This window comes from Janthinobacterium sp. 75 (assembly GCF_004365495.1).
In the GTDB taxonomy this organism is placed as follows: Bacteria; Pseudomonadota; Gammaproteobacteria; order Burkholderiales; family Burkholderiaceae_D; genus Janthinobacterium.
The window spans coordinates 1-461373 of sequence record NZ_SORD01000002.1 but is presented as its reverse complement, the minus strand read 5'-3'; the positions used below and the strand labels follow the sequence as shown (position 1 = coordinate 461373).

The following is a 461373-nucleotide window of genomic DNA, read 5'->3' as shown; positions in this document are numbered from 1 at the left end:
GCTACTGCATTTTCCACGCCGTCCAAACCCAACCTTACCCCAGCATCCCATGAAAGACACAGGCGTCAACCTGGCCGCGCAAGAGCGGCCCCCCTCTGATCCAGCTGCCGAGACGCCGCCGCCGGCGATCCCGCCGAAGAAGCGCCGTTCGCGCATCTGGCCCATTTTTGCCATCATTTTGCTGGCGCTGATCGCCGGCGTGGCGTGGTTCGTCATGCGCGAAGTGCGTACGTCGGCCCTGCAGGCGGAGTTTTTCACGCGCCTGGATCGCCAACTGACGTTCAAGGTCGAGCCTGGCCCTGCACCGGCGGGCGCCATCCGCTATCCGCAGCACGGTCCGTATGACGAGCGGCTCGGCTATGCCAGCTTGCCGGATTTTATTAGCAAGCTCAATGCGCGCGACTATGCCGTCACGGCGCAGGCGCGCATGTCGCCGAAAATGGTGCAGCTGGTCGACAGGGGCATCTTTGCTACCTATCACGAGAAAAACCGCGCCGGACTGAGCATCCTCGATTGCCGCGCCGCGCCACTGTTCGCGGCCAGCTATCCCGAGCGCATGTTCGACAGCTTTGCCGAAGCGCCACCCGCGCTGGTGCAAAGCCTGTTGTTCATTGAAAATCGCGAATTGCTCGACCCGGGCACGCCCATGCGCAATCCCGCCGTGGAATGGGATCGCCTGAGCAAGGCGATTCTGGACAAGGCGCTGAACCTGTTCGGCGGCCATCGCGGCGGTGGCGGCAGCACCCTGGCCACGCAGATCGAAAAATACCGGCATTCGGAAGATGGGCGCACCAGTTCCATGCAGGACAAGCTGCTGCAGATGCTGTCGGCCAGCTTGCGCTCCTACCAGGATGGCGAAAACACCATGGAAGCGCGGCGCAAGATCGTCCTCAATTACCTGAATACCGTGCCGCTGTCGGCAAAAAGCGGTTTTGGCGAGGTCAACGGCATCGGCGATGGCATGTGGGTCTGGTATGGCCGCCCGTTTGCCGAAGTGAAAGCCTTGCTCAAGGGTAATATGGAGCAGCCAGATAGTGCGCTGGCCTACAAGCAGGCGCTGAGCCTGCTGATCGCGCAGCGCCGTCCATCGCATTATCTGGTGGCCGGTGGTGCCGATCTGGAAGAGTTGACCAACAGCCATTTGCGCCTGCTGGCGCAAGCGGGCGTGATTTCGCCGCAGCTGCGCAATGCGGCCATCGCCGAAAAGCTGCGCCCGTCGACGGCATCGGGCGTGCAATCGGAGGCATCGACCTCGTTCGTCACGCGCAAGGCCTCGAATGCCGTGCGCAACCACCTGGCCAGCATGCTCGGTGATCCGCGCTTGTACAACCTCGACCGCCTCGACCTGAAAGTGGTCAGCACGCTCGATGCGCAGGCGCAAAACGCCGTGACCAAGGTCTTGCGCGAGCTGCGCGACCCGGAAGTGGCGAAAGCGGCCGGCCTGACGGGCAAGGGCATGCTGGGCAATGGCGACCCTGCCAACGTCGTCTACAGTTTTACCCTGCTGCAAAAAGGCGAGCAAGCGAACTTGCTGCGCGTGCAAACTGACAATTTTGACCAGCCGCTCGACATCAACGAAGGCGCCAAGCTGGACCTGGGCTCCACGGCCAAGCTGCGCACCCTGGTCACGTATCTGGACATCATCGATCAGTTGCACCAGCGCTACAGCGGCATGGGTGCCGCCGAGCTGGGCAAGATCGCCGTCGATCCGAAGGACATGCTGTCGCAGTGGGGCATTGCCTACTTGAAACCATTGCCGCTCGGCGAGGCGCGCAACTTGCCCGCCATGCTGGCGGCCGCGATGGAACGCAAATATTCGGGCAATCCTGGCGAAGGTTTCTTCACGGGCGGTGGCTTGCATCATTTCGGCAACTTCTCCAAGCTTGACGACAGCCGCATCATGACGGTGCAGCAGGCGCTGCGCCAGTCGACCAACCTGGTGTTCGTGCGCCTGATGCGCGATGTGGCCCGCTACTACATGTTCTCGCGTCCCGATTCCTCGGCCTCGCTGCTGGCGGACGCGGACGATCCGCGTCGGGCCCAGTACCTGAGCCGTTTTGCCGACAAGGAAGGGCGCGAGTTCCTGCACCGCTTCTATCAGAAGTACCGCGGCAAGAGCGTCGACGAGCAGGAAAAGATTTTGCTGGCCAGCATACGCCCGACCCCCGTGCGCCTGGCGAATATCTTCCGCACCGTCAATCCGAAGGGCACGGTGGCGGAATTTGGCGATTTCCTCAACGCCAACTTGCCGTCGCAAAACGAAGTGCCGCCCGAGCGCGTGGCCAAGATGTACCAGCAGTACGCGATGGAAAACTGGTCGCTGGCTGACCGCGGTTATCTGGCCAATGTGCATCCGCTGGAATTGTGGATGGTGGCGTATCTGCGCCAGCACGAAGGTTCCACCCTGTCGCAGATGGTGGCGGCCAGCGAAAAGGAACGCCAGGAAGTCTATAAATGGCTGTTCAATACGCACCGCAAGCATGCGCAGGACCGCCGCATCGCCAATTTGCTGGAAGTGGAAGGTTTCCTGGAAATCCACCGCCAGTGGAAGAAGATGGGCTATCCGTTTGATTCGCTGGTGCCGTCCTACGCGACCACCCTGGGCGCGTCCGCCGACCGTCCCGCCGCGCTGGCCGAGTTGATGGGCATCATCATCAACGATGGCGTGCGCAAACCGAGCGTGCGCATCGATTCCATGCATTTCGCCGCCAACACGCCGTATGACACCATGGTCAAGCGGGGCACCAAGGTAGAGGCGGAACAAGTGCTGTCGCCGGACGTGGCCAAGGCCGTCGCCAAGGCCATCCGCGAAGTGGTGTCGGACGGTACTGCGAAGCGGGCGAAGACGGCGTTTGTCGGCGCCGACGGCGTGCCCATCCCGATGGGCGGCAAGACGGGTACGGGCGACCAGCGCTTCGACGTGTATGGCGCCGGTGGCCGCCTGATTGAGTCGCGCTATGTGAACCGTTCGGCCACGTTCGTCTTCAATATCGGCGAGCGCTTCTATGGCAGCATGACGGCGTATGTGCGGGGGCCAGAATCGAAGAACTACGATTTCACCAGCGCCTTGCCAGTGCAATTGCTGGTGTCCCTGGCACCGAGCCTGATGCCGCTGATCGAGCCGCCCGCGCCTGCGGAAGGCGTGGCCAAGCAATGTACGAATTAAGGCGTGCTTGCAGCTGAGAGCCGGCCCTCGCGGGCCGGTTTTTTTTGCTGAGAAGAAAGTAGCTATGGAAAGAACGCAGCAAATCTTTGCGCAATATCACCGCTTTGACGATGGCGCACTCGTATCATTCGAGCCAATGTACGGACCGCAAGGCGTGCAAGCCGTGCGCATCGTGTTGTACGCACGAAATCATGGATTGGAAGGCAATGTCTGGCGCCAGGTCGCCATCACGGTGGGCGAGGTGCGGGAAGTGCTGCTCAGGACGCCAGGCAACTTCATCAACCGCATCTGCTGCGGCGTGAAGTTGCTGCGTTTCGGCGATGTCTGGTGCGTCGATGTCGACGGCACCTACACGCACGATGATCCCGCTACACTGGACGAAGTGCGCCGCGATGGCGATTGCTATGTCATCGGCGGCACGGTCGAAGCTATGGAACTCGATTAGCCGGCAAATACGGCGGTTTTATCTGCCAGGCGTGCGTGATACGCGGCGATGGCGGGGGTGTCGGGGCGCTGCATCGGCGCCATCAGCCAGCGCTTGACGGACAGGCCCAGCACGATATCGGCCAGCGTGAATTGTTCGCCGCAGACGAAGGCGCCCGTGCGCTGCAGCTGCTGCTCAAGGATGGCCATCATCTTGTTCCATCCGGCAATACCCACCGCCAGCTGCGCCGCATCCTGGTGCGCGGGGCTGTGGCGCACCAGCGACATGAAGGCGTAGCGCCAGCTGTTGTTGAGGTCACCCATTTGCCAATCCATCCATTTTTCCACTTCCGCGCGGGCGCGGGGATTACTGGGCAACAAGTCCTCGCGGCCCGCTTGCGCACACAGGTAGCGGCATATGGTGTTCGATTCCCACAGCACCAGGTCGCCGTCGAGCAGCACGGGCACCATGGCGTTCGGATTCAAGGCCAGGAAGGCCGGCTCGTCCGTCGCGCGAAAGCCGCTGCCCCAGTCTTCGCGTTCGTACGGCAGGTCGAGTTCCTCGCAGGTCCACAGGACTTTGCGGACGTTGATCGAGGCGGCTTTTCCAAGAATTTTCAGCATGCGGGGCTCCGGGGGCAGGTGATCGATCTGCCACTGTAGCCGAAATGGCCACGCCGCGCCTATGAAAGTGCCTTGCATAGTTGGGCTTTTCTTGGCATCGTAGCCACCCATGAAACCTATGCGCCACCACATGTCCAAAATCCTCGCGTTCAGCCGCTTCTCCGTGCGCGATTTCCTCGCCACCGCCGGTCCCACCCTGCTGCTGGTGGGCGCGTTTTGCGCGCTCGCTTACTGGCTGGTCGACCCGGCGCCGCCGCGCCAGGTGAGCTTGTCGACGGGGCAAGACAATAGCGCGTATGAAGAATTCGGCAAGAAATATACGGCCACCCTGGCCAAGCACGGCATCAAGGTGACCTTGCAGCCATCGCTGGGCTCGCAGGATAACCTGCAGCGCCTCAATAGCGGCAAGACCGATATTGCCTTCGTGCAAAGCGGCTCGACGGAACACGCCGATGCCGAGCGCCATGGCCTCATATCCTTGGGCAGCTTGTTTACGGAACCCGTCTGGCTGTTTCTGCGCGACGACAAGGCGGTGACGGAACTGACGCAATTGAAGGGCATGAAGATCAACCTGGGGCCGGAAGGCACGGGCGTGCCCAGCCTGTTCCGGCAGTTGCTGTCCGTCAATGGTGTGGAAGCCAGCGAGTTGACGGTGAGCGACTTGCAGAACACGCCCGCCACGGTAGAGCTGCTGGAAGGGCGCATCGATGGTCTCGTGTTCAGCTCGGCGCCGGAAGCGCCGCTGATCCAGATGCTGCTGCAAACGCCGGGTATCAAGCTGTTTGATTTTTCGCAAGCGGAAGCGTACACGCGGCGCCTGCCTTTCCTCACGCATGTCGTCTTGCCGCGCGGTATCGTCGACCTGGGTAAAAACATCCCCGCACAGGATTACCACCTGATCGCGCCGACCGCCACTTTAGTCGCACGCGAAGACTTGCATCCTGCCCTGGTCGACCTGTTCGTACAGGCGGCGGCCCGCATTCATGGGGGCACGGGCTGGTTCCAGCAGCAGGGGCAGTTCCCGTCTGCGCGCTATACGGAAATTCCCGTGGCGCCCGAGGCGCTGAAATTCTACAAGGATGGCGCGCCTGTGTTGCAGCGCTACATGAGTTTCTGGCTGGCCAATTTCTTTGACCGCATGTGGGTGCTGGTGGTGGCGCTCGGTGCCTTGATCCTGCCCCTGTCGCGCGTGGTGCCGCCGCTGTACGTGTGGCGCATTCGCTCGCGCGTGTACCGCTGGTACGGCCAGCTGCGCACGGTGGAGCAGGCGCTGGAAGATGTGCCGCAAGAGCAGCGCGCGCAAGTGTATGCGGCGCAATTGAAGCGGCTGGACCAGATCGAGGAAATGGTCAATCAGATCTCGATTCCCCTGTCGTTTGCCGACGGCCTGTATGGCTTGCGCAGCCACATCAACTTCGTGCGCAAGCGCATCCTGACCCTGATGGGTGAGCATCCGGCGCCCGAGGTGGGCGAGCCGGCCTGAAGCGTCGAGCCACGGCTGGCTCTGCATCCGGCCGCCGCGTAGTCGTCATTGACAGCTGTTCAGTTGTTCCTGGTGTCAGGCGCCCAGCCACGGCAGTCCCGCCTTGCACCAGCCACCGATCTGCTTGCGGTGGCCGTCCGCATCCTTGTCGCCCTCGAAGCCTTCGAGGATGTCGAAGCAATTCATATAGCCGTGTTCGGTGGCCAGCTTGGCCGCATGGCGCGAACGCACGCCGGAGCGGCACAGGAACAGCAGCACCTCGTCCTTGCCAGCCTGGGCTGCCAGTTGCGCGAGGAAGTCGGGATTCGGCACGCCACCCGGGTAGGTGGCCCACTGCACCGCACCATGCTGGGTATCGGCGAGGTCGACCCGGCCGACCCAGTCGCGCTCGGCATTCGTGCGCACATCGATGAGCTTGGCGGCAGCATCGAGTTGCAGCAAGTCGTACGCTTCCTGCGGCGTGACGGCGCCGGCATATGGCGTACCTTCATTGGCCCGGCTGCGGGCGGTGGTCAGGATGTCGGCGGCGGTAGTCATGGCGTCCTCGATGAAAGTGGAAAGGTGTGAACGATTATAGTGCGCCGTCCGCGCCCCGCAAACGGGAAGTCACGGTATACGGCGCATGCACCACAAGAAGGCATTTTTCAGGAATCGCCAAAAAATGCACGATAATGGTGCGTTATTCGTTTTTTGCACTTGCATAGTGCATTCTTGATTTGACGCAAAAGCGCGTGAAAATCGCAGGCATGAAAACTTACACTGGGATGACCGGGTTTTGACCCACGTGGCCACATCCGTCCAGAAGCTGGCATGGAATCTGCTATGATCCTTATGAGTTTTGGTGGCACGCAATGTTTGCTTCGCTTCATCAGCCCAGACGCATTAAGGTCGGCTCACCCCACATTCATTTAGGAGATACGCATGGCAATGACAGCCGCAGAAGTCTTGAAGATGGTAGAAGAAAACGAAGTCAAATTCGTTGATTTCCGCTTTGCTGATACCCGTGGTAAAGAGCAGCACGTGACGGTTCCCGTGTCGCACTTCGACATGGACAAATTCGAGTCGGGCCACGCCTTTGACGGTTCTTCGATCGCTGGCTGGAAAGGCATTGAAGCGTCCGACATGATCTTGCTGCCGGATCCAAACACGGCCAATATCGACCCGTTCATGGAAGAAACCACGCTGTTCATGCAGTGCGACGTGATCGAACCGTCGGACGGCAAGGGCTATGACCGCGACCCGCGCTCGATCGCGAAACGCGCCGAAGCCTACCTGAAATCGTCGGGCATGGGCGACACCGCCTACTTCGGCCCTGAGCCAGAATTCTTCATCTTCGACAGCGTGCGCTGGAAGATCGATATGTCGGGCTGCTTCGTCAAGATCGGTTCGGACGAAGGTTCGTGGTCGACTGGCAAGGACATCGAAGGCGGCAACAGCGGCCACCGTCCTACCGTCAAGGGCGGCTACTTCCCGGTGCCACCAGTGGACAGCTTCCAGGACATGCGTTCGGAAATGTGCCTGATTCTGGAATCGCTGGGCATCCCGGTCGAGGTACATCATCACGAAGTCGCCGGCGCCGGTCAGAATGAAATCGGCACCAAGTTCTCGACCCTGGTCGAGCGCGCCGACTGGACGCAAAACCTGAAATACGTGGTGTGGAACGTGGCGCACAGCTATGGCAAGACCGCCACCTTCATGCCGAAACCTATCGTTGGCGACAACGGTTCGGGCATGCACGTGCATCAATCCGTATGGAAAGATGGTAAAAACCTGTTCGCTGGCGACGGCTATGCCGGCCTGTCCGATTTCGCCCTGTACTACATCGGCGGCATCATCAAGCACGCCAAGGCATTGAACGCAATCACCAACCCGGGCACCAACTCGTACAAGCGTCTTGTACCTGGCTACGAAGCTCCGGTGAAACTGGCGTACTCGGCGAAAAACCGTTCCGCCTCGATCCGTATCCCGCACGTAGCCAATCCAAAAGGCCGCCGCGTCGAAGCGCGTTTCCCGGATCCACTGGCGAACCCGTACCTGTGCTTTGCCGCACTGCTGATGGCTGGCCTGGACGGCGTTGCCAACAAGATCCATCCGGGCGAAGCCGCCTCGAAAGATCTGTACCATCTGCCGCCAGAAGAAGACGCACTGATCCCTACCGTGTGCGCTTCGCTGGAAGAAGCACTGGAAGCCCTGGACAAGGACCGCGAGTTCCTGACCCGTGGCGGCGTGTTCAGCGATTCCATGATCGATGCCTACCTGGAACTGAAAATGCAGGACGTACAGCGCATGCGCATGACCACGCATCCTGCCGAGTTCGACATGTACTACTCGCTGTAATGGCGCCATGCCGGCAACTTGCCGGTAGTGAATAAGAAACGCGGGTGAGGCGATCGGTCTTGCCCGCGTTTTTTTATGCGGCGCGCCAAGGCGGCGCCAGTGCAGTGTTGTATAGTCGGCCCAGGAACGATGCGGCATGTGCCGACAGGAGTGAAGATTGACCAAGCATTACAGAATGGCGCTGATGGCAGGATTGCTGGGCGCGGCGGCACAGGCGCACGGGCAGTTGTATGTGTGCGCCGATGCACAAGGACACAAGACGTACACGGACAAGCGTGCCGGCGCGCATTGCCAGTTGCTCGATTTGCCCGGCGCCATGACGGAGCCGCCACGCAAGACGGCGCCGCTGGCCGGTGCGCCTGCCCGGCCCGTCACGCAGGCGCTGGCCACGGCGGCGCCTGCCGCCGGCGCGTTTCCCAAGGTCGATGGCGCCGAGCAGCGCGCGCGCGACCTGGACCGGCGCCAGATCCTGCAGGACGAATTACGCAGCGAAGAGCAGAAACTGGTGGCCCAGCGCCTGGAATTGAACGCAGGACAAGCTGAGCGCCAGGGCAATGAGCGTAACTATGCAAAATACCAGGAACGGGTGGCGCAGTTGAAGGACAACATTAGCCGGACACAGCAAAACGTCGAGGCCCTGAAACGCGAGATCGCCAATATCCGATGATGAGACCATGACAATAGACAACCATTCCAGTCGTCCCGCCCACCTGGCCGGCCTTGATTTGCTGGCATCGGCAGTGATCCTGCTCGATGGCGACGGGCGCATCAGCTATGCCAACGCGGCGGCGGAAAACCTGCTGGAAAGCTCGTTGAAAGCCCTGTCGCGGCAAAAGCTCACGGCGCTGTTCTTGAATCCCGACGAACTGGCCGGCATCTGTGCGCAGGCGCTCGAACATCAGTTTTCCGACTTGCGCCAGGACCTGAGCCTGGAGCGCCTGGGGCGCGAGCCGCTGCGCGTGCACAGCATCGTCAGCGCCCTCGACGCGTCGCGCGACGGCGTGCTGATCGAGCTGCGCGAAAACGTGCAGCAGTTAAAACTCGACCGCGAAGAACGCATCCTCGACCAGAGCCAGGTCAACAAGGAGCTGATCCGCAACCTGGCGCATGAAATCAAGAATCCGCTGGGCGGCATCCGCGGCGCGGCCCAGCTGCTGGAGCTGGAATTGCCGGCCCTGCATCTGAGCGAGCTGCGCGAATACACGCAAGTCATCATCAAGGAAGCGGACCGCCTGCAAACCCTGGTCGACCGCTTGCTGGCGCCGCACCGCCGCCCGCACATCGTGGGCGACGTGAATATCCACGAAGTGTGCGAGCGCGTGCGCAGCCTGATCCTGGCCGAATTTCCCAGTGGTCTCACCATTTCGCGCGATTACGACGCCTCGATCCCCGAGTTTCGCGGTGACAAGGAGCAATTGATACAAACCGTGCTCAACATCGCGCACAACGCGGCGCAAGCCCTGGCCGAGCGCATCGAGGCGGGCGATGCGGAGCTGATTTTCAAGACGCGCGTGGCGCGCCAGGTGACCCTGGCCAAGGTCCGCTACAACCTGGCATTAGACTTGCATATCATTGACAATGGACCGGGCATCGCACCCCAGATCCGCGACCGGATTTTCTACCCGCTGGTGTCGGGCAGGGAAGGCGGCAGTGGGCTGGGACTGACCTTGGCGCAAACCTTCGTGCAACAGCACCTGGGCGTGATCGAGTGCGAAAGCCGGCCTGGATACACCGATTTCAGGATCGTTCTACCCTTGCCATAAGCGAGGGGGTATCCCACCCATGAAATCCATTGCGGGACGCACACACTAATGAAGCCAATCTGGATAGTTGACGACGACGAATCAATCCGCTGGGTGCTGGAAAAAGCCCTGGCGCGGGAAAATCTCGCCACCAAGAGTTTTGCCAATGCGCGCGACGCCATCGCGGCACTGGAATTTGACACGCCGCAAGTGCTCGTGTCCGATATCCGCATGCCGGGCGCGTCCGGCCTGGAATTGTTGCAGACGGTCAAGTCGCGCTTTCCTGGCTTGCCGGTGATCATTATTACCGCCTTTTCCGACCTTGATTCGGCCGTCGCGTCCTTCCAGGGCGGCGCCTTCGAATACCTGGCCAAGCCGTTTGACATCGACAAGGCTGTCGAGCTGATCCGCCGCGCGCTGGAAGAAAGCCTGCGCGAGACCAGCGTCGAATCGGGCCCCTCGGAAACGCCGGAAATCCTCGGCCAGGCACCAGCCATGCAGGAAGTCTTCCGCGCCATCGGCCGCCTGTCGCAATCGAATGTGACGGTGCTCATCACGGGCGAATCCGGTTCCGGCAAGGAACTCGTGGCGCGCGCGCTGCACAAGCACAGTCCGCGTGCGGCGCAGCCCTTCATCGCCCTGAACACGGCGGCGATCCCCAAGGATTTGCTGGAATCCGAATTGTTCGGTCATGAGCGCGGGGCGTTTACGGGCGCCCAGACGACGCGCCGGGGCCGCTTCGAGCAGGCCGAGAACGGCACCCTGTTCCTCGATGAAATCGGCGACATGCCGTTCGACCTGCAGACGCGCTTGCTGCGCGTGCTGTCCGACGGGCATTTCTATCGCGTAGGCGGCCACCAGCCCATGAAGGCGAACGTGCGCGTCATTACAGCCACGCACCAGAACCTTGAGCAGCGCGTGCGCGACGGCCTGTTCCGTGAAGACCTGTATCACCGCCTGAATGTGATCCGGCTGCGCTTGCCCAGTTTGAGGGAGCGGCGCGAGGATATCCCCATCCTGGTGCGCCACTTCCTGGTGCAAAGCGCGCGCCAGCTGGGCGTGGAAGCCAAGCGCATGAGCGAACCGACGATGCAGTTTCTCAGCAGCCTCGATTTGCCCGGCAATGTGCGCCAGCTGGAAAACCTGTGCAACTGGATCACTGTGATGGCGCCGGGGCAGACGGTGGAAATCAAGGACTTGCCGCTGGAACTGACGCAAGGGCAGGGCGATGGCGCCGCGCCGCTGGCGTCCGCTGACGGGGCGCCAGCGAATGCTGCTCATGCGCATGGCGGCCAGGTCTTTGAAGCGGCCGCGCCCGCCAACGGCGCGCCGCCGGGCTGGATCGGCTTGCTGGAATTGCAGGCGGCCGGCATGCTGGGCGCGGGGCAGCAGGAAGTCATGGCTGTGCTGGGGCGGCAATTCGAGTCGGCCCTGATCAAGACGGCGCTCAAGCATACCCACGGGCGCAAGAACGACGCCGCCGTACGCCTGGGCATAGGCCGCAACACCATCACCCGCAAGATCTCGGAACTGGGCATAGACGGCGCCAAGGACGATTGATGCATGGCCGGACGGGGACTCCCCCGTCCGCTTTTCCCCTCGGCGTCCCTTGCTCGCCACAACACCCACAACAAAGGCGGGCGATAAGGTAAGCTGGCGCCTGCCGGACTGTTTCGTCTGGTCTTAACTTTCATTGTGGAACTGTATGCTGATTAACTGCGTGGCCTACCAGGATGGCAAAAAACTGGCCGACTTGCCGATTGACGATATCAGCGATTACGTCGAGCGCCCCGACTGTTTCGTCTGGGTGGCCTTGCTCGATGCCACGCCGGCCGAGCTGAAACAGATGCAGCACGAGTTTTGCCTGCATGAACTGGCCGTCGAGGATGCGCAGCGGGGCCATCAGCGTCCGAAGATCGAGGAATATGGCGACTCCCTGTTTGCCGTGGTAAAAACCGTGGAAATGGTCGAGAACGAACTGGTCATGGGCGAAGTCGACATTTTCGTTGGCGCCAATTATGTGCTCTCGTCGCGCAGCAACAGCTCGCAAGGTTTCCTCGGCGTGCGCGCGCGTGCCGAGCGCGAACCGCACCTGTTGCGCCAGGGCTCGGCCTTCGTGCTGTACGCGCTGATGGACGCCGTCGTCGACCGCTACTTTCCCGTGCTCGATGCACTCGAATCGGAGCTGGAGCTGATCGAGGACCGCATCTTCGACCGCGGCACCGAGCGCGACAATATCGAACGGCTGTACCAGTTGAAACGCAAGGTCATGGTTTTGCGCCACGTGGTGGCGCCCCTGATGGAGGCGGTGGGCAAGCTGCACGGCGGGCGCGTGCCGCCGCTGTGCCACGATACCCAGGAGTATTTCCGCGACGTGCACGACCACCTGGCGCGCATCAATGGCACGCTCGATACCATCCGCGACACCATCAGCACGGCGATCCAGGTGAATTTGTCGATGGTGGCCATCGATGAAAGCGAAGTGAACAAACAGTTGGCGGCCTGGGCGGCTATCTTCGCCGTGTTCACGGCGTTTGCCGGCGTGTGGGGCATGAACTTCAAGTTCATGCCCGAGCTGGATTGGCAATACGGCTATCCCGTGGCCGTGGGCCTGATGAGCTGTGTCTGCGGTTATATGTATTACTTGTTCAAGCGTTCCGGCTGGCTATAAAAAATTCCTGTGTATCTGTATTATTAAACAATAGTCAGGGGTACAATCGCGGCAGGTCCGCTCGGGCGGGCCATGGCTGAGGGTTGCCACGCCGGCAGGTTTGCTGGTGCTTCCAGTGTTGCGCAGGAGCATACATGAGTATTCCCTTGTTTGATGTGAATTCGCAAGAACCCCTGTTCGATCCCGAGCAGCGGCGCACCTTGGCGGAAGCGGCCCTGCGCTCGATCACAGCCTCGACGGCGCACGCCCGTGGCGACGACTTCCTGCGCATCCTCGTCAAGGACCTGGCCGAAGCGCTCGACGTGCACTATGTGGTCGCCGGGCGTCTGGTGCGCATGGACGATGGCAGCGAAGGCATCCGCACCCTGGCCCTGTGGGGCGGCGACGGCTACCAGCCGAACATCGAATACAGCCTGCAGCACACGCCTTGCCAGGACGTGACTTGTCAGAGCATGTGTTTTCATGGCAGCGATATCCAGCGTCGCTTTCCATACGATAGTCTCCTGGTCGACATGCATGCGGAAAGCTATGTCGGCATGCCGCTGATCGATACCGAAGGCAAGACCCTGGGCATCCTGTCGGCCATCGACACGCGTCCCATCGATGAAAACAAGCGCTTGCTGGCCTTGCTGCTGCTGTCGATCTTCTCGGCCCGCAGCGCGGCCGAGCTGCAGCACCAGGAGCGCACCCAGCAGCTGGAAGAAATCGTGCGCGTGCGCACCGAATCGTTGCTGGCGGCGCAGGCCAACCTGATCGAGCAGGAACAGATGGCGGCCCTCGGCTCGCTGGTGGCCGGCGTGTCGCATGAAGTCAACACGCCCATCGGCGTGGCGCTGACGGCGGCGTCGAGCATGGGCAGTTACGCCGACCAGCTGGTGCAGCTGCTGGGCGGTGCCAAGGTCAGCCGGGCCGAATTGATCGACATTGCCGAAGCCTTGAAAGGCGCAGCCGCCTTGATCGAGCGCAACCTGGCGCGCGCCGCCGACCTGATCGGCAATTTCAAGCAGCTGGCCGTGGACCAGGTCAGTGAGTACGTGGCCGACCTGGCGCTGCACGACTATGTGCATGGCCTGGTGTCGGCGCACAGCCCGGAACTGCGCAAGGCGGCGCTGGGCGTGGAACTCGATATCGCGCCCGATTGCCAGGTGCGCCTGGCGGCTGGAAAACTGTCGCAAATCCTCTCTAACCTGCTGATGAACAGCGCCCGTCACGGCTATCCGCAGGGCGGGCCAGGACGCATCACGATACGCGCGCGCATCGAGGCGGACGCGGATGACGCGGCCGCGCGATGGCTGCTGCTGGAGTTTTCCGACGATGGCGTGGGCCTGGCGCCGGCCGTGCGCGAACATATGTTTGAACCGTTTTTCACCACCAAGCGGGGCCAGGGCGGCTCTGGCCTGGGCATGCACATCGTCTACACCATCGTACAGCAACTGGGCGGCCAGGTCAGCGCCGTCGATCGCACGCCCGGCTGCCACATACAGATAAGGCTACCGCTGGCCAGCTGACCCAGGCGTGCTTCGTCAGGCCACAATTGTTTCCCTCTTAAACTATTTATCAAAATTGCATTGTTCGTCAAATATGCGCAGGCATATTTGTGAAAACGGGCGCGAGTGTTGTTTCTATGCATGAACTGGGAATTCAATTATTGACACTGAATTTACGTCATGTTTTGATGAAATGTATCAGCCTGTAACAAAGTATTAGTAGATTTGTAGCAGAGTTGGCAAGGTGCCGCAAGACACTCCCCAGCTGGTTCGGCGCATCTCGGTGGGGGTGTGGTTTTGAAGGCTGAGCTACACGAAGACTGATAGTTGGATTCGCAATGTATTAACCCTCATCTACACGATGACGGTTTTCTAAAATTTGCCTTATTCAAGGATATAACAATGCTTAAAGAAACCGTATTATCTCGCTCTGTGCGCCTGATGTTTTCAGGGATTGCCATTGGCGTGCTGGCTCAGCCAGTACTCGCACAAGAGACCGCACCTGCCTCTCCTACTGTACAACGGGTGGAGATCACCGGTTCGAATATTCGTCGCGCGCAAGCTGAAGGTGTTTCTCCAGTTCAAACCCTGAGCCGGGCAGATATCGAAAAATCGGGTAAATCGACGGTGGCGGAATTGCTTCAGACGCTGGCGGTCGACAACCAAGGGTCGGTTCCTACCAGCTTCGGCAATGGCTTTGCCGCCGGCGCATCGGGTATTTCCCTGCGCGGCCTGGGCACCGCTTCCACGCTGGTTCTGCTCAATGGCCGCCGCATCGCGCCTTACGGCCTGGCGGACGACGGCCAAAAGGTTTTTTCTGACCTGAATATCATTCCCGCCGATGCGGTAGAGCGCGTCGAGATTCTGAAGGATGGGGCTTCGGCAATTTACGGTTCCGACGCCATCGCTGGCGTGGTGAATATCATTCTGCGCAGTGATTTTCAGGGAACCACCCTGAAGGTCAGCTATGGACAGACGGGTTACAGCGATGGTGGCGATGTGCGCCTCGCCGTGACGCATGGCTTTGGCGATATCGTCGCTGACAAATACAACGTGGTCATGAGTGCCGAATATGGCAAGAAAAATGCCGTCTGGAACCGTGACCGCTCCGACCGAGGCTATATTGGCGCTTCGGACTTACGCAATTACGGTTTTGATGCACAACAGGCGCTCGGCGGTACGGGTGCCATTACGGGCAACAACGCTGCAGGCAGTGCGATCAACGGCAACGTGCGTAATCCGACGACGCTTGATTACTACAACCGCGGCAACCCGAACGGCGTCGGTTTCACGCGGACCTTTCCAGGCGCGGCCTGCTCCAACTTCACCAACCATCCGCAAGGCGACCCAGGCGGTGGTTGCCTGATTGACGCTCCGCAACTGTACAGCCAGATGCAGCCTAGCCAGGAAACGGGCAATGTCTTCCTGCGCGGCACTTTCCAGCTCAGTCAGGACGTCCAGGCTTATGCCGAAGCGAACTATTTCACCAGTCAATCCTCTTCGTCAACGACGCCGACCGGTATCAGCGGCAGCGTTGGCTACCCGGGCGGTCCGGTCAGCAATGCGGCCGTGGCCTTGGGCGCCAATCATCCTGACAATCCGTATTTTGGGACAGCCGCGCGCTTCCGCTACCTGGCGGCCGATCTCGGTCCTCGCGTCAGCAATATCGATTCGACGTTCACCCGCTTCGTCACTGGCCTGAAAGGCAGCGCCGCAGGATGGGATTTCGATACGGCCTTGCTGTATTCGCAGAACAAGGTGTCCAACGACCGCTCCGGCTATCTGCAGCGCGACGTGATGTTTGCACTGCTTAACCCGACAGCCGCGAATGTGGCCGCCGCGAGGAGCAATCCGGCATATGCAGCATTGCCAGCAGGCAGCTACTGGCGCATCGGCGAAAATGCAGGCTTGAATTCGGCTGCCTTGTACGCTGCGCTGGCACCGAAGATCTCCAACGATGCGACGACCAAAATGGCGCAGATCGACTTCAAGGCGTCGCGCGAGCTGATGGCCTTGCCAGGCGGCGCTCTCGGTATCGCCGTCGGTGCGGAATATCGTCACGAATCGACCGAACTGGCGCCAACGGCGGGCACGGACAAGGGCAATATTGTCGGCCTGGGGTATTCGGCATACGAAGGCAGCCGCAGTGTTACGGCCGCTTATACGGAGCTGGTGGCGCCGGTATGGAAAGGCGTCGAGCTGTCGGGCGCCATCCGCGCCGACCATTTTTCCGATGTCGGCAATGCTTACACGCCGAAGGTCGGCTTGAAATGGAATCCGGTCAAGGAATTTGCCGTACGCGGTTCGTTCGCCAAGGGCTTCCGTGCACCTAGCGCGGCGGAAAACGGCAAGGGTGGCCTGGCTGCCTTCTCGTCGGCCAGCGATCCGCTGCGCTGCGCCTTGGGTGTGACCAGCGCCTGCTCGGCCGCTTCTATTGCCATCATTACCTCGCCGAACCCTGCTTTGTCGCCGGAAAAATCGAAGAGCTCGAATATCGGTTTCGTGTGGGATCCATTGCCTAAGACAAATCTGACGGTGGACTTCTGGCAGATCAAACGTACCAACGAGATCAACCAGGAGCAGACGGACGCGGCGATTGCCGCCGGCCATGTGGCGCGCGATCCTTCGACCGCGCAGGCCGGTATTGCTGGCGACCCGGGTGCCATCACGGCAGTGCTGGCGAACTATGTGAACTCGGCCCAGACCAAGGTACGCGGCGTCGACCTGGACTTCCGTCAAGGCTTCGACCTGGGTGCAGGTTATGGCAAGCTGACTTTCGATGCGAAGTGGACGCACCTCTTCACGTTCACCCGCACGGAAAAGGACGGCTCCTCGCGTGACTTTGCTGGTACACACGGCAATTGCGACGTGAGTAACTGCATGGGAACGCCGGATAACCGTGTCAACCTGGGTCTGACCTGGGAGCTCAACAAGTTGCGTGTCTCGGCTGCGGCCAACTACCGCGGTGCTTTGAAAAACACCAACTTCAAGAACGATCCGGATGGTTGCGCCTTCCACTACGCCAACGGCGACGATGCGCCGGCAGGTTGCGAGCTCGCTTCGTTCACCAGCATTGACCTGAATGCCCGCTACAAGATCAACGAGAAGATGGAGTTGTTCGGTACGGTGCAGAACTTGTTCGACAAACGTGCTCCGCTCGATCCGCTGACCTATGGTGCGGTTTCCTACAATCCGCTGGATTTTGCTGGCGCCGTAGGCCGCTACTTCTCGGGAGGCTTGAAGTACACCTTCTAAGCGCATGATGGCGCCCCTTGGGGCGCCATCGACTACGCTGGATAACCGGCCGGGCCCGTCACGGGGCCCGGCTTTTTTTATGGCTGGCCGCCACGTGGGCGGCGAGTACGCGCCTGTCTAGTCGCGCGCTGCCATCGACAGCGCCACCGCTTCGGCCACCTTGATGCCGTCAACGGCCGCCGACAGGATGCCGCCCGCATAGCCGGCGCCTTCGCCGGCGGGGAACAGGCCCCGTGTGTTCAGGCTTTGCAGGTTGTCGTCGCGGCGCTTGATGCGGATCGGTGAAGAGGTGCGCGTTTCCACGCCCGTCAGCACGGCGTCGGCCTTGTAATAGCCCTTGATCTGCTTGTTGAATGCAGGAAACGCTTCACGCAGGGCCGTGATGGCGTATTCGGGCAGCGACGGCGCCAGGTCCGTCAGGTGCACGGCCGGCTTGTACGAGGGCACCACACTGCCAAATTCCGTCGAGGCGCGACCGGCCACGAAGTCGCCCACCAGCTGGCCAGGGGCATCGTAGTTGCTGCCGCCCAGGGCAAACGCGCGCTCTTCCAGGTCGCGCTGCAGGGCGATGCCGGCCAGCGGGTCGCCCGGATAGTCAGCTGGCGTGATGCCGACGACGATGGCGCTGTTGGCGTTGCGCTCGTTGCGCGAGTACTGGCTCATGCCGTTCGTCACCAGGCGGCCCGGTTCGGAGGCGGCGGCCACCACCGTGCCGCCCGGGCACATGCAGAAGCTGTAGACGGAGCGGCCATTGCTGGCGTGGTGCACCAGCTTATAGTCGGCCGCACCCAGGATAGGGTGGCCGGCGCTGGGGCCGAAGCGGCAGCTGTCGATCAATGATTGCGGGTGTTCCACGCGGAAACCGATCGAAAACGGTTTCGCTTCGATGTACACGCCGCGGCGGTGCAGCATTTCGAAAGTGTCGCGCGCGCTGTGGCCGATGGCCAGCACCACGTGGTTGCTGGCGATGGTCTCGCCATTGTCCAGCACCACGCCGCGCACCTGGCCGCCGTCGGCACCTGGCACGATGTCGAGATCGACCACTTTGCTGCTGAAACGGTATTCGCCTCCCAGCTGCTCGATATTGGCGCGCATTTCTTCCACCATCTTGACCAGGCGGAAAGTGCCGATGTGCGGCTTGCTCACGTACATGATTTCCTCGGGCGCACCGGCCTTGACGAATTCCGTCAATACCTTGCGGCCGTAGTGCTTGGGGTCCTTGATCTGGCTGTACAGCTTGCCGTCCGAAAAGGTGCCGGCGCCGCCTTCGCCGAACTGCACATTCGATTCCGGGTTCAGTTCGCGCTTGCGCCAGAAGCCGAAGGTGTCGACCGTGCGTTCGCGCACTTGCTTGCCCCGTTCCAGGATGAGGGGGCGCAAACCCATCTGTGCCAGGATCAGCGCCACGAACAGGCCGCAAGGGCCCGTGCCGATGACGATGGGACGCGGTTCATTGGTGTGGCCGGCCAGCTGTTCGCCGCCGGCGACGAATTTGTAGTCGGTGTCGGGTGCTGGCATCAGGTGCACATCGTGCTGAAGGCGCGCCAGCACGGCCGCTTCATTCTTGACGTCAACATGCAGCGAGTAAATCAACACCACGGCGCTGCGCTTGCGCGCGTCGTAGCTGCGCTTGAAGACGGTAAAGCCGAGCAAATCGGCGGCGGCGATGCCCAGACGCGCCAGGATGGCGGCAGGCAGGGCTGCTTCGTCGTGTTCGAGGGGGAGTTTTACTTCGTTGAGTCGCAACATGATGTGTAGTCTTAAAAATTGCTGGGCTCCGTATCTAGCGGAGAGTCTGTGAGACGGCGCGTGCGCTGCCATCAGGACGCTATTTTACCTGCTGCGCAACCGTTGATGCGGCGGGGCCGGCCGTCCTGTGCTGCGATGGCAAGGCGCGGACCGTTGCGAATGATCCCGTATCGCTGGCGCTGCTCGAAAAATAGGATACCCGTTCCAGCGCTTTGTGACACGACGCTAAATATGGCGCAACAGGAAACAAGTTATCGAGGCGAATAACAATCAAGGCAGGAGAATATTATTGCTAGCCGCGCTAATTGGAATGGAAATGCGCCTGCTGAAATGCGCCTGCTGAATATTGGAAGCAAGCCAGAAATGAGGGGGGCGGCGGGGGGATATTGAATCGAATGCGATTTAATTTGTTTCGGTGAGCCAATATATATTTGCGCATAATAAAAGACGCAAACTATTGTATTGAATAATTAATTCAATATGCATGAAATAAACGCAGTCGATATATTAACGTTCCTATGCTGGATACACGTTATTTTGTTTCAAACCGATTAGTAATGTAGTACAAAAAATGGAGTTTTGATAGCTTTAGTTTATTTTGTTGTATTTTTCCAACGTACCGTTTTTTTCCTGGCGCCAACAGACCGGGTTTTTGGCAGCCGCATGCCAGGCAGGATGGCTGCGGGACTGCCTCTGCATGCTGTAACACATTGGTGCATCATGCAGGGCCCTGTGATAGGGAAAGCGAGGATTTTTGCCTGCGTTGGCTGTTGTTCCTTACGGCGCCAGGCAATCCCGTCCATTTTATTTTTTGGTCTGGATGCACCAAAAAGTGGCGCATCGAACACGGTTGTATAGCTACTGCACTGCATTGGTGCAATTGCGATTTTTAATCGGTATTGCTGCGATTGTTTTGGCTGGGAATTCAGGCAGAAGCGCAAAAAAAGTGTTGTTTCTTTGTTGAATGTATTTTTTGCTATTATTGACAGTGCAGCTATTGAAGTGTTTTCATGGCGGACTGTCATAGTAACGTTGCTGGTTCGCTCATAAAGCGATAAACGGTTGGAGACACTGCCGACGGCACGGAGGAAAGACATTAAACATAATTTTATGTTTACCAGAGCCTGACTAGATCAGTAGGTATTATTAAAATCGGAGAACTTATGCATCAACGCACCAAGATTGCAGTAGCAGTAGCGATGGCATTGAACGCACTTACCGCATTTGCCCAAGCGCAAGCTGAAGCCGAAGCTCCTCAGCGCGTCGAAATTACCGGCTCACGTATTCGCCAGGTCGACCTGGAAACGGCACAACCGGTCTCGAAGATTTCCGCACAGCAGATTCAGGCTACTGGCCTGGTCACGGTTGGCGACGTCTTGAATCAAATGACGTCGTCGGCTCCTCCTACCGGTTTCAGCAAGGGCTCGACCCTGACGTCGAACCTGGAAATGGGCGGTCAATACATCGACTTGCGCAACCTCGGCCCTGAGCGCCTGCTGGTGCTGGTCGACGGCAAGCGTTGGACGCAGTCCGTCAATGGTTATACCGATCTGTCGACCGTGCCTACGGCGATGATCGAGCGCATCGAAATTCTGAAAGATGGCGCGTCGGCGATCTACGGCTCAGATGCTATCGCAGGCGTGATCAACATCATCCTGAAAACCCGCATGACCGGTGGCGCTGTCAGCCTCTACAAGGGTATCAACGAAGGCGGCGACGGCAAATCCGAGGACTACTCGCTGACGTACGGCGCTGGCGATGAAAAAGCATCCATGATTTTCGGCATCAGCCACAGCGAACAGCGTGCCGTCTGGGCCCGTGATCGTGAAATCACCAAATACAGCCGTGGTCCTGGCCATCCAGATGCCGGTTTGGGTGGCGGCCCGTGGGGCGCGATCCGTTTGAAGAATGCAGATGGCGACTGGGGCGATCAAATGGTCCTCAATCACACTGGCGGCAAGTATGGTGACGGCGTGGGTGCCGATTCGCGTAATCCGGCCAACTACCACCCTGCCAGCGCCAGCATCAACGACGACAAATACAGCACCACCAATGACATGATGTTCCAGGCGCCGACGGCCCTGACGACCATCATCACCAAAGGTGAAATCGCCCTGCCGAAGGACCTGCGCCTGAAGACGACGGCAATGTATTCCGAGCGTACTTCGAGCACGCAAAATGGCGGCTACCCGCTGCAGTCGGCTACGCAAGAAGCGTTCCCTGTGTACATCGACAAAGACAGCTATTTCAACCCGTACGGCAGTTCCGTCGCTGGCGCGGGCAATGGCCAGGATCTGTACTTCAACCGCCGTACTGTAGAGCGTCCACGCATAACAGAAAACCGTAGCCAGACCCTGCATATTGATGCAGTGCTGGAAGGCGACTTCACATTGCGCGGTTTGCCGTGGAACTGGAGCGCAGGTTACAACCACAACTCCGTTGCGGGCAACATCAAGGGCACGGGCAACCTCAACTTGCTGAACCTGAAAAAGGCCCTCGGCCCATCGTTCAAGAATGCCAGCGGCGTCGTGCAGTGCGGTACGGCAGAGAACCCGATTGCCTTGGGTGCCTGCGTGCCGTTCAATGTCCTGGGCGGCCCGTCCGCTTCGAACAAGCAGGCGCTGGACTACGTGATGGCCACCGGTCAATCGACCTATGGCAGCACGATCAACAGCGCGACCGCTGACATGGCCGGTGAATTGTTCTCCCTGCCAGCTGGCGCAGTCGGCATCGCAGGTGGCCTGGAGCACCGTTCCGTGCGTGGCTTTGACCAGCCTGGCCAGTTTGAGCAATCGGGTTACTCGTCCGACCTGGCCGGTAATGCTACCTATGGTAACTACTCGGTCAAGGAAGCGTATCTGGAAGCAAACATTCCAGTATTGAAAGACAAGCCGTTTGCAAAATTGCTGTCCTTGAACGTGGCATCGCGCTACTCCGACTACAGCAACTTTGGCAGCACCACCAATAGCAAAGTCAGTTTCATGTGGAAACCGGTGGACGACTTCCTGGCACGTGGTACCTGGGCCGAGGGCTTCCGCGCTCCATCGCTGGGCGATACGTTTGGTGGCGGCACGCAGTCGTTCGATGAATACATGGACATCTGCGACAGCGTCAATGGCCAGCGTAACAATCCAACCGTGGCAGCGAACTGCCTTGCAGGTGGTGCGCCAGCCGGTTACCGTCAAGTTGATCAGTCGGGCAACCCAGTCGATGCAGGTGGCAATCAGTCGAACGTGGCATTCCAGGCAGGTGCTGGTAACGCCGCGCTGAAACCGGAAATCGCCAAGACTAAGACCTTGGGCTTCGTCTACAACCCATCGTTCATTCCTGGCCTGAACGCTTCGCTGGACTGGTTCAAAGTCAGCGTCAAGAACCGTATCACGGCAGTTGACGCCGATTTCGTGCTGGAACAGTGCTACCTGAAAAATGTGTCGTCGTATTGCGCGGTCATCAAGCGCGATCTCGCTGGTAACGTGATCAGCTTGGCTCGCGGAAATGCCAACCTGGGCGAATTGTCGACTGAAGGCGTCGACATCGGTCTCGGCTATCGTCTGCCACGCACCGCGTACGGCCAATTCAACATTCGTTCGGACTCGACCTGGGTCAAGTCGTTCAAGAGCAAGAGCTCGGATGAATCTGAATGGCAAGAATACAACGGTGAGTACAACTACAATCGCTTCAAGACGAATTTGACGGTTGACTGGAGCATGGGCAACTGGAGCGCCGCGGTTACCTCGCGTTATGCGAGCGGTGTGAAGGGCAAGTGCTACTCGCCTACGGAAGAGTGCAGCAATCCAGATGGCGATGCAAGCTTTGGCCGTTACAACAAAATGGGTTCGGTTACGTACACCGACTTGAGCGTTGGTTACAAAACGCCATGGAAAGGCCAGATCCTGGTCGGCGCCAACAATGTTTTCGACAAGGCTCCACGCATCACCTACAGCGGCAATTCGTCGGGCAGCTCGGTTGATCCTAATGCGCCTATCGATCGTTTCGTCTACGTGCGTTACAACCAGGCTTTCTAATCGGGCGCGCCGCAAGGCGCGTTGGCTGATAGTCTGAATACAACCCGCCAGGTTCGCCTGGCGGGTTTTTTTTGTCTCGACACGCCACCCCGCAAGGCGCTCAGCGTCGCCAGCGCCGTCAATCCGGCCGTTTCCGTGCGCAGGATGCGCGGCCCCATAGCCAGGCCGATGGCGCCAGCCGCGATGGCGGCTTTTTCTTCCGCCTCGGTAAAGCCGCCTTCCGGCCCCACCATCACGGTGAGCGCTTGCGGCGGCTGGTAACGGGCCCAGTTGGCCAGCGACTGTTCCTTCCGCGGCGTCAGGATGGCGTGCCTGTCATGCAGGCGCGTCCAGTCGTACAAGGCATCTCGGTATGACGCAGGCGCTGATGGCCGCTACTTCAGCAGACACTGGCATGCACGGTCTCTATATGGTGAGCCGAACAGGCGACAGCAATACCGCTCCGTTCGTCGAAAGGGCGGGATGACTGAGAAGTCAGGCCGCTTTTTTACCCAAATTTTTCTCCATCGGCGATCTCACCAGCATGCAGGGTAATCTCCCGCCCTCAGTTCGGCAGGGTTGCCGGAAAGCGGCCGCGCCGTGCCTCCTGTATCTGGCGTCGCCCGCGTTTGAGCGGCAGCCGATTTAACAATTCATTCTGGACGTCTTGATATTTGACGGCGAAACGGGTGAGTACAGTATTCCATTTCGATAGTTACCGTGTTATCCAACAAAAATATTGACTTTATCAATTTATTTGTATTTTGTTAGGCTTGGTTGGGAAATTTTGATGTGTAAGGCGCTACCCAGGACAAGCTGTTTTCATGACGTTTTCATTCGAGAGATAGCCGTGGCCGCCATGCTGGAAGACGGTCGGCATGGCGGTGCCGCGGCAGGCCAGTTTTGCCACCCGGAGCAAGATAAATAGTTGAGTGAAATGAAAACATTGCTCAATTTAAATGTAAAAAAACAACAGAAAAAGAGTATTTGACAGTTTTTTCTGCAATCCCTTTAGGATTCGACAATGTTAATTGACAATATTTTTTCTGTTACAGATACTTACTTGTGTCAAAAATTTTGATACATAAAAAGTGCCACATGAGCCACTGTGATCCAGTTGCCTGGTGTTCATTAAAAATTACAAGTTGAGATTGCTAATACATGATGCTGAGTAAACCAAAATTAAGCCCTATCAGTAAGGCGGTGTTTTTTGCTTTGAGCGCCATTGCTGCCTCCGCCCACGCACAAAATACAGCAGGTACCGCAGAGCCGGTCATGCAACGTGTTGAAGTGACTGGTTCGAACATCAAGCGCATGGATAGCGAAACCGCCTCGCCGGTGACCGTAATGCGCCGTGATGAAATCAAGGCGACTGGCGCCAATACCGTGCGCCAGATTCTCGATACGCTGACCTCGTTCGACACGGGCGCGATCAAGGATGACGGCAACTCCAACAGCTTTGCGCGCGGTGCGTCCGGCGCATCGATGCGTGGCCTGGGCACCGGCGCCACCCTGGTGCTGGTCAATGGCCGCCGCGTTTCCAATTATCCGTTCGCCAATGGCGCCAAAGATACCTTCGTCAACCTCGATTCCATTCCGGCCGACGTGATCGACCGCGTCGAGGTGCTCAAGGACGGCGCTTCCGCGATCTACGGTTCCGATGCCCTGGCTGGCGTGATCAACATCATCACCCGCAAGAGCTTCCAGGGCGTCAGCACCAGCGCCAACTATCAGCAGGGCATCGACCCTAACATCGGCAAGCAAACGACGGTTGGCCTGTTGGCTGGTTACGGCGATCTGGAAAAAGACCGCTACAACGTGTTCTTCAACGTCGAAGGTTACAAGCGTGAAGGCTACAAGCTCAGCAAGGTGCTGCGCGAGTATCCTGAGTGGCACAAAAAATATGTTTCCACCGCCTTCGGCGATCCTAGCCTGACTTCGTTCCCGGGCAACTTGAACGAAAGCGGCCGCAAGGTGCGTCAAGCAGTCAAAGGCTGTAGCACTTTCAATGCTGCCGGCCTGTGTGTGAGCGACTTGAACGGCATTAACCCGTCGTCGGATGGCGCCGAACGCGTCAATCTGTACAGCGCCTTGCACTTCAAGCTCAGCGACACCACGCGCGGTTTCGCGGAAGTGTCGTATTCGGAAACCCGCACCAATTACTCGCCGCTGCCATTCGGCATGGCTGCCGGTTCGCCATGGACCTGGTTCGACGGTAATGTGAAGAAATCGCAAACCGTGCAGAAACCTAAATTGCCGGCCAATTCCGCATACAATCCGTATAACTTCCCGGTTGGCCTCGATTATCGCTTCATGGATTCCAACATGGATTGGACTTCGCCGGCAAAAGCGACGCAGTACCGTGTCATGGCCGGCCTGGAAGGCACGATCGGCGCCTATGACTGGGAAGCCACCATCGGGCGTACCGGCGGCGAGGGTACCCTGCGCAGCCGTGGCGCCCACCGTGACCGCCTGCCTGCCGCGATTGTCAGCGGCGAGTACAAGTTAGGTGGTGGCAACAGTGATGAGTTGTTGAACCGCATGTTCCCAGTCGCAGGTACCGATTCCCACCTGTCGACCAACTTCATCGATGCCAAGCTGTCTGGCGACCTGATGGCCCTGCCTGGCGGTCAATTGGCATTTGCTTTTGGCGCCGAGTTGCGTCAAGAAAAGATGTACATCAAGTCGGTCGATGCCGTGATGAATGCCGAGATCATCAATACAGGTTCCCTGTGGATCGATGGCCAGCGCAATCTGAGCGCCGCATTTCTGGAGCTGAACGCGCCCGTATTGAAAGGCCTGGAGTTGAACGGCGCGCTGCGTCTGGACAAGGCGCCAGGCTTTTCGGCCCACGTGTCGCCTAAATTTGCTGCGCGCTGGACGGTAACGCCGAAGCTGATGTTGCGCGGTACGTTAGCCGGTGGATTCCGCGCTCCGAATATCCCGGAATCGCTGGGTAAAGTGGGCGTGACCGGTTTTTACAACAGCCAGCTTGATCCAAAACGTTGCGCAACCGCAACCGCAATCCGCGATATCCTGAAAAAGGGCACTGCCAGCGACGTTTCCGATTCGTCTACGGCCTATAACTCGGGTTGCCTGACTTCGGTTCCGGTCATGATTTCGTCGAGCTCGACCTTGAAACCGGAAACCTCGCGCAGTCTGACCTTGGGCTTTGTGGCAGAACCGATCAAGAACGTCAGCGTCGCTGTCGATTACTTCAAGATCGAACGCCGGGACGAGATCGCCACGCGCGACGTAGCGTACGTGCTGGCCCGTGAAGATGTGCCTGGCTATGCTGAAAAACTGGCGCGCAATCCGATCAGCGACACCGATCGCCGTCTGGCAGCACGTGCCAACGAACTGTCGCCAGGCGCGAACCTCGCCTGGGGTACTGGTACCATTCAATCGCTGTTCCTGGGCTATGAAAACTTCGGCAAGACCGAGACGCAGGGCGTGGACATCGATGTGAACGGCCGCTTTTCGGCTGGCGAGTATGGTACCGTTACGATGGGTCTGGCGACCACGGTCAACCTGAAGCTGCGTTACTGGGACATCGACGCCAACCAATACCGTCCAAACACCGTCGGCTTGCGTGGCACCCCGCGTGTCGTGTCGGTATTCAGCACGGCATGGCGCAAAGGTCCGGTCACGGCTGGCGTGCGCGTCAACTACACGTCGGGAACGGCATTGAACAACGACGAGACGGATCAGGATACCTGGAATGAAGCCGGTTGCCGCGCTGCATTGAAAGGCGATAACCTGCCATGCCGCGTGGGTAGCGATGTGCGCACCGATCTGAACTTTGCATACACGGGCTTCAAAAACCTGCGTTTGCTGGCGAATATCAACAACGTCTTCGATGAACAGCGTCCAATCAATGTGCGTGACGGCTACACGCTGCGTCCACGTACCCTGAAACTGGGTGCCGAATACACGTTCTAATAGGAAAAGAAGGGCAGCGCCAGAACGGGCTGCCTGATGACCTGGTGCCGCTTACATGGTATGCGGCACTTCTGGCGCAGTGCGGGTAACCGTCCTGCGCTTTTTTGTTGGTTTTTGCGGATTACATCCCGCCCCACAGTGCACTCAGCGTCGCCAGCGCCGTCAATCCCGCCGTTTCCGTGCGCAGGATGCGCGGCCCCATAGCCAGGCCGATGGCGCCAGCCGCGATGGCGGCTTTTTCTTCCGCCTCGGTAAAGCCGCCTTCCGGCCCCACCATCACCGTGATCGCTTGCGGCGGCTGGTGACGGGCCCAGTCGGCCAGCGACTGTTCCGCGCGCGGCGTCAAGATGATGCGCGTATTGTTATGATTCGGTAAATCTTGCTGGCGAATCCAGCTGTTGAAGTCTTGCATCGGCGCCAGCTGGGCCAGGCGGTTGCGCCCGCATTGTTCCGAGGCGGAGACGATGATGCCTTGCCAATGCGCGAGTTTTTTCTCGGCCCGTTCGGCGGACAGGCGCACGACGCACCGCTGCGCCGACAGCGGCACGATGCCGGCTGCGCCCAGTTCAATGGCTTTTTCGATGATCCAGTCCATTTTGGATGCTTCCGGCAGCGCTTGCGCCAGGGTCACGGCATACGGCAGCTCCGCTTCGCGCGCCACATGCGTCTGTATTTCAGCCGTCACGCTGCGCTTGGCGACCGCCACCAGGCTGGCTTGCACTTCGCCGCCTTCGCCATTGAACAGGGTGATGAGGTCGCCCGGCACCAGGCGCACGACCTGGATATGGTGGGCGACAGCCTCCGGCAGGGAAACGGTGGCACCGGCGACGAGTGGCTGGGGGCAGAAAAAACGCGGCATGCAAATCCTCAACGGGGGGTAAGTGGGGTGGAAAGACGTCAAAGTATAGCCATTTGGCGGGCCAGTACGCCGCAATTCTAATTTGCAGCCCCCCAGTCTGGTAAAATAGTTGACTACAGAAAGCAGCCGGCTTCCCTGCCCGCGCTGTTGCAAACGAATCCCAAACTCGCGACTGACCCACACCATCATGACAACTACGCTCCCGACTACCAAAATGGCCAATGCGATCCGCGCACTGGCAATGGACGCTGTACAAAAGGCCAACTCCGGCCATCCAGGCATGCCAATGGGCATGGCCGAGATCGCAGTTGCTCTGTGGAGTGGTCACTATCGCCACAACCCAGCGAATCCAAAATGGCAGAACCGCGACCGTTTCCTCCTGTCGAATGGCCACGGCTCGATGCTGCACTACGCGCTGCTGCACCTGACGGGCTACGAGCTGTCGATGGATGACATCAAGGCCTTCCGCCAGATGCATTCGAAAACCCCGGGCCATCCGGAAGTCGATGTCACGCCCGGCGTGGAAACGACCACCGGCCCGCTGGGCCAGGGCATCGCCAACGCCGTCGGCATGGCCCTGTCGGAGCAATTGCTGGCCGCTGAATTCAACAAGCCTGGCCACGACATCGTTAATCACTACACCTACGCCTTCGTCGGCGACGGTTGCCTGATGGAAGGTATTTCGCACGAAGTGTGCGCGCTGGCCGGCACCCTGGGCTTGAACAAGCTGATCGCCCTGTACGACGACAACGGCATTTCCATCGACGGCAAAGTCGAAGGCTGGTTCACGGACGACACCCCGGCCCGCTTCGAAGCGTACGGCTGGAACGTCATCCGCGCTGTCGACGGTCATGACGTTGCCGCCGTGGCTGCCGCCATCGCCGCCGCCAAGACCGCATCGAAGCCAACCTTGATCTGCTGCAAGACCATCATCGGCAAGGGTTCGCCAAACCTGCAAGGTGGCGACAAGGTCCACGGCGCCGCGCTGGGCGACAAGGAAATTGCTGCCGTGCGCGAATACATCGGCTGGGATGCCGCACCGTTCGAGATGCCGGCCGACGTGTACGCCGCCTGGGATGCGAAGAAACAAGGCGCCCTGCTGGAAGCGGACTGGAACGAGCGCTTTGGCGCCTACAGCCGCGAATTCCCGCAGCAAGCCGCTGAACTGACCCGCCGCATGCAGGGCGAGTTGCCGCAGGCATTCGAAGCGGCCCTGAGCGCCGCCATCGCTTCCTGCGTCGAGAAGAAAGAAAACATCGCCACCCGCAAGGCCAGCCAGAACGCCATCCAGGCACTGGCCTCGTCCTTGCCGGAATTTTTGGGCGGCTCCGCCGACCTGACCGGTTCGAACCTGACCAACTGGAAAGAATGCGTGGCCGTGCGTTCGGGCCAGCCTGGCAACCATATCAACTACGGCGTGCGCGAATTCGGCATGAGCGCCATCATGAACGGTATCACCCTGCACGGCGGCTACATCCCGTTCGGCGCCACCTTCCTGACGTTCTCCGACTACAGCCGCAATGCCCTGCGCATGGCTGCCCTGATGAAGCTGCGTTCGATCTTCGTGTTCACCCACGATTCGATCGGCCTGGGCGAAGACGGCCCGACGCACCAATCGGTCGAGCACGTCTCGTCGATGCGTCTGATCCCGAACCTGGACAACTGGCGTCCATGCGACACCGTCGAATCGGCTGCTGCCTGGGGCGCCGCCGTGCGCCGCAAGGATGGCCCGTCGACCCTGATCTTCTCGCGCCAGAACTTGCCATACCAGGAGCGTAGCGCCGAACAGATCGACAACATCTACCGTGGCGGCTATGTGCTGAACGACGTGGCGGACGCCAAGGCGATCCTGATCGCCACCGGTTCCGAAGTGGAACTGGCTGTGGCCGCCGCCAGCGCGCTGGCCTCGGAAGGCATCAATGTGCGCGTGGTGTCGATGCCGTCGACCGACGTGTATGACCGCCAGGACGCCGCCTACAAGGCCAGCGTGCTGACCAAGGGCGTGCCGCGCGTGGCCATCGAGGCTGGCGTGACCAGCTTCTGGTACAAATACGTGGGCCTGGAAGGCGCCGTGGTGGGTATCGACACGTTCGGCGAATCGGCGCCTGCCGGCGTGCTGTTCAAGCATTTCGGCTTCACGGTCGAGAACGTCGTTGCCAAGGTGAAAGCCGTTATCGCTGGCTGATATTGATTTTTAACGGTCCTGGCGATGTTCTCGCCGGGGCGGTGCATGTACCTTCTTTTTTAATCAGGAGCAGAGTATGACGATCAAAGTTGCAATCAATGGCTACGGCCGCATCGGCCGTAATGTGTTGCGCGCTTTCTACGAAGGCGGCAAGAAACAGGATATCCAGATCGTTGCCATCAACGACCTGGGCGATGCCAAATCGAACGCCCACCTGACCCGCTACGACACCGCGCACGGCAAGTTCCCGGGCACGGTCACCGTCGAGGGCGACAACATGATCGTCAATGGCGATCCGATCCGCGTATTCGCACAGCGCAACCCGGCTGAAATCCCATGGGGCGAGCTGGGCGTGGACGTCGTGCTGGAATGCACGGGCTTCTTCACCACCAAAGAGAAAGCTTCGGCTCACTTGAAGGGCGGCGCGAAAAAAGTCATCATTTCGGCACCAGGCGGCAAGGACGTCGATGCGACCGTCGTGTTCGGCGTGAACCACTCGGTACTGAAATCGACCGACACCGTCATCTCGAACGCTTCGTGCACCACCAACTGCCTGGCACCGCTGGTCAAGCCGCTCAACGACGCCATCGGCATCGAAACGGGCCTGATGACCACCGTGCACGCCTACACCAACGACCAGGTGCTGTCCGACGTGATGCATGAAGACCTGCGTCGCGCCCGTTCGGCCACCATGAGCATGATCCCGACCAAGACGGGCGCTGCCGCCGCCGTTGGCCTGGTCCTGCCTGAGCTGAATGGCAAGCTGGACGGCTTTGCCATCCGCGTGCCGACCATCAACGTGTCGCTGGTCGACCTGACCTTCATCGCCAAGCGCGACACCACCGTGGAAGAAGTCAACGCGCTGATGAAAGCCGCGTCGGAAGGCGCCCTGGAAGGCATCCTGACGTACCAGACGGAACCGCTGGTGTCGATCGACTTCAACCACAATCCGGCTTCGTCGAACTTCGATTCGACCCTGACCAAGGTATCGGGCCGTTTGGTGAAAGTATCGTCGTGGTACGACAACGAGTGGGGTTTCTCGAACCGCATGCTCGACACCACCGTCGCACTGATGTCGGCCAAGTAATTTTTTGACCGCAAAGAAAAAACGCCCTTCGGGGCGTTTTTTTTTCGTCTGTTGCCAGCCTATTCCTTGGGTTCGCACTGGTTGCGCCACTGCTCGCACGACGCCTCGACGCCCTGGTAGCACATGTTGAGGATGTAGTCGCAGTTTTCCGACGGAATCCACGCGCGCACGGCGGCCGTGCTGGAGAACGAAGCTGCGGCGCCGACGGCGATGGCAAAGACAAACAGGGCTTTTTTAATGGAAATCATTTTTCTCGCTTTCACAATTGGACAACGGTAGGGTGTCGAATCAAAAGGCCGCTACGGCAGGCATGGTGAACCGGCCAGGCGCAGAAAAATATTAGCATTAAAGTCAGATTGATATTGCCTTAAAGAAAAATATTTTTATCAACGTTGCGCATGCAGGCGGCGCCGGTAGAAGCGCCACAGCAGGCGCAAGTCGCGCAGCACGGGCACGCCGGACAGCAGGGTCAGTACGCCGGCGAGCAGGATGGTGGCGGCCGGAAAGCCGATGTGCTTGAAGGCCAAGGCTCCGCTGACGCCGCCGATGAAGAAGCAGGCGATCAGCAGGCCGTGCGTTCTCAGCTTGCCGCGGTTGACCTTGACCATCCGGTCCGGCAGGTGGCGCCGGTTGTAATACGCCATCTTGCCCAGTTCGATGCCGATGTCGGTGGACAGGCCCGTCACGTGGGTGGTGCGGATGACGGCGCCCGAAATCTTCGTGATGATGGCGTTCTGCAAACCCATGACAAAGCACAGCAGCAAGATGGTGACGGGGCCCAGTATGTCGGGCATGGCCGCCAGGTAGTTACCCGCCAGGCCGAACAGCAGTAATAACGCCGCTTCCAGCAGCAGACTGGCGGCAAACTGGCTGTGCAGCCGGCGCCGCTTGCCCCAGTTCACCATGATGGCCGTCACGGCCGCGCCGCTGACAAAGGCCAGCCACGCGCCCAGCGCGGCCAGGGCCAGCGTAATATTGCCCAGGGCCAGGTCATCGGCCATGCCCGAGACGATGCCCGTCATGTGCGAGGTGTAGCCGCCGATGGCGAGAAAGCCGCCCGCATTCACGGCGCCTGCCACCAGCGCCAGCACGCAGCCCAGTTGCAGATTGGCTTGCGTATCGCGCGCCGATCCGCTCAGGCGGGACAGGTAATGGAGCGGCATGCGGATGCGGTTTCCTCTTGCCGTGGCTTATTTATAGATGCCGGAACCGACGATCATATTGTCGACCCGTTCGATGTAGCCGGATTTCTGCTCGACCACCTTGGTCAGCGGATTGGGCCACTTGAAGTCTACCCAGCCGCGTCCTGCCGGCGTGCTGGCCGTGGCGATCAGCGACTTGATGACGGTCTTGCCTTCATTGTCCTTCAGGTCGATCAGGTTTTTGCCGACCATCTTGGGATTGTTGCCGTGCGCCAGGGTGACGCCATTCATGTCGTACACATAAATATACAGGTCGCGGTCATGGAAGCTGGTGTTGGCGGGATCGGCAATGGCAGCAAAGGCCTTTTCCTTGCCATCGGCCTTGATCATGGCCACGGCGCGCTTGGTCATGGCGATGGCTTCGTCCGCGCTGCCCTTGGGGGCAGCCCATGCCGCTGCCGGCATGGCGCAGATGATGAAACTGGCAACGAGGGCGTGGATGCCCGTTTTTACACTAGTCTTCATACGCTGTCTCCTGGATGATAGCAACCCCGGCGTGGCCTGTTGTACGGCACTACTCGGAAGTGGAATTGCCTGTACGTATCATACGCCGCCGCCGGGCTTATGCAATCGTTGCGGGAAAGATCGTGTGCCACAGGCGCATCACGTTATCCGCATGCACGCGGACTCTTTCCGGTTCCACCCGGGCCAGGTCTTGTCCCTGCAGGCGCAACTGGTGCTGCAGCTTGCGTAGCGCGCGGTAGGCGTCGGCGACCAGGGCGGCCAGCTGCGCGTCGATCAACCCCAGTTCGCCGCACAGGCGCAGCAGGGCGATATTGCCCGAGTTGGCCGTCAGCTGCGGATACTGCGCCGCATGCTGCAGCACCAGGTATTGCACCATGAACTCGATGTCGATCATGCCGCCCGAATCTTGTTTCAGATCAAAGCTGCCGGGGCGGGACGGGTGGGCATCCAGCATTTTCTTGCGCATGGCCACCACTTCGGCCTTGAGCGGGCCGTTTTCCGGGCGCTCCTTGCGCAAGATCGTGTCGCGGATGCGTTCGAAGTGCTTGCCGATGGCGACATCGCCAGCGCAAAAGCGCGCGCGCGTGAGCGCCTGGTGTTCCCACACCCAGGCCGCGCTGCCCTGGTAGCGCTCGAACGCCTGCACGCTGGAAACGAGCATGCCCGAGGCGCCATCGGGGCGCAGGGCGATGTCGATATCGAACAGGATGCCGGCCGAGGTGTGCGAGGTCATCCAGGTAATGAAACGCTGCGCCAGCTTGGCGTACAGGCCGGGCGCTTCCTGGTCGTCGTCGTCGAACAGGAAGATGACGTCCAGGTCGGAGACATAACCGAGTTCCTTGCCGCCCAGTTTGCCATATGCGATGACGGCGAACTTCGGCACTTCGCGGTGGCGTGTGGGCAAGGTCTGCCAGACGGCTTGCACGGTGGCGGCGACGATGATGTCGGCCAGCTGCGACAGGTAATCGGCCAGCTTTTCCACGCTCAGGTCGCCCGCCAGGTCTTGCGCCAGGCACTGGAACAACTGCGCGTGGTGGGTTTCGCGCAGAATATCCATCTGCCGCTCCGTATCGCCTGGCGCGTCGTCAAGCTGGCGCTGCAGGTCCAGCGCCAGCGCGGCCGGGTCGGGCACCGTGTTGCGGATGCGTTCATCCAATAATTCGTCGAGCAGAATGGGGTGCTGCGTGAGGAAGGTGGCGGCCCAGCCGCTGGCGCACACCATGCGCACCACGCGTTCCAGTGTGTGTGGATACTCGGTTAACAATGACAGGTAGGCAGAGCGGCGTGCGATGGCTTCCAAAAAGTCGAGCAGCCGGCCCAGGGTGGCCAGCTGGCTGGCGTTACCATTGGAAACAGAGCAATCGGTGATCAGGGGCAGGGCGGAATTGACGAGGGCGACGAGGCGCGTGCGGCTCGCCTCGGGCAACGATTGCAAACGTGGCGCCTGCCACGTGGCCAGCAAACGCCGTGCGCAGGCGGCGGGCTCATGGAAGCCCAGGGCGGCAAAGCGCGCCTCGATGGCTTCCTGCTGGTCCGAGGCGGCGCAGTCGTTCGACGTTTGCGGGTCGATGCCCGTGTCGGCCGGCGGCGTGCCGCTGCTCTTGTCGCTGAACATCTCGTCGAATTGTCCTGCGACAAACACGCGGTGCGCTTCCAGCTGGGCCAGCAGGGTGGGCGTGTCGGGCAAGCCCATCATCTGCGCCACGGTGAGGCGGTCGGCCTCGTTGGCGGGCAGGGTGTGGGTTTGCGCATCGTCCAGGTATTGCAAGCGGTGTTCCAGGTTGCGCAGGAAAGTGTAGGAACCCAGCAACTGTTCCACGATGGCCGGTTCCAGCAAGCCCTTGTCCGCCACCGTGCGCAAGGTGGCGCGCGTGGAACGTTCGCGCAGCTCCGCATCGCGGCCGCCACGTATCAATTGAAACACTTGCGCGAGGAATTCGATTTCGCGGATGCCGCCGCGGCCCAGCTTGACGTTGTTGCTGCGGTCCGGGTGCAGCCGCTCCTGGCGGTTGACCTCGGCGCGGATCTGGCCGTGCATGGTGCGGATGGCATCGATGACGCCAAAATCGAGGTAGCGGCGGAAGACGAAGGGCCGCACGATGGCGTCGAGCGAGGCAATGTCTTCCGGCTTGCCCGTCACGGCGCGTGCCTTGACCCAGGCATAGCGCTCCCATTCGCGGCCCTGCACGATCAGGTATTGCTCCACCATGCCCAGGCTGGCGGCCAGCGGGCCCGAGTTGCCGTTCGGGCGCAAGGCCATGTCCACGCGGAAAGTAAAGCCGTCTTGCGTGATCTCGGCCAGGGCGGCGATCAGTTTCTTGCCCATGCGAATGAAAAACTCATGATTGGACAGGCTGCGCTGGCCCGGCTGAGTGGCGACTGTATCGCCATCTTCCGGATAGACAAAGATCAGGTCGATATCCGACGAGACGTTCAGCTCGCCGCCGCCCTGCTTGCCCATCGCCAGCACCATCAAGGCCTGTTCCTCGCCCGATTCCTCGCCGACGGGCATGCCGTGCAGGGCCACCATCTCGGCCATGATGGCGTCCACATGCGTGCGGATGGCGAAATCGGCAAAGTCCGTCATGGCCGTGACGACCTCGTTCAAGTCCGCCTGGCCGCCCAGATCGCGCTCGATCAGGCCGCAGACGAGAAGGTTGCGCAGGCGGCGCATGGCGCGCTCGGCCGGCAGCGGGGGCGTGGCGGCGTTCGCCTGTTCAAGCAGCGCGGCGGAAAAATCGAGCCCGTCGAGCGGCGCGCGCACCAGTTGCGCTACTTGCGCGGCGCGCTCGGGGGCGGCGCCCAGCCAGCGCTGGTAGAAACGGGAGGCGGAGATCAAAGGCTGTGTGCTCATGGTGTTGGTAAGGGTCTCGTGAATGCTGCGTGCATGGTTCTTGTTTAACTTGGCTGCGAACGGCGGGGGATGCGGTAAAATTGTGCCGCTGGCGCGAATGCCGCCGGCAGGGCGTGCTCTTCCGGACGATGGTAAGGGAGGCTTTGCTCAGAAGCAAGCGCAAGGATGCAGGCGCGCACCACGAATGCAGACGATTTTTGCCATTATTTGACGCCGGGCCAGTTTATTAGCTTATTGATGCAAAAACCGCCAGAAGCAAGCGTGACAGAACATGTGCCATTGGCCCTGCGCTGGCAGCGGCTGCGTGCCGCCTATCGCATGGCCAACCTGGCCACCCACCATGTGTTGGGTTTTACCATCAAACTGGTGCTGCTCGCGTATTTCGCTTTCGCCGTGCTGTTTTTATTCCTGCGCTACGCCATCCTGCCGAATATCGATTACTACAAGGGTGATATCGAGCGGGCGGCTAGCCGCGCGCTGGGCAACCCTGTCAGCATCGCGCGTATTTATGCCTCGTGGCATGGCGTGCGGCCGAATCTTTTCCTGGGCGACGTGAGCCTGCGCGACCAGGCAGGCCGTCAGGCGCTGAGCCTGCCAAGTGTCTCGGCCACCGTGTCGTGGTGGAGCGTGCTCGGCTCCGTGCGTTTCGATACCCTGGAAATCACGCGGCCCGACCTCGACGTGCGGCGCAGCACGGATGGCAAACTGTATGTGGCCGGTGTGCTGCTCGACAGCACCCAGGGCAGCGATGGCAAGGGCGCCGACTGGCTGCTGTCGCAGCATGAGATCATCATTCACGACGGCAAGGTGCGCTGGACGGATGAAGCGCGCGGTACGCCGGAGCTGGCTTTAAGCCAGGTCAACTTGTTGCTGCGCAACCGCTGGCGCAGCCACCGGCTGGGCTTGCAGGCCACGCCGCCTGCCAGCCTGGCCGCGCCTATCGATGTGCGCGCTCACTTCACGCATCCCCCTTTCAGCACGCGCATCTCGGATGTGTCCATGTGGAAGGGCGAGTTGTACGCCGACCTGAAAAACGCCGACCTGGCCGCCTGGCGCAGCTATCTCGACTATCCGTTTGAATTGAGCCAGGGCAAGGGCGCCCTGCGCGCCTGGCTGAGCCTGGATCACGCGCGCCTGGCCGGCTTCACGGCCGATGTGGGTTTGACGGATGTGCAGGCGCAACTGGGCGAGCATATCGCCCCGCTCGATTTGCTGTCCGTCAGCGGGCGCATTTCGGCAAAGGAAGAGCTGTCGGCGCAAGTGCCGGACGGCAAGCCAACCTTTGGCGCGAATGGACACCAGGTGGAGTTGACGAATTTCGCAGTGGAAACACGTGATGGCCTCAGCTTGCCGCCCACGACTTTGTCCGAACGCTTTGTTGCCGCCACCAAACGCAAGCCGGCGCGCACGGAAATCACGGCCAAGTCCCTCGATTTGCAAACCCTGGCCGCGCTGGCCGACAAGCTGCCGCTGGGTGAGCAGCAGCGCCAGCGCCTCGACGCTCTGGCGCCGCGCGGACGTTTGCAAGATTTTTCAGCGCAATGGGAAGGCGACATGGCCACGCCCGCCAGCTACCGCCTGCGCGGAAAACTCATCGACCTGGGCTTGAATGCGCAGCCGGCGCGCCTGGCCGTGGCGAAGACGGCGAGCAGCCCTGCACAGGCGGCCGCGCCGGCCATTCCAGGCTTCGACCACCTGAGCGGCAGCATTGACGCCAATGACAAGGGTGGCAGCATCAGCATCGACGCGCAAGACCTGGTGCTGCAATTTCCCACCTACCTGAGCGAGCCGGCCTTGCCGTTCGAACAATTCGCCATGCAGGCGCGCTGGACCTTTGAAGCGGAGAATATGCTGCAAGTCGGGCTGGACAAGCTCGACTTCAATCAGCAAGGCTTGCGCGTCGCCTTGCAAGGCACGCACCGCATGCCGCTCGACGGCAAGAACCTGGGCCAGGTCGATTTGACGGGAACGATCGACAATTTCCAGATCAACACCATTGGCCGTTATCTGCCACTGCAAACGCCCGAGCACCTGCGCCACTGGCTGACGGGTGCGCTGGAAGGCGGCGTGGCGCGCGATGTCAGCCTGCGCCTGCGCGGCGAACTTGAGCACTTCCCCTTCAAGGCTGATACGCCTGCCCAGCGCAGCCGTAGCGACTTCCGTGTTGCCGGCAAGATCGAGAATGGCATCCTGAATTATGCGCCCGGGGAATTTGCGGAAAACGGACCGCTGGCGGGCAAGGCGCCCCTGTGGCCGCAGGCGGAAAAAATCAAGGGCAGCTTTATTTTCGAGCGGGCGCGCATGGAAATTCGCGGCGATACGGCCATGACGGGCGGCGTGGCCTTGACGAACGTCAAAGCCGTGATTCCCGACCTGACCGTATTCGACACCTTGCTCGACATCGACGGCAACGCGGCCGGCCCCATGCAGGAATTCCTCAAGTATGTGACGGCCAGCCCCGTGCTGGGCTGGATCGAACATTTCACGGATGAAACGACGGCGACGGGCAACGCCAGGCTGGCCCTTAAATTGCACTTGCCGATCGAGCGCATGCTGGAGTCGACCGTGCAGGGCAGCTTGCAACTGGCGGGCAATGACGTGGTGCTGTTCCATGACATGCCGCCCGTGCTGGGCACGCAGGGCAAGATCGAGTTCAACGAAAAGGGCGTCAACCTGAATGGCTTGAATGGCAGCCTGCTGGGCGGGCCGCTGGCCATCTCGGGTGGCACGCAGGCGGACAATTCCATCCAGGTGAAAATCGCCGGCAACATGACCATCGATGGCTTGCGCAAGACGTATCCGGCACCGGTGCTGCAGCGCCTGGCGAAACATTTGAACGGCGGCGCGCGCTACAGCGGCCTGATCACGGCGCGCGACCATCAGGTGGTGGTCAATGTCGAGTCGCCGCTGACGGGCCTGGGCCTGGATTTCCCCGCCCCCCTGAAAAAGCCCGCCGGCGATAGCCTGCCCGTGAAATTTACCCTGACGGGCAACGCGGCGAACGGCGCCGGCCTGCGCACGGACGATATCCGCATCGCGCTGGGGTCTGGCATCGCTGCCCGCTACCAGCGCCAGAAGCAGGGCAAGGATGCCTGGCGCCTGATGCGCGGCGGCATCGGCGTGAACGTACCGGCGCCGGAACCGGACAGCGGCATGATGCTCAACGTGAATATGAAAACGCTGGATGTGGATAGCTGGATCGCCGTCGGCAGCGAAATCGCCGGCAGCGCCACGGCGCCAGCCGAGGCGGGCGGCAGCGCCGACGACGCGCCCGATATCGCGCAATACGTGGTGCCGGACATGATGGCGGCGCGCGCCAGCGAACTGATGCTGGGCGAGCGCAAGCTGGAAAACGTGGTGGTCGGCGCCACGCATCAAAAGGATGTGTGGCAAGCCAATATTGACGCGAAACAAGTGTCGGGCTATGTGACGTGGCTGGAAACACCGTCCGGCCTGGGCAAGATGACGGCGCGCCTGTCCTCGCTGATTATTCCGGAATCGGCCGCCAACGATGTGAAAAATTTGCTGGAAGGCAAGAGCGGCGCCCAGTCGATCCCTTCGCTCGATATCATCGCCGAGCAATTTGAATTGTTCAACAAGAAGATCGGCCGGCTGGAGTTGCAGGCCTATAACACCATGGCGGCGGGCGGGCGCGAGTGGCGCGTGGGCAAACTGCAATTGTCGAATCCCGATGGCGCACTGAGCGGCAATGGCAAATGGGTCATCAAGGATGGGCAAAGCACGACCAGCCTGCGTTTTGGCCTCGATATCGTCGATGCGGGCAAGTTGCTCGACCGCTTCGGCTTTGCCGACACGGTGCGTCGCGGCAAGGGGCGCCTGAGCGGCGACATCGCCTGGAACGGCTTGCCGTATTCGCTGGACATTCCCACCCTGTCGGGGCAGATCGAGATGAATGTGGAGTCGGGCCAGTTCCTCAAGCAGGATCCGGGCGCGGCCAAGCTGTTGGGCGTGCTCAGCCTGCAAGCCTTGCCCCGTTTGCTGAAACTCGATTTTCACGACGTGTTTTCCGAAGGCCTGGCCTTCGACGGCATCACGGCCAACGCCAGCATCAAACGGGGTGTGGTGACCACCGACAACCTCAAGATGCACGGCGTGGCGGCCACCGTACTGATGGATGGCACGGCCGACATCGCCAATGAAACGACGAATTTGCACGTGGTGGTGATCCCGGAATTTAACCTGGGCACGGGGCCGCTCGTGTATGCGCTGGCTGTCAATCCCGTCATCGGCCTGGGCAGCTTCCTGGCGCAATTGTTCCTGCGCGCGCCCGTGATGAAGGCGCTCACTTACCATATGCAGATCGCCGGCCCGTGGAAGTCGCCCGTCGTGACCAAGCTTGACGGTGGTAAATTGGAGCCTGTCGCTGTTCCTGCCGCTGCGGCGGCGGAGGCTGTGGCGAAATAAGCGAGGCGTTCGAATGGATAAGAGGTGGCAATGATGCATACAGTCGCAGCAATACAAATGATTTCCTCGCCGTCCGTGGAAGACAACCTGGCCACGGCGCGGCGCCTGGTGGCGCAGGCCGCCGCCGGTGGCGCGCAGCTGGTGGTGCTGCCCGAATACTGGGCCATCATGGGCCGGCAGGAAACGGACAAGCTGGCCCATGCGGAACAGCCCGGCAGCGGCCCTATCCAGGATGGCATGGCGCAGATGGCGCGCCAGCATGGCATCTGGCTGATCGGCGGTACCTTGCCACTGATCTCCGGCGAGGAGGGCAAGGTCTTGAATACCACGCTGGTGTACGACCCGCAAGGCGCGCCGGCCGGCCGCTACGACAAGATCCACCTGTTCGGTTTTACGCGCGGCACCGAGTCCTATAACGAATCGCGCACCATCGTGCCCGGTGCGCAAGTGCGCGCTATCGAGACGCCGTTCGGCCGCGTCGGCCTGTCCATCTGCTATGACCTGCGCTTTCCCGAGCTGTACCGCGCCATGGGCGATTGCGCGCTGATTGTCGTGCCAGCCGCATTTACCCATACGACGGGCAGCGCCCACTGGGAAGTGCTGCTGCGTGCGCGCGCCATCGAAAACCAGTGCTATGTGCTGGCTTCGGCGCAGGGTGGCCTGCACCCGAACGGCCGGCGTACCTGGGGCCACAGCATGCTGATCGACCCGTGGGGAGAAGTGAAAGCCGTGTTGCCCGAAGGCGAGGGCGTGGTGAGCGGCGAAATCGACCTGCTGTTTTTGGCCGGCGTGCGCGAATCCTTGCCCGCTTTAGCCCACCGCACCATGTAAATGTAAAGAATAGATAGCCATGATCCCATTTGAACCCAATCTGTCCAGCCTGGCCGTGGCGCGCGAACTCCTGCTTACGCCGTTTGGCCTGGACGAAGACAAGCTGCTCAAGGCCCTGGGCACGATGTTTACACACAAGGTCGACTATGCCGACCTGTATTTCCAGTCGACCAAGAGCGAAGGCTGGAGCCTGGAAGAGGGCATCGTCAAGACGGGCAGTTTTTCCATCGACCAGGGCGTGGGCGTGCGCGCCGTGTCCGGCGACAAGACGGCCTTTGCGTATTCCGACGACATTTCCGAGCGGGCCTTGCTGGAAGCGGCGGCGGCCACGCGCACCATCGCACGCGCGGGTGCCGGCAGAGTCAAGATCGCGGGCCAGATGCTGGCGCAGGGCGGACGTTCCTTGTACCTGCCCAACGATCCGCTCGCCTCGCTGGACGCCACGGCCAAGGTGCAATTGCTCGAGCGCGTGGAAAAGATGGCGCGGGCGAAAGATCCTCGCGTGGTGCAGGTGATGGCGGGCCTGGCGGGCGAATACGACGTGGTGCTGGTGCTGCGCAGCGACGGCGTGCTGGCGGCCGATATCCGCCCGCTGGTGCGCGTCTCGCTCACCGTCATCGCGGAACAAAATGGCCGCCGCGAAACGGGTTCGGCCGGTGGCGGCGGGCGTTTCAGCTATGACTATTTCAGCGATGCCGTGTTGGAACAATACGCGGCCGAGGCTGTCAATTCGGCACTGGTGAACCTGGAAGCGCGCCCCGCGCCAGCCGGCCCCATGACCATCGTTCTGGGACCGGGCTGGCCTGGCATCCTGCTGCATGAAGCCATCGGCCATGGCCTGGAAGGCGATTTTAACCGCAAGGGTTCGTCCGCATTTTCCGGACGCATCGGCGAACGCGTGGCCGCCAAGGGCGTCACCGTGGTCGATGACGGCACCCTGGCTGGCCGGCGTGGCTCCCTGAACATCGACGACGAGGGCAATCCGACGCAGTGCACGACCCTGATCGAGGATGGCATCCTGAAGGGCTATATTCAGGACACCATGAATGCGCGCCTGATGAAGATGCCCGTGACGGGCAATGCGCGCCGCGAATCGTTCGCCCACCTGCCCATGCCGCGCATGACGAACACCTATATGCTGGGCGGCGACCGGGACCCGGGTGAAATCCTCGCTTCCGTGAAGAACGGCTTGTATGCCGTCAACTTTGGCGGCGGTCAGGTCGATATTACAAACGGCAAGTTCGTCTTCTCGGCCAGCGAAGCGTACATGATCGAAAACGGCAAGCTCAGCTACCCGGTCAAGGGGGCGACCCTGATCGGCAATGGTCCGGACGTGCTCAACCGCGTCTCCATGATCGGCAACGACATGTGCCTGGACTCGGGTGTGGGCGTGTGCGGCAAGGAGGGGCAGAGCGTGCCCGTGGGCGTAGGGCAGCCGACCCTGCGCCTGGACGGCATCACGGTTGGCGGCACGGCTTGAATCAGGGGCCAACCCCAAACACCTGCGCCTTAAAAGTGGTGGTGAAAATGGAGCGGCAGTTGTAGCGTAAATCATGCGATGCTCCTGGAGGTCAGACCGGAAAGGGCAGGCGCCCTGAAGTCCTGGCCGTGTGGCCTGGGCGGCATTCGATCCGCATCAGTAGTGCGTCGCTTGCCACTGTCAAAAAAGGGCTGGCGTGGCGAGTGCGCCACGGCGGCCACAGCGTTGCCAGCCAGCCAAGGCGTATCGACAGCGCGCAACTTTTTATACTTTTTTACGCACTTTGCAGTGTAAAACGGCGGCGGCATGCGGCTTTGCCGACAAATATGCTTGCCAACCCTTGCAATTTAGGTTTATAGTCGTTCATCACTTATGGATGACTCGCATGTTCGCTCGCCACTTTTTTACCGCTTATTTTTACTTTAGCAATTCCAACCCAAAGGCGGTGGAGTAGCGGTCGGTTCACGTAGCAGCAAAAAACGAGATCCCAGCAAATTCTAAAAAACCGCCACTGATGGCGGTTTTTTTTTACCCAGATGTTTTACCCTTCCTTAAATTTTGGAGAAAATGATGCCCCGCACCGATGATTTGCGAATTCGCGAAATGAAGGAATTGACCCCGCCGTCCCACCTGATCCGCGAATTCGCCTGCTCGGAGCAAGCCGAACAGACTGCTGCCAGCGCCCGTATCGCCCTGCACCGTATCTTGCATGGCCAGGATGACCGTCTGATGGTGGTGATCGGGCCTTGCTCCATCCACGATACCAAGGCGGCGATGGAATATGCGCGCCTGCTGGTCAAGGAGCGCGCGCGTTTCGCGGGTGAACTGGAAATCGTCATGCGCGTCTACTTCGAAAAACCGCGCACCACGGTGGGCTGGAAGGGCCTGATCAACGACCCGTACATGGATAACAGCTTCCGCATCAACGATGGCTTGCGCATGGCGCGCGAACTGTTGCGCGATATCAATGAGCTGGGCTTGCCGGCCGGCACCGAGTTCCTCGACGTGATCAGCCCGCAATACATTGCCGACCTGATCAGCTGGGGCGCCATCGGCGCGCGCACCACGGAGTCGCAGGTGCACCGCGAGCTGGCCTCGGGACTGTCGTGTCCCGTCGGCTTCAAGAATGGCACGGACGGCAATGTGAAAATCGCCGTGGAAGCCATCAAGGCCGCCTCGCAGCCGCACCATTTTCTTTCCGTCACGAAGGGCGGCCACTCGGCCATCGTCTCGACCAACGGCAACGAGGATTGCCATATCATCTTGCGCGGTGGCAAGACGCCCAACTATGATGCTGCCAGCGTGGACGAGGCCTGCAAGGCCATCGCCGCGCAGGGCCTGGCGGCGCGTCTGATGATCGACGCCTCGCATGCGAACAGCTCGAAGAAACCGGAAAACCAGATCCCGGTGTGTGCCGACATCGCCAGCCAGGTGGCAGGTGGCGATGGCCGCATCGTCGGCGTGATGGTGGAATCGCACCTGGTGGCGGGGCGCCAGGATTTGATCCCGGGCAAGGAATTGATCTATGGCCAGTCCGTCACGGATGGCTGCATCGACTGGAGCGCCAGCGTGGCCGTGCTGGAAAACCTGGCGGCGGCCGTCAAGCAACGCCGCCTGCAGGGCGACGCGGAATGAAATGACGTGGCGCGCAGCATGAAAAAAAGCCCGGAAAGCTAAGCTTTCCGGGCTTTTTTACTTCATTCAAGACGCCTGACAGAAGCGTGGCGAGCGGCAACGAGTTGCGGCCGAGACGCGGAACTTTACTTGAGCACAGTGAGCATCGCAGGCCGCAAATCGCGACGCGCAGTAGCTTGTGTCAGGTGTACTTAGAACTTGTAGGTAGCGCGCACGTAGAAAGTACGGCCCAACGGATCAGTGTAACGCGGATCGTAGCCGGACTGGAAGGTGCCGATCTGGTTACTGAACGGTGGATCTTCGTTCAGCAGATTTTTTACGCCCACGGTGACTTCGGTATTCTTGAAGCCGGAGTACGCGCCCGACAGCGACCATACCGAGTAAGCCTTGACGCTTTGCTCGAATTGCGGATCGACATAGTTCTGGTCGCGGTAGCCGCTCATGTACTTGTTCGACAGCGTGGCATTCCACTTGTCCATATTCCATTGCAGGGAGGCATTGTGTCTCCAGCGGAATACCGGTGCATTGTCGCCATACACGCCCACGTTTTGCACGAATTCGCCGCCGCGTTCGTTCTGGTACTCATACTTCTGTACCCAGGTGCCGTCAAAGGCGAACGTGAAGTTGCCATACTGGCTACGTGGCAATTTCCAGTTCAGGCCCAGGTCGATGCCCGAGGTGTGCATTTCGCCCAGGTTGCCCAGGGTGGCCAGCACATAATCGAGCTTGCCATCAGCGGTATAGATGAAGTTGTTCTGATACTTGGCGTAGTTGTCGAACAGGGTCTGTTCGGCCACGGTGCCGATCTTGTCGCGCAGCTTGATCTGGAAGTAATCGAGCGAGACGGTCAGCGACTTGGTAGGCTCGATGACGATACCGGCGCTGAAGGTTTTCGATTTTTCCGGGCCGACGTCCGGATTGCCACCCGAGCGGATGTACTGCTGCGCGCCGCAGGCGACATTGCTGTTGGCGCCAGGAATCGGTACGCCGCCTGGGCACAGGCGTGGATCGTCGTACTTGTTGGCCGTGAAGGTCTTGGTTTGCGGACCATGCAGGTCATACAGTGTTGGCGCGCGGAAGCCTGTGTTGTAGGAGCTGCGCAGCAGCACCTGGCTCGTTGGCTGCCAGCGCACGCCGACTTTCGGATTGAAGCTGCCGCCGACGTCGTTATAGTGGTCATAACGGGCTGCCAGCGACAGTTCCAGGTCTTTCACGACAGGAATGCTCAGTTCCGAGAAGATGGCGCTGATATTGCGGCTGCCCGACTGGTTCTGCGCTTCGGCGTAGCCGGAGCTCGATGCCTGGCCGGCCAGATCCCGGTTCACGTTGTATTCGGCCTTGTCGTTGCGGAATTCCGTACCGACGGCGAAACCGACGGCGCCAGCCGGCAGGTTGAACAGCTCGCGGCTGACCTTGGCGTCGACCGCGGTGCTGGTCATCTTCGCGCTCAGGTATTCGCCTTTCAGGACGGAATCCTTCAGGTATGCCGCGCCGGCGGCGCTCTGCTCGCCGAACGGGTTCAGGATGCCATTGCCGATGCCGTCGATGATGCGCTGGTCATTCAGGTAGCCGCCCGTGAAGGCGCTGGTGGCTTTGCTGACGGAGTAGCTGAGGCCGACGTTGTAGTCCCACGCACCCAGGACGCCTTCGGAAGCCAGTACCAGGCGGTCCGAGGTGCTGGTGTCGAAGCCGCTGCGCTGGCCCGACGCCACCGGACGCCAGCTGATGTCCAGCGGCTCGCCCGACAGGCCCGCCACGGCTGGCACACCGCCGCTGCCGCCTGGATAGTAAGGGGAGCTCGACGACATGAGGATGCCGATGTTCGACATCGGCGGCGGCGAGATGCGCGCCTCGTTGGTGCTGCGCGAGTGCAGGTATTCGATGGTGGCCAGGTGATCCTGGTTCAGCTTGAAGCTGGCCTTGCCCAGGAAGGATTCCTGCTGGGTTTTCGGGATGGCCTGGATGAATGGTGTGACATCCATGGCGCAGGTGCTCTTGCCCGAAGTATTCTTGTACAGGTTCTCGCCCACGCAACCGCCGGCGAAGGCCGGGTTGCCGATCAGGCCATTGCCGGTATCGTAGAAGTTGGCAGGGAAGGTGGTGCCGCTCAGGTTATCCACGCCCTTGCTCGGGATGTAGCCGCTCTTCGAGAAGGAACGGTCGGCCGTGCTCAGCGCCGCCTGGCGATGTACGTCGACCACGCCGAAGACGTTGAAGCCATCTTTGTTCAGATCGCCGTAGCCGCCGGACAGGTTCAGGCGCGACTCGTCGCCGCCACCCGCTTTTTGTGGCTCGTAATGTTCGACCGTGACGGAGCCGCCCTTGACGGAACGCTTGGTGATGAAGTTGATCACGCCGCCGATGGCGTCGGTACCGTAGATGGCGGAAGCGCCGTCGCGCAGCACTTCAACTCTTTCCAGGGCCGAGATCGGAATGATGTTCAGGTCGACGGACGAACCGTTGAATGGGTGGCTGGCAATACGGCGGCCGTTCAGCAGGACCAGGGTCTTGTCGCCGCCGATGCCGCGCAGGTCGGCGACGGACTGGCCGCCCGTACCGGAGCCGACGGATTGCGAGCTGCTTTGCGAACTCTGATTCATGGAAATGGTGGACAGGACTTCCTGTGCCGTCGTCAAGCCTTGCTTGGCGAAATCATCGGCCTTGATCGAGGTGATCGGCAGCGCTGTCTCCGATGCCAGGCGCTTGATGCTCGAACCTGTGACTTCCACGCGTTGCATGGCGCCATCCGTTGTTTCTTGCGCATACGCGGCGTGCATGCTCAGGGCCATGCCGCCTGCAAACATCAGGCGCAGCGACCGCGATATTACATTTTCTATCATCATCTGAAATTCCTTGTTATTGTGATAAAGGCGGCAATTATTTTGAAATAACTTGTTGCTCACCAACAATTTATTTGCCTTTTTGAAAATCCACCAATGAAAATTCTGTAAATTTTCTGGGCCCTCATCAAAACATTCACCATTCAGATTGTCAATTTCGTGCAGACTTTTTGGACGAAATGCAACATATTGCTATTTTTTTTGCATTACTTCAGGAATAAAGTATCGCCAACCCTTGTCAGGCGCGGTCAGGCGCGTAAAATAAAACGGCGCTCAGCATACCTGCTGGCGCCGTCCTTCGTGCTGCAGGCAAACGCTTGCCAGCGCTGCCCCGTTTATCGCTGTTTCAGCCCATCTCCCTTAGAACGTATAGCTGCCGCGCAGGTAGTAGGCGCGCCCGATCGGGTCCGTGTAGCGTGGGTCATAGCCTTTCTGGAACAGGGTGCCCTGGTTCGAGAACGGTGGTTCCTTGTCGAACAGGTTCTTCACGCCGGCCGTCAACAGCAAGCCTTTCCATACGTAGCTACCCGACACGTTCAGCAGGCTGTAGGAGGGCACATCGTGCCGGTACTGCGGATCGACCTGGTTCTGGTCCGTGTAGCCGGACTTGAACGATTGCGACACGGTGGCGCCCCAGTTGCCCAAGCGCCAGTTGAGGGCCGCCGTGTGTTTCCAGCGGAACACAGGATTGTTATCCGCATAGCGGCCCACGTTGGCAATGAATTCGCCACCGCGCTCATTCTGGTAGTCATACTTGTGGGTCCAGGTGCCATCGACCGACACGCTGAAATCGCCGTAGGTGCCGCGCCCCAGGCGTGCATTCAGGCTGACGTCGATACCGTCGGTTTTCACTTCGCCGAGGTTGTCGTTCAAGTCCAGGATGGCGAAAGGCGAACCGTCGGGATTGCGCAGGAACAAGGCCTTGTATTTTTCGTAGTTACCGTAGATGGATTGTTCGGGCAGGGACGAAATCTTGTCCTTCAGATGGATGTTCCAGTAATCGATGGCGACGGTGACTTCCTTGACCGGTTCGAGCACCAGGCCGAAGGCGAAGGTGGTGGATTTTTCCGGTTTCAACTTTTCATTCCCGCCTTGCAGCTTGAATTGCTGCAAGTCGCAATCGCGCAGGGGATTGGCGCCCGGCTGTGGCACGCCGCCCGGGCAGAGGATGGGATCGTCGTAGGAATCGTTGGTATCGTTCTTCGACGGCGGCGCATTCTTTTCAAACAGGGTGGGAGCGCGGAAACCCGTGCTGGCCGAGCCGCGCAGCACCAGCGCATTGCTGGCCTGGTAGCGCAGGGCCAGCTTGGGGTTGGTGGTGCTGCCCACGTCGCTGTAATGGTCGAAGCGTGCCGCCAGCTGTACTTCCAGATCCTTGATCAGCGGCAAGTTGACTTCGCCGAAAACGGCCTGGATCGTGCGCGAACCGCTCTTCGACAGAGAACCGGACAGGCCGGAACTGGTGGCCTGGCTGGCGATATCGCGGTTGACATTGAAGTCGGCTTTTTCACGCCGCAGTTCACCGCCCAGTGCGATCGCCAGCGGGCCGCCGGCCAGCTGCATCAGTTCGCGGCTGCCCTTGATGTCGAAGCCCGTGGTGGTGACCTTGGCATTCTGTACCTCGCCGCGCAGGGCGGTGCTGTCCAGGTAAGCCTTGCCGGCCGTGTCCTGCATGCCGAAGGGATTCAGGATGCCATTGAGCACACCGGCCGCAAACGAGGCATCCTGCACATAGCCGCCCGTAAATTTCTCGGACGACTTGCTGATGGCGTGGCTCAGGCCTGTTTTGTAGTCCCATCCGGCCAGCTCGCCTTCGAGGGCCAGCACCAGGCGGTCCGCCTTGCCGTCCGAATCGATCTGCCGCTGGCCCGCTTCCACGGGCCGCCAGTTGACGCTCAGGGGCTGTCCCGACAAGCCCGGCTGGGCCGGCACGCCGCCCGTATTGCCCGGATAGTATTTGCTGGTATTGGGCAAGATCAAGCCCGTTTGCGGCGGCGGCGCCGTGCGTGCTTTTACCTTGTTTTCCGAGTGCAGATATTCCACGGTGGCCAGGTGGCCGCCGCCCAGCTTGAAGGCGCCCTTGCCGAAGACAGCCACCTGTTCCTGCGCCGGCAGGTCGTCGATCTGCCGCGTATAGTCCTGGCGGCAGGTGCCGTTGGCCGCCGCTACCGACAGGGGCTGGTTGCAGCCCGTGGCCGCGTACGGATTGCCGGCCAGGCCCTTGCCGCCGTTGGCCGCGGCATCGAAGTAGTTGCCGGGGAAGGTGGTGCCGCTGGTGAGGGACAGGCCCCGCTCGGGAATGATGCCGGTCTTGGAAAAATCGCGGTCCTGCGACGTGAGTACATTTTGCTTGTGGTAATCGACCACGCCGAAAATATTGTAGCCGTCCGTGTCGAGCTTGCCGAAGCCCGTCGACAGATTGATGCGGTGCTCGCCGCCGCCCTTGTGTTCGGGCGCGACCGCCTCGGCGGTAATGTTGGTGACATTGATCGAGCGCTTGGTGATGAAGTTGATGACGCCGCCGATGGCGTCCGTGCCGTAGATGGCCGAGGCGCCGTCGCGCAGCACTTCGATGCGCTCCAGGGCAGCGATGGGAATGATGTTCAGGTCGACGCTGGCGCCGTCATACGGATGGTTGGCGATGCGCCGGCCATTGAGCAGCACCAGGGTCTTGTCGCCGCCCAGGCCGCGCAAGTCGGCGCTGGCCTGGCCGCCCGTGGGCAGGCCGCTGGTGTTGCCGCCGACGGCGTTGCCGCTGCCCATGCTGGAGGAATTCGAGGGTATCTTGCTGAGCACTTCCTGTGCCGTGGTCAAGCCCTGCTTGGCAAAATCTTCGGCCTTGAAGATGGAGAGGGGGGTGGCTGTTTCCGAGACCAGTCGCTTGATGGAAGAGCCGGTGACTTCAACGCGCTGCATGGTGCTCGTATCGCTGACTTCTTGCGCCAGCGCCTGCTGGCTGAGCAGGCCAGCGGCAAGGCCGCTGGCGCAGATCAAACGGATGGAATGGGACAAGCGTGTTTCTCTGATCATGTTCAAGACTCCTGAAAAAGCGGTTGGCTAAAAGGGCAAGAACGGCCGCGCCGGTTGGCGCACCGAGAACATTGAAAAGTATGTATATCTTTTCAACTGACCAACTGTAATGATCCACAAAAGTCCTTGTCAACATGGCAAATGGCTTTGTGTGCTTAAACAACGCAGTACGTCATCGGGAGTGATTTAAAACAAAGTAGGCGCATTTTGTGCGGCATTAATGAAGATAGCGGCCGTGCCCAGTGCTGGCGTCGGGCGCGCAAAATAAAACGCCCGCTGCGGAGCAACGGGCGTTGGTGTGGCTGGCATGGCGATAGTGACTGGCGCCTGCCGGATGCACAGGCTGCACTTGGCAGCCTGTGCTGGGGCTTAGAAGAACTTGTAGCTGGCGCCCAGTTTGAAGTAGCGGCCGATGGCGCCGCTGGCATCCATCGGGTTGTAGCTCATGCCGCCGTAGGTCAGGGGGTCGAGCGGCGCGATCTTGTCGGTCACGTTGTTGATCGAGGCAAACAATTGCAACTGTTTGTTGACGTTCCAACGGCTCGACAGGTCGAGCGTGGTGAACGAGGCGATCTTGCAACCGTTCGGCGCGGACGTGCCATCGGCCAGCTTGGAGGCGCAAGGCTTGCCTTCAAACAGGATATTCTTCATGTCCGAACGATAGTTCAGCACGCCGCTGACATTCCAGTTGCCCAGATCCCACGAGCCGGTGAGATTGATCTTGTCCTTCGGCGTACCGGCGCAGTTGGAGGTATCGCAGTTGCCATGCGTGCCAGCGAACTGGTAGCTCACGGTGGACGATTCGGCCCGCACCCACGAGGCGATGTGGGTCCAGGTCAGGCCAAACGTGGCGCGGCCGTAGTCGCCCAGGCGCACCCGCTGCTTGATGTCCAGGTCGATACCCTTGATCTCCGTAAAGCTGGAGTTGCGGTACGGTGCCTTGGTGATCAGCAAAGTGCCCGTGTTCGGCGTGACGACGCCATTGATGGTCAGGTTGTTGTCGGCGCGGATCGCGGTCGGCAGGGCGGCAGCTTCGTTGTACGGCAGCGGGTTGATCTCGTTTTCACGCTTGATCTTCCAGCCGTCCAGCGACAGGCTGGTATCGTTGAACGGATCCCACACCAGGCCCAGGGTGTAGCCCTTGGACTTTTCCGGCTTGAGGTTAGGGTCGCCAATCTTGACGGCAGCCACTTGCAGTTCGCAGTCGCTCGCATTGGCGCCCGGCAAACGCGTGCCGCCCGGGCAGCGCACGGGATCGCTGACCGTCGAGGTGCCCGTTGATTGCGAATTGGCATTGCTTTCCGCAGGTCCCGGTGCGCGGAAGCCTTCCGAATACGTACCGCGTACGGCAAAGGTTTTCAGCGGCGTCCACTTGGCGCCCAGTTTCGGCGTGGTCGACGAGAAACGGTCGTATTTGTCGTAACGCAAGGCGCCCGACAGTTCCACCGTCTTGATGACGGGCGCCAGCACCTCGAGGAAGACGGCCGAGACTTTGCTGTCGCCCTTGGCTGCCACATAGCTGGAGTTAATGGAACCGTTTTCCGTGCCCGACAGCGATGGATTGTCGAGCTTGTCGCGGCGGTGTTCCGCTCCCACGGCCAGGCCCAGGGCACCGCCCGGCAACTGCATCAGCTCGCGCGAAGCCTTGAAGTCGATGATGTCGAGCTTGGTGGTCGAATCGGAGGTGGCGTTCGTCACCATGGCCGCGTACAGCGAGGCCGGATTCTTGCCTGCCTGTGCGCCGATATAGTATGGGAAATACTTGCTGTTCGGATTGCCCAGGGCATCCTTGACGACGGCCATGTTGAGCATGTTGCTGTAGTCGAGGTGCAGCTTCGATTCCGAATGCGTATAGCCGGCGTCGTAATCCCAGCCCATGGCGTTGCCTTTGACGCCGAGCACGATGCGGTTGAATTCATTGTTGGCCTGGCGTGTGCTGGCGCCCACGTCGAAGGCCTGGTAGCGCACGCGCACCGGCACGCCATACGGATTTTGTGGGTGGCCAGCGGCCAGCACAATGGTGGTGCCGGCGCCGGAACCGTAGTTGATGACGCCAGTCGGGCTGCCGGCGTTCGGCGGGAAGGCGATGGTCGGCGTGATCGATGGCGGTATCAGGGTAAATGCCGTATCGCGCTTCGAGTAGCCCGCTTCCGCGTACACCTGGGTATCGGCATTGACTTGCCAGGTACCGCGTGTGTACAGGTTGATCGATTCGATCTTCGGCTGCATGGAGCGGAACTGGTCGTGATGCCACAGGCAGCCGCCCTTCGGATCTTGCGGCGAAGATACGGATAAGGTGGAGCAGCCGGGCAGGGAGACATAGTTGTTGGTGACGGGATCGCGGATCAGGCCTGTCGGCGAGGCATTCGCATCGTTGTTGCCGTTGATGTAGCCGCCGGCGAACTGGGTGTTGATCGCATAGCCGTACGGACGCAGGTCGGCCTTGCCGATCCATTTGCGGCCGGCACGCTCATTGTTCATCAGCATGTCCGATTTGGTGTATTCGGCATTGACGACGACGTTGAATTTATCCGTATCCAGATTACCCTTGCCGAAGGTCAGCGAGGCGCGGTGTTGCTTGGCATCGCTGTCGCCGGAGATGCCCGTATCGCCTTTCAGGGTCAGGCCTTCGAAGTCTTTGCGCAGGATGATGTTGACCACGCCGGCGATGGCGTCCGCGCCGTAGGTGGAGGAAGCACCGTCCTTGAGGATTTCGATGCGTTCGACGATCTGCATCGGCACGGTGGAGAGGTCGGTGAAGCTCTTCTGGCCGTCATCGGCACGCGCAAACGGGGCCATGCGGCGGCCATTGAGCAGCACCAGGGTCGAGGTGGCGCCCAGGCCGCGCAGCGAGATGGCCGTGGAACCGGCGGCAAAACCGTTGCCGAATCCCGTTGGCAGGGAGCCTGCGCCATCGGCGGTCAGGGTTTGCAGGTATTCGGCCACGGTGGCCTTGCCCGACTTCATCAAGTCATCGCGGGTAATGACCTGTACCGGTGACGCGGTCTCTGCCGTCGCCCGTTTGATGCTCGATCCTGTAATTTCCACACGTTGGACATTGGCGTCTTGCGCCATTGCCGGCGCAGCCATCATGCCTAGGCTAACCGCTGCTACGCTACCCGAAAAAATCAGGCGTACGGAGCGGGACATAACTGTTTCCATCATCATTCTCAAAAACTCCGAAAGTAAGTTCGGCTGGCCGTTTTGCGACACAACCTCGCTAGGATAAAAAAGATTGCTGCGTTGGCAATCGCTGTGGGACGAACGGCATACTGTGCGTTGCCGTGATTGATAAGACCATTTGCCGAGAAACCTTGTCAACGTGTAAATGTGACATTTCGGGATGGAAACAACAGTGTTTTTTATAATGTTGAGGTATTTCATTATTGACAATTATTTTTATGTTGCGCCGCGCCATGCGTTTTCCGTCCCTCGATAAAAAGTGCGCCCATTCACGGACGTAAGGGTTTCTACCAATGGGCATTTGTCCGGCATTGCTCAGGTGATGTTGCGTTGCGGAAAATTTCCCCGTTGGCGCGGGTGCTTGTTGCTGCGCACGCCAGAAGTGCCGCGGCTTTTCGCCCGGCATGCAAAATATGCGTTATCGTTACGCGTTTTCCAGCGCGTCAAACCACCGGCGCTGCTGGCTGCTAACAAGGCATAGATCTTGCAGAGATGGACTGGTTTTGGCGGTGGAATCCTGTATCCCAGGGGGAAGCCAGTACAAGCGCACCAATACGGTGCGACAGATAATCGAGATGAAGGGTATTACATGAAGTCACCATGGATGCGGCGCATGGCGCTGCTCGCCTGCCTGGCCACCCTGCCGCTGGCGGCCACTGCCGTTGCTGCGGATGCCGCCCCTGCGGCCGCGCCGGTCAAAACCTTGCGCTATATCTTGCCGGCCGCCGAGACGGGCTTTGATCCGGCTACCGCGCGCGACCTGTATTCGAACCACATCACGCAGGCTGTCTTCGACACCCTGTACACCTATGATTACCTGGCGCGCCCCGTGAAGGTGGTGCCCGGCGCGGCGGCTGCGATGCCGGAAGTATCAGCCGACGGCAAGACCTACACCATCCGCCTGAAAAAAGGCATCCTGTTTACGCCCGACGCCGCGTTTGGAGGCAAGCGCCGCGAACTGACCATGGCCGACTATGTGTATTCGTGGAAGCGACTGTTCGACCCGCGCCTGGCCTCGCCCCACACCTGGCTGTTCGAAGGCAAGGTGGTCGGCCTCGATGACTTGGCGAAGGACGCGGCCAAGTCGAACAAGCTCGACTTCAACAAGAAGGTAGCCGGCCTGGAAATCCTCGACCCGTATACCTTGCGCATCACGCTGGCCAAGACCGATTTCAATTTCCCCATGATCCTTGCCTACGTGCCGACGGCTGCCGTGGCGCGTGAAGTGGTGGAGAAGTACGGCGACGTGAAGGGCGAAGTGGGTTCGAATCCCGTCGGCACCGGCTATTACACGCTCGGTGAATGGACGCGCGGCAACCGCATCGTTCTGAACCGCAACCCCCAGCATTTGCCGGAAACCTGGAATTTCATGGCCGGCGACGACCCGGACGACCAGCGCATCGTGCGCCAGATGCAGGGCAAGCGCATTCCCGCCATCGACCGCATCGAAATTTCCGTGATGATCGAAGACCAGTCGCGCTGGCTGTCCTTCCAGAGCGGCGGCACGGACGTGTTCTGGCTCGATGGCCCGCTGGCGCCGAAAGCGCTGCTGAACGGCAAGCTGCGTCCCGAGCTGGCGGAGAAGGGCGTACAACTGTCGCGCCTGCTGGATCCGGAAATCAGTTATTACTACTGGAACATGGAAGACCCCACCCTCGGCGGCTTCAGCAAGGAAAAGATCGCCCTGCGCCGTGCGATTGCCATGGCGCACAATATCGATGAAGAAATCCGCATCATCTGGAATGGCCAGGCCAAGCGTCTCGACTATCCGATACCGCCCGGCGTCGTCGGCTACGATCCCCACTACAAAAGCCTGCTGCAATACGATCCCGTGCTGGCGAACAAATTGCTCGACAAATTCGGTTACAAGAAGGGCGCAGATGGCTGGCGAACCTTGCCGGACGGCAAGCCGCTGCTGATCCGCTACGCTTCGCGCAACGAAGCCAATGGCGTGCTGCAGGCGGAAATGTGGCGCAAGACGTATAACTCGCTGGGCATCCGCATGGAAAACGACCGCATGATCTTTTCCGACATTCTAAAGACGGAAAAGCAGTGCAAGATGCAGACGCGCACGGCGCCGTGGCTGGCCGATTATCCGGACGGCGACAACTTCATGCAGCTGTTCTATGGCCCGAATACGCACCAGAACAACAACGGCTGCTACCAGGACCCGGAATACGATAAATGGTATGCAGCCAGCCAGGCCATGCCGGCCAGCCCCGAGCGCGATGAACTGTTCCACAAGATGGCGCGCCGCCTGGAAGTGAACGCGGGCGCCCTGATCGGCTATGCGCGCTACCGCAACATGCTGGCGCAAAAGTCGGTACTCGGCTACAAGAAGCACCCGATCCTGTTCCAGGAATGGGCGTACATGGATATCGACAGCAGCAGTGCGCCAGTGGCGCCTGCTGCTGATTCGGCTAAAAAATAAGCGCGGCCGCTTATAACACCATATACGACAAGGAATCATTATGTTTGCTTATATCCTGCGCCGCTTGTGGCAGATGCTGCCCACCATGCTGGGCGTCGTCCTGCTGGTCTTCATCCTGTTTAACTGGGTGGGCGGCGACCCCGCCTACATTTTGGCCGGCAAGATGTCGAGTGCGGAAAGCATTGCCAACATCCGCCGTCAGCTCGGTGTCGACCAGCCGTACTACGTTCAGCTGTGGATCTTCATCAAGCAGATCGTCACGTTTGACTTCGGCCAGAGCTGGGCCACGGGGGAATCCGTATCGCATATCATCACTTCGCGCCTGGGGCCGTCGATGATGGTGCTGATCCCGCTGACCGTGCTGGAAACGTTTTTTGGCGTGGCGCTGGCGCTGGCCATCGCTTTCGTGCGCGGTTCGCTGACGGACCGCGCCGTCATGATCGCCTGCACGGTGGGCATGTCGATTTCCATCCTCGTCTACATCATCGTCTTCCAGTATGGCTTTGCCTACAAGCTGGGCCTGTTCCCCGTGCAGGGCTGGGGCGACAGCTTCTGGGAAAACCTGCTGCGCTATTCGACCTTGCCCATTTTGATCGGCCTGGCCGTCTCCATTGCGCCCACCCTGCGCCTGTTCCGCACTTTCGTGCTGGACGAGGCCAACCAGGATTACGTGCGCACGGCGCGCGCCAAGGGCTTGAAGGAAGGCCGCATCATGTGGGTGCACGTGCTGCGCAACGCCGGCATTCCCATCATTACCTATGTGATGTCGAACTTGCCGGCCCTGCTGATCGGTGCTTTCCTGCTGGAACGCTTCTTCGGCATTCCCGGCATCGGGCGTGAAGTGATTCTGGCGGTCGAGCGCAGCGACTTTCCGGTGATCAAGGCGATCACCGTGTATGTTGCCGCCGCCACCATGCTCTTCAACCTGCTCACCGACCTGCTGTACCAGGCGGTCGATCCTCGCGTACAACTGAAGTAGAAAGAGACGATGTCGAAACCTCATACATCGCCCGGCCTGTGGGCCCTGGCGTGGCGCCGTTTGCGCGGCGACAAGATTGCAATGGTATCGCTGGCCGTGGTCGGCGCGTTTTTCCTGCTGGTGCTGGCGTCCGCCAGTGGCCTGGTAGCCTCGAACTGGGAAGATGAAGTGGCCGTCAGCTATGCGCCGCCCACCTTCATCGGTGCCGACAAGGACGCGTCCGCGTCCGGTGATGGCGCCATTCCCCTGCCGGACGAGCGCAGCGCACCGACACAAGTCAATGTGCTCGACCCGCTGGCCGACGATATCGCCGAACTGCGCGCCCAGATGGGCAGCAATCCATCGGCTGGCGTGGAAATGTACGGTGTCACCGACCCGTTGGCCGACGACTTGACGGCCTTGCGCGCCGGCATGGGCAAGACGAAGAAGTTGATCGCGCACAAGGCGGCAACCTTGCCGTTCGGCGCCGACAAGTGGGGTCACGACATTGTCCAGAAAACCATCAAGGGCGGCGAAACGTCGATCGTGGTGGGCCTGGTGGCAGCCTTGCTGGCCGTCGTGCTGGGCACCTTGTTTGGCGCCGTGTCCGGTTACTTTGGCGGCATCGTCGATGATTTCTTCAACTGGTTCTACAGTATTTTCACGTCGATTCCGTCCATTCTGATGATACTCACCGTGGCGGCCGTGCTGCAGCAAAAGGGCGTGCTGACCATCGTGCTGATCCTGGGCTTGACGGGCTGGACGGGGCCGTACCGTTTGATCCGCGCCGAATACATCAAGCACAAGGCGCGCGAGTACGTGATGGCGGCCGACGCCATCGGCGCCTCGCACTGGCGCAAGATGTTTTCCCACATCTTCCCCAACGTGAGCCACGTGGCGCTGGTGCAAATGTCAATTCTGGTGGTGGGCTTCATCAAGGCCGAAGTGATTTTGAGCTTCCTCGGCTTTGGCGTGCCGGTGGGCACCGTGTCGTGGGGCAGCATGCTCAACGAGGCACAAAATGAACTGATCCTGGGCAAATGGTGGCAGCTGACCGCCGCCGCCACGGCGATGGCCGTGCTGGTGACGGCGTTCTCGCTGTTTACCGATGCCTTGCGCGATGCGCTCGACCCCAAAGTGAAATAGGAGTTGCTCATGGACCAGAATAACCTGTTGGAAGTGCGCGACCTGCGCGTCACCTTCCGCCTGGACAAGAAAACCACGTTTGAAGCCGTCAAGGGCATCTCGTTCAACGTGCCGCGCAACAGCACCGTGGCGCTGGTGGGCGAATCGGGCAGCGGCAAGTCCGTCAGCTCGCTGGCCGTGATGGGCTTGTTGCCGCCAGATAACACCATCATCGATCCCGCGTCCAGCATCCACTTTGGCGGGCGCGACCTGCTCAAACTGTCGATCGCCGAGCGCCGCACCATGTGCGGCAAGGATATTTCGATGATCTTCCAGGAGCCGATGTCGTCGCTGAACCCCGTGTTTACCGTCGGGTTCCAGATCGCTGAAGTGTTGCGCCAGCACATGGGCATGAACCGCAAGCAGGCGCGCGCGCGCACCCTGGAGTTGCTCGACGAAGTGGGCATACCCGATCCCGCCACCAAGATCGACGCCTACCCGAGCCAGATGTCGGGTGGCCAGCAGCAGCGCGTGATGATCGCCATGGCGATTGCCTGCGAACCGAAACTCCTGATCGCGGACGAACCGACGACGGCGCTGGACGTGACGATCCAGAAGCAGATCATGGACTTGATCGCGGCGCTGCAAAAGAAACATCAAATGTCCGTGCTTTTCATTACCCACGACCTGGGCCTGGTGGGAGAAATTGCCGACCAGGTCATCGTCATGCGCCACGGCGAAGTGCGCGAGACGGGCGAGGTGCGCCAGGTGTTCGAGGCGCCGCAGGACAGCTACACCAAAGCCTTGCTGCATTGCCGCCCCTCGCTGGATGAGCGCCCGTGGCGCTTGCCCGTGATTGCCGACTACATGGAAGGCAAGGCGGGCCCCGGCGTGGAAGTGAAACAGCGCACGCGCGGCTATACGCCGGGTGACGAGCCCGTGCTGGTGGTGAATAATCTGAGTAAAAGCTTTTATACGCGTGCAGGCCTGTTCGGCAAGCGCGAATTCCAGGCAGTCAAGGACGTGTCATTTACCTTGCCACGAGGGAAAACCTTGGGCGTGGTGGGCGAATCCGGTTCCGGCAAGACGACGGTGGGTCTGACCCTGCTGCGCCTGCACCAGGCCACGGGCGGCACGGCCATGTTCCATGGCAAGGATCTCATTGCCATGCCGAACAAGGAATACCTGCCGTATAAACGCCGCATCCAGATCATCTTCCAGAATCCGTATGCCTCGCTCAATCCCCGTTTTACGGTGGGACAGATCCTGCTCGAACCGATGCGCATCCACAAGATCGGCGCGAATGACCAGGAACGCATCGCCAAGGCTTACTGGCTGTTGGAGAAGGTGGGATTGCCGGAACAGGCTTTCCACCGCTATCCGCACGAGTTTTCCGGCGGCCAACGCCAGCGCATCGCCATTGCCCGCTGTCTCACCATGCAGCCGGAAATTCTGGTGTGCGACGAATCCGTGTCGGCGCTGGACGTGTCGGTGCAGGCGCAAGTACTCAACCTGTTGCAGGATTTGCAGGATGAATTTGGCTTGTCGTACATCTTCATTTCGCACGATTTGTCTGTGGTCAAATACATCGCCGACCAGGTGATGGTGATGCACAAGGGGCAAGTGGTGGAACTGGCCGATTCGGATGAGCTGTACCGCAATCCCGTGCATCCGTACACGCGCACCCTGCTCAGCGCCATACCCAAGGGCGTGCAGTTGTAAGGGGCTTTTTACGGTAAGATAGCGGCCATGCCCAACCTCATTTACCTGCTCGAACATTACGGTGTCCTGATTGTCTTTGGCATCGTGCTGGTGGAGCAGCTCGGTCTGCCGATTCCCGCCTTTCCCATCCTTGTGGTGGCGGGAGCGCTGGCCGTCGATGGCGACATGAATGGGGGACTGGTGCTGGCCGCCGCGCTGGGCGCTTGCCTGATCAGCGACTTCACGTGGTTCCGCGCGGGCCGCCATTTCGGCAAGCGTATCCTGCGGCTGCTGTGCCGCATCTCGCTGTCGCCCGATTACTGCGTCAGCCAGACGGAAGACAAATTCAAGCGCTGGGGGCCGAAAGCCCTGATCGTCTCCAAGTTCGTGCCGGGATTCAATACTGTGGCCGCACCCATGTCGGGCGCGCTGGGCACGCCGCCGGGCCAGTTCTTCCTGTACGCGGGCCTGGGCGCCTTGCTGTGGAGCGGCACGGGCATCGTCGTCGGCGTGATTTTCCATTCCAGCGTGCAGCAGGTGCTCGACTTGCTCAGCACCATGGGCAGCACGGCCTTGCTGATGCTGGCCACCTTGCTGGGCTTGTTCCTGCTGTATAAATTCCTCGAGCGCCGGCGTTTCCGCCAGGCCTTGCAGATCGAACGTATCGGCATCGATGAATTACTCGAACTCATAGAGCAGGGCGAGGAGCCGCTGATGGTCGACGCGCGCAGCGCCACGGCGCAGGCGCTGGAGCCGGCCGTGCCGGGCGCCTTGTTCTTCAATGGCAAGGAACCCGTGCCCGCCATGATCGCCATGGACAAGGACCGCCACATCATCGTGTATTGCAGCTGTCCCAGCGACGTGACGGCCGCGCAAGTGGCCAAGCTGTTGCACCAGCACGGCTTTCACCGGGCCAAGCCCCTGCATGGCGGCCTCGATGCGTGGAATGCCGCCTACCGCTCGGACCAGCCGGCGCCCGCCAGCCTGCTGGGCGAAGGCTTGCCTTCCTGATCCCGCTGCCCCTGGCAAGCCAGCTTGGCAGCAAACATAGGCAGAAAAAAACCGGTAGTAATAATACGAAAACACCATCGCCGTGCCGACGGGATGGCAGCGCCACACCTGCGCCGCCCCGTACAAAGCGGCTTTGCGCAAACTCCGGCATACTCTGCTTTCAAGGGGTTTCCTGCTGCTGTGCAGCATGATTTTCGCATTCCCGTCGAGTGCAAGTACTTACTATAAATCATTGTTTTTGAGCAATTTTTCCTCTGCCTGTTGCATTTGGAGTGGAACTACCAATAAAGGCTGGATTTGATGTACTTAAACTACAAACTTTGCTTGCCTCCGGGCGCATTCATCCTTTAAGCTTGGCGTCCCATGCGTCCCACTTCATCATTTAAAATCATGAGCGCTTCGTCTTCACCCGTATTGCCGACTTCCGCCTTTGCCGATGGACCGCGCCTGCTGGCCGACGTGGGCGGCACCAATGCCCGTTTCGCCCTGGAAGTGGCCGCTGGCCACATCACGCTGGTGGAAGTGCTGCCCTGTGCCGATTACCCGAGTCTGTCTGCCGCCCTGCAAGCCTACCTGGCCCTGCCGCACATCGCTGCTGCAGGCGGGCAAGCCGTGCGCCATGCCATGATCGCCATCGCCAACCCGGTCGACGGCGATTTCCTCAGCATGACGAACCACCACTGGTCGTTCTCGATCCGCGCCATGCGCGAGGAGTGCGGTTTCACGACCCTGGACGTGGTCAACGATTTCACGGCCCTGGCGCGTGCCTTGCCGCAGCTGTCCAGCGAACAGAAGCATCAGATTGGCGCCGGCACGGCCCGTCCAAACACGGCCATCGGCCTGATCGGCGCCGGCACAGGCCTGGGCGTGTCGGGCCTGATTCCGTCGCACGGCGGCTGGATCGCCCTGCAAAGCGAAGGCGGCCACGTCAGCTTTGCGCCGTCGAATGAAACGGAAGTGAGCATTTTGCAATTTGCCTGGCGCGAATATGAGCACGTCTCGGCCGAACGCCTGATTTCAGGTGATGGCCTGGAGCTGATCTACCGCGCCCTGGCCGACCGCGCAGGCGTGCCGGCGGAAGACTTGCCTGCGGCGGAAATCACGCGCCGCGCGCTGGCCGGTGAATCCCAGCTGTGCGACGACGTCATCGAAGCGTTCTGCTGCATGCTTGGCACGGTGGCGGGCAACGTCGCCGTCACACTGGGCGCGCTGGGCGGTATTTATATCGGCGGCGGCATCGTGCCACGCCTGGGGCCGCGCTTCGACCGCTCCGGTTTCCGCGCCCGCTTCGAGCGCAAGGGCCGCTTCGCCAATTATGTGTCGCAAGTGCCGACCTTTGTCATCACCGCGCAGTATCCAGCTTTCCTGGGTGCATCGGCCATTCTCTCGGAGAAACTCGCCTCCTTGTGATGCGGGCAGCGGGCGATGTGTCGCGCCATGACCGGGTAAAACGCGTGTTTTGCCCGGTTTTGCGCTTTTCCGCTTTTTATCAGGTACAATTGGCATCGTTGGATGAAACGACGACTGTCGCTCTCCTGTATGGCTGAATCTTCGCCACGGAAAAGCAGCTGCTCCGGAGTTCGTTTCATTGCTGGTTATTTAAGGCCAGCACCATGGATGGCAGGACTTTCACTGCATCCGCTTTAGTCCCGCTTTGCGCGCATCGGCCAAGGCGTCGGAAAAACAGCCTCAACTAGTAACCCAGCACGGCGTCATCATCGATGTCTGCCCTCTGTTACGTTGAAATGAACGTTTTTGATTTCTTTCTCTGCATACGAATTGCAACACACATCCGCACAGAATTGCTATGAATACAATTGAGGCTAAAAAAGTCCTCGAAACCGCGTTGCTGTGCGCTCGTGAGTCGCTGACGATCCACAGCCTGAAAAAGCTGTTCGTCGATGCGGACGAGAATGGTCGCGTGCGTGGTGTCGGCGTTGGTGCCGACACGATCAAGCAATTGCTGGAAGAGTTGCGGCAGGAGTGGGAAGGGCGCGGCATCGAGATCGTCAGTCTGGCTTCTGGCTGGCGCTTTCAAAGCCGCCCGGAAATGAAGATGTATCTCGATCGCATGACGCCCGAGCGGCCGCCTAAGTATTCGCGGGCGACCCTGGAAACCCTGGCCATCATTGCCTACCGCCAGCCGGTGACGCGCGGCGATATCGAGGAAATCCGCGGTGTTGCCGTCAATTCGCAGACGATCAAGATGCTGGAAGACCGTGGCTGGGTCGATGCCATCGGTTACCGCGACGTGGTGGGCCGGCCGGCCTTGCTGGCCACCACCAAGCAGTTTTTGGATGACCTGGGTTTGCATTCGCTGTCCCAGCTGCCGCCGTTGCAGCAAATCAGTGAAATGCAGGGCAATGGGCTCGAAGCCCTGGAAGCGGCCCTGCAAGAAAATTTTGACAAGGCAAGCAATGAGCTTGTCCCCCAGCTTGGTGCAGGTAGCAATACGGCTGTGACAGATGTAGATGTGACAGCAAGCCTTGATGCCGGCCCCGATGCTTCGCCCACGGACGAAGCCTACACTCACGACCCTGCGCCAGAACTAACGGTTGACGCTGCGCCAGGTCAGCACAGCCAAGAAACGAAGAATGAATAATCCGAACACACCCGAGACAGTAACCGCCAGCGACGAAGCCATCGTTGTCAAGCCCAAGCGCCGCACCAAGGCCCAGATCGAAGCTGATGCGGCTGCCGCCGTTGCAACTGCTGCAGCCGGCGACAGCGTCGCTGCCAAGCCGAAGCGCCGTACGAAAGCCGACGTGGCCGCCGACGCGCCTGTCGCTGACGCCGCCGTAGAGGCTGCACCTGCCGTCAAGAAAACCCGCGCCAAGCCAGCCCTGAAGGCCGTGGCCGACGCCGCAGAAGCCGCTGCCGAGGCGGTTGCCGCGCCGGCGCCGCGTCCGCCGCGCGCCCGCGCTGCCGCCAAGGCCGCTGCCGCCGTCGCTGAAACGGCGCCGGAAGCCGTGGCTGACAAGCCGGCCGAAGCACGCCCTACCCGTGGTCCGCGCCAGATGCGTGGCGTGCAAGCGGAACGCGCACTGCGCCAGCCGCCGCGCGCCGAAGCGCCGCAGGCAGCCGAAGCAGTTGCTGCAGCGCCTGCCGCAGAGCAAGCAGCTGCGCCTGTCGCCGATGTGTTCGATGCCGAAGGCAACCTCGTTTCCGGCCCGCGCCTGCCGCGCGGTCCGCGCAACGACGTTCCGGGTGCTGGCAAGAATGCCGGCAAGAGCCGCAAAAAGGGCAAGGGACGCCAGGCTGCGCCCGGCAAGCTCAGCGACGCTGACGCCGTGTTCTCGTTTGTCACCTCCGACGCGTTCGACAGCGAAGAAGGCGGAACGGGCCGCGTGCAGAAAGTGGCCGTGCGCCGCGACCTGACGTCCGACGACGATGCGCCGAAGCTGCACAAGGTGCTGGCCGAAGCCGGTCTCGGTTCGCGCCGCGACATGGAAGACCTGATCATTTCGGGCCGCGTGTCCGTGAATGGCGAGCCAGCCCACATTGGCCAGCGCATCCTGCCGAGCGACCACGTGCGCATCAATGGCAAGTTGATCCAGCGCCGCGTCAGCAAGAAGCCGCCACGCGTGCTGGTGTACCACAAGCCGGCCGGCGAAATCGTCAGCCATAATGACCCGGACGGCCGTCCATCCGTGTTTGACCGCCTGCCGACCATGAAAGCCGGCAAGTGGCTGGCCGTTGGCCGCCTGGACTTCAACACCGAAGGCTTGCTGCTGTTCACCACTTCCGGTGACCTGGCCAACCGCCTGATGCATCCGCGCTACGGCATCGACCGCGAGTACGCCGTGCGTACCCTGGGCGAGCTGGAAGAGGGCATGCGCCAGAAGCTGCTGGCCGGCGTCGAGCTGGAAGACGGCCTGGCGCAGTTCTCGAAGATCGCCGATGGCGGCGGCGAAGGCATCAACAAGTGGTACCGCGTGGTGATCGGCGAAGGCCGTAACCGCGAAGTGCGCCGCATGTTCGAAGCCATCGGCCTGACCGTCTCGCGCCTGATCCGGACCCGTTACGGCGCCATGACCCTGCCGAGCGGCCTGAAGCGCGGCCGTTGGGAAGAAATGGATGAGAACACCGTGCGCGATCTGCTGACCGCCTACGGCATCGAAAAGAAAATGCCGGCATCGGGCGACCCCCGTGCCGTTGGCGCCGCCAAGGGCCGCGAGGCACGCAAGGCCAGCCGCGATGACGAGCCGAATGGCAACCGCATCGATGTGAGCAACCGCAACGCCGATCCTTTCCCGGTCGCGCCGCGCCGTGGCCAGCCACAAGGCCAGTTTGCCCGCCCGCAAGGCCAGGGTCGCCCAGGCGGCACCGGCCGTCCTGGCGAAGCGCGTGGTCCTGGCCGTGGCCAGCCGCAAGGTCCGTTCCAGGGCGGCCAGCCGCGCTCGTCGGCATCGTTCGAAGGTGCGCCGCAAGGCCAGGGGCGTCCGCCGCGTGCGGCAGGCCAGGGTCAGGGGCGTCCTGCCGGCGGTGAAGGCCGCGCGCCGCAGCGTGGTCCGCGCCAGCCCGATCCGCTGCAAACGACCTTTGGCTTCGCCAACACGGGTCCGCGCCGCAATGCCGGCGGTGGTGCCGGCGGTCAGGCGCGTTCCGGTGGCCAGCCGCGTGGCGGCATGGATCGTGGCGGCATGGATGGCATGCCGCGCCGCCGCAGCAAAGGTTAATCCGGGAGACTTTCTTCTCGCGCGCCCGCTGATCTGCTGCGGGCGCACGCTCTTGTAACTGTTGTAAGCCGGGCCGCTCCTTGTGTGCGGCATTGCGGCGAAGTTAATAAGAGGTTATAATCTGCAGCCTAATAAAAGTTCTCCGCAGGGTTGTTTGGTGGGGAGATGCTTTCATCTGGTTGGGGAAATACAAGAAGATGGGCAGATGCCCATTTTTTTTTTGTTGAACCGTTTGTAATGGCTCCGCAAGGGGCCATATATGACTTGAATGCGTGTTTTTGCATGTTGTCGGCGCTCAATGCTGCGCTGTCATGCCGAAAACGGGCCTTATTTCTGGAGAATTTCTTGCAGCAGTTGGGATTAATTGAAAAGACAGTTACAGGTCTGGGCTATGAGCTCGTTGATGTCGAACGTGCCGAGCGCGGACTGCTGCGCGTCTTTATTGATTTCAGCGCCGCCGATGCCGCTGAAAAAGGTCCGATCACGGTCGAAGACTGTGCCACGGTGAGTCACCAGTTATCGCATGTGTTGACGGTAGAGAACGTTCCTTACGAGCGTCTCGAGATTTCTTCCCCGGGTCTGGATCGTCCGGTGCGCAAGCTGGAAGACTTTGTCCGTTTCGCAGGTCAGGAAATCATCGTCAAGCTGAATGTGGCGATGCCGGGTACGAACAACCGGAAATCGTTCCAGGGGATCTTGCAAGAACCCGTGGGCGATAAATTGTCGTTGGAATTTGAAGGTAAGGATGGTCCGGCGATGTTGGAATTTACACTCGCGGATGTGGATAAGGCACGCTTGGTGCCGCAGGTGGTTTTTAAGGGACGCAAAGCATGAGCCGCGAAGTTTTATTATTGGTTGACGCGCTGGCGCGCGAAAAAAACGTCGATAAAGATGTCGTCTTCGGCGCCCTCGAATTCGCGTTGGCGCAAGCCACGAAGAAACGGTATGAGGGTGAGGTAGACATCCGCGTTTCGATCGACCGCGAAACGGGCGAATTCGAATCGTTCCGCCGCTGGCACGTTGTGCCCGATGAAGCGGGCCTGCAATTGCCGGATCAGGAGATCCTGCATTTCGAGGCAAAAGAACAGATTTCCGATATCGAAGTCGATGACCACATCGAAGAACCGATCGAATCCGTTGAATTCGGCCGCCGTTTCGCCCAGGATACCAAACAGGTTGTCCTGCAGCGCGTGCGTGACGCCGAACGTGAACAGATCCTGGTCGACTTCCTCGAACGCGGCGATTCGCTCGTGACCGGCACCATCAAGCGCATGGAACGCGGCGACGCCATCGTCGAATCGGGCAAGATCGAAGCGCGTCTGCCACGCGATCAGATGATCCCGAAAGAGAATCTGCGTATCGGCGACCGTGTCCGTGCCTATATCTTGCGCATCGACCGCAATATGCGCGGCCCGCAAGTGATCCTGTCGCGCACCGCGCCAGAATTCATCATGAAGCTGTTCGAGCTGGAAGTGCCGGAAATTGAACAAGGCATGCTGGAAATCAAATCCGCAGCCCGCGATGCCGGCGTGCGCGCCAAGATCGCCGTCTACACGGCCGACAAGCGCATCGACCCGATCGGTACTTGCGTCGGCATGCGCGGTTCGCGCGTGCAGGCTGTCACCGGCGAACTCGGTGGCGAACGTGTCGACATCGTGCTGTGGTCGGAAGATCCGGCGCAGTTCGTCATCGGCGCCCTGGCGCCGGCGAACGTCTCGTCGATCATGGTCGATGAAGAAAAACACGCGATGGATGTCGTCGTGGACGAAGAAAACCTGGCAATCGCGATCGGCCGTTCCGGCCAGAACGTGCGCCTGGCCTCGGACCTGACCGGCTGGAAGATCAACATCATGACGGCCGAAGAATCGGCTGACAAAGCTGCCCAGGAAACGGCTGCCGTGCGCATCCTGTTCATGGAAAAGCTCGATGTCGACCAGGAAGTGGCCGATATTCTGGTGGAAGAAGGTTTCGCCAGTCTGGAAGAAATCGCTTACGTGCCAATTTCCGAAATGCTGGAAATCGAATCGTTTGACGAAGATACCGTCAATGAACTCCGTACCCGTGCGCGTGATGCGCTCGTGACCGAAGCGATTGCTTCGGAAGAGGGTCTGGAAGGCATGGACGAGGCGTTGGTGGGTCTGGAAGGCATGGACCGCATTACCGCCGGCAAGCTGGGTCTGGCTGGTATCAAGACCGTTGAAGCATTTGCAGCACTGGCATACGACGAATTTGGCGCAATCCTGGCCTTGTCTGCGGACCGTGCGCGTGAACTGATTACAAGTGAATTTAAAGATGTGACCGACGATGAGATGAAGTTGGTTGACTCGAAATACGACGATCGTGCCAAGGCGTTGCAAGCCAAGGCATGGAGTCTGGCCGAATCCGCAAAGGCTTAATTTGAGTATCTTTATCATCTCCGCGACACATAGAAAAGAGGACTGAATGGCGAGTAACAACGTAGCCCAATTTGCCACCGAACTGAAGATGCCTGCAGATTTGCTGCTGACGCAGCTGCGTTCTGCCGGCGTCGAGAAAAGTTCGACGTCAGATCCATTGTCGAAAGATGATAAGGACAAGCTTTTGGATCATCTGCGCCGCACACACGGCGCAGCGGCTGACACAGAAAAGAAAAAAATCACCGTGACCCGCAAGGAAACGACTGAAATCAAGCAAGCTGACGCCACCGGCAAATCGCGCACCATCCAGGTGGAAGTGCGCAAGAAACGCACTTTCGTCCAGCGTGACGAAGCTGCGCCGGTCGCAGCTGAACCGGTCGCGCCTGCCGCACCGGTGATCGATCCCGCCGACGTGGCGCGCCGTGAGGAAGACGCCCGTAAACAGGCTGAACTGATCGCCCGCCAGGAAGCCGATCTGCGCGAAAAGCAAGAACGTCTGGCCAAGCTCGACGCGGAAAAAGAAGCCCAGGCGAAAGCCACGCAACAGGCTGAATTGGCTGCTAAGAAAGAAGCTGAAGCGGAAGCGAAGAAAGCGGCTGCCAAAGCTGCTGCTGCGCCTGCCGCCAGCGCCGCTGCGCCTGTCGTTGACGACGCCGCTGCCGAAGCTAAAAAAGCTGCTGCCGCTGAAGAAGCGAAGAAGAAAGCCGCTGCCGCTGCTGTTGCCGCCAAGGAAGCCGCTGACAAAGCGGAAGCCACCGAGCGTGCACGCAAGGCCGTTGCCGACGAAGTCGCCCAGATCAAGGCCATGATGAACGCGCCACGCCGCGCCATCAAAGCTCCTGAACCCGTACCGGTTCCGGTGAAGCCGAAGGCGCCGGAAGGCACCCTGCACAAGCCTGCTGACAAGAAACCTGGCGACAAGCCGGGCGACAAGAAGCCTGCTGTTGCAGACAAGAAATCCATCAAGTCGGCCAATGTGTCGTCCACCTGGTCCGATGACGCGAAGAAACGCGGCACCACCGGTGGTCCTAAGCCACGCGGCAATAGCGGCCCAGGCGGCCGTGACAGCTGGCGCGGTGGCGCGAAGGGCCGTCGCCCGACGCACCATGACGACCGTGAATCGAACTTCCAGGCTCCTACGGAAGCCGTCGTCAAAGACGTGCACGTACCGGAAACGATCACCGTGGCCGAATTGGCACACAAAATGTCCGTCAAGGCATCCGAAGTCATCAAGCATTTGATGAAATTGGGCCAGATGTGCACGATCAACCAGGTGCTGGACCAGGAAACCGCCATGATTCTGGTGGAAGAAATGGGTCACAAGGCGTTCGCCGCCGAACTGGACGATCCGGAAGCGCTGCTGGCCGATGTGGGCGAACACGCACACTTCGAAACCAAGCCACGCGCACCGGTGGTCACCGTCATGGGTCACGTCGACCATGGTAAGACCTCGTTGCTCGATTACATCCGCCGCGCCAAGGTTGCATCCGGCGAAGCGGGCGGGATTACGCAGCATATCGGCGCTTACCACGTCGATACGCCACGCGGCATGATCACCTTCCTCGACACCCCGGGCCACGAAGCGTTTACCGCAATGCGTGCCCGTGGCGCCAAGGCAACCGACATCGTCATTCTGGTGGTTGCCGCCGATGATGGCGTGATGCCGCAAACGAAAGAAGCGATTGCCCATGCGAAAGCAGCCGGCGTGCCGCTGGTGGTGGCGATCAACAAGGTCGACAAACCGGGTGGTAACGTGGACCGCGTGACGCAGGAACTGGTCGCCGAACAAGTCGTGCCGGAAGAATACGGTGGCGAATCGCCATTCGTGCCCGTCTCGGCAAAAACGGGTCAAGGTATCGACGACCTGCTGGAACAAGTGCTGTTGCAAGCCGAAGTGCTGGAACTGACGGCACCGGTCGATGCGCCTGCGCGCGGCCTGGTTGTCGAGGCACGTCTGGACAAGGGCCGTGGTCCTGTCGCGACGATCCTGGTGCAGTCCGGTACTTTGAAACGCGGCGACGTGATTCTGGCTGGCTCTTCGTATGGCCGTGTTCGCGCCATGCTGGACGAGAACGGCAAGTCCATCGCTGAAGCGGGTCCTTCGATTCCGGTCGAAATCCAGGGCTTGACGGAAGTGCCGGTTGCCGGTGAAGAAGTCGTCGTCATGGCTGACGAGCGCAAGGCGCGTGAAATTGGTCTGTTCCGTCAAGGTAAGTTCCGCGACGTGAAACTGGCCAAGCAGCAAGCTGCGAAACTGGAAAACATGTTCGACCAGATGGCCGAAGGCGAAGTGAAAAACTTGCCGCTGATCATCAAAACCGACGTGCAAGGTTCGCAAGAAGCGCTGGTTGGTTCGCTGCAGAAACTGTCGACTTCCGAAGTGCGCGTACAAGTTGTTCACGCTGCAGTCGGCGGCATCACGGAATCGGACGTCAACTTGGCAGTCGCCTCGAAAGCGGTCATCATCGGCTTTAACGCCCGTGCTGATGCCCAGGCACGCAAGCTGGCCGAGTCGAATGGCGTGGACATTCGCTACTACAACATCATTTACGATGCGATCGATGAGATCAAATCGGCGTTGTCGGGCATGTTGGCTCCAGAGAAACGCGAAACCGTCATCGGCCAAGTCGAGATCCGCCAGGTTATCCTGGTCTCGAAAGTGGGCGCGATTGCCGGTTGCCTGGTCACCGATGGCGTGGTCAAGCGTGCTTCTTCCGTCCGCCTGTTGCGCAACAACATCGTGGTGTGGAGCGGCGAGATCGACTCCCTGAAACGCTTCAAGGACGATGCGAAAGAAGTTCGCGCCGGTCTGGAGTGCGGCCTGTCGCTGAAGAACTACAACGACATTCAGGTTGGCGACACCCTGGAAGTGTTCGAAGTCCAGGAAATCGCTCGTACCCTGTAATCTCGGCAAGAACAATGGCGCGGACATATGGTTGTCCGCGCAAACACGTGGGGCGCATTGGTCAACGGGCAACCGTTTGACTCATGCGCCCTGCGGCACTTAGGACAGCATAAAATCATGGCTAAACATAGCAAAACCATGCCAGCGCGCGGCTTGCGCGTGGCCGACCAGATCCAGCGCGATCTGGCTGAAATCGTCGCCTACGAATTGAAAGACCCGCGCGTGGGCACGATGATCACCATCACCGAAGTGCAGATCACCCCTGACTACGCGCATGCCAAGGTGTTTTTCACGATGTTGAAAGACAGCAAGGAAGCCATCAAGAACACCACCGAAGGCTTGATGGCTGCGTCTGGCTTCATCCGTGGCTTGCTGGGCAAGCGCCTGCACATCCACACCCTGCCGATGCTGCATTTCGTGCACGACAGCTCGACCTCGCGCGGCATGGAAATGTCCTTGCTGATCGACAAGGCCAACGCCACGCGCGCGGCCGACGCCGAGCCGGACGAGAAGCCTGCAGACAAAGCGGACGAGCAGTAAGCGTGGCGGGTCCGAAGAAACCGCCCGGCATCAAGCGGGTGCGCGACCTGGTCGACGGCGTCTTGCTGCTGGATAAGCCCGTGGGCTGGTCCAGCAACGACGCCCTGATCAAGGCCAAGCGCGTGCTGAATGCGAAAAAAGCGGGCCATACGGGCACGCTGGACCCGTTCGCCACGGGCTTGCTGCCGCTGTGTTTTGGCGAGGCCACGAAGTTCTCGCAGGACTTGCTGGAAGCCGATAAAACCTACGAAACCCTGGTGCACCTGGGGCAGACGACGGATACGGGCGACACCGAAGGCGAAGTGCTGGAAACGCGCGACGTCAACGTCACTCAGGAGCAGATCGAAGCCGTGCTGGCGCAGTTCCGCGGGCCTATCCTGCAGACGCCGCCCATGTACTCGGCCTTGAAAAGAGACGGCAAGCCCTTATATGAGTATGCAAGGGCAGGCATCACCCTGGAGCGCGAAGCGCGCCCGGTGACCATCCACAAGCTCGAGTTCCTCGGCTATGAAGCCCCGTTTCTGAAATTGTCCGTGATGTGCAGCAAGGGCACGTATATCCGCGTGCTGGGCGAAGACATCGGCCATGCCCTCGGTTGCGGCGGCCATCTGAACGCCTTGCGCCGCACGCAAGTCGGCAGCCTGACCCTCGATGGCGTCGTCACGCTCGACGAGCTGACGGCGCATGCCGCGCCGTTGAGCTTGCTGGCGCCTGTCGATGCCTTGCTGTCGAGTTTCCCCGCCGTCCAGCTGACGGAAGAATTGGCCAAACGTTTCCTCCACGGCCAGCGCATCGCACTGGGCAAGGAAGACGTTGCCGTGCCGGCTGAACCGGGCAGGGTGCGCGTGTATCACGACAGCAAGCTGCTGGGCACTGGCCAGTTGCAGGAATACAGCGTCCTGGCACCGGAGCGTTTGATTGCCACGGCGCATCAATAAGTCACAGCAACGTCACATTACCCAGCGACACTCTTTAACCAGTGTCGCTTTTTTAAACAAATCGTCCCCGACTGCGGGAGCCGCCAGCATTTTTAGATAGCGTTGCAACGCAACATGCTATACTACGCGGTTCCGGAAATAGATTAGCATTCGGGTATCTCGTACACCTTGTACGCACTCCGCAGTTTTTCAGTAACTACTACGACCATGTCAAATACAAAACGCGCAATTCGTAATATCGCCATTATCGCCCACGTTGACCACGGCAAAACCACGCTGGTGGATCAGCTGCTGCGCCAGTCCGGCACCTTCCGTGAAAACCAAGCGGTCGACACCCGAGTCATGGACTCGAACGACCTGGAAAAGGAGCGCGGCATTACGATTCTGTCGAAGAACTGCGCTGTTGAGTACGAAGGCACCCACATCAACATCGTCGACACCCCAGGCCACGCCGACTTCGGCGGCGAAGTGGAACGTGTTCTGTCGATGGTTGACTCGGTTCTGCTGCTGATCGATGCACAAGAAGGCCCGATGCCACAAACCCGTTTCGTCACGCGCAAAGCGCTGGCACTGGGTCTGAAGCCTATCGTCATCGTCAACAAGGTCGACCGTCCAGGCGCGCGCCCGGACTGGGCCATCAACCAGACGTTCGAACTGTTCGACAAGCTGGGCGCGACCGACGAACAACTGGATTTCCCTATCATTTACGCTTCGGGCCTGAACGGCTATGCCGGCCTGACCGAAGACGTGCGCAGCGGCGACATGAAGCCGATGTTTGACGCCATCCTGGAACACGTTCCAGTGCGTGACGACAATCCTGAAGGCCCGCTGCAAATGCAGATCACCTCGCTGGACTACTCGTCGTACGTCGGCAAGATCGGCATTGGCCGCGTCAACCGCGGTACCGTCAAGGTCGGCCAGGACGTGCTGGTCATCAATGGCCCAGGCGCCACGCCTATCAAAGGCCGCATCAACCAGGTGCTGAACTTCAAGGGCCTGGAGCGCGTGCTGGTGGACGAAGCTGTTGCCGGCGACATCTGCCTGATCAACGGTATCGACGAAATCGGCATCGGTTCGACCCTGTGCGCAGTCGATACCCCGGACGCGCTGCCTATGCTGACCGTCGACGAGCCGACCCTGACCATGAACTTCATGGTCAACAACTCGCCACTGGCTGGCCGCGAAGGCAAATTCGTCACCAGCCGTCAGCTGCGCGACCGTCTGGACCGCGAACTGAAAGCCAACGTTGCTTTGCGCGTTTCGCCAACCGACGATGACACGATCTTTGAAGTATCGGGCCGCGGCGAGCTGCACCTGACGATTCTGATCGAAAACATGCGTCGCGAAGGCTTCGAGCTGGCCGTGTCGCGTCCACGCGTGGTGTTCAAAATGGTCGATGGCGTGCGCCACGAGCCGTTTGAAAACCTGTCGGTTGACGTGGAAGAAGTCAACCAGGGCGGCGTCATGGAAGAACTGGGCCGTCGTCGTGGCGACCTGCAAAACATGGAATCGGATGGCAAGGGCCGCGTGCGTCTCGAGTACCTGATCCCGGCGCGTGGCCTGATCGGCTTCCAGGGCGAATTCATGACCCTGACCCGCGGTACCGGCTTGATGAGCCACGTATTCCATGAATACGCGCCTGTCGACAACACCCGTGGCGAAATGGCTGGCCGTCGTAACGGCGTGCTGATCTCGCAAGATGACGGCGCTGCTGTTGCCTACGCTATCTGGAAACTGCAAGACCGCGGCCGCATGTTCGTATCGCACAATGACCCAGTCTACGAAGGCATGGTCATCGGTATCCACTCGCGCGACAACGATCTGGTCGTCAATCCGATCAAGGGCAAGCAGCTGACCAACGTTCGTTCGTCGGGTACCGACGAAGCAGTGCGCCTGGTACCGCCAATTCAGATGTCGCTGGAATACGCAGTTGAATTCATCGAGGACGACGAACTGGTGGAAATCACGCCTAAATCGATCCGTCTGCGCAAGCGCTTCCTGAAAGAGCACGAGCGTAAAAAAGCGTCGCGCGACGCGTAATACCTGCGTGAGCATGGATTGACGTCCATGCCGCTTTCGGCCCGCTGCGCCGCATGACTTTAACCGGTGATGCGCGCAGCGGGTTTGTTGTTTCTAGAAGCTGTTATGTTTTGACCTGTTTTTATTGATCCTATGACTACGTCCTCCCTGCCTTCCCGCCGCCTGTCCGTCGCCCCCATGATGGACTGGACCGACCGCCATTGCCGCAAGTTCCACCGCGAAATTACGCGCCACACCTGGCTCTACACCGAGATGGTGACGACGGGTGCGCTGGTGTATGGCGACGTGGAGCGCCATTTGCGCTTCAACGAGGAAGAGCATCCTGTGGCGCTGCAGCTGGGCGGCAGCGATCCGACGGACCTGGCCACCAGCGCGAAACTGGGCCAGCAGTGGGGCTATGACGAAATCAACCTCAATTGCGGCTGCCCGTCCGAGCGCGTGCAGAAGGGCGCGTTTGGCGCCTGCCTGATGGCCGAGCCGCAACTGGTGGCCGACTGCGTGAAAGCCATGCGCGACGTGGTCGATATCGACGTCACCGTGAAGCACCGCATCGGCATCGACGACAGCGAGTCCTACGACTTCGTGCGCGATTTTGTGGGCACCGTGGCCGACGCCGGCTGCAAGACATTTATCGTGCATGCGCGCAATGCCATCCTGAAGGGGCTGAGTCCGAAGGAAAACCGCGAAGTGCCGCCCCTGAAATATGACTATGCCTACCGTTTGAAGCGTGATTTTCCGCAATTCGAGTTCATTATCAATGGCGGCATCAAGACCCTGGACGAAATCGACCTGCATTTGCAGCACCTCGACGGCGTGATGCTGGGTCGCGAGGCCTATCACAACCCGTATGTCATGGCGCAGTTCGACCAGCGCTATTACGGCGACGACACCCCTGTAAAAACACGCGAGCAGGTGCTCGAAGCGATGATTCCCTATATCAGCGCGCAGCTGGAAAAAGAAGCGGGGCGTTTGAAGCTGAACAGCGTCACGCGCCACATGCTGGGCCTGATGCAAAACCTGCCCGGTGCGCGCGGCTTCCGCCAGACTTTGTCGGACTCGAAGAAGCTGGCCTCGGGCGATCCGCGCTTGCTGCTGGAAGCGGCCGCGCGCTTGTCCTTGCCTGCCTGATGCGCGGCGACGGCCACGCCCATGCACGGCAGTTGCATGGCTACCTGCAAGCCGTCACCGCAATGAAGGATGATGGCAGCTTGTTTCTTTGCGCGTATCTGGGGCCCATCGCGCCGCAGTCGGCGTTCGACGCGCTGTGCCGCGTCCTGAAGATACAGCCGGACGGCATGCGCCTGCAGCCGATCGAAAGCATGGTATGCAGCGGCGCCTTGTGCACGCCGCGCCAGTGGCTGCTCGAGCGCCTGCTCCCGATGAGCGAGGCCGACCGGCAGCCGCTCGACGCGCGTTTATATGATGGCTTCGAGGGTGAACTGGCCGAATTGCTTGGTAGCGAGCCCCGCTGGTATCAACTGGTATCATCGGGCCAGCGCAGCCTGGCCGCTCAATTGGGCGCCATCTGGAGCGTCTTTGTCTTTGGCACAGAGTGCCACGCCTATGTGATGCATTGCAGCTGGGACCGCTGAGCCAACTTGTCTATACCGGTGCCTCGGCGCACTGGTATTGTCCGCACTACCCCCTCCTCTGAGTACCTCTTCCGAAACGATGTCATATGGCTATGCCATGTGTTGTAAATGCGCTGTTTCGGCGCACGCCCGCACTGTCGTAGGGCATTTCTAGGGGGCAAGAAACGGCGTTGTTGCCATTTCCCCGAAGAAAGTTAATCAGGCATTTATTCAGGTACATATTGCTTGCTTTGAGGCAAAATTTACACCTATAATTGATTATAGACAAATATTTCTCGTGTGAATGTTTGATGTTGATCTCACATCAACGCTGTCAGAAATTCACTGTGTGGAGCAAATTTGCATTCGCAGTCACTGGCGTTTTCAGGGCTGTTGTAGACCAGGAAGTACCCCAGGCTGCGTGCGGCCGGAGACCGCCAGCATACCAATGGGTAAGGGCGGATACCGGTGTTGCGCAGCCTTCGTCTTGTCGTGCCGGGCAAAAATCCTTATCAATAGTTTCATTTACGAAGAGCCGAAATGAATTTAGCAAAAATGAAGGTTGGTACCCGTCTGGGCCTGGGTTTCGCCCTAGTACTGGTTCTGCTGGTGGCCGTGACCGTTCTCGGCATCGCGCGCATGGCGCAAATCCAGGAACGTCTCGACCACGTGATTAATGTCAATAATGTCGTCACCCGCCTGGTGATCGATATGCGTGGCAACGTCAGCGACCGCGTCACCTCGCTGCGCATTCTCACCCTGATGACTGATGCGAGCGATATGGAGCCGGAAATGGCGCGTATCAAGACGCAGACCAGTACCTATCAGGAAACGCAGAAGAAGCTCGAAGAGAAATTCGCCGTCGAGTCCACTCCTGAAGAAAAAGCCCTGCTGACCTCGATCAAGGAATACGAGGCGGCCGCCATGCCGGCCATCGCCAAGGCATCCGCACTGTGGATGGCCAACGATGCGGAAGGCGCCACGCGCGTGATGATCAAGGAAATCCGCCCGGTACAGAAAAAATGGATGGAAGCGCTGGAGCAACTGGCCGTGCTGGAAGACAAGCTCAATGAGCAGATGCAATCGGACGCCCGCAAGGCCTTCGACAGCGCGCGCCTGTTCATGATCGTTCTCGGCGTGCTGGCCGTGGCGATGGGCGTGGCGGCGGCACTGGTGATCACCCGCGGCCTGCTGAAACAGCTGGGCGGCGAGCCTGACTACACGGCATCGATCGCCGGCAGCATCGCCAATGGCGACCTGTCGATCGGCATCCACACCCAGCCTTCCGATACGTCCAGCCTGCTGGCGGAAATGAAGGAAATGCGCAACAGCCTGGTGGGCATCGTCGGCCAGGTGCGCGTGGGGACGGAAACCATCGGCACGGCGTCGCGCGAAATTGCCGACGGCAATATCGACTTGTCCTCGCGTACGGAAATGCAAGCGAGCGCACTGGAAAAAACGGCGTCGGCCATGGAAGAGCTGACCTCGACCGTGAAACAGAATGCGGACAATGCGCGCGAAGCCAACAAGCTGGCCGCCACCGCATCGGATGTCGCCATCAAGGGCGGCTCCGTGGTGTCGCAAGTGGTTGACACCATGAGCTCGATCAATGAATCGGCGAAGAAAATTGTCGACATTATCGGCGTGATCGATGGCATCGCCTTCCAGACCAACATCCTGGCGCTGAACGCGGCCGTGGAAGCGGCACGTGCCGGCGAGCAAGGCCGCGGCTTTGCCGTGGTGGCCTCGGAAGTGCGCAACCTGGCCCAGCGTTCCGCCGGCGCCGCGAAAGAAATCAAGATCCTCATCGACGATTCGGCCGAGAAGACGGAACGCGGTACGCGCCTGGTCGGCCAGGCTGGCGTGACGATGGGTGAAGTGGTCGACAGCGTGCGCCGCGTCACCGACATCATGAGCGAGATCGCCAGTGCCAGCCAGGAACAAAGCGCCGGCATCGAACAGGTCAACCTGTCGATCATCGAGATGGATGGCATGACGCAGCAAAATGCGGCGCTGGTGGAACAGGCGGCCGCTGCGGCGCAAAGCTTGCAAGACCAGGCGGCCGAATTGGCCCACGTGGTCAGCATCTTCAAACTGGTCGAAGGCGAAGAGAAACCGGCAGCGTATGTGCCGGCCCCCGTGGCTGCTGTACCAGTGGCCGTGCGCAAGCCGGCGCCGGCGTTGCGCCCGGTCAAGTCACTGACCCGCAAGACGGAAGCGGCCGCTCCGGCGGCTGCTCCTGCACCACGCAAGGCGGCAGGTGCCGGCAGCAATGACGAGTGGGAAGAGTTTTAAGCGCCAGGCAGTTTGACGGAGGCATGGTGCTGGCACCGGGGGCAGACATCCCGGTGGCACCAACCTTCTTGGCAGGCAAGAAGTTGTAATTACCGTATCTGATAATCTTGGGGAAGCACATGTTTGAGAATAAACGTTTGATGAGTGTTGCAGCAGTCTTGCTGGTTTCCGTTTCTTCCGCCGCCTTCGCGGCCGAGGTGCCGGCGTCGTTCGATGCCAAGAACTGCAAGGCCGACTATCCAAAAGCCTCGCTGATGAACGAAGAGCAGGGCACCGTGTCGATGTCCTTCCTGGTCAATGCCGATGGCAGCGTTGCCGATTCGAAAGTCGAGAAGAGCAGCGGCTTCAAGAACCTGGACAAGGCCGCCATCAAGGCCCTGTCCGCCTGCAAGTTCAAGCCGGGCACCAAGGATGGCGCTGCGGCGCAAACCTGGACCAAGGTCGATTACGCCTGGAAGCTGGACTGATCCATATATCGCCGGGAGCGGGTCTCCCGGCGTGGCCGACTCCGCCACGGGCGGCGCCTGCAAGGGTGCCGCCCGTTCTGTTATGTGCGCCAGCCAACGGCGGCGCCGCTCCCGATTCTGTTACCCTCGAAACATACCTTCGGGATATCCCATCACAAGAGGCTTACCATGCAGCGCATCCTGACACTTTCCTCCCTGGCCGCCACCGGCTTGCTGCTTTCCGCCTGCGCATCGCTGGGCACGCCTGCAGGCTTGCAGGCGGGGCAGACCGTGGCCATCGTCAATAGTCTGAGCTGGGACAATCCCCTGACGGGCAAGCGCGATGGCGTGCGCACCAGCTGGCCTATCAAGGATGGCAAGATTGCCCCTGAGTATTTTCCTCTGGCGCAATTGAAGCAATGCGATGCGGACGGCAAGCCTTGCGCCTGGGGCGTGATGCGGGCGCAGCGCGGCGCGCCCACGCTCGCTTACACGGATGGCGGCGTGGACCTGGCGCTGAACGTGTCCATCGACGTGGCGCGGCGCCAGGATGCGCGCCAGGGCGAGACGCAGACGGCGATGGCGATTCCCCAGGATGTGGCGGCACTGGCTGGCCGCCAGCAGCTGCAGCCCAGCTGGAAATTGAAGTATGGAAAGGTCGAGCAGGTCGAACTTGATTACGGCGTGCGCTACCAGGTGTGCGTGCAGCGCTACGACGCCGCGGGCAAGGCCATCGATACCTGCGCGATTCCGTTTATTTGAGGAAACATGCCGCCTGGGCCGCTTGTGGCAGCTTTGCCACATTTCATGTTGCAGCGTGCGTCGGGGTGTAACAATCGGTAAAAGCACAGCAAAGCACGGCGTAATTTCTTATAGTACTTAATTAAGGTAGTACACATTAGGAGAATTGCGATGAAAACCCTGTTGGCAGTAATTTCGCTGGCCGCCCTGGGTGGCTGCGTCGTGGCGCCCCCCGGACCCGCGTATTACGGTTCGCGCGCGCCGCAGGGAACCTACAATCCCTACGACTGGCATACAGTCTCGTCCACCCCGGTGCAGTCATCGCGCGTGGAATACACGAATGAGCCCGTCTACGTGCAGCAGCCCGTGTATGTGCCGGCGCCCGTATACGCGCCGCAACCGTATTATTACAATCCCCCCGTATCGATCGGGCTGGACTTCATGTTTGGTTTTGGACGTTACGGCGGACACCGTGGCGGCTGGGGCGGGCACGGACGCTACTACGGCCGCCGCTAGAGGCTCCCTGCAGCACCTTACGCCAGAATGCGCGCCGTGCTTCGTTCCAAGCGAAGCACGGCGCGCATTGTCATTGGCGGGCGTCGCCGCGAAGCTGAATTAGTGGAAATACACCGAACTCTGGTGCAGCACATCCGCCGAGCACAGGATATACACCGCCGCCGCTGCCAGACCTATTTGCAAGGCGCCAAAGCTGATCGGGATGAGGCGGGACATGTCGTACTCCTGAGTGGTGGGAAATGTGTGGTCAGGTTTTCATCATAGTTTGAGTTGATGCTCTGGTGCATCGGATGAATGTCCGTCGCGATGTAGGACAACACCTCGTGGCTGGCGCCCAGCCTCGCTCTCCGGCCGATTAGCGGTTTTTCCAGCGCACTACCGGCTCTTCCGGCGCCGTGTCCGGCACGTTCGAGATCGCCAGCCAGTGCGTCAGGCGTTCCGGATGCTTGAGATTGATGCCCATGCCATCGATGATGCCGACCTGTTCCAGCATGCGCGCATCGATTTTCGCCTTCGACACTGTGGGTGCGCCCATGACCATGCGGTCATACGCCTTGCGCGCCTTGTGTTCCCACTTGTGCAGATTGCTTTCGTCGAAACGGTTCGCTTCGAAATACACGGTCAGGGTGCCATCGAGGTTGCCGAAGCCGACGATGCCCGCGCCCTTGCGGATGGTGGTGGTGTTGTCGATGTCAAATTCCGCCGTGGGCACGAAAATGCCGGCGCGGCCATCGATGTCGGGACGACCCACTGGCGTATCCTTGCCGTAGGAACTGGTTTCGGTAATAGTTTTTTCTGCAGACATGGGGCGTGTGTGGTGGCCAAGCCGAGAGCGCAAACGGGCCCGGCAGCGCCAGTCATCCTGTTCAAAAAATGCGTGCTGATGATCAGGGCGGGGTAGTGGCCCTGGCGGAGCGATGCTAGGCATTGCTTGATACCCTACTATTGTAGCGTCAATTTAATTCTTCTTGGCAACATTTTATGAGCTGATGCACCCGCTCGCCCATGAAAAAAGCCGCCCGGCCAGATGGCGGGGCGGCTATTGCGTGAAGACTGGCCCGGCGTCAGGCGGCAGTCTTGCGGCGTGCCACGAAACCCAGCAAGCCCAGGCCCAGCAGCATCATGGCGTAGGTTTCCGGTTCCGGCACGGCAGCCATCACCGAGACGTTGTCCAGGTAGGAGCCATATGTGGGCGCGCTGACGGGGCCGATCGATTCGAAGCGCAGAACTGTCGAGCTACCCACCGCCGTCAGGTTCTGGCTGTAGCTTTGCCAGACACCACCCGTGTTGCCGACCAGGGCCGTGGGTGTCAGCAGGGTGGAACCCCAGTACACGTTCATCTGGCTGCTCGCGCCGCCCGGCGTGTCGGGACGGCCCGAATAGGCAAACGACAGCGCATACGTGCCGCCAGCCGTCGTGGCGATCGATTGCGACAGCGAGGACAGGCTTTCGGTATTGAGTTCCAGGTATTGCATGCCATCGGCGGCGACGGGGTTGAAACCGCTCTGGCCGCCTTGCGTGGCGCCTCTCTGGATTTCAAAGGCCGTATCGCCGCTGACGGACGAAGTCCAGCCCGTGACAGCGCTCAACTGCGCATAGGGCGAGGCAATGACATTGCTTTCGAAACTGCCGTTGACCACCAATTCGGTCGCGGCGTTGGCGGCGCCAGCGGTGGCCAGGGCGGCCAATGCGGCAATCTTCAGGACGGTAGTTGGCATTTTCATGGTGGTCTCGTTTGATTGATTATAAGATAATTTAATTTCCTAAATGACATTTAAATAATATCACCAAAAATCACACAAAGAGCAAGTGATCGCTAAAAATATGTGCAATTGTGAAATCATTTGTATCTCTAATGCAATTAATTCCCATTGCGAAATAAATAATGCTTGTGGGAAGGCGAGCGCCGCCTCGGACCCTCTTGCATGATGGAATTTTTGTAACATCGGGGCGTAAAAAAACCTGCATCGAAACAACAAGATGCAGGTTCTTCTGAGGATGGCTGCGGGTGCGGCGGCATATCAATTCGATAGGCACTGCCGCATGCAGGGGTCAGAACGCCAGGCGGCCCTGCAGGTAGACCATGCGCGGCGCGCCCACCAGCTTGCCCAGGTTGCCATCCGAAGTGCGCGTAAAGTAACGCTTGTCGCTCAGGTTATTGACGCCGGCGACCAGTTCCAGGCCTTTCTGGCCCGGTACCGTCCATTTCACTTGCGTATTCCAGGTGCGAAAGCCCGGGATCACGCCCAGGTTGCCGGCCGCGTTTTCCGCCACGCTGTTGGCGTCGTCGGCGAACTGGCGGCTCTGGTGGCTGCTTGACAGGTCGAAGCCCCAGGCGCCCAGCTGGTAGTGGGCGCCGACGGTGTCCGTGTTGCGCGAATAGAAGGGCACGTCATTGCCCGCGTTCACGCCATCCTGCAAGGTCGCCTTGGTATAAGTGTAGGTGGCGTAAGCATTCAAGCCGGCCAGCGGGCCGGACTGGTCGAAGTGGTAATCGATGGCCGTTTCCAGGCCCCGGTGAAGCGTGGCGCCCACGTTGTAGAAGGCGACGTTTTCGCCGCTGCCCACGGACTGGATCTGGTTGTCGAACTTGATGTTGAACAAGGTCGCTTCAGCCGACAGTTGGCCGCTCTTCCAGCGCGCGCCAAGCTCGGCTGTTTTCGCCAGTTCCGGCTGCAGCGGGTTCTTGCTCGACTGGGCATTGAGCTGCGTGTTTTGCACGGCGCCAAACGAGCTGTTGTAGTTGCTGAACAGGGTCACGTTGTTGTTGAGCAGATAGGCCACGTTCAGCGAGGGCAGGGCCTTGTTGTTGAGCAACTCGATCTTCTGGTCGGTCGGCAAGTGATTGAAGCGTACCGTCTTGATGTGTTCATAGCGCACGCCCGGCGTGATCCGCCAGGCACCGATGGCGATCTTGTCGTCGATATACACGGCCTGGGCATCGGTGGCGTTGTCGGCAAAGCGCGTCGGCGCCTGTCGCACGCCGCTGGCGATGACAACATTGTAGATGGTCTCGTCGGCCCGCTCGGCCAGGTAGCGGTAGCCGATGGTGACGTCCTGAGAAACCTTGCCCGTGATGAAGCGCTGCGTGTAGCGCGGTTCGATGGCCGTCGTTTCATAGTTGCGCGGCTGGTGCCCCAGGTTTTTCCCGCTGATCAGGGTGCTTTCGCGCGAGCTCTTGTTGTAATAGGCGCGCATTTCGAATTCCTGCGTGCCGGAGATGGCATTCAGGTAGCCGATGTCGACAGCCTTGCGCTCGCCGTTCCAGTAGTCGGTGGGGCGCGTGTTCTGGAACGGGTCCTGCTTGTACTGCGCGGCGGTCAGGCCGCCCGGCGTGCGCGACGTCACGTCGTAGTAGGACAGCTTGCCGTACACCTCGGCCGTGGGGCTCAGGTCGTAGCGGAATTTCAGGGCGAAATCGTTGACTTTTTCATCGCTGCCGACGCGCCAGTCGCTGCCGCGGATGCCCGAGTACAGCACCGCCAGGCCCAGGCCGCTGTCGAGCTGGGTGCCTGCAAAGACGCTGGCTTGCGTGTTGTGGCCCACTTCGCTGTACGCGTTATGGCGTACGGTGGCGTCGCCCGTGATGCCTGGCGTGGTGGGCACGCGGCGTGTCTTGAAATTGATGATGCCGCCCACGTTTTGCGGGCCGAAGCGCACCGCGCCGCCGCCGCGCACCACGTCGACCGTTTCGACATTGGCCAGGCTGACGGGTGCGAACGACAGTTGCGGCTGGCCATACGGCGCCACCGACATCGGTATGCCATCGAGTAACACCGTGCTGCGTGGCGAATAGCGGCCGGCCAGGCCGCGCACACCGATGTTGAGTGAAATGGCGCTGCCGGCGCTACCCGAGTTGTCGCTGATCTGTACGCCGGGAATGCGGCGCATCACATCGCTGAGGCTAGCCGCGCCCGAGTTTTCGATGTCATCCTTTTGCACCACCGTGCGCGCGCCCGCGAAATTTTTCGTGCTGGCGGCCATGCTGGTGCCCAGCAGGTTGCCGCTGACCTGGATGGATTCCAGGATGGGTCCGGCGCTATCGGCTGTATTGGCGTCCTGTGCCTGCGCTGCAAGGGACGCGCCCAGGCAGGCGAAGGCGACGGCCAGCGCGCACGGGCGCAGCGACAAGGGCAGTGTGGAAAGTGTGGCAGCCATGCATGAATCTCCGTAATGACAATGTTTGCGCGGGCAATCGGGCGGCGCGACAACATCGTGGCGTGGACATCCGGCGCAAGGGGATAAGAATGATAATGATTCTCATTTTATCCGTCAATTGCGCGTACTGCGTAGGGTGGGCTTTCTTCTCACGAAGGCAGGGAAGTGTTGCTGGCGCGGTACAGCGGTCGCCAGGATTGCCGCTTGGCTACAGTGCTAGGGTGCGGCGGCATTGTGCGTGCTTCTTGTATACTGCCACTTTTGCAGCCGTAAGACGTGAACGTACTATGAGCCAGACAACTGAAACGACACCAGGCCATTCCCCCGTGGAGCGCCGCCAGGGCGACCAGCAAGCAAGTGCTGGGCGCAAACTCAATCTGCTGGTGGTCGACGACAACCAGGAAGTGGGCGAATCGCTGGCCATGCTGCTCGAAGCGCTGGGTCATAGCGCGGTGGTAGTGCGGAACTGGCAGATGGCCGTCGAGCAAGTCAAGCTGTGCGTGCCCGACGCCGTCTACCTCGACATCGAAATGCCCGGCATCAGCGGCATCGAAATCGGCCGCCGCCTGCACCACCATCCCGAGACGGCCAACGCCGTGCTGATCGCCGTCACCGGCCACAGCCTGCCCATGTATATGGACGACGCGCTGGCCGTGGGCTTCCGCCACTTCCTCGTGAAACCCGTGCGCCTGGAAGACCTTGCGACGACGGTGCAGTCGGTGCTGGCTGGCTAAAATCTGTGCTAAGGTTTGCGGCCCATCCCCGGGCGTCCGGACACAGGCACGCAATGACCATGCACTCCCGGCAGCCAGCTGCAAGCAGCGACCTGGCCAGCCGTTATCTGCGCGCGCTGGCCGACTTCGACACGGAGTTGCTCGACCGTCATGCGCCGCGTGCCGATGCGAAAGAACTCTCCGGTCTCTTCCTTCCCAGCGTGCCGCCCAACTGGCTTGGCGCCCGGCAGCGCATCATGATCGTTGGCTGTGAAACGCGGCAATGGAATGTGCTGCAAACAGGGGAGCGTTTTAGTTCGCTGGAGCACTATGTTGAGCAGTCAATGTCGGTGCACCAGGCTTACTTTGCGCAGCAATTGTCGCGCTCGGATATCAAGGGCCGTGCCTTCCATAATTTTACGCGCGCCGTGGCGCAGCGCTCCGGCAGCGACGGCTTGATCTACGCCAACCTGTTATGCATGGCATGGAAACAAGGCAGTCCCGTCCGGTGCGATCATTTTGATCAGATCAAACACTATTCCAAGTTACTGCTGGATGTGCAAATCGCTTTCTTCCAGCCCGAGATCATTATTTTTGCCAACGGCAGTGCCACCGCAGGTTACCGGCGCGACTTCTTTCCACTGGCCCGCGATGAGCAGGGCAAGGCCTTGGGCTGCGATTATGTTGACGATGGTGTCCCGAATGCGCAATTGTGGCAGTTCCCGCTGGGTCACAGAAAATGCTACCGCATCCAGCATCCGTCGTCGCGCTCGCCTGCTGCCGCCAGCGCGCGCCAGTTCCTGTTGGGATTGCTACCGGGGAAGCCGGAGTGAGACGGCCGAAGGCGCCGTTTTTATTTATGGCTGGCGGAAATGAAAAAAGGGTTACAAGCCGAAGCATGTAACCCTTTGATTTACCACTAATTCTTTGGGGTGGCTGATGGGGCTCGAACCCATAACAACAGGAATCCCAATCCTAGCGCTTAACTGAACTTTCCTCTTTTAAATCAATGACCTAAAAATTTGATATTCCAACGGTGAGCAATTTTTTATCACCAGCCTATGCGGCCTCCAGCATGCGCGTCGGAAGATTCGTAGTCTTCCTAAGACCTCCTCAATGAGTTTTTCTTATTGGCAGGATGCTATGCTAGTGGCCCAACGGCCGAGTTCGGCCAAAACCGGCTAGTCACGTAAGCGCAGAGCATGACTCTATCGCTGCGGGAGCAGGCCTTGTAGAAAATGCTTGGACTTAAGAGGCTGGTTGATTAATGGACAGAATAAGACATGCAGTCGTTAACGCCCAGTGGTTTAGCGCACTAGGTAGCTATCACCCTAGCGAAGGTCAAATAGCTCTCCCGAATTTGAGTGCCTGGGACAGGCCACGCTTCCCAGCGGAGTTAGACACTAGCTTAGCAAAAATTGCTTCAGATATGGACTGGCTGCCCAGCTCCCGCGATCAACCCGACCCGATCCATGGAGAGTACCTCAGGACCATCTTGAAGGACAATGGACCTGCGTACCAGCAAGAAGTCTTTGAGTCCTACAAGTTGGCCTTGAAATCATTGAGGGTGGTGCCCGACAGGACGATTTTCTCTGGGGCGAACGACTTCACACAAGCGGCTAAAGATTCGGCAATCTATTGTGTGCGGATGGCTACCTTGGAAGTCTTGAATGCCCAACCTGGTTTTTGGTTTGACGCTTTGATGATTTATCGCGACGGCAATTGGCCATGTGGTCTGTTACCTGATAGGACGCTAGTGGTCTTCTAATCGCGTTCCTAGGCCGCATCAATTTGCAGCCAGGGAATGGCAGTCCGCTATGGGGCGAAAGCAGAGCTACGAGTCAGTTGTGGCATAAGGATGTCCTGACAGAAAAATCATTGTCCGGGCTGGGATTGCAGTAGGGTGTCGGTTTATGATGGTGCCAAGTGACCAGGCGAAGAAACATGTCTACTCGGTCGCTCCAGCCTTCTTTACTTTCCGGCGATCGTAGTGCTCGTGCGTGGTGCTTGGGTTCGCACCGTATATTTGCAGATAGTGGACATCAGCGATCACTCCTTGTTCGCCTTCGCCGGCGCGCCAGCTTTGGCGCGTGCGTCCAAGTACTAATACCAGCACGCGCAAGGCGTCGCGCAGGGCAGGGCGGCCGTGCAGGCACTGTGGGATGCCGACAAGAAGTCCCGTGCAGCTGCGGAAGCGGTGGCGCAGCGCGTCGCTTAGAACCTGGCATTCGCCAAACAACAGGCCGCTACTGCGCTGGCCATCACGAAAGCCTACGATGAAGAAATCAACGATGTGCGCGCTCGCCTTGCTGTTGAGCGAATGCGCAAGCCCGCCTTCTGTGCAAGTGCTGGACTTGCCGCCTACTTCGGCGCCGGTGGCGCCGAAGTAGGCGCTGCAGCCGATCCCGCCGGCGGGCTACTTCCTGACGCGGTGGCGCGAGATATTCAAGCCCTGATCCTGCAGACGGAAGAGGTGGCCGCGACAGGGCGCGCTTGCCAGGCGTTTGTGTGGGGCAGTAACACGGGGCAATAGATCATCGAAATTTCCATCTTTACTCCCTGTTTAACGGCCGCGCCAAAGCTGCCGGCCTACGAATTTCACCAGCTAATGCCAGCGAAGATGGGGGGGGATTCTCCTGGCGCTGAAGCGGGCTCGCATGGGTTTCCTTGTTAACTGACAAGCACGGAGGGAAAGCTTAAAATGATCTAATCATAACTACGTTGGGTAAGATGTGCTAAACGATAAGCCGAGGTTGTTTTACCTAGACGCGATACGAGGTATTGCTGCTCTGATGGTTGTTTTCTCCCACTACAACGAGCGAACTCCCGTTCATAAATTCTGGTTGTTTGAGTTTTTCACTCCAGGGCAGTTTGGCGTGGTAGTTTTCTTTATTCTTAGCGGATTTGTAATACCTTACAGTTTTGAACATAGCAAAGGAAACTCCAGAAGTTTCCTTATTTCGAGGTTTTTTCGTTTGTATCCAGCATACTGGCTTTCTGTATTGTTAGCAGCGGTATCGGCGATTTACTTTTTGAAATCACCATTTCCGTTGGGGATGGTTGTGGCAAATTTAACAATGGTGCAAAAACTTTTCGGCTATTCTGATGCGTTTGGTACGTATTGGACTCTGTTTATAGAGTTGATTTTTTATGGGTTGTGTGTGGCTTTGTCTATTGGTGGTGTCCTTTCGAATTTAAAATTCAAATTTTACTTATCAATATCATTTTTGTTTTTAAGCGTAATAACTGCCTGGATGCGAAATAGGTATAATTTAAACATGCCTGTTGGTATTGTGGTTTCTCTATCTATGATGTTGTTTGGTTCTGTTTGGCGCGACTTCATTGTAAACAAGGGAAGGATGGCAAAAATATATTCAATACTATGGATATTGGTATTTCTTATTACTTTCCCAATAGTATCTTTTTCCGTTTATGACCTTGATAATGGACATGGTGAAAGTGCTTTTAATTATATTGGAAGTTTTTTCCTTGGAGTGCTATTTTTTGTATTGCTAACAACAAAGTTAAAGATAGAAAACAAGGTGTTGGTTTATCTTGGTGCTGTGAGTTATTCTATGTATTTACTGCATCCGTTTGTTCTTGAATTTACAAGCAGCATGATTGATCTAAGTAGTGGATTTTATCCATATTACTTTTTATTATATATTTTTCTTGTTTTAATAATGTCATCGTTGTCATATTTCTTGGTGGAAAAGCCAGCAATTCGTATCGGGAGAAAAATGAGGGATCACCTCAATAGGTTACCACCGACCGCAAACATAGGTATGTAAGTGAGCCACTGCACTCCTTACGATCCATCTAGCGTGCATAACTTAAGCCTAGCGCTACGGCGTGACGCAGGGCAGCGGCTAACCTGCAGCCGAGACGTTTGATGCCTTGTCGCGCCTAAAGAAAAGCCTGCCACCTTACGGTCTCAGGCATTTTTTTTGCTATGTCATTTATGCCAATGGCGATTAGTCCGTTACCGGTCAACGTAGTGAGGGCAAGCATTGAGGGACGAGTAGGTCCGGCGAACTATCCTGTACAGCTCCCGCCCAACCCGCGCCGATCAGTTTTTTCTGACTCTCATCGCCCAAGTCGTAGTTCTTTTGGCCTTGATGGACGACATTTGCCACAGTAATTAAGTGTAGATCGTTATGGACATGAAACTCCCGATCATGCCATTTCAGCGCCCTCCGCCCCGCGGCTCAGCTCAGTGCAACCATGTGCCACTTGAACGATTCGACCTCAGGAATCTTCGACTACACCCTGAAGCGCCCTTATTGTCAACGGGGCAGGGTGGAGCTGCGCCCGGAAAATCCGGCGTACAAGTCGATCTGCCTGGCCGAAGGTAGCGAGCTGCAAATATGGGGTGTGGTGACCGGCGTCGTGCGAAAGCTCCGGGTGTGACATGGGTTGCCCGGCCAAGCAGATTTTCGCGCTTGTCGACGTCAACAATATGTACATCAGCTGCGAGCGCGTTTTCAACCCTCGCTTGCGCGACCGCCCGGTCGTGGTGCTGTCCAATAACGATGGCTGCTCCGTGGCCAGGCCGAACGAGGTGAAGGCCCTGGGCGTTCCGATGGGCGCGCCCTGGTTCCAGATGCGCGACCTGGCGCGCCAGCATGGAATAGTGGGCTTGTCATCGAACTATACCTTGTACGCGGATATGAGCAATCGCATCATGACCATCCTTCGGACCTACAGCCCCAATGTCGAGGTCTACTCGATAGATGAATCGTTTCTCAGCCTGAGTGGCCTGGGGGGGGGCTGTGGGCTTCGCCGATAGCTATGGGGCAGCACATATGTCGCTCGCGCCGGCGAGAAACTGCGCGGCGAGCACTCCCTGTGCGGCGCTGTTCATGTTTTCGTGCAAACGAACCGGTTTCTTGAGCAGGATAAGCAATATAGCAATGGCATCACCATCCCGCTGGTAGAACCCAGTGCTGATAGCCGCGTCTTGGCCGGTGCCGCATTGCACGGCCTGGCCATGATTTTCCGCGAGGGCTTCAAGTACAAGAAGGCCGGGATTATGCTGATGGATCTGCAGCCGGATACCCAGCGCCAGGGCGTCTTGTTTGATGCTGGCCAGGACAGGGCTCGATCAGTGCGGGCGATGGCTGCCCTCGATGCGTTAAATGAGCGGTTCGGACGCGATACCGTGCACCTTGGATCTGCAGGCTTGGCCAGGCGTTGGGCAATGTTGTCAGAAAATCGGACGCCTCGATACACCGGCAAGCCTCTCTACATGAGTAATTTTCCAGTCAATATATCGGGTTCGATGTCCCGGAGGAGAAGGGTATTTGTTGGAAAGTATAAAAAACTGTTGGGAAATGAAAAAAGGGTTACATGCCGAAGCATGTAACCCTTTAATTTACCACTAATTCTGTGGGGTGGCTGATGGGGCTCGAACCCACGACAACAGGAATCACAATCCTGGACTCTACCAACTGAGCTACAGCCACCACTGTCTTACTTGCCTGTTTAGCTGTTTTGCTGAACAGGTGCCGAATTATACAAAGAACTCGGCAAAGTGGCAAATCTAAATGCAGTCTTTTTTAAAGAATCGAAAGATTGCATGAAAACGCTCGTTTTCGCTCACACGGACAGGTGTGCGACGGGCGGCTGCAAGTCCAGCAAACCGGCGAAGGCTTTCGCCAAGGACTCGACCTTGGCCGTCGTGTAGCCTTGCAGTCGCGGTGCGTCGTTGTCGATGCGGCGTAGACTTGCCGCGTCCAGCAGGCGGGCCAGCTGGCGCGCCACGGCGTCGCCCGTGTCGACCAGGGTGATCTGTTCCTGCGTATGCGCGCGCACCGTGCGTACTATGGCGTCCTGCACGAAAGGGTAGTGGGTGCAGCCCAGCACCAGGGTGTCGACGCCCAGCTCCAGCATGGGCGCGATGTAGCGTTCCAGCATGGCGCTCGTAGCGTCCGTCGGATCATTGCCCAGCTCGCACTGTTCGATGCGGTCGGCCAGGCCGATGCAGGGCTGCAGGATGAACGTGGCACCCGTGGCGGCGCTGACCTGTTCGCGCAGGGCCAGCAGCTTGTCGCCGCGCAAGGCGCGTTCCGTGGCCAGGACGGCGATCTTGCCATTGCGGCTGATGCTGGCCGCCGGTTTCAAGCCCGGTTCGACGCCGACGATGGGCAGGTCCGGGTAGCGCGCGCGCAGCGCCTTGATGGCGGCGATGGTGGCCGTGTTGCACGCCACCACCAATGCTTTCGCGCCTTGCTGTAACAGGAAGGCGGTGATCGCCAGCGAACGGTCGACTACTTGCTGTTCCGTCTTGTCGCCGTATGGCGCATACGCGGAATCGGCAAAGTACATTAAATCTTCCTGCGGCAACTGCGCGCGGATATGGCGCAGCACCGACAGGCCGCCCACGCCGGAGTCAAAAATGCCGATGGGCGCGTCTGGGCGGGCAGTGCTTGCAATAGAAGTCATATAAAGCCGAATTAGATAAAAAAACGCCGCGCTATGTTGCCGCGCGGCGTCGGGTAGTGCCTGTTTAAGCGACCGTCACGGGAATCTTGCTGACGCTACTGAGTTGCTCGATCTTCGCCTGCCATTCTTTCGGGCCCGTGTTGTGCACCGAAGTGCCTTTCGCATCCACGGCCACCGTCACTGGCATGTCGACGACGTCGAATTCGTAGATCGCTTCCATGCCCATGTCGGCAAAGCCCAGCACCTTGGCGTGCTTGATGGCTTTCGACACCAGGTAGGCGGCGCCGCCCACGGCCATCAGGTAGGCCGACTGGTGCTTCTGGATCGATTCGATGGCGACGGGGCCACGCTCTGCCTTGCCGATCATGGCGATCAGGCCCGTTTTTTCCAGCATCATGTCGGTGAACTTGTCCATGCGCGTGGCGGTCGTCGGACCGGCCGGGCCGACGGCTTCGTCGCGCACCGGATCGACGGGACCGACGTAGTAAATGACGCGGTTTTTGAAGTCGACCGGCAATTCTTCGCCCTTGGCCAGCATGTCCTGGATGCGCTTGTGCGCGGCGTCGCGGCCCGTCAGCATCTTGCCGTTCAACAGCAAGGTCTGACCCGGCGTCCACGAAGCGACTTCTTCCTTGGTCAGGGTATTCAGGTCGACGCGCTTGGATTTTTCCGTGTCCGGCGTCCAGTGCACTTCCGGCCACGACGACAGCGATGGCGGCGTCATGTAGGCAGGGCCGGAGCCGTCGAGCACGAAGTGGCCGTGGCGCGTGGCGGCGCAGTTCGGGATCATGGCGACAGGCTTCGACGCGGCGTGCGTCGGGTGCATCATGATTTTCACGTCGAGCACGGTCGTCAGGCCGCCCAGGCCCTGCGCGCCAATGCCCAGCGAGTTGATCTTGTCGCACAGCTCGATACGCAGTTCTTCCAGCTTGTTCTGCGGGCCGCGTTGTTTCAGCTCAAACATGTCGATGTCTTCCATCAACACCTCTTTTGCCATCAGCATGGCTTTTTCAGCCGTGCCGCCGATGCCGATGCCCAGCATGCCAGGCGGGCACCAGCCGGCGCCCATTGTTGGCACGGTCTTCATGACCCAGTCCACCAGCGAATCGGACGGGTTCATCATGATCATCTTGGATTTGTTTTCCGAGCCGCCGCCCTTGGCAGCGACTTTCACGTCGACGGTATTTCCTTCGACCAGTTCCATGTGCACCACGGCTGGCGTGTTGTCCTTGGTGTTCTTGCGGTCGAAATGCGGGTCGGCCACGATGGAGGCACGCAGCTTGTTGTCGTCGAAGTTGTACGCGCGGCGCACGCCTTCGTTGACGGCGTCGGTGACCGTGCCGCTGAAACCTTCGAAGCGCACGCCCATGCCGATTTTCAGGAAGACGTTGACGATGCCCGTGTCCTGGCAAATCGGACGCTTGCCCTCCGCGCACATGCGCGAGTTGGTCAGGATTTGCGCGATCGCATCTTTTGCCGCCGGGCTTTGCTCGGCCGCATAGGCGCGCGCCAGATGCTCGATGTAATCAGCAGGGTGGTAGTAGCTAATGTACTGCAACGCTGCGGCGACGGATTCGATCAGGTCTTCTTGCTTTATGACAGTCATGGTGTTCTCGCGGTGGATAAGAAGGGTAAGATTCTTTACTAATTACGGCATCGGAAATAACAAAGCCCATGGCCACCGCTGGCGGCCATGGGCTTCTTTCTAATGGGGCGCCCGGGCCTGGTTCTGCGTCACGGTCATGATGCGGTCCGTGTAGGCAATCGCCATCGCCGACAGGATGAAGACCATATGGATCGCCGTTTGCGCGATGACCACATTCGGTTCCTTGGCATACGCGGTGGCGTTGATGAAGGTCTTCAGCAGGTGGATGGACGAAATGCCGATGATGGCCATCGCCAGTTTCGTCTTCAGCACGGATGCATTTACATGCGACAGCCATTCAGGCTGGTCCGGATGGTCGTCCAGGTGCATGCGCGAGACAAACGTTTCGTAGCCGCCGATGATGACCATGATCAACAGGTTCGAGATCATGACCACGTCGATCAAGCCCAGCACCACCAGCATGATGGTCGCTTCATTGAGCTTGACCGGTGGCGGCACGCCGGCCACGGTGACGGCGCTGATGACGTGCTGCAGGGCCGCATCATTGCCGAACACGGCGCCGATCAGGTCCGACAGTTCCACCCAGAAGTGAAATACGTACACGCATTGTGCGAGGATCAGGCCCAGGTACAGCGGCAGCTGCAGCCAGCGCGACATGAAGATGAAGGCGGACAGGGGATGCAGTTTGCTATGTTTGGGTTTTTGTGAATGGTCGATCATCTGGAGTTTCCTGGGGGTAAATACCAATTTTTGGTATGCCCGACATTTTACACTCGCTGCTGATCACTGCGCATACCCTCGATTTGGATTCTTGGCCTTGATGAAACACAAAGTGGCATCAGGTAGTTGCGGTGTTGTCGGTTTTTCATCCTGAAGGCTGGATGGCGCACTCTTGACGCCCGTCGCCAGTGGCGATTATGGTTAGAATGGATCGAGGAAAACGCCGCATGTAAGGCGTCAGTAAGACAGCAGGAATATTGTGTTAACAAACAATTACTACACTGGAGACTAGCATGGCCGCTATAGAGAACCAAGGGCAGGGCACAGAGCAGCAGGGACCGGAAGAGTCGCGCGTATTTGAACCGTCGGCAGCATTTGCCGCACAGGCAACGATTTCTGGCATGGACGCTTACCGCGCCATGGTGGCCGATGCCGAGCGCGACTACGAAGGCTTCTGGGCCAAGCTAGCGCGCGAAAACCTGAGCTGGAAAAAGCCGTTCACCCGCACCCTGAACGAAGACAACGCCCCGTTCTACAAGTGGTTCGAAGACGGCCTGCTGAACGTGTCCTATAACTGCCTGGACCGCAACATCGAAAATGGCCTTGGCGACAAGACGGCCATCATCTTCGAAGCGGATGACGGCACCGTCACCAAGGCAACATACAAAGAGCTGCACGAAAAAGTCTGCAAGTTCGCCAACGGCCTGAAAGCCAAAGGTATCGCCAAGGGTGACCGCGTCATCATCTATATGTCGATGTCCGTCGAAGGCGTTGCCGCAATGCAAGCGTGCGCGCGCATCGGCGCCACCCACTCCGTCGTGTTCGGCGGCTTCTCGGCAAAGTCCTTGCAGGAACGCATCATCGACGCGGGCGCCGTGGCCGTCATCACGGGCGACGAGCAATTGCGCGGCGGCAAGAAGCTGCCACTGAAATCCATCGTCGACGAAGCGCTGGCGCTGGGCGGCTGCGATTGCGTGAAAAACGTCATCGTCTACAAACGCACGGGCAGCGACTTGCCGATGGTAGCTGGCCGCGACACCTGGCTGCACGACCTGGTCGAAGGCCAGAGTGCGCAATGCGAGCCGGAATGGGTCGATGCCGAGCATCCACTGTTTATCTTGTACACCTCCGGTTCGACGGGCACGCCGAAGGGCGTGCAGCATTCGAGCGGCGGCTACCTGCTGTGGGCCGCGCTGACGATGAAGTGGAGTTTCGACATCAAGCCCAACGACGTGTTCTGGTGCACGGCCGACATCGGCTGGGTGACGGGCCACAGCTACATCGCGTATGGCCCGATGGCCGTGGGCGCCACGCAAGTGGTGTTCGAAGGGATCCCGACCTACCCGAACGCGGGCCGTTTCTGGGAAACCATCAAGAAGCACAACGTCAGCATTTTCTACACGGCGCCTACGGCCATCCGGTCGCTGATCAAGGCGGCCGACGTGGACCCGAAAGTCCATCCAAGCAACTACGACCTGACCAGCCTGCGCCTGCTTGGCACGGTTGGCGAGCCGATCAATCCGGAAGCGTGGATGTGGTACTACAAGCACATCGGCGGCGAGAAATGCCCGATTGTCGATACCTTCTGGCAAACGGAAACGGGTGGCCACATGATCACCCCGCTGCCAGGCGCCACGCCGATGGTCCCCGGTTCCTGCACCCTGCCATTGCCGGGCATCATGGCCGCCATCGTCGATGAAGCGGGCCAGGACGTGCCGAACGGCCAGGGCGGCATCTTGGTGGTGAAGCGCCCATGGCCATCGATGATTCGCACGATCTGGAACAACCCCGAGCGTTTCAAGTCCAGCTACTTCCCGGAAGAACTGGGCGGCAAGATGTACCTGGCAGGCGACGGCGCCATCCGCAACAAGGAAACGGGCTACTTCACCATCACGGGCCGCATCGATGACGTCTTGAACGTGTCGGGCCACCGCATGGGCACGATGGAAATCGAATCGGCCCTGGTAGCCAACCCGCTGGTGGCCGAAGCGGCCGTGGTGGGCCGTCCGGACGACACGACAGGCGAATCGATCTGCGCCTTCGTGGTGCTGAAGCAAGCGCGTCCGACAGGCGAAGAAGCCAAGAAGCTGGCCCTGGAGCTGCGCAACTGGGTCGGCAAGGAAATCGGCCCGATCGCCAAACCGAAGGAAATCCGTTTCGGCGACAACCTGCCAAAAACCCGCTCCGGAAAAATCATGCGCCGCCTGCTGCGCGTGCTGGCCAAGGGCGAGACGATCACGCAAGACGTCTCGACCCTGGAAAACCCGGCGATTCTGGATCAGCTGAAGGAAACGTCTTAACAGACAGGCCAGTCCCTCCGGAAGGACCGTGCGCACCACTGGGGGCGCATCCTTCCGGCGGGCCTGGCCAAACTTTTACCCCAGGGTAAATAACTTTGGCAGTCCGTAGAATCTTTGCTATAATCTGCGGCTTCGCGACAAGCGATATGCAGTACACAATGTGAGCAAGCAAGACGCGCGCATTGCCTTCAGGAGAGATGGCTGAGCGGCTGAAGGCGCACGCCTGGAAAGCGTGTATAGGGTAATACTCTATCGGGGGTTCGAATCCCCCTCTCTCCGCCAAAGACGAAAAAGAAAAAGCTACCCTCGGGTAGCTTTTTTTTCGTCTGTAGGCGGAGAGAAGCACGCCCCCTGCGGGGCGTGCGCGGGGGATTCGAAGGGTCGGGCCTACCGGCCCGGCCCTCTCCGAATCCACTGACTGCTGCCGCTGCGCGGCAGCCCCGCGCCTGCGGCGCGCGTTCGTGGTTCTAATTAGGTTTCGACTGAGCGAGCTTCTACGGCGCCCAATGCATCAGTCCGTGTCCGAATGGTGGACCTGACTCCGGCCACGCGCGTCTGAATTGCAGACTTAACCCCGGCACTCGGGAAATAACCCTTGCTCCGGCGCGTAAAAGAAGTGAAGTCTTGCGTGCAGATGCTTCTTGATTAACATGATCTTGTGACGTAGGATCGTAAACGCATATGGGTACAAAACTAATTACATTTACTAATTAATGCGTCGAGGATGAAATCAAGTGGGCGATACCGAAACTAACGAAATGACCGCCGGCTTAGTCGGTTTGGCTGCTGCACTGAATAACGCTGTTCCTATCGTAGTCATACTTGGACAAGAGGCAGGGTGGTCGGACCTGAATGTCGACCCAGTGTTGAAGTTGGCCTTGGAAAAAACAGGGCAAAAAAAATTGGGGTGGACAAGTCTGATAGGGCGCGAATCGCTCGATCCTAACTTCTACCAATGGCTTGCCGAACGTTTTGCGAGACGGGTTCCTTCAGAGTCGCTTACAACTTTAGCCGACATACCTGCTAGCGCAATCTTTACTTCGTCGATTGATCCGGGACTGCCGAATTTGTTCAGCACAAATGGCCGTGAGCCAGAACCCGTCCTGCTTGGTTCTCCAATGCCATCAGAACTGAGGAGTCTACGGCGTCCTCCGCTGTTTTATTTATTCGGGCGTGCAGGTGCAGGGACTCAAGAGCTTGATCCACCAATGAGTCGTCAAGCCCTTTCCCAACGCCGCTTGCAACACTCGTCATCAATGTTACTTGCGGTTAGAGAAAGCGCGACGGCGCTGGGCTTAATAGTAATTGATGGATTTGGGCCAAACGGCGACTGGCTTCGTTCTGAAGATTTGCTTGCCGCAATATCGCATGCGCCAAAAGGGGGGGTGGTTTGGTTCGGAGCTGATCCCCTTCTCACCGAAGACGAAAATGATTCGTTTCAGAGTTTGAAGGACAGTGGCATTGTAGTACGTGAAAAACGTTCGCTGAGTGAGGCATATGCCATTCTTCGTGCTATGGGGGAGATATCTCAACCTGAAAAATGGGATGAGCCAGAAATAATTAGTCTCCAGGGGGACACGACTTTTGTAGTTCCTCCGCGGCTGCGATTGATTACTGAAGCTACGGCATCAATAGTCGATAATTCTTGGACAGGTTTTTTGCCGCCCTTTAGTTCACCTTTGGATGCTGCAGCATTTCAGAGTTTTCATGGAGCGGGAATAGGGGCTCGGGCGCTTGTCGAAGGAATTCGACGCGGCTACGTATTTCGTAGGGATTTCGAAGATGATTTAGAATCGAAAGTTGAGAGGGCACTCGCACGGCATCATGAGCAATCCGGTGCCGTAATTTTGCATGGTCAATCTGGGGTTGGTAAAACTATTGCTATTGGCAGGCTTGCGATTTTTGGCCGTGTAAAAGCAAGGGCTGCGGTTTTGATTGCCACTGGAAACCGAATTCCGCAACCTGCGGAGGTTTCTCCGTTCTTGGAAGAGGTCGGGCGGCACGCAAGCGTCACGCTTTTGCTTGTAGATGCAAACGGGCCGGTACAACGATACGACGAATTGCTTTCCGCATTGCGTAGCGGTGGCCATAAAGTTGTTGTAGTTGGCACCTGTTATAGCTTGGGCAATGATAACGGCCGGTTTGTAGCAGCTCCTGCTTCTTTGAGCACTTCTGAGCAAGATAAGTTGACAGAACTATCAAATCGGTATCAAAGGGGGCAAAGTAAGTTTGACTCTAAAACCGACCATGCCTTAGCAAAGTTCTACTGGAGTTTGCCCGAAAGCCGAGGGGGTATGGCGGATGGATTGAGTCGGGAAGCGCGATATGTAGAGACCGCTCTTCGTTTAAAGGAAGTCAAACCACGGCCGAAATCGGGAGTAGGAGCATTAGCTGTAGCGTTAGTAGCTGCGGGATATGGGGAGTCGTATGACCGTTTTTTTGCCTCAGACATAACTGAGCATAATCTGGAACTGGACTCTCCTGCGGCAAAAGTTATTGATTACGTGATGGCGGTTTCTCGTCTCCATAAAGCCGTACCAATCAACCTTTTACTTCGGACCATATTTTCGGGAGGAAAAGATACTGCTTCAGTTGATGTTGAAACCTTGCGTGATTTGTTTGACGGCGAGGATCTCTTCCGATGGCAACGGGGCGGTAAGGACCAAAGTGAATTACTCTTGTGTTCACGATTGCAAATTGAAGCAGAGCTAGTATGTAATCGCCGGTTGGCGACACCTAGTGCGGAAGCACAACGAATCATCGAACTTATCGCTAACGCATACCGTGCCGGGACGGACAACAGTGAAGAGGCTCATTTCGCAACCGATATTGTGTATGCGCTCGGGCCAGACGGGCCAGCACGGGACAGGTATCGCGATTCTTATCTAGAAATTGCGAGATGTTTGACAATGCTGCGGCAGAAGCACGGTGTGCTCAATGCTAGACTAATGCTGCAAGAATCTACGCTTCGACGCTCCTATATTAGATCCCACGAAATTAGCCCAGAGGAAAAGGTGGGTGTCTTGGCAGAGGCGACTATGGCTGTAAATGCGGCACTTGCAGCAATCGATCTCTCTGGTGAAATGCGACTATATGCTGCAAAACGGACTCGAGAATATCTTTTAACTGAGCGCGCAGCAACATATGGTTTTCTTGCGACGGACAGTGCGCAAAGAGGGGAGAATTCGGATTTGGTATGGTCCAGTTATGTAGCTGCACGAGATGCCGCGCGGCTAGCAACAGGCCGCGCATTTGGATATCAACCATTAGATATTTCTCTTTGGGTCCCGATTCGAGTGCTAAGAGAATCTTCTCAGATTGGTGAGCTTCAGCGTGCTGAGCTGCAAGCAGATATACGTGCAACCCTTGATATTGTTGACCCGACTACGCTTGCACCTGATCAGGCAATATTGTTCAATAAGCAACGTATTGCGGCAGCCGAAGCGTTAAAAGATACCGAATTAAGTGATACAGCATTTGCGGCGCTTGAGGCAGCCGGTTCTGCGGTAGGATATTATCTTCGTGCCAGAATGATTGCACCTACAAGACCTGAGTTTGGTGAGATAGCATCGGAGGCCGATGTTGTCGCTGCATCGAAGACTTCTGATTATATGACTCAAAATCTTCCTAAGATTATTCAGGACTCTCGGTGTCTTCAACTTCTAATTTCAATGGAGTGGATCAAGGCTACGGGGCGTTGGATTTTTAGGGGCTTTAGGCAGCCGTTGCCATTCGATTCCGCCGCCCGTGAAAAACTGCGATCACTTGTAGCGGAGCTTAAGGTTTGTGATGCCGAGAAATTTTCGCCCCAGTATCGATACATTGATGCAGTGTTGCAATGGTTGACAGGGGATGAAGAGTCTGCGATTAAATCTTGGCGTGCTCTTGGACGCGATACGGAATACTTAGAAGCTCGCCGCGTTGCCAATCGAAATATTATTACTGATGTTGCAGGGAAACCTATTATTTTCTCAGGTCTCGTTGTGAAGTCTATTGGCCCAGGACGTTGGTCTGTTCGGGTTGATGGTCTTAATCGAGTTGTAGATCTTCAAGAAAGCGATTTTGACTCGGACATTGCACTTGGTCGGACGGCTCGAAATTTTGCAATTAGTTTCAATTACCGTGGCCCCATTGCCGATGCTTTCTATTTACGGGGGCATTAATGGCTGATTTTGAAGATGTTCGTAGAGAACTAGAGAATTTATCCATTTTTATGAGTAAGGATTTAGGTGGACGTAATGTGATTGAAATAATAACTGTTCCCTTGCCGGAAGGTATTAAAGATGAGTTATATTTTCAGAAATTGGTAGCTTGGTGTTACGTGGCTTTCGTTGAAGTTTTTCCCATACCTTTAAAGCAGTTGGCAAATTTAATTCGGGCGAATGACGGGGCAGGTCATCGGCTTCTAGTCGAAACGAAGGACGTGGTGCAAGCCCTTCGAACCCTCCGGAGTCACAATCTTGCAAAGAAGTCTGTAAGTAACCAGCGGCAAATTGCGTTAGCTGAGGCATGGTTTGTAAGTAATGGTGGATTACCTCTGTCTTGGGAGGCGTGTTGTACTTCGCTCGCCGGTCGAGTGTTGGAAGTATTTCGACTTTTGGGAGTGACCTGGAAAGATGCTGTGGCGAGCGAAGATGATCGTGCCATTTTTCTCGAAAATCTACTCTTGGCAATTGATGGGGATTGGCCTGCTCATGCTTTCGACGCAGCTGTTGCCGAAGCAGCGACTTCTATCGGACTTGTGGATTTTGACGTTGTAGCATATCGCCTGACTCGTATCGAGAACTGGAGAAAGCTTGCAGCGTTATTCTGTGATCGTGAGGTAGCTATGCAAGCGATCACACGAGCAATCACTCAGGAACTAAAGACAATTTTTGGATCAGATTAGTAGGATAATTTATTAATTTCGCGATTTATATCAGTGAGCCGTTATTCAAATTTAAAATGGAAAGTAGATTTAGATCCGTGATTGGCGACTGGATAAATGCAATGGAAGAAAACGCTTGCCTAGGGGGAGTCAGTATCCCTTCGGGCACTTCGCGGGGAGATTCGAAGGCCGCTCCTTCGGATGAGCCCCTCGAAGGGTATGGGGGCAGGTCTGCCATTCGGACACGGACTGAAGCATCGGCAACGGTAGAGTTTTACTCAGTTGAGAGCTTGATTAAAATCACGAACGCACGCCCTCGGCGTGCGAAACGGCCCGCGCCCGGACCCGCGCAGCGCGGGCAGCAGTTGGTCGATTCGAAGAGGATAGGGCCGCTAGGTCCGACCGTTCGAATCCCTAGTTGGCTATGAATTCACGCCGAAAAAGACCTAAAGGCTTCTACGGCACCCAAAGCCTTAATCTGTGTCCAAATGGCGGACCTGACCTCGCGCCGCTGTAATTCAGATAATCTTATAGCCATCCCCATTTTAGACGATCATAAATAACAGCTAATTTCTTGAAATGACTAGCATAGTTTGATATGTCGGGATCAACTTTATCCTCATGCAAAATCAAAAACTCCTTAAGTTCCTCGATATCAATTTTTTCTTCTGGTAAGAATGGAATAACAGCCGCCGCATTCTCTGGTGTGCAACTAGCTATAATCTCTTGAATACTTTGATGCCGCTTTCCACGAGCAATACCGGCATAAGTCTTCAATCTTAACTTGGCCAAGTCAAGATCAACCCATTTCTCAAGTTCATACCCACTAACATCATATTGCTCACGAGTGTGAATTTTCATTGCATGTAGATACTTAAAAACAGGGACGTATGAAGTATATCGTCCAACCCTTTTTACCACAGAATTAACGATTCCATCTGGATCATAATTTTTATCATCATACAGTAAATCATGGATTAGATCTGGCACTTCAATAGTGTCATACCCTACAGCACCAATCTCGCCACCTGCTAATGCTTTAACGCCAACGCCGACTACAAATTCTAAATTATCTTTATCCTGAACCGAATCAATATCGATCACGGCAAGTTTTGTCTCAGGATTTGATGAATTCACAAGCTCAAACATTTGCTCTTTGCAGTAACGAAGAATTCTGGCCGGTATTTTTCGCTTGGTTGCGGCAAGTGCGCGATAGATTTCCGAATAGTCGTTGGTTTTTACCAAAATGAGAGGAATTTGGATTCCATCAATAGTTAAGTATGTGTCTGATACACTGGGTTGTTCAGATTCAGAAAGACGCTGAACAAATATCAGGTTTTGCCGAAGTTTCTCAATGTTGTCTTTCCCGATACACATTGAAATGGATCTAAGCAAACTGGCTATATTTTCATCCGATATTGAGTAGCCGAGAAAAACAATAGGATGTTCGACAAATATTGTAATTAACTTGGCTGCCAGATAAGGATTTTTATTATTGAAATCAAAATAGTCTTCTGAGGTCAAAATCAAAGATCCTGGTTTGGTTGAGCAACCATGGATCTTATATATCTCACCAACTTCTTGGGGGTTTGAAAATAGCAATTCGTTTTGACCAATATACTTCTTATAATCAGGGAAAAGTTGCTCCAAGAATGGATCCCAATTTGTCGTTATTATTCCATCAACATTTAATCCGGAAAGCAAAGCAATCTCATTTTGATAAGGCGAGTCTTTGGAATTTTTTGCTCCCAAAGTAGAAAGGTATCGACAAATTTCAATGCGCAATGCCGAGGTGGAATCGACTATTTTCCCTGAATTTGCTGCCACGCTTTCTGCGTATTCTGAAGCACTCCACCAGTATGTATTGAAATCTTGGGCAATGATTTTTGCTGCCATAGGGTAAGAGCCGTCAGATGATGACAAGTAAAATTCGAATGGTTTCCCCATTACACAAAATCTTGACAGCAAGCCTTTCCAGTCTTCCAGTGCTAAGTAGCGTCGCGAAAAACCCGAGCCAACAAACAAGAAAGGGCCAGCACCCTTTCTCTTAAATGTTTCAGTTAGCCTCTGTTCAATATTCATATTGAATCCTCAATTTTTTTATCAGGTGATTATAATAATTTTGCGATTGATTGCTACAAGTCCGCATTTTGATGAGTAAGTAGCAATTTTCTTAAGCGTTATTTTCACAGTTTAAATAGTTACTTGGATGACTGCATCTCGCCTAATTTTAATTACTTGACCACAAGTCGTGTTGACTCCGGTTAGAGGGGGGGCTTGCATAGCATGTCGTTTCTACAGTCCTGTAAATAAGTCTTTAACTGAGATCCCAAATGCCACCGCTAGTACCTCAATGTCATCTAAAGACAGGTTCGACGTTCCGCACTCAATCCGGCTTATGTAACTGCGAGCGAACGCGCACGCATCCGCAGTCCTCTTTCGAGACCGCTGCGTCGCGGCGTAGTTGGTGCACCCGTTCGCCCAATGACTTCCTCAGCTTTTCCACGCCGTTACTGACGAGCAATGTATACTAAATTACCACGCTCTAATCATGACATTTCTTTTCCATTTTAGTTCAACAAAGAAAGTCATCATGAAAAAACATCGCCTTGGTCCTGATTCTCGTGTCCAAAGCCATCTTGGCGGGCCAGTCCTGCGACGCACGGATGCCAAGGGCATGTCCGGCATTCGTACACGCTCTCAGCTTTAAGGGCACCTCGTTACACAGAACTCCCGCCCCATCAATGCGTCGCGCTGGTCCGCCACTACGCGGGCGCGCCGGCCACGTTGGCCTGGAAGCAGGGGGAGGCAGTGCTGGGAAATCGCTTGCTGCGCAAAGGCACGGCCATTGCCACGTTTATCAACGGCAAGTATGCGAATCATCAGCAAGGCAATCACGCGGCCCTGTATATGGGACAGACTCTGGACGGGATCATTGTCATGGATCAGTGGTCGGGCAAGCGCCTGGGCATCGTGACTTCGCGTACCTTGCGTTCCAAAGGCCAGTACAAGAATGGCTTGCATATCGATCCCAGCAACAATGCCGATGCTTTTTTCGTCATCGAATAGGGGAGTATCCATGCAACCTAAACGTTTGTTGACCGGCGTCGCCTGCTGCCTTTTCCCGGTGCTCGCGCAGGCAGCCATGACTGCCTCATATGCTTGCCCGGAGAGCGTGCCTGCGGCATCGATCAGCCTGAATGCCGTACCGGCTGGCTGGACGCCGTATATCGGCAGTCCGCTCTACCTGAGTGCTGCAGCGCCGATCGATGGCGCACCGGAGCGCAGGGGGCAACTGGTGCCCAGCGGGGAGCGCAAAAAGAAAGGGCAAACGACGCTCAGCTACCGTCTGGAAGGCCGCTATCCAGATGGCAAGTGGGTGCAATGCAGCTATGGTGTGCATGGTGAAGTAACGCTGTCGAGGCGAATGGACGACAGTGTCAGCCTGTGCGAATTTACCTACAGAAAAGGCAGCAAGGCCGGGCAGAACGAGATCGATATCGATTGCCGGTAAGTGAGTTGGTATCAGCGCTATTGCTGGCGGGATCGCAGGCCGCAAAGCCCGATGCGCCTGCGGCTGTGCATGTCGGCTTACGCGTTCCGCTAAGCCGACCTACGAAATTGTCGCCTGCCCGCAAAGCAGACGCAAAAAAACCCGCCGAAGCGGGTTTTTTTTCACTCTACAGCCAAACCAAAAACTCAGAACTGGTTCATGGTGTTGTCTTTGCCAGCTGCCTTCAGTGCTGCTTCGCCGCTGAAGTAATCCTTGTGATCGTCGCCGATGTCCGAGCCGGACATGTTTTGATGTTTCACGCAGGCGATGCCCTGGCGGATTTCCTTGCGCTGCACGCCGGCCACGTAGCCCAGCATGCCCTGGTCGCCGAAGTATTCCTTGGCCAGGTTGTCGGTCGACAAGGCGGCCGTGTGGTAGGTCGGCAGGGTGATCAGGTGATGGAAGATACCGGCTTCGCGGGCCGAGTCGGCCTGGAAGGTGCGGATTTTCTCGTCGGCCGTGATCGCCAATTCCGTCTGGTCGTATTCCACGCTCATCAGCTGGGTGCGTTCGTAGGCGGATACGTCCTTGCCGTCGGCCTTCATGATGTCATACACCTGCTGGCGGAAGTTCAGGGTCCAGTTGAACGATGGGCTGTTGTTGTACACCAGCTTGGCGTTCGGGATGACCTTGCGGATTTCGCTGACCATGCCGCCGATTTGCGCGATATGTGGTTTTTCCGTTTCGATCCACAGCAGGTCGGCGCCGTTTTGCAGCGAGGTGATGCAGTCGAGCACGCAACGCTCTTCGCCGGAACCGGCGCGGAACTGGAACAGGTTGCTCGGCAGGCGTTTTGGACGCAGCAGCTTGCCTTCGCGCTTGATGATAACGTCGCCATTGCCCAGCGCATCGGCCGACACTTCTTCGCAGTCGAGGAAGGCGTTGTATTGGTCGCCCAGGTCGCCTGGTTCATTGGTGACGGCGATCTGCTTGGTCAGGCCGGCGCCCAGCGAATCGGTGCGGGCGACGATGATGCCGTCGTCCACGCCCAGTTCCAGGAAAGCGTAGCGGATGGCGCGGATCTTGGCCAGGAAGTCTTCATGTGGCACCGTGACTTTACCATCCTGGTGGCCGCATTGTTTCTCGTCGGACACCTGGTTTTCGATCTGGATGCAGCAGGCGCCCGCTTCGATGAACTGTTTTGCCAGCAAATAGGTCGCTTCGGCATTGCCGAAACCGGCGTCGATGTCGGCGATGATGGGCACGACGTGGGTCACGTGGCCGTCGATCTTGGCCTGGATCGCTTGCTTCTCAGCACCTTGGGCCGCGTCCAGCTGGCGGAACAGGCCGCCCAGTTCGCGGGCATCGGCCTGGCGCAGGAAGGTGTACAGCTCGCGGATCAGGCTGGTGACGGCGGTTTTTTCATGCATCGACTGGTCTGGCAGCGGGCCGAACTCGGAGCGCAGGGCGGCGACCATCCAGCCGGACAGGTAGAGGTAGCGGCGATCGGTGCTGTTGAAGTGCTTCTTGATCGAGATCATCTTCTGTTGACCGATGAAACCGTGCCAGCAGCCGAGCGACTGGGTGTACTTGGATGGGTCCGCATCGTAGGCAGCCATGTCGTTGCGCATGATCTTGGCCGTGTAGCGGGCAATGTCCAGGCCGGTCTTGAACTTGTTCTGGGCGCGCATGCGGGCGGCGGACTCGGGATTGATGGCGTTCCAGGCGCTGCCTTGTTGCTCTTTCAAACCAGCAACAGCTTTGATGTCGTCTTGATATTGGGACATGTGAATCTCCTAAAAAGAAAAGCTATGTTTGAGAAAATCGCCGAGTGCGCCACAACGTCTTGTCGAAGCAAACTGCATGACTAAATAGTAGGCCGATTCGCGCCGATGTTCAAGTCTTATATAAGACATATAACTTAAATTTAATCGTTGTTTTTCAACGGCTTAATTATAATTTTTCAGGATGTGAAATGAATTTTCAAAAAGTGAGAGCATTTATTGTTGAGCCTGCTGTTTGAAATTTCGCGATGTGAAACGCCTTTTCAGAATTTGGTGCAGCGCGACAAATCGGGGCAAAAAAAACCACCCGAAGGTGGCGCAGAAGCAATTTTGTTTTAATATCATGTTCCGATTGTGAAAGGTAAAGTCAGCAATGCAGATGAACGGTATGGATTTACCCGTCGAGTATGTTGCTTTTGCAGCAAGGTATCGGGAGGCGGAAGGATTCTGTAATTTGAGACTGAAGGAAGAGCTCGATTCTTTCGGTAACGTCTTGCAGACGGAATTGGCTCACATCTATATGGATGTCGTCGAATTGAGTGCCCAGACAGCGAAGCTTGGCGTGTGTTTCGTAGGTGATGGCTGCTATGGGGAGCCTGGAAGTGTCAGTGCTGAGCCGGGAGCCATGCCGGACATTATTGATTTTACAGAAATCATCTGTTTCGGCATGGCCGGTGACGGCAGTCCATTCTGTTTCGACTACAGGGGTGCCCGCAGCGCTCCCTCTGTCATCTTGTGGGACGATGACTACTGGCGAAAGATTGCAAACTCCTTTGAAGACTTCCTGTTGCTATTTTCTAGATAGCTTACCGGGGCAGTTACCGCAGCGCACGAGGCAAGCCCGTGCGCTGCGTGTATCTAGCGTCCTACAGTCTGCCGCTGATCCTTGATGAACAGCGCCGTCAGCATGCCCACCACGCACACGCCGATCACGTAGTAAGCGGGGCCCAGCACGTTGTTTTTCAGCATCAGGGTCACGACCACGGGCGTCAGGCCGCCGAATATCGCGTACGACAAGTTGTAGGAAAACGACAGTCCCGAGAAGCGCACCTGGGCCGGGAACGCTTGCACCAGCACATAGGGCACGGCGCCGACGACGCCGACGAACAGGCCCGTCATCGCGTACAGGGGCAGCAGCAGGTCGGGGCGGCTGCCGACGGTGGTGTAGAAGATATACGTGGAAATGGCCAGCAGCACGGAGCCGACGAAGATCACGCGCTTGCCGCCCAGGCGGTCGGCCAGCATGCCGGCGATGATGCAGCCGAAGGCCAGGCACAGGGTCGCCACGGTATTGGCCACCAGGGTGGTGCGCGGGGCGATGTGGTGGATCTTTTGCAGCAGGGCCGGCGTCATCAAAATGACGACGACGATGCCGGCCGACAGCATCCAGGTCAGCAACATCGACACGGCGACGGCGCCGCGGTGGCTGCGCAGCACGGATTTCAGCGGCATTTCCGTGGACAGTGCCTTGCGCTGCTGCATTTCCGCAAAGACGGGGGTTTCATGCAGCCAGCGGCGCAAATACATCGCGCCGAAGCCAAAGATGCCACCCAGCAAGAACGGATAGCGCCAGGCGCCTTCGGTGATTTCTTGCGGTGTGTAGACGGTATTCAAACCCGTCGCCACGAGCGAACCGAGCAGGATGCCCACCGTCAGGCCGGCCGTCAGCACGCCGCAGGCAAAGCCCGTGAAACGGCTGGGCACGTGTTCGGAGACAAACACCCAGGCACCCGGCACTTCGCCGCCCACGGCCGCGCCCTGGAAGACGCGCATCAAGAGCAAGAGCAGCGGGGCGGCCAGGCCGATGGTGGCATAGGTGGGCAGCAGGCCGATCAGCAGGGTCGGCACGGCCATCATCAGGATGGAGAGGGTGAACATGCGCTTGCGGCCCAGCAAGTCGCCGAAGTGGGCCATGACGATGCCGCCCAGCGGACGCACCACGTAGCCGGCGGCGAAGATGCCGAAGGTTTGCAGCAGACGCAGCCATTCCGGCATTTCCGGTGGGAAGAACAGCTGGCCGATGGCGTTGGCGAAGAAGACGAAGATGATGAAATCGTAGAATTCCAGCGCGCCGCCCAAGGCGGCCAGCGACAGGGTCTTATAGTCTTGTTTGGTGAGGGGACGGCTTGCGGCGTTGATTGCGGCGGTGTTGGAAGTAGGCATGTGTCTCGTTCTTGTGTGTTATCGGAGATTGCCAGACCTAGCATACGCATTTCCGCCGTGCGAGTAAACGCGTGGGGATGGGCAGTCGCCTCAGCTGTGCTTAATACAACGCCGCTATCATCAGCGTTGACTTCATTGGAAAGGACACAGTATGCACATCATGATCGTGGGCGCCAGCCGGGGCCTGGGACGCGCGCTGGTGGACGGTTTGCTCGCTGACGGGCATGCCGTCATCGGCGTATCGCGCCAGCAACCCGCCGACTTGCCTGCCGGCCAGGGTACACAGCTGCAATGGATTGCGGCGGACCTGGCCGCACCTGCCGAGGCTGTCGAACGCATCGCGCGTGATGCGCCGGCCGCGCTGGACGCGGTGATCTACAATCTGGGCGTATGGGAAGAAAAGGCCTTCAGCGATGACTACGCTTTCCTCGGTGATGCAGACGACGCCATCGTCGACATGGTCAATACCAACATCACGGCGACCATTTTGCTGCTCAAGCGCTTGGTGCCCCGCTTGCTGGCCAGCAGCAAGCCGCAGCTGATACTCACGGGCTCCACTTCCGGCCTGCGCCAGAGCGGTCGCCCGGAAGTGACGTTCAGCGCCTCGAAATTTGCCCTGAACGGCATCGCCGATGCCTTGCGTGAAGGTTTCCGCGCGCAGGGGCTGGCCGTGACGGCGCTGCAGCTGGGCTATCTGAATACCTACGACGACTTGTCGGTCCCGCTGGCGGATGCGGCGGCGCGGGGCGAGGGCGAGCTGATCCCCGTGCATGACGTCGTCGCCGTCGTGCGTATGCTGCTGAGCCTATCGCATGCCTCGTTCGTGCGCGAACTGGTGCTGCCGGCGCTGCGCGACGAGCGTTTCTGACTGTTACGCGTCCGCGCCGTAGACCTCCGACCAGCCGAGACGCTCTTCCAGCCACTCATCCGCTTCGGAGGAATCCATCTGCAGCAGCAGGGCGCCCAGGCGCAAGTTGCCCTTGGCCAGGGCCAGCACGGCGAACACGGATTCCAGCATGACGGGATCGAACTGGCTCTGCAGGTCGCGCGCGGCGATGGCGGGCAGTTGCGCCCAGGCTGCCTGGTAGCTGCCGGCCAGCCACGCCGGCAGCGGCGGATTGTGCTTGCGGTGGCGCTCCAGCTCGATCAGGGCGATGAGCGCATAAAAATCTTCCTCGCGCGCGTCAGCGCCGCCCAGCAGGTGGACGAGCTGGGGTACGGCCGCATATGAAGCCACGCCCACGTCGCCCTGGTGGTGCAGCTCTTCCCACAGTTCATGCCATACGTCTTCGCCCGCCTGCATGGCCTTGAGCGCCTCTGCCACGTCGTAGGGCATGCGGTAGCCGCCTTCCAGGGTAGGCCAGATGGGATCGTCGAGTGATAACAGCATGGGTTTCCTTGATTGGGCAGCTCGCGCGAGCAAACGCCCACTATACAAGCACTCGGCGCACGCAGCGCGCGTAGCCGTCAAACTCGCGGGCGTTCTGATAGCTGACGCCCGTGTCAAAATCCTTGCACCACACTTCGTCCTCGATGTCGCCCAGCTCGCTGGACCAGTGCCAGTTGGGCCGGAACTCTTCTTTCAATGTCGCATACAGCAAGGTCTGCTCGCGCCGATCCGGCAAGCTGTGGCCCAGGCTGGCGGCCCAGTTTGATGCGGCTTGCCAGGTATGGCTCTCCAGCTCGCACTTGTCCGGCTGCAGCACCAGGTGGTAATCGGGCGCGCCATCCCTGCCGAGAATCAGGCCGGCATAGCGTTCGCCCTGTTGCAGGGGAACGGGCGCGGCGGCCGATGGCGGCAGCGCGACCCGGCGCACGGCGCAGGCACGGCCCGAGTAGGTTTTGCGAAAGTTGTACTGGGTGCCGCTGTCGAAATCGTGGTTCCACGCCATGCGGGGCAGGATGGCGTCCTCTTCCGGCGACCAGTACCAGGCATCCGGGAAGGCGTGGCCCAGGTTGGCGTGCAGCAAGGCCAGTTCGCTGCGCGTCGGCAGGCAGGCGCCGCGCGCCGTTGCCCAGGCTAGAGCTGCCTGCCAGGGCAGGGCGTCGGCTTCGCCGGGTAGCAGGAACAACTGGTAACTGGGCGCGCCATTGTGGCCAGGCATGATGCCCGCGTAGCGCTCGCCGGCGATGGCGCCCAGCACGCCGGGGCAATGATCGAGCCAGCCGTCGTCTTCTTCCTGTGCAATAAACGCCGCGATCAGCGCCCGATGCGCCGTCGGCGCGGCGGCCAGCAGAGTGTTGAAGCAGGTGATGGTCGAGGACTTGGGCGTGCCCTCGCCGTTGGCGATGCCGACGAGAAAGTCACCGGCCCAGTCGGGCAGGGTGGCGATCAAACGCGGCAGTTCCTGCAGCAGGGCCGTGCAATACGCCGTTTCACCGAAGCGCCAGGCGGCGCGGTTGGCCGTCTGGTAGGCGCCGTAATCGTGCTCGGCTTGCACGGACTGAACAATGGCCAGCGCGTATTGCGCGCCTTCCGTGCCCGTCAGCGCATCGAGCATGGCGCAGTAGCGCTGGAAGCGCCGCTGGGCTTCATCGGGCGGCGTGGCGCTGTCGTCATCCTGAACGATGTTGCCCACAATTAAAAGTTCGGTTTTCCAGAGTTCAAAGGCGGTTGGCATGGCTGTGGCTGGCGAGAGTGGCGGCGGACGTGATTATGCCCGGCTCATTGGTGTTTCAGCGCGACGATTGAACATGCTAGAGTCCGCCGTTGCCGCCACCCCGGCGCGGCCTTGCCTGGATTGTTGACCGATGCCCACATGGACTTCCCCGCCACAACTTGTCGCCCTTGCCGCCTTTTATGCGCAGGCGCAAGCCCATCCTGAAGCGGTCAGTGATGCTGTCTTCCTGGAAAACGTGAAAAATGCCCACTGGCCCACCAACTGCTGGAGTTATGCGGAAGCGTCGTTCGCTATCATCGCGCCCGCCTGCCTGCTGCGTCCGCATCTGACCGCCGAGCTGATCGCCTTGCCCATCGATGCCATGATCGCGGGCGGCCTGGAAGATGCGGGGCAAGTCATCGCAATCGGCCTGGACTGCGCTACGCGCATCGCGCCGTATGTGGAACCGAGCGAGGAAGGCAGGCGCTGGCTGACGCAGGTGTGGCCGGGCTTGGGCGAGATGGCGGGGGCGGTGTTCCGGGCCAGGCTGCAATTGGCGCTGGCCGATGACGATGATGATGAATAAGCGATCAACAAGCGCTGACGCTTGACACTGAAAGTTTGTTTACATTAGGGTATACGTAACTACTTACATATATCCTGCTAAACATGTCTTCCAACCTGCAAACCTACGGCTCCCTGATGCTGGGCAGCCGACTGCGCCGTCTTTCCGATCAACTGTATGCGGGTGTCGATACCAGCTATCTGGCGGCCGGCGTCGAGCTGAGCTCGCGCTGTTTCCCCTTGTTATTGCTGCTGCGCGACAACGGCCCCACGGCGATCACGGCCCTAGCCGCGCAAATCGGCCAGACGCACCCGGTGGTGGTGCAGCTGGGGCGCAAGCTGCTCGATGCCGGTGTGGTGACGGAAATGCCGGACGCCAAGGATGAGCGGCGCCGCCTGCTGGCGCTGTCCGACGCCGGGCAAGCCTTGCTGCGCAATATGGCACCCCTGTGGGACGATGTGCGCGCCGCCGTCGATGTGGTATTCGAGCAAGGCACGCCGCATCTGATGGCCAGCCTGGATCGGGCGGAGGCGCGCTTGCAGTCGCAAGGCTTTGGCGAAACCATCGCCGCTTGCCGGCGCCAGCGCGAGCGGGCGGCCGTGGAGATCATCGATTACGCGGCGCCCTACGCGGCGGATTTCAAGCGCTTGAATATCGAATGGCTGGAACGCTATTTCTATGTCGAGGCGCTCGACGACAAAGTGCTGTCCGATCCGCAGCGCTCGATAGTTGACGATGGCGGGCAGATCTTCCTCGCGCGCCTCGATGGAAAAATCGTCGGCACCTGCGCCCTGATCCGCGCTGGCGATGCCAGCATCGAGCTGTCGAAGATGGCTGTCACGCCAGCATGCCAGGGCCTGGGCATCGCGCGCCGCCTGATCGAGCGGGCCATCGATGCTTTCGAAACCAGCGGCGCGCAACTGCTGTTCCTGGAGTCGAACAGCAAGCTGGCGCCCGCCATCCGCCTGTATGAAAGCAGCGGCTTTCAGCACGTGGCGCGGCCCGCCGGCGACGCGCATTACCAGCGCGCCGACGTCTACATGGAGTGGCAGGGCCGGTAGCACACGCCGGGGCGCCACGCGGCGCTCCCCATCGGCCGTCTCACGCGTTACAATACGCGCACCCAATAACGGAACCACGGTTCCACTATCGAGAGACGCCGACGCCGCATGCCTTCCTTTCCGATGCCCTTCCCGCAGATGATCGTTCCACCCGAGCCCACCCAGGCGCGCAGCAAACAAGCATTCGAGCGCCTGCTGCTGGTAGGCGAGCAGTTGCTGGCGGAAAACCGTTTCGATGAAATTGGCGTGGCCGACCTGGCCAGGCTGGCGGAAACCTCGGTGGGCACGTTTTACCGTTTATTGGGCGACAAGGACACCCTGAGCCGCTTGCTGCTGCAGCGTTTTTTTTCCGACATGGTGGAAAAGGTCGAGACCCTGACGGAGCTGCGCCAGTGGGAAACGCGCAGCCTGGAAGAGTTTATCCGCGCCATGGTGGCCATGTTTGTTGCTGTCAACACGGGCCGGCGCGGCGTGTTGCGCGCCTTGATCACGCGCGCGTCGCAGGATGCGCAATTTCGCGACAGGGTGCATCAGATCAATCATCTGATCTCGCAGCGCACGGTCGCCGTGCTGGCCAGCAAGTCGGCCAGCATCCGTCACCCCAACCCCACCCAGGCGATGATGGTGGTGCCGCCCGTGCTGCTGGGCATCTTGAACCAGCATACCTTGACGGGTTCGCTGTCCTTTTTGTCGGGCGCGGCACTCGAAGATGAACTCGTGCGTGTTGCTTTAAATTACCTGACTTGAGATATTTATCGAATTAACTTGAAATCGGAATTCGGATTCCGTATTATGTTTTCCAACAGCAGGAAAACATATTCCTGCACCTGAACACAAAGCATGTTCAACAGCAAGGAGACAGAATGCGGCGTCACACGACATCCGATGTTACATTGCATCACCTCGACCTCGATCTCGGCACAGAGACAGGGCAGGGCGATCCCGTGTTTCTGCTGCACGGCCTCGGTTCCTGCGCCGAAGACTGGCGCCCGCAGATCGATGCACTCGGTAGCAGCTATCGCCTGATCGTGCCCGACCTGCGCGGCCATGGCGCCAGCCCTGCGCCAAACGGTGACTGGCAGATCGGCGACTTCGCCAACGACCTCTTCAACTTGATGGACCAGCTCGACGTGCCGCGCGCGCACATCGTCGGCTTTTCCCTGGGCGGCATGGTGGGCCTGGAAATGGCCAACCGCGCTCCCGACAGGGTGGCCAGCTTGTGCCTGATCAACTCCCAGCCGTTCCAGGGCAGCAAGCCGGCGGCGCTGCTGTTTGCCTACTGGCTGCGCCGCACGGTGATCGCTACCTTCGGCCTGAAAGCCATGGGCAAGATCATCGGCAAGAAACTGTTTCCTGATCCGTCCCAGCAAGCCCTCGTCGAGCGCTTCGCCACGCAGATGGCGGGCATGGACAAGCGCGCCTACCTGGCCGCGCTGGACGCCATTTTCCACTGGGATATTGATCTGCATTTCCAGGCCCTGGCCATGCCCGTCTTCATCATGGCGGCCGACCAGGATTACACGCCCGTCGCCAGCAAGCGGGCCTTTGCCGCACAGTTTCAGCAGTGCGAGATCGAGATTATCGCGAACTCGCGCCACGCCACGCCCCTGGACCAGGCGCAGCGTGTGAATACCTTGTTGCAGTCCTTCCTCGCCACACATTCAAAATAAACAGGCCACTCGCCGCACGGGCAGGGGCCGGGAAACAGTCATCGCAGGGCAGGTGCTCGCATTGCGCGCGCGGGTACCGTTACGTCTTGCGATTCTGGAATCCGGTCATCTTCCCTGGTGGCAAGCAAGCCTGACATTGGAGACGCTATGAAACTTGCTTTGAAATTAATGCCCGCCGCCCTCGCCGTTGCCGGTGCCTTCAGCTTTTCTACACAGGCCCTGGCGCAGGAGGCCGCCACGTCTGCCGCCGCCAGCGCCCAGAGCGCCAGCGAGGCCAGCGATGCGAAAGAACGCATGGAAACCGTGACGGTCTCTGCCCGCCGCCGCGAAGAGCGGCTGCAGGACGTGCCGCTGGCCGTCACGGCGTTTTCCGCCAAGGCCCTGGAACGGGCGAATATCCAGAACCTGGCCGACTTGCAGGAGCGCGTGCCGAACCTGACCGTGTACGCTTCGCGCGGCACGAATACCACCCTGACGGCCTTTATTCGCGGCGTGGGCCAGGCCGACCCCGTCTGGGGCGTGGACCCGGGCGTGGGCATTTATTTTGACGACGTCTACATGGCCCGTCCGCAAGGCGCGCTGCTCGACGTGTTCGACGTGCAGCGCATCGAAGTGCTGCGCGGCCCGCAAGGTACCTTGTACGGCAAGAACACCATCGGTGGCGCCATCAAGTATATTTCGCGCCCCCTGGCGAAGGAAAACGGCGCCTCGGCGGAAGTGGGCCTCGGCAATTACAATCAGCGCAACTTCAAGGCCGCCTTCAATCTGGCCAACGAGAGCGGCACCTGGCGCGCGCGCCTGGCCGCTGCCAAGCTGGACCGCGACGGCTTCGGTCGCAACACCTTCAATGGCGAACAGGTCAGCGACCAGGACAGTACGGCAGCGCGCCTGTCCGTCGGTTACTTTCCGCAGGACATACCCCTCACCGTCGTGCTGAGCCTGGACGCCACGGACGACAAATCGGGCGTGCGCGGCTTCCAGCGCATGGGCGTGAGCGCCTTCGACCCGCTCAGGCGGCCCGCCAGCACCAGCGCCTACGATATCCAGAGCGGCATGCCGGGCCACAACTTCACGCACAACCGGGGCGGCTCGCTGGTGGCCAACTACACCTTGTCGAACGAATGGTCCGTGAAAGTGATCGGTGCCAAGCGGCGCAGCACATCCGAGCAAACCATCGACTTCGACGGCTTGCCGCAGCCCATCGCTGACGTGTTCGGCGACTCGCGCGACGAGCAGAAGAGCCTGGAATTGCAGGCCTCGTACAGTGGCGACTACGGCGCCGGCGTGATCGGCCTGTACCGCTTCGAGGGCACGGCGGGCGGCGGCATCTACAACAACTTCCTGGGGCGCCAGTTCACGGCCGCCGTCAGCACGGTGGAGACGGACAGCACGGCGCTGTATACGGACTGGACCTGGCCGCTGGGCAAGGTCTGGAGCATCAATGCGGGCTTGCGCCACACGCGCGAGGAAAAGCGCGCCATCGTGCTCAACCGCGCTTTTGCCGACGTGGGTTTTACGCGGCCCATACAGACGGCGGCCGACTTCGACAAGTCCTTGTCGGTCAGCAATACCTCGCCGAAAATCTCCGTGCGCTATGAAGCGTCGAAGACGACGAATTTCTACAGCAACCTGTCGCGCGGTTTCAAATCGGGCGGCTACAACGTGCGCGCCAACAACCTGGTGGTGCCCGATTCCGCGCGCCCTTACAAGGATGAAAAACTCGACGCGCTGGAAGTGGGCATGAAGTACGCGGCGCCGGACGATACGTTTGACGCCAACGTGGCCCTGTTTTACAACCGCTACAAGGATATCCAGTTGTCGGTGTTTACCAGCTATGTACAGCCGGGCGGCGTGCCGGGCTTCTATGGCGACTTCACGAACGCGGGCAAGGCGACGGTGAAAGGCGCCGAGTTCGAATTCTCGTGGCGGCCGAACCGCCAGTGGGAAGTGAACGGTTTTCTCGCCCTGCTGAACGCCAGCTATGACGAGTTCATGAGTGGCGGCAAGAACATTGCGGATACGCAAAAGTTCAGCAACACGCCGCGCCGGCAAGTGGGCTTGAATCTGACGCGCACGGACCGCGACGTCTTCGGCGGCGCGCTGCGAAGCATGGTCGGTTATGGCTACCGCAGCAAGGTGTATCCGACTACGGACTTGAGCGAAACCCTGGCGCAGGGTGGCTACAGCATCTGGACGGCTGGTGTCGTGTGGGAAGCGCCGAAGAACTGGACCTTCAGTCTGCACGGCAGCAACCTGGGCAACAAACGCTACCGCACGGATGGCTACAACATTCCCGCCGTGTTCATCCTCGACGGTTTCTACGGTCCGCCGCGCCAGATCATCGCCAAGGCAGGCTACAAATTTTAAAGTTCTTCACCGCCGGGGCTGGACCCATTGGGTCCGGCTTCGCTTGTCGGAAGTGCCGGTCTGGCCAAGGTCCAAGCCGGTTCATTGTCGCTGTTTTCGTCCTTAATGAATCAGGAGACTGGCATGGCACATCTGCATCAGCAACTGCGTCACTTCTTATCCGCAATCATCGCCGCCTGCGGCTTGCTGGCCGCGCTGCCGGCCTTTGCCGGCCAGTGGGACTTCGGCCTGTACGCGAGCCTGTGGGGCTCGCGCGAATACCAGGTCTGGCTACCGACCAATTACCATCCGAACACGCCGCTGCCCGTCGTGCTGATGCTGCACGGCTGCGGTTCCGAACCGAACAGCATGGCCGCCGTCAGCCGCTACAACCAACTGGCCGACAGCGAAAATTTCATTGTCGTCTATCCGCGCCAGAACGCCACGGCCAACCCCATGCGTTGCTGGAATTTCATGCTGCCGCTGAACCAGGAACGGGGTACGGGCGAGCCGGCCGTGCTGATGGGTATCTTGAACAAGGTCAAGAGCAAGTATGCGGTGCAGGATAGCCGCGTGTATGTGACGGGCATCTCGGCGGGCGGCGCCATGGCCTCCATCATGGCCGCCTGCTACTCGGACGTGTTCGCCGCCGTGATGGTGCATTCGGGCGGCATGTACAAGGGCGCCATCGGCATGCTCACGGCCGCCGATTCGCTGTTCAACGGCAGTTCCTTCGACCCGAAAGCGCGGGGCAAGGATGCCTGGCGCTGCTCCGGTTCGCCGCGCCGGCTGATGCCGACGATGGTGTTCCACGGCACGGCCGACATCGTCGTCAACCCCGTCAACGGCGAGCAAACCATCGAGCAATTCCTGCAGACCAGCGATGTGGGCGACGATGGCCTCGACAATGACAGCGTGCGCTACCGTGCCGACAGCATCGTGCGCCAGACAGTGCCGTACGGCCGCAGCTATTCCATCGACACCTACCTGCACAACGGCGCCGTCATCGCGCAAAAGTACACGGTCGAGGGCATGAACCATGCGTGGAGCGGCGGCCCTCCCGGCTGGCCGTTCAGCGATGAACTGGGGCCGGACGCCACCGTGATCAGCTGGAATTTCTTCAAGAACTACCAGCGCTGACGCTTTGAGGAATTTGCCGCTAGTAAAATGGGGTGCAGTGATTGCGCCCCATTTTTGATGCCGGTGAAAGATCCCATGCTAGCGGCTCGTAGCAAGACCGCGCCGGACTGCAATTGTTGCTCAGCATCGTCTTGCCGGCGATGGAGCGCTACCCGGCCGGCGTCTTCGCGCGCATGGACTTGCGCGTACACCACGAGTGTTACCACGTCATCGAATACCGCCTGTTCAACGATTTCTATTCCCGCGAACCCGCCTGGCTGGCCCTGAGCCCGCCCGGCACGGCCTATGGCAAGGGATTCCAGAACCTGGGCCACCCGCATCCGGGCCTCGTCAGCCTGCACGCAGCCTGCGGCCCCGAGGAAGACAAAACGGAGGTATTCGGCTGGATGATGACGCCCGCGTATGCGCTGCGACTGGAGGCGTGGACGGCGTTTGATCCCGCCTTGCTGGCCAAACGGCAATAGTTGACGGAAGTAGTGGAGAGCAAGACAAGGTCGGACTAAAGTTCAAGCCAGTTTCGCCAGTGGGTGCACGTCCTGACAGCCGCGGCTCCCTGTATTAGCTGCTAACTATATAATCTGCGCTTGGGCGATACCCGCCCCTGAACTCCGATTGAAGGAATGCCATGCCAGGATACATGCCAGGATATTTCGTGCGCCACTTGGCGCTGTGTGTAGTGTCGACCGTGTGCATCTCTGCCAATGCCGCCGAGGTGGTGGCGGTGGATGCGCAGCAGCGCGCGTCCTTGCTGGAATTTTATGCGCAGCAATATCCGGGCGAGCCTGCCACGCGCACCGTGTTTGAGAGCGTGCCCGTGGTGGGTGGCCGTGGTCGCGAAGTGGTGGGCAGCGCGGAAACGCCGCCGTATCGCGGTCATGGCGCTCTGTGCCGTACGCAGCGCACCAAGTTCGTGCTGCATGGCGAGGGCAAGCAGGCGCGCTGGCAGGAGGCGGGCATGGAGTATTACGCCTGGCTCGACCGTGGCACTTGCCGCGCGGTGGCCGAGCCCGTGCGCATGCTGCAGCGCATCCCCGATGTAGAACTGGAAGGCGTGTTGCTGTATCAAAAGCCGCTGCTGGAGCGGGCGCGATTATTGATGGCGGGTAACACGGCCTGCGCCCCCTTGCGGGCGCTGAAGTTTACGCTGGCGGCCGTCGACGTAGGCGCCGCCGCACCGCGTGCCGAAGAGCGCTATGCGCTGGTGTTCAAGAGTGACCGCGACAGCTACGCCCGCGTCTGGCTGCGCAAGAGCGGTGCCCAGTATGACGCGTGGAATGTGACTTGCCCGCCAGTGCTGTAGACTGCTCGCCCTTTGCTCGATTCTTCTTTTTGACTGTTGCAACCATGAACCAGAATTCCACTTCCGCCCGCAGCTGGGGCACCATCGTCACGCATAGCGACGAGATGGCCATCATCTACCGTTATGTCGACGCCTTCCATGACGACTGGGACCTGTCGTCGCAGCCGGACCGCATCATCATCGCCTGGCGTTATGAAGACGAAACGGGCATGCCCGCGCCGAACGAGCGCGAGCACATGGAAGAGCTGGAAGCGGCGCTGGCGCCCGTGGTGGAAGAGGGCGGCTTCGCCACCCTGGCGCTGGTATCGACGGGTGAAAACTTGCGCGAATGGATTTATTACACGCAATCGGGCGAAGAGTTTTTCAATCGCCTGAATACGGCGTTGGCGTCGCGCCCGAAATTCCCGATTGAAATCCGCAGCGCGGCCGACCCCGCCTGGTCCACGTATGCGGGTTTCATGGCCGCCTTGCCCCCAACGACCTGATCAAACCTGCTGCGCGTCGTGATCTGCCGCCTGCGATGCTCACTGTGCTACAGCACAGCTCCGCTCTCGGCGACAGCTCCCTTCCGCTCGCAACGGTTTTATCAGGGTTGGATCTAATCAGACCAGCGCGGCCGCCACGATGCGCGTGGCGGCCGTGATGATGTCCTGATTCGTGTCCGCTTTTTTCTGTTCGCGCGTGTAGTACACGGCGATGACCAGCGGTGCGCCGCTGGCCGGGTAGGCGACGCCGATATCGTTGACGCTGCCATACGCTCCCGAGCCCGTTTTATCGGCCACCTGCCAGCCAGCCGGTACGCCGGCGCGGATGCGCTTGTCGCCTGTCGTGTTGCCGCGCATCCAGGCGTCGAGCTGCTGGCGCTGCGGCGCCGGCAAGCTATTTCCCAGTAATAATTGCTGCAAGCTGTGCGCCATCGACGCGGGACTGGCCGTGTCGCGCACTTCGCCGGGGATGGCACTATTGAGTTCCGTTTCCCAGCGCTCCAGCTGGAACACCGTATTGCCGATGCTGCGCGCAAACGCCGTCACGGCTTGCGGCCCGCCTAATAATGTCATCAAGAAATTGGCTGCGCTATTGTCGCTGTACTGCAAGGTGGCGGCGCACAGGTCCGCCACGGTCATGCCGTCGGCCAGATGCTTTTCCGTGATGGGCGAATACGTGACCAGTTCTTTTTTCTCGTAACGCACGTGCTGATCCAGCAAACCCGGCTGGCTGACGCTGCGGGCAAGCACGGCGGCCGCCAGCATCGCCTTGAAGGTGCTGGCCAGAGGAAAGCGTTCGTCGGCGCGATAGGCAATGCGCAGTTCGCTTCCCTGGCGCCAGGCGGCAACGCCGAGGCGTCCGCCTGCGGCCTGTTCCAGCGCGGCCAGTTGCGTGTGGGCGGCGGCGAGGCTGGTGGCGGGCGCGGCAAACAGCAGCGATGTCGGGCACAGCAGGGCGGCACCGCTGGCCAGCAGGAGGTGGCGGCGGAGTTGGTTTGGGGATTCAGTCATGGTCTGTCGCTGTCTTTGGTGTGGAAAGGGTGGCCAGCAGTTCGCCGATGGCGAGCAGGTTGGCCGGCTTGGTCAGATGATAGTCGAAGCCGGCCGCGCTCGATTGGCTGCGGTCGTCTTCGGCGCCCCAGCCCGTCAATGCGACGAGCACGACGTTGGCGCCGGCCGGTATCCTGCGCAGCGCGCGCGCCACTTCGTAGCCGTTCATGCCGGGCAGACCGATGTCGAGGAAGATAACGTCTGGCAAAAATTGCGGCGCCGCGGCCAGGGCTTGCGCGCCGTCGTGGGCCACTTGCGTGGCATGGCCCATCATGTCGAGCACGGCGGCGAGGGTATCGGCCGCATCCACATTGTCGTCGACCACCAGCACGCGGAATTGGGGGCCATGGGCGGCGCTGGCGGGGGCGGCCGGTGCGGCGGGCGCTGCCGCTTCCTCCTCCAGCAGGGGCAGGCGCACGATGAAAGTACTGCCCAGGCCCGCGCCGGCACTGGCCGCCGTGGCACTGCCGCCATGCAGCTCTGCCAGGCGCCGCACCAGCGACAGGCCGATGCCCAGGCCGCCCTGAGCCCTGCCCATGTTTTGCGACACCTGGGTAAACATGTCAAACACAGTCGTGATCGACTCGGCGGGGATGCCTACGCCGCTATCCTTGACCTCGATCAAGGCCTCGCTGCCATCGCGTACCGCGCGCAAGCTGATATGGCCGCCGGCGGGCGTGTACTTGGCGGCATTGTTGAGCAAATTGCCCAGCACTTGCGCCAGCCGCGTGGGGTCGGCCTCGAGCGGCAGCGCTTGCTCGTCGAGTTGCACCTGCAACTGGTGGTGGCCCGCTTCGATCAGCGGCATGCTTGTTTCCACGGCGCTGGCGATGATGGTTTTCAAGTCTGCACGTTCCAGCTTGAGTTCGATCTGGCCCCGCGTGATGCGGGCCACGTCCAGCAAATCATTGACCAGGTGCACCATCTGATTGACTTGCCGCTCCATCACGTCGCGCACTCTTGCCACCGTGGCGGGTTTGTCGGCCGCCAGGCGCATGATTTGCAAGCCGTTGCGGATGGGCGCCAGCGGGTTGCGCAATTCGTGCGCCAGGGTGGCCAGGAATTCCGTCTTGCGCCGGTCCATCTCGGACAGATTGTCCGCCAACTGGCGCAATTGCTGCTCCGAGCGCTTGCGCTCGCTGATGTCGCTGAACAGTATCGTCAGCAGGCGGCTGCCGGGGCCGCCCAGGCGCGCGGCGAAGACTTCGAACCAGCGCTCCATGGCCACGGCTTCGTTTTCATAGCGCACGGGCTCGCCGGTTTTGACGACCTGGTCGTACAGGTCGAACCAGTGCTGGTCGTGGTCGGGCACGAAGCTGCGGATGGTCTTGCCGATGGCATTGTCCAGGCCAGACTGCTTGACGAAGGCGGCGTTGCCTTCCAGGTAGCGAAAATCGATGGGGTGGCCTTGCTCGTCGTACAGCATTTCAATGACGCAAAAGGCCTGGTCCATCAGCTCGATCAGGGTGCGGTAGCGTTCCTCGCTGCGGCGCAGCGCATCTTCCACCTGTTTCTGGCGCGTGATGTCGAGCAGGACGCCTGGAAATTGCAAGGGCGTGCCATCGGGTGCGTATTCCGCGCGGCCCCGCGCGATGACCGAGCGGTACTGGCCATCGCCGGTACCGATGCGGTAGCTGGCCTCGAACGGCGTGTGCGCATGCACTGCCTGGCTTATCTGCGCGCTGACTTGCTCGCGGTCATCGGGATGGATGATGCCCAGGTAGCGCGCCAGCGGCGCTGCCGTGGCCGCTTCGGCATTGACGGAGAACAAGCGCGCCATATTGCTGTCGGCCGTGACCCGGTCGGCCACGATGTTCCAGTTCCAGGTGGCCACTTCACCGGCCTCCAGAGTCAGGCGCAGGGTTTCCTCGTTTTGCTTGCTGGCCGTCAAGTCGAGCGAAATGCCGGACAGGGTGATCACGTTGCCAGCGCCGTCGCTGGTGCAGGTGCCGCGCATGTGCGCCCAGTGCAGCGCGCCATCGGGCCAGCGCACGCGGATGTCGATGTCGAAATCGCTGGCGCTGGCGATGGCTGCATGCATCACCGTTTGCCAGTGCTGCAGGTCGCCGTCGAGCATGGCGCTTGTCAGTTGCGCGTAGTCCATGTGGCTGGCAGGCGGCAGGCCCAGATTGGCCTTGAACGCATCGGAGCAGGCCATGCTGCCGCTACCCAGGTCGATCTCCCACGTGCCCATGCGGCCGCCCTTCATGGCCAGGCGCAACTGCTGCTCCGTCTGTCTTTGCTGCGTCACGTCGCAATGCGAACCCAGCCATTCAACGATGCTGCCGTCGGGCGCCAGCACAGGCAGCATGCGCACGACCATATTGCGGTAAGTGCCGCTGACGTGGCGCAGCCGGTATTCCGCTTCGAACACGCTGGTCAGGTGCGATGGCATGACGTAAGGCAAGTTGCGGTCATCCGGATGCAGGGCATTGAGCCAGCCGCGGCCCAACAGTTCGGCCTCGGTCTGGCCCGTGAAGGCGCGCCAGGAAGGCTGGTCGGCATCGAACTGGCCGAAGGTTTTCGTGCTCCAGACGATGTCGCAATGGGCGCCCAGCAGTAAATGTGCGGCCTGGGCGGCGGCGACGGAGGACGGGACGGCGTTGCTGGGCTGGCTCGGTTCTGGCATGGAGGCGATCGACGATGGTGCGGGGTACCGCCGCCGCACTGGGATGGGGCGGCATGGCAGCTCAATTCTGGCGATATTACAACTATTTTTACGCTCTGGGCTGTCTTGCAGGATGCCCATTCTGCTTTCTGCAGGCCACGAGAAAAAATCGCGTCCTGCGGAAAATCTTCGGGTGAAACAGCAAGGCAAGGGCGCTATTGTGGCTGAATAACCACTAGTCGGGCCATTATGTTGATGAATGAATATTTTACATAACAATATTCTTGCAGCGCATAAGGCGCTTGAATTAAATTGGCGCCTTACTCAAAAGTTGGTGTTCATCAGACATCCCAGAGATGCGGCCAGACCGCTGTCAGCTTGGACGACAGCCAGGGCAGAGCCAGTGACGCCAGGTGCGGAGAAACATCCGCTCGCGCTGCTGCACCGTGATGGTGCATACGATCATCCAGCGCCGTACATAAGCCGGAGACAAGTTGGAAGACAGATTTCGCAATTCTTTTTTAAACTTCTGGGAAACAACATGATCAAGATGTCCAAGATGCACCAGCGTTTGTGCGCCAAAAGCGCCGCCATGCTGGCACTGTCCGCTGCCTTGCCTATCGGCTCGGCGTATGCAGATGAAGTCGCTGCTGATACGACCCCTGCCGCCAGCCAGCTGGAAACCGTGACCGTGACGGCGCAGCGCCGCAAGGAAAATATCCGCGATGTGCCCGTCTCCGTGTCGCTGTTGCGCGACGAAAAGCTCGACGTGCTGGTGTCCGGCGGACAAGACATTCGCGTGCTGGCTGGCAAAGTGCCTAGCCTGAACGTGGAATCGTCGAATGGCCGCACCTTCCCCCGCTTTTACATCCGCGGCTACGGCAATACCGACTTCAACATCTTTGCATCGCAACCTGTTTCCCTGATTTACGACGATGTCGTGCAGGAAAATCCTATCCTCAAGGGTTATCCGATTTTCGACGTGGCTGGCGTGGAAGTGCTGCGCGGCCCGCAAGGCACCTTGTTCGGCCGCAATACCCCTGCCGGCGTGGTCAAGTTCGAATCCGTCAAGCCGAACCTGGACAAGGTTGAAGGCTATTACAACGTTTCCACCGCCACGCACAACACCAGCAATTTCGATGGCGCCGTCAACGTGCCGCTGAGCAAAGAATGGGCGCTGCGCTTTTCGACCCTGCGCCAGCACCGCGACGACTACGTCGACAATACCTTTACGGGCCAGAAAAACGCTCTGGACGGCTACAACGAACACGCTGAACGCGTGCAACTGCTGTACGCACCGAACACCATGTTCAATGCCCTGTTCAATGTGCACCAGCGCAATACGACTGGCAGCGCGCGCATCTTCTACGCCAACATGATCAAGCAAGGCACGAACGACATCGTCGATGGTTTCGACCCGAACAAGTCGTTTACGAATGCACCGAACTTCCAGCGCCTGCGCACCAATGGCGCCAGCGCCCGCCTGAGCTGGGACCTGGACGGCGTCAAGCTGTATTCGATCACCGGCTTTGAACAGGTCGGCAATTACGTATCGCATGGCGACATCGATGGCGGCACGCCGACGGGCCCCGGCTTCATTCCTTTCCAGGTTGAAACGGCCGGCGGCATCACCAGCGTGAAACAATACTCGCAAGAATTCCGCGCCGAATCGAAGAATGCCGGTCCGCTCAACTGGCAGGCTGGCGTGTATTACTTCAATGAAGATGCCAACGGTTTCACCGACAACTTCAATACCGACACGCATGTGCTGACCACGCACCTGGCCAGCCGCCAGAAGAACTCGGCCTGGGCAACGTTTGGTTCCGTCAACTACGCCGTCAACGATGACTTCATGCTGCGCGCCGGTTTGCGCTACACCAAGGACAAGAAGGATTTCAACACGGTGGAAGCGACCAACATCGTGCAGGTCAACCCGACCAGCGCCGATGTCAGCAAAGCCAAGGTCAACTGGGACCTGAGCGGTACCTACAAGTACAACAAGGACGTGAATTTCTACGGCCGTATCGCCACCGGTTTCCGTGCACCAAGTATCGCCCCAGCCAGCACCAGCGTGCCTGTCACCGTGGCCGATGCGGAAACGATCACCTCGTTCGAAGCGGGTATCAAGGCTGACCTGTTCGAGCGCCGCGCCCGCGTCGCTTTCAGCCTGTACAACTACCAGGTGAAGAACCAGCAATTGACGGTGGTGGGCGGCACCTCGAACGTCACGCGTTTGATCAATGCAGCCAAGACGAATGGCCGTGGCGCGGAACTGGAACTGGAAGGTTTTGTCACGCCTAGCCTGAAGATGTCCCTGGGCGGCAGCTACAACTTCACGGAAATCAAGGATCCTAGCCTGTCGATCGCCACCTGCGCCCAAACGCGTTGCACCGTGACCGATCCGCTGACCACGGGCAACCGCGCCATCATCGACGGCAATCCATTGCCGCAAGCGCCGAAGTGGACGATCACCGCCACGGGCCGCTATTCGATCCCGATGGAAAACGGCGAATTCTTCGTCTTCACGGACTGGGCTTATCGCAGCAAGATCAATTTCTTCCTGTATGAAGCAACCGAGTTCACCGGCAAGCCGATGGTCGAAGGTGGCTTGCGCGTAGGCTACACCTGGGATGCGGGCAAGTATGAAGTGGCCGCTTTTGGCCGCAACATCACCGATACCCAGCGTATCACCGGCGCCATCGACTTCAACAACCGCACGGGCTTCATCAATGAGCCACGTCAATTTGGTGTGCAATTCAAGGGCAACTTCTAATTGCCCGATACCAGGCGCCGGCCCTTGCGGCCAGCGCCTGCTTCAACCCGCCCGGTTTGCGCCGCGGCGGGTTTTTTTATGCCCGCTCGGGAAGCTGCGCCAGCCGCTGCGCCCAGGCGGGAACGGCTTGCCGCCAGAAGTCTTCCAGGCTCTCGGCGCGCACGTCGAGACCGAGGAAGCGGGCAGCCGGCAGCAGTGCCGATGCCAGCAGTTCGGCGGCATGCGTGCCCGTGTCGAAGGCGAGGGCGCCTGTCTGCTTCGACAGTTTCTCGCCGCTGTCATTGTTGACGACAGGCACGTGCAGAAAGCCCGGATGCGGCAAGCCCAGCACATCCTGCAGATACAGCTGGCGCGGCGTGGAATCGAGCAAATCCGCCCCGCGCACCACCTGCGTGATGCCCTGTGCGCCATCATCGACCACAACGGCCAGCTGATACGCCCAGTAACCATCGCCGCGCAGCACGATGAAGTCGCCCACTTCGTCAGCCAGGTCCTGCTGCTGCGGACCATGCCAGCGGTCGGTAAAGCCATACACGGCTTGCGTGCCCTCTGGCACGCGCAGCCGCAGGGCTCGCGCCGCCTTGCCCGGCGCCAAGCCGTGGCGGCAAGTGCCCGGATACACGGCGGCCCCGCCCTTGGGCGTGCCCGCCTGCACCACTAAATCGTGGATCTCCTTGCGCGAACAGCCGCACGCATACACGAGGCCATCATCCTGCAACTGCTTGAGCGCCGCCTCGTACAGCGGCAGCCTGCGGCTCTGCCACGTCGCCTCGCCATCCCACGTCATGCCGCAGCGTTGCAGGGTGGCCAGGATCGCCATATCGGCACCCTCGACATTGCGGTCATAGTCCAGGTCCTCGATGCGCAATAGCCACGTGCCGCGATGCACCTTGGCATCGAGATAGCTGGCCATGGCGGCAACGAGCGAGCCCATGTGCAGGGGACCGGAGGGGGAGGGGGCGAAGCGGCCGATGTAGGGTGCGGTGGACAGGGGCATACGGATGAAGGTTGTTGACAGTAGTGATACGTGCTGGTGTGGCTATGAGCGATGACGCATCCAAGTATCGTTCAGAGTGATTTTCAAGTCAAATTACGGCCCTGTTTCATATGTGGCCAGAAATCGCTGGCCGACTGTAGCAATAGCGAACACAAGCGTTTCGTGCGGCCGCAAGGTGCCATCGATGGTGTGTTTATTCAGCGCGACGTAGGCGCCTGCGCCGTGCAGTAGCAGGGCGTCGGGCAGGGCCGCGCGCACGGACGGTACGCCATTGGCAAACAGGCGCAGGCTGGAAAAACCCGGTTGACCCAGATGGTACTGAGCGCTGCTGCTGGTGAATTGAATGCTGAGCAAGGCGCTGGCGCCAGCATACAGGCGCAGGCCGGGCGGCGCATTGATGATGGGCGAAAAGTGCCGGCGCGAAATGGCCAGCGTTGCCAGCATCAGGTCATACGCGCTGGCAAACTCGCGCGTGTACTGGCGAAACAAACCCAGCTCGCGCTCGTAATATGGCAATAGTTGTTCCACGGTCGCGCTCTCCGCCTACTGGAAAGCTCCATGCTGGCATCAGGCACGAGCGTGGGTGTTGATGCGTGACAATGATTCTTAGAAATGGTACTCCGCGCGTATCATCGGCGTCTTCGCCGTCTGGCCCACATTGCCCGTGGTGGCGGGCGAGTTGCCGAACTTGTTCTTCCAGTACTGGTATTCCAGGCCCACGCGGAAGGTGTTCTTGGCGCTGCCCAGGGCCGCGCCCACGTCGTACATCACTTGCATGTCGATATTCGTTTCCACCGCCGTGTCGCGTCCCACTTCATCCTTGCCTTTGGAATCGATGAGGTTAAAGAAACCTTCGAACGAGAACAGCGGCGACAGGGGAATGGCCCAGGCGCCCGCCAGCATGGCGTGCGTTTTATACGTGTAGCGTCCCGTCACTTGCGAGATGGGCGGGAAGGCGCCGCTGGGGGCATTGCTTTCACGCAGCAACAGCAGGCTGGTATTGAAGAAGCCGGGCACGTCCCACATCAGCGTGGGGCCGGCCACCAGCATGCGCTTGCGCGAGTTGTAGCCGACGTCATTTTTCGTGTTGACGTCAAAGCCCAGGGTGACGCCGACGCCGCGCACGGGGCCGAACTTGATGTCGCTGCCGCGCACCTTGCCGATGTCGATGGTGTTGCGGTACACCAGGTACGCCTCTTGCGCGCCGGAAGTCTTGCCCAGTGCGCCAGGGTCCTTGCTGTCGGACAGCAGGAAATCCAGGTTGACGAAGTTGCTGCCGTATTTGTAGCCGCTGGCATGCGTGATCGCAAAGATGTTTTTCTTGATGTCGTCCGGATTGAACGGCTCGCGGTAATCATTGCCTGCGCGCCAGCTCAGCGCGGTATCGCTCCATTCGGCAGCCTGGGCGGTCGCGCCCACGCCGAGGGTAGTAGTGAGGCAGAGCAACAGACACGGTATGGTTTTTGGCACTTTCGGCTCCTGATGGCGGTGTTGAAAAACGGATATTCGGGATGGCAGGGGGCGTAGCCCGCATGAAGCGCTGCGATGGAACATATTGCGCACCGTTCAATCCATGATGCGAGCATCGCCGCACCGGACGATATGTATTTTCTGCATAGTTACTATCATTTTCTGCATATAATCATCGCACCTTCTCGCCCTTGCGGGGCAAGGCGGCTGCTGTAAAGCTGATAATTTTTTTCAAAATTGTATACAGGTGTTGTTTTTTTGCGGAAATAGAAATGCGCGCCGCCACGCCTGCCCCCAAGCGCTGCGGATGCCGATACGATAGAGACACCAGCTTGATTTATCCCACCGGCGACGATGCCGGCGACCATGCAGCGAGGCACGAAAAAAACAATGACGGCACGCCTGGAATTACACGACATCAGCAAGCGCTATCCGTCCGTGGTAGCCAATGACGGCATCCACCTGACCGTGGCGCCAGGACAGATTCACGCCGTGCTCGGAGAAAACGGTGCCGGCAAATCGACTTTGATGAAAATCATTTACGGTGCCGTGCAACCCGATGGTGGCCGCATTCTGTGGAATGGCCGCGAGGTCGAGATCGCCAACCCGTCGGCTGCGCGCGCGCTGGGCATCGCCATGGTGTTCCAGCACTTTTCCCTGTTCGACACGCTCACCGTGACGGAAAACATCGCCCTTGGCTTGCCAGCCGGTACCAACATGGCGGAACTGGCGCAGCGCATCGAAGCGACGGCGCGCCAGTACGGCCTGGACCTGGAACCGCAACGCCACGTGCACACGCTTTCCGTCGGCGAATGCCAGCGCGTGGAAATCGTGCGCGCCCTGCTGGCCAAGCCGCAACTGTTGATCCTCGACGAACCGACGTCCGTGCTGACGCCGGGCGCAGTGGAGAAACTGTTTGGCACCTTGCGTCAGCTGGCGGCCGAAGGCTGCAGCATCCTGTACATCAGCCACAAACTCGACGAGATCCGCGCCCTGTGCCATACCTGCACGGTGGTGCGCTCCGGCAAGAACGCGGGCGTGTGCGACCCATCGCAAGAGTCTGCGGCCAGCCTGTCGCGCATGATGATCGGTGCCGAGCCGCCCGCAGTCAAGCGCGTGGCGCGCACGCCCGGTGCCGTCATGCTGAGCGTGCGGCAGATGAACTTGCCGAAGAGCCATCCGTTCGCCACGCAGTTGACGGACATCAATTTCGACGTGCGCGCGGGCGAGATCGTCGGCATCGCTGGCGTGTCCGGTAATGGCCAGCAGGAATTGCTGGCCGCCCTGTCGGGCGAAGACATGCGCGCGGCCCCCGCCAGCATCGTCCTGAACGGCACGCAGGCGGGACGCTTGCCGCCGGGACGCCGGCGCGCCCTGGGCTTCGGCTTTGTGCCGGAGGAGCGACTGGGGCGGGGCGCCGTGCCCGACATGGGGCTGGCCGACAACGTGTTGCTCAGCTTGCAGACACCAGCCACCATCCGCCATGGCTTCGTACGCCACAAGGTCATCGCGCAGCGGGCGGCGGCCATCATCGCCCGCTTCCAGGTGAAGGCGGGCGGGCCGCAAGCGCTGGCGCGCAGCCTGTCGGGTGGCAACTTGCAGAAATACATAGTCGGACGCGAAGTCATGCGCGAGCCCACCGTGCTGGTGGTGGCGCAGCCGACCTGGGGCGTGGACGTGGGCGCGGCCGCGCAAATCCGCGCCGAATTGCTGGCGCTGCGCGACGCGGGCTGCGCCCTGCTGGTGGTATCGGAGGAACTCGATGAATTGTTCGAGATCAGCGACCGCCTGCTGGTGATGGCAAAAGGAAAAATTTCACCGTCCCTGGACGTGGGCGACGCCAGCGTGACCCTCGTGGGGCAATGGATGAGCGGGCTGTGGCCGCAGGAGGTAGTCCATGGCTAAGTTCGCCTTGCGTCTCGAAGCCCGTCCCACACCGTCGCGGCTCATGTCGTGGCTGTCGCCCGTGCTGGCCGTGCTGCTTACCGTGCTGTGCGGCGCCTTGCTGTTTCTGGCGCTGGGACACGATCCGCTGGCCGGCCTTGCCGTCTTTTTTGTGGAACCCTTGCGCGACGCGCACGGGTGGTCCGAACTGGGCCTCAAAGTGGCGCCCTTGCTGCTGATTGCCGTCGGCCTCGCCATCTGCTTTCGCGCCAATATTTATAACATCGGCGCGGAAGGGCAACTGACCCTGGGCGCCATCTGCGGCGGGGCGGCGGCCCTGTACCTGGACGATGGCGTGGGAAGTGCGGCCATCATCGGCGTTTCCTTGCTGGCCGGCATGCTGGGCGGCATGGCCTGGGCGGGCTTGGTGGCGTGGTTGCGCGACCGCTATAACGCCAGCGAAATCCTCGTCTCGCTGATGCTGGTCTACATCGCGCAATTGCTGCTCAGCTATCTGGTGTACGGCGTGCTGCGCGACCCGGAAGGGTTTAACTTCCCTCAATCGAAACTGTTGTCGGACGGTTTGCTGTTGCCGATGGTGATCAGCGATACGCGCTTGCACGTGGGCATCGTGTTTGCCTTGCTGGCTTCCCTGGGCGGCTGGCTGTACTTATCCAGAAGCATCTCCGGCTTCCGCCTGCGCGTGGGCGGCATGGCACCTGCCGCCGCCCGGTATGCGGGCTTTTCTTCGCGCAAGACTTTATGGTCGTCCCTGCTGATCTGCGGCGCCCTGTCCGGCCTGGCCGGCGCGTGCGAAGTGCTGGGGCCGATGGGGCAGTTGACGCCCACGGTCTCGCCCGGCTACGGCTTTGCCGCCATCATCGTCGCTTTCGTGGGGCGGTTGCATCCCGTGGGCGTGATCTTCTCCAGCTTCGTCATGGCCCTGTTCTATATCGGCGGCGAACTGGCGCAATCACGCCTGGGCTTGCCCAGCGCAATCACGGGCGTGTTCCAGGGCATCTTGCTGTTCGCCTTGCTCGCTTGCGATGTGCTGATCCAATACAAACTGCGCTGGAGAAAACATGGATAACCTGGCCCTGACGATAGCGCCCTTGATTGCCGCCAGCATCAATGCGGGCACGCCGCTGATGCTTGCCGCGCTGGGGCTGCTCGTCAATGAAAAGGCGGGCGTGGTGAACCTGGGCGCGGAAGGCATGATGCTGGTGTCGGCCATCACGGGCTTTGCCGTGGCCGTCAACACGGGCAGCCCCACCCTGGGATTTCTGGCGGGGGCGGGCGCCAGCATGGTCTTGTCCGGCTTCTTTGCCTGGCTGACCGTGTGGCTGGGCACGAACCAGTATGCGACGGGCCTGGCCCTGTCGCTATTTGGTGCGGGCGCGTCCACGTACATCGGCCTGAACTATGTGGGCAACAGCTTGCACAACGGCCGCTTCGGCATCCCCTTCCTGGAAGACATTCCCGTGCTGGGGCCGGCCCTGTTCCGCCAGCATGCGATGGTGTATTTGTCCCTGTTGCTGTGCCTGGCCATCGCCTGGTTTCTGTACCGCACGCGGGCGGGCCTGGTGCTGCGCGCGGTGGGCGAGTCGCCAGCGTCCGCGCATGCGCTCGGTTACCCTGTGCGCCGCATCCGCCTGGCAGCCGTGCTGTTTGGCGGCGCCTGCTGCGGCCTGGCCGGCGCCTTTTTGTCGCTTGTCTACACGCCGCTGTGGGTCGAGGGCATGGTGGCGGGACGCGGATGGATCGCGCTGGCGCTGACCACGTTCGCCACCTGGCGCCCGGCGCGCGTGGTGGGTGGCGCTTACCTGTTTGGCGGCATCACGATATTGACCTTCCATGCGCAGGCGCTGGGCGTGCCCGTCGCCTCGCAACTGCTGTCGATGCTGCCGTATGTGGCAGCCATCGTCGTGCTGGTATTGATCTCCAGCAATGCCAATTACATCAAGCTGAACATGCCTGCTTCACTGGGCAAGAATTTCAATCCGGGCAGCTAGCCCGTACCGTGCCCAGGCGCGCCGTCACTCCCCCGCGGCGCGCTGTCTTTTTTATTTTCGATGGGGGGCCATCACAAGGAAAACCATGTCCAAGAAACTATTGTGCGCCGCCGTATGCAGTGCTGTTTTGATGCCTGTCATGGCCGCTGCACCCGCCACTGCGCCGCTGAACGTCGGCTTCGTGTATATCAGCCCCATCGGCGACGCGGGCTGGACCACCCAGCACGACCAGGCGCGCAAGGAAATGGAAAAGGCGCTGGGTAACAAGATCAGCACCAGGTTTGTGGAAAACGTGCCGGAAAGCGCCGATGCGGAGCGCGTGATCCGCGACCTGGCGCAAACGGGCAGCAAGCTGGTCATCACGACCTCGTTCGGCTACATGAATCCCACCTTGAAAGTGGCGAAGCAATTTCCCAATGTGAAGTTCATCCACCTGACTGGCTACAAGACGGCGCCGAACGTGGCCAACACCAACGCCCGTTTCTACGAGGGCCGCTACCTGGCTGGCGTGTTGGCCGGCAAGATGAGCAAGACCCATGTGGCCGGTTACGTGGCGGCATTCCCCATCCCGGAAGTGTTGCAAGGAGTTAACGCCTTCACGCGCGGCATGCGCAGCGTCGACCCGAAGGCGGAAGTGAAAGTGGTATGGGTCAATAGCTGGTTCGACCCGGGCAAGGAACGCGACGCGGCCATCACCCTGATGGGCCAGGGCGCCGACGTGGTCACCCACCACACGGACTCGACCGCCGTGGTGCAGGCGGCGGAAGAGAAGGGCAAGTACGCGATCGCCTACCACTCTGACATGAAAAAGTACGGACCGAAGGCGCAGCTGGCTGCCGTCACCCACCATTGGGGCGAGTACTACACGAAGCAGGCGCAAGCCGTGCTGGACGGTACGTGGAAATCCAGCAGCACCTGGGGCGGCATCAAGGACGGCATGGTCAAGCTGGAAGGCATCAACGCTGCCGTGCCCGCCGATGTGAAACAGTTTGTATTGGCGCGTGAGAAAGACTTGGTAGCTGGCAAGCTTAATCCTTTCAGTGCGCCGATCAAGGATAACGACGGCAAGATACGCCTGGACAAAGGCGTGCTGGACGATGCAGCGCTGACGAAGATGGATTATTTTGTCGAAGGCGTGGCAGGGAAAGTTTCCGGAAAGTAATAGGTTTGCATATAGACTTGCTGTAATATTGCCGGAAACGGGAGTCGGGCCGGGGATACATGCGCATTCCCGGCCTACCCATAGAGCAGAGCTTGAACAAGCCCGTACCGGAGATCGACCCATGGATAGACTGGAAGTATTCAAGATTATCGCGCTGCAAGCGAGCAAGGGAGAACTGACGTTCCCCGCCAACGTCAAGGCCACCTTGAAGCTGCAGGAAGCGCTGGACGACCCCGATTGCCATATCGAAGCGGCCGCACGGATGGTCATGGCCGAGCCGTTGCTGTCGGCCAGGGTCGTGGCCTTGGCCAACTCGGCCGCCTACAACCGTTCCGGCAATGAAATCGCCAATGTGCGCGCGGCCGTCTCGCGCCTGGGCTTTGCCACCTTGAAGTCGATGGTGGCGTCCGTCATCGTGCGCCAGCTGGGCAGCCAGATCACGGACCCGCAATTGCGCGCCAAGTCCGCCAAGCTGTGGGAACACACGGCCCACGTGGCTGCGTTGAGTCAGGTCATCGCCAAAAAGGTCACGCATGTGGACGTGGAAACGGCCATGTTCGCCGCCATCGTGCATGAAGTGGGCGGCTTTTATCTACTGTCGCGCGCCGAGGAATATCCTGGCTTGCTCGACGACAACACGGAAGACTGGATCGAATACGGCGAAAAACTGATCGGCCGCGGCGTACTGCGCCAGCTGCAAGTGCCCGACATGGTCTTGCAAGCCGTGGAAGGCATGTGGCACGGCGGTAGCCCGTTTCCGCCCCGCACCCTGGGCGCGACCCTGGTGCTGGCCAATGATTTGTCGCCCGTGGGCTCGCCCCTGCATCCGCCGGAAAGCGCCGCGCGGCGCCAGGCGGCGGCGAAGATCGACTTCGGCATCGGCGGCAGCACCCTGCACACCATCCTCGACGAATCGGCCGAAGAGATCGAATCCCTGGCCGCGGCCTTGCTGGTCTGACGCTCTTCTTTCTGCTATCCCCGCCTTTGCTGCGGGGATTTTTTTCGTCCGCATTTTGATGCGCTTGCCCCATGGCATACAATCGCCGGCCCGGCTATCCGCCGGACCGCTTTCCTCCTCTTACCCAAAGGATTTTATGCAGAAGCTGTTTTCTTCCCTGGCCGCCACCGCCCTCGCTTCCAGCCTGGCGCTGGCATTTTCCGCGCAAGCCGCCGCGCCTGCCGCGCAGGGCTTGCCCATCGTGCAGGAAGCGCCGCTGCGCGCCCACCTGGCCTTCCTGTCCAACGATTTACTGGAAGGCAGGGGCACGGGCCAGCGCGGCGCCGACCTGACGGTGGCTTACCTGGAAGCCCAGGCACAGATGGCCGGACTGCAACCCGTGCGTGGCAATAGCTACCGCCAGAGTGTGCAAATTGCCGGCGTGAAGTCCTTGCCACAAGACAGCAGCCTGCAAGCCGTGGCGGGTGGCAAGAGCGTGCCGCTGGCATTCGGCCCGGACTGGGTCTGGGCCACGGGCGACTCCGTTGCCGCACATTCCTTTGACGCGCCGCTCGTGTTCGTCGGCTACGGCATCACGGCACCGGAAGAGGGCTGGAACGATTTCAAGGGCGCCGATGTCAAAGGCAAGATCGTCGTCATGATGGTCAACGACCCGCAGCCGACCAGTGCCGAGCCGAGCCGCTTCGCTGGCAAGGCGCTGACCTATTACGGCCGCTGGACCTACAAATTCGAAGAAGCCAAACGCCAGGGCGCCGCTGGCGTATTGCTGATCCACACGAAACCGTCCGCTTCGTACGACTGGAGCGTGGTGCAGAACAGCTGGAGCGGCAGCGAGCGCTTTCAATTGGCCGACCGCACCGCCGGCACGCCGCTGCAGGGCTGGATTGCAGAAGATGCGGCGCGCCGTCTGTTTGCGGCCGGTGGCCAGGACCTGGATGCCTTGCGCGCGCAAGCGGAAAGCAAGGACTTCAAGGCCGTCGCATTGAATGCCAAGCTGTCGGGCGAGATGAAGTCCGCCGTGCGCAAGGTGGAGCAGTTCAATATCGCCGGCATGGTGCCGGGCACCGATCCGACATTGAAGGATGAAGCCGTCATTTACAGCGGCCACTGGGACCACCTGGGCAAGCAAGGGGAGACTGGCGACACCATCTACAACGGCGCCGTCGACAACGCTTCCGGTACGGCCGGCTTGCTGGCCATGGCGCAGGAAGCCGTGAAAAAGCCGGCGAAGCGCACGCAGATTTTCCTGTGGGTAGCGGCCGAGGAACAAGGCTTGCTGGGCAGTGCCGCCTACGCGGCTGACCCGTTGTGGCCTTTGAACAAGACGGCCGCCGCGTTGAATCTTGACAGCCTGAACTTTGTCGGCGCCACGCACGACATCGGCGCGCAGGGCAGCGAGCGCACGGAGCTGGGCGCCATGGCCGCTACGGTGGCCAAAGCCATGGGCATGCACATTGCTGCCGCGCGTCCTGACCTGGCCGGCGGCTACTTCCGCAGCGACCATTTCAGCTTTGCCAAGGCGGGCGTGCCCGCGTTTTCCATCAATGGCGGACGCGAGTACATCAAGGACGTGGCAGCGTCGAAAGCCAAGGCGGCCGCCTACGGCCCCCGCTACCATCAAGTGACCGATGAGTACGACGCCAGCTGGGATTTGTCCGGCATGACGCAGCAGGCGCAGTTCACCTTGAACCTGGGGCAGGCCGTGGCGAACGCCGCCAGGATGCCGGCCTGGAAGGCGGGCGATGCGTTTGGCAAGGCGCGTGAGCAGGCCGCGAAATAAGACGTGGTCCGTGCATACAATGTTGTCGGATTACGCGCGGCCTCGCCGCGCTAATCCGACAACATTGTTGGCGCCGCAGCGCCGGATCAAGCCGCCCGTTCCAGCCTGCGCTGCGTATGCCGGTACTTGCTCCACACCAGCAGCATCAACAGCGGCATGGCGCCGCCCACCATGCACAGCGCGGGCCAGCCGCCGGCGGCGAAGCTGGCGCTGGCCAGCGCCGAGCCTGCCGAAGCGCCGATGAAGCCACCCGCGATGAAGACGGTGGTCACGCGCGCCCGCGCATGCGGCGCCAGTTTGTAAATGATGGACTGGTGCGTCACTTGCAAGCCCATCACGCCCATGTCCAGCAGGACGATGCCAATCAGCAATAGCACCAGCGAATGGGCGCCAAAGCCGATCAGGGCCCAGCCCGCGATCGAGGCGACGGCCAGCAGCCAGGTGGCCTGGCGCGCGTAGCCGCGGTCGGCCATGCGGCCCGCCGTATTCGCGGCAAAGGCGCCCGTGGCACCGGCCAGGCCGAACAGGCCGATCTGCATTTCCGAATAGTGGTAGGGAGCGCCGCTGAGCAAGAAGGTCAGGCCCGTCCAGAACACGCTGAAGGTGCCCAGGCCCAGGCCCGAGAACAGGGCGCGCTGGCGCAGCAGGGGTTCCTGGCGGATGATGTCGGCCAGCGAGGCCATCAGCTTGCCATATTGCAGCTTGCCACGCGGCGCTTCGTTCGGCAGGATGCGGCGCAGCATGACGAGCAGGGCGGCCACGACGATGGCGGCCAGCACGTAGACGGTGCGCCAGCCGCCGCTGATCTGCGACACGGTGCCGGAGACGGTACGCGCCAGCAAGATGCCCAGCAACAAGCCCGTCATGACGGTGCCCACCATGCGGCCCCGGCTGTGATCGGGCGCATACGAGGCCACCATGGCCGTGACCACCATCAAGGCGCTGGCCGTGATCCCCATCAAGACGCTCGCGATGGCAAAGACGATGATGTTCTGACTGGTGGCAGCCAGCAGCAGGGCGCCTATCTTGGCGATCAGCATCCACGTCAGCAACTGGCGGCGGTTCAGCACGTCGCTGAGCGGCACCAGAAACACGATGCCCAGCACATAGCCGATCTGCGTGGCCGTGACCAGGTAGCCCGCTTGCGGCACGCTCACGCCAAACGAGGCGGCCAGCATGGACGTGAGCGGCTGCACGTAGTACAGGCTGGCGACGAGCACGCCGGCGGACAGGGCGAACAGCAGGATGCGGGTGGCGCTCAGCAGGGTGCTGGCGTCGAGGGAAGGGGGGACTGCAGGTTTCATGCGATACAGCTTTCGAGTGATGCTTTTGGATCAGCATGATAGCGGGGCTGCGCATTTCTTGCCGGGCGCGGCCGATTTTTGCGGCGGGGCGGTGGGCAAGACAGCAGGCAAAAAAATCCCGGCGATCGTTGCCGACGGCCGGGAAAAGGGTATAGGGGGATATACCGAGGGAGGAAAATGTCCGTTACTGCTGCTGCGCCAACTCCGCATGCACCTGCGCCGTGATTTCATACGAGCGCAGCCGGTGCTGGTGTTCGAAGATCTGCGAGGTGATCATCAGCTCGTCGGCACCCGTTTCGGCGATGAAGGCGGCCATCTTTGCCTTCACCGTCTCCGGCGCGCCGATGGCCGTGCAGGAAAGGACGGAGTCGAGCATGGCGCGTTCCTGCGGACCCAGCTGTTCCAGATAGCCGGGCACGGGCGGCTGCAAGCGCGACGGGCGGCCCGTGCGCAGGTTGACGAAGGCTTGCTGCATCGAGGTGGCGCGCAGGTGCGCCTCGGCATCCGTGTCGGCGGCAAACACATTGAAGCCCAGCATCACGTACGGTTTGGCCAGTTGTTTTGAAGGCTTGAAGTGTTCGCGGTAATACGCCACGGCTTGCATCATCATTTGCGGCGCGAAGTGCGAGGCGAAGGCGTATGGCAAGCCCAGGTGCGCGGCCAGCTGGGCGCCGAACAGGCTCGACCCCAGTATCCACACGGGCACTTTCGCGCCCTTGCCGGGCACGGCCAGCACGCGCTGGCGCGGCTCGTCGGACATATAGTCGATCAATTCCAGCACGTCTTGCGGAAACTGCTCCGCGTCGGACTGCAGGTCGCGGCGCAGCGCGCGCGCCGTCGTCTGGTCGGAGCCGGGCGCGCGGCCCAGGCCCAGATCGATACGGCCCGGGTGCAGCGCTTCCAGGGTGCCGAACTGTTCCGCGATGACCAGCGGCGAGTGGTTCGGCAGCATGACGCCACCGGCGCCCACGCGAATGGTCTTGGTGCCGGCCGCCACATGGGCGATCACGACCGCCGTGGCGGCGCTGGCGATGCCGGGCATGCCGTGGTGTTCGGCCAGCCAATAGCGGTTGTAGCCCCAGCGTTCGCCGTGCTGCGCCAGGTCCAGCGTGTTCTTGAATGACTGGCTGGCGTTGCTGCCTTCAGCGATGGGCGCGAGGTCGAGTATGGAAAATGGAATCATGGTAGCGATATCGGGACGTGGTGGAAAATCACAATGGACGATTTGTCTATCCCCTGATGCTGGCAGGGTTACCCTGGACAGCGTGGCGGGGAAGACAGGCTGCGCACATGATAATGCGAATCGGGAATTTGCGTACTGATCGGTAAAAAACTCATGCTGATTGGAAATCGGTGCGGGCGATGCTAGAGTGGGCCTCCCCACTTTATGCACCCCGCCATGTTCAAGAAACCCCTCCTGCTGTCCCTGCTAGCCCTGCTGCTGCAGCCCTCCGTTCACGCCGCCCCCGTCAGCCTGCAGGCGCAGGACACGGCACGCCATGCGCTGGCCACCTATCCCGAAGCGCTGATCGCCAGCCTGGCAAAAATGGTCAGTTTCAACACGGTGGCCGATCCGGCCGTGCCGTTTGCCGACAATCCCCAGCACACGGGCTTCAAGCGCTACCTGGCGGCCGAGGCGCAGCGCCTCGGTTTCGACTTCCACGATCATGGCCACGTACTGGTTATCGGCATGGGCAAAGGCAGCGAAAGGGTGGGCGTGATCACGCACGGCGATGTGCAGCCCGTCAATCCCGCCAAATGGGCCCGCTCACCGTTCGAACTGGACCGTACCAGCGAAGCTGGAAAACTGCTGGGACGGGGCACGGAAGACGACAAGGGCCCCATCGCCACGGCCCTGTATGCGATGAAAGCCATCCAGGACAAACAGATACCGCTGAACAAGCGCATCGAGCTGTACGTCTACATGGCCGAGGAATCGGACTGGGAACCGCTGAAACAATTTCTCAAGACCCACACGCCGCCGCAGGTGAACATCACCATCGATGCGGAATATCCGGTGGTGACGGCCGAGAAGGGCTACGGTTCGATCAAGCTGGCCTTGCCGCCGCGCACGGCACTGCCAGCCGATGGCGGCCCCGTGCTGACGCGGCTGACGGGCGGCTTTTTCGGCAGCCAGATTCCGGAAGATGCAAGCGCCGTCATCGCGCACGCTCCGGCGGCGCTGGAAGCGGCCATCCGCGCCCGTGCGCAGGGCCAGCAGGGCATGCGCTACAGCTATGCGCGCGCTGGCGACACCCTGACGGTGACGGCGCTGGGCGTGTCGGCCCACTCGTCGAAACCGGAAGACGGCGTCAACGCCATCAGCATGCTGGCCGACGCGCTGGCCGTGCAGCCTTGGCAGGGCACGCAGGCGGCCGACATGCTGTCATTCCTGAATGAACTGGTGGGTACGGGCATCTACGGCGAGCGCTTTGGCCAGATCGCTTACCGCGACGGTTTCATGGGGCCGATGACGGTGGCGCCTACCGTGCTCAAACAAGATGGCAGCACGCTGGAACTGAACATCAATTTGCGCCGTCCGCAAGGCAAGACGGCGGCCGTGCTGCAGCAGCAGGTGACGGCCGCCTTCGATGCCTGGAAGGCGCGGCGCCAGGTGCCGGCCGCGCTGCAGGTGCAGATCGGCGAGCCGTGGCTGCAGATGGGCGCGCCGCAGATTCCCACTTTATTGTCCGTCTTCGAGCATTACACGGGCATGGCGAATCCGCAACCGGTGGCGATTGGCGGCGGCACCAATTCACGGCTGTTTCCAAACGCCGTCAGCTTCGGCCCGGCCATGCCGCACACGGTGTATACGGGGCATTCCGAACACGAGTTCATCACGGAAAAACAGCTGCTGCTGAACTTGCAGATGTACACGGCCGTGCTGATCGAGCTGGCGAAATAGCTGCTTGCAAAAATAGAAGGAAGTCATAGACTGCAAGCCTGAGACGAATCCAGGCGCCGAACTTTTTATGCGCATGCCGGTCTTACGTCTGTATGCAGGAAGGGAGCAGCTATGCATGAACAACAGGAGGCCCGGCAGACGCCAGGCATGCCAGGCGGGGTGGTGCCGCGCCTGAACCCGAGTCAGGAGTGGTCATGAACTGGCCGCTGGAAATGGAAGTGGCGCACAAGCTGGCGCAGATGCGGTGCTGGCTGGAACAGGAGCGTGCCGGTGCCGTGCGCCTGCGCGGCGTGGACTGGTTTGCGTGGGCCACGGCGGGCGCGTCGAACAGCCATAGCCATACGGCCGAGTGCGGCTGCGCGGAAGTGCTGGTGACGCGCGACGCCGCCTACATCCTGACGGACGAAGCCGAAGCCATGCGCATGCGCGACGAGGAAGTGCGCGGGCCATGGACGTGGCAAGTGTCGCCCTGGATGCAGCCGCAGTTGTATGAATTGCGCGAGCATTTCGTGCAGCATGCAGCCGGTGGTGCGCCTGTGTTGTCCGACCGGGCAGGCTTGCACGAACGCAGCCTGCCCGTGGTCTTGCGCGAAGAGCGGCTGGTGCTGCTGGAATCGGAGCAGCAGCGCTATCGCCAGGTCGGGCAGCTGGCCGCCGGGGCGGCCGCCGATGCGCTGCGCCAGGCCCGCCCCGACTGGAGCGAGCAGGAACTGGCCGCCGCCTGCGTGCGCGCGCTGTGGCTGCGGGGCTTGCAGGCCGTACACGTGCTGGTCAGCGGCGAGGCGCGCCAGCAGCGGTATCGGCGCGCGCCGCCGGCCCAGGTGGAGCTGGGCAGGCAAGCCGTGCTGGCCCTGTGCGCACGGCGTTTCGGCCTGTGCGCTAGTCTCAGCCGTCAACGGCGCTTCGGCCCCGCGCAGCGTCGCGTTGATGGCGCGGCGGTGGCCATGGACGATGCCGATGCCGCCATGCTGGCGCTGGAAGCGGTGGCGCTCGACGCTTGCGAAACGGGCCATACGCTGAGCATGGTGTATCACGCGCTCGACAGCGCCTACGCGTATGCAGGCCAACCCGACGCAGTGCGCACCAGCAGGCAGGGCGGCATCCATGGCTACCTGGCGCCCGAAGTGGCGGCCGGCGCGCACACGGAAATCATCCTCAAGCGTGGCATGGCGCTGGCCTTCCACCCCAGCCTGCCCGGCAGCACGGTGGAAGACACCTTTCTGCTCGACGGCAAGCAATTGCACAACCTCACGCACGACCCGGCCTGGCCTTCGGCCGTGGTGCAGGGGCGCAGCCGGCCGCTGACACTGGCCATGGCCTGATGCGGCCATGTGCGCAGCGGCAAGCATCGGCAAGCCCCGGCATCGATCAATAGCGCTGCATCATGCCTTTTGCACGCTGACCCGGTCGTCGATCTGGAAGGCGAACCGGGTATTTTGCGTGAAGGTGCGCGTCGTGCCGTCGTCCAGGTGCAAGGTGACGCGGTACAGCCCATGCCCGCCACCCCCTGCGTGCTGCCGCCCGCGTGCATGCCAGGCAGGTCGGCAGCAGCGTTGTTTTCAATCTCAGCTTGGTCTGCTCATGGTCGAACACGCAGGATCGTCACCTGCGCTGATACGGATGGCAGCGATTGCTACATGAAGAGCATGGCGGCGCAGGGATGTTCGGCAGCCGTCATGAGCGATTGAGCTAGATCAAGCGTCTCATTGCTGTGCTTGGTATAAACGATGCTGGTAATCACTAGGTCGTGCGCCTGCACGTTTCCTCATTGTTGATTCGGGAGAAAAAATGTCATCTGGTCCTACCGCAAAACTGATCGATGAGTTGGTGCTGGCCGTAGTCGGCACCGCGCGCGATGCCCGTGCGCGCCATGTACTGGCCCAGGCCTTGCATGGTCTGGTGCGGCTGGCGCGTTCGGAGCACTTGCTGGACATGCAGCGTGATGCTGCACGCGCTGTGAGCGCCGGCAGCCGGCGCGAGACGCGCGCCCTGATGCGGCGCCTGGGCACGCGTAGCCAGGGGCAGTTGCCGCTGGCATTGCAGGATTGCGAAGCGGACCGTGCCTGACTGGCTGGCATTGCCCCAGTTCAGATTCCAGGCTGCGCTGCGTCCTTGCCAAGGGCGGCGACGACCATTTTTGGCCAGAGGAAACACAGAGGCAGGCAGACCGCCGCTGCGGCCGTGATATCGACCACCCAGTCGCTCACGGCGCCATGGCGGTAAGGCAGGAAACTCTGGATGAATTCGTCCAGCGCGCCCATAACCGCCACCATCAGCACCGACAGCAGCGCCCGGCGGGTCATGCCGCCGCCCGTGCCGCTGAACAGGATCAGGGCCAGCACGCCATAGCCGAAGGAATGCAGTACGCCGCCCGAGGCATATTGGCCCACGTCAGCGCGCATGCCGGGTATGTCGCCGATCAGAATCACCAGCGAGTACAACACCAGGGCCGTGCGGTAGCGCAGGCGTGCGTGGCGGTCGGCAAAACAGAGTTCAAGCAAGGGTGCAGGCATGATGCGTCAGGACGGTGGAAAGGCAGTCACAATATCATGTGCATGGCGGACCCTTGTGTTTTTGCGCAGGAGCTTGTCTTGCAGGCAAAAAAAAGGCCCGCGGGGACGCGGGCCAAAAACCCAAATGAGTGGGTCAAGAGTTGAGAGTTGCTCGGTACTTACCATGTCGCGCACCTTGCCGGTGCCCGCCACGGTCATGAAGGGGGAGTGGTGTGCCATCGCAGCACACCTGTCTGTAGTCAGGCATATCGGTTGCCTGTACAGCAGATGAAGCAAGTATAGGGGGCGAACATGACGGGCTGATGACACGCCGCAACATTTTTTTGCGACAGGCAGAATGACTGGAAAGATTGGGTGGCATGGCAAGAATGGCCATGTTTCATGAGTGACAGCAAAAAAAAAGCCCGCTGGTGAAAGCGGGCTTAAAACTATTTTCTTGGAGGAGAATAGTGGAGACAGGTGCATTATGCTGCGTTGCACGATATGTGTCTAATGATCTTTTTAGATATGCGTTATTATTTTTTTATATAACTCCCTTGTTTCCCTCTCACTCCTTCACGGCCACCGTGTAGTTGAGCGCCATGCGTCCGCCATCGACATAGATGGTCTGGCCCGTCATGTAGGTGGCGTCGTCGCTGGCCAGGAAGGCGGCGATGCCGGCCACTTCTTCCGGCTCGCCGCAGCGGCCCAACGGCGTGCGCGACAAAATCGTGTGGCGCGCCTGCGGGCTGGACAATACCGCCTGCTTGGCCAGTTCCGTCAGGATGGTGCCCGGCCCGATGCCGTTGACGCGCACGCCATGCGGCGCCAGGTTCAGGGCCATGACCTTGGTCAGCTGGTTGATCGCGCCTTTCGACACCACATAGGGCACTTGATTCGGGATCGCCAATTCCGCATTCACGCTGGACATGTTGATGATGCAGCCGCTGTTGCGCTTGACCATCTCGCGCGCTACGGCCTGGCCGCACAGGAACATCGATTTCAGGTTGATGCGCATGATCCTGTCGAAATCGTCTTCGCAGACGTCGAGGAAATCGGCCGCGTGCGTGACGCCCGCATTGTTGATGAGGATATCGATGTGGCCGAACTGGGCCAGAGTTTCCTTCAGCATGGCATCGACGTCTGCCTTCTGGCTCACGTCGGCGCAAAAGAAGCGCGCTTGCGGGCCGAGGGCGGCCGCTGCCTGCGCGCCTTCTTCCTTGATGTCGACCAGCATCACTTGCGCCCCTTCGGCGATCAGGCGGGTGGCGCACGCCAGGCCGATGCCTTGCGTGGCCCCCGTGACGATGGCGGTTTGATTGATCAGTTTCATGCGGTCTCCTCGGCGGTATTAGGGGCCGCGCCCAGCTCGCGCGGCAATGGGCAGATTTTAATCCCTGGGCAGGAATTAGAGGAGGATGGGTTCGTTCGGTAACTGGTTGCCACGCGTGCCGCTGGCGGGGAAGTGGCTTTGCAACAAGGTATTCAGCTGCTGCAAGGCATCGAGCGTACTGTCATGGAAATTACCCTCCTTGAAGCCTCCCGTCATGATGCGGCACACGGCTTGCCACTGTTCCGGCGTGACGCGCCGGCCCACGTTGCGGTCGGCCACGATATCGACCTGGTGTTCGGCCAAGTTGATATAGATCAGTACACCAACGTTATCTTCCGTATCCCATACACCATACTGGGCGAACAGTTCGCGTGCCCGCTCGCGGTTGCTCACGCCCTGGTAGGCCATGCCGGGTGTCAGGGCCGCCTCAACGATCAGGCGTACTTCCGCCTGGTGCATCGCCTCACCGTCGGCAATCGTCGTTTCGATGGCTTTCAGCGTGCGTTCAGGAAAGGCCTGGCGCGCCGTTGCCGGCGTGCCGCGCAAATGCTTCAAGGCGCGTCCGCAGCGCTGTCCAAAGGTCAGTTGTTTCGTCATTACCAATCTCCCGAGGCGCCGCCGCCGTCAAAACCGCCGCCGCCGCCACCGAAACCACCGCCGCCACCGCCACCGCCAAATCCGCCACCGCCGCCGAAGCCGCCGCCGCCACGGTTGTTCAGCGCCTGGCTGAGGATGCTGCCCAGCACGACGCCCGTGGCGCCGCTGGACCAGTTGCTGCCACGCTGCAGCCGCGTAGGTCCGCCGCGCGAGCGGAATACGGTCAGCAAGACGAGAAAGCCGAAGAACAGCAGCGGCAGCCAGAAGGTCAGGCCGCCCGCTTCCACTGTGGCCGGAGCCTTCTGCTGTGCGGGGGCGGGGAATTGCTCCTGGTTCAGCAGGGTGGCAATCGCGCCAATACCAGCGACCAGGCCACCGTAATAGTCATTTTGCTTGAAATGGGGCGCGATCACGTCCTGCAGGATGCGTTTCGATTGCGCATCCGTCAGCACGCCCTGCACGCCGCGCCCCGCTTCGATACGCAGGCGGCGCAGGGACGATGGGTTGTCTTTCGCCACCATCAGCAACACGCCGTCATCGACGCCCTTGCGGCCCAGCTTCCAGGCATCCGTCACGCGGATGCTGTATTGCTCGATGGCTTCCGGTTCCGTGCTCTTGACCAGCAGTACGGCGATCTGGCTGCCCGTCTTGGCTTCGTAGTCGGCCAGCACGCCTTCCAACGCCGCTTTCTGCTTGGCGTCGAGCATGCCGGCGTTATCCGTCACGCGCGCCGCCAGCGGCGGCACGGCTTGCAAGCCCTGTGCGCTGGCGGGCAGGCTGGCGCACAGCAGCAGTGCCATCGCCAGCGCTGCCAGAGAAGACCAGGCTTTCATCTTATTTGCCGAAGTTGACGGTTGGCGCGGTCGAAATGGATTTTTCGTTTTCCACCGTGAACGAAGGCTTGACCTTGTAGCCGAACATCATGGCCGTCAGGTTGTTCGGGAAGCTGCGCGCATGCACGTTGTAATCTTGCACGGCAACGATGTAACGCTGGCGCGCCACGGTGATGCGGTTTTCCGTGCCTTCCAGCTGCGACTGCAAGTCGCGAAAGCTCGTATCGGCCTTCAAGTCAGGATACTTCTCGGACACCACCATCAGGCGCGACAGGGCCGACGACAGCTGTCCCTGCACTTGCTGGAATTTTTCGAACGCGGCCGGGTCGTTCAGCACTTCGGGCGTGATCTGGAAACTGGTGGCGGCGGCGCGCGCCTTGGTCACCGCTTCCAGCGTTTCTCGCTCGTGCGTGGCATAGCCCTTGACGGTATTCACCAGGTTGGGGATCAGGTCGGCACGGCGCTGGTACTGGTTGACCACTTCGCCCCAGGCGGCCTTGGTCGCTTCGTCCTTGGTCTGGAAGTCGTTGTAGCCGCAGCCCGTCAGGATACCGGCCAGGACGGTAACGCTCAGCGCCAGGCGCAGCCATTTGGTGAATTGATTGGTGATTTGCATGATGGGTTCCGTGCAGAGTAAAAGGGATGAGGCAAATATACCTGAAACGGCCCGGGATGTCGGTTTAATAAGCGCAGGCCGCCGCCCCTGGGGGGCTGTCTCCTGTCTTGTAAGGCCCGCGCCGCGTTACAATATGGGGTTTGCAACTGAATATAGAGAAGGTGTGCCGTGAATTTCATCAATAAATTATCCGCCGCATGGACGGCCAATAATTCCCTGCTGTGCGTGGGACTGGACCCCGACCTGGCGAAACTGCCGGCCGAACTGCGCGACTTGCCCGATGGAATCACCACCTTTTGCACGCGCATCATCGACGCCACTGCCGACCTGGCCTGCGCCTTCAAGCCGCAGATCGCGTATTTCGGCGCGCTGGGTGCGGAAAAGCAGCTGGAAGACATTTGCCGCTACGTGCGCGAGAATTACCCGCATATCCCGCTGATCCTCGACGCGAAACGGGGCGACATCGGCGCCACGGCCACGCAATACGCGCGCGAAGCGTTCGAGCGCTACGGCGCCGACGCCGTCACCGTGAATCCCTACATGGGCGAGGATTCGCTCGATCCCTACCTGGCCTGGAAAGACCGCGGCGTGATCATCCTGTGCCGCACCTCGAACCCGGGCGGCTCGGATCTGCAATTCCTCGATACGGACGGCGTGCCTCTGTACCAGCGCGTGGCGCGCCTGGTGGCCGAGAAATGGAACAAGAACGGCCAGTGCGCGCTCGTCGTCGGCGCCACCTTCCCTGAAGAACTGGCGCAAGTACGCGCCATCGTGGGCGACATGCCGCTGCTGGTGCCCGGCATCGGCGCCCAGGGCGGAGATATTGCCGCCACCGTCGGCGCGGGCCAGACGGCGAACGGCATGGGCATGATGATCAGCTCTTCGCGCGCCATCATCTACGCCACGCCGCAAGCGGGCGAAGACTTCGCCGATGCGGCGCGCCGCGTGGCGATTGAAACGCGCGATGCCATCAATCAACACCGCGCGTCTGATGGTGTCTGACATAAGCTACTGCGCGTCGCGATTTGCGGCCGGCGATGCTCACTGTGCGATCAATCAACACCGCGCAGCGTAGGTCGGATTAGCGGCGTAGCCGCGTAATCGGACACCAGCACGCTCGGGCCAACAATGTTGTCGGATTACGCGGGGCTTTGCCCCGCTAATCCGACCTACCCGGCCTGGTCCTTCAGTCGCGCATGGGCGCCACCATCTCCGCATAGTCGTACAGCTCACCGAGAATCTCTTCTCCCCGCTCATCCACGGACTCCGACAGCACGTCGATTTCCGTAAACAGCATCTCGATGGTGCGGGCGCCGCCGTCGCCGTCGAACAATCGGGCGGCGCGGTGCTGTTCCCAGCGCAGGCTTTCCGCTTCGCTCAGGGTTTGCGGGAAATTGCGGGCGCGGTAGCGGAACAGCAATTCCTGCAAGCGTTCGTCGGCAAACGAGGGGCGGGCTGTGGCCAGCTTGGCCGGCGTATCGCGGCGCAGGGATTCGAGCAGGCGGCGGTCGTCGTTGCTGACGAAACCATTGTACAAATCTTCATCCACATCCAGGGCGACATTCGCGCCCGGGCGCTGGAACACTTCGGCCCAGATCGCCTCCATGTTCGGCGCCGTGGCGGCCAGCTGCGCGTTGGCGCGCGCCGCTTCCACATCGATGCCCCATTGCGCGGCCATGGCGGGCGACAGGGTTTTCAGGTTGCCGACCAGCATGGGCGACTTGTTCAGGTGCACGCTTTTCACGGGCAGGCGCGTCATGCCTTCCGGCATGGCCTCCTTGCGCGTGAACAAACGCGTACGGATGGTGTCGGCATCCAGATTGAACAGTTCGCGCGGATCGTAGGCGCAGTCCCAGACGAGAATTTCATTTTTATTGCTCGGGTGCGTGGCCAGCGGCCAGACGATGCCCAGGCAGCCCCGTTCGGCGGGGAACATGCCGGACACGTGCAGGAAGGGCTGGCGCTCGCCGGCGGCCAGGTGCATGCCCATTTCACTGGCGACCTTGTCTTTCTTGTGCAGGGCCAGGCAGAATTCGAACAGTTTCGGCTGCCTTTCACGGATCAGGCGGGCCAGGGCGATGGTGGCGCGCACGTCGGAGAGCGCATCATGCGCCGCTTCGTGGGCCAGGCCATTGGCCTTGCTCAAGTGTTCCAGCCTGAAACTGGTCTGGCCATCGTCGCGCTTCGGCCATTGAATGCCTTCCGGGCGCAGCGCGTGCGTCATGCGCACCACGTCGAGAATGTCCCAACGGCCGCAATGGTTCTTCCATTCGCGCGCATACGGGTCGATCAGGTTGCGCCAGAACAGGAAACGCGTGACTTCATCATCGAAACGGATGGTGTTGTAGCCCACGCCGATGGTGCCCGGTTCCGAAAAGGCCGCTTCGATGGTGGCGGCGAACTGGTGTTCGGGCACGCCCAGCTGCAAGCATTGCTGCGGCGTGATGCCCGTGATCAGGCACGATTGCGGGTCGGGCAGGAAGTCATTTGCAGGCTGGCAATACAGCATGATCGGGTCGCCGATCTCGTTCAGGTCGGCATCCGTGCGGATGGCTGCAAACTGGGCCGGACGGTCGCGGCGCGGCTGGGTGCCAAAGGTTTCGTAGTCGTGCCAAAGGAAAGTCTGGGTAGTCATTGATGGTCGTTGATGGTCGTTGCTTAATTGGTTATCCGGGCCGCTAAAAGTGCCACTGCTACAGTTTTCTGAAAACCTGCCGATACTACACGAGAGCATGGTCATCATTGCGTTTCCCGCATGGTGGCATATATTGCCCGTTCAAGGAGGTCTATCGTGTCAATTCCCATCGCCGCAAGCGGCAATTCCACCCCTTCCGTGACTTCCGTCAGTACCGGCGTTGCCGGCAAGGACGATAAAGTCCAGCAAAAGGACGGCGTCAAGACTGAAATGAGCGTGAATGACCGCAGCAAGCTGCAGTTGACCGCCTCCATCATGCAGGCGTCGCTAAATGTCTCGATCGGTTCGGAAAACGAGCCGCTGGCGCTGCTGTACAAGACGGCCATCACGAATATCAATGAAGCGCTGAAGGGCCAGTACGGCGACGACGCCATCCAGAACGCAGCCTCGCAGGACAATAGCGCCGAGGCGACGGCAAGCCGCATTGTATCGCTGTCGACGGGGTTTTTTGACGCGTTCAAAAAACAGAACCCCGGCCTCGATGACGATACGGCCCTGACCAAGTTCATGGACACTATCAGCGGCGGCATGGAAAAAGGCTTCAAGGAAGCGCGCGACATTCTGGGTGGCTTGAAAGTGCTGAATGGCGATATCGCCGGCAATATCGACAAGACGTATGAACTGGTGCAGAAGGGCTATGCGGATTTCATCGCCGCGCACAGCAGCAAGAAGGATGAGGCCGCCAAGCCGGCCGACAGCAAGGCCAGCTGATCATTATTGCGCCGGAAGCGCCGGAGAAAATGTCCAGGGCGAGGTGCATTGCCGAAGGCAGTACGAATGTACGACGAGGCAATGCAACGACGCCATGGGCTTTTTATCAGGTGCTTACACGGTTGCGCCCGCCGGCTTTGGCGCGGTACAGCGCCGCATCGGCCGCCGCGATCAACGCTTCGTCGTCCTGTTCCGCCTCCAGCCTGGCCACGCCGAACGAGCCCGTGATGTGCGGCAGCGCGCTGCGCATGTCGGCGAAGATGACGGCGTGCTCCATGCGCTCGCACAGGCGCTCGGCCACCCGCAAGGCGACGTGTTCGTTGGTATCGGGCAAGATCACCATCATTTCCTCGCCACCATAGCGCACGGCAAAATCCGTGGGCCTCAGGGCTGCGCCCAGCACTTGCGCGGCGATGCGCAGCGCCTGGTCGCCCGCCTGGTGGCCGTGCGTGTCGTTGAAGCGCTTGAAATGGTCGAGATCTATCATCACCAGCGACAGCGGAGAGCTGCTGGCGTGAGCGGTGATGATCATGTTCGGCAGTAAATCGGTCAGCCAGGCGCGGTTGTACAAGCCCGTCAGGCTGTCGACCATAGACAGCTGGCGGTAGAATTCGCCCAGTTTCTGGCGCCTGCGCAGCAGGGCATTGGCGGCGCGGATGCGGAAGGACAGCAAGCGCAGCAGGTTGCGCGCCAGGCCGTTCGATTGTTCGATCAATTCCCAGACGACGGCCGCGTCGATCACCAGCAAATCGGTTTCTTCCAGGGCAGAAATGGCGGCCAGGTTGCTTGCTTCATCGAGCACCGATTGTTCGCCCACGCTTTCGCCGGGCAAGACCTTGCTGACGGTGCCGTCATCCATACCCGTGTGGGTGTCGGCCGCCACGGCTAGCGAGCCGCGCAGGACGATGTACAGGCTGGTGCCCTTGCTGTCGGCAATGGCTTCGCCCGCTTCGAGGCGCATGACGGGGCAGGGCGCCAGCATGGCGGCCGTCTGGCTATCCGCAGCATCGCAAAATAGCTGTAAATCGCCGATGTTGCAGCCTGAAGCGCCGAAGTTGCCGATATGTTCCACAATCATACTTTCAAAAAGCCGACGCGCGCGAGCAGCGGGACGGTATCTTCATGATAGCGTAAAGCGGCCTTGGCTGTAACGGCAAAGGCTTGCTTGATGTCACTTACTGTGGGAAATACGACAATTATTTCAATGTCGCGTTAATCAGCGGGAATGCTGATGGTTTTGGCATTGTTGTTGCCGCGCGCGAAAGGCGGGCCGGATGTGCAAAGGCAGCCTTGAACGGCTGCCTTGGTCACTAGAGTACTGCGGTGGGTGGAGTTACTCGGCGGTTTCTTCCGCTTCGGCCGTATCGATCACGGCATTCTTGCCGGTGGCGTGGCGCTTGCTGTCTTGCAGGCGGCCCAGGGCGCTATCGATGGCACGTTTCAGCTTGTCGGTGGCGCCGGCCACGGATTGATGCACGGTGGCGTTCTGTTCGGTCACGGCAATCGGCTGATAGCCAGCAACGCGAGCTTCCATGACGCAGCGGATATCGTCGGCGCCGCCTTTCGGGCCGTTTGTATCGCTGATGTGGACTTCGATGCGGGTCAGGTTGTCGCGGAAGCGGTTGAGTGCGCTTTCAAGTACGGATTGCACATGTTCGTTCAGTCCAGCGGTGTTGGCGATGGTGCTGTCGGTATGAATATTGATTTGCATATGCTTACTCCTGTCAATTCAAAAAAAACCCATCTCAGGCGCCATGCACGGCAGCGGTCTATTCCACTGCGGGGGCGCGTCGGCGCCTGGTTCTTGCCTCATGCACTTGATCTCTGTGCATGACTTATCTTACTCCAGTTTCCACAATTTCAAGGGGTCTGCACGATTAAGATGCGCTTAACCCTTCAGCCAGATCAAGTTTCCTTGTGGAATCTTTTTGCCCTGCTGCTTATCCATTGATCAAGCCGGCGGCAATATTGATGGACAGTCCCAGCACGACCAGGTTGAAGAAAAAGCTCAGCACGGATTGCCCCAGCACGATCTGCCGCATCGATCGCGTCTGCACGCAAACGTCCGACGTTTGCACGGCTACGGCGATGGTGAAGGAGAAATACAAAAAATCCCAGTAATCGGGGTTTTGCTCGTCGTCGGGAAACTTCAAGGGACGTAGCGCGGGGTCGGCCTGGTAATACAGGTGGGCATAGTGAAAGCAGAACAGGGTGCCGACGAGAAACCAGGAGCCGACCAGTGTGAGGATCGTCAAGCCGTAATGCAGCGCGCGCTCGTCCGGCGCCATGTCTTTCATCGACGACAGTTGCGAGACGATGGCCACCAGGCTCATCACGGAGGCGACGGACAGGGCCGACAGGACCGTGGCGGCCCGCTCATCCTGGCGCGCTGCCATCACCTTCACCTTGTGATGGTTGGCGCGCATCATCATCCAGGCCATCGTCGCCAGGTAAAACCAGACGGCGACGTTCCACGCCGTCAGCAAACGCGTCATCAGTTGCCAGGACGAGGGCAGCAACAGGCCGGCTGCCACGCCGATGGCCGTGGCCATGCTCAGGTGGGGGCGGCTGCGGATGAAGCTGCGCAAGGGAAACGTGATTTTCATGGTGCGAGTTGGTCAGTAGCGATAGCGCATCTTAGCGCTTAGTGTGCGCTCGCGGTCGCCGTTCTGGCGGCCGCTTCCTTTTCGTGGTGGGGGAAGCGGTCCATGCGTGACAGCACGGGGAACAGCACGGCCCAGATGCCCGTCACGGCCAGGGTGGCTGCGCCGCCGAAGAGCACGGCGCGGACCAGGCCGAACCAGCCAGCCGTCAGGCCCGATTCGAATTCGCCCAGCTCGTTCGAGGCGCCGATGAAGACGGCATTCACGGCGCTGACCCGGCCGCGGATCTCGTCAGGCGTCTCGAACTGCACCAGCAGATGGCGGATGTAGACGCTGACCATGTCGCCGGCGCCCATCAGGAACAGCGCCGCCAGCGCCAGCGGGAAATAGCTGGTGCTGCCCAGCACCAGGGTGCCCAGGCCGAAGACGGCCACGCCGCCGAACATCCAGGCGCCCACGCGGCGCGTGATGGGGAAGATGGCCAGAATGATCGAGCACAGGGCGGCGCCGGCGCCCGGTGCCGTGCGCAGCAGGCCCAGGCCGCTGGGGCCGATATGCAGCACGTCATGCGCGAGTGCCGGCAGCAGGGCCGTGGCGCCGCCGAACAGCACGGCGAACAGGTCAAGTGAAATGGCGCCCAGCACGATGGGTTTCGACCAGACGAAGCGCAAGCCTTCGAGCAGGGTATGCCAGCTGACGGGTTCGCGCTTCACCACTTGCGGCGCCGGCGTGGTGGCGCGCATCAGCAAGACGGATACCACCAGCAGCGCGGACGAGATCAAATACACCACCTTCGGGCCGAAGTAATACAGCAAGCCGCCCAGGGTGGGGCCCAGGATGATGGCCACGTGCGAGCTCGATGAGCTGAGCGCGACGGCGCGGCTGAAGTGCTGCGTGGGCACCATGTTTACCAGCACGGCTTGCGTGGCCGGCATCATGAAGGCGCGCGCGCTGCCGAACAGCACCAGCACGGCAAACACGGGCCAGACGATGGAGAGTCCACTCAGCGTAAAGGCCAGCAGGGCCAGCGCGCAAGCGAGCTGCGCCGCCAGGCACCAGGCGATGATGTTGCGGCGGTTGTAGCGGTCGGCGACATGGCCGGCCGGCAGGATCAGCACGAGGAAGGGGGCGAACTGCGCCAGGCCGATCAGGCCAAGGTCGAACAGGCTGCCCGTGATCTGGTACACCTGCCAGCCGATGGCCACGCTTTGCATCTGCACGGCCACCGTGCCCAGTACGCGGGCGGACAGGTAAAAGGCGAAATTGCGGTGACGCAAGATACTGAAGCCGTTGCCGGCGGACGCGAGGGACATGAGATTTCCAGGGAGCAGCGGGGAGGGGGCAGCGGATGCCGCACCAGCAGCCCCCGCTGTCTGGATGCCTACTTGGCCAGGTCGGCTTCGGTGGTGAAGGCGTCCGCGTAGAACTCGTCGGCTGGAAGTTGACACAATTGCACGAAATCGCGGTTGGCCGACTCCACGACGATCGGTGCACCGCAGGCATATACCTGGTAAGCGGACATATCTGGCAGGTCGGCCATGACGGCCTGGTGCACGAAGCCCGTGCGGCCGCTCCAGGCGTCTTCCGGCAACGCGTCCGATACGACAGGCACATACGTAAATTGCGGCAGGTCAGCGGCCCACTGGCGGCACAGCGCATCCATGTACAGGTCGTGCGGGCGGCGCGCGCCCCAGTACAGGGTGATCGGGCGCGGGGATTGCTCGTTGATCATGTGTTCGACGATGGCTTTCAACGGGGCAAAACCCGTGCCCGAGGCCAGCAGCACGACGGGCTTGTCGCTGTCTTCGCGCAGGAAGAAGGTGCCCATCGGACCTTCGAAGCGCAGGATGTCGCGCTCTTTCATGCTGCCGAACACCTGGTCGGTGAACAGCCCGCCCGGCATGTGGCGGATGTGCAGGCTCACGGGGCCACCGTCGACGGGCGCACTGGCCATGCTGTAGCTGCGGCGCTTGTTGTCGCGCAGCATGATTTCGATATACTGGCCGGCGCGGTAGTGCAGGCGCTCGCTGGCCGGCAATTGCAGGGTCAGCACAACGACGTCAGGCGCGACTTTGTCGATGGTGGTCACGCGCGACGGCATTTTCTTGATCGGATAGTCGCTGCTGCCTGCCACTTCGCGCGCCTGCACCACCAGGTCGCCCTGGGGCACGGCGCAGCACAGCAGCGAGTAGCCGGCGGCCGCTTCATCTTCCGTCAGGGAGCGGGCCTGGTATGGCTTATGCTGTACATTGCCGGACACGATCTTGCCCTTGCAGGAACTGCAGGCGCCGCTCTTGCAGCTATACGGCAAGCCCACGCCGGCGCGGATCGCTGCCGACAGAACGGTTTCGTCCGCTTCACAGCTGAATTGGTGGCCGCTGGGCTGAACAGTAATTTGAAAAGTCATACAATCCTTGAGATGAAAAATATGTTAATGCACTCTTTGCGCAAGCCGGTGGGTTTGCCGCGCCTGCTGATCCTGGGCTGCGGCGACGTCGGCATGCGTCTGCTGCCCCTGCTGCGCGCGCGTTTTCGCGTCTTCGCCGTCACCAGCCAGCCGGCGCGTTGCGCGCAGCTGCGGGCGGCCGGCGCCGTGCCCATCGTGGCCAACCTCGACGACCGCGCCAGTCTGAAGCGGCTGGCGGGACTGGCGAGTATGGTCGTGCATCTGGCACCGCCCCTGTCGTCGGGCTTGCTGGACCTGCGCACGCGCAATCTGGTCGCCATTTTACCCGAGCATGCCCGCATGGTGTATGTGAGTACCAGCGGCGTGTATGGCGATTGCGCCGGCGCCTGGGTCGATGAGACGCGGTCGACAGCGCCGGCGAATGCGCGGGCGAAGCGGCGCGTGGATGCGGAGCAGGTCTTGCGTGGCTGGGGCGCGCGCCGCGGCGCCAGCGTGGCCATCCTGCGCGTGCCGGGCATTTATGCGCACGACCGTCTGCCACTGAAGCGCCTGCGCGAAGGCACGCCGGCTCTGGCCGCTGGCGACGACGTGTACACCAACCATATCCATGCCGATGACCTGGCGCGCATCATCGAACGGGCCTTGTGGCGGGGCAAGCCGGGACGCGTGTATCACGCCAGCGATGACAGCGAACTCAAGATGGCGGACTATTTCGATGCCGTGGCCGATACGTTCGGCTTGCCGCGCCCGCCGCGCCTGCCGCGTGCCGAGTTGCAGCAAGTGGTCACGCCGATGCTGCTGTCGTTCATGTCCGAATCGCGCCGGCTGCACAATACGCGTCTCAAGCGCGAGCTGGGTGTGTGCCTGCGCTACGCGCGCGTGGCCGATGCCTTGCAGTCGCTGTCCGACGATGTGGCCGGCATCGGGTAAAATGGCCGGTTATCTGCGCACTTTGCTGGGCCGGCGCGCAGCGCGCCGTTGCGGCGGTGCGCCATTCACTTAAGGACTACAGCATGAGCACCCTCACTTACGAAGAATACCTGGACGAGGTCACCACCGTCCTGACGGAACTGTACGACCTCGACGACGATGCCGCCATCAAGCTGGTCGTGGCGGCGCAGGATGCCGAATTTTTTGTTCCGCACGATGCGCATGAGGAAATGCGTACCGCCGAGCAAGCCAAGAAAGATGCGGTCACCCTGTTCGAGCGCAAGCAGAATCGCCAGCAAACGCAGGAAAAACAGCAACAGCGCGTGCGCCAGCAAAAGAAATAAGGGCGGACCATCGGCTGCCTGGCCGCTGGCGCAGGGAACAGTGCGGGCTTCGGCGCAATGCCGGGGCTTGGCCATTTGATGCAGCGCAAGGGCATCATGGCGAACTGGCGATATGCTGAGCAAAGTCGTCACGCGTCCAGGTTATTTGTGGTGGGTTCTACGCAGCGCGACGCTGTTACCCGTCAGTAGGAGCGAGCCATGCGAACTGCGAGTTACCCCAGCAAGGAACAAGTACGCGCCTACATGCGCGGCCGCGAACATGCGCTGCGGCCACCGCCACCGCCCGATGAAATTCGCCGGCAACTGGCCTGGTGCCGCATGGATGCCTTCCCGGGCGCCTGTTTGCTGGCCATGCCGGCCGACGTGGCCGCGCACAGCTGGGTTTTATCGGCCGACATGGCCCGCCTGAGCACCCTCATGGCCATAGCTTGGCTCATGCACAGCGGTGTTCCTCATCGTAAAAATTGATGACTTGCAGCAAATTTTTCCGATTTGAGTTATCCTCTAGCACATTCCAAGTGCGTCAATTCTCTTCAATTATCACAATTTTGCTTTAAGTTACGCAAAAATCAACAATAGCGTGTATTATATTGTTTGTGGCTTAAAAGCCGCATAAGTGATGGCGCTTTTTAGTGTGTTTACCCTGAATTATTGCAGAAGAGACATTCGGTTTCTTTATGCATTAATACAACAAGTACGGATTTTTGATCATGTCTCTCAAACAAATTACTTCTTTGCCTACCTACAACCCGAATCGCGTCCTCGATGCGATCATCGACAAGCTGCAACTGAAAAACGATGCCGCCTTGTCGCGAGCTCTGGAAGTGGCGCCACCTGTTATCAGCAAGATTCGTCACAACACCTTGCCGATCGGCGCCACTATCCTCATCCGCATGCATGAAATCAGCGATTTCAGCATTCGTGAACTGCGCGAGTTGATGGCTGCCTAAGAGCGCCTGACAGACGGTAAACTGAGAGGTGCCGTCTGCGTAAGTCAGGCTTGCCGCGTGCGGCAGCCATAGCTGTTGTCTGCTTTTCTATTGCGGGTCGCGGTTCAGTACCGGACGATCGACATAGAAACGCCCCCTTTCCAGGCCAGTGGTGGACGACTTGACCACCGCTGCGGCCAGTGAGGCGGGCGCGCTGGAAAATGCGGTGTTGGCAGCCCCGGTCGCGCGGCCCGAATACGCCGTCGCCTGCACCGCCGCACTGGAAAACGCCGTTTGCACGGCCCGGCCCGAGTAGGCTGTCGCCTGCACTGCCGCACTGGAAAACGCCGCTTGCACGGCCCGTCCCGAATACGCCGTTTCTGCGCGGATATAATCTTCCCCGAACGTTTGCTCATACAGCTGCTTCATGCGCTCGCCCACGCGCTGGTGCGCCGCTTCGTCATCTTCGCCGCGCAAGCCGATGTACGGAAAGTGATGCAGGAAATAACCGAAGACCTGTTCGCAGTCCGCTGCATATTTCAGCGTGTCGAGGATGTGGTAATGCCAGAAGGTATCGACGTCCATCAGCGGCGCCGTTTCTTCTTCCGGAAACTGTTTCATCAGGATCAGGAAGCGCCGGTATTCGAACTCCACCGCATTCGCCTTCTCCAGGCTCCATCCTTCGCCTGACTCCCTGTGCATCAGCTTGACTTTGATCGCGTCCAAATTCAAATCAGCAATTGCCTTGAAACTGTCGTTCGTATCCATGAATGTCCTTTGGTAAAGAGCGTTGTGGGAAATACGGTGCAACAAGGGAGAGTGGTAGGTGTGTCCTCCTTGCAAGTAGTCGAGGAATGCCTGGTCCCTGGCGGGCAGGTGCTAAGTTGTTCTACATCAATATTGCATTTAATGACAAAATACGCAAGCTGAGCTTGCTTCATGCGGGACGTGCCTGTCAGGCGTTGACCCGGCTGTCTTCCTGGTAGGGAAATGCGGTGGCGTCCGCACCCAGCGGCACGCTGACATGCACGCTCATGCCAGCACCGGGGCTGCTTTCTATGTAGAAAGTACCTCCCAGTAGCTTGATGCGCTCCTCGATCCCCACCAGCCCAAATGAGCCCAGCTTGTTGCGTCCATCGATGGCCGCGCCCACGCCGTTGTCGCTGACGCACATCGACACGGTATCGCGGCACTTTTCCAGCTTGACTTGCACGCGGCTGGCATTGGCGTGCTGGGAAATATTGCTGAGCGACTCTTGCAGGATACGGAACAGGGCCGTGGCGCACTGGTCGCTCAAATAAATATCGTGATGGCTTTCGCTCACTTCGCAGGCGATGCCCGTGCGCTGGCGAAATTGCGCCACCTGCCATTCGACGGCCGCATTCACGCCGAGGTCCAGCACGGTTGGACGCAAGTCGTTGATGATTTGCCGTACGCTTTTAATCGTGGCGTCGATCTGCTCCAGGGTCGATCTGGCGCGGGCGTTCAGGCGCGGGTGACGGCGCTGCGTGCGCGAGGCCAGCATGTCGGCATCGATGCGCAGCACCAGTAGGTTCTGTCCCAGGTCGTCGTGGATTTCGCGCGCGATGCGCTTGCGCTCTTCTTCCTTGATCTGGTCGGCGTGGGCTGCCAGGCGGCGCAGTTTCTGGTGCGACAGCTGCAGGCGGATCTGGCTGGCGCGCAATTCCTCCGTCATGCCCGTCGCCAGCTGGATGGCGCGCCGGCGCGACGACGCCAGGGTGTGAAACAGCATGTACAGCAGCATGGTGCTGGCAAAACCGGTCAGCAGGGCCAGCCACGGCAGGAAGGCGCCGAAGCGCGTGTACAGGTCGCTCTTGCGCACACTGAACAGCGCTTGCCACGCGCGGCCATTGTGGTCGATCAGCATCGTGCTGCTCAGATACCGCCCCGAGTTGCCGGGCAGCCACCATGGTGCACGCATGCCCCCCGTCGTGCTGTCGAAGATGGGGCGCATGTCGTGCGGCAAGTCCAGCTGCTCGCGCGCTTGCGGGCCGATATCGAACAGGGTCAGGCGGACATTGCGTACCGGCATGTCGGCCAGCGCGCTGCGCATCATCGTCACCAGATCGTAGCCGACGCCGACGGAACCCTGGTAGGCCGCGCGCCTTTGCCCCACCGTGCCGGTGGGCATGCCGAAGCGGTACACGGGCATGCGCATGGCCATGCCCGTCAGCTGCGGCCGCCCTTCCATCGGCACGGGCACGCCGGAATTGCTGATCTGCCCCGTATCGCGCGACTGTGCCAGCGCTTCGGCGATCAGGGGCCGCGAAGCGATGTCATAGCCAAACTTTTCCGGGGCGCTGGCAATCGGTTCGAGGTATACCATCACGGAGTAATGGGGGCGCGGCCCGGGCGGATGGATGGCAAACGCCGGATAGCCATCGCGCCCGGGCGGATGGTCGTGCTGCATGGCCGCTTCGAAGGCGGGGCGCTGCGACTCGTCGAGTTCCCGGCTGTAATTGAGATTCATCACCCCCGGATAGTTCTGTTGCAAGTCCATGTTCGCCACGTAGCGGTGGAATTGCTCGCGGCTCACGTGTTCGTTGGCGTGGAACAGGCTAGCCGTGCCGCGCAGCAAGTTGGCATACGACTTGATGCGCGACGCGATGTTTTTCTGGGTAGTGCGCGCCAGATTGTTGAACAGCTCGCTGGCATCGTTTTCGATCGACAGCGAGGCGGCCATGTAGAACAGCAGGCCCACCAACAACGACACCACGAAACCGAGCAGCCAGAGCGGTCTTTTTTCAGCAGATAAAGGGTGTTTGCCGGCAGTAGTAGACATCGCCATCCGCATCAGGAAGAGGAATCGGTGCCGCCCGTGTGCTGGAGGCTGTACCAAGTTGCACAAGCACTAATGACATTGCAAATTGTTCAATAGCTGCCTAATATACAAAATTATCGTGAATGTAGTCAACAGGCAATATTTCGCTGGTGACTATGTTGCTGAAAAGAAAAAAACCGCCGAAGCGGTTTTTTTGTGAGCAACATGACGGCTTATTTTGCCGGCTGCCAGCTGTCTTTCAGGGTGACGATGCGGTTGAAGACGGGCTTGCCAGGCTGGCTGTCGACCCGGTCGGCCGCGAAATAGCCGTGGCGCTCGAACTGGAAGCGCTGTTCCGGCTGGGCCAGTTCCGCGCCCGGTTCCAGCCAGGCTTGCACCACTTCCTTGGCCAGCGGATTCAAGGCCAGCTTGAAGTCCTTGCCGCCCGCGTCCGGCTGCGGGTCGGTAAACAGGCGGTCGTACAGGCGCACTTCGGCGGGAATGGCCGTCGGCGCGCTGACCCAGTGCATATTGCCCTTGACCTTGTAGTTGGCGCTGCCTTCCGTGCCCGACTTGCTGTCCGGGAAGTAGGTGCAATGCACGGCAATGACCTTGCCGTCTGCATCCTTGTCGTAGCCCGTGCATTCGATCACATAGCCATAGCGCAGGCGTACCTTGCTGCCCGGCTTGTCGGCTATCGGTGGATACAAACGGAAATAGCCTTTGTTCGGCACTTCCATGAAGTCGTCTTCCTCGATCCACAGCTCGCGCGAGATGGGGAAGGTGCGCAAGCCCCGTTCCGGGAAGTGCGGATGCACGGGCGCCGTGCATTCCACGCTCTCGTTTTCAGGGAAATTGTCGATGATCAGTTTCAACGGACGCAGCACGGCCACCGTGCGCGGCGCCTTCGGGTCCAGGTCTTCGCGCAAACAGCCTTCGAGCACGCTGTAGTCGATCCAGCCGTCGGATTTGGTCACGCCCGTGCGTTCGCACATCAGCTGGATTGCTTCCGGCGTGTAGCCACGGCGGCGCATGCCCACCAGGGTCGGCATGCGGGGGTCGTCCCAGCCGTCGACGATTTTTTCTTCCACCAGCTGGCGCAGCTTGCGCTTGCTGGTGACGATGTAGGTCAGGTTCAGGCGCGAGAATTCGAACTGGCGCGGCACGGGCTGCTGGAAGAAGCCGCCGGCCGACAGGGTTTCCAGCAGCCAGTCGTAGAACGGGCGGTGGTCCTGGAACTCCAAGGTGCAGATCGAATGCGTGATGTTTTCCAGCGCGTCCGAGATCGGGTGCGTGTAATCGTACATCGGGTAGATGCACCAGGCGTCGCCCGTGCGGTGATGATGCGCATGGCGGATGCGGTAAATGGCCGGGTCGCGCAAGTTCATGTTCGGCGAACTCATGGCATCTTCGCTCATCTTCGCGCGCAGAATGTGCTCGCCATCCTTGAACTGGCCCGCCTTCATGGCGCGGAACAGGGCCAGCGACTCGTCGCGCGGACGGTCGCGGAATGGCGAATTCTTGCCAGCCTGGCCGAAATTTCCCCGGTTGGCAGCCATGTCTTCGGCGCTCTGGCTGTCCACATAGGCAAAGCCGGCCGTGATCAGGTATTCGGCCATCGCATACAGCTGGTCGAAGTAATCGCTCGCGTAGTGCAGGTGGCTCTGGCCATCGGCATGCTTCGGTTCCCAGTCAAAGCCCAGCCATTTCACGCTGTCCATGATGGTGTCGACGTACTCCTGTTCTTCCTTGGCCGGATTGGTGTCGTCGAAGCGCAGGTTGCACTGGCCGGCGTAATCGCGCGCCAGGCCAAAGTTGACGCAGATCGACTTGGCGTGGCCCACGTGCAGGTAGCCGTTCGGCTCTGGCGGAAAACGCGTGATCACCTGGGGCAGTCCGGGACGCACGTGGGCGCCGGCAGCCAGGTCGGCTTCGATGATGTTACGCAAGAAATTGGGCGCCAGCGCTGGCGCGGCGGTATTCGGTTTATCGTTGCTCATTGATCAATGCGGAAGAGTGACAGTAAAAAGCATTTTACCGTACCGCAAGCGCTTTATAAGCACGTATTTGACCCCATATCCCAGCATGCAAGGGACGCGGGCGCCGTTCTATAGGATAATCTGCCTTTAATTAGCAAACAAATCGTGACCCCGGAGCCATTTATGGAAAATTTATATAACGTCCTCGGTGTCGCGCCCAATGCCAGCGACGATGAAATCAAGAAGGTTTACCGTTCGCTGGCCATGCGCTTCCACCCCGACCGCAACCAGGCCCCCGGCGCCGAGGCGCGCTTCAAGAGCGTCACTAAGGCGTATGAAATCCTGGCCGACCCGGCCAAGCGCGCCGAATACGACCAGAGCGTGAATCACCGCATCATTATCGACCCGGAAGCGGAAGCGTATGCCCTGTGGTGCGGCGTGTTCCGCCTGCATGGCACCGTCCTGCCGGCAGATTAAGCCTGCTGGCGGCCGCCCGGCCAGCCCGAATGATTTGAAAAACAACAAACAATGGTGCTTTTGCTTTTAAGTAAAAGTGCCGCGCATCACATTGGAAAGCACAGCATGAGAAGAGTACACCCTGAATTTGCGTACCAGTCGCGCGAGCTGGAAGGCCAGATCGATGGCATCCTCGGCGACCCGCCTAACCGCAAGAATTATAAAAGCATGGTTGATGCGCTGGTGAGCGAGTACGCCAGCGGCGGCGGCATCGAAGACGTGAACATGCTGGCCTTCGCGCTGGTCGATCACATTACCTTCAGCGACCCGAAAGGCTTGCTGGCCGAAAGCGAAGACTACGAGTTTGGCGACCCGGCCCGCGTGTTCTCCATGGCCGCCTGCGCCGCGCCGGAAGCGGCCAAGATGTACGCCGCCATCGAAGAGAGCTTCCCCGACCTGGCCCGCCAGGCCATCATCACGGCATTTTTGCACAAGAATCCGCGCCTGTGGGACGACGACGACCAGTCGCTCGACCAGCTGGCTGCCAATGACGACGGCGACGACGATCACGACGAAGACGAAGCCACCGACGATTTCGCCCAGATGTTTGACCAGGATGGAGATGACCATGGCCGATAACAAGGATGAACAAAAAAGCAACCTGCCCGCGCTGACCAAGCAGGTCACGGAATTGGTGCTGTCCGGTTCGCTGGGCCACGCCGAGCAGGCGTTTGCCGACGCGGCCGACCAGTATGGCGATCTTGCCGTGGTGGAAGTGCTGAGCGCCATCCCGCCGCAAGTGACGGCCCTGCACCTGGCCGGCTTTGACGGCGGCAAGATGTCGCTGGCTACCTTGCTGGTACCGCCGAAGGCCTGGGCCGACAGCCTGGCCTTCATCGCCGCCACCTGGAGCGACGACCAGATCGAGGATGATCCGGAACGCATCGCCGAGTCGCTGTTCGCGCACATCCACGGCGTGGTGTTTTCCACCGACGATGCCGAGCGCCGCCGCGAGCTGCTGCTCGAAGCGTCCGCCACCGACTGGGGCGCCACGGCGTTCGCCATTCTGTTCTCGATGGCGCCGAAGGAAATCCTTGAGGTGGCGGGTGAAATCGTCATCAAGGGACCGTATGTGACGGGCGTGACGTCGTCCGACAACGACGTCGTGCCGCTGGCCATTGAGCTGGCGCAAGCGAATGAAGACGGCTGGGATCGTTCGCTGTTCGAACTGTTCCCCGATTTCCGCCACAGCGCCGACCTGGCCGATGCCGAATACTCGGACGACCCGGACGAAGAACCGACCATGTTGCAGCGCAGTACCAAGGAATTGCTGTACCGCCTGCGCAAGCAAGTGCCGAGCACGCGCAGCGCACCGCGTTCCAGCACGCGCCGCAGCCTGGGCACCGGTATTTTCTCGTAATGAAAGCAGGGAACGTCTAATGCTGCCAGCAATTGTTGTAGAGAATCTTCCGCGCCTGGTGCGCGCCATCAAGCTGTTGCCGAACGACCCGCGCGAGGATGCGGCGCTGGACCTGGCCGATGAATTGACGGGCATCACGGCCATGGTGGCCGAGAAGTTCACGAATGAACGCACGGCCGACGGCATCCAGAAAGCGCTGTTCCTGACGGTGGGTGGCGTTTCGCTGGGCCTGGAGCAGGCCGTCACACATGAAGGCGACCAGGCCGCACTCGATTTCCTCGTCGAGCATGGCGCCGAGCACGCGTTCCAGGTGGGTTTCCGCCTGATCAAGGAGCTGTCGCAGTTGCCGGAAGACGCTCTTGTCGGTGAGTACGACCAGGACCCCGTCTACCTTGCGCGCCGCCTGCGCGAGCTGTTCATCGATATTTGCCAGGCCGACCCTAACCAGAACTGGGCCGGTTATGAAAAGTACGCGGTGCAGTTGCAACAGCGCAAGGAAGTGCAAGCCGTGGTGCGCCTGGCCAGCTGGCTGCGCCGCCACCACGACAACGGCCCTGTCAGCGATAGCGACTTGAATGCCGAGGGCGTCATTGCCGTGGCCATCATCTTCGCCATCGAAGGCGGCGGGCGCATCATGGCGCGCACGGGTCAAAAGGAGTTTGAACGCTTCGTGCGTTCCGTGCGCAAGAACAAGCCCGACTTCGAGGAAGGCTGGGCCGCCCTGGTGGCCAAGGTGCCGGTGCAGCATCACCCCGTGCTGCTCGACCGCATAGAATCCTACCGCCGCAGCTGTACCGTGGTGCATAAAATCCTTACGCGGGCCAGCATGAAAAGCCTGTTCGAGGACCTGGAAAATTATGCGGGTTCCGAGCTGGACGCGGATTATTCGTAATCCAACGCTGTTGTCGGATTACGCGGCGGCTTCGCCACCGCTAATCCGACCTACGACTCAACGTAGGCCGGCATGCGCCGGCCTATTCTTTTTCCTCCAGCGCCGCTGCCTCGGCCAGTTTGACAAACGCCGCCACCAGCGGCGACGATTCTTCTTCCCGTTGTGCCAATAACAAGCTGGTGCTCGCCTGCGGATCGGCGATGGGACGGTAACACACGCCATCCATGCGGATGCGGTCGAACGAGGCGGGCAGCACGGAAATGCCGCAGCCGGCCGCCACCAGGCCGATGATGGTCGACGCTTCGCCCGCTTCCTGCGCTACCTGGGGCACGAAGCCGGCCGCCTTGCACAGGCGGAAGATCTGCGGATAAATCCCCGTGCCCGCATCCTTGGGATACATGACAAAACTTTCGCCCGCCATGTCGGCAATGGCGATGGCATCCTTGGCCGCCAGCGCATGGGCAACAGGCAGCACGAGGAACAGCGGGTCCTTGCGCAGTTCCGTCAGGCGGATATCGTCTGGATACGTCGTTTCCGGCGGGCGCACGAAACCCAGGTCCATCGTCCTGCCTGAGATCGCTTCGAGCTGATGCAAGGTCGCCATTTCGTGCAAGGTCAGGGTGACATGCGGGAATTGCTGGCGGTAGCGGTTGATGACGGTGGCGAAATACGGCGTAAATGGCGTGGAAAAGGTAAAGCCGATGCGCAATTCGCCCGCTTCACCCCGCTGCGCCCGCCGCGCCGTGACGGCCGCCTGTTCCGACAGAGCCAGGATGCGCCGCGCATCATCGAGGAAGAGTGCGCCCGCCTGCGTCAGCCGCACGGAGCGCTTGTTGCGCTCAAACAACTGCGCACCCAGTTCCCCTTCCAGCGCCTGGATCTGCTGGCTCAGCGGCGGCTGGCCGATATGCAGCCTTTCGGCCGCGCGCGTGAAGTGCAGCTCTTCGGCGACGGCGACGAAGTAACGCAGGTGGCGCAATTCCATTGTATGGTCCGATTCAGTAATCGTTTTAAAGTATGAGTTGGGCCTTAAATATATATTGGACGATATGAGTTGGCAATCCTAAGATGAAAACTCGCTTCTCTTTCGAAACATGGCCATGTCTGATTCATCGCTTGCTTATGCCTCCGCCGCCACCCCGGCGCTTACGCCTGTTGCTCCGGCCACTCCCGCTCCCCGTTCTGCCATCGCCAAGGGGACGGCGGAATTCAAACGCAGCAACCGCGCCCTGTTCTTCGGCGGCTTTTCCACTTTCAGCTTGCTGTATTGCATCCAGCCCCTGTTTCCCCTGTTGTCGCAGCAGTTTCATTTGACGCCGGCGCAAAGCAGCTGGTCCTTGTCCGTGTCGAGCGGCTTGCTGGCCATCTCGCTGGTGCTGCTCAGTGCCGTCTCGGACCGCATCGGCCGCAAGCCGCTGATGGTGGCGGCTATGTTTTCCGCCGCAATACTCACCATTCTGTCCGCGTTTGCCCAGGATTATGCGCAACTGCTGGCCATCCGCGCCGCGCTGGGCGTGGCCCTGGGCGGCATGCCGGCCGTCGCCATGGCTTACCTGGGCGAGGAAATCGAGGGGCCATCCTTGGGCCTGTCGATGGGGCTATATATTGCCGGCAGCGCGTTTGGCGGCATGTCGGGACGCTTGATCGCCTCCTTGCTCAGCGATATCCTCTCGTGGCGCTGGGCCCTGGGCGTACTGGGCGTGGCCGGCGTGCTGGCGGCGTTAGAGTTCTGGCGCAGCCTGCCCGCATCGAAAAACTTCGTGCCCAGTACCAAGGGGTGGAACGCTTTGCCGCATGCCATCAAACAGCATTTTTCCGACCAGGGTTTGCCGTGGCTGTTCTGCCTGGCTTTCGTGCTGATGGGGTGTTTCGTCAGCCTGTATAACTACATCGGCTACCGCCTGCTGGCCGCGCCATTCGGCTTGCGCCAGAGTACGGTTGGCTTGCTGGCCTTTTTGTACCTGATCGGCATCTTCAGCTCCGTCTGGGCGGGTCGTCTGGTGGACCGCCTGGGGCGCCGGGGCGTGCTGTGGATCATGCTGTCGGTGATGCTGTCCGGTATTTTATTGACCCTGTTTGATTCCCTGCCGCTGATCGTCATCGGCATGGCGCTGGCCACGTTTGGCTTTTTTGCCTCGCACTCGATCGCCAGCAGCTGGGTCAGCCGCCGGGCGCGCGCGCCGCAGGCGCTGGCCTCGGCCTTCTACCTGCTGTTCTATTACCTGGGTTCAAGCCTGATCGGTTCCGCCTCGGGCATGATGTGGGGCTTCGACGGCTGGACGGGCGTCATCATCATGCTGGGCCTGTGCCTGGGCGGCGGCGTGCTGATCGCCTTGCGCCTGCGCCATCTGCAGCCGCTGGGCGCGCGCGAAGCGGTGGGCTGAGGCCGCTATTTGGGGCAGTTGCCGATCATCGTTTCCCCATTCTTGCCCGCGCGCGTGGTCACGCACAAGGTGCCCAGCGCGCTGGTGATCTTGTAGGTGCGGCTGCCCCTGGCCGCATTTGCGCCCACTTCCTCAATTTTTGACGCTTCATACCATTTCGGCGGCACGGCTGCGTAGGCCTCGGCAAAGCCTTGCTGCATGCGCTTGTAGCCTGTGTCGTCGAATTTCTCCCCGCCACGCTGTGGGAATTCCTTGCGCAAATCCCTGTCGATCTTGCCCACGTCGCGTTTGGCTTGTGCCAGGATCTCGGCCGCGCTGGGCGCTGGCGGCGCTGTGATCGCTTCTGGCGTTGCTGGCGCTGGCGCCAGTTCGATGCTGGGGGCGGGCAGGGGGCGGCTGGTTGGCGCCGCCACTGGCAGGCGTGGAGGGCGCACGGCGGCCGGTTTGATGCTGGGCAACGGTAGGGGCTTGGGCGGCGCGGGGAGCGTGTGGCGCAGCCAGGTGATGGCCGGACCCTGCGGCAGGTGCTCGTCAGTGGCAAGGCGGGGCCGCGACTGCAGTATGACATATGCCAGCCCCGCGTGCAGCAGGACGATCAGCAGCAGGCCGGGCGCGCGGCGGGGCAGGATGGGCAACGAGGTCATGGCAGGCATGGTAGTTCGGGTACGCCAATGTATCTGAGGTATTTGATCATTATCTAAAATGTCACAAGCGCTTACAAAAAAGTGCCACATGGAAATTGTGATGTCATGGCCGCGGGTGGGGAACCCTGCGCCTGCTTGGCGATCCAACCCGGATACCACGCGAACAGGAGATGATCATGATGCAGGCAAAGGAGGTGGCACGGCGCTTTGGCGCCATCGAACACGCGATCGGCCAGGCGGCCCAGCTGTGCGGCAAGCAGCTGGGCATGTCCGTGGACTTGAAGGATTGCATCGAGCAGCTGGACCAGCAAAAGAGTGCCGTGCGGCAAGCCATCGACACGCATGACGATGCGCGCATCCGCCAGGCCGTCGACCAGATGGAATCGCTGGGCGACCGCGCCAAGCGGGCGTGCGGCACGGCGTCCAGCGTGACGCCGGAACTGAAGAGCGCCGTGCTCAAGGTCCACGATGAACTGTCGGACCTGAAGCACCAGCTGCATTAGGCCTTGGCTCTTGAACGCCTTACATCTGGCGGAACAGATGGGCATATAAAGGACTGACGCGCAGCTGCGCAGGATGCTGGCGCAGGGTCAGTGACAGCTTGCCCGCCTCGTCGCGCACGGCCGTGGCGATGGCACTGGCATTGACGATGGTGCCCCGGTGGATTTGCCAGAACTGTTGCGGGTCCAGTTGGGGCAAGAGTTCCTTCAGGCTCGTGCGTATCAGCGCTTCGCTGTCCTGGCACACGACGTTGATGTATTTGTCCAGCGCCTCGAAATACACGACGTCGGCCAGGGCGATCATGCGCACGCTGTTGCCGACGGCCGCCCGTATCATTTGCAGGCGGGGCGCGGGCGGCAGCATGGCTTGCAGCTGGCTCAGCAAGCGGGCCATGTTGTCGTCGCTGGCGGACGCTGTTGTCTCCGTCGCCGCCATGGGCGCCGTCGTGGCGGCTGGCGCTGCCGCTGCCGCTGGGGTTGCTGTTGTTGTGCCGTTGCCGCTGTCGCGCAGGCGCTGCTGCAGGCGCTCCACCGTCTTGCCCAGGCGCGTATCGTTGACGGGTTTTAGTACGTAATCGGCGGCCGCATGCTCGAAGGCGGCCAATGCGTATTCATCATAGGCCGTGACGAACACGATGTGGGGAAACGCAATGCCGTCGGGCCACTGTTCCGCCAGTTCTTCGGCCGCTTCCAGGCCCGTCTTGCCTGGCATCTTGATGTCGAGAAATAGTATGTCGGGCTGCAGCGCCAGGCCTTGCCGCAAGGCTTCCACGCCATTGGGGCAGGTGGCGACGATGTCGAGTTCCGGCCACAGCCGCTGCAAGGCGTGGGCGAGGGCGGCGGCGAGGATGGGTTCGTCTTCGGCGATCAGGGCGCGTGGCGCACGCGCAGTGTGGTGGCTCATGTGAGGTGGCTCATGATGGTGGGTGGAAGGGGGAGTGTCAGGCGGGCGGTCGCGCCTGCCGGATGGTTGGGGACCAGCGACAGGCTGGCGGCATCACCATGCATGCCGCGCAGGCGTTCGCGGATATTCGCCACGCCCAGGTGCGTGCCCTTGGTCTGGCCCGGATGCCCGAGGCCCAGGCCATCGTCGCTGACGGTCAGCATCAGCACACCGCCGTCCGTCGATGCCTGCACGTGGATATGGCCGCCTTCGATCTTCGGTTCCAGGCCGTGCTGGATGGCGTTTTCCACCAGCGGTTGCAGCAGCATGGGGGGCACCTTGATCTGGCGCAAGGCCTCGGGCAAGTCCAGCGTAAAGCGCAGGCGCGCGCCCATGCGGATGGACATCAGGCCCAGGTAGGCTTGCATCAGGGAAAACTCCTGCTCCAGGGTGGTGAATTCGGCGCGCGAGGAAGAAAGGGTGGCGCGCAAATACTGGATCAGCTGATCGAGCAGCAACTGGGCGCGCTCAGTATCAAAGCTGATCAGGCCCTGCAAGTTGGCCAGGGTATTGAACAGCATGTGCGGTTCGATTTGCGCCTGCAGCAGCTGCAGTTGCGCTTGCATGGCCTGGCGGGCAACGGATTCGGCACGTGCTTTTTCCTGGGCTGCCTCCATTTGCAGGCGTGCAATTTTTTCTCGGCTGCCAAAAAACAGGATGGCCGCCCCCGCCGCCGCCAAGGTGAAGACCGTCATGCTGACATTGCGCGGCGACATGGAGACGGGCGCGGGAACGTCGATATTGGCCAGCCAGCCGAACAGCATGGTGCCGCCTACTTGCGCCACGGCGGCGCTGACGATGAGGAGGGCCGTGAAGGGGAGCACTGGGGCACGCCGCTGTTCGCCCCACCACGCCAGGCGGATGCCGTCGATGAGCAGGAAGGCGATGCTGCCGATGCACATGGACGCAAGCAGGTTGAGCCAGAAGCTTTGTCCGCCGCTCAGCACGTAGGTGATGAAGAGGGCGCACAGGACATTGAGCAATAGCGCATAGCGCGCATCGCCCAAGAGGCGTCGGTAGGGGAAGCCCTTCTTGCGGGGGGCGGTGTCTGTCGTGTGCATGCGGGACCGCTTTCGGATGGGCATTCTGGTTGGCAATGCGGCAATTATGGGCGGCTCTGCATGCGGGCGCAACGCCGCTGCGACGAAACAGGGCAGGCGTGGCGCCAATCGCCTGATCGCGTCCTTTACATGGTGGCGCTGGCACGCGATGATGGCAAGAGGTCTTGACCGACAACCTCCTCATGATAAAGGAACCCCATGTGGCCCTATCCACGCATCCTGGCGCACCGCGGCGGCGGCACCCTGGCGCCTGAAAACACCCTGGCTGCCCTGCGCTGCGGCCTGGCCTACGGCTACCGCGCCGTGGAATTCGACGTCATGCTGGCGTCCGACGGCGTGCCCGTCGTCGTGCACGACCCCGAGCTGGGCCGCACCGTGGCCGGCAGCGGCCATATCAACGATTACACGGCCGCGCAGTTGGCGGCCATGGAGGCGGGCGCCTGGTTCGGTGCTGCCTTCGTGGGCGAAGGCGTGCCCGCGTTTGACGCCGTCGTTGCGTATTGCAAGGCGCAGCGCATCTGGATGAATATCGAAATCAAGCCGGCGCCCGGCTTCGACGTGCAGACAGGGACGGCGGTGGCGCGGGCCACGCGCGATTACTTTGCGCAAGAAATCGCGGCTGGCCAATTACTGCCGCTGTTGTCGTCGTTCAGCATCGAAGCCCTGCAGGCGGCGCGCCAAACGGCGCCGGAACTGGCACGCGGCTGGCTGGTCGAAGCCATTCCCGCTGACTGGGAATGCACGGCGAAGGAACTGGGCGTGGTGGCCATCCATTGCGACCATCGGCAGCTGACGCCGGAACTGGCGCAAGAGGTAAAAGGGAGGGGATTTGGACTGTTTTGCTACACCGTCAACACGCCCGAACGGGCCAGCGAGTTGCTGGCCTGGGGCGTGGACGGCTTTTGCACGGACAGGATAGATTTGATCAAGGCTGGCCAAACTGAACCCTGAAAAGAATGGAACGCAGAGCCCCCGCAAAGTACGATCTAAGGCGTAGGTCGGATTAGCGGGGCAAAGCCCCGCGTAATCCGACAACATTGTTGATGTTATTGGTGTTGTCGGCTTACGCGCTTGCGCGCTAAGCCGACCTACGTTTCAAACAGCTTAGAAAGTTACGCGCATGCCGACCGTCACATTGCGCCCCGTCAACGGCGCCGCATTCTTGATGAAGGAAGTGTGGCTGTACGCCAGTTCATTCGTCAGATTGTTCGCCTTGACGTAGAACTGGGCGGGCGTGGTACCGATGCGCGTGTCGTAGTTGGCGGAGAGGTTCAGCATGTTGTAGCCAGGGGTTGCCGTTTCGAACGCGGCGATTTTGTCCTGCTTGCCCACGCGGTAGAACTCGGCCACGCCGCTCCACGCCTGCCAGTTGGCGTCAAACTTCACGCCGAGGCGCTGGGCGGGGATGCGCGGCAGGTTGCCACCGCCGTCGGCCAGCTTGGCCCGCACATAGTCGCCGAACACGCTGGCGCCGAACATGGGGTTCAACTGCTGGCGGACTTGTCCTTCTACGCCTGTAAACGTGGCGTCGCGCTGGGCGTACTGGATCAGCTGGAAGCCTTCATGGCTGTCCAGCGTGCTGCCAAAGATGTAGTTATCTACCTTGTTGCGGTAGGCGCTGGCCGAGAATGTCGTGGCGCCCGCATATTTGCGCAAGGTCAAGTCGATATTGTTGGACGTTTCCTTGCCCAGGTTTTGATTGCCCAGTTCATACGTGGCCGTGGCCATGTGCACGCCGTGTGCATATAGTTCCTCGGCGCTGGGCAAACGGTGCGTGCGCGAGATGGTGGAACCGAGCGAATATTGCGGCGCGAATTTCCATACGGCACCCAGCGACACGGACGTGCCCTTGGCGCTGCGGTCCTGCAAGGTGGCGCTGTCGACCGTGATGTCTTGCCATTCGTGGCGCAAGCCCGCCTCGAAGCGCCATTGATCGAGCTTGTATTCCTCGACCAGGAAGGCGGCGTGTTTCTTCGTTACCGTGGGCGCCACGTAGGCTTCCTCGCCCAGGGCGGAGAAATCGCGCTTCGACGTTTGCAGGCCGACCACGCCGCGCCAGCCGAAGAGGGGATGGTGTTCCATTTCCAGGCGCGCGTCGTGGCCCTTGTTTTTAAACGTGGTGGCGATTTCCGCACCTTCGATTTCATCGTGCTTGTAGTCGGTGAACGCGGCGCGCAGGCGCAGCTTGGCGAAGCCGGGCATGGGATCGCGCAATTCGCCGCGCACGTCCCAGCGCTCGCTCTTCAGCTTCACGAACGGCACGCTGCCGTGCTCGTGGTCATGTTCCTCTTCAGCACCGTGGTCGTGGCCTTCGTGGCCGCCGCAATGCAGGTGCGCGCCGTGCGGGTGGCAGCTCTCGAATTCGTGGTTGTGGCCCGGCAAGCCGTATTGCGCATGCTGGCTGGTGAAGGCCAGGCCCAGGAAACCGCGAGATCCCACCCACGACACGCCCACGCTACTCGTATCCGTCTTGTTGTAGCTGCCGGCCACGTTGGAGCCGCCTTCCCAGCCGCTGCCGACCTTGTATTCTTTCGCGTCGCGCTTGACGCCTTCCGCGTGGAAGGCGATGTTGCCGGAGCCGCCAGTGACTTCAAAGGCGCCCGCCTTTTCGCGCGCAGCCGAGTTGGCGCGCACTTCCGCGCTGCCTTCAAAGCCTTTTGCCGGCACGCGCGTGGGGATTTTCTTGTCGATCACATTGACCACGCCACCGACGGCGCCGCCGCCGTAGGCCAGCGCAGACGGGCCACGCAAGACTTCAATCTGTTCCGACAGCATCGGTTCGGCCGCCACGGCATGGTCGGGGCTGATGGTCGAGGCATCCTGCACTTCGGCGCCGTCGGACAGCACCTTGACACGGGGGCCATCCATGCCGCGAATGATGGGACGGCTGGCGCCGGCGCCGAAATGGCTGGACGTGATGCCGGGCTGGCCGGCCAGGGTTTCGCCCAGGGTCGCCTCGCGGGCGCGCACCAGTTCCTCGCCTTCCAGTACGGTGACTGGCGTGCTCATGTCGTCGCTGCCCAGGGCCAGTGCGCTGGCCGAAACGGTGACGGCAGGCAAGGTGGCCGCCTGCTGCGCCAGGGCGCTGGCAGGGGCGGTAAAGGCCAGCATGATGGCCAGCGCGAGGGGAGTTGGTTGTTGAGGACGGACGGACATGGGCAAGAGTTCCTTTATCGGCTATCGGTGTTTGCGGGGTTTGGGCAGGCTGTTGCCGGATGGGGAGACTGCCCGAAGATGATAATGATAACCCATTATCATTACTGTGTGACAGTTTTTCCGGGTAGTGCAAGAAGGCGGATGGTGTATTCTGTCGGCTATGGAACGCACAACACGTCAAAAAACCGCTATTCAAGCCGCCATCGAGTCGGCCCAGCGCCCCCTGTCGGCGCAGGAAATCCTCGAACAGGCCAGCTTGCAGGTGACGCAGCTGGGCATCGCCACCGTTTACCGCAATCTGAAATCGCTGGTGCTGGAAGAAAAAGTGCACGTGGTGACCTTGCCGGGCGAAAACCCGCGCTATGAGTCGAACACGGCAGCCAATCACCACCACCACCATTTCCAGTGCACCACGTGCCAGCGTGTGTTTGACGTGCATGATTGTCCGGGCGACTTGAAACGCATGGCGCCACAAGGCTTTGTCGTCGAGCGCCACGAGCTGACCCTGTACGGCCGCTGCGCCGACTGCAATGCCGCCGCCGGCGCCAGTACGGCTTCCGCTGGCGCGGCCCCGCACGCCTGCGCCAGCGGCCACGACCCGGCCTGAGCGGGCAGGGCTGCATTGCTGGGCAGGCTTGCAACAATGCTGTCTGCCCGGCGTCAATTCCCGTACCCATATCACGTATAATCTTCCCTTTAAAGCTGCCGCCACTCTTTGCCAAAAAAACATGAAATCATCTGAAATCCGCGACAAGTTCCTCAAATTTTTCGAATCCAAGGGCCATTCCATCGTCCGTTCCAGCTCCCTCGTGCCAGGCAACGATCCGACCTTGCTGTTGACGAACAGCGGCATGGTGCAATTCAAGGACGTGTTTACGGGCACGGACAGCCGTCCGTACACGCGTGCCACCTCCGTGCAGCGCTGCGTGCGCGCCGGCGGCAAGCACAACGACCTGGAAAACGTCGGCTACACGGCGCGCCACCATACTTTCTTTGAAATGCTGGGCAACTTCAGCTTCGGCGACTACTTCAAGCGCGATGCGATTCAATACGCGTGGGAACTGCTGACCAAGGTGTATGGCTTGCCGGCTGAAAAGCTGACGGTCACCGTGTACATCGAAGATGACGAAGCGTACGATATCTGGGCGAAAGAAATCGGCGTGCCCGTCGAGCGCATCATCCGCATCGGCGACAACAAGGGTTCGCGCTACGCGTCCGACAATTTCTGGCAGATGGCTGACACGGGCCCATGCGGTCCATGCACGGAAATCTTCTACGACCATGGCGCCGACATTCCTGGCGGCCCGCCTGGCTCGCCTGATGAAGATGGCGACCGTTTCATTGAAATCTGGAACCTGGTGTTCATGCAGTTCAACCGCGACGAAGCGGGCGTCATGCACAAGCTGCCGAAGCCGTGCGTCGACACGGGCATGGGCATGGAGCGCCTGGCCGCCGTGCTGCAGCACGTGCATTCGAACTATGAAATCGACCTGTTCCAGCATTTGATCCGCGCCGCCGCGCGCGAAACGGGCGCCACGGACCTGGAAAACAAGTCGCTGCGCGTGATCGCCGACCACATCCGTGCCGCCGCCTTCATGATCGTCGATGGCATCATTCCGGGCAGCGAAGGCCGCGCATATGTCCTGCGCCGCATCATCCGCCGCGCCTTGCGCCATGGCCACAAGCTGGGCCAGACCAAACCGTTCTTCTACAAGCTGGTGGCCGACCTGGCCATCGAGATGGGCGGCGCCTATCCCGAGCTGGAAGAAGCGAAAGAAAACGTCGCCAACATGCTCAAGGCCGAGGAAGAGCGTTTCGGCGAAACCCTGGAAACGGGCATGAAAGTGCTGGAAGCGCAGCTGGCCAAGGATGCCACGGGCATCGACGGCGCCACCGCCTTCACCCTGTACGAAACCTACGGCTTCCCGCCAGACCTGACGGCCGACATTTGCCGCGAACGCAATATCAGTTTCGACCAGGTGGGTTACGACGCGGCCCTGAAGGAAAGCCAGGAACTGTCGCGCAAGGGCGGCAAGACGCACAAGGACAGCAAGGTCGAGTACACGGGCGAGAAAAACACCTTCGTTGGCTACGATCAATTGACGTTCAGCAGCAAGGTCGTGGCGCTGTACGCGGCCGGCACGCCCGTGCAGGAACTGAAAGCCGGTGAAGCGGGCATCGTCGTGCTCGACACCACGCCGTTCTACGCGGAATCGGGCGGCCAGGTGGGCGACCAGGGCGTGATCAGCTCGGGCGTGGGCAGCTTTGCCGTCAGCGACACCCTGAAAGTCCAGGCCGACGTATTCGGCCACCATGGCGTGCTGGAATCGGGCGTGCTGAAGGTGGGCGACGCCGTCTCGGCGCAAGTCGACACGGCCAAGCGCGCGCGCACCATCCGCAACCACTCGGCCACGCACTTGATGCACAAGGCCTTGCGCGAAGTGCTGGGCAGCCACGTGGCGCAAAAGGGGTCGCTGGTCGACCCCGACAAAACCCGTTTCGACTTCAGCCACCATGCGCCGATGACGGCCGAGCAGATCACCGCCGTGGAAACCATCGTCAACAAAGAGATCCTGGAAAACCGCGCCACCCAAGCCCACCTGATGTCGTTTGACGATGCCGTCAAGCATGGCGCAATGGCTCTGTTCGGCGAGAAATACGGCGACGAAGTGCGCGTGCTCGACATCGGCAGCTCGAAAGAGCTGTGCGGCGGCGTCCACGTGCAGCGCACGGGCGACATCGGCCTGTTCAAGATCATCGGCGAAAGCGGTGTTGCCGCCGGCATCCGCCGCGTGGAAGCGGTGACGGGCGAGGGCGCGCTGGCGCTGGTGCAAACCATCAACCGCCGTTTGGTCGAAGCGGCCAACACCCTGAAGGCGCAGCCGGAAGAACTGACTGCCCGCATCGTCCAGGTGCAAGACCATGTGAAGGCGCTGGAGAAGGAACTGGCTGCGCTGAAATCGAAACTGGCTTCTGGCCAGGGTGATGAGCTGGTCACGCAAGCCGTCGATGTGAACGGCATCAAGGTGCTGGCTGCGGTGCTGGAAGGCGCCGACGTGGCCCGTTTGCGCGAAACCATGGACAAGCTGAAGGACAAGCTGAAAACGGCCGCCATCGTGCTGGCCAGCGTGACGGACGGCAAGGTCAGCCTGATCGCCGGCGTCACTGCGGATGCGACTTCCAAGGTCAAGGCGGGTGAGCTGGTGAACTTCGTTGCACAGCAAGTGGGCGGAAAAGGCGGCGGACGCCCCGATATGGCGCAGGCGGGCGGCACCGATGCCAGTGGTCTGGCAAATGCCCTGGCTGGCGTACCGGCCTGGGTCGGCGAACGCGCGAAATAAGGCGTAAGCTAGAGGACATGCGGGGTTTTCGCCCCACAGCCCCTTGAAAACGGCCCGCAGATGATGCTTGCGGGCCGTTTTTCCGTGTGGCATCTCGTTGTGACACCACAACAGCCGATGAACTATTTTGGTGCAGCGCGTCAATGCCCCTGATTTAGAGTAGTATGTCGAAAATCAGTGCAACAAAACAATGGTGGGATATTGATGATGAGCGACACACTACTTGATACCGAGATTATGGAATTTCACAAAGAACTCGACGCGCGCGGCTTGAATTGCCCGTTGCCGATTCTGAAGGCGAAAAAGGCTTTGTCAGAGCTGCAGAGCGGGGAAGTGCTGCGCATCATGGCAACCGATCCCGGTTCCGTGCGCGACTTCCAGGCTTTCGCCAAGCAAACGGGCAATGCCCTGCTGTCGCATGTGCAAACGGGCACCGAATTCGTCTTCCTGATGCAACGCAAATAATTCTGCCAGCCGGGGCCGCCGTGGCGCGGCCTGCTTGCTACCGCGCCGTGCAGTTTTTTCTTTATCTTCACGCCCTTTTGCTGCCCTGCAGCGTAGCGGCAAACTTCCCTGAAATACTCGAAGCTGGACAATTTAGATGGATTGCTCTAACAAAAAATCGCACGATCGTGCTTAAATTCGGTTCAGGATTCAAATTTCTCTTATAATCGAACGCACAATCAGCACTTGATCCGTCATTTTTATAATTTCCCAAAGGCATAGCTATGAAAGTCTTGGTACCCGTCAAACGCGTGGTCGACTATAACGTCAAAGTCCGCGTCAAGAGTGACGGCACTGGCGTCGATACCGCCAACGTCAAAATGTCGATGAACCCTTTCGATGAGATCGCGCTGGAAGAAGCGATGCGCCTGAAAGAAGCCGGCAAGGTCACTGAAGTGGTCGCCATCTCCTGCGGCGTGACGCAGTGCCAGGAAACCTTGCGCACCGCCATGGCCATCGGCGCCGACCGCGGCATCCTGGTGGAAACGACGACTGAACTGGAACCGCTGGCAGTGGCCAAGCTGGTGAAAGCCCTGGCCGAGAAAGAGCAGCCGCAACTGATCATCCTGGGCAAGCAAGCCATCGATGACGATAGCAACCAGACCGGCCAGATGCTGGCAGCCCTGCTGGGTTGGCCGCAAGCCACGTTCGCCTCGAAAGTCGTGCTGGAAGACGGCAAAGTGACCGTCACGCGCGAAGTCGACGGCGGCCTGGAAACGCTGGCATTGACCTTGCCAGCGATCATCACCACCGACCTGCGCCTGAACGAGCCACGCTATGTGACCTTGCCGAACATCATGAAGGCGAAGAAAAAGCCGCTCGAGACCGTCAAGCCGGAAGACCTGGGCGTCGACGTTGCGCCACGCCTGAAGACCCTGAAAGTCGTCGAACCAGCCAAGCGCTCGGCCGGCATAAAGGTAGCGGACGTCGCTACCCTGGTCTCCAAGCTGCGTACCGAAGCCAAAGTCATCTAAGCGCGGCCCCGCCGTTCATATCTATACCCGGGGTCGGTCCTTCAGGCCTGACTTCGGCAGTTGCATATACTATTAGGAATAATCATGGTCGCATTAGTTATTGCTGAACACGACAACGCTACCTTAAAGGGCAGCACCCACCACACCGTGACTGCGGCTGCCCAGTGCGGCGGCGACGTGCACGTGCTCGTCGCAGGTTCGAACGCATCGGCTGCCGCCGCTGCCGCCGCGCAAATCGCCGGCGTGACGAAAGTCATCGTGGCCGACGCGCCCTATTTCGCCGATGGCCTGGCAGAAAACGTGGCCGAGCAAGTGCTGGCCATCGCCGGTAACTACAGCCACATCCTGGCGCCAGCCACCGCCTACGGCAAGAACATCCTGCCGCGCGTGGCCGCCAAGCTGGACGTGGCGCAAATTTCGGAAATTACCAAGGTCGACTCGCCTGACACCTTCGAGCGCCCGATCTACGCCGGTAACGCCATTGCCACCGTGCAATCTGGCGACAAGATCAAGGTCATCACCGTGCGCACCACCGGTTTCGACGCCGCTGCCGCCACCGGCGGTTCGGCCGCCACCGAAACCGTCGCCGCCGTTGCCGACGCCGGCAAATCGGCCTTCGTGGGCCGCGAACTGGCCAAGTCCGACCGTCCTGAACTGACCGCCGCGAAAATCATCGTGTCGGGTGGCCGTGGCATGGGTTCGGCCGAGAACTTCCACATCCTGGAACCACTGGCCGACAAGCTGGGCGCTGCCATGGGTGCTTCGCGCGCCGCCGTCGACGCCGGCTTCGTGCCGAACGACTGGCAAGTGGGCCAGACGGGCAAGATCGTCGCGCCATCGCTGTACATCGCCGTCGGTATCTCGGGCGCGATCCAGCATCTGGCCGGCATGAAAGATTCGAAAACCATCGTTGCCATCAACAAGGATCCGGAAGCGCCGATCTTTGCCGTGGCCGACTACGGCATCGTGGGCGATCTGTTCGAGATCGTGCCGCAACTGGTCAAAGAACTGGGTTAATTTCAACCCGTCCCGGTTTTGTTACTGACAAAGCCACGCCGGCCCGCCCCACACGGCGAGCCGCGCGTGGCTTTTTTCTTGGAGAAAAGAAGATGAGCTATCAAGCCCCGCTGAAAGACATGTTGTTCGTCATGAACGAGCTGGCCGGCCTGGCCGAAATCCACACCTTGCCGGGCTGCGAAGACGCCACGCCCGACACGGCCGAGGCTGTGCTGGAAGAGAACGCCAAATTCTGCGGCGGCGTGGTGGCGCCCCTGAACTGGCCCAGCGACAAGGAGCCGAGTTTCTGGCACGACGGTCAAGTCACCACCTCGAAGGGTTTCAAGGAAGCCTTCAAGGCCTATGGTGAAGCGGGCTGGCAGGGCGTGCAGCATCCGACGGAGTTCGGCGGCCAGGGCTTGCCCAAGCTGCTAGCCACGCCGTGCATTGAAATGCTCAACGCGGCCAGCATCTCGTTCGCCCTCGTGGCCCTGCTGTCCGATGGCGCCATCGAAGCCTTGCTGACGGCTGGCAGCGACGAGCAAAAAGCCACGTATCTTGAAAACCTGGTGTCGGGCAAGTGGACGGGCACCATGAATCTGACGGAGCCGCAAGCGGGTTCCGACCTGGCCGCCGTGCGCACGCGCGCCGTGCCGCAGGGCGATGGCACGTATAAAGTGTTCGGCACGAAGATTTTCATCACCTATGGCGAGCACGACATGGCGGAAAACATCGTCCACCTGGTGCTGGCCCGCACGCCGGACGCGCCCGCTGGCGTAAAAGGTATTTCGCTGTTTATCGTGCCTAAATTCCTCGTCAATGCCGATGGCAGCCTGGGCGCGCGCAATGACGCCCATTGCGTTTCGATCGAGCACAAGCTGGGCATCAAGGCCAGCCCCACGGCGGTATTGCAGTTCGGCGACCACGGCGGCGCCATCGGCACCCTGGTGGGCGAGGAAAACCGCGGCCTCGAATACATGTTCATCATGATGAACGCGGCCCGCTTCGGCGTGGGCTTGCAAGGCATCGGCCTGGCCGAGCGCGCCTACCAGCAAGCCGTGGCGTTTGCCAAGGACCGTGTACAGTCGCGCGACCTGGCGGGGTCCACGGGCCCCGTCTCCATCATCCACCACCCGGACGTGCGACGCATGCTGATGTCGATGCGCTCGCAGACGGAGGCGGCGCGCGCGCTGGCCTACGTGGGTGCGGCCATCAGCGACGTGGCGCATCACCATCCGGAGGCGGAAGTGCGCGCGGAAAGCCTGGCGACCTATGAATACCTGGTGCCCGTCATCAAGGGCTGGTCGACGGAAATGTCGCAGGATGTCACGCGCGACGGCGTGCAAGTGCATGGCGGCATGGGCTTCATCGAGGAAACAGGCGCCGCCCAGCATTACCGCGACGCCAAGATTCTCACCATTTACGAAGGCACGACGGCCATCCAGGCGAACGACCTCGTGGGCCGCAAGACGGTGCGCGACGGCGGCGCCGTCGCAAAAGCCATCATCGCCCAGGTGCGCGCCACGGAAGCCCAGTTGGGTGAGCTGAGTGGCGCCGACTTCCAGGCCATGCAGCGCCACCTGGCCGAAGGCAGCGCGGCCCTGGAAGCGGTGGTCGAGTATGTGGTGGCGAACATGAAGACGGACATCAAGGCCGTGTTCGCAGGCAGCGTGCCGTACCTGAAGCTGGCCGGCATCGTGCTGGGCGGCTGGCAAATGGCGCGCGCGGCCGTGGTGGCGCAGCAAAGGCTGGGAGAAGGCAGCGGCGACGCCTCGTTCTACAAGGCAAAAATCGCCACGGCGCGCTTCTTTGCCGACCACATCCTGTCGCAAGCGCCAGGACTGCGCGCCACCATCATCGACGGCAGTGCCGGTGTGATGGCGCTGTCGGAAGAGCAGTTTTAACCTGGGTCAGACCCCCTCGTTCGCTAACGCCGAGCTTCGATGTTAGCGTTGGCGAGGGTCTGACCCCAGCAGTTTGCTGAAGGCAGGTTGAATGAAAAAGCGCTGGAGATCACTCTCCAGCGCTTTTTTAACCCCAAACGTAAGTGCCGGGGTCAGACCCGCCGGGTCTGACCCCAGATTTACTCTGCGTTCTTATCGGCGGGCGATGCCGTTGCCCGAATTGCGTACCAGGTCGCCAGCCGCCAGGCCTGGATCCTGGTCAAACGCGAAGTCGGCCTTGGCGCCCGTTTCGTATTGCACGGTCACGGTCCAGGTCTTGGCATTCTTCATCTGGCCTTCGACTTGCTTGCCTGCGTAGGCGCCGCCGGCGGCGCCAGCCAGGGTGGCCAGATCCTTGCCGCGTCCGCCGCCGACCTGGCGGCCCAGCAGGGCACCGGCCACGCCGCCGCCGATCATGCCCAGGGCGCCGCCTTCCCCCGCTTTTTCAGTGACGTTGACTGCCAGCACCTTGCCGCAATCGGCGCAGATCTGATGCTGGGGCTGCTTGGATGGCTGGCTGGCGTAGGAATTGCCCGCTTTTTGCGCGGCCTTGGCGTTGATGATGGCCTGGTCGTATTCGCCCTTGGCGTCGCGCAGGCATTGCATGCGGGCTTTCGAGCTGGTTTCTTCTGTGCACAATTTCTTGTCGTCCGCATAGCGCGTGCTGGCTTGCTTCGTGTCGTAGGCGTATTGCGCCTTCGGCGACAGGTTTTGCGCGAAGGCGGATGTGCTGAACAGGGCCGTGATGGCCACTGCGAGGATGAGTGGGCGACGAATCATGATCTTCTCCTAGGGGGTGTTAAATGTGCCAGTAATGCCGGCATTGTGAATGCAGTATAGAGGAAAATCATGATTGCTTACCAACACTTACATGTGCGTGCGGGGCGCTGGAAATAATGCCATTTCCATACGGAAATTAACCGTAGGCGCCGCCTGTGTACAGCAAGTCGAACAGGCGCGCCATGGTGGCGATCAGCACGCCTGCGCCTAGCATCAAGGTAGCGACCAGCACCACGGCCAGGGGCCAGCCCGTGTCCGACAGGCGGCCGGAGGCGGCGTTGTAGCGCGCATCCCATTTGTCGTCCGGCATCAGGCCCAGTACCAGCGCTTCCAGGAAGCCGCACAGGGCGGACAGGGTCAGTGGCAATATCTGGTAAAACCAGTCGGACTCGGGAAGTAACTGGTGCAGCAGCAGGGTGGCGGGCAGGGCGGCCAGGTGTAGCCAGCCCCAGCGATCCTTGGTGCCATGCAGGTAGAAGCGGTGTGCGCCAAGCATGCCCAGCAGGAAGGCCAGCAAGGTGGTGTATGCCTTGTTCTTGTGCGACTGTTGCAAAATGGTAGTGGTGGTCATGGGACTCCAGAGTTGCTCATCGGTAAAGATTGCCAGTATCGGTCATTGTCTCGCACAACGATAGCACTTTCCTGTGGCGTTTATACAATGATTTAGCTTGATTTCAAGCCATGGCCGGCACGATAGGCGCAGACGCCTATTGCGTCTTCGGCCATGACTGGTCATAATGTTTGATTAGCCCAAATTACACGCCCGTCATCATAACGCTTGCTGCCTGGCGGTAAAGCGCGCTATAATTTGCGGCTTTTTCCGCCTCAGCACACTTTTTGGAAATATTATGGTCGTTATTCGTTTAGCTCGTGGAGGCGCCAAGAAGCGCCCGTTCTTCAACATCGTCGCTACTGATTCGCGCAATCGCCGCGATGGTCGCTTCATTGAGCGTATCGGTTTTTACAACCCGATGGCGCAAGGTGGCGAAGTTCCACTGCGTATCACCGCAGACCGTCTGGCCTACTGGCAAGGCGTTGGCGCACAATTGTCGCCAACCGTTGCTCGCCTGGTTGCCAGCAACAACAAAGCAGCAGCTTAATTAGATCACTGGTTTGACGGTCAAGACTGCATCCGGGGTGAAAGTCCCCGATGACCTGGTACAGGTAGGCTATGTCTCCGGTGCTTATGGCATTGCTGGCGGGGTCAGGATCACTCCTTTCTCCGACGACGCGGATGCATTATTAAGCGTCAAAACCTGGTGGTTTGATAAACCGACCTTGCATGATGTTCAAGTCAGGCAAGCGAAGTTACACGGCGGCGACGTCGTGGCCCAGCTGGTGGGTGTGGTCGGGCGGGATGCCGCAGAAGCGCTGAAAGGCGTCTCTGTGCAAATTCCGCGTAGCCATTTCCCGACGCTGACGGCCGATGAATTTTATTGGTCCGATTTGATCGGACTGACAGTTGAGAATTTGCAAGGCGAGTGCCTCGGCACAGTGCACGACATGATGAGCAATGGTCCGCAGTCGATCTTGCGCGTCACTCCTGTCGCCACTGCCGATGAGACCGTTGAAATGGCGCCTGAGCGCCTGATCCCGTTTGTCGGCCAATTTGTCATTAATGTTGACAAGGCTGCCAACAAGATCACGGTTGACTGGGGCATCGATTATTAAACCGCCTGCGCATAATTTTGCGCCGGGCAAACTTTGCAGGATGGTGAGCGATGCAATTTGATGTCGTGACCCTGTTCCCGGAAATGTTTGCCGCGCTGACGCAGTCGGGTGTGACCCGGCGCGCCTTCGAGCAGGGTAAATGTGGCTTGTCGCTGTGGAATCCCCGCGATTTCACGACCGACAATCACCGTACCGTGGATGACCGCCCGTATGGCGGCGGTCCCGGCATGGTGATGATGGCCCGTCCCCTCGAAGCGACAATTAACGCCGCGAAGCAACGCCAGAGCGCATTAGGCCTGGCGGCGCCCCGCGTGGTGTTCATGTCGCCGCAAGGCCGTCCGTTGACGCACGAGCGCGTCACGCAGCTGAAAGCCGAACCTGGTTTGGTGATCCTGTGTGGCCGCTATGAAGCCGTGGATCAGCGTTTGCTGGACCGCTGCGTCGACGAAGAAATCAGCGTCGGCGACTTTGTCTTGTCGGGCGGTGAATTGCCTGCCATGGCGCTGATGGATGCGGTGATCCGCCTGTTGCCGGGTGTCTTGAACACCGAGGCATCGGCCATCGAGGATAGCTTCGTCAATGGCTTGCTCGATTCGCCGCACTACACGCGGCCGGAAACATATGAAGGCATGACCGTGCCGCCCGTCCTGATGGGTGGCAATCATGCCGAGATCGTCAAGTGGCGCCGCCAGCGCATGCTGGAAGCGACCGCGACAAAGCGGCCTGACCTGCTGGTCAGTGCACGTGCCGCCGGCTTGCTCAGCAAGACCGACGAAAAATTCTTGGCCAGCCTGTAAGCCGTCTCCGGACGGCCGGCAGGGTGGCCAGTAGTGCCGGGCATGTTGCCCAAATTGTGTTACCCATCCTCTACCGGGCGGATACTTGCTATCCACAGTGCGCCGGCATGATGGTTTTCGGAGTTATAAAAATGGACTTGATTCAACAATTAGAGCAGGAAGAAATTGCTCGTCTGGGTAAAACCATTCCTGAATTCGCACCAGGCGATACCGTTATCGTCAGCGTCAACGTAGTCGAAGGTACGCGCAAGCGCGCCCAGGCTTACGAAGGCGTCGTTATCTCCCGTCGTAACCGTGGCCTGAACTCGAACTTCATCGTTCGTAAGATCTCGTCCGGCGAAGGCGTTGAGCGTACGTTCCAACTGTACTCGCCGCTGATCGCTTCGATCGAAGTGAAACGCCGTGGTGATGTTCGCCGCGCCAAGCTGTACTATCTGCGTGAGCGTTCGGGTAAATCGGCGCGTATCAAAGAAAAATTGCCAAATCGCCGCGTTGTGGCGAAAGCAAGCGCGTAATATCAGCGTCTGCGTTGGGAAAAGGGGTGCCTCTGATGGTGCCCCTTTTTTTATGGTGACACCTGGCCTAAGCTGCTGCGCGTCGGCATAGGTAGCCTGCGATGCTCACCGTACTAGAGTACGGTTGCGCGTCTCGGCTACCTCTTCCTTCCGCTCGCGACGGTTTTGCCAGGTGGCTTTAATCATGAGGGAGGGGCAATGGCCACTATTGCATTTGATCCCAAGCAACTAGCCATCGATTCGATCGCCGGTGAGGCGGCGCTGGACGCCGTGCGCCTGACGCCGGACTGGCTGCGCCAGCGCCTGGCCGAACAGCCCGACTGGCAGCCCGAGATTACCCAGGATTTTCTGTCCGTGCGCGCCGTGCCCGTGCGCGCGGCTGTGCTCATTCCCCTGGTGCAGCGTCCGCAGGGCTTGACCATCTTGCTGACCCTGCGCACGGAGCACCTGAGCAGCCATGCGGGCCAGGTCAGCTTTCCCGGCGGACGCAGCGAGCCGTTCGATGACTCGCCCGTGGCCACGGCCTTGCGCGAAACGCAGGAAGAAGTGGGCCTGGCGCGCGAGCACATAGAAGTGCTGGGCTGCCTGCCCGACTACCTGACGGGCACCGGCTACCAGGTGACGCCCGTGGTGGGCCTGGTGACGTCGCCGTTCGAACTGCGCGCCGACCCGTCCGAGGTGGCGGAAATCTTCGAAGTGCCGCTGGCCTTCATGATGGATGGCCTCAACCATCAGCGCCTGTCGGTGGAATTGCCCGGCGGGCGGCGCTCGTTCTATGCCATGCCGTACGAGCACTTCTACATTTGGGGCGCCACGGCCGGCATGCTGCGCAATCTGTTTCACCTCTTGCGCGCGTAAAATGGTGCCCCGCACGTAATAAGTTTGATTCCAGCACTGCACTGCGCTATCGTAGCGGGCATTGCGGTATTGCTGAAAAAGACAAAAAGGACGTTTGATGACATTTCTCTCCATACTTTGCGCATTGCTGATCGAGCAGCTCAAACCTTTGCGCGCGGACAATCCGATCTACGCCGAAATCAAGAGCCTGGCAATGCGCATGGAGACCTGGTTCAATGCCGGCCATGCCAACCATGGCCGTATGGGCTGGTTCCTCATGATCGGCGTGCTGATGGTGCCGACGGCAGGCATTTACTGGCTCTTGCAGCATTATCAGCTGACCCTGCTGGCTTTTGCCTGGAACGTCCTCATCGTTTACCTGACCTTGGGCTTCCGCCATTACAGCCACTACTTTACGTCCATCCAGCTGGCCCTGAGCGCCGGCGACGAAGCCACTGCCCGCACCTTGCTGGCCGACTGGACCAAGCTCGACACGGTGGGCATGGAAGCGAGTGAAATCGCCCGCATTGCAGTGGAAAAAGCCCTGATCACCACGCATCGCAATGTATTTGGCGTGTTCTTCTGGTTCCTGATGCCGCTGGGTCCTGCCTGCGCCGTGATGTACCGCGTGGCCGAATACCTGGCGCGTGCCTGGAACGAGCCAGAGCACATGCGCAATGAAGCCTTCGGCCAGTTCGCCGCGCGCGCCTTTTACTGGATCGACTGGATTCCCGTGCGCCTGACGGCCGTGGCATTTGCCGTGGTTGGCAATTTCGAGGATGCCATCTATGCCTGGCGCAATTTCGCCCAGCGCTGGCAGGACGAGGCTATCGGCATCATCCTGACGGCCGGCGGTGGCGCCATGGGTGTACGCCTGGGAACGCCAGCGGAAACGGCAGCCCGTGTGCTGGTGACCCCCGACATGGCCGTCGATGACAGCGACAGCGAAAGCGATATCCTGCCCGGCGAAGAGCCGGGCGCGCGCGCCTTGCAGAGCACGGTGGGCCTGGTCTGGCGCGCCTTGCTGCTGTGGATGCTGCTGCTGCTGTTGATGTCGGGCGCCGTTTTCCTCGGGTGATACGCGCGCACACGCGCCATCCATGCGCCTGGCGCGTGGAACAAGGTTAAAATAGGGGTTGGCGCGTTACGCGTGCCAGCCCCTGTTTGCATCCGCAGGGCAGATCGAGGTAGAACCCAAGTCTTCTATAAGATATAATACTGGCTTACCGCAGCAAACGTAGTTGAATTACCAGCCCGGCTTACCCGCCGGGGCCATTCACGCAATCCAGTCCCGACAAGCCACATGGCCGAGTTATCTCAAAAAACAGGGGAACTCTCAGACGAGTTCTTCATCCTTGGTCTCACCAGCAATGGCAAGCAATTCCGACCCAGCGATTGGGCCGAGCGCCTTTGCGGAGTGATGTCCTGTTTCAATCCCGAAGGTGGCGGGCGCAATGCGCACCTCCAGTATTCGCCCTACGTGCGCCCGACCGTCGTCAATGGCGTCAAGTCGGTGGTGGTCAACACCAAGCTGCGCGAGATCGAGCCGATGGCGTTTCACTTCGTGCGCGAGTTCGCCAAGGATAACGACCTGCAAATCGTCGAAGCCTGCTTCCTGCCGCCTCCCGAAGAAAAGTAAGACGCGTTTCACTTGATATGGCGCAATGCCCGCCACGGCGGGACGGCGCAGCATGGACAATCTGCCTCAAACGCAGTGGCGATATGCGTACTGGCGAAATCTGCAGCCTGCACACTATCCATTGCCAGCGTGACACGCGCGTGCAAGCAACTGCTGTTGATCCGCCAGCACACGCGGGCGACCTCATCGTGGCCGAACAGCCGAACAGCCGAACGGCGAGCGCCTGCCCGTCGGCATCCTCACCGACCGCAGCATCGTCAGCCCTGGACCTGGACCCTGCCAGCCTGCTGGTGGAGCGCGCAACTGCTCACCGCCGGCGAAGACAAAGACGCCTGAGGCATCATCGAACACATGCGCGTCAACGGCATCCGCCGCCTGCCCGTGGTCAATACCCTGGTCGGCCTTCCCGGCATCCTCAGCATCGACGACCTGCTGGCCTTCCTGGCCCAGCAGATGGCCGGGCTGGCACGCATCAGCAGCGGCCAGCAGGTGCATGAAAAGCACTTGCGAAAGTAGGAGCCGGCTAGCTGTCCCGCATTGCGCAATTTCAGTCAAATCCCCTTCACCCGAAAATGCTACAGTCGCTGCTCGTTCAACGGGAAGCGTTCATGCACTATCTGGCCAAGGCACTCTGGTATATCGAATCGCATTACGCGGACAATATCTCGCTCGGCGATATTGCCCACGTGAGCGGCGCCTCGCCCTGCCACCTGACGCGTGCGTTTGGCCTGGCCACGGGCCACTCCGTGATGCGCTATGTGCGGGCGCGCCGGCTCAGCGAGGCCGCCCTCGTGCTGGCGCAGGGCGCGCAAGATATTCTTTCCGTTGCCCTGGAGTCGGGCTACAGTTCCCATGAAGCATTTACGCGAGCTTTCCGCGAACAGTTCCAGATCACGCCGGAACGAGTGCGGGAGCAACGCCACGTGGGCAAGCTCGCGCTGGTGGGGGCCTTCAAAATGGATGTGGCGCCGGGCGTGCCCCTGGAGGCGCCCCGTTTCGAGCAGGCTCCCACCTTGCTGCTGGCGGGCCTCGTTGAACGTTATCGCGCGGAAACATCTGCCGGCATTCCCGCCCTGTGGCAGCGCTTCCTGCCCCATGTGGTGCCCGGCCAGCTGGCGTATGGCGTGTGCTGCAACAATGACGATGCGGGCAATTTCGACTACCTGTGCGCCATGCCGGTGAGCGACTTTTCCCGGTCCCCCGACGGCTGGACGCGGCTGCGCATCGCGCCGCAGCGCTATGCCGTGTTTCACCACCGTGGGCATATTTCCACCATTCGCGCCACCTGGCGCACGGTGTGGAACGATTGGCTGCCCCAGTCGGGGCTGGAAGTGGCCGACGCGCCCGATTTTGAACGCTACGACCAGCATTTCGATCCTGCCAGCGGCATCGGCGGCGTGGAAATCTGGCTCCCCTTGAAAGCCTGAGCATGTTCCCAAGCTTGTCTGCACCGACCCTGTTTGCCGGCGGCACCGCGCTGCGCCGGCGCCTGTCGCAAGCCGCCGCCGCGCTGGCGGCGGGCCTGCCCCTGTACTGGGTGCTGGGGCCGCAGCCGCTGGCCTGGCTCGCCTGGTGCGCGCCGCTGCCCTTGCTATGGCTGGCCCTGCGTTCGTCCCACCGCGATGCAGCCTGGATGACGTTCCTGGCCGCCATGCTGGGACTCTCATCCAACCTTGTTTATTTCCGCCTGCTCATGCCCTTGCCGGCCGTGCTGGCCGTGATGCTCTTTAAGGCACTGCTGTGGCTGCTGGTAGTGCTAGCTGCGCGGCGCCTCGTACTGCGCTACCGTTCCGGCTGGACAGTGCTGGCGTATCCCGTGCTGTGGGTCGCCATCGACACCCTGATGGCGGCTTTTCTGCCCGATGGCAACTGGGGCAGCCTGGCGTATTCGCAAGCCGATAACCTTGCCGTGCTGCAAGTGGCGGCTCTGGCGGGCGTGCCTGGCCTGCTGTTTTTGCTGTGCCTGGCGCCCTCGGCACTGGCCTTGCTTCTGGCCGGTGGGCGCGCGTATGCGCCAGCGGCGGGCGCGACCGCGCTGTTGCTGCTCGCCGCGTGCGCGGCTGGCGCCTGGCGCGTGCAGGGCGCGTTGGCAGCAGGCGGGACGGCATCAGTCGGGCCGCTGGCGGGGCTGGTGGCCATCGATGACTTTATCGGCCCGGCCACGCCGCCGGCGCGCGCGCAAGCCGTCTGGGACCAGTACGCGCATCACGTCGAAGCGCTGGCCGGGCAGGGCGCCAGGCTGGTGCTGTTGTCGGAAAAGATAGCCGTGCTGGCGCCGGCGCAGGCGGATGCCGTGCGGCAGCGTTTCCATGCGCTGGCGCGCAGCACGGGCGCGTGGATCATTCTGGGCATCGGCGTGCAAGACACTGCCGGCCGGCGCAACCTGGCCTGGCTGTTTTCTCCCGATGGCGCCGCGCTCGTCAGCTACCAGAAACATCATCTGGCGCCGCCCGAGCGCGATTTTCTTGCTGGCAGCGCCTATGCCGTGCAGCCGGTGGCGGATCTGGCCATGGGCCTGGCCATCTGCAAGGACATGCATTTCGCGCCCTTGGGGCAAGCGTATGGCGCGGCCGGGGCGCAAACAATGCTGGTGCCGGCCTGGGATTTCCAGTTGGATGCCTGGATGGGCGCGCGCATGACCGTGGTGCGGGGCGTGGAAAACGGCTATGCAGTGCTGCGCGCGGCGCGCGAGGGCGTGCTGACGGTCAGCGATGCGTATGGACGGGTGCTGGCGGAGCGGGCCAGCAGTGCCATGCCGGGCAGCACCTTGCTGGCGCCCCTGCCGGCGCACACGCCTGTGGCCACCTGGGCGGGATGGCTGGGGCCGCTGTTCGGCTGGCTGTGCGTGGCGCTGGGCCTGGTTCTACCATGCCTGGGCCGCCGCGCCGCGCCACGCCCGCTTCCTGACAGGTAAGGCCACGCTTTGCTGCAATGCGCAAAACTGCATTGCGCCGCCTTTTTTAATATTATCTCCGAGGCTGCCACATAATCGCCACCGATTACTTCACCATTGCCTTGCATATATCTACGCGTTGACGGCATATATATTGCACTGCAATAAGTGGTGTTATCTGGTATTGAGAAATTCGGGCATCTGGTATTAATTGGTACTTAATTCGGCCACGAAGTCATACATATCGCCGCGGAAGTAGGAGCGGCAAAATTCCACCGCGCGGCCATCGCGTAAAAAACCCAGCCTTTCCACCGACAGGCCCGCGTCGCCTTCCTCCGCCTGCAGCAGGCTGGCCTGTTCCCCCGTCAACAACAAGGCACTGAGGCGCTGCAAGGCGCGCACGGGCCGGTTGCCCGCCTGTTCCAGCGCGTCGTACATGGACACGTCGACGGCGTCGAGCGCCGGCAGGCAGCTGGCGACGATGGTCGCGTATTCCAGGCACATCGGTATCTCGTCCGCATAGCGGATGCGGTGGAAGCGGTACACGGGCGCGCCCGGCGACAGCCGCAGGCGCAAGGCCTCTTCCGGCGTGACGGTGCCTTCTGCCCGCTTGAGCCACACGCTGCGTGGCGTGCGTCCGCGCGCGCGCATGTCCTCGGAAAACGAGGTCAGCTTGGCAAAATTCTTCTCGATGCGCGTATTGATGAAATTGCCCGAGCCGGGCCGGCGCACCAGCAAGCCCTCGTTGACCAGGCCATCGATGGCCTTGCGCACGGTGATGCGAGAGACGGACAGGTCGCTGGCCAGTTGGCGCTCGGCTGGCAGGGCTTCCTCGGGGCCGAGGATGCGCTTGTCGATCGCTTCGCGCAGCGCGCGCTGCAGTTGCTGGTACAGGGGCAGGCTACTCGTCTGCCCCAGGCCTTGCATGATGTGAGCCAGGGTTGTCATACGCTGAGGGTCTCCGTTACGGCGCGTTGCAGACGCGCTCTGTATCTGTTTTGTGTCGCTGGATAATACCAAAAAAGGCCGTTATAAAACCAATTTGAATTATCAGTCCAGCAATTAATGCCTGGCTTCGCCGGTATTTAGGCTACCCATACGGGCTACAGATTGATTTAGCTGAAGTGGTCTGTGTGATTCAAACAACGTTATAAAAAAAAAGTTGCAACTGGTAGTGTTCTGGTATTGGATAGTAGTATATTGGCGTTGAATTGGTTTTGTAAGTGGTTGTGCCGAAGGGTCTGCAGCATGCCGGCGAGATAGGGCGGGCTGGAAAGAAGACCTACGTTAAAAATGAAAAGGTTCCAATCCTGGAGCCTAAATCAAGGGGGAGTACATGAAACGCAATTTGACACCTGCAGCTGCCGTCGTGAAATCCGGATCGCGTAGCCGTACGCCGATCGCTACGGCCGTTGCCGTGATGGTCGCTGGTCTGGCCTTTTCGGCGCAGGCGCAGGAAGCACCCGCCGACGACGTACCCACCGTAGTGACGGTGACCGGCGTGCGTGCTTCGCTGGAAAAATCGCTGAAGCAAAAACGTAATGCGGATTCCGTGGTGGAAGTGGTCACCGCCGAAGATATCGGCAAGATGCCAGACCGTAACGTGGCTGACGCGATCCAGCGCCTGCCAGGTGTGAATACCCAATCGTCTGCCGGTGGCGAAGGCGGCTTCGGCGAAAACGACCGCGTCAGCCTGCGCGGCACCAGCCCGAGTTTCCAGCAAACCCTGTTCAATGGCCACGCCATCAGCACCGGCGACTGGTTCGTCTTGAACCAGTTCGGCGGCAACGTCGGCCGCAGCAGCAGCTTTTCCTTGCTGCCATCGGAACTGGTAAGTTCCGTCGTCGTGCACAAGAGCGCCACGGCCGACCTGCCCGAAGGCGGCGTCTCGGGTGTGATCGACGTGATTACCCGCCGTCCGCTGGAATTCAAGAATCAGATCACGGCCGAGGGTTCGATCCAGGCCTTCCATAATGACTTGGCGGGCAAGACCGATCCGCAGTTCTCCGGCCTGGTGAACTGGAAAAACGACACGAACACCCTGGGCATCATGGTGCAGGGTTTCTCGCAAAAATCGACCGTGCGTCGCGATGGCCAGGAAATCCTCGGCTACACACCGATCCTGGCCAACAGTGCCGCAGCGCTGGCCCATCCTGAACTGGCTGGCGTGAAAGTGCCGACCTTTATCGGCGCGAGCCTGTTCGAACAAAAGAAAACCCGCGAAGGCGGCGCGTTCGACATCGAACTCAAGCCGAACAAGGACTTGACCCTGGATGTGAACGGCTTCTATTCGCAGCTGAAGGCGCCACATCAAAATACCAACTGGCTGGCCGCACCGGCGAACTCGATCAACAGCGCCAACCAGGTACCGACCAACTACACGGTCAAGAGCGGTACCCTGACGGCTGCCACGTTTGCCACCAACTCGGGCGAGGTCGACAATATCTACCGTCCTGACGCAGGCGGCGAATCGTACTACCTCGATTTCAACTTCAAGTACCGCGCCACCAAGGACCTGACCCTGAGCGGCAAGCTGGGCAAAACCCACGGCGTGGGCTATGACCGCGACGATGTGTACTACCAGAATAACGTCGATGGCGGCATGGTGTACCAGTTGAACGGCATGAGCCCGGCCAACGTGTCCTATCCAGGCGGCACCACCACCAAGCCAGGTTCGACGGCATGGGCGGGCGGTGGCGAATCGCGTTCCGTCGACCAGGAAAAATATGCCCAGATCGACGCCGAACTGCGCCTTTCCTCGGGCATCTGGGACTCGATCAAGTTCGGCGGCCGTCTGACCGACCACAAGCGCGCTGCCGAGCATCCGTTTGAAACCCGTCCGGGCGCACTGGGCTTCTCCAATCCGGGCCCCGTCTGGAATGGCACGATGTACCCGAGCGACTTCGCCAGCAACCTGGGCGGCAACCTGTCGAGCAACTACTTCAAGTACGACGGCGCGGCACTGGGCGCCTGGGGCGCGGCCAACGGCAACCGCCTGTTCGACTACGTGCGTCGCCACAACTGGACGGACGAATTTAAGCTGCAGGAAAAAACCTCGGCAGTCTATGCCATGGCCAACCTGACGGGCGACAACTGGAGCGGTAACTTCGGCCTGCGCGCCGTGCACACCGAGCAGTCGACGCTGGTCAACCAGGCCGGCGGCCCGATCACCGGTTCCGACTGGGGTCCGTACTCGCAGCACCTGTACGAGCGCAGCTACAATGACTTCCTGCCTAGCGCCAACATCAAATTCGATGTGCGCAATGACGTAGTGGTCCGCGCGGCCATCGCACGCACCATCGCCCGTCCTGACTACAGCGCGCTGGGCGGCTCCGTCTCGCTGAACGACGATGCATTGAGCGGTGCAGGCGGCAACGTGAAGCTGAACCCGGTCAAGTCGGATAACGCCGAAGTCAGCGCCGAATGGTATTTCGCGCCGAGGTCGGCCGTTTCGGCGGGCCTGTTCTACATGGACTTGAAATCGGTCGTGTCGAACGGTACCACCAGCGCCACTTACTTCAACAGCAAGCGCAATGCCAATGCCGTGTACCTGATCACGTCGCCCTTCAACACCAGCGGCAAGAACAAGGGCGTGGAATTGAGCTATCAGCAACCGCTGTTCGGCGATTTCGGCATCCTGGCCAACTACACCTATGCCGACGGCAAGCTCGACAATGGTGACGAGCTGGTCAATGCATCGCGCAACACGTACAACCTGACGGCCTTCTACGAAGCCAATGCCCTCAGCGCACGCCTGGCCTACAACTACCGTTCGTCCTACAAGGCGGGTGTGGACCGTGGCGCCAGCCAGCACGTCGAAGGTGCGGGCGGCCTGGCCGGTTCGCTCAATTACAAGATCAACGAACACTTCACGGTCACGTTCGATGCGCTTAACCTGACGAACACGACCATCAAGATGTACGCTGAAAACCGCGATCAGCCACGCGCGTTCTACAGCAATGGCCGTACCTTCTACCTGGGCTTGCGCGGCAAGCTGTAAGCAAGACGATCTGGCCTGATGCGCCCGCATCAGGCCAGGTCTTCCTCGGTCTTTCAAGCAAGTTCCTGCTTCAGGGGCTTGCTTTTTTTTTTGCGCTCACCGGCAGGGCCGTTTCTGTCTTTTTTACGCCAGGGCTGTCCCCGCCGGTCGCCAGCATGACTTGTGCCCGCTAAGTTGGTAGCCGGCGGCGTAAGGTTTTCTGCCGCCTCCTTGCCGCAAGCAGGAAGGCGGTTTTTCTCATTTGGAATTGTTTGATCATGACTATTGCATCTCAACGCTACCTCGCCCTCGACGTCCTGCGCGGCCTGACCGTGGCCCTGATGATCGTCGTCAATACGCCCGGCGACTGGGGCAGCGTGTATGCGCCGTTCCTGCATGCCGAGTGGCATGGATTCACCCTCACGGACCTGGTCTTCCCCAGCTTTTTGTTTGTCGTCGGCAATGCGCTGGCCTTTGCGCTGGGGAAATATGAGCACCTGGGGCATGGCGCCGTGCTGGCCAAGCTGTGCAAGCGTAGTGCGCTGATCTTTTTATTGGGCTTCCTGCTGTATTGGTTCCCCTTCTTCAAGATCGACGACGCGGGCCAGTTCGCCTGGTCGCCGCTGTCTCACACGCGCATTCCCGGCGTGCTGCAGCGCATCGCCGTGTGCTACCTGGCCGCCGCCCTGATCCTGCATTACTGGAAGACACGGGGCGCGCTGGTCTTTAGCGCCTGCGCCTTGCTGGGCTACTGGGTCATCCTGGCATGCTTTGGCGACTACAGCTTGCACGGCAACGCGCCGGCCAAGCTGGATCTGATCTTGCTGGGCGACAGCCACCTGTACCACGGAGAAGGCATCGCCTTCGATCCGGAAGGTATCCTCGGCACCTTGCCCTCCATTGTCAACGTGATTGCCGGCTACCTGGCGGGCAGCTTGCTGCGCCAGACGGCGCCGGCGCAGCTGCGCTCCCGCCTGGTTCAACTGCTGCTGGCCGGCGTCATTTGCATGGCCGTGGCCCTGTGCTGGAATGAGGTGTTTCCGATCAACAAGAAACTGTGGACCAGCTCTTATGTGATGCTGGGCATCGGCCTGGATTTGCTGCTGCTGGCGCTGCTGATGTTCATCATTGACGTGCGTCAAATGAGAGGCTGGACCTATTTCTTTGAAGTCTTCGGCAAGAACACGCTATTCATCTACCTGCTGTCGGAAGTGCTGGTGATCATCGCATTTACCGTGCGCATCGGCGGCGATAAGCTCTACCAGTGGGTGTACCAGCAGTGGTTTACGGGCTGGGCGCCGGCGCGGCTAGGCTCGCTGCTGTTTGCCATCAGCTTCATGCTGCTGTGCTGGCTGATTGCCTGCGGCATGGACAAGCGCAAGATCTACATCAAGGTCTGACACGCCACATCAAGCTGCGCCGCGTCGACAGGGCAGCGATGCCCACCGTTTGCTGGACGGAGGCAAGGTCGAAAAAAAAGCAGCCCCGGCCTGAGCCGGGAACCGCTTTGCGCATGCTTGAGAGGGAGGAATTACTGTGCCGCTGCTGCCGGCGCCGCCGCTGCCGTGGCAGGACGGTTCAGCCACAGGATCCAGTAGCGGGCCAGGTCGCCCACGCCGTCGCTGCCCTTGACCGTTTCCAGGACCTTGATGGCGTCGTCTTTCTTGCCGGCCATGGCGTAGGAATAGCCTAGGCGCAGTTTGGCGTCTTCAGCACGCTTCAGGCCGCCCTTGGCGATGCCCTTCTGGATCAGGTCGATACCTTTGTCGAACTGGTCCATCGTCACGAAGGCGTAGCCGAGGTTGATCAAGCCCGTGCCATCCTTGCTCTTCATGGCCGAAGCTTCGCCGCTGGCGATGCTTTTCGCATCGTCGGCGGCCGCCTTGTTGGCCTGGTCGCGCAGTTTCTTGTGCTTGGCGGCATTCGCACCCGTGCCCAGCACGCCCTTTGCAAAGCCCGCGTCGAGGACTTTTTTCGCTTCCGTCGGGAAGGCGTTCTGCAAGGCGATTTCAGCCATGTCGCTGTAATCCTGTGGCGGCATGGTGCCTACGGCCTTGAATTGCAGGCGCAGCACGTCCAGCGCGAAGCGGTCCGAATAGCCGGCCTTGCCCTGCAGACGGCCCAGCAGGTCGGTCCAGTAGTCGTCCGACGGGTAGTAGCGCACGAGGTTTTCCATGGCGACCAGGTAGGTGGCCGGATCCTTGCTCTTCGAGCCCGTATTGGCCAGCAATTGCAGTTCCTCGAGGGTCGGCGTCTTGCCTGCTTGCTGCTTGGCCGTCAGGTCGGCCATCAGTTCCTGTTTCGCGCGCGCGAAATCGTTGCTGAAGTAATAGGCGCGGATGATGTAGGGACGCACGCTGCTCACGTCGCCTGTTTCCGTCTGGTAACGGGTGAACCATTTGATGGCGTTCGGGTAATCCTTGGCGTTGTAGTGGTAGTTGGCCAGTGCCTGGATGAAGTCGCCCTGGGCTTTCTTGTCCAGCTTGCCCGATTCGATCACTGCTTCCAGCGCCGTCATGGCCATAGCCGCATTGTTGGTGGTCGACGCCAGCGCTACGCGCAGGCGGTTCAGTACGAACAATTCGTAGGGCGTCAGGGCGGGAATGGCCGCTACCTGGTCGATGCGGCTTTGCACGTCGGCGTAGTTTTTTGCGTCCATCGAGGTCTTCACTGCGGTTGGATCGAGCAGTTTGAACACTTCAGGACGCACCGTGTCGGCCGGGGCGGCGGCGGGTGCACCGGCGGCAGCGGCTGGCTTGGCATCCTGCGCGTGCGACAGGGCTGGCAGGACGTTCAGGCCGATGGCGGCCAGGATCAGGCTGAGACGGGCAAGACGGAATTGGGACATGGTCAATCCTTCAATCAATAACAAAAATACGCACCGGCACTGGCTGCCGCAGCATCGCGCAGCGGCATCGCAAAGGGGCAGGGAATCTTAAAAAACACACATTCTGCCATTCCGCCCGTATAAGTCCAAGGGCGGCAGCATGATAAACAGCGGCTATTGTCACATAAACGGCTAAGCGGGTGCGGCAAACGTGCGCGCCAGTGCTTGCCCTGCGGCATCGAACAGCAGGCAGCGCTGCGGCGGCAGATGCAGGCGCATGGCGTCGCCCGCCCGGCGCAAGCCATCCTCGGCCGGCAGCTTGACGGCCAGCATCTCCGCCACGCCCGGCATGCTGGCGTAAACGATGGCCACGTCGCCAAGGTATTCGACATGGCTGACGGCCGCGTCGAGCACGTTGTTTCCCGCATGGCTGTCCGCATCGTCATGCTTGCGCAGGCTGACATGCTCGGCGCGCACGCCCAGGGTCAGCTGCTGGCCCGGCGCCACGGCGTCGCCGTGCGCCTCGACCTCGACCACGGCGCCGCCAGGCAGGCGCACGGCCACCGTGCCGGGGCTCGCCGCGACGGCCTCGCAGGCGATAAAGTTCATCTTCGGCGCGCCCAGGAAGCCGGCCACGAACAGGTTGCCGGGATGGTTGTACAGCTCGTGCGGACTTCCCACCTGCTCGATGCGTCCGCCGTTGAACACCACGATGCGCTCGCCCAAGGTCATGGCCTCGACCTGGTCGTGCGTGACGTAGATCATGGTGGTCTTCAGTTCCTGGTGCAGGCGTGAAATTTCCACGCGCATCTGCACGCGCAGCGAGGCGTCGAGGTTCGACAGCGGTTCGTCGAACAGGAATACCTTGGGCTTGCGCACGATGGCGCGGCCGATGGCCACGCGCTGGCGCTGGCCGCCCGACAAGTCCTTCGGTTTGCGCTTGAGCAAAGGCGTGATCTGCAGGATCTCGGCCGCGCGCTCGACGGCGGCGCGCACCTCGGCCTTTTTATGTCCGGCCAGGGAGAGGGCGAAAGCCATGTTCTCGAACACCGTCATGTGCGGATACAGGGCGTAGCTCTGGAAGACCATGGCCAGGCCCCGCTCGGCCGGCGCGATATCGTTGGCCAGCCGGCCGTCGATGTGCAGCTCGCCGTCCGTGATGTCTTCCAGCCCGGCGATCATGCGCAGCAGGGTTGATTTGCCGCAACCTGAAGGCCCCACGAAGACGATGAATTCGCCGTCGCCGATAGCGAGGTCGATACCGTGGATGACGGGATGCTTGTCGTCGTACAGCTTGACGATATTCTTTAAGACGATATGTGCCATGTGGTGGTTCTGTCCTAGTTGGCGCTGGCTGGCGCCTGGGGGGAATCGGCCTTGTTCAGGTCGGGTTTGCCGGCATCGGCCTTGGCGCCGATGCGCATGAAGCGCGACAGGATCAGGACGGGCAGGGCCGACACCAGCACCCACAGGAAAAAGGTCTTGTAGCCGAGCGCCGTCTGGATGTCGCCGCTGATCATCTTGAACAGCACGAAACCCAGCTGCATCACCCCTGTGGCGAACGCATAGTGGGCCGTCTGGTATTTGCCGACGGAAACCACCTGCATCATGAACAGGATCAGGCCGACGAAGCCGAAGCCATAGCCGAACATTTCCACGCTGAGCGCGGCCGTGATCAGGGTCAGGTCGGTGGGCATGCTGTGGCTCAGGTAATAGAACACCAGGTTCGGCAAGTTCATGGCCAGGATCAGGAAGAACATGGCGCGTTTCAGGCCCAGCCACGAAGTGAAGTAGCCGCCGCCTATGCTGCCCAGCAAAAAGGCGACGGTGCCGGCCGTGCCGTATACGGCGCCCACTTCCGTCGTCGACAGGCCCAGGCCGCCCAGCTCGCGCGCTTCGCGCAGGAACAGAGGGCCGATGGTCTGCACTTGCGCCTCGCCGGCGCGAAACAGGATAATGAAGGCGATCATGCCCCAGATGCCGGGCTTTTTCAGGAAGTCCACCAGCACGTCCCACAAGGTGCGGCTGATGCCGGCCACGCTCTTGTCGGCCACGGCCGAGTTGCGCACCTGCGGCAGGGCCCACAGGTGATACGTGGCCAGCGACAGCATCATGGCGCCGATGATCAGGAAGATGACCGACCAGGCGGGCTTGATGCCGATTTTTTTCTCCAGGTAGCCGGCCAGGATCACCAGGCCGCCCAGCGAGATGAATTTGCCGGCGTTGAAGAAGGCGCCTTGCCAGCCCGCGTAGGCCGCCTGCTGCTTGTCCGACAGGCTGGCGATATACAGGCCGTCGCAGACGATGTCGTGCGTGGACGACGCCAGCGCGGCGACGAACAGCACGGCGATGCAGGCGGCAAACCACAGCGGCGTTTGCAGCGCCAGTGCGATCAGGCCCAGGCTCAGGCCGCCAAGAAACTGGAACAGCACCACCATCGTCTTCTTGCTCGATGCCAGCTCCAGGAAAGGGCTCCACAGCGACTTGAAGACCCAGGCAAAACCGATCAGGCCCGTCCAGCGGGCGATCTGGTCGTTCGGCACGCCCATGCTCTTGAACATCAGGCCGGCCACCAGGGCCACGGCGTAGAACGGCAAGCCCTGGGCGAAGTACAAGGTGGGCACCCAGGAAATCGGGCTGCGGACGCCGCCCTTGCTACTGTTGCTGCTGATGCTTTTCTCGTTCATGGATGCTTCCTCGGGTCGTCTTGAAAGTCGGGTATTGCGTTCGGTGCGAAGGCGGCGGTCACTGGCAGCGCCGCCTGGCCTCTGCCATGATGATGCGGTCAGCCGCCTCCTGCGCGTACACGCCGGCGCCGGCCGGGTAGCGTGCGGCCATGGCCGCCAGGCGCTGCAGCCGGGTTCCCACGGCCTGCAGCGGCAAGGCGCCCGACGCCAGCGCGGCGCTGACGTCGTCCAGTGCGGCCGGCAGCTGCGTGGCATCGGCCAGCAGGGCCATGTCGGCGCCGGCGGCCAGGGCGCGCGCGCCGACATGCCCGCCCTGCGCGTCGATGCCGGGCGTGAGCAGCACGCCGCCGTAGCCCCACTGCTGGCGCAGCAAGCCATGCATCACCGCGTGCGACAGGCTGGCGGGCTGGTGTGCGTCGAGGGCCGGATACACCACGTGCGCGCTCATCATCGAGGCCGTCTGCGTGGCGGCCTGGCGAAACGGCACGAAATCGTGTTCTTCCAGTTGAGAGCGGGTCTTGCCGACGCTGGGGAGCTGGCCGCCGGCGCCGTGCTGCGGCAGGTACAGCCGCGCGCAGCACGCCACGCCCTCGGCCTGGCAGCCCGCCGTCCAGGCTTGCGCCATGGCGGCGGCTTGTTCCGGATCGCCCCCAAAGGCCTGCGCCGCGCCAGGCGCCTGTCCGGCGCCGGTGACAAGATTGATCAGGGGGGCCAGCAGCCAGTTGATACCCAGGGCGCGCAAGCCGCGCGCCGTCGCCGCGCCCGTGCCGTTGGCCAGCTCCGCGTCACCATGGGCGCACAGGTCCATGGCGCCCGGTGGCTGCGGCAGCCAGGCCGGGTATGCCGGGGGGATGCCGGCCGGGTCGATGGCGATCAGCGCCTGCGGACCCAGGGCGCGCCGCAAGTCCGTGCTCAAGCGGGCCAGCTGCGCCGCATCGCGCAGATTGGCCGCGCGCAGGCACACGGCGCGCACGCCGTTGGCCTGCAGCCATTGCGCGCCGGCCGCATCGAGTTCGGTACCGGGCATGCCCGTCATCAGCAGCTGCCCGGCGAGGCGGCGCAGGTCGGTGGCGATGGTGGCGCTCATTTGACCGCGCCGTCCATGCCGCGCATGAAGAAGCGCTGGGTAAACAGAAAGGCGAGCAGGGTCGGCACGATGGTGATCAGGGTGCCGGCGGCGATCACGCGGGTGCTGCTGCCGAAGGTGCCGCGCAAATACAGCACGCCCACCGAGAGGGGGAACTCATCGGGCTTGCTCATGACGATGGAGGGCCAGATATATTCATTCCACGATTCGACGGCCGTCAGGATGCCCACGGTGGCCAGCCATGGCGTAATCAGGGGCAGCATGATGCGGCTGAAGATCACCCACTCGCTGGCGCCATCGACCCGCGCCGCGTCGATCAGGTCTTGCGGCACTTCCTCGAACGCTTGCTTGAGCAGCAAAATGGCCACGGCCGTCACCACGTTGGGCAGGATCACGCCCGTGTAGGTGTCGACCAGGCTCATTTGCGTGATAGTGATGAAGTTGACGAGGAAATTGACTTCCGACGGCAGCACCAGGGTGGCAAGGATCAGGCCGAACACCAGCTTGCGGCCACGAAATTTCAGGCGCGCCAGCGGATACGCGGCCAAAGAGCACAGCAGCAGTTTCCAGAACACGGTGAATACGGCGATCAGCACCGAGTTCTTGAAAAACGACCAGATGGGGATGGCCTGGAACACTTCGATGAAGTTGTCGAAGGACGGCGCCTTTGGCCAGAAGGTGGGCGGGAAGGCGAAGATATTGCCCTCCGTGGATATGGCTGTCACCAGGGTCCACCAGAACGGGAAGACGCAGACGACGGCGATCGCGCACAGCACGGCATAGTGGCCCAGCATTTGCAGGCGCGTTTTCAGGGGGCGGGAACGGGTTGTCATGGTCATTGCCTGTCAGCGGTGCTTGGGTTTCAAATAGCGCAGGCAAAGCAGGGCGATGGCTATGCAGAACAGCGAGACGACGAAACTGGCGGCCAGTGCGCGCGGCAGTTTCAAGTGTTTGAGGCCCTGGTCGTAGGCGTAGTACAGCGCCGTGAAGGTGGAATTCATCGGCCCGCCCTGGGTCAGCACGTCGACTTCCTGGTAGGCTTTCAGGGCCGCCAGCACGGACAGGATGGAGCACAGCATGATGGTCGGGCGCAGCATCGGTACGGTGATCTTCCAGAAGCGCTGCCAGCGGTTCGCGCCATCGAGCATGGCCGCTTCCTGCATGTCCGACGGGATAGCTTGCAGCGCCGCCAGGTACATCACCATGTACCAGCCCAGGCCGCGCCACAGGGTCACGAACATGACGGCAAACAGGGCCAGGCTGTCGTTCGTCAGCCAGCCCACGGGGGCGTTCACGAGTTTCAGGGTCATCATCACGTAATTGAGCGCGCCCTGTTCGTGGAACATGAAGCCCCACATGATGCCGACCACGGAAACGGTGGTCACCACGGGCACGTAGAAGGCGGCGCGGAACAAACGGATGCCGGGCAGGCGGTTGTTCACCAGCACGGCCAGCACGATGGCGCCTACCTGCACGAAGGGCACCATCAGCAGGAACAGCAGCGAGTTTTTCAGGCCAGAGACGAACATCTCGTTGTTGAAGATGTAGCGGAAGTTATCGAGGCCGACGAAGCGCGTTTCGCGTATCAGGCTGTAATCGGTGAACGCCAGCACGGAGCCGTAGCCGACGGGCCAGAAGGAAAAGGCGGCCAGCAGCAGCAGTGCCGGGGCGAGGAATAGCCAGGCTTGCAGGGTGTGGCGATGGGCGAGTTTCATGGTGTCCTCAGTGGCGCGGCAGGGTGGCCAGCTTGCGGTTCCAGATGGCGACGGCCTGGTCCAGCGCCTGCTTGACATCCTGCTTGCCCGTCACGCCCGCCTCGACGGCTTTCACCAGCGAGCGGCGCAGTTCGTCGTAGTCGTCGATGCCGGCCACGTACAGGGTGCGCGAGTGGCCCATCGACAGGGCGCCAGCGGTCACCGCCTTCTCGGCGGCGCCTGCGTTTTTCGGCGTGGCGAGGAAAAACGGGTCGGCCGCCGCCTTGACGGTGGTGGGGAAGACGCTGGCCTGGCGCGCGAAGGCCAGCTGGTTGTCGTCGTTCGTCAGGAAGCGGGCGAACTTGCCCACCGAGGGCAGCAGGCGCGCCGGTACGCCTTTCGGAATCGCGAAGTGCACCAGCCAGCCGCCGTCGGCAATGCCGGTGGGGCCCAGCGGCGCTGGCGCCACGTCGGTGATGGCGTAGATGTCTTTCGCATCGCCGCGGATGCGCTGCATGGCCGTCGGCGGCGCCAGCAGCATGCCCAGGCGGCCGCCCTTGTAGGCGTCGATCACGGCCGGGAAGTTATCTTCGGCGAACAGGCTCTCTTTCAGCAGGCCGCCGACTTTGTACGTGTCGGCCAGTTTCTGCACCAGCGCCACGTGCTGCGGCGAATTGAAGACGGCGCGGTTGTCGGTAATGACGGCCAGGCCCTGCTGCATGAACAAGCCGTCGATCTTCGACAGGGCGGGGGCGATGCCGGCCTTGCCCGTGCGTTGCGCGATCTGGCGCGCGAACGCCAGCTGTTCGTCGAGGCTGGCGGGGCCGCGCGTGAGGCCCGCTTGCTTGAAAATGGCGGTATTGAAGGCGATCACCGCGACATTGCTGTACATGGGGAAGCCGTAAGTGCGGCCCTTGAAGCGCAAGTCGTCCAGGGCGCTGGGAATGTAGCTGGCGCGCGCCTCCGCGATCAGGCCATCGACGGGCGTGAGCAAGCCGTCGCGCGCATATTCATCGGCCCAGGGCACGTTCAGGCTGACCAGCGCGGGCGGCGTGCCGGCCACGATGCGCGTGACCAGCTTGGTCTGGATGACGTCCCACGGGAAGTCGATCCATTCGATCTTGACATCGGGATTCTGCGCCTCATAGCGCGCCACCACCGCATTGAAATACGGCGTGAACTTGGGCTTCATGCTGAAGGTCCAGAATTCGATTTTCTCGGCAGCCCATGCCTGTGGCGCGAGCAGGCCCGCGCAGGCAAACACTGCCAACAGTCTCTTGATCGTCATTTTTATCCTGGAGCGTGGCGCTCCAATGTCCATGAGTCCGCGGCGCGGGTACATGCCCTTGCCGTCTCTTATATTCGGGTACTGCTGCCGGCAGTCGCGCCCCGTGCCGGGGGCGCAGCTGCCGGATACTGCTTACATACTGCTTAGTTGGTCTTGGTGACCTTGCTCAGGTGGCGCGGCGCATCCGGGTCCATGCCGCGCGCCGCCGACAACTTGGCCGCCATCACGTAGAAGGACTGGATGGCGACGATCGGATCGAGATCCGGCGTGGCGGCCACGGGCAGGGTCAGGTCGCGTTCGGCCACGTCGGCGGGGGCCGCCAGCAAGACCTTGGCGCCGCGGCCGCGCATTTCCGTGGCCAACTGCAGCAGGCCGGCCTGGGTCGGGCCGCGGGTGGCAAAAATCAGCAGTGGGTAGCCGTCTTCGATCAGGGCCATCGGGCCATGCTTGATTTCTGCGCCGCTGAAGGCTTCCGCCTGCAGGGCCGATGTTTCCTTGAATTTCAGTGCTGCTTCCAGCGCCACGGGGAAGCTGATGCCGCGCCCCACGACCATGATGTTGCGGGCCGGGGCCAGCACGTCGATGGCGGGCGACCAGTCCACGCGGGTCGCTTCAAGCAGCGCTTCGGGCAGCGCTTCCAGGCCTGCCTGCAGCTCGGGGTCGTTCTGCCACTGTGCCACCATGCGCGCGCCGGCGACCAGGCTGGTGATGAAGCTTTTCGTCGCGGCGACGCTTTGTTCCTTGCCCGCGCGCAGGGGCATGGCCCACTCGGCGGCGTGCGCCAGCGGCGACTCGATATCGTTGACGAGGGCCACGGTGGTGGCGCCGCCGTCGCGGAAGTAGCGGATCGGCTCGACCACGTCGGGACTCTGGCCCGATTGCGAGATCGAAATGGCCAAGGTATCCCGCGTCACCAGCGGCGACTTGTTCAGGGTCACCAGCGACATCGGCAGCGACGCGACGACACGGCCCAGGCGTGCCATGATCAGGTAGGCGACGTAGTTGCAGGCGTGGTCCGAGCTGCCGCGCGCGATGGTCAGCGCGGTCGAGAACGAGGTGCTCCTCAATTTGCGGCCCAGTTCCGCGTAGCGTTCCGTGTCGCTGTCCAGTTGCAGGGCGACGCATTCGGCGGCGGAAATGGCTTCTTTAAGCATCATTGAGGTCACAGATTTCTCCTTCTATATACACAGCTTTGAGTTTGAGATCGCGATCGAGTACCACCAGATCGGCGTAAGTGCCGGGGGCCAGCCGGCCGCGTTCTTCCAGGCCCAGGTAATCGGCGGCGTTGGTCGACACGCGCTTGGACGCGTCGGCCAGGTCCAGTCCCAGTCCCACCAGATTGCGCAGCGCCTGGTCCAGGGTCAGGGTGCTGCCCGCCAGGGTGCCGTCGGGCAGGCGCACGCCGCCCATGCATTTCTGCACGGCGTGGCGGCCCAGCATATATTCGCCGTCCGGCATGCCGGTGGCGGCGGTCGAATCGGTGACGCAGTACAGGCGCGGAATGGCGCGCAGGGCCACCTTGATGGCGCCCGGATGCACGTGCAGCAGGTCGGGGATCAGTTCGGCGTATTCGGCGTGCGCCAGTGCGGCGCCGACCATGCCCGGCTCGCGGTGATGCAGGCCGCTCATGGCGTTGAACAGGTGCGTGAAGCCCATGGCGCCATGCTCCAGCGCTGCCACGCCATCTTCATAGGAACCGAGCGTGTGGCCGATCTGCACGCGCACGCCGGCGTCAGCCAGGGCGCGCACCAGGTCCAGGTGACCGGCGATTTCCGGCGCCACGGTGATGACGCGCAGTTTGGCCAGGGTTTGCAGGCGTTCGATTTCGGCCAGCGTGGCGGCGCGCGCGTAGTTGGGCTGCGCCCCGAGCTTGCCCGAATTGATGTATGGGCCCTCCAGGTGGGCGCCCAGCACGCGCGCCGTGTTCGGGCGGCGGTTGTTGGCTGCGATGCCGATGGCCGTCAAGGCCATGTCGATATCTTCCGGTGGCGCCGTCATGGTGGTGGCCAGCAGGCTGGTGGTGCCGTGGCGCGCATGGATGGCGGCGATGGTGTAGACGGCTTCGCCGCCTTCCATGATGTCTTTGCCGGCGCCGCCATGCACATGCAGGTCGATGAAGCCGGGCAGGATGTAATCGTCGCTATTGCTCGACGGGTGGAGGGAATCGCCCGTGATGCTGTCGACGCGCTCGCCGAAGGCGATGGCGCCGTGGATCCAGCCGCCGGGGGTAAGGATATTGCCTTTGATAGTGCTGCTCATCTGCGCGACTCCGCTACGAATTCATAATAATCACTGCGGCAATACGAGTGGGTCAGTTCCACCGCTGCGCCGTTGTCGAGATAACTGACACGGGTGATGTGCAGCATGGCTTCACCCGTCTTGATATTGGCCAGCTTGGCCTGTTCCGCCGTGGCGTTGACGGCGCGGATATGCTGCAGCGCGCGCATCGGGATGGTGCCGCGCGACTCCAGGTAGCCGTAAAGCGAATCGGTCACCTGTTGCGGGTCCGGCATGTACAGCGCGGGGATGGTGGTCGTTTCGATCGCCATCACCACTTCATCGGCCGTGCGCAGGCGGCGCAAACGCGCCACCGGCATGTGCGGCGAAAGGCCCAGCGACAGCAGTTCCAGCGGCGCGGCCGCGCCGATATCGCGCTGCAGCCAGCGCGAACCGGCCGTAAAGCCCCGCTGGCGCAATTCTTCCGAAAAGCTCGTCAGGCGCGACAGCGGCTGTTCCAGCTTGGGCGTGATGTAGGTGCCCGAGCCGCGCTTGCGCGTCAGCATGCCCCGGTCGCACAGCATGTCGATGGCCTTGCGCGCCGTCACGCGCGAGATTTCCAGGATCTCCGACAGCACGCGCTCCGAGGGCAAGGCCTGGTTGGCGCGCCAGTCGCCGCTGGCGATACCGTCCGACAGCATGTTCGCCAGCTGCATGTAGAGCGGCGTGTCGCTGGCGGGATTGGGTTTGAAGGCGGACAGTTTGGCCAGCATGGTCATTGCTCCTGCAAGTGCTTGCGTATCAGGCGCAGGCCGCCTGCGGCCGAGTCGCCCTGTGCCGGCACGACCAGTTGCAACAGTGCCGCCGGCAGGTAGCTTGACAAGGGCGCCGCCAGGCCGCCGCACAGGGCCACGGGCAAGGTGCCGGCCGGGTCCAGCGCCCTGGCGATGAGGGCGATCTGCCGGCCCGCTTCGTTCAGGATGCCATGTGCCACGGCATTGCTGGCCGCGTGTTCGAGTACCAGCCGCGCCAGTTGCGCGAAAGTGGTCTGGCTGGCGGCGGCCAGCCACACCTGCATGGCGTCGCGCTGGCCGCCGCAGGCGTCGATGATGGCCGTGGCGAAGGTGCTGCCGGGTACGCGCCCATCGACCACCTGCTGCGCGTGGTTGACGGCGCGCATGCCGATCCAGGCGCCACCTGCTTCGTCGCCGGAAGGAAAACCCCAGCCGCCCACTTCGTGACGGCTGCCATCGGCGTGCAGCACTTCGCCCACGCTGCCGGTGCCGATGGCAACGATGACGCCCGGCTGGCCCGCGTGGGCGCCCAGCAGGGTGGTCAGGGCATCCGATTCCAGTGCGACGGCGGCATAGCCGGGATTGTGTTCGACAAAGCTGGCAGCCCACTGTTTGTTGTGCACGCCGGCCAGGCCGAGGCCGATAGCCATGCGCTGCAGGGACGGCTGTTCCAGGCCGGCGGCGCGGAAGGCCAGCGTGACGGCATGCGCCACGGACGTCCAGGCCCGTTCGATGCCCAGTCCCAGGCCGGATGGGCCGCTTTGTCCCTGTGCCAGTTCCTGGTTATCAAGGCGCGCCAGGCGTACGCGGGTGCCGCTGCCCCCGCCGTCGACGCCGATTATGTATTCGATCATGTTGTGCAGCCCCGCATGTGGTTGATTGCGCCTGTCTCGTTTTTTTATTTGTCGGGCGGAGAAAAAGCTGAAGGCACTATATTGTCGCCTCGATGGCTTGTCAACAGGTATTTAAGTGGTATTAATAAATGCCTTGCGCGATGCCGCACCGTACCCGACGAGGAGGTTGCAAGTTACTGTTAGTAAAGGGTTTTTTATGTATCGTGAATGGTATTGAAATTGGCCTTGTTCAATGCCAATTTTTACCGAGTGGTCTATGTCTGGTGTTGCGCTATTGCTTGTATGCATGCTTGGCAAGGCGCGCCATGAAGAGTAAAGTCCGCCTTTTACACCTGAGTTGGAAGAGCATGATGAACGACAAGGCAGCAAAGAGCGAGTACTGGGACGACTGGCAGCAAGAGGCGCTTGCCGCCGGCGTGTCGGCGCCGCTGGCCGCGCTGGGCATGGAAATGATGCGCACGCACCGCAAGAACCGCTGGCCGAAGGATTTCCTGGGCCGCGAAAGCGATGGCCCGGTCATGATCGAAATGTGCCTGGAAGACGAGGCGGAAACGGAATTGTTCTTTATCGAGAACCTGTATCCCTACGATGCGGCGTTGATCGAGAAGACGCGCCGCCGCCTGTGCCTGCACTAGGCTGAGATGCGCGCGTGACTGGAACGGCCGCCTTGTGCGGCCGTTTTGCTTTTCGGGTGGCATTTTCATGGGGGAGTGTCATAATGGCCCAGGCATTTCCGCCCAAGTATGGAGTAGATGATGAGCAAGGCACAGGACAGCAAGAAAGAAGCCAAGAAGGAACCGGCCAAGAGCATGAAGGAAAAGAAGGAAGCCAAGAAGGTCAAGAAAGAAGAGCGCAAGCGCTGATCATGCGCGTGCGCCGTTCATTGACGCGCCCGTGGCGTGCGCCGGCCGTGCTGGCGGCGTTCGCCCTGCTGGCCTTCGGTGTTCCCGTGTCCGGCGTGCTGGCGCAGCAAAAGGCGCCGCCGTCCACCTTCGGGCAAGTGGTGGGCAATGCCGTGCTGTGCATCGACCAGATCGACAACAAGGCCTTCTATGCCTATTTGCTGACGGCTTTCGGTCCTGCCTACAAGCATGAAGGCGGCGCCTACTGGTTCCGCACGGACGCCACCCTGTGGGGCGCGAACATTACCGACGTGATCGTCAGCGACGACACCAGCCCCCTTGTCTTCATGGGCGTGGTGGCCGATTCGACGCCGGAAAAGCTGGAGCCGGCCATCCGCAGCGCCTCTGGCCTGCGTTTCAATAAACTCGACAATTCCGCCTTTCCTGTCCGTGGTTCTGTGCCCGGCAGTAAAATCGTCTACTTCCGTAGCAAGGCGAAAGTGTATTGCGCCAAATACAAACCGTTGCCGCCCGCCCGCACCCGATGAGGGTACCGGCTTGCCGCCGCGCATTTTGATTGTTTCATCCGCAGGGTCTCCATGTACACGCATTATTTCCAGCTCAAGCAATCGCCGTTCTCGATCGCCCCCGATCCCCGCTACCTGTTCATGAGCGAACGTCACCGCGAAGCACTGGCGCACCTGCTGTATGGCGTGGGCAGCGGCGGCGGCTTCGTGCTGCTGACGGGAGAAATCGGCGCCGGCAAGACTACCGTGTGCCGTTGTTTCATGGAGCAGATTCCGGAAAATTGCCAGCTCGCCTACATTTTCAATCCGAAACTGTCCGTCGAAGAATTGCTGCTGTCGATCTGCGAGGAATTCCGCATCGCCTTGGCGCCCGGTGTGGCCAGCGTGAAAGGCTATGTCGACGCCATCAATGCGCACCTGCTGGCCAGCCATGCGCAGGGCAAGAACAATGTGCTGATCATCGACGAAGCGCAAAACCTCTCCGCCGCCGTGCTCGAACAATTGCGTTTGCTGACGAACCTGGAGACGAGCGAGCGCAAGCTGCTGCAGATCATACTCATCGGCCAGCCGGAATTGCGCGTCATGCTGGCCCGTCCCGAGCTGGAACAGCTGGCGCAGCGCGTCATTGCCCGTTATCACCTGGGTTCGCTGACAGCCGAGGAAACGGCCAGCTATATCCGCCACCGCCTGGCCGTGGCCGGCAGCACGGCGCAGACGCCGTTCGCCCCACGTTTGATGGCGCAGATCCATGCCATGAGCCACGGCGTGCCGCGCCGCATCAACCTGCTGTGCGACCGCGCGCTGCTGGGCGCCTACGTGGAAAACCAGCCGCAGGTGACGCGCCAGATATTGCGCCGTGCCGCCGAGGAAGTGTTTGCGGAAGAGGGTAGGCCGGCGGCCGGACGGGGCTTGCGCTGGCCACATGTGGCTGGCGGCGTGCTGGCCGGCGCCGTGGTGACGGCCGCGCTGGCCTGGCAGTTCATGCCGCGCCCTTCCTCTGTGCCCGCTGTATCTGCCGTGGCCGCCTCGCAGCCGGCCGCATCCGCCGTGGCGGCTGTCGCCGCATCCGCGCCCGCGCCGGCCAGCGTGCCAGACCGTAACGCCGTGCTGCGCCAGCTGGCCGCCCTGTGGGGCGAGCAGTTGCCGGCCGGCGATGCTTGCCAGGCGGGTGCGCGCGCCGGACTGCGCTGCCTGCACAGCCGGGGCGGCATCGCCGAACTGCGTGTGCTGGACCGTCCAGCCATGCTGGCCTTGCGCGATGGGCAAGGAGTTGAAAAGCTGGCGCTGCTGACCCGGCTGCAGGGCGAGACCGCCACGCTGATGCTCGATGGCAAACAGCAAGGCCTGCCCCTGGCCCAGCTGGCGCAGCGCAGCGATGGCAGTTTCACTACCTTCTGGCGCGCCCCACGCAATTGGCGCGACGAAGTGCCGCTGGGGGGGCGTGGCGCCGACGTGGACTGGCTGGCGCAGCGCCTGGCGCAACAGCGGGGTTTGCCGGCACCGGCCGCCAACCTGCCGCTCGATGCCGAAATGCAAGGCCAGCTGCGTGCTTTCCAGCAGAGCCAGAACCTGCGGGCCGATGGCCTGGCGGGTCCGAAAACGTATATACGCCTGATGCAACTGGGTGACAATGCGGAGCCGCGCCTGAGCAGCGCAGCTTCTGCCGTGGCAGCACCCGCTGCGACGGCGATGGTGGCGGGGAAATAAGATGTCTTACATACTAGAAGCACTGAAAAAATCGCAGGCCGAGCGCCAACTGGGCGAGTTGCCCTCGATTCACGCACCGCAAGTGCAGCTGCACGATGCCGCCGCGTCCTCTGCTGCGCGGCGCGCACCCGTCTGGCTGGCGCTGGGCGGCGTGGGCGTTGCCGTGGCTGCCGCGTTGCTGCTGTGGCAGCCTTGGCGGGCGGGCGCGGCTGCGCCTGTCGTCCCTGCCGTGCTGGCCCAGGCTGTGCCCGCGCCCGTGGCTGCCTTGCCAGCGGCTCCTGCGCCCGCGCCTGTGGTGGCCTCCGTGCCGCCAGCGGCCATCGCCGCACCCGTGCACCATGCCAGGCCTGTGGCGGAACCGAAGCAGGAGATGCCCGGTCAAACTGTGCCGCCGCCCGTTGCGGCCCCCGCGCCTGCGGCGCCGCCCACGCCCGCCGTAGAGGAAACGGTGGCTGGCATGCGCGACCTGCCCGAGCCGATACAGCGGCAAATCCCCGCCATCGTCATCGGCGGCTATATCTATTCAAAGAATCCGGCTGACCGTCTGTTGCTGATTGACAAGGTCCTGCGCCACGAGGGCGAGGAGCTGGCGCCGGGCCTGGTGTTGGAGAAATTACAGCCGAAGGCTGCCATCTTCAGTTTCAAGGGCTACCGCTACCGCGTGCCGTATTGACTTGTTGCGCATCAGGGCCGGGCCGCCATGACTGAACCAAACTGGCTTGGCCTGCTCGAACCAGGGTCGCTGCGACCGTGTGCGCGGTCGGGGAGCTGCAATGATTGCTGCCACCACTGCTGGTGAGAGTGTTCTTGATGCGACTGGCTTGGGAAAGATGGCGCGTATCGATCAGATCGTCGTGCTGATGATGGAAACCGCTCGTTCGACCACATCCTCGGCTACCTGAGCCTGGAAGGCGGGCGCGCCGGGCCAGCCATGCCAATGTGCATGCGGGCGTGGCTTACCCCGTGCACCATGTGCGGCGCACGGCCTTCGCTCCGCAGCAAGACCCGTCGCATACGGGCCTGTCGCTGGCGCAGCAATTGCAAAACAATAACGGCGGCTTCATCGGCGACTATGGGCAAACGCATCCGGGGGATTCCGACATCGATATGGTGCTCGGTTACTGCAATGGGGACAATTTGCCCGTGCAATGATTTCCTGGCGCAGGACTTCGCCCCGCTGGCGCTGGCGGGCGAGCTGGCTGCCGTTGCCCCCGCGCCCGTGCAATCGGAGGCCGAAGCGGGTGTGATCGCCGCACAGCGGCATGTGGCGCGCCCGGCCAGGAATGCGCAGTTGGCGCATGGCAAGACAGCGCCCCGGCCGGCGGGCCGGTGCTGGCGGTAGGGTGGCAAGCTGGCTCCCGCTAATGCCGGGAGTGGCGGAAAATCCGCACGCGCTCGCGACAGGCGCTGGCGCCGGTGGGGCTGCGTATAATCATTCCTTCTCAATCAAGGAGTGACCATGCACGATGCGATGCCCACCCACCCGGTACTGGGGGTGATCGGCCGTTCCGGGAGCGGCAAGACGACCCTGCTGGAATTTGTGGTGAAGGAACTGGCGGCGCGGGGCTTGCGCGTCAACCTGGTCAAGCACAGCCACCATGACCTGGCGCTGGAGCCGCCGCAAAAAGACAGCGCCCGCTTGCGCCTGGCCGGTGCGGCCGAAGTGCTGGTGGCGTCGCCGTATCGTTTTGCCATCGTGCATGAGCTGCGCGGCGCGCCCGAGCCTAGCCTGGCGCAGCAATTGGGCCGCATGGGGCCGGCGGACCTGACCCTGGTGGAGGGTTTCAAGACGGACCCCATCCCCAAGCTGGAAGTGTTCCGCCCGGAAGTGGGGCAGGCGCCCCTGTATCCGCATGATCCGCATGTGATCGCCGTCGCCTCCGACAGCCCGGCGCCGGCCGACCTGCGCGAGGGCGTGCAATGGCTGGACTTGAATGTACGCGAGCACGTGCTGGCATGGTTGCTGCACAGGCTGGAAAAATAAGCTAAAGGTTTGCCGGCAGCATCCGTTAACAAGGGTAGAACCTCATTGGAGAAACGTATGGACGTCGGAAGCATTGCTCAACTATCAACTACGATGGCGGAGACAGGCACGCGGCAAGCCGTCGGCTTGACTGTCCTGAAAAAAGCCCAGGATATCCAAAGCTCGACTGCCACAGCCTTGCTGGCAGCCCTGCCACCGATACAGGCCGCGCCTAGCCTGCCGGCTCACCTCGGTAACCGCATCAACACGACAGCCTGAGCGCAGTCCCGCGGCGCCAGTCCGGCGCTCGCCATTACCATGCCCACACCACCGTCGCCGACGGCGGCGCGTGGGCATTTTTGTTTGCCTTCTTGCGTGCCTTCCTGCCTTCCTTCCGCCATCTTTCCCGCACCTGTCAAATGAACTCATTGATCATGGTTCGCCATGGCGCGGCCGATTCAGTAAAATGATGTGCATTAGCGCGCGTTGTCCATCGTGCAGTCTGCGGCGTGCCATGATTTGCCGCTGATGTACTGGTGACTTACCGATTACTTTGACCCATGCAAGAGGATTATCCATGAACAAACGTCAAGCTCTCATCGCCGCCGCCCTCGCGGGCCTCTGTGCCGGCACCACCGTCCATGCTGCCGCGCACGATGGCCCCGCCCCTGGCGACAAGGAAAAATGCTACGGCGTCGCCAAGGCAGGGCAGAACGATTGCGCCTCGTCCGACGGCGCGCATTCCTGCGCGGGCCAGGCGGAGGCAGACAACTTGCCTACGGAATGGACCTATGTTGCCAAGGGCACGTGCGAACAGGCGGGCGGCTCCGTCAAGCCCATCAAGGCCGGCAAGGCCGCCAAGCCAGCCACCCAACCGTAAGCGTCCGCAGCCTGCCCATGCCGCCAGTTCCCGCGCTTGCCGGCGCCGGCGTCGGCTTGCGCGCCGCGCACTACCGCGACTTCCTGGCGCGCCGGCCTCGCGTGGGCTGGCTGGAAGTGCATACCGAAAATTATCTGCAGCCGTCGGGCTGGGATAGTCATGTGTTGTGTGCCCTGCGCCACGATTACCCGCTCAGCCTGCATGGCGTGGGCCTTGGCCTGGGTTCCGCGCGGGGCTTTTCCGAGGCCCATTTGCAGCGCGTGCGCGGCGTGGTGGAGCGCGTCGAGCCGGCCCTCGTGTCGGAACACCTGTGCTGGGGCGCCGTGGCGCAGCAGCAACTCAATGATCTGTTGCCGCTGGCCTTGAATGGCGCCGCCCTGGATTTGTTGTGCGCAAGAGTGGGGCGGGTGCAAGATGTGCTGAAAAGGCCGATCTTGCTGGAGAATGTATCCACTTACCTGCGTTTTGCCGACGATGCCATGAGCGAGGCGCAATTCCTGGCGGAGCTGGCGCGTCGCAGCGGCTGTGGACTGCTGCTCGATATCAATAACCTGTATGTCAACCAGTGCAACCACGGCGAAGATGCCCTGCTAGCCATGCAAGCCATCGCGCCGGGCAGCGTGGGCGAACTGCACCTGGGCGGCCATCTGCTGACGCCGCAGGCCGTGATCGACCACCATGGCGCCGCCGTCGCCGATCCCGTCTGGGACTTGTATGCGGCCGCGCTGCTGCGCTTTGGCGCCGTGCCCACCCTGGTCGAATGGGATACGCATTTGCCGCCGCTGGATATCCTGTTGGGTGAGGCGGACAAGGCGCAGGCCATGCTGGCGCGTCATGCACCACAGGCGCCATGGCAGGGAGCGGCGGCGCCGCCGGCCGCCACTGCCGCTCCCGCCGAAACACTGGCGCAGCAGCAGCAAGCTTTTGCCACGGCCCTGTTTGATCCCGTGGCGGCCCTGCCATCCTTCGCGGGGACGGCGGTGCAGGAGCGCTTTGCACTGTATCGTGGCAATGTGAGCGCCACCTGGCGCCGCACCCTGGGTCAGGCATATCCTGTCGTGCTGGCGCTGGTAGGCGAGGATTTCTTTGCTGGCCTGGCGCGCGCGTATGGCCGGAAGATGCCATCCGATAGCGCGGATTTGAACCAGTTTGGCGCCCGTTTCGCCGATTTTCTCGCTGCTTTCCCGCCTGTGGCCGCATTCCCCTATTTGCCGGACATGGCGCGCCTTGAATGGGCCGTGCACCTTGCCCATTACGCGGCCGATGCGCAGGCGCTGGCGCCCAAGTCGCTGGCCGCCTTGCATCCTGATCAGCTGGAAGTGCGCCGTTTTACCTTGCATCCCGCTTGCGCCTTGCTGGCATCGAACTGGCAAGTGGCGGCCTTGTGGCAGGCGCATCAGGAGGGTGAGGGGCAGGGGATGTTTCCGCAGGATATGCAGGTGGCGAGCTGGGTGCTGGTATGTCGGCCGCGCTGGAAGCCGCAGGTGCAGGTAGTGGATGCGGCCGCGCACGCGGCCTTGCTGGCCTTGCAGCAAGGAAAAACGTTTGGCGCCGCGCTCGACGTGGCATTCGAGCAGGACCCGGCATTTGACCTGGCGGCACACTTGCGCCAGTGGCTGGCGCATGCGGTGCTTGCAGCGTAATGGCCTACTCGAAGGCCCGCAGCACGCGCGCTTCGCCCGTCTGATCGCGGTACAGGGCATTTGCGGCCAGGGTGGCGTCCATCATGCGCGTCACTTGCTCTTCTTCGAAGCGGGCGAGTTCGGCAATGGCCGCGACGAGGGCCAGTTCCAGCCTGGCGCGCGCGCTCTGGTACAGGCTGCTAGTGTATTTGTCTGTGTTACGCAGTAATTCTTCCGCGTTTTCTATCACCTGGCGCAAGTCGCCGATCAGGCGTTCCTGGCTGCGCGTACCTTGTTCGGGATGGTCCATGGCGCTTCCCTTCTGCAATCGATATTTATATGACAATAACGACATGTTGCAGCTTGATCCGGGCAGCCGGGCTGGCAGGCATGCTGGCTGGACGCATGGGGCTGCTTTCGCGCCCCATGCCGGCGTCAGACAGGAGCGACGACCGTGATACGGATATCGCCCACGCTGACGACCTGACCGGCGCGGATCTTGGCAGTCTTGCGCAATTCCTTCTTGCCATCGACCTTCACCACGCCGCTATCGACCATGACCTTGCCAGCGCCACCACTGTCGCACAAGCCCACCAGCTTCAACAGCTGGTTCAGCTCGACGAACTCGGATGTTAAATCAAAGCTTACTTTTTGCATTGTATCCCTTATTGCAATGATGTGTTTTAAACACTTGGTGACGGCATCAACTAAGGTCATAGTTTACATGAAGCCAGGGATAATGCAGGCTGAGCTTTAACTTTTGTTGGGTCGCGTCATCTCCAATGGCACGATCCATGCACTGAATTGCTCTTCCGTCACAAAGCCCAGGGCCAGTGCCGCTTCCTTCAGGGTCGAGCCTTCGTGCTGGGCCTGCTTTGCAATTTGCGCCGCCTTGTCGTAGCCGATGTGGGGCGCCAGCGCCGTGACCAGCATCAGGGAGCGCTCCATCAGTTCGGCGATGCGACCACGGTTCGGCGCGATGCCGTGTGCGCAATGCTCGTCGAAGCTGCGCATGCCGTCGCCCAGCAGGCGCGCGCTTTGCAGGAAGTTGTGCGCGATCAGGGGCTTGAAGACGTTCAGTTCGAAATTGCCCGAGGCGCCGCCCACCGTGATGGCGACATCGTTGCCAAACACCTGGCAGCACAGCATGGTCAGTGCTTCGCACTGGGTAGGATTGACCTTGCCCGGCATGATGGAGCTGCCCGGCTCGTTTTCGGGGATGGTGATTTCACCGAGGCCGGAACGGGGGCCGGAGGCCATCCAGCGCACGTCGTTGGCGATCTTCATCAGGGCCGTGGCCAGGGTTTTCAGCGCGCCATGGGCAGCCACCAGTGCATCATGGGCGGCCAGGGCAGCAAACTTGTTGCTGGCTGTCTCGAACGGCTGGCCCGTCAGGCGCGCCAGTTCCGCGGCGATGCGGTCCGCAAATTCCAGGTGGGTATTCAAGCCCGTGCCCACGGCCGTGCCGCCGGCGGCCAGTTGCAGCAGCGGCGGCAACGATGCCGCGATGATGTGCTCGGCAAAGTCCAGCTGCGCCACATAGCCGGAAAATTCCTGGCCCAGGGTCAGCGGCGTCGCATCCTGTAAATGGGTGCGGCCGATCTTGACGATGTCGGCAAACTCCGTGGCTTTTGCGTCGAGCGTGGCGCGCAGCTGGCGCAGCGGCGGCAAGACTGTATTGGCGACGGCCAGGGCGGCCGCCACATGGATGGCTGTAGGGAAAATGTCATTCGAGGACTGGCCCAGGTTGACGTCGTCGTTAGGATGCAGCAAGCGTTCTTCTCCCCGCAAGCCGCCGATCAGCTCGGAACCGCGGTTGGCCAGCACTTCGTTCATGTTCATATTGCTTTGCGTGCCAGAGCCCGTTTGCCAGACGGCCAGTGGAAATTCAGCGTCATGCTTGCCTGCCAGTACTTCGTCGGCTGCTTGCGTGATGGCGATGGCTTTCTTGCCATCCAGTAATCCCAGGTCCAGGTTGACGTGGGCGGCCGCGCGCTTGACGGTGGCCAGGGCGGCGATCAGTTCGGGCGGCATCTTTTCCGTGGAGATATGGAAGTGCTCAAGCGAGCGCTGCGTTTGCGCTCCCCAAAGCCGGTCGGCGGGTACGTCGATCGGGCCGAAACTGTCGCGTTCGATTCTGCTACTCATGGCATCCCTTTCATCGATGGAGGTGGATCGAGTGTACTCCAGGCGTCCAAAAGACACAGGATGATGCTGTATTGCATCATTTTTGCCATGGCCCATCTATATTTTTGCGATTTCCTGCCGTTAAAGACAGACGAGTTCCCCTTATTTATCTTGTTATCAAAGCGATCAGTCCATGCAAAGCAGCATTGTTCCCCGTTGGTCCCTGATCGCTTGCGCCGCCGCCAGCCTGGCCTTGGCGCCTGTTATGGCGGCCGAACTGGGCGAGATGGCGGTGCTGTCCCATGTGGGCCAGCCCCTGCTGGCGGAGATCGAATTGACCGCCCTGGCGCCCGAGGAAGCCAGCGGCGTGGCCGTGCGCCTGGCCTCGCCCGATGTGTACCGGGGTGGCGGCATCAGCATGGACCCGGCCCTGCAAACCTTGACGATCAGCCCGCTGGAGCGGGGTGGGCGGCAGTATGTGCGTGTGGCTACCCGGCAAGCGATCCAGGCAGGCCACGTCCATCTGTATTTATTATTGGGCAATGGTAGCGGCGCCGTCGTGCGCCTGGGCACCTTGTGGCTGACGCCAGCACCGCCGGCCGTCGCCAGTGCGCCAGTCAGGCCCGTCATTCCTGTGCCCGTGCCTGTGCCGCTGGCACAGCCACTGCCGCGCGCGATGCCCGGCGCGCCGCCGGCCGATGCCGCCGCGCTGGCGGCCCGCGCGCGCGCCGAGGGCCTGGTGCGTCCGGCACGCGTGTTTGTGCCGCCGCCCGTCGCGCCCATGCCATCTGCCCCGGCGCTGCGCCCGGCGCCGTTGCGCCGCGCCACTGCGCCCGTGGCAGCCTGCGCGCCGCAGGCCAATATGGAGCAGGCGCAAGCATGCGTGGCGCTGGACCAGAAAAACGCGGCCCTGAATGAAAAGCTCGGCGAATTGGAGGGCAAGATCGGCGCCTTGCAAAAGGCGCTGGCGCTGCCCGTCGTCACCGAACCAACCGCTCCACCGGCTGCCATACCGGCTGTGGCGGAAGCGCCGCATGCCAAACCCAAGCCCCTGCACGCGGCGCCGGCAGCCGACAAGGAAAAGAAAGCGGGCGGCAATGGTTTGATGTGGCTGCTTATCGGCACCCTGGCCTTCCTGCTGCTGACGGCGCTCGTCGTGTATGCCGTGCGTAAGCGCAGGCAAGCGGTGGGGGCGGGCACGCCGTCGAAATACTGGGTCTTGCTGCGCAAACCGTTCAGCCGCAAGAAGAAGGATGTGCCGGTGCTGACGGAAGCGCTGGAAGAGGACGCGGCCGAGGCGGAAGCGGAGCCGTTCTCGCGTTAACGCTGCTGCAAGGCCGCGCCCAGATTTGATATAAAAAAAGATATTGAAAAAAGATAGAAAGTGCCTGTCTATCGTGTTGCCTATTTCTTAAAGATGGTGATATGATTAATTCAGTGGACTTGCTCTACGATAAAACAGTCCCAGCCTGGCGCAGTCACCAACGATAGTGTGGCGCGGCAAACAGGTGTAGCGTTGCATAAACGCCTGGGTCTGGAAGCGGTTTGCGATGCCGACGATGTGCTCGCGAACGCCGGATGCAACCGGCAGCGAGGCGACGCCAGGAGATACCTGGGGCTCGCCTTCCAAATTCCCCTTCCTTGCTTTTCGGACGCCGCAAATGCAGCGCTCCGCGGCACGGCGGCAGACGTAAAAAAAGCACCCACAGGTGCTTTTGTTGTTTCTGGCGCGGCAATGTTGACCTACATGCGGGCGCGCGATCCCTGCATGGCGTTCGGCAGTTGCGTCATCCACGGTTCCGTGATGGCGCGGATTTCGCGATCATTGGCCAGGATTTGCTTGAGCAAGTCAATCTTGCGCTGGCGCGTAGCGCCGGCCAGGGCAGGCACTTTGCCCGTCATGGTCGTGCTGGCGGCGCTGGCGCACTGGTTTTCCAGGGTGTCCAAGCCATCCCAGTCGCTCGAACGTGCGGCGACGACCATTTTGTTGGTCATTCCTGCAATATTTTCATACATCGAGAGAACGTCGTTGGAGGTCATGAGCACACCCGTAACTAGTGAATGGATTACCGCTTGTCTAGATTAGCGGCAGGTTCAGCGGGAACTTGAGGGTGTTTTTGAAAAAAAAGTGAAAATAATTTGGATGGTTGTGGCTGGCTGCCGGAATCTCCCGCCGAGCCGTTGTTCCGCATGCGAAAAAGGTATGATTCTCAGGCTATGATTTTGCTTATTTTCATCGAAAGGATCGCCATGCACGGTTTGCGTTTTTCCTGGTCCCGGACTCCAGTCCAGGCTGCCATCGCCCTCGCCCTGGCCGGCGCCACCGTGGCCTATGTACCGGCTCAAGCGCATGGCCAGCAAGCGGCCACCAGCGCCGCTGTCCCCGCTGCCGCCACGGCGTCGCCCGGCGACGACTTCTATGACTACGTGAATGGCGACTGGCTGCGCAGCACGGAGATTCCCGCCGACCGCAGCAGCTGGGGCTCGTTCGCCATCCTCGCCAACTCGACCAACGAGCGCATCATCGGCCTCGTCGAAGGCCTGGCGGCGGCGCCGCAGGCGGATGCATCCGCACGCCAGGTCAGCGATTTTTACCGTTCCTGGATGGATGAATCGGCCATCGAAGCGAAAGGCTGGGCGCCGATCAAGCCCTTGTTGAGCAAGATCGATGGCATACGCGACCAGGCGGGACTGGCACGCGCGCTGGGCGAGAGCCTGCGCGCCGATGTCGATCCGCTCAATGCTACCAATTTTTATACGGAAAACCTGTTTGGCCTGTGGGTGGCGCAAGACTTGAACGACACCACGCGCAATGTGGCCTATCTGCTGCAGGGCGGGCTGGGCTTGCCCGACCGCGCCTTCTACCAGGACGACAGCGCGCGCATGCAGGGCTTGCGCACTGGCTACCAGGCGCATATCGCCGCCATGCTCAAGCAGGCTGGTTACAGCGATGCGCCAGCCCGCGCCGCGCGCGTGTTTGCGCTGGAGCAGAAAATTGCCGCCAGTCACGCCAGCCGCGAAGAGTCGGCCGATGTCGCCAAGGGCAACAACGCGTGGCGCGCCGCCGACTTCGCCAGCAAGGCGCCTGGCCTGGACTGGAAAGCCTTCTTCCAGGCTGCAGGCCTGGGCAGGCAGACCGATTTCATCGTCTGGCACCCGACGGCCATGAAGGGCAGCGCGGCGCTGGTGGCGAGCGTGCCGCTGGCGACCTGGAAGGATTTCCTGGCTTTCCACGCGATTAACCATTTCAGCACCACCTTGCCGAAGGCGGCCGCCGATCAGCGTTTTGCCTTTTACGGCAGCACCCTGAGCGGCACGCCGCAGCAGTCACCGCGCAGCAAGCGCGCGCTGGCGGCGACGAACGCGGCCCTCAGCGACGCCGTCGGCAAGCTGTACGTGGAGCGTTATTTCCCGCCTGAATCGAAAGCCCGCGTGCAAGACATGGTGGGCAATATCGTCGCTGCCTTCTCGCGCCGCATCGACAAGCTGGACTGGATGGCGCCGGCCACCAAGGCGCAGGCGCAGGAGAAACTCCAGACCCTGTACGTGGGCGTGGGCTATCCGGAACGCTGGGCCAGCTATGCGGGCTTGCGCGTGGTGCGCGGCGACGCGCTGGGCAATGTGCAGCGGGCGGAGCAGTATCATTACCAGCAGGAACTGGCCAAGCTGGGCCAGTCGCCTGACCGCAAGGCCTGGGCCATGCCGGCGCAGTTGGTCAACGCCGTCAACTTGCCGCTGCAAAATGCGCTGAACTTCCCAGCTGCCATCCTGCAGCCGCCTTTCTTCGACCCGCAAGCCTCCGACGCGGCCAATTATGGCGGCATTGGCGCCACCATCGGCCATGAGATCAGCCACAGCTTCGACGACCAGGGCGCGCAGTTCGACGCTCAGGGCAAGCTGCGCGACTGGTGGACACCGGCCGACCTGGCGCATTTCCAGGCGGCGTCCCAGCAACTGGTGGCGCAGTTCGCGGCCTATAAACCGTTTCCCGATCTGGCCGTGAATGGCCAGCTGACCCTGAGCGAAAACCTGGCCGATCTGGCTGGCGTGGCGGCCGCGCATGACGCGTTCAGCTTGTCGCAGCAAGGCAAGCCGGCGCAGCCGGGCGCGGACCGCGCATTCTTCACGGGTTACGGCGTCAGCTGGCGCAGCAAGGCGCGCGAAGCGGCGGCGCGCCAGCAAATCCTCACGGATGGCCATGCGCCGGCGCAATACCGTGCCGCCACCGTGCGCAATCTCGACGCCTGGTACCCGGCCTTCGACGTCAAGCCGGGGCAGCAGTTGTACCTGGCGCCGGAACAGCGCGTGCGCGTCTGGTAGTCATGGCCGGTGCCAGCGCGTAGCGCGCTGGCACCGTAAAATGGGGGAACATATCGATAGGACCGCCATGATGCCAACCCCGCCGCAAGACCCCATCCACGCCATCACGGGCCGCACCCTGGCCCATTACGACGCCAGTGCCGAGCAGTTTTTTGAAGGCACGCGCGACCACGACGTCAGTCAGAACATCAACGCGCTGCTGGCCGCCATCGACAGGCCCGCGCCCTTGGCGATCCTTGATCTGGGCTGCGGCCCTGGCCGCGATCTGAAGACGTTCACGGCCATGGGCCACCATGCCACGGGCGTCGATGGCTGCCCCCGCTTCGTCGAGATGGCGCGCGCCTACAGCGGCTGCACCGTATGGCAGCAGGATTTCGTCGACCTCGAGCTCCCCGCTGCGCACTTCGACGGCGTGTTCGCGAATGCCGTGCTGTTCCACGTGCCCAGCGCCGTCTTGCCCGGCGTGCTGCGTGCTTTGTACGCGTGCCTGAAGGAGGGCGGCGTACTGTTCAGCTCGAATCCGCGCGGCCAGAACGAGGAAGGCTGGAATGGCGCGCGCTATGGCAGCTACCACGACGAAGCAAGGTGGGCCGCCTACGTTCAGGCGGCCGGTTTTACCCTGATCGAACAGTATTACCGTCCACCGGGCTTGCCGCGCGAACAGCAGCCGTGGCTGGCCACTGTCTGGCGCAAGGGCGCGTAATCGATGATGTCGGCGCTGTGTTAGGAACCGTACAGAGCCTTTGATTTTCCCTGGGTACTATGGACACATCGACACGCATGAAGCAGTTTGCAACAGCGTGTGAGCCGCAGTCCCGGCCCTGATGGGCCGGACAACAGATGCACCAACTACAGTGAGGATCCATCATGAACAAAGATCAAGTCGAAGGTAAACTGAAGGAAGTCGGCGGTAAAATCCAGGAAGCCGCTGGCAAAGTCGTCGGCAGCGAAGAACAGCAAGCCAAGGGCCTGGCAAACCAGGTCGAAGGCAAAGTGCAGAAGAAGGTCGGCGATGTGAAAGATGCAGTCGACACCATCACGCGCAAACCGTAATTTGCCGTACGCATAAAAAAACCGCCGCCTGTCGCAAGACAGGCGGCGGTTTTTTATTTGAGGCTGGTCAAACTTATTTCGCTGGATTGGCCAGGTTTTGCTTGAAGAACATTTCAATTTTCTTGTACACGTGACGCTGGCCCGCGCGCGACGAGATGCCGTGCTTGGCGCCCGGATACGTCATCAGGTCGAACTGCACGCCGCGGTTCACCAGCGCGTCGATCAAGCGCGTGCTGTTGCTGAACAGCACGTTATCGTCGGCCATGCCATGCACCAGCAGCAGCGGCGACTTCAAGCCGTCGAGGTGGGCGAACACGGTGCTGTCCTTGTAGCCCTCCACGTTCTCTTTCGGCATGCCGAGGAATTGCTCCGTGTAGTGGGTATCGTACAGCGACCAGTCGGTCACGGGCGCTACCGAAACACCCATGGCGATCTTGTCGGAGGCTGCCGACAGCAAACGCAGGGTCATGAAGCCGCCATAGCTCCAGCCGAACACGCCGATGCGCTTCGCGTCGACGAAGCTTTGCTTGCCCAGCCAGTCGATGCCGACCAGTTGGTCGGCCACTTCGGCTGCGCCCAGCTTGTGATAGATGGCGTCCGTGAACGCGCGCTCGCGGCGCGACGAGCCCCGGTTATCGAGGCGGAAGACGACAAAGCCTTGCTGCGCCATATACTGATCGAAGTTATTGCCCCAGCGGCGAGCCACGTGCTGCGAGTGCGGGCCGCCATACGTCGACAGGTAGACGGGATAGCGCTTGCTCGCGTCGAAGTTCGACGGCTTGACGATGGAGTAATACAAGGTCTGGCCATCGTTGGCTTTCAGGGTGCCATACTCCGTCGGCAGGTGGTCCGCCTTGTATCTGGCGTACGGGTGGCTCGCGTTCAGCGCGTTTTCTTCCAGCCAGCCCACCATGGCGCCGTCAGGACGGTGGATGCTTACCTGCGGCGGCGTGGCCGGGTCGGAATAGGTGTCGACAAACACTTCGCCATTGCGCGAGAACGTCGTGTCGTGCCAGCCGTCCGCTTTCGTCACGCGCTGCGGCTTGTCGGCGGTGCTGCCGTCCAGCGCCAGAGCGTAGGTCTGCTTGTCGATCACCGCGTCGCGGTTAGACGACACATACACTTTGCCGGTTTTCTGGTTCACGGCCAGCACGCTGTCGATGCCCCATTCACCGGAAGTGACCGGGTGCAGCAGCTTGCCGCTCATGTCGTACAGGTACAAATGGTTGCGGCCCGTGCGCTCGGACGACCACAGGAACTGGCCGTTGGCGAGGAAGCGCAGGTCGTCATGGATGCTGACCCAGGTCTTGGCCGTTTCCGTCAGCAGGGTGCGCTGCGCCAGCGTCGCTGCATCGACGGCGACCAGGTCGAGGGTCTTCTGGTCGCGCGACTGGCGCTGGTATACCAGCGACTTGCTGTCCGCGCTCCAGTCGGCGCGCACCAGGTAGATGTCCGCGTTCGTGCCCAGGTCCACCTGGCGTTGCGCACCCGTTTCCGGCGAGACGATCAGCAGCTGTACCAGCACGTTCGGGTCGCCGGCGGCAGGGTAGCGCTGTTCGACGACGTCGGTGCGGTCGGCGAAGATTTCAAAGCGGCGCACGACGGGCACGGGTGCTTCGTCGTAGCGTTTATACGCGATGGCGCTGTCGTCGGGTGCCCAGTAGTAGCCAGTGCGCTGGCCCATTTCTTCCTGCGCCACGAATTCGGCTTCGCCGTTGTGGATCGTGCCCTTGCCATCCGTGGTCAGCTGGCGTTCCTTGTTCGTATTGAGGTCGATCACAAAGATGTTTTGATCGCGCACAAACGACACATAGCGGCCTTTCGGCGAAATTTTCGGGTCCAGTACATTGCCCTTGGCGACCAGGCGGGCCTTGTCCGGGTGGGCCGCATCGACCAGGTACAGATTGCCGGCCAGCGGTACCAGCAGCTGCTTGCCATCGGGCGACCAGCTGTAGCTGAGAATGCCGTTCAGGCTGGCCGTGCGCTCACGTTCGCGGCGCGCCTGCTCTTCGGGCGAAATCGTTTCATTCGGCACCAGCGCCTTGGAGTCGATCAGGCGGTGCGTGCTCTTGTCCTTGAGCTTGAATTCCCACAGGTCGAGATGGAACTGGTTGTCGGCGCGGCCGCGCAGGAACGTGACGCGCTCGCCATCGGGCGAGACCTTCAGGTTGCGCACGCCGGGGCCGGCCAGCGCCGGATCGGCGTGGATGCGTTCCAGGGTCAGCTTTTCAGCCGATGCGGGAACGCTGGCCATCGCGGCCAGAAAACAAAGAATAAAACGCATGGATGTCTCGGTAGTTGGAAGAATGAATAACGCTGCATGCCAAACAGGGCAGGCAGGATCGAGCGTTGCCTAAGCGTAAGACGATACCAGAGCGTGCCTGTTTATGCGATAGCCCCGGCCACGGAATAAGACGTTCCTGGCCGTATTTCCTTCGTCAAAAATATCCAACAGCCGCCCATTCCATGGCACTTTACTTGGTTCAGGCCAATATCGTACCTTCTATCACGGTCAGGCATGCGCCGCCTATCCAGGCGTGGCCATCGCGGAAATTGACGGATACGCGGCCGTCGCGCTGCAGGCAGGTGCCCTGGCGCACGCGGTAGTCGGCGCCCGCCAGCAGGTGCGCGATGCAGGCGTTGGCGCTGCCCGTGACGGGATCCTCAACCAGTGCGCCGTGCTCGCTGAGCAGCGCACGCACTTCGTAATCGGCCGGCCCGCCGGCGCCGTGCGCGCCATAGAGGGCCAGTCCGTCAGCCATTGACGCGGCCAGCAATGCCGTCAGGGCCGCGATGTCGGCATGGATGGCCAGGCAGGCCGCGGCGCTTGGCAGCGGCACGCACAGCCAGCGGATGCCCATGTCGACGACAGTGCCGCCAGCGACCGCCGCGTCGTCCAGCGCCGTTTGCAGCAGCGGCAGCAGCGCGGGGGCGAGCGCGCGCGTGGTGCAGGGCGGCGCCTGGAACGCCAGTACGCCGCCGGCGCCGCGTTCTATCTGCACCAGGCCGACGCCGCATTCCTGCACGATGCGCGCGCCCTTGGGCCGCATGCCCGCATCGAGCAGGGCGTGCGCCGTGCCCAGGGTCGGGTGGCCGGCGAACGGGAATTCCATCTCGGGCGAAAAAATCCGCACGCGGTAATCGGCGGCGGGATCGCGCGGCGCCAGCACGAAGGTGGTTTCCGACAGGCCGGTCCAGCGCGCGATCGCCTGCATCTGCGCGTCATCGAGGCCATTCGCATCGAGTACCACGGCCAGCGGATTGCCCAAGAAAGGCATCGTGCTGAAGACATCGACTTGCCGGAAGGGGCGCTGTTGCGGCATGGCGGTTTCCTTGTTGGTTTATCGGGCGGCGCGCAGGCGTTGCAGCGACAAACGGTTCAAATACCAGGTCAGCAGCACGGCAGCCACCGTCAAGCCCGTGACCAGGCCGATCCAGAAACCGGCAGCGGCCATCGGCTCGGCCGGCGACCAGGGGAAACCGGCCGGCGCGAGGCCCAGCACATAGCCGATCGGCAGCGAGAAGCCCCAGAAGGCCAGCAGCTGGATCAGCATGGGCTGGCGCGTCACCTTGTAGCCGCGGATGGCGCAGGAGGTGGCCACTTGCGTGGCGTCGGACAGCTGGAACAGGGCGGCAAACAGCAGCAGCTGCGCGCACAGGGCCTGCACCTGCGGATCTGACGTATAGGCTTGCGCGATCTGGTGGCGGAAGACAGTGATGACGGTGGCCGACACGATGGCCGCCGTCAGCGACATGGCCACGCCCACCCACGAAATGAAGCGGGCGCGGCGCAGATTGGCTTCGCCCACGGCATGGCCCACGCGCGTCACCAGCGCGATGCCGAAGGTGAGCGGCACCATGAAGACGACGGACGAGAAATTCAGGGCAATCTGGTGCGCCGACACCTGGATCACGCCGAAGCGCGCCACCAGCAGGCTGATGACGCCAAAGGCGCTCACTTCGGCAAAGTAGGTCACGCCGATGGGCAGGCCCAGGCGCAACATGGGGCCGATGGACGACAGCTGCGGCCATTCCCAATGCGTGAATGGATACGTGGCTTGGTAGGCGGGCGCGATCCTGATCCAGACCAGCATGGCCAGCAGCATCATCCACACGCAGCAGGTGGTGGCCACGGCGCAGCCCACGCCGCCCATCTTCGGCATGCCCCAGTGGCCGTAGATCAGCAGGTAGTTGACGAGGATATTGAGGCCCAGCGCGGCCAGCGCGATGACCATCACGGGCTTGGTCTGGTTGATGCTGGTGCTGTAGCCGTACAGCGCGCGGTAGGCGGCGAACGGCGGCAGCGCACAGCTGATGATGTGCACGAACAGCTTGGCCTTGGCCGCGACGGCGGGTTCGAGCATCAGGTGGTCGAACACCAGCGCCGCCATGTTCGTCAGCAGGCAAGCCAGCAGGCCCACGAGCAGCGCTTTCCATAGCGACTGGCGCACGATGTGCGGCACCTGGGCGTGGCGCGCGGCGCCGATTTCATGCGCCACCAGGGTATTGATCGCCATCATGATGCCGCTCACGGTGACCAGCACGATGGACCAGATGGCCGCGCCCAGCGACACGGCCGCCAGTTCTTCGGGATTCGTATGCCCCGTCATCGCCACGTCGGCCGCGCCCATGCCGACGGTGGCCAGCTGGCCGATCAGGATGGGCCAAGCCAGCTTCCACAGCGAAGAAATTTCAGTACGGACGGCAGGCAGGGTGAACGAGGTGGTGTGTGGCATAGGCGGCAACCTTAACTAAACACAACATTCTACTGGCATTCGCCGTGTTTGTCCGCCGAGGCATTCCTGACGCCCGGGCGCGGTAATCATTTGTTACAGCTAAGTGGGCCAGTCGCGGATAGACTGCGCGCTCTATTTGGCAAAATGACCAAATAGTCACACCGCATTATCCTGACTATGGAGTAAGACCATGTTGAAGAAAGCCTTGAACTGCGCCCTGTTGTTGGGCGCCGCCATGACGGCCGAGCTGGCCGGCGCCGGCGAACTGACCCTGTATTCGCGCGACGATTATCACGGCCGCTCGCAGACCGTGCGCGACGCCGTCGCAGACCTTGAAGACGTTCGTTTCAACGACACGACGCAAAGCATCCGCGTGCGCTCGGGCCGCTGGGAAGCGTGCGAGGAAGCCGATTTCCGCGGCGACTGCTTCCTGCTCGAAGCGGGCGACTATCCCTCGCTCGATGGCCGCGCCAACAAAATCACGTCGCTGCGCGAAGTGCGCGGCGGCTGGGACCGTGGGCGGGACCGGGAGCGCGAGCGAGATTGGAATGAACACCGGGATCGTGGCCGCGAGCGCGGCCATCTGCCGGGCCGCGCGCTGGGCGGCGAACTGACCTTGTACACGCGCGACGACTTCGTCGGCCGCAGCCTGAGCGTGCGCAATGGCGCGGCCGACTTGCGCGAACGCGACTTCAATGACACGGCGCAAAGCGTGCGCGTGCGCGCCGGGTACTGGGAAGTGTGCGAGGACGTGGGCTTCCGCGGCCGCTGCCGCACGCTGGGTCCCGGCGAGTACGCGAGCCTGGAACGCATGAGCAACCGCATCTCGTCGGTGCGCGAAGTGCGCTGATGCGGGGCAGTTAGTACGCCAAATGGCAATAACCGGCTCTCGCAGGGCTTGTTATTGCTTTTGGTAACAATTTATTGTGCTTTTCCCATACTTTGTTACACCGTTTTTTCTACGGATGGCTACACTGACATCAGTTGTCATGTCGATCACTTGGCTTTGCCGCCGCCGGAGACCGCTCCATGAATCGCCCGTTCGCCTTTGCTCTGCTGTGCGTCAGTTCGCTATTTGTCCATTTTGCCGCGCAGGCGGGCGAGATCCGCTTGTACACCGAGGATAATTTCAAGGGGCGGGTGGTGGTCTTGCGCGAGACGAGGGATGACCTGTCGCGCGTCAATGTCAATGACACCGTCTCGAGCATCCAGGTCGATTCGGGCAGCTGGGAAGTGTGCGAGAGGAGAACCGTCCGCGAAATGACGCGGGACTGGTGGTGCTATATGGCCGCGCGTTACTGAAGGGACGGGGGCTGCAGGTGAACCGCGACGTCAGCGATCTGGTACGCCTGAACTTCAACGACCAGGCTACATCCATCGCCATCAACGAAGGCACCTGGGAAGTCTGCACGAACTCGCAGTGCAACGGCAGCTGCGAGCGCATGGGGCCGGGCAAGCATGAAGTGCTGAACACGGCGCTCGACAAGCGCGCTTCCTCGCTGCGCCGCCTCTACTGAGCGCATGACCGGGCCTTTGCCGTGGCCTTGTATTTGTTACACTAGCATCCTGGCGCAACAGCCAGGCAAATCATCACCAAAGAATGAAGAATGGAGTTAATCATGACGGGCCCTTTCAAACACACGCTGGCATGCGCGGCCACCTTGCTGCTTTCGCTGGGCGCCCATGCGGCCGCCCATGCAGGCGATATCACCCTGTTCGAAGACGTTGATCTGCGTGGCCGCGCAGTGAACCTGCGCGAGACGACGGACGATCTGTCGCGCTTTGGATTCAACGACAAGGTGTCGAGCATCCTGGTGCGTTCGGGCACCTGGGATGTGTGTACCGATGCCGGTTTTCGCGGCAATTGCCGTACTCTGGGGCCGGGCGAATACCGTTCGATGCCGGGCATGAACGACGCCATCAGTTCGGTGCGCGAGTCGGGCCGCGGCGATGGCAACAATCCGGGGCGCCCTGGGCGCGATCCCGACCGGGGGCATGGCGGCGGCTATGGCCGTGGCGGCACCCTGGAAGTGTATTCGGGCGCAGGCCAGAATGGCGGCTCGGCGCGGCTGAACCGCGACACGGACGATTTCGTCAATATCGGTTTCAACGACCGCACCACCAGCATCGTCGTTTATAACGGCTACTGGCAGCTGTGCAGCGATTCGAACTATAACGGCGTGTGCCGCATCTTCGGCCCCGGCCGTCACGACGACCTTGGACGCGGCCTCGATGGGCGCGTCTCGTCGGCGCGCATGGTCGACGAGCGCGAAGCGCGGCGCCAGCAGCAATACGACCGGCCGCAGTATGAACAGCCGCAATATCCGCAGTACCAGCAGCCGCAGTACCAGCAGCGCGGCGCCGTCCTGCTGTTCCCCGAAGCGGGCATGCGCGGCGAACCGCTGGCGCTGGACCGCAATGCGGAAGACCTGGTGCGCTACAACTTCAATGACCGCGCCTCGTCCATCGTCGTCAATGAGGGCCAGTGGGAAGTGTGCAGCGATTCGAATTTCCATGGCCGCTGCGAAGTGATCGGGCCGGGCGAATATGGTCGCCTGAACGGCATGGAAAACCAGATTTCCTCGCTGCGCCGCGTGCGCTGATTTTCTCCAGCACACATGCTGACAGGCCGCCTGCCGGGTTGATCCCGCCGGGCGGTTTTTACATTCGCTGCCGTGCGCTGACATTTGCTTGCTCTTTGTTACACTCGCCGCCTGCCGCCCGGACTACACTGGCGAAAATGTAAACAGTATTGGAGTTGTCATGGTTCGATCTTTCCGCCCCGCGCTGCTGTGCGCCGCCACCTTCCTCGCCCCCCTTGCCGCATCCGCGGGCGAAATCACCCTGTTCGAGGACGCCGGTTTCCGGGGCCGCCCGGTCACTTTGCGTTCCGATATGGGCGACCTGTCGCGCATGGGCTTTAACGACAAGACCTCCAGCATCATCGTGCGCTCGGGCACCTGGGAAGTGTGCAAGGACGCCAATTACCGGGGCAACTGCCGTGTGCTGCAGCCTGGCCGCTACGACAGCATGCCGGGCATGAACGACGCCGTTTCTTCCGTGCGCGAAGTGGGCCGCCCGGGCCATGGCGGCGGCGATCACCGTCCCTATCCGCCGCGCCCTCCGCGTCCGGAGCCGGAGCGTCCTCATCCCGGTTATCCAGGCCATGGCGGCGGACACCGTCCCGACATGAATGGCGCCGTGCTGATGTTTCCTGATGCCGGCATGCGCGGCCGGCCCGTGCGCCTGGACCGCGAAGTGCGCGACTTGAGCCGCTATGGCTTCAACGACCGCGCCGAATCGATCGTCGTCAACTACGGCCGCTGGGAATTCTGCGTCGATGCCAACTTCCGTGGCCGCTGCGTGGTAATGGGGCCAGGCAGCTACGGCCGCCTGCACGGTGGCCTCGAACGCCGCATATCCTCGCTGCGCCGCGTGCGCTAGGCTTTTTTCGCTGCCACTTTAAGCGCCCGCGCGACCTGTGTCCCGCGGGCGCTGTTGTATTGTGCGCACGCTATGTCGCCGCCAATTCGTGTACTCTTCCCATAGGCAGTTCAACCATGGGGAGCAAGCACGGTGGAATACAAGGACTACTACAAGGAGCTTGGCGTCGAAAAGACGGCGACCGAGGCCGAGATCAAGAAGGCCTACCGCAAGCTGGTACGCAAATACCACCCCGACGTGAGCAAGGAGCCGGACGCCGACAAGCGCACCAAGGCCCTGAATGAAGCTTACGGCGTGCTGGGCGACGCGGAAAAGCGCGCCGCCTACGATGAACTGGGCCGCAACCAGGGCGCGCAGGGCCAGCCCTTCCGTCCGCCGCCAGACTGGGGTTCGGGCTACGAATCCTCGGGAGCCGACGACAGCGACTTCTTTGCCGACCTGTTTGCCCACGTGGGCGGGCGCCGCCGCGCCGGCGGCAGTTTCCAGATGCAGGGCGAGGACAGCCACGCCGCCATCACCATCGATTTGCACGACAGCTATCACGGCGCCAAGCGCCACATCGTCATGCGCATGCCCGAAGCTGACGCGCAGGGCCATGTGGTGACGCGCGAGCGCACCCTGGAAGTGACGATACCGAAAGGCGTCACGGAGGGCCAGCAGCTGCGCATGAAGGGGCAAGGGAACCCGGGCAGCGGCGGTGCGCCGGCCGGCGACCTGTATCTGGAAATCCGCTTCCAGACGGATGCGCGCTACAAGGTGGAAGGGCGCGACGTGTTCGAGACGGTGCCCGTCACGCCATGGGAAGCGGCGCTGGGCGGCGAAATTGCCGTGCCCACGCCATCGGGTACGGTGGCCGTCACCGTGCCGCCCAATTCGCAGACGGGGCGCAAGCTGCGCCTGAAAGGGCGTGGCATTCCCGCCGCCCAGCCGGGCGACCTGTATCTGCTGCTGGAAGTGGTGCTGCCGCCGGCGAACGATGACAAGGCGCGCGAACTGTATGCAACCATGGCGCGCGAGATGGCTTTCAATCCGCGCCAGAAGCTGGGAGGGTAAATCATGACAAACAAGGTAATTGGCGAACTGCTCGAAGATCGTGCCCTGAGCCTGGAGGAACTGGCGCGCGCCTGCGCCGTGGAGCCGGACTGGGTGGTGCAGCATGTGCAGACGGGTGTGCTGCTGCAAAATGGCCCGCCAGCGGGGCAGCTGACTGCCTGGCGCTTCACCAGCCTGGATCTGGTGCGCGCGCGCCGTCTGCACGAAATCGAATCCGTGTTCGATGCGAACGCCGAACTGGCCGCGCTGGTGGTCGATTTGTCGGAAGAAGTGGCGCGCCTGCGGCGCCGCCTGCACGTGCTGGGCGTCGATTAGACCATGAGCCCTTATGCCGGCTCGCCGTGGCGTGTCACGGTGAGCCTGGCTATATAAAACTGCCGGTCGACGACCACCCGGTGCGGGATGCCGGCCACGTCGAAGCCTGGGCCACCGTCTTCCATCCATTCCTGCGCTAGCGAGTCGAATTGCTGCGGCGTCATGCGCAGCATCTGCGCCGTGATGACGAAGCGCGCGCCAGGTTTTTGTTTGTTGACGAAGTCGTCGATGCCGGCCATGTGAATCTCTTCAAGGTTGTGTCTGAAATCGGGGTCAGACCCGACGGGTCTGACCCCAGCAGTTGTTTGGGGTTTGCTCAGGCATGATACCCGTCCCCGAGCGCTTCTAAAACCCTTGCGCCAGCAGCGGCAGCTGCTCCGCAAAGCGCTCGGTCAGCCACTTGCCCGCCTGGCCGGGCGGCGTGTCGGCGCGCTGGATCAGGTAAATCGGATAACTCTCGCCCTTGTCGACGGCCAGCGGCAGGTGTACCAGGCGGCCTTCTGCCAGGTCGTCGCGCACCATCGCTTCGGGCATGTTGCCCCAGCCCAGGCCCGCACGCAACAAGGCATGCTTGGAACCGAGGTCGCCCAGGCGCCAGTTGCGCAATCCCAGCACCCCGAAATCCTGGCCCTGCGTCAGGTCGCTGCGGTCGCTGAGCACCAGCTGCACGTGTTCGCGCGCCACGTTGGAGGCAATCGGCCCTTCCAGCTGCGCCAGCGCGTGGCTGGGCGCGGCCACGGGAATCAGTCGCACGTGGCCCACGGCCAGGCGCTCGAAGACGCTGGCCGTGGCCGTCATCCAGCCACCGAGGCCGATGTGGCAGCTGCCATCCATCACCAGCTGCGCCACGGCGCCCATGGCTTCAATGCGCAGGCGCAGGGCGACGGTGGGGAACTGCGCCTGGAACGATTCCAGGACGCGCACCAGCACGCAAGTGGGAAACATGACGTCGACCACCACCGACACTTCCGCCTCCAGCCCGCCGGCCAGGGCCTTGGCGCGCGCGCGCATGCCGTCCACCTTCAGGGCCACTGCGCGCGCGTCGGCCAGCAGGGCCTTGCCCGCATCCGTCAGGGTGGGCTTGCGCTTACCGCGGTCGAGCAGCACCACATTCAGTTGTTCTTCCAGGTTGGCGATGGTGTAGCTGATCACCGACTGCGTGCGGTGCAGCTGGCGCGCCGCGTGGGCGAAGCCGCCCGCGTCGATGACGGCGACGAACACGCGCAACTGGTCGAGCGAAGGTTGGCCCGGTTCTCTCATGGGAACTCCCTATCTAAAATTTCGATGCTAAACATTTATATTTATACGGTTTCATCGATGGTAGACCCGAACTATGCTGTGTGCAAGGGCTGCGACGTGGCCCATCCCGTCATCCATATCCATAGGAGCAATTCATGAGCAAGGTCTTGTACATCAATAGCAGCGTGCGCAACGGCGGTTCCCTGTCGCGCCAATTGTCCGGCGAATTCGTGGCGAAACTGACCGCCCAAGGGGCCAGCGTCGTCGAGCGCGACCTGGCCGCGCAGCCCGTGCCGCACCTGACGGAAGAGGTGATGGGCGCCTTCTTCACGCCGGCAGCGCAGCGCAGCGCGCAGGCAGCAGCGGCGGTGCAATTGTCCGATACCCTGGTCGATGAATTGCTGGCCGCCGACGTGCTGGTGCTGGCCGCGCCCATGTACAACTTTTCCGTACCTTCGACCCTGAAGGCGTGGATCGATCACGTGGCGCGCGCGGGCCGCACTTTCCAGTACACGGCGACCGGCCCCGTCGGTCTGGCCACGGGCAAGAAAGCTGTTATTTTCACGGCCAGCGGCGGCGTCTACAGTGCAGGCCCCGGTGCCGCGTATGACTACCTGAGCACCTATCTGCGCACGGCGCTGGGCTTCATCGGCATTACCGACATCGAGTTCGTGCAAGCCGAAGGCGTGGCCATGGGCGAGGATGCCGTCGCCAGCGCGATTGCCAGGGGCCGTGCCTCGATCGAGGCCCTGGCCACCTGAACTAGGTCTTCAGGGGGATTGCCAATCTGCCATGGTTGACATAAGCTTGCCGGCGGCACGCCCCGTGCCAGGCCGGCGAACGGTTCGCCATGAAAGTCCCCCATGCACAAGTTGGCAAGCGCAGTATTGTTCGGGTGTTCCCTGCTGGCGGCAGGCATTGCGCAAGCGCAAACTGGGCCAGTGGCGCCGCCTCACGTGGGCCGCCACGCCTCCACGCCCGAAGATATCCGCGCCATCGAAAAAGTCGTCGCCGACTTCCAGGCGGCCCTGATCGCCAAGGATGTCAAGCTGCTGTCGTCGCTGATGCTGCACACGAACATTTTGTTCGCCTCGCCGGCTGACGATGCTTTCATCAAGAAGATGCGCGACACGACGGACGTCCACTTCGACGGCGTCGGGGCGGCCGGCTACGTCGGTTTCGCCAATTTCATCAAGCGCGAACCGCAGCGCACGGAAGAAAAATTCTACAACGTCAAGATCACCCAGGACCGCCATGTGGCGTGGGTCAACTTCGACTATGAATTCCTCGTCGGCGGCACATTGTCCAACTATGGCGTGGAAGCGTGGCAATTGGTCAAGCGCGACGGCGAATGGAAAATCCTCAGCGTTGTCTGGTCCATGCATCCCGCTGCCGAGGCAGGAAAGTAGGCCCCAGCCGTGACGCGTCAGTCGCGCGGCAGTGCGCGCATTGCCGCCGGGCCAGCTGCGTTCAGTACGGAGTTGCCCAGTAATAATTTTTTCGCATCGTCTATACTTTCAGCTTGCACACGTAGTTAGCCTGACAAGTGTGCTGTCACCGGCCTGGCTGGTGCAAGCAGATGCTTGTCTGTCGTCATGCATGAAGATGATGTAGTCATGCATCCCTTTTCTCCTGTGCCGCCTGATAAAAAGAGAGCTGAATTGAGTATCCTGATCAATCGCGAGCGCATGGTTTTACCCTTTACCGCGTCAGTCCGTAGAGACAAGCTGTCCGGCCATGTCATTTTTGGAGCGCACATCGTGCCGATAAAGTATGTTGATTTTTATGAGGTGAATTACACGGCAGAGCGCCTGCGCGGCTGCAAGCTGTGGGGCGCGTACGTCGCCATCTATGCCCCCTCGTCCAACCCCATGCATCGGGTGAATCTGGTGCGCAAGCGCCGGGTGTCGGCCGACCACCAGTTTACAACGGAAGCGGACGCCATGACGGAAGCGGGCGAGGTGGCCGTCAAGCTGGTCGAGCGGCGCCAGCGCCGCTATGTTTTCCATCCCTGATGCCATTGCGCAGCATCCTGCAGCGCGCGCCATGGCAGGATTTGCACGCGGCCGGAATGCACGGCTTCCAGCGCCACGTGCGTGACGGGCTCATCGGGCGTGGCAGCTGCGCATAGCTTGATGACGAGGAAGTGTTTTTCCTTGTTGGCTGGCGTGACGGCCGTCCATTTACTGTTCAGTAATTTGCTCGGACGTACGTTGTTGTGCTTTTGAAGGTGCATGGCGGCTCCCGGATTGGCGTGATGGCGATGTTGCCATTATCATGCCATACCCGCCACGCACGAGGACCGCCATGAAACGCCAGTTGCACCTGCTCGTCATCGACCCGCAAAACGATTTTTGCGACTTGCCCGCCACCTGGCTGCCGCCAGGTGCCGCGCCGGCCTTGGCCGTGCCCGGGGCCCACCAGGACATGCTGCGCGTGGCGCAGCTGATCCGTGAAGGGGGCGGCGGTTTGACGCAGATCAGCGTGACCCTCGACGCCCACCACCGCTATGACATCGCCCACCCCGCCTTCTGGCGCACGGGCGATGGCGGTCCCGTCGCGCCGTTTACGCAGATCAGCGCGCAGCAGGTGCGCGCCCGCCTGTTCCTGCCCGCCGCCAGCGACGCCTTGCCACGCGCGCTGGCTTACCTCGATGCCTTGCAGCAAGCGGGGCGTTACCAGTTGATGGTGTGGCCCGTGCATTGCGAGATCGGCAGCTGGGGCCAGAATATCCATGCGGCCGTGCGCGCTGCCTACAACGCCTGGGAAGTGGATCAGCTGCGAGTGGTCGCCAAGCTGAGCAAGGGTTCCAACCCCTGGACCGAGCATTACTCGGCCGTCATGGCGGAAGTGCCCGATGCCCAGGATGCGGCCACCCAGCTCAACCTGGATTTCCTCGCCACCCTGCTGCCGGCGCAGCAGATCTATATCACGGGCGAAGCGGGCAGCCACTGCGTGAAAGCCAGCACCGAGCACATCGCCGATTATCTGGAAGCGCAGCAAGGCAAGCCGGCCCTGTCGCGACTGGTGCTGCTGACCGACTGCATGAGTCCCGTCACGGGCTTTGCAGCGCAGCAGCGCGACTTCCTTGCCGCCATGCACGAGCGTGGCGCGCGCCTGGCGTCGTCCGCCGAGGTCTTGCCCGAGTTGCTGTCCAACGCGCTGGCCTGAGCCACTGTCGAGCGTTCCCTGCTGAAATGCTTGCGGTGGCGTACTATTCTGGCTTCAGGAAGTTGGAGAAAACACACATGACCCCGATAGTGCGCAGTTTGCTGGAAACCGATCTGTATAAATTTACAATGTGGCAAGCATTGCTGCACGGTCATCCGAACACCCATACCGAATACGAATTTGTCTGCCGCAACGCGACCGCCTTCCCGCTGGCCGAACTGAAGGTCGAGCTGGAAGAGCAGCTCGACCACCTGTGCTCGATGTCGTTTGCCGACGACGAGCTGGCCTATTTGCGCACCCTGCGCTTCATGAAGAGCGATTTCGTCGACTTTTTGACAGTGTTCCGCTTCCAGCGCAAGTTCATCGACGTCAGCACGGATGGCGACACCTTGCTCGTGCATGCGGCCGGGCCGCAAGTGCACGTGATGGGTTTCGAGATTTTCGTGTTGTACATCATTAATGAACTGTATTTCCGCCGCTTCGACCTCGATGTGGCCATGCGCGAAGGGCGTCACCGCCTGGGCTTGAAAGTGGCGGCCGTCAAGGAGTTTGGCAAGCTGCCGCGGCGCAAGCATCCGTTTGAGTTTTCCGATTTCGGCGTGCGCCGGCGTTTTTCCGGCGCCTGGCACGATGAGGTGGTGCAGCGCCTGGCGCATGAAGTGCCTGAGTATTTCAAGGGCACGTCGAATGTGTATCTGGCGAAGAAGCTCGGTATCGTGCCGATCGGCACGATGGCGCATGAATACATGCAGTCATTCCAGTCCTTCGGCGTGCGCCTGCGCGACTTTCAAAAGGCGGCACTGGAAGACTGGGTGCAGGAATACCGGGGCGACCTGGGCATCGCCCTGACGGACGTGGTGGGCATGGACGCTTTTCTGGCCGACTTCGACCTGTATTTCGCCAAGCTGTTCGACGGCTTGCGCCACGATTCGGGCGACCCCGTCGAGTGGGGAGAGAAGGCGCTGGCCCACTACGCGGCCCTGCGCATCGACGCCAACACCAAGCGCCTCGTGTTTTCCGACGGCCTGGACCTGGACAAGGCCTTCGCCCTGTACCAGCACTTCGCCGACCGCATCATGACGGGCTTTGGCATCGGCACCAATCTCACCAACGACGTCGGTTTGACGCCGCTCAACATCGTCATGAAACTGGTGCGCTGCAATGGCCAGTCGGTGGCGAAACTGTCCGACTCGCCGGGCAAGACCCTGTGCAAGGATGAAACCTTCCTCGCCTACTTGCGGCAGGTGTTTCACCATCCTGCCGTGCAAGTACCGGTCTAGAAGCCTGCGACCACCGTGTTCATGTGCTCGACCTGGGGAGGGGCGGCAAAGAATTCGCCCACCAGGCCGCGCCATGCCTGGAAGTCGTCGCTGCCGCGGAAATGCACGGTATGGTCTTCCAGGGTGCTCCAGCCCACCACCAGGCGGTAGGCATCGCCGTTTTCGATCGAGCGCTCCAGGCGCATCGATACGCAGCCGCGCGCGCGCTGGAACAGGGGCACGGCTTTGGCGACGGCCGCCTCGAAAGCGTCATGCGTGGCCGATTTGATCTGGATGTGGGCAATTTCAAAAATCATGGCAAGTTCCACTGTGGAATGAAGGAAGCTTGATCTTGCCATAGTTTGGCCGCGCGGGGGAGGGCCTCAGCCCGCAAGCGCGTGTGCGCCTGCGGGATGGCATGCGCCCATTCCCTTTTCCGTTCCCGTTACTGTGGAGTGCCGATGTCGACAACGAGGCGTAATACGCCGCGCCATGCCGCCATGCCGCCATGCCCTGCTTCGACCTGCGAGCCTGTAAAAAATTCTGCCTCAGCCTGTAAAATCCTCGATCAAGTCGCAAAAGTTTGATAAATATCCAGTATGGCTGCCAAGTCGCGCTAAGATACGCCTTGCGGTGCATTCTGCAGGCAGGGATGCGGGATCAATCTTTCATAGGAGAACTAAATGGCAGCGAAGAAAATTCTGTTTTTGACCGGCGATTTTGCAGAAGATTATGAAACGATGGTGCCGTTTCAGGCCTTGCTGATGCTGGGCCATACCGTGCATGCCGTCTGTCCCGGCAAGAAAAGCGGCGAGACGATCAAGACGGCCATCCACGATTTCGAGGGCGACCAGACCTACACGGAAAAGCCGGGGCATTTGTTCACCCTGAACGCCAGTTTCGACGAGATCGACCCGGCCGACTATGACGCCGTGATGATCGCCGGCGGCCGCGCGCCCGAATACCTGCGCCTGAACGCGAAAGTCATCGCCGCCGTGCGCCACTTTGCCGACGCGGGCAAGCCTGTCGCGGCCGTCTGCCACGGCGCGCAATTGCTGGCCGCGGCCGATGTCATCCGCGGCAAGCGCATTTCCGCCTATCCCGCCTGCGCGCCGGAAGTGACACTGGCGGGCGGCACGTATGCCGACATCGCCGTCACGGACGCCGTCACGGATGGCCAGTTCGTCACTGCCCCGGCCTGGCCCGCGCATCCGGCCTGGCTGGCGCAGTTCGTCAAGCTGCTGGGCACCGAAATCCGTTTGTAACGTCACACTTGCCCGGCGTGCCAGCATGCCGGGTGTTTATCCTCCCTAGAATCGATTCGAGTTTTTCATGCATGCGCCGCGCAGTCAACCTTCCCGCAAACAACTTCCAGCCTCGCGCTGGCGCCAGCGCCGCCTGGCGCAGGCCGAATCGGGCCTGAGCGCCGCGCAGGAACGCCAGTTGGCCACCCTGCATGAGATCTCCACCCTGCTGGCGGGCCAGCACGCCATCGATGCGCTATGCCGTGGCTTCCTGCGCCATGTGATGCAGTTTGCGCAAGCCGAAGGCGGCACCGTGCGCATCCTTGATCCCCAGCACGATACCGTGCACATCATCGTGCATGAGGGCATTTCGGATGCCATGGTGGAAGAGGAACATTGCATCCGCAACAATGATTGCCTGTGTGGCGCTGCCGTGGCGCAGGGCGTGATCCAGATCCGCGATTTCCGCCAGGTCGATGCGCTGCAGCGCTTCCGCTGCCAGGACGAAGGTTTTATCGCCATCGCCGTTTTCCCCATCCTTGCGCGCGAGCAGGTAGTGGGCAGTTTTTCGCTGCACTTTGCGCGCCCGCAAGCCGTGCATGCGCAGCAGCAGGGCTGGCTGGAGACGCTGGGCCAGAGCCTGGGCATCGCCATCGAGAACCAGCGCCTGATCGCGCGCGAGAAGGAATTTGCCGTCGCGCGCGAACGCAGCCTGCTGGCCGAAGGCTTGCATGACAGCATCGCGCAAAGCTTGAACTTCATCAGCCTGCAAGTGCAGATGCTCGACGATTCCGTGCGCCGGGGCCAGCTCGACGAGGCGGCTGAAGTGCTGCCGCTGATGCGCATGGGTGTCGAGCAAAGCTACCAGGATGTGCGTGAATTGCTGGTCAATTTCCGCACGCGCTGGCATGGCAGCGACCTGGAAAGCAAACTCAGCGAAGTGCTGGCCAAGTTCGAGCTGCAGACGGGCGTCGTCGGCACCCTGGACATGAGCGGCAATGGCGCGCCGCTGGCGCCGGAGCAACAGCTGCAGATCCTGTTCATCGTGCAGGAAGCGCTGTCGAATATCCGCAAGCACGCGCAAGCGAGCAACGTGGCGCTGCGCGTGGAAAACGGGCGCGATTTTGCGCTGCAGGTGCGCGACGATGGCGAAGGCTTCGCCGCCAACCTGCGCGACAAGAAAACGGAGTTGCAGATCGGCTTGCGTATCATGCAGGAAAGAGCCGAGCGGCTCGGTGCGCAATTTGCCATCGACAGCACGCCCGGCGGCGGCACGACGATCTCGCTGGCCTTGCCGGCAGCCCGGCGCCAGGCCGCGTAACATCAGATTCATTCCTACCAGGTAGAAGATACAAATACGTGAACGCTCCAATCAAAATCCTGCTGGTCGACGACCACACCTTGCTGCGCAGCGGCGTCAAGCTGCTGCTGCAGCGCAATCCTCTGTTCCAGGTGGTGGGCGAGGCATCGAACGGGCTTGACGGCGTGCGCCTGACGTCCGAGCTGCGGCCCGACGTGGTACTGATGGATTTGAACATGCCCGGCGTAACGGGCGTGGAAGCGCTGCAGCTGATCTTGCAGGACATGCCGCAGATGGTGGTGCTGATGCTGACCGTGTCCGAAAACGCGGCCGACCTGGGCGCTGCCCTGCGCGCGGGCGCACGCGGTTACTTGCTGAAAAATATAGAAGCCGAACAGCTGGGCCAGGCCATCTGCCGCGCCGCCGCCGGCGAATCCGTGATTGCCGACGCCATGACGGCCAAGCTGGTGTCCCAGTTCCGCGCGGGGCAGAACGCGCCCCAGGCCGACTACGACAAATTGACGCCGCGCGAGCGCGAAGCCATGGCTTGCCTGGCGCAAGGGCTGAGCAACAAGGAAATCGCGCGGCAGCTGGATGTGGCCGAAAGCACGGTGAAAATCCACGTGCAAAACATCCTCAAAAAGCTTAAGCTCAGCAGCCGCGTGCAGATCGCCGTGTATGCGGTCGAGCGCGAACTGGGCAGATAAAAATCAAGCAAAGCGCAAATAGGCCACGAGGAATGCGCGATTGTTTGATCTGCATGGCGTTCCGGCCTAGACAACCCTAGTTCCTTTGACGTATGGCCTTGACGGTGCCTGCGCATTACACTCTTAGTCATTCGCTAATCTAATAAGAGAGTGTCATGCATAAGGTCAACGTCGATGGCTTGCTATCGAGCCAGGCTCTGTTCCGCCATATTTCCCCTTCGCAATTAGAACAATTGCGCCAGGATGTCGTGCGCGTCGAAGTGGAAAAAGGCAAAGTGCTGTTCCGCAAGGGCGAAGTGGCGGAAGGCGCCTATGTGGTGGTCTTCGGCCTCGTCAAGCTGAGCGTATTCTCCATGGAAGGTACCGACAAGGTACTGGAACTGATCCGCCCGGGCCAGAGCTTCGGCGAAGCCATGATTTTCCTCGATGAGCCGTACCCGTTCTGCGCCGAAGCGCTTGAGCACTGCCTGCTGCTGCGCATCCCGCCGCACGCGCTGCTGCGCCTGCTGGACCAGTCGCCCCGCATCGCGCGCCAGATGATGAACAGCCTGTCGCACCACCTGATGGGTTTTATCCGCAACGTGGAACGCTGCTCCGTGCAGAACGCCACCCAGCGCGTGGTCGAATACCTGCTGCAGGCGTCGGACCAGCAGCGTTCGAACGAGGTCAAGCTGGACTTGAAGAAAAGTCTGCTGGCATCGTTCCTGAACCTGGCGCCCGCCACCCTGTCGCGCGTGCTGCACCAGTTGACGGACTTGCATTTGATTAAAGTCAGCGGTTCGCTGATCCAGATCCAGCCCGATGCCTTGAAAACCTACCGCCATGGCTCCGCCACGGCCATGCTGAACTAAGCTTTTTCAGCAGGCAAGGTCAGCCGCCAGAACAGCAGGGCGAGCAAGCTGACCGCCGCGCCCAGCGCGCATACCCCATGCCAGCCCGCCAGCGCATACACGCTGGTGGCGGCAATCGCTCCCACACCGCTACCCACCGCATAAAACAGCATGTAGCACGCCACCAGGCGGCTGTGCGCGTCGCTGTCCTGTTTGAAAATCAGGCTCTGGTTCGTCACGTGGATGGCCTGCCCTGCCAGGTCCAGCGCGATGATGCCGACGATCAGGGGCCACAGGGCCGTACCGGCAAACCCGAGCGGCAGCCATGCAGCGAGCAGCAATAGCAGGGCCGCGCCCGTCGTCCATTGCGCGCGGCCCTTGTCGGCCAGCGCCCCGGCACGCGCCGCGCCCAGCGCGCCGATCACGCCCACCAGGCCAAACGCGCCGATGGCCGCATGGCTATAGCCTTGCGCCGTCAATGGCAGCACCAGGGCACTCCAGAAAATATTGAACACGGCAAACATCAGCATGGCCAGCATGCCGCGCACGCGCAACACCTTGTTATGCATCAACATGTCCAGCATGGAGGCGAGCAGGGCGCCGTAGGCCAGCTTCTGATTGGATGGCTGCGCTGGCGGCAGCTTGCGCCACAGCAGCAACAGCAGGGCGCAAGCCATGGCCGCCGAGACGAAATACACGGCGCGCCAGTCGGCGAGATCGGCCACCACGCCGGACAGCGTGCGCGCCAGCAGCAAGCCGATCACCACGCCGCCCTGCGCCATGCCCACCACCCGGCCCCGCTCGTGGCTGGCCGCCGTGCTAGCCGCGTAGGCAATCAAGCCTTGCGTCATGGCCGTGCCCAGCAAGCCCACCAGCAGCATGCCGCCCAGCAGGGCGGCCGTGGAGCGGGCGCAGCCCAGCGCCGCCAGGGTGATGGCCAGCAGGCCCAGCTGGATCAGGGTCAAACGGCGCCGGTTCAGCATGTCGCCCAAGGGCACGAGCAGCAGCAGGGCCAGCGCGCAGCCGATCTGCGTGGCCGTGATGACCATGCCGCTGGCGGCGTCCGTCATGCCGAATTCGTGCGCCAGGGTAGCCAGCAAGGGCTGGGCGTAATACACATTGGCCACGCTGAGGCCGGCTGCCGTTGCAAACAGCCAGACGAGGGTGGGCGGAAGTGCGGTCGTGAGGGGAGGGTTTGTGTCGCGCATAGAGTTGTATATAAGTGGTTTCAAATTAAAACCAGTTGGAGTCTACGCGGGGAAGTTTTAAAATGCAACCACTCAATCGTGGAGACTACCCGTGGCCAAGCGCAAAAGCCTGAAAACCGACCCCTGTCCCGTGGCGCGCGCGCTCGACGTCATCGGCGAGCGCTGGTCGCTGCTGATCGTGCGCGATGCCTTCGACGGCATGCGCAGGTTCGGCGAATTCCAGAAAAGCCTGGGCGTGGCGAAGAACATCCTGGCCGACCGCCTGCATACGCTGGTGGAAGAGGGCATTTTTACGGTCGCGCCCGCCTCGGACGGCACGACCTACCAGGAATATGTGCTGACGCAAAAGGGGCTGGCGCTGTTTCCCGTCGTCGTCGGTTTGCGGCAGTGGAGCGAGGAGCAGCTGTTCGAGGCGGGCGAGGCGCATTCCACCCTGCTGCAGCGCGGTTCAGGCTTGCCCGTGCGCCGCATCGACGTGCTGGCCGAGGATGGACGCGTCTTGCAGGCGGGCGATACCGTCGTGCATAAGGTGGTCACTGAGGTGGAGCCGAAGGCATGAAGCGCGTGGCCGTCATCGGCGGCGGCATCACGGGCGTCACCAGCGCTTACGCGCTGGCAAAACGGGGCGTCAATGTCACCCTGATCGAACGCCACCGCTATGCGGCCATGGAAACATCGTATGCGAATGGCGGGCAATTATCGGCCTCGCATGCGGAAGTGTGGAACCACAAGGCGACGATATGGAACGCCTTGAAATGGATGGCGCGGCGCGATGCACCACTGCTGCTCAATCCGACTCCCGGCTGGCACAAGCTGAGCTGGTTTGCGCAATTTCTCGCCGCCATGCCGCACTACGAGCGCAACACGATCGCCACGGCGCGCATGGCGATCGCCGCGCGCGAACAATTGTTTGCGTGGGCGCAAACAGAAAACATCGCTTTCGATCACCGCCGCGCCGGCATCCTGCACATTTACCGGGACCGGCGCGGCTTCGAGCGGGCGGCCGGCGTGTCGCGCCTGCTGGCGCAGGGCGGCTTGCAGCGGCGCGCCGTCACGCCGCAGGAGATGCGCGCCATCGAACCGACCCTCACCGGCGACTTTTACGGCGGCTACTACACGGACAGCGATTCCACGGGCGACATCCACAAATTCACCAGCGGCCTGGCCGACGCCTGCGCCCGCCTGGGCGTGGCCTGCCGCTATGGCGCACAGGTGACGGCGCTGGCGCGCGAGCACGGCAAGGTGCGTGTCAGCCTGGGTGAGGACAGTATCCTGTTCGACGCCGTCGTCATTTGCGCGGGCACGGCCAGCCGCGCCCTGGCGGCATCGCTGGGAGACCATGTGAATGTGTATCCCGTGAAAGGCTATTCGATCACCGTGCAGCTGGACGACGAAGCCAGCCAGGCGGCCGCGCCCAAGGTCAGCCTGCTCGATGATGCCACCAAGCTGGTCAGCAGCCGCCTGGGCGAGGACCGGCTGCGGGTGGCGGGCACGGCGGAATTCAATGGCATCAATTACGATATCCGCGCCGACCGCATTCGCCCGCTGCTGCAGTGGGTAGAGCAGTGTTTTCCTGGCGTGAATACGCGCAAGGTGATCCCGTGGGCGGGCTTGCGCCCCATGCTGCCGGCCATGCTGCCGAAAGTGGGGGCGGGCAAGGCGCCGGGTGTGTACTACAACACGGGCCATGGCCACCTGGGCTGGACCCTGGCGGCCGCCACGGCGGAGCTGGTAGCAGAGGTGGTGGCTAGTTCTTTGGCAACAAATCGCTGAGCGCGGCGCGGCCCTTGACGGTCAGGAAGGGGCCGACCTTGTTGTAGGGCAGCAGGAAGTCGTTTTCGCAGCCGCTGCCGTTCGAGTCTTCCCAGAAGGACACGCCTTCCGGCTTCAGCGACAGGTGGAAGCGGCCGCGGCCGTCGTAATCCGTGCCTTTGCACTCGGCATCGATCTTGACGTCCTTGAACAGGGCTTGCCGCAGGCGGTCCGGCAATTCGGCCTTGTCGTCGCCATCGCTGGCGCTGGCGCCAAACCAGTTCCACACGTCCGTTTCCTGGCCCGTTTTCACGTCCCAGGTGCGGAACCGGATGGAGATGCCATTGGCGCCATAGCCGGCCGGCCAGCGGTAAAACTTGATCGTCACCCAGCGCGGCGACCAGTAGGTGGGCTCCGCATACACTTCGTCTTCCGTCGTGAAGCCGTTGCGGCCCAGGTATTCGCGGCGCGTGGCATAGAAGTCGGCCAGGTCTTTCTTGTTCCTGGCCAGCACGGCACGCAGTTGGGCATTGATTTTCGCCACGCCATCGCCGGGCGCCATCAATTCCACGGTGATGGTGTCGCCTACTTGCAGGTTGCGGTATTGCTTGCCTTCGAAGGCAATGGCTTTACTCACCTTGGTGCTGGGAAAGTCTTCCAGCGCCAGGTTGTAGGCGTCGCTGGCGCAGGATGGATGGTCGCGGTCGCCTGCCGCTTCCAGCAGGCTCAAGGCCAGCGGCAGGGTTTTGCCGCTTTTCGGGGCTGTCCAGGTGCCGATGAGCTTGTCACTTTGCTTGCCGCCCTGCGGCACATGCAATGACCACGTGCCCGTCGTGTCGCCCTTGGCATCGGACTCGCTCCAGTCGCTCTTGCCGTTCGGCTTGGCCAGCATGATGGGCGTCTTGTAGCGCGTGTAGTAATAATTGCCGCTGCGGTCAGACCCTTGCGTGGGGCTGGGCTGGTTGAAGCAGGCCACGATATTGGCCTTGCCCAAGGTGCCCTGCCACACCCCTTGCACGGGGGGCTCGGCCGCCATGGCGGCATTCAGGGCGGGCAGGGACAGGCATACAAGCAATGAACGTGGCAAAAAACAGCGCATCGGGTTTTCCGGTGATTGGCGATGGCCGATTCTACATGGCCACTGCCTGGATGTGCCGCACGACAACTAACTGCGAGGGCGCTCCAGCGCCACCACTGTCATGGCCGCACCCAGGTATTGCAGCATGGCCCCGTCGACAAAGCTGCCTTCCATCAGACGCGGTTCCTGCTGGTGCGCCTGGCGGAATTTCAGCTGCGTGGCCGGGTCCGTGCCTGCATAGGAGCGGAACAGTCCCAGCCACTGCCGCGCCAGTTGCAGCACGGCCGGGGCGGTGGGCGGCGTGCGCGCATCCATGGCGGCGCGCACGGCGGCGATCAGGGCCGGCCACTCGCCAGAGCGCTTGCCATAGTTGGCCACGAGGTATGCGTACTCCTGTTCGTCGAGGAAGGGCTGGTACAGCGCTATGCGCGAGGCATTGAAGGCGGCAATGATGAATTGCATCAAGTCCGCATCGATGCTGGTCGTCGCTTGCATGGATGGCTCCTGCGCGTGCATGTCGTTCAGGCGCGCGAACAGGCCGGGGTGGGCGCCCGTGTCGCGCACCAGCTTGACCATCCATTCCGTGGCCAGGGCTTGTGCTTGGACATCGTCGGGGCCGGCGCCCGCGTCCCTGGCGGCGCGCACTCTTGCCACCAGTGCTTTCCATTCCTGTTCCACAGCCGCGTCCGACAGCAGCGGCAGTTGTTGCAGTTCTTCGTGACTAAAATATTTGTCGTACATGGTCATCAACTCCATTGTGGTGAGCCACTCGGCCAGTTCCGGGGCTTGCCCTTGCGACAGTTGCGCCTGCAAGGTGCACAGGCGTGCGCGCAGGGTGGATGCCTGTGCGATCTGGCGCTCCAGCATGGCGATCTGCTGCGCCACGATGGCGCTCAAGGGCAGATCCGGGCCGGCGAGTGCGTTGGCGATCTCGGCCAGCGACAGCCCGAACTTGCGCAGCGCCATGATCCGGTGCAACCGGTCCATGTCGCTGTGCTGGTACAGGCGGTAGCCAGCGGGTGTGCGCGCTGAAGGCGAGAGCAGGCCGATGCTGTCGTAGTGGTGCAGGGTGCGGATAGTGAGGCCCGTGAGCCTGGCCAGTTCACCGATTTTCAACAGCATCGTCTTCTCCCTTTCTTCAGTGCGTGCAGCCACGATGGCGCCTGACGCTACGTCAGGGTCAAGCAGGAATGTAGCAGAGGACCCTGAAAAAAACGGAAAAAGAATCCGTTGACCTTCATTTTTTTGTACGGTATATTTATAAAACCGCATGACGACGTCAGCCAAACAAGCAGGTTCGGGTCAGGTGGAATGACGGAATAGTCGTTGTGCGGCGCAGCAAGTTGCGCCATTGGCCGGGCTGGAAAGATAATCCGCGCAGACGGATTTTTTTCGCAGTTGAGTTGTACGTTAAATATAATATGCCACCGGCAAGATCCGGGCGGCGAGAGAGACGACCATGATGAAAAGTATCGTTTGCGATACGCCCGGCAGTTTGCGCATGGAGCAGCGCCCCGTGCCCGTGCCAGGCGAGGGCGAAGTGCTGCTGCGCATACGCCGCGTAGGCATCTGCGGCACCGACATGCATATCTTCCGCGGCACTCAGCCTTTCCTCAGTTACCCGCGCGTGATGGGCCATGAATTGTCCGGCCATATCGACAGCGCGCCAGCCGGCTCGCGCCTGGCAGTGGGCGACCAGGTCTACGTGATGCCCTACCTTTCCTGCGGCAGCTGCGTGGCGTGCCGCCAGGGCAAGACCAACTGCTGCACCCGCATCGAAGTGTTGGGTGTGCACCGCGACGGCGGCATGAGCGAATACCTGGCGCTGCCCGAGCGCTTTGTCTTCAAGACCGAAGGCATCTCGCTCGACGACGCGGCCATGATCGAATTTCTCGCCATCGGCGCGCATGCCGTCAAGCGCGGCGCGGTCGATGCGGCCAAGCGCGTGCTGGTGGTGGGTGCAGGCCCGATCGGCATGGCCGTGATGCTGTTCGCATCGCTGAAAGGCGCCGAGGTGACGGTGCTCGATGGCCGCGCCGATCGTCTGCAGTTTTGCCGCGAGGCGCTGGGCATCGTCCGCACGGTGGCGCTGGGCGGGGGTGACAAGGAGCAGTTGTCGGATGCCACCGGCGGCGAATTTTTCGACGTGGTCTTTGACGCCACTGGCAATATCGCCGCCATGGAGCGAGGCCTGGATTTTGTCGCCCACGGCGGCAGCTACGTGCTGGTCTCCATCGTGCGCGATCGCCTGTCCTTTTCCGACCCTGAATTCCACAAGCGCGAAACGACCTTGCTGGGTAGCCGTAACGCCACCGTCGACGATTTCGAGGAAGTGGTGGCGGCCATGAAGGCAGGCCTGGTGCCGACCGCGCTGCTCAATACCCACCGCACCACGCTCGACGACTTTACCGGCGTGCTTGATCGCTGGATGCAGCCCGAGGCTGGCGTCATCAAGGCCATCGTAGAGGTCTGAGATGGCGCATTCCAACCCCATACTTCAATTTGGAACCAGCCGCTTCCTGCAGGCGCACGCCGACCTGTTCGTCAGCGAAGCGGCCAGCCAGGGCGAGGCGCTGGGCAATATCACCATCGTGCAGACCACGCACAGTGCGCAGGGCGCGGCGCGCGTGGCGGCGTTTCGCCGCGGCGGCGGCTATCCCGTGCTAATCCGCGGCTGGCAGGATGGCGCGCCAGTCGATGAAGAGCGCCGCTCCCACGCTGTCACGCAAGCCTGGCAAGCCGGCAGCGACTGGCGGCAGGTGCGCGATGCGGCCCAGGCCGCGTGCGTGATTATCTCGAATACGGGCGACACGGGCTACCAGCTGGATGAGGCCGACCACGCCGGCATGCTCGACGGCGCGGCCGTCCCCGCCAGCTTCCCCGCCAAACTGCTGGTGCTGTTGCACGGGCGCTTCCTGGCCGGCGCCGCACCCATCTCGATTTTTCCGTGCGAACTGGTGGCCGATAACGGAAAGGTGCTGCGCCAGGTGGTCGTGACACTGGCGCGGCAATGGCGGGTTTCGCCAGACGCCATCGCCTATCTGGAAACGGGCTGCCTGTGGATTAATTCCCTGGTCGACCGCATCGTTTCCGAGCCGATCGAACCGATAGGCGCGGTGGCCGAGCCCTATGCGCTGTGGGCCATCGAGGCGCAGGAGGGCATGCTGCTGCCGTGCCGCCATCCGCAACTGGTGGTGACGGGCAGTCTGCGCGAGTATGAACAGCGCAAGCTGTTCCTGCTTAACCTGGGCCATACCTATCTGGCGCAGCTGTGGATGGAACGCGGCAGCCCGGTTGGCATGACGGTGCGCGAGGCGATGGAAGATGGTGGCATGCGCGCCTCGCTGGAAGCCGTGTGGCAGGAGGAGGTGCTGCCCGTGTTTGCCGCCATGGGGACGCCGCACGGTGACGCCGCGCTGGCCTATGTGGCGCAGGTCAGGGAACGTTTCGGCAACCCCTTCCTTGCGCACCGCCTGGCCGACATCGCCCAGCACCACGCCGGGAAAATCCAGCGCCGCATGGCGCCCGTGGCGGCACTGGCGCAGCAGCTCTGTCCCGCCCTGGCGCAACCGCGCCTGCGCGCCATGCTGGCGCCGGGAGCGCAGCCATGAACGCCCCGGTCAACGCAGTTGTTTCTTTTTCGGCATGCCGATCCAATCCGATATCGACTAAAATGGCCTACTTATCCACTTTCCTTTTCGCTGGCATAGCGCGTTCATTCATCCATGTCCAAACCCGCCACCGTCTTCAAGCGCAGTACCAATCTGCTGTTGCAATTTCTCGCAGAGAATGTCGCAGTGGGCGAGATGCTGCCGACGGAGCAGTTCCTGACGACCATCTGCCAGGGCAGCCGCACGGCGATCCGCAGCGCGATCGCTTACCTGTCGACGCGACGGCTGATCGGCAGCCCGGCGGACCGGCGCTTGCTGAGAAAGCCCATATCGGGCGACTACTTCGATATCTCCGAATTGCAGTCGGGGGCAGAGCGCATCCAGCAAGTGCTGATGGAGCGCGTCTACCAGCGCGACATGCCGCCCGGCGCGGAATTTTCGGAAGCGGAGCTGGCGCGCGAGGCGGGTGCCAGTACCGTCAGCGTGCGCGAATTTTTGATCGGCTTTTCGCGCTTCGGCCTGATCGAAAAGAAGCCCCGCGGCGGCTGGCGCCTGTGCGCGTTCGACCGCTCGTTCGCCACCGAACTGGCGGACATGCGGCGCATGTTCGAAATGGCGGCCGTGGAGCAGTTTGCGCACCTGCCGCATGGCGATCCGGCGTATGCGGAACTGGCGCGGCTGATCAAGCAGCACGAGAAGCTGGCGGCCAGGATAGCCACGCGCCACAATGCCTTTCCGGCGCTGGACCGCGAGTTCCACACTTTCCTGATTGGCCTGCTGAACAATCGTTTCGCCCAGGGCTTCTACGATATCGTCTCGTTTGTCTTCCACTATCACTACCAGTGGGACAAGGGCGAGGAAAAGGGCCGCAACCAGTACGCGGTGCAGGAGCACCTGGCAATCTTGCGCGCGCTGGCGGAGCACGACATACCGAAGGCGCTCGCGTGCATGCAGGAGCACCTGGATTCATCGCGCCGCACCATGCTGTCATCGATAGGCACGCGCGAAAAACTGAGCCAGCCAGGCGCCTAGCAGCCTTTGCCGGGGAGGGTGCGCCATGAGCCTCGCTTCCCCGCCTGCCAGCCTGCTGCTGATGTCGCCCGAGGACAACTGCCTGATCGCCAGGACAGCCCTTGCCTGCGGCGACGTCGTGGCCATCGACGGCCAGCCAGTCACCCTGGCGCAAAACATCCTGATCGGCCACAAGGTGGCGCGCCGCGCGCTGGCCGTGGGCGACAAGGTGTTGCGCTATGGCGCCCTGATCGGCAGCATCACGGCCCCCGTCGCCATCGGCGAGCACATCCATACGCACAACCTTGCAAGCGATTACATCCCCACGTTTACCCTGGGCCAGGACGGCCACCATTTCCTGGACAAGGACGACCAAGCATGAACGCTCCCGTAACGACACCCGCCCTGTCGGGCTACCCGCGCGCCGATGGCCGCAAGGGCATCCGCAATATCGTGGTGGTGGCCTATATGGTCGAATGTGCGCATCACGTGGCGCGCCTGATGGTCAACGCCTTTCCCGGCCAGCCCGTGCACCTGATCGGCTTTACTGGCTGCTTCCCGAACGAGTACGCGGACCAGGTGATGCGCCGCCTGCTGACGCACCCGAATGTGGGTGCCGTGCTGCTGGTGTCGCTGGGCTGCGAAGGCTTTAATAAATATGGCCTTTCCAGCGCGGTGGCCGACAGCGACCGTCCGGTCCACACGATCACCATCCAGGAAAACAGCGGTACGCGTCCCAGCGTGCGCAGCGGCACGGAATGGATAGGCTGGGCCCTCGAGCATCTGGCGCGGCAAGAGCGCGTGCCGATGGGGATAGATGAACTGATCGTCGCCACCATCTGCGGCGGCTCCGACAGCACCAGCGGCATCAGCGCCAACCCCGCCGTCGGCGTTGCTTTCGATACCCTGATCGCGGCCGGCAGCCCCTGCATCTTCGAAGAGACGGGCGAACTGGTGGGCTGCGAATACCACATGCAGCGGCGCGCCGTCAGTCCGGACCTGGGCAATGCCATCGTCGAGACCGTGGCCAAGGCCGCTCGTTATTACACCATCATGGGGCACGGTAGCTTCTCGCCGGGGAACGCCGATGGCGGCCTGACCACGCAGGAGGAAAAGTCGCTGGGCGCCTACGCCAAGAGCGGTTCCTCACCCATAGTCGGCATTCTGAAACCCGGCGACCAGCCAGCCGGCGGCGGCCTGTACCTGCTCGACGTGGTGCCGGACGGCGAGCCGCGCTTCGGTTTTCCGAACGTGTCGGACAACGCGGAAATCGTCGAACTCATTTCCTGCGGTGCCCACATCACCTTGTTTACCACGGGCCGCGGTTCCGTGGTGGGCTCGGCGATTTCGCCCGTCATCAAGGTGTGCGCCAATCCGCAAACCTTCGAGCGTCTTGCCGACGACATGGATATCAACGCCGGCAAGATACTCACAGGAGAAGCCACCCTGGAGGAAGTGGGCGCGGAGATTGTCGCCGCCGTGCTGAACGTGGCCAATGGAGAACTGAGCCGCTCGGAAGACCTGGGTCACCAGGAATTCGTGCTGACCTATAAACAATTCGATGCGGTGGGGCCAGGCTGTTTCCCGCTGCGCGCAGCATGAGTGCCACGGCGATGGATGTCATGGATACCACGCGACGCCGTACCCTGCCGCGCGGCGGCTTGTCGCTGCCCTGCATTGGCATGGGCTGCGCGCCGCTGGGCGGCCTGTACCAGCCCGTCTGCGACGCGCAGGCGCGCGCCACGCTTGATGGCGCCTGGGACGCCGGCGTGCGCTTCTTCGACACGGCGCCGTTCTATGGCTATACCCAGTCCGAACACCGGCTGGGCGCGGCGCTGCGCGAGCGGCCCCGCAATGAATTCGTGATCAGTACCAAGGCAGGGCGGCTGATGCGGCCCGACGCCTCCGTGCGCCCCGGAGACGACGGCTTTGCCGCGCCGCTGCCGTTCCGCCCCCATTACGACTACACATATGACGGCGTCCTGCGTTCGCACGACGATAGCCTGCAGAGATTGGGGCTTGAGCGCATTGACATCCTGTTCGTGCACGATATCGGCAAGGTTACGCATGGCGAGCGCGATCAGCAATACTGGCGCCAACTGACGGCCGGTGGCGGCTTTCGCGCGCTGGAGCAGCTGCGCGCCAGCGGCCAGGTGAAAGCCGTGGGCCTGGGCGTCAACGAATGCGACGTCGTGCTACGGGCGATGGCGGAGTTCGACCTCGATTGCACCCTGCTGGCCGGCCGCTACACCTTGCTGGAACAGGCCTCGCTGTCACCGCTGCTGGACGCCTGCGTGGAACGCGGCAACGCCATCGTGGTGGGCGGTCCATTTAATTCCGGCGTGCTGGCCGGTAACGGCAAATTCAATTACGCCGATGCGCCGAGCGCGATACTCGAGCGCGTGGCGCGACTGGACGCCGTTTGCCGCGAATTTGGCGTGCCCTTGCAGGCTGCCGCCTTGCAGTTTCCGCTGGCCCATCCGGCCGTCGCGTCCTGCATCCCGGGCGGCCAGGACCTGGCGCAGCTACGCCAAAACCTGGACTGGTTCGCCACACCGCTGCCCGACGCCCTGTGGCTGGCGCTGCGGGAAGCGGACCTGATTGATGCGCGCGCGCCGCTGCCTACGGGAGTGGCCGCATGATGCGCATCGACGCCCACCAGCACTTCTGGCAGCTTGCCGCACGTGCCGGCAGCTGGCCGCCGCCATCGCTGGCCGCCATTCACCGCGATTTTTCCCCGGAAGACCTGGCGCCGCTGCTGGCCGAGCATGGCATAGCTGGAACCGTGTTGGTGCAATCGCTGCCTTCGGAAGACGATACGTACTGGATGCTGGCGCTGGCCGGACAGGACAGCTTTATCCGCGCCGTGGTGGGCTGGACCGACTTGATGGCGCCTGATGCACCCGTAGCGATTGCGCGCCTGGCGTCGCACGGCAAGCTGAAAGGTTTGCGCCCCATGCTGCAGGATCTGGATGACGATCAGTGGATCGCCGATCCTGCACTGGCGCCAGCTTTGACCGCCATGGTGGCGCAAGGCCTGCGGCTGGACGCGCTGGTGCTGCCGCGCCACTTGCCCGCGCTGCTGCGTTGTGCCCGCAACTATCCGCTGCTTCCCATGGTGATCGACCATGCGGCCAAGCCGCCGATAGCCGATGCCGCCTTCGGCACATGGCGCGAAGACATGGCGGAACTGGCCGCGCTGCCGAATGTGCACTGCAAGCTGTCCGGGCTGGTGACGGAGGCCCGGCCTGGCTGGCGCGCGAACGATTTGCAGCCGTATGTGCGGCACGTTCTGGACGTATTCGGCCCCCGGCGCGTGATATGGGGCAGCGACTGGCCAGTGGTGGACTTGGCCGGCGGATATGCGGCGTGGCTGGCCGCCAGTGTAGCGCTGCTGGCACATCTGGGACAAGAGGATAGAAACGATATTTTTGGACTCAACGCACTGCGCTTTTACGGCATCAACCAGGAAACGCCATGAAAAGAATGGGCATGGTCATCGGCATCGCGCCGGACCGCATCGCTGAATACAAAACCTTGCATGCCACCGTCTGGCCGCAGGTTCTGGCCAGACTGTCGGCAGCGCATGTCAGCAATTATTCGATCTTCCTGCGCCAGCCGGAAAACCTGCTGTTTGGCTACTGGGAATACCACGGCGAGGATTTTGATGCCGACATGGCGGCCATCGCCGCCGACCCGGAAACGCAGCGCTGGTGGACCTTTTGCGCCCCATGCCAGCTGCCCCTTGCCTCACGCGCCGAGGGCGAGCATTGGGCGATGATGGAACACGTATTTCACATGGCTTAGACCTAAAAAACAAGGAGACAGCATGACCGCCAGACTACAAGGCAAAATCGCCCTACTCACCGCCGCTGGCCAGGGCATCGGCCGCGCCACGGCCGAAGCGTTCGTGCGTGAAGGCGCTACCGTGATCGCCACCGATATTAACCAGGCCCAGCTCGATGCGCTGAAGGAAGCGACGGGCTGCGCCATCCGCCTGCTCGACGTGACCGATGGCGCGGCGATCACCGCGCTGGCCGACGAGATCGGCCCCGTCGATATCCTGTTCAACTGCGCCGGCTTCGTTGACGGCGGTACGATCCTCGAGTGCGACGACGCTGCCTGGGATCGTTCCTTCGACATCAACGCCCGCTCCATGTACCGGCTGATACGCGCCGTCCTGCCGGGCATGCTGGCCAGGGGTGCCGGCTCCATCGTCAATATGTCGTCCGTGGCATCGAGCGTGAAGGGGGCGCCGAACCGCTTTATCTACGGCACCTCGAAGGCGGCCGTGGTGGGCATGACAAAATCGGTGGCGGCCGATTTCGTCACGCACGGCATCCGCTGCAATGCGATCTGTCCAGGCACCATCGAGTCGCCCTCGCTGAAGGAGCGCATTGCCGCCCAGGCGGCAGCGACAGGCGTGAGCATAGCTGAGGTGCAGGCCGCCTTCGTGGCGCGCCAGCCGATGGGCAGAGTGGGCCGCGCTACGGAAATTGCCGCCCTGGCTGTCTATCTGGCCTCCGACGAATCCGCTTTTACCACCGGCATGGTGCACGTCATCGATGGCGGCTGGTCCAACTGATTACTACAACGAGAGAAGCACATGAAACTGATGCGTTATGGCGCCAAGGGCGCTGAAAAACCTGCATTGATCGATGCCAACGGCGCCGTGCGCGATTTGTCCGGCGTACTGCCGGACATCACGGGCGCGACCCTGAGCAAGGATAGCCTGGCGAGCCTGGCGGCCCTCGATATCGGCAGCCTGCCGGTGGTGGACTATCCGGGGCGCATCGCGCCGCCATGGAAGGGCGTGGGCAAGTTTTTGTGCGTAGGCCTGAACTATGCCGATCATGCGGCCGAGTCGGGGATGGCAGTGCCGTTGGAACCGGTGTTGTTCATGAAGGCCTCCAGCGCCATCATCGGCGCCAACGACGCGGTGGTGATGCCGCAGGACTCGAAGAAAAGCGACTGGGAAGTGGAGCTGGGCGTGGTGATCGGCACCACCGCGCGCTATGTGAGTGTAGACGATGCGCTGTCGCACGTGGCCGGCTACTGCGTCGTCAATGACCTGTCCGAACGCGAATACCAGCTGGAACGCGGCGGCCAGTGGGACAAGGGCAAGGGTTGTGACACCTTCGGCCCGATCGGACCATGGCTGGTGACGGCCGACGAAGTAGCGGACCCGCAAAACCTGGGACTGTGGCTGGAAGTCAACGGCAAGCGCGTTCAGGACGGTAATACTAAAACCATGGTTTTCGGCGTAGCTAACCTGGTCAGCTACATCAGCCGTTTCATGACCTTGTACCCGGGTGACATCATCAGCACCGGCACCCCGCCAGGGGTTGGCATGGGGCAGAAACCGTCGGCCGTGTATCTGAAGCCGGGCGACACCATGCGCCTGGGGATCGAAGGCCTGGGTGAACAGCGTCAGACCGTGCATGCCTGGAATCCGGAACTGATCGACAGTTAACAAAGTGACAGACAGGCGCGCCGCCAAGATGCCTAGACATCGGCGCGCCAGCCTATAGCAGTGGAGTGGAGGAGACACACCATGAAGCAATCCGAAGAGATACTGGCGCTGAACAAGGTCAGCAAGCGCTTTCCCGGCGTGCTGGCGCTGGACAACGTCAGTTTCAGCCTGCGCAAGGGCGAGGCGCATGCGCTGTGCGGCGAAAACGGCGCTGGCAAGTCCACCCTGATGAAGGTGATGAGCGGCGTGTACCAGGCCGACGAGGGAGAACTGGTCTACAAGGGCAAGGTGTGCAGTTTTGCCTGCAGCGTGGATGCGGAAGCGGCTGGCATCGCCATCATCCATCAGGAATTGAACCTGATCCCGCACCTGAGCGTGGCGGAGAATATTTTCCTGGCGCGCGAACCGGTGCGCGGCCTCTTTATCGACCGCAAAAAAATGCACGCCGACGCGCAGGCGCTGCTGGACCGTTTGAAACTGCGCATCGACCCTCGCCAACTGGTCAAGAACCTGTCCTGTGCGCAGCAACAGATGGTGGAAATCGCCAAGGCGCTATCGCTCAATACGGAAGTGCTGATCATGGACGAACCCACGTCCTCGCTGACGGAAAGCGAGACGGGCCAGCTATTCGACATCATCAATGAACTCAAACGCAACGGCGTGAGCGTGGTCTACATCTCGCACCGCCTGGAGGAGATGCAGCACATCATCGACCGGGTGACGGTGCTGCGCGACGGCAAATTCGTCAGCACCGACGATTTTGCCGCCACCACCCTGGATGCCATCGTCGCAAAGATGGTGGGCCGTACCCTGGATGAAAAATTTCCCGACCGCGTATCAAAGCCGACTGATGAAGTACTGCTGAGCGTGAAGGATTTGCACCGCAAGGATGTCTTCGGCCCGCTGAGCTTTGATTTGCGGCGCGGCGAGATACTCGGCTTCTCCGGCCTGATGGGGGCGGGGCGCACGGAAGTGGCGCGCGCCATCTTCGGCGCCGATCCCCTCAGTAGCGGCGCGATCCACTTGGGTGACATGGCGGTGACGATCACCAGCCCCATTGACGCCATCGGACACGGCATTGCCTATCTGTCGGAAGACCGCAAGAGCCACGGCCTGGCGATCCGCATGTCGGTGGCGGCCAACCTGACCTTGACCAATGTAGCGGGGCTGGCTAACCGTTTCGGCTTCATCGATTTCGCCAGGGAAGAGGCGGTGGCGCAGCAGTACATCGCAGCGCTTGGCATCAAGACGCCGACCTCGAAACAGATCGCGCGCAACCTGTCCGGCGGCAACCAGCAAAAGATCGTCATCAGCAAATGGTTGTACCGCGAATCGAAAATCATCTTCTTCGATGAACCCACGCGCGGCATCGATGTGGGTGCCAAGTTCGCCATCTACCAGCTGCTCGACAAGCTCGCTTCGGAAGGCATCGGCGTGGTGCTCATCACGTCCGAGCTGCCCGAGATCATGGGCATGACCGACCGGGTGGCCGTGTTCCATGAAGGGCGTATCAGCGGCATCGTCAATACACGCGAATCGTCGCAGGAAGAGATCATGCAGCTGGCGTCGGGGCGCGTAGTCTGTCCCACCCTTGGCCAGGTGGCAGTCCATTAGAAACAGAAAGCTAAAAAAAAATGAATAAAGAACTGATACAAAAATTCGCCGCGCTGGGCAGCCTGTCGCTGTTGCTGCTGGTGTTTTCCCTGACCAGCAACGCCTTTTTCTCCGTCAGCAATGGCATGAGTGTGGCCTTGCAAGTCACGTCGATCGCTTACTTGGGCATTGCCGCCACCTGCGTCATCATCACGGGCGGCATCGACCTCAGTTCCGGTTCCGTGCTGGCGCTGGCTGGTGTGGCCGCCGCGCTCCTGGTCAAGAGTGGCGTGCCCGTGCCAGTCGCGATGCTGGGTGGCATCTTGGTGGGCGCCATGTGCGGCGCTGTCAACGGTTTTTGCATCACGCAATTGAAACTGCCGCCCTTCATCGCCACACTTGGCATGATGCTGATCGCGCGCGGCCTGGCGTTGCAGGTGACGGGCGCGCGCGCCATTTCCGGCCTGGGCGATTCGTTCGGCGAACTCGGTAACGGCGTGCTGTGGCGCATCGAGCGCGACACGGGCGGCACCTTCCCCGAAGTCGTCTTCCCTGGCATTCCGTATCCGGTGGTGCTGATGGTGGTGATCGCCGTGGCCGTCTCCATCATGCTCAGCCGCACCACCTTTGGCCGGCATATCTATGCCGTTGGTTCGAATGCGGAAGCTGCGCGCCTGTCGGGCGTGAAGGTGGGCCGCGTCACCCTGCTGGTATACACATTGTCCGGCGCCTTGTCTGGCCTGACGGGCTGCGTGCTGATGTCGCGCCTGGTGACGGCGCAGCCGAACGAGGGCGTGATGTACGAACTCGATGCGATCGCCAGCGCCGTAATCGGCGGCGCCTCGCTGATCGGCGGCATAGGCACCATTTCCGGCACTGTCATCGGTTCCTTCGTCATCGGCATCCTGCGCAACGGCCTGAATATGAACGGAGTGTCGAGCTTTATCCAGCAAATCATTATCGGACTGGTCATCCTGCTGACCGTCTGGATCGATCAGAAGCGCAACCGCGCCTGAAGCAGCAAGCAGTACGCCGTGAAGTCAATCTACTAAATCTATAATTAAATGAGGACGACAATGAAAACCATCAAAGCTGTGTCGCTCGGTCTGTTGACCGCAGCCTTTGCCCTGAGCTCCAGCGCTGCCTTCTCCGCCCCGGGCGAGATCGCCGTGATTGTCAAGACGACCAATTCCAACTACTGGCAAAACGTCAAGAAGGGCGCCACGGCCAGCGCCGCCGATGCCAAGGGCTACAGCCTGACCTTCCAGGGACCCGCCTCGGAATCGGCCATCGCCGACCAGGTCAGCATGGTGGAAAACGCCGTCACGCGCAAAGTGGCCGGCATCGTGCTGGCCGCGTCGGACCCGGACGCGCTGGTGCCGGCCTTGAAGAAGGCGTGGGAAGCGAAGATTCCCGTTGTGCTGATCGATTCGCTGGTGGCCGACAGCGGCAAGCGCTACTACCAGTCTTTCCTGTCGACGGACAATGAAGCGGCCGGCGAGCAAAGCGCCAAGGCCCTCATTTCCCAGGTCGGCAAGACCGGCAAGATCGCCGTGATGTCATATGTGGCGGGCGCCGGTTCCGAGACGGGCAGGGTGGGCGGCTTCAAGCGCTATATCGAAAAGAACTCGCAGCTGCAGATCGTCGGCACGTATTACTCGCAGTCGCAGATGGCCACGGCGCTGAACCAGACGACCGACGTGCTAGCCTCGAACCCAGACTTGAAGGGCATCTTCGGCGCCAATGAGCCGACAGCCGTGGGCATGGGTCGTGCCATTGCGCAGGCGGGCAAGGCTGGCAAGGTGATCGCCGTGGGCTTCGACGGCAATGAAGACCTGAAAAACTTCGTCAAGGACGGCACTCTGTACGCGACCGCCGTGCAGGGTTCCTACTCGATGGGCGCGCTGGGCGTGAAGACCCTCGTCAGCCTGATCGAGGGAAAGAAGGTCGCGCCTTTCGTCAACACGGGCGTGGTGATCGTCACCAAGGCCAATGTCGATCTGCCGGAAGCGAAGAACGTTCTATATTGAGCGTCAGCTGATTGTCAGGCGCTGCTTCAATTCCTTGAGCAGCGTGCCGGTCTTGGCAGTGAGCTGGCGCGCCAGCGGCCACGCCAGGGAGAGCGGCAAGCCTGGCGTGGCGCAGGCAGGCAGTACTTCGACGATGGCGCCACTGGCCAGGTGTTCCTGCACCAGCCAGGTCGCCTGCTGCGCGATGCCCAGGCCAGCCAGCACGGCGGCGGTCTGCGCCTCGGCGTCACCCACCGTCAGGCGTGGACGGACCGCGCGCCGTTCCACCCCGTCCTCGCCGGCAAACAGCCATGGCGCCGCCGTGCCGTCGCCCCGGCCATAGGCGATGCAGTCGTGGCCATCGAGATCGGCGATGGTGACCGGCGTGCCGCGTCGCTCCAGGTAGGCGGGCGCCGCGCAAAAGATCAGGCGCTCTTCGCCCAAAGGCATCTGCCCCAGCGTTTGCGGCCAGTTGCCAGGTGCGCCGATGCGCACGGCGATATCGATGCGCTCCTCGAACAGGTCGACGAAGCGGTCGCTGAAGGCGATCGACGGCTGCAAGCGCGGATACTGCGCGCACAGCTCCAGCAGGGCCGGCATCACGCGCAGCCGGCCATATGAGGCGGGCACGCCGATGCGCACCTTGCCGGCCAGTTCCGTCGCGTGTTCAGCCAGGACGTCTTCCGCGTCCGCCAGTTCCTGCAGCACGCGCTTGCAGGTGGCGTAGTAGGCGCGTCCAGCATCGCTCAGTTTCAGCCGGCGCGTGCTGCGCTCGAACAGCAGCACGCCCAGCCGTTCTTCCAGCCGCGCCACGCTCTTGCTGACGGCTGAACTGCTCAGGTGCAGGCGCTCGGCCGCCTTGGTGAAACTGCCCGCGTCGGCCGTGGCGAGGAAGGGCGTGAGGCCCTTTAAATGTTCCGATGAAAACATGATTCGAGAATCTCATTCATGAATGAGGTGAAATAGTATCGTGGATAAGAAGTTCAGTCGCGGATATGATGGTTTTTTCTTTTGGAGGCTTTCTCTCATGCAAAAACACGCCCTCATTATCGGCGCCAGCGGCGTCATCGGCAGCAACCTGGCCACCCATCTGTTGGCGCAAGGCTGGCAGGTGACGGGCGTCTCGCGGGGACGCACGCCAGTCCCCGCCGGCTGCACGGCCTTGCCGCTCGATGCGACGGATGGCGCCGCCGTCGCCATGGCGCTGGCGGGCCTGGACGCCAGCCACGTCTTCTTCACGGCCTGGGCGCGCCAGGACAACGAGCAGGAAAACATCCGCGTCAACGGCGCCATGGTGGCCAATGTGCTGGCCGCGCTGGGACCGAAGGGCCACTTGCGCCATGTAGCGCTGGTGACGGGCCTCAAGCATTACCTGGGACCGTTCGATGCGTATGGACAGGGGAGCGTGCCCGTCACGCCGTTCCGCGAAGAGCAGGGCCGCCAGGACGTCGACAATTTCTATTACGAGCAGGAAGACCGTTTGTTCGCAGCCGCTGCCCAGTACGGCTTTACGTGGAGCGTGCACCGCCCGCACACCATCATCGGCTACGCGCTGGGCAATGCCATGAACATGGGCCTGACCCTGGCTGTGTATGCGAACCTGTGCAAGGCCAGCGGCCAGCCTTTTGTGTTTCCCGGTTCATCCGCACAGTGGCATGGCCTGTCCGACATGACGGATGCGGGGCAGATCGCGCGCCACCTGGCGTGGGCTGCCGATAGCCCGGCCGCACGCAACGAGGACTTCAATATCGTCAATGGCGACGTGTTCCGCTGGAAGTGGCTGTGGCCCCGCCTGGCAGCGTACTTCGGCGTGGCAGCGGCGGACTTGCCGGAGACCATCGCGCCGCTGGCCGGCCGCATGCAGGATGCGCCTGCACAATGGCGTGCCATTGCGCAGCAGCATGATCTGGTGGAAACGGACATCAGCCGCCTCGCTTCCTGGTGGCATACGGATGCCGACCTGGGGCGGCCGATGGAAGTGATGACGGACATGGGCAAGAGCCGCAAGGCGGGCTTTCTTGATTACCAGGATACGCCGGATGCCTTCTTCAATCTGTTCGAGAAGTTGAAGGCGCAGCGCATCATTCCGAGCTGACCCGGTCGTGGCCAATCATGTCGTCGGCTTACGCCGTTCCGGCTATGCCGACCTACCGGGCCATCGTGGTAGTGCGTAGGTCGGGTTAGCGCGCAAGCGCGTAAGCCGACATCCCCACATGCTATTCGGGCTTGCGCCGCTCCTGCGCCCGCTGCCATTCCAGGCCCGGGCGGTCGACGCGGAATTGCAGCAGGCGTCCCTGCACCACTTCCGTCACGTAGGCCGTGCGGCCATCGGGGCCGCCAAAGGTGATGTTGCTGGGCTTGGCGCCGGGCACGCTGATCTCGCGCAAGATGCGCCCTTGCGGCGACAGTTTCACCACCGTGCCCTTGCCGTAGCGCGTCACGTACAGGTTGCCATCGACGTCCACGCGCATGCCATCCATGCCAAAATCGTCAAACTTGATCAGCAGGCGCTTGCCGCTCAGGCTGCCGTCGGCGGCGATGTCATACATCCAGATATTGCGCTGTACGCTTTCGTTCACGTACAACATCTTGCCGTCAGGGCTCACTTCGATGCCGTTGGCCGTGCCCATGGTGTCGAGCGCCAGGGTCACCGTGCCGTCCTGCGCGATGCGCCACACGCGCCCCGTGTTTTCCTTCCAGTTCGGGTCGCTCGCATACAGCACGTCATCCTGCGTGATGGCGATGTCGTTCGGCTGCGTCATGCGCGGCTCGCGCGCGTGGATGGTGAGCGCGCGCGTGCCCGGATCGACCAGGTATATCGTGTGTTCCATGTAGTCGGCCAGATACATCTGCCCACGGCTGCCGAAGCGGATGCCGTTGGCGATGCTGGTGCCGGGCAGGGTCAGGAACACCTCGCCAGTGCCGCCGGGGCTGACCTTTCCGATGGTTTGCTGGCGCGCAAAGTTGACGGCGTAGATATTGCCTTCCGCATCCACGGCCGGCCCTTCTATGCCCTTGGTAAAGGAATGCGCGGGCGTGAAGGTGGTGGTGAGAAACAGCGTCTCGTGCGCGGGCGGGCTGGCGCAGGCGGACAGGTTGGCCAGCGCGGTGGCCAGCACGGCGGTGCGCAGCCAGGGCAGGGCGGTTCGGGAATCGTGCATCAAGGATCTCTGTATGGCAAAGGTGGCGTATGTTACCCGACGCGCGCCAGTCGGGGCGCCAGTCTACGCCTCACCCCATGCCGCCACCCTAGGCCGCCACCACCACCAGGTCGGGGAAGTCGTCTTGCCAGCCAGCCCATGCGTCCTGCAGGTGCGCGTGCATGCCGGCGCGTTCTTGCGCCAGATCAAACTCGTCGGCGCTGGCCAGCAGAAAATGGGCAATGGCGCGCAGGGTAGCCGGGTCGGCGTGGATGGTCACGTCGGAACAGGGCAGGGGGCGCTCGGCGGCCTGGTCTTGCAGATAGCAATGCAGCGATAAATGTGGCGTCATGGGTGTCAATTGTTGGTGTGAAAGCCCAGCATGGCGTGCGCCAGCAGGTCGGCGCGCGCGGCCGCCTGTTCGGCGTGCGAGAGGAAGCAGTGGATCCGGCCATGCTGCTGTTCGCAGCGGCCATGGGCTTGCGTGGCCGCGCGCAATTCTTCTCGTAATTTCTCTGCGAGAATTTGACGACCTTGCCGCGCCTGCTGCCGTAGCGTTCGACGCGCTCGCCTGTCTGCGCGAACCAGGCAAACAGTTGCGCGCTGGCCGAAGCGGGAATGAAAGGACTATCCTGGGTGAATTCGCCGACGAGGAAATGGTATTGGTCCATACGGCAATGCACGGAGAGGGTATCGAGGGGCATACTTTTGCATGGGATGCCAAATGCTGTCAATGCGTTCCTGCGGGCCCACTTCAAGCGACCTGATGCGTATGTATTTGATTTAAATGAGATTCGCGCCGCATTGCGGTTACACTAAGTCTGACTATACTTCAATAAGAGCCATGGTTCTTGTTCACGGCGGCGCTGGCAATCCCACGGAGGCATCATGTCTTATGCGAATCCCACCACCCATAATGGGTTCCTGATCTCGGCCTACGCCTGCGAACTGCCCGAGGGGTGCTGGCAGGGACAGTTGGTGCTGAGCAAGTGCGGCTTTGAAGATGTCCGGCAAGCCAATCTGGAAAATCGCAGCACGCGGCACGAGGCGGAGCAATCGGCCCTGGCCATGGGGTGGCAGCTCGCCAATTACGTGCTACCCCTGCGCACTGTTGACGATAAGTAATCTAATTCTTTCATTTCGTAAGGAAAATAGAGTATCGTGCTCAGGTAGCAAGTAATACACCGTATGCAGCAATAGAGCTGGCGTGCGCGGCGATGTCTGAGTGAGCGCCGCGGAGCGAAGAGTTGTCCTTAAGGCCGGCCCCCACAAGCCGGACACCGTCACCATGCACCACACAGCACTCTCGCCGGATCCTGAGGATGCGCCCGCCCAGCAGTTGCCAGCCGAGCCAAATTTGCATGACTTGCACGGCCGTGAAGTCAAGCTGCTGCGCGAAACGATCAATCAATTGTTGATCATGGCCAAGATGCAGGTGCAGGAAAAGGATAAATCCGACGCCTTCGGCCTGTTGGTCAAACAGTTGCGCGAAGCCAATCAAAACCTGGTGCTGGCAACGTTTGGTGCACAGGACATGCAAGCGTCCGCCGAAGCGACGACCGTGCGCCAGACGGAGTTCCTGGCCATGCTGGCGCATGAGTTGCGCAATCCCTTGCAGCCGCTGGCGATGGCCAATGACTTGCTGGCCAAGAAGGTCGACCTCGATCCCCAGCTGGCGCACGTGCATGGCGTGATCGGCCGTCAGGTGGCGCACATGGCGCGCCTGATCGATGACTTGCTTGATGCATCGCGCGTCAGCAGCGGTAAGATCACCTTGCAACTGGCACCTATCCTGCTGAGCGACATCATCGCCAGTGCCGTGGAAGTTGGCCAGGCCAGCATCAATCTACGCCAGCAAGTGCTGAGCGTGAGCCTGCCGAAGGAAGCACTGGTCATCGAAGGAGATCTGGTGCGCCTGACGCAGGTGTTTGCCAACTTGCTCATCAATGCAAGCAAGTTTACGCACGAGTTTGGCCATATCGATATCGTCGTCAGGCGCCAAGATGATTTGGTAGAAATTGCCGTCAGCGACGATGGCGCCGGCATCGCCCTCGATATCCAGCCCTTCATCTTCGATTTGTTTACCCAGGGCTTCCGCTCGCTGGAGCGGGCGCAGGGCGGCCTGGGCATCGGTCTGTCGCTGGTGCGCATCATTACCCAGTTGCATGGCGGCACCGTGGACGTGTTCAGCGCTGGGGTCGGCTTTGGCAGCCAGTTTGTCTTGCAGTTGCCCTTGTCGTCGCTGGCGCCGCTGTCGCAGGGGATGCAGGCAGAACCTGCGGCGTGCGCATTGCCGCGCCGCGTACTGCTGATCGAGGATAATGCCGATGCGGCGGAAATGCTGGCGCTGCTGCTGACGCAGGACGGCCACCATGTCGACGTGCGCAATGACGGCCCTAGTGGCTTGCGTGCCGCGCTCGATGCGACCTATGATGTGATCGTGTGCGATATCGGCTTGCCGGGCATGGATGGCTTCCAGGTCATCAGTGCGGCACGCGCGGCCCTGGTGCCGCCTCTGCCATGCTTTGTCGCCGCATCCGGCTACAGCCAGCTTGGCGAGTACGACCGCGCCGGCGAGGCAGGGTTTGACCATTACCTGGTAAAACCCATCAATATCGACGCCTTGTTGAAAATAATCACGGCAAAGGCTCCGCGCTGATGGGTGAAGGAGCCCTGATGCTTTTTTTTAATATGGTCCAAGCACCGAAAACCGCAGAGAAAAGATCCGATTATGGCCACAGTCCATGAACAGCGGCAGCGCAGGATAGAGCACGCGCTGTTACGCGACCCAGGTGCGGTGGTAGACGTCAGTATTCGCCTTTGGGAGCAACTGGCCACTGAATTGAATCAGATCATAGGTGAGCGGGGCGTGGAGTCGATGTATGCCCGTAGTCTGCACCAGAGTGAGAAACAGTTCAGCTGGTTGACCCCCCATCCGCCGCAAGCATTGGAAGCTGCGATGACCTCCTTGCGCGCCAGCCTGCAGGGACAGGCGGACACCGCTGCCTGCGCGGCAAGCACGGCGATGTTGATGCACTTCATCAACACCCTTATTTTATTAATTGGCGAACTCTTAACGAATAGCATCCTCCTCAAAGCCTGGGGTGATGACGTTGTGAATAATGCTGGAACGGAGCCGAACGAATGAACAAAGTCACCATCCATCGCCTGGAAACTGGCGTGCCGGGACTGGACGAACTGCTGGGCGGCGGAATACCGGAGTTTTCTTTCAATCTGGTGGCGGGCACGCCAGGCAGCGGCAAGACGACGCTGGCGCACCAGATCATGTTTTCCCTCGCCACGCCGGAACGCAAGGCGCTGTTTTTCACGGTCCTGGGCGAGCCACCGCTGAAGATGCTGCGCTATCAGCAGCAGTTTCCCTTCTTCGATGTGGACAAGATCAACCAGTCGATCAAATTCGTCAATCTGTCGGCTGACTTGCTGGAAGGCGATTTCGACCGCGTGCTGGCGCGCATCGCCGAAGAGGTCGAGGCGTTCTCGCCCAGCCTCGTCTTCGTCGACTCGTTCCGCTCCGTGGTGCAGTCGGCCAAGGCCATGGACGCGGGCCCAGCCGGCCTGCAGAATTTCGTGCAGCAACTGGGCGCGCAAATGACCAGCTGGCTGGCCACGACCTTCCTGATCGGCGAATACCTGGCGCCCGAGGCCGAGTCCAGCGCCGTGTTTACGGTCGCCGACGGCATCCTGTGGCTGTCGCAGCTCGTGCACCGCGACGCCATGGTGCGCAAGATCCAGGTGGTCAAGATGCGCGGACAGGCGCAAAGCCTGGGCGTGCATACCTTCCGCATCAATGATGATGGGGTGGAAATTTTTCCCCGCGCGGTGCTGAAGACAAGCGGCATGGGGAAGGTCAGCATTTCCGGCAATGAACGCCTGTCGATGGGCGTGCCGGAGCTCGACCGGATGATGGGCGGCGGCTTGCCGGCCGGCTATTCGCTGCTGCTGGTGGGGCCGTCCGGTTCCGGCAAGACCGTGTTGGCCACGCAATTTCTCACGGAAGGGGTGCGCTGCGGCGAGCCTGGCGTCATCGCCGCCTTCGAGAAAAGCCCGAACCAGCTGCTCAGCCATCAATTGAACACCCTCGTCGATTCCGGCCAGATCGGCGTGATCAACACGCGCACGCTCGACCTGTCGCTCGATGAAATCCTGCATGACCTGTTGAGCATGATCACGCGCATGAAGGCCAAGCGCGTGGTGATCGACTCGCTGTCCGGCTTTGAAATGGCGCTGGCCTCCATGTTCCGCGAGGATTTCCGCGAATCGCTGTACCGCCTGGTGGCGGCCTTGACGGACATGGGCGTGTCCGTGCTGATGACGGCCGAGCTGGAAGACCAGTACACCATGCTGCGCTTCAGTTCCTACGGCAATGCCTTCCTGGCCGACGCCATCGTCATGCAGCGCTACATCGAGCTCGAAGGCCAGTTCAAGCGCGTGATATCGGTGGTGAAGGTACGCGGTAGCGGCCACAGCAAGGATATCCGTTTCTACGATATCGACGCCGAGGGCATGAAGATCGGCACCGCCCTCAGCCAGTATCAGGGCATCCTGTCTGGTGAGCCTTACCGGGCCTAGGGAAACGCTGTTGGTGACAGATGAGTAGAGGCGTATGATGGAAGTGCGGCCATGCTGACGGTGATGGCCGTGCGCACAGAGGATCAATGCGTCTTCTGTGTTTCCGAGCTGATCAAGAGGAGATATGATGGACAAACCCGAATTCGTCCTGGCCGCGAAAGCCATGGAAACGCTGGAGATGTATCAGACCTTCTATGGCCATTCGGAGGAATACCAGGCGCACCAGCAGGAAGTGTTGAAGCTGCTGCGCCACAAGGGCGCCTCCCTGCTGGTATCGGATCATGGCCCGGCGAAGTTCTTGCTGGCCTTTGCTGATGCGCTGGAAGCGGCCAGCTTGCCTGGCGAGTATGTGCCGCTCAACCGCAGGTAGGGCGAACCTGCCGCGGCAGGGAAGGTCGTCTTTTCCGAGGGGGCTCGGCTAGCCGCCGTTCGCTCCTTCGTTCAGCGATACCCTGGGTAGCCGCACGGTAAACACCGTGCCGCATTCCAGGCTCGACTCGGCACCGATGGTGCCGCCGTGTGCGCTGGCAATTTCACGCGCGATAAACAGACCCAAGCCGATACTGGTGGCATTTGGCGCCTTGTGATCGTCGGAAATGGCCAGCTGTACGAGGGGATCGAAAATGCTCTTCAGCGACGCTTCCGGGATCTGGCGGCCGAAATTCTTCACTTGCACCACCGCCGTATCGGCATCGCCGCAGGCCGTGATGCTCACGGGCTGATCGTCGGTGCGGTATTGCGCAGCATTGTTGAGCAAATTGGAGAACAGCTGGGCAAGGCGGGCCGCATCAAAATCGCCGATCATCTCGCCCGTGGTACTCAGTTCAAACTTGCATTGCGGGTGGGCGGCCGAGGCATCCTCGACGGCCGTTTTGCAGATTTCCCCCAGGTCGCCCAAGCTGGGCGAAATGGGCATGCGCCCCCCCAGTTGTGTCCTGGCAAATTCCAGCAGATCGTTCACCATGGTTGTCATGGTGGCCGCGCTGCGGGCGACCCGTGCACCGATCTGCACCGTGGAAGATGCGCTCGCGCTCGGCCTGCTCAGCAGCGCACCCGCCATCGTCATCGTGCTTAGCGGACTGCGCAGATCGTGGCTGAGGATGGCGAGAAAGGTATTGCGGGTGCGGTCGCTCTGCTGCGAATACCGTATGGCCGATTCCTGCAGCGCCTGGTCTATCGCTTCATTGAAGCGCAAGATATCCAGCGTCGCCGTTTTCGACGTCACCGACACCTGTGCCATCCACAGACGCAGTACGCTGGCCCGCATCGCGCGAAATTCCGCCGTCAGCTGCGGCAGCGTGAAGCCAATCTGCTGGCGCAGGGAACCATGCGTGGCGGCTGCCGTTTCCTTGCCCGTTATTTCCGATACGCCCGTGGTCGATTTCTTTTTCCGCTGCGCCGCGTTCTCGATGACATCCATGTCGCGCACGATGGTTTCCAGCATCTGCTTAGCATGATCGCGCAATTCCGCTTTCGATATGGCGGTTCCAGGAATGGGGAGTGACCTGGCGAAGAGTTCCCACTCTTCCAGGATCGGCTCCAGATGGCCGCTTATAAAGCGCGATAGTTTCACGGTGGACCAATGCGGTGATGGAAGAGCAGACAGTGTACGCGGTTGAGGCGAGGGATGGGGCAATATGAAAAATCCGCGTTTATCCCCGGGCTGAATTTCAAGCATGGTCAACTCCGTTATGCCCAACGGTGGGGGAGCTGGCATTGTTTCGCATTCCGTTTCATCGGGAGTTGCGGTATCGCAAACTAGAGCAAGCTGGTACGAAGGTGTTGATCGCGGTGCTGGCGTAGCGGGTTTGACCATTGCTCTCGGCGGCGCGTGTGCCAGCCTTGTCCATGTACAATCGGCAACATACGGATCGACGTATCCGCTCCTTCACTGCGGAGTGCGCTTGAGCGTGACACAAATATTGCAAACCTGGCTACTAGCCTGGCGGGAAGCCTTCACGTGCGTTGGCCTGGGACTGCGCGACGCGCGTCATGCTGGCCTGTGGTGGCGCTCCGCGCTGTGGCGCTCCGCGCTGTGGTGCATGGCGGTCGTGGCGCTGTGGCTGGGAGTGTATAGCTACTTCGGCCGTTTTTTTGTCGAGCTGAGCGCCATGCTGGCACTGGTGTCCGTCACCGGCTTGCTGGGCCTGGGCGTGATGGATGGTGTCGGGACACTGGCCAATGGGCCTGCCACGCTCTCGCAGATGGGCAATATTGCCGGCAGCCTGGGCAGCGCCGCCAAGGCCCTGCTGTCGATCGGTCAGATCGCCCTGGCGCTGCTGGCGCTGGCTGCTTTTTTCTATGTGATCGTCTTTATCGTCGGCGCCATCGGTACGGCACGCTTGCCGTTGCGCTGCTTGTTGCTGGAGCGCGCCAAGACCGTGGCGGCGCGCCGCTATGCCAACTGGCAAGCACCGGCCGGCCTGGATGCACCCGCCGCGCCCCCCGCCTGGCGGCGCCTGTTGCTGCTGCTTTCCCTGCTGATTCCCCTGTGGGCCATGTGCGTGATGATCTCGTACTTGCTTGCCTGGAATGTCCAGATGATCTACGGCGCGGCAGCTGAAGAGGTACCCGGCGCGGAACAGCAATCGGCGTTGCGCCGCGAACAGCGCCCGGCTATTTTTGCCCTGGGGTTGCTGTTGTGCTTGCTGATGCTCGTGCCGGTCCTCAATTTATTGTTGCCAGCCTTGCTGTGCACCAGCGTTTGCCATTTGCAACGCCGCGGCTGGCGCGCAACGGGGTTAGCAATCAAAGTGGAGTGAACAAGGAGTGAACATGAGTGAACACGCAAGACGCGCCACCCTGGAGCGCGCGATTGAAATTGCCGCCGCCACCCATGCCGGCCAGAAGGACAAGGGCGGCGCGCCGTACATACTCCACCCCTTGCGCGTCATGCTGCGCGTCGCCCCCGGCGCCCAGCAGATTGTCGCCGTGTTGCATGATGTGGTGGAAGACAGCGAGGGCAAAGTCACCTTCGATGACCTGGCGCGCGAAGGGTTTTCCCAGGAAGTCATCGACGGCGTGCGCGCCGTGACCAGGATCGAGGGCGAGTCATACGAGGATTTCATTGCCCGTGCGGCCTTGAACCCGGTCGGCAAGGCCGTCAAGCTGGCTGATCTGGCTGAGAATAGTGATTTGTCGAGGATAGAGGAGCCGACGCAGAAGGATCTGGAGCGGGTGGAGAAGTATCGGCGTGCGATTAAGCGATTAATATCGCAGCAATGATTCTGAAATGTCGGGATCGTATCTGAATGGATGGCCTGATCCCTGCACCTGCACGCACTATCGCCGCAGAGCTACTCCTGTCGTTGGCCGGGATACTTCTTATTGCGCCTCTGCGCCGATTCGTATAAACCGGCATTGGAACCGCTGCCTTGTTTTCTGAGGCCCATACCGGTACGTAGTGCACGTGAGCTCATACGTCACGTCATTGGCAGTTGGCAGACCATGACTACCATTCCAATTGCAACTTTGTCTGTTTGGAAGGGGATTTCACCGCGTTCTTGAAAACCCTGTTTCGCGTAGAAGCGACGAGCACTTAAGTTGGTTTTGAGCACATCTAACCATATCAAGCTCTCCCTGCGCTCTAGCGCCAGATCGTGAATATAGCTCAAGAGCTGCTTTCCATAACCGCGCCCAGCCTCGGATTTGAGGAAGTATATCTTCTGCAGTTCCAGGCCCACTTCGCCGCTGATAGGCGCCGGCTTCGACAAGTTGACCTTGGCGAAACCGACGACTTTTCCGCTTTCGTCGGAAGCGACAAGCCAGACTTGCTTCAATGAATTGAGCGAGTTTTCAAGCGTGCTGGGAGAAAAATCTTGATCCAGGAAATCCGATATTCCGGAAGCGGACCAAATATCCGAAAAATGCTCACGGTAGGTCTGGTAGCCGATTTCCTGTAGAGCGCGCAGGTCTGTGATTTCAGCCTCACGGATATTAATCATATTCTTTCGATTTAATCAGAAACGCGACATGCAATGATATTGCAAATTGCATCATTCCGTTGGGGAGCTGTTGCCAAGAGTCATGCCGTGAACGGACCTCATCTTGTTTCCTGGCGAGCGGCAGGTCTGCCATTCGTACACAGCCTGAGCGGCTGAGGTTGTCATGAGGAAAAACAGCCTGCGGCGCAAAAGCTAGTCAGACGAATCGGAGAGGGTTGCGCTTGCAAGCGCAACCCGGTTTTGCGGCTATCGGACGAGCAGTGCTCGTCCCCCCGCAAAACCCCCGCGCCCGTACCGGACGCGGATTCGATGCCCGCGCTCTGCATGCATGGAATAAATAAAAAGGGCCTCCCCGCCAAAACGGGGAAGCCCTTTTATTTATTCAGTGGTGGAGACGGCGGGAATCGAACCCGCGTCCGCAAGCACTCTACAGACAGTTCTACATACTTAGCACTATCATTTAATTTAACTCAGCCAGCACGGATGTGCACGTTATGGGCAAGCGAGTTACCTATTATTTAGTCGGACGCTAAGTAACCCAGCATACGACGAGTCCCTGTAAATGACTCTAGAGCTTTTGACGGCCCACCCCAGGGACGAGGTGTTCTAGAGCTAACAGCGATTAAGCTGCCAGTGCGTACGAGTTATCGTTTGCAGTTAAGTTTTTTCAGGTTGTATTTACGAGGTAGCCCGCCCTCGGTATGCCCTGCGCTGCTTTGCAACCCACGTCGAAACCAGGTCGTCCCCACAGAACCTTCATTGTAGCGCAAAGTTCACACTCTTGCATGATGCATTCGTGAGTTGGCGCGTCAGATCAAGCGGCGGCTGATTTACGCCGCCAGTTGCCGCGCCTGCGCCGCCTTTACCACCGCGCTGACCAGTTCCAGCAAGGCTTGCGGCGTGTCCAGCAAATGGTCGGCGTTCCAGTGCTGCGGCTCGACAGGGCCGCAGTAGCCCCAGGCGCAGGCTACCGTGCGCATGCCGGCGGCGCGGCCGGCCTGGATGTCGCGCAGGTCGTCGCCCACGTACCAGCAATCTGCTGGCGCCAGGTCCAGGCGGCGCGCCGCTTCCAGCAGGGGGGCGGGGTGCGGTTTCGGGTGGGCCATGGTGTCGCCCGAGATCACGCAGCCGGCGGCGCCCAGGCCGATCTGGCCCACCAGCGGGTCGGTGAAGCGGGCGGCCTTGTTGGTGACCACGCCCCAGGCCAGGCCCAGTGCTTGCAAGCCGTCGAGCAGGGCAGGGATGCCGTCGAATAAACGGCTTTCCACGGCCAGGGCTGCTTCGTAATTGTTCAGGAAGCCGTCTTTCAGCGCTTCGTAGCCGCTTTCGCCAGGCTGGACGCCATAGGACGCGCCTATCATGCCGCGCGCGCCGGCCGAGGCGGTGGGGCGCAGGATGTCATACGGGGTCGGCGCCAGGCCGGCGCGCTCGCGCAATAGATTGATGGCCGCTGCCAGGTCGGGCGCGGTGTCGGCCAGGGTGCCGTCGAGGTCGAACAGGATGGCGCGCGGGGCTGGCAGTTGGTCTGTAATCATGGCGGGCAAAGTGTGTCAAGTAAGAATGAAAAATGGCGGCCGCAGCCGCCTTGTATTGTGCGTGATGGTTACAGCGACCGGGTGCAGGCCACCAAATAATTGACGCTGGTATCGCTATTAAGTGAGTAAATCTTGGTCAGCGGATTGTAGCCCATGCCGCGCATGCTGTTGAGATCCAGGCCAGCGCTGCGCGTGTATTGCGACAGTTCTGCCGGGGTGATGAATTTGTCATAATCGTGCGTGCCTTTCGGCAGCAGGCGCAGGATGTATTCGGCGCCCAGGATGGCGAACAGATACGCTTTCGGGTTGCGGTTCAGGGTCGACAGGAAGACGTGGCCGCCCGGCTTGACCAGGGTGGCGCAGGCCTTGACGATGGCGGCGGGGTCCGGCACGTGCTCGAGCATTTCCATGCAGGTCACAACGTCGTACTGGCCCGGCTCTTCCTCGGCCATGGCTTCGGCGGCGATCAGCTTGTAGCGCACCTTGGCACCCGATTCCAGGCTGTGCAGGTCGGCAACTTTCAAGGCCTTGTCGGACAGGTCGATGCCCGTCACGTCGGCACCCTTGCGGGCCATCGATTCGGCCAGGATGCCGCCTCCGCAGCCGATGTCGATCACGCGCTTGCCGGCCAGCGGCACTTTCGCGTTGATCCATTCCAGGCGCAGGGGGTTAATTTCGTGCAAGGGACGAAACTCGGAAGTGGGGTCCCACCAGCGGTGGGCCAGCTCACTGAATTTTTGGATTTCAAGAGGGTCGGCGTTCATAGGTCGAATGATAGCGGCAATTTTACAATTGGGCAGCCACGGACGAAAAAAAACCCCGCCAAGGCGGGGTTTTTCATGCTGTCCTTGACTTGCGCGATGACTTGCGGCAAGTCCAGGGGATCAGCTATTACTTGTTGCGGGTACCAACAACTTCGATTTCCACGCGACGGTTTTTCGCACGGCCTTCGGCAGTTTTGTTATCAGCAACAGGTTGTTTTTCGCCTTTGCCTTCGGTGTACACGCGGTTGCTTTCAACGCCTTTGGTGACCAGGTAGGCTTTGACAGCATCAGCACGACGTACCGACAGTTTTTGGTTGTAAGCATCGGTGCCGACGGAATCGGTGTGACCCACAGCGATGATGACTTCCAGGTTGATGCCACCCAGTTGTGCGGACAGCTCGTCCAGCTTGGCTTTGCCTTCTGGCTTCAGCGTAGCTTTGTCGAAATCGAAGAATGCATCAGCAGCGAAGCTGACTTTTTCCGAGGTAGGAGCAACGACGACTGGTACTGGTACGACAGGTGCTGGTGCAGGTGCTGGTACGACTGGCGCTGGTGGAGCTACGCATTTGCCGTCTTGCAGGGTTTCTGGCTCAACGCACAGTGGCACGTCGCAACCTGGCACCGCGTCAGCAGGTGTCCAGTAGCCGGTGCGCCAGCACAGACCGAATGGATCGCGCACGATCACGCCGCGGGCATCTTGCACGTAAGCGCTTTTTGGGCTTGGTGCTTTGATGTCAGTGGTAACTGGCGCGAATGGTGGGGAGGTTGGGGTTTGGGCCGAAGCCGAGCCAGCAATCACTGCGGATGCAGCGAAAAACAGCGTTACAAATTTATTCATTCTTTTTTCCTTTCGGGGGGTGATATCCGCAGAACAACACTGCGCTACTGGTGCTACGTGCCAAGATTTTATCATGTAGACCATATGCGCTCGTTTCAGATTGCGAAACTAGCAATTAACTTCCCAGTCATTTTGCCACACGCATCAGGGGCGCACGGCCGTGGTTAAATCAAAGCTTGCCCGATTTTAGACCGCGCGTTGTTTTTGCGCAACGAAAATGCCCGTTTGTAACGCATCTGTAACAATTGATCGTTTTTTTTGCCACTTTGAAGGGCAGCCGTCTTGAACTGATATTGCCAGTGTGCATTATCGGCAGGCTGGCGTGCACGGCCCTGGTGCAATCTGACAATATTGTCGGCATGGCCAATTTGTACAGGTAGCTGGGCGCGCATGCTAAAATCGTGCGCTTGACTGTTAAGAGTGTCGAGCAAATGCCCACGGCGGCACTGCATGGCCTGCAAGTACCCCTGCGGTACAGGTACCGGCCGCGCCGCCCGCCCGCTGATTTGCCCGGGCACTCTGCGACATGGAAGCCGGGCCGCGCCAGCAGCGCGCGGTGCGGCGTCCACGACGACAGCCGCCTAGGATATGCAGTATTGCGTCATACATTGCGTAACAGATAAGTTAACCACAGCCTGAGATCAGTCGAACCGCCAATGGATCAATTCGCAAAAGAAACAATTCCTATTTCCCTCGAAGAAGAGATGCGCAAGAGCTACCTCGATTACGCCATGAGCGTGATCGTCGGTCGCGCCTTGCCCGATGCGCGTGATGGCTTGAAGCCAGTGCACCGCCGCGTCTTGTTCGCGATGCATGAAATGAATAACGTGTGGAACCGCCCTTACGTCAAGTGCGCCCGCGTGGTCGGCGAAACCATGGGTAAATACCATCCCCACGGCGATGCATCGATCTACGACACACTGGTGCGCATGGCGCAAGATTTTTCGCTGCGCTACATGCTCGTCGATGGCCAGGGCAACTTCGGTTCCGTCGACGGCGATGGCGCCGCGGCGATGCGTTATACCGAGTGCCGCCTGGACAAGATCGCCGGTGAGCTGCTGGCCGATATCGACAAGGATACCGTCGACTTCCAGCCCAACTACGATGGCAAGGAAAAGGAACCGACGGTCTTGCCGACGCGGATCCCGAACCTGCTGATCAATGGCTCGTCCGGTATCGCGGTCGGCATGGCGACGAACATTCCGCCACACAATATTACCGAAGTCATCGATGGCGCGCTGCACGTGCTGCGCAACCCGGAATGCACGATCGATGAATTGATCGAGCTCATTCCCGCTCCCGATTTCCCTACTGCCGGCATCATCTATGGCGTGTCGGGCGTGCGCGACGGCTATCGCACCGGCCGCGGCCGCGTGGTGATGCGCGCCAAGACCCACTTCGAAGAATACGGCAAGGATGGCGGCCGCATCGCCATCATCGTCGACGAGCTGCCATTCCAGGTCAACAAGAAATCCTTGCTGGAACGCATCGCCGAGAACGTGCGCGACAAGAAGCTCGACGGCATTTCCGACATCCGCGATGAATCCGACAAGTCGGGTATGCGCGTGGTGATCGAGCTGAAACGGGGTGAAGTGCCGGAAGTGGTGCTGAACAACCTGTACAAGCAGACCCAGTTGCAAGATACCTTCGGCATGAACATGGTGGCCCTGGTCGATGGTCAGCCGAAGCTGCTGAACCTCAAGCAGATGCTGCAATGCTTCCTGTCGCACCGCCGCGAAGTGGTCACGCGCCGTACCGTGTTCGAACTGCGCAAGGCGCGCGAACGGGGCCACGTACTCGAAGGCCTGGCTGTCGCGCTGGCCAATATCGATGACTTCATCGCCATCATCAAGGCCGCGCCGACGCCGCCGATCGCCAAGGTCGAGCTGATGGCCAAGGCCTGGGATTCATCCGTCGTGCGCGAAATGCTGGCCCGCACGGGCGACGGCACGACGCCGGGCGGCATCGATGCTTACCGTCCGGAAAACCTGCCGAAGCACTACGGCATGCAGACGGATGGCCTGTACAAGCTGTCGGACGACCAGGCGCAGGAAATTTTGCAGATGCGCCTGCAGCGCCTGACTGGCCTGGAGCAGGACAAGATCGTCAACGAGTACAAGGACGTGATGGAACATATCGCCGACTTGCTCGACATCCTGGCCAAGCCGGAACGCGTGACCGTCATCATCACCGATGAAATGACGGCGGCGAAGAACGAATACGGCGCCGGCAACAAGGACGTGCGCCGCTCGCAGATCGAGCTCAATGCCACCGACCTGGAAACGGAAGACCTGATTACGCCGCAAGACATGGTCGTGACCCTGTCGCACACCGGTTACATGAAGGCGCAGCCGATTTCCGAATACCGCGCACAGAAGCGCGGCGGACGCGGCAAGCAGGCCATGGCGACCAAAGAGGAAGACTGGATTGACCAGCTGTTCATCGCCAACACGCACGACTACATCCTGTGCTTCTCGGATCGTGGCCGCATGTACTGGTTGAAGGTGTGGGAAGTGCCGCAAGGCTCGCGCAATTCGCGCGGCAAGCCGATCGTCAACATGTTCCCGCTGCAAGACAACGAAAAGATCACCGTGATCCTGCCGCTGTCGGGCGAGAACCGCACGTTCCCGGAAGACCATTACGTCTTCATGTCGACCAGCCTGGGCACCGTCAAGAAAACGCCACTGAAGGACTTCAGCAACCCACGCAAGGCCGGCATCATCGCGGTCGACCTGGACGATGGCGACTTCCTGATCGGCGCGGCGCTGACCGATGGCCAGCACGACGTGATGCTGTTCTCCGATTCGGGCAAGGCAGTGCGCTTCGACGAAAACGATGTGCGTCCGATGGGTCGCACGGCGCGCGGCGTGCGCGGCATGAACCTGGAAGAGGGCCAGCACGTGATCGCCCTGCTGGTGGCCGAGAACGAGCAGCAGTCGGTGCTGACGGCCACGGAAAACGGCTACGGCAAGCGTACGCCGATCACCGAGTACACGCGCCATGGCCGTGGCACGAAGGGCATGATCGCCATCCAGACCAGCGAGCGCAACGGTAAAGTGGTTGCCGCGACCCTGGTCGATACCAGCGATGAAATCATGCTGATCACCACCGGTGGCGTCCTGATCCGCACTCGCGTGTCGGAAATCCGCGAGATGGGCCGCGCGACGCAGGGCGTGACCCTGATCGCCGTGGAAGACGGTACCAAGCTGTCCGGCCTGCAGCGCGTGGTCGAGACGGATATCGACGAAGTCGAGCTGACGACGGAGGCGGGCCTGGAGGCCGCGGCTGCGCCGGCAGCGGCTGAACCAGCCGATCCTGTTGATCCGGCCCAGCCGGAGTAAGATGATTGGGGCTCTTTCGGGAGCCCCAATTGCTATTGGCGTGCCATGTGCGGCGCCAGCCTGCCTACCCCCAGGTAGTTCCCCCGCTTTTGTAAAGTCCCGCATGCCATGAGAAAAATCGTCGCCACCTTCTTCGCCGCGTTTTCGCTGGCCTTCCTTGCAACCCTGCCGGCCCTGGCCCAGAGCGCGCAAGCCACGCCCGCCCGCCAGGCCGCGCCCAGTCCCGCCATGAAAGTGGCCGTGCGGCGCATGCTCGACGCGATGCAGTTCCCGCAGCTTACGCGCAGCATCTTCGACCAGATGCTGCAATCGGTGCCCGCCATGATCCGCCAGTCGGCGCAGCAGCAAATCAGCAGCAACCCGAAGCTGGACGAGCAGCGCAAGGCGCGCGCGCTGGCCAGCGCCGAGGAGGAAATCCCCGTCGCCATCGCCACCCTGACGCAGGTACTGGCCGACCCGACCCTGATCGACGATCTGAGCGCCGAAATGGTGCCCCTGTACGCGCGTTTTTACACGGTGCAGGAAGTTGAGCAGCTGACGGCCTTCTACAAGTCGCCGCTGGGACGCAAGATGCTGGCCACGATGCCGCAACTGTCGGCCGAGTCGATGGCCATCAGCCAGCGCGTGCTGATCCCCCGCGTGAATGCCGTGCTTGAGCAAGTCATGCGGGCGGCCACGCAGTCGCCCCAATAACTCCATTTTTCCAAGGACCGTATCGTGACCCATATCTACAATTTCTCCGCCGGCCCCGCCGTCCTGCCCAAGGAAGTGCTGGCCCAGGCGGCTGCGGAAATGCAGGACTGGCATGGCAGCGGCATGTCGGTGATGGAAATGAGCCACCGTGGTCCCGAATTCATTTCCATCTACAAGCAGGCGGTGGCCGACCTGCGCGAACTGCTGGCGGTACCCGAGAACTACAAGATTCTGTTCCTGCAGGGTGGTGGTCTGGGCGAGAACGCCATCATCCCCATGAACCTGGTGGGCCTGGCTGCGCAGCAGCCGGCCACCATCGACTTCGTGCACACGGGCTCGTGGTCGGGCAAGTCGATCCAGGAAGCGGCCAAGTACGCCAACGTCAATGTGGCCGCGTCCTCCAAGGCCGCCCGTTTCACGGGCGTGCCGCCGGTCTCCGAGTGGAAGCTCACGCCGGGCGCTGCCTATCTGCACATCTGCACGAATGAAACCATCGATGGCGTGGAATTCCAGCAAGCGCCGAATGTGCCAGCAGGGACCACCATCGTGGCCGATATGTCCTCGCACATTTTGTCGCGTGTCATTGACGTATCGCAATATGGCGTCATTTTTGGCGGCGCGCAAAAGAATATCGGCCCGGCTGGCCTGACCCTGGTCATCGTGCGCGAAGATTTGCTGGGCAAGGCGCTGCCGATCTGCCCGTCCGCTTTCGACTGGACCATCGTGGCCGAACATGAATCGATGTACAACACGCCGCCCACCTACGGCATCTATATCGCCGGCCTGGTTTTCCAGTGGCTCAAACGCCAAGGTGGCGTGGCAGCCATGGAACAGCGTAATATTGACAAAGCGGCGCTGCTGTACGCAGCGCTCGATGCGGATGATTTCTACCAGAACCGGGTCGACCCCGCATACCGCTCGCGCATGACCATCCCGTTCTATCTGCGCGACGAAAGCTTGAACGACGCATTCCTGGCCGGCGCGAAACAGCGCGGCCTGCTGCAACTGAAGGGCCACAAGTCCGTCGGCGGCATGCGTGCATCGATCTATAACGCGATGCCGATCGAGGGCGTGCAAGCCCTGGTCAATTATTTGAACGAGTTTGCCGGACGCTAGAATGCCTGCCAAAAAGTCCAGGGCGTTGTTGCATTGCCTTGTCGTACATTCGTACTGCCAGCGGCAACACGCCTGGCCCTGATCATTTTGTCCGGTATTCTCATGAATAAGCGCGCCGGCCCGCCGCCGGCGCAGGCCGTGCGGCCATGATTGAAGTACAGCTGACGAAACAAACAACCATGACTGATAAATTGAAACCGCTGCGCGAACAGATCGATGCGATCGACGCGCAAATCCTCGAACTGCTGAACCGCCGCGCGCAAATCGCCCAGCAAGTGGGTCACGTGAAGGCCGAAACGCAGGCGCCCGTGTTCCGCCCCGAGCGCGAAGCGCAGGTGCTGCGCGGCGTCGCCGAGCGCAATCCCGGCCCCATGGGCGACCGCGAAGTGCAGACTATCTTCCGCGAAATCATGTCGTCCTGCCGCTCGCTGGAAAAACGCGTCACCGTCGCCTACCTGGGCCCCGCCGGCACCTTCAGCGAACAGGCTGTCTATCAGCAGTTCGGCAGCGCCGTCGAAGGCTTGCCGTGCGCGTCCATCGACGAAGTGTTCCGCTCCGCCGAGGCGGGAACGGCGGATTTCGGCGTGGTGCCGATCGAAAATTCCTCGGAAGGCGCCGTCAACCGCACGCTCGACATGATGCTGCAGACTAGCCTCATCATCAGTGGTGAAGTCGCCATTGCCGTGCACCACAGCCTGATGACGAAGAGCGGCAACATGGACGGCGTGACGTCCATCTGCGCCCATTCGCAGGCGCTGGCGCAGTGCCAGGTGTGGCTGAACCAGAATTACCCCCACATCGCGCGCCACGCCGTGGCCTCGAACGCCGAAGCGGCCCGTATGGCCGGAGAAGATGGCACGGTGGCGGCAATCGCCAGCGAACTGGCGGGCGCGCAGTACAAGCTGGGCGTGGTCAAGGGCCATATCCAGGACGACCCGCACAACCGCACGCGCTTTGCCGTCGTAGGGACCTTGCAGACGGCGCCGTCGGGCAAGGACCAGACGTCACTGGTGCTGGCCGTGCCGAACAAGGCGGGCGCCGTGTACCAGTTGCTGGCGCCGCTGGCGAAGCATGGCGTGTCGATGACGCGCTTCGAGTCGCGCCCGGCGCGCATGGGCAGCTGGGAGTATTATTTCTATGTCGACGTGGAGGGCCATGTGCACGACCCTGCCGTCGCTCAGGCGCTGGCCGAGTTGCAAGGCAATGCGGCGTTTTTCAAGGTGCTGGGGTCGTATCCGGTCAGTCTGTGACGCCGACGGTGGTGTCGGATTACGGCTTGCAGCCTAATCCGACCTACAATAAGCCGTAGCTTGGGTTAGCGCAGCGTAACCCAACAACAGCCACCAGCCTAATCATTCACCAACTTTTAAAGAACACCATGTCTAAAAATATCGGTCCAGAATACGTCCGCGCCATCGCCCCTTACCAGAGCGGCAAACCGATCGCGGAAGTCGCGCGTGAATTCGGCCTCGATGAGGCAGCCATCGTCAAGCTGGCATCGAATGAAAACCCGTACGGCATGCCGGAATCGGCCAAGCAGGCAATGATCGCCGCCATCGATGACCTGGGCCGCTACCCGGATGCCAACGGCTTTGACTTGAAAGCCGTGCTGTCGAAGCGCTATGACGTGCCGGCAGACTGGATCACTTTGGGCAACGGCAGCAACGACATCCTGGAAATCGCCGCGCACGCCTTCGTGCAGCATGGCCAATCCGTGGTGTACTCGCAGTATTCGTTCGCCGTGTACGCGCTGGCCACGCAAGGCCTGGGCGCGCGCCACATCGTCGTGCCGGCGCAAGCTTACGGCCATGACCTCGACGCCATGGCGGCGGCGATTGCCGACGATACGCGTTTGATCTTCATCGCCAACCCGAACAATCCGACCGGCACCTTCCTGACCGCAGCGCAGCTCGAAGCGTTCCTGCAGAAGGTGCCGCAGCACGTGGTGGTGGTGCTCGATGAGGCCTACAACGAATTCCTGTCGGCCGACGACCAGTACGAATCGACGGCCTGGGTGCGCCAATATCCGAACCTGGTTGTCTCGCGCACTTTGTCGAAGGCTTACGGCCTGGCCGGCCTGCGCATCGGCTTCGCCATTGCCCAGCCGGTGCTGACGGATTTGATGAACCGCATCCGCCAGCCGTTCAATGTCAATTCGCTGGCGCAGGCCGCCGCCATCGCTGCCCTGAACGACAAGGCATTCCTGGAGCAAAGCGCGCGCAACAATGCGGCCGGCTACCAGCAGTTTACGGAGGCGTTCACGCAGCTGGGCCTGGAATTCGTGCCGTCGCACGGCAATTTCGTGCTGGTGAAAGTGGGCGATGACGACGGCGCCGGCGTCAGAGTCAACCTGGCGCTGCTGAAACAGGGCGTGATCGTGCGCCCCGTGGGCAGCTACGGCTTGCCGCAATGGCTGCGTATTTCCATCGGCCTGCCGCAGGAAAACGCCATCTTCATCGCCGCGCTGACGAAAGCGCTGGCCTGACGATATGACGACGCCTGCATTGAACAAGGTAGTAATCTTTGGCGTAGGCCTGATCGGCGGCTCGTTCGCGCGCGCCATGAAGCATGCGGGCGCGGTGACCAAGGTGGTCGGCATGGGCCGCTCGCCGGCATCGATGGCGCGCGCCCTGGAGCTTGGCATCATCGACGAGATCGGCGGCGACATGGCGCAAGCCATTGCCGGCGCCGACCTGGTGCTGCTGGCCGCGCCCGTGGCGCAGACGGGCGCCATTCTGGCGTCCATCGCGCCGCATTTACAACCGGGCACCATCGTCACCGATGCGGGCAGCACGAAAAGCGACGTAGTGGTGGCCGCGCGCGCAGCGCTCGGTGGCAAGGTGGCGCAATTCGTGCCCGGCCACCCGATCGCGGGACGCGAGACGAACGGGCCTGACGCGGCCATCATCGATCTGTATCAAGGCAAGAAAGTGGTGCTCACGCCTCTGGCAGAAAATAGCGCCGCCGATGTGGAACGGGTGGCGGCCGCGTGGCGTGCCTGCGGCGCCATCCTGCGCAACTTGAGCCCCGAAGAACATGACAAGGTGTTTGCCGCCGTCAGCCATCTGCCGCATTTGCTGGCCTTTGCGCTGGTCGACGACATCGCCAAAAAGTCCCACGCGGGCCTGCTGTTTCAATACGCGGCCAGCGGCTTTCGCGACTTTACGCGCATCGCCGGCTCATCGCCGGAAATGTGGCGCGACATCAGCCTGGCCAACCAGCCGGCGCTGCTGCAGGAACTGGATGCCTACCTGGCGCAGTTGACCACCTTGCGCGCACACCTGGCGGCCAACGACGGCGCCGCCATCGAGGGCGTGTATGCGAACGCCCAGCACGCGCGGCAGCAATGGATCGAGGCGATTGAAACGGCGGAAATTCCTGCCGTGCCCGCACAATAAATACTCAAGGATTCCAGCATGACCCAGACCAAGCACTATCCCCACCATATCGATCTGAAACCGGTGATGCACGCCGAAGGCACGGTGCGTTTGCCCGGCTCGAAAAGCATTTCCAACCGCGTGCTGCTGCTGGCCGCGCTGGCCAAGGGCACGACGAAAATCATCGACTTGCTCGCCTCCGACGACACCTTCGTCATGCTCACGGCACTGACTTCGCTGGGCGTCAAATGGACGCAGGATGACATGACGGGCGACCCGGCCACGGCCCACCAGGTGCACCACGTGGAAGGCTGCGGCGGCGTCTTCCCTCATCACGAGGCCGACCTGTTCATGGGGAACGCCGGCACGGCGATCCGCCCGCTGACGGCGGCGCTGGCCGTCATCGGCGGCGACTATACCCTGCACGGCGTGTCGCGCATGCACGAGCGCCCCATCGGCGACCTGGTCGACGCGCTGAACGCCGTCGGCACGCAGATTGAATACACGGGCGAGCAGGGTTTCCCACCGCTGCGCATCCGCCGTGGCCACATCCACGCCCAGCGCATCGCCGTGCGCGGCAATGTGTCGAGCCAGTTCCTGACGGCCCTCCTGATGGTGGCGCCGCTGATGGCGCGCGACCATGCGGTGACCATCGCCGTAACGGGCGAGTTGATCTCGAAGCCGTATATCGAGATTACGCTGAACCTGATGCGCCGTTTCGGCGTGACGGTCGAGCACGACGGCTGGCAGTCGTTCACCGTGCAGCCGGGCCAGCAATATCAAAGCCCGGGCACCATTCATGTCGAAGGCGACGCTTCGTCGGCCTCGTATTTCCTGGCGGCCGGCGCCATCGGCGGCGGTCCCGTGCGCGTGGAAGGCGTGGGACGCGACAGCATCCAGGGCGACGTGCGCTTCGTCGAAGCCTTGCAGCAGATGGGCGCTACCATCACCATGGGCGAGAACTGGATCGAAGCCCGCTCGAACGGCGTCCTGAAAGCCGTCGACATGGATTTCAACCACATTCCCGACGCGGCCATGACGATCGCCGTGGCCGCCCTGTACGCAGATGGTACTTCGACCTTGCGCAATATCGCCAGCTGGAGGGTGAAGGAAACGGACCGCCTGGCCGCCATGGCAACAGAGTTGCGCAAGCTGGGCGCGGAAGTGGAAGAGGGTGCTGACTACCTGCGCGTGACGCCGCCGGCACAGATTCTTGCCGCCACCATCGACACGTATGACGACCACCGCATGGCCATGTGCTTCTCGCTCGCCTCGCTGGACGGCGCCGCGCGCCGTGGCAATGAAATGCGTATTAATGACCCGAAATGCGTGGCCAAGACCTTCCCCGAGTATTTCGCCGCATTCGCGGGGATTGCCAAAGATACCTTGATTTAATTAATTTTTTAACACTATGTCAACCTCCAACATTCCAGTCATCGCCATCGACGGACCCACCGCTTCTGGCAAGGGCACGGTGGCGCACCGCGTGGCCGACAAGCTGGGCTTTCATTACCTGGATTCGGGCGCGCTGTACCGCCTGACGGCCCTGACGGCGCTGCGCCGCGGCACGGACTTGCGCGACGAGCATGCGCTGGCCAAGCTGGCCGAGCACTTGCCCTGCCATTTTGCAGGCGGCGAAATCCTGCTGGCGCAGGAAAACGTTACCGAGCAGATCCGTGCCGAAGAAGTGGGCAACACGGCGTCGAAAATTGCAGTTTTGCCAACCGTTCGGCATGCGCTGGTGGGCTTGCAGCTGGGTTTTCGCAAGACGCCGGGCCTGGTGGCCGACGGGCGCGACATGGGCACGGTGATCTTTCCGCATGCCCCATTGAAGGTATTCCTCACGGCCAGCGTCGAGGCGCGCGCGCAACGGCGCTACAAGCAATTGATAGACAAGGGTTTTTCTGCTAATATGGAAGACCTTCTGATGGATTTGCAGGCGCGGGACGAACGTGATACTCACCGTGCGATTGCGCCGCTGGTCCCCGCGGAAGGGGCGCATGTCCTCGATACGTCGGAAATGACGGCAGATGTTGCCGTTGAAACCGTGTTGAAATGGTATGCCGCCGTAACAAAATAGCGTCTTTTTGCTATGTGGTGCCCGTGACGGCCCCTGGCCAGTCCGGGTGTGTCAAAAACCTAACCCAGTTTAAGTCGCATGGTGCGATCTCTGCTGGTTAACTTGTGTGAACCCTATGTCTACTGTTACAACTAACGAATCTACCGGTATGGAAAGTTTTGCTGCGCTCTTCGAGGAATCGTTGTCGCGTCAAGATATGCGCTCCGGCGAAGTTATTTCCGCTGAAGTCGTGCGCCTCGACCACAATTTCGTGATCGTGAACGCTGGCCTCAAATCCGAAGCATTCATCCCTGTCGAAGAATTCAAGAACGACCACGGCGAACTGGAAGTCAAAGTTGGTGACTTCGTTTCCGTGGCGATCGAATCGCTGGAAAATGGTTTCGGCGATACCATCCTGTCGCGCGATAAAGCCAAGCGTCTGGCTTCGTGGCTGGCTCTGGAAAAAGCGATGGAATCGGGCGAAATCGTCGTCGGTACCGTCAATGGTAAAGTCAAAGGCGGTCTGACCGTGTTGACCAACGGCATCCGCGCATTCCTGCCGGGCTCGCTGGTTGATACCCGTCCTGTCAAAGACACCACCCCATTCGAAGGCAAAACCCTCGAATTCAAGGTCATCAAACTGGACCGCAAGCGTAACAACGTGGTTCTGTCCCGCCGCGCCGTCATCGAAGCTTCGATGGGCGAAGAGCGTCAGAAACTGATGGAAACGCTGAAAGAAGGCACGGTCGTGACCGGCGTCGTCAAAAATATCACCGACTACGGCGCGTTCGTGGATCTGGGCGGTATCGATGGCTTGCTGCACATCACCGACCTGGCATGGCGCCGTGTACGTCACCCGTCGGAAGTACTGACGGTTGGCCAGGAAATCACCGCCAAAGTCCTGAAATACGATCAAGAGAAAAACCGTGTTTCGCTGGGCGTGAAACAACTGGGCGACGATCCTTGGACCGGTCTGTCCCGTCGTTACCCACAAAGCACCCGTCTGTTCGGTAAAGTAACGAACCTGACCGACTACGGCGCATTCGTGGAAGTGGAACAGGGTATCGAAGGTCTGGTACACGTTTCCGAAATGGACTGGACGAACAAAAACGTTGCTCCTAACAAAGTTGTCCAACTGGGCGACGAAGTAGAAGTGATGGTTCTGGAAATCGACGAAGAGCGTCGTCGTATCTCGCTGGGTATGAAACAGTGCAAAGCCAACCCTTGGGATGACTTTGGCGTTACCCACAAGAAGGGCGATAAAGTCCGCGGCGCGATCAAATCGATCACCGACTTCGGCGTGTTCATCGGCCTGGCCGGCAACATCGACGGTCTGGTGCACCTGTCCGACCTGTCCTGGACCGAAACCGGCGAAGAAGCCGTGCGTCGCTTCAAGAAAGGTGACGAACTGGAAGCCATCGTTCTGGCCATCGACGTTGAGCGCGAGCGCGTTTCCCTGGGCGTCAAGCAACTGGAAGGTGACCCATTCAACAACTTCGCAGCCATGAACGACAAAGGCTCGCTGGTAACCGGTACCGTTAAATCGGTTGAGCCTAAAGGCGCCGTGATCCAACTGTCCGAAGAAGTTGAAGGCTACCTGCGCGCTTCCGAAATCTCGCGCGACCGCGTTGAAGATGCTGGTACGCACCTGAAAGTCGGCGATACCGTCGAAGCAATGGTGTTGAACATCGACCGCAAAGCCCGTGGTATCCAACTGTCGATCAAAGCGAAAGACAATGTTGAAACCCAGGAAGCCATGCAGAAGATGGCAGCTACCGACAACAACGCAGCTTCGGGCACCACCAGCCTGGGCGCCTTGTTGAAAGCTAAGTTCGATAACAAGAACTAAGACTGCGGATACGGCAGATGACAAAGTCCGAGCTGATCAACCGCCTCGCTGAGCGTTATTCTCAGCTGGTGGCGAAAGATGCGGAGTATGCCGTCAAGACCATTCTCGATGCGATGACCAACGCCCTGGCGACCGGTCAGCGTATCGAGATCCGCGGTTTTGGCAGTTTTGCCCTGAACAGCAGGCCCCCGCGCATCGGTCGCAACCCGAAATCCGGCGACAAGGTGATGGTTCCTGAAAAACGGGTACCCCACTTCAAACCGGGCAAACAGTTGCGCGAGCGGGTGGACGCGATGGTCGGGCAACCGATTATCGAGGATTAATCGTCTGCTGGAAGGCGACATAAAGAGCGGCGTCCTTGGATGCCGCTTTTTTTTGTTAATATGCTGAGAATACCTGACATAAGCTACTGCGCGTCGCGCTTTGCGGCCTGCGATGCTCACCGTACTCAAGTACGGTTGCGCTTCTTGGCCACAAATCACTGACGCTCGCTACGCTTCTGCCAGGCATTCCAAGGTTGTGCCATACGGGCATTTTTTGTACTTTCTGGACGTATCGATGAAAATCATCTCCACCATCGTTGGCTGTGTTCTTTTCGTCCTGTTCTTCAGTTTTGCGCTGAAGAATGCGCAGGTTGTCGACCTGCATGTTTTCCTCAATTATGAAATTCGCGGCCCCCTGGTCCTGATGCTGCTGGGCTTTTTTGTCGCCGGCGCCAGCCTGGGCGTCCTGGCCCTGACGCCGACCGTGTTTCGTCACCGCCGCGAAGCAAGCAAGCAAAAAACCACCATTGCCGCGCTGCAAACCGTTGGCGTGGCCAGCAATGTCCAACCGCAACCGGACAGCGTGAGCGCGCAGTAAGCGGCGCCATCGCTCCTATCTCTCTTACTCGAATAAAAACAATCGCATGGATTTTGAACTCTGGTGGCTCTTGGGTATCCCGGTGTTTTTCGCGTTGGGCTGGATTGCCGCGCGTGTTGACATTCATCAACTGGTGTCCGAATCGCGCAGCCTGCCGCGCAATTACTTCAAGGGCTTGAATTTTCTGCTTAACGAACAGCATGACAAGGCCATCGATGCCTTCATCGAAGTCGTCAAGCTGGACCCGGAATCGGCCGATATGCACTTTGCACTGGGCAACCTGTTCCGCCGCCGCGGCGAGACGGAGCGCGCCATCCGCGTGCACCAGAACCTGCTGGCGCGCCCGGACTTGCCGGTGGAACAGCAAGGCCATGCCGCCTACGAGCTGGGCATGGATTACCTGAAGGCGGGCTTGCTGGACCGCGCCGAAGAAACCTTCAATAGCCTGATCGACACGCAATATGCGGCCCAGGCGCGCCGCGCGCTGCTGGAAATCTACCAGCGCGAAAAGGAATGGCCGCGCGCCATCGAAGCGGCCGTGGGCTTGCAGGAAGCGGGCGCCGGCGCGCGCCAGAAGGAAATCGCCCAGTTTTATTGCGAACTGGCGCATGACGCGCTGGTGCACATGAAGCCGGACGACGCCATGCCGTTGCTGGAAAAAGCCCTGCTGACAGACCGCAAGAGCGTGCGCGCCACCATCCTGACGGGCGACGTGCTGCTGGCGCGTGGCGACGTGGAAGGCGCGCTGACCACCTGGCGCCGCGTGGAGCAGCAAAGTGTGCCGCACGTGGCCCTGGTGGCGCAGCGCCTGATGGATGGCTACACCAAGGTGGGGCGTGCGCAGGAAGGCGTCAATCTGCTGCGCTCCTACCTGGAAGAGGCGTCGTCGATCGACCTGATCGAAGTCGTCTTCAAGGCTGTCATCGAACTCGACGGCGTGGAAGCGGCGAAGCAGCTGGTCAGCGCCGAGCTGCGCCGCACGCCGACCTTGCTGGGCCTGGACAAATTGCTCGAGGCGCGCATGATGGATGCGCCGGCCGCCATCTGGTCCGAGCTGTCGATGGTGAAGAACCTCGTGCATGGCTACACGCAGAAGCTGGCCCGCTACCAGTGCAGCCACTGCGGCTTCAAGGCACGCCAGTTCTACTGGCATTGCCCGGGCTGCAACAAGTGGGAAACCTACCCGCCACGCCGCACGGAAGAATTGAATGTCATGAACTGATCAATCGTACACGCCACCTTGCCCCGCGCAACGTGGCGTGTACTCGTATGTAACACCTATATTTCAGAAATACGGCACAACCATGAAAATCACCATTATCGGCACGGGCTATGTGGGCCTCGTGACGGGCGCCTGCCTGGCGGAGCTGGGCAACGATGTTTTTTGCCTCGACCTGGACGCACAGAAGGTAGCCTTGCTCAACAGCGGCGGCATCCCCATCCATGAACCGGGGCTGGAAGAAGTCGTGGCGCGCAACCGTGCCGCCGGCCGCATGACCTTTTCCACCGACGTCGAGGCCGCCGCCGCGCACGGCGTGATGCAATTCATCGCCGTCGGCACGCCGCCCGATGAAGACGGCTCGGCCGACCTGCAATACGTGCTGGCGGCCGCGCGCGGCATCGGCAAGTACATGAAGGACTTCAAGGTCATCGTCGACAAGTCCACCGTGCCCGTTGGTACGGCCGAAAAAGTGCGTGCCGCCATCCAGGGCGAACTGGACGCGCGTGGCGTTGCCGCCACGTTCTCGGTGGCGTCGAACCCGGAATTCCTCAAGGAAGGCGCGGCTGTCGAAGACTTCATGCGACCGGACCGCATCGTCATCGGCGTCGATGCCACACCGGATGGCGAGCGCGCGCGCGAATTGCTGAAAATCCTGTACGCGCCGTTCAACCGCAACCACGAGCGCACGTACTGGATGGATGTGCGCTCGGCCGAATTCACGAAGTATGCGGCGAACGCCATGCTGGCTACGCGTATTTCCTTCATGAATGAACTGGCGAACCTGGCCGACAAGGTGGGTGTCGATATCGAGGCCGTGCGCCACGGCATCGGTTCCGACCCGCGCATCGGCCACAGCTTCCTGTACGCGGGCTGCGGCTATGGCGGTTCCTGCTTCCCGAAAGACGTGCAGGCGCTCGAGCGCACGGCACGCGGTTACGGGCAGGAGTTGCTGATCCTGCGTGCCGTCGAAGCCGTCAACGACCAGCAGAAGCAGGTGCTGGGGCGCAAAGTGGTCACTCGCTTCGGCGAAGATCTGACGGGCCGGCATTTCGCCGTGTGGGGACTGGCCTTCAAGCCGAATACAGACGACATGCGCGAAGCGTCGGCTCGCGTCCTGCTGGCCGACTTGCTCGGTCGCGGCGCCACGGTGGCCGTGTACGACCCCGTCGCGATGGCCGAGGCACGCCGCGTGCTGCAACTGGACTTGACGCCGGAGCAACTGGCAAGGGTGCGCTTTGCCGACAGTTCGAAGGATGCGCTGCAGGACGCCGATGCGCTGGTCATCGTGACCGAATGGAAAGCCTTCCGCAGTCCCGATTTCGAGCAGGTCAAGGCGCGCCTGAAGCAGGCCGTGATCTTTGACGGACGCAACCTGTTCGAGCCGGCCGTCATGGCCGAGAATGGCATCGAATACCACGGGATCGGTCGCTCGATCCTGACACGCGCATGAGCGCCCACGAGGTGGCAGCCTTGACGGCGCCGGCCGCGCTGGCCCAGGTGCGCCTGCTGGTGGTGGGCGATGTGATGCTGGATCGTTACTGGTTCGGCGACGTCAGCCGTATTTCACCGGAAGCACCGGTGCCCATCGTGCGCATCGAGAAGCGCGAGGAGCGCCTAGGCGGCGCTGCCAACGTGGCACGCAACGCCGCCGCGCTGGGAGCGAAGACGAGCCTGCTGGGCGTGGTCGGAGACGACGAGGCCGGCAGCCAGGTCGAGCGCCTGCTTGAGGGGGGCGGCATCCACAGCTATCTGCAGCGCGACGCGGCCATTTCCACCATCATCAAGCTGCGCGTGATCGGCCGCCAGCAGCAGATGCTGCGTATCGACTTCGAGGATGCACCCAGCGATACGGTGCTGCGCGACAAGCTCAAGCAATTCAATGCGCTGCTGCCGCACTACGACGTGGTGATCCTGTCGGACTATGCCAAAGGCAGCCTGGTGAATGTGGCCGAGATGATCAAGGCTGCCAGGGCCGCCGGCAAGATCGTCATGGTCGACCCGAAAGGTGATGATTTCAGCCGTTATGCAGGAGCGTCAGTACTCACTCCGAACAAGTCCGAATTGCGCCGCGTGATCGGTAACTGGAATACGGAAGAGCAATTGACGGAGCGCGCGCAGCAGGTGCGCGCGCAACTGGGCCTGGAAGCCTTGCTGCTGACCCGCTCGGAAGAGGGCATGAGCCTGTACACGGCCGATGAGGTGTTGCACATGCCTACCGATGCGCGCGAAGTATTCGACGTCTCGGGCGCGGGTGATACGGTGATCGCCACCATGGCGGCCATGCTGGGCGCCGGCATGGGCCTGGGAGACGCTGTGCGTACGGCCAACCGGGCCGGCGGCATCGTCGTCGGCAAGCTGGGCACGGCCACCGTCACCCGCGAAGAGCTGTTCCCGCAGTAATCGCCGCTGTATTCCACATCTTGCCTGCGCCGGCCGTTTGATCTGGCGCAGGTTGTCCCCTTCTTCCGCTGTCCCGTCTTGTCAACCGTATCACGCCCCAGCCGTTAAAGCCGTTAAGGCGCTGTTCCTCCCTTGCGTTCGAGTCATCTTGAAACCACACCACGGAGAGATACCCATGTTCAAAAAAATACTGCTGGCCATCGTCACCCTGATCGCGACGATGGGCTTTGCCTTTGCCCAGGTCGATGTCAACAAGGCGGACCAGGCGGCACTCGACAGCGTCAAGGGCATCGGCCCCGTCACGTCGAAAGCCATCGTCGATGAACGCGCCAAGGGCGGCGCCTTCAAGGATTGGGCTGATTTCGAAAGTCGCGTGAAGGGCATCGGCCCGAAAAGTGCCGTGAAACTGTCGGAAGCGGGCTTGCAGGTGAATGGCCAGGCCAAGTCCGGCGCGCCAGCGGCCCCGGTGGCGAAAGCTGCCCCGGCAAAAAAGGAAGCTGCTGTGAAGGAAGTTGCAGCGAAAGAAGCCGCACCGAAGCCAGCTGCTGCGACCGACACCGCTGCGGCGCCAGCCAAGACAGCCGCTGAAACGAAGAAAGAAGCTGCTGCCGCGAAGAAAGAAGCCAAGGCCGCCGCTGCAGCTGCCAAGAAAGAAGCCGCCGCCGCCAAGGCTGCCGCTCCTGCCGCCGCAGCCGATGGCGCCGCGCCGGTGAAGAGCGCTGCGGAAGCGAAGAAGGAAGCTGCCGCGGCCAAGAAAGAAGCGAAGGCTGCCGCCGCTGCCGCGAAGAAAGAGGCGAAGCTGGCTGCCGCTGATGCGAAGAAGGCTGAAGCCGAGAAAAAGTAAGCGTGTTGCTGTAAAGCGTGTTGCGTGGTGGTGCCGCGCAGCACGAGAAGAAAACCCCGCGTGGTACCGGCCGCGCGGGGTTTTTTTATGCGCCTACAACTGTGACTCGATCGGCAGCCAGCGCATCACGGACACCAGCATGCGGCGCCAGAAGCCCGCTTCGGGATCGTGCGTCCACACCTTGGCGGGCTCTTCGGTGGCGTCGGACCAGCGCAGGGCGCCGTTGTCGAGGAATACACGATAGCTGGTATCGCTAGCCGTCGAGTGCAGGAACAGCGTGCGCATGTCGGCCGCCAGCGCGGCATCGTCGAACAGCACGCCCATCTCCGTGTTCAGCTGGGCCGAGCGGGGATCGAGGTTGAAGGAGCCGACGAAGCCCCGCTGGCCATCCACCACCACGGTCTTGGTATGCAGGCTGGCGCGGCTCGAACCCATCAGGCTGATGCGCTTGCGGTGCAGGGTCTTCAATTCAAACAGGTCCACGCCCCCGCCCAGCAGTGCTTCGCGGTAGCGCGCATAGCCCGCGTGCACGAGGGCAACGTCGGTGGCGGCCAGCGAGTTGGTCAGCACCTGGACCTTGACGCCGGCGGCCACCTTCTCGGCCAGGGTCTGCGTCAGCGCCTGGCCGGGCACGAAGTAGGGCGAAGTCAGCAGCGCTTCTTCACGCGCCTGCGTCAACAGGGGCAGCAAGCTGTGCATGAGCCAGTGCTCGCTGCGCTGCAAACTGGCCACGGGCGCAGCTTTTTCCGGCGGATCCGACAATACTTGTACCTGCGCGCTCCAGTGCAGGCGCAGGCGGCCATCCAGGTGTGCCTGCAACTGGCCCGCATCGGTCAGTTGCCGCAGGTAGGGCGAGGCGCCCAGTTCGCCCGTCAATGCATCGAGGCGGGCGCGCACAGCCTGCAGTTCCGCAGCGCCCGCGTTTTTGCCGGCATGCAAGGCGCCGATGGGGATGACGGCGCGGCTGTTCCAGAAGCGGTCAAAGATGTCGCTCGTCTGCTGCACGGCGGGCCCCACCAGCAGCAAGTCGGCATCCTGGAAATTGACTTGCTCGGCGGCATCGAAGTATTCATCGCCGATATTGCGCCCGCCGACGAGGGCGACCCTGCCGTCGACGATCCAGGCCTTGTTGTGCATGCGCCGGTTCAGGCTGACGGCGCGCAAGGCCATTTCCACGGCGCGCAGCCAGATGCCATCGCGGTTGCGGCCCGGATTGAAGATGCGCACGTCGATCAGCGGATGGCTGTCGAGCGCGAGGATGGCGGCGTCCTGGCCTCGCGCGTTGATATCGTCGAGCAACACGCGCACGCGCACGCCGCGGTCTGCCGCGCGCAGCAGTTCGCGCACCAGCAGGCGTCCCGTGACGTCGTTGTGCCAGATGTAGTACTGCAGGTCGATGCTGCGGCCCGCCTCGCGCGCGCTCAGGGCGCGCAGGGCGAACGCTTCGAGATTGTCGTCGATCAGGGCCGTGCCGCTTTGGTCCGGGCGTTGCGCCAGCTGCGGCGCCAGCACGCGGTCGAGCAGGGTGGCGTCTGCAGCGACGGGCAAGGCTGCTCCCGGTGCGCCCAGCGACCGTTCGGCGAAGCGCCCATAGCTGTACAGGGCGGCGATGCTGAGCAGGGCAAACAGCGTGGCCAGCAGCAGCAGTTTGACGAACATGCGGCGCACCGTCAGCGGACCGCGCGCTTGGTACGGCGTGCGGTGTAGAGGGGTGACTGGCGCATGCGGGTGTCTTTCTTGAGCGGGACGGGTAGTGGCCGATTGTAGCAGTTTCTGCAATGCACGATTTTCATCCTGGAACATCCTTGCCTGCCGTCAAAAATGCGAGAATGATCAATCATCAATGTTAATGATCAGGAGACTTCGGCATGGTTGGGATGTTGACGGGGGTGACGGCAGCCATGCTGTCGGCGGGCGTGGCGGCAGCGCCGGGTGCCGAAGCGGTGCAGCCGCAGATCGAGCGCGTCGTGGCGCAGATATCGCCGCAGCGCATTGAGGCGCACGTGCGCAAGCTGGTCAGTTTCCAGACGCGTCACACCATGTCCGATACCGTGTCCGACACGCGCGGCATCGGCGCGGCCAGGCGCTGGATCAAGACTGAGCTGGAGCGCTGCGGCGCGCAGGCGGGCGGACGACTGCAGGTGGCGTTCGACAGCCATGTGGCGCCCGCGTCGAAGCGCATAGCTAGGCCGACGGAAATCGTCAACGTGGTCGCGACCCTGCCGGGCAAGCAGCCGCAATCGGCCGGGCGCATCTATGTCGTCAGCGGCCACTACGACTCGCGCGCCACCGACGTGATGGATGCGCAGGGCGACGCGCCCGGCGCCAACGACGACGCATCGGGTACGGCGGCCGTGATCGAGATGGCGTGCGTGATGGCGCGCTACCAGTTCGATGCCACGCTCGTCTTCATGGCGGTGGCGGCCGAGGAACAGGGTTTATTGGGTTCCGGCCATTGGGCGCAGCAGGCGAAGTTGAACAAGCTCAACATCGCTGGCATGCTCAATAACGACATCATCGGCAGTTCGCGCGCCGACGACGGCACGGTCGATGGCGGCCAGGTGCGCCTGTTTGCCGAGGGCATCCCTGCAGTGAAAGAAATGAGCGATGGCGTGCGCGCCCTGGTGGCGACGGGTGGAGAAAATGATTCCATCTCGCGCCAGCTGGCGCGCCACGTGAAGCAGGTGGGCGAGCGCTACGTACCGGGCTTTACGGTCAACGTCATCCAGCGCGCCGACCGCTACCTGCGTGGCGGCGATCATATGCCTTTCCTCGCGCAAGGCTACGCCGCGCTGCGCTTCACGGAACCGCACGAGGATTTCTCCCACCAGCATCAGGATGTGCGCGTGGAGCATGGCGTGCAGTATGGCGATTTGCCGCAATTCGTCGACTACGATTATGTGGCGAAAGTGGCAAGGGTTAATGCGGCGGCGCTTGCTTCTCTGGCCTTGGCGCCCGCCGCGCCCGCCGGCGTGCAGGTGCGCACGGGCCAGCTGGAGAACGCCACTTCGCTGCAATGGCAGCCGAACACGGAGCCGGACCTGGCCGGCTACCGCATTGTCTGGCGCGCCACCACGGCAGACCAGTGGCAGGGGGCACAGGACGTGGGTAATGTCACCGAGGCCAAGGTCAAGCTGTCTAAAGATAACTATTTCTTTGGCGTCCAGGCCATCGATCGCGACGGCAATGTCAGCGTGGCAAGCTACCCCATGCCGTTGCGCTAATCAGGAACCGACTGGCAGGCGCGCAAGAAAGCCGTGAATCTGCGAAACAACCGCCGCCCCTTCGCCCACGGCGGCGGCCACGCGCTTGGTCGAGCCGGCGCGCACGTCACCGATGGCGAACACGCCCGGCACGCTCGTTTCCAGCGCGGCACGGTCCGGCAAGTCGGGCGGGTAGATTGCATGGCCGTGGGCGCGGCATTCGGCGCGCGTGACGTCGAAGCCCGTGCGGATGAAACCCTGCTCATCGACGGCCACGGCGCAGTCGTGCAGCCAGTCCGTGTTCGGATCGGCGCCGACGAAGAGAAACACGCGGCGCACGGCGCAATCGCACTCTTCGCCCGTTTGATTGTTGCGCCAGCGGGCGCCCGTCAAGCCATCGTCGTCGCCTTCGAGGGCGATGATTTCCGTGTGCGTGTGCAGGGTAATGTTGGGCGTGGCGGCGATGCGCTCGATCAGGTAGCTCGACATGCTGGCAGCGAGGCCCTCGCCGCGGATCACCATGTGCACCCTGGCCGCGTGGGCAGCGAGGAATACGGCCGCCTGGCCGGCCGAATTGCCGCCGCCCACCAGGATGATCTCTTCCTGCTTGCACAGCTTGGCTTCGATGGGCGAGGCCCAGTAGTACACGCCCCGTCCTTCATACGTTTTCAGGTTGGCCAGCGATGGCCTGCGGTAGCGCGCGCCGCAGGACAGCACCACCGTGCGGGCGCGCACCTGGGTGCCGTCGCACAGATTGACGCGCAGGGGCCAGCTGTCGCACAGCAAGTTGGCGGCGCTGGCCGGGGTAGCGATTTCGACGCCGAATTTTTGCGCCTGCACATAGGCGCGCCCCGCCAGCGCGCGGCCGGAAATGCCGGTGGGAAAACCCAGGTAATTTTCGATGCGCGCGCTGGCGCCCGCCTGGCCGCCATAGGCGCGCTGCTCCAGCGCCAGCACCGATAGCCCTTCCGAGGCCGCATACACGGCCGTGGCCAGACCGGCTGGCCCGGCGCCCACCACCAGCACGTCGAAGACCTTGTCACCGGACAAATCGGGCAGCATGCCCAGGCAGCGTCCCAGTTCCGCATTGCCGGGATTCTTCATGACCTTGCCGTCGGGACACACCACCAGCGGCCATTCCTGCTGCGTTGGCTGGTAGCGCTCCGCCAGCGCGGCTGCCGCCGCATCGCTGGCCGGGTCGAGCACCGTGTGCGGGTGGCCATTGCTCGACAGGAAACTTTGCAGGTGGAACAGATTGCCATTGCCGCGTGGCCCCACCAGCACGGGGCCGCCTGAATTGACTTCGATCAAGGCCACGCGGCGCAGGATCAGGGCGCGCACGATGCGCTCGCCCATTTCCGCTTCTGCCACGATCAGCGCGCGCAGGGATTCCGAGCTGATCACGAGCACATCCACTTCGCCCACGGCATGGCCGTTGACGAGGGCGGGGCGGCCCGACAGCTGCGCCACTTCCGCGATGAAGTGGCCGGGGCCGACTTCTCGCATCAGCGAGGTGCGGCCCAGTCCCTCGTGGCGCGTGACGGCGACGTGGCCCGCCAGGATGACCAGCATGCCGAAGCTGCTGCTGCCCGCCTCGAACAGGGTGGCGCCGTCCGCATAGTGGCAGACCGCGCCATAGCGCTGCAAGCGGCGCAGTTCCGCTTCGGTGAAAACGGGGGAAATCTGGTGCATGCGGCCCTGGATATCGAGGCTGCTGGCCTGGACGGGATCGTCCTGCGTGGTTTCGGGGATGAATTCGGGTGCGCTGCTGCTCATGACTGATCCATTGATTGAATAAGCAAATTACTAAAATAACTAACCGTCACGAGTCTAGCGCATGCGCGCGCGGCTCGCTGGCGCAACGCACGCGGCAGCCCTGGCATGGCGCAAAGTCAGGCGCCATGCGGCCTGGCGCGCAGGCGGGCGCAGCGTGGGCTGCCTGGCGGGGCGGCGGTTTTTAGCCATACGCCGTCCAGCATCTCATATTAGAATGGGTCTTTGTTGAATTTACTCAAACAGACACGATGGCTTACAAGACACTTGAAGATACGATAGGCAATACCCCGCTGGTGCAACTGACGCGCTTGCCGGGCGCCGATGCGATTGCGCGCAACAACGTTATCCTCGGCAAGCTGGAAGGTAACAACCCGGCTGGCTCCGTGAAGGACCGCGCCGCCATGTCCATGCTCAAGCGCGCTGAAGAGCGCGGTGTCATCAAGCCAGGCGATACCCTGATCGAGGCCACCAGCGGCAATACTGGCATCGCGCTGGCCATGGCCGCCGCCTTGCGCGGCTACAAGATGCTGCTCCTGATGCCAGACAACCTCAGTGTGGAACGCCGTCAGAGCATGGCCGCTTACGGCGCCGACATCTTGTTGACGCCGAAAACGGGCGGCATGGAATATGCGCGCGACCTGGCCGAGCAGATGCAGAAGGATGGCCGCGGCGTGATTCTCGACCAGTTCGCCAACGAAGACAATTCGCGCGCCCACTATGAAAGCACGGGGCCGGAAATCTGGCGCGATACCAATGGCCAAGTCACCCATTTCGTCAGCGCCATGGGCACGACGGGCACCATCATGGGCGTGTCGCGCTATTTGAAGGAACAGAATCCCGCCATCCAGATCATCGGCGCTCAGCCAGAGGATGGATCGCAGATTCCCGGCATCCGCAAATGGCCGGAAGCGTACTTGCCGAAAATTTACGACAAGTCGCGCGTGGACCAAGTGGAATACGTGAGCCAGGGAGTGGCTGAGCGCATGGCGCGCAGCCTGGCGGCGGAAGAGGGCTTGTTCTGCGGCATCTCCGCGGCCGGCGCCTGCGAAATTGCACTGCGCATCTCGCAAACGGTGGAAAACGCGACCATCGTGTTCGTCGTCTGCGATCGCGGCGACCGTTACTTGTCGACGGGTGTATTCCCTGCCTGATGCAGGACGCCCAAGCAAACCTCGCGCGGCGCGCTTTGCGGCCGGCGATGCTCACCGGCTCGGCACCCCCGTGCAGAGCACGGTTGCGCTTCTTAGCCACAAATCATTACCGCTCGCTACGGTTTTGTTGGGCGTCGATACAGCGTTAGGGATACGGTTGGAAATTATATCGGCCAGAACGGCCTGAGAAGTGCTGGAAATACCCCCTCCCCATGGCGGGGAGGGAAAACCTGCGAAACTGGCAGGATCAGCCTTGTGGCATTTCGCCTTCTTTTGGCTTGAATTGCTTGTCGCTGATGCGGAATTTGTTACGACGGTCACCCATCAGGTAACGCAGGTCGCGAATGCTCAGGTCGCTCACTTCGTGCATGCGGATCAGCAGCGAAGCGCCGACGGGCAGGCGGTGGTGACGGATTTTGCTGATGACCGGTGGCGCGACTTCCAGCGCGCGGGACAGAGCTGCGTCATTTTTCAGGCGCAGGTTTTCGATCAGGGTATCGAGCAATCTGTTTGGGTTGTACTGGAGCAGATCGTCGGAGTCCGAATCGCTGTTCATATCAATGCCGACTTGGTTTGTCATGATGTTAATGTTCCTTCTGTAGTTGCACTGCAAAGTAAAAAACACTCGGAGCTCGCTCTTGCTGCGTTCATGTTCATTCTTTACCAAAAGGAACGAATTCACACACGGTACGATCCGGGATACAGTTTTTCATGATATATACACAATTGTACAGCAGGATTCAATTTCAGACCGGAAAGCCTGATAATCTTGCTTTGCGCAAAATAAGTGTTGTCTTGTTGCAACAGCTATTTATTCTTTATTATGCTCTATCATAGAACAAAAATTGTACTTTGACAAAAGTTAAGTGTAGAACCATTTCTGTATTCCGTGCCGCACAAAGGCTGGCGAGCGAGGCTGGCACATGTTATCGCTCCCACCATAGACCTGTTTGCTGGTCGCTTCAACATCGCTTACGCTTTCTTACAAGTAATATTATAACTTTACACTGACTTTCGGTTAGCGTGCGCGCACTTGGCTGATGGCCTTGCCCAAGTCGATGACAGACATGGCATAAAAATAACTTCTGTTGTACTGAGTTATAGCAAAAAAGTTATTGCTTGCCAAGTGATACTCAGTTGCTTCTGAACCATTTTGCAGATCGATCAAGCCGAACAGCATGTTCTGGGGCGGGGATGAGACGGTACTCACGCCGGCTTCCTGCAATTCTGCCAGCCGGTACTTGGCTTGCAAGCCCTGACCGATGAACTTTTCCCAGGCGTGGCTGGATGAGACGGTGACGCGATACGTGCTGATGGCCGGATCATCGCGCCGCCAGCCGTGTTCGACGAGGAAATGCGCCACGCTGCCGATGGCGTCGGCGGTGGAATTGCGCAGGTCGATGTGATCATCGCCATCGAAGTCCACCGCGTATTTCATGATGCTGCTGGGCATGAACTGGGGCAGGCCGATGGCGCCCGCATACGAGCCGAGCAGGGTCAAGGGATCGATGCCATCCTTGCGTGCGTACAGCAGCGCGTTTTCCAGTTCCCCCTTGAAGAATTCCATGCGCGCGGCGCGCGTCGGGCTTTCCGGATAGGAAAACGCCAGGGTCGTCAGCGCATCGAGCACGCGGAAACGGCCCGTGTTGCGGCCGTACACGGTTTCCACGCCGATGATGCCGACGATGATTTCGGCCGGTACGCCATATTCGCGTTCGGCGCGCGCCAGCGCTTCGGCATTCTCTTCCCAGAATTTCACGCCCGCATTGATGCGCACCGGCTCGATGAAGCGGGCGCTGTAGGCTTGCCAGTTCTTCGGCTTGCCAGGCGGGGCCGGCTTCATCAACTGCACGGTTGACTCGACATAGCGCACCTTGCCGATCAGGGTATCGAGTTCGGCGCGGTCAAAACCGTGCTTGGCGGACATTTCATCGAGGAAGGCGCGTACTTCTTTCCAGTTGGCATAGTCGACAAACTCACCTTCGAAGTCGAATTTCGCCGGTGCTTTTTTTGCCGTCGCCTTGGCGGGCGGCGCCTTGGCCGCACGCACGGCACGGGCGCGGTCGGCTGCGGAAATATTGCTGTTTTCGCCCGCGTGCGCGGTCGCCAGGCACAGGGGAAGGGAGAGGAGCAGGGACAGGGCGGAGGTTTTGATCGGTAACAAGGAGCGTCTCATCGGCATTGGGTTAACAGGCGGCGCAAGCTGTGCCGCGCGCGGGATTGTTCGTATGGGTTGGCATTACCATACTTCATCGCGGCATAGATTGCCAGAAACTGTGCGATGGCGGCATGCGTTTCGGGCGTGGCTTTGCCTGCGGCCAGGCGGGCAGCATAACCGTGCGGCCCTTCATGCGGCGCACGGCTGTAGCCGCGCCGCGCCTGCTGGCGGCAAAACTGTGCGTACAGGGCCTCGAGGGGATCGCCTTGCCGCGCTTGCCACCACCAGACCAGTACGCCGGCCACGGCGGACAGCAAGGCCAGCACGGCGCAAGCGAATGCCAGGGTCCTAGCCGGCAAATTTTTCACACTATCGAGCATGGCGCGCTGGCGTTGCGGCGTGGTGTCGAGCACCCAGCTGCTCCAGGCGTGCTCGGCTTGCTGCCATTGCTGGCGCCACGCGGCAATCGTCCCGTGCGCGCCGCCATCGAGGCCGGCCAGGGCGCGCCAGGCCGTCAGCGGCGACGGGGCCGCCGGCAGGGCGGCGTCCAGGTTGCGCTCCGTGCGCAGGGGCGCAACGGCGCTGGTGGGATCGACGCGCACCCAGCCCCGGCCCGCCAGCCACACTTCGCTCCAGGCATGGGCATCGGACTGGCGCACGCTCAAGCTGTTGTCTGCAGCGTTGCGCAGGCCGCCCTGGTAGCCCGTGACGACGCGCGCTGGGATGCCCATGGCGCGCATCAGCACGACAAAGCTGCTCGCGTAATGCTCGCAAAAGCCCGCCTGCGTGCTAAACAGGAAGTCATCGACGCCTTGCTTGCCCAGCAGCGGTGGCTGCAGGGTGTAGCGGAATGGCGCGCGGCGGAAATACTCAAGCACGGCGGCGATGGCGTCGGCGGGGGCCAGCGCGCGCGCGCCGCTGCCGCGCAAGGCGCGGGCCCAGGCCACGCTGCGCGGGTTGCTGCCAGCGGGCAAGGCCAGCCATGGCTGCTGCTGGGTCAAAGACAAGCCCGCCTGCAGCCGGTAGCGGGACTGGGAACTGGCGCGGTAGCGCACGGTCGAAGCAATGGGCTGTATGGTCAGCACTTCCAGCGCGGACGACACGACATACGGATTGCCAGGCAGGCGTTCGATGCTGCGCGGCAGGTCCAGCGCGAAAATGCGCCGCTGGCCGCTCGCTTGCAAGGTCACTTCGTATTGGCTGGGCTGGCCTTCGAGGGTGATGTCGATGCGGCTGTCGCTGGCAGGCGCATGCCGGCCGGCGCCCCGGCGCGTCCAGGTGGCGCCATCGTAGTCACCCAGCACCACGCCGCGCCAGTACAGCTGGTCTTGCGGCGGAATCGTCGTGGAAAAGCGGGCCGTGAAGACGGGTTCGCCCGACAGAGCCAGCGAAGCGATCGCGCCCGGCTGCATGCTGTCGGACAAGCCCGTGCGCGCCTGCGCCCCTTCTGTTGCTGCGCCCCACAGGGGGCCGTCGACGCGCGGCACGGCAAGAAACATCACGGCCGCCAGGGGAATGGCCAGCGCCAGCATTCGCCCGAGCAAGCCCAGCCTTTGCGCCAATCGGGGCTGCAGCGTGCCGTACTGGGCCGAGAGCAGGGCGGCCAGCAGCACGATGACGGTCGCGAGCATCCAGGCGGCGCTGAGGATGCCTTGCGCATGGAAAAAATTGGCCAATAGCAAAAAGAAACAGAGGAAGACGAAGACAAAAATGTCGCGCCGGCCATGCATTTCCAGCGACTTCAAGGCCAGCATCAGGGCCAGCATGGCCACGCCCGCATCGCGTCCCAGCACGCTGCCATAGCTGGCGTACACGCCGGCGATGCCCAGCAGGGCCAGCGGCGCCAGCACGCTTAGCTGCGGCTGGCGCTCGCCCCGCACGGTAATGATGGCGCGCCACAGCAGCGGTGCCGCTGTCGCTACCGACAACCACGGGGGCAGGTGCAGCGCATGCGGTGCCAGCACCATGGCGGCGGCCAGCAACAGCAGCAGGATGTCGGCCTTGTCGCGCGGCAAGCTGCTTAGCCAGCGCATCATGGCGTTTCCTGTCGCTGAGGCAAGCCATGCAGGGCCAGCGCGCGCAGGCAGGCGTCGCGCTGATTGGCGCCCAGGGCCGGTGCCAGAGTCAGCGCACCCAGGCGCAAGCCATACGGCAGGCCCATGCGTTCCGCCTGCAGCACCCAGGCTGCCAGGCGTGACAGGCGCGCTTCCGGCGCCAGCGCGTGCAGGGCCGCGTGGTCGAGCATAAGGTTGCCATGCGTGCCGTGCGCTACGCCCGTTGGCGCGTCGGCACCAGGCTGGAAGTGCTTGCTGAACAAATGCTCGCCATCATGGCGGGCGATCTGGCGCCAGGCCAGGCGCTGCAAGGGGTCGCCGGCTTGGTAGGCGCGCACGCCCGCCAGTTCCACGACTCCGCCGCGCGTGCCAGGCTGCCGGGCCTGCCGTACCGTGCCGGCCAGCAAGGGCAGCGGTGGCGCATTCTGTTCTGGCTGTGGGTACACGAGCACGCGTGCGTCGGGCCGCCAATGGCACCAGGCGACAAACAGGCCCAGTGGAAAACTGCCGGACAGGAGGATGGATGGCGCATCGAACCAGCCCCGTTGCGGTGCCGGCATGCCGATGCTGACGGCCGTCTCCCCGTGGGCGGCGATATCGGCCAGGCTCGGTGCTCGCGGCGAACCGATGATGGCCAGGCGGATCGCATGGCGCGGGCGGGTGCTGCGGTTGATCAGGTGCAAGGTAAAAAAAGCGTGGCTGCCGGCAAACACGGGCTCGCCCGGCGTGGCCGCCAGCGACAGTCCCGCCAGGTTACGGCTGGTAAACAGCATGTCGGCGATAGCGCAGGCGGCCGCGAAATACGTCAGCGCATAGCCCAGGCCCAGGCGGTAATTGACGGCGGCGATCCACAGTGCCAGCAGCAGGGCGGCAAACGCCAGACCCGCGCGCGAGGGGCGGATGTGCACGCGCTGCGCGCCCAGCCAGGGGCGCGTGGGAAGCCATGAAATATTGCCCCAACGCATGCCGGTCAGACGGGGATACTCAACAGCATGTGCTGCAGCAGGGCGCGGCTGTCCGTGGACCCTTGCGCCGCATGCAGGCGGTGGGCGCAGACGGGTAACAGTACGGCTTGCACGTCGTCGGGCGTGACGTGGTCGCGTCCGGCCAGGGCAGCCCAGGCGCGCGCCGCCTGCAACAGGGCCAGCGCGGCGCGCGGGCTGAGGCCATCGGCAAACACGCCCGGCACGCGGGTGGCATGCACGAGGGCCAGCACGTAGTCGACGACGGCGGGCGAGGCGTGGATGGCGCGCAGGCCCGCTTGCGCTTGCAGCAACTCTTCCGCGTTCATGACGGCCGGCAAGGTTTGCAGCATGGCGCGGCGGTCGGCGCCCAGCAGCAGCGCCCGTTCGGCTGCCGTATCGGGGTAGCCCAGAGTGACGCACATGAGAAAACGGTCGAGCTGAGATTCAGGCAGGGGGAAGGTGCCCAGCTGGTGCATGCAGTTTTGCGTGGCGATGACGAAAAACGGCTGCGGCAGCGCGTGGGTGACGCCATCGAGCGTCACTTGCCGCTCTTCCATCGCTTCGAGCAAGCCCGATTGCGTCTTCGGCGTGGCGCGGTTGATCTCGTCGGCCAGCAGCACTTGCGTGAACAGGGGACCTGGGTGGAAGATGAAGCTGCCGCTGCCGCGGTCATACACGCTCATGCCGGCCACGTCGGCCGGCAGCAGGTCGCTGGTAAATTGCTGGCGCTTCCATTGCAGCCCCAGCGAGATGGCCAGCGCATGGGCCAAGGTAGTCTTGCCCACGCCAGGCACGTCTTCGATCAGCAGGTGGCCGCCCGCCAGCACGCAGGCGAGGGTCTGGCGGATCTGGACATGTTTGCCAACGAGAACTTCGCCGATCTGCTGTGCGGCCTGGTGTATTTTCGAAAACATGTTATTTCTATCACAGTACGTGAGATTATTTAATTTACAATCGCTTTGGCCAGGTCAAATGGCGCCGCCCGCCCGCTGCGCGCTCGTGGTAGATTAGAGTGACAGCAAACGCGGCAAGGGTGGCACAGACCAGCCAGTGATTTTATGCGAGAACGCGCCAGGCAGGCAGGAATGCTCTGCGGTAACTCCGGCGTGCGTTCCCGGTATGGATAGAGAGCAGAGACAGAGGTAACCAGTACAGCGCATGAGCACAGCCATTTATACCCATCCCGATTGCCAGCGCCATGAAATGGGCGACTGGCACCCTGAATCGCCGGCCCGCTTGCAGGCCATCAACGATCAATTGATCCTCGCGCACATCAGCGACCTGGTCGAGCACCGTGACGGCGCGCGCGCGCAAATGTCTGACATCGAGCGCAACCACAGCGCCACGGCGATCGGCCTGGTGCGCGACAATGTGCCGCCCGAGGGCGACTACTATCCGCTCGACGGCGATACCTTGCTCAACGCGCACAGTTACGACGCGGCGCTGGCGGCGGCAGGTTCGGCCGTGGCTGCCACGGACGCTGTCATCGATGGGGAGATCAGCAACGCCTTTTGTGCGATCCGCCCGCCCGGCCACCATGCGCGGCCCAGCGAGCCCATGGGTTTCTGCCTGTTCAACAATGTCGCCATTGCCGCCAAGCATGCGCTCGACGTGCGCGGGCTCGAACGCGTCGCCATCGTCGACTTTGACGTGCATCATGGCAATGGTACGGCCGAATCCGTGGCGAACGACCCGCGCATCCTGATGGTGAGTTTTTTCCAGCACCCGTTTTATCCGTACAGCGACGTCGAGTCCTACACGGACACGCGCGTCAACGTGCCCGTGCCGGCCCGCTCGAAGGGCGATGCCGTGCGCCAGCTGGTGCTTGACCACTGGTTGCCGGCACTGCACCGGCAGCAGCCGCAGATGATTTTCATTTCCGCCGGTTTCGATGCCCACCGCGAAGACGACGTGGGCGGCATGGGCCTGGTGGAGGCCGACTACACGTGGCTGACGCAGCAGATGATGGCCGTGGCCAATCAGTATGCCAAGGGCCGCATCGTCAGCTGCCTCGAGGGGGGCTACAACCTGTCGTCGCTGGGCCGCAGCGTGGCGGCGCATGTGAAGGCGCTGGCGGAGCTGTAAGGGTTGAACTGTCACTACAGCAGGCTGGGACGGCTGCGGGAATTCGTGTGGCGGTGGGTCTGGTAGTCGAGTGCGTCGCCGGCCATGAAGCGGCGCCAGGCTTGCGTGTAGACGCCTGCGGACTTGTCCGCGTCGAAGCTGTCGAGCTGCAACATGTCGCGGTGGTGCTTGATTTCATTGACCAATTGGTCATACAGCACTTGCAAGCCATAGCTGTCCGCGCTCTGGCGCTTCAGGCGCTCTTCCAGTTGCGCCACCTGTCCCCGTAACTGTCTGCTTTCCTTCTTCCACTGCAACAGGCTGCCATTGCGCGGCACGCGCTTGGGCGTCGCCTTGGCCGGGCGCGGCCTGCCACGTTCGCATTCCCCATGTGCCGCTGGCGCCATGCCAGTGTGTTCCATCATCATATCGACCTATCCCCATCGCGTATCTCCCGGAGCCAGCCCGGAAAATAATTGCTTTTCATTTAAGAGGCGATATTAGAGCACACTTTTTTGTTTCCTTCAGTAAATATAAAAATCCAAGTGGAAATATTCGACCTGACTTCGCGGGTGCGCCTCACTGGCGCAGCGCTGCCTTCATGGGCGCTGCGGGCGGCGCTTCCGCCATGTTGCCGTCGTCGGCGTAAGTGATGGTCAGCAGGGTGTCGTCCTCCCAGCTCAGGTCATGCAGCGGCGGTACGTAGCGCTGGCGGTCGTCCGTGACGCGGATGTCCAGCGTGCGCTCGCCAGAGCGCGCCTGTACGGCCAGCAGTTTGCGGAACACGGGAAACGGCACGTGGATCAGCGACGAGTGGCAGGGCCCTCCCGCCAGGCGGAACAGCTTGCGCCGGACAAAGGGCAGGTCATCCTGCTCGACTGCCCAGCGGATTTCGCATTCCAGGCGCAAGTCGCCCAGGCGGCGCACGTTCTGGGGCAGGCCCGGCGTGTGGATGTCGGCGCGCCAGCGCAGGGTGTCGCGCTTCTTGTTGCTGACCAGGTCGGCATTCGCGTCGTAGGCGGTCTTGTCGCGCGTCAAGGTGAAGCCGCCGTCCGCCGCCAGGGGGACGGGGATCGACAGGTTGTCAGCCGACAGGTGCAGAGTCACGCCATCGAGCCTGGCCTGGGGCGTGGCGGGGAACAGCATGAAGCGCAACGGTGCGCCCGGCGCCAGGCGCTGGTGGTCGGCATACGCGTCGAGTCCCTTGAGCATGGTGCGGTAGGGGCGCAGGTCGGGATCGCGCGTACCTTGCACGTCGACAACCGGCTGCATTTCCTGGCGGGCCGTGTCGCCAGGCGCCGCCGCCAGTTCCTGGGCCATGGCGGGCAGCAGACAGGTGCAAAGCGAGGCGAGGAGGAAAAAACGGGGAAGTTGCATGGAACGCGTGCCAGGTTGAGCGTGCAATGGGGAAACCGGCCAGGCTGGACGGACTGCGAATCTTATCATTCAAGTAACTGCTAAATTATCACCAATTGTCTCGTCCTCGTCGCACGACTGGCGCTGGCGGCGGAAAATGGGACGTCGGGGCGGCAACCACGTAAAATAGCGGATTGACTGAACGAACTGAAGGCAAGAGCATGGCGATACAATGGTACCCAGGACACATGAACGCGGCCCGCAAGAAAGCGGCCGAGACCATGGAAAATACCGACCTGGTGATTGAAGTGGTGGACGCGCGCCTGCCGGCAGCCAGTTGCAATCCCATGGTGGACGAGCTGCGCCTGTTCCGCCAGCGCCCTTGCCTGAAGATACTTAACAAGACCGACCTGGCCGATCCGGCTGCCACTGCCGCCTGGGTGGCCTATTTCAATGCCCAGGAAGGCGTGACCGCGTATGCGATGACGACCAAGAAGCCGGGCGATGTGGCGCGCATCCCGGACCTGGCCAAATCGCTGGCGCCGCACCGCGGCGTGCCGACCAAGCCGCTGCGCATCATGATCATGGGCATCCCCAACGTGGGCAAGTCTACCCTGATGAATGCGCTGCTGAAAAAGCGCGTGGCCAAGGTGGGCGACGAACCAGCCGTGACGAAGATGCAGCAAAAGTTGTATCTGGATAAAAACACTATCCTGGTCGACACGCCCGGCATGTTGTGGCCGAAGATCGCCATCCCCAGCGATGGCCTGATGCTGGCGGCCAGCCACGCCATCGGCTCGAACGCGCTGATCGAAGAGGAAGTGGCCGTGTTCCTGGCCGAGGAATTGCTCAAGCGCTATCCAGACTTGCTGGCGGCCCGCTATGGCACCAAGGTCGGTGAAGTCGACGCCATCGGCGTGGTCGAGGGCATTGCCGCCAAGCGCGGTTTCCGCATCAAGGGCGGCGACTACGATTTCGAGAAAGCTTCGCATACCTTGCTGCTGGACTACCGCAGCGGCATCCTCGGGCGCATCTCGCTGGAAACGCCCGACACGCGCGCGGCCCTGCTGGCCCAGCACGCGGCCGAGATGGCGGAAAAAGCGGCCATAGCGGCAGCGATTGCCGCCGAAAAGGCGAAGAATGCGGCGCGGGGCAAGCGCGGCACGTAAGAAGAAAAGCCGCTAGCTAGCGGCTTTTTTAAATTCTGGGGTCAGATCCCCGATGACGTTGGCGCTGAATCAATCGTTAGCGGTGTTGAGGGTCTGACCCATGCCCCGGCATTTCCGCGTTCGGGTTTCATTGGGCTGCGTTGCCAAACCTGAAACTGCTCACGGCCAGCGCCCCAAAGAAATCTTCCTCGTGGTACACGACGTGCGCCGCTTCCTGCTCGGCCGCACCGAGCGCCACCATCAGCGGCAGCAGATGGTCTTCCTGCGGATGGGCCTGGCGCGCACCGGGCGCCTGGTCCCAGGCCAGCAGCTGTTGCAGCCTTTGTTCTGGTGGCAAGGCCATCGTCTGGCGCAGCCAGGCGTCGAAGCGGTGCGAGGCGACGGCGCCCGCCTGGCCGAACTGGCGCAGGTTATGGTAAGACAGGCCGCTGCCAACGATGAGCACGCCCTCGCGGCGCAGGCTGGCCAGCGCGCGGCCCACCTCGACGTGCGTCAGCGGGTCGTAGCCGTGTTTCAGCGACAATTGCACCAGCGGCACGTCCGCTTGCGGGTAGATGGGGAACAGGGCGCTGAAGGTGCCGTGGTCGAAACCCCGCTCGTGGTCCAGGCGCGCCGGATGGCCGGCTCCGTCAAGCAACTGTTTCACCTGCGCCGCCAGTTCCGGCGCGCCGGGCGCCGGGTACTGGATTTGATACGTGTGCGGCGGAAAGCCCGAATAATCGTAGATCATGCCCGGCTGCGGGCTGGCCGAGACGAGAAATTGCGGCCCTTCCCAGTGCGCCGTGACGACCAGCACGGCTTTCGGGCGCGCGCCGATCTGGCGCGGGATATCTTGCAAGGACGCTTCGAGCACGTCGTAGCGGTCGCCGAACTGGTCCTTCATGAACGGCCACGGGCCGCCGCCGTGCGACAGGAAGTAGGTGGGGAAAGTGTGTTCTTGCATGGCGGCTCCTGAGGGGAATGGCTGATGCTATCGATGATAGTCATGCTCGGTCAGTTGATCAAGATCGCAATTATTGATATATCATTTCCATTTTGTTGATGATGGGGTGCTCATGGATACCTTGCGCAGCATGCGCGTGTTTCGCGCCGTGGTGGAACTGGACAGTTTCGTGCGCGCCAGTGTACGTCTGGATCTGTCGGCGGCGATGGTCAGCAAGCATGTCATGCACCTGGAGCGCCACTTGGGTGCGCGGCTGCTGAACCGCAGCAGCCGTCATCTGAGCCTGACGGAAATCGGCAAGGTGTATTTTGAACAGTGCCGTGACATGCTCGACAATCTCGACGAGGTGGAGGCAACCGTGGGTCGCACGACGGTGGTGCCGCGCGGCATGTTGCGCCTGAGCGCCCCTGTCTGGTTCGCCAACGCCATCTTTACGCGCACCCTGGTGGCTTACCGCGAGCGCTACCCGGAGGTTACGTTCGACATCGACTTGAGCGGCCGCGTGGTGAACCTGGTGGAAGAGGGCTTTGACCTGGCCCTGCGCGTGAGCCAGGCGCCGTCGCCGACCCTGATCGCGCGGCCTATCGGCAGCATCGCCTTTCACCTGGTGGCCGCGCCCGCCTACCTGGCGCGCGCCGGTCATCCGCATGTGCCGCAAGATCTGGCGCAGCACGCCATGATCAGCTATTCGCTGTTATCAAACGGCAATGAATTAACGTTTGACGGCCCGCAGGGACATGAGACAGTGAAGTTCTCGCCCGTGCTGCAATGCAATAACGAAAGCCTGCTGCACGCGGCCGCGCTCGACGGCATGGGCATCGCCCTGCTGCCATCGTGGCAAACGGATGCGGATCTGGCGGCGGGGCGGCTGGTGCGCCTCTTCGATGATTTCAAGCTGGCGGGCGGCAAGGTGTACGCCGTCTACACGAGCCGCCGCTACCTGTCGTCGAAAGTGCGCACCTTCATCGACTTCCTGGCCGATGAAGGGCGCCTGGGGAGATAACATCACCAGGCGAGCGAGCGCTTGACGTCGATCAGCGCGAACAGGCGCGCGCTGCGCATCCACGCCAGCACCAGCGTTGCCAGTAGCGTCACCACCAGGCCAGCCACGATGGCCAGCGGATCCGGGGCGGCCAGGTTCAGGCGCGCCACGCCCAGCAGCGCATACAGCGCCAGTCCCAGCATGGTGATGACAAGGTAGATCGCCAGGCAGGCCAGCGGACGTCGGCGCAGCATGCCCAGGCCCTGCCACCAGGCCTTGACGGCCGAAGTGCGGCGCCGGTCGATGGCCAGCGCCGCGCGGCCCGCATCGAGCGTGGCGCAAGCCAGCAGGAACAGCAGGCCCGTCACCAGCAAGGCCAGATGACGGGCCAGGTCGGCATCGGCTTCCAGGATGGCTTTCGCCGCGTGCTTGTCAGCCAGTTTCAGCGCGCCGGCGCCGATCGCCAGCGCCACGCCCAGCGGCACTACGCTCCATAGCAACATGCGCAGCATGCGGCCGTATTCGCTGAAGGCGCCCGTCAGCAGGGGACCGAAGCCGGCGGGCGCAGGGGCGCGCGCGGCCGTCACCACCAGGCCGCTCAGCAGCGGCGACAACAACAGGGTCAGGATGATGCCGGCGATGGCGGCCTGGCTGATGGCGGCGCCGTTGCGTCCCGTGTTGGAGATCAGGTCGGCCAGGGTCATCAGGTCTAGCTTGTGCGCCAGGGCCGCCGCATGCACGGCCTGATCGAGGCTGGCGCTCAAGGTGCGCCAGAGGGGAATGATGGCGACGACGGTCGGTATCAGCAGCAATCCCAGCCACAGCAGCAGCAAGCGCCATTGCAGGGCGGCGCGGCTGGCGCGCATGGTCAGGGTCAGGCCGCTGGCCCGTGTCGTGGAAGTGGCGCTCATACGATGGCAATCAGGGAAAGGAGGTATTGGAAGGCGGCGGCGAGGTCGAAGCTCCAGCGCCGCGCGGCCGAGGTATCGGCCTTCAGGGTGCGGCTGTCATCGAGCTTGTTGACGTCGAGGTAGTGCACGCGGTCGGGATCGAGTTCGGCCGAGACGGCCTTCACGGACTTGCTCCAGGTGTAGCGCTGCCACAGCTGGTCGTTATCCCACACCACGCGTTCGGCTGTGCCATCGGCAAATTTCACCAGCAGCACCTGCGGCACGGGGGCGCCGCGGCGGCGCAGGACCACGCTGGTGAGATACGGATAGGGCCCCATGCCGGGCTTGGCGTCCGGGTGCGCCTTGTCCCACGCCTCGCGCACTTTTTTCTCTTCCTTTTCCAGCGCCTCGGCCGTGCGTTCCACGCGCTTGCCGTTCACCAGCACCATGCCGGCCAGCGGCGTCTGCTCTTCGCTCGTGAAGCTGCCGATGCGGTCGTCGATATTCGCGCTGGCGTAGACTTGCTGCGCGAAGACCTGTTCCACGATGCGCCGCTGGCCCGTCGCCTCGGCCAGTGCTTCGCGCAGGTCGGCCACGCTGGGGTGGCGGAATTTCCACTGTTCGTAATACGCCTTGAAGCCCCGTTCCATGGCCTCGCTGCCGATGCGCGCTTCCAGGTCGCGCATGGTGATGGCCGTGCGGCTGTAGACAGGCCCCACGCCCTGCAGGCGGTCCCAGGCATTCTGGCCCAGCGGGTCGGCGGCATCCTGGCGCGGCGCACCCAGGCGCTCGCCTTCGAAGACCTTGAAGGAGGGCGCGAAGCCCAGGCGCTTGAGCAGGGGCGTGGTGGCGTGGATGTCCTGGCCGCGCGCGCGCAGCATGCGCTGGTCCCAGTACTCGTTCAAGCCTTCGTCGAGGATGGGTTCCTCGAACTCGTTCGAGGCCAGGATGCCGTAGAAATATCCATGTCCGAATTCATGGATGGTGACGAAATCGAGGCCGAATCCGGCCAAGGTCTTCGGCTGCAGCGTGGCGTAGCTCGAGGCGGTGATGAAGGTCGGGTATTCCATGCCGCCCGCTTCGGCCGCATTAAACGGCGGAATCACCACTGTCAGGGTCTTGTACGGATACGCGCCCAGGGTGCGCGAAAAATACGTGAGCGAGTCCTTGGCCGCCTGCAGCGCGGGCCCCGCGTTGGACGCGTACTCGGGCGGGTACAGTACCTTGATGGCCACCGGCGGGCTGCCGGGACCGCTCCAGTTGCCCATCAATGGCTGCGCGCTGCGCTTGTCGGCCGTCCAGGCGAAATCGTGCACGTCGCCCTGCACATAGTGATGCGTGAGCATGCCGTCCTTTTCCAGCGGTGCGCCCTGCAGCTCGCCCGTGGCGCCCACCGTGTATTCCTTGGGCACGGTCAGCTTCACGTCGTAGTTGCCGAAGTCGGCGTAGAACTCCGAATTGAGGTGGAATTCATGCGCGTTCCAGCGCGGCGCGGTGGCGCCCCGTTCGCCGGGCAGTTCCAGCACGGCGATCTTGGGGAACCACTGGCCGACCAGGTGGAAGCTGCCGAAATAGCCGGTGCGCGCGATGACGCGCGGCAACTGGTCGAAGAAGCGGATGTCGAGCGTCGTCTCCATGCCCGGCGCGACGGGCTGCGGCAGGTCGACGCGCACGACCGTGCGGTCGGTGGCCGGGCCGTTGTCCGGCTGGACGAAATGCCAGGGCGCCGTGGCGCCGTTCTGCGTCATGCTGCGCAGTTCGATATAGCCCCATTCGCCGTCGCGCGTCTCGACGCCCGAGCGGAAGCCCTTGTCGAGCTTGCGCTTCTCGGTGAAGAAGGTCGAATGTTCGCCTTCGAACGCATTCAGGTAGAGGTGCAAATATACGCTGCTGACCGCTTGCGCGCTTCGATTGCGCCAGCGCAGTTTCTGCTGGCCGGCGATGGTGTGTTTGACGGGATCGAGCGTCGCTTCGATCTGGTAGTCGACCACGCGGTCAGACAGGGTCGCTTGCGCAGCCGTGCGCGCACCGCCCCAGGCGTTGCTGGCGCTGGGCTTGCTGACGGCGGACGCGTGCGGCAAGGCCAGGGCAATGCCGTCGGCGGCCGGCGCCAGCGCGATGGCCGCGCTGGCTGGCTTGCCCTGGCCCGGCTGGGCGAACAGATCGGCCTGCAGGGCCAGGCCGGCCAGCAGCATGGCGGCGATGGAGAGGGCCTTGAGCTTGCCCGAGACGGGGAAAAAACCAATGCTGCGGCGCGTGCCGCGGGGACTTGGCGGCCCCCGGCGCGTTGTGCTGCGACTTCCCATGCGTGACTCCTACAGTGACTTCTTATTGTTGTTGATTTTCAAATGCAGTCGGCTGCGCCCAGGATCGCTGGGCGCACCTCGCACTTTACTTAATATACCTGCAAAAATGCCAAATAACCAATCAAATATGGGAGTGCCGCAAGCACCGCCGGAGCGCTGCTTGCGGCGCCGCGCGCCGTGCGTATAATGTTTCGCTTTGCCATCCCTCTGCCCCGCTACCGTGTGCCCGCCTCCCGGCAGCGCAGCCAGCTTCCCGCCATGATGCCTGCCTCTCCCGCCCTGACCATCGCCATGCGCACCTTGCTGCTGTGCGCCCTGGCCATGCCGGCGTGCGCGCAGGACAGCGTGGATGGCGGCACGGCCGGCGTCACGCATGGCGACTTGTCCGCCGAACTGGGGCAGGGCGGCCAGCACAGCGTGCGCGGCGCTCTGTCGCGCGACCAGGATGGCATGTCGCTCGATGTGGCCATCGACGGGCAGCGCAATGGCAATTACCGCGATGGCAGCGTGTTTCACCAGCATGGCTTCAATGGGGGCGCCGAATGGAAGGCGCGGCAGGGGCGCTTCGGCTTCAGTGCCGACCAGCTGAACCAGAACACCCGCTATCCGGCGCCCGAGGCGCCGTTCCTGGCCCTGCTGGCGGCCCGCCCGGAAGACCTGTACCGCTACGAAGTGCGGCGTGCCAGCGCCTTCGTGCAGCGCTATGTGGGCAATTTCGAGCTGGGCGTGGAACTGTCGCAGCGGGAAAAGCGCGCCACGGCCCACTATGCGGGCGAGGAGGGCAGCAGCGAATCGAGGTACAGCAGCCGCCGACGGCAACTGGCGCCCCGCGTTCGCCATTACGGCAAGGTGGGCGGCGTTGGCACTGACACGGAAGTGGGCCTGGACCTGATGCAGTGGGAGCGGCGCTCGGGCCGCGACGCGCCGGGCCGCGATGGCGATGGGCTGCGCCGCCAGTACTCGCGTGCGCTGCTGCTGCGCGAAGAACTGGCTTTTGGTGGCGCGTATGCGCCGCGTTTGCTGCTGGGGCTGCGGCATGAACAGTTCCAGCTCGATCCGGCCGACATGCCAGCCGGCGGCAGCGACTGGGAAAACCAGAACGCGTGGGACTTGCAGGGCAGCTTGCAGCTGCGCCCGGAACTGAGCGTGTACGCCAAGGCCGCGCGCAGCTACAGCATCGATGACGACGGCTATACCCGCGCCGGCTACCGTCCCCTGGCGGGACAGCTGCGGCGCGAAACGGAAGTGGGCGCCACCTTCGGCGACGCGGCGCGCAGCGCTTCCGTGCGCGTCTTCAGCGAGCGCCTCAGCAACCAGATCGTCTTCGACCAGAGCCTGGGCCAGCTGGGCTTTGCGGGCAACCTCGACCCCTCGCGCCGCGATGGCATCGCCATCGAGGCCAGCATGGCGCTGGCGCGCGACTGGCGCCTCGACACTGAGCTGCGCCAGGTGCATGCACGCTATGACGACTACGCCTACGATGGCCCGGATATCGCCCTCGTGCCCAAGACCCTGGCCAGCCTGCGCCTGTACTGGACGGGGCAGGCCGGCGCCAGCGCGGACGTCGGCGTGCAATGGCTGCGCGCTCTGCGCTATGGCCCCGATTTCGCCAACAGCTGCCTGGCGCAAGTGCCCGCATTCGCCACCGTGGACGGGCGCTATGTGCGCAAGCTGGGCGCCTGGGAGCTGGAACTGGCCGGCAGCAACCTGGCCAACCGCCGCCATTACGGCGATGCGCCGGGCTGTCGCTCCAGCATTTACCTCAACGATGCGCGCCAGCTGCGCGTGTCGGCGCGCTACCATTTCTGACACTGGGGCGCAGCGGCGCTTAAAAGTGGCTTAATCAGGCGCAAACGGAGCGTGCAAACGTGCTTTTTTTCCGGCCTGGCCTCATCGCCCGCCGCAAAAAGTGGTAATCTCGCCCCGTTCACGACCACTTTATGATGAAGGATTAATATGCGTTTTATGCGTTTCTTGCGTCCCCTGCTTGCCGCCGTCACCCTGGTGGCGGCCACCGGCGGCGCCATGGCGGCCGATACCGGCTTTACCACGCTTCCGACGCCAGTGCGCACGGACACGGGCAAGAAGGTGGAAGTGGTCGAGTACTTCATGTATTCCTGCCCGCATTGCTATGCGCTCGATCCGCTGATGCACGACTGGGTCAAGAAACAGGGCGACAAGATCGCCTTCCGCCGCATCCACCTGGCCTTCAATGGCCCGAAAGATCCGCAGGCGCACGCCTATGCCACCTTGGAGGCGATGGGCCAGCTGGACCAGTTCCACGACAAGATCTTCCGCGCCATCCACGTCGAGCGCAACCGCCTGAACCGCGATGACGCCATCCTCGAGCTGCTGGTGAAGAACGGCATCGACAAGGCGAAATACCTGGATATGTTCAATTCCTTCGGCGTGCAGACCAAGCTGAAACGCAATGAGCAGCTGATCACCGCCAGCAAGATCGACAGTGCGCCGACCATCGTCATCGATGGCCGCTTCGTCACGTCGCCGGCGCAGCTGTCGCGTCCTGGCCAGTCCGAGCCGCAGACCCAGACAGCGACCCTGCGCGTGATGGATGAACTGGTGGCGCGCGTCCTGAAAGAGCGCGCTCCCGCGCCAGCGAAGAAGTAAGCGGAGAACGTCATGAAACAGCTGCCCTGGACCTTGTGCGTATTGGCCCTCGCCCTCGTGGCGTGGCTGGCGCTGGCCGTCGTCAACGTGGAAAACCAGCGCAATGCGCTGGTCACCAAGGCTTGCGTGGACCCCGCGTTCAAGAACGAGGTCGACGCGAAATGCCTGGCGTCCGTTCAGTCGCGCGAGCACTGGTGGCAGCATCTGAGCTACGCCATGACGCATTTCAGGTCATAGAACACCGGATAAAATCTACTGCGCGTCGCGCTTTGCGGCCGGCGATGCTCACCGTACTAGAGTACGGTTGCGCTTCTCGGCCACAAATCACTGCCGCTCGCTACGATTTTCTCCGGTGTTGTGACGATGAGGATGGATAGGAAAACTGCCCGCTTTGTGCGGGCTTTTTTACGTCTGCTGGTTGCGGGTATCATAAAGCCACAACCATTCTGGAGGAACGATGAAGGAAGTGATCTTGATTACTGGCAGCAGCCGCGGCATCGGCGCGGCGACCGCCCTGTTGGCGGCGCGCCAGGGCTATGCCGTCTGCGTCAATTATGTGCGCGATGCGCGGGCTGCCGAGGAATTGTGCGCGCGCATCGTGGCTGGCGGCGGCGAGGCCATCGCCGTGCAGGCCGATGTCGGCAATGAAGCGGACGTGGCGCGCCTGTTTGACGAAGTCGATGCGCGCCTGGGGACCTTGACGGCGCTGGTCAACAATGTGGGCGTGCTGGAGCAGAAATGCCGGCTGGCCGATATTTCCGTGCAGCGCCTGGAACGCGTGCTGCGCACCAACGTAATCAGTTACTTTTTGTGCTGCCAGCAAGCCGTGCGGCGCATGTCGACGGCGAACGGCGGCCAGGGCGGGCGTATCGTGAATGTCTCGTCGGTGGCCGCGCGCATCGGCTCCCCGGGCGAATACATCGATTACGCGGCCTCGAAAGGCGCTGTCGATACGCTTACCCTGGGCCTGGCAAAGGAAGTGGCGGCCGAAGGCATCCGCGTCAACGGCGTGCGGCCCGGCATCATTTATACGGACATCCACGCCTCTGGCGGCGAGCCTGGGCGGGTGGCGCGCCTGGCGTCCGGCGTGCCCATGCAGCGCGGCGGCGAGCCGGAAGAAATCGCCGGCGCCATCCTGTATCTGCTGGGGCCGGGTGCGACGTATGTGACGGGCAGCCTCCTCGACGTGGCGGGCGGGCGCTGATTTTCACCGCGGCTTCAACTTATTTTCAACTACAGCAAGCAATTGATTCAGGCGTGGGGCCAATTATCAATTAATGCAAGCGAGTCCAGAATGGCGATGTGCGATGTGCACACCGATCAACCTACCTGGAACTACCATGTCCGCTTCCGCTTTTTCCCCCGCCATCCTGGCCCTGTCGCTGCTGGCCGCCGTGCCAGTCCATGCCACCATGAACCTGCCCATGCCCGCCCACCTGTCCGGCGCCAGCGCCACCGGCGCGGTGGCGCTGGCGGCGCGCCGCTACGCCGCGTTCTGGCAGAGCGGCGATCCGGCCCTGGCGCGCCTGGCGCTGGCCGACGATTTTATTGACCGCACCTTGCCAGCTGGCCGCCCTCAGGGGCTGGCCGGCCCGCTGAAGGCGTCGCAAGTGTTTCACGCCGCCGTTCCGGACTTGAAGGTAGGCATCGAGGAGATGCTGGTAGCGGGCGACCGGGTCACCCTGCGCCTGCATTTCACGGGCAGCTTTACGGGCGTCTTCCCCACGCCGCAAGGGATCGTGCAGGGACAGGGGCAAGCCATCGATTTTCAGGCGTTTGATTTGTACCAGGTCAATGCGCAGGGGCGCATCAGCGAGAACTGGCACCTGGAAGACAACCTTGCCCTGCTGCGCCAGCTGGGCGTGCTGCCACCCTGAGGTAGCCTAGTTCTGCGCCGGCAGGGCGGCGAACTGCTGCAGCAGGAAGTCGATCAGCAGGGCGACGCGCGGCGGCTGGAAGCGGTTGCGCCGGTACAGCAGGTTCAGGGGGACGCTATCGGCAAAGTAATCGTCGAGCACCGTTTGCAAGCGCCCCGCGCGCAGGTCGTCGCCGATGTCGAGCAGGGATTTGTAGGCATAGCCATGGCCGGCCACGGCCCAGCGGCGGATGATTTCGCCGTCGTTGCTGTGCCAGGCCCCCTGCAGGCGCAGGCTGTGGCGCTTGCCGTCTTCTCGGTAGCGCCATTCCTGCGGCGCGCCGTCGCCCGCCGTGAGCACCAGAGTAGGCAGCATCGTCAGGTCGCGCGGCACGTTCGGCTGGCCCACCTTGGCGGCCAGCGCGGGCGCCACGCACACGACGCGCCGGCCCGGATGCAGCAGGCGCGCCACCATCTCGCTATCGGGCAGCTCGCCGTAGCGGATGGCCAGGTCGATGTCGTCCTGCACCAGGCTCGCCGTGGCGTCCGTCAGGGTCAGCGCTTGGCGCACCTGCGGGTGCAGCGCGGCAAAGCGGTCGAGCATCGGCAGCAGCAGCTGGCGGCCGATATCGGAGGGCGCCGAGATGCGCACCACGCCGTGCACGGCGCCGGCGTCCCCGTGCAAGCCGTCTTCCGCCTGCGCCAGCAAGTCCAGCGCCTGTTCGCTGTACAGGCGGTAGTGCCGGCCTTCTTCCGTCAGGCGCAGCTGGCGCGTGGTGCGTTCGAACAGGGTGGTGCCCAGTGCGGCTTCCAGGCGCCCGATGGCGGCGCTGGCGGCGGCTGGCGACAGGCCTTGCTTGCGGCCGGCGGCGGAAAAGCTGCCCAGCGCCGCGGCGTCGAGGAACAGGGCGATTTCTGCCAGGCGCCCGGCGCCGCCGCTGCGGCTCATGCGGGGTGCGCGGCCGCAGGCTTGGGTGCGGGCCTTGAAGGGGGAGCAGAATGGGGCGTGATCACCACGGTGCAGGTGGTGCCGGCCACCAGGACCTGCTTCTTGTCTTGCTCGTCGATGTGGATGCGCACGGGCACGCGCTGCGCCAGGCGCACCCAGTTGAAAGTGGGATTGACGTCAGCCAGCAATTCGCGGCCCGTGGCGGCGTCGCGGTCGGTGATGCCGCGCGCGATGCTCTCGATGTGGCCATGCAGGGTGCCGCCGCTCATCAGATTCATTTCAGCCTTGTCGTCCTGCGCCAGCATGCCCAGCTTGGTTTCTTCGAAGTAGCCGACGACATAGTACGAGGCGCTGTCGATGACGGCCAGCTTGGCCGCGCCGACGGCGGCGAAATCGCCCTTGTGCACGTTCAGGTTGGTCACGTAGCCGCTGACGGGCGCGCGCACGGTGGTGCGTTCCAGGTTCAATTGGGCCAGCGCGCGGGCGGCCAGCGCGGCCTGTACTTGCGACGAGGCCGAACTGGCGGCAAAGGCGGCGCTTTCGCGGCTTTCCGTGGAGATGATGCTGGCGTCGAGATTGGCGCGGCGCTGCGCTTCCTTGCCGCGGCGGCCCTGCTCCGTCCTTTGCGTGGCCAGCACGGCGTCGGCCTGCGCCAGCGCGCTCGCATAGCGCTCCTTGTCGACGACGAAGAGGACGTCGCCTTTTTGCACCACCTGGTTGTCGCGCACCAGCACGTCCGTGACAGTGCCGGCCACGTCGGCGCTGATATTGACGATATCGGCCTTGATGCGCCCGTCGCGCGTCCATGGCGATTCCATGTAGCGGTTCCAGACAGTCTTGCCTATCCAGAGGGCCGCAGCCAGGAGCAGCAGGGTGATGGCATAGCGGGTCAGTTTGGCTACCATGTCGGCATCCTTTCCTTGATCAGATTGAACATTTTTTTTATTTGAACGTTATTGGTACAGCGATAAAGCCAGCGCGCCGAAGATGGCGATGAAGATGCACAGCCGCGCCAGCGAGGGATGCCACACCATGCGGTAAACGCCCAGCCAGCCCAGCACGCGGTCGAGCAGGGTTTGCAGGCCGATGCTGAGGATGAACAGGGGTAGCAGGGTAGGAATCAGAATTCCGAACAGGGCGAATTCACGCGGCATGATGTTCTCCGGCGCCAGGCGCCACGTTGTCGAGTAATGAGGTGTAGATCGAATGCAGGTCGACCAGCGCCGTCTGCAGGCGCACGCCCTGTTCCGGTGCCGTGCCGCTGGCAGCCTGGGCCGCCCGCACCACGGCGCCCGCCTGCAGGGTGGCGGCCAGCGCCCCCTGCAGTTGCGCTTCGCCGCGCGTGCGCAGCCAGGCGGCGATGCTGTCCACGCAGCGCTGCAGGGCGTCGTGCGCGGCGCTGTTGCCGGAGGAACTGGCGATCAGTTCGCGCAGATCGATCACCGAGTGGCCGATTTCCAGCAAGGTCAGGGCCTGGCGCACGACGGCGCGCGTGGCGATACCCGGCGCCGGGCCGGCCGCCGCGTTGAGCTGGCTGAGCAGGTCGCGCACGCGGTTGTCGAAACGGTGTTTCACGCGGCGCGCGGGCGCTGTGCACGCATGCAGGGCTTCACGCCACAGGGCCGGGCCGATATGGTCCTTGTGGCCCATGGTGTGCTCGGGCAGCAGCACGGCAAACACGAGGGCAGCCAGCATCAGGCCGACGATCAGCGCCATGCCCGTATTGAGAAAAGCGGCGCCATCGACATGCATCACGTTGGTCGGTGCCATCTGTGTGATAAAGGTCGATACGCCCAGGCCCACGCCCAGTTTGGCGGGATTCGTCATCAAATACAGGCCCACGGCCAGGAAGGGCGCAAAACTGAGCACCAGCATGGGGAAGCCGTCACCGTGCACCAGCACGAAGTACACGCACACGAGCGACAGCGGCATGGCGATCAGAAAGCCCGCCAGCACTTGCCGGATCATCATGATGGGGCGCGGCGAGGACGAGGCCAGCGCGCAGAACACGGCCGCCATCAACATCGCCGTGCTGGCATGGGGCCAGGCCAGGAAATAGGCGCCCAGGGCCAAGAGGGCCAGGCTGATGGCCGCACGCGCGCCGCTGGCGATCACCAGCGCGGGCGGCGTCTTTGGCGCGTACGCCTGCGGCGTGCTGATGGCCAAGGGCGTGTCATGCGCCAGGCTGAAATAGACTTCGTGAAAGCGGCTCATGTCGCGCGCGAAGCGTTCCAGCAGTTCGCACATGGTGTCGAAATCGATGCGCTGCGCATGGTTGATGTGCGCACTGTCAATCTCCGCGCGCGCCAGCGCCAGCGCCGTTTGCAGATGCCGCTGCATGGTGTCGAGCGAGTCTTGCGAAGGCGTGGCTTGCAGCGCTTCGGCGACGATGGCGTACAGGGGCGCGCAGGCTTGCATCACTTGTGTCTCTCCATCGCGCTGCAGGCGGTCGAACAGGCGGTGGAAAGTATAGAAGGTAGTGAGCGCCGTCATGAAGGTGGCGTTAAAGGCGTGCAGCTTGCGGTTTTGCGCGCGCACGTGGCTCACCTTGCTGGTGACTTCGAACAGGGCGGCCGAGCGGCCCAGTTCCAGCGCCGCCACGTCGGCCGCAAACTGCAAATGCGTCAGTTCCACTTGCGCCGGCGTGAGTTTTTGCTGCAGCACGTCCTGGCAGAAAGTGAGGAATTTGCCGTAGCGCGCCTGCACCGTGCGCATCACTTGCGTGCCCTGGTGACGCGGCAGCAGCACGCTGGAGACGGCGGCCGAGCAGATGATGCCCAGGCCGACTTCGGCCACGCGCGTGACGGCCAGCGCGAACGCCTGCATCGGCTGCTCGATGGCGGGCAAGACGATCATGCAAGCCGTGTAGCCGGCCAGCACATACACATACGACTGGGCGTTGCGGTGCAGGGCCGAGCCGCTCGTGCACAGGCCCACCCACAGGGCCAGGCCGGCGAACAGCAGCACCGGCTGCTGCGGGAACAGGCCGATCAGGGCCAGCGCGGCCGTGCATCCCAGCAGGGTGCCACACAAACGGTAAAAGCTTTTTTCCAGCACCATGCCGCTGCTGGGCAGGGCCAGGATGATGGTGGTGGTCATGGCCGTGCTGGGGGAATCGAGTCCCAGGCGGTAGGCCAGCCACAGGGCGCAGAACGCGGCGATCAGGGTCTTGCCGACGTAGATCCAGCGTTCGCCTTCCGTCTTGCGCCAGTCCTGCAGCGCCAGCGCCAGCCAGTGGGCCGCCCGGGTCAGGGGGCCTTGCGTGAATGTTGTTGCTGTGGCTGGCGTCATCGATAGGCTATCAGTTCTGGTTGTTGAGATTGTTCAGGTTGCGCAACTGGCGCATGTACAGCTTGTCGAGCACTTGCAGCTCTTCGTCCGTGAACCCTTCGTACAGGGCCGAGGTTTCCTGGTACACGTCGGGCAGCGCCGTTTCGATCAGCGTGCGGCCCTTGTCGGTCAGCGAAATCATCACCGAGCGGCGGTCGCCGGGGCGCGTGCCGCGGTGGATCAGGCCGCGCGTTTCCAGGTCGTTGCACACGCGTGTCAGGTTGGCCGGTTTTTCATGGCAGGCCATGCCCAGGGTGCAGGCGTTCGACGTTTCGTCGTCCGTGCCGTACAGTACGGCGAGCACCATGTAGCTGGCATCGACCAGGTCGTGCTTTTTCAGCGCGGCATTGGTCAAGTCCTTCATGCCTTTTTGAATGTGGTACGTCATGCGCAACAGGCGCATCAGTTCCATGGGGAAGCCTGGCATGCGCGTGCGGATGTTTTGCAGCCGCTTGGAGGTGGCGTCAAAAGCGGTCATGTCATATTCCTTCATGTGTGAATAAAGCTCCGATTGTATCTTGTTGAGCCATGGCAATGCCAGGATTGCAAGCTTAGATCCCGCCTCCTAATGCATTCATCAAGGAAACGTACAGGTCCAGCTCGCGCGCTCCATTTTGCGCCTGCTGCTGTTCTTCCGCCAGCAGGGCCACTTGCGTGTTGAGCATGTTGATGGCGTCGCTCATGCCGGCCTTGTAGGCTTTTTCCGCCAGGTCGCGCGCGCGCTGTGCCGTGGCCAGCGCCTGCACTGTCAGCTGGTGCTGTTTTTCCAGCGATTGTGCCTTGGTGACGGCATTCGCCACCTCCGACATGGCGTTGATGACGGTGGCGTTGTACTGCTCCACGGCACCGTCGTACACGGCCGTCTGGCTGCCCAGCTGGGCGCGCAGGCGGGCGCCGGCAAAGATGGGCAGGCTCAGCGCGGGCGAGACGCCGCGGATGTCCGAGTTGGCGTCAAGAAAATGGCTGAAGCCGAAGGCCTGGAAGCCGGCAAAAGCCACCAGGTTGACGTTCGGGTAAAACTCGGCCTTGGCCGCATCGATGCGCTGCGCCGCCGCTTCCACCCGCCAGCGCTGGGCGGCGATGTCGGGCCGGCGACCGATCAGGTCGGCCGGCAGGGCGGCGGGGATGGCCAGCGGCTGGTCCAGGCGCAGCACGGGGCGCGTGAGCGCCGCGCCGGCTGCCGGCCCCTTGCCCGCCAGGGCCGCCAGCTGGTTGCGCAGCAGGGCCAGCGACTCGGCTGACTGCTCCAGCTGGCGGCGACCTGCGGGCAGAGTAGTTTCGATTTGCGCCACGTCAATATCGGTGCCGATGCCGGCCGCCTTGCGCTGGCGCGTGATGTCGAGGATGCGGGCGCGCTGCGCCAGGCTGCGTTCGATCACGTCCTGCAGCTGGAATTCATACGATAGCTGGATATAGGTGCGCACCAGCGCCGTTTCCAGGGCCAGGCGGGCCATCTGCGATTCGGCCGAGGCCATCTTCACGTCGCCCAGGGCGGCGGACAGGGCGGCGCGGTTGCGTCCCCACAAGTCCAGATCGTACGAAGCCGTGACGGTGGCCTGGTTGCGCCAGGCGTAATTGCCGGCCAGGGGCGCCGGCGTGCTGCCGTGCTGTGAATACAGTTCGCGGTTGATGGAGACATTCGCGTCCGCCTGCGGGCGGGTCTTGTCCTCGGCCGCGCCAGCCAGCGCCTCGGCCTGGCGCACGCGCGCCTGGGCGCCACGCAGGGTGGGGCTGTCGGCCAGCGCCTGCTCCATCAAACGGTTCAATTGGGGGTCATGCAAATCTTGCCACCATTGTGCGCGCGGCCACTGTATGGCGGCGCTGGCGGCGGCATCCATGGCCTTGCTGGCCGCCAGCCTGTTGGCGTCGAGCATGGCCGATTGCGGCGCGATATGGCCCATGTCGGCGCAAGCGCTCAAGGCAAGGATCAGGCTGGCGGCAAGCAAACGGCGGTGCAGGGACATGCAGTGACTCCGGGAGGCGATAGTGTTGGGGGTGCTGCTGACAGCTCGCCGCGGTGAGCGTCGGGAGTGGCCCGAGTGCTGCGCCGCAACTGAGTTGTTACTGACTGAAACCGGCTGACTGGTTTCTTATTGCACGACGTGCTTGGTGGTTTGCGCGACATCAAAATCCGCTTCCGTTTGCGGGATCAGGCCAGCCTTGCGGGCGGCGTAGAACTCGGCCATGACTTGCTCGCGCGTCACCTTGCTGGTGGCGGTGGCCGGCGTTTTCGGATAGTCGACTTCGCTGGTGGCGATTTCGCCGGCGTTGCGGGCACGGATGTATTCGGCCGTGACTTGCTCGCGGCTCAGCTGCTGGCTGGTGGCCGGCGCCGTGCTTTGTGCGAAAGCCGAGGTAGCGGTGGTGATGGCAAACAATGCTGCGATAAGTGATTTGGCTTGCATGATAAAACTCCAATATGTGCATGATGGCTGGGTGGATGGGCCGGCTCGCCACGTACCGGTCGGTTCGGCGGCAAGGCGCTGGTGGGCGCCGTGCCGCCGATGAAGCAGTTTCTGGATGAGAAGGTGCTTACTTGAATTAACTATAGCAATGAATAGTACATTTGTGAAGTACTTTTTGAAGATATTTGTGCGCCGCCGCATTTCCCCCCCCGTGGAGAATGCCGTGCAGGCGTGCGCCGCTGGCTGGGCGAGGGGAGTAAGCTGGTTTTTTTATCAAGAGGAGTCAGCCATGAGCGGCAGCACACTCGATCCGGACAATTTGCCCGTCATGCCCGACCGTGTCCTGGGCAGCGGCCATGGCAAGGGCGCGCTGGGGCCCAGCGACAGTTCTGACAGCGGTAGCGACATGCAGGGCGTGCCCGGCCAGGATGCAGAAGAGCTCGATAACGACAGCGATGCGGCCGGCACTGGCGATCGGGCCGGCGTGGAGCCCCACAACGGGGCACCCGATGGCGGCGACATCGACGTCGATCATGTGGAGCGCATGGTGCCCGTGCCGCCGGCAGAGGAGGAGGGCACACCGCGCACGCCGCAGGTGCCGGCGCCGCGTCCCTGATCCGGGCGGCCGACTGAGAATAGCCGCCACGAATTACTGTCCCTCCTCCGCCTTCAGCGTAAAATGAGGTTAAGGCGGCGTGCGCGCCGCCATGGCCAGCCGGCCGGCACAGGATAGGATGTCAGAGGATGCAAACGCAGATGTCGGAAGAAAAAGAAAAAGACTTGATGTTGATGTACCGCGAGACGCGGCCACGCGAGTTTTTTGGCGAAAAAAGTAACACCAATCACCTGGCCTGGAGTTTGCTGGTGGTGTTGCTGGCGCTGGCGTTCTGGCTGGTCGTGGCCCTGGCGGCGGCGGAAAACCAGCGCTATGCCCTGGCAACGAAGGCTTGCCAGGATCGCGTGTTCCCCGCAGAGATCGACACGTCTTGCCTGAAGCAGGTCAAGTCGCGCGATCACTGGTGGCAGCATGTGGGCCATGCGCTGGTGCGCATGGGCGCCTGAGCCGGGCCCGATCCGGCGGAACTTGGCCGCCGCCGCGAGGGCGATGATACGTCGATGGAGCGAAGAGGCGGGAGGCGCCATGCCACGCGATCATTCGCGCGAGCAGCCGCAATGGCTGCTGGCGCGCTACAGTGCCTTGACGGCGCGCCAGTTGCTGTGCGCCTATGGCTTGCTATGCCTGTTTTCCCTGACGATTGCCGCCGCCTTTGCGCTGCGCGGCCTCTGGACCATTCCAGCCTTTTCGTTCGCCGAACTGGGCCTGGTGGCCATCGCCCTGCTGCATTACCTGCGCCATGCGCGCGACTATGAACATATCGCCCTGCGCGACGGCGAGCTGATCGTCGAACAGGTCAGCGCCGGCCACTGCCGGCGCCACCACTTTTCGCCGTGGTGCACGCGCATCGCCGTGCCGCAAGGGCCGCGCCAATTGATACACATCAACGATATGCGTGATGCTACACGGCATGTGGCGGTGGGCGTCTTCGCCACGCCTGAACGGCGCCGGCAGGTGGCGCAGGAGCTGCTGGCCCTGCTGCCACCGCCAATGTCGCCGCCAGCGCCGCCGTGACTGCGTTACACGGCCCGCGACGGGCCTTCCCACAGGTTGATATGGCCTTCGCGCGCCTGCACGTCGATGGCGGCGAGCTCGTCGGCCGTGAACGTCAGTTGCTGCAGCGCTGCCACGTTTTCGCGGATTTGCGCGCTGCTGCTCGCGCCGATCAGGGTCGAGGTGACTCTTGGGTCGCGCAGCACCCAGGCCAGCGCCATCTGCGCCAGCGTTTGCCCCCGCTGGGCGGCGATCTGGTTCAGCGCGCGCACGCGGGCCAGGTTTTCCGCGCTCAGGTGCTTTTGCAGCAGCGAGCCGCCGCCGGGGCGGTTGACGCGCGCATCTTGCGGCACGCCATCGAGGTACTTGTCGCTGAGCAAGCCCTGCGCCAGTGCCGTGAACGTAATGCAGCCCATGCCTTGCTCTTGCAGGGTATCGAGCAAGCCGTCTTCCTCGATCCAGCGGTTGAGCATATTGTAGGCCGGCTGGTGGATCAAGCATGGCACTTTCCACTCTTTCAGCAGGGCGGCCGCCTCGGCCGTCTTTTGCGGCGAATACGACGACAGGCCCACGTACAGCGCCTTGCCCTGCTGCACGGCGGTGGCCAGCGCGCCCATGGTTTCTTCCAGCGGGGTGTCGGCGTCGTAGCGGTGCGAATAAAAGATGTCGACGTAGTCCAGGCCCAGGCGCTGCAAACTTTGGTCCAGGCTGGCCAGCACGTATTTGCGCGAACCGCCACCCTGGCCGTACGGACCGGGCCACATGTCCCAGCCCGCCTTGGTGGAAATGATCAGTTCATCGCGGTAGGGCAGAAAATCATCGCGCAGCAGCTTGCCGAAATTGCTTTCCGCGCTGCCATATGGCGGGCCGTAGTTGTTGGCCAGGTCGAAATGTGTGATGCCCAGGTCGAAAGCCGTGCGCAGCATGTCGCGCTGCGAGGCCAGATTGTTGCTATCGCCAAAGTTGTGCCACAGTCCCAGGGACAGCAGCGGCAGTTTCAGCCCGCTGCGCCCGCAGGTGCGGTATGGCATGCTGTCGTAGCGGTTCTCGGCGGCGTGGTAGGTCATGGCATCTCCTGGTTGAATGAAGCGCTTATTTTCGCGCAAAATCAAGGTGTGCGTGCGCCTTGTACGCGACCGGGCACGCCTTACAATGAGCGTTGAGGAATCTTGCAAGGAGCGGTCATGGAAATCGAATTGAAATTGTTGCTGGCGCCGCAAGACGCACCCCGCCTGCGCGCGCACCCGCTGCTGGCGCAGCTTGCGCAAGGCGAGCCACTGGTGCTGCAGATGCACGATATGTATGTCGATACGCCCGATTTGCAGCTATGCCGTCACCAGGCGGGCTTGCGCGTGCGCCAGGTCGACGGGCGCTGGATGCAAACCCTGAAGGCGGGCGGCAGCGTCAGCGGCGGCTTGCACAGCCGCCACGAATGGGAAGGCGAAGTTCCCGGGCCGCAGCCGGACCTCGCCGCGCTCGACTCCGTCATCGGCCGCAAGCAGCCCATCCGAGCGCTGCTGCGCCAGGACGCCATCCGCGACGCTTTGCAGCCCGTGTTTACCACCCGCATCAAACGCACCGTATGGCGGCTGCGTACGCCGCAGGGCGACCAGATCGAATGCGTGCTGGACCAGGGTGTTATTGAAAGCGGTGCCGATGGGACCGTGCGCAGCGTGCCCGTCAGCGAGATCGAACTGGAATTGAAACAGGGGCAAGCGGCCAGCCTGTTCGACGTCGCGCTGGCCCTGCTGCAGGACGTGCCGCTGCAGCTGGGCCACCTGAGCAAGGCGGAACGCGGCTACCGCCTCGCAGCGCCGCAGCCTTTGCGCGCCGTCAAGGCGCAGAGCCTGGCGCTGGACGCGGCCATGTCGGTGGAGCAGGTGTTCCTGGTCATCGCCGGCAATTGCCTGGAGCAGGTGAGCGGCAACCAGGATGGCGTGGCGGCGGGCGAGGACGTGGAAAGCGTGCACCAGATGCGCGTGGGACTGCGCCGTTTGCGCTCGGCGCTGGGCATGTTCAAATCCCTGCTGGCGCTGCCGGACGCCTTGAAGAGCGAACTTGACTGGCTGGGCGGCGCGCTGGGCGAGGCGCGCGACGGGGACGTGTTGGCTGGCAACACCCTGGCGCAGCTCGATGGCGAGGCGGCCACGGAGGTGGCGGCGCTGGTAGCGGCGGCGCACGCGCAGGCACGCCGCAAGCACGTGCAAGCGGCCAAGGCCGTCACCTCGGCGCGCTACACGGCTTGCATGCTGGGCTTGCAGCGCTGGCTGCAGGCGCGCGCCTGGCGCGACAGTTGCTCCGTGCGTCAAGTGCGGCGCCTGGACGCGTCTATCTGCCCGTTTGCCCGCGCTACTCTGCGCAAGGATCAGCGCCGCCTGTTAAAGCGGGGAAAAGACTTGCCGAAGCTGGCGCCGCCGGCGCACCACCGGGTGCGCATCGCGGCCAAGAAAGCCCGCTATGCCACTGAATTTTTTGCATCCTTATATGACGCAGGGCAGGTCCGGCACTACGTGAAGCGACTGTCCGTCTTGCAGGACGAACTGGGCTGGCGCAACGATATCGAGGTGGCGGACGGCTTGCTGCGCGCACTGGCCGAAATGCAGCCTGACCTGTTGCAGCCTGCTGCCTATGTGCGCGGCTACCTGGCAGGGCAATTGCAGGGCGGTGCAGGCAAGGCGCTGGCGCGGCCATGGCGGCGCTTCGCGGCCGCCCCTTTGCCGTCGAAGGGCAGCATCGGGCAGGCCTGACAAGCTTGTCGTCCCTTGCAGCCTGTCCCCATCGTTGAACTCATTTACTGCTGGCACTTCTCAAGAACGCAGACGGCGTTGATCGTCGTCGCATGGCGCAGCATGCGAGCGGCGCTGCACAAATTTTTCCAGGTCCATGAGCGTCAAGGGACGGCTGAAGAAGTATCCCTGGTAGGCGCGACAACCGTAGCGCGCCAGGAAATCACGCTGTGCCAGCGTCTCGACGCCCTCTGCAATGACGGCGATGTTCAGGCTGCGAGCCAGGGCGATGATGGTTTTGGCGATCGATGCGTCGCTAGGGTCATGCGTCACGTCGCGAACAAAAGACTTGTCTATCTTTAACTGGTCCAGCGGCAACCGCTTGAGATAGGCCAGGGAAGAATAGCCCGTGCCAAAATCGTCGAGCGAAAAACCGACGCCGTGCGCTTTGATTGCGGACATCTTGGCGATCACGCCGCCAACGTCGGACACCAGCAGGCTCTCGGTCAGCTCTAGCTTGAGAAGATGTGGGTCGGCGCCGCTGCAAGCCAGTGCAAACAGCACCTGATCGACAAAATCGTCCTGGTTGAACTGGCGCACGCTGACATTGACCGCAATGCTCAGATGGCGCATGTCGGGATGTCCGGCCCAGGCGACCAATTGTGCGCAGGCCGTTTCAAGCACCCATTGTCCCAACGGCAGGATCACGCCGATTTCTTCGGCCAGCGCAATGAAGTCGCCTGGCGGCACCAGTCCGCGCAGCGGGTGTTGCCAGCGTACCAGCGCTTCGACGCCGGTAACGCCCCCACGGTGGTCGATTTGGGGCTGGTAGTGGAGTATCAACTGGCGGCATGGAATGGCGTCGCGCAAGTCCGTTTCCAGCGCGGCCCGTTCCAGCATGGCCACCTCCATGGCGGGATCGAAGAAGCGCAAGGCATTGCGTCCCACCGCCTTGGATTTGTACATGGCCAGGTCCGCCTGCTTGAGCAGATCGTCGATGCTGGTCAGATTGCCCATGAAGAGCGTCGCGCCGATACTCGAGGTGCTGCGGTGGGTGACCTGGTTGAGCCAGTAGGTCTGGCTCAGTTCCTGCAGTATCTTGTTGCCGACGATATCGACCTGGGCCGCCGCCTGTTCCGCATTCACATGCAGGTCCGTCAGCATGACGACGAACTCATCGCCGCCCAGGCGGGCCACGGTGTCGCCAGCGCGCACGCAGCCGACCAGGCGCCGCGCGACTTGATTGAGCAGGAGGTCGCCCATGTCGTGCCCAAGCGTGTCGTTGAGTGTCTTGAAGTTGTCCAGATCGATGAACAGGACGGCGCCATGGTTGCCGCTGCGCAGGCTGGCCTTCTTCGCCTGCTTCAGGCGGTCCAGCAGCAAGATGCGGTTGGGCAGCTTGGTGAGTTGATCGAAGAAGGCCAGTTGCTGTATTTGCTTCTCTGTCTTCTTGCGTTCGGCCCGCCGCAAGCGGTGCCGTTTTTGTATGATCAGCAGCCCGAGCGTGCTGAAAATGGCAACCAAACCGAACAGGACGCTTTGCGCATACAGGCTCTGGCGCCACGGCGCGAACAAGACCTCGGTGTCGCGGCTCACGGCGATGCGCAGCGTCGTCCCGAAGAGGGGCGCGCTCGATGGCACATGGCGCTCGGCGACCATGCGCTGCTTGTCGGCGCCGCGCGGTAACCCGGGCATCTGGGCGTCAGTCCGGCGTGTAGAAGCCAGGTACAACTGACCGTCTTCGCGTGAGATCGAGCTATGGACATCGCGCGCATAACGAATCGAATCGAGCAGGTCGGAGAAATAGGCGGGCGCCAGGCTGACCATGACGATGCCGCCAAAGCCGCCCTGAAACCCGCTGATGCGGCGGCACAGGCTGATCGCGCCGGGAGCGGCGGTGTTGCCAGGCGGTGCGCTAACGTGCAGCAATTGCGGATCGGCGAGTCGCATGGCTTTCTGGAAGCAATCGTTTTGCCTGAAGTTTTCGTCCGCCAAGCCGGCGTCGCTGCCCGCCACCACCTGCCCGTCAGGACCGATGACCAGGATGGGACGGATGCCGATCAGCGCATCGCTGATCACTTTGAGCGAGTGATTCGCCCGCCGCAGGTGATCGTCTTGCGCCTGCCAGGCCGCCAGTTCGTCGATGATGCTGTCGATCACGCGCTTGCTCAACTTCAATTGCGGCGTTAAATTCTTTTCCACGATTTCCGCCTGCATCGCCAGCCGCTCGTGTTCCTGCGTATCAATCCGGTGATATTCCTCGTACTGGGTGAATCCGATGAAGCCGGCCAGTGCCGACAACACCATGGCGTGGATCAGCCATTGCTGGAAAAAGTGTTCATTTTTGATGTGCTGCGGTGCGGACATGGAAGGTAGGTGGAGGTTCTGGCGCGGCAGCCCGTTGCCACTGGCTTGCTTTGGCCCGGATGGCCAAATGCTTTTGTTGCAAATGAGAAAGTGTAGCGGGGCATGCGTAAGCAAAATGTAAATTGCTTGGTCGGGCACGTAAATATTTCGTAAATTCCGGCCCTGTCATCCCGCAACCATTTGCATGCGCAGTGCCAGAAGGGGATGGATCTGCCTGGCAGGTGCGCGGTGCCGGCCTGGTCCAACCTGGCCTGCGTTACGCGCTGATGTGAAGCATGCGTTCACATGTAAAAAAGGAAGTTATTACCTTACGGTAAAAACTTCCTTTGAGAAAATATGACAATTTTCATGTCATATTTTTATGTCAAAATCTCGTTGACGTTGACAAGAGAAACGCGCTTACGCGAAGTTCTTGGCAACGAATTCCCAGTTGACCAGGCCCCAGAACGTTTCCACGTACTTGGCGCGCAGGTTGCGGTAGTCGATGTAGTAGGCGTGTTCCCAGACGTCGCAGGTCAGCAGTGGCTTGTCGCCGGTGGTCAAAGGGCAGCCGGCGTTCGAGGTGTTGACGATGTCGACGGAGCCGTCGGCTTTTTGTACCAGCCAGGTCCAGCCCGAACCGAAATTGCCCACGCACGACTTGGTGAATTCTTCCTTGAACTTGTCGAACGACGACCATTTGGCGTTGATCGCGTCAGCCACGGCACCGGTAGGAGCGCCACCGCCGGCCGGCTTCATGCCGTTCCAGTAGAAGGTGTGATTCCATACTTGCGCAGCATTGTTGAAGATGCCGCCCGACGATTTCTTGATGATCTCTTCCAGCGACAGGTTCTCGAACTCGGTACCCTTGATCAGGTTGTTCAAGTTGGTGACATACGCCTGGTGATGCTTGGCATAGTGGTATTCCAGGGTTTCTTTCGAAATATGCGGCGCCAGAGCGTCCATTTCATACGGCAGTGGTGGCAGAGTATGTTCCATGTGATGTCCCTTTGTGGTGAGTGTTCGGAGTCTTCCGGCCCGGGCCGGAGGGTTGAGCCTTGCGTGCTTGAACCAAGCATTCTTGCTGAACGAGCCACTATTGTAAAGCGGATGCGCCATTGCTGCAGATTCCGGCACGCGTCGCGGATGCTGGTAGCGTAGTGATTCTCGTTTAGCTTAAGTCGCAAGGAAATGGTCCCTGCCGCAAGCCTCAGCGGATGCGCCGCGTGGTTTCTCGCACAATCAGTTCCAGGGGCGGAATGGCCGCCTGCACCGCTTCCCCATTGATCAGGCCCAGTAACGCTTCGGTGGCGATGCGGCCGATGTCATACAGGGGCTGGCGGATGGTCGTCAGCGGCGGCGTCGTGTAGGACGAGCCGGGCAAGTCATCGAAACCCACGAGCGAGATGTCGTCGGGCACGCGGATGCCCTTGCGGTACAGGCACAGGCGCACGCCATAGGCGGACAAGTCGTTGGCGGCAAAGACGGCGCTGAATTGCTGTTGTGTCTCGAACAGGTGGTTCATGGCCAGCATCCCACTTGCCTCGTGGAAATCTCCTTCCGCCATCAGCTTCGGGTCGATGGCGATATCCGCCTCGCGCAGCGCGCGCTGGTAGCCCGTCAGGCGCTCGTTTGCGTCCGTATTGTTGGCCGGGCCGGACACGAACGCGATGCGGCGGTGGCCCAGTTCCACCAGGTGGCGCACGGCCAGGTAGGCGCCGTATTCGTTGTCGAGCTTGAAGCCAATGGCGCTTCTGGTCGCCAGCAGGCGGCCGGTCGAGACGATGGGCCGCTGCTGCGAGAAATCGAGCACGCTCTGGTCCGAGATACGCCCGGACAGCAGGATGATGCCATCGACCTTCCTCGCCAGCAGCAGGCGGATGCGGTCGGCCTCTTCCTGCGCATTCCAGTGCCCGCTGACGATCACGGACGCATAGCCCGTGTCTTTCAGACCGTCGTCCACGCCGCGCAGGCTTTCGTCGAAGAAGGGGCTGGAAATATCCTGCACCACGATGCCGATGGTCATCGAGCGGCCCTTTTTCAGACCCTGCGCCATCTGGTTCGGCGCAAACTTCATCTGCGCGATGGCCGCCAGCACGGCGTCTCGCTTGTCGTCGGAGACCCTGGCCGTGCCGTTCAGAATGCGCGAAACAGTGCTGGGCGACACGCCAGCCTGGCGGGCCACGTCGAGCAGGGTAGAAGGGGGAGCAGCGTGGGCGCTATCGTTCAAGGTGATTCCTGGGTATCAAGATGGCTGGTTGTCAGTGCTCTGAAAACCTTTTCAGTGAAAGATTACCATAAACGGCCGATGACGACCGCAGGTCGGCGCAGTTCCGGGCAGGTCGGGGTAGGTCGGGTTAGCCCGCAGGGCGTAAGCCGACACAGCGCAGCCAACAAAGCGCAGGAACCATGCTTTTGCCGTCAACAATGCGTCGGATTACGCGCTCACGCGCTAATCTGAGCTACACATGAAAACGTTTTCACAAAAAACAACGGCAGCTCAAATGACGAATTTTTGCATTTTTTCATAGGAGAATCCGCGCCACGGCGTGCAGCTTGCCATGCTGCCCTCAATAAAAATGACAACTATTTCGGTTGACTTGATTTTCTTTGCGGTGTTAAATGGATACATGGTGTGAAAACGTTTTCAAGATAGAAGACGCTCAATAAACGGAGATGAAATAATGAAGTCAAGCATCCTTGGCGCAGCCTCCCTGGCCGCGCTGACCCTGGTCTATGGCGCGGCCGCTGCGCCCGTCGCGCCGCCCGTGCCGACACTGGCCCCGGCGACCATCACTGTCGCCTCCTTCCCCGACCTGGACCGCGCCGTCAAGACGGCCTTGCCCCTGTGGGAAAAGCTGTACCCGCAAGTGAAGGTCAAGCTGGTCAGTCTGCAGATCGACGACCACCACAACTCGATGACGACGGCGCTGGCGGCCGGTGCGCGCCTGCCCGACGTGATGGCCATCGATTTCCGTTATGTGGGAAGCTTCGCCGAATCGAAGGGCATGGAAGATTTGCTGCAGCCGCCTTACGGGGCAGGGCAGTACCGCGCCCTGTTCGTGCCGTTCACCTTCGTGCAGGCGACCAGTTCGCGCGGCACCCTAGGCGCCATGCCGGCCGACTTGGGGCCAGGCACCTTGTTCTACCGCAAGGACTTGATGGACAAGGCGGGCATCAAGGAGGCCGACCTGACGCAATCGTGGGAGTCGTACATTGCCGCCGGCAAGAAACTCAAGGCCGCCACCGGCACCTATCTGCTGGCCGGTGCCAGCGACCTGGCCGACATTGTTATCCGTGCCAATCTGAAAGATGGCGAAGGCATTTATTTTGGCGACAAGGGGCAGGTGCTGGTCGACTCGCCGCGCTTCGTGAAAGCGTTCGAACTGGCCAAGGCGGCGCGCGTCGCCGGCATCGATGCGCGCACTGTGGCCTGGACGGGCGAATGGGCAGAGGGCTTCAAACGCGACAAGGTGGCCAGCCAGATGATGGGTTCCTGGCTCAGCGGCCACCTGGCCAAGTGGCTGGCGCCGGAGTCGAAAGGCCAGTGGCGCGCGGCGAACCTGCCCGCCGGCGCGCTGGCGTCGTATGGCGGTTCCTTCTACGGCATCCCGAAAAAGGCGGCCAACAAGGCACAAGCGTGGGAATTCATCAAGTTCATGACCGTCAACAAGGATATCCAGCTGCACTCGCTGAAGGAAATCGGCGCGTTTCCCGCCCTGAAGGCGGCGTATGCGGATCCGATGATGGACGAGCCGCAGCCGTATTTCGGCGGGCAGAAAACGCGCTTGCTGGCGCGCGACACGGCGGCGAAAATCCCCGTCATCCGCGTCGACAAGTTCGACGCCGTGGCGCGTGACATCGTCAACATGGAGCTGGAAAGCGTGCTGGCGCAAAACAAGGATATCAAGACGGCCCTGGCCGACGCCAAGGCCCTGATCACCCACCGCGCGCGGCGCTAGGAGCATCATGAATACGACCATGCCTTGTGCCGAGGGTGCCGCCGCTGCCACGCGGTCCGCCAGGAAGCGCTACGACAGGAAAAAATGGGCGCCGTACATTTTCATCAGCCCCTTCTTCATCCTGTTCGCCGTTTTCAGCCTGTTCCCGCTGCTGTTCTCTATCTATTTGTCGTTCAACCAATGGGAAGCTGCCAGCGGCGTGGAAGCCATGCAGTGGGTGGGACTGGATAACTACAAATATGCCCTGAGCGATCCGTGGTTTTTGCGCTCGCTGGGCAACACCTTGTGGCTGGCGCTGGCCTCTGGCGTGCCGCAGCATCTGGTGGCCATTCCGCTGGCGGCCTTCATCCACAACAGTTTCAAGCGCTCGCGCAACCTGGTGATCGGCATTTACTTTTTACCGTTCATCACGTCCAGCGTGGCTATCGCCATGGTCTTCAATACCCTGTTCTCGCGCGACTATGGCCAGATCAATGTGCTGATTCAATGGTGCGCCAGCCTGCCGCTGGTCGGCGCCCTGTTCTCCGCTGAGTCGATTGACTGGTTGGGCAGCTCTCTGTTCATCAAGCCGGCCGTCGCCTTCGTCATCTTCTGGCGCTACCTGGGCTGGAACCTGGTGTTGTATCTGTCGGCGCTGCAGGTGATCCCCAAGGATTTGTATGAAGCGGCGACCATTGATGGCGCCTCGAAGCGCCAGCAATTCTGGTACATCACCTTGCCACAGCTGCGCCCCATGATCTACCTGGCCGTCACGCTCACCATCATGGGCAATTTGCAGCTGTTCGAGGAGCCGTTCGTGCTGGTGGCCGAGTCGAGTGGCGTGAGCCAATCGGTGATGACGACGGCCATCTTCGTCTACAAGACGGCGTTTTCCTCGGGCGACTTCGGCACGGCGTCGGCCATTTCCTGGCTGCTGTTCCTGATTATCGCCAGCACCACCTGGGCGAATAACCGCATCTTCAGCCGCAATGAGCGTAATGAACGCAAGGGGGCCAAATGAACACCACGCGCTGGACGGCTTACACCATGGTGGCCATCGGCGCCCTGATCATGGTCGCGCCGTTCTACTTCATGTTCGTCTTCGCCACGCACACGAGCGCGGAGATCTACAGCCTGCCGCCGCCGCGCTGGTTCGGCACGGCCCTGCTGCACAACCTGGAACTGCTGCAGGAACGCCTGCCGTTCTGGCGCAATATCGGCATCAGTCTGTACGTGGCGCTGATGACAACTGCGCTCACCCTGTTCTTTTGTTCGCTGGGCGGCTACGCCTTTGCCATGTACGAGTTCCGATTCAAGCGGCCCCTGTTCACCCTGGTGATGGCGTCGATGATCATCCCGTCCTTCATGAACATGATTCCGACCTTCATGCTGATGGATTTCCTCGGCTGGCTGGACCAGCCGCGCGCCCTGTACGTGCCGGGAGCGGCCGGCGCGCTGGGTATCTTCCTGATGCGCCAGTACATCGGCACGGCGATACCCAGGGACCTGATCGAGGCGGCGCGCATCGACGGCTGCGGTGAATTTGCCATCTACTGGCGTGTCGTGCTGCCGCTGATCGGCCCTGCCATGGGCACCCTGGGCCTGATCACCTTCATCAATTCCTGGAACAATTTCATTACGCCGCTGGTCGTCATGCGCTCGGTCGAGAACTACACGATCCCGCTGGCCCTGCGCAGCATGCAGGCGCCGAACAACACGGAGTGGGGCGCGCTGATGACGGGCGCCGCCATCGCCGTACTGCCGCTGCTGCTGATGTTTTTTGTCGCCTCGAAGCGCCTGATCGAGGGCCTTACGCAAGGCGCCGTCAAAGGCTAGAACTCTCTTAACCACTCACACTGACATGACCACCATGCATAACGACGACACCGATACCAACTTTCCCGCCACCTTCACCTGGGGAGTGGCCACCAGCGCCTACCAGATCGAGGGCGCCGCCGCCATCGACGGCCGCGGCCCGTCCATCTGGGATACCTTCAGCCATGCTGATGGCAAGATCATCGACGGCAGCAATGGCGACGTGGCCTGCGACCATTACCACCGCTACTTTGATGACGTGGAGCTGATCGCCAGCCTGGGCGTGAACGCCTACCGTTTTTCCATGTCCTGGTCGAGGGTGCAACCGGTCGGCTCGGGCGCCTGGAACGAGGTGGGCTTCGATTTCTATGCGCGCCTGCTCGATGCCCTGGCTGCCAAGGGACTCGATGCCCATCTGACCCTGTACCACTGGGACTTGCCGCAAGCCTTGCAGGACGAGGGCGGCTGGCTCAATCGCGCCACCTGCTATCACTTCGCCGCCTACGCGGCCGAGGTGGCGCGCCGCTTCGGCCACAAGGTCGTCAGCATCGCCACGCACAATGAACCGTGGTGCACGGCCGTGCTGGGCCACGGCACGGGCCAGTTCGCCCCCGGCATGGCCGACCCGGCCGCCGCCGTGCAAGTGTCGCACCATCTGCTGCTGTCGCACGGCCTGGCCATGCAAGCCATGCGCGCCGTCAATCCACCCGCCAAGCTGGGCATCGTGCTCAATCAATGGACGGCCACGCCGGCCACTGACAGCGCCCAGGACCGGGAGCTGGCCGAACTCGAATATGCGCGCTCGGTGCAGTGGTATATGGACGCCATCTTCAAGGGCCGCTACCCGGCGCTGGCCCTGAAACACGTCGACGCTTCTGCTTTAGCTATCTTTGAAAACGATTTCACAGATATTAAACAGCCCATCGATTTCCTCGGCGTGAATTACTACACGCGCGCTTACATGAGCGCAGAAACGCCTCCTCGCAAGCCTGAATGCAAGCTCGGCGTCAACGACATGGGTTGGGAAACCTATCCGCAGGGCTTGACGGAGCTGCTGGTGGGGCTGCACCGCGAATACCGTCTGCCGCCCGTCTACATCACGGAAAACGGCATGGCCGTGGCCGACAAGCCCGTTGACGGCAAGATCCATGACCAGGCGCGCATCGAGTACGTGCAGCTGCACCTCGATGCCCTGCGCGCTGTGATCGCACAGGGCATCGACGTGCGCGGCTATTTCTACTGGAGCCTGATGGATAACTTCGAGTGGAATTCTGGCTATGCCAAGCGTTTCGGCATGCTGTATGTCGATTACGCCACGCAGCAGCGCAGCTTCAAGGACAGCGCCCTCTGGTACCGCGACTTCATCGCCGCGCAGCGCGCGTCCCACGCTGCCGTCCTGGTCGGGGAGCATTGAGATGGCTGCCATTTCGCTACGCGGCATCCGCAAGACCTACGGCGACGGCCCGGAAATCGTCAAGGGCCTGGACCTCGATATCCACGACGGTGAATTCATGGTTTTTGTCGGACCATCCGGCTGCGGCAAGTCGACCCTGCTGCGCATGATCGCGGGACTGGAAGACATCAGCGCGGGCCAGCTGCACATCGGCGACTTGCTGGCCAACGACGTGGCGCCGGCCGAGCGGGGCATCGCCATGGTCTTCCAGAGCTACGCGCTGTATCCACACATGACGGCGCGCGAGAACATGGGCTTTGCCCTCAAATTGGCAGGCAAGCCGGAAGCCGAAGTGCGCGCGGCCGTGGGCAAGGTGGCGGAGATCCTGCAGATCACGCACCTGCTTGACCGCAAACCCAAGGCCTTGTCCGGCGGCGAGCGCCAGCGCGTTGCCATCGGCCGCTCCATCGTGCGCCAGCCCAAGGTGTTTTTGTTTGACGAGCCGCTGTCCAACCTCGACGCGTCGCTGCGCGTGCAGACGCGCATCGAGCTGGCCAAGCTGCACCAGGAGCTGGGCACCACCATGATTTACGTGACGCATGACCAGGTCGAGGCCATGACACTGGGGGACAGGGTGGCCGTGTTCCACGGCGGCCACCTGGAGCAGGTGGGGGCGCCCCTGGACCTGTACCGCCACCCGGCGAGCCAGTTCGTGGCTGGCTTCATCGGCGCGCTGCGCATGAATTTTTTGCCGTGCGCGGCCGTGCCGGCACTGGCCAGCCAGATCGGTGGCGAGGCCGGCATGCTGGTCGGCATACGTCCCGAGCACCTGCGTCTGGTGCCGCGCAATGAGGGCTACGGCGCCACCGTCACCCTGATCGAGCAGCTGGGCGATGCGCAGATCATCCACGCAACGCTTGACGGCAGCATCGATGGCGACAGGCATGCGGTGGCCATCAAGCTGCATGGCGAGGCGCGCCACGCGCTGGCGCAGGGCAGCGCCATCGGCTTCGCGCCGGAAGAAGGTCATGCCTTTCTGTTTGACACGGCCGGGCGCGCCGTGGCGACCCATTGAACCCGCACGGAGGCGACATGACTTCAGATTGACACCCAAAAAATGTGCAGCAATAGCCAAAGAGCTATGTGATCATCATTCAACCAGCGGTACAGGAGACAACAACAATGCAACAGCTTAAACGCAATACCATCGCCCTCAGCCTGGCGCATGCGACCTTCGCCCAGTTCATCTTGCTGGGCAGCGGCGCCGCGCTGGCACAGGAGGCGTCCAGCACCACGGCAGCCACGGACGTGGCAAAACCGGCCGCCGAGCAGATGGACCGCATCGTCGTCACGGCCACGCGCCGCAACACTTTCGTGCAGGAGACGCCGCTGGCCGTCACTGCCTTCAACCAGGACACCCTGCAAAACAATCAGGTCAAGGATCTGGCCTCGCTGGCCACCATGGTGCCCAGCCTGGTTGTCGAGCAACATGGCGATTCAGGCGGCGTGCACGTCTACATGCGCGGCGTCGGGTCGGCCAACCACACGGAGCTGGGCGACCCGGCCGTCGCCTTTTATGTCGATGGTGTGTACTCGCCGCGCCCTCAGGGCGCCACAGCGCTCATGTATGACCTGTCCCACGTCGAGGTGGCGCGCGGACCGCAGGGTACGCTGAACGGCCGCAATTCGACGGCAGGCGCCGTCAACCTCGTGTCGGCCGCGCCAAGCACGGCCAAGTTCATGGGTTCGGCCGGCATCACCGTGGGCGATTACCGTCATTTGCAGACGCAGGGCATGTTGAATATCCCGTTTTCCGACGACGTGGCGCTGCGCATCGCCGCCATCAAGGATAGCCACGATGGCACGGTGGACTTCCGCCGCGGCTCGAACGTCATGCCTGGCACGGCCAAGTATGGCGCAGGCGACCAGATGGGCGTGCGCGCCTCGCTGCTGTGGAAAATCACGCCGCAGCTGCGCGGCACCTTCATCGCCGACTACTTCCTGGACCAGGGCGCTGGCAACGTCTACCTGGCGGCCGAGCCGAAAGGGGGCGAGAAGCTGCGTTCGGCACTGATCGACACGCCGGGCACCCTGGACCAGTCGATTTTGACCTACAAGGGCAAGCTCAATTACAAGCCGACGGAGGCGCTCGACTTTACTTACCTGGGCAGCTGGAGCCGCTACAAGCGCCAGAACAGCAACGATGCCGATGCGGGCCTGTTCCCCGGCTTCAAATCGGAAAACCGCACCGACTGGGCGCAGTTCGACAGCTATTCGCACGAGCTGCAGGCCCGTTCTGACGATGATGCGCCATTCCAGTGGGTGGCCGGCCTGTTCCTCTTCAATGAAAAGAACAAGGTGCGCTTCGATATCGACCGCAGCCAGATTTCGCAGGCGGCCGTGCAGCAGGATATCGCCAACGGCGCCGTGATTTTCGTGCAGCCCACCGTGGGCCAGTATGCCTCGGCCATGTCCTTCATCCAGGGCGACCGCCAGCTCAAATCGAAAGCCGTGTTTGGCCAGGTCAGCCAGCAAGTGACCGATACGCTCAAGCTGACGGCCGGCGCGCGCTACACAAAAGACCATAAATTCGATATCGGCGGCAAGAACTGGGCCTGCCCGAACTGGCCCGCGAACACGCCGCTGGGCACCACCGTGCTCACCCCGGACCAGATGGCGCAGCTTGTCACGCCCGGCACGGGCTTGGCCAACACGCATAATATCGGGCCCGGTGGTGCTATCACGGCGGCCAGCTGCGGCAATACGCCTGGCGACAATACGGCCGACCTGAAATACGGCCAGGCCACCTGGCTGGGCCGCATCGAGTACAAGCTGCGCTCCGATATCTTGCTGTTCGGTTCCGTGACGACGGGCTTCCATTCGCCGGCCATCGGCGACGGCGGCGCCACCACCAAGCCGGAAAAGCTGACCAGCTATGAAATCGGTTTCAAGTCGGACTTGCTGAATCGCCAGCTGACCCTGAACCTCGATGCTTTCCTGATGAAATACAAGGACAAGCTCGAATCGCAGGTGGTCAACAGCGTGCTGGCCAATTTCAATGCGGCCGGCGCCACCGTCAAGGGGCTGGAAGCGGAGTGGGTGTGGCGGCCAACGTCGGTCGACCGCCTGACGGGCAACGCCACCTGGCTCAAGGCCGTATACGATAATTTCATGTCGTGCGACGTCGACGCGGCACGCGCGAATGGCCAGTCCTGCGGCTCGACGGCGCCTCTGGTGAACGTGGGCGGCAGCACGATGAAGCATGCGCCGAAGTTTTCCACGACCGTCCAGTACGAGCATGATTTCAATGTCGCCGGTGGCCAGCTCACGCCGCGCGCCTCGGTGCACTATGAAACCATGTCGTACGTGGGGGCGGGAGCCTTCAACGGCGACGTGCCAGGCCATGCGGGTGTCAAGCGCCAGGAAGCCTACACCACCCTGGACCTGAGCCTGCGCTTCCAGCCGGCCAGCAAGGCCTATACGGTGGAAGCGTTCGTGCAGAATGCCACGGACAAGGCGGTCAAGCTGGACGTCAATGAAATTTGCACGGACGTGGGCATGCCATGCCAGCCTACCCAGCAGATCTACGGCGCCTTCTACAATGCGCCGCGCACGGTAGGCGCGCGCGTGTCGATGAAGTTCTGATGGCGTAGCGACAGAGTAGTAGCAGTCCACTCAGTAGGGCAGGTGTTGGGCCGGGGAGTTTCCCCGGCCTTTTTTACTCTAACGCTTATTCCAAGGTGGCCTGCACGCTGGCGATGCCGATCTGCGCGCTGCCTTCGGCCAGGCGCACATTGACATTCTGGCGCGCCTGCAGCTGTGCCGGCGAGCGCACGATGGCGCCCTTTTCGTCGCGCAGGATGGCGTAGCCGCGTGCCAAAGTGCGCTGGGGATTCAATAGTTCCAGCTGAGCCGACAGGCCGTCGAGGCGGTGGCGCCGCTGCGTCACCAGCTGCGCCATGGCCGCGCTGCCGCGGCGCTGTGCTTCCAGCAGGCGCGCGCGCGGTGCCGTGACGTCGGGGCGCAAGGCCGCCCAGCGCGAACGCAGGCGCTCAAGCGCATACCGCGACTGGTTCACGGGCGCGCGCGCCGCATGCGTCATGGCTGTCGACAGGGCCAGTAGCTGCAAGCGCTGCTGCTGCAACTGCGCCTTCGGGTTGAGCAGGCGGCGGCTATGGCGGTCCAGGGTCTGCGCGGCATCGTCGAGGCTACGGCGCATGGCGCGGCGCAGGTCGGCCGCATCGGCACGCAAGGAGGCCATCCAGTCGGCGCGCGGCGTGGCCGCCAGTTCGGCTGCCGCCGTCGGCGTGGCGGCGCGCAGGTCGGCCGCGAAGTCGGCGATGGTGAAATCGGTCTCGTGTCCCACGCCGCTGATCACGGGCATGGAGCAATCGGCGATCGCGTATGCCACGGCTTCATCGTTGAACGACCATAAATCCTCGATGCTGCCGCCACCACGGCACACCAGCAGTACGTCGCACTCGGCCCGCAGCGACGCGGTGCGGATGGCGTGCGCGATTTTTTCCGGTGCCTGCTGTCCCTGCACGGGCGTGGGGTAAAGAATGATGTTGATGTGCGGTGCGCGGCGCTTGAGGGCGATCAAGACGTCGCGCAGGGCTGCCGCCTGCGCACTGGTGACGATGCCGATGCTGCGCGCGAACATGGGAATGGCGCGCTTGCGCTCCTGGTCGAACAGGCCCTGCGCAGCAAGCTTTTCCTTCAGTCGCTGGAACGCTTCATACAGGGCGCCCACGCCGGCGCGGCGGATGGCTTCCACGTTGATCTGGTAATCGCCGCGCGCACCATACAGGGTGACGAGGGCGCGCACTTCGACCTTGTCGCCTTCGCGCGGCGTGAATCCCGCGTATTGCGCGCGACCGCGGAACATCACGGCGCGCACCTGGGCGCCATCGTCTTTCAAGGTGAAGTACCAGTGGCCGGAGGCGGCGCGCGTGAAGTTGGAAATCTCGCCGGCGATCCAGGTCAAGGGGAAGCTGCGTTCCAGCAGGCGCGCGACGGCCTGGTTCAGGGCGCTGACGGTCAGCACGGGTGGGGCGGCAAAGCCGCTGTCAGTGGGGGTGTCGGTCATCATGAAGCGGGAGAGGGAAGGGAGCTGTCCACATATTATCGGCGAGGTCATGCTTATGTCATATATCGCGCAAAACAACAAGTTCTATTTAAGTAATTGATTTCATGCAGAATTCCTATATGCCTGATTTGCGTGCACAGGAAAAAAAACCTTTAATATCAAGCACATCAGTGTACCCCCTGCCACTTACGCACAAAGTTATCCACAGAAAGTGTGCGGAACTTTTTGCCTTGGACAAATGTTGCAGGACAGGCCCGCCAATTGCCGATAAGTTGCCTTGCTACATTTTTGCGCACGGAAATAAAGTCCATATGAATCAATAGCTTAGTATGCCATGCATGGCCTTGCGCACAATCTTATCCACAAAAAATGTGCAGAACTCTCGCGCAGCGCCTGATTTATCCACTGGAGCGCCCATGGCATGGCTTGCCTGAATTTTGCGCAGCATAAAAATATCCATATAAATCAATAACATAGAATAAAGTTGCATGCCTTGCTCACAATCTTATCCACAGAATGTGTGCAAAACTGCATAAATCATTTCGCCTTTTATCCAGGTTTTTCACCGCGCGGCCACCCCTTCGTGCTGCGCAATTTTTAAGCATCAAGAAAAACTCCTTTAAAATCAATGCTCTTGTGAGGAGTTGATCCGCTTGCTCACAATCTTATCCACACTTTATGTGCGGAACTACGCTGGCGGTGGAAAAGTGCCGTTCGACGACTTTTTTTTGCATGAAAACCCCTGCTTTTTACATCTTGCTACATTTTTATGCAGGGTAATAAAAACGATATAAATCAATGTACTTGGCGCCTATTCTTGCGCTTGCGCACAATCTTGTCCACAGATTGTGTGCAGAACTTTGACCGTGTAGTTGGTGCTTGTGTCGGGCTGGCTGCCACTTTTTTGCGCATTGATTTAATTTCCTTTGAAATCAATGACTTAATTCAATTCCTCGGCTTTGCGCACAATCTTGTCCACAGTAAATGTGCAGAACTCTTCAAGTATTAATTTATTGACATTGACTACTGTCGATAAGCTGCTATGCCTGTATTTTACGCAGTAGCATAATCTCCATGTAAATCAATGACTTGCGTGTTGTACTTCATGCTTGCTCACAATCTTATCCACACAAAGTGTGCAGAACTGTGTGCCGGTGGTGCCGGCCCGCCGTGCGGTGTGGACAGGTACGCATGCAGGCGCCACTTGCCGCCGGCGCGGCAACGCGCTACATTGCGCCATTCCTGCGCCGACATACAATCGGACTCCGGCGCTCGGTACAATACAGGCTGTCCGGGCGCTCCATCGCCTTCCCTTTACCAGGAGTTTCTTTTGCTCGCTATATTTCAAGCCGCCGGCTGGCCCATCTGGCTGTTGTTGATCGCTTCCATCGTCGCCCTGGCCCTGATCATCGAGCGCCTGCTGTATTTGCGACGTGGCAAGATCCTGCCCCGCAAGCTGTTCGATGAAGTGGTGCAGGTGTATCGCAGCGGCAAGATCACGCCGGACACGGTGACCAAGCTGGAAGACAATTCGCCGCTGGGCGTGGTGCTGGCCGCCGCCCTGCGCAACGTCGATGCGCCGCGCGATGTGATGAAGGAATCGATCGAAGAAGCCGGTAGCGGCGTGGCCCACGTGCTGGAACGCTACCTGACGACCCTGGGCACCATCGCCACCCTGGCTCCACTGATGGGCCTGTTTGGTACGGTGGTGGGCATGATCGAAATCTTCGGTTCGCAAAACGCCAGCGGTTCGAATCCCGCACAATTGGCCCACGGCATCTCGGTGGCCTTGTATAACACAGGCTTCGGCTTGGCCATCGCCATGCCAGCCCTGATCTTCTACCGCCACTTCCGCGCCCTCGTCGACAGTTTCGTCATTGACATGGAGCAGCAAGCGGTCAAGTTCGTCGACATCGTCCATAGTGGCCGCCAATGAACTTCCGCAAAGGCAAGGGGCGCGAAGACCCCGAAATCAATCTGATCCCGTTCATCGACGTGCTGCTGGTGATCCTGATCTTCCTCATGGTCAGCACCACCTACAGCAAATTTACGGAATTGCAGATCACCTTGCCGACGGCCGATGCCGAGCAAGCCAAGGACAAGCCGCAGCAGATCGACGTCACCATCGATGCCAAGGGCAACTACACGGTCAACCGCGAACCGGTCTCCTTCCGCGACGTGGCCGGTCTGGCCGATGCCCTGCAAAACGCGGCGAAGGCCGCCAACGGCGGCAAGGCGCCCGCGCAGACGCCCGTGGTGGTGGTCAACGCCGACCAGTTTGCCATGCACCAGATGGTCATCCACGTGATGGAAGCGGCGCGCCTGGCCGGTTATGAAAAGCTGACGTTTGCGGCGCAGGCTGGCGGCAGCAAATAAGCAGGCAGCATCGGCCTGTAGGTCGGCTTAGCCGGCACGGCGTAAGCCGACAAAGCCGCCGCCTAGCATGTCGGATTACGCTGCGCCTGACGGCGCAGCTAATCCGACCTACACTATTTTTACGTCTTCCTTCATGCCCACATCCTCCCCCGCCAAGCTTGAAACCACATTGACCCGCGCCTGGCTGACGCGTGGCCCGCTGGCGTACGCGCTGTGGCCCGTGTCCTTGCTGTTCGGCGCCCTGAGCGCCGTGCGGCGCGGCCTGTACCGGGCAAACATCCTGAAATCCGCGCGCCTGCCCGTGCCCGTCGTCGTGGTTGGCAATATCTTTATTGGTGGCACTGGCAAGACCCCGCTGACGATCTGGCTGGTGCAAGCCTTGCGCGAGGCGGGCATGCGCCCGGGCGTCATTTCGCGCGGCCATGGCAGCGCCGACCGGCTGCCGCGCGCCGTCACCACGGCTTCCACGCCGCAGCAGGTGGGCGACGAGCCGCTGCTGATCTTCCAGCGCGGCGGCTGTCCGGTGATGGTTGGGCGCGACCGCGCGCAAGCGGGAAGGGCACTGCTGGCTGCGCACCCGGACGTCGACGTGCTGGTGACGGACGACGGCTTGCAGCATTACGCTTTGCGGCGCGACGTGGAAATTATGCTGTTCGACGGCCGTGGCGCCGGCAATGGCTGGCTGCTGCCGGCCGGCCCGCTGCGCGAATCGCCGCGCCGCCGGCGCGACGTGACGGTGATCAATGCGCCCGAACTGGGGCCGGCACTGGTGGCCAGGATCGCGCCACAGGGCGGGCTGGTGGTGCAGATGCTGCTGGCCGGTGGCGTGGCCGAACGCATGGTGAACCGCGGCGAAAGCATGCCGCTTGAAACCCTGGCAGCCAGCGGCCAGCGCATCGTGGCGGCGGCCGGTATCGGCAATCCCCGGCGTTTCTTTGCCATGCTGCGCGGGGCCGGATTGGACTTCATGGAACTGCCCTTGCCCGACCATCACGACTTCCTCGACCAGCCATTTGCGGCACTCGACACGGATGTGATCTTGATCACCGAGAAGGATGCAGTAAAATGTGCGCAAATTGAACATCTCAAAGATGACCCGAGACTGTGGGTCGTCCCCGTCAGTGCGCGCATCGATAGCGCGCTGGCCCAACAAATTGTGGAGAAATGTCGTGGACGCTCGACTGCTTGATATCCTGGTCTGCCCTGTTTGCAAGGGTCCGCTTGAACTCGACAAGAAGGCGCAGGAATTGATTTGCCGCGCCGACCGCCTCGCCTATCCTATCCGCGATGGCATCCCCATCATGTGGGCGGACGAAGCGCGCACCCTGCAAGACGCAGTGGAATAACGATGGCGTTCATCGTCATCATCCCGGCGCGCCTGGCCTCGACGCGCCTGCCGGGCAAGCCGCTGGCAGACCTGGGCGGCAAGCCGATGGTGGTGCGCGTAGCCGAGCAGGCAGCCCTGTCGGGCGCCGCGCGCGTGATCGTCGCCACCGACCATGACAGCATCCGCGCCGCCTGCGCCGCGCATGGCGTGGAAGTATGCATGACGCGCGCCGACCATCCGTCGGGCACGGACCGCATCGCCGAAGTGGCGCGCACGCTCGATTTGCCGCTCGACGCCGTCGTCGTCAACCTGCAGGGCGACGAACCCCTGATCGATCCGTCCCTGCTTGCCGCCTGTGCGGCGCAGATCAGCGCCGCCGTCCCCATGGCCACCTGCGCCCATCCGCTGCACGACATCGCCGACGCTTTCAACCCGAATGTCGTCAAAGTGGTGCTGGACAAGAACGGCCGTGCCTTGTATTTCTCGCGTGCGACGATTCCGTGGCACCGCGATGGCTTCGCGCAGTCGAAAGACTGCTTGCCGCATGGCTACGTGCCGCTGCGCCATATCGGCCTGTATGCGTACAGCAATGCGTTCTTGCAAGAATATCCGCAATTGTCCGCTTCGCCGCTGGAAGCGATCGAGGCGCTGGAGCAGTTGCGCGTGTTATGGCACGGTGTTGCCATCGCCGTGCACGTCACGGACTCGGCCCCGGCCGCCGGTGTCGACACGCCGGAAGATCTCGAACGCGTGCAGGCGCATTATCACGCCCAGTAAGCCCTACCCGCAAAACGGCAGGCGTGCAAATATAATTGTGCGCCTGCAGTAAAAACCACATTTTGTAACGTGCGCCGCGCTAATTGCTGGCTTTGATCAATCAGGGCATAGCAATTCGATAGCAAACTGGCGCTTCGGGGATTTTTTGTGGTAAGTTTCGTAGGGAAAGATAGCCATAGCAACATCATCTAAAAATAATTACACATACCACCATCCAAAATCTGTTTTTTAGGAACTTTTCAATGCGTCTGATACTTTTAGGAGCACCCGGTGCCGGCAAGGGCACCCAAGCTAACTTCATCAAAGAAAAATACAGCATTCCACAAATCTCCACGGGCGACATGCTGCGCGCGGCGATCAAGGAAGGCACGGAACTGGGCCTGGCAGCGAAAAAAGTCATGGATGCGGGCGGCCTCGTGTCGGACGACATCATGATCGGCCTGGTCAAGAACCGCCTGCAAGAAGCCGATTGCGCCAATGGCTACCTGTTCGACGGCTTCCCGCGCACCATCGCGCAAGCGGACGCCATGAAAGATGCCGGCATCAATGTCGACTACGTGCTGGAAATCGACGTGCCTGACGCTTCGATCATCGAGCGCATGGACGGCCGCCGCAGCCACCCGGGTTCGGGCCGCGTCTACCACGTCAAATTCAATCCGCCCAAGGTCGACGGCATTGACGACATCACGGGCGAACCGCTGATCCAGCGCGACGACGACAAGGCGGAAACGGTCAAGAAGCGCCTGGACGTGTACCACAACCAGACCAAGGTCTTGCTCGGTTATTACAATGACTGGGCCAAGTCCGGTCTGCCAGGCGCGCCGAAATACCGCCGCATTGCCGGCGTCGGTCCGGTCGAGCAAATCCGCGACAGCGCATTTGCCGCCCTGGCGGATTAAGCAGTTTTTAAAAGCGGACCTGAGTGTCCGCTTTTTTTGTGCCCGCTTTTCGCCAGCGGTGCCGTGTCGTTTTCGTAGTTCAAGTTTTTTGCAGGTCGTGTTTTCCTGGCTGCGCGTGCCTACCCGGCGCGGTCTGCAGCTGTTGGCAATGGCGTCGGATAAAAACAGAAGGGGACGATATGGCAGCCAGTTTGTGGTTTGCAGTAGCCTGCGGCGTGGTCGCAGTCATTTACGGTTTGGTGTCGCGTAGCTGGATCCTGAGGCAGGATCCCGGCAACGCGCGCATGCAGGAAATCGCCCTGGCCATCCAGCAGGGCGCTGCCGCCTACCTGGCGCGCCAGTACCGCACCATCGCCATCGTCGGCGTGGTGCTGCTGATCGCCATCTATGCGCTGCTTGGCCTGCATACGGCGCTGGGCTTTTTGATCGGCGCCGTGTTGTCGGGCGCCTGCGGCTTCATCGGCATGAATGTCTCGGTGCGGGCCAATGTGCGCACGGCGCAGGCGGCCACGCTGGGCATCAACCAGGCGCTGAACGTGGCGTTCAAGGGCGGGGCGATTACCGGCATGCTGGTGGTGGGACTTGGCTTGCTGGGCGTGACCCTGTTCTACTGGCTGCTGGTGACGACGGGCGCCCCTGGCCTGACCCAGCACGACTTGATCAAGCCCCTGATCGGCCTGGCCTTCGGCGCCTCGCTCATTTCCATCTTCGCGCGGCTCGGCGGCGGCATCTTCACCAAGGGCGCCGACGTGGGTGCGGACCTGGTGGGCAAGGTGGAGGCGGGCATTCCCGAGGACGATCCGCGCAACCCTGCCGTCATCGCCGACAACGTGGGCGACAACGTGGGCGACTGCGCCGGCATGGCGGCCGACCTGTTCGAAACCTATGTCGTGACCCTGATCGCCACCATGCTGCTGGGCGCACTGCTGATGGCAGAGGCCAGCAGCACGGCCATCATCTACCCGCTGCTGCTGGGTGCCGTCTCCATCCTCGCTTCCATCGTCGGCTGCTCGATGGTCAAGACGGCCCCCGGCAAGAAGATCATGTCGGCCTTGTACACGGGCTTGTGGTGGGCGGCCGGGCTGTCGTTGGTCGGCTTTGCCGTGGTGACATGGCTGCTGTGGCCCGACGACGCCATGCGCTACAAGATGATGGGCGCCACCGTCGTCGGCATCGTGCTCACGGGCCTGATGGTCTACATCACCGAGTACTATACGGGCACGGATTTCAAGCCCGTGCGCCATATCGCCGAAGCGTCGACGACGGGCCACGGCACGAATATCATCGCCGGCCTGGGCGTATCGATGAAGTCCACCGCCTATCCGGTGCTGGCCGTCTGCGTCGCCATCCTCGTCTCGTACCAGCTGGCCGGCTTGTACGGCATCGCCATTGCGGCCACTTCCATGTTGTCGATGGCGGGCATCATCGTCGCGCTCGACGCGTATGGCCCCATCACCGATAACGCGGGCGGCATCGCGGAAATGTCGGGCTTGCCCGATTCCGTGCGCGCCATCACCGATCCGCTCGATGCCGTGGGCAATACCACCAAGGCCGTCACCAAGGGCTATGCCATCGGCTCGGCCGGACTGGCCGCGCTGGTGCTGTTTGCCGACTACACGCATGCGCTCGAATCGGTGGGGCAGCACATTACGTTCGATCTGTCGAACCCCATGGTCATCGTCGGCCTGTTCATCGGCGGCCTGATTCCCTACCTGTTCGGCGCCATGGCGATGGAAGCCGTGGGCCGCGCGGCGGGCGCCGTGGTGGTCGAGGTGCGGCGCCAGTTCCGCGACATCAAGGGCATCATGGAGGGCACGGCCAAGCCGGAATACGACAAGGCGGTCGACATGCTGACGGCGTCGGCCATCCGTGAAATGATCGTGCCATCCCTGCTGCCCGTGGTGGTGCCCATCGTCGTGGGCATGCTGCTGGGGCCAGCGGCGCTCGGTGGCCTCTTGATGGGCACCATCGTGACGGGCCTGTTCGTGGCCATTTCCATGACCACGGGCGGCGGCGCCTGGGACAATGCGAAGAAATACATCGAGGATGGCCATTTCGGCGGCAAGGGTTCGGACGCGCACAAGGCGGCCGTCACGGGCGATACGGTGGGCGACCCGTACAAGGACACGGCGGGACCTGCCGTGAACCCCTTGATCAAGATCATCAATATCGTGGCCCTGCTGCTGGTGCCGCTGTTGCCAGCCACGGGCTGGCTGGCCGTCAAGGCACCGGCGCCCATCCACGCACCCGTGCCGCCCATCCTGGCACCGGCCACACCCGTGCAAAGCTTGCCCGCGCAATAAGAGGGCGCCATCCTTGCAGCCCCGTGGCCCGCGCCGCGGGGCTGTTTGCGTTTTGTACCGGTGAAACTTTCCTGCCGTCCATATCCTCGCGTATCAAAGGTGAGCAATTGTTACGGCGCCTTTGCTTGTGCCCGCCCTCTGCCAATAATGGAGTGAGCTTTACAGTCTGGCATGGATGGCAGGAGGATGTCATGGATAGCAATAACACAGGCCGCTGGGCGTCGCTGGCGCTGGCAGCGGTAATGGGACTGGCGGTGGCGGGCGGCGCCTGGGCCGCGCCCGGCGGGCATGGTGGACATGCCGGCCATGGAGGGTTCCACGGCAGCCACGGCCATTTCCATGGCCGTTCGCACGTGGGCGTCTGGGTGGGCTCGCCCTGGTGGCATGGCTATGGGCCGGGCTGGTATGGCGACCCGTGGTATGGCTATCCTTATCCGTATGGGCGCACCTTGATCGTGCAGCCGCCGCCCGTAGTACCTCCTGTTTACATCGAGCAGGGCGGCGAGCCGACGGCGCAGATGTGGTATTACTGCGCGCGGCCACAGGGCTATTACCCCTACGTGAAAAATTGCGGTACGGCATGGCGTGCCGTGCTGCCGACCAGCGTGCGCTGACGGGGAGGCGAATATGAACACGAGAACGTTGATGGGGCGTGCCGGTCTGCTGGCGCCCTTCTTGCTGACCGCCTGCACGGTGCTGCCGCAGGGGCCGTCAGCCATGGTCTTGCCCGGTACTGGCAAGAGTTTCGAACAGTTCCGCGGCGATGACCTGCAATGCCGCGCTTATGCGCAAGACCAGCTGGGTGGTGCGTCGGCGCAGCAGGCCGGCGTCGACAGCGGCGTGCGCAGCGCGGCGCTGGGCACGGTGCTCGGTGCGGCGGCCGGTGCCGCCATCGATGGCGGCCATGGCGCCGGGGTAGGCGCCGGCACGGGCTTGCTGTTCGGCGCGCTGGCGGGCACGGGCGCTGCCGACAGTTCCTCGTATGGCATGCAGCGCCGCTACGATAATGCGTATCAGCAATGCATGTATGCGAGTGGCCACAAGGTACCTGTCGCCGGGCAGATGCTGAGCGGCGTGCCGGCAAATGCCGCAACGCCGCCGCCCGATACGCCGCCGCCCCGTTACTAGGCTTTAAAAACCAGGCCTTAAAAACGCGAGGTCAGGCCAAGGAACATACGGCGTCCGGGCACGTAGTAGTCGACCAGTCCATCGGCCATCGGTCCCTTCTTGAACAGGTTTTGCACGCCGCCGCGCACGGTCCACTGGGGCGTGACCTTGTACGACACGACTGTGTCGACGATGGTGTAGGCCTTGTCGGCCAGCTTGCCGGCATCGAGTTCCTTGCCCGTGTACTGGGCCGACACTTCGCCGAACAGCTGGTCGTTGACTTGCCAGCCCAGCGCCGAGTACCACGACAGCTTCGGCGTGGACAGCAGGTTGGCGCCCGTGGTCAGGTTTTTCGCTTCCGCCATGTAGGTCACGTTGTTGCGCCAGTTCAGATTTTTCGTCAGAGGGATGGTGGCCGTCGCTTCCAGGCCGCTGGTGCGCGCCTTCTGGATATTCGTCATCTTGGTCCACCAGCGCTGCTGGTAAAAGCCCAGCGGCGCATAGTCGATCTTGTTCTTGAAATCCGTGTGGAAGTAGGTCAGGCCCACGTCCCAGCCATTCTGTTCCCACGCCACGCCGATCTCGCCGGCCGTGCTCGTTTCCGGCTTCAAGTCGGCATTGCCAGCCATGTAGCAGGAGCCTCTGATGTAGCCCAGCGGTTTGAGACTGCCGCAACCGCGTCCGCCAGAGTTGGTTGCCGCCGCCGGCGAGTTTTCCTTCAGGCTTGGGGCGCGGAAGCCTTGCGAGACGCCGCCCTTGATGGTCCAGGCGGGGGCAGGGTGGTATACCAGGTACAGGCGCGGGCTGTAGTGGTTGCCGAACTTGCTGTGGTGGTCGAGGCGCAGGCCGGCTGTGACCGTCAGGTTGTCGCGCAGGAACAGCTGATCTTCCGCAAACAGGGCCGAGGTGGTACCCGACAGGGTCGCGCCGCTCACAGTGTTGCCCAGGTAATCGGTGGGCACGGTGCCTATGGTGTCCGTGTTCGTCAGCTCCTGGTGCTTCCACTGTCCGCCCATCACCAGCATTTGCTCGATGCCGCCCCAACCGAGCCGTTTTTCCAGGCTGGCATCGAGCGTGCTATCTTTGGATTTCGCTACCGAGCCGACGACTTCGTTATCGAAGTCGTTGTGATACAGGTTGACCATCGTCTTGCCGAAGTCCCAGCGGCCTTCGTACCCGACGCTGACGCTCTTGCGTATCAATTTGTTGGCGCCCCAGCTGTAGACCAGCGGATCGCCATTCTCATCATGCGCGCTCGAATCTCTGGCTTCCTGCCTGCCATAGCTGGCATCCAGCGACAGGTTCTGTTTCTTGCCTAGCGCCCAGGTCAGCTGGCCCGAGACAGTCTGGTTGCGTTCGCCGCCCATGGCGCCAGCTTTGTCGAAGAATTTTTCATCGGGATTCTGACGCGACTGGCTTACGCCCAGGCGCATGCCGACCGTGTCCGACAGGGGGCCTGCCAGGTTCACGCCCAGCTGGTGCGCCGTGCCGCGGTCGCTGTCCTGGGGCTGCGTGTAGTTGGCCGTGGCCGAACCGTTCCACTTGCCCGGCACCTTGCGCGTGATGATGTTGATCACGCCGCCCATGGCGTCCGAGCCGTACAGCGAGGACATCGGGCCGCGTACCACTTCGATGCGCTCGATCATGTCGGGCGAGATCCAGTTCAAGTCCTGGCGGCCCAGGTCGGGACGGTAGGCCGTGTCGGCCGAGCTGCCCATGCGCTTGCCGTCGACCAGGATCAAGGTGTATTTGTCGGGCAAGCCGCGCAGCTTGATCTTCGACGCCTCGCCTTCGGGGCTGGTGCCGCCCGTCACGCCGGGGATGCGGCGCAGCAGGGTGTTGAGGTCGTAGACGGGCTGGCGCTCGATTTCCTCGCGCGTGATGACGCTGATGCTGGCCGGCGCATCCTTGATGTCGATGGCCGTGCCCGACGCGGTGACGACCACCGTGTTCATGGTGGGATCGGCGGCCACATTGCCTTCGGCCCAGGCGTTGCTGACGGCCAGCGAGAGCAGGCAGGGCAGGAGCAGGGCGGCGGAATGCATGGAGCGGGCGGGAGCGGAAACGGGTCTTGCGAAGACGGGACTACGCTTGGTCATGGTGAACTTTCCGGATGTTGTTATTTCCTGGCTGCCTTCCGGGTGGCTCGGGTATAAATGAATAAAAAATAATAAAATGCGCTCGAATTCAGTTAATGAGAATAAGAATCGTTCTTATTGTAATGCCATCCTGGCAAGAAGGAAAGTGCTGAAAGGAAATAAAACACCGTTGCAGCGTGCGCATGGCAGGTGCAAACGTGAGAGTGTTATCTTGACTGGCATCTGGCGCGGCGTGTGCCAATAATGAAAGTAGTGCGATGGTTACTGGGGGAGGCGGCATGAAGACGATGACAAAAACGATATCGGCACTGGCCTGTACCATGCTGCTCGCCGGCGGCCATGCCTGGGCACAGGAGAAGGCGGCGTCCGAGTCCTTGCCCATGTGCCAGCTCGACCCGCGCAACAGCAGCAAGCTGGCGGTGGAACCTTGTCGTCCTGCGCCGCCCGTGCAGCCGCGACGTTCTGTGGCGCAAGTAATCGGCCGCATGCCCGTGCAGCGCACAGCGCCGCCCGTCGTGCGCATGCCGCCCTTGCCGCCCAGCCCGGCCGTGCCCATGCCCGGCGCGCCGCAGCCCATCGGTGCCTGCGACACAGGCGGTTGCCGCGACGCGGCCGGCGCGCGCTACAACGGCGCGGGCAATGCCACGCTCGATGCCAATGGCCGTATCTGCCACCGCAATGGTGCTTTCATACAGTGTTTTTAGCCCTGCCATTCGTTGCCGCTGCAAGTTTTCGCTGAGCGCGCGCAAAAAGTGGCTACAATTGTCGCCGACATTACGTTTACGTAAACGTAATGATGGCATCATGCACCATGCAACCATCGGGCGCCGGGAACACGGCCCTTATCACTCAGGAGATTTCATGCAGATTCAGGACAATGTATTCATCATCACGGGCGGCGCATCGGGTTTGGGCGCGGCCACGGCGCGCATGCTGACGGCCGCTGGCGGCAAGGTCGTGCTGGCCGACGTGCAGACGGAAGCGGGCCAGGCGCTGGCCGCTGAACTGAACGGCGTGTTCGTGCAGTGCGACGTGACGTCGGAAGAAGATGGCATGGCCGTGGTGGCAGCGGCAGGCAAGCTGGGCACATTGCGCGGCTTGGTCAACTGCGCCGGCGTGGCGCCGGCCGTGAAAACCGTGGGCAAGGATGGCCCGCATCCGCTGGCCCTGTTCCAGAAAGTCGTCAATATCAACCTGGTGGGCACCTTCAATATGTGCCGCCTGGCGGCCGATGCCATGGCCAAACAGGATGCGACCGCTGAAGGCGAGCGCGGCATCATCATCAACACGGCTTCCGTGGCGGCCTACGATGGCCAGATCGGCCAGGCTGCATACGCTTCCTCGAAGGCGGCCGTGGTAGGCCTGACCCTGCCGATGGCGCGCGACCTGTCGCGCAACGGCATCCGCGTGATGACGGTGGCGCCCGGCATTTTCGAGACGCCGATGCTGCTGGGCATGCCGGCCGAGGTGCAGGATGCGCTGGGCAAGATGGTGCCCTTCCCATCGCGCCTGGGCAAGCCCGGCGAGTACGCGCAACTGGTGAAAGCCATCGTGGAAAACGTCATGCTCAATGGCGAAACTATCCGCCTCGACGGCGCCATCCGTATGCAGCCAAAGTAAGCGCACCTGGGCAATGCCCAGGGCGCTGTTGCATGGCCTCGCCGTACTATTCGTACTATCTTCGGCCACGCGCCTAGCCCTGAACATCGCCAGGCACTCTAACGAAGGCAGTGCCTTGACGGGCATTTGATGTAGGATACCCCCGTATGGGGCGTACAGCCTTGCTCGGCTGTGCGCCCTTTTTTTATCGGAGAATCCATGATCACATTGAAGCCGCTGGCGCTGAGCCTGACCTTGCTGGGAGCGCTCGCTGCCAGTCCCGTATTTGCCGAGGTGCCGCAAAAGGCGCCGGAAATCGCCACTGCGTATGCGGAAAAATCGGGCTGGGCGGCGCAGAAATTCATGGTCGCCGCCGCCAATCCGCTGGCCGCCGATGCCGGCTACCAGATGCTGAAAAAGGGCGGCAGCGCCATCGACGCGGCCATCGCCACGCAGCTGGTGCTCACCCTGGTCGAACCGCAGTCGTCGGGCATCGGCGGCGGCGCTTTCCTGCTGTACTCGACCGCCAAGGGCGTGCAGGCCTTCGACGGACGCGAAACGGCGCCTGCCGCCGCCGATGAACACCTGTTCCAGAATCCCGACGGCAGTCCCGTTTCGCGCGCCACGGGCGTGGTGGGCGGGCGTTCCGTGGGCGCGCCGGGCGTGCTGCGCATGCTGGAACTGGCGCACAAGGAGCATGGCAAGCTGCCGTGGGCGACCCTGTTCGGCCCCGCCATCAAGCTGGCGCACGGCGGCTTTCCCGTCAGCCAGCGCCTCCACGGCCTATTGAGCTGGGACCAGGCCCTGAAGCGCGACCCTGTCGCCGCCGCGTATTTCTATGACCAGGACGGCAAGCCCTGGTCCGTCGGCCACGTGCTGAAAAACCCGCAGCTGGCGCGTACCTTGCGCGAGATTGCCCGTGGCGGCGCCGACGCCTTTTACCAGGGCCGCATCGCGCGCGACATCGCCGCCAAGGTGGCGTCGCATCCGACCAATCCGGGCAAGCTGACGGCGACCGACATCGCCGGCTATCAGGCCAAAGTGCGCGAGCCCGTCTGCAGCGACTACAAGGCATGGACCGTGTGCGGCATGCCGCCGCCATCGTCGGGCGGCATCGCCATCGCGCAGATGCTGGGCATGCTGGAAGTGAAGGATATCCGCCCGTATGCGCCCGTCGATGGCGTGCTCGATGCGCAAGCGATTCACCTTTTCTCGGAAGCGGGGCGCCTGGCTTACGCTGACCGTAACCGCTACGTGGCCGACACGGACTTCGTGCCGCTGCCGGGCAACGGCATTAGCTCCATGCTCGATAAAACCTATTTGGCGCAGCGCGCTTCGCTGATCGGCGAGAAATCCATGGGCCGCGCCTTGCCCGGCACGCCGCCCGGCATGCAGGTGGCGTGGGGCATGGACAATGCCTTGCAGCGCCCGTCGACGTCGCACCTGGTGGCTGTGGATGCCTTCGGCGGCGGCCTGTCGATGACCACCAGCGTGGAAGACGCCTTTGGTTCGCGCCAGATGGTCGACGGCTTTTTGCTGAATAACCAGCTGACGGATTTCTCCTTCGATTCGCGCGATGCGGATGGCCCTATCGCCAACAGAGTCGAAGCGGGCAAGCGTCCGCGCAGCGCCATGTCGCCCACCCTCGTGTTTGAAAAAGGGACGCACAAGCTGGTGCTGGCGACGGGATCGCCCGGTGGCTCGTCCATCATCAATTATGTCGCCAAGGTGCTGGTGGGTACCATGGACTGGGGCTTGAACGTGCAGCAAGCGATCAGCCTGCCGAACTTCGGCAGCCGCAATGGCCCGACGGAACTGGAAAAGGGCCGCGCGCCGGCTGCCCAGGTCGAGGCGCTGCAAGCCATGGGCCACGAGGTGCGCGTCATCGAACAGAATTCCGGCCTGCAGGGCATCATGCGCCTGAATGCGCATGGCAAGGATTTCTGGTTCGGCGGCGCTGATCCGCGCCGTGAAGGCATGGTCAGGGGAGATTGATTTTTTGATTGTTATTGTTGTTGAGCCCAAAGGCAAAAGCCGGGGGCAGTTCCTGCGGAAGCGGAATGCGGGGCCGTATTCCCCCAGCGGGGCTGACCCCGAAACTTTTCCACAAAGTATCAAGACCCTGCTAATCTGCCGCCATGGGAATGCAAAATAAAACAGGCTTGATACTCACGGGAGGGGGCGCCCGTGCCGCCTACCAGGTGGGCGTGCTGCAGGCAATTTCGGCAATATTGTGGGAAGCGGGCTGGGCGCCGGCGCGCAATCCGTTCGACATCATTTGCGGCACCTCGGCCGGCGCCATCAACGCCACGGCGCTGGCTTGCCGGGCCGACAATTTCGGCGAAGGCGTGCAAAAGCTGCTCGACGTGTGGCAGCATATCCAGGTCGAGCAGGTCTACCGCGCCGATTCGCTGGGCGTGATCCGCTCCGGCGCGCGCTGGCTGTCGCTGCTGTCGTTTGGCTGGCTGCTGCGCCAGTGGCATGCGTCGCCGCCCAATTCCCTGCTCGACAATACCCCGCTGGTCAGCCTGCTGCACCGCATGCTCGACTTGCCGCGCCTGGACGCGGCGCTGGCCGATGGCTTGCTGCATGCGCTGGCCGTGACGGCGTCGTCGTATTCGGGTAGCCGCCACATGACGTTTTACCAGACGGCCGCCGAGATCGCGCCCTGGGTGCGCACGCAGCGCCTGGCCTTGCAAGACCAGATCGGCGTGGAACACTTGCTCGCCTCGGCCGCCATACCTTTTATTTTCCCCGCCGTGCCCCTGTACGTGGGCGGCCAGCGCGAGTACTGCGGCGATGGATCGATGCGCCAGCTGGCGCCGATTTCCCCGGCCATCCACCTGGGCGCGAACAAGGTGCTGGTGGTGGGGGCGGGGCGCATGACGGAACCGGCACCCGCCGCGTCCGAAGCGGCGCGCTACCCCAGCCTGGCGCAGATTGCCGGCCATGCGCTGTCGTCGATCTTCCTCGATGGCCTGGCCGTCGACATCGAACGCCTGAATCGCATCAACCTGACCCTGTCGATGCTGCCGCCCGAGTTGCTGGGCAAGACGGCCTTGCGGCCGGTGGAATTGCTGGTCATCGCGCCGTCCGAGCGGCTCGACGCCATCGCCAGCCGGCATATCGGCAGTTTGCCGCGTCCCATCCGCACCATGTTGTCGGGCATCGGCGCGGCAGAAGCGCGCGGCGCGGCATTGGCATCGTATTTATTGTTCGAATCGACATATACTAACGAGTTGATCCGTCTTGGACAGCGCGATACGCAAGCCCGCAAGGATGATGTCCTGGCGTTCTTTGGTTCTTGAGACGGCCCTTGGAGCGGCGTGCGGGTTTTTCGCGTTTTTTTTGACAGGACGATTGTGCTGGTATTTCGACGTGCTTGCGAAGTGGTATTGCTGTTGTCTTTGCTGCTGCCGGGCGGCCCGACCGTGGCGGCGCCTGCGCCCACCCTGCGTTTCGACCAGCTCAGCGTTGAACAGGGCCTGGCGCAGGAATCGGTGCTGGCTATCGCCCAGGACCGGCAGGGCTATATGTGGTTTGGCAGCCAGTCCGGCCTGAGCCGCTACGATGGCTACCGCATGGTCGTCTACAAGAATATCGAAGGCGACAAGACCAGCCTTGCCGACAACTGGGTCGGCGAACTGCATGTCGATAGCCAGGGCCAGCTGTGGGTCGGCACCGACAATGGCCTGGACCGTTTCGACGCCGCCAGCCAGACCTTCATCCATTACGTCCCGGCCGAAAAGAGCAAGCGCGGCAACGGCAACCGGCATATTCACGCCATTCTCGACGATGGCGCGCGCGGCTTCTGGATCGCCACCTCGGACGGCTTGCAGCATTTCGATCCCGCCACGGGCGTCTTCCGTACCTGGCACCATGAAGAAGGCAATCCGCACAGCCTGGGCGACAATGAAATCAAGGCGCTGGCGCTGGACGCGCAGCAGCGCCTGTGGATAGGCACGGTAACAGGCCTGGACATGCTGGCGCCGGGCAGCGAGCGCTTCGAGCATTTCGCCGTCGACACGGCGCCCGGCTCGAAGTACAACGTGATCCAGTCGCTGCTGGTCGACCGCCAGCAGAACCTGTGGATCGGCACCATGGCCGGCGCCGAGCGCTGGCGCCTGGGAGGCGCCGGCCAGGCGCCGCAGTCACGTCTGCGCCTGAATGAAAAACAGGGCTTTTCCGCCATCCGCGTGGCCAGCCTGTACCAGGATATTGACGCCACCGTCTGGCTGGGCAGCAATGCCGATGGCCTGTTCCGCTGGCTGCCCGGGAGCGATACCTTCCTGCAGTACCGCCACCAGACGGGCGACAAGTTCAGCGTCGCCGACAACCAGCTGTCATCGCTGTACCGCGACCGAGCCGGCACCTTCTGGGTCGGCTCCTGGTACAACGGCGTGAGCCGGGTCGACCTGGGCAGCGGCGGCTTTTCGCGCATGGCGCGGGCGCCCGGCGATGTGGGCGCGCTGGCGGACAAGAAAGTGCGCGCCGTGGCCGACGCGGGCAATGGCAAGCTGTGGCTGGCCACCAAGGGCGGCTTGAAACTGTACGACACGCGCGACGGCAGCTCGCGGCTGTTCGACCTGCGCAGTTCCCCCGGCATGTCGCGCGACGAGCAGGTCACCACCCTGTACAAGGCGCCGGGCGGCACCCTGTGGGTGGGCGGCTCGACGGGCTTGCACCGCTTCGATCCCGCACTGGGGCGTTTTTTTACCATGCGCTTTGCCGCAGGTGATCCGAACAGCGACACCATCCGCAATGTCATGAGCGACCGCAGCGGCATGCTGTGGGTTTCGACGCGGGGCGGCGTGCACCGCTTCGACCCCGTCAGCCGGGCTTTTACCACTTACCGCCACGATCCGGCCGATCCGAACAGCCTGTCCGACAACATGGTGCGGCCCGTGCTGGAAGACGGCAAGGGACGGCTGTGGATAGGCTCTTTCCACGGCCTGGACTTGCTCGACCGCGCCAGCGGCCACTTTCGCCATTTCCGTCACGATCCGCAAAACCCGCATAGCCTCAGCCACGACGAGGTACACTACCTGCATGAGGACAAGCGCGGCGTGCTGTGGGTGGGCACGGCCAATGGCCTGAACCGCATGGATGTCAACGCGAAAGGCGAAATCCGCTTTCGCCGCTTCTTGCGCAAGGATGGCATGGCAGACGATGCCGTCGCCAGCATCCTGGGCGACGATAACGAGCAGCTGTGGCTGAGCACGAATAGCGGCATCACGCGGCTCGACATGCGCAGTGGCCTGTTCCGCAATTACGACAGCGCCGACGGCACTGTGGAAGGCTCGTATTTCGATGGCGCGGCCCTGCGCGCGTCGGACGGGACCATGTATTTCGGCGGTTTTAACGGCATGACGGCATTCGTACCGCAGGATATCCACGACAACCGCGTGCCACCGTTGGTGGCCATCACGGAGCTGCAGATTTTTAACAAGCCAGTGGCCATCGGCCGCGGCGAGTTCGCGCACGTACTCAAGACGGCGATCGACCTTACGCGCCAGCTGGTGCTGACCAACCGCGAAAGCGTCTTTTCGCTGGAATTTGCGGCCCTGCATTTCGCTGCGCCCCAGCGCAATATGTTCGCCTACCGGCTCGAAGGATTCGACCAGGACTGGGTCATGACGGATGCGGGGCGGCGCTTTGCCACCTACACCAACCTCGATGCGGGAAATTACGTGTTTCGCGTCAAGGCGGCCAACAAGGATGGCGTGTGGAACGAGAGCGGCGCCACGCTGGCCATCACTATCCTGCCGCCGTTCTGGAAAACCTGGTGGTTCCGTACCCTGTTGGCGGCGCTGCTGCTGGGCGCCGTGTATGGCGCCTACCGGCAGCGCGTGCGCGCCCTGCGGCGCCAGCAGAACGAGCTGGAAAAACTGGTCGGCGAACGCACTTCCGAGTTACAGAGCAAGGAAATCGAAGTGCTGGCCCAGTCGGAAAAGCTGGCGCAAGTCAACAGCAGCCTGACGAAAAACGAGGAAAGCCTGCGCCAGGCCAAGCGCAAGGCCGAGGATGCGACGCGCCAGAAGTCGGAATTTTTGGCCAATATGAGCCACGAGATGCGCACGCCGCTGGCCGGCGTGATCGGCATGCTGGGCTTTGCCCTGCGCGACGAGCAGCTGCACGATGCCACGCGGGAGCAGATCCTGCGCGGCCAGGCCAACGCCCAGTCGCTGCTGGTGATCATCAATGACTTGCTCGATTTTTCCAAGATCGAGGCGGGCAAGCTGAGTATCGAAAATATCGACTTCGCGCTCGGTGCAGCGATCGAGACGGTCGTCAGTCTGTTCGAGGAGCAGGCGGCCGCGCGCAGCATCGGTTTTGCCATCGATTTTGCGCCCGACCTGCCGCCCTTCGTGGTGGGGGACCCGACCCGCTTGCGCCAGGTGCTGGTCAACCTGGTCGGCAATGCCTTCAAGTTCACCCAGCGCGGCGGCGTCAGCGTGTGCGTCGAACGAGCCGGCGTGGCAAGCGGCAGGGGCGGACGCCGTGTCAATCTGATCCGTTTTACCGTCAGCGACAGTGGCATCGGCATCGATGCGGACGCGATGGCGCGCCTGTTCCAGAAGTTCGAGCAGGCCGACGCCAGCACCACGCGGCGCTACGGCGGCACGGGGCTGGGCCTGGCGATCTGCCGCCAGCTGGTCGAACTGATGGAGGGCGAGATCGAGGTGGCCAGCACGCCGGGGCAGGGCAGTACCTTTGCCTTCACCCTGCCGCTGGCCGATGGCGTGGCGCCGCCGCTGGTGCCGCAGGTGGCGTTGGCGCCGCACAGTCACCAGTTGCGCGTGCTGTGCGCGGAAGACTTCCCCACCAATCAGATCATCATCCGCGTCATGCTCGAAGAGCTGGGGCACAGGGTCGACGTGGTCGCCAACGGCGTGCTGGCGGTGGCGGCGTGCGTGCATACGCGCTATGACCTGATCCTGATGGACGGGCGCATGCCGGAGATGGACGGCGCCACGGCGACGCGTTTGATCCGTGTGGGCGGCTGGCCGGACCAGCCCGTGCGCGACCAGGAACTGATGATCGTGGCCCTGACGGCGAATGCCAGCGAAGAGGACCGCAGTCGCTATCTTGGCGTCGGCATGGATGATTTCCTCAGCAAACCCGTGGACGAGGCGGCGCTGCATGGCTTGCTGGCGCGCGCCATCGAGCGCCAGCTGCAGCGCGGTTTCATGTTGCCGCGCATGCCGTCGAACGCGCCGCGCGGCGTCGCGCGGGGGCAGGCCGAACTCGATGCCCTGTTCGGCATCGCGCCGGCAGTTCCTGTCGCGGCGCCTTCCCCATCCATCCGCAGCGGCGAACTGCAACGGCGCATCCGCGTTGCCTTCGTTGCCGACCTGGAGGGACGCCTGCGTGAACTTGACGCCGCCCTGGCAGCGCAGGACAAGGACAACGCCGGGCGCCTGTTGCATGGTTTGAAGGGCAGCGCCGCCTATCTCGATGAAACGCAGCTGCACATACTGTGCACGGAAATGGAAGAGGCGGCGGACGGCGGCCGCTGGACGCAGGTGGCCTTGCATTTGCCGCAATTGCGCGCACTGTTGGCGCAAATAGCCGTTTCGGGCAAGGAGATGTAAAATAGGCAATGCCGGCCATCGAGCGCGCGGTGAAACTAGGAAGTAGACGGCCAGGCCCCTGACGCTGCCGGCAATGGAGAAAGCAATGAAAGTACTGGTGGTTGACGATGATGTCGTGTCGCGCATGGTATTGATGCACCTGATCGACAGCTGCGGCGTGCACGATATCGTGGAAGCCGAGGATGGCGCGGCAGCGTGGGAGCAGCTCGAAGGCGGCTTGCGTCCGTCGCTGTGCTTCTGCGATTTGCGCATGCCGCGCCTGTCCGGCATGGAGCTGCTGCAGAAAATCCGCTCCGACAGCGCGCTCGATGCCATGCCCCTGGTGCTCGTGTCGTCGGCCAATGACCAGGACACGGTGCGTGACGCAGTGCAGGCCGGTGCTGCCGGCTACATCGTCAAGCCCTTCCAGCCGGAGCAGGTGCGCCAGCATATCGACGCCTGCTTCGACGTCTCCGCATTGCCGGCCGAGGCGCCGCGCGACACCTTGCAGCGGCTGGGTATCGACAGCGAACGCCTGCTGGCGTATCTGACGGGCTTTCAGGGACAGATCGACGCCGCCAGCGAACAGGTCGACGCCTTGCTGGCGCGCGGCGAGCCGGCCCAGGCGCGCCAGCAGCTCGAACGGCTGCACCTCGGTTGCCGCACCCTCGGTCTACATGGCGCGGAGGCCGGCATGATGGCCCTGCTGCAGGCAGCGGTGCTCGATAGCGGCCAGATACAGGCGGCCCTGGCCGCGCTGGCGCGCAGCGTGGCGCAGCAGGCGCGCCGGCTGCGGAAACAGGACGACCCTGACTGAATCTGCTGTTTTCTGCTTGCCGGGAAAATACTTTAGGTTTAAAGTATCTGCTTCCGGGCCTTGTGCACGCGCCCGTCACCAGCCAGGATGAGCATGAGCAGCGACCCTTCGCCTAGCACCGCATCTCCCCAGGACGACTTTGCGCGCACGCACCTGCCGCCGCGCGCACTCTGGCCGCAACTGTGCCTGGCCTTGCCAGAGCTGCAGTATCCGGCGCGTCTCAATTGCGTCGCCGCGCTGCTCGATGCGGCCGTTGCCAGCGGTGGCGGCGAGCGCACCGCCATCCTTGCCGACGGCCAGCGCTGGACTTACGCACAGCTGGCGCGCCAGGTCGACCGCATTGCCCACGTGCTGCGGACGGACCTGCGCCTGATCCCCGGCAACCGCGTGCTGCTGCGCGGCGCAAATACACCCATGATGGCAGCCTGCCTGCTGGCCGTGCTGAAGGCCGGATGCATCGCCGTGCCCACCATGCCGCTGCTGCGCGCGCGTGAACTGTCCACCATCATCGCCAAGGCGGAAGTGAACGCCGTGCTGTGCGCGCAGGGCTTGCGCGGGGAACTCGATGGATTGCCCGGCTTGCCGGCCATGCTGTGCTTTGGCGCGGATAACGCCGAACTGGAACAGCGCATGGCCGCCCACGATGTACCCTTTGCCGCATTCGACACCGCGGCCGACGACGTCTGCCTGATCAGCTTTACCTCGGGCACGACGGGTGTGCCCAAAGGCACCATGCACATGCACCGCGACCTGCTGGCCATCTGCGACTGCTTTCCCCGCTCCATGCTGCAGGTGTGCGCCGACGATATCTTCATCGGCACGCCGCCGCTGGCCTTCACCTTTGGCCTGGGCGGCTTGCTGCTGTTTCCCCTGCGCTTTGGCGCGGCCACCGTGCTGCTGGAAAAACTCACGCCCGAGGGCCTGCTGCGTGCTATCGGCGCATACCAGGCCACGATCTGCTTCACGGCGCCCACCTTTTACCGCCAGATGGCGCCCCTGGCCGCGCAGCACGACGTGCGCAGCCTGCGCCTGTCCGTGTCGGCCGGCGAGGCGCTGCCGCTGGCCACGCGCGACGCCTGGCAAGCGGCCACGGGGCTGGCCATGACGGACGGCATCGGCGCCACCGAGATGCTGCACATCTTCATTTCCGCCACGGGCGAGGGCATACGCCGCGGCGCCATCGGCAAGGCCATCCCCGGCTACCAGGCGTGCATCGTCGATGACGCCGGCGTGCCGCAGCCGCCCGGCGTGACGGGCCGCCTGGCCGTGAAAGGCCCCACCGGTTGCCGCTACCTGTCCGACCCGCGCCAGCGCGAGTATGTGCAGAACGGCTGGAACCTGACGGGCGACACTTTCGAGATGGATGGCGACGGTTACTTCTATTACCGCTCGCGTAGCGACGACATGATCGTATCGGCCGGATACAACATCGCCGGCCCGGAAGTGGAGGAAGCGCTGCTGCGTCATCCGGCCGTGGCCGAATGCGGCGTGGTCGGGCGCGCCGATGCCGAGCGTGGCCAGATCGTCGAGGCGCATGTGGTGCTGAAGGACGGCTTCCAACCCAGCGACGCGCTGGCAGCGGAACTGCAGGACTTCGTGCGCCAGCAGATCGCTCCTTATAAATATCCGCGCGCCATCCGCTTCCTGCCTTCCCTGCCGCGCACGGAAACGGGCAAGCTGCAGCGCTTCAAACTTCGCACGGACACTCCATGAATATCGTCTGCATCGGCGGCGGCCCCGCCGGCCTGTATTTCAGCCTGCTCATGAAAAAGCAGAACCCGGAGCACTGCATCACGGTCATCGAGCGCAACCGCCCTTACGACACGTTTGGCTGGGGCGTGGTGTTTTCCGACCAGACCCTGGGCAATCTGGCCAGCGCGGACGAGCCGACGGCGCGCGCCATCCTGCAGGCGTTTAACCACTGGGACGATATCGAGATCCACTTCAAGGGCGAGACCGTGCGTTCGGGGGGACATGGCTTTTGCGGCATCGGCCGCAAGCGCCTGCTCAATATCCTGCAGGCGCGCTGCGAGGAACTCGGCGTGCAGCTGGTGTTCGAGACGGAAGCGCAGGATGACCAGGCCATCGCGCGCCAGTACGGCGCCGACCTGGTGATCGCCAGCGACGGCTTGAACAGCCGTATCCGCACGCGCTATGCGGCCAGCTACAAGCCCGAGATCGACCAGCGCCATTGCCGCTTCGTCTGGCTGGGCACGCGGAAAAAATTCGAGGCCTTCACGTTTGCCTTCCGCCAGACGCCATATGGCTGGTTCCAGGCGCATATCTACCAATATGACGGCGATACGTCGACCTTCATTGTCGAAACGCCCGAGCACGTGTGGCGTGCGGCGGGGTTGAACAGCATGAGCCAGGAAGAGGGCATCGCCTTTTGTGAGGCGCTGTTCGCCGAGGAACTCGATGGCCAAGGTTTACTGAGCAATTCGCCGCACTTGCGCGGCTCGGCGCAGTGGATCACCTTTCCCCGCATCGTCTGCCGGCAATGGGTGCATCACCAGGATGGCGTACCCGTCGTGCTGATGGGCGACGCGGCCCACACGGCGCATTACTCGATTGGCTCCGGCACCAAGCTGGCGCTGGAAGACGCCATCGAGCTGGCGCGCTGCTTTGGTCAGCATGCGGATAGTGCTGCTGGTACTGATGCCGCGCTGGCCGCCTACCAGCAGCTGCGCGCCATCGAGGTGCTGAAAATCCAGAGCGCGGCGCGCAATTCCATGGAATGGTTTGAAAACGTCGAGCGCTACAGCGCCATGGAGGCGCCGCAGTTCGCCTATTCCATGCTCACGCGCAGCCAGCGCATTTCGCATGAAAACCTGCGCCTGCGCGATCCACAATACGTGGCCGATTATGAACGCTGGCTGGCGCGGCGCGCGGGCGAACAGGCCGGCGTGGCGCTGCCGGACGTAGCCATGCCGCCCATGCTCACGCCGTTCAGGCTGCGCGGCGTGCTGCTGAAAAACCGCATCGTCGTCTCGCCGATGGCGCAGTACAGCGCCGTCGATGGCGTGGCGGGCGACTACCATCTGATGCACCTGGGCGCGCGCGCCATGGGCGGCGCGGGACTGGTTTTTGCCGAAATGACTTGCGTGTCGTCCGACGCGCGCATCACGCCCGCCTGTCCCGGCATGTACAGCGAAGCGCATACGCAGGCCTGGCGGCGCATCGTCGATTTCGTGCATACCGGCAGCGATGCGAAGATCGCCTTGCAGCTGGGCCACGCGGGGCCGAAAGGCTCGACGCGGCCCATGTGGGACGGTATCGACCTGCCCTTGAGGGAAGATAACTGGCCGCTGCTGGCGGCATCCGAACAGCAATACCTGGCCGGCGTGTCACAAACGGCGCGCGCGGCCACGGAAAGCGACCTGGCGCGCATCGAGCAGGACTTCGTGCGCGCTACGCTGGCGGCCGCCGTCGCCGGTTTCGACTGGCTGGAACTGCATTGCGCGCATGGATACTTGCTGTCGAGTTTTATCTCGCCGCTGACGAACCGTCGCACGGACGAGTATGGCGGCAGCCTGGAAAACCGCTGCCGTTATCCGCTGCGGGTATTCCGCGCCATGCGCGCCGCCTGGCCGCAGGACAAGCCGATGAGCGTGCGCATCTCGGCCCACGACTGGGTCGAAGGTGGCATCACGCCCGACGATGCTGTGCTCATCGCGCGCCTGTTCAAGCAGGCCGGCGCCGACCTGATCGACTGCTCTTCAGGCCAGGTCAGCAAGCTCGAACAGCCCGTGTACGGGCGCATGTTCCAGGCGCCGTTCGCCGACCGCGTGCGCAACGAGGCGGGCATCGCCAGCATGGCCGTTGGCTCCATCTTCGAAGCTGACCATGCCAACAGCATCATCGCCGCCGGGCGCGCCGACCTGTGCGCCGTGGGCCGGCCGCACCTGGCCAACCCGGCCTGGACCCTGACGGAGACGGCGCGCATCGGCTACAGCGGCGACGGTGCAGCGTGGCCGAAACAGTACCGGCCGGCGCAGCTGCAGCTGGAGCGTAATCTGCAGCGCGAGCGCCAGCTGGCCGCCGCCAACACGGGCCTGACCCCGCAACAGGTGGCCGCGCGGCTGCTGGAAGGATGACATGAACAAGGAGCAACAGGACGGCGCATTGGCCGACAAGCACGCGCTGGTGACGGGCGCCGGCAGCGGCATCGGCCTGGCCTGCGCGGGCGCCTTGCTGGACGCGGGCGCCAGGGTCACCCTGGCCGGGCGAGACGGCGCGCGCCTGGCGCGTGCGCGCATGCAGCTGGAAGAGGCGGGTCACGCGGGCAGGGTGGCCATCTGCGTGCTCGACGTGAGCGTGGAAGCGTCCGTGCAAGCGGGTTTCTCGCAGGCCGCCGCGCATTTCGGCCGCATCGATATATTGATTAATAATGCGGGCCAGGCGCACGCCGCGCCGTTTGGCAAGACCGATGCCGCCATCTGGCAGCAGATGCTGGCCGTGAACCTGACGGGGGTATTCCACTGCTGCCAGGCCGCCATGCCGGCCATGCTGGAATCTGGCTGGGGGCGCATCGTCAATGTGGCGTCGACGGCGGGCCTGAAGGGCTATCGCTATGTCAGCGCCTATGTCGCCGCCAAGCACGGCGTGATCGGCCTGACGCGCGCGCTGGCGCTGGAAGTGGCGCCACGCGGCGTCACCGTCAACGCCGTCTGCCCCGGCTACACGGAAACGGAGATGGTGGCGCAGGCCGTGCAGAATATCGTGCGCAAGACGGGGCGCGGCGAAGACGCGGCGCGCGCGGAACTGGCCGCGGCCAATCCGCAGCAGCGGCTGGTACAGGCGCGCGAAGTGGCCGATGCAGTGGCCTGGCTATGCCTGCCCGCGTCAGCCGCCATGAATGGACAATCGATCGCCGTCGCCGGCGGTGAAGTCATGTAGACAATGGATAATATGGACAATGAACGCGACCTCCCGCAGGCCGAACCGGTGCTGGACCTGGCCAGCCGCCTGACGCAGGACCACCACCAGTCGCTCAAGCTGTGGCTGCGCATGCTGTCGTGTACCGTGAAAATCGAAAACGAGGTGCGCACGCGATTGCGCGCCAGTTTCGGCATCACTTTGCCCCGCTTTGATTTGATGGCCCAGCTCGAGCGCTTTCCCGATGGTTTGCGCATGGGCGAACTGTCCAAGCGCATGATGGTCACGGGCGGCAATATCACGGGCATCACCGACCAGCTGGAGCAGGAAAAACTGGTGCTGCGCGTGGTCGATCCGAAGGACCGCCGCTCGTACAGCGTCAAGCTGACGCCAGCGGGCCGGCGCGCCTTTGACGAAATGGCGCGCGTGCACGAAGGCTGGATCGCCGAACTGCTGCAGGGCGTGACGCCGGACGACAAAACCCAATTGATAGACCTGCTGTCGCAGATGAAGCAGCAGCTTAATGACATCTCCCTAAAGGACTGACCATGCGCCATCTACCCGGCCAGCCGCAAGACCTGCCAGGCAATCGTGCCAGCTTGGGCCATTACGTCGCGCGGCATTTTCTGTTTTCCGTCGACGCCGGCGTCGCCACCTTGACCTTGCACCGTCCCGAGCGCAAGAATCCGCTGACCTTCGATTCGTATGCGGAGTTGCGTGAGCTGTTCCGCGCTCTGGCGCATGCGGACGATGTCAAGGCTGTGGTCATCACCGGCAGCGGTGATAATTTTTGCTCGGGAGGCGACGTGCACGACATCATCGGCCCCCTGACGAAACTCGATATGCCCGGCCTGCTGGCGTTTACGCGCATGACGGGCGATGTGGTGAAGGCCATGCGCGCCTGCCCGCAGCCCGTCATCGCCGCCATCGACGGCATTTGCGCTGGCGCCGGCGCCATGCTGGCGCTGGCCTCCGATATCCGCATCGGCACGGCGCGCAGCAAGACGGCCTTCCTGTTTACCCGCGTGGGGCTGGCCGGTTGCGACATGGGCGCCTGCGCCTTGCTGCCGCGCGTGATCGGCCAGGGCCGCGCCGCCGAGTTGCTGTACACGGGGCGCTCCTTGCCGGGGGCGGAGGCCGAGCGCTGGGGCTGGCTCAATCGCCTGGTCGAGCCGGAAGAATTGGCGCAGGCGGCGCAGCTGTTCGCCGCCGGCCTGGCCAGCGGCCCCACCTTCGCGCACGGCATGACAAAAAAAATGCTGCAGCAGGAGTGGAACATGGGCGTCGACGAAGCCATCGAGGCGGAAGCGCAGGCGCAGGCTATCTGCATGGCGACCAACGATTTCCACCGCGCCTATCACGCCTTCGTGGCGAAGGAAAAACCGCAATTCGAGGGCGATTAAGACGATGAAAAATACACGCGACACGACTTACCTGGACTGGCCGTTTTTCGAGGCGCGCCATGCCGAACTTGAACGCGATCTCGATGCCTGGGCAGCGCAGCACCTGAGCGATGCCCATGGCGCCGACGTCGATGCGGCCTGCCGCGCGCTGGTGGCGCAGCTGGGGCAGGGTGGCTGGCTGGCGCATGCCACAGGCATCGACGGCAAGATCGACACGCGCGCCATTTGCCTGATGCGCGAAACCCTGGCACGCCACGACGGCCTGGCCGATTTCGCCTTTGCCATGCAGGGCCTGGGGGCGGGCGCCATCGGCCTGTTCGGCAGCGTTGAGAACAAGGCGCGCTATCTGCCGGACGTGGCCGGCGGCAAGCGCATCGCCGCCTTTGCCCTGTCCGAGCCGCAGGCCGGCTCTGACGTGGCGGCGATGGCGTGCGCGGCGCGCCGCGACGGCGACGAGTATGTGCTCGACGGCGAAAAGACGTGGATCTCGAACGGCGGCATCGCCGACTTTTACGTGGTGTTTGCGCGCACGGGCGAAGCGCCGGGCGCGCGCGGCATCAGCGCCTTCATCGTCGACGCCGACAATCCCGGACTGGAGATCGCCGAACGCATCGCCGTGATCGCGCCGCATCCGCTGGCGCGCCTGCGTTTTGCCAATTGCCGCGTGCCCGTGTCGCAGCGCCTGGGCGAAGCGGGGCAGGGCTTCAAGGTGGCGATGGCGACACTGGACGTGTTCCGCACGTCGGTGGCTGCCGCCGCCCTGGGTTTTGCGCGGCGCGCCTTCGATGAAGCGCTACGCCACGCGACAAAGCGCCAGATGTTCGGCCAGACCCTGGCGGACTTCCAGCTGACGCAGGCCAAGCTGGCGCAGATGGCCACCGGCATCGACGCGGCCGCGCTGCTCACCTACCGCGCCGCCTGGCAACGCGACCAGGGGCGCAAGGTAACAAAGGAAGCGGCCATGGCCAAGCTGACGGCCACGGAAACAGCGCAGCAGGTGATCGACGCAGCCGTGCAGATGTTTGGCGGCATGGGCGTAGTCAGCGGGCATCCGGTCGAGCGCCTGTACCGCGAAATTCGCGCCTTGCGCATCTATGAAGGCGCCAGCGAGGTGCAGCAATTGATCATCGCGCGCGAATTGCTGCGCGAGGCGGCCAACGCATGAACGGCATGAACAATGAGGGAAGCAATATGCAAGTTTTACAACCACCGGGATGGGCCAGGCCGCGCGGCTATGCGAACGGCGTGGCCGCCAGCGGACGCACGGTGTACGTCAGCGGCATGATAGGCTGGGATGCACAGGGCCAGTTTCACACGGACGATTTCGCGGGGCAGGTGCGCCAGGCGCTGCAGAATATCGTCGCCGTGCTGGCCGAGGCGGGCGCCTTGCCCGAGCACATCGTGCGCATGAACTGGTATGTGCTCGACAAGAAGGAGTATGTGGCGGCGTACCCGCAAATCGGCGTGGCCTATCGGGAAATTATAGGCAAGCACTACCCGTCCATGACGGCCGTGCAAGTGGCCGACCTGATCGAGGATCGTGCCAGAGTGGAAATCGAAGTGACGGCCGTGCTGCCTGACTAAATTTCCTTCACGAAATATTGCTCTTTGATATCTAAATTATAAATATAAAAATACCATCTATCGTGTTATATTGGTAATCGTAAATGATGCGTTGTTTTACCATATTGATAATTGAGGTGCAAGATGCGGAACAATTTCAGAGCAGCAAGATGTGCGGTGTTGGCGATGTCCTGTGTGTGTCTGGGTGCCCAGGCCGATTCCGGTACGTCACTACTCACTCCCGCCTACCAAACGCAACTGGAAAACTGGCTCGGTGAAGGGCAGTTGTCTTTGAATAATATTTATACCAAGGCGGCCGGTGATACTTCGCTGGATTTTCACAAGGCTTCCGATGGCAAGGGGCGCACTTTTTCTGTCATGGAGGCAAGCAACAGCTCTGGGCAGACCTGGCTCGTGGGTGGATATAATCCGCAAAGCTGGAGTTCCACCGATGGCATGCATGTGACGATGGACGATAGTGCCCGCACGGCCTTCCTGTTCAACTTGACGAGCGGTTTCATGCTGCCGCAATTGAAGCAGTACTTCAATGGCGATGGCATCGGCAAAGATCAAACGTACAACAATGCCGATTATGGCCCTACCTTCGGCTATGGGCATGATTTGTATGTTCCGCGGGATCTGACGAACGGCGGCAGCTCTTTGCTTTACACCTACAATTATCTTGGACAGCCATCGACTGGCGTCAGTTTGCTCGATGGCTCCATCTGGAAGGGCTACGATGTGAGCTATGGTGCCATCCAGATATTTTCCATCAGTGCCGTGCCCGAGCCGGCGATGTTGCAGCTGTTGCTGGCTGGCTTGTTGCTTGTCGGTGCAGGCGCCGTGCGGCGCAGGAAATTCGGCGTGGCGCCGTTTGCAACGTTGCATGTCAAGTAAGGCGGCGCGCTTTTACGGGATCCGCAGTGTGGCGAAAATGGTACGCAGGGATGGCTGACTGCGACGGTGCGCGTGGTCGCGGCCGTGCTGCGCATACCGGCAGGCCGGGCGGGCAAGAGTTCGTCTCGTCATCAAGTTGAGAATAATAAACAAACATTGCCGTCAACAGCATAAACTTGCCATTACTGGCCGCTAAAGCGTTACGTATAAGCAATTTTATGGAATCGCACCGTGTTATTTAATTCATTTCCGTTCTTTCTGGTGTTCTTGCCGTTGGCGTTGCTGGGATATTTTCTCCTGTCAAAATATTCACTGCGCTTATCCATTATCTTCCTGTTGCTGGCCTCACTGGCATTCTATAGTTACTGGGATATCGCCTATCTGCCGCTGCTGCTGCTCTCAGTCTGCTGCAATTTCAGCATTGGCCGGGTTGTCTCGACCCGTCAGGAGGCGGGCCGCAAGCGCGAGGCCAAGCGCTGGCTGTGGGCCGGACTCGCCTTCAATTTGTCGCTGCTGGTGTTTTTCAAGTATTTTGATTTTTTGATCAGCATTGTTGCCAACCTGACGGGGGCGCCATTCCAGCCCCTGGGCATTACCTTGCCTATTGGTATCTCGTTTTTCACCTTCACTCAAATCGCCTACCTGGTCGATTGCCACGCCGGCAAAGTCAAGGACTATCAACCGGAAAGCTATGGTTTGTTCGTCACCTACTTTCCCCACCTGATCGCCGGTCCCATCCTGCATCACAAGGAGATGATGCCGCAGTTCGTGCAGGCCGAATCCCATGTTTTCAGCCGCGGGCGCCTGATCGTTGGCCTTTCATTCTTCACGATTGGCTTGTTCAAGAAAGTCATTCTGGCCGATGGGATCGCACGCTACGTCGCTCCCGTCTTCGATCTTCATCACGCCCATTTGAGCATGCTGGAGGCCTGGGCCGGTGCGCTGGCATATACCTTTCAGCTGTATTTTGACTTCTCGGCGTATTGCGACATGGCCTATGGCCTGTCCTATATGTTCGGCATTATCTTGCCCATTAACTTTTTCTCGCCATACAAGGCGACCTCGATCATCGATTTCTGGCGCAGGTGGCATATCACGCTGTCCAATTTCCTGCGCGATTATCTGTATATCCCCCTGGGTGGGAACCGCAAGGGCGGGTTCTTGCGATACCGCAACCTCCTGATCACGATGCTGCTGGGCGGACTGTGGCACGGCGCCAACTGGACCTTCGTGGTATGGGGGGGCTTGCACGGCTTGTATCTGATCGTCAACCATGCACTGCGCCATCTGTTGGGCGAGCGCAGCAACCTGGCGGTACGCGCCGGGGGCGCATTGGCGACGTTTTTTGCTGTGGTGCTGGCCTGGGTGTTTTTTCGCGCGAGCTCGATCGACGTTGCGCTGGACGTGCTCCAGGCCATGTGTGGTGGCACGCTGACGCCCGCCATGCAGGAAAGCATGCTGGGTGTGAACCGCATCATGCAACTGAGTTCCTGCCTGTGGTGGCTAGGCGTGTGTGCCGCCATCGTCTTCTGCATGCCGAATGTGTATGAGTTGCTGGGGCGAGGCTTGCGCCTGTCGGCAGAGCAGCAACTGGAAAGTGGCCGGGGCAGCATCTTGCTCGGGGGCATGTTGATGCTGTGCCTGGTCTTGCTGGCAATTAGCGAGACGCGTGGCGTTTCTGAATTCTTGTATTTTAATTTCTGATAAATAATATGCGCTCCATATTTGCGATAGGCCTGGGTGTGCTGGTTACGGCACTGGCGCTGGAAGCGTTCCTGCAATGCATGCCGGTGGTGTCCGGCTTGCGCATCGAGCAGAGCAGTGAGCAGCGTCCGTATTCCCGATATCTGCCGCAGCAGGAATACGTGTATTCGCACGGCTGGGCCCTGGCGAATGCACGGCATGGGAAGACGAATCGGCAAGGCTTTACCAACTCGCCTGATTTCAAGGATGATGCTGCCGTTCTTGTCATCGGCGATAGCTTTATTGAAAGCTTGATGCTGGAGTATCCGGAAACCCTGCAAGGCCAGCTGAACCAGGCCCTGGGCGGCGGCGTGTATGCGGCTTCCGCCTCGGGCAACGGGTTTGCCGACGCCCTGGAAGTGTTGCGTCATACGCGTGCGCAGCTGCATCCGCGCACGGTAGTGATGTTTGTCGAGCCGATGGACATGCTCGATATCCTGGCGCCAGCGCAGCGGGGCCATAGCATGTTTGTCAGCGAGGGGAGCAATATCAAGCTGGTGCATGTTCCCTATGTCGAGCCCAATGCCAAGCGGCTGCTTGCCTATTCGGCTCTGGCCCGCTATATCTATTACAACTTGAAATTTCCTGACTGGTTGATGAGCCAGTGGCACCGCAGCCCTCCTGCTGCTGCGCAGGATACGGTCGCCGGCGCGCCTGATGCGCGCCGCGCCGCCGCGCTTGAGTACTACATGACGCAATTGCGCGCGCTGGGCGGCGCTGGCGATACCCGCATTATCTTCCTGGTCGATGCTGACCGGAACATGCTGTACGCGCCGCAAAAGGCTGTGCCTAACTGGAAGGCGGGCGATCGCGCATTTTTTATCCAGAGTGCAAGGCGACACGGCTATCAGGTGGTGGACATGCAGCCCGTATTCGCGCGCCATTGGGAGCAACAACGCGAGCGCATGGATTTCCTGCCGGTGGACGGCCACTGGAATCCGGTGGCGCACAAGCTGGCGGCACAGCAAATCCTGCCCTTGCTGCCTTCGGCATCGCCCGGCGTGCCAGCGCCATTGCGCCAGGTGGCAGGGCACTGAGGCGCTGGCCCCACGCACATGCCCGCTTGCCGGACTGTTAATGGCCGGCACTAGCCTGTATAATGCCGCTGCGCGTGTCGCCATCGTACAATGGATAGTACAAGGTCCTCCTAAGACTTAAATGCAGGTTCGATTCCTGCTGGCGACACCACATTCCACGCAGCGCGCGTCGGCGGCCCGAGTCCCTGCGGGCGAAAGTTACTGGTCGATGGCGATTGAAGTCCGAGTTATCGGTACAATGCGTGCTTCATTCATCTAATCGGCGGCTGTTTTGTGCACCACGCGGTGTGCAGGGAACGGCGCCCGAGCACTCTTACTCATTATGGCTGTCATTTCTCTTTCATCGGCGCAACTTGCGTTCGGTCACGTCGCGCTGCTCGATCACGCGGAATTTTCACTGGAAACCACGGAGCGGGTCGGCTTGATCGGTCGCAACGGCACGGGTAAATCGTCGCTCTTGAAGGTTATTTCGGGCAAGTTCAAGCTCGATGACGGCTTGTTGGTGATGCAGCAAGGCATCAAGATCGCCTATGTGGAGCAGGAGCCGCAATTCGACCCGGACATGTCCGTGTTCGACGCTGTCGCCTCCGGCATGGGCGAATCGCAGGCCTGGCTGAAGGAATATGACGCATTGACGGGCCAGTTTGGCCAAGGCAATGACGACGAATTGATGGAGCGCATGCACGACATCCAGGTGAAACTCGATGCGGCCGATGCATGGAGCTTGCCGAACAAGGTGGAAACCGTGCTCGACCGTTTGAACCTGACGGGCGACATGCTGATGAAAACCCTGTCGGGCGGGATGCAAAAGCGCGTGGCGCTGGCGCGCGCGCTGGTGTCGGCGCCCGATGTGCTGCTGCTCGATGAGCCCACCAACCATCTGGACTTCAGTTCCATCCTGTGGCTGGAAGGCTTGCTGCGCGACTTCAAGGGCAGCGTACTGTTCATTACCCATGACCGCTCCTTCCTCGACAACGTTGCCACGCGCATTATCGAGCTCGACCGCGGCCGTTTGCTGTCGTATCCGGGCAACTTCACGGCTTACCAGACGCGCAAGGCGGAGCAGCTGGAAATCGAAGAAGTGGAAAACGCCAAGTTCGACAAGTTCCTGGCGCAGGAAGAAGTGTGGATACGCAAGGGCGTCAAGGCGCGACGCGTGCGTGACGAAGGCCGCGTGCGCCGCCTGGAAGCGCTGCGCCTGACGCGCAATGCGCGCCGCGACCAGCAGGGCCAGGTAAAACTGGACGTGTCGGCAGGCGAACGCTCGGGCAAGATCGTGGCGGACCTGGAAAACGTCTCGAAGATCTACGGCGACAAGGTCATTGTCAAGGATTTCAGCGCCACCATCTTGCGTGGCGACAAGGTCGGCCTGATCGGCGCCAACGGCGCCGGCAAGACCACGTTGCTGAAGATGATCCTGGGCCAGGAAGAGTCGGACACGGGCACTATTCGCCTGGGTACCAAGCTGCAAGTGGCGTATTTCGACCAGATGCGTACGCAGTTGAACGAAGAAGCGAACTTGATGGAAACTATCGCGCCGGGCAGCGACTGGGTCGAGATCAATGGCCAGCGCCGTCACGTGATGACCTATTTGAACGACTTCCTGTTTGCGCCGGAACGCGCCCGTTCGCCCGTCAAGTCGCTATCCGGTGGCGAGCGCAACCGTTTGCTGCTGGCGCGCCTGTTCGCCAAGCCGGCCAACGTTCTGGTGCTCGATGAACCGACCAATGACCTGGATATCGATACCCTGGAATTGCTGGAAGAGTTGCTGGAAGAGTACACGGGCACCGTCTTCCTGGTCAGCCATGACCGCACTTTCCTCGACAACGTGGTCACGCAGGTGATCGTCGCCGAAGGCGAGGGCAAGTGGCGTGAATTCGTCGGCGGCTACACGGACTGGGAGCGCGTGCGCACCTTGCCGATCGCCACGGCGCCAGCCAGCAAGCCGGCCGTGAAGGTCGAGGCTGCCGCACCGGCCGCCAAGCAGAAAAAGCTCAGCTACAAGGAACAGCGCGAGCTGGAAGAATTGCCCAAGCTGATTGCCAAGCTGGAAGACGAGCAATCGGTGCTGGCCGCCGAGCTGTCGCATCCGGACTTCTACAAGAAGACGCCAGCCGAAGGCAAGCGCTTGAACGCCCGCGTGGCCGAAATCGAAGGCGAATTGCTGGAAGCGTTGGAAAAATGGGAGCAGATCGAGGCGCGCGCCAACGGTTGATGCTTTTTTGTATACCTTGTTGTAATTAAGCCAGGATATTTGCCACGGCAACGATACGGCTTGATATAATTATATAATTATATTTATTACATCGGGGTATGCATGTTTGTCATGAAAAACACGCGCTCCGGACCATCGCGTCCGGCGCGTGGCTCCACCTCCGATGCGCGGCAAGATGTTTGACCGCGCCGCCTTGCCCCGGGTAGCGCCATTCCTGGCCTATCTCTCCTTCATTTTCATTGCCGACATGCTCGGTCGACTGGGCGTTGCCGCGCAGGATTTGCGCTGGCTGTATGCCGTCAAGATCGGCGTCGTGCTGGGCATGTTGTTGTACTGGCGCCGCAGTTATTCGGAATTGATGTGGACGCCGCTGGGCGCGCGTGCCATTCTCGGGGCGCTGGTCGCGGGTGTTGTTGTTTTTCTGTTGTGGATCAATCTCGACGCCCACTGGATGCGCATTGGCAATCCCGATGGCTACGATCCGCGCAACGATGGCCGTATCGAGTGGAGCCTGGTGCTGCTGCGTATCGCCGGTGCCGCGCTGGTGGTGCCCGTGATGGAGGAGTTGTTCTGGCGCTCCTTCCTGTTGCGCTGGATCGACAAGCAGGATTTTTTGCGGGCTGATCCCCGCCTCGCCAGCGCCAAGGCCTTCGTCATCAGCGTGTTGCTGTTTGGCTTTGAACATAATTTATGGCTGGCCGGCATCGTGGCCGGTGCTGCATATAGTTTGTTGTACATGCGTAGCCAGTCCCTGTGGTCGCCTATCCTCGCGCATGGCGTGACGAACGGCGTGCTGGGGCTCTGGATTATTTCTGGTGGGCATTGGATTTACTGGTAGTATTGCCTATCAACTGTGTGATCTTTCGAAGATAAAATCCATGTTGAATTCCTTGCGTAAAAAAGCCGTTGCCGTTGCCATCTCGGCAAGCCCATGCCTGCACGGCGCACTCTTTCTGGCCAGCACCTTTGCCAGTGGCGCCGCGCTGGCCGATATCAGCGACACTATCAAGCCTTTCGTTGCCGCGACGTACTCGTACGATGACAACCTGATGCGCTTGCCGGATGTGGTGCCGGGTTTTTCCGGCCCCCGCTCGGACACGTCGAAGATGCTGCAGGCGGGCTTCCTGTTCAACCGTCCCATCGGCCGCCAGATACTGACGGGCCAGGCCAAGTGGTCGAAGGTGAGCTTCAACCGCTTCAGCCAGTTCGACTACGATGGCAAGGATTACCTGGCCGACCTGGAGTGGCACATCGCCAACCACCTCGAAGGCCATGTGGGCGCCAGTTATTCGCAGAGCCTGACGCCGTTCAACGATTTTCAGAGCACTTTGCGCAATTTGCGCACGGAGCGCCAAGAATACCTGAATGGCGCCTGGCGCTTCCACCCCAGCTGGCGCGTGCGCGGCGGCCTGTCGCGCAACCGTTATTCGTACGACTTGCCCTCGCAGGCTTTTTCCAACTGGACGGAAGACGCGACGGAATTTGGCGTCGACTACCTGGCGCCCAGCAATAGCCGCATCGGCCTGCAGTTACGTCACTTGAACGGCAACTATCCGAACCGCAATGCGTTCGATACCAGCATTTACGGTAATGGCTATACCCAGGACGAGATCAAGGCAAACGTGTATTGGGAGCTCAGCGGCATCACGCAGATGGAGTTTCTGGGCGGCTGGGTGCGCCACCGTAACAGCTTGCTGTCCGGGCACGATGCCAGCGGCACGAATGGCCGGCTGAGCGTGTACTGGAAGCCTTTGGGCAAGGTCAATTTCACGGGCGTCGTCTGGCGCGAATTTGGTTCGGTCGACAATTCGCTGGTAACGAGCAGCCTGAACACTGGCGCCAGCGTGGGCACCACGTGGGCGGCCACGTCGAAGGTGAGCGTCGATGCGCAGCTGCGCCAGGAACGGCGCGATTTCTCTGCCGTCAGCGGCCTGGTGCTGCCTGGTGACGGCCGCGACACCACCCGTACCGCCTCGCTTGGCGCCACGTATGCGCCACATCCGAAAGTCCAGCTTGGCGTACGCCTGTTCCACGAGCGGCGCGATGGCGTCGCCATCGTCGATAGCGGCGGCTATCGTGCCAAGGGTATTTCCTTCAATGGCAGCGTACAGTTTTAAAGATCAACATGACTGTCAATGATATACCTCTGATCTCGTTTTTTCAGCGCGTCCTCGATCCGATGATCATCATGGGCCTGCTGTATCTGCTGACGCTCATGTCCGGCGCGCCGTTTACCGGCTATACGCTGGTGTTGATGATACTCGCCGTCTTCATTGCGTCGACGGTGTTCCATCACGTCGATCCTTACCGTACCTGGCGCAGCGGGCGCATGTTGGCCTATGCGCGCGATATTCTGGTGGCCTGGACGATCACCGCGCTCATTCTGACCTTCCTCGGCTCGGCCACGGGCCTCACCTATCACTTTGATACGCAGGTGGTACTGGCCTGGTTTATCCTCACGCCATTTGTGTTGCTGGCAGGGCACTTGGCGGGGCGCAAGTTCAGCCTGCGTCCTGATGGTGAAAGCGAAGTGCGCTCGGTGGTCATTATCGGAGCCAATGACGCCAGCCTGAAGTTTGCCACCATCATCGAGCGCAATCCGAATCTCTTCATGAGCGTGCGCGGCTTTTTCGACGATCGTACGGATGACCGATGGCCTGAGAGGATGCGCGAGCCCATGCTGGGTAAAATGAGCGATATAGCCGCCTATGTGCGCGAACATAATATCAAGATGATATTCATCAGCCAGCCGATTTCGGCCCAGCCGCGCATCCGCAAGATGCTCGATGAGCTCGAAGATACGACGGCGTCCGTGTACTTCTTGCCCGATATTTATATTTTCGATCTGATGCAGGCGCGTTTCGACAACGTGGGCGGCATGCCCGTGATCGCCATCCGTGAATCGCCGTTCACGGGCTTTAACAGCATGGTCAAGCGCAGTAGCGATATCGTGCTGGGTCTATTGATCCAGATTATGTTACTGCCCGTGATGCTGGTCATCGCCATCGCCGTCAAGTTGACTTCGAAGGGGCCCGTGATTTTCCGCCAGCGCCGTTATGGCCTGTATGGCGAGGAGATTATTGTGTATAAATTTCGCTCAATGACCGTTAGCGAGGATGGCGACAAGGTGGTGCAGGCCACCAGGAATGACCAGCGCCTGACCCCCATTGGCGCTTTTCTGCGCAAGAGTTCGCTTGATGAATTGCCGCAGTTTATCAACGTGCTGCAAGGGCGTATGAGTATTGTCGGGCCGCGTCCGCATGCGGTAGCGCACAACGAACAGTACCGCAAGTTGATCAAAGGCTACATGTTGCGCCACAAAGTCAAACCTGGCATCACTGGATGGGCGCAAGTCAATGGCTTGCGCGGTGAGACGGAGACCCTGGACAAGATGGAGGCACGCATTCATTTTGACCTCGATTACTTGCGTAGCTGGTCATTATGGCTCGATTTGTGGATCATCATGCGGACCGTGAAGGTGGTGCTGAAACGCGATAATGCACATTGACAGGCAGGCGGAGGGGGAGGGATTTATTTTGCGCTCAGTCAATACGCGATAAAATATGCGCACACAGGTCATCCTCGGGATTACCTGTAGCCCCCGCCTCTGACCTAGTGCCTATGCCTGTTATGGGTTCGCGTCTTGTACCGACCCTTCCTTGCCTGCATCCACTGCAGGCTACCCGCGTATCAGCTGCGTCTGAGCAAGATCTATTGCGTACACAGAAGGCTATTGCTTAAAAATATTGCACTTTGGGAAGTGGTCCATTCGGGGGGACTTTTTCGACAAGTCGACACCAGAAACAGTTGTATTAAAACCTTCTTCGTAGATTTTTAAGCAAATGATTTCCCATTTCCTTGTATTTTGTGTATGATATTTTATTATATTGATAATTGTTTGCATCAGATCACTAATTTCTGAAGATGCGTGTTGTTTTAGGCAATGCTCCATGTCGGTAGGATATTGCTTTTTGGTAATTAATTGCGTTTTTGGAAGCTAAATCGAAGGAGTAATTTTGAATCATTTTCACAACTCTGGTTTGACACTCCGCAGATCAGTCGCCAATACGCGATGGTCGGGTGTTGCATTGGTCTTATTGGTCGCTGTCGGATTGTCTGCCTGTGGCGGCAAGGAAAAAAGAGTCGGCCAGGCATTGGCGAGCGTCAATGGTGAGGAAATTACGGTATTGCAACTGAATGACGAGTTGCAGCATGCCAATGTACCCGCAGTTCAGCAAGAGACGGCCAGCAAGCAATTGCTGGAGTCGTTGATCGACCGCCAGTTATTACAAAATGAGGCCGTCAAAGACAAAATCGACCGTGACCCCAAAGTGGTGCAAGCAATTGAGCGTGCCAAGGCCTTGATCATTGCCCAGGCCTACATGCAAAAACGCATCGGTGCGATCGCCAAGCCGACAGCGGCCGAGGTGGAAGAGTACTTTAACAAGAATCCGCAGTACTTTAGCCAGCGCAAGCAGTTTGATATGCGTCAACTGCTCATCGCCACGGCGGACATGAATGATGATCTGAAGGCGGCGATGGATCGTGCGAAGTCGCTGGAAGAAGTGGCGGCATGGTTGGACGCCCATCATGTCAAGTTTGGCCGGATGCAACTGTCGCGTACCAGTGCCGATCTCGCGCCTGAATTGAGCGCCAAGCTGGCATCTATGCCGGCAGGTCAGCTGTTCATCGTCCGCGAAGGTGAGCGTACCTTATTGATTTCCCTGGCCGATATCAAGGATAGCCCGGTGGTGCTGGCGCAAGCGACGCCGCAGATCGAACAATTCCTCTTCAATAAGAAGAACAAGGATGCCGCGCAAGCCGAGCTGAAACGCTTGCGCGCCAGCGCCAAGATCGAATACCTGAACAAGACCGAGAAGTCAGCATCCGCATCCGCATCCGCGGCAGGCGTTTCAGTGCCGGTGCCGGCACCGCCCGTCGCTGCACCACCGGCGCCGTCGGCTGATAATGGCGAGGTGAATGCGCGCGCCGGGCTTGGTTTGAAGTAAGTGCAGGCAGGTATTTTGGGGTACAACAGAGTTTTTAAAAGGATAGAGCAAATCATGAAACGACTTGCAATGTGGATAGCAGCTGCACTGATGGCCTGCAGCGTTGGTATGGCAGGTGCCGCCGAGGTATTGCTCGGTGCTGGTGATGTGCTGAAGATTTCCGTGTATGGCAGTCCTGATCTTGGCCTGGAAACACGTGTCAGCGAGGCCGGTAACATAACATTCCCCCTGGTAGGGGCAGTAGCTGTGGGAGGCTTGTCTGTTGCTGCGGCAGAGAAAAAGCTTGGCCAGGCGCTCGAAAGTGGAGGTTTTTTACGCAAGGCTCAAGTTAATATCATTGTGACTGCATTGCAGAGCCAGCAAGTGTCCGTGCTGGGTCAGGTAAATCGGCCTGGTCGCTATCCGATCGAGGGCAAGCGTAGCCTGCTCGATATTCTGGCCATGGCTGGCGGCCAAGGTCCTGACGCCGGAGATGTGGTTAGCCTGATACGCAAGCGCGCTGACACCACCACCAAAGAGACTGTTGACATCGTCGACATGATGCGCAGTGCAGATCTGGCCCGCGACTTTGACTTGGCTGGCAACGATATCCTGTATGTCGAACGTGCGCCACGTTTTTATATTTATGGCGAAGTGCAGCGTCCGGGTGCATTCCGCCTGGAGCGCTCGATGACTGTGTTGCAAGCCCTGTCCGTTGGCGGAGGTTTGACGCAGCGCGGTACGGAGCGTGGCGTGCGCATCAAGCGCCGCGATGCTGCAGGTGTCATGCAAGTGCTCGATGCCAAGCATGACGACGTCATCCAGGTCGATGATGTCGTGTATGTCAAAGAAAGCTTGTTTTAAGCTGCATAGTTCCGGCGCGCCGGCCTGACTGGCTTTGTTTTACTGATATGAGAGTTAATTATGAATTTCCACCAGTTTTTGCTCGTCTTGTTTGTCCGCAAACGAATCTTGCTATTCACTTTGCTCATCACAGTCGGGGCGACGGTGGTGGTGAGCCTCATGCTGCCCAAGACCTATAAGGGTACGGCGTCCGTGTTGATCAGCTACAAGGGCGTCGATCCAGTGACCGGACTGGCATTGCCTATGCAGTTGTTGCCGGGCTATATGTCGACGCAAATCGACATTATCAGCAGCAAGAACGTGGCGCTGAAGGTCGTCGATCAGCTGCGGCTGGCGGAAAGTCCCGCCGTCATTGCCCAGTTCAATGAGGTGACTGAAGGCCAGGGCACCGTGCGCGACTGGCTGGCGGATCTGTTGCTGTCCAAGCTGGAAATCGTGCCGTCGCGCGAAAGCAGCGTGGTCGATATCAGCTTCAAGGGCAACGACCCGCAGTTTGTCGCGGCCATCGCCAATGCTTTTGCTGATGAGTACCAAAAAACCAGTACTCAGCTGAAAGTCGATCCATTGAAAAAGGTGGCCGTGTATTTCAATGAGCAAACGAAACTGTTGCGTGACAGCCTGGAAGCGGCGCAAAGCCGCTTGTCGAAGTACCAGCAAGAGCACGGTATTGTCAGCGTGGATAACCGCCTCGACGTGGAATCGAACCGCTTGAACGATCTATCCGCTCAATTGGTGGCCGCGCAAGGCCTGTCGATGGAGGCGTCGTCGCGCCAGCGCATGGCCGAAGGCAATGCGGGCTCTGAGTCGCCCGATGTGGCGTCGAACCCGCTGGTCCAGAACTTGAAGCTGAGCCTGGCAACGTCTGAATCGAGGCTTGCCGAGATGGGGCAGCGACTGGGACGCAATCATCCTCAATACGAAAGCCTGCGCGCCGAGGTCGAACGCATGCGCAGCGAACTGGCTGACAGCACGCGCGTGACGTCAAATTCGGTCAGCAAGAACGCCGGCATCATGCAGCAGCGCGAAGGCTCGGTGCGCGCCGCGTTGACGGCACAAAAAAACAAGGTGCTTGAGTTGAACCGTACCCGTGACGAAATGGGCGTGATGCAAAAAGATGTGGAAAGCGCCCAACGCGCCTTCGATATCGCTTCGCAGCGCTTCTCGCAGACCAGTATCGAGGGCAAGTCTGAACAATCCGATATATTCCTGCTCAACCCTGCCGTTGCACCGATCAAGCCTGCTGGCCCAAAGGTCATGTTGAATACGCTGCTGGCCCTGTTCCTGGGCGGCTTGCTCGGTGTGGGCTTTTCCTTGCTGGCGGAAATGCTGGACCGCCGCGTGCGTTCGGAAGCTGACCTGAGCGAATTGTTGCAATTGCCTGTGCTCGGTTCGATCGACTGGAGTGCGCCGACACGTCCGCGCCTGAACCGATTTAAATCGTTGTTGCCGCGCAGTTTGCGTTTTAATTAAGTAATTAAGTATTGGGGATAATATGAATCCAGCATTGCAACCGCTAGTATCTGCGACGCCGCGGACTGCCGACTCAAGCATCGGTGCACTTTTGCTTTCCTTGGGCAAGATCACGCCTGAAAGTGCCGAACGTGTCCTGCGCATGCAAAAGGAGTTGGGCATACGCTTCGGCGAGGCCGCCCAGCGTCTTGGGCTGGTGACTGAGGCGGATATCCAGCAAGTCCTGGCGCGCCAGTTTGATTATCCTTATCTGCAGCAGGGAGAGGGCAAGTATTCCGACAAGCTGATCGCTGCCTACCAGCCTTTCAGCCCGCAGGTGGAAACCTTGCGCGCCATCCGCAGCCAGCTGATGTTGCGCTGGATGGCGCTGGGTCGAAAATCCCTGGTGGTGGTCGGTGTCAATGATGGTGACGGCACCAGCTTGTTTGCTGCCAACCTGGCCGTGGTATTTTCCCAGTTGGGCGAACAGACGCTGCTGGTCGATGCAAACTTGCGTAATCCCAGCCAGCACGAGATTTTCGGCATGGAAGGCCGCCAGGGCTTGTCGGACATCCTGGCCGGTCGGGCCGAACGCGATGTGATTACGCGCATCGAATCGTTTGTCGACCTGTCCGTGCTGGGCGCTGGCACCTTGCCGCCGAATCCGCAGGAACTGTTGAGCCGCCCGGCATTTTCCACCTTGCGCACCGAGCTCGAAGCGACGTATGACGTCGTGCTGTATGACTCGGCGGCATTCTCGCTCGGTTCCGATGCGTTGGCCCTGGCCGCGCGCACCGGTGGCGTACTGCTGGTGGCACGCAAGAATCACACTCCGGTCGCCGACATCAATGCCATGACTGAACAGATGCTGCATAGCGGCGCGCAAGTAATCGGCTCGGTACTGGTAGACTTCTGATGAGTACGAGCACTCGACCTGACCTGGGGAGTAGCCTGCAAGGCCGCGATTTGCTGCTTGAATGGCTGCCTATCGTGGTCGGATTCGCAGTGCTGTATGTGCCATCGTTTTACGGCTTGTTTACCGGCATTTGGATGACCGAGGAACAGGCGCACGGTCCCATTATTCTGCTGCTCGCGTTCTGGCTCATCTGGCGCCAGCGCGAACGGATATTGGCCGTCGCGCAATTTAACCGTGCCCCACTGTTGGGCTGGGTGCTGTTCGTCGCCGGGCTTCTGATTTACATTGTTGGCCGTTCCCAGCAGATTCTTGCCTTCGAGATTGGCTCCTTTGTCATGCTCACGGCTGCCATCCTGGTGCTCAAGCTGGGCGTGGAGGCGCTGCGTGTGGCCTGGTTTCCGTTCTTCTTCATGTTGTTCATGATTCCGCTGCCAAGCTCGGTCGTCAGTGCGCTGACCTTGCCAATGAAGATGGCTGTCTCGTATGTGTGTGAGCATATCCTGTACTGGTTCGGCTATCCGATAGCACGCACTGGCGTGATTTTGCAGATCGGCCAGTATCAGCTTCTGGTAGCCGACGCTTGTGCTGGTCTGCAAACGCTGCTGACGCTGGAAGCGCTTGGCCTGTTCTATCTGAATCTGGTGCGTCATACCTCGGCTATCCGCAATATAGGCCTGGCGATCCTGATTATTCCTATTTCCTTTACCGCAAACGTGATGCGCGTGGTCACATTGACGTTGGTCACTTATTATTTCGGCGATGCCGCAGGACAGGGTTTCCTGCATGGTTTTGCGGGGATGGTGCTATTCATTAGCGCGCTGGTGTTGATTTTGAGCCTGGACTCCTTGCTGCAGTGGCTGGCACGGTTGTGGCATGCCCGAAAGGTGGCTTCATGAAAAAGAGTACGATGATCAGCTGGTCCATGGCGGCCATGATGCTGGTCGGCGCCTTGTGTACCAAAGCGGTCACGCCCACGATGCGCCTGGCCGATACGCGTGCGCGGGTCATCCTTAGTACGGCGATTCCGGCCAAGTTTGGCGATTGGCAGGAAGATACGACCCAGATCGCTGCGGTGATCAACCCCACCACGCTCGCAGAACTCAATAAAATTTATGCCGAAACCTTGTCGCGCACGTATGTGAACTCGCAGGGCGAGCGCATCATGCTGTCGATCGCCTACGGTACCGACCAGCGCGACGATCTGTCCGTGCATTTCCCGGAGGGCTGCTATGGCGGACAGGGTTTTGCGGTAGGCGAGACGACCCAGATATCGCTGCCTACCAAGGCAGGTGCGATATCCGCGTCCCGCATGGTCGCCACACTCAATAGCCGTATTGAGCCGATCACGTATTGGGTCGTCGTTGGCGACCAGGCGGTCCCCACTTTGTGGGCAGTCAAGAAGGCCAAGCTGGCGTATGCCATGCGGGGCCTGATTCCCGACGCAACTCTGATGCGGGTATCGAGTATCGGCGGCGATACAGAAGAGGGTTATCGTTTGCAGCAGGCGTTTGTTGAACAGTTGCTGCAGGCCATGCCTGCGAACTTGCGCCAGCACTTTGCCGGCACCGCGCTGTAGCCGGTGCTCTGACAGCGTTTCACCTTTTGAGCCCGGCGTCCACGCCGTGCATGGAATATATATGAGTTTTTTCCCCCAGAAACTGCGTTTGAACGCCACCCCTGCGCAAGCCGTACGGGCCAGGCCAGGCAAGGCCAAACAGGGCATGCCTGGCCTGAGCGCCTTTTTGCTGATTCTTGGAGGATTGGCGACGGCGCTCGTGCTTGGCATGGTTATCGCTCTTGGGGAGATACAGCTGACCGTTGTACTGACCGGCGCGCTGATCTTCATACCGATCCTGCTGCTGGTGAGCACGAAAAAATTGATGCCTATCCTTTTCTTCGCTGTGTTTTTCATCTCAGGCGCTGTCCAGTTTTTTTTCGAGATGCGTTTGGCAACATGGATGGCCAGCGGGCTGAGCGCCCTGTTTTTTGCCCGGGCCATTCTCGAGGCGAGCTTGTCGAACCGCTTGGGGAGCGATCATTTGGGCGCCCACTCCCAGGGCGCGACGCGCGTCATTGTCGCCGTGTGGATATATTTGGCATTTTATGCCTTCAGTATTTTTCTCGGTCACGCCACGACTGGGCAGTTGATTTCCACCCTGCGTTTCTGCTTGCCAATGTTTGGCGTGCTGTTTGCCATGTACTGGTTCGAATGGTCCGACAAACGCTTGCTGCTCTTGTGGTCGATGGTGGTTGTCATTGCGTTTATGCAACTTCCGCTGGTCGTATATCAGCACTTCTTCATGATAAGCAGCCTGGGCTGGGATAGTGTCGTCGGTTCTTTCGGTGCGAATATGAGTCCGGTACTGGTTCTATTTACCGTCGCAGCCATGCTGTATATGCTGGCGCGCTGGGTACGCGGTATCAGCCCCCTGTGGCAGGTGGTGTTCGTCTTTGTGATTGGCCTGGCGATCATTCTGCTGGGAGAGGTCAAGGCGGTTTTCCTGTGGCTGCCTTTGGGGGTCTTCTGGATCTTGCGTCGCAGGGTCATGAAAAATATCATGGCGTTCATTGTTTTTGTGGCGCTGATGTCGGTGATCAGTTCGGGCATCTTCATGACCTACCACGCCCTGTATTGGGGCGAGGGCACCAAGACTGAAACAACCGAAGACAAGGTGAATACCTTGGGCGCCTATGCGGTCGACCCCAATAACATTAATTACGTCACCGGTGAAGTCAGCCGTGCTGCGACACTGGCGTTTTGGTACAACGATCCCGCACTCACCATTCAGGAGCGCCTGATCGGCTCCGGACCTGGCGCCAGCGCGGTCAGCCCGACTGTTGGACGCGGTGTAGTCGCGGCCCGTTACCGCACCCTGCAGATTGGCTCCACCGGTATGGCGACGCTGCTGTGGGACGTCGGGATACTTGGAACTTTGGCGTACTTATCCATTTTTGTGCTCGGCATTCGCCTGGGCATTCGTTATGTGGCGCGTAGCGGGGAGAGCGCCGAACGCTTGGCAATGGCGGACACGAGTACCGTCATGCTGATGCTATTCGTGAGTACGCTGGTGTATAACCGCACCCTGATAGACGAACCTGCAATGCAATTGGTGTGCTATTTCTGCCTGGGCTGCATCGTGCAGTTTGTACGTTTTGGCCAGCCTGCGAACCCCGTGGACAAGGCCGCTGAAACCCTGCCTGATAAGGGCAAGAATTTACGCGAAGTCATTGCGTAAATGAGTACCGCAAACAAGGCATTTGGCAATCTGGTCAAAAATAGCTCGATGATGTTCTTGCTGAATGTGGCGGGCGCAGGTGTGAGTGTGCTGACCATACCGGTGATGCTGGCTATTGCGGGCGTGGAGGCGTATGGCCATCTGGTGCTGGTGCAGTCGATTGCCTTGACGGTATTTACCATCTGTGGCTTCCAGTATTGGCAAGGCATGTTGGTAGCGCTGCCGGGCCACAACATCGAGGCCGCATTATTGCGCGGCGCTGTCATCAAAAGCGCCCGCTATGAATTGCTGGCGATGCTGGCCGTGGTGCTGGTGGCCTGCGGCTTGGCCCTCTCGCCATTGCCTCAAGTTAAGGATTTTTCCGGCTTAAATCTGTTGTTGCTGTCCCTGGCGGCAGTCTTTCCCGTGATCGGCACGCACAATGCCTATTTCAGGCTGGTCAATCAATACAATGTGCTGATGTATGCCGGTTTTCTGACCAATCTGTTCAAGCTGATTGTACTGTTTGCCGTGTCGCACTATCACCCCACCTTGTCGAGCATGGTACTGGCGTATACGGTGCCGGAAGTGCTACGTTGCCTGGTCCTGTTCTTCCTGATTTTCCGCAGCAGATGTGGGATCGAAGGAGCACTACCGGAGACTGAGCTGCGTCAGGGGCGCCTGATGGAAGCGGGCAAGTGGAGTACCTTGCAGGCAATCTGCGACCTGCCCGTGGCGCAGCTTGATCGTATCATCATTGGTTTCGCCTTACCTGGGGCCAACCTCGGAGTCTTCAGTATTTTAAAGCGCATCTATTCCCTGGTGAATCTGGCCACGGCACCATTTTATTCTGCCTCGATTCCTGCGTTTGCCGAACTCGTTAATGCTGGCGATTTGAGGGGGGCATTCAGCTTGTGGATCAAGACGATGAAGATGTTGTTTTGCGTGACGTCAGTGGCCGGTATCCTGTGTTATGTGAGTCAATTCCTCTGGATGCCGAGACTCTTCCCCGTGCTGCAAGATTATTTGCCGGAATTTACCGTTGTTCTTTTGACCGCTGTCATCGCCGGTACTTTCGTGACCACGCATTCGTTTTACTGGGCGCTCGGGAAATTGCGGGAAACGACGATCATTGCTGTGGCGACAAATATATTTTATTTGCTGAAATTGTGGCTGCTGACTGTGTATTTCGGATTATTTGGTGCGGTACTTGCCTTTCTTATCCATGTCATATTTGTAGCCGCTGTCATAATCGTCTTGCTGAAAAAAATTCCCTTGAGGTATAAATGATTCCTAAAGTTATACACTACTGCTGGTTTGGCCGGGGCGAAATGAGTACCTTGCATCGCCGCTGTATTGAGTCCTGGAAGAAATATTGTCCAGAATATGAGTTGAAATTATGGAATGAGGATAATGCCGACATTGACAATGATTATTGTCGGGAGGCGATTATTCAAAAGAAGTGGGCCTTCGTTGCGGACTGGGTACGTTTCGATGTGCTGTCCAAGCATGGTGGCATCTACCTTGATACTGACCTGGAGTTGATTACGTCGCTCGATTCCGTGCTGGGTTTGCGTGGTTGCGTGATGGCACGCGAAACGCTCGAGGATGTGGGCCAGGGCTACGGTGCTGGATTTTTGGCGTGCGAAGCAGGCAATCCTGTGATGGCGACGGCCTGCAGCCTGATTTTACGCGAACTGGTGGCGCGGCGCCTATTCGCTACTTCGCCTATGGTGCTGAAGAGAGCGGTGGAGTTGGATCGCGGCGGGAACAGCACGCAACTTGATCCAGTTACCTTCTACCCATTTAATCCATATGATCGTAGCAATCCGCGTAACGCAAAGCAATTGATGTATAGCGATATTACCCCGCAGACTATTGGCATCCATCATTACGGACTGTCGGGATCTTGGTTCAATAGCCGCATCAAGCGGCTGATGTTCAAAATTCTTAAAGGATCAGTGTTGCAGCGCCGTTGGGATATTTCCTTTACACCGTTCGAGAGCGACAGCCGTATCGCCGATGTTGGCTGATGTCCCTGACAATGTTTACGTTTCTGGCAGCGCTAGTATCATGCAGAACGGTGCCATTTCGGGAAAGACGTGGTGAGCACATAACGTTGCGGGTCCTGAGGAAGCATCTGCTATGGCTTGGTGAATAATCACCCTAATCCAGACTGGAAGAGCCTGGCAGTTGACAGGCAAGCGCTCTTCCATCTTCGTGAATCCAGACTTCCATTGCCAACAATTCCGTCGAGTACGCCAATCTGGCTGAATGTCCTGCGCAGCCTCGGCGGCTCAGGCCCTTGTTGTTGGACATGCCAATGAGCGGCTTCTGATTATGTAGTCACAATCTGCTTGTCAGGGCTGTTGCATATGTGCGGCTCTGATGCTTCTCTAGCCCCTATAAGGCTGTCATCCTGTGATGTCATGAGTGGCTGTCTGATCGGTGCCACGCTTATTGATGCCATGCTAGCAATATGTTACTATTATTGCAAATACCCCATCGACACAGTGACTCAACCATGTATCGTCGTTCTTCCCGCTTTACGGATGATCGCCTTGCTCTAAGTGCTGGCCGTCCATTACAGCGATGGCGCATCTTTGCTGGCCAGCCGTGCACTTTTCTTTCCTGAATGGTGGAGCAGCATGAAGCCGGATTCTATCAGGACATTTGTATGGAATGGTTTTTTTGCAGTCTCATTAATTTTTCATGGCCAAAAATGTTCCAGTGATACATTTTTAATTTTTCAATTTCCTGGCTGCTTATGGTCTTTGGTTGTATTTAGCGCATCTTTCATTGATTTTCTTTATCCTGAGTTTTGATCAGGCATTTGTGCCGCAGCCCGTTCGAATTGATGCGGCAATTCATTGCATGCTGTATTTATTAGCTGTTGTTGCTGCTTCAATTCTGTTGTGGGCAGCAAGTGAATGACATGCGGCGGCGGTGAGGAATTTTTTGTTTGCGAGGCTGATCAATTTACGAATGGCCTGATGGTTGAATGTATATTTGCATTGGATTTTGCCCTGGTGTCAAGTTCTTCACGAAAAACGCCAAGGGTGTTTTGTATTGAATTTCTGCTTGATCGTATCAGGATTTCCAAATGTGGATAAGTTAAATGTCGATATGTTGTGAGGAAAAATGTTACCCATTATAGTTTTCATCTCTCGCGTAAGTATATTCCGGAAATTTTATGCGCGCGTAAAGTCCTTGGTTTGGAAGGTCAAATTTCCAGCATTGGATGTGGTTGCTGATTTTGAGAATATTCTCTTTATCGCTCACCCTGATGACGATGTTATTTTCTTTTATAACTATATCAAGGAACATAAGCCGTTTGTAGTATGCTTGACCAATGGCGATAATTTGGCGCGCCGCACGGAGTTTATTTTTGCAATGAGAGCATTTGGAGTAAAGGGCATCATTCATGATTTTAAAGATGTTTTTAATGAGTCCTTGCCGGAATCCGAATTGGAATATGTAATCTCTCACTATTTGTCGTTGAAGACCTGGCGTACCGTTGCTACGCATAATGCTGAAGGCGAATACGGACATAGCCACCACATGCAAATTTCGCACTGCGTCAGGAAGTTAGTTGATTTCTCATCTTCAGTTCTGTTGATGCCGCCTGTCTTGAAAGAGTTGGAAACGCCAAAATTTCTCGCAAAAAATATCAATGCGAAAATAAGTTTTCTGGAAGAATTTTATGCGACGCAAGCCCATGGCATATTAAATTGCGGGCCTGTTTATCGCCGTTGGGTGGATTTCGAAGGCCTGGTGCGGCAATGGCCTATTTGTGATATTAAGCAAGATGTGCAAGTTGGACAACGCTGATGAAGAATTATGGCGGGAAATACCACGATGATGGAGCTGCAGATTAATTTGCCACTATTCACCGTGTGCCTCAGTCTAAGACGATTGCAATATCCTCACATCTCGCCTTCAGCCGTGCGGAAATGTATTCAACCTCGAATATTCTGGTTGAACCCAAGGTCTTGTTTTTAAATATTCAAAGATGCTGCAATTGAATGCCGGGAATTGTTCCATAGTTTATGGGGGCGGTATGGCACTGCGTTTTGTGCTGTATCTGCTGGCGATTGATATATGTCAGCTCTGTGGGGGGGCGGCAGTCGTATGCAACACCTTTAGTTTTTTTGCATTTGAAAAATTGATAAATTTTCCTGCGGGTATCTGAATTATATTTTAACAATATATTGAAATTAAATCATTGTTTCAGTGGAGTTATTCAGGTTTTCAGTAATGAAATTTGATGAATTATGAGAAATATTTCCAGTATGAATATTGTTTTCAGGTTCATTAATTTGCTTGAAATGTTATGTTTTTTGCAGCTTGAATGATTGTATTTATATATTGTAATTGGTGTGCTTGGAGAAGATTTTTTTTGGGCTTTATTATTGGTTTTATGGCTGTTTGTTGACTTCTGGTAACGCAATTTCTTTATATCAGGTGTATAGTTGTGAAAAGGAAGTACGAGGAGTGATATTTAAGTACAGTGCATAAGAATGAAACACTGTATTTTTTATACGGCAGCCCGGCAAGCTTGATGAGGTTGCTGTGTCACTCCCGCTTATGTCCGATTATTCTACTGCTGGAGCCAATAATGATTCACAAGAAGTCTTTTTTTTCCGTCGGTCTTGCGTTGACGATGAGTGTATGTTCCGGGCCGGGCAGGGCAGACTGGGCAGAATCGACAGATTTATCCGTCGTGCGACCAGCGCCTGCGGATCGCCAGATACAAGCGCAGAACCCGCCAGCCTTTGCGTGGTCGCGCTATCCCAGCGCAACCAAGCCTCCTTCTTACACGCTGGAAGTGCAAAAAAATGGCGCGACGGTCGCAACGTTTACGTCGACCAGTAACGTTTACTTGCCTTCAAAGGCTTTTGCTGCCGGTGAGTACACCTGGCGGGTGCGGCCCAGCACCAAGGTTGACTGGTCGACGCCGCGCAGCTTTACGATCGACAGTTCGTCGCAGTTGTTTGAAGTGCCGGAAGCGGGGACGATCAAGGCCAGGATTCTGGCGCATGCGCGTCCGCGCCAGCAGGCCAGCACTTTTCTGCCTAGGTCCAAATGGACGCAAGCCATGATTACAGCGCGTGGCCCGGCCCTGACTCGGCTGAGTTCGTACGTGAGCAGCCAGATTGTTGGCCAGCAATACGCGTTGGCAGCTCCCTCGGATGCAAAATGGCCGTTGACCTCGACCATGCCGTCGGCGACGCGGACTTTATACATTAACCAAATTTCACAGTCTGTGGGCGATATCAGCAATCAGGCGCTTGGTGCGGCGGTGCTGTATCGGATCACAGGCGAGTCGAAGTATCTGCAGGAAGCGCTGACCCGAGGCGACCAACTGGCGGCGCTCAGTCCCGCTGGCATGACGAGCTATGTCAATCACGATATCGGATCGAACACCATTACAATGGCATTGGCGAAGACTGCGGATTTGCTCTTCGCCGAATTGGCGAAGGATGGAGCACGCAAGGCCCGCTGGATGGCGTCGATCAATGCGCGCTTTGGAGCGCTGTACGCCGATCTTTCCAGCGACGATGGTCGTCTCGACTACCAGCCGTATGATTCCCACGGTACGGAGGCACGAGGTTTTCTGGCTCTGGTCTCGACCTTGACGATGGGTGATATCCCTGCTGCTGATAAATGGTTCGATTTCTCCTTCCGTCCCTATGTTAATTCCATCAGTGTCTGGAGCGGCCCGGAAGGCGGCTTTTCCAATGGCACTGCCTACGGCATGTACAGCGCGGACAATATGTTGCAAATGTGGCAGCCGATGGCCGAAATCACAGGCGTGAATATCTTCGATAAACCCTGGGCTGCCGGATTTTCACGCTACCTGATGCAGTTCGTGCCGCCAGGAGCGCCCGGCCATGTGTTTGGCGATGCGCACGAGGAGGATATGTATAACTTTGTGCTGAAAGGTTTTTCGTCGCGCATCAAGTCGGCCAATGCCGCATGGTATGCCAAGAATATACCAGGCGACGAAGATGATTTGACATTGTTGCAAGCGCCATACCCGCTGCCGGTCCAGACGGTTACCGACGCGCCGCTTCCTCCAGCAAATGCCGCCTTGTATCCGAGTATCGGCTGGGTCGCCATGCACAGCAATTTGTCCGACCTCAAGCGCACCTCGGTGTATTTCAAGTCCAGTCCCTACGGTTCCTATAATCATAGCCACGGGGACCAGAATTCGATTGTGATCGATAGCGGTGGACGCCGTTTGTTGATTGAATCGGGTTACCAGGACTATTTCTATTCGCCGCTGGGTCTGTCATGGTATCGCCAGACCAAGGCTAAAAACGCCATCACTTTCAATAATGGCGTTGGGCAAATCATCGATCAAAATACGCAGAATCTGGCCATGAATGGCAAGATCACGGCGTTTTCCACGACGCCAACACTGGACTATGCCGCCGGCGATGCGACGCCTGCCTATGGTGGCGCACTGAGTTCGGCCGTGCGCAAGGTATGGTATGTGCGCGGACAGGATGCGGTGGTCGTGGTCGACAAGCTGAGCGCGCCGACGGCGCTGTCGTTTGAATGGAATCTGCATGCGGGTGGGCCGATTCTCAAGGAGAGTTCGACTGCTGTGAAGATTAGCAAAGTCGACCGCACGCTGTGTATCAGCTCCCTGGGCACTGAAAGTAATGGCTATCAAGTCCGCTCAGGACCGCCGCCAAAGCAGGGGACGACGGAAGACCATGGGGCATTCGTCAAGTCGGTGAAGGCGAAGTCTGCCGAATTTATCGTATTGCTTGACGTGGGATGCAAGCGTCCGAAGACGACGCTTACGTCGACACAGACGGGCAGGGTTCTGAAGGTGGGAGCGCAGACGATCACGATTCCGAACTAAAGAAGTGACGTTCACACAGGCACTGTCATGCAGTGCCTGGCTTGATAAGCCTGCGGCGTGCCGCAGGCTTTTTTCAATCTGACAACAGAAACCGCTCGATTTCTTCCCCCGGCTGCTGCTACGCTCGCGTGCTGCTTGGCCTGGCGAATCTGGTTGCTGAGCTTGGTCCTGAAATCAGCGTCTTGCAAGGCACGCAGCAGCGCGCTGTGCATGGCGCAGGCGTCGCTGCGTGGGACGAATCCTCCGTTATCGCGACTCAGGGTGGCTACGATCGCCTCATCGCGTGTCGCAATCAGCGCTCTACGTTGCGCAGCACGCGCAGAAGCACACTTTGGCCGCAGGCCTCCCCTTGACTCTTGAAGTGCATGGCAAGGACCCGACTGTGCGCCAGCAGTGCTTCAAATTTTCCTTCAGCAATATCCCGGTACACCATGGCATGGGGGTAACTGCAGCATCAATCTGCTTGTGCGCTGAGGCGACGATGCAGTTTGGCGCATCGATATCGCGCGTCGCCCTCAATCACAGTGCATCGTCGCGATTGGAATAGCCGCCGCTGACAATAAAGCCATCACCGAAAATGTCCGCCGCATCTGCCCGGCCATCGGGCGCCTGGCGCCACCGATGGAAATGCACGGCAGTCGTATCCATGCCGACGTCGTCGAGCAGATTCCGGACTTCGCCTTGAGAAAAGGCGATAAACCCCATGGGTAGCGTCGCCATTGCCCGGCCCGGTTGCAATACGGCGCAGCCCGCTGCCCATGGATGAAGCTAGCCATGACCAGTAACTTCTTGGGACGAGGCAACATTCTGAAGCGTATCATGGCAAGTATTGGCAGCGATTGCCAGCCGACCACCAGGATGCGGTCGCTGGGCGTCCAGGGGCCGCACGCTCGCAGCAATGGTGGGGAGAACATGGACTTCAGAATGCATTTCTTGCTATGTATCCCTGCAGCGGCGTTTGCCGGCCCAACGATGCTCACTTGCGCTGGCGCAAATGATTGACTCCATCGCGATAGTTGCCAGCTTGCGACAACAAAATATGCATCATCGACGCCTCGCCAAAAAAATGCAATTATCACATTAACTACATCCCGAGCGACATATGCACGTAAAAAGATGTTATCAAGATAATTTTTTGCCGAATGGTGATATATTCTGCAAGTTTTTTCCGTCGTAGTGAGCCGTATTCGGCCTCTATTTGCATTTTTCGGCTATTTTTCTGATCGACTATGTTCCTAAAAATTCTGCAGTTCGTGCCCGAGACCTTGCCCACTTTCCGCGCCGATGTCAGCGTGTTGTTTGGCAAGTATCTGCCCCGCCACCAAGTACTGTGCGATGTGGTCGGCAAGGCGTCTCCCGATGCCCCCGACCTGCAAGGCTTCCGCTCGGTGCGTCGACCAGCTTACCAGCGTAGCCGGGTGCGTCGTGAGCTGGCCTATTTGTGGCTGAGCCTGAAAGCCTTGCTGGAAGCGAAACGGGGAGAGTGTGATGCCATCCAGGTGCGCGATATGGTACCGCTGGGCTGGCTGGCCATGCTGATCGCCCGACGCAAGGGCATTCCCTTCTATTATTGGGTGTCGTACCTGATGAGCGAAGGGCGCATTGAGCGGGCGCAGGAACAATTGCAGCGCGGCGCAGGCTGGCGTAGCCGGCTGGTGCTATGGAAGGGGCAGCTGGAGCAGGCCATGTTGTACAAGGTGGTCTTGCCGCGCGCGCAACACGTTTTCGTGCAAAGTGACGCCATGCTGGCGGTGCTGCAGGCGAAGGGTATTGCAGGACAGCGCATGACAGCGGTGCCGATGGGCGTTGATATGGAGCTGCTCGGCAAGTCCCAGCCTCAGCCGCTCCGGCCGGAAGGCTGGGAGGATGTGCCCCTGATTGCCTATCTCGGTACGCTGGACAAGTCGCGCCAGCTGGAGCGGGTGATCGACGCGCTGGCGATCATGCGCGCAACTTCACCGACGGCTTGCCTGCTGTTGATAGGCAATTCGCCGACGCCACACGATGAAGTCATGCTGCTCGAGTATGTGCGTCAATTAGGACTGGCCGAGGCCGTGCGTATCACGGGCTGGCTGCCACCGGCGCAGGCGTGGGAATTGCTGGTTGCCGCCGATGCAGCCGTGTCATTCATCCCCCGCGGGCCGCTGTACGACGTCAGTTCGCCCACCAAGCTGCTCGAGTACCTGGCGCTTGGCATGCCAGCCGTGGGGAATGACACGCCAGACCAAGTACATGTACTGGAAAGTAGCGGCGCCGGCTGGCTGACAGCCAGCGACCCCGCTGCGCTGGCGCAGGCACTCAATGAAATCCTGGGCGATCCTGCTGCCGCGCGCAAACGGGCCGCCACGGGGCCAGCGTTTATCGAAGCGCAGCGCAGCTACCGCGAACTGGCTGCCATGCTAGCCAAGCGCTACCGTACCTTGTTGTCCGCGCTTCCCTGACGGCGCTAGCACAGTTGCGGGGGAGGTTGTTATGTCATTGGCGCAGTAGAGTCATTAAACAACAATAAAACTATTTTGGAAAAATGTCGTGTTTTTGCCAACCTTGTTGCTAAGAAATAAACTATACTCCCGGATATGACTACTATCATGTTGCTCGGTCCTTCCCTGGGTGCCGTCAGTGGGGTGAGCACTCACTTGAATCAGCTGTTGCAGTCAGCGTTACCGCGTGAGTTTCGCTTCGTGCTTTTTCAAGTCGGTAGCGAGGGCAGGGGGGAATCGCTGCCAGGCAAAGTGTGGCGCCTCTTGCTTAGCCCTGTCCTGTTTCTCATCGCCTTGTTGCGTGAGCGTCCGGCGATCGTGCATTTGAATACGTCGATGGAGCCCAAGAGCTATTGGCGCGATGTCGTGTATCTGGCAATTGCCAAGCTGATGCGTAAAAGGGTTGTTTATCAGGTGCATGGCGGCGCCTTGCCGCAAGAGTTTTTCGGTGGCCGGCATCTGTTGACGGGCCTGCTGCGGCGCGTCCTGCGCCTGCCCGATGCGGTGGTGCTACTGGCGCAGTGCGAATTGCGCGGCTATCGCAGCTTCGATGCAACCCTGGCGCTGGAGGTGATTCCGAACGCCATCGATGCGGGTCTGGACGCGGGTGCCAAGCCGCTTGCGCCGCAGCGCCCGTTGTCTCTGGTGTACGTGGGCCGCCTGGTGGACAGCAAGGGGCTGTTTGAACTGATCGAGGCGATGCAGTTGGTGCGCGGTGCCGGCGTGGCGGCGAGCCTGTCGCTGGTTGGCAGCGGTCCGGACGAGGCGGCACTGCGCGAGCGGGTGGCGGCCTTGGGCTTGCAGGACACAGTGACTTTCCTGGGACAAAAATTTGGTGCGGAGAAAGACGCGGCGTGGCGCAATGCCGACCTGTTCGCCTTTCCCACGTATCACGAGGGTTTGCCGTATGCATTGCTCGAAAGCATGGCGGCGCGTACGCCGGCGCTGCTTTGCCCCGTGGGCGCGATTCCCGATGTGGTGCAGGATGGCATACATGGCGTATTCGTGCCGCCGCGCGATCCGCAGGCGCTAGCCGATGCCATCGTGCGCCTCGATGGCGACCGCGCCTTGTTGCAGCGCATGGGACAGGCGTGTCGCGAGCGCATCGAGAGCCACTATACGGTCGAGCGGCTGGCGCAGGATTTCCGCCGCGTCTACAGCGCGTTGCTGGCGTCGCCAGCGCTCTAGTCGGTCCCCTATTTTTTAAGCGAGCCATTATGTGCGGTATTGCCGGTTTGATTTTCCCTTCGTCCGTCGCCGGCATGCCGGCTGCGCTCGACGCCATGGGGCGCGCCATCGCGCACCGCGGCCCCGATGACACGGGCGTGCTGCTGGCCAATAGCGCCGATGGTGCTTGGCAGCTGGGCTTGTTGCACCGGCGCCTGTCCATCATCGATATCGCCACGGGGCACCAGCCGCTGGGCAATGAAGATGGTGATGTACAAATCATCTTCAATGGTGAAATCTATAACTTCCAGCCTCTGCGCGACGAGCTGATCGCGTTGGGCCACCATTTCCGCACGGCTTCCGACACGGAAACCATCGTGCATGCCTACGTGCAATGGGGCGAGGAGTGCGTACAGCACTTCCGCGGCATGTTTGCTTTTGCCATCTGGGATGCGCGCCATGAGCGTTTGTTCATGGCGCGCGACCCCTTCGGCAAGAAACCCCTGTTTCTGTGGCAGCACGAAGGCAAGCTGGCTTTCGGCTCGGAAATCAAGGCCCTGCTGGCCTTGCCGGACGTGGCGCCGCAGGCTGACCAGGCCGCCATCTGGGATTATTTTGCCTACCGCTACGTGCCGGGCCCGGCTACTTTATTCCAGGGTATCCGCAAGCTGGCGCCCGGTTCCACGGCGACATGGGAAAACGGCGTGCTGCGCGAGCGCGTGTATTACACGCCGCCCGACAGCCGGCCCCGCTTGGCGGTGCCGTTGCCGGCCGACCCCGTCGCCACTTTCCTCGACAAGCTCGATGAATCGGTGCGCATCCGCATGATTTCCGACGTGCCTTTCGGCGCTTTCTTGTCCGGCGGCATCGACTCGTCTGCCGTGGTGGCGCTGATGTCGCGCCATGCGGGCGTGCCCGTGAAAACCTTTTCCGTCGGTTTCAAGGAGGGCGGCTTCAGCGAACTGGCGTATGCAGCCGATATCGCCCGCCAATTTTCCACGGAACACCATGAGCTGGAAGTGTCCGTCGACCAGGTCATCGCCTTGCTGCCCGACCTCGTGCGTTTCCGCGACGCCCCCGTGGCCGAGCCGTCCGACATTCCCATCTACCTGCTGGCGAAAGAATCGCGCAAGACGGTCAAGATGGTCTTGACGGGGGAAGGCTCCGATGAAATCCTCGGCGGCTACCCCAAACACGTGTACGAGCGCTATGCGGGCAATTATCAGATGCTGCCGGGCCTGCTGCGCCACGGCCTGATCGAGCCGGCCATCGGCGCCTTGCCCTACCGTTTCCGGCGCGCCAAGACGGCCATCGTCAACCTGGGCCTGGAAGCGTTCGACGAACGCATGCCGCGCTGGTTCGGCATGATGTCCGACCAGGAACGCGCGCGCCTGGTGGCCATGCCGGCGCCGTCGCGCCAGCGCGACCCCTCGCTGGGCTGTGGCAGCGCCGGCAACAGCGCCTTGCGCCGCATCCTGTGCTTCGACCAGCTGAGCTGGCTGCCCGACAATCTGCTCGAGCGGGGCGACCGCATGACCATGGCGGCCTCGCTGGAAGCGCGCATGCCCTTCATGGACCACGAACTGGCCGCGTATGTATCGAGCCTGCCGGACGAGTACCGCGTGCGCGGCCGCACCACCAAGTGGATCTTGCGCGAAGCCATGAAACAGCTGCTGCCGCAAGCCATCCTGGAACGGCCGAAAGTGGGCTTCCGCGTGCCCGTCAACGAATGGTTCCGCGGGCCCATGAAGGATTATCTGTACGAGCACCTGACGGGCGCCGAGTCGCGCACGCGCCACTACTACCATGCGCAAGCACTGCAGCAGGTGCTGGCTGAACACGTGGCTGGGCGGCAAAACCACGAGAAGCTGTTGTGGAGCTTGCTCACCCTGGAAATCTGGCATCGCCAGTATTTGTGAGAGGCCCATGCTGAGCAATCTGTCCTGGAAACTGAACCGCTTGCGCGCCATGGGGGCGCCCGAGGTGGCGCACCGCGTGCGCGATGCGGTGCAGCAACGGCTGCAGGCGCGCGGTTACGGCCTGGCGCTGGCGCCGCCACCCGCTGTGCGCCAGCGTTTCGGCGCGCCATGGCTGGGACTGCCTATTGATGCGGCGCCGCACCAGGCGGCCGCCGAACGCATCCTGGCGGGCCGTTTCGACGTCTTTGCCTTGCGCGATGCGGACCTGGGTTTCCCTCCGCAATGGAACCGCGATCCGAAGACGGGCACCGTGGTGCCGCTGGGCTTTGGCAAGACACTCAATTACCGCGATGAAGCGGTGGTGGGTGACATCAAATGCCTGTGGGAACCGAACCGCCACCTGGCCGTGGCCGACCTGGCGATGGCGTATCGACTGGGCGGCGACCTGCGCCATGCGCACGGGGCGCAAGCCTTGCTCGAATCGTGGTGGCAGCAGTGTCCGTATCCGCTGGGGCCGAACTGGAGCAGCGCGCTGGAACTGGCCTTGCGCCTGGTCAGCTGGTCGCATGCGTGGCACTTGCTAGGCGGCATCAACAGCCCCCTATTTGAGGGCGCGCAAGGGCAGGCGTTCCTGCAGCGCTGGCTCGACAGCATCTACCAGCATTGCCACTTCATCGCCGGCCACTTTTCGCGTCACTCATCGGCCAACAACCACCTGTTTGGTGAATTGACGGGCTTGCATATCGCCGCGCTCACATGGCCTTGCTGGCCGGAAAGTGCCGGCTGGCTGACGCAAACGGAATGCGAGCTGGAAGCGCAGGCGCTCAAGCAAAACGGCGCGGATGGCGTGAACCGCGAGCAAGCTATTTATTACCAGCACACGGTGGCCGACGAAATGCTGCTGTGCGTGCTGGCGGGCCGCGCGAATGGCCGGCCCCGCTCCGCCGCTTTCCTACAACGCCTGGAAGCCATGCTGGAATTTATCGCCGCCATGACGAACGTGGCGGGCGAGGTGCCGATGATCGGCGACGCAGACGACGCGCTGCTGGCGCACTGGGACAAATCCCCTGGCGCCAATCCCTACACCTCGCTGCTGGCCAGCGGCGCGGCCCTGTTCGGTCGCGCCGATTTCAAGGCCAAGGCACGCACCTTCGACGAGAAAAGCGCCTGGCTGCTGGGCGCTGCAGGCAGCCAGGCGTTTGACGCCTTGCCGGACCTTTCGCCCGAAGCCTTGCCGCGCGCTTTCCCCGATGGCGGCTATTACGTGATGGGTGCGCGTTTCGATACGCCAGGTGAGGTGCGCCTGACCGCTGATGCCGGTCCGCTGGGCTACCTGGGCATTGCCGCACACGGCCACGCCGATGCGCTGGCGCTGACCTTATCTGTGGCGGGCCAGGCGGTGCTGGTCGACCCGGGCACCTATGCCTACCACACGCAAAAACAGTGGCGCGACTATTTCCGCGGCACCAGCGCGCACAACACCGTGCGCATCGATGGCCGCGACCAGTCCGAGTCGGGCGGCAACTTCCTGTGGCTGCGCAAGGCCCAGGCCCAGTGCCTGGTGTGGCGTGAGGATGCCGACGGGCAATTCTGGAGCGCCAGCCATGACGGCTACCTGGGCTTGAAAGATGCTGTGCTGCATCGGCGCGAGGTGCGCGTGGCGCCCGGCGCCGCGCTGATCGTGGTCGATGACGTGCTCGAATGCCAAGGGGCGCATGAGGTGGAGCAGTTCTGGCACTTCGATCCCCGCTGCCGCTTGCAGCTGGACGGCCATGTGCTGCGCGTGGCGGGTGACGCTTTCTCGCTGGAAATGCATTTGCCGCCCTTGCCGGATGCCTCCGTGCAACTGGTGTGTGGCCGCGACGATCCGCCGCTGGGCTGGATTTCGCGCCGTTTTGATGAAAAGCAGGCTGCACCTGTGCTGGTCTGGCGCGGGCGGCTGCAAGGCACGGCCACCTTGCGCACGGAGTTTCACCTGAGTTTGGCTACCCCTGATCTGTCAGAAAATACGAGGAAAACATGAAAATTAGCATATTTGGTTTGGGTTATGTGGGTGCCGTCTCGGCTGGTTGTCTGGCAACGGATGGACACGAAGTGATCGGCGTTGATCCGAACAGGACCAAGGTGGAGCTGATTAACCAGGGCACCACGCCCATCATTGAAAAAGACATCGGCGAGATGATCGCCGCCACCGTGAAGAGCGGCCATTTACGGGCCACCTTCGACGTGCGCGACGCGGTCTTCGGCTCGGACATGTCGCTCATCTGCGTGGGCACGCCGTCGCAGCTCAATGGCAACCTGGACCTGAGCCACGTGCGCAAGGTGTGCCAGGAAATCGGCGCCGCCATCCGTGAAAAAGACAGCTTCCACGTCGTTGTGGCGCGCTCGACCATGTTGCCCGGCTCCATGCGCTCGCTGGTGATCCCGACCCTGGAAGCGGCCTCCGGCAAGGTGGCTGGCGTCGATTTCGGCGTGTGCAACAATCCGGAATTCCTGCGTGAAGGCACGGCCGTCTACGATTACTACAATCCGCCGAAGACGGTTATCGGCGAGTCCGATGAAAAGGCCGGCGCGCTGCTGGTGCAGCTGTATGAAAAGATGGACGCGCCGCTGGTGCGCACGGATGTGGAAACGGCCGAGATGGTCAAGTACACGGACAACACCTGGCACGCCGTCAAAGTGGCGTTCGCCAATGAAATCGGCAATATCTGCAAGGCTGTCGGCATCGATGGCCACACGGTGATGGAAATCTTCTGCCAGGATACCAAGCTGAACCTGTCGCCGTACTACATGAAGCCGGGCTTTGCCTTCGGCGGCTCGTGCCTGCCCAAAGACGTGCGCGCACTGACCTACAAGGCGCGCAGCCTGGACCTCGATTTGCCCTTGCTCAATTCCATCCTGCCATCGAACCAGAAGCAAGTGGAAAAGGGCATCAAGATGATCGTCGACAAGGGCGCGCGCAAAGTGGGTATCCTGGGCTTTTCGTTCAAGGCCGGTACGGACGACTTGCGCGAGTCGCCGCTGGTCGATGTCATCGAGTATCTGCTGGGCAAGGGCTACGAGCTGAAGCTGTACGACAAGAATGTCAACCTGGCCGCCTTGACGGGCGCCAACCAGGATTACATCCTGAACATGATCCCGCACATTTCCAAGCTGATGGTGGACAACATGCAGGACGTGCTCGATTTTGCCGACACCATCGTCATCGGCAATGGCGCGGCCGAATTCAAGACCGTACCAAACAGCCTGCGGCCGCACCAGCACATCGTCGACCTGGTGCGTATCAGCAAAGAACAAAGTGGAGAACAGTATGACGGCATCTGCTGGTAAAACCGTGGGCATGGGAGCCCAGCCGAGGCGGGTGCTGATCCTGGTGGAAAACCTGCCTTCGCCATTCGACCGGCGCGTGTGGCAGGAGGCGACCACCCTGCATGCGAACGGCTATGAAGTGTCGATTATCTGCCCGACGGGCAAGGGCTATGAAGCGCGCTACGAAGCCATCGACGGCATCCATATCTACCGCTACAACCTGCCGCTGGAGGCGGAAGGGGCCAAGGGTTACCTGGTGGAATATTCACTGGCCCTGTTCCATACCTTCCGCCTGGCATGGAAAGTCCATTTTGCCCGTGGTTTCGACGTGGTTCACGCCTGTAATCCGCCTGATTTGCTGTTCCTCATCGGCGGCTTCTTCAAGTTGACGATGGGCAAGCGTTTCCTGTTCGACCACCATGACATCAACCCCGAGCTGTACGAAGCCAAGTTCGGCCGGCGCGATTTCTTTTACAAGCTGATGGTGCTGTTCGAGCGCTGGTCGTTCCAGAGCGCCGACGTGTCGATCGCCACCAACGAGTCGTACAAGAAGATAGCCATCGAGCGGGGCGGTATGAAGCCCGAGGATGTCTACGTGGTGCGCAGCGGACCCAAGCTGGACCGCTTGCGCGTGCTGCCGCCCGTGCCAGCACTGAAGAAGGGCCGCAGCTACCTGGTCGGCTACGTGGGCGTGATGGGCGCGCAGGAAGGCATCGATCTGCTGCTGCAGGCGGCACAATACATCGTGCAGACCTTGAAGCGCGAGGATGTGCAGTTCGGCCTGGTGGGCGGCGGCACCTCGCTGGAACAGATGAAGCAGATGGCGCAGGACCTGGGCATTGCCGACTACGTGACGTTTACGGGGCGCGTGCCGGATCAGCAATTGCTGGAAATGCTCAACACCTCGGACGTGTGCGTGAACCCGGACGTGGCCAACGACATGAACGACAAGTCGACCATGAACAAGATCATGGAATACATGGCCCTGGGCAAACCGATCGTGCAGTTTGATCTGGTCGAAGGCAAGGTTTCCGCACAGCAGGCATCCTTGTATGCATTGAAAAATGATCCTGTCGACATGGCGCGCAAGATCGTCGAATTGCTGGACGACCCCGCCCGCCGCGAGCAGATGGGGGCGTTCGGCCGCCATCGCGTGGTCAACGAGCTGGAGTGGGAATACGAAGCGCCCAAGCTGCTGGCCGCGTATGCGCGCCTGTTTCCCGCTGCCGCGCCTGCCGCTTCGGTGACCTTGAGCAAGGACGGCCGCTGAGTGTGTCGCCTGGCCAGCCAGGCGCAACCCTGATGGAGCATGTTCGACCGTGACAGCAATGATATTGGCGGCAGGCCAGGGCACGCGCGTGCCGCCTGGCGTGGTACTTGATGAAAGGATCGCCTTCAAGGATTATAGTGTCGACCGTGCCGGCCAGATGCTGCATGTTTCCCAGTATGAGACTGAGGCCTGGGGCAATGCGCGCGACCGCCGTAGCCTGCGCTGCGCTGCAACCCCGCCGGCCCTGTATGCTGCCCAATAAACTGTTTTTGAAATGACACCATGAAAATTTATCCAGTCATCCTGTCCGGCGGTTCGGGCACACGTCTCTGGCCGCTGTCGCGCGCCGTGCTGCCCAAGCAGTTGTTGCCGCTGGTAACGGACAAGACCATGTTGCAGGAAACGGCGCTGCGCGTGCTCGGCCTGCCTAACCGCCGTGCCGGTGATAGCGGACTGGCCGATATCGACGTCATGCCGCCGCTGGTGGTGTGCGGCAATGAGCACCGCTTCATGGTGGCCGAGCAGCTGCGCGAGATCGGCTTGCCGCCGCTGGGAATCCTGCTTGAGCCCGTTGGGCGCAACACGGCGCCGGCCGTCGCCGTGGCTGCGCACTATCTGCTGGCCATCGACCCGCAGGCGCTGATGCTGGTCTTGCCGGCCGACCATGTCATTACCGATGTTGCCGCGTTTCACCAGGCCATCGCCCAGGCGGCTCTGCTGGCGGCCGATGGCGCACTGGCCACCTTTGGCATCGTGCCGACGGCGCCGGAAACGGGCTATGGCTACATCCGTAGCGGCGCGCCCGTGAGCCCGGGGGCCGTGGGCTGCAAGGTCGAGCGCTTCGTGGAAAAGCCGGACCTGGCCACGGCGCAGTCGTTCCTTGCCGCCGGTAATTATTTCTGGAATAGCGGCATGTTCATGTTCCGCGCCGAACGCTATCTGGGCGAGCTGGGGCAGTTCCAGCCGGCCATGCTGGCCGCCAGCGAGGCGGCCGTGCGCGATGGCTATCGCGACCTCGATTTCTGCCGCCTGGAAGAGAAGGCCTTCGCCGCCTGCCCATCCGATTCGATCGACTATGCCGTCATGGAGCATACGGCGCATGCCGTGGTGCTGCCGGCCGCCATCGGCTGGAGTGATGTCGGTTCCTGGTCGGCCCTGTGGGAAGTGCAGCAGAAGCAGAGTGACGCCAACGGCAACGTGGTGCGCGGCGACGTATATCTCGATGGCGTCAGCAATTGCCTGGTGCGCGCCGAGCGCCGCATGGTGGCCGTGCTCGGCGTGCAGGACTTGATTGTGGTGGAAACGGACGACGCCGTCCTGGTGGCGCACAAGGATCAGGTGCAGCGCGTGAAACAGGTGGTCGATCACTTGAAGCAGGCAGGGCGCAGCGAGCATGTGCAGCACCGCAAGGTGTACCGCCCGTGGGGCAGCTATGAAGGCATCGATATCGGCGAACGCTTCCAGGTCAAGCGCATCACGGTCAGTCCTGGCGGCAAGCTGTCGCTGCAGATGCACCATCACCGTGCCGAACACTGGGTGGTGGTCAGCGGCACGGCGCAAGTCACGTGCGGCGAGAAGGTGACCTTGTTGACGGAAAACGAATCGACGTATATCCCCATTGGCATGACGCACAGGCTGGAAAACCCGGGCAAGCTGCCCTTGCACCTGATCGAGGTGCAGTCGGGCAGTTACCTGGGAGAGGACGATATCGTGCGCCTGGAGGATGTGTATCGGCGTGTCTGATGGGCGCCTGGGGCTGTGCGGTGCACTACTCGTCAAGTGGAGCCGGATGCATGACGTCGGGAATGCAGTCGCTCTTGATGATTGCCCCAGGGTTTCCTGCAACGATGGAGTACGGGGGGATGTTCTCGCTGACGACGGCGCCGCCCGCAATGCGGCTGCCGCGCCCTATAGTGATGCCGCCCGTTATGATCGCATGCGGACCGACCCATACTTCATCTTCCAGTGTCGGGTAGCCCGTAATGCGCTGTCCATCTGCGCTGATGCGGTCACGCCGCCCCAGCGTTACGCCATGAAATAATGTCACATTTCGGCCAATGACTGCGTCAGGACTCATGACCATTCCCCAGCCATGCGTCAGGGCAAAACCGGCCCCAATTTTTGTTTGCCAAGGGAAATCCACGCCGGCCATCGAGGAAGCGCATCGATGCAGCAGCTTGCATGCTGGCAGCAGCAACTTCCCCGGGCCTTTGGCATTGCGCGCTGCCTGGCATAGCCGGGCCGTTGCCACCACGCGGAATGTGCGACTGCGTATCGCAGCCTGCAGCGTCAATAGCGCGCTGCTGCGGCCAAATTGACGATAGGTATCTGCCCTTAATTCCATCCATGCTGACATGTGCGCCCCAGTACAATAAAAGATTGCTTGATATAATTTTAGCAATTATAACCGTATCCATATTGTTGTGCTCAACGAATAGTATTTCTAACTTATCAAGAAATGATGCCACAAGGAAATTGATAATTAAGAATAATGCAGCATAAAAAATTGATTTATGCATTCCCATGTCTGATTTGATAAGATGAATTTAGGTGGGGGCGTTGTTATCCGCAATCCCATTTGCTGGGATCTCATGAAGAAACATACTTGATCGATACATGCACAGTCAGACAACGGGGGCATAGGGAAAAAACCTAGGGTTGCCCGTCTTGACGTGGACAGCGCTTTGTTTCGCCTGTCGATTGCATGGGACTATAATCATTTGGCACAGCTGGCGGCTGCCACATGGCGGCTTCGATACTACCTCATCGGGCGAGATTCACCATTGCGTAACTTTTTCTGTTTTTCGCTGGCGCTGGTCGCCGGTATCGCGTACGCCGATGCGCCGCCTGCGGCGCCACGATTGCAGCCGTCGCAACTGGCCATCGTCATCAACGATGCCGAGCCGAATAGTATCGAAGTGGGGGAATATTACCGCCAAGCCCATACCATCCCTGTGGCGAACGTTGTGCATGTGAATATCCCCAACCGTCCGCGCAATCTCAGCGCAGATCAGTTCGCGCAATTGAAGGAGCGCATCGACGCGCAGCTGAAACCCGAGATCCAGGCCGTGCTGATGGTGTGGAGCGCCCCATATGCCGTCGAATGCAATGCCATCACGTCCGCCTTCACCTTGGGCTATGACGGGGATCAATGTGCGAAGACCTGCGGCCCGGGCAAGCCCAGCGCGTATTTCAACAGCGAGGTGGGCCAGCCCTACAAGCAGCTGGGCATGCGCTTGTCGATGCTCTTGCCTGTCGATTTCGTGGACGAAGCCAAGGCCGTGGTGGATCGCGGCAAGGTCATCGGCTTTTCCGTGCCGGCCGCCAGCGCCTATTACCTGACGACCAGCGATGCGGCACGCAACAGCCGTGCCGCTTTCTTTCCGCCGGCCGGCGTCGTGCTCCAGCGCAAGCTGACCATCAAGAACCTCAAGGCGGACAGCCTGGAAGGGGCGAAAGACATCATGGTGTACCAGACGGGGATGGCCAAGGTGGCCAAGCTGGAGACCCTGCATTTCCTGCCCGGCGCCCTGGCCGACCACCTGACCTCGTATGGCGGTGACTTGCAAGGCAGTAGCCAGATGAGCAGCCAGCGCTGGCTGGAGGCGGGTGCGACGGCCAGCTATGGCACCGTCAGCGAACCGTGCAACTATTGGCAGAAGTTTCCCAATCCGACCGTGCTGTTGCGCCGCTACCTGTCCGGCAGCACGGCACTGGAAGCGTACTGGGGCAGCGTGCTGTGGCCAGCCCAGGGCCTGTTCATCGGCGACCCGCTCGCCGCCCCGTATGCGCGCTTCCGGCGTTGAAGCCTGATTCTTTCAGGCAATAAAAAAGGCCCTTGCGGGCCTCTTTCATCTTGCTGCGTTATTTGCTCTTGCGGCGGCGCGCCAGGGCGACGAGGCCCAGTCCTGCCAGCAGCATGGCATAGGTTTCCGGTTCCGGCACGGCTGGAATGTCCGGCGTCACGGCAGGAATGTTCGGCGTCACGGGAATGACGCTGCCGCCCGTGAAGCCGCCACCGGAGCCGCCACTGCCAACACCACCGCCAGTGACAGGCAAGCCTTCGCCGAGCGACGACGAGAAGATCAGTGGAGTGTCGTCGACACTGCGGGCCGGGTTGTACGAACGGCCCGGGCCGCGGTATCCGGCGGCGTCATCGAAGGGACGGTTTTCTTCGGCGGCGACGAAATCGCGCGTGGCAACACGATAGTTACGGTCGCTGCTGGCGAGCGCCAGGCGCGGCTCGCTGACGTCAGCATCGGCTGGCAACTGGCGCGTAGCCAGGCCGTGCGTTTTGTCGGTCGATTGAACTTTGCGGAATTCCTGGTCGGACATGCCGCCTTCAAATTCCGGTGTCTTGTTGAGGCCGTCGCTGATGCGATTGCCGAAGCCGATGAAGCCGTTGGCCAGGCTGCAGGCGCTGTAAGTGCCGTCCAGATTGGCATCTTTCGCCTTGCCATTCGCCGCTTGCGTGCTGGCCTGGCAATTTTTTTCATTCTTTTGCGCAGGTGCGGCCGTCTGCGCCTGAGCGCTGGCGCCGAACAGCATCAAGGCTGCGGCCAGCAGCAAGGGGCGGGAAGAGGCTGGCGTGAAAATTGGTGTTGGCATGATCGATCTCTCAAAAAGCATGGAAGGGTGCGTCGTTTGACGCGTGTATCCACATGCGATTGTTGCCTCTCCCTTCCAGGCTACTGTTGCGAGCAAGGTTGGGAGTGCGTTTCAAGGTCAGGCATGGATGGGGCCTGCACCACTGGGTCTGCTAGTGCCGCTTAATGTCTTGTCAGTAACTAAACTTATTTGTTTGAATTATATCATGTTGTCCTGCCGTGCACGCGCCGGGATTGCTTTGTAAAGTATGGCGTTGCTGAAATGATACTGTCGGAAAGCAGCCGCCTGCCTGGATTCTGTTTGATCACAGCTGCGTTGGGCTTGTTGAAATGCTATCGCTGACATGTTCTTCTATATCGGGCGAGACTCGCGCGACGAGGGGCAAGGCACAGATCATCGCAGTAGGGCCAGCGCGACCAGTGTTTCGCCACGGACACGTCATCATGCGGTATGAGGTGCGCGCGCTTGCCACGAACCAGGCAGGCGCAGCTTGGACCCGGTGCCCTGGCAGGCTTCGGCAAAACGGGACACCACATGGCTGACCATGAAGGCGCTGACGATTTTTCCGCGCACCGTGTCGATGCGCTGCTGGTAGTCGAGGTGGCGCGACAAGGCACTGCTGCCCTCGGCCTCCGTGACGATGCCGCTGTATGACGGGGAAACAGTTCGCCATGCTCTGCCGGTGCGGCGGAAAAGGGCCTGCCTTCGCGCAAGCCCTTTAACAGGCGCGCGAGCCCGCTGCGGGGAGACAGCGCAGCTTCCTTTTCCAGCAAGACTTCCGGCGCCTATGCCTGTAGCGCCAGCGCCTGAACCCGCGTCGCCCGAGGTGGCGGGGGCCGCAGGAAGAGGCTGGCGCGCAGCAGGCCCCCCCCCGATCTGCTGTAACTATAAGTCAATGTGGAGCGATACGGAGAGAACTATTTTCTTTGGGAAATCCCTATATGCCCGCAACCATTTCGCATGGGAAATACTTATTTTAAATGAAATTAAGATAAAATATTTGCAATTAATCTAATGCTTTTATGCTACTATTCCGCTTGGTACTTTCGGTACTAAAACGATGGCTGGCACCACTTGGCGGCCATAAATTACTTTTAAGGGCTAAATTATGAAATTGAAATTTATCGCGGCAGGCATTCTGGCTGCAGCATCGTTCAGCGCGTCGGCGGCCACCTACAATCTGGGTATCCTGGATCCAAGCGGTTTTGATACCCGGGCATCCATCACCACCAATTTCGCTGCCAATACGGTGATCGACGATTTGTGGACCTTTAAACTGCTGACGCCATCGTCGGCGTCTTTCGGTGCATTGCAAACGTTTTCCGTTCCCGAAGGCGCGATCAGCAACTTCGCCGCAACACTGGTGGGCTATGGCGACCTGACCTGGGCATCGGTAGCCGGCATTCAAAGCCTGAGCTGGGCGGGGCCGTTGGCGGCTGGCAGCTATGAGGTGCGTGTTTCGGGCTTGACCGGTTTGCAGAACGGCCAATATGTGGGCACGGTGTCCGCCTTGCCCGTACCGGAACCGGAAACCTACGGCATGCTGCTGGGTGGCCTGGCGCTGGTCGGTTTTGCGGCACGCCGCCGCGCCCGCAAAGCCGTCTGATTTTTCCCCGGCTAGCATGACAAAACCCGCCGAGGCGGGTTTTTTTTGTTTCTACAACATGCGTGATGGTGACAACGTCCCAGGCATGTTGTCAGGCGTGGCGCTTGAAGTCGCGGAAGCGGAATCCGACGAGGAACAGGGTGGCAAAGTAGGCCACGCCGCACAGGCTCACCAGCAAGGCCAGGGCACCGGCCCGTAACAGTGGATGGGCTTGCATAGCGATCCAGTCGATGCGCAGTGCGCCGAAGGCGGCCACGCCGCCCATGACGATGAGCGCCGGCAGCAGGCGCAGGAAGAACTTGGTCCAACCAGGCTTGGGCGTGTAGATGCCGCGCTTGCGCAAGCCCCAATAGAGAAAAGTGGCGTTCAGGCAGGCGCCCAGGCCGATCGACAGTGCCAGGCCGGCCACCGCGATGTAGGGCACGAACAGCAAATTCATCAGCTGCGTGGCGATCAGCACGCCGATGGCGATTTTCACGGGCGTGCGGATGTCCTGGCGCGCATAGAATGCGGGCGCCAGGGTTTTCACGAGGATGATGCCGATCAGGCCCAGGCTGTAGGCCACCAGCGGTTCCGTCGACATGGTCACGGATTCGGCCGTAAATTTACCGTAGTGGAAGAGGGTGGCGATCAGCGGCGTGGCCAGGGTTGCCATGCCGACGGCGGCCGGCAATGCCAACAGGAAAGTCAGGCGCAAGCCCCAGTCCAGCAGGGCCGAGTATTCCGTCTTGTCGCCATCCACGTTCGCCTTCGACAGGCTGGGCAGCAAGATGGTGCCCAGGGCCACGCCCAGCATGGCTGTTGGAAACTCCATCAAGCGGTCCGCATACGACAGCCAGGAAATGCTGCCTTCGGCCAGTCGCGACGCGATGCTGGTATTGATCATCAGGCTGATCTGCGCTGCCGAGACGGCGAACACGGCCGGCCCCATCTTTTTCAGCACGCGGCGCACGCCGCCGTCGGACAGGCCGATGGCGGGATTGATCGACAGGCGCGGCAGCATGCCGATCTTGATCAGGGCAGGAATCTGGATGGCCACCTGCAGCAAGCCGCCGGCGAACACGGCAATTGCCATGGCGTAGATCGGCTGTTTCAGGTAAGGGGCGAGGAAGAGCGAGGCGGCGATGAATGATAAATTGAGCAACACTGGTGTGAAGGCAGGAATCTTGAATTCGCGCCAGGTATTCAAAATGCCGCCAGCCAGGGCTACGAAGGACATACAAGTAATATAAGGGAACATCAGCCGCGTCATCCACACGGCCGCGTCGAAGGCGCCGGGGTCCTTGGTCAGGCCCGTGGCGATCGCATACACGAACCACGGCGCGCCGACGATGCCGATGAGGGATACGAGCAGGGTTGCCCAGACGAGGGTGGTGGCTACATGGTCGGCCAATTGCTTGCTCGCTTCCTGGCCATGCTGGTTCTTGTATTCCGACAAGATTGGCACGAAAGCTTGCGAGAACGCACCCTCGGCAAACAAGCGGCGCAACAGGTTGGGGATGCGGAAGGCAACAATGAAGGCGTCCGTGTAGGCGCCGGCGCCAAAGGCGCGCGCGAACAGGCTTTCACGTAATAATCCGGTTACACGGGACAGCATGGTCATGCTGGAGATGGCGGCGAGGGTTTTAAGCAAGTTCATGGGGGCAGATTATAGCCGCCCGCTGTACCGTTAAACGCTTAAAATATGGTAACAAACGCTGCGGATTCGCCCTTGTCAGGCCCATTTTCAGGTGTTTTTGGCGTCACACACGGTTTTTTGATTTGCCCCCGCTTGAAAATATCGCTATAATCGAAGGCTGTACAGAATTCTGTTACGCAGACACTAATGTTTGACAGGCACTGGTTTGGCACACATGGTTCGGCAGACGCACAGAACGCACCGGTTGGCAAACACTAATGTTTGCAAACGCACTTTGACCCTGTTTTAGGAAATTCCATGGCAAATACCGCACAAGCGCGCAAACGCGCTCGTCAAGCAGTTAAGCAAAACGCACACAATTCGTCCCAACGTTCGACCTTGCGCACGGCTATCAAAGCTGCTCGCAAAGCGATCCAGGGCGGCGACAAGGCAGCAGCTGCTGCAATCTTCCAAGCATCCGTGTCGACCATCGACCGTATCGCTGACAAGAAGATCATCCACAAAAACAAGGCAGCTCGCCATAAGAGCCGTCTGGCAGCTGCTTTGAAAGCACTGTCCGCTTAATATTCACCAGCAGGCAAGCCACCACGGTGGCCTTGCCTGTGCCGGCACGCTGGCACTGGTTGAAAAGCAAAAACCCGCAGATTTATTCTGGCGGGTTTTTTCGCGTTTTTCATTTTTTATTCGCTTGTTTCTGCGCCCCTGTCCGCGCTGGACAGCGGCCGGTCGCCACGGTCTAGCGCGCTGCGGGCAGGTTGCCGATGCTCATGCCCGGCTTGATGTTCTTTTGCTTGAACCAGCCCAAATGCATTTCCAGCGCATAGCGTACGGGCACGGTCCTGGTCGAACAATGGCTGTCGAGCGTGTGCGCTTGCATGTCTTCGATGTTGACGATCTTGCCACCGGCATCGATAAAGGCCACGGACAGGGGCAGCGGCGTGTTTTTCATCCACATGCATTGCGTCGATGGGTTACCGAAGACGAACAGCATGCCCGCATTGGCTGGCAACTTTTCGCGGTACATCAAGCCTTGTTCGCGTTGCTCTTCCGTGGCGGCCACTTCCGCCTGGATCAAATGCATGCCGGCCGAGAGCTGCAAGCTCTTGCCTTGTGGCGCTTGTGCTTGCGCAATGCTGGCGCAAGCCATCAGGGCGGTGGAAAGGCTGAGGCGGCGAAGGGATGTTTTCATGGCGCGGGACGGTGGCAGCGAAGCGGCGATTAAGCCATGCTGGCGGCCGCCTGGTCAAGCATGCTGCCTGGCGGCGCCGAAAGCGTGGGGTTACAGCAACATGGTTGCTGCCCTTATCCCGGGGACTGCGCCTATTTCACGGGCTTGCCTGCTTCAGCGGCAGGCTGCTTCGTCTTGCGCGGCTGGGGAATCAGGCGCGGTGCATCGGTTGCGGCCGAGGCCTTGGTCCGCGCCGCATCTGTCGCCGCCGATGCGTTGATCGAGGCTGCTGCCGGCTTGAGGGCATCGGTGGCGGCCGAGGCATGGCTGGCAGCCGATGCAGGTGGCGGCTTGACGGCATCGGTAGCAGCGGAAGCGTGCACCTGGGCGCCCGATTGGGCCAGTGCGGCGCCGGCAAGCAGGGAGGCGGTCAGTGCCAGTATTGCTTTTGTCATCATCTTTCCTTTTTCGTCATGTGAAGGTGAGATGATTTTAATGCATTATCTAAAAATAAATAGTGCTTATTGGCAAAATTCATTGCTGACGCCGTTTTTTCTTGTCCTGCTCACGTTTTTCCAATGTTCTCGGCCGGTACTTCACACCATTCGCCGGGCAGCAGAGGGTGGCTGGCCAGCGAGAACGGGCCGATGGCGCTGCGCACCAGGCGCAGGGTGGGCAGGCCGACGGCAGCCGTCATGCGCCGCACTTGCCGGTTTTTTCCTTCCTTTAAAGTTATCGCCAGCCATGAGGTCGGCTTGTCGGCGCGCGCGCGGATGGGCGGGTTGCGCGGCCACAGCCAGTCCGGCTCGGCGATACGCACGGCCTTGCAAGGCTTGGTAGTGAAATCGCCCAGGTCCAGTGGCGCCTGCAGGCGCGCCAGGCTGGCGGCGTCGGGCACACCATCGACCTGCACCAGGTAGGTTTTCGCTTCCTTGCGGTCGGGGTGGCTGATCTCGTGTTGCAGTCGGCCGTCGTCCGTCAGCAGCAGCAAGCCTTCGCTGTCGGCGTCGAGCCTGCCGGCCGGGTAGATGCCGGGAATGGTCAAATGGTCGGCCAGGGTGAGGCGGCCGTCCTGCGGCGAAAACTGGCACAAGACCTGGAATGGTTTATTGAAGAGGATGAGTGGCATGCTGATAGATGAATTGATGCAAACGATGGTGTCCGCTGATTGGCGCCGCAAAAGCGTGGCGCCCTGTAAGATACTGGTGCATAATGTGAAACGCTAGTCTTATGTCTTATAGAAGACTTGAGTCAGTGTGGCGATAAGGTTCTTTGGCGCAGCATTCTGCATGGCGATGCGGATGGCTCGGCTGTTCCTTCCCTGCTAAAGTGCGTTGTTGCCGCCATGTTCGGATTTGTTTTTGTAAACTCTGCAACCGCAGAGCGCGTCGCCGGCCTGTGTTGCCCGCCAGCGGTGTGTCCCACTTCGGAGATCACGATGTATCAACATATCACTGTACCTGCTGACGGCCAAAAAATCACCGTCAACGCCGATTTTTCGCTGAATGTACCAGATAATCCCATCGTTCCCTTCATTGAAGGCGATGGCACGGGCATCGATATCAGCCCGGTCATGATCAAGGTGATCGACGCTGCCGTGGCCAAGGCCTATGGCGGCGCGCGCAAGATCAGCTGGATGGAAATCTATGCGGGCGAGAAATCGACGAATGTGTACGGTCCCGATGTGTGGCTGCCGGAAGAAACGTTGGCTGTACTGAAAGATTACGTCGTCTCCATCAAGGGGCCGCTGACCACGCCCGTCGGTGGCGGCATCCGCTCGCTGAACGTGGCCCTGCGCCAGCAGCTCGATTTGTACGTCTGCCTGCGTCCCGTGCGTTACTTCACGGGCGTGCCATCGCCCGTGAAAGAGCCGGAAAAGACGGACATGGTAATTTTCCGCGAAAACTCGGAAGACATCTACGCGGGCATCGAATACCAGCAAGGCTCGCCCGAAGCCAAGAAATTGATGGATTTCCTGATCAATGAAATGGGCGTGACCAAGATCCGCTTCCCGGCCACGTCGGGCCTGGGCATCAAGCCCGTGTCCATTGAAGGCACGGAGCGCCTGGTGCGCAAGGCCATCCAGTACGCAATCGACAATGACAAGCCATCCGTGACGATCGTGCACAAAGGCAACATCATGAAGTACACGGAAGGCGGCTTCCGCGACTGGGCGTATGCGCTGGCGCAAAAGGAATTCGGCGCCGAACTGATCGATGGTGGTCCATGGTGCAAGTTCAAGAATCCGAAGACGGGCCGCGATATCATCGTCAAGGATTCCATCGCTGACGCGTTCCTGCAACAAATCCTGCTGCGTCCGGCCGAATACAGCGTCATCGCCACCTTGAATTTGAACGGCGATTACATTTCCGACGCGCTGGCGGCGCAAGTGGGCGGCATCGGCATCGCGCCGGGCGCCAACCTGTCCGACTCCGTCGCCATGTTTGAAGCGACGCATGGCACGGCGCCAAAGTATGCGGGCAAGGATTACGTGAACCCCGGTTCCCTGATCCTGTCGGCGGAAATGATGCTGCGTCACATGGGCTGGCTGGAAGCGGCCGACCTGATCATTTCGTCGATGCAAAAGTCGATCGCCTCGAAGCGCGTCACCTACGATTTCGCCCGCCTGATGGAAGGCGCGACGCAAGTATCGTGCTCCGGTTTCGGCCAGGTGATGATCGAGCATATGTAACTGGAGGGGCGGGGCAGGGTGCAGCGCACCCTGCGGACGAAAAAAAACCCCGTCAGGAGACGGGGTTTTTCACATCTGAGGGCCGGCGATGCTTAGGCTGCTTGGATGTTGGAAGCTTGCTTGCCTTTAGGGCCTTGCGTGACTTCGAATTGAACTTTTTGACCTTCTTTGAGGGTCTTGAAACCGTTCATGTTGATTGCGGAGAAGTGAGCAAACAAATCTTCGCCGCCGTCATCTGGAGTGATGAAGCCAAAACCTTTGGAATCATTGAACCACTTAACTGTACCTGTTGCCATAAAAAGAACTTTCAAAATTAAAACAAATCACACGAGCCATAAAAGCAAGAAGCTTCTTGCCCCCTCCTCGACGTCTCACTTCTTATCAAGCTGTACATTACTGCAACAGTCGATACAGCATTGTTGGCGGAATAAATAATGAAGTCAAGCGCTTTTCCATCGATATTGCCAAATTCTTCACGGCAACCAAAAAAGCAACTCTTGATTTTGACAGCAAGGTCGCCATCTGCGCACTATTAAGAAAACGCGTAAGATTGAAAACAATTGGAAAGGCGTAGATATTGCGCATGACAACCACTGTGAAAGCATTAGAATAAGCGTATGGCAACCAAGCACGACACAGAAACCCTGCTGGAGCGGCAGGTGCTGAAGCCGCCACCGCTCTACCAGGTGGCCTTGCTCAATGACGACTACACCCCGATGGAATTTGTGGTGGCCATCATTCAGGAGTATTTCAACAAGGACCGTGAAACGGCGACGCAAATCATGCTCAGTGTTCATCGCTACGGCAAAGGAGTGTGCGGCGTGTTCTCTAAAGATATAGCGTGTACCAAAGTGGAGTTCGTTTTAACGCATGCGCGCAAGGCGGGGCACCCCCTGCAGTGCGTGATGGAGGAAGTATGATTGCGCAGGAATTAGAAGTAAGTTTGCACATGGCGTTTGTCGAAGCTCGGCAGGCACGGCACGAATTCATCACGGTTGAGCATTTACTGCTGGCACTGCTGGACAATCCCTCCGCTGCAGAGGTGTTGCGTGCCTGCGCGGTCAATATAGAGGACCTGCGCAAGACCCTCACCAATTTCATCGGCGATAACACGCCGACCGTGCCTGGCACGGGCGAAGTCGACACCCAGCCGACGCTTGGTTTCCAGCGCGTGATCCAGCGCGCCATCATGCACGTCCAGTCCGCTTCGAATGGCAAGAAGGAGGTCACGGGCGCCAATGTGCTGGTGGCCATCTTCGGCGAAAAGGATTCGCATGCCGTCTACTACCTGCACCAGCAGGGCGTGACGCGCCTGGATGTGGTCAATTTCATTTCGCACGGCGTGCGCAAGGACCAGTCGACGGAAAGCGCGAAAGCCTCCGAAGGCGTGGAAGAAGCGCCCGTCGATGGCCAGCCGAAGGAAAGCCCGCTCGACCAGTTCACGCAAAACCTGAACAAGGCCGCTGCCGAAGGCAAGATCGACCCCCTGATCGGGCGCGAGGAAGAAGTCGACCGCGTGATCCAGATCCTGTGCCGTCGCCGCAAGAACAATCCCTTGCTGGTCGGCGAGGCGGGCGTGGGCAAGACGGCCATCGCCGAAGGGCTGGCTTACCGCATCACGCAAAGCGATGTGCCGGAAATCCTGCAGAATGCCGTCGTGTATTCGCTGGATATGGGCGCCTTGCTGGCAGGTACCAAATATCGCGGTGACTTCGAACAGCGCCTGAAAGCCGTGCTGAAGCAATTGAAGGACAATCCGAACGGCATCCTGTTCATCGACGAAATCCACACCATCATCGGTGCGGGCTCGGCTTCGGGCGGCACGCTGGACGCCTCCAATCTGCTGAAACCGGCATTGGCGAATGGCCAGCTGAAATGCATCGGCGCGACAACGTACACGGAATTCCGCGGCGTGTTTGAGAAAGATCATGCCTTGAGCCGCCGTTTCCAGAAGGTGGACGTCAACGAGCCGACCGTCGAGCAAACCGTGCAGATCCTGCGCGGCTTGAAATCGCGCTTCGAAGAGCACCATGGCGTGAAATACTCGGCCTCGGCCCTGTCGACGGCGGCCGAACTGGCGGCGCGTTTCATCAACGATCGCCATCTGCCCGACAAGGCGATCGACGTCATCGATGAAGCGGGCGCGGCACAGCGCATTCTGCCGAAGTCGAAGCAAAAGAAAACCATCGGCAAGGCCGAGATCGAGGACATCATTGCCAAGATCGCGCGCATTCCGCCGCAAACGGTCAACCAGGACGACCGCAGCAAGCTGCAGACGATCGACCGCGATTTGCGCAATGTGGTGTTTGGGCAAGATCCAGCCATCGACGCGCTGGCGTCCGCCATCAAGATGGCGCGTGCTGGCCTGGGCAAGACGGACAAGCCGATCGGCTCCTTCCTGTTCTCCGGTCCTACCGGTGTCGGCAAGACCGAGGTGGCCAAGCAACTGGCCTTCATCCTCGGCATCGAGCTGATCCGTTTCGACATGTCGGAATACATGGAACGCCACGCGGTCAGCCGTTTGATCGGCGCGCCACCGGGCTATGTTGGTTTCGACCAGGGCGGTTTGCTGACGGAAGCGATCACCAAGAAGCCGCATGCGGTCTTGCTGCTCGATGAAATTGAAAAAGCCCATCCGGACATTTTCAATATCCTGCTGCAAGTGATGGATCATGGCACCTTGACGGATAACAATGGCCGCAAAGCTGATTTCCGTAACGTGATCATCATCATGACGACGAATGCGGGTGCGGAAAGCTTGCAGAAAGCCTCGATCGGTTTCACCAATTCCAAGCAGGCAGGCGACGAGATGGCCGACATCAAGCGCATGTTCACGCCGGAATTCCGCAACCGTATTGACGCGACCATCAGCTTCCGCGCGCTGGACCAGGAAATCATCCTGCGCGTGGTCGACAAGTTCCTGATGCAGCTGGAAGAACAGTTGCACGAGAAAAAGGTTGAAGCCGTGTTTACCGAGAAGCTGCGTGCTTTCCTTGGCAAGAAAGGCTTCGATCCATTGATGGGCGCGCGGCCGATGGCACGCCTGATCCAGGATCTGATCCGCAAGGCCCTGGCTGACGAACTGTTGTTCGGCCGCCTGGTCACGGGCGGACGGGTCACGGTCGACCTCGACGACAAGGACCAGGTCTTGCTGGAATTCCCGGAACCGCCAGACGCGGCGCCGACAGCTGCACCGGAAACGGTGGAAGTGGAATAAGCGCAGCCTGGCTGCTTTCAAAAAGAACCCGCCCACGCAAGTGGCGCGGGTTTTTTTACGTGCATACCATCAGTCAAGGAAAGTGTTGTTAAAATAACCTTGTTTAAAAATAGGTATTGCTTTTGCACAAGCTATGCAAGAATCAGGATCCCGGTGTCGGCCATGCCCCGCATCGTTTCGTGTCCCTGGCTCTTGAAAGATTGCTCAATGAAAATTTCCCGCACTCTCGTTTCCCTCCTGTTTTCCGCCGGCATGCTGGGCAACGCCGCCGCTGCCGCCGCTCCTGCCGGCAGCTATTTCCGCTTCCCCGCCGTGCGCGGCGATACTGTCGTCTTCACGGCTGAAGGAGATGTGTGGAAAAGCAGTGTGCGTGGTGGCGCAGCGCAGCGTTTGACCACGCATCCTGGCTATGAAACGAACGCGGCTATTTCGCGCGACGGCCTGTGGCTGGCGTTTTCCGCCGCCTATGAAGGGGCACAGGAAGCGTATGTGATGCCGCTGGCCGGCGGCTTGCCGCGCCGCATTTCCTTTGACAATGGCGGCGTGCTGGTGCTGGGCTGGACGGCGCAGGGCGAGGTGCTGGTCAGCACGCAAAACACGGATGGTCCCGCCTCGCGCCGCATCGTCGCCGCCATCGACCCCGTGAAACAGACGCGGCGCGTGTTTCCCGTGGCTGACGCCAACGACGCCGTGCTCGACGACGCGGGCAAGATGCTGTTCTTCACGCGTTTCGGCCTGGCCATGACCAACGACAATGTGCGCAACTACCGGGGCGGCGCGCATGCCACCCTGTGGCGCTATGATCTGGGCGGCAAGGGCGAAGCTGTGCGCATGCATACGGAGCCTGCCGTGTTGGCGGGTAACAACAAGCGCCCCATGTGGTGGCAGGGCCGTGTCTACTATATTAGCGACGCGGGCGGCAGCGACAATTTATGGAGCATGCTGCCCGACGGCTCCGACCGCCGCGCCCTGACTAGCCACACGCAGTGGGACGTGCGCAATGCCGCGCTGGGCGATGGCAAGGTCGTCTACCAGCTGGGCGCCGATTTGCACGTGCTGGACCTGAACGTTCCTGCAACAGGCGCTTCGCAGCCGCTGGCCATCAGTCTCGTGTCCGATTTCGATCAGCAGCGCGCACGCCAGATCCGCTCGCCACTCGATACCTTGAGCAATGTCCAGGTGTCGGGCAAGGATGAGCGCATCATTCTCACTGCAAGGGGCCGCGTCAGCATCGCCGGCACGGGCAGCCTGCGCCGCGTTGATATCGCCATTCCCGAAGGGGCGAGGGCGCGCGATGCCGTCTTTTCCAGCGACGAGAAATCCGTCTTCGCCATCGTCGACACGAGCGGGGAAAACGAAATCTGGAAGTACGCCGCCGATGGCTCGGGCAAGGGCGAGCAGCTGACGACGCAGGGCGATAATCACCGTTGGAAACTGTATCCGTCACCGGACGGACGCTGGCTGGCGCACACGGATAAAAAAGGCCGCTTCTGGCTGCTGGACCTGGCAACGAAGGGCAACCAGTTGATCGATGACGCAGGCAAGGCGGGCGTGGACAAGCACGACGAAGTGCAATGGTCACCCGACAGCCGCAATCTGGCCATCGTGCGCGTGGCCAGCAACGAGCAGCGCGAGCAGATCGGCTTGTACAACCTGGCATCGAAGCAGCTGCAATTCGTCACCAGCGACCGCTATACGTCCGGTTCGCCCGTGTTTTCGCCCGATGGGCGCTGGCTGTATTTCCTGTCGGCGCGTAATTTCCAGCTGGCCAACGGTTCGCCATGGGGCGACCGCAACATGGGCCCCGTGTTCGACAAGCGCATCGGCGTGTATGCGCTGGCGCTGCAGCCGGGCAACCGGTTCCCGTTCCAGCCCGACGATGAGCTGAGTCGCCCGGGCGTCAAGCCGGCCGAGACGGACGATGAAAAGGCGGCCGAACAGGCGGCAGAAAAGGCCCTGGAGAAGGCGGGTGGCAAGACGGCCGTGAAGAAAGCACCAATCGCGCTGCCGGCCATCGTCAGCCAGGGTCTGGCCGAGCGGCTGTATGAAGTGCCGCTGGCGGCGGGCAACTACAGCGCGCTGGCCGCCGATGACAAGCGCCTGTATTTCCTTGAGCGCGACAGCGGCGAGAACAAGTCCAGCCTGAAGACCCTCGCCATCGGCAATACCGGCTCCAAGCCGGAACTGCTGGTGGCCAATGTGCGTGAATTCGACCTGGCGACGGATAAGAAACACCTGTATTACAGGACGGCGGCGGCCACCGGGCCAGGAGAAATGCTGGTGATCGAGGCGGGCGCCAAGCTGCCGGCCGACCTGTCGAAGGCAAAAGTCAAAGTCGACGACTGGACGTTTGTGTCGAATCCGCGCCTGGAGTGGAAGCAGATGTTCAACGACGCCTGGCGCTTGCACCGCGACTTCCTGTACGACGCGAAGATGCGCGGCGTGAACTGGAAGGCCGCGCGCGACAAATATGCGCCGCTGGTCGAGCGGGTCACGGACCGCGCCGAACTCAATGACGTGCTGGGCATGATGGTGGCCGAAGTGGGCGCCCTGCATTCGCAGATCCGTCCCGGCGAATTGCGCCGCACGGAACAGGAAGGCACGCCGGCGGGCCTGGGCGCCGTGCTGACGCGTACCAGCGACGGCTATCAGGTCGAGCATGTCTACCGCAGCGAAGCGGAGCTGCCTTCGGCGCGCGCGCCCCTGTCGCGGCCCGACGTGGATGTGAAGGCGGGCGACGTGATCACGTCCGTCAATGGCAAGGATGTGCTGGCCGCGCGCGACATCAGCGACCTGCTGCTGAACCAGGCCGACAAGCAGGTGCTGTTGCAGGTCAAACGGAATAATGGCAAGGGGGGCGCGCCGCGCGCCGTCATCGTCACGCCCGTCAACATGGCGAAACAGACGGCGCTGCGCTATGGCGACTGGGAGCTGAGCCGCGCCGAGCAGGTCGCTGCTGCCTCGCAGGGGCGCATCGGCTACCTGCATCTGCGCGCCATGGGGGCGAACGATATCGCCTCGTTCGCGCGCGATTTTTATGCCAATATCAACCGCGAAGGCCTGATCATCGATGTGCGGCGCAACAACGGCGGCAACATCGACAGCTGGATCATCGAAAAACTGCTGCGCAAGGCCTGGGCTTACTGGGCGCCGCCGGGCGTGCAGCCGTCGTCGAACATGCAGAATACCTTCCGCGGCCACCTGGTGGTGCTGGTTGATGAACTGACCTACTCGGATGGCGAGACCTTCGCCGCCGGCATCAAGGCCCTGGGCCTGGCGCCGCTGGTGGGCAAACGCACGGCCGGCGCGGGCGTCTGGCTCAGCGACAATACGCGCCTGCTGGATAACGGCATGGCACGCGTGGCGGAAAATGGCCAGTTCGGCATCGATGGCCAGTGGCTGATCGAAGGCGTGGGCGTGGTGCCGGATGTGGAGGTGGAGAACCCGCCGCACGCCACCTTTCATGGTGCCGACCGCCAGCTGGAAGTGGCGCTCGACATGCTGGCGAAAAAGCTCAAGGAACAGCCGCGTCCCGCCTTCCAGGCGCAGCCGATACCCGCGCTGAAGTAAGGGGGCTACAGGCCGGTGACAGCCTTGAACTGCTGCGCGCGGCGGCGCGACACTTCGATCAGGCTGCCGTCCAGCAGGCGCAGCTCGAGACCATCGGCCGCATTCTGCGCGAGTTGTGCGACCTGCGCCAGGTTGACGATCTGGCGCCGGTTGGCGCGCAAGAACAGGGTGGAATCGAGCTTCTCTTCCAGCTGGTTCAGGGAGCGCAGCATCAGCGGCTGCTGCGTGCCGAAATGCACGCGCGTGTAGTTACCTTCCGATTCCAGCAGGCGGATATCGTCAAACGCCACAAACCAGCAGCGTTCCCCATCCTTGATGAATACCTTGCGCGGCGCGGGCGACGGTGCCGCCCGCACCCTCGCGCCGACCTTCGCCAGCGCCGTCGCCAGGCGCGCCGCCTGCACGGGTTTTTGCAGGTAGTCGAGGGCGCTCACTTCAAACGCCTGCAGCGCGTACTGGTCGAAGGCCGTGCAAAAGATGACGTCGGGAGCATCATCCAACGCGGCCAGCAGGTCGAAACCGGAGCCGCCCGGCATTTGCACGTCGAGCAGCAGCAGGTCGGGCCGCAGCTTGTCGATCTGCGCGACGGCGTCGGCCGCGCTGGCCGCCTCGCCGATGATCTCCACAGCACTTTGCTGAACATGCGGCGCGAGCAGGCGACGCAGTTCGGCGCGCGCCAGGCGCTCGTCATCGACCAGCAGTACCTTGAGTGGTTGACCGTTCATGCTTGCTCCGGCAGGTGGATGGTGGCGTATACCCAGCCCGCCTGTTCGCGCAGTTCCAGGCTGGAGCACTCGCCGCAGGCCAGCTGCAAGCGCTGTCGCGCATTGCGCAAGCCGACGCAGGTGGAGTTGCCTGGCTCGCGCAAGGCGCCCGTGTTGGCCACATCGATCTGCAGCATGGTGGTGCCGTCGGCAGGACTGGAACGCCGCGCTGCTATGCGGATGTCGCCGCCATCGGCGCTTGTTTCGACGCCATACTTGACGGCGTTTTCCACCAGTGTTTGCAGGGCCATGGGCGGCACGCGCACGTGATCGATGCCGGGGGCGATGTCGAAGCTGACGCGCAGGCGTTCCTCGAAGCGACTCTGTTCGATCGCCAGGTAGGCGCGCACGGCGTCCAGTTCGGCCGCCAGCGGCACGGTCGCGTGCTGGCTGGACTGCAGCGCGTGGCGCATCAGGTTGGCCAACTGGTCGATCATGCGCGCGGCTGCCTCGCGGTCTTCGAACATCAGCGCGCGCACGCTATTGAGGCTGTTGAAGAAAAAATGCGGATTGATTTGCGCCTGCAGGGCGCGCAACTGGGCATCCTTGGCCAGTACTTCCAGGCGCAGCGCCTCGGCCTCGAAGCGGCTGGCGCGGCGCAGCGACAGCGCGGTGAAGTAAAACACCGTCCAGGTCAGGAATACCCCGAACCAGAACAGCAACGCGCCGGGCAGCCAGGCGATGCCGCGGATGGTGTCCGGCGGATACATGACGTGGAAGGCGGTCGTCACGCTGGCCGTCTGGATGGCGGCCAGCACGATCAGCGACGGCACGATGCGTTTCCAGCGCAAGCCTTTCGCCGCCCAGCCGTGCCGGCGCAGCACGCCATGCCACAGGTGCGACAGCAGCAACCCGCCCAGGGAACCCCAGCTGGCAATCGTCACGACGATGCGCAGCTGCGTGGAGCCGCCATACACGCTATTGAACAAGGTGAGTGCGCCCCAGCCGGCCAGCTGGAAGGTCCAGTACCAGTTGATCCTGGCCAGCAGTGGCGGCCGGTGCAAGGGCGCGTTCACGGCCTAGTCCAGGAACTGTTCGATGCGCGCATACATCCAGTCCGGCTGGTCGTACATGATGAAGTGGCGCGCCGTGTCGGCGAGCGTGACTTTTACGCCAGGCAGCTGAGCATACTGTTGCTGGAAGGTCGCTTCGATGGCGGCGCGCGCCGCATAGTCCTTGTAGGCGATCCAGGTGCCCAGCACCAGCGTGGGCGAGGAAATACGCGCCACGTCCTGGCGCAGGTCGCTGGCCAGCAGGGTGCCCATGGCCTTGATCACCGTTTCGCGGTCCGAACGCTGGCCCCAGCCGAAGATGCGTTCCACGTCGGCCGGCGCGCTGGCCATGCCTGTGACGGTGCGGCGCTGGCTGGCGCTGGAACTGGCCGCATCCTGCGCGCGCATGGCCGCTTGCATCTGTGTTGACATGGCTTGCAATTGCTGCGGCGTGATGGACGGCAGTTGCGTCGCTCCCAGCGCCGGCAGCGAGTCGACGATCACCAGCTTGCCTGTTTGTGCCGGATGGTCGATAGCCATTTTCAGGGCCAGGAAGCCGCCCAGGCTATGCCCGATGATGGCTGGCTGGCCCAGTTTTTGGGTGCCGATGTAGTCGGCCAGCTCTTGCTCGGCCTGCGCCAGCAAGTCGCCTGCGATGGGCGCCACGCCGGCAAAGCCGGCCAGTGTCAGCACGTGGCATTGGCGTGCGGCTTGCGGACCGCACAGGCGCGCCACCGTGCCTTGCCAGACTTCGCCCGAGGACGCCAGGCCGGGAATCAGGATGAGGGGGCGGCCTTGTCCGGTGACGTCGACCGTGAAGGCCTTGGGTGCGGCGGCCTGGCTGGCACCCGCCAGCAGCACGGTGGTGAGCAAGATGCATGTTTGCAGTGTTCGTTTCATGGGGTACTCCTCCTTGACGGCCATGCTAGCGGCGCAGGCAAGCGGCCGCCAGTGCCGCGGGATGAGCGGCAGCAGGGAGGGATGAGTGGTTCAGAGCCACGCATCCTGATCCTGGCGGTGATCCGGAAGATAGGTCAGGTACTGAACCATGCGCGGCGCCGGGCCGCGGTTGGGCGTGGCGCAATGGGGCAGGGCCTGGTGCCAGATGATGAAATCACCGGCCATGCCTTCGACGGGCACGGGCCGCAAGTCTTCGATGGCCCATTCGCGCGGCTGGCGCCCCGGCGGCACTTGCCGCAGCCAGTTGGCCATGTGCCGCTGGAAGCCGGGCACGCAGTGAAAGGCGCCGTGCTGCGCGGGACAGTCGCTCAGGTACAGCATGCCTTGCAGCTTGAAGGGAATCGGCTGTTGCAGGCTGACGTCCCAGTGCAGGGCGCTGCCAGGGAAGCGGTGCTGCGGTGTTTCCGGCGGATTGAAGCTCACCTTGTCGATGCTGGCGTAGATGCCGGCGCCGGTGCCGTATAGCTGCTGATAGGCGTGGCGTATGTGCGCGCTGTGGCGGTTTTCCTCGAGGGCAGGATGGTCGGAAAACTGCAGCATCAGGCCCCGTTTGCCCGGGTGCGGCTGGTACCACGATGCCGCATCATCCGGGCTGGCGCCCAGATAGTCCCAGATGGCCGCCTGGGCGGCGGCGCAGTGCGCGCGCGGCACGACGCCGCGCAGCACCAGATAGCCGTGCTCCTCGAAATGGCGCAGCTCGGCGGCGGACAGCACGTCCTGATGGGGACTGGCGGCGTGTGCCGGGCGTGGGCGCGTGCGCGCGGCGATCCAGTCTGTGTAGGCCTGCAGGGTCGGTCGTTGCTGATACAGGAAGTGCAGCGTGTCTTCCATCGAAATGCCGCGTGCGTACAGGGCCTTGATATCCAGGTGGTCGCGCGCCAGTGCGCCGCTGCCGGTGGCGCCGCCGTGTCCCGTGCAGCGCTGCCATAAATCGTGCAGGTGAGGCCAGTCGTCCATGGTGTTTTGGGTAGGGTTGAAAAAATCAGCCGGCGCGCAGGCGGCGCCACAGGGTGGTGCGGCTGATGCCCAGGTAGCTTGCGGCCGCATCGCGGCGCCCGCCGAAGCGCGCCAGCACGGCGCTGGCGCTTTCCTGCTCGCGCTGCGGTGCAACGGCGGCAGTCGGCGCCGGCAAAGCCGTGGCCGGGCTGGCGCCTTGCGCCAACTCCGGCGCCACACCCAGCACGAAGGCGGGCGTGAGCGCCTGCAGCGGTTCGGCGGCCAGGAACAGCGCCAGGCGCTCGGCCAGGTTGCGCAGTTCGCGCACGTTGCCGGGCCAGTCGTAGCGGCGCAGCAGCGGCGCGCAGGCGACGATTTCCGCGTGCAGGTTGGGGTGCGGGCGGGCGCCCAGCGCGGCCAGCGCGTTCTTCAGCGACCATTCGGCCAGGCCCGGAATATCGCTGGCACGTTCGCGCAAGGCGGGCAAATGCAGGCGCAGCACGGCCAGGCGGTAGAACAGGTCGGCGCGGAAGCGTCCTTCGCGAATGCGCTGCTCCAGGTCGCAGTGGGTGGCGCTGATGATGCGCACATTGATGGCGATGGGCCGCGTGCCGCCCACGCGCACCACTTCGCGCTCTTCCAGCACACGCAGCAAGCGCGTTTGCAGGGGGAGCGGCATTTCGCCGATTTCATCGAGGAAGAGCGTGCCATGGTTGGCCGCCTCGAACAGGCCCGCATGGCCGCCCCGGCGTGCGCCCGTAAAGGCCCCATCCTCGTGGCCGAACAGCTCCGATTCGAGCAAGGACTCGGCGATGGCGCCGCAATTGATGGCGATGAAGGGCCGGTTCGCGCCCAGGCTGCGCGGGCTTTCGCGGTGGATGGCCTGCGCCACCAGTTCCTTGCCGCTGCCCGTTTCGCCCTGGATCAGCACCGTCGCCGGCGAGCGGGCGTACAGTACCACCGACTGGCGCAGCGTTTCCATCGCTTCCGATTCGCCGCGCAAATCGTGCAGGCCATGCCGCGCGCGCAAAGTGTCGGCCACCACAGGGCGCCTCCCGCGGTTCGATTCGATCTGGGTCAGGCGCGCCAGTTCCAGCGCGTCGTCGAAGGCGCGGCGGATGGCCGTGGCCGAATACACGAAGACGGCGGCCAGTCCCGCCTCCTCGGCCAGGTCGGTGACGAGGCCCGCGCCGACGACGGCCTTGACGCCGGCCGCCTTCAGTTCGTTGATCTGCGCGCGCGCATCTTCCTCGGTAGCATAGGTGCGCTGGGCAATCTGGAAGCCGAAGGTGGCGGCAAATTCGGCCAGTTCCGGCATCGGATCCTGGTAGGTGACCACGCCGATGTCCGGCGAGATGCGCCGCGCGCGCGCCAGCGCCTGCATCACGTCGTAGCCGCTGGCCTTGGCGATGATGACGGGTACCGACAGCCGGCCTTTCAGGTAGGCACCGTTCGAACCGGCCGCGATGACGGCGTCGCAGCGCTCGGTGGCCATGCGTTCGCGGATGTGGCGCACGGCGTCGTCGAAGCCCAGATTGATCGGTTCAATCGTCGCCAGGTCGTCGTATTCGAGCGTGATGTCGCGGAACAGGTCGAACAAACGCGAGACGGAGACGGTCCAGATGACGGGTTTGTCGCGGTGGTCGAGCGGAGGTTGGGGAGGGCGGCGCATGCTTTATTCTAAACGATTTGTTTCATTTTCTTGCCTTGCAACGGCTTTGCAACGGGCGTGTTGCAAGTGGTCTGTGGCGTTTCAGATATTGCCAATAAGGAATATGAAAAAACCGCCGGAAACTGGTTTATGATCTAACAGCACCATGATGCTTGGAAGATTGTTTTACCCAGGCGTATGTTCACTTTGCCTTTAACCATCCATGGCGTCCATGAACCGAGTGCCGACCAGTCCCGATTTCATCGCCGATGCCTTGCAACTCATCGCCTTGCCCGCCTGCGCCTGCGATGCCTGCGGCATGGTGGTCGCGGTGAATGGCGCCTTGAATGCCTTGCTGGGCAAGGATGTGTCGGGCCGGCTGCTGGCCGACTGTTTTACGGACGCCTACCGCGCGTCGAGCACCAGCATGCTGCGTGGCGCGCTGGGTGCGGCCGGGCGCGAGCGTCACTGGGACAGCAGCCTGGAGGGAATGGGTGCCGCCATCGCCGTGCAGGTATGGGCCAAGCCGTTGCCGGTGGGCGATGGCTTGCCGGGCGCGACTCTGGTGTTTGCCGACATCAGCGTGCAGCAGCGTGACCAGCAAGCCTTGCGCAAGACCTTGCTGGAGCAACAGGCAATCCTGGAAAGCGCGGCCGTCGGCATCGTGTTTTCCAGGGGCGGCTTCATCGAGGAGTGCAATATCCGCGCCGCCGAGATGCTCGGCTATGCGCGCCACCAGTTGACGGGCATGCCGGGCGCGGTGCTGTACCGCTCCGCCGAGCATTGCCGCATCCTGGGGCTGGAAGCGGCGCCGCTGCTCTCCAAGGGCAAGCCCTACCGCACGGAACTGGAATTGCGGCGCCAGGATGGCTCGCTGTTCTGGAGCCGTCTGCACGGGCGCGCCGTCGATCCCTTGAATACGCATGACGGTACCGTATGGATTATCGAGGACATCAGCGACCATCGGCGTGATGAAGACCAGTTGCGCCGCGCCATGCTGGAAATGCAGGCCGTGATGGATAACGCGCCGCTGGCCATCGGTTTTCAGCGCGAGAAAGGCGTGCTGCGCTACAACCGGCGCTTTGCCGAATGCTTCGGCTTTGATGGCGACAGCGGCGTGGGCCTGGCCGTCGCCGACCTTTACCCGTCGCGCGCGGCTTACGAGAACGTGGTGCGGCAAGCGTCGCCCCTGCTGCGGCGCGGCCAGCCGTTCCAGGGCGAGATGGAAATGCGCCGCCGCGACGGCTCCACATTCTGGGCGCTGGCGTATGGCTATGTACTGAACCCCGAGAGCCAGACCGACCGCGGCTTGCGCGACACGATCTGGCTGTTCGACGACCGCAGTGCGCAGAAGGCTGCCGAGGAGGCCACGCGCCAGCTGATGCTGGAGCAGCAGGCCATCCTCGACAATGCCTCCGTCGGCATCCTGTTTTCGCGTTCGCGCCTGGTCCTGCGCTGCAATCCCCGCTTCGCCGAAATGTTCGGCTACGCGCAGGAGGAGATGACGGGCTTGCCCGCTGCCGCGCTGTTTCCCTCGCCTGCCGCCTACGAGGAGTTTGGCGCGCAAGCCACGCCGCTGCTGGGGCAGGGCTTGCCGTACGAACGGGATGAAGCGCTGTTCCGCCGCCGCGATGGCAAGCTGTTCTGGTGCCGCATCCGCGCCAAGGCCGTCGACCAGGCGCACAGCGAGAAGGGCACGATCTGGATACTCGAAGACGTCACGGACAGCCGCCAGGCGCAGATGGAGGTGGCGGCCATCATGACGAATGCCTCGGTGAGCATCCTGTATACCAAGAACCGCCTGATCACGCGCTACAACCTGGGCTTTGCCGCGATGTTCGGCTACAGCGGCGACGAGGCGCTGGGTTTGCCCGGACGCGCGCTGTACGTGTCGCAGCAGTCCTACGACTTGCTGGGCGCGGCGGCCTTTCCCTTCCTGTCGGTGGCCAAGCCGTTCCAGACGGAAGTGGAAATGATACGCCGCGACGGCAGCACCTTGTGGGCGCAGCTGATCGCCTACGTCGTCAATCCGGACGATCCCGCCGCCGGCACCATCTGGATCATCGAGGACCGCACGGAAGCCAAGCGCGCCGAAGAATCCTTGCGCAATGCGCTGCTGGAAAACCAGGCCATCCTCGACAGCGCCGTGCTGGGCATCTCGGTGGTGGAGGGCGGCTACAATTTGCGCGCCAACAGCAAGATGGAAGAGCTTTTCGGCTATGGTCCCGGCGAGATCAACGGCCTGTCGGTGCAGGCCCTGTATCCGGACGTGGCCGCGTGGAAGACGGCACGCGGCGAGACGGCGCGCGACTTTGCGGCTGGCAGGGTGCACATGTCGGAATACCAGCTGGTGCGCAAGGATGGAAGCCGTTTCTGGGCGCGGCTGTCCGGCCGGCCGTTTGACCTGGCGCATGCGCACGGTCGCTCGGTGTGGCTGGTCGACGATGTGACGGCGCGCCGCGAGGCGGCCGAGGCGGTGCGCCACGCGCGCGACGAACTGGAGCTGCGCGTGCACGAACGCACGGCCGAACTGGCCGGCGCCAATTTGCTGCTGCAGGGCGAGATCGTCGAGCGGCGCCAGGCCGAGGCGCGCGTGCATCACATGGCCTACCACGACAACCTGACGGGTTTACCGAACCGCGCGCTGTTGTCGGACCGCCTGGAGCGGGCCATGCTGGCCTCGCAGCGCTCCGGGCGCAAGCTGGCCGTGATGTTCATCGACCTGGACCGCTTCAAGACCATCAACGATTCGCTGGGCCACATGACGGGCGATTTGCTCCTCAAGGAAGTGGCTGCCCGGCTGTGCCGCGCGGTGCGCGCCAGCGATACGGTGGCGCGTTTGGGCGGCGACGAATTCGTCGTGCTGGCGCCTGGCATCCGCGACAACGACGAGGCGGCGCGCGTGGCCGAGAAGATCATCGAGGCGCTGACGCCCGCTTTTCCGCTCGACGGCCATGTGCTGCATGTGACGCCGTCGATTGGCATCTGCTTGTATCCGGACGATGGCGGCGATGTCGACGCCCTGATGCGCCATGCCGATGCTGCCATGTACCACGCCAAGGGCAATGGCCGCAATAATTACCAGTTCTTCACGCAGACGATGAACCAGGCGGCGGCCCTGCACTTCGACCTGGAAAGCAGCTTGCGCACGGCGCTGGCACTGCAGCAGTTCGAACTGTTTTACCAGCCCATTATCGATATCGCCACGCGCCGCCTGCATGGTATGGAAGTACTGCTGCGCTGGCGCCGTCCCGGTCATGGCCTGGTGCTGCCTGACCGCTTCATTCCCATCATGGAGGAAAACGGTTTGATCGTGCCGGTGGGCGAATGGGTCATGCGCCAGGCATGCGAGCAAAGCATGGCCTGGCAGCGCCAAGGCTTGCAGCCCGTACCCCTGGCGGTAAACCTGTCGCCGCGCCAGTTCATGCACAAGGGCCTGGTGGCGGCCATCGGCGCCGTGGTGCGGGAAACGGGCATCGATCCGGCGCTGCTGGAATTCGAGATCACCGAGACGGCGCTGATGCAGCACGGCGAGCATACCCTGGAGATTTTACGGCAGATCAATGGCATGGGCCTGCGCCTGTCGATCGACGATTTCGGCACCGGCTATTCCAGCCTGGCCTACCTGAAGCGCTTCCCCGTGAAAAAGGTCAAGATCGACCGTGCCTTCATCAAGGACCTGGAACACAGCGCGGAAGACCGCGCCATCGTGGCGGCCATCATCGCGCTGGCCGACAGCCTGCAATTGTCGACCGTGGCCGAGGGCGTGGAGACGGAAGAGCAGTTCGCCCTGCTGCAGGCGAACGGCTGCCGCTATGCGCAGGGCTATCTGTTTTCTGCGCCGGTACCGGCAGTCAATGCGCAGGTACTATTGGAACGCGGAACATAAGCTGCTGCGCGTCGGTATAGGTAGCCTGCGATGCTCACCGTGCTCGAGCACGGCTGCACCTCTCGGCCACCTCTCCCTTCCGCTCGCGACGCTTCTGTCAGGCGTTCTTGAATGATTAGTCGATGGTGGCGATGACGGGCGCATGGTCGGACGGCTGTTCCCATTTGCGTTGGTCCACCTTCGATGATGCCCGCCTCGCTTAATCGATGGTGGCCACAACCGGTGCATGGTCGGACGGCTGTTCCCACTTGCGGGGCACGCGGTCGATCACGCAGGCGGTACAGCGGCCCGCCAGGGCTGGCGAGAGCAGGATATGGTCGATGCGCAAGCCCTTGTTCAGGCGAAAACCCAGTTGGCGGTAATCCCACCAGCTGAACGTTTTTTCCGCCTGCTCGAACAGGCGGAAGGCGTCCGTCAGGCCGATGTCGAACAGGCGCTGCAGGGCGGCGCGTTCCTTGTCCGAGACCAGCACCTGGCCGGCCCAGGCGACGGGGTCGTGCACGTCGCGGTCATCGGGTGCGATATTGTAGTCGCCCACGACGGCCAGCTGCGGGTGCTGCAGCGCTTCTTCGGCCAGCCAGTCGTGCAGGGCGGACAGCCAGCCCAGCTTGTACTCGTATTTGTCCGAATCGACGCTCTGGCCGTTCGGCACATAGGCGCAGACGACGCGCACGCCACCGATAGTCGCGGCCAGGATGCGCTGCTGCGCATCTTCATAGAGGGGATTGTTCTTCACCACGTCGGTGATAGGCAACTTCGACAGGATGGCCACGCCGTTGTAGGTTTTCTGGCCGCTGAAGACCACCTGGTAACCGGCCGCCTCGATCTCGGCGACGGGGAACTTGTCATCCGTGAGCTTGGTCTCTTGCAAGCAGAGTATGTCGACCGGGTTGTCTGTCAGCCACTGCAGCACTTGCGGCAGGCGCACTTTGAGCGAGTTGACGTTCCAGGTGGCGAGTTTCATGGGAAAAATCCTTGCTTGAATAGGTATCGATAAGCGCGAATCTTACCGCATGCGTGTCGACGGTGTGCTGCTCCCCGCTTGTCGCACAAGCACTTTGTTTTCCCATAGGGAAAAGGAGTGTTAATAAAGTATTTACATTTAGTCAATCGTGACGCATGAATATTATGTTTATGTGTATGATTCATCAACCATCAGGTTTGATTTGGCATAAGTGGCTGGCGTGGCAGGCTACGTCTCGCCGTGTAACGCGATAAAGGTGTAAAGTTTCTCGCTAAAACGCGATAAAAACTACTAAAATGGCACAATGTAACAGCTGTGTCACACGGCTTAGTTACAGCCAAGTTGAGAACCGAACAGGAAGCAGTTGTAATTAGTTGTAATTGCTATTCCGATTACATGACCACTATGCCGGGGCGGAGCCTAGCTTCCGTTTCTGGCGCCGCCAGACTTGTTATATAAATTGCAGTACTATATCTATGAGACTGTTTTGCGACATCAATAGATGGTACTATTTTGAAATGTTGCAGTTTTAATAGTGAGACTTGCGCGTAGCATTTGCAAAGGAAGAAAATGCGAACTGCATTTGAAGCGTGGGCGCAGCGTGACGGCCACATTGTGCGGCGAAGAGAAGACAAACCGGATGAGTACCTGATTTTCGAGACCCAGCGCCGCTGGGTTATCTGGCAGGCAGCTCTGACGCATGGCAAGACGGCGGCCAAGCCGCGCGTGAGCGCGGCCGAAAAGGCGGCGAAAGCCCAGCGCGCGCTGGAAATGTCGTCCGATGAAGCGACCGTGCGCAACAAGGTGCTCAATGAAGTGCTCGACGCCTTTAGCGGCGCCGATGGCGCTGCCGGCATGGAAGGCATACTGAAAGTGATCCAGGGCCTGAAGATGAAGCAGAAGGCACTGGCCGACGACAAGAGCGAAGATTCAACGGCTTGAGGGGACGGCGATGCGTTATCGGCACTACAAGGGCGGCATTTATGAACTGGTGTGCGAAGCCACGCTGGAAGCGGATCTGACGCCGATGATCGTGTATCGCGCTGCGGACGGTTCCATCTGGACCCGGCCGAAGGACGTGTTCTTTCAGCTGATTGAAGTCGACGGCGTCATGGTCCAGCGTTTCGCTCCCATCAACTGATGGCCGCCTGCGTGCGTGCCCGGGATTATCTACATGTATAAATTGCTGTCAGCCGCTTTGGTGCTGGGTGTTGCCTGCACCGCGGCGCAGGCCGAAACCATCGGTTCGGTCGACACGGTGTTCAAACTGATCGGTCCTGACCACAAGATTGTCGTCGAAGCGTATGACGATCCGCGCGTCGCTGGGGTCAGCTGCTATCTGTCGCGCGCCAAGACGGGCGGCATCAAGGGCGCCGTCGGCCTGGCCGAAGACAAGGCCGATGCGGCCGTGGCTTGCCGCCAGGTGGGGCCGCTGCAATTCAAGGGCAAGCTGCCGCGCCAGGAAGAAGTGTTTACCGAGCGTGCCTCGATCTTCTTCAAGCATGTGCGCGTGGTGCGCATGGTCGACAGCAAGCGCAATGCGCTGGTCTATCTCGTGTATTCCGACCGCCTGATCGAGGGCAGTCCGAAAAATAGCGTCACCGCCGTCGCCGTACCCGGCGACCAGCCGATTCCCGTCCGTTAAGCGAGCCAGCCATGCGTGTCCCATCGTCTGCCGTCCTTGCCGCCGGGACGCTGCTACTGCTTGGCCTGGCCGGCTGCGCCACGTTGACCGGCAACACAGAGCAGATGGTGCTGGTGCAAACTATCCAGGACAACCGTGAGCTGAATGGTGCCGGTTGCATCCTCAGCAACGACGTGGGCAAGTGGTTCGTCACCACGCCCGGGCGCATTACCATTCGCAAGAGCCAGGAGCCTTTGAAAGTCGACTGCCGCAAGCACGGCTCGCCCGCCATCGCCACGGACGACCATATCGATCCCAAGCTCAATGGCAGCGTATGGGGCAATGTCATCCTGACCCTGGGCGTCGGCTATTTCGTCGACCGCAACACGGGTGCGGGCTTTGACTACCCATCCATTTTGACTATTGTCATGCAGGACCCCGCGCGCCTGGCGCCGCCACCCGCGCCCCTTGGCGTGAACCCGTCCGCTCCTTCGCCAGCGGCCGCCGTGCCGGAAGCCGTGGTGCAGCCGAAGGTGGCGCCATCACCTTTGCCCAATTCCGTCGTCTACTAACTAATACGCCAAGCATGAAAAAAGCCGCCAGGTCAGTGACCGTGGCGGCTATCTTTTTACGTAACGACGCCTGACAAAACCTTAGCGAGCGGGAGTTGGTGGTGGCCGAGAAGCGCAGCTGTACTTTATGTACAGCGAGCGATGCCGGCCGCCAATAGCCCTGCGCAGCAGGTTTGGTCTGGCGTTCTCTTATACGCGGTTGATCAGGAACGTTGTCAATAATGGCACTGGACGACCGGTCGCGCCCTTCGAGCCGCCCGATTTCCATGCCGTGCCGGCGATGTCCAGATGCGCCCAGGTGTACTTCTTGGTGAAGTTTTCCAGGAACGCCGCTGCCGTCACCGAGCCGCCGCCTGGCGTGCCGATGTTGGCCAGGTCGGCGAAGTTCGATTTCAGCTGCTCGTTGTACGCCTCTTCGATCGGCATGCGCCATGCCGTATCGCTGGACTGTTTGCCCGCTGCCAGCAGTTCATTGGCCAGCTGGTCATGCGCCGCATCGCTGCGCGTAAACAGGCCGCTGTTATGGTGGCCCAGGGCGACGACGCAAGCGCCCGTCAGGGTGGCGATATCGACCACGGCTGCCGGCTTGAAGCGTTCGGCGTAGGTCAGCGCGTCGCACAGCACCAGACGGCCTTCGGCGTCGGTGTTCAGTACTTCGATGGTCAGACCGTTCATCGAGGTGACGATGTCGCCCGGCTTGGTGGCGCGGCCCGACGGCATGTTTTCGCACGCGGCGATGACGCCGATGACGTTCAGCTTCAGATTCATTTCGCCGATGGCGCGGAAGGTGCCCAGTACCGAGGCTGCACCGCACATGTCGTACTTCATTTCATCCATGCCAGGACCAGCCTTGATCGAAATGCCGCCCGTGTCGAAGGTGATGCCTTTGCCGACCAGGACCACTGGCGCATCCTTGGCCTTGCCGCCCATGTGCTTCAGGACGATGAATTTCGGCGGCTGTTCGCTGCCGTTGGTGACGGACAGGAAGCTGCCCATTTTCAGCGCTTCGAGCTGTTTGCGGTCCAGGACTTCGACTTCGAACTTGTATTCCTTGGCCAGCTGTTTGGCCGTGTTGGCCAGGTAGGTCGGATTGGCGATGTTCGCCGGCAGGTCGCCCAGCTTGCGCGTCAGGTCGGAGCCGTTGGCGATGGCGATGGCTTGCGCCAGCGCGCCGCGGGTGGCCGCCGTTGCGGGTGCCGCCAGGACGATCTTGCGCACGCCTGCTGGCGCCGGATCTTTTTTACTTTTTTGCGAGTCGCAACGGTATTCGCTGTCGTGGGCGGCTTGCACCACGCAACGGATTGCCCAATTTACGTCGCGCTCTTTCACTTCCGTCAGCGGTAATGCGATAATGGCGTCCGCAGCGCCCAGCGAGCCGAAAGCCTTGAGGGCCGCTTGTACACCGGTAGCGAAGCTTTTTTCGCTGACAGTTTCATCGCTGCCCATGCCTACCAGCAGAACACGTTCGGCGGCGACGCCATCGACTGCGCGCAGCAGCAAGGTGCTGCCTGGCTTGCCGCTGATGTCGCCGGACTTCAGCGCAGCCGAAATCGCACCCTTGCTGTCCAGCGATTTTGCCGCTGGCGACAGTTTTTTGTTTTCGAATACCGCAACCGCGATGCATCCGCTTTTGGCCGTGCCGAGGGTGCTCTTGGTATCGAATGCTTTTATGCTAAAGTCCATTTGGTTCTCCGTTTTCATTTACTAGTAACGTGTTACTCAACTAACTGACCCGAATTATAAACTCCGAATGATCTTTCAACGCGCCCTTCGACGTGAATTGGCTAGTGCCGCCGGGGCCACCTTCACTGTTTTGTTCAGCATCCTGCTCACCTGGATGCTGATCGGTATTCTCGGCAAGGCGGCGGGCGGCAAGATCGCGTCGGCCGACGTCATGTCGCTGATGGTCTTTTCCGCCCTGATGCAGCTGCCCACCATCATTATCCTTACCGGTTTCATTTCGGTGCTGATGGTCGTCACGCGCAGCTACAAGGAGTCGGAGATGGTGGTGTGGTTCGCTTCCGGCATGAGCCTGTCGCGCTGGATCTGGCCGGTCCTGAGCTTCGGCCTGCCGCTGGTGCTGGCCACCGGCATCCTTAGCCTGTACGCCACGCCGTGGGCGCAAAAGAAAAGCGATGAATACGTGGCGCGCTTTGAAAAGCGCGAAGACCTGCAGAAAGTCACGCCGGGCCAGTTCCGCGAATCGGCCGGTAGCAACCGCATCTTCTTCGTCGAGGGTGTCAGCGGCGAGAAGAACGTGGTGCAGAACGTCTTCGTCAATACCGTCGATGAGAAGGGGAGCGCCGTCGTTGTCGTCGCCAGGGAAGGCGTGATCAATACCGACGCCAAGGGCGAACGCTTCCTGGTGCTCAAGAGCGGCCGGCGCTATCAGGGCGTGCCGACGCAGGCGGACTTCCAGACCATGGAATTCGAGCAGTACATCATGCGCATCGAGAGCAAGCAGCAGGAACTGGGCGCGGAACTGGGCGTGCGCGCCATGAGCACCATGGCGCTCGTCGCCGATCCGAATCCCTACACCATGGCCGAATTGCTGTGGCGCGTCAGTGCGCCCCTGATCGGGCTGATGCTGATCCTGCTGGCCATTCCGCTGGGCTTCGTCAATCCGCGTGCCGGCAGTTCGGCCAACCTGATCGTGGCCCTGCTGATTTTCTTTACGTACAGCAACCTTATCAAGGTCGCCGAAGCGAGCGTGAAGCAGGGGCGCCTGACATTCGGCCTGGCCTGGTGGCCGCTGCATCTGCTGGCGGCACTGGCAGTCGTGGCGCTGTTTGCGTGGCGCCTGAATGTGAATCACCGCTACCATCCGCTGGTTCTGCTGGCGTCCTTCAAGCGCGCGCGCCGCGCCGGCAATATAAGTAAAGCGGCATCGAAATGAAGATTTTACAGCGCTATTTTGCAGTCTCGATATTCCAGGCGGTGCTGTTCGTGCTGCTTGCCTTCCTGGCACTGCAGGCTTTCATCGACCTGACTGGCGAGCTGCCCAAGGTGGGCCGCAACGGCTACACCATCCAGTATGCCTTCCTGTATGTGCTGGTGCTGGTGCCGGGGCACGTGTACGAGGTGATGCCGATTGCGGCACTGATCGGCACGATCTACACGATGGCGCAGTTTGCGGCCAGTTCCGAATTTACCATCATGCGCGCCTCGAGCATGTCGACGGCGATGGCGGCCGGTTTCCTGTTCCGCATCGGTATCGTCTTCGTGGTCATTACCTTCATCTTCGGTGAGGTGATTACGCCGCGCACCGAGCCGCTGGCCGAACGCCTCAAGCTGACTTCGCGCGGCGCGGCCGTGTCGAGCGAATTTCGCTCCGGCCTGTGGACGAAGGACATGGTCAAGAGCGACGGCCTGACCGGCACCGTCACCGGTTCGCGCTTTTTCAATGTGGGCGAAGCGCGTCCGGACGGCCAGCTGAAAAACGTCAAACTGTATGAATTTGACACCGATATGCGTTTGCGCACCCTGACCGTGGCCAAGGGCGCGACGTATCAGGGTAATAACACCTGGCGCCTGACCGAAGTGACGGAAACGTCGTTCTCGAACAGCGCGGCAACTTCGCCCGGCTTCGAGCCGAAGCTGGCGAACTACTTTGGGCAGGAAACGAGCCTGGTGCGCACGGTGCAAAGCGCCAGCAAGGACATGGTGTCGGAAGTGACGCCGAAGATATTGACGGTATCGGCTTCCGATCCCGAACGCATGTCGGCCAGCGAACTGGCCGTGTACACGCGCCACCTGGCCGAGAACAAGCAGGAAACCGAGCGTTTCCGCATCGCCTTCTGGAAAAAGCTGATCGATCCGCTGGCCATCTTCGTGCTGATGGCGCTGGCGCTGCCGTTCGCCTACATGCACACCCGCAGCGGCGGCATCAGCCTGAAGATATTCATCGGCATCATGATCGGCGTGAGCTTCATGCTGGTTAATACGCTCTTTTCGCATCTTGGGCTGCTCAGCACCTGGCCAGCCTTCCTGACGGCGGTGGCGCCGAGCACCCTGTATCTGCTGCTGGCGCTGGGCGCCCTGTGGTGGGTGGAACGGCACTGATGGAGACGAACGTGCAACAGACACTAATCTTGTTTGCCCATGGCGCGCGCGCCGCATCGTGGGCCGCGCCCTTCGAGCGCCTGCGTGATCTTACCCAGGCGCGCATGCCCGGCACCAGCGTGCACCTGGCCTTCCTGGAGCTGATGACACCGCGCCTGCCCGAGCTGGTAGCGACCCTGCTGGCCGAGCTGCCCGCCGGCGCCATCCTGGACGTCACGGTGGTGCCGGTGTTCCTGGGGCAGGGCGGGCATGTCCTGCGCGACTTGCCGCTCTTGCTGGAAGAGCTGCGCCAGCAGCATCCGCAATTGCGCCTGAAGGTAGTCGAGGCGGTTGGCGAGAACGCCAGCGTGCTCGCTGCCATCGCCGATTACTGCGTGGCGGCGCCAGGTTCCAGCCCGCTTCCTTGAGCGCGGCCAGCGCGATGCCAGCGGCGCCCATAGACATCGTCTACCTGTGGGTCGACGGTGCCGATCCCGCCTGGCGCACGCGCCGGCAGCAGGCGTACGCCGCTTGGGCGCAGGCGCATCCAGGGCAGCTGGCCCTGCACGGCAACGTGGCGGGGCGTTACCGTGACAACGGCGAACTGCGCTACAACCTGCGCGCGCTCGAGCGTTTCTTCCCCGGCCACGGCCATGTCTATCTGCTGACGGACCGCCAGGTGCCCGCCTGGCTGCGCGCCTCACCGCGCCTGACGGTGATAGATCATGCCAGCCTGATGCCCGGGGCATCGCTGCCCGTGTTCGATTCCGGCCATATCGAATCGTATCTGCACCATATTCCTGGCCTGTCCGAGCGTTTCCTGTATTTGAATGACGACGTATTTTTTGGTGCGCCGTTCGAGCCCGCATTCTGGTTTGGCGGGGAAGGCGACCGGCGTTTGAGCGTGTTTACGGAGAGCGCGCTACACGATGAGGTGCAGGGCTTGCGCGCCGACGTGGCGGCGCCCGTCAATTGCGCCGCCTTGTCGCGGCAATGGCTGTCGGCGCAGTATGCCGATTACTTGCATGAACCACGTCTGTATGCGCACGCGCCGCGCCCCATGCTGAAAAGTGCGCTGCATGCCTTGGAAGGGCTGGCGCCGGCCATGTTTGCCGGCGTGCGCGCGACAGTGTTTCGCTCCTGGCAGGTGCCGGCATTGCTGCCCGACCTGGTGCCGCGCTGGATGGTGCATCAGGGACTGGCGCGGTCGCACATGCTCGACCCGCTGCATATCGCCAGCGGCGATGTGGAAGCGCCGCAGCAGCTGGCGCAGCTGCTGGCACAGTTCGGCAGCTTGCCGTTTTTCTGTATCAACGATACCTGCGACGAGGCCGAGGATGACGACCCGCGCCTGCTGCGCGTGGCCGCTACCTTGCAGCGGCTGCTGCCGCTGCCATCTTCATTTGAATCGGGTTAGCGTTTGCCCTTCGGCGCCAGGCTGATGCGGGCGGCGGCCATGCTGTCGGACAGCGACGCGAGGAACAGCAGCAAATAAGCGCCCAGTTCCAGCACTTCTTCTCCCAGCAGCGCGTAAGCGTCCGGCATGCCGTGAAATACTTTCTTGTCGAAAGGCCAGCCAGCGATCATCAGCAAGCCGCCGATGGCCGTCAGGATGGTGATGCGCATGCTGAAAATCTGTGGCGCAAGGGCGAAGACCTTGCGCGCACGCGGCGCGAAAAAGATCAGCAGGCGTATCAGGATCAGCAACTCCACCACGCGCAGGGCTTTTTCAGCCTGGGCCCAGGCGGGCGCCGTGCCGAACTGGTCGATATCGAGTTCGCGCAGCAGGAAGCCGAACAGCAGAGCCGACAAGCCGGCGTGCATGAGGAAACGCAGGGACTGGCGGTCGGTTTCCTTCCAGGCGCGCACGCCGTGCACGGTGCAAGCCAGGGCCAGGAACAGCGCCTGCAGCCATTCCAGCAAATGGTTTTCGTCGTCGATATTCGGAAACACCGTCCACAGGGCGATGGAGGCGAGCATGCTTGACAGCACAGCGCTGGCGACGCCGACATTGCTGCGGCTGAGCGAAGTCAGGGCTTCGCGCATGGAATTGAAATTCATGTGTGATCGTAAGGCTAAAGTTGCGCGGCGCGATATTGCAGCCTGCGGGCGCAGCTTTTTTCGGGGAGATTGCCAGTGCTTCCCGTCAGCCGGGAGACCGCATGGCAAGCGCTATGGTGGGGCGAAGCGTGAGTTTATTGCTATCACGCAACAACTTCTCGAGAAAAGATGCGTGAGCATCGTATCATGTTTCCTCTGAAGACGTCGGTTACTGACTTTAAAGTCGGTAAAATACGGTGTGTTTATTCAAGCATGACGCGCCAGAATGGCAGCCGTCTCTTCGATCGCCTGGTGCGCGCGGGCGGCCATGGCGTCGCCCAGCATCACCAGCACGGGGCCGTGGGTGTCGCCCAGGCCATGCGCCAGCGCGCCCAGCGGCATGCGTACGATGCGCTGGTCCGGACGGCTGCAGTTTTCAATCACTACCACCGGCGTGTCGGCACGGCGGCCCTGGGCCATCAGGCGCTGCGCCGTGGCGATGGCTTCGCGGCCACCCATGTATTGCACCAGGGTATCGCAGTCTGGGATGCGCGTCTGGTCCGGTTCGCCCGGCGCCGTGCTAGACGTGAAAAAGGCCACGCTGCGCGAGACGCCGCGCTTGGTCAGCGGTTGCTGGGTGGCGGCGGCTGCCGCCAGTGCCGTGGTAATGCCGGGTACTACTTCGACGGCGATGCCCGCTTCTTCCAGCGCGCGCAATTCCTCGTCGGCACGGCCGAACAGCATGGGGTCGCCCCCTTTCAGTCGCACCACGATGGCGTGCTTGCGCGCATTGTCGACCAATTGCTTGTTGATGAAAGCTTGCGCCGTCGACAACTGGCCGCAGCGCTTGCCGACAAGAATCTTTTGCGCCTGGGGGCACAGCTCCAGCATCTCTGCGGTGACCAGCGCGTCGTGCAGCACGACGTCCGCCTGCGCCAGCAGGCGCGCACCACGCAAGGTCATCAGGTCTTGCGCGCCGGGGCCGGCGCCGATCAGGTAGACCTTGCCAGGGAGAGATGTGGAGTTGTTCATGGTGTTTGCCTTCCTCAGCCGAGACGGATCATGCCCGCCGCGACGGTCTGGTGGGTCACTTCATCGATCAGGATAAACGCCCCCGTGGCGCGGATATCGGCATACGCGTCGGCTGCCAGCGCCTGCTGCACGTTCAGGCTGATGCGCGCAATATCGTTCAGCTTCAAGCCTTCGGCTGGATGGCGCTGCTGCGTATTGATATCGAGAATCGATTCAATCGCCGTCACTTTCGCCGCCGTCTGCTTGGTGCCGTGCTTGATCCAGTACTTGCGGCGCAGGTCCAGCGCGTCCTCCGACAGCCAGCACACGTCGGCCACTACCTGTTTGAGCAGGGTGGCGGGGCGCTCGCTGCTGGCCAGCAAGTCGCCGCGCGAGATATCCAGGTATTCATTGAGCAGCAAGGTCACGGACTGACCCACCACGGCCGTTTGCAGCGAACCGTCCAGGGTGACGATATCTTTTACTGTTGCCGTCTGGCCTGACGGCTGTACCACCAGGGTGTCGCCGATGCTGACCTTGCCCGCTTCGATGCGGCCCATGTAGCCGCGGAAGTCGTTCGCTTCGTGGCCATTGTGGCGCGCCACCAGCTGCACCGGAAAGCGGAATGGCGTGTCGTGCGATTCGTCGTAGACGGACAAGGACTCAAGCAGTTCGATCAGGGTCGGGCCCGTGTACCAGCCCAGCTTGTCACCGCGCTCGACGACATTGTCGCCGGTCAAGGCCGACAGGGGAATCGGCGTGATGTCCTTCAAGCCCAGTGACTGGGCGAATTCCCGGTAGGCGGCGACGATGCGGTTATATACCGTCTCATCGTAGTCGACCAAGTCCATCTTGTTGACGGCGACGACTACGTGCTCGATCTGCAGCAAGTGGGCAATCGTCGAATGGCGCTTGGTCTGGATCAACAATTCCACGCTGCCATCGTCACCGAGTTTGACTTTCGACACGTCGATCAAAATGATGACGGCGTCGGCCGTCGAGGCGCCCGTGACCATGTTGCGCGTGTATTGCTCGTGGCCAGGCGTGTCGGCGATGATGAATTTGCGTTTCGGTGTGGCAAAGTAACGGTAGGCCACGTCGATGGTGATGCCTTGTTCGCGTTCCGCTTCCAGGCCGTCCGTCAGCAGCGACAGGTCGACCGCGTCGCCCACCGTACGCTTGTGCTTGGAGCGCGACATGGCGTCGAGCTGGTCGGCGAAGATGCCCTTGCTGTCGAACAGCAAACGGCCAATCAAGGTACTCTTGCCGTCATCGACGGAACCGGCCGTGATAAAACGCAACATACCGCGCTCCAGGCTGTCGGTTGGAATGGTGTTCTGGATTGCTGCGTTCATTAGAAATACCCTGCTTTCTTGCGTTTTTCCATCGAGGCTTCGGAAGTCTGGTCATCCATGCGGGTGGCGCCACGTTCCGTGATTTGCGTGATTGCCGTCTCGGCGATGATGGCGTCGACCGTCGCCGCATCGGACGACACGGGGCAGGTGCACGAGATATCACCTACCGTGCGGAAGCGCACGACTTGCGTTTCCACCGTTTCGCCCTCGCGCGGCGGCGTCAAATCCGTCAGCGGCACCAGCAAGCCGTTGCGCGGGATCACCTGGCGCTCGTGCGCGAAGTAGATCGGCGGCAATTCCAATTTTTCACGGGCGATGTATTGCCACACGTCCAGTTCGGTCCAGTTCGAGATGGGGAAGACGCGCATGTTCTCGCCTGGATGTACCCGGGTGTTATACAGGTCCCACAGTTCGGGACGCTGGGCTTTCGGGTCCCAGGCGCCGAATTCGTCGCGGAAGGAAAAGATGCGCTCCTTGGCGCGGGCCTTTTCTTCATCGCGGCGGGCGCCGCCGATGCAGGCGTCAAATTTATGTTCGGCGATGGTTTCCAGCAAGGTCACGGCTTGCGCCGCATTGCGCGAGTCCGTGGCCGGGTTGCGCAGGCGCACGGTGCCGCGCTGGATAGAGTCTTCCACGGAGCCGACGATCAGGCGCTCGCCCAGCTCGGCCACTTTCTTGTCACGGAAGGTGATGACTTCCGGGAAGTTGTGGCCCGTGTCGATATGCACGAGGGGAAAGGGGAACTTGCCTGGGCGGAAGGCTTTTTCGGCCAAACGCAGCAGGACGACGGAATCCTTGCCGCCGGAAAACAGCAGCGCGGGATTGGCCGATTCGGCCGCCACTTCGCGCATGATGTGGATGGCTTCCGATTCAAGGCTGTCGAGGTGACGCTGGTTCAAAATATTGCTCATATGGGGTGCTTTCTTGTTCTGCTGAGTCTATTGTGTCTGGTCAGGCTGCCACGGATTTGATGCGTATCAATTTGCCGTCCACCATGTGCAGGCCGCATTCCTTGGAATCGGGGTTTTCCCACCACCAGCGTCCGGCGCGCACATCTTCGCCCGGCTGGACTGCCCGCGTGCACGGTTCGCAGCCGATGGACGGGTAGCCCTGGTCGTGCAAAGCGTTGTAGGGCACGTCGTTGGCGCGGATATAGTCCCATACATCCTGCTCGGACCAGTCGGCCAGTGGATTGAATTTCGTCATCGCGTGTGCCGCGTCGTCTTCCTGCACGTGCAGTTCGGCGCGCGTGGTGGACTGGGCGCGGCGCTGGCCCGTGATCCAGGCCTTGTTGCCGGCCAGGGCGCGACCCAATGGCTCGACCTTGCGGATGCGGCAGCACTCTCGGCGCATCTCGACGCTGTTGTAAAACGCGTTCAGACCATTCTGTTCCACGTAGGCAGCCACCGCTTCCGGCTGCGGGCGGTACAAGGTGATGTCGTGGTCGTAGCGGGCCTTGACCTTGTCGAGCACGGCCAGGGTTTCCTGGTGCAGCCGGCCTGTTTCCAGAGAAAAGATGCCGATGGGCAGCTTCGCCTTGAGAATCATGTCGGTCAGCACCATGTCTTCGGCTGCCAGGCTGGACGCGAACACGGCCGGCGAAAAGTCCGCGGCGATGCGTGTCAGCGTTTGCTCGGTGGCGTCAATTAAAGTAGTCAAATTGCTCATGACGATTCCTCAGATGCCGGCCGCGTTGTCGAGGTCAGGATTCTGGCCTTCGCGCTGGTGACGGCGGAACAGCGGCGATTTTTGATCCCATGAGGCCTGGTAGGTTTCCGAAAAGACAGATAAACCTTTCAGGGCGTCATGGATGCTGCGGTCCGGGCGCGTCGCATAGGCGTCAAAGCCGACACGGTGCATGGAAAACAGCTGGTCGCGCAGTACGTCGCCGATGGCGCGCAATTCACCCTGGAAGCCCAGGCGGGCGCGCAGATTGAAGGCGATGGAATAGCCGCGGCCATCCGTGAATTTCGGGAAGTCCACACCGATGACGGGCAGTTGCGCCACGTCGGCGGCCAGTTCTTCCGGGCGCTCGTCGCTGGCCAGCCAGACGCCGATGTCGGGCAGGCGCGCCAGCAGGGTCTCGCGCTGGGCTTGCCACACGGGCAGGGGTACGATGACCTTGCCGGCAGGCACGACGACCGTTTCCGGCGTGTCGCCCTCATCGAGGCGCAGCAAGCCCCAGGAATTCGGCACCACGGCGGCGTTCTTGATGATTTCTTCGCGCACTTCAAACATATTCGTCTTCTCCCACCAGGTTGCCGACCGTGATCGGCGTTGCATAGACATGTTCCTTGAACGGCGCCAGGCCCAGGCGCTGGGCCGTATCGACAAAGCGCTCGCCTTCATGGCGGTCGCGCACGTAGACGTGCAGCAGGCGGCCGATGACTTCAGGCATCTGCAGGGAAGAGAACGATGGTCCGATGATCTTGCCGATGGCGGCGTTGTTGCCCTGCGCGCCGCCGATCGACACTTGATACCATTCGCTGCCATCCTTGTCGACGCCAAGGATGCCGATGCTGCCTACGTGATGGTGGCCGCAGGCATTGATGCAGCCGGAAATATTCAGTTCGATCTCGCCGATGTCGTGCTGGAAGTCGATGCTGTCGAAGCGTTCCGCGATGGCGGCCGCGATCGGCAGTGACTTGGCGTTCGCCAGCGAGCAGAAGTCGCCGCCCGGGCAGCAGATCATGTCGGTCAGCAAGCCGATGTTCGGTGTGGCCAGGCCGTGTGCCTTGGCTTCCTGCCACAGTTTGAACAGTTTCGACTGCTCCACGTCGGCCAGCACCAGGTTTTGCTCATGCGTCACACGCAGTTCGCCAAAGCTGTAGCGGTCGGCCAGGTCGGCCACGAAGTCGATCTGCTCGGCCGTTGCGTCGCCAGGCGGCACGCCCGTCTTCTTCAGCGACAGCACCACGGCCACGTAGCCGGGGCGCTGGTGTGGCTTGACGTTGCGCGCCAGCCAGTTCACATACGCTTTGTTGTCCGCGTGTTCCGCTTTGTAGTCGAGTTCCGGCAGGGCGAGGTAGGCGGGCGGATTGAAAAAGTCCGCCACGCGCTGCATTTCCTCCGCGCTCAATGTTTCCGGACCGTCTTTCAGGTCGACCCACTCGGCTTCCACCTGGCGCGTGAATTCTTCCACGCCGATGGCTTTCAATAAAATCTTGATGCGCGCCTTGTATTTGTTGTCGCGGCGGCCGTGCAGGTTATACACGCGCATGATGGCCTGGATATACGTCAGCAAATGCTGCCACGGTAAAAATTCGCGCACGACGCTGCCCAAAATCGGCGTGCGGCCCATGCCGCCACCGGCCATCACCTTGAATCCCACTTCGCCAGCCTCGTTGCGCACGGCCGTCAAGCCGATATCGTGCACGGCGATGGCGGCGCGGTCCTCTTCGGCGCCATTGATGGCGACCTTGAATTTACGCGGCAGGGCGATGAACTCGGGGTGGAAAGTGCTCCACTGGCGCAATACTTCCGCGTACGGTCGCGGATCGATGATTTCATCGGCGGCAACGCCGGCGTACGGGTCTGATGTTGTATTACGGATACAGTTGCCGGAAGTCTGGATCGCGTGCATTTCCACGGAAGCGAGGTCCGTCAGGATATCGGGAGTCTGTTCCAGTTCAATCCAGTTGAACTGGATATTCTGGCGCGTGGTGAAGTGGCCATAGCCGCGGTCGTACTTGCGCGCGATGTGCGCGAACATGCGCATCTGCTTGGCCGACAGCAAGCCGTACGGCACGGCGATGCGCAGCATGTAGGCGTGGCGTTGCATGTACAGGCCGTTTTGCAGGCGCAGCGGAATGAATTCCTCTTCCGTCAGTTCATTGGCGATACGGCGCGCAACCTGGTCTCGGTACTGGGCGATGCGCTCTTTGATGATGAGGTGGTCGTACTGATCGTAATGGTACATATCAATTCCTAAAAAAACCGGGGTACTGGAAGACTGCCTGGGATGATGTTCTTGATACTGCTCGCGTCACATGGTCGGTCATTAATAGATTAGCTTTACTGCCACGCCGGTCAAGGTCATCGCCAGCAGTACTCTTAAAAACTTTTCCGGCACGGAGCGGGCCACCCAGGAGCCGAGCGTGATGCCGGGCAGGGAGCCGACCAGCAAGGAGGCCAGCAATTCCCAGTGGATGGAACCGAGCCACCAGTGGCCCAGGGCGGCAATGGCCGTCAGGGGCACGGCGTAGGCGATATCGGTGCCTGCCACTTCGGCCGAGCTCATGCGTGGATACAGCATCACCAGCAGGGTAGCGCCGATGGCGCCGGCGCCGATCGACGACACCGTCACCAGCACGCCCAGCACGGCGCCGGCGATGATGGTCGCGGCGGCAAGCTTGTTGCCTTGTAATTGTTTCTCGGGGTGTGCATTAATCCAAGCCAACATGCGGCCCTTGAAGATCAGCGCCACGACGGTCAGCAGCACGGAGGCGGCGATCGAGTAACGGATGATCTGGCCGATTTCCGGCGACAGGGTGCCGAATGATTTGAGCGCCAGGGTCGACACGACGGCGGCAGGCAGGGCGCCGATGCACAGGCGCTTGACGATATCCCAGCGGATGGTGCCACGCAGGCGGTGCGTCAGGGTGCCGGCGCTCTTGGTGATCGAGGCGAACGCCAGGTCGGTGCCCACCGCCACGGAAGGCGGTACGCCAAACAGCAGGGTCAACAGCGGCGTCATCAGCGATCCGCCGCCCACGCCGGTCATTCCTACGAGTAATCCTACGGCAAATCCTGAGACTATATAAGACAAAGTCATGCTTGCACCCCCAAAGTACCCGCAATAGTAATAAACTTAGTGTTTATTCCAAACTACTTAGTACGCATTTGCTTATATGCGATATGCGTATATGCATGAACGCTAAAATCATGGGTGGGGCGGAAACTCGGCAAATCACGGCAATCTAGGGCAAACCAGCAATGAATCTCCATCAACTGCGCTTCGTGCGCGAAGCGGTCCGGCAGAACTATAACCTGACGGACGCCGCCAAGGCCTTGTTTACGTCGCAACCGGGCGTATCGAAAGCCATCATCGAGCTGGAGGAAGAGCTGGGCGTGGATATTTTTACACGCCACGGCAAGCGCATCCGCGGCTTGACGGAGCCGGGCCGCCTGGTGCTGGAATCGGTCGAGCTGATCATGCAGGAAATCGACAGCATGAAGCGCATCGGCAAGGAATTCGCGGCGCAGGACAGTGGCAGTTTCACCATTGCCACCACGCATACACAGGCGCGCTACACCTTGCCCAAGGTCGTGCAAGCGTTCATGCTGAAGTTCCCGAAGGTGAGATTGTCATTGCTGCAAGGCAATCCGCGCCAGATCGCCGAGATGGTACAGCGCGACCAGGCCGATCTCGCCATTGCCACGGAATCGATCGCCGCCATCGATGGCCTGATTACCTTGCCCTGCTATCAATGGGAGCACGTGGTGGTGGTGCCGGTCGATCATCCGCTGCTCAAATCGAAGTCCGTGACCCTGGAAGAGATCGCCGCTTTCCCCCTGATTACCTATGACAGCGCGTTCGCCGGACGCAACAAGATCGACCACGCTTTCGTGCTGCGCGGCCTGAAGCCCGACATCTTGCTGGAAGCCATCGATGCCGACGTGATCAAGACTTATGTCGAGTTGGGCATGGGGATTGGTATCATAGCGGGTATGGCCTTCGATGCCGAACGCGACAAAGGCTTGCGCGCCATCCCTGTCGGCCACCTGTTCGGCATGAATGTGTCGCGCGTGGCCGTCAAGCAAGGCGCGTATTTGCGCAGCTATATCTATACCTTTATTGAGTTGCTGACGCCGACCTTGAACCGCAAACTCATCGAGCAGGCGATGAGTGGTGATAAAGAGCACTACGAACTATAACAATGCATGAAGTCGGCCGGGCGATGTGCCTGGCCAAGATTATTTAAGAAGAGAAGAAACAATGATTACCGATCAGCTTGCCAAATATTACGCCACCATCGCGCAGCAGTACGAGCGCGTCTATGACAAGCCCGAACGCCAGGAAGACCTGGAAGTGTTGCGCGACAAGGTTGCCGACGTACTTGAAGGCCACACCGTGCTGGAACTGGCCTGTGGTACCGGCTATTGGACGGAAGTGGTCGCCGAGTCGGCCGAGTCCGTGCTGGCGACCGATATCAACGATGAAATGCTGGCGCTGGCCCAGGCACGCGGCTTGTCCGACAACGTCACCTTCGCCAAGCTCGATGCGTTCAATTTGCCCGATGACTTGCTGGGCAAGTTCACGGCCGTGTTCGCCGGCTTCTGGTGGTCGCACGTCAAGCGCGAAGACCAGGACAAATACCTGAAGCAGTTGCGCAGCAAGCTCGGCAAGGACATCCTGCTGGTGCTGATCGACAATTCCTATGTCGATGGCAGTAGCACTGTCATCGCGCGCACCGATCTGGAAGGCAATACCCACCAGTTCCGCACGACGGATGGGGGCGAACGCTATGAAGTACTGAAGAATTTCCCGTCGGATAGTCATCTGCGCAAGAAGTTTGCCCACTCGGCCCGTGAAATCCGCATGAAGCGCCTGGAATACTATTGGCTGTTGAGCTGCCGCCTGAAGTAAGGCAGGAACGGCAACATCCACCGCCCTCGGGCGGTTTTTTTTCGCCTGTTGTTTTTATGTGACACAGTGTTGTGCCAAAAAGCAACATCTTGTCGATGTCATATTGTTGAAGTATTTCGTGGGCATGATTCGGTTCAGCAGCTAAGCAGCTCAGCAGCAGCTCAACTTGTCCAACCTAATGTAGAGAATCTCAAGTGAAAAAAATTACTCTGGCAGCATTGATCATCGGCACCTTTGCAGCAGCTACGGCGCAAGCACAATCGAACGTTACCGTATACGGCGTGGTCGATCTGGGCATTGCCAAGACCACGGGCGGTGCGTTGCTGGAACGTGAAAATCAGGCGTCGCGTATTGGTTTCAAGGGCACGGAAGATCTGGGTAACGGCTTGAAAGCCATTTTCAACCTGGAAAGCGAATTCAAGGCTGACACCGGTGCACAAGCAACCGCCAACACCCTGTTCGATCGCCAGGCATGGGTAGGCCTGACCGGTGACTTCGGTACCGTCTACCTGGGCCGTACCAAGGACCTGATCGACGGCACCCTGGCACGCGTCGATCCATTCAACACCTACGGCGTCATCGGCAAGATCAATGAGCCAGTCATGCGCGGCGGCCAGTCGCCAAACGGCGCGCAAGCCATTCCAAGCGCATCGGTCGTGGGCGCGTCGCGCGTCAGCAATGCCGTGACCTACAACAGCCCATCGTTCAGCGGCTTCGTCGTCAGCGGCCAATACGTCGCCAGCGAAATCAAGGATGCCGATTCGGGCTTCAGCGTGGTTGCCACGTATGACCAAGGTCCAGCCAGTGCACATGCCGGTTACCAAAAGAAAGTCCAGTCCGTTGCCAACGCAGCGGCTGAACCGAAGCTGTGGATTATTGGCGGCGGTTACAAATTTGGCCCTGCCAAAGTCACTTTTGATTACTCGAAAGCAGATACCGATGCCGCCGTTACCGGCGAATTCAAGAGCTACCTGCTGGGTCTGGCCTATGACATCGGCGGCGGCGCCATCAAGGTCAGCTACGTGAAACAGAAGCAAGACAGCAACACTGTCAGCGGCAAGGAAACGGCCAAGGCCTATGGCTTGGGCTACGACTACCCGCTGTCGAAGCGTACCGCCGTGTACGTGTACGGTGGCCGCGACCAGTTCAGCGAAAAATCGATGTATCAGCTGGGCATGACCCACAAGTTCTAAGCAAACATTTTTTGCCACGACAAAGGCGCCCGCGGGCGCCTTTTTTTTCTTATGACGTGGCTGTTTCCATCACTTCCGTCTGCATGGGCAGGGAGATGTCGATGCGTGTTCCGCCCAGTTTGTTATCGGCGCCGATATGGATGCTGCCGTTCAAGCCCCACACACGCTCGCGCATGCCCAGCAGTCCCAGGGCCGTGGCTTTTCCCAGCTCGTGTTCGGCAATGCCGCGGCCGTCATCCTGGATGGTAATCGCCAGCGAGGAATCGATGCGGTGCAGGGCGATGGTGATGTGGCTTGCCTCGGCATGGCGCACGATATTCGTCAGCGCTTCTTGCACGATGCGGTAGATGCTTGTGCTGCGCGCATCGTCGAGCACCAGGTCGGCCTCGTCGGCCAGCAAGTCAAAATGGATGGCGCGGCGCAACAGAAAGTCGTGGCGCAGTTTTTGTAGTGCAAAATACAATCCTCCTTCATCGAGCGCGCGCGGCCGCAGGTTGCTGGCGATACGCCGCAGTGAGGTGATGGCCGTCACCAGCAAGCCGTCCATGCTGCGCAGCAACGTTTGCAAGGACAAAGTCGTGTCCGTGTGCTGGCGCACCAGAGTCAGGTCGCCCCGCAAGGTGGCCAGCAATTGCCCCAGGTCATCATGCAGTTCGCGTGCGATATGCTTGCGCTCTTCTTCTCGGATCGATTGCAGTGCGCTCGACAATTCACGCAGTTGCGAAAAGGAGCGGGCCAGCTGTTCATGCATTTGCTGGCGCGCACTGATGTCGCGCACGATGATGGTAAACACGCTGCGACCATCTTCCTGCATGGCAGAGAGCGAACCTTCGAGCGGAAACATGGCGCCATCGCTGCGCCGCCCCGTCAAAGTGTAGTCGGTGGCGCGCCGGCCAGTCAGGCGCAGCCCTTGATTGATGTCGCTAAACGGCGGATCGCCATCGTGCTTGCTCAGGCTGCACAGGGTACGCAAGTCGCGCAGGATGTAGTGCCCCAGGCGCTTGCCCCGCATGCTGAGCGGCGTATCGTCGAACAATCTGGCTGCCGCCGCGTTCGCATGCAGGATGATTTGTCCGCTGTCGATGCTGATGATGGCGTCGCTGGCGCTGTCGATGATGGCCTGGCCACGCGCCTGCCGTTGCCGCCTGGCTTTTAGTGGAGGAAACAAGCACAGCAAAAGCACCGCCGCCATGCCCAGCGGCAGGATGCGCAGCAGGATTGGACTGGGCATGGGCTTCTCCTTGCGAACGTGAGCGAAGGCAGGCAAGACAGGGATGGGCAGGACTTCATATAGCCTATGCTTGTTGGGATGGCATGGCTTGATGTGGCGCAGTAAGGGGATAGAAGAGAACCATGCGCCGCGCCGGCCTGGGCCGGGCGGCGGGAAACTTACATTTGCTTGAACAGGTGCAAGAAGCTGCGGCTCACTTCGAGCTTGTCGGATTTGCCTTTGATGAGTACCAGGTGGCGGCCGCGGATGTCGCGTGTCACGCCTTCGATGGCATTCACATTGACCAGAGTGGCGCGATGGATTTGCCAGAACAGCGAAGGATCGAGCTCTTCGGCCAGATCGCGCACGGGCTTGCGGATCAGTGCCTCATACTTGGCGGTTTGCACGCAGGTGTATTTCTCGTCAGAACGGAAAAATAAAATCTCTTCCACGGGTATCATGCGCAAGTCCTGGCCGATGCTGGCCTGTATCCATTGCAGGTAGGTGGGCTTGGCCGTGATTTTTTCCGCCAGCTGCGACAGCATCGCCGTGACGCTGCTGTTGACGTCCAGGGCCGGCTTGTTCAAGTGCGTTTTCAGGCGTTCCACCGTTACCAGCAAGCGCTCATGCTCGGGCGGCTTGAGCACGTAATCGACGGCGCCCCGTTCGAACGCTTCGACGGCGTGGGTGTCGTAGGCCGTCACGAAGACGATATGCGTCTTGCTGCCAATAACTTGCGCCGCTTCCATGCCCGTCTTGCCGGGCATGCGGATATCGAGGAAGGCAAAGTCGGGTTTGAGTTGTTCCACCAGTTCAATCGCTTCGTCGCCATTCTTGGCTTCGCCGATGATTTCCAGTTCAGGCCAGGCTTGGCCCAGGCGCAGGCGTAGCTGGTCACGCATCAGTCTTTCGTCGTCGGCAATAATAGCGGTAGGCATAGGTCTCAAGTGTGAACAGGCGAAGATTGATTATTCAATGATTTAGCGTTTTTATCAACTGTCTTATTTAGACAGCAGATACGGTACTTCGATCACGGCGCATACACCGCTGGGCTGGTTGGGCGTGATGGTCAGGCTGCCCTGGTCGCCATGCAGCAGTTTCAGGCGTTCGCGGATGGTGGGCAAGCCCAGTCCCGTGCCATCGCTGGGTACCACGCCAAAGCCCAGACCGTCATCGGTGACGATAACGCGCAGCTTGCTGTGCGCCACTTCCGCCACGATGCGCAGGGTGCCGCCTTCCGGTTTGACTTCCAGGCCATGCTTGATGGCATTTTCCACCATCGATTGCAGCATCATGGGCGGGAAGGCGGCACTGCGCAGGCCGTCGGGAATCTGGAAATCGACGGTCAGGCGTTCTTCCATGCGCATTTTCAGCAGGTTCAGATAGGCTTGCACCATGTCCGCTTCACGGCCCAGGTTAGTAATCAGGGCATTGTCGCGCATTTGCGGCAGCACGGCGCGCAGATACTGGATCAGGCTGCGCTGCATCTTGGCCGCGCGCGGCGGGTCGGTCTGGATCAGGTGCTCGACGGAGGCGAGGGTATTGAACAGGAAGTGCGGCTCGACTTGCGCCTGCATCATCTGCATCTTCGCTTCGCTGAGCTGGCGCTGCATGGATGCGCGTTCGGCCGCCTCATTGGCCGTGACAGTTTCCGCTTCGGCGCGTTTCTTGCCGCCAACCAGTGCCTTCATGGCGAACAGGGCCAACACCAGCAAGGACACAAAACTCTTGAACCAGGTGGAAGCTTGCTGGTGGTAGCGCGACACTTTTTGCTCCGCCGCATCATCGACCGCTTCTTCGATGGCATTCGACAGTTCTTCGCCGATCTGTGGTGGCAATTCAATATGGACTTCTTCCCCTGAAGCGTTGGTCGTCACGGGGTAGCTGGGTTTGGCGGGCGCGGCCGGCGGTTCGGGCGGTGTCGGCGGCACCGCTTTTGCCTGCTCGTCCGCCTCGCTGGCATCGACCGGGTCGCTGGCGGCGTCGGTGGTGCTGCTGCGCCGGTTCTTGCTGTTACGGGGATTGAAATGGATGCCCGTATCGTCGATCAGGATATTGGTGTCCCCCGAGCCCTTGCTGCTGCGTTTGTGCGACTTGATGACAACTTCTTCGTCCGGGCTGGACGAGAACAGCTCATCTTGCAAAATGGAGCCGGCGATCAGGGCCAGCGCCGCAAACAGGAAAAATTTCCACCAAGACAGTTGGGTAACCCAGGTTGTCGTTGCGTCGAATGCCCGTTGCAACCAAGCGAGGATGGTTTTCAACAATTGGGGCAGGCTGGAAATCGGAAGCATGGGAGCACTTTCAAGTACAAGAGTTAATCGACGCAACGGGCAAGTTTAACCCCTTGTTGAGTAGCGTCAGAGTCTGATGTTGCCACTGTGCCTAAAGACCACGAACTACGCCAGTCGATTGCGACAGGCTGCACAAAAGGGCACTTGAAGTGAAGACCGGGCTTGCTGGGCGGCGAGGGCGGGAAAATAGCACTTGCGAGGAGTGCGGGGCGGGGCTATAATTCGCCCCCTCGCTGAACGACGCATGCAAATGCCGAGTAAGGTGAGAAAAAAGAAGGAGTTGACGGACGTAGCAAAATGCTTCATACTCTTCCTTCTCCGCAGCTGACAAACACAACGCTTTGTCGATAGCGCGAAAGCAGTAACCGAATACAGTTCTTTAACAATTAACAGTCGATAAGTGTGGGCATTTGATGTAAGTGCAGCGTCAATCTTCGGATTGGCGTCTAACTTAAAATATCAAATGTTCACAAGAAATAATGAAATAGGATACTTCTTCGGAAGTAGCCTGTCAGTTTTTTGAGTGAGCGACCCGTCGCAAGACGGTGCCAATAAAATGGCAAAGTAACAGAGATTAAACTGAAGAGTTTGATCCTGGCTCAGATTGAACGCTGGCGGCATGCCTTACACATGCAAGTCGAACGGCAGCACGGAGCTTGCTCTGGTGGCGAGTGGCGAACGGGTGAGTAATATATCGGAACGTACCCTAGAGTGGGGGATAACGTAGCGAAAGTTACGCTAATACCGCATACGATCTAAGGATGAAAGTGGGGGATCGCAAGACCTCATGCTCGTGGAGCGGCCGATATCTGATTAGCTAGTTGGTAGGGTAAAAGCCTACCAAGGCATCGATCAGTAGCTGGTCTGAGAGGACGACCAGCCACACTGGAACTGAGACACGGTCCAGACTCCTACGGGAGGCAGCAGTGGGGAATTTTGGACAATGGGCGAAAGCCTGATCCAGCAATGCCGCGTGAGTGAAGAAGGCCTTCGGGTTGTAAAGCTCTTTTGTCAGGGAAGAAACGGTGAGAGCTAATATCTCTTGCTAATGACGGTACCTGAAGAATAAGCACCGGCTAACTACGTGCCAGCAGCCGCGGTAATACGTAGGGTGCAAGCGTTAATCGGAATTACTGGGCGTAAAGCGTGCGCAGGCGGTTTTGTAAGTCTGATGTGAAATCCCCGGGCTCAACCTGGGAATTGCATTGGAGACTGCAAGGCTAGAATCTGGCAGAGGGGGGTAGAATTCCACGTGTAGCAGTGAAATGCGTAGATATGTGGAGGAACACCGATGGCGAAGGCAGCCCCCTGGGTCAAGATTGACGCTCATGCACGAAAGCGTGGGGAGCAAACAGGATTAGATACCCTGGTAGTCCACGCCCTAAACGATGTCTACTAGTTGTCGGGTCTTAATTGACTTGGTAACGCAGCTAACGCGTGAAGTAGACCGCCTGGGGAGTACGGTCGCAAGATTAAAACTCAAAGGAATTGACGGGGACCCGCACAAGCGGTGGATGATGTGGATTAATTCGATGCAACGCGAAAAACCTTACCTACCCTTGACATGGCTGGAATCCCGGAGAGATTTGGGAGTGCTCGAAAGAGAACCAGTACACAGGTGCTGCATGGCTGTCGTCAGCTCGTGTCGTGAGATGTTGGGTTAAGTCCCGCAACGAGCGCAACCCTTGTCATTAGTTGCTACGAAAGGGCACTCTAATGAGACTGCCGGTGACAAACCGGAGGAAGGTGGGGATGACGTCAAGTCCTCATGGCCCTTATGGGTAGGGCTTCACACGTCATACAATGGTACATACAGAGCGCCGCCAACCCGCGAGGGGGAGCTAATCGCAGAAAGTGTATCGTAGTCCGGATTGTAGTCTGCAACTCGACTGCATGAAGTTGGAATCGCTAGTAATCGCGGATCAGCATGTCGCGGTGAATACGTTCCCGGGTCTTGTACACACCGCCCGTCACACCATGGGAGCGGGTTTTACCAGAAGTAGGTAGCTTAACCGCAAGGAGGGCGCTTACCACGGTAGGATTCGTGACTGGGGTGAAGTCGTAACAAGGTAGCCGTATCGGAAGGTGCGGCTGGATCACCTCCTTTCTAGAGTTTGCACGAATCATGTAAATGATTCACGCATCAAATGTTCACACTTATCGGCTGTTAATATAAAGAACAGCATTTGGGGCTGTAGCTCAGCTGGTTAGAGCACCGTGTTGATAACGCGGGGGTCGTTGGTTCGAGTCCAACCAGCCCTACCAGTTTCTGCAGTCTGGAAATACCCTAGGGGGATTAGCTCAGCTGGGAGAGCACCTGCTTTGCAAGCAGGGGGTCGTCGGTTCGATCCCGTCATCCTCCACCAAAAGTTCAAACGTAAATTAGTGCTGATTAATGCACGGGGATTTAGGTTTGGTCTTTTCGAGATCAAGTGCTGTATGTTCTTTAACAATCTGGAAGAAGTAAAGATTATTTATTGATTGGTTTGCCGTAAAAAGCAAATCGATGGGTAATGATTGTATGTATCAACAAACAAGCAACAACGTTGTACTTTCTTATCCCTGTAGCGCTCTTTCATTATGCAAATGATGAGAGGCTAACGTTATAGGGACAAGCGAATAAGTGCACATGGTGGATGCCTTGGCGATTACAGGCGATGAAGGACGTAGTAGCTTGCGATAAGCTGCGGGGAGTGAGCAAACACACTTTGATCCGCAGATTTCCGAATGGGGCAACCCACCCTTTTAGGGTATTGCATACTGAATACATAGGTATGCAAGGCGAACGCGGCGAACTGAAACATCTAAGTAGCTGCAGGAAAAGAAATCAACCGAGATTCCCAAAGTAGCGGCGAGCGAAATGGGAAGAGCCTGTACGTGATAGTCGGACCGATAACAGAATCCTCTGGAAATAGGAGCCATAGTGGGTGATAGCCCCGTATGTGAAATTGGACCGGTGATACTAAGCGTACGACAAGTAGGGCGGGACACGTGACATCCTGTCTGAATATGGGGGGACCATCCTCCAAGGCTAAATACTCGTAATCGACCGATAGTGAACCAGTACCGTGAGGGAAAGGCGAAAAGAACCCCGGAAGGGGAGTGAAATAGATCCTGAAACCGTGTGCATACAAACAGTAGGAGCGGACTTGTTCCGTGACTGCGTACCTTTTGTATAATGGGTCAGCGACTTACATTCAGTGGCAAGGTTAACCGAATAGGGAAGCCGTAGAGAAATCGAGTCCGAATAGGGCGATCAGTCGCTGGGTGTAGACCCGAAACCAAGTGATCTACTCATGGCCAGGATGAAGGTGCGGTAACACGCCCTGGAGGTCCGAACCCACTAATGTTGAAAAATTAGGGGATGAGCTGTGGGTAGGGGTGAAAGGCTAAACAAACTTGGAAATAGCTGGTTCTCTCCGAAAACTATTTAGGTAGTGCCTCAAGTATCACCATCGGGGGTAGAGCACTGTTATGGCTAGGGGGTCATTGCGACTTACCAAACCATTGCAAACTCCGAATACCGATGAGTGCGAGCTTGGGAGACAGACGTCGGGTGCTAACGTCCGGCGTCAAGAGGGAAACAACCCAGACCGCCAGCTAAGGTCCCAAAGATTGGCTAAGTGGAAAACGAAGTGGGAAGGCTAAAACAGTCAGGATGTTGGCTTAGAAGCAGCCATCATTTAAAGAAAGCGTAATAGCTCACTGATCGAGTCGTCCTGCGCGGAAGATGTAACGGGGCTAAGCCAGTCACCGAAGCTGCGGATATTGTTCTGTGATTTATCACAGATATATATGGTAGGAGAGCGTTCTGTAAGCCTGCGAAGGTGTCTTGTAAAGGATGCTGGAGGTATCAGAAGTGCGAATGCTGACATGAGTAGCGATAATGGGGGTGAAAAGCCTCCACGCCGTAAGCCCAAGGTTTCCTGTTCAACGTTCATCGGAGCAGGGTGAGTCGGCCCCTAAGGCGAGGCAGAGATGCGTAGCTGATGGGAAGCAGGTTAATATTCCTGCACCGTCGTATGATGCGATGGGGGGACGGATCGCGGAAGGTTGTCCAACTGTTGGAATAGTTGGTTTTTGGCTCATAGAAGGCACTTAGGCAAATCCGGGTGCGGAATTCAAGGGGTTGAGACGAGTGAACTTGTTCACGAAGCAATCGGAAGTGGTTCCAAGAAAAGCCTCTAAGCTTCAGTCATACGAGACCGTACCGCAAACCGACACAGGTGGGCGAGATGAGTATTCTAAGGCGCTTGAGAGAACTCGGGAGAAGGAACTCGGCAAATTGGTACCGTAACTTCGGGAAAAGGTACGCCCCGGTAGCTTGATTGGTTTACTCCATGAGGGTGAAAGGGTTGCAATAAACTGGTGGCTGCGACTGTTTAATAAAACACAGCACTCTGCAAACACGAAAGTGGACGTATAGGGTGTGACGCCTGCCCGGTGCTGGAAGATTAAATGATGGGGTGCAAGCTCTTGATTGAAGTCCCAGTAAACGGCGGCCGTAACTATAACGGTCCTAAGGTAGCGAAATTCCTTGTCGGGTAAGTTCCGACCTGCACGAATGGCGTAACGATGGCCACACTGTCTCCTCCCGAGACTCAGCGAAGTTGAAATGTTTGTGATGATGCAATCTACCCGCGGCTAGACGGAAAGACCCCATGAACCTTTACTGTAGCTTTGCATTGGACTTTGAACCAATCTGTGTAGGATAGGTGGGAGGCTTTGAAGCGGGGACGCTAGTTCTCGTGGAGCCAACCTTGAAATACCACCCTGGTTTGTTTGAGGTTCTAACCTTGGTCCGTTATCCGGATCGGGGACAGTGCATGGTAGGCAGTTTGACTGGGGCGGTCTCCTCCTAAAGTGTAACGGAGGAGTTCGAAGGTACGCTAGATACGGTCGGACATCGTGTTGATAGTGCAATGGCATAAGCGTGCTTAACTGCGAGACTGACAAGTCGAGCAGGTACGAAAGTAGGACATAGTGATCCGGTGGTTCTGTATGGAAGGGCCATCGCTCAACGGATAAAAGGTACTCTGGGGATAACAGGCTGATTCCTCCCAAGAGTTCATATCGACGGGGGAGTTTGGCACCTCGATGTCGGCTCATCACATCCTGGGGCTGTAGCCGGTCCCAAGGGTATGGCTGTTCGCCATTTAAAGTGGTACGTGAGCTGGGTTTAAAACGTCGTGAGACAGTTTGGTCCCTATCTGCCGTGGGCGTTGGAAATTTGAAGGGGGCTGCTCCTAGTACGAGAGGACCGGAGTGGACGAACCTCTGGTGTACCGGTTGTCACGCCAGTGGCATTGCCGGGTAGCTAAGTTCGGAAGAGATAACCGCTGAAAGCATCTAAGCGGGAAACTTGCCTTGAGATGA

397 protein-coding genes, 5 tRNA genes, 2 rRNA genes, 1 other RNA gene and 4 pseudogenes are annotated in these 461373 nt (G+C 61.1%); 266 read left to right on the top strand and 143 right to left on the bottom strand.

The annotated features are described in order from the left end of the window. Positions 1-49 precede the first annotated feature (49 nt). Complete coding sequence (locus tag C8C89_RS26365; protein WP_133994050.1) at positions 50-3166, top strand: transglycosylase domain-containing protein; 3117 nt, start codon at positions 50-52, stop codon at positions 3164-3166. 64 nt (positions 3167-3230) lie between these two features. Continuing rightward, entirely contained in the window at positions 3231-3611 is a 381-nt protein-coding gene (locus tag C8C89_RS26360; protein ID WP_101484051.1) for a hypothetical protein, read from the top strand. On the opposite strand, the gene C8C89_RS26355 is transcribed toward C8C89_RS26360, so the two are convergent. Then, positions 3608-4213, bottom strand: a complete 606-nt coding sequence (locus C8C89_RS26355) for a glutathione S-transferase (protein ID WP_101484052.1) — start codon at positions 4211-4213, stop codon at positions 3608-3610. The two genes, C8C89_RS26360 and C8C89_RS26355, sit on opposite strands and share 4 nt — an antisense overlap. Before the next feature lie 130 nt (positions 4214-4343). On the opposite strand from C8C89_RS26355, the gene C8C89_RS26350 reads away from it, so the two are divergent. Beyond that, complete coding sequence (locus C8C89_RS26350) at positions 4344-5696, top strand: TAXI family TRAP transporter solute-binding subunit (protein WP_133994048.1); 1353 nt, start codon at positions 4344-4346, stop codon at positions 5694-5696. Positions 5697-5771: 75 nt separating this feature from the next. Here C8C89_RS26350 and C8C89_RS26345 read toward each other — a convergent pair whose 3' ends face one another. Next, positions 5772-6233 carry a rhodanese-like domain-containing protein gene (locus tag C8C89_RS26345; protein WP_101484053.1) on the bottom strand — a complete coding sequence of 154 codons (462 nt, stop codon included), beginning with the start codon at positions 6231-6233 and terminating at the stop codon, positions 5772-5774. Between the two features lie 384 nt (positions 6234-6617). On the opposite strand from C8C89_RS26345, the gene glnA reads away from it, so the two are divergent. The 7 genes from glnA to C8C89_RS26310 all read left to right on the top strand — a co-directional run bounded on the left by glnA (position 6618) and on the right by C8C89_RS26310 (position 17188). After that, the gene (glnA, locus tag C8C89_RS26340; protein ID WP_070219258.1) at positions 6618-8033 is read left to right on the top strand and encodes a type I glutamate--ammonia ligase; all 1416 of its coding nucleotides are present in this window, start codon (positions 6618-6620) and stop codon (positions 8031-8033) included. Between the two features lie 157 nt (positions 8034-8190). After that, entirely contained in the window at positions 8191-8700 is a 510-nt protein-coding gene (locus tag C8C89_RS26335; protein WP_347876611.1) for a DUF4124 domain-containing protein, read from the top strand. A 7-nt stretch (positions 8701-8707) separates the two neighbouring features. After that, positions 8708-9796: a nitrogen regulation protein NR(II) gene (glnL, locus tag C8C89_RS26330; protein ID WP_101484054.1), complete on the top strand. Its 1089-nt coding sequence runs from the start codon at positions 8708-8710 to the stop codon at positions 9794-9796. A gap of 48 nt (positions 9797-9844) precedes the next feature. Beyond that, entirely contained in the window at positions 9845-11335 is a 1491-nt protein-coding gene (ntrC, locus tag C8C89_RS26325; protein ID WP_133994046.1) for a nitrogen regulation protein NR(I), read from the top strand. A 145-nt stretch (positions 11336-11480) separates the two neighbouring features. Continuing rightward, positions 11481-12446, top strand: a complete 966-nt coding sequence (gene corA / locus C8C89_RS26320; protein ID WP_101484056.1) for a magnesium/cobalt transporter CorA — start codon at positions 11481-11483, stop codon at positions 12444-12446. 134 nt (positions 12447-12580) lie between these two features. Further along, positions 12581-13954, top strand: a complete 1374-nt coding sequence (locus C8C89_RS26315; RefSeq protein WP_133994044.1) for a GAF domain-containing sensor histidine kinase — start codon at positions 12581-12583, stop codon at positions 13952-13954. A gap of 381 nt (positions 13955-14335) precedes the next feature. Further along, complete coding sequence (locus C8C89_RS26310) at positions 14336-17188, top strand: TonB-dependent receptor (protein ID WP_133994042.1); 2853 nt, start codon at positions 14336-14338, stop codon at positions 17186-17188. A gap of 117 nt (positions 17189-17305) precedes the next feature. Here the strand turns inward: C8C89_RS26310 and C8C89_RS26305 are convergent, their stop codons facing one another. Together C8C89_RS26305 and C8C89_RS26300 are read right to left on the bottom strand one after the other, a co-directional pair. Next, positions 17306-18937, bottom strand: a complete 1632-nt coding sequence (locus C8C89_RS26305; RefSeq protein ID WP_101484059.1) for an NAD(P)/FAD-dependent oxidoreductase — start codon at positions 18935-18937, stop codon at positions 17306-17308. A 593-nt stretch (positions 18938-19530) separates the two neighbouring features. Beyond that, the gene (locus tag C8C89_RS26300) at positions 19531-20034 is read right to left on the bottom strand and encodes a hypothetical protein (protein ID WP_133994040.1); all 504 of its coding nucleotides are present in this window, start codon (positions 20032-20034) and stop codon (positions 19531-19533) included. 102 nt (positions 20035-20136) lie between these two features. On the opposite strand from C8C89_RS26300, the gene C8C89_RS26295 reads away from it, so the two are divergent. Further along, on the top strand, positions 20137-22962 hold the full coding sequence (locus tag C8C89_RS26295; RefSeq protein ID WP_243858435.1) for a TonB-dependent receptor: 2826 nt from the start codon (positions 20137-20139) through the stop codon (positions 22960-22962). Positions 22963-23042: 80 nt separating this feature from the next. Here the strand turns inward: C8C89_RS26295 and C8C89_RS26290 are convergent. Further along, positions 23043-23267, bottom strand: a pseudogene (locus tag C8C89_RS26290) (RsmE family RNA methyltransferase); the annotation flags it as partial. A 949-nt stretch (positions 23268-24216) separates the two neighbouring features. Between C8C89_RS26290 and C8C89_RS26285 the strand changes: the two are divergent. Then, a complete protein-coding gene (locus C8C89_RS26285) occupies positions 24217-26883 on the top strand; it encodes a TonB-dependent receptor (RefSeq protein WP_166674925.1) in 2667 nt (888 codons plus the stop codon). Positions 26884-27004: 121 nt separating this feature from the next. Here the strand turns inward: C8C89_RS26285 and C8C89_RS26280 are convergent, their stop codons facing one another. Further along, a complete protein-coding gene (locus C8C89_RS26280; RefSeq protein WP_133994036.1) occupies positions 27005-27742 on the bottom strand; it encodes a 16S rRNA (uracil(1498)-N(3))-methyltransferase in 738 nt (245 codons plus the stop codon). Positions 27743-27929: 187 nt separating this feature from the next. Between C8C89_RS26280 and tkt the strand changes: the two genes are divergently transcribed. Next, positions 27930-29927, top strand: a complete 1998-nt coding sequence (gene tkt, locus C8C89_RS26275; protein ID WP_133994034.1) for a transketolase — start codon at positions 27930-27932, stop codon at positions 29925-29927. Positions 29928-30003: 76 nt separating this feature from the next. Then, complete coding sequence (gene gap, locus C8C89_RS26270) at positions 30004-31014, top strand: type I glyceraldehyde-3-phosphate dehydrogenase (protein WP_096234037.1); 1011 nt, start codon at positions 30004-30006, stop codon at positions 31012-31014. A 59-nt stretch (positions 31015-31073) separates the two neighbouring features. Here the strand turns inward: gap and C8C89_RS26265 are convergent, their stop codons facing one another. The 4 genes from C8C89_RS26265 to glnE all read right to left on the bottom strand — a co-directional run bounded on the left by C8C89_RS26265 (position 31074) and on the right by glnE (position 35559). After that, positions 31074-31262 carry a hypothetical protein gene (locus C8C89_RS26265; protein WP_133994032.1) on the bottom strand — a complete coding sequence of 63 codons (189 nt, stop codon included), beginning with the start codon at positions 31260-31262 and terminating at the stop codon, positions 31074-31076. A 138-nt stretch (positions 31263-31400) separates the two neighbouring features. Next, positions 31401-32177: a YoaK family protein gene (locus tag C8C89_RS26260; RefSeq protein WP_133994030.1), complete on the bottom strand. Its 777-nt coding sequence runs from the start codon at positions 32175-32177 to the stop codon at positions 31401-31403. Positions 32178-32204: 27 nt separating this feature from the next. After that, positions 32205-32681: a cache domain-containing protein gene (locus tag C8C89_RS26255; protein ID WP_101484067.1), complete on the bottom strand. Its 477-nt coding sequence runs from the start codon at positions 32679-32681 to the stop codon at positions 32205-32207. Between the two features lie 97 nt (positions 32682-32778). Continuing rightward, on the bottom strand, positions 32779-35559 hold the full coding sequence (gene glnE / locus C8C89_RS26250) for a bifunctional [glutamate--ammonia ligase]-adenylyl-L-tyrosine phosphorylase/[glutamate--ammonia-ligase] adenylyltransferase (protein WP_279587417.1): 2781 nt from the start codon (positions 35557-35559) through the stop codon (positions 32779-32781). Between the two features lie 237 nt (positions 35560-35796). Between glnE and C8C89_RS26245 the strand changes: the two genes are divergently transcribed. The 4 genes from C8C89_RS26245 to aroG all read left to right on the top strand — a co-directional run bounded on the left by C8C89_RS26245 (position 35797) and on the right by aroG (position 43906). After that, complete coding sequence (locus C8C89_RS26245; RefSeq protein ID WP_347876610.1) at positions 35797-39960, top strand: YhdP family protein; 4164 nt, start codon at positions 35797-35799, stop codon at positions 39958-39960. A 30-nt stretch (positions 39961-39990) separates the two neighbouring features. Continuing rightward, positions 39991-40791: a carbon-nitrogen hydrolase family protein gene (locus C8C89_RS26240; protein WP_133994026.1), complete on the top strand. Its 801-nt coding sequence runs from the start codon at positions 39991-39993 to the stop codon at positions 40789-40791. A gap of 19 nt (positions 40792-40810) precedes the next feature. Further along, entirely contained in the window at positions 40811-42271 is a 1461-nt protein-coding gene (gene tldD / locus C8C89_RS26235; RefSeq protein WP_133994024.1) for a metalloprotease TldD, read from the top strand. Between the two features lie 570 nt (positions 42272-42841). Then, a complete protein-coding gene (gene aroG, locus C8C89_RS26230; protein WP_086146852.1) occupies positions 42842-43906 on the top strand; it encodes a 3-deoxy-7-phosphoheptulonate synthase AroG in 1065 nt (354 codons plus the stop codon). Positions 43907-44097: 191 nt separating this feature from the next. Here aroG and C8C89_RS26225 read toward each other — a convergent pair whose 3' ends face one another. From C8C89_RS26225 to C8C89_RS26215, 3 genes are all read right to left on the bottom strand, one after another. Next, a complete protein-coding gene (locus tag C8C89_RS26225) occupies positions 44098-46749 on the bottom strand; it encodes a TonB-dependent receptor (RefSeq protein WP_166674923.1) in 2652 nt (883 codons plus the stop codon). A gap of 357 nt (positions 46750-47106) precedes the next feature. Further along, positions 47107-49776, bottom strand: a complete 2670-nt coding sequence (locus tag C8C89_RS26220) for a TonB-dependent receptor (protein ID WP_133994020.1) — start codon at positions 49774-49776, stop codon at positions 47107-47109. 369 nt (positions 49777-50145) lie between these two features. Next, a complete protein-coding gene (locus tag C8C89_RS26215) occupies positions 50146-52926 on the bottom strand; it encodes a TonB-dependent receptor (RefSeq protein ID WP_101484072.1) in 2781 nt (926 codons plus the stop codon). Between the two features lie 622 nt (positions 52927-53548). Here C8C89_RS26215 and C8C89_RS26210 point away from each other — a divergent pair. The 20 genes from C8C89_RS26210 (at position 53549) to C8C89_RS26115 (ending at position 79252) form a co-directional block, all read left to right on the top strand. Further along, positions 53549-55390, top strand: a complete 1842-nt coding sequence (locus C8C89_RS26210; RefSeq protein ID WP_166674922.1) for an ABC transporter substrate-binding protein — start codon at positions 53549-53551, stop codon at positions 55388-55390. A gap of 40 nt (positions 55391-55430) precedes the next feature. After that, a complete protein-coding gene (locus C8C89_RS26205) occupies positions 55431-56369 on the top strand; it encodes an ABC transporter permease (protein WP_034782513.1) in 939 nt (312 codons plus the stop codon). A 9-nt stretch (positions 56370-56378) separates the two neighbouring features. Then, positions 56379-57494: an ABC transporter permease gene (locus C8C89_RS26200; RefSeq protein WP_101484074.1), complete on the top strand. Its 1116-nt coding sequence runs from the start codon at positions 56379-56381 to the stop codon at positions 57492-57494. A gap of 9 nt (positions 57495-57503) precedes the next feature. After that, positions 57504-59195: an ABC transporter ATP-binding protein gene (locus C8C89_RS26195; protein WP_133994018.1), complete on the top strand. Its 1692-nt coding sequence runs from the start codon at positions 57504-57506 to the stop codon at positions 59193-59195. Positions 59196-59222: 27 nt separating this feature from the next. Further along, on the top strand, positions 59223-60185 hold the full coding sequence (locus C8C89_RS26190; RefSeq protein ID WP_133994016.1) for a VTT domain-containing protein: 963 nt from the start codon (positions 59223-59225) through the stop codon (positions 60183-60185). 390 nt (positions 60186-60575) lie between these two features. Then, positions 60576-61595, top strand: a complete 1020-nt coding sequence (locus C8C89_RS26185) for a glucokinase (protein WP_133994014.1) — start codon at positions 60576-60578, stop codon at positions 61593-61595. A 397-nt stretch (positions 61596-61992) separates the two neighbouring features. Beyond that, positions 61993-62787, top strand: a complete 795-nt coding sequence (gene scpB / locus C8C89_RS26180; RefSeq protein WP_034782524.1) for an SMC-Scp complex subunit ScpB — start codon at positions 61993-61995, stop codon at positions 62785-62787. After that, positions 62780-64864, top strand: coding sequence for a 23S rRNA pseudouridine(2605) synthase RluB (gene rluB, locus C8C89_RS26175; RefSeq protein WP_133994012.1), 2085 nt, complete (start codon positions 62780-62782; stop codon positions 64862-64864). The genes scpB and rluB overlap by 8 nt, the downstream gene beginning before the upstream one ends. Positions 64865-65209: 345 nt before the next feature. Continuing rightward, on the top strand, positions 65210-65698 hold the full coding sequence (gene rimP, locus C8C89_RS26170) for a ribosome maturation factor RimP (RefSeq protein WP_071325130.1): 489 nt from the start codon (positions 65210-65212) through the stop codon (positions 65696-65698). Further along, positions 65695-67260 (top strand): transcription termination factor NusA, encoded by a 1566-nt coding sequence (gene nusA / locus C8C89_RS26165; RefSeq protein ID WP_071079176.1) that lies wholly within the window; start codon positions 65695-65697, stop codon positions 67258-67260. The genes rimP and nusA overlap by 4 nt, the downstream gene beginning before the upstream one ends. A gap of 46 nt (positions 67261-67306) precedes the next feature. After that, positions 67307-70165, top strand: coding sequence for a translation initiation factor IF-2 (gene infB / locus C8C89_RS26160; RefSeq protein WP_133994010.1), 2859 nt, complete (start codon positions 67307-67309; stop codon positions 70163-70165). A 117-nt stretch (positions 70166-70282) separates the two neighbouring features. Beyond that, positions 70283-70705 carry a 30S ribosome-binding factor RbfA gene (gene rbfA / locus C8C89_RS26155; protein ID WP_034782531.1) on the top strand — a complete coding sequence of 141 codons (423 nt, stop codon included), beginning with the start codon at positions 70283-70285 and terminating at the stop codon, positions 70703-70705. Positions 70706-70707: 2 nt separating this feature from the next. Then, positions 70708-71643: a tRNA pseudouridine(55) synthase TruB gene (gene truB / locus C8C89_RS26150; protein WP_133994009.1), complete on the top strand. Its 936-nt coding sequence runs from the start codon at positions 70708-70710 to the stop codon at positions 71641-71643. Positions 71644-71850: 207 nt separating this feature from the next. Further along, on the top strand, positions 71851-73683 hold the full coding sequence (gene typA, locus C8C89_RS26145; RefSeq protein ID WP_101484081.1) for a translational GTPase TypA: 1833 nt from the start codon (positions 71851-71853) through the stop codon (positions 73681-73683). 132 nt (positions 73684-73815) lie between these two features. Beyond that, positions 73816-74811, top strand: coding sequence for a tRNA dihydrouridine(20/20a) synthase DusA (gene dusA / locus C8C89_RS26140; RefSeq protein WP_101484082.1), 996 nt, complete (start codon positions 73816-73818; stop codon positions 74809-74811). Beyond that, positions 74811-75275, top strand: coding sequence for a hypothetical protein (locus C8C89_RS26135; RefSeq protein ID WP_101484083.1), 465 nt, complete (start codon positions 74811-74813; stop codon positions 75273-75275). The genes dusA and C8C89_RS26135 overlap by 1 nt, the downstream gene beginning before the upstream one ends. Positions 75276-75794: 519 nt before the next feature. Further along, positions 75795-77549 carry a methyl-accepting chemotaxis protein gene (locus C8C89_RS26130; RefSeq protein ID WP_243858433.1) on the top strand — a complete coding sequence of 585 codons (1755 nt, stop codon included), beginning with the start codon at positions 75795-75797 and terminating at the stop codon, positions 77547-77549. 119 nt (positions 77550-77668) lie between these two features. Then, positions 77669-78016 carry an energy transducer TonB gene (locus C8C89_RS26125; protein WP_243858431.1) on the top strand — a complete coding sequence of 116 codons (348 nt, stop codon included), beginning with the start codon at positions 77669-77671 and terminating at the stop codon, positions 78014-78016. A 168-nt stretch (positions 78017-78184) separates the two neighbouring features. Beyond that, a complete protein-coding gene (locus C8C89_RS26120; protein WP_133994007.1) occupies positions 78185-78757 on the top strand; it encodes a hypothetical protein in 573 nt (190 codons plus the stop codon). Positions 78758-78907: 150 nt separating this feature from the next. Then, positions 78908-79252 carry a hypothetical protein gene (locus tag C8C89_RS26115; protein WP_133994004.1) on the top strand — a complete coding sequence of 115 codons (345 nt, stop codon included), beginning with the start codon at positions 78908-78910 and terminating at the stop codon, positions 79250-79252. A gap of 355 nt (positions 79253-79607) precedes the next feature. Here the strand turns inward: C8C89_RS26115 and C8C89_RS26110 are convergent, their stop codons facing one another. From C8C89_RS26110 to C8C89_RS26100, 3 genes are all read right to left on the bottom strand, one after another. Next, positions 79608-80057 (bottom strand): hypothetical protein, encoded by a 450-nt coding sequence (locus C8C89_RS26110; protein WP_101484088.1) that lies wholly within the window; start codon positions 80055-80057, stop codon positions 79608-79610. Positions 80058-80316: 259 nt separating this feature from the next. Next, complete coding sequence (locus tag C8C89_RS26105; RefSeq protein WP_101484886.1) at positions 80317-80976, bottom strand: FxDxF family PEP-CTERM protein; 660 nt, start codon at positions 80974-80976, stop codon at positions 80317-80319. A gap of 328 nt (positions 80977-81304) precedes the next feature. Continuing rightward, positions 81305-83410, bottom strand: a complete 2106-nt coding sequence (locus C8C89_RS26100; RefSeq protein ID WP_133994003.1) for a TonB-dependent siderophore receptor — start codon at positions 83408-83410, stop codon at positions 81305-81307. Positions 83411-83697: 287 nt separating this feature from the next. Between C8C89_RS26100 and C8C89_RS27130 the strand changes: the two genes are divergently transcribed. From C8C89_RS27130 to C8C89_RS27565, 8 genes and pseudogenes are all read left to right on the top strand, one after another. Continuing rightward, on the top strand, positions 83698-84144 hold the full coding sequence (locus tag C8C89_RS27130) for a response regulator (RefSeq protein WP_166674921.1): 447 nt from the start codon (positions 83698-83700) through the stop codon (positions 84142-84144). A 53-nt stretch (positions 84145-84197) separates the two neighbouring features. Next, entirely contained in the window at positions 84198-84956 is a 759-nt protein-coding gene (locus C8C89_RS26090; protein WP_166674920.1) for a hypothetical protein, read from the top strand. A 1487-nt stretch (positions 84957-86443) separates the two neighbouring features. Then, complete coding sequence (locus C8C89_RS26085; RefSeq protein ID WP_133993997.1) at positions 86444-86656, top strand: hypothetical protein; 213 nt, start codon at positions 86444-86446, stop codon at positions 86654-86656. 199 nt (positions 86657-86855) lie between these two features. After that, positions 86856-87914, top strand: a complete 1059-nt coding sequence (locus C8C89_RS26080; RefSeq protein ID WP_133993995.1) for an acyltransferase — start codon at positions 86856-86858, stop codon at positions 87912-87914. Between the two features lie 442 nt (positions 87915-88356). Continuing rightward, the gene (locus tag C8C89_RS27125; protein ID WP_166674919.1) at positions 88357-88533 is read left to right on the top strand and encodes a S24 family peptidase; all 177 of its coding nucleotides are present in this window, start codon (positions 88357-88359) and stop codon (positions 88531-88533) included. Position 88534: 1 nt separating this feature from the next. After that, positions 88535-88912: a hypothetical protein gene (locus C8C89_RS27465; RefSeq protein WP_133993993.1), complete on the top strand. Its 378-nt coding sequence runs from the start codon at positions 88535-88537 to the stop codon at positions 88910-88912. A 24-nt stretch (positions 88913-88936) separates the two neighbouring features. After that, a pseudogene (locus C8C89_RS27570) lies at positions 88937-89182 on the top strand (DNA polymerase V subunit UmuC); the annotation flags it as partial. Beyond that, positions 89156-89488, top strand: coding sequence for a DUF4113 domain-containing protein (locus tag C8C89_RS27565; protein ID WP_347876612.1), 333 nt, complete (start codon positions 89156-89158; stop codon positions 89486-89488). The pseudogene C8C89_RS27570 and the gene C8C89_RS27565, both read left to right, overlap by 27 nt. A gap of 24 nt (positions 89489-89512) precedes the next feature. On the opposite strand, the gene C8C89_RS26065 is transcribed toward C8C89_RS27565, so the two are convergent. The 4 genes from C8C89_RS26065 to C8C89_RS26050 form a co-directional block, all read right to left on the bottom strand. Continuing rightward, positions 89513-89588 (bottom strand) — tRNA-His (locus tag C8C89_RS26065). Between the two features lie 133 nt (positions 89589-89721). Continuing rightward, the gene (gene murI, locus C8C89_RS26060) at positions 89722-90567 is read right to left on the bottom strand and encodes a glutamate racemase (protein WP_133993989.1); all 846 of its coding nucleotides are present in this window, start codon (positions 90565-90567) and stop codon (positions 89722-89724) included. Between the two features lie 64 nt (positions 90568-90631). After that, complete coding sequence (locus tag C8C89_RS26055) at positions 90632-92173, bottom strand: fumarate hydratase (protein ID WP_133993986.1); 1542 nt, start codon at positions 92171-92173, stop codon at positions 90632-90634. 99 nt (positions 92174-92272) lie between these two features. Continuing rightward, positions 92273-92893, bottom strand: coding sequence for a TIGR00645 family protein (locus C8C89_RS26050; protein ID WP_096234101.1), 621 nt, complete (start codon positions 92891-92893; stop codon positions 92273-92275). A 293-nt stretch (positions 92894-93186) separates the two neighbouring features. Here C8C89_RS26050 and acs point away from each other — a divergent pair, with 293 nt between their 5' ends. The 4 genes from acs to C8C89_RS26030 all read left to right on the top strand — a co-directional run bounded on the left by acs (position 93187) and on the right by C8C89_RS26030 (position 100081). Beyond that, positions 93187-95193, top strand: a complete 2007-nt coding sequence (gene acs, locus C8C89_RS26045) for an acetate--CoA ligase (RefSeq protein WP_101484094.1) — start codon at positions 93187-93189, stop codon at positions 95191-95193. Positions 95194-95384: 191 nt separating this feature from the next. Continuing rightward, positions 95385-95475: transfer RNA gene (locus C8C89_RS26040), tRNA-Ser, on the top strand. A gap of 452 nt (positions 95476-95927) precedes the next feature. Then, a complete protein-coding gene (locus C8C89_RS26035) occupies positions 95928-99356 on the top strand; it encodes a hypothetical protein (RefSeq protein WP_133993984.1) in 3429 nt (1142 codons plus the stop codon). Beyond that, positions 99356-100081 (top strand): hypothetical protein, encoded by a 726-nt coding sequence (locus C8C89_RS26030; RefSeq protein ID WP_133993982.1) that lies wholly within the window; start codon positions 99356-99358, stop codon positions 100079-100081. The genes C8C89_RS26035 and C8C89_RS26030 overlap by 1 nt, the downstream gene beginning before the upstream one ends. 507 nt (positions 100082-100588) lie before the next feature. Here the strand turns inward: C8C89_RS26030 and C8C89_RS26025 are convergent. Beyond that, a complete protein-coding gene (locus tag C8C89_RS26025; RefSeq protein ID WP_133993981.1) occupies positions 100589-102142 on the bottom strand; it encodes an SIR2 family protein in 1554 nt (517 codons plus the stop codon). A gap of 669 nt (positions 102143-102811) precedes the next feature. Here C8C89_RS26025 and C8C89_RS26015 point away from each other — a divergent pair. Beyond that, positions 102812-103129: pseudogene (locus C8C89_RS26015) on the top strand (BPSL0067 family protein); the annotation flags it as partial. Between the two features lie 10 nt (positions 103130-103139). Further along, positions 103140-103574 carry an STY0301 family protein gene (locus tag C8C89_RS26010; RefSeq protein ID WP_133993977.1) on the top strand — a complete coding sequence of 145 codons (435 nt, stop codon included), beginning with the start codon at positions 103140-103142 and terminating at the stop codon, positions 103572-103574. Between the two features lie 185 nt (positions 103575-103759). Here the strand turns inward: C8C89_RS26010 and C8C89_RS26005 are convergent, their stop codons facing one another. Further along, a complete protein-coding gene (locus C8C89_RS26005) occupies positions 103760-105340 on the bottom strand; it encodes an isocitrate lyase (protein WP_101484104.1) in 1581 nt (526 codons plus the stop codon). A 376-nt stretch (positions 105341-105716) separates the two neighbouring features. Between C8C89_RS26005 and C8C89_RS26000 the strand changes: the two genes are divergently transcribed. Further along, positions 105717-106142 (top strand): SMI1/KNR4 family protein, encoded by a 426-nt coding sequence (locus tag C8C89_RS26000; protein WP_166674918.1) that lies wholly within the window; start codon positions 105717-105719, stop codon positions 106140-106142. 53 nt (positions 106143-106195) lie between these two features. Here the strand turns inward: C8C89_RS26000 and C8C89_RS25995 are convergent, their stop codons facing one another. Beyond that, entirely contained in the window at positions 106196-107500 is a 1305-nt protein-coding gene (locus C8C89_RS25995) for an MFS transporter (protein WP_101484106.1), read from the bottom strand. A gap of 151 nt (positions 107501-107651) precedes the next feature. On the opposite strand from C8C89_RS25995, the gene C8C89_RS25990 reads away from it, so the two are divergent. Further along, a complete protein-coding gene (locus tag C8C89_RS25990) occupies positions 107652-108368 on the top strand; it encodes an SDR family oxidoreductase (protein WP_101484107.1) in 717 nt (238 codons plus the stop codon). Between the two features lie 3 nt (positions 108369-108371). Here C8C89_RS25990 and C8C89_RS25985 read toward each other — a convergent pair whose 3' ends face one another. Both C8C89_RS25985 and C8C89_RS25980 read right to left on the bottom strand, forming a co-directional pair. Further along, positions 108372-108890 carry a hypothetical protein gene (locus tag C8C89_RS25985; protein ID WP_133993973.1) on the bottom strand — a complete coding sequence of 173 codons (519 nt, stop codon included), beginning with the start codon at positions 108888-108890 and terminating at the stop codon, positions 108372-108374. A gap of 40 nt (positions 108891-108930) precedes the next feature. Beyond that, positions 108931-110121: a DUF1566 domain-containing protein gene (locus tag C8C89_RS25980; protein ID WP_133993971.1), complete on the bottom strand. Its 1191-nt coding sequence runs from the start codon at positions 110119-110121 to the stop codon at positions 108931-108933. 130 nt (positions 110122-110251) lie between these two features. Between C8C89_RS25980 and C8C89_RS25975 the strand changes: the two genes are divergently transcribed. The 9 genes from C8C89_RS25975 to C8C89_RS25935 all read left to right on the top strand — a co-directional run bounded on the left by C8C89_RS25975 (position 110252) and on the right by C8C89_RS25935 (position 118667). Further along, the gene (locus C8C89_RS25975) at positions 110252-110686 is read left to right on the top strand and encodes a hypothetical protein (protein WP_133993969.1); all 435 of its coding nucleotides are present in this window, start codon (positions 110252-110254) and stop codon (positions 110684-110686) included. 83 nt (positions 110687-110769) lie between these two features. After that, positions 110770-111726 carry a bifunctional helix-turn-helix transcriptional regulator/GNAT family N-acetyltransferase gene (locus C8C89_RS25970; protein ID WP_133993967.1) on the top strand — a complete coding sequence of 319 codons (957 nt, stop codon included), beginning with the start codon at positions 110770-110772 and terminating at the stop codon, positions 111724-111726. 108 nt (positions 111727-111834) lie between these two features. Continuing rightward, positions 111835-112473, top strand: coding sequence for a TetR/AcrR family transcriptional regulator (locus C8C89_RS25965; protein WP_208327819.1), 639 nt, complete (start codon positions 111835-111837; stop codon positions 112471-112473). A 116-nt stretch (positions 112474-112589) separates the two neighbouring features. After that, on the top strand, positions 112590-113396 hold the full coding sequence (locus tag C8C89_RS25960) for an alpha/beta hydrolase (protein ID WP_101484112.1): 807 nt from the start codon (positions 112590-112592) through the stop codon (positions 113394-113396). 147 nt (positions 113397-113543) lie between these two features. Continuing rightward, positions 113544-115763: a TonB-dependent receptor gene (locus tag C8C89_RS25955; protein WP_208327818.1), complete on the top strand. Its 2220-nt coding sequence runs from the start codon at positions 113544-113546 to the stop codon at positions 115761-115763. 123 nt (positions 115764-115886) lie between these two features. Next, positions 115887-116882 carry a PHB depolymerase family esterase gene (locus C8C89_RS25950; protein ID WP_101484114.1) on the top strand — a complete coding sequence of 332 codons (996 nt, stop codon included), beginning with the start codon at positions 115887-115889 and terminating at the stop codon, positions 116880-116882. A gap of 113 nt (positions 116883-116995) precedes the next feature. After that, complete coding sequence (locus C8C89_RS25945; protein WP_133993965.1) at positions 116996-117346, top strand: hypothetical protein; 351 nt, start codon at positions 116996-116998, stop codon at positions 117344-117346. Positions 117347-117507: 161 nt separating this feature from the next. Then, positions 117508-118182 carry a hypothetical protein gene (locus C8C89_RS25940; RefSeq protein WP_133993963.1) on the top strand — a complete coding sequence of 225 codons (675 nt, stop codon included), beginning with the start codon at positions 117508-117510 and terminating at the stop codon, positions 118180-118182. Between the two features lie 44 nt (positions 118183-118226). Further along, on the top strand, positions 118227-118667 hold the full coding sequence (locus C8C89_RS25935) for a DUF695 domain-containing protein (RefSeq protein WP_101484117.1): 441 nt from the start codon (positions 118227-118229) through the stop codon (positions 118665-118667). Between the two features lie 117 nt (positions 118668-118784). Here the strand turns inward: C8C89_RS25935 and bla are convergent, their stop codons facing one another. After that, a complete protein-coding gene (gene bla / locus C8C89_RS25930) occupies positions 118785-119678 on the bottom strand; it encodes a class A beta-lactamase (RefSeq protein WP_133993961.1) in 894 nt (297 codons plus the stop codon). After that, a complete protein-coding gene (locus C8C89_RS25925) occupies positions 119671-122346 on the bottom strand; it encodes a PAS domain-containing protein (protein WP_166674917.1) in 2676 nt (891 codons plus the stop codon). The genes bla and C8C89_RS25925 overlap by 8 nt, the downstream gene beginning before the upstream one ends. 520 nt (positions 122347-122866) lie before the next feature. On the opposite strand from C8C89_RS25925, the gene C8C89_RS25920 reads away from it, so the two are divergent. Then, the gene (locus C8C89_RS25920) at positions 122867-125098 is read left to right on the top strand and encodes a TonB-dependent receptor (RefSeq protein ID WP_133993957.1); all 2232 of its coding nucleotides are present in this window, start codon (positions 122867-122869) and stop codon (positions 125096-125098) included. Between the two features lie 76 nt (positions 125099-125174). On the opposite strand, the gene gluQRS is transcribed toward C8C89_RS25920, so the two are convergent. The 4 genes from gluQRS to C8C89_RS25900 form a co-directional block, all read right to left on the bottom strand. Continuing rightward, on the bottom strand, positions 125175-126095 hold the full coding sequence (gluQRS, locus tag C8C89_RS25915; protein WP_133993955.1) for a tRNA glutamyl-Q(34) synthetase GluQRS: 921 nt from the start codon (positions 126093-126095) through the stop codon (positions 125175-125177). A 93-nt stretch (positions 126096-126188) separates the two neighbouring features. Further along, a complete protein-coding gene (locus C8C89_RS25910; RefSeq protein ID WP_180338584.1) occupies positions 126189-126623 on the bottom strand; it encodes a hypothetical protein in 435 nt (144 codons plus the stop codon). Positions 126624-126701: 78 nt separating this feature from the next. Continuing rightward, positions 126702-127514, bottom strand: a complete 813-nt coding sequence (locus C8C89_RS25905; RefSeq protein ID WP_133994187.1) for an outer envelope protein — start codon at positions 127512-127514, stop codon at positions 126702-126704. Between the two features lie 206 nt (positions 127515-127720). After that, positions 127721-127933 (bottom strand): hypothetical protein, encoded by a 213-nt coding sequence (locus C8C89_RS25900; protein ID WP_133993952.1) that lies wholly within the window; start codon positions 127931-127933, stop codon positions 127721-127723. 22 nt (positions 127934-127955) lie between these two features. On the opposite strand from C8C89_RS25900, the gene C8C89_RS25895 reads away from it, so the two are divergent. The 6 genes from C8C89_RS25895 to C8C89_RS25870 all read left to right on the top strand — a co-directional run bounded on the left by C8C89_RS25895 (position 127956) and on the right by C8C89_RS25870 (position 135361). After that, complete coding sequence (locus C8C89_RS25895) at positions 127956-129470, top strand: ABC transporter ATP-binding protein (protein WP_133993950.1); 1515 nt, start codon at positions 127956-127958, stop codon at positions 129468-129470. Beyond that, complete coding sequence (locus tag C8C89_RS25890) at positions 129463-130539, top strand: ABC transporter permease (RefSeq protein WP_101484124.1); 1077 nt, start codon at positions 129463-129465, stop codon at positions 130537-130539. The genes C8C89_RS25895 and C8C89_RS25890 overlap by 8 nt, the downstream gene beginning before the upstream one ends. Continuing rightward, positions 130532-131461 carry an ABC transporter permease gene (locus C8C89_RS25885; protein WP_133993948.1) on the top strand — a complete coding sequence of 310 codons (930 nt, stop codon included), beginning with the start codon at positions 130532-130534 and terminating at the stop codon, positions 131459-131461. The genes C8C89_RS25890 and C8C89_RS25885 overlap by 8 nt, the downstream gene beginning before the upstream one ends. An 85-nt stretch (positions 131462-131546) precedes the next feature. After that, positions 131547-132623, top strand: coding sequence for a BMP family ABC transporter substrate-binding protein (locus C8C89_RS25880; RefSeq protein WP_133993946.1), 1077 nt, complete (start codon positions 131547-131549; stop codon positions 132621-132623). A 121-nt stretch (positions 132624-132744) separates the two neighbouring features. Continuing rightward, positions 132745-133581 (top strand): HDOD domain-containing protein, encoded by an 837-nt coding sequence (locus tag C8C89_RS25875; RefSeq protein ID WP_101484127.1) that lies wholly within the window; start codon positions 132745-132747, stop codon positions 133579-133581. Between the two features lie 136 nt (positions 133582-133717). Then, positions 133718-135361, top strand: coding sequence for a M28 family peptidase (locus C8C89_RS25870; RefSeq protein ID WP_133993944.1), 1644 nt, complete (start codon positions 133718-133720; stop codon positions 135359-135361). An 86-nt stretch (positions 135362-135447) separates the two neighbouring features. Here C8C89_RS25870 and C8C89_RS25865 read toward each other — a convergent pair whose 3' ends face one another. Next, positions 135448-136665, bottom strand: coding sequence for an MFS transporter (locus C8C89_RS25865; RefSeq protein WP_101484129.1), 1218 nt, complete (start codon positions 136663-136665; stop codon positions 135448-135450). A 184-nt stretch (positions 136666-136849) separates the two neighbouring features. Next, entirely contained in the window at positions 136850-137848 is a 999-nt protein-coding gene (locus C8C89_RS25860; protein ID WP_101484130.1) for an LLM class flavin-dependent oxidoreductase, read from the bottom strand. Positions 137849-138064: 216 nt separating this feature from the next. Here C8C89_RS25860 and C8C89_RS25855 point away from each other — a divergent pair, with 216 nt between their 5' ends. From C8C89_RS25855 to C8C89_RS25845, 3 genes are all read left to right on the top strand, one after another. Next, the gene (locus C8C89_RS25855; RefSeq protein ID WP_133993942.1) at positions 138065-139570 is read left to right on the top strand and encodes a dipeptidase; all 1506 of its coding nucleotides are present in this window, start codon (positions 138065-138067) and stop codon (positions 139568-139570) included. A 194-nt stretch (positions 139571-139764) separates the two neighbouring features. Further along, a complete protein-coding gene (locus C8C89_RS25850; RefSeq protein WP_133993940.1) occupies positions 139765-140892 on the top strand; it encodes a M24 family metallopeptidase in 1128 nt (375 codons plus the stop codon). 466 nt (positions 140893-141358) lie between these two features. Then, positions 141359-141637 (top strand): hypothetical protein, encoded by a 279-nt coding sequence (locus tag C8C89_RS25845; RefSeq protein ID WP_101484133.1) that lies wholly within the window; start codon positions 141359-141361, stop codon positions 141635-141637. A 20-nt stretch (positions 141638-141657) separates the two neighbouring features. On the opposite strand, the gene C8C89_RS25840 is transcribed toward C8C89_RS25845, so the two are convergent. From C8C89_RS25840 to C8C89_RS25820, 5 genes are all read right to left on the bottom strand, one after another. After that, a complete protein-coding gene (locus tag C8C89_RS25840; protein WP_243858427.1) occupies positions 141658-142083 on the bottom strand; it encodes a VanZ family protein in 426 nt (141 codons plus the stop codon). A 547-nt stretch (positions 142084-142630) separates the two neighbouring features. Further along, positions 142631-143395, bottom strand: a complete 765-nt coding sequence (locus C8C89_RS25835; RefSeq protein ID WP_133993938.1) for an SDR family oxidoreductase — start codon at positions 143393-143395, stop codon at positions 142631-142633. A gap of 75 nt (positions 143396-143470) precedes the next feature. Beyond that, positions 143471-143992: a TPM domain-containing protein gene (locus C8C89_RS25830; protein ID WP_101484135.1), complete on the bottom strand. Its 522-nt coding sequence runs from the start codon at positions 143990-143992 to the stop codon at positions 143471-143473. Next, on the bottom strand, positions 143992-144825 hold the full coding sequence (locus tag C8C89_RS25825) for a TPM domain-containing protein (RefSeq protein WP_101484136.1): 834 nt from the start codon (positions 144823-144825) through the stop codon (positions 143992-143994). Before C8C89_RS25825 ends, C8C89_RS25830 begins: the two co-directional genes overlap by 1 nt. 1 nt (position 144826) lies before the next feature. After that, on the bottom strand, positions 144827-145441 hold the full coding sequence (locus C8C89_RS25820; protein ID WP_101484137.1) for a LemA family protein: 615 nt from the start codon (positions 145439-145441) through the stop codon (positions 144827-144829). A gap of 168 nt (positions 145442-145609) precedes the next feature. Here C8C89_RS25820 and pyrF point away from each other — a divergent pair, with 168 nt between their 5' ends. Continuing rightward, positions 145610-146443 (top strand): orotidine-5'-phosphate decarboxylase, encoded by an 834-nt coding sequence (gene pyrF / locus C8C89_RS25815; RefSeq protein ID WP_101484138.1) that lies wholly within the window; start codon positions 145610-145612, stop codon positions 146441-146443. A 184-nt stretch (positions 146444-146627) separates the two neighbouring features. Here the strand turns inward: pyrF and sbcB are convergent, their stop codons facing one another. Continuing rightward, a complete protein-coding gene (gene sbcB, locus C8C89_RS25810) occupies positions 146628-148076 on the bottom strand; it encodes an exodeoxyribonuclease I (protein ID WP_133993936.1) in 1449 nt (482 codons plus the stop codon). Between the two features lie 156 nt (positions 148077-148232). Between sbcB and C8C89_RS25805 the strand changes: the two genes are divergently transcribed. Then, positions 148233-148847, top strand: coding sequence for a DUF5610 domain-containing protein (locus C8C89_RS25805; protein ID WP_243858425.1), 615 nt, complete (start codon positions 148233-148235; stop codon positions 148845-148847). Between the two features lie 106 nt (positions 148848-148953). Here the strand turns inward: C8C89_RS25805 and C8C89_RS25800 are convergent, their stop codons facing one another. The 5 genes from C8C89_RS25800 to C8C89_RS25780 all read right to left on the bottom strand — a co-directional run bounded on the left by C8C89_RS25800 (position 148954) and on the right by C8C89_RS25780 (position 153857). Next, positions 148954-149919, bottom strand: a complete 966-nt coding sequence (locus tag C8C89_RS25800) for a GGDEF domain-containing protein (protein ID WP_133994181.1) — start codon at positions 149917-149919, stop codon at positions 148954-148956. Positions 149920-150180: 261 nt separating this feature from the next. Then, on the bottom strand, positions 150181-150558 hold the full coding sequence (locus C8C89_RS25795) for an HPF/RaiA family ribosome-associated protein (protein WP_034781728.1): 378 nt from the start codon (positions 150556-150558) through the stop codon (positions 150181-150183). Positions 150559-150787: 229 nt separating this feature from the next. Beyond that, a complete protein-coding gene (locus tag C8C89_RS25790; protein WP_101484140.1) occupies positions 150788-151453 on the bottom strand; it encodes a DUF1345 domain-containing protein in 666 nt (221 codons plus the stop codon). A 38-nt stretch (positions 151454-151491) separates the two neighbouring features. Beyond that, entirely contained in the window at positions 151492-152763 is a 1272-nt protein-coding gene (locus C8C89_RS25785; protein WP_133993934.1) for an MFS transporter, read from the bottom strand. Positions 152764-152831: 68 nt separating this feature from the next. Then, positions 152832-153857: a CDP-6-deoxy-delta-3,4-glucoseen reductase gene (locus C8C89_RS25780; protein WP_101484142.1), complete on the bottom strand. Its 1026-nt coding sequence runs from the start codon at positions 153855-153857 to the stop codon at positions 152832-152834. Between the two features lie 12 nt (positions 153858-153869). Between C8C89_RS25780 and C8C89_RS25775 the strand changes: the two genes are divergently transcribed. The 4 genes from C8C89_RS25775 to C8C89_RS25760 all read left to right on the top strand — a co-directional run bounded on the left by C8C89_RS25775 (position 153870) and on the right by C8C89_RS25760 (position 156081). After that, positions 153870-154787, top strand: a complete 918-nt coding sequence (locus C8C89_RS25775; RefSeq protein ID WP_101484143.1) for an SDR family oxidoreductase — start codon at positions 153870-153872, stop codon at positions 154785-154787. Between the two features lie 83 nt (positions 154788-154870). Continuing rightward, a complete protein-coding gene (locus C8C89_RS25770; protein ID WP_070257479.1) occupies positions 154871-155131 on the top strand; it encodes a hypothetical protein in 261 nt (86 codons plus the stop codon). 198 nt (positions 155132-155329) lie between these two features. Beyond that, positions 155330-155599, top strand: coding sequence for a hypothetical protein (locus C8C89_RS25765; protein WP_133993932.1), 270 nt, complete (start codon positions 155330-155332; stop codon positions 155597-155599). A 242-nt stretch (positions 155600-155841) separates the two neighbouring features. Continuing rightward, positions 155842-156081, top strand: coding sequence for a hypothetical protein (locus tag C8C89_RS25760; RefSeq protein WP_029496207.1), 240 nt, complete (start codon positions 155842-155844; stop codon positions 156079-156081). Positions 156082-156168: 87 nt separating this feature from the next. Here the strand turns inward: C8C89_RS25760 and C8C89_RS25755 are convergent, their stop codons facing one another. The 3 genes from C8C89_RS25755 to C8C89_RS25745 form a co-directional block, all read right to left on the bottom strand. Beyond that, positions 156169-156828 carry a glycine-rich domain-containing protein-like gene (locus tag C8C89_RS25755; protein ID WP_133993930.1) on the bottom strand — a complete coding sequence of 220 codons (660 nt, stop codon included), beginning with the start codon at positions 156826-156828 and terminating at the stop codon, positions 156169-156171. Between the two features lie 187 nt (positions 156829-157015). Further along, positions 157016-158797, bottom strand: coding sequence for a CHASE domain-containing protein (locus C8C89_RS25750; RefSeq protein WP_243858423.1), 1782 nt, complete (start codon positions 158795-158797; stop codon positions 157016-157018). Positions 158798-159075: 278 nt separating this feature from the next. After that, positions 159076-160842, bottom strand: a complete 1767-nt coding sequence (locus C8C89_RS25745) for a glutamine--tRNA ligase/YqeY domain fusion protein (protein WP_101484146.1) — start codon at positions 160840-160842, stop codon at positions 159076-159078. Between the two features lie 162 nt (positions 160843-161004). Between C8C89_RS25745 and C8C89_RS25740 the strand changes: the two genes are divergently transcribed. From C8C89_RS25740 to C8C89_RS25725, 4 genes are all read left to right on the top strand, one after another. Next, positions 161005-161298, top strand: coding sequence for a DnaJ domain-containing protein (locus C8C89_RS25740; protein WP_010395442.1), 294 nt, complete (start codon positions 161005-161007; stop codon positions 161296-161298). 105 nt (positions 161299-161403) lie between these two features. Further along, a complete protein-coding gene (locus C8C89_RS25735; RefSeq protein WP_101484147.1) occupies positions 161404-161916 on the top strand; it encodes a hypothetical protein in 513 nt (170 codons plus the stop codon). Then, entirely contained in the window at positions 161906-162697 is a 792-nt protein-coding gene (locus C8C89_RS25730; protein WP_101484148.1) for a hypothetical protein, read from the top strand. Before C8C89_RS25735 ends, C8C89_RS25730 begins: the two co-directional genes overlap by 11 nt. Positions 162698-162716: 19 nt before the next feature. Continuing rightward, the gene (locus C8C89_RS25725; protein ID WP_101484149.1) at positions 162717-163589 is read left to right on the top strand and encodes a hypothetical protein; all 873 of its coding nucleotides are present in this window, start codon (positions 162717-162719) and stop codon (positions 163587-163589) included. 82 nt (positions 163590-163671) lie between these two features. Here the strand turns inward: C8C89_RS25725 and C8C89_RS25720 are convergent, their stop codons facing one another. After that, a complete protein-coding gene (locus tag C8C89_RS25720) occupies positions 163672-164574 on the bottom strand; it encodes a LysR substrate-binding domain-containing protein (RefSeq protein WP_101484150.1) in 903 nt (300 codons plus the stop codon). 115 nt (positions 164575-164689) lie between these two features. Here C8C89_RS25720 and C8C89_RS25715 point away from each other — a divergent pair, with 115 nt between their 5' ends. After that, positions 164690-165973 carry an MFS transporter gene (locus C8C89_RS25715; RefSeq protein ID WP_166674915.1) on the top strand — a complete coding sequence of 428 codons (1284 nt, stop codon included), beginning with the start codon at positions 164690-164692 and terminating at the stop codon, positions 165971-165973. 5 nt (positions 165974-165978) lie between these two features. Here the strand turns inward: C8C89_RS25715 and C8C89_RS25710 are convergent, their stop codons facing one another. Then, positions 165979-166626, bottom strand: coding sequence for a hypothetical protein (locus C8C89_RS25710; protein ID WP_133993928.1), 648 nt, complete (start codon positions 166624-166626; stop codon positions 165979-165981). Between the two features lie 167 nt (positions 166627-166793). Here C8C89_RS25710 and C8C89_RS25705 point away from each other — a divergent pair, with 167 nt between their 5' ends. Beyond that, positions 166794-167120, top strand: coding sequence for a hypothetical protein (locus C8C89_RS25705; protein ID WP_133993925.1), 327 nt, complete (start codon positions 166794-166796; stop codon positions 167118-167120). 19 nt (positions 167121-167139) lie between these two features. Here C8C89_RS25705 and C8C89_RS25700 read toward each other — a convergent pair whose 3' ends face one another. Further along, positions 167140-168021, bottom strand: a complete 882-nt coding sequence (locus C8C89_RS25700; RefSeq protein ID WP_133993923.1) for a LytTR family DNA-binding domain-containing protein — start codon at positions 168019-168021, stop codon at positions 167140-167142. After that, positions 168018-169121 carry a histidine kinase gene (locus C8C89_RS25695; RefSeq protein ID WP_166674914.1) on the bottom strand — a complete coding sequence of 368 codons (1104 nt, stop codon included), beginning with the start codon at positions 169119-169121 and terminating at the stop codon, positions 168018-168020. Before C8C89_RS25695 ends, C8C89_RS25700 begins: the two co-directional genes overlap by 4 nt. 198 nt (positions 169122-169319) lie before the next feature. Here C8C89_RS25695 and ugpQ point away from each other — a divergent pair, with 198 nt between their 5' ends. Next, positions 169320-170072, top strand: coding sequence for a glycerophosphodiester phosphodiesterase (gene ugpQ / locus C8C89_RS25690; protein ID WP_101484154.1), 753 nt, complete (start codon positions 169320-169322; stop codon positions 170070-170072). A 153-nt stretch (positions 170073-170225) separates the two neighbouring features. On the opposite strand, the gene C8C89_RS25685 is transcribed toward ugpQ, so the two are convergent. Continuing rightward, the gene (locus C8C89_RS25685) at positions 170226-172277 is read right to left on the bottom strand and encodes a TonB-dependent receptor (RefSeq protein WP_166674913.1); all 2052 of its coding nucleotides are present in this window, start codon (positions 172275-172277) and stop codon (positions 170226-170228) included. 160 nt (positions 172278-172437) lie between these two features. On the opposite strand from C8C89_RS25685, the gene C8C89_RS25680 reads away from it, so the two are divergent. From C8C89_RS25680 to C8C89_RS25655, 6 genes are all read left to right on the top strand, one after another. Continuing rightward, positions 172438-172884 carry a transcriptional repressor gene (locus C8C89_RS25680; RefSeq protein WP_101484156.1) on the top strand — a complete coding sequence of 149 codons (447 nt, stop codon included), beginning with the start codon at positions 172438-172440 and terminating at the stop codon, positions 172882-172884. Positions 172885-173005: 121 nt separating this feature from the next. Continuing rightward, positions 173006-175618 carry an alanine--tRNA ligase gene (gene alaS / locus C8C89_RS25675; RefSeq protein ID WP_133993919.1) on the top strand — a complete coding sequence of 871 codons (2613 nt, stop codon included), beginning with the start codon at positions 173006-173008 and terminating at the stop codon, positions 175616-175618. Between the two features lie 237 nt (positions 175619-175855). Further along, complete coding sequence (locus C8C89_RS25670) at positions 175856-176083, top strand: sulfurtransferase TusA family protein (RefSeq protein WP_010395510.1); 228 nt, start codon at positions 175856-175858, stop codon at positions 176081-176083. 263 nt (positions 176084-176346) lie between these two features. Continuing rightward, on the top strand, positions 176347-177096 hold the full coding sequence (locus C8C89_RS25665; protein ID WP_101484158.1) for an electron transfer flavoprotein subunit beta/FixA family protein: 750 nt from the start codon (positions 176347-176349) through the stop codon (positions 177094-177096). 84 nt (positions 177097-177180) lie between these two features. Beyond that, positions 177181-178113 (top strand): FAD-binding protein, encoded by a 933-nt coding sequence (locus C8C89_RS25660; protein ID WP_034759881.1) that lies wholly within the window; start codon positions 177181-177183, stop codon positions 178111-178113. A 92-nt stretch (positions 178114-178205) separates the two neighbouring features. After that, entirely contained in the window at positions 178206-179996 is a 1791-nt protein-coding gene (locus C8C89_RS25655; protein ID WP_133993917.1) for an acyl-CoA dehydrogenase, read from the top strand. Positions 179997-180188: 192 nt separating this feature from the next. On the opposite strand, the gene C8C89_RS25650 is transcribed toward C8C89_RS25655, so the two are convergent. Both C8C89_RS25650 and C8C89_RS25645 read right to left on the bottom strand, forming a co-directional pair. Further along, positions 180189-180815, bottom strand: a complete 627-nt coding sequence (locus tag C8C89_RS25650; RefSeq protein WP_133993915.1) for a glycine zipper 2TM domain-containing protein — start codon at positions 180813-180815, stop codon at positions 180189-180191. 136 nt (positions 180816-180951) lie between these two features. After that, on the bottom strand, positions 180952-181386 hold the full coding sequence (locus C8C89_RS25645; protein WP_133993914.1) for an NINE protein: 435 nt from the start codon (positions 181384-181386) through the stop codon (positions 180952-180954). Positions 181387-181663: 277 nt separating this feature from the next. Here C8C89_RS25645 and rpsP point away from each other — a divergent pair, with 277 nt between their 5' ends. The 10 genes from rpsP to C8C89_RS25595 all read left to right on the top strand — a co-directional run bounded on the left by rpsP (position 181664) and on the right by C8C89_RS25595 (position 189188). Beyond that, complete coding sequence (gene rpsP, locus C8C89_RS25640) at positions 181664-181915, top strand: 30S ribosomal protein S16 (RefSeq protein ID WP_010395524.1); 252 nt, start codon at positions 181664-181666, stop codon at positions 181913-181915. 13 nt (positions 181916-181928) lie between these two features. Then, a complete protein-coding gene (gene rimM, locus C8C89_RS25635) occupies positions 181929-182486 on the top strand; it encodes a ribosome maturation factor RimM (protein WP_101484162.1) in 558 nt (185 codons plus the stop codon). A gap of 50 nt (positions 182487-182536) precedes the next feature. Continuing rightward, the gene (gene trmD / locus C8C89_RS25630; RefSeq protein ID WP_101484163.1) at positions 182537-183283 is read left to right on the top strand and encodes a tRNA (guanosine(37)-N1)-methyltransferase TrmD; all 747 of its coding nucleotides are present in this window, start codon (positions 182537-182539) and stop codon (positions 183281-183283) included. A gap of 131 nt (positions 183284-183414) precedes the next feature. Then, positions 183415-183798, top strand: a complete 384-nt coding sequence (gene rplS, locus C8C89_RS25625; RefSeq protein WP_010395528.1) for a 50S ribosomal protein L19 — start codon at positions 183415-183417, stop codon at positions 183796-183798. 198 nt (positions 183799-183996) lie between these two features. Further along, entirely contained in the window at positions 183997-184656 is a 660-nt protein-coding gene (locus tag C8C89_RS25620) for a CoA pyrophosphatase (protein ID WP_133993911.1), read from the top strand. Positions 184657-184753: 97 nt separating this feature from the next. After that, positions 184754-185713: a CobD/CbiB family protein gene (locus tag C8C89_RS25615; RefSeq protein WP_101484165.1), complete on the top strand. Its 960-nt coding sequence runs from the start codon at positions 184754-184756 to the stop codon at positions 185711-185713. A 225-nt stretch (positions 185714-185938) separates the two neighbouring features. After that, entirely contained in the window at positions 185939-186274 is a 336-nt protein-coding gene (locus C8C89_RS25610; RefSeq protein ID WP_029496213.1) for a DUF3579 domain-containing protein, read from the top strand. Positions 186275-186625: 351 nt separating this feature from the next. Next, positions 186626-186790 (top strand): hypothetical protein, encoded by a 165-nt coding sequence (locus C8C89_RS27455; protein WP_243858421.1) that lies wholly within the window; start codon positions 186626-186628, stop codon positions 186788-186790. A gap of 92 nt (positions 186791-186882) precedes the next feature. Beyond that, positions 186883-187701, top strand: a complete 819-nt coding sequence (locus C8C89_RS25600; protein ID WP_133993909.1) for an AraC family transcriptional regulator — start codon at positions 186883-186885, stop codon at positions 187699-187701. Positions 187702-187703: 2 nt separating this feature from the next. Further along, the gene (locus tag C8C89_RS25595) at positions 187704-189188 is read left to right on the top strand and encodes a carbon-nitrogen hydrolase family protein (RefSeq protein ID WP_133993907.1); all 1485 of its coding nucleotides are present in this window, start codon (positions 187704-187706) and stop codon (positions 189186-189188) included. Between the two features lie 186 nt (positions 189189-189374). On the opposite strand, the gene C8C89_RS25590 is transcribed toward C8C89_RS25595, so the two are convergent. Next, positions 189375-190115 carry a GntR family transcriptional regulator gene (locus C8C89_RS25590; RefSeq protein WP_035825427.1) on the bottom strand — a complete coding sequence of 247 codons (741 nt, stop codon included), beginning with the start codon at positions 190113-190115 and terminating at the stop codon, positions 189375-189377. Between the two features lie 388 nt (positions 190116-190503). Here C8C89_RS25590 and C8C89_RS25585 point away from each other — a divergent pair, with 388 nt between their 5' ends. Continuing rightward, a complete protein-coding gene (locus C8C89_RS25585; RefSeq protein WP_101484168.1) occupies positions 190504-193167 on the top strand; it encodes a TonB-dependent receptor in 2664 nt (887 codons plus the stop codon). 257 nt (positions 193168-193424) lie between these two features. After that, on the top strand, positions 193425-194546 hold the full coding sequence (locus C8C89_RS25580; protein ID WP_133993905.1) for a heparan-alpha-glucosaminide N-acetyltransferase domain-containing protein: 1122 nt from the start codon (positions 193425-193427) through the stop codon (positions 194544-194546). Between the two features lie 131 nt (positions 194547-194677). Here the strand turns inward: C8C89_RS25580 and C8C89_RS25575 are convergent, their stop codons facing one another. From C8C89_RS25575 to C8C89_RS25525, 11 genes are all read right to left on the bottom strand, one after another. After that, a complete protein-coding gene (locus C8C89_RS25575) occupies positions 194678-195994 on the bottom strand; it encodes a hypothetical protein (protein WP_133993903.1) in 1317 nt (438 codons plus the stop codon). Between the two features lie 171 nt (positions 195995-196165). Beyond that, positions 196166-197299 carry a sn-glycerol-3-phosphate ABC transporter ATP-binding protein UgpC gene (gene ugpC / locus C8C89_RS25570; protein ID WP_101484170.1) on the bottom strand — a complete coding sequence of 378 codons (1134 nt, stop codon included), beginning with the start codon at positions 197297-197299 and terminating at the stop codon, positions 196166-196168. A gap of 14 nt (positions 197300-197313) precedes the next feature. Further along, entirely contained in the window at positions 197314-198660 is a 1347-nt protein-coding gene (locus C8C89_RS25565; RefSeq protein WP_101484171.1) for an MFS transporter, read from the bottom strand. 58 nt (positions 198661-198718) lie between these two features. Next, complete coding sequence (locus C8C89_RS25560; protein ID WP_133993901.1) at positions 198719-199747, bottom strand: glycoside hydrolase family 3 N-terminal domain-containing protein; 1029 nt, start codon at positions 199745-199747, stop codon at positions 198719-198721. Next, positions 199744-200580: a carbohydrate ABC transporter permease gene (locus tag C8C89_RS25555; RefSeq protein WP_101484895.1), complete on the bottom strand. Its 837-nt coding sequence runs from the start codon at positions 200578-200580 to the stop codon at positions 199744-199746. Before C8C89_RS25555 ends, C8C89_RS25560 begins: the two co-directional genes overlap by 4 nt. Before the next feature lie 12 nt (positions 200581-200592). After that, complete coding sequence (locus C8C89_RS25550) at positions 200593-201462, bottom strand: sugar ABC transporter permease (protein WP_133993899.1); 870 nt, start codon at positions 201460-201462, stop codon at positions 200593-200595. A gap of 7 nt (positions 201463-201469) precedes the next feature. Then, entirely contained in the window at positions 201470-202729 is a 1260-nt protein-coding gene (locus C8C89_RS25545; RefSeq protein WP_133993897.1) for an extracellular solute-binding protein, read from the bottom strand. A 143-nt stretch (positions 202730-202872) separates the two neighbouring features. Next, positions 202873-203886 carry an SIS domain-containing protein gene (locus C8C89_RS25540; RefSeq protein WP_101484175.1) on the bottom strand — a complete coding sequence of 338 codons (1014 nt, stop codon included), beginning with the start codon at positions 203884-203886 and terminating at the stop codon, positions 202873-202875. Next, on the bottom strand, positions 203876-204988 hold the full coding sequence (gene nagA, locus C8C89_RS25535) for an N-acetylglucosamine-6-phosphate deacetylase (RefSeq protein WP_101484176.1): 1113 nt from the start codon (positions 204986-204988) through the stop codon (positions 203876-203878). The genes C8C89_RS25540 and nagA overlap by 11 nt, the downstream gene beginning before the upstream one ends. Beyond that, complete coding sequence (locus C8C89_RS25530; protein WP_099374772.1) at positions 204985-205719, bottom strand: GntR family transcriptional regulator; 735 nt, start codon at positions 205717-205719, stop codon at positions 204985-204987. Before C8C89_RS25530 ends, nagA begins: the two co-directional genes overlap by 4 nt. 2 nt (positions 205720-205721) lie before the next feature. Next, complete coding sequence (locus tag C8C89_RS25525; protein WP_101484177.1) at positions 205722-206594, bottom strand: BadF/BadG/BcrA/BcrD ATPase family protein; 873 nt, start codon at positions 206592-206594, stop codon at positions 205722-205724. A 347-nt stretch (positions 206595-206941) separates the two neighbouring features. On the opposite strand from C8C89_RS25525, the gene C8C89_RS25520 reads away from it, so the two are divergent. From C8C89_RS25520 to C8C89_RS25475, 11 genes are all read left to right on the top strand, one after another. Continuing rightward, entirely contained in the window at positions 206942-207229 is a 288-nt protein-coding gene (locus C8C89_RS25520; RefSeq protein ID WP_034759823.1) for a hypothetical protein, read from the top strand. 230 nt (positions 207230-207459) lie between these two features. Then, positions 207460-207984 carry a hypothetical protein gene (locus tag C8C89_RS25515; RefSeq protein WP_133993895.1) on the top strand — a complete coding sequence of 175 codons (525 nt, stop codon included), beginning with the start codon at positions 207460-207462 and terminating at the stop codon, positions 207982-207984. A 51-nt stretch (positions 207985-208035) separates the two neighbouring features. Then, complete coding sequence (locus tag C8C89_RS25510; protein WP_101484179.1) at positions 208036-209670, top strand: ExeA family protein; 1635 nt, start codon at positions 208036-208038, stop codon at positions 209668-209670. A 1-nt stretch (position 209671) separates the two neighbouring features. Then, a complete protein-coding gene (locus C8C89_RS25505; protein ID WP_133993893.1) occupies positions 209672-210343 on the top strand; it encodes a general secretion pathway protein GspB in 672 nt (223 codons plus the stop codon). A 100-nt stretch (positions 210344-210443) separates the two neighbouring features. Continuing rightward, entirely contained in the window at positions 210444-210572 is a 129-nt protein-coding gene (locus tag C8C89_RS27560) for a hypothetical protein (RefSeq protein ID WP_279587415.1), read from the top strand. Between the two features lie 49 nt (positions 210573-210621). Then, positions 210622-210822 (top strand): hypothetical protein, encoded by a 201-nt coding sequence (locus tag C8C89_RS25500; protein WP_133993891.1) that lies wholly within the window; start codon positions 210622-210624, stop codon positions 210820-210822. Further along, a complete protein-coding gene (locus C8C89_RS25495) occupies positions 210797-211012 on the top strand; it encodes a hypothetical protein (protein ID WP_133993889.1) in 216 nt (71 codons plus the stop codon). The genes C8C89_RS25500 and C8C89_RS25495 overlap by 26 nt, the downstream gene beginning before the upstream one ends. A 117-nt stretch (positions 211013-211129) precedes the next feature. After that, a complete protein-coding gene (gene mobB, locus C8C89_RS25490) occupies positions 211130-211654 on the top strand; it encodes a molybdopterin-guanine dinucleotide biosynthesis protein B (protein ID WP_101484183.1) in 525 nt (174 codons plus the stop codon). A 57-nt stretch (positions 211655-211711) separates the two neighbouring features. Then, on the top strand, positions 211712-211912 hold the full coding sequence (locus C8C89_RS25485; RefSeq protein WP_034759798.1) for a YjfB family protein: 201 nt from the start codon (positions 211712-211714) through the stop codon (positions 211910-211912). 298 nt (positions 211913-212210) lie between these two features. Beyond that, the gene (locus C8C89_RS25480) at positions 212211-212513 is read left to right on the top strand and encodes a DUF2282 domain-containing protein (RefSeq protein ID WP_101484184.1); all 303 of its coding nucleotides are present in this window, start codon (positions 212211-212213) and stop codon (positions 212511-212513) included. Positions 212514-212530: 17 nt separating this feature from the next. After that, positions 212531-214156 carry a DUF692 family multinuclear iron-containing protein gene (locus tag C8C89_RS25475; protein WP_133993887.1) on the top strand — a complete coding sequence of 542 codons (1626 nt, stop codon included), beginning with the start codon at positions 212531-212533 and terminating at the stop codon, positions 214154-214156. Between the two features lie 4 nt (positions 214157-214160). On the opposite strand, the gene C8C89_RS25470 is transcribed toward C8C89_RS25475, so the two are convergent. From C8C89_RS25470 to fumC, 3 genes are all read right to left on the bottom strand, one after another. After that, a complete protein-coding gene (locus C8C89_RS25470; RefSeq protein ID WP_101484186.1) occupies positions 214161-214445 on the bottom strand; it encodes a hypothetical protein in 285 nt (94 codons plus the stop codon). 125 nt (positions 214446-214570) lie between these two features. Then, positions 214571-214792, bottom strand: coding sequence for an RNA-binding S4 domain-containing protein (locus tag C8C89_RS25465; RefSeq protein WP_035825476.1), 222 nt, complete (start codon positions 214790-214792; stop codon positions 214571-214573). A gap of 96 nt (positions 214793-214888) precedes the next feature. Then, positions 214889-216283, bottom strand: coding sequence for a class II fumarate hydratase (gene fumC / locus C8C89_RS25460; RefSeq protein WP_133993885.1), 1395 nt, complete (start codon positions 216281-216283; stop codon positions 214889-214891). Positions 216284-216455: 172 nt separating this feature from the next. On the opposite strand from fumC, the gene C8C89_RS25455 reads away from it, so the two are divergent. Continuing rightward, the gene (locus C8C89_RS25455; protein WP_133993883.1) at positions 216456-217586 is read left to right on the top strand and encodes a hypothetical protein; all 1131 of its coding nucleotides are present in this window, start codon (positions 216456-216458) and stop codon (positions 217584-217586) included. Positions 217587-218005: 419 nt separating this feature from the next. Here the strand turns inward: C8C89_RS25455 and C8C89_RS25450 are convergent, their stop codons facing one another. Continuing rightward, positions 218006-218257 carry a flagellar protein FliT gene (locus C8C89_RS25450; RefSeq protein ID WP_243858419.1) on the bottom strand — a complete coding sequence of 84 codons (252 nt, stop codon included), beginning with the start codon at positions 218255-218257 and terminating at the stop codon, positions 218006-218008. A 255-nt stretch (positions 218258-218512) separates the two neighbouring features. On the opposite strand from C8C89_RS25450, the gene C8C89_RS25445 reads away from it, so the two are divergent. The 3 genes from C8C89_RS25445 (at position 218513) to C8C89_RS25435 (ending at position 221635) form a co-directional block, all read left to right on the top strand. Beyond that, positions 218513-220582: a M13 family metallopeptidase gene (locus tag C8C89_RS25445; RefSeq protein WP_133993879.1), complete on the top strand. Its 2070-nt coding sequence runs from the start codon at positions 218513-218515 to the stop codon at positions 220580-220582. A gap of 70 nt (positions 220583-220652) precedes the next feature. Then, positions 220653-221285: a class I SAM-dependent methyltransferase gene (locus tag C8C89_RS25440; protein ID WP_133994173.1), complete on the top strand. Its 633-nt coding sequence runs from the start codon at positions 220653-220655 to the stop codon at positions 221283-221285. Between the two features lie 164 nt (positions 221286-221449). Next, positions 221450-221635, top strand: coding sequence for a CsbD family protein (locus tag C8C89_RS25435; RefSeq protein WP_101484190.1), 186 nt, complete (start codon positions 221450-221452; stop codon positions 221633-221635). A gap of 73 nt (positions 221636-221708) precedes the next feature. Here C8C89_RS25435 and C8C89_RS25430 read toward each other — a convergent pair whose 3' ends face one another. The 3 genes from C8C89_RS25430 to C8C89_RS25420 all read right to left on the bottom strand — a co-directional run bounded on the left by C8C89_RS25430 (position 221709) and on the right by C8C89_RS25420 (position 226371). Beyond that, a complete protein-coding gene (locus C8C89_RS25430; protein WP_133993877.1) occupies positions 221709-223919 on the bottom strand; it encodes a S9 family peptidase in 2211 nt (736 codons plus the stop codon). A 199-nt stretch (positions 223920-224118) separates the two neighbouring features. Then, positions 224119-224958, bottom strand: coding sequence for a PhzF family phenazine biosynthesis protein (locus tag C8C89_RS25425; protein WP_133993875.1), 840 nt, complete (start codon positions 224956-224958; stop codon positions 224119-224121). 18 nt (positions 224959-224976) lie between these two features. After that, the gene (locus C8C89_RS25420) at positions 224977-226371 is read right to left on the bottom strand and encodes an MATE family efflux transporter (RefSeq protein ID WP_133993873.1); all 1395 of its coding nucleotides are present in this window, start codon (positions 226369-226371) and stop codon (positions 224977-224979) included. Positions 226372-226561: 190 nt separating this feature from the next. Here C8C89_RS25420 and C8C89_RS25415 point away from each other — a divergent pair, with 190 nt between their 5' ends. The 7 genes from C8C89_RS25415 to C8C89_RS25385 all read left to right on the top strand — a co-directional run bounded on the left by C8C89_RS25415 (position 226562) and on the right by C8C89_RS25385 (position 231183). Continuing rightward, complete coding sequence (locus C8C89_RS25415) at positions 226562-227221, top strand: beta/gamma crystallin-related protein (RefSeq protein WP_133993871.1); 660 nt, start codon at positions 226562-226564, stop codon at positions 227219-227221. A 179-nt stretch (positions 227222-227400) separates the two neighbouring features. Further along, a complete protein-coding gene (locus C8C89_RS25410) occupies positions 227401-227673 on the top strand; it encodes a beta/gamma crystallin-related protein (protein WP_133993869.1) in 273 nt (90 codons plus the stop codon). Positions 227674-227690: 17 nt separating this feature from the next. Next, entirely contained in the window at positions 227691-227888 is a 198-nt protein-coding gene (locus C8C89_RS25405; RefSeq protein WP_243858417.1) for a beta/gamma crystallin-related protein, read from the top strand. A 102-nt stretch (positions 227889-227990) separates the two neighbouring features. Continuing rightward, positions 227991-228974, top strand: a complete 984-nt coding sequence (locus C8C89_RS25400) for a beta/gamma crystallin-related protein (protein ID WP_166674910.1) — start codon at positions 227991-227993, stop codon at positions 228972-228974. A gap of 160 nt (positions 228975-229134) precedes the next feature. Continuing rightward, positions 229135-229815, top strand: coding sequence for a beta/gamma crystallin-related protein (locus C8C89_RS25395; RefSeq protein WP_133993863.1), 681 nt, complete (start codon positions 229135-229137; stop codon positions 229813-229815). 132 nt (positions 229816-229947) lie between these two features. Continuing rightward, positions 229948-230868: a DnaJ C-terminal domain-containing protein gene (locus C8C89_RS25390; protein ID WP_101484198.1), complete on the top strand. Its 921-nt coding sequence runs from the start codon at positions 229948-229950 to the stop codon at positions 230866-230868. A gap of 3 nt (positions 230869-230871) precedes the next feature. Beyond that, the gene (locus C8C89_RS25385; RefSeq protein ID WP_099665182.1) at positions 230872-231183 is read left to right on the top strand and encodes a MerR family transcriptional regulator; all 312 of its coding nucleotides are present in this window, start codon (positions 230872-230874) and stop codon (positions 231181-231183) included. Positions 231184-231194: 11 nt separating this feature from the next. On the opposite strand, the gene C8C89_RS25380 is transcribed toward C8C89_RS25385, so the two are convergent. Then, positions 231195-231422 (bottom strand): hypothetical protein, encoded by a 228-nt coding sequence (locus C8C89_RS25380; protein WP_133993861.1) that lies wholly within the window; start codon positions 231420-231422, stop codon positions 231195-231197. A 106-nt stretch (positions 231423-231528) separates the two neighbouring features. Further along, on the bottom strand, positions 231529-232443 hold the full coding sequence (locus C8C89_RS25375) for a LysR family transcriptional regulator (protein ID WP_133993859.1): 915 nt from the start codon (positions 232441-232443) through the stop codon (positions 231529-231531). Between the two features lie 134 nt (positions 232444-232577). On the opposite strand from C8C89_RS25375, the gene C8C89_RS25370 reads away from it, so the two are divergent. The 3 genes from C8C89_RS25370 (at position 232578) to C8C89_RS25360 (ending at position 234437) form a co-directional block, all read left to right on the top strand. Further along, positions 232578-233183 carry an FMN-dependent NADH-azoreductase gene (locus tag C8C89_RS25370; protein ID WP_133993857.1) on the top strand — a complete coding sequence of 202 codons (606 nt, stop codon included), beginning with the start codon at positions 232578-232580 and terminating at the stop codon, positions 233181-233183. Between the two features lie 102 nt (positions 233184-233285). After that, a complete protein-coding gene (locus C8C89_RS25365; RefSeq protein WP_133993855.1) occupies positions 233286-233831 on the top strand; it encodes a nuclear transport factor 2 family protein in 546 nt (181 codons plus the stop codon). A 174-nt stretch (positions 233832-234005) separates the two neighbouring features. Beyond that, positions 234006-234437 carry a hypothetical protein gene (locus C8C89_RS25360; RefSeq protein WP_133993853.1) on the top strand — a complete coding sequence of 144 codons (432 nt, stop codon included), beginning with the start codon at positions 234006-234008 and terminating at the stop codon, positions 234435-234437. Here C8C89_RS25360 and C8C89_RS25355 read toward each other — a convergent pair. Next, positions 234419-234658: a TIGR02450 family Trp-rich protein gene (locus tag C8C89_RS25355; protein ID WP_101484204.1), complete on the bottom strand. Its 240-nt coding sequence runs from the start codon at positions 234656-234658 to the stop codon at positions 234419-234421. The genes C8C89_RS25360 and C8C89_RS25355 overlap by 19 nt on opposite strands. 71 nt (positions 234659-234729) lie before the next feature. On the opposite strand from C8C89_RS25355, the gene C8C89_RS25350 reads away from it, so the two are divergent. Continuing rightward, on the top strand, positions 234730-235593 hold the full coding sequence (locus tag C8C89_RS25350; protein ID WP_133993851.1) for a cysteine hydrolase: 864 nt from the start codon (positions 234730-234732) through the stop codon (positions 235591-235593). Positions 235594-235670: 77 nt separating this feature from the next. Next, positions 235671-236873, top strand: coding sequence for a nicotinate phosphoribosyltransferase (pncB, locus tag C8C89_RS25345; protein ID WP_133993849.1), 1203 nt, complete (start codon positions 235671-235673; stop codon positions 236871-236873). On the opposite strand, the gene C8C89_RS25340 is transcribed toward pncB, so the two are convergent. Next, positions 236870-237169 (bottom strand): antibiotic biosynthesis monooxygenase family protein, encoded by a 300-nt coding sequence (locus C8C89_RS25340; protein ID WP_101484207.1) that lies wholly within the window; start codon positions 237167-237169, stop codon positions 236870-236872. The two genes, pncB and C8C89_RS25340, sit on opposite strands and share 4 nt — an antisense overlap. Positions 237170-237535: 366 nt before the next feature. Between C8C89_RS25340 and C8C89_RS25335 the strand changes: the two genes are divergently transcribed. From C8C89_RS25335 to C8C89_RS25320, 4 genes are all read left to right on the top strand, one after another. Next, complete coding sequence (locus C8C89_RS25335) at positions 237536-238117, top strand: DJ-1/PfpI family protein (protein ID WP_101484208.1); 582 nt, start codon at positions 237536-237538, stop codon at positions 238115-238117. A gap of 67 nt (positions 238118-238184) precedes the next feature. Continuing rightward, positions 238185-239417, top strand: coding sequence for a GAF domain-containing protein (locus tag C8C89_RS25330; RefSeq protein WP_101484209.1), 1233 nt, complete (start codon positions 238185-238187; stop codon positions 239415-239417). Between the two features lie 38 nt (positions 239418-239455). Beyond that, positions 239456-240103 carry a response regulator gene (locus C8C89_RS25325; RefSeq protein WP_133993847.1) on the top strand — a complete coding sequence of 216 codons (648 nt, stop codon included), beginning with the start codon at positions 239456-239458 and terminating at the stop codon, positions 240101-240103. Positions 240104-240258: 155 nt separating this feature from the next. Then, positions 240259-240954: a Crp/Fnr family transcriptional regulator gene (locus C8C89_RS25320; RefSeq protein ID WP_034759676.1), complete on the top strand. Its 696-nt coding sequence runs from the start codon at positions 240259-240261 to the stop codon at positions 240952-240954. On the opposite strand, the gene C8C89_RS25315 is transcribed toward C8C89_RS25320, so the two are convergent. After that, the gene (locus C8C89_RS25315) at positions 240951-242141 is read right to left on the bottom strand and encodes an MFS transporter (RefSeq protein ID WP_133993845.1); all 1191 of its coding nucleotides are present in this window, start codon (positions 242139-242141) and stop codon (positions 240951-240953) included. The two genes, C8C89_RS25320 and C8C89_RS25315, sit on opposite strands and share 4 nt — an antisense overlap. Before the next feature lie 91 nt (positions 242142-242232). Here C8C89_RS25315 and C8C89_RS25310 point away from each other — a divergent pair, with 91 nt between their 5' ends. Both C8C89_RS25310 and C8C89_RS25305 read left to right on the top strand, forming a co-directional pair. Further along, a complete protein-coding gene (locus tag C8C89_RS25310) occupies positions 242233-242700 on the top strand; it encodes a helix-turn-helix domain-containing protein (RefSeq protein ID WP_133993843.1) in 468 nt (155 codons plus the stop codon). Then, positions 242697-243914 (top strand): D-amino acid dehydrogenase, encoded by a 1218-nt coding sequence (locus C8C89_RS25305; RefSeq protein WP_133993841.1) that lies wholly within the window; start codon positions 242697-242699, stop codon positions 243912-243914. The genes C8C89_RS25310 and C8C89_RS25305 overlap by 4 nt, the downstream gene beginning before the upstream one ends. Here C8C89_RS25305 and C8C89_RS25300 read toward each other — a convergent pair. Together C8C89_RS25300 and C8C89_RS25295 are read right to left on the bottom strand one after the other, a co-directional pair. After that, positions 243889-244992 (bottom strand): hypothetical protein, encoded by a 1104-nt coding sequence (locus C8C89_RS25300; RefSeq protein WP_133993839.1) that lies wholly within the window; start codon positions 244990-244992, stop codon positions 243889-243891. The two genes, C8C89_RS25305 and C8C89_RS25300, sit on opposite strands and share 26 nt — an antisense overlap. Before the next feature lie 66 nt (positions 244993-245058). Beyond that, a complete protein-coding gene (locus C8C89_RS25295) occupies positions 245059-246093 on the bottom strand; it encodes a MerR family transcriptional regulator (protein WP_133993837.1) in 1035 nt (344 codons plus the stop codon). 340 nt (positions 246094-246433) lie between these two features. Between C8C89_RS25295 and C8C89_RS25290 the strand changes: the two genes are divergently transcribed. The 13 genes from C8C89_RS25290 to C8C89_RS25230 all read left to right on the top strand — a co-directional run bounded on the left by C8C89_RS25290 (position 246434) and on the right by C8C89_RS25230 (position 258689). Then, entirely contained in the window at positions 246434-247444 is a 1011-nt protein-coding gene (locus C8C89_RS25290) for a zinc-binding alcohol dehydrogenase family protein (protein WP_133994171.1), read from the top strand. 1 nt (position 247445) lies between these two features. After that, positions 247446-248582: a mannitol dehydrogenase family protein gene (locus C8C89_RS25285; protein ID WP_133993835.1), complete on the top strand. Its 1137-nt coding sequence runs from the start codon at positions 247446-247448 to the stop codon at positions 248580-248582. 114 nt (positions 248583-248696) lie between these two features. Continuing rightward, on the top strand, positions 248697-249614 hold the full coding sequence (locus C8C89_RS25280; protein ID WP_133993833.1) for a GntR family transcriptional regulator: 918 nt from the start codon (positions 248697-248699) through the stop codon (positions 249612-249614). A 25-nt stretch (positions 249615-249639) separates the two neighbouring features. Then, positions 249640-249975: a UxaA family hydrolase gene (locus C8C89_RS25275; protein WP_101484219.1), complete on the top strand. Its 336-nt coding sequence runs from the start codon at positions 249640-249642 to the stop codon at positions 249973-249975. Then, the gene (locus C8C89_RS25270) at positions 249972-251195 is read left to right on the top strand and encodes a UxaA family hydrolase (RefSeq protein WP_133993831.1); all 1224 of its coding nucleotides are present in this window, start codon (positions 249972-249974) and stop codon (positions 251193-251195) included. The genes C8C89_RS25275 and C8C89_RS25270 overlap by 4 nt, the downstream gene beginning before the upstream one ends. Positions 251196-251206: 11 nt before the next feature. Then, positions 251207-252235, top strand: coding sequence for an aldo/keto reductase (locus C8C89_RS25265; RefSeq protein ID WP_180338665.1), 1029 nt, complete (start codon positions 251207-251209; stop codon positions 252233-252235). After that, positions 252232-253074 (top strand): amidohydrolase family protein, encoded by an 843-nt coding sequence (locus C8C89_RS25260; protein ID WP_208327817.1) that lies wholly within the window; start codon positions 252232-252234, stop codon positions 253072-253074. The genes C8C89_RS25265 and C8C89_RS25260 overlap by 4 nt, the downstream gene beginning before the upstream one ends. Then, positions 253071-253400, top strand: a complete 330-nt coding sequence (locus C8C89_RS25255; protein ID WP_133993827.1) for an L-rhamnose mutarotase — start codon at positions 253071-253073, stop codon at positions 253398-253400. Before C8C89_RS25260 ends, C8C89_RS25255 begins: the two co-directional genes overlap by 4 nt. Positions 253401-253422: 22 nt before the next feature. Then, positions 253423-254178 (top strand): SDR family oxidoreductase, encoded by a 756-nt coding sequence (locus C8C89_RS25250; protein ID WP_133993825.1) that lies wholly within the window; start codon positions 253423-253425, stop codon positions 254176-254178. A 21-nt stretch (positions 254179-254199) separates the two neighbouring features. Then, positions 254200-255066, top strand: a complete 867-nt coding sequence (locus tag C8C89_RS25245) for a fumarylacetoacetate hydrolase family protein (RefSeq protein WP_133993823.1) — start codon at positions 254200-254202, stop codon at positions 255064-255066. A gap of 81 nt (positions 255067-255147) precedes the next feature. Next, positions 255148-256680 carry a sugar ABC transporter ATP-binding protein gene (locus tag C8C89_RS25240; protein WP_101484225.1) on the top strand — a complete coding sequence of 511 codons (1533 nt, stop codon included), beginning with the start codon at positions 255148-255150 and terminating at the stop codon, positions 256678-256680. A gap of 20 nt (positions 256681-256700) precedes the next feature. Beyond that, positions 256701-257675 (top strand): ABC transporter permease, encoded by a 975-nt coding sequence (locus tag C8C89_RS25235; RefSeq protein ID WP_101484226.1) that lies wholly within the window; start codon positions 256701-256703, stop codon positions 257673-257675. Between the two features lie 60 nt (positions 257676-257735). Continuing rightward, on the top strand, positions 257736-258689 hold the full coding sequence (locus C8C89_RS25230; protein WP_101484227.1) for an ABC transporter substrate-binding protein: 954 nt from the start codon (positions 257736-257738) through the stop codon (positions 258687-258689). Positions 258690-258692: 3 nt separating this feature from the next. Here C8C89_RS25230 and C8C89_RS25225 read toward each other — a convergent pair whose 3' ends face one another. Beyond that, positions 258693-259598: a LysR family transcriptional regulator gene (locus C8C89_RS25225; protein ID WP_101484228.1), complete on the bottom strand. Its 906-nt coding sequence runs from the start codon at positions 259596-259598 to the stop codon at positions 258693-258695. Positions 259599-259695: 97 nt separating this feature from the next. Here C8C89_RS25225 and C8C89_RS25220 point away from each other — a divergent pair, with 97 nt between their 5' ends. After that, positions 259696-260763 (top strand): SDR family oxidoreductase, encoded by a 1068-nt coding sequence (locus tag C8C89_RS25220; protein WP_133993821.1) that lies wholly within the window; start codon positions 259696-259698, stop codon positions 260761-260763. Positions 260764-260884: 121 nt separating this feature from the next. On the opposite strand, the gene C8C89_RS25215 is transcribed toward C8C89_RS25220, so the two are convergent. Together C8C89_RS25215 and C8C89_RS25210 are read right to left on the bottom strand one after the other, a co-directional pair. Then, positions 260885-261829, bottom strand: a complete 945-nt coding sequence (locus tag C8C89_RS25215; RefSeq protein ID WP_208327816.1) for an SMP-30/gluconolactonase/LRE family protein — start codon at positions 261827-261829, stop codon at positions 260885-260887. Between the two features lie 88 nt (positions 261830-261917). Continuing rightward, positions 261918-262160, bottom strand: a complete 243-nt coding sequence (locus C8C89_RS25210) for a hypothetical protein (RefSeq protein ID WP_133993819.1) — start codon at positions 262158-262160, stop codon at positions 261918-261920. A gap of 2 nt (positions 262161-262162) precedes the next feature. Here C8C89_RS25210 and C8C89_RS27115 point away from each other — a divergent pair, with 2 nt between their 5' ends. From C8C89_RS27115 to C8C89_RS25185, 6 genes are all read left to right on the top strand, one after another. Continuing rightward, on the top strand, positions 262163-262318 hold the full coding sequence (locus C8C89_RS27115) for a hypothetical protein (RefSeq protein ID WP_166674909.1): 156 nt from the start codon (positions 262163-262165) through the stop codon (positions 262316-262318). Between the two features lie 378 nt (positions 262319-262696). Further along, complete coding sequence (locus C8C89_RS25205) at positions 262697-262933, top strand: hypothetical protein (RefSeq protein ID WP_101484231.1); 237 nt, start codon at positions 262697-262699, stop codon at positions 262931-262933. Positions 262934-263096: 163 nt separating this feature from the next. Further along, positions 263097-264467, top strand: coding sequence for a hybrid sensor histidine kinase/response regulator (locus tag C8C89_RS25200; protein ID WP_243858415.1), 1371 nt, complete (start codon positions 263097-263099; stop codon positions 264465-264467). A gap of 72 nt (positions 264468-264539) precedes the next feature. Continuing rightward, complete coding sequence (locus C8C89_RS25195) at positions 264540-264956, top strand: hypothetical protein (protein ID WP_101484232.1); 417 nt, start codon at positions 264540-264542, stop codon at positions 264954-264956. Beyond that, positions 264953-266398, top strand: a complete 1446-nt coding sequence (locus C8C89_RS25190) for an ATPase domain-containing protein (protein ID WP_133993817.1) — start codon at positions 264953-264955, stop codon at positions 266396-266398. Before C8C89_RS25195 ends, C8C89_RS25190 begins: the two co-directional genes overlap by 4 nt. Before the next feature lie 124 nt (positions 266399-266522). After that, positions 266523-266768 carry a hypothetical protein gene (locus C8C89_RS25185; protein WP_133993815.1) on the top strand — a complete coding sequence of 82 codons (246 nt, stop codon included), beginning with the start codon at positions 266523-266525 and terminating at the stop codon, positions 266766-266768. 48 nt (positions 266769-266816) lie between these two features. Here C8C89_RS25185 and C8C89_RS25180 read toward each other — a convergent pair whose 3' ends face one another. Further along, positions 266817-267863 carry a HAMP domain-containing sensor histidine kinase gene (locus tag C8C89_RS25180; RefSeq protein WP_243858413.1) on the bottom strand — a complete coding sequence of 349 codons (1047 nt, stop codon included), beginning with the start codon at positions 267861-267863 and terminating at the stop codon, positions 266817-266819. Positions 267864-268302: 439 nt separating this feature from the next. Between C8C89_RS25180 and C8C89_RS25175 the strand changes: the two genes are divergently transcribed. After that, positions 268303-269160 carry a hypothetical protein gene (locus C8C89_RS25175; RefSeq protein WP_133993813.1) on the top strand — a complete coding sequence of 286 codons (858 nt, stop codon included), beginning with the start codon at positions 268303-268305 and terminating at the stop codon, positions 269158-269160. 13 nt (positions 269161-269173) lie between these two features. After that, positions 269174-269623 carry an HD domain-containing protein gene (locus tag C8C89_RS25170; RefSeq protein ID WP_133993811.1) on the top strand — a complete coding sequence of 150 codons (450 nt, stop codon included), beginning with the start codon at positions 269174-269176 and terminating at the stop codon, positions 269621-269623. A gap of 197 nt (positions 269624-269820) precedes the next feature. On the opposite strand, the gene C8C89_RS25165 is transcribed toward C8C89_RS25170, so the two are convergent. The 6 genes from C8C89_RS25165 to C8C89_RS25140 all read right to left on the bottom strand — a co-directional run bounded on the left by C8C89_RS25165 (position 269821) and on the right by C8C89_RS25140 (position 273871). Next, on the bottom strand, positions 269821-270342 hold the full coding sequence (locus C8C89_RS25165) for a GNAT family N-acetyltransferase (RefSeq protein ID WP_133993809.1): 522 nt from the start codon (positions 270340-270342) through the stop codon (positions 269821-269823). Positions 270343-270728: 386 nt separating this feature from the next. After that, positions 270729-271089: a transfer-messenger RNA gene (gene ssrA, locus C8C89_RS25160) on the bottom strand. 83 nt (positions 271090-271172) lie between these two features. After that, entirely contained in the window at positions 271173-271877 is a 705-nt protein-coding gene (locus C8C89_RS25155; RefSeq protein WP_133993807.1) for an HAD-IA family hydrolase, read from the bottom strand. Between the two features lie 68 nt (positions 271878-271945). Beyond that, complete coding sequence (ubiG, locus tag C8C89_RS25150; protein WP_133993805.1) at positions 271946-272641, bottom strand: bifunctional 2-polyprenyl-6-hydroxyphenol methylase/3-demethylubiquinol 3-O-methyltransferase UbiG; 696 nt, start codon at positions 272639-272641, stop codon at positions 271946-271948. 127 nt (positions 272642-272768) lie between these two features. Then, complete coding sequence (gene ompA, locus C8C89_RS25145; protein WP_035825645.1) at positions 272769-273479, bottom strand: outer membrane protein OmpA; 711 nt, start codon at positions 273477-273479, stop codon at positions 272769-272771. Between the two features lie 164 nt (positions 273480-273643). Then, entirely contained in the window at positions 273644-273871 is a 228-nt protein-coding gene (locus tag C8C89_RS25140) for a hypothetical protein (RefSeq protein ID WP_133993803.1), read from the bottom strand. A 264-nt stretch (positions 273872-274135) separates the two neighbouring features. Here C8C89_RS25140 and gyrA point away from each other — a divergent pair, with 264 nt between their 5' ends. The 15 genes from gyrA to C8C89_RS25065 all read left to right on the top strand — a co-directional run bounded on the left by gyrA (position 274136) and on the right by C8C89_RS25065 (position 291241). Beyond that, positions 274136-276820, top strand: a complete 2685-nt coding sequence (gyrA, locus tag C8C89_RS25135; RefSeq protein WP_101484240.1) for a DNA gyrase subunit A — start codon at positions 274136-274138, stop codon at positions 276818-276820. 108 nt (positions 276821-276928) lie between these two features. After that, positions 276929-277513: a DUF2059 domain-containing protein gene (locus tag C8C89_RS25130; RefSeq protein ID WP_133993801.1), complete on the top strand. Its 585-nt coding sequence runs from the start codon at positions 276929-276931 to the stop codon at positions 277511-277513. Positions 277514-277537: 24 nt separating this feature from the next. Further along, positions 277538-278629: a 3-phosphoserine/phosphohydroxythreonine transaminase gene (gene serC / locus C8C89_RS25125; protein ID WP_133993799.1), complete on the top strand. Its 1092-nt coding sequence runs from the start codon at positions 277538-277540 to the stop codon at positions 278627-278629. A gap of 179 nt (positions 278630-278808) precedes the next feature. Further along, on the top strand, positions 278809-279879 hold the full coding sequence (gene pheA / locus C8C89_RS25120; RefSeq protein ID WP_101484904.1) for a prephenate dehydratase: 1071 nt from the start codon (positions 278809-278811) through the stop codon (positions 279877-279879). Between the two features lie 128 nt (positions 279880-280007). After that, positions 280008-281114, top strand: coding sequence for a histidinol-phosphate transaminase (hisC, locus tag C8C89_RS25115; protein ID WP_133993797.1), 1107 nt, complete (start codon positions 280008-280010; stop codon positions 281112-281114). Between the two features lie 4 nt (positions 281115-281118). Beyond that, the gene (locus tag C8C89_RS25110) at positions 281119-282027 is read left to right on the top strand and encodes a prephenate dehydrogenase/arogenate dehydrogenase family protein (protein WP_133993795.1); all 909 of its coding nucleotides are present in this window, start codon (positions 281119-281121) and stop codon (positions 282025-282027) included. A gap of 18 nt (positions 282028-282045) precedes the next feature. After that, positions 282046-283401, top strand: coding sequence for a 3-phosphoshikimate 1-carboxyvinyltransferase (gene aroA / locus C8C89_RS25105; protein ID WP_133993793.1), 1356 nt, complete (start codon positions 282046-282048; stop codon positions 283399-283401). A gap of 16 nt (positions 283402-283417) precedes the next feature. Continuing rightward, positions 283418-284086 carry a (d)CMP kinase gene (gene cmk / locus C8C89_RS25100; RefSeq protein WP_101484246.1) on the top strand — a complete coding sequence of 223 codons (669 nt, stop codon included), beginning with the start codon at positions 283418-283420 and terminating at the stop codon, positions 284084-284086. Positions 284087-284201: 115 nt separating this feature from the next. Continuing rightward, positions 284202-285914, top strand: coding sequence for a 30S ribosomal protein S1 (rpsA, locus tag C8C89_RS25095; protein ID WP_071650172.1), 1713 nt, complete (start codon positions 284202-284204; stop codon positions 285912-285914). 17 nt (positions 285915-285931) lie between these two features. Next, entirely contained in the window at positions 285932-286237 is a 306-nt protein-coding gene (locus tag C8C89_RS25090; RefSeq protein ID WP_008446215.1) for an integration host factor subunit beta, read from the top strand. Positions 286238-286472: 235 nt separating this feature from the next. Beyond that, positions 286473-286775, top strand: coding sequence for a LapA family protein (locus C8C89_RS25085; protein WP_077400759.1), 303 nt, complete (start codon positions 286473-286475; stop codon positions 286773-286775). Positions 286776-286821: 46 nt separating this feature from the next. Further along, a complete protein-coding gene (lapB, locus tag C8C89_RS25080; RefSeq protein WP_101484247.1) occupies positions 286822-287997 on the top strand; it encodes a lipopolysaccharide assembly protein LapB in 1176 nt (391 codons plus the stop codon). Between the two features lie 82 nt (positions 287998-288079). Next, positions 288080-289447, top strand: coding sequence for a UDP-glucose/GDP-mannose dehydrogenase family protein (locus tag C8C89_RS25075; RefSeq protein ID WP_133993791.1), 1368 nt, complete (start codon positions 288080-288082; stop codon positions 289445-289447). Beyond that, positions 289444-290397 (top strand): D-glycero-beta-D-manno-heptose-7-phosphate kinase, encoded by a 954-nt coding sequence (gene rfaE1, locus C8C89_RS25070; protein WP_101484249.1) that lies wholly within the window; start codon positions 289444-289446, stop codon positions 290395-290397. The genes C8C89_RS25075 and rfaE1 overlap by 4 nt, the downstream gene beginning before the upstream one ends. A gap of 175 nt (positions 290398-290572) precedes the next feature. Further along, on the top strand, positions 290573-291241 hold the full coding sequence (locus C8C89_RS25065; RefSeq protein ID WP_133993789.1) for a helix-hairpin-helix domain-containing protein: 669 nt from the start codon (positions 290573-290575) through the stop codon (positions 291239-291241). Positions 291242-291334: 93 nt separating this feature from the next. Here C8C89_RS25065 and C8C89_RS25060 read toward each other — a convergent pair whose 3' ends face one another. Next, positions 291335-292900 (bottom strand): phospholipase D family protein, encoded by a 1566-nt coding sequence (locus C8C89_RS25060; protein WP_133993787.1) that lies wholly within the window; start codon positions 292898-292900, stop codon positions 291335-291337. Positions 292901-293109: 209 nt separating this feature from the next. Here C8C89_RS25060 and C8C89_RS25055 point away from each other — a divergent pair, with 209 nt between their 5' ends. Beyond that, positions 293110-294465, top strand: coding sequence for a M28 family metallopeptidase (locus C8C89_RS25055; protein ID WP_133993785.1), 1356 nt, complete (start codon positions 293110-293112; stop codon positions 294463-294465). On the opposite strand, the gene C8C89_RS25050 is transcribed toward C8C89_RS25055, so the two are convergent. Continuing rightward, a complete protein-coding gene (locus tag C8C89_RS25050) occupies positions 294466-296220 on the bottom strand; it encodes a cyclic nucleotide-binding domain-containing thioredoxin-disulfide reductase (protein ID WP_133993783.1) in 1755 nt (584 codons plus the stop codon). It abuts the gene before it with no gap. A 248-nt stretch (positions 296221-296468) separates the two neighbouring features. Between C8C89_RS25050 and cysM the strand changes: the two genes are divergently transcribed. Next, positions 296469-297371: a cysteine synthase CysM gene (gene cysM, locus C8C89_RS25045; protein ID WP_101484254.1), complete on the top strand. Its 903-nt coding sequence runs from the start codon at positions 296469-296471 to the stop codon at positions 297369-297371. A 247-nt stretch (positions 297372-297618) separates the two neighbouring features. On the opposite strand, the gene C8C89_RS25040 is transcribed toward cysM, so the two are convergent. The 5 genes from C8C89_RS25040 to C8C89_RS25020 form a co-directional block, all read right to left on the bottom strand. Further along, complete coding sequence (locus C8C89_RS25040; RefSeq protein WP_101484255.1) at positions 297619-297951, bottom strand: hypothetical protein; 333 nt, start codon at positions 297949-297951, stop codon at positions 297619-297621. 438 nt (positions 297952-298389) lie between these two features. Beyond that, the gene (gene mltB, locus C8C89_RS25035) at positions 298390-299535 is read right to left on the bottom strand and encodes a lytic murein transglycosylase B (protein ID WP_133993781.1); all 1146 of its coding nucleotides are present in this window, start codon (positions 299533-299535) and stop codon (positions 298390-298392) included. Between the two features lie 8 nt (positions 299536-299543). After that, the gene (locus tag C8C89_RS25030; RefSeq protein ID WP_133993779.1) at positions 299544-301565 is read right to left on the bottom strand and encodes a DUF3488 and transglutaminase-like domain-containing protein; all 2022 of its coding nucleotides are present in this window, start codon (positions 301563-301565) and stop codon (positions 299544-299546) included. Further along, positions 301562-302548, bottom strand: a complete 987-nt coding sequence (locus C8C89_RS25025) for a DUF58 domain-containing protein (RefSeq protein ID WP_133993777.1) — start codon at positions 302546-302548, stop codon at positions 301562-301564. The genes C8C89_RS25030 and C8C89_RS25025 overlap by 4 nt, the downstream gene beginning before the upstream one ends. 5 nt (positions 302549-302553) lie before the next feature. After that, a complete protein-coding gene (locus tag C8C89_RS25020; protein WP_133993775.1) occupies positions 302554-303462 on the bottom strand; it encodes an AAA family ATPase in 909 nt (302 codons plus the stop codon). A 244-nt stretch (positions 303463-303706) separates the two neighbouring features. Here C8C89_RS25020 and C8C89_RS25015 point away from each other — a divergent pair, with 244 nt between their 5' ends. Next, the gene (locus C8C89_RS25015) at positions 303707-304633 is read left to right on the top strand and encodes a histone deacetylase family protein (RefSeq protein ID WP_101484260.1); all 927 of its coding nucleotides are present in this window, start codon (positions 303707-303709) and stop codon (positions 304631-304633) included. Positions 304634-304647: 14 nt separating this feature from the next. On the opposite strand, the gene C8C89_RS25010 is transcribed toward C8C89_RS25015, so the two are convergent. Then, positions 304648-305040 carry a hypothetical protein gene (locus C8C89_RS25010; protein WP_133993773.1) on the bottom strand — a complete coding sequence of 131 codons (393 nt, stop codon included), beginning with the start codon at positions 305038-305040 and terminating at the stop codon, positions 304648-304650. A gap of 151 nt (positions 305041-305191) precedes the next feature. Continuing rightward, complete coding sequence (locus C8C89_RS25005) at positions 305192-305989, bottom strand: hypothetical protein (protein WP_133993771.1); 798 nt, start codon at positions 305987-305989, stop codon at positions 305192-305194. 200 nt (positions 305990-306189) lie between these two features. On the opposite strand from C8C89_RS25005, the gene ylqF reads away from it, so the two are divergent. Continuing rightward, positions 306190-307137 (top strand): ribosome biogenesis GTPase YlqF, encoded by a 948-nt coding sequence (gene ylqF / locus C8C89_RS25000; protein WP_101484263.1) that lies wholly within the window; start codon positions 306190-306192, stop codon positions 307135-307137. A gap of 127 nt (positions 307138-307264) precedes the next feature. Here ylqF and C8C89_RS24995 read toward each other — a convergent pair whose 3' ends face one another. Beyond that, entirely contained in the window at positions 307265-308080 is an 816-nt protein-coding gene (locus C8C89_RS24995; RefSeq protein WP_133993769.1) for a class III extradiol ring-cleavage dioxygenase, read from the bottom strand. Positions 308081-308192: 112 nt separating this feature from the next. Here C8C89_RS24995 and C8C89_RS24990 point away from each other — a divergent pair, with 112 nt between their 5' ends. Beyond that, entirely contained in the window at positions 308193-309083 is an 891-nt protein-coding gene (locus C8C89_RS24990; RefSeq protein WP_133993767.1) for a LysR family transcriptional regulator, read from the top strand. Positions 309084-309085: 2 nt separating this feature from the next. On the opposite strand, the gene C8C89_RS24985 is transcribed toward C8C89_RS24990, so the two are convergent. After that, the gene (locus tag C8C89_RS24985; protein WP_133993765.1) at positions 309086-309973 is read right to left on the bottom strand and encodes a hypothetical protein; all 888 of its coding nucleotides are present in this window, start codon (positions 309971-309973) and stop codon (positions 309086-309088) included. Beyond that, positions 309970-312258: a M1 family metallopeptidase gene (locus C8C89_RS24980; protein WP_208327815.1), complete on the bottom strand. Its 2289-nt coding sequence runs from the start codon at positions 312256-312258 to the stop codon at positions 309970-309972. The genes C8C89_RS24985 and C8C89_RS24980 overlap by 4 nt, the downstream gene beginning before the upstream one ends. Positions 312259-312516: 258 nt before the next feature. Here C8C89_RS24980 and C8C89_RS24975 point away from each other — a divergent pair, with 258 nt between their 5' ends. The 5 genes from C8C89_RS24975 to C8C89_RS24955 all read left to right on the top strand — a co-directional run bounded on the left by C8C89_RS24975 (position 312517) and on the right by C8C89_RS24955 (position 316763). Then, complete coding sequence (locus tag C8C89_RS24975; RefSeq protein ID WP_166674907.1) at positions 312517-314067, top strand: TonB-dependent receptor; 1551 nt, start codon at positions 312517-312519, stop codon at positions 314065-314067. Between the two features lie 147 nt (positions 314068-314214). Then, a complete protein-coding gene (locus C8C89_RS24970; RefSeq protein ID WP_101484268.1) occupies positions 314215-314886 on the top strand; it encodes a thiol:disulfide interchange protein DsbA/DsbL in 672 nt (223 codons plus the stop codon). A 12-nt stretch (positions 314887-314898) separates the two neighbouring features. After that, on the top strand, positions 314899-315123 hold the full coding sequence (locus C8C89_RS24965; protein ID WP_101484269.1) for a hypothetical protein: 225 nt from the start codon (positions 314899-314901) through the stop codon (positions 315121-315123). A gap of 220 nt (positions 315124-315343) precedes the next feature. Then, positions 315344-316090, top strand: coding sequence for an SDR family oxidoreductase (locus C8C89_RS24960; protein ID WP_133993761.1), 747 nt, complete (start codon positions 315344-315346; stop codon positions 316088-316090). 208 nt (positions 316091-316298) lie between these two features. Next, positions 316299-316763 carry an ester cyclase gene (locus C8C89_RS24955; protein ID WP_243858447.1) on the top strand — a complete coding sequence of 155 codons (465 nt, stop codon included), beginning with the start codon at positions 316299-316301 and terminating at the stop codon, positions 316761-316763. A gap of 6 nt (positions 316764-316769) precedes the next feature. Here C8C89_RS24955 and C8C89_RS24950 read toward each other — a convergent pair whose 3' ends face one another. The 7 genes from C8C89_RS24950 to C8C89_RS27110 form a co-directional block, all read right to left on the bottom strand. After that, on the bottom strand, positions 316770-317690 hold the full coding sequence (locus C8C89_RS24950; protein WP_133993757.1) for a LysR family transcriptional regulator: 921 nt from the start codon (positions 317688-317690) through the stop codon (positions 316770-316772). Continuing rightward, positions 317687-318595 (bottom strand): efflux RND transporter periplasmic adaptor subunit, encoded by a 909-nt coding sequence (locus C8C89_RS24945; RefSeq protein WP_133993755.1) that lies wholly within the window; start codon positions 318593-318595, stop codon positions 317687-317689. Before C8C89_RS24945 ends, C8C89_RS24950 begins: the two co-directional genes overlap by 4 nt. 48 nt (positions 318596-318643) lie before the next feature. Beyond that, positions 318644-318844, bottom strand: coding sequence for a DUF1656 domain-containing protein (locus C8C89_RS24940; protein WP_101484274.1), 201 nt, complete (start codon positions 318842-318844; stop codon positions 318644-318646). Next, entirely contained in the window at positions 318834-320981 is a 2148-nt protein-coding gene (locus C8C89_RS24935) for an FUSC family protein (protein ID WP_243858411.1), read from the bottom strand. The genes C8C89_RS24940 and C8C89_RS24935 overlap by 11 nt, the downstream gene beginning before the upstream one ends. A gap of 10 nt (positions 320982-320991) precedes the next feature. Further along, entirely contained in the window at positions 320992-321498 is a 507-nt protein-coding gene (locus C8C89_RS24930; protein WP_101484275.1) for a MarR family transcriptional regulator, read from the bottom strand. 73 nt (positions 321499-321571) lie between these two features. After that, a complete protein-coding gene (locus C8C89_RS24925) occupies positions 321572-322984 on the bottom strand; it encodes an efflux transporter outer membrane subunit (RefSeq protein WP_133993753.1) in 1413 nt (470 codons plus the stop codon). Positions 322985-323110: 126 nt separating this feature from the next. Next, positions 323111-323425 carry a DUF4148 domain-containing protein gene (locus C8C89_RS27110; RefSeq protein WP_166674906.1) on the bottom strand — a complete coding sequence of 105 codons (315 nt, stop codon included), beginning with the start codon at positions 323423-323425 and terminating at the stop codon, positions 323111-323113. 289 nt (positions 323426-323714) lie between these two features. Between C8C89_RS27110 and C8C89_RS24915 the strand changes: the two genes are divergently transcribed. From C8C89_RS24915 to C8C89_RS24905, 3 genes are all read left to right on the top strand, one after another. Further along, on the top strand, positions 323715-324041 hold the full coding sequence (locus tag C8C89_RS24915) for a hypothetical protein (RefSeq protein ID WP_133993749.1): 327 nt from the start codon (positions 323715-323717) through the stop codon (positions 324039-324041). Between the two features lie 128 nt (positions 324042-324169). After that, positions 324170-324487, top strand: coding sequence for a hypothetical protein (locus C8C89_RS24910; protein ID WP_101484279.1), 318 nt, complete (start codon positions 324170-324172; stop codon positions 324485-324487). Between the two features lie 79 nt (positions 324488-324566). Beyond that, on the top strand, positions 324567-325055 hold the full coding sequence (locus C8C89_RS24905; RefSeq protein WP_166674905.1) for a DUF2244 domain-containing protein: 489 nt from the start codon (positions 324567-324569) through the stop codon (positions 325053-325055). Positions 325056-325060: 5 nt separating this feature from the next. Here the strand turns inward: C8C89_RS24905 and mgrA are convergent, their stop codons facing one another. Further along, a complete protein-coding gene (gene mgrA, locus C8C89_RS24900) occupies positions 325061-326101 on the bottom strand; it encodes an L-glyceraldehyde 3-phosphate reductase (RefSeq protein WP_101484281.1) in 1041 nt (346 codons plus the stop codon). Positions 326102-326218: 117 nt separating this feature from the next. Here mgrA and C8C89_RS24895 point away from each other — a divergent pair, with 117 nt between their 5' ends. Continuing rightward, a complete protein-coding gene (locus C8C89_RS24895) occupies positions 326219-327781 on the top strand; it encodes a CYTH and CHAD domain-containing protein (RefSeq protein ID WP_133993745.1) in 1563 nt (520 codons plus the stop codon). A 60-nt stretch (positions 327782-327841) separates the two neighbouring features. On the opposite strand, the pseudogene C8C89_RS27450 reads toward C8C89_RS24895, so the two are convergent. The 3 genes and pseudogenes from C8C89_RS27450 to C8C89_RS24880 all read right to left on the bottom strand — a co-directional run. Next, a pseudogene (locus C8C89_RS27450) lies at positions 327842-329218 on the bottom strand (EAL domain-containing protein); the annotation flags it as partial. A 1308-nt stretch (positions 329219-330526) separates the two neighbouring features. After that, positions 330527-331105, bottom strand: a complete 579-nt coding sequence (gene sodB / locus C8C89_RS24885; protein ID WP_071078930.1) for a superoxide dismutase [Fe] — start codon at positions 331103-331105, stop codon at positions 330527-330529. A 211-nt stretch (positions 331106-331316) separates the two neighbouring features. Then, positions 331317-332336, bottom strand: a complete 1020-nt coding sequence (locus tag C8C89_RS24880; RefSeq protein WP_101484284.1) for a substrate-binding domain-containing protein — start codon at positions 332334-332336, stop codon at positions 331317-331319. A gap of 454 nt (positions 332337-332790) precedes the next feature. Between C8C89_RS24880 and C8C89_RS24875 the strand changes: the two genes are divergently transcribed. From C8C89_RS24875 to C8C89_RS24850, 6 genes are all read left to right on the top strand, one after another. Then, the gene (locus C8C89_RS24875) at positions 332791-334068 is read left to right on the top strand and encodes an extracellular solute-binding protein (RefSeq protein WP_101484285.1); all 1278 of its coding nucleotides are present in this window, start codon (positions 332791-332793) and stop codon (positions 334066-334068) included. A 7-nt stretch (positions 334069-334075) separates the two neighbouring features. Continuing rightward, entirely contained in the window at positions 334076-335068 is a 993-nt protein-coding gene (locus C8C89_RS24870) for a sugar ABC transporter permease (protein WP_243858408.1), read from the top strand. Continuing rightward, positions 335065-335883 carry a carbohydrate ABC transporter permease gene (locus C8C89_RS24865; protein ID WP_101484286.1) on the top strand — a complete coding sequence of 273 codons (819 nt, stop codon included), beginning with the start codon at positions 335065-335067 and terminating at the stop codon, positions 335881-335883. The genes C8C89_RS24870 and C8C89_RS24865 overlap by 4 nt, the downstream gene beginning before the upstream one ends. Positions 335884-335908: 25 nt before the next feature. Then, positions 335909-337276 carry a GH1 family beta-glucosidase gene (locus C8C89_RS24860; protein ID WP_133993741.1) on the top strand — a complete coding sequence of 456 codons (1368 nt, stop codon included), beginning with the start codon at positions 335909-335911 and terminating at the stop codon, positions 337274-337276. A 1-nt stretch (position 337277) separates the two neighbouring features. Continuing rightward, the gene (ugpC, locus tag C8C89_RS24855; protein WP_101484288.1) at positions 337278-338330 is read left to right on the top strand and encodes a sn-glycerol-3-phosphate ABC transporter ATP-binding protein UgpC; all 1053 of its coding nucleotides are present in this window, start codon (positions 337278-337280) and stop codon (positions 338328-338330) included. A 107-nt stretch (positions 338331-338437) separates the two neighbouring features. After that, a complete protein-coding gene (locus C8C89_RS24850) occupies positions 338438-340900 on the top strand; it encodes a TonB-dependent receptor (RefSeq protein ID WP_133993740.1) in 2463 nt (820 codons plus the stop codon). An 85-nt stretch (positions 340901-340985) separates the two neighbouring features. Here the strand turns inward: C8C89_RS24850 and xseA are convergent, their stop codons facing one another. After that, positions 340986-342347 carry an exodeoxyribonuclease VII large subunit gene (xseA, locus tag C8C89_RS24845; protein ID WP_133993738.1) on the bottom strand — a complete coding sequence of 454 codons (1362 nt, stop codon included), beginning with the start codon at positions 342345-342347 and terminating at the stop codon, positions 340986-340988. Positions 342348-342660: 313 nt separating this feature from the next. Beyond that, on the bottom strand, positions 342661-342834 hold the full coding sequence (locus C8C89_RS27105) for a hypothetical protein (protein WP_166674904.1): 174 nt from the start codon (positions 342832-342834) through the stop codon (positions 342661-342663). Positions 342835-343674: 840 nt separating this feature from the next. On the opposite strand from C8C89_RS27105, the gene C8C89_RS24840 reads away from it, so the two are divergent. The 9 genes from C8C89_RS24840 to C8C89_RS24800 all read left to right on the top strand — a co-directional run bounded on the left by C8C89_RS24840 (position 343675) and on the right by C8C89_RS24800 (position 351154). Next, a complete protein-coding gene (locus C8C89_RS24840) occupies positions 343675-344280 on the top strand; it encodes a MotA/TolQ/ExbB proton channel family protein (protein WP_101484292.1) in 606 nt (201 codons plus the stop codon). Further along, positions 344277-344720: a biopolymer transporter ExbD gene (locus C8C89_RS24835; protein WP_131687065.1), complete on the top strand. Its 444-nt coding sequence runs from the start codon at positions 344277-344279 to the stop codon at positions 344718-344720. Before C8C89_RS24840 ends, C8C89_RS24835 begins: the two co-directional genes overlap by 4 nt. 133 nt (positions 344721-344853) lie before the next feature. Then, entirely contained in the window at positions 344854-345909 is a 1056-nt protein-coding gene (gene lpxK, locus C8C89_RS24830) for a tetraacyldisaccharide 4'-kinase (protein WP_101484294.1), read from the top strand. After that, positions 345890-346066: a Trm112 family protein gene (locus C8C89_RS24825; RefSeq protein ID WP_101484295.1), complete on the top strand. Its 177-nt coding sequence runs from the start codon at positions 345890-345892 to the stop codon at positions 346064-346066. The genes lpxK and C8C89_RS24825 overlap by 20 nt, the downstream gene beginning before the upstream one ends. Positions 346067-346068: 2 nt before the next feature. Then, complete coding sequence (kdsB, locus tag C8C89_RS24820; protein ID WP_133993736.1) at positions 346069-346824, top strand: 3-deoxy-manno-octulosonate cytidylyltransferase; 756 nt, start codon at positions 346069-346071, stop codon at positions 346822-346824. A 242-nt stretch (positions 346825-347066) separates the two neighbouring features. Next, positions 347067-347723 carry an adenylate kinase gene (gene adk, locus C8C89_RS24815; RefSeq protein ID WP_101484297.1) on the top strand — a complete coding sequence of 219 codons (657 nt, stop codon included), beginning with the start codon at positions 347067-347069 and terminating at the stop codon, positions 347721-347723. A 179-nt stretch (positions 347724-347902) separates the two neighbouring features. Continuing rightward, positions 347903-350026: a sodium-translocating pyrophosphatase gene (locus tag C8C89_RS24810; protein WP_133993734.1), complete on the top strand. Its 2124-nt coding sequence runs from the start codon at positions 347903-347905 to the stop codon at positions 350024-350026. Between the two features lie 191 nt (positions 350027-350217). Further along, positions 350218-350640 (top strand): hypothetical protein, encoded by a 423-nt coding sequence (locus tag C8C89_RS24805; protein ID WP_133993732.1) that lies wholly within the window; start codon positions 350218-350220, stop codon positions 350638-350640. A gap of 13 nt (positions 350641-350653) precedes the next feature. After that, the gene (locus C8C89_RS24800) at positions 350654-351154 is read left to right on the top strand and encodes a glycine zipper family protein (protein ID WP_208327814.1); all 501 of its coding nucleotides are present in this window, start codon (positions 350654-350656) and stop codon (positions 351152-351154) included. 17 nt (positions 351155-351171) lie between these two features. Here the strand turns inward: C8C89_RS24800 and C8C89_RS24795 are convergent, their stop codons facing one another. Continuing rightward, complete coding sequence (locus C8C89_RS24795; protein WP_101484301.1) at positions 351172-353232, bottom strand: TonB-dependent receptor; 2061 nt, start codon at positions 353230-353232, stop codon at positions 351172-351174. A gap of 278 nt (positions 353233-353510) precedes the next feature. On the opposite strand from C8C89_RS24795, the gene C8C89_RS24790 reads away from it, so the two are divergent. The 32 genes from C8C89_RS24790 to C8C89_RS24635 all read left to right on the top strand — a co-directional run bounded on the left by C8C89_RS24790 (position 353511) and on the right by C8C89_RS24635 (position 395267). Beyond that, positions 353511-353936: a hypothetical protein gene (locus C8C89_RS24790; protein ID WP_133993730.1), complete on the top strand. Its 426-nt coding sequence runs from the start codon at positions 353511-353513 to the stop codon at positions 353934-353936. A 157-nt stretch (positions 353937-354093) separates the two neighbouring features. Continuing rightward, positions 354094-354852 (top strand): 3-hydroxyacyl-CoA dehydrogenase, encoded by a 759-nt coding sequence (locus tag C8C89_RS24785; protein WP_071078915.1) that lies wholly within the window; start codon positions 354094-354096, stop codon positions 354850-354852. A 198-nt stretch (positions 354853-355050) separates the two neighbouring features. Next, a complete protein-coding gene (gene ggt / locus C8C89_RS24780; RefSeq protein ID WP_133993728.1) occupies positions 355051-356826 on the top strand; it encodes a gamma-glutamyltransferase in 1776 nt (591 codons plus the stop codon). Positions 356827-356969: 143 nt separating this feature from the next. Further along, positions 356970-358139 carry a patatin-like phospholipase family protein gene (locus C8C89_RS24775; protein WP_101484304.1) on the top strand — a complete coding sequence of 390 codons (1170 nt, stop codon included), beginning with the start codon at positions 356970-356972 and terminating at the stop codon, positions 358137-358139. A gap of 87 nt (positions 358140-358226) precedes the next feature. Further along, positions 358227-362426 carry a hybrid sensor histidine kinase/response regulator gene (locus tag C8C89_RS24770; protein WP_133993726.1) on the top strand — a complete coding sequence of 1400 codons (4200 nt, stop codon included), beginning with the start codon at positions 358227-358229 and terminating at the stop codon, positions 362424-362426. 85 nt (positions 362427-362511) lie between these two features. After that, complete coding sequence (locus C8C89_RS24765) at positions 362512-363222, top strand: response regulator (RefSeq protein WP_101484305.1); 711 nt, start codon at positions 362512-362514, stop codon at positions 363220-363222. A 93-nt stretch (positions 363223-363315) separates the two neighbouring features. After that, positions 363316-364935 (top strand): AMP-binding protein, encoded by a 1620-nt coding sequence (locus C8C89_RS24760; RefSeq protein WP_133993724.1) that lies wholly within the window; start codon positions 363316-363318, stop codon positions 364933-364935. Further along, positions 364932-367319: a bifunctional salicylyl-CoA 5-hydroxylase/oxidoreductase gene (locus tag C8C89_RS24755; RefSeq protein ID WP_133993722.1), complete on the top strand. Its 2388-nt coding sequence runs from the start codon at positions 364932-364934 to the stop codon at positions 367317-367319. Before C8C89_RS24760 ends, C8C89_RS24755 begins: the two co-directional genes overlap by 4 nt. 1 nt (position 367320) lies before the next feature. Continuing rightward, positions 367321-368121 carry an SDR family NAD(P)-dependent oxidoreductase gene (locus C8C89_RS24750; protein ID WP_133993720.1) on the top strand — a complete coding sequence of 267 codons (801 nt, stop codon included), beginning with the start codon at positions 367321-367323 and terminating at the stop codon, positions 368119-368121. A gap of 12 nt (positions 368122-368133) precedes the next feature. Further along, positions 368134-368646, top strand: a complete 513-nt coding sequence (locus C8C89_RS24745; protein ID WP_133993718.1) for a MarR family transcriptional regulator — start codon at positions 368134-368136, stop codon at positions 368644-368646. Between the two features lie 2 nt (positions 368647-368648). Beyond that, a complete protein-coding gene (locus tag C8C89_RS24740) occupies positions 368649-369503 on the top strand; it encodes an enoyl-CoA hydratase family protein (RefSeq protein WP_133993716.1) in 855 nt (284 codons plus the stop codon). Between the two features lie 4 nt (positions 369504-369507). Further along, complete coding sequence (locus C8C89_RS24735; protein ID WP_133993714.1) at positions 369508-370668, top strand: acyl-CoA dehydrogenase family protein; 1161 nt, start codon at positions 369508-369510, stop codon at positions 370666-370668. 26 nt (positions 370669-370694) lie between these two features. Continuing rightward, positions 370695-371087: a RidA family protein gene (locus C8C89_RS24730; protein ID WP_133993712.1), complete on the top strand. Its 393-nt coding sequence runs from the start codon at positions 370695-370697 to the stop codon at positions 371085-371087. Between the two features lie 123 nt (positions 371088-371210). Next, positions 371211-371963: a PEP_CTERM-anchored TLD domain-containing protein gene (locus tag C8C89_RS24725; RefSeq protein WP_101484312.1), complete on the top strand. Its 753-nt coding sequence runs from the start codon at positions 371211-371213 to the stop codon at positions 371961-371963. 231 nt (positions 371964-372194) lie between these two features. Further along, positions 372195-373667 carry an MBOAT family protein gene (locus C8C89_RS24720; protein WP_101484313.1) on the top strand — a complete coding sequence of 491 codons (1473 nt, stop codon included), beginning with the start codon at positions 372195-372197 and terminating at the stop codon, positions 373665-373667. 8 nt (positions 373668-373675) lie between these two features. Next, positions 373676-374743 carry a hypothetical protein gene (locus tag C8C89_RS24715; protein WP_133993710.1) on the top strand — a complete coding sequence of 356 codons (1068 nt, stop codon included), beginning with the start codon at positions 373676-373678 and terminating at the stop codon, positions 374741-374743. Positions 374744-374819: 76 nt separating this feature from the next. Continuing rightward, a tRNA-Arg gene (locus C8C89_RS24710) sits at positions 374820-374894 on the top strand. Positions 374895-375065: 171 nt separating this feature from the next. After that, a complete protein-coding gene (locus C8C89_RS24705) occupies positions 375066-376958 on the top strand; it encodes an ATP-binding cassette domain-containing protein (protein WP_101484347.1) in 1893 nt (630 codons plus the stop codon). 148 nt (positions 376959-377106) lie between these two features. Then, positions 377107-377796 carry a CAAX prenyl protease-related protein gene (locus C8C89_RS24700; protein ID WP_243858406.1) on the top strand — a complete coding sequence of 230 codons (690 nt, stop codon included), beginning with the start codon at positions 377107-377109 and terminating at the stop codon, positions 377794-377796. A 40-nt stretch (positions 377797-377836) separates the two neighbouring features. Continuing rightward, the gene (gene epsL / locus C8C89_RS24695) at positions 377837-379075 is read left to right on the top strand and encodes an XrtB/PEP-CTERM-associated polysaccharide biosynthesis outer membrane protein EpsL (protein ID WP_243858404.1); all 1239 of its coding nucleotides are present in this window, start codon (positions 377837-377839) and stop codon (positions 379073-379075) included. 8 nt (positions 379076-379083) lie between these two features. Next, positions 379084-380466 carry an undecaprenyl-phosphate glucose phosphotransferase gene (locus C8C89_RS24690; RefSeq protein ID WP_101484349.1) on the top strand — a complete coding sequence of 461 codons (1383 nt, stop codon included), beginning with the start codon at positions 379084-379086 and terminating at the stop codon, positions 380464-380466. Between the two features lie 532 nt (positions 380467-380998). After that, entirely contained in the window at positions 380999-381967 is a 969-nt protein-coding gene (locus tag C8C89_RS24685) for an EpsD family peptidyl-prolyl cis-trans isomerase (protein ID WP_101484350.1), read from the top strand. A gap of 54 nt (positions 381968-382021) precedes the next feature. Further along, on the top strand, positions 382022-382810 hold the full coding sequence (gene epsE / locus C8C89_RS24680) for a polysaccharide export protein EpsE (RefSeq protein ID WP_166674903.1): 789 nt from the start codon (positions 382022-382024) through the stop codon (positions 382808-382810). Between the two features lie 60 nt (positions 382811-382870). Continuing rightward, a complete protein-coding gene (epsF, locus tag C8C89_RS24675) occupies positions 382871-384280 on the top strand; it encodes a chain length determinant protein EpsF (RefSeq protein WP_101484352.1) in 1410 nt (469 codons plus the stop codon). A 22-nt stretch (positions 384281-384302) separates the two neighbouring features. Next, positions 384303-385175 carry a chain length determinant protein tyrosine kinase EpsG gene (epsG, locus tag C8C89_RS24670; RefSeq protein WP_101484353.1) on the top strand — a complete coding sequence of 291 codons (873 nt, stop codon included), beginning with the start codon at positions 384303-384305 and terminating at the stop codon, positions 385173-385175. Then, entirely contained in the window at positions 385175-386071 is an 897-nt protein-coding gene (gene xrtB, locus C8C89_RS24665; protein ID WP_101484354.1) for an exosortase B, read from the top strand. The genes epsG and xrtB overlap by 1 nt, the downstream gene beginning before the upstream one ends. Next, complete coding sequence (gene epsI / locus C8C89_RS24660; RefSeq protein ID WP_101484355.1) at positions 386068-386751, top strand: exosortase-associated protein EpsI, B-type; 684 nt, start codon at positions 386068-386070, stop codon at positions 386749-386751. The genes xrtB and epsI overlap by 4 nt, the downstream gene beginning before the upstream one ends. Positions 386752-386812: 61 nt before the next feature. After that, the gene (locus C8C89_RS24655; RefSeq protein ID WP_101484356.1) at positions 386813-388411 is read left to right on the top strand and encodes a hypothetical protein; all 1599 of its coding nucleotides are present in this window, start codon (positions 386813-386815) and stop codon (positions 388409-388411) included. Continuing rightward, entirely contained in the window at positions 388412-389680 is a 1269-nt protein-coding gene (locus C8C89_RS24650; RefSeq protein ID WP_101484357.1) for an oligosaccharide flippase family protein, read from the top strand. It abuts the gene before it with no gap. Continuing rightward, positions 389677-390423: a glycosyltransferase gene (locus C8C89_RS24645; RefSeq protein ID WP_101484358.1), complete on the top strand. Its 747-nt coding sequence runs from the start codon at positions 389677-389679 to the stop codon at positions 390421-390423. The genes C8C89_RS24650 and C8C89_RS24645 overlap by 4 nt, the downstream gene beginning before the upstream one ends. Positions 390424-391531: 1108 nt before the next feature. After that, positions 391532-392221 (top strand): PIG-L family deacetylase, encoded by a 690-nt coding sequence (locus C8C89_RS24640; RefSeq protein ID WP_101484359.1) that lies wholly within the window; start codon positions 391532-391534, stop codon positions 392219-392221. 787 nt (positions 392222-393008) lie between these two features. Further along, positions 393009-395267 (top strand): DUF4962 domain-containing protein, encoded by a 2259-nt coding sequence (locus C8C89_RS24635; protein WP_243858402.1) that lies wholly within the window; start codon positions 393009-393011, stop codon positions 395265-395267. A gap of 519 nt (positions 395268-395786) precedes the next feature. Here the strand turns inward: C8C89_RS24635 and C8C89_RS24630 are convergent. Then, positions 395787-395972, bottom strand: coding sequence for a hypothetical protein (locus C8C89_RS24630; protein ID WP_133993708.1), 186 nt, complete (start codon positions 395970-395972; stop codon positions 395787-395789). 524 nt (positions 395973-396496) lie between these two features. Here C8C89_RS24630 and C8C89_RS24625 point away from each other — a divergent pair. The 8 genes from C8C89_RS24625 (at position 396497) to C8C89_RS24590 (ending at position 407155) form a co-directional block, all read left to right on the top strand. Next, positions 396497-397708 (top strand): glycosyltransferase family 4 protein, encoded by a 1212-nt coding sequence (locus tag C8C89_RS24625; protein ID WP_133993706.1) that lies wholly within the window; start codon positions 396497-396499, stop codon positions 397706-397708. Between the two features lie 135 nt (positions 397709-397843). Continuing rightward, on the top strand, positions 397844-398935 hold the full coding sequence (locus tag C8C89_RS24620; RefSeq protein ID WP_133993704.1) for a glycosyltransferase family 4 protein: 1092 nt from the start codon (positions 397844-397846) through the stop codon (positions 398933-398935). 29 nt (positions 398936-398964) lie between these two features. Beyond that, entirely contained in the window at positions 398965-400833 is a 1869-nt protein-coding gene (asnB, locus tag C8C89_RS24615; RefSeq protein WP_133993702.1) for an asparagine synthase (glutamine-hydrolyzing), read from the top strand. Positions 400834-400840: 7 nt separating this feature from the next. Further along, on the top strand, positions 400841-402856 hold the full coding sequence (locus C8C89_RS24610; RefSeq protein ID WP_243858400.1) for an alginate lyase family protein: 2016 nt from the start codon (positions 400841-400843) through the stop codon (positions 402854-402856). Then, complete coding sequence (locus C8C89_RS24605) at positions 402853-404163, top strand: UDP-glucose/GDP-mannose dehydrogenase family protein (protein ID WP_101484366.1); 1311 nt, start codon at positions 402853-402855, stop codon at positions 404161-404163. The genes C8C89_RS24610 and C8C89_RS24605 overlap by 4 nt, the downstream gene beginning before the upstream one ends. After that, positions 404144-405412: a glycosyltransferase family 4 protein gene (locus C8C89_RS24600; protein ID WP_180338601.1), complete on the top strand. Its 1269-nt coding sequence runs from the start codon at positions 404144-404146 to the stop codon at positions 405410-405412. The genes C8C89_RS24605 and C8C89_RS24600 overlap by 20 nt, the downstream gene beginning before the upstream one ends. A 49-nt stretch (positions 405413-405461) precedes the next feature. Beyond that, a complete protein-coding gene (locus C8C89_RS24595) occupies positions 405462-405674 on the top strand; it encodes a hypothetical protein (RefSeq protein ID WP_208327813.1) in 213 nt (70 codons plus the stop codon). A gap of 20 nt (positions 405675-405694) precedes the next feature. After that, the gene (locus tag C8C89_RS24590) at positions 405695-407155 is read left to right on the top strand and encodes a mannose-1-phosphate guanylyltransferase/mannose-6-phosphate isomerase (protein ID WP_133993700.1); all 1461 of its coding nucleotides are present in this window, start codon (positions 405695-405697) and stop codon (positions 407153-407155) included. A gap of 25 nt (positions 407156-407180) precedes the next feature. On the opposite strand, the gene C8C89_RS24585 is transcribed toward C8C89_RS24590, so the two are convergent. Further along, on the bottom strand, positions 407181-407768 hold the full coding sequence (locus C8C89_RS24585; RefSeq protein WP_101484369.1) for a serine acetyltransferase: 588 nt from the start codon (positions 407766-407768) through the stop codon (positions 407181-407183). A gap of 427 nt (positions 407769-408195) precedes the next feature. Between C8C89_RS24585 and C8C89_RS24580 the strand changes: the two genes are divergently transcribed. Continuing rightward, complete coding sequence (locus tag C8C89_RS24580) at positions 408196-409218, top strand: TIGR03790 family protein (protein WP_101484370.1); 1023 nt, start codon at positions 408196-408198, stop codon at positions 409216-409218. Positions 409219-409276: 58 nt separating this feature from the next. Here C8C89_RS24580 and C8C89_RS27445 read toward each other — a convergent pair whose 3' ends face one another. Both C8C89_RS27445 and C8C89_RS27210 read right to left on the bottom strand, forming a co-directional pair. After that, positions 409277-410020, bottom strand: coding sequence for a PEP-CTERM sorting domain-containing protein (locus C8C89_RS27445; RefSeq protein WP_243858398.1), 744 nt, complete (start codon positions 410018-410020; stop codon positions 409277-409279). 441 nt (positions 410021-410461) lie between these two features. Continuing rightward, positions 410462-410632 carry a hypothetical protein gene (locus tag C8C89_RS27210; RefSeq protein WP_180338602.1) on the bottom strand — a complete coding sequence of 57 codons (171 nt, stop codon included), beginning with the start codon at positions 410630-410632 and terminating at the stop codon, positions 410462-410464. 496 nt (positions 410633-411128) lie between these two features. Between C8C89_RS27210 and C8C89_RS24565 the strand changes: the two genes are divergently transcribed. Next, positions 411129-411626 carry an FxDxF family PEP-CTERM protein gene (locus C8C89_RS24565; protein ID WP_101484371.1) on the top strand — a complete coding sequence of 166 codons (498 nt, stop codon included), beginning with the start codon at positions 411129-411131 and terminating at the stop codon, positions 411624-411626. 91 nt (positions 411627-411717) lie between these two features. On the opposite strand, the gene murJ is transcribed toward C8C89_RS24565, so the two are convergent. After that, positions 411718-413265, bottom strand: coding sequence for a murein biosynthesis integral membrane protein MurJ (murJ, locus tag C8C89_RS24560; protein ID WP_133993698.1), 1548 nt, complete (start codon positions 413263-413265; stop codon positions 411718-411720). 297 nt (positions 413266-413562) lie between these two features. Between murJ and rpsT the strand changes: the two genes are divergently transcribed. Continuing rightward, on the top strand, positions 413563-413829 hold the full coding sequence (gene rpsT, locus C8C89_RS24555; RefSeq protein WP_010395935.1) for a 30S ribosomal protein S20: 267 nt from the start codon (positions 413563-413565) through the stop codon (positions 413827-413829). A 172-nt stretch (positions 413830-414001) separates the two neighbouring features. Here rpsT and C8C89_RS24550 read toward each other — a convergent pair whose 3' ends face one another. The 3 genes from C8C89_RS24550 to C8C89_RS24540 all read right to left on the bottom strand — a co-directional run bounded on the left by C8C89_RS24550 (position 414002) and on the right by C8C89_RS24540 (position 415562). Then, positions 414002-414454 carry a DUF192 domain-containing protein gene (locus tag C8C89_RS24550; RefSeq protein WP_133993696.1) on the bottom strand — a complete coding sequence of 151 codons (453 nt, stop codon included), beginning with the start codon at positions 414452-414454 and terminating at the stop codon, positions 414002-414004. A gap of 131 nt (positions 414455-414585) precedes the next feature. Further along, positions 414586-414888, bottom strand: coding sequence for a hypothetical protein (locus C8C89_RS24545; protein WP_243858396.1), 303 nt, complete (start codon positions 414886-414888; stop codon positions 414586-414588). Between the two features lie 110 nt (positions 414889-414998). Next, complete coding sequence (locus C8C89_RS24540; protein ID WP_101484374.1) at positions 414999-415562, bottom strand: pseudouridine synthase; 564 nt, start codon at positions 415560-415562, stop codon at positions 414999-415001. Between the two features lie 309 nt (positions 415563-415871). On the opposite strand from C8C89_RS24540, the gene icd reads away from it, so the two are divergent. Next, positions 415872-417125: an NADP-dependent isocitrate dehydrogenase gene (icd, locus tag C8C89_RS24535; RefSeq protein ID WP_101484375.1), complete on the top strand. Its 1254-nt coding sequence runs from the start codon at positions 415872-415874 to the stop codon at positions 417123-417125. Positions 417126-417217: 92 nt separating this feature from the next. Here the strand turns inward: icd and C8C89_RS24530 are convergent, their stop codons facing one another. After that, the gene (locus C8C89_RS24530) at positions 417218-417421 is read right to left on the bottom strand and encodes a cold-shock protein (RefSeq protein WP_010395943.1); all 204 of its coding nucleotides are present in this window, start codon (positions 417419-417421) and stop codon (positions 417218-417220) included. Positions 417422-417742: 321 nt separating this feature from the next. Here C8C89_RS24530 and clpS point away from each other — a divergent pair, with 321 nt between their 5' ends. From clpS to C8C89_RS24515, 3 genes are all read left to right on the top strand, one after another. Then, on the top strand, positions 417743-418045 hold the full coding sequence (clpS, locus tag C8C89_RS24525; RefSeq protein WP_034751577.1) for an ATP-dependent Clp protease adapter ClpS: 303 nt from the start codon (positions 417743-417745) through the stop codon (positions 418043-418045). Next, positions 418042-420342 carry an ATP-dependent Clp protease ATP-binding subunit ClpA gene (gene clpA, locus C8C89_RS24520; RefSeq protein WP_101484376.1) on the top strand — a complete coding sequence of 767 codons (2301 nt, stop codon included), beginning with the start codon at positions 418042-418044 and terminating at the stop codon, positions 420340-420342. Before clpS ends, clpA begins: the two co-directional genes overlap by 4 nt. A 207-nt stretch (positions 420343-420549) precedes the next feature. Beyond that, positions 420550-423912: a S41 family peptidase gene (locus C8C89_RS24515; protein ID WP_133993694.1), complete on the top strand. Its 3363-nt coding sequence runs from the start codon at positions 420550-420552 to the stop codon at positions 423910-423912. Positions 423913-423917: 5 nt separating this feature from the next. On the opposite strand, the gene C8C89_RS24510 is transcribed toward C8C89_RS24515, so the two are convergent. From C8C89_RS24510 to prpR, 5 genes are all read right to left on the bottom strand, one after another. Further along, on the bottom strand, positions 423918-424637 hold the full coding sequence (locus C8C89_RS24510) for a LytTR family DNA-binding domain-containing protein (protein WP_133993692.1): 720 nt from the start codon (positions 424635-424637) through the stop codon (positions 423918-423920). Beyond that, complete coding sequence (locus C8C89_RS24505) at positions 424634-425692, bottom strand: histidine kinase (RefSeq protein WP_243858394.1); 1059 nt, start codon at positions 425690-425692, stop codon at positions 424634-424636. Before C8C89_RS24505 ends, C8C89_RS24510 begins: the two co-directional genes overlap by 4 nt. A gap of 3 nt (positions 425693-425695) precedes the next feature. Beyond that, positions 425696-426568, bottom strand: coding sequence for an alpha/beta hydrolase (locus C8C89_RS24500; RefSeq protein WP_133993690.1), 873 nt, complete (start codon positions 426566-426568; stop codon positions 425696-425698). 90 nt (positions 426569-426658) lie between these two features. After that, positions 426659-427585: a phytanoyl-CoA dioxygenase family protein gene (locus tag C8C89_RS24495; RefSeq protein WP_166674901.1), complete on the bottom strand. Its 927-nt coding sequence runs from the start codon at positions 427583-427585 to the stop codon at positions 426659-426661. A 25-nt stretch (positions 427586-427610) separates the two neighbouring features. Further along, complete coding sequence (prpR, locus tag C8C89_RS24490; protein ID WP_133993687.1) at positions 427611-429236, bottom strand: propionate catabolism operon regulatory protein PrpR; 1626 nt, start codon at positions 429234-429236, stop codon at positions 427611-427613. Between the two features lie 211 nt (positions 429237-429447). On the opposite strand from prpR, the gene C8C89_RS24485 reads away from it, so the two are divergent. Then, the gene (locus C8C89_RS24485) at positions 429448-433104 is read left to right on the top strand and encodes an EAL domain-containing protein (protein WP_133993685.1); all 3657 of its coding nucleotides are present in this window, start codon (positions 429448-429450) and stop codon (positions 433102-433104) included. A 199-nt stretch (positions 433105-433303) separates the two neighbouring features. Here C8C89_RS24485 and xth read toward each other — a convergent pair whose 3' ends face one another. Beyond that, on the bottom strand, positions 433304-434068 hold the full coding sequence (gene xth / locus C8C89_RS24480; protein WP_133993683.1) for an exodeoxyribonuclease III: 765 nt from the start codon (positions 434066-434068) through the stop codon (positions 433304-433306). Between the two features lie 570 nt (positions 434069-434638). On the opposite strand from xth, the gene C8C89_RS24475 reads away from it, so the two are divergent. Genes C8C89_RS24475 through C8C89_RS24460 form a run of 4 tightly spaced genes read left to right on the top strand, consistent with a single transcriptional unit; the run spans position 434639 to position 436264 of the window. Continuing rightward, positions 434639-435010 (top strand): hypothetical protein, encoded by a 372-nt coding sequence (locus C8C89_RS24475; RefSeq protein WP_096234395.1) that lies wholly within the window; start codon positions 434639-434641, stop codon positions 435008-435010. A gap of 10 nt (positions 435011-435020) precedes the next feature. Continuing rightward, complete coding sequence (locus C8C89_RS24470; protein WP_071078859.1) at positions 435021-435209, top strand: DUF1653 domain-containing protein; 189 nt, start codon at positions 435021-435023, stop codon at positions 435207-435209. Between the two features lie 33 nt (positions 435210-435242). Further along, a complete protein-coding gene (locus tag C8C89_RS24465; protein WP_101480214.1) occupies positions 435243-435713 on the top strand; it encodes a CreA family protein in 471 nt (156 codons plus the stop codon). A gap of 11 nt (positions 435714-435724) precedes the next feature. Further along, on the top strand, positions 435725-436264 hold the full coding sequence (locus tag C8C89_RS24460; protein ID WP_243858392.1) for a hypothetical protein: 540 nt from the start codon (positions 435725-435727) through the stop codon (positions 436262-436264). A gap of 189 nt (positions 436265-436453) precedes the next feature. On the opposite strand, the gene C8C89_RS24455 is transcribed toward C8C89_RS24460, so the two are convergent. Then, on the bottom strand, positions 436454-437947 hold the full coding sequence (locus C8C89_RS24455; RefSeq protein WP_133993681.1) for a leucyl aminopeptidase: 1494 nt from the start codon (positions 437945-437947) through the stop codon (positions 436454-436456). A gap of 67 nt (positions 437948-438014) precedes the next feature. Here C8C89_RS24455 and lptF point away from each other — a divergent pair, with 67 nt between their 5' ends. From lptF to C8C89_RS24435, 4 genes are read left to right on the top strand one after another with little or no spacing between them, the layout of a single operon-like run. Next, on the top strand, positions 438015-439160 hold the full coding sequence (gene lptF / locus C8C89_RS24450) for an LPS export ABC transporter permease LptF (protein ID WP_133993679.1): 1146 nt from the start codon (positions 438015-438017) through the stop codon (positions 439158-439160). Next, positions 439157-440326 (top strand): LPS export ABC transporter permease LptG, encoded by a 1170-nt coding sequence (lptG, locus tag C8C89_RS24445; RefSeq protein ID WP_133993678.1) that lies wholly within the window; start codon positions 439157-439159, stop codon positions 440324-440326. Before lptF ends, lptG begins: the two co-directional genes overlap by 4 nt. Continuing rightward, positions 440326-440733: a CbiX/SirB N-terminal domain-containing protein gene (locus C8C89_RS24440; protein ID WP_101480218.1), complete on the top strand. Its 408-nt coding sequence runs from the start codon at positions 440326-440328 to the stop codon at positions 440731-440733. Before lptG ends, C8C89_RS24440 begins: the two co-directional genes overlap by 1 nt. Continuing rightward, positions 440730-441722: a Stealth CR1 domain-containing protein gene (locus C8C89_RS24435; protein ID WP_243858389.1), complete on the top strand. Its 993-nt coding sequence runs from the start codon at positions 440730-440732 to the stop codon at positions 441720-441722. Before C8C89_RS24440 ends, C8C89_RS24435 begins: the two co-directional genes overlap by 4 nt. On the opposite strand, the gene C8C89_RS24430 is transcribed toward C8C89_RS24435, so the two are convergent. The 8 genes from C8C89_RS24430 to C8C89_RS24395 all read right to left on the bottom strand — a co-directional run bounded on the left by C8C89_RS24430 (position 441719) and on the right by C8C89_RS24395 (position 449485). Beyond that, positions 441719-442366: a hypothetical protein gene (locus tag C8C89_RS24430; RefSeq protein ID WP_133993676.1), complete on the bottom strand. Its 648-nt coding sequence runs from the start codon at positions 442364-442366 to the stop codon at positions 441719-441721. The genes C8C89_RS24435 and C8C89_RS24430 overlap by 4 nt on opposite strands. A gap of 246 nt (positions 442367-442612) precedes the next feature. Further along, positions 442613-443377: a uroporphyrinogen-III C-methyltransferase gene (gene cobA / locus C8C89_RS24425; protein WP_133993674.1), complete on the bottom strand. Its 765-nt coding sequence runs from the start codon at positions 443375-443377 to the stop codon at positions 442613-442615. 14 nt (positions 443378-443391) lie between these two features. After that, positions 443392-444711, bottom strand: coding sequence for a GTP-binding protein (locus C8C89_RS24420; RefSeq protein ID WP_101480221.1), 1320 nt, complete (start codon positions 444709-444711; stop codon positions 443392-443394). Beyond that, positions 444711-445622 carry a sulfate adenylyltransferase subunit CysD gene (cysD, locus tag C8C89_RS24415; RefSeq protein ID WP_133993663.1) on the bottom strand — a complete coding sequence of 304 codons (912 nt, stop codon included), beginning with the start codon at positions 445620-445622 and terminating at the stop codon, positions 444711-444713. The genes C8C89_RS24420 and cysD overlap by 1 nt, the downstream gene beginning before the upstream one ends. Positions 445623-445662: 40 nt before the next feature. Beyond that, positions 445663-446379 carry a phosphoadenylyl-sulfate reductase gene (locus C8C89_RS24410; RefSeq protein WP_101480223.1) on the bottom strand — a complete coding sequence of 239 codons (717 nt, stop codon included), beginning with the start codon at positions 446377-446379 and terminating at the stop codon, positions 445663-445665. A 9-nt stretch (positions 446380-446388) separates the two neighbouring features. Further along, positions 446389-446949 carry a DUF934 domain-containing protein gene (locus tag C8C89_RS24405; protein WP_101480224.1) on the bottom strand — a complete coding sequence of 187 codons (561 nt, stop codon included), beginning with the start codon at positions 446947-446949 and terminating at the stop codon, positions 446389-446391. Continuing rightward, positions 446942-448630: a nitrite/sulfite reductase gene (locus C8C89_RS24400; protein ID WP_101480225.1), complete on the bottom strand. Its 1689-nt coding sequence runs from the start codon at positions 448628-448630 to the stop codon at positions 446942-446944. Before C8C89_RS24400 ends, C8C89_RS24405 begins: the two co-directional genes overlap by 8 nt. 81 nt (positions 448631-448711) lie before the next feature. Further along, positions 448712-449485 carry a sulfite exporter TauE/SafE family protein gene (locus C8C89_RS24395; RefSeq protein ID WP_101480226.1) on the bottom strand — a complete coding sequence of 258 codons (774 nt, stop codon included), beginning with the start codon at positions 449483-449485 and terminating at the stop codon, positions 448712-448714. 161 nt (positions 449486-449646) lie between these two features. On the opposite strand from C8C89_RS24395, the gene C8C89_RS24390 reads away from it, so the two are divergent. The 3 genes from C8C89_RS24390 (at position 449647) to C8C89_RS24380 (ending at position 452493) form a co-directional block, all read left to right on the top strand. Further along, positions 449647-450588, top strand: coding sequence for a CysB family HTH-type transcriptional regulator (locus tag C8C89_RS24390; protein ID WP_034751505.1), 942 nt, complete (start codon positions 449647-449649; stop codon positions 450586-450588). Between the two features lie 61 nt (positions 450589-450649). Beyond that, positions 450650-451300, top strand: coding sequence for a class I SAM-dependent methyltransferase (locus tag C8C89_RS24385; RefSeq protein ID WP_133993661.1), 651 nt, complete (start codon positions 450650-450652; stop codon positions 451298-451300). 194 nt (positions 451301-451494) lie between these two features. Then, entirely contained in the window at positions 451495-452493 is a 999-nt protein-coding gene (locus C8C89_RS24380) for a porin (protein ID WP_101480228.1), read from the top strand. A gap of 49 nt (positions 452494-452542) precedes the next feature. Here the strand turns inward: C8C89_RS24380 and C8C89_RS24375 are convergent, their stop codons facing one another. The 3 genes from C8C89_RS24375 to C8C89_RS24365 all read right to left on the bottom strand — a co-directional run bounded on the left by C8C89_RS24375 (position 452543) and on the right by C8C89_RS24365 (position 455997). Beyond that, positions 452543-453724, bottom strand: coding sequence for a PAS domain-containing sensor histidine kinase (locus C8C89_RS24375; RefSeq protein WP_133993659.1), 1182 nt, complete (start codon positions 453722-453724; stop codon positions 452543-452545). A gap of 158 nt (positions 453725-453882) precedes the next feature. Further along, positions 453883-454641 (bottom strand): LytTR family DNA-binding domain-containing protein, encoded by a 759-nt coding sequence (locus C8C89_RS24370; RefSeq protein WP_101480230.1) that lies wholly within the window; start codon positions 454639-454641, stop codon positions 453883-453885. 63 nt (positions 454642-454704) lie between these two features. Then, the gene (locus C8C89_RS24365; RefSeq protein ID WP_101480231.1) at positions 454705-455997 is read right to left on the bottom strand and encodes a histidine kinase; all 1293 of its coding nucleotides are present in this window, start codon (positions 455995-455997) and stop codon (positions 454705-454707) included. Between the two features lie 576 nt (positions 455998-456573). Here C8C89_RS24365 and C8C89_RS24360 point away from each other — a divergent pair. From C8C89_RS24360 to C8C89_RS24345, 4 genes are all read left to right on the top strand, one after another. Next, positions 456574-458104, top strand: a 16S ribosomal RNA gene (locus C8C89_RS24360). Between the two features lie 81 nt (positions 458105-458185). Then, positions 458186-458262, top strand: a tRNA-Ile gene (locus tag C8C89_RS24355). A gap of 25 nt (positions 458263-458287) precedes the next feature. Beyond that, a tRNA-Ala gene (locus C8C89_RS24350) sits at positions 458288-458363 on the top strand. Positions 458364-458606: 243 nt separating this feature from the next. After that, positions 458607-461373, top strand: a 23S ribosomal RNA gene (locus tag C8C89_RS24345); the annotation flags it as partial.

Coding starts and splice junctions, on each gene's coding strand:
- C8C89_RS24760 (WP_133993724.1), top strand. CDS start 363,316: ATGAGCAGCGACCCTTCGCCTAGCACCGCATCTCCCCAGGACGACTTT.
- C8C89_RS24500 (WP_133993690.1), bottom strand. CDS start 426,568: ATGAAACGAACACTGCAAACATGCATCTTGCTCACCACCGTGCTGCTG.
- C8C89_RS25965 (WP_208327819.1), top strand. CDS start 111,835: ATGCCTTCCTTTCCGATGCCCTTCCCGCAGATGATCGTTCCACCCGAG.
- C8C89_RS24980 (WP_208327815.1), bottom strand. CDS start 312,258: ATGGGAAGTCGCAGCACAACGCGCCGGGGGCCGCCAAGTCCCCGCGGC.
- C8C89_RS25280 (WP_133993833.1), top strand. CDS start 248,697: ATGTCCAAACCCGCCACCGTCTTCAAGCGCAGTACCAATCTGCTGTTG.
- C8C89_RS26135 (WP_101484083.1), top strand. CDS start 74,811: ATGCGCGGCGACGGCCACGCCCATGCACGGCAGTTGCATGGCTACCTG.
- C8C89_RS24930 (WP_101484275.1), bottom strand. CDS start 321,498: ATGACCGCTTTTGACGCCACCTCCAAGCGGCTGCAAAACATCCGCACG.
- xseA (WP_133993738.1), bottom strand. CDS start 342,347: ATGATGACCGACACCCCCACTGACAGCGGCTTTGCCGCCCCACCCGTG.
- C8C89_RS24965 (WP_101484269.1), top strand. CDS start 314,899: ATGAAACAGCTGCCCTGGACCTTGTGCGTATTGGCCCTCGCCCTCGTG.
- C8C89_RS25235 (WP_101484226.1), top strand. CDS start 256,701: ATGAATAAAGAACTGATACAAAAATTCGCCGCGCTGGGCAGCCTGTCG.
- C8C89_RS24455 (WP_133993681.1), bottom strand. CDS start 437,947: ATGGACTTTAGCATAAAAGCATTCGATACCAAGAGCACCCTCGGCACG.
- C8C89_RS24420 (WP_101480221.1), bottom strand. CDS start 444,711: ATGAACGCAGCAATCCAGAACACCATTCCAACCGACAGCCTGGAGCGC.
- C8C89_RS25850 (WP_133993940.1), top strand. CDS start 139,765: ATGAACTGGCCGCTGGAAATGGAAGTGGCGCACAAGCTGGCGCAGATG.
- C8C89_RS25610 (WP_029496213.1), top strand. CDS start 185,939: ATGGCCGAGTTATCTCAAAAAACAGGGGAACTCTCAGACGAGTTCTTC.
- C8C89_RS25185 (WP_133993815.1), top strand. CDS start 266,523: ATGATGGACAAACCCGAATTCGTCCTGGCCGCGAAAGCCATGGAAACG.
- C8C89_RS25455 (WP_133993883.1), top strand. CDS start 216,456: ATGCAAAGCAGCATTGTTCCCCGTTGGTCCCTGATCGCTTGCGCCGCC.
- C8C89_RS26350 (WP_133994048.1), top strand. CDS start 4,344: ATGTCCAAAATCCTCGCGTTCAGCCGCTTCTCCGTGCGCGATTTCCTC.
- C8C89_RS26010 (WP_133993977.1), top strand. CDS start 103,140: ATGCAACCTAAACGTTTGTTGACCGGCGTCGCCTGCTGCCTTTTCCCG.
- C8C89_RS25590 (WP_035825427.1), bottom strand. CDS start 190,115: ATGACAACCCTGGCTCACATCATGCAAGGCCTGGGGCAGACGAGTAGC.
- C8C89_RS25835 (WP_133993938.1), bottom strand. CDS start 143,395: ATGAAACTGATCAATCAAACCGCCATCGTCACGGGGGCCACGCAAGGC.
- C8C89_RS25875 (WP_101484127.1), top strand. CDS start 132,745: ATGGATAGACTGGAAGTATTCAAGATTATCGCGCTGCAAGCGAGCAAG.
- rpsT (WP_010395935.1), top strand. CDS start 413,563: ATGGCAAATACCGCACAAGCGCGCAAACGCGCTCGTCAAGCAGTTAAG.
- nusA (WP_071079176.1), top strand. CDS start 65,695: ATGAGCCGCGAAGTTTTATTATTGGTTGACGCGCTGGCGCGCGAAAAA.
- C8C89_RS25265 (WP_180338665.1), top strand. CDS start 251,207: ATGGATGTCATGGATACCACGCGACGCCGTACCCTGCCGCGCGGCGGC.
- C8C89_RS24385 (WP_133993661.1), top strand. CDS start 450,650: ATGATTACCGATCAGCTTGCCAAATATTACGCCACCATCGCGCAGCAG.
- C8C89_RS25710 (WP_133993928.1), bottom strand. CDS start 166,626: ATGCCTGCCATGACCTCGTTGCCCATCCTGCCCCGCCGCGCGCCCGGC.
- C8C89_RS25720 (WP_101484150.1), bottom strand. CDS start 164,574: ATGGAATTGCGCCACCTGCGTTACTTCGTCGCCGTCGCCGAAGAGCTG.
- C8C89_RS25320 (WP_034759676.1), top strand. CDS start 240,259: ATGCATAAGGTCAACGTCGATGGCTTGCTATCGAGCCAGGCTCTGTTC.
- C8C89_RS24945 (WP_133993755.1), bottom strand. CDS start 318,595: ATGGTAGCCAAACTGACCCGCTATGCCATCACCCTGCTGCTCCTGGCT.
- C8C89_RS24850 (WP_133993740.1), top strand. CDS start 338,438: ATGCAACAGCTTAAACGCAATACCATCGCCCTCAGCCTGGCGCATGCG.
- C8C89_RS25770 (WP_070257479.1), top strand. CDS start 154,871: ATGAGCACCCTCACTTACGAAGAATACCTGGACGAGGTCACCACCGTC.
- rluB (WP_133994012.1), top strand. CDS start 62,780: ATGAATAATCCGAACACACCCGAGACAGTAACCGCCAGCGACGAAGCC.
- C8C89_RS24975 (WP_166674907.1), top strand. CDS start 312,517: ATGATGCCTGCCTCTCCCGCCCTGACCATCGCCATGCGCACCTTGCTG.
- C8C89_RS24390 (WP_034751505.1), top strand. CDS start 449,647: ATGAATCTCCATCAACTGCGCTTCGTGCGCGAAGCGGTCCGGCAGAAC.
- C8C89_RS24810 (WP_133993734.1), top strand. CDS start 347,903: ATGGCAGCCAGTTTGTGGTTTGCAGTAGCCTGCGGCGTGGTCGCAGTC.
- C8C89_RS25435 (WP_101484190.1), top strand. CDS start 221,450: ATGAACAAAGATCAAGTCGAAGGTAAACTGAAGGAAGTCGGCGGTAAA.
- C8C89_RS24465 (WP_101480214.1), top strand. CDS start 435,243: ATGTATAAATTGCTGTCAGCCGCTTTGGTGCTGGGTGTTGCCTGCACC.
- C8C89_RS27560 (WP_279587415.1), top strand. CDS start 210,444: ATGATTGCTGCCACCACTGCTGGTGAGAGTGTTCTTGATGCGACTGGC.
- C8C89_RS25220 (WP_133993821.1), top strand. CDS start 259,696: ATGCAAAAACACGCCCTCATTATCGGCGCCAGCGGCGTCATCGGCAGC.
- C8C89_RS25110 (WP_133993795.1), top strand. CDS start 281,119: ATGACGACGCCTGCATTGAACAAGGTAGTAATCTTTGGCGTAGGCCTG.
- C8C89_RS25975 (WP_133993969.1), top strand. CDS start 110,252: ATGCCCACATGGACTTCCCCGCCACAACTTGTCGCCCTTGCCGCCTTT.
- C8C89_RS24510 (WP_133993692.1), bottom strand. CDS start 424,637: ATGAACGGTCAACCACTCAAGGTACTGCTGGTCGATGACGAGCGCCTG.
- C8C89_RS26185 (WP_133994014.1), top strand. CDS start 60,576: ATGAGCGCTTCGTCTTCACCCGTATTGCCGACTTCCGCCTTTGCCGAT.
- C8C89_RS24600 (WP_180338601.1), top strand. CDS start 404,144: ATGACGGCATCTGCTGGTAAAACCGTGGGCATGGGAGCCCAGCCGAGG.
- C8C89_RS25620 (WP_133993911.1), top strand. CDS start 183,997: ATGGCCACTATTGCATTTGATCCCAAGCAACTAGCCATCGATTCGATC.
- C8C89_RS25270 (WP_133993831.1), top strand. CDS start 249,972: ATGAACGCTCCCGTAACGACACCCGCCCTGTCGGGCTACCCGCGCGCC.
- C8C89_RS25580 (WP_133993905.1), top strand. CDS start 193,425: ATGACTATTGCATCTCAACGCTACCTCGCCCTCGACGTCCTGCGCGGC.
- C8C89_RS24485 (WP_133993685.1), top strand. CDS start 429,448: ATGAACCGAGTGCCGACCAGTCCCGATTTCATCGCCGATGCCTTGCAA.
- C8C89_RS25005 (WP_133993771.1), bottom strand. CDS start 305,989: ATGCAACTTCCCCGTTTTTTCCTCCTCGCCTCGCTTTGCACCTGTCTG.
- C8C89_RS25655 (WP_133993917.1), top strand. CDS start 178,206: ATGAGCTATCAAGCCCCGCTGAAAGACATGTTGTTCGTCATGAACGAG.
- C8C89_RS24565 (WP_101484371.1), top strand. CDS start 411,129: ATGAAATTGAAATTTATCGCGGCAGGCATTCTGGCTGCAGCATCGTTC.
- C8C89_RS24460 (WP_243858392.1), top strand. CDS start 435,725: ATGCGTGTCCCATCGTCTGCCGTCCTTGCCGCCGGGACGCTGCTACTG.
- C8C89_RS25290 (WP_133994171.1), top strand. CDS start 246,434: ATGAAAAGTATCGTTTGCGATACGCCCGGCAGTTTGCGCATGGAGCAG.
- C8C89_RS25960 (WP_101484112.1), top strand. CDS start 112,590: ATGCGGCGTCACACGACATCCGATGTTACATTGCATCACCTCGACCTC.
- C8C89_RS25795 (WP_034781728.1), bottom strand. CDS start 150,558: ATGCAAATCAATATTCATACCGACAGCACCATCGCCAACACCGCTGGA.
- C8C89_RS24705 (WP_101484347.1), top strand. CDS start 375,066: ATGGCTGTCATTTCTCTTTCATCGGCGCAACTTGCGTTCGGTCACGTC.
- xrtB (WP_101484354.1), top strand. CDS start 385,175: ATGAGTACGAGCACTCGACCTGACCTGGGGAGTAGCCTGCAAGGCCGC.
- C8C89_RS24515 (WP_133993694.1), top strand. CDS start 420,550: ATGAAAATTTCCCGCACTCTCGTTTCCCTCCTGTTTTCCGCCGGCATG.
- C8C89_RS24935 (WP_243858411.1), bottom strand. CDS start 320,981: ATGACGCCAGCCACAGCAACAACATTCACGCAAGGCCCCCTGACCCGG.
- C8C89_RS25550 (WP_133993899.1), bottom strand. CDS start 201,462: ATGAAACTCGCCCATCGCCACACCCTGCAAGCCTGGCTATTCCTCGCC.
- C8C89_RS25255 (WP_133993827.1), top strand. CDS start 253,071: ATGAAAAGAATGGGCATGGTCATCGGCATCGCGCCGGACCGCATCGCT.
- C8C89_RS25165 (WP_133993809.1), bottom strand. CDS start 270,342: ATGATTAATATCCGTGAGGCTGAAATCACAGACCTGCGCGCTCTACAG.
- C8C89_RS25190 (WP_133993817.1), top strand. CDS start 264,953: ATGAACAAAGTCACCATCCATCGCCTGGAAACTGGCGTGCCGGGACTG.
- C8C89_RS25780 (WP_101484142.1), bottom strand. CDS start 153,857: ATGACTTTTCAAATTACTGTTCAGCCCAGCGGCCACCAATTCAGCTGT.
- C8C89_RS25755 (WP_133993930.1), bottom strand. CDS start 156,828: ATGGATACGAACGACAGTTTCAAGGCAATTGCTGATTTGAATTTGGAC.
- aroG (WP_086146852.1), top strand. CDS start 42,842: ATGCCCCGCACCGATGATTTGCGAATTCGCGAAATGAAGGAATTGACC.
- ugpQ (WP_101484154.1), top strand. CDS start 169,320: ATGTGGCCCTATCCACGCATCCTGGCGCACCGCGGCGGCGGCACCCTG.
- ggt (WP_133993728.1), top strand. CDS start 355,051: ATGATCACATTGAAGCCGCTGGCGCTGAGCCTGACCTTGCTGGGAGCG.
- ylqF (WP_101484263.1), top strand. CDS start 306,190: ATGGCGATACAATGGTACCCAGGACACATGAACGCGGCCCGCAAGAAA.
- tkt (WP_133994034.1), top strand. CDS start 27,930: ATGACAACTACGCTCCCGACTACCAAAATGGCCAATGCGATCCGCGCA.
- C8C89_RS24725 (WP_101484312.1), top strand. CDS start 371,211: ATGCGGAACAATTTCAGAGCAGCAAGATGTGCGGTGTTGGCGATGTCC.
- C8C89_RS24610 (WP_243858400.1), top strand. CDS start 400,841: ATGCTGAGCAATCTGTCCTGGAAACTGAACCGCTTGCGCGCCATGGGG.
- C8C89_RS24405 (WP_101480224.1), bottom strand. CDS start 446,949: ATGTTTGAAGTGCGCGAAGAAATCATCAAGAACGCCGCCGTGGTGCCG.
- C8C89_RS25365 (WP_133993855.1), top strand. CDS start 233,286: ATGCACAAGTTGGCAAGCGCAGTATTGTTCGGGTGTTCCCTGCTGGCG.
- hisC (WP_133993797.1), top strand. CDS start 280,008: ATGTCTAAAAATATCGGTCCAGAATACGTCCGCGCCATCGCCCCTTAC.
- C8C89_RS25480 (WP_101484184.1), top strand. CDS start 212,211: ATGAACAAACGTCAAGCTCTCATCGCCGCCGCCCTCGCGGGCCTCTGT.
- C8C89_RS26130 (WP_243858433.1), top strand. CDS start 75,795: ATGAATTTAGCAAAAATGAAGGTTGGTACCCGTCTGGGCCTGGGTTTC.
- C8C89_RS25595 (WP_133993907.1), top strand. CDS start 187,704: ATGTTCCCAAGCTTGTCTGCACCGACCCTGTTTGCCGGCGGCACCGCG.
- C8C89_RS26220 (WP_133994020.1), bottom strand. CDS start 49,776: ATGATCAGAGAAACACGCTTGTCCCATTCCATCCGTTTGATCTGCGCC.
- cobA (WP_133993674.1), bottom strand. CDS start 443,377: ATGAACAACTCCACATCTCTCCCTGGCAAGGTCTACCTGATCGGCGCC.
- rfaE1 (WP_101484249.1), top strand. CDS start 289,444: ATGAGCGCCCACGAGGTGGCAGCCTTGACGGCGCCGGCCGCGCTGGCC.
- C8C89_RS25130 (WP_133993801.1), top strand. CDS start 276,929: ATGAGAAAAATCGTCGCCACCTTCTTCGCCGCGTTTTCGCTGGCCTTC.
- C8C89_RS25645 (WP_133993914.1), bottom strand. CDS start 181,386: ATGACCACCACTACCATTTTGCAACAGTCGCACAAGAACAAGGCATAC.
- gap (WP_096234037.1), top strand. CDS start 30,004: ATGACGATCAAAGTTGCAATCAATGGCTACGGCCGCATCGGCCGTAAT.
- C8C89_RS26315 (WP_133994044.1), top strand. CDS start 12,581: ATGAGTATTCCCTTGTTTGATGTGAATTCGCAAGAACCCCTGTTCGAT.
- C8C89_RS24605 (WP_101484366.1), top strand. CDS start 402,853: ATGAAAATTAGCATATTTGGTTTGGGTTATGTGGGTGCCGTCTCGGCT.
- cysD (WP_133993663.1), bottom strand. CDS start 445,622: ATGAGCAATATTTTGAACCAGCGTCACCTCGACAGCCTTGAATCGGAA.
- C8C89_RS24625 (WP_133993706.1), top strand. CDS start 396,497: ATGTTCCTAAAAATTCTGCAGTTCGTGCCCGAGACCTTGCCCACTTTC.
- C8C89_RS25680 (WP_101484156.1), top strand. CDS start 172,438: ATGGAACGCACAACACGTCAAAAAACCGCTATTCAAGCCGCCATCGAG.
- C8C89_RS25935 (WP_101484117.1), top strand. CDS start 118,227: ATGAACCAGAATTCCACTTCCGCCCGCAGCTGGGGCACCATCGTCACG.
- C8C89_RS25340 (WP_101484207.1), bottom strand. CDS start 237,169: ATGATTTTTGAAATTGCCCACATCCAGATCAAATCGGCCACGCATGAC.
- C8C89_RS25315 (WP_133993845.1), bottom strand. CDS start 242,141: ATGCGCGACACAAACCCTCCCCTCACGACCGCACTTCCGCCCACCCTC.
- lpxK (WP_101484294.1), top strand. CDS start 344,854: ATGCCCACATCCTCCCCCGCCAAGCTTGAAACCACATTGACCCGCGCC.
- alaS (WP_133993919.1), top strand. CDS start 173,006: ATGAAATCATCTGAAATCCGCGACAAGTTCCTCAAATTTTTCGAATCC.
- C8C89_RS26225 (WP_166674923.1), bottom strand. CDS start 46,749: ATGATGATAGAAAATGTAATATCGCGGTCGCTGCGCCTGATGTTTGCA.
- C8C89_RS24795 (WP_101484301.1), bottom strand. CDS start 353,232: ATGACCAAGCGTAGTCCCGTCTTCGCAAGACCCGTTTCCGCTCCCGCC.
- C8C89_RS24650 (WP_101484357.1), top strand. CDS start 388,412: ATGAGTACCGCAAACAAGGCATTTGGCAATCTGGTCAAAAATAGCTCG.
- C8C89_RS24990 (WP_133993767.1), top strand. CDS start 308,193: ATGGATACCTTGCGCAGCATGCGCGTGTTTCGCGCCGTGGTGGAACTG.
- murJ (WP_133993698.1), bottom strand. CDS start 413,265: ATGAACTTGCTTAAAACCCTCGCCGCCATCTCCAGCATGACCATGCTG.
- C8C89_RS24910 (WP_101484279.1), top strand. CDS start 324,170: ATGCAAACGCAGATGTCGGAAGAAAAAGAAAAAGACTTGATGTTGATG.
- C8C89_RS25085 (WP_077400759.1), top strand. CDS start 286,473: ATGAAAATCATCTCCACCATCGTTGGCTGTGTTCTTTTCGTCCTGTTC.
- C8C89_RS24960 (WP_133993761.1), top strand. CDS start 315,344: ATGAAGGAAGTGATCTTGATTACTGGCAGCAGCCGCGGCATCGGCGCG.
- bla (WP_133993961.1), bottom strand. CDS start 119,678: ATGACTGAATCCCCAAACCAACTCCGCCGCCACCTCCTGCTGGCCAGC.
- clpS (WP_034751577.1), top strand. CDS start 417,743: ATGGCAACCAAGCACGACACAGAAACCCTGCTGGAGCGGCAGGTGCTG.
- C8C89_RS25415 (WP_133993871.1), top strand. CDS start 226,562: ATGTTGAAGAAAGCCTTGAACTGCGCCCTGTTGTTGGGCGCCGCCATG.
- gluQRS (WP_133993955.1), bottom strand. CDS start 126,095: ATGCCCCTGTCCACCGCACCCTACATCGGCCGCTTCGCCCCCTCCCCC.
- sodB (WP_071078930.1), bottom strand. CDS start 331,105: ATGGAACATACTCTGCCACCACTGCCGTATGAAATGGACGCTCTGGCG.
- lapB (WP_101484247.1), top strand. CDS start 286,822: ATGGATTTTGAACTCTGGTGGCTCTTGGGTATCCCGGTGTTTTTCGCG.
- C8C89_RS25865 (WP_101484129.1), bottom strand. CDS start 136,665: ATGAAACCTGCAGTCCCCCCTTCCCTCGACGCCAGCACCCTGCTGAGC.
- C8C89_RS25075 (WP_133993791.1), top strand. CDS start 288,080: ATGAAAATCACCATTATCGGCACGGGCTATGTGGGCCTCGTGACGGGC.
- C8C89_RS25650 (WP_133993915.1), bottom strand. CDS start 180,815: ATGATTCGTCGCCCACTCATCCTCGCAGTGGCCATCACGGCCCTGTTC.
- C8C89_RS25725 (WP_101484149.1), top strand. CDS start 162,717: ATGCTGCCAGCAATTGTTGTAGAGAATCTTCCGCGCCTGGTGCGCGCC.
- C8C89_RS25285 (WP_133993835.1), top strand. CDS start 247,446: ATGGCGCATTCCAACCCCATACTTCAATTTGGAACCAGCCGCTTCCTG.
- C8C89_RS24755 (WP_133993722.1), top strand. CDS start 364,932: ATGAATATCGTCTGCATCGGCGGCGGCCCCGCCGGCCTGTATTTCAGC.
- C8C89_RS26025 (WP_133993981.1), bottom strand. CDS start 102,142: ATGAATATTGAACAGAGGCTAACTGAAACATTTAAGAGAAAGGGTGCT.
- C8C89_RS25425 (WP_133993875.1), bottom strand. CDS start 224,958: ATGCCGCAACAGCGCCCCTTCCGGCAAGTCGATGTCTTCAGCACGATG.
- C8C89_RS25225 (WP_101484228.1), bottom strand. CDS start 259,598: ATGTTTTCATCGGAACATTTAAAGGGCCTCACGCCCTTCCTCGCCACG.
- C8C89_RS25790 (WP_101484140.1), bottom strand. CDS start 151,453: ATGAAAATCACGTTTCCCTTGCGCAGCTTCATCCGCAGCCGCCCCCAC.
- murI (WP_133993989.1), bottom strand. CDS start 90,567: ATGACTTCTATTGCAAGCACTGCCCGCCCAGACGCGCCCATCGGCATT.
- sbcB (WP_133993936.1), bottom strand. CDS start 148,076: ATGACTACCCAGACTTTCCTTTGGCACGACTACGAAACCTTTGGCACC.
- C8C89_RS24985 (WP_133993765.1), bottom strand. CDS start 309,973: ATGAGCGCCACTTCCACGACACGGGCCAGCGGCCTGACCCTGACCATG.
- C8C89_RS24400 (WP_101480225.1), bottom strand. CDS start 448,630: ATGTACCATTACGATCAGTACGACCACCTCATCATCAAAGAGCGCATC.
- C8C89_RS25370 (WP_133993857.1), top strand. CDS start 232,578: ATGAGCAAGGTCTTGTACATCAATAGCAGCGTGCGCAACGGCGGTTCC.
- C8C89_RS25855 (WP_133993942.1), top strand. CDS start 138,065: ATGTTCAAGAAACCCCTCCTGCTGTCCCTGCTAGCCCTGCTGCTGCAG.
- C8C89_RS25670 (WP_010395510.1), top strand. CDS start 175,856: ATGGAATTTCACAAAGAACTCGACGCGCGCGGCTTGAATTGCCCGTTG.
- C8C89_RS24730 (WP_133993712.1), top strand. CDS start 370,695: ATGCAAGTTTTACAACCACCGGGATGGGCCAGGCCGCGCGGCTATGCG.
- C8C89_RS24410 (WP_101480223.1), bottom strand. CDS start 446,379: ATGAGCAATTTGACTACTTTAATTGACGCCACCGAGCAAACGCTGACA.
- C8C89_RS25730 (WP_101484148.1), top strand. CDS start 161,906: ATGGCCGATAACAAGGATGAACAAAAAAGCAACCTGCCCGCGCTGACC.
- C8C89_RS27465 (WP_133993993.1), top strand. CDS start 88,535: ATGGGTTGCCCGGCCAAGCAGATTTTCGCGCTTGTCGACGTCAACAAT.
- C8C89_RS26215 (WP_101484072.1), bottom strand. CDS start 52,926: ATGTCCCGCTCCGTACGCCTGATTTTTTCGGGTAGCGTAGCAGCGGTT.
- C8C89_RS25540 (WP_101484175.1), bottom strand. CDS start 203,886: ATGATGCTTAAAGAAGCCATTTCCGCCGCCGAATGCGTCGCCCTGCAA.
- C8C89_RS25700 (WP_133993923.1), bottom strand. CDS start 168,021: ATGAGCCACCACACTGCGCGTGCGCCACGCGCCCTGATCGCCGAAGAC.
- C8C89_RS26190 (WP_133994016.1), top strand. CDS start 59,223: ATGCCCAACCTCATTTACCTGCTCGAACATTACGGTGTCCTGATTGTC.
- tldD (WP_133994024.1), top strand. CDS start 40,811: ATGATCCCATTTGAACCCAATCTGTCCAGCCTGGCCGTGGCGCGCGAA.
- asnB (WP_133993702.1), top strand. CDS start 398,965: ATGTGCGGTATTGCCGGTTTGATTTTCCCTTCGTCCGTCGCCGGCATG.
- C8C89_RS24545 (WP_243858396.1), bottom strand. CDS start 414,888: ATGACAAAAGCAATACTGGCACTGACCGCCTCCCTGCTTGCCGGCGCC.
- C8C89_RS25385 (WP_099665182.1), top strand. CDS start 230,872: ATGACAAACAAGGTAATTGGCGAACTGCTCGAAGATCGTGCCCTGAGC.
- fumC (WP_133993885.1), bottom strand. CDS start 216,283: ATGAGTAGCAGAATCGAACGCGACAGTTTCGGCCCGATCGACGTACCC.
- C8C89_RS24540 (WP_101484374.1), bottom strand. CDS start 415,562: ATGCCACTCATCCTCTTCAATAAACCATTCCAGGTCTTGTGCCAGTTT.
- C8C89_RS24905 (WP_166674905.1), top strand. CDS start 324,567: ATGCCACGCGATCATTCGCGCGAGCAGCCGCAATGGCTGCTGGCGCGC.
- C8C89_RS25420 (WP_133993873.1), bottom strand. CDS start 226,371: ATGCCACACACCACCTCGTTCACCCTGCCTGCCGTCCGTACTGAAATT.
- C8C89_RS25705 (WP_133993925.1), top strand. CDS start 166,794: ATGATGCAGGCAAAGGAGGTGGCACGGCGCTTTGGCGCCATCGAACAC.
- C8C89_RS26210 (WP_166674922.1), top strand. CDS start 53,549: ATGAAGTCACCATGGATGCGGCGCATGGCGCTGCTCGCCTGCCTGGCC.
- C8C89_RS25050 (WP_133993783.1), bottom strand. CDS start 296,220: ATGAGCAGCAGCGCACCCGAATTCATCCCCGAAACCACGCAGGACGAT.
- C8C89_RS25860 (WP_101484130.1), bottom strand. CDS start 137,848: ATGATTCCATTTTCCATACTCGACCTCGCGCCCATCGCTGAAGGCAGC.
- C8C89_RS24870 (WP_243858408.1), top strand. CDS start 334,076: ATGAATACGACCATGCCTTGTGCCGAGGGTGCCGCCGCTGCCACGCGG.
- C8C89_RS24365 (WP_101480231.1), bottom strand. CDS start 455,997: ATGCTTCCGATTTCCAGCCTGCCCCAATTGTTGAAAACCATCCTCGCT.
- prpR (WP_133993687.1), bottom strand. CDS start 429,236: ATGCGCCGCCCTCCCCAACCTCCGCTCGACCACCGCGACAAACCCGTC.
- C8C89_RS25060 (WP_133993787.1), bottom strand. CDS start 292,900: ATGTTCGTCAAACTGCTGCTGCTGGCCACGCTGTTTGCCCTGCTCAGC.
- C8C89_RS26260 (WP_133994030.1), bottom strand. CDS start 32,177: ATGCCGCTCCATTACCTGTCCCGCCTGAGCGGATCGGCGCGCGATACG.
- C8C89_RS24735 (WP_133993714.1), top strand. CDS start 369,508: ATGAAAAATACACGCGACACGACTTACCTGGACTGGCCGTTTTTCGAG.
- C8C89_RS25900 (WP_133993952.1), bottom strand. CDS start 127,933: ATGGTCGCCGGCATCGTCGCCGGTGGGATAAATCAAGCTGGTGTCTCT.
- C8C89_RS26255 (WP_101484067.1), bottom strand. CDS start 32,681: ATGAAGACTAGTGTAAAAACGGGCATCCACGCCCTCGTTGCCAGTTTC.
- C8C89_RS26205 (WP_034782513.1), top strand. CDS start 55,431: ATGTTTGCTTATATCCTGCGCCGCTTGTGGCAGATGCTGCCCACCATG.
- C8C89_RS24775 (WP_101484304.1), top strand. CDS start 356,970: ATGGGAATGCAAAATAAAACAGGCTTGATACTCACGGGAGGGGGCGCC.
- scpB (WP_034782524.1), top strand. CDS start 61,993: ATGAATACAATTGAGGCTAAAAAAGTCCTCGAAACCGCGTTGCTGTGC.
- trmD (WP_101484163.1), top strand. CDS start 182,537: ATGCAATTTGATGTCGTGACCCTGTTCCCGGAAATGTTTGCCGCGCTG.
- C8C89_RS27445 (WP_243858398.1), bottom strand. CDS start 410,020: ATGCCAACACCAATTTTCACGCCAGCCTCTTCCCGCCCCTTGCTGCTG.
- C8C89_RS24740 (WP_133993716.1), top strand. CDS start 368,649: ATGCGCCATCTACCCGGCCAGCCGCAAGACCTGCCAGGCAATCGTGCC.
- C8C89_RS25890 (WP_101484124.1), top strand. CDS start 129,463: ATGGCTAAGTTCGCCTTGCGTCTCGAAGCCCGTCCCACACCGTCGCGG.
- C8C89_RS24470 (WP_071078859.1), top strand. CDS start 435,021: ATGCGTTATCGGCACTACAAGGGCGGCATTTATGAACTGGTGTGCGAA.
- acs (WP_101484094.1), top strand. CDS start 93,187: ATGGCCGCTATAGAGAACCAAGGGCAGGGCACAGAGCAGCAGGGACCG.
- C8C89_RS26200 (WP_101484074.1), top strand. CDS start 56,379: ATGTCGAAACCTCATACATCGCCCGGCCTGTGGGCCCTGGCGTGGCGC.
- C8C89_RS26110 (WP_101484088.1), bottom strand. CDS start 80,057: ATGTCTGCAGAAAAAACTATTACCGAAACCAGTTCCTACGGCAAGGAT.
- C8C89_RS25140 (WP_133993803.1), bottom strand. CDS start 273,871: ATGCGCGCCCAGCTACCTGTACAAATTGGCCATGCCGACAATATTGTC.
- C8C89_RS25245 (WP_133993823.1), top strand. CDS start 254,200: ATGAAACTGATGCGTTATGGCGCCAAGGGCGCTGAAAAACCTGCATTG.
- C8C89_RS26300 (WP_133994040.1), bottom strand. CDS start 20,034: ATGTCTTTCCTCCGTGCCGTCGGCAGTGTCTCCAACCGTTTATCGCTT.
- clpA (WP_101484376.1), top strand. CDS start 418,042: ATGATTGCGCAGGAATTAGAAGTAAGTTTGCACATGGCGTTTGTCGAA.
- C8C89_RS25470 (WP_101484186.1), bottom strand. CDS start 214,445: ATGGACCATCCCGAACAAGGTACGCGCAGCCAGGAACGCCTGATCGGC.
- typA (WP_101484081.1), top strand. CDS start 71,851: ATGTCAAATACAAAACGCGCAATTCGTAATATCGCCATTATCGCCCAC.
- C8C89_RS25585 (WP_101484168.1), top strand. CDS start 190,504: ATGAAACGCAATTTGACACCTGCAGCTGCCGTCGTGAAATCCGGATCG.
- C8C89_RS24395 (WP_101480226.1), bottom strand. CDS start 449,485: ATGACTTTGTCTTATATAGTCTCAGGATTTGCCGTAGGATTACTCGTA.
- C8C89_RS25555 (WP_101484895.1), bottom strand. CDS start 200,580: ATGACAACCCGTTCCCGCCCCCTGAAAACGCGCCTGCAAATGCTGGGC.
- C8C89_RS24805 (WP_133993732.1), top strand. CDS start 350,218: ATGGATAGCAATAACACAGGCCGCTGGGCGTCGCTGGCGCTGGCAGCG.
- C8C89_RS24895 (WP_133993745.1), top strand. CDS start 326,219: ATGGAAATCGAATTGAAATTGTTGCTGGCGCCGCAAGACGCACCCCGC.
- C8C89_RS25980 (WP_133993971.1), bottom strand. CDS start 110,121: ATGCCAACCGCCTTTGAACTCTGGAAAACCGAACTTTTAATTGTGGGC.
- nagA (WP_101484176.1), bottom strand. CDS start 204,988: ATGAGCAGCACTATCAAAGGCAATATCCTTACCCCCGGCGGCTGGATC.
- epsL (WP_243858404.1), top strand. CDS start 377,837: ATGTTGAATTCCTTGCGTAAAAAAGCCGTTGCCGTTGCCATCTCGGCA.
- C8C89_RS25990 (WP_101484107.1), top strand. CDS start 107,652: ATGCACATCATGATCGTGGGCGCCAGCCGGGGCCTGGGACGCGCGCTG.
- C8C89_RS24745 (WP_133993718.1), top strand. CDS start 368,134: ATGGACAATGAACGCGACCTCCCGCAGGCCGAACCGGTGCTGGACCTG.
- C8C89_RS25410 (WP_133993869.1), top strand. CDS start 227,401: ATGAATCGCCCGTTCGCCTTTGCTCTGCTGTGCGTCAGTTCGCTATTT.
- C8C89_RS24530 (WP_010395943.1), bottom strand. CDS start 417,421: ATGGCAACAGGTACAGTTAAGTGGTTCAATGATTCCAAAGGTTTTGGC.
- C8C89_RS24590 (WP_133993700.1), top strand. CDS start 405,695: ATGAAAATTTATCCAGTCATCCTGTCCGGCGGTTCGGGCACACGTCTC.
- C8C89_RS25880 (WP_133993946.1), top strand. CDS start 131,547: ATGTCCAAGAAACTATTGTGCGCCGCCGTATGCAGTGCTGTTTTGATG.
- C8C89_RS24430 (WP_133993676.1), bottom strand. CDS start 442,366: ATGAATTTCAATTCCATGCGCGAAGCCCTGACTTCGCTCAGCCGCAGC.
- C8C89_RS25375 (WP_133993859.1), bottom strand. CDS start 232,443: ATGAGAGAACCGGGCCAACCTTCGCTCGACCAGTTGCGCGTGTTCGTC.
- C8C89_RS25015 (WP_101484260.1), top strand. CDS start 303,707: ATGAGCACAGCCATTTATACCCATCCCGATTGCCAGCGCCATGAAATG.
- C8C89_RS25450 (WP_243858419.1), bottom strand. CDS start 218,257: ATGACCAACAAAATGGTCGTCGCCGCACGTTCGAGCGACTGGGATGGC.
- C8C89_RS24635 (WP_243858402.1), top strand. CDS start 393,009: ATGATTCACAAGAAGTCTTTTTTTTCCGTCGGTCTTGCGTTGACGATG.
- C8C89_RS26360 (WP_101484051.1), top strand. CDS start 3,231: ATGGAAAGAACGCAGCAAATCTTTGCGCAATATCACCGCTTTGACGAT.
- C8C89_RS25025 (WP_133993777.1), bottom strand. CDS start 302,548: ATGCGTTGGGGCAATATTTCATGGCTTCCCACGCGCCCCTGGCTGGGC.
- C8C89_RS26280 (WP_133994036.1), bottom strand. CDS start 27,742: ATGCCGCGTTTTTTCTGCCCCCAGCCACTCGTCGCCGGTGCCACCGTT.
- C8C89_RS25200 (WP_243858415.1), top strand. CDS start 263,097: ATGCACCACACAGCACTCTCGCCGGATCCTGAGGATGCGCCCGCCCAG.
- C8C89_RS25830 (WP_101484135.1), bottom strand. CDS start 143,992: ATGACGAAACAACTGACCTTTGGACAGCGCTGCGGACGCGCCTTGAAG.
- C8C89_RS26355 (WP_101484052.1), bottom strand. CDS start 4,213: ATGCTGAAAATTCTTGGAAAAGCCGCCTCGATCAACGTCCGCAAAGTC.
- adk (WP_101484297.1), top strand. CDS start 347,067: ATGCGTCTGATACTTTTAGGAGCACCCGGTGCCGGCAAGGGCACCCAA.
- C8C89_RS25985 (WP_133993973.1), bottom strand. CDS start 108,890: ATGCTGTTATCACTCGACGATCCCATCTGGCCTACCCTGGAAGGCGGC.
- C8C89_RS25775 (WP_101484143.1), top strand. CDS start 153,870: ATGAAAAATATGTTAATGCACTCTTTGCGCAAGCCGGTGGGTTTGCCG.
- ntrC (WP_133994046.1), top strand. CDS start 9,845: ATGAAGCCAATCTGGATAGTTGACGACGACGAATCAATCCGCTGGGTG.
- C8C89_RS25485 (WP_034759798.1), top strand. CDS start 211,712: ATGGACGTCGGAAGCATTGCTCAACTATCAACTACGATGGCGGAGACA.
- C8C89_RS25395 (WP_133993863.1), top strand. CDS start 229,135: ATGGTTCGATCTTTCCGCCCCGCGCTGCTGTGCGCCGCCACCTTCCTC.
- C8C89_RS25505 (WP_133993893.1), top strand. CDS start 209,672: ATGTCTTACATACTAGAAGCACTGAAAAAATCGCAGGCCGAGCGCCAA.
- ompA (WP_035825645.1), bottom strand. CDS start 273,479: ATGAATAAATTTGTAACGCTGTTTTTCGCTGCATCCGCAGTGATTGCT.
- C8C89_RS26125 (WP_243858431.1), top strand. CDS start 77,669: ATGTTTGAGAATAAACGTTTGATGAGTGTTGCAGCAGTCTTGCTGGTT.
- C8C89_RS26005 (WP_101484104.1), bottom strand. CDS start 105,340: ATGTCCCAATATCAAGACGACATCAAAGCTGTTGCTGGTTTGAAAGAG.
- infB (WP_133994010.1), top strand. CDS start 67,307: ATGGCGAGTAACAACGTAGCCCAATTTGCCACCGAACTGAAGATGCCT.
- C8C89_RS24940 (WP_101484274.1), bottom strand. CDS start 318,844: ATGCCGCGTGAATTCGCCCTGTTCGGAATTCTGATTCCTACCCTGCTA.
- C8C89_RS25940 (WP_133993963.1), top strand. CDS start 117,508: ATGCCAGGATACATGCCAGGATATTTCGTGCGCCACTTGGCGCTGTGT.
- C8C89_RS24630 (WP_133993708.1), bottom strand. CDS start 395,972: ATGGGGTTTATCGCCTTTTCTCAAGGCGAAGTCCGGAATCTGCTCGAC.
- C8C89_RS24875 (WP_101484285.1), top strand. CDS start 332,791: ATGAAGTCAAGCATCCTTGGCGCAGCCTCCCTGGCCGCGCTGACCCTG.
- C8C89_RS25820 (WP_101484137.1), bottom strand. CDS start 145,441: ATGCAAATCACCAATCAATTCACCAAATGGCTGCGCCTGGCGCTGAGC.
- C8C89_RS24925 (WP_133993753.1), bottom strand. CDS start 322,984: ATGTCCCTGCACCGCCGTTTGCTTGCCGCCAGCCTGATCCTTGCCTTG.
- C8C89_RS25760 (WP_029496207.1), top strand. CDS start 155,842: ATGTCTCTCAAACAAATTACTTCTTTGCCTACCTACAACCCGAATCGC.
- C8C89_RS24915 (WP_133993749.1), top strand. CDS start 323,715: ATGAGCGGCAGCACACTCGATCCGGACAATTTGCCCGTCATGCCCGAC.
- icd (WP_101484375.1), top strand. CDS start 415,872: ATGTATCAACATATCACTGTACCTGCTGACGGCCAAAAAATCACCGTC.
- C8C89_RS24690 (WP_101484349.1), top strand. CDS start 379,084: ATGACTGTCAATGATATACCTCTGATCTCGTTTTTTCAGCGCGTCCTC.
- C8C89_RS24375 (WP_133993659.1), bottom strand. CDS start 453,724: ATGCCCAGTCCAATCCTGCTGCGCATCCTGCCGCTGGGCATGGCGGCG.
- C8C89_RS25215 (WP_208327816.1), bottom strand. CDS start 261,829: ATGCACGATTCCCGAACCGCCCTGCCCTGGCTGCGCACCGCCGTGCTG.
- C8C89_RS25895 (WP_133993950.1), top strand. CDS start 127,956: ATGACGGCACGCCTGGAATTACACGACATCAGCAAGCGCTATCCGTCC.
- C8C89_RS24370 (WP_101480230.1), bottom strand. CDS start 454,641: ATGCCTACCGCTATTATTGCCGACGACGAAAGACTGATGCGTGACCAG.
- C8C89_RS25155 (WP_133993807.1), bottom strand. CDS start 271,877: ATGATTACAGACCAACTGCCAGCCCCGCGCGCCATCCTGTTCGACCTC.
- C8C89_RS24785 (WP_071078915.1), top strand. CDS start 354,094: ATGCAGATTCAGGACAATGTATTCATCATCACGGGCGGCGCATCGGGT.
- C8C89_RS24765 (WP_101484305.1), top strand. CDS start 362,512: ATGAAAGTACTGGTGGTTGACGATGATGTCGTGTCGCGCATGGTATTG.
- C8C89_RS25925 (WP_166674917.1), bottom strand. CDS start 122,346: ATGCCAGAACCGAGCCAGCCCAGCAACGCCGTCCCGTCCTCCGTCGCC.
- C8C89_RS24750 (WP_133993720.1), top strand. CDS start 367,321: ATGAACAAGGAGCAACAGGACGGCGCATTGGCCGACAAGCACGCGCTG.
- C8C89_RS26305 (WP_101484059.1), bottom strand. CDS start 18,937: ATGTTGCGACTCAACGAAGTAAAACTCCCCCTCGAACACGACGAAGCA.
- C8C89_RS25615 (WP_101484165.1), top strand. CDS start 184,754: ATGACATTTCTCTCCATACTTTGCGCATTGCTGATCGAGCAGCTCAAA.
- rpsA (WP_071650172.1), top strand. CDS start 284,202: ATGTCTACTGTTACAACTAACGAATCTACCGGTATGGAAAGTTTTGCT.
- C8C89_RS25465 (WP_035825476.1), bottom strand. CDS start 214,792: ATGCAAAAAGTAAGCTTTGATTTAACATCCGAGTTCGTCGAGCTGAAC.
- aroA (WP_133993793.1), top strand. CDS start 282,046: ATGACCCAGACCAAGCACTATCCCCACCATATCGATCTGAAACCGGTG.
- C8C89_RS25515 (WP_133993895.1), top strand. CDS start 207,460: ATGCGCGTGCGCCGTTCATTGACGCGCCCGTGGCGTGCGCCGGCCGTG.
- C8C89_RS25250 (WP_133993825.1), top strand. CDS start 253,423: ATGACCGCCAGACTACAAGGCAAAATCGCCCTACTCACCGCCGCTGGC.
- xth (WP_133993683.1), bottom strand. CDS start 434,068: ATGAAACTCGCCACCTGGAACGTCAACTCGCTCAAAGTGCGCCTGCCG.
- C8C89_RS25030 (WP_133993779.1), bottom strand. CDS start 301,565: ATGATGCGCTGGCTAAGCAGCTTGCCGCGCGACAAGGCCGACATCCTG.
- lptF (WP_133993679.1), top strand. CDS start 438,015: ATGATCTTTCAACGCGCCCTTCGACGTGAATTGGCTAGTGCCGCCGGG.
- C8C89_RS25230 (WP_101484227.1), top strand. CDS start 257,736: ATGAAAACCATCAAAGCTGTGTCGCTCGGTCTGTTGACCGCAGCCTTT.
- mgrA (WP_101484281.1), bottom strand. CDS start 326,101: ATGACCTACCACGCCGCCGAGAACCGCTACGACAGCATGCCATACCGC.
- C8C89_RS25840 (WP_243858427.1), bottom strand. CDS start 142,083: ATGCCTGCACCCTTGCTTGAACTCTGTTTTGCCGACCGCCACGCACGC.
- C8C89_RS25955 (WP_208327818.1), top strand. CDS start 113,544: ATGAAACTTGCTTTGAAATTAATGCCCGCCGCCCTCGCCGTTGCCGGT.
- C8C89_RS26055 (WP_133993986.1), bottom strand. CDS start 92,173: ATGACTGTCATAAAGCAAGAAGACCTGATCGAATCCGTCGCCGCAGCG.
- dusA (WP_101484082.1), top strand. CDS start 73,816: ATGACTACGTCCTCCCTGCCTTCCCGCCGCCTGTCCGTCGCCCCCATG.
- C8C89_RS24835 (WP_131687065.1), top strand. CDS start 344,277: ATGAACTTCCGCAAAGGCAAGGGGCGCGAAGACCCCGAAATCAATCTG.
- C8C89_RS25205 (WP_101484231.1), top strand. CDS start 262,697: ATGTCTTATGCGAATCCCACCACCCATAATGGGTTCCTGATCTCGGCC.
- C8C89_RS26030 (WP_133993982.1), top strand. CDS start 99,356: ATGGCTGATTTTGAAGATGTTCGTAGAGAACTAGAGAATTTATCCATT.
- C8C89_RS25055 (WP_133993785.1), top strand. CDS start 293,110: ATGGTTGGGATGTTGACGGGGGTGACGGCAGCCATGCTGTCGGCGGGC.
- C8C89_RS25040 (WP_101484255.1), bottom strand. CDS start 297,951: ATGACAAACCAAGTCGGCATTGATATGAACAGCGATTCGGACTCCGAC.
- C8C89_RS26345 (WP_101484053.1), bottom strand. CDS start 6,233: ATGACTACCGCCGCCGACATCCTGACCACCGCCCGCAGCCGGGCCAAT.
- C8C89_RS24440 (WP_101480218.1), top strand. CDS start 440,326: ATGGAGACGAACGTGCAACAGACACTAATCTTGTTTGCCCATGGCGCG.
- C8C89_RS25685 (WP_166674913.1), bottom strand. CDS start 172,277: ATGTCCGTCCGTCCTCAACAACCAACTCCCCTCGCGCTGGCCATCATG.
- C8C89_RS26195 (WP_133994018.1), top strand. CDS start 57,504: ATGGACCAGAATAACCTGTTGGAAGTGCGCGACCTGCGCGTCACCTTC.
- C8C89_RS26265 (WP_133994032.1), bottom strand. CDS start 31,262: ATGATTTCCATTAAAAAAGCCCTGTTTGTCTTTGCCATCGCCGTCGGC.
- epsF (WP_101484352.1), top strand. CDS start 382,871: ATGAATTTCCACCAGTTTTTGCTCGTCTTGTTTGTCCGCAAACGAATC.
- C8C89_RS25210 (WP_133993819.1), bottom strand. CDS start 262,160: ATGACGCCACATTTATCGCTGCATTGCTATCTGCAAGACCAGGCCGCC.
- C8C89_RS26100 (WP_133994003.1), bottom strand. CDS start 83,410: ATGGCTGCCACACTTTCCACACTGCCCTTGTCGCTGCGCCCGTGCGCG.
- C8C89_RS25475 (WP_133993887.1), top strand. CDS start 212,531: ATGCCGCCAGTTCCCGCGCTTGCCGGCGCCGGCGTCGGCTTGCGCGCC.
- C8C89_RS25525 (WP_101484177.1), bottom strand. CDS start 206,594: ATGATCGAATACATAATCGGCGTCGACGGCGGGGGCAGCGGCACCCGC.
- C8C89_RS24950 (WP_133993757.1), bottom strand. CDS start 317,690: ATGAGCCGCAGCGGCGGCGCCGGGCGCCTGGCAGAAATCGCCCTGTTC.
- pheA (WP_101484904.1), top strand. CDS start 278,809: ATGACTGATAAATTGAAACCGCTGCGCGAACAGATCGATGCGATCGAC.
- C8C89_RS25545 (WP_133993897.1), bottom strand. CDS start 202,729: ATGACGATCAAGAGACTGTTGGCAGTGTTTGCCTGCGCGGGCCTGCTC.
- C8C89_RS25995 (WP_101484106.1), bottom strand. CDS start 107,500: ATGCCTACTTCCAACACCGCCGCAATCAACGCCGCAAGCCGTCCCCTC.
- C8C89_RS25765 (WP_133993932.1), top strand. CDS start 155,330: ATGCGAACTGCGAGTTACCCCAGCAAGGAACAAGTACGCGCCTACATG.
- C8C89_RS24645 (WP_101484358.1), top strand. CDS start 389,677: ATGATTCCTAAAGTTATACACTACTGCTGGTTTGGCCGGGGCGAAATG.
- C8C89_RS25330 (WP_101484209.1), top strand. CDS start 238,185: ATGCATGCGCCGCGCAGTCAACCTTCCCGCAAACAACTTCCAGCCTCG.
- C8C89_RS25575 (WP_133993903.1), bottom strand. CDS start 195,994: ATGTCCCAATTCCGTCTTGCCCGTCTCAGCCTGATCCTGGCCGCCATC.
- C8C89_RS25065 (WP_133993789.1), top strand. CDS start 290,573: ATGTTCAAAAAAATACTGCTGGCCATCGTCACCCTGATCGCGACGATG.
- C8C89_RS27455 (WP_243858421.1), top strand. CDS start 186,626: ATGCGCGTCAACGGCATCCGCCGCCTGCCCGTGGTCAATACCCTGGTC.
- C8C89_RS25715 (WP_166674915.1), top strand. CDS start 164,690: ATGTCTGATTCATCGCTTGCTTATGCCTCCGCCGCCACCCCGGCGCTT.
- epsI (WP_101484355.1), top strand. CDS start 386,068: ATGAAAAAGAGTACGATGATCAGCTGGTCCATGGCGGCCATGATGCTG.
- C8C89_RS25305 (WP_133993841.1), top strand. CDS start 242,697: ATGAAGCGCGTGGCCGTCATCGGCGGCGGCATCACGGGCGTCACCAGC.
- C8C89_RS26090 (WP_166674920.1), top strand. CDS start 84,198: ATGACCATGCACTCCCGGCAGCCAGCTGCAAGCAGCGACCTGGCCAGC.
- C8C89_RS26120 (WP_133994007.1), top strand. CDS start 78,185: ATGCAGCGCATCCTGACACTTTCCTCCCTGGCCGCCACCGGCTTGCTG.
- C8C89_RS27130 (WP_166674921.1), top strand. CDS start 83,698: ATGAGCCAGACAACTGAAACGACACCAGGCCATTCCCCCGTGGAGCGC.
- C8C89_RS24995 (WP_133993769.1), bottom strand. CDS start 308,080: ATGCAAGAACACACTTTCCCCACCTACTTCCTGTCGCACGGCGGCGGC.
- C8C89_RS25260 (WP_208327817.1), top strand. CDS start 252,232: ATGATGCGCATCGACGCCCACCAGCACTTCTGGCAGCTTGCCGCACGT.
- C8C89_RS25530 (WP_099374772.1), bottom strand. CDS start 205,719: ATGCTGGCCAAACTGTCCGCCTTCAAACCCAATCCCGCCAGCGACACG.
- C8C89_RS25350 (WP_133993851.1), top strand. CDS start 234,730: ATGAAACGCCAGTTGCACCTGCTCGTCATCGACCCGCAAAACGATTTT.
- C8C89_RS27565 (WP_347876612.1), top strand. CDS start 89,156: ATGCTGATGGATCTGCAGCCGGATACCCAGCGCCAGGGCGTCTTGTTT.
- pncB (WP_133993849.1), top strand. CDS start 235,671: ATGACCCCGATAGTGCGCAGTTTGCTGGAAACCGATCTGTATAAATTT.
- C8C89_RS26000 (WP_166674918.1), top strand. CDS start 105,717: ATGAACGGTATGGATTTACCCGTCGAGTATGTTGCTTTTGCAGCAAGG.
- C8C89_RS26105 (WP_101484886.1), bottom strand. CDS start 80,976: ATGAAAATGCCAACTACCGTCCTGAAGATTGCCGCATTGGCCGCCCTG.
- C8C89_RS24475 (WP_096234395.1), top strand. CDS start 434,639: ATGCGAACTGCATTTGAAGCGTGGGCGCAGCGTGACGGCCACATTGTG.
- C8C89_RS26310 (WP_133994042.1), top strand. CDS start 14,336: ATGCTTAAAGAAACCGTATTATCTCGCTCTGTGCGCCTGATGTTTTCA.
- C8C89_RS26085 (WP_133993997.1), top strand. CDS start 86,444: ATGCGCAAGCCCGCCTTCTGTGCAAGTGCTGGACTTGCCGCCTACTTC.
- rpsP (WP_010395524.1), top strand. CDS start 181,664: ATGGTCGTTATTCGTTTAGCTCGTGGAGGCGCCAAGAAGCGCCCGTTC.
- C8C89_RS25380 (WP_133993861.1), bottom strand. CDS start 231,422: ATGGCCGGCATCGACGACTTCGTCAACAAACAAAAACCTGGCGCGCGC.
- C8C89_RS25665 (WP_101484158.1), top strand. CDS start 176,347: ATGAAAGTCTTGGTACCCGTCAAACGCGTGGTCGACTATAACGTCAAA.
- cmk (WP_101484246.1), top strand. CDS start 283,418: ATGTCAACCTCCAACATTCCAGTCATCGCCATCGACGGACCCACCGCT.
- ugpC (WP_101484170.1), bottom strand. CDS start 197,299: ATGGCACATATCGTCTTAAAGAATATCGTCAAGCTGTACGACGACAAG.
- C8C89_RS25560 (WP_133993901.1), bottom strand. CDS start 199,747: ATGAGCGCCACCATCGCCACCGACCTGCGCCGCCTCGCCGGGCAGCTG.
- C8C89_RS24640 (WP_101484359.1), top strand. CDS start 391,532: ATGTTACCCATTATAGTTTTCATCTCTCGCGTAAGTATATTCCGGAAA.
- C8C89_RS25195 (WP_101484232.1), top strand. CDS start 264,540: ATGGCCACAGTCCATGAACAGCGGCAGCGCAGGATAGAGCACGCGCTG.
- C8C89_RS26285 (WP_166674925.1), top strand. CDS start 24,217: ATGCAACGTGTTGAAGTGACTGGTTCGAACATCAAGCGCATGGATAGC.
- C8C89_RS24620 (WP_133993704.1), top strand. CDS start 397,844: ATGACTACTATCATGTTGCTCGGTCCTTCCCTGGGTGCCGTCAGTGGG.
- C8C89_RS25355 (WP_101484204.1), bottom strand. CDS start 234,658: ATGCACCTTCAAAAGCACAACAACGTACGTCCGAGCAAATTACTGAAC.
- C8C89_RS25510 (WP_101484179.1), top strand. CDS start 208,036: ATGTACACGCATTATTTCCAGCTCAAGCAATCGCCGTTCTCGATCGCC.
- C8C89_RS25950 (WP_101484114.1), top strand. CDS start 115,887: ATGGCACATCTGCATCAGCAACTGCGTCACTTCTTATCCGCAATCATC.
- C8C89_RS25295 (WP_133993837.1), bottom strand. CDS start 246,093: ATGCTGTTGAAAATCGGTGAACTGGCCAGGCTCACGGGCCTCACTATC.
- C8C89_RS24585 (WP_101484369.1), bottom strand. CDS start 407,768: ATGTCAGCATGGATGGAATTAAGGGCAGATACCTATCGTCAATTTGGC.
- C8C89_RS26365 (WP_133994050.1), top strand. CDS start 50: ATGAAAGACACAGGCGTCAACCTGGCCGCGCAAGAGCGGCCCCCCTCT.
- C8C89_RS24715 (WP_133993710.1), top strand. CDS start 373,676: ATGCGCTCCATATTTGCGATAGGCCTGGGTGTGCTGGTTACGGCACTG.
- ubiG (WP_133993805.1), bottom strand. CDS start 272,641: ATGAACGCCGACCCTCTTGAAATCCAAAAATTCAGTGAGCTGGCCCAC.
- C8C89_RS25090 (WP_008446215.1), top strand. CDS start 285,932: ATGACAAAGTCCGAGCTGATCAACCGCCTCGCTGAGCGTTATTCTCAG.
- mobB (WP_101484183.1), top strand. CDS start 211,130: ATGCACGATGCGATGCCCACCCACCCGGTACTGGGGGTGATCGGCCGT.
- C8C89_RS25335 (WP_101484208.1), top strand. CDS start 237,536: ATGGCAGCGAAGAAAATTCTGTTTTTGACCGGCGATTTTGCAGAAGAT.
- C8C89_RS25400 (WP_166674910.1), top strand. CDS start 227,991: ATGACGGGCCCTTTCAAACACACGCTGGCATGCGCGGCCACCTTGCTG.
- C8C89_RS24790 (WP_133993730.1), top strand. CDS start 353,511: ATGAAGACGATGACAAAAACGATATCGGCACTGGCCTGTACCATGCTG.
- glnA (WP_070219258.1), top strand. CDS start 6,618: ATGGCAATGACAGCCGCAGAAGTCTTGAAGATGGTAGAAGAAAACGAA.
- C8C89_RS25020 (WP_133993775.1), bottom strand. CDS start 303,462: ATGTTTTCGAAAATACACCAGGCCGCACAGCAGATCGGCGAAGTTCTC.
- C8C89_RS24655 (WP_101484356.1), top strand. CDS start 386,813: ATGAGTTTTTTCCCCCAGAAACTGCGTTTGAACGCCACCCCTGCGCAA.
- C8C89_RS24860 (WP_133993741.1), top strand. CDS start 335,909: ATGACCACCATGCATAACGACGACACCGATACCAACTTTCCCGCCACC.
- cysM (WP_101484254.1), top strand. CDS start 296,469: ATGGCTTACAAGACACTTGAAGATACGATAGGCAATACCCCGCTGGTG.
- C8C89_RS25870 (WP_133993944.1), top strand. CDS start 133,718: ATGCAGAAGCTGTTTTCTTCCCTGGCCGCCACCGCCCTCGCTTCCAGC.
- C8C89_RS25740 (WP_010395442.1), top strand. CDS start 161,005: ATGGAAAATTTATATAACGTCCTCGGTGTCGCGCCCAATGCCAGCGAC.
- C8C89_RS24970 (WP_101484268.1), top strand. CDS start 314,215: ATGCGTTTTATGCGTTTCTTGCGTCCCCTGCTTGCCGCCGTCACCCTG.
- C8C89_RS25010 (WP_133993773.1), bottom strand. CDS start 305,040: ATGATGATGGAACACACTGGCATGGCGCCAGCGGCACATGGGGAATGC.
- C8C89_RS25825 (WP_101484136.1), bottom strand. CDS start 144,825: ATGAAAGCCTGGTCTTCTCTGGCAGCGCTGGCGATGGCACTGCTGCTG.
- glnL (WP_101484054.1), top strand. CDS start 8,708: ATGACAATAGACAACCATTCCAGTCGTCCCGCCCACCTGGCCGGCCTT.
- C8C89_RS26295 (WP_243858435.1), top strand. CDS start 20,137: ATGGCATTGAACGCACTTACCGCATTTGCCCAAGCGCAAGCTGAAGCC.
- gyrA (WP_101484240.1), top strand. CDS start 274,136: ATGGATCAATTCGCAAAAGAAACAATTCCTATTTCCCTCGAAGAAGAG.
- C8C89_RS25695 (WP_166674914.1), bottom strand. CDS start 169,121: ATGCACACGACAGACACCGCCCCCCGCAAGAAGGGCTTCCCCTACCGA.
- epsG (WP_101484353.1), top strand. CDS start 384,303: ATGAATCCAGCATTGCAACCGCTAGTATCTGCGACGCCGCGGACTGCC.
- rplS (WP_010395528.1), top strand. CDS start 183,415: ATGGACTTGATTCAACAATTAGAGCAGGAAGAAATTGCTCGTCTGGGT.
- C8C89_RS26050 (WP_096234101.1), bottom strand. CDS start 92,893: ATGATCGACCATTCACAAAAACCCAAACATAGCAAACTGCATCCCCTG.
- C8C89_RS27110 (WP_166674906.1), bottom strand. CDS start 323,425: ATGCAAGCCAAATCACTTATCGCAGCATTGTTTGCCATCACCACCGCT.
- C8C89_RS25240 (WP_101484225.1), top strand. CDS start 255,148: ATGAAGCAATCCGAAGAGATACTGGCGCTGAACAAGGTCAGCAAGCGC.
- lptG (WP_133993678.1), top strand. CDS start 439,157: ATGAAGATTTTACAGCGCTATTTTGCAGTCTCGATATTCCAGGCGGTG.
- kdsB (WP_133993736.1), top strand. CDS start 346,069: ATGGCGTTCATCGTCATCATCCCGGCGCGCCTGGCCTCGACGCGCCTG.
- C8C89_RS24495 (WP_166674901.1), bottom strand. CDS start 427,585: ATGGACGACTGGCCTCACCTGCACGATTTATGGCAGCGCTGCACGGGA.
- C8C89_RS25170 (WP_133993811.1), top strand. CDS start 269,174: ATGAGTGAACACGCAAGACGCGCCACCCTGGAGCGCGCGATTGAAATT.
- C8C89_RS25445 (WP_133993879.1), top strand. CDS start 218,513: ATGCACGGTTTGCGTTTTTCCTGGTCCCGGACTCCAGTCCAGGCTGCC.
- C8C89_RS25970 (WP_133993967.1), top strand. CDS start 110,770: ATGTCTTCCAACCTGCAAACCTACGGCTCCCTGATGCTGGGCAGCCGA.
- corA (WP_101484056.1), top strand. CDS start 11,481: ATGCTGATTAACTGCGTGGCCTACCAGGATGGCAAAAAACTGGCCGAC.
- C8C89_RS25430 (WP_133993877.1), bottom strand. CDS start 223,919: ATGCGTTTTATTCTTTGTTTTCTGGCCGCGATGGCCAGCGTTCCCGCA.
- C8C89_RS25495 (WP_133993889.1), top strand. CDS start 210,797: ATGGGGACAATTTGCCCGTGCAATGATTTCCTGGCGCAGGACTTCGCC.
- C8C89_RS27105 (WP_166674904.1), bottom strand. CDS start 342,834: ATGCAACTTTATTCTATGTTATTGATTTATATGGATATTTTTATGCTG.
- C8C89_RS25275 (WP_101484219.1), top strand. CDS start 249,640: ATGAGCCTCGCTTCCCCGCCTGCCAGCCTGCTGCTGATGTCGCCCGAG.
- C8C89_RS25300 (WP_133993839.1), bottom strand. CDS start 244,992: ATGCGCTGTTTTTTGCCACGTTCATTGCTTGTATGCCTGTCCCTGCCC.
- C8C89_RS24550 (WP_133993696.1), bottom strand. CDS start 414,454: ATGAAAACATCCCTTCGCCGCCTCAGCCTTTCCACCGCCCTGATGGCT.
- C8C89_RS25845 (WP_101484133.1), top strand. CDS start 141,359: ATGTCATCTGGTCCTACCGCAAAACTGATCGATGAGTTGGTGCTGGCC.
- C8C89_RS24800 (WP_208327814.1), top strand. CDS start 350,654: ATGAACACGAGAACGTTGATGGGGCGTGCCGGTCTGCTGGCGCCCTTC.
- C8C89_RS25520 (WP_034759823.1), top strand. CDS start 206,942: ATGATGAACGACAAGGCAGCAAAGAGCGAGTACTGGGACGACTGGCAG.
- C8C89_RS24865 (WP_101484286.1), top strand. CDS start 335,065: ATGAACACCACGCGCTGGACGGCTTACACCATGGTGGCCATCGGCGCC.
- C8C89_RS25565 (WP_101484171.1), bottom strand. CDS start 198,660: ATGAACGAGAAAAGCATCAGCAGCAACAGTAGCAAGGGCGGCGTCCGC.
- C8C89_RS25660 (WP_034759881.1), top strand. CDS start 177,181: ATGGTCGCATTAGTTATTGCTGAACACGACAACGCTACCTTAAAGGGC.
- C8C89_RS26115 (WP_133994004.1), top strand. CDS start 78,908: ATGAAAACCCTGTTGGCAGTAATTTCGCTGGCCGCCCTGGGTGGCTGC.
- C8C89_RS25885 (WP_133993948.1), top strand. CDS start 130,532: ATGGATAACCTGGCCCTGACGATAGCGCCCTTGATTGCCGCCAGCATC.
- C8C89_RS24955 (WP_243858447.1), top strand. CDS start 316,299: ATGAACCTGCCCATGCCCGCCCACCTGTCCGGCGCCAGCGCCACCGGC.
- epsE (WP_166674903.1), top strand. CDS start 382,022: ATGAAACGACTTGCAATGTGGATAGCAGCTGCACTGATGGCCTGCAGC.
- ugpC (WP_101484288.1), top strand. CDS start 337,278: ATGGCTGCCATTTCGCTACGCGGCATCCGCAAGACCTACGGCGACGGC.
- C8C89_RS25785 (WP_133993934.1), bottom strand. CDS start 152,763: ATGTCCCTCGCGTCCGCCGGCAACGGCTTCAGTATCTTGCGTCACCGC.
- C8C89_RS26240 (WP_133994026.1), top strand. CDS start 39,991: ATGATGCATACAGTCGCAGCAATACAAATGATTTCCTCGCCGTCCGTG.
- C8C89_RS25440 (WP_133994173.1), top strand. CDS start 220,653: ATGCCAACCCCGCCGCAAGACCCCATCCACGCCATCACGGGCCGCACC.
- C8C89_RS25745 (WP_101484146.1), bottom strand. CDS start 160,842: ATGAGCAACGATAAACCGAATACCGCCGCGCCAGCGCTGGCGCCCAAT.
- C8C89_RS25735 (WP_101484147.1), top strand. CDS start 161,404: ATGAGAAGAGTACACCCTGAATTTGCGTACCAGTCGCGCGAGCTGGAA.
- C8C89_RS25920 (WP_133993957.1), top strand. CDS start 122,867: ATGATCAAGATGTCCAAGATGCACCAGCGTTTGTGCGCCAAAAGCGCC.
- rbfA (WP_034782531.1), top strand. CDS start 70,283: ATGGCTAAACATAGCAAAACCATGCCAGCGCGCGGCTTGCGCGTGGCC.
- C8C89_RS25600 (WP_133993909.1), top strand. CDS start 186,883: ATGCACTATCTGGCCAAGGCACTCTGGTATATCGAATCGCATTACGCG.